At 66.4% G+C, this 408,158-nt stretch carries 356 protein-coding genes, 5 tRNA genes, 1 rRNA gene and 5 pseudogenes (1 of these 367 cut by a window edge); 158 read left to right on the top strand and 209 right to left on the bottom strand.

Features of this window, described 5'->3' with window-relative positions; all coding sequences use genetic code 11:
- The 13 genes from nuoG to rpsO all read right to left on the bottom strand — a co-directional run.
- Positions 1-926: the beginning of an NADH-quinone oxidoreductase subunit NuoG gene (gene nuoG, locus K320_RS0102245; RefSeq protein WP_024537258.1), read on the bottom strand. The gene continues 1,213 nt to the left of window position 1, outside the view; 926 of the gene's 2,139 nt are visible here — the first part of the coding sequence; it begins with the start codon at positions 924-926; its stop codon lies off the left edge, out of view.
- Positions 927-941: 15 nt separating this feature from the next.
- Positions 942-2,291, bottom strand: coding sequence for an NADH-quinone oxidoreductase subunit NuoF (gene nuoF / locus K320_RS0102250; protein WP_024537259.1), 1,350 nt, complete (start codon positions 2,289-2,291; stop codon positions 942-944).
- Positions 2,288-2,779, bottom strand: a complete 492-nt coding sequence (gene nuoE, locus K320_RS0102255) for an NADH-quinone oxidoreductase subunit NuoE (RefSeq protein WP_024537260.1) — start codon at positions 2,777-2,779, stop codon at positions 2,288-2,290. Before nuoE ends, nuoF begins: the two co-directional genes overlap by 4 nt.
- Entirely contained in the window at positions 2,776-4,029 is a 1,254-nt protein-coding gene (locus K320_RS0102260) for an NADH-quinone oxidoreductase subunit D (protein ID WP_024537261.1), read from the bottom strand. Before K320_RS0102260 ends, nuoE begins: the two co-directional genes overlap by 4 nt.
- The gene (locus tag K320_RS0102265) at positions 4,029-4,670 is read right to left on the bottom strand and encodes an NADH-quinone oxidoreductase subunit C (RefSeq protein ID WP_024537262.1); all 642 of its coding nucleotides are present in this window, start codon (positions 4,668-4,670) and stop codon (positions 4,029-4,031) included. The genes K320_RS0102260 and K320_RS0102265 overlap by 1 nt, the downstream gene beginning before the upstream one ends.
- Positions 4,671-4,683: 13 nt before the next feature.
- The gene (locus K320_RS0102270; protein ID WP_024537263.1) at positions 4,684-5,163 is read right to left on the bottom strand and encodes a NuoB/complex I 20 kDa subunit family protein; all 480 of its coding nucleotides are present in this window, start codon (positions 5,161-5,163) and stop codon (positions 4,684-4,686) included.
- A gap of 24 nt (positions 5,164-5,187) precedes the next feature.
- Positions 5,188-5,547, bottom strand: a complete 360-nt coding sequence (locus K320_RS0102275; protein WP_024537264.1) for an NADH-quinone oxidoreductase subunit A — start codon at positions 5,545-5,547, stop codon at positions 5,188-5,190.
- Positions 5,548-5,614: 67 nt separating this feature from the next.
- A tRNA-Leu gene (locus K320_RS0102280) sits at positions 5,615-5,699 on the bottom strand.
- A 135-nt stretch (positions 5,700-5,834) separates the two neighbouring features.
- A complete protein-coding gene (secG, locus tag K320_RS0102285) occupies positions 5,835-6,224 on the bottom strand; it encodes a preprotein translocase subunit SecG (RefSeq protein WP_024537265.1) in 390 nt (129 codons plus the stop codon).
- Between the two features lie 34 nt (positions 6,225-6,258).
- Positions 6,259-7,017, bottom strand: a complete 759-nt coding sequence (tpiA, locus tag K320_RS0102290) for a triose-phosphate isomerase (protein WP_034342290.1) — start codon at positions 7,015-7,017, stop codon at positions 6,259-6,261.
- 16 nt (positions 7,018-7,033) lie between these two features.
- Positions 7,034-8,020, bottom strand: a complete 987-nt coding sequence (locus K320_RS0102295; RefSeq protein WP_024537267.1) for an NAD(P)H-quinone oxidoreductase — start codon at positions 8,018-8,020, stop codon at positions 7,034-7,036.
- Between the two features lie 81 nt (positions 8,021-8,101).
- Positions 8,102-10,357: a polyribonucleotide nucleotidyltransferase gene (pnp, locus tag K320_RS0102300; RefSeq protein ID WP_024537268.1), complete on the bottom strand. Its 2,256-nt coding sequence runs from the start codon at positions 10,355-10,357 to the stop codon at positions 8,102-8,104.
- Positions 10,358-10,573: 216 nt separating this feature from the next.
- Entirely contained in the window at positions 10,574-10,840 is a 267-nt protein-coding gene (gene rpsO, locus K320_RS0102305; protein ID WP_051384811.1) for a 30S ribosomal protein S15, read from the bottom strand.
- 283 nt (positions 10,841-11,123) lie between these two features.
- Here rpsO and K320_RS17945 point away from each other — a divergent pair, with 283 nt between their 5' ends.
- Together K320_RS17945 and K320_RS0102315 are read left to right on the top strand one after the other, a co-directional pair.
- Complete coding sequence (locus K320_RS17945) at positions 11,124-11,387, top strand: hypothetical protein (protein ID WP_024537270.1); 264 nt, start codon at positions 11,124-11,126, stop codon at positions 11,385-11,387.
- An 80-nt stretch (positions 11,388-11,467) separates the two neighbouring features.
- Positions 11,468-11,544: transfer RNA gene (locus K320_RS0102315), tRNA-Arg, on the top strand.
- Between the two features lie 413 nt (positions 11,545-11,957).
- Here K320_RS0102315 and cutA read toward each other — a convergent pair.
- On the bottom strand, positions 11,958-12,296 hold the full coding sequence (cutA, locus tag K320_RS0102320) for a divalent-cation tolerance protein CutA (RefSeq protein ID WP_024537271.1): 339 nt from the start codon (positions 12,294-12,296) through the stop codon (positions 11,958-11,960).
- A gap of 104 nt (positions 12,297-12,400) precedes the next feature.
- Between cutA and rpoH the strand changes: the two genes are divergently transcribed.
- The gene (gene rpoH / locus K320_RS0102325; protein ID WP_024537272.1) at positions 12,401-13,342 is read left to right on the top strand and encodes an RNA polymerase sigma factor RpoH; all 942 of its coding nucleotides are present in this window, start codon (positions 12,401-12,403) and stop codon (positions 13,340-13,342) included.
- Positions 13,343-13,372: 30 nt separating this feature from the next.
- On the opposite strand, the gene K320_RS0102330 is transcribed toward rpoH, so the two are convergent.
- The 5 genes from K320_RS0102330 to K320_RS0102350 are packed head-to-tail and all read right to left on the bottom strand — an operon-like array spanning position 13,373 to position 17,579.
- On the bottom strand, positions 13,373-13,996 hold the full coding sequence (locus K320_RS0102330; RefSeq protein WP_024537273.1) for an SCO family protein: 624 nt from the start codon (positions 13,994-13,996) through the stop codon (positions 13,373-13,375).
- Between the two features lie 8 nt (positions 13,997-14,004).
- The gene (gene cyoE, locus K320_RS0102335) at positions 14,005-14,931 is read right to left on the bottom strand and encodes a heme o synthase (RefSeq protein WP_024537274.1); all 927 of its coding nucleotides are present in this window, start codon (positions 14,929-14,931) and stop codon (positions 14,005-14,007) included.
- Positions 14,928-16,121 carry a COX15/CtaA family protein gene (locus K320_RS0102340; RefSeq protein ID WP_024537275.1) on the bottom strand — a complete coding sequence of 398 codons (1,194 nt, stop codon included), beginning with the start codon at positions 16,119-16,121 and terminating at the stop codon, positions 14,928-14,930. Before K320_RS0102340 ends, cyoE begins: the two co-directional genes overlap by 4 nt.
- Before the next feature lie 8 nt (positions 16,122-16,129).
- On the bottom strand, positions 16,130-16,861 hold the full coding sequence (locus K320_RS0102345) for a thioredoxin domain-containing protein (RefSeq protein ID WP_029695733.1): 732 nt from the start codon (positions 16,859-16,861) through the stop codon (positions 16,130-16,132).
- The gene (locus K320_RS0102350; RefSeq protein WP_024537277.1) at positions 16,803-17,579 is read right to left on the bottom strand and encodes an SURF1 family protein; all 777 of its coding nucleotides are present in this window, start codon (positions 17,577-17,579) and stop codon (positions 16,803-16,805) included. The genes K320_RS0102345 and K320_RS0102350 overlap by 59 nt, the downstream gene beginning before the upstream one ends.
- Positions 17,580-17,593: 14 nt before the next feature.
- Here K320_RS0102350 and K320_RS0102355 point away from each other — a divergent pair, with 14 nt between their 5' ends.
- Positions 17,594-17,818, top strand: coding sequence for a twin transmembrane helix small protein (locus K320_RS0102355; protein WP_024537278.1), 225 nt, complete (start codon positions 17,594-17,596; stop codon positions 17,816-17,818).
- Between the two features lie 82 nt (positions 17,819-17,900).
- On the opposite strand, the gene K320_RS0102360 is transcribed toward K320_RS0102355, so the two are convergent.
- The 7 genes and pseudogenes from K320_RS0102360 to K320_RS0102385 all read right to left on the bottom strand — a co-directional run bounded on the left by K320_RS0102360 (position 17,901) and on the right by K320_RS0102385 (position 23,592).
- Complete coding sequence (locus tag K320_RS0102360; RefSeq protein WP_024537279.1) at positions 17,901-18,782, bottom strand: cytochrome c oxidase subunit 3; 882 nt, start codon at positions 18,780-18,782, stop codon at positions 17,901-17,903.
- Between the two features lie 55 nt (positions 18,783-18,837).
- The gene (locus K320_RS18525; RefSeq protein ID WP_084301144.1) at positions 18,838-19,032 is read right to left on the bottom strand and encodes a DUF2970 domain-containing protein; all 195 of its coding nucleotides are present in this window, start codon (positions 19,030-19,032) and stop codon (positions 18,838-18,840) included.
- Positions 19,029-19,652 carry a cytochrome c oxidase assembly protein gene (locus tag K320_RS0102365; protein ID WP_024537280.1) on the bottom strand — a complete coding sequence of 208 codons (624 nt, stop codon included), beginning with the start codon at positions 19,650-19,652 and terminating at the stop codon, positions 19,029-19,031. The genes K320_RS18525 and K320_RS0102365 overlap by 4 nt, the downstream gene beginning before the upstream one ends.
- A gap of 15 nt (positions 19,653-19,667) precedes the next feature.
- Positions 19,668-19,781, bottom strand: a complete 114-nt coding sequence (locus tag K320_RS19300; RefSeq protein ID WP_211236080.1) for a cytochrome oxidase small assembly protein — start codon at positions 19,779-19,781, stop codon at positions 19,668-19,670.
- Between the two features lie 37 nt (positions 19,782-19,818).
- The gene (gene ctaD, locus K320_RS0102375; protein ID WP_024537281.1) at positions 19,819-21,453 is read right to left on the bottom strand and encodes a cytochrome c oxidase subunit I; all 1,635 of its coding nucleotides are present in this window, start codon (positions 21,451-21,453) and stop codon (positions 19,819-19,821) included.
- Between the two features lie 76 nt (positions 21,454-21,529).
- A pseudogene (coxB, locus tag K320_RS0102380) lies at positions 21,530-22,360 on the bottom strand (cytochrome c oxidase subunit II); the annotation flags it as partial.
- Positions 22,361-22,665: 305 nt separating this feature from the next.
- Positions 22,666-23,592: a methyltransferase domain-containing protein gene (locus K320_RS0102385; RefSeq protein ID WP_024537283.1), complete on the bottom strand. Its 927-nt coding sequence runs from the start codon at positions 23,590-23,592 to the stop codon at positions 22,666-22,668.
- 36 nt (positions 23,593-23,628) lie between these two features.
- Between K320_RS0102385 and K320_RS0102390 the strand changes: the two genes are divergently transcribed.
- The gene (locus tag K320_RS0102390) at positions 23,629-24,336 is read left to right on the top strand and encodes a ComF family protein (protein ID WP_024537284.1); all 708 of its coding nucleotides are present in this window, start codon (positions 23,629-23,631) and stop codon (positions 24,334-24,336) included.
- 31 nt (positions 24,337-24,367) lie between these two features.
- Positions 24,368-24,865, top strand: coding sequence for a tRNA (cytidine(34)-2'-O)-methyltransferase (locus K320_RS0102395; RefSeq protein ID WP_024537285.1), 498 nt, complete (start codon positions 24,368-24,370; stop codon positions 24,863-24,865).
- On the opposite strand, the gene K320_RS0102400 is transcribed toward K320_RS0102395, so the two are convergent.
- Both K320_RS0102400 and K320_RS0102405 read right to left on the bottom strand, forming a co-directional pair.
- Positions 24,847-25,311, bottom strand: a complete 465-nt coding sequence (locus K320_RS0102400; RefSeq protein ID WP_024537286.1) for a MaoC family dehydratase — start codon at positions 25,309-25,311, stop codon at positions 24,847-24,849. The genes K320_RS0102395 and K320_RS0102400 overlap by 19 nt on opposite strands.
- Positions 25,312-25,366: 55 nt before the next feature.
- Entirely contained in the window at positions 25,367-25,987 is a 621-nt protein-coding gene (locus K320_RS0102405; protein ID WP_024537287.1) for a ParA family protein, read from the bottom strand.
- Between the two features lie 220 nt (positions 25,988-26,207).
- Here K320_RS0102405 and kefC point away from each other — a divergent pair, with 220 nt between their 5' ends.
- Positions 26,208-28,076, top strand: a complete 1,869-nt coding sequence (gene kefC, locus K320_RS0102410; protein ID WP_024537288.1) for a glutathione-regulated potassium-efflux system protein KefC — start codon at positions 26,208-26,210, stop codon at positions 28,074-28,076.
- On the opposite strand, the gene pcaF is transcribed toward kefC, so the two are convergent.
- Together pcaF and K320_RS0102420 are read right to left on the bottom strand one after the other, a co-directional pair.
- Positions 28,077-29,279: a 3-oxoadipyl-CoA thiolase gene (gene pcaF / locus K320_RS0102415; RefSeq protein WP_024537289.1), complete on the bottom strand. Its 1,203-nt coding sequence runs from the start codon at positions 29,277-29,279 to the stop codon at positions 28,077-28,079. It abuts the gene before it with no gap.
- A 90-nt stretch (positions 29,280-29,369) separates the two neighbouring features.
- Complete coding sequence (locus K320_RS0102420; RefSeq protein ID WP_024537290.1) at positions 29,370-30,212, bottom strand: fumarylacetoacetate hydrolase family protein; 843 nt, start codon at positions 30,210-30,212, stop codon at positions 29,370-29,372.
- A gap of 68 nt (positions 30,213-30,280) precedes the next feature.
- Here K320_RS0102420 and K320_RS0102425 point away from each other — a divergent pair, with 68 nt between their 5' ends.
- On the top strand, positions 30,281-30,715 hold the full coding sequence (locus K320_RS0102425) for a DUF1841 family protein (protein WP_024537291.1): 435 nt from the start codon (positions 30,281-30,283) through the stop codon (positions 30,713-30,715).
- Between the two features lie 66 nt (positions 30,716-30,781).
- Here K320_RS0102425 and K320_RS0102430 read toward each other — a convergent pair whose 3' ends face one another.
- A complete protein-coding gene (locus K320_RS0102430) occupies positions 30,782-31,444 on the bottom strand; it encodes a c-type cytochrome (protein WP_024537292.1) in 663 nt (220 codons plus the stop codon).
- A 103-nt stretch (positions 31,445-31,547) separates the two neighbouring features.
- Between K320_RS0102430 and K320_RS0102435 the strand changes: the two genes are divergently transcribed.
- The 8 genes from K320_RS0102435 to K320_RS0102470 all read left to right on the top strand — a co-directional run bounded on the left by K320_RS0102435 (position 31,548) and on the right by K320_RS0102470 (position 41,291).
- On the top strand, positions 31,548-32,390 hold the full coding sequence (locus tag K320_RS0102435) for an AAA family ATPase (protein ID WP_024537293.1): 843 nt from the start codon (positions 31,548-31,550) through the stop codon (positions 32,388-32,390).
- Between the two features lie 4 nt (positions 32,391-32,394).
- Complete coding sequence (locus tag K320_RS0102440; RefSeq protein WP_024537294.1) at positions 32,395-32,628, top strand: hypothetical protein; 234 nt, start codon at positions 32,395-32,397, stop codon at positions 32,626-32,628.
- A 3-nt stretch (positions 32,629-32,631) separates the two neighbouring features.
- A complete protein-coding gene (locus K320_RS0102445; protein ID WP_024537295.1) occupies positions 32,632-33,234 on the top strand; it encodes a GNAT family N-acetyltransferase in 603 nt (200 codons plus the stop codon).
- A gap of 15 nt (positions 33,235-33,249) precedes the next feature.
- Entirely contained in the window at positions 33,250-34,437 is a 1,188-nt protein-coding gene (locus K320_RS0102450) for a vWA domain-containing protein (protein ID WP_024537296.1), read from the top strand.
- A 4-nt stretch (positions 34,438-34,441) separates the two neighbouring features.
- Positions 34,442-36,304: an autotransporter assembly complex protein TamA gene (locus K320_RS0102455; RefSeq protein ID WP_024537297.1), complete on the top strand. Its 1,863-nt coding sequence runs from the start codon at positions 34,442-34,444 to the stop codon at positions 36,302-36,304.
- A 22-nt stretch (positions 36,305-36,326) separates the two neighbouring features.
- The gene (locus K320_RS0102460; protein ID WP_024537298.1) at positions 36,327-40,229 is read left to right on the top strand and encodes a translocation/assembly module TamB domain-containing protein; all 3,903 of its coding nucleotides are present in this window, start codon (positions 36,327-36,329) and stop codon (positions 40,227-40,229) included.
- A gap of 107 nt (positions 40,230-40,336) precedes the next feature.
- Positions 40,337-40,411, top strand: a tRNA-Arg gene (locus tag K320_RS0102465).
- A 4-nt stretch (positions 40,412-40,415) separates the two neighbouring features.
- Complete coding sequence (locus tag K320_RS0102470) at positions 40,416-41,291, top strand: DMT family transporter (RefSeq protein ID WP_024537299.1); 876 nt, start codon at positions 40,416-40,418, stop codon at positions 41,289-41,291.
- Here K320_RS0102470 and K320_RS0102475 read toward each other — a convergent pair.
- Positions 41,272-41,634: a DMT family protein gene (locus K320_RS0102475; RefSeq protein ID WP_024537300.1), complete on the bottom strand. Its 363-nt coding sequence runs from the start codon at positions 41,632-41,634 to the stop codon at positions 41,272-41,274. The two genes, K320_RS0102470 and K320_RS0102475, sit on opposite strands and share 20 nt — an antisense overlap.
- Positions 41,635-41,681: 47 nt before the next feature.
- Here K320_RS0102475 and K320_RS0102480 point away from each other — a divergent pair, with 47 nt between their 5' ends.
- Entirely contained in the window at positions 41,682-42,101 is a 420-nt protein-coding gene (locus K320_RS0102480) for an acyl-CoA thioesterase (RefSeq protein WP_024537301.1), read from the top strand.
- Positions 42,102-42,107: 6 nt separating this feature from the next.
- Here K320_RS0102480 and K320_RS0102485 read toward each other — a convergent pair whose 3' ends face one another.
- From K320_RS0102485 to K320_RS0102535, 11 genes are all read right to left on the bottom strand, one after another.
- Positions 42,108-42,845, bottom strand: a complete 738-nt coding sequence (locus tag K320_RS0102485; RefSeq protein WP_024537302.1) for an ABC transporter ATP-binding protein — start codon at positions 42,843-42,845, stop codon at positions 42,108-42,110.
- 1 nt (position 42,846) lies between these two features.
- Positions 42,847-43,629, bottom strand: coding sequence for an ABC transporter ATP-binding protein (locus K320_RS0102490; protein ID WP_024537303.1), 783 nt, complete (start codon positions 43,627-43,629; stop codon positions 42,847-42,849).
- A gap of 11 nt (positions 43,630-43,640) precedes the next feature.
- Complete coding sequence (locus K320_RS0102495) at positions 43,641-44,717, bottom strand: ABC transporter permease subunit (RefSeq protein WP_024537304.1); 1,077 nt, start codon at positions 44,715-44,717, stop codon at positions 43,641-43,643.
- 12 nt (positions 44,718-44,729) lie between these two features.
- On the bottom strand, positions 44,730-45,659 hold the full coding sequence (locus tag K320_RS0102500; protein WP_024537305.1) for a branched-chain amino acid ABC transporter permease: 930 nt from the start codon (positions 45,657-45,659) through the stop codon (positions 44,730-44,732).
- A gap of 375 nt (positions 45,660-46,034) precedes the next feature.
- Positions 46,035-46,976 (bottom strand): DMT family transporter, encoded by a 942-nt coding sequence (locus K320_RS0102505; RefSeq protein ID WP_029695736.1) that lies wholly within the window; start codon positions 46,974-46,976, stop codon positions 46,035-46,037.
- On the bottom strand, positions 46,973-48,268 hold the full coding sequence (locus K320_RS0102510) for a DUF3422 family protein (RefSeq protein ID WP_034342470.1): 1,296 nt from the start codon (positions 48,266-48,268) through the stop codon (positions 46,973-46,975). Before K320_RS0102510 ends, K320_RS0102505 begins: the two co-directional genes overlap by 4 nt.
- A gap of 219 nt (positions 48,269-48,487) precedes the next feature.
- The gene (locus K320_RS0102515; RefSeq protein WP_024537308.1) at positions 48,488-49,999 is read right to left on the bottom strand and encodes a tripartite tricarboxylate transporter permease; all 1,512 of its coding nucleotides are present in this window, start codon (positions 49,997-49,999) and stop codon (positions 48,488-48,490) included.
- 19 nt (positions 50,000-50,018) lie between these two features.
- Positions 50,019-50,507 (bottom strand): tripartite tricarboxylate transporter TctB family protein, encoded by a 489-nt coding sequence (locus tag K320_RS0102520; protein ID WP_024537309.1) that lies wholly within the window; start codon positions 50,505-50,507, stop codon positions 50,019-50,021.
- A gap of 74 nt (positions 50,508-50,581) precedes the next feature.
- Positions 50,582-52,381, bottom strand: a complete 1,800-nt coding sequence (locus K320_RS0102525) for a GspE/PulE family protein (protein ID WP_024537310.1) — start codon at positions 52,379-52,381, stop codon at positions 50,582-50,584.
- 23 nt (positions 52,382-52,404) lie between these two features.
- Positions 52,405-53,163 (bottom strand): class I SAM-dependent methyltransferase, encoded by a 759-nt coding sequence (locus K320_RS0102530; protein WP_024537311.1) that lies wholly within the window; start codon positions 53,161-53,163, stop codon positions 52,405-52,407.
- Positions 53,163-53,696 (bottom strand): DNA-deoxyinosine glycosylase, encoded by a 534-nt coding sequence (locus K320_RS0102535; protein WP_029695737.1) that lies wholly within the window; start codon positions 53,694-53,696, stop codon positions 53,163-53,165. Before K320_RS0102535 ends, K320_RS0102530 begins: the two co-directional genes overlap by 1 nt.
- 280 nt (positions 53,697-53,976) lie before the next feature.
- On the opposite strand from K320_RS0102535, the gene K320_RS0102540 reads away from it, so the two are divergent.
- Together K320_RS0102540 and K320_RS0102545 are read left to right on the top strand one after the other, a co-directional pair.
- The gene (locus tag K320_RS0102540) at positions 53,977-55,188 is read left to right on the top strand and encodes a multidrug effflux MFS transporter (protein ID WP_024537313.1); all 1,212 of its coding nucleotides are present in this window, start codon (positions 53,977-53,979) and stop codon (positions 55,186-55,188) included.
- A 47-nt stretch (positions 55,189-55,235) separates the two neighbouring features.
- The gene (locus tag K320_RS0102545) at positions 55,236-56,570 is read left to right on the top strand and encodes an MFS transporter (RefSeq protein ID WP_084301160.1); all 1,335 of its coding nucleotides are present in this window, start codon (positions 55,236-55,238) and stop codon (positions 56,568-56,570) included.
- Between the two features lie 39 nt (positions 56,571-56,609).
- On the opposite strand, the gene K320_RS0102550 is transcribed toward K320_RS0102545, so the two are convergent.
- From K320_RS0102550 to K320_RS0102565, 4 genes are all read right to left on the bottom strand, one after another.
- Entirely contained in the window at positions 56,610-58,640 is a 2,031-nt protein-coding gene (locus K320_RS0102550) for a cellulase family glycosylhydrolase (protein ID WP_024537315.1), read from the bottom strand.
- Between the two features lie 183 nt (positions 58,641-58,823).
- Positions 58,824-60,173: an alpha/beta hydrolase family protein gene (locus tag K320_RS0102555; RefSeq protein ID WP_024537316.1), complete on the bottom strand. Its 1,350-nt coding sequence runs from the start codon at positions 60,171-60,173 to the stop codon at positions 58,824-58,826.
- Positions 60,173-61,180 (bottom strand): helix-turn-helix transcriptional regulator, encoded by a 1,008-nt coding sequence (locus K320_RS18305; protein WP_024537317.1) that lies wholly within the window; start codon positions 61,178-61,180, stop codon positions 60,173-60,175. The genes K320_RS0102555 and K320_RS18305 overlap by 1 nt, the downstream gene beginning before the upstream one ends.
- A 115-nt stretch (positions 61,181-61,295) precedes the next feature.
- Complete coding sequence (locus tag K320_RS0102565; protein ID WP_024537318.1) at positions 61,296-62,291, bottom strand: helix-turn-helix transcriptional regulator; 996 nt, start codon at positions 62,289-62,291, stop codon at positions 61,296-61,298.
- Positions 62,292-62,544: 253 nt separating this feature from the next.
- Between K320_RS0102565 and K320_RS0102570 the strand changes: the two genes are divergently transcribed.
- The gene (locus tag K320_RS0102570) at positions 62,545-63,240 is read left to right on the top strand and encodes an IPTL-CTERM sorting domain-containing protein (protein WP_024537319.1); all 696 of its coding nucleotides are present in this window, start codon (positions 62,545-62,547) and stop codon (positions 63,238-63,240) included.
- 133 nt (positions 63,241-63,373) lie between these two features.
- Here the strand turns inward: K320_RS0102570 and K320_RS0102575 are convergent, their stop codons facing one another.
- The 5 genes from K320_RS0102575 to K320_RS0102595 all read right to left on the bottom strand — a co-directional run bounded on the left by K320_RS0102575 (position 63,374) and on the right by K320_RS0102595 (position 70,413).
- Entirely contained in the window at positions 63,374-64,552 is a 1,179-nt protein-coding gene (locus K320_RS0102575) for a BMP family ABC transporter substrate-binding protein (protein ID WP_024537320.1), read from the bottom strand.
- 46 nt (positions 64,553-64,598) lie between these two features.
- On the bottom strand, positions 64,599-65,516 hold the full coding sequence (locus K320_RS0102580; RefSeq protein WP_024537321.1) for an ABC transporter permease: 918 nt from the start codon (positions 65,514-65,516) through the stop codon (positions 64,599-64,601).
- The gene (locus tag K320_RS0102585) at positions 65,516-66,586 is read right to left on the bottom strand and encodes an ABC transporter permease (protein WP_024537322.1); all 1,071 of its coding nucleotides are present in this window, start codon (positions 66,584-66,586) and stop codon (positions 65,516-65,518) included. The genes K320_RS0102580 and K320_RS0102585 overlap by 1 nt, the downstream gene beginning before the upstream one ends.
- Positions 66,573-68,153 (bottom strand): ABC transporter ATP-binding protein, encoded by a 1,581-nt coding sequence (locus K320_RS0102590; RefSeq protein WP_024537323.1) that lies wholly within the window; start codon positions 68,151-68,153, stop codon positions 66,573-66,575. Before K320_RS0102590 ends, K320_RS0102585 begins: the two co-directional genes overlap by 14 nt.
- Positions 68,154-68,331: 178 nt before the next feature.
- On the bottom strand, positions 68,332-70,413 hold the full coding sequence (locus tag K320_RS0102595) for a sensor domain-containing diguanylate cyclase (protein ID WP_024537324.1): 2,082 nt from the start codon (positions 70,411-70,413) through the stop codon (positions 68,332-68,334).
- A 240-nt stretch (positions 70,414-70,653) separates the two neighbouring features.
- Between K320_RS0102595 and K320_RS0102600 the strand changes: the two genes are divergently transcribed.
- From K320_RS0102600 to K320_RS0102620, 5 genes are all read left to right on the top strand, one after another.
- Complete coding sequence (locus K320_RS0102600; RefSeq protein ID WP_024537325.1) at positions 70,654-71,112, top strand: HIT family protein; 459 nt, start codon at positions 70,654-70,656, stop codon at positions 71,110-71,112.
- A complete protein-coding gene (locus K320_RS0102605; protein WP_024537326.1) occupies positions 71,112-72,350 on the top strand; it encodes a multidrug effflux MFS transporter in 1,239 nt (412 codons plus the stop codon). The genes K320_RS0102600 and K320_RS0102605 overlap by 1 nt, the downstream gene beginning before the upstream one ends.
- A gap of 150 nt (positions 72,351-72,500) precedes the next feature.
- Positions 72,501-73,532 (top strand): porin, encoded by a 1,032-nt coding sequence (locus tag K320_RS0102610; RefSeq protein ID WP_024537327.1) that lies wholly within the window; start codon positions 72,501-72,503, stop codon positions 73,530-73,532.
- A gap of 97 nt (positions 73,533-73,629) precedes the next feature.
- Positions 73,630-74,598, top strand: coding sequence for a tRNA (adenosine(37)-N6)-dimethylallyltransferase MiaA (gene miaA, locus K320_RS0102615; RefSeq protein ID WP_024537328.1), 969 nt, complete (start codon positions 73,630-73,632; stop codon positions 74,596-74,598).
- Positions 74,595-75,257, top strand: a complete 663-nt coding sequence (locus K320_RS0102620; RefSeq protein WP_024537329.1) for an ABC transporter ATP-binding protein — start codon at positions 74,595-74,597, stop codon at positions 75,255-75,257. The genes miaA and K320_RS0102620 overlap by 4 nt, the downstream gene beginning before the upstream one ends.
- Before the next feature lie 12 nt (positions 75,258-75,269).
- Here K320_RS0102620 and K320_RS0102625 read toward each other — a convergent pair whose 3' ends face one another.
- A complete protein-coding gene (locus K320_RS0102625; protein ID WP_024537330.1) occupies positions 75,270-75,698 on the bottom strand; it encodes an Hsp20/alpha crystallin family protein in 429 nt (142 codons plus the stop codon).
- Positions 75,699-75,813: 115 nt separating this feature from the next.
- Here K320_RS0102625 and K320_RS0102630 point away from each other — a divergent pair, with 115 nt between their 5' ends.
- The gene (locus K320_RS0102630) at positions 75,814-78,387 is read left to right on the top strand and encodes an ABC transporter permease (protein WP_024537331.1); all 2,574 of its coding nucleotides are present in this window, start codon (positions 75,814-75,816) and stop codon (positions 78,385-78,387) included.
- The gene (locus tag K320_RS0102635) at positions 78,387-79,490 is read left to right on the top strand and encodes a lipocalin-like domain-containing protein (RefSeq protein WP_024537332.1); all 1,104 of its coding nucleotides are present in this window, start codon (positions 78,387-78,389) and stop codon (positions 79,488-79,490) included. Before K320_RS0102630 ends, K320_RS0102635 begins: the two co-directional genes overlap by 1 nt.
- 34 nt (positions 79,491-79,524) lie before the next feature.
- Here the strand turns inward: K320_RS0102635 and K320_RS18930 are convergent, their stop codons facing one another.
- From K320_RS18930 to K320_RS0102665, 7 genes are all read right to left on the bottom strand, one after another.
- Entirely contained in the window at positions 79,525-80,130 is a 606-nt protein-coding gene (locus K320_RS18930; protein WP_169730024.1) for a dienelactone hydrolase family protein, read from the bottom strand.
- Between the two features lie 16 nt (positions 80,131-80,146).
- Positions 80,147-81,145 (bottom strand): branched-chain amino acid ABC transporter permease, encoded by a 999-nt coding sequence (locus K320_RS0102640; RefSeq protein ID WP_024537333.1) that lies wholly within the window; start codon positions 81,143-81,145, stop codon positions 80,147-80,149.
- A 19-nt stretch (positions 81,146-81,164) separates the two neighbouring features.
- A complete protein-coding gene (locus K320_RS0102645; RefSeq protein ID WP_024537334.1) occupies positions 81,165-82,049 on the bottom strand; it encodes a branched-chain amino acid ABC transporter permease in 885 nt (294 codons plus the stop codon).
- A gap of 73 nt (positions 82,050-82,122) precedes the next feature.
- Positions 82,123-83,325, bottom strand: a complete 1,203-nt coding sequence (locus K320_RS0102650) for an ABC transporter substrate-binding protein (protein WP_024537335.1) — start codon at positions 83,323-83,325, stop codon at positions 82,123-82,125.
- A 93-nt stretch (positions 83,326-83,418) separates the two neighbouring features.
- Positions 83,419-84,621: an ABC transporter substrate-binding protein gene (locus K320_RS0102655; protein WP_024537336.1), complete on the bottom strand. Its 1,203-nt coding sequence runs from the start codon at positions 84,619-84,621 to the stop codon at positions 83,419-83,421.
- 64 nt (positions 84,622-84,685) lie between these two features.
- Positions 84,686-85,399: an ABC transporter ATP-binding protein gene (locus K320_RS0102660; RefSeq protein WP_024537337.1), complete on the bottom strand. Its 714-nt coding sequence runs from the start codon at positions 85,397-85,399 to the stop codon at positions 84,686-84,688.
- A 1-nt stretch (position 85,400) separates the two neighbouring features.
- On the bottom strand, positions 85,401-86,171 hold the full coding sequence (locus K320_RS0102665; protein WP_024537338.1) for an ABC transporter ATP-binding protein: 771 nt from the start codon (positions 86,169-86,171) through the stop codon (positions 85,401-85,403).
- A gap of 405 nt (positions 86,172-86,576) precedes the next feature.
- Here K320_RS0102665 and K320_RS0102670 point away from each other — a divergent pair, with 405 nt between their 5' ends.
- A complete protein-coding gene (locus K320_RS0102670) occupies positions 86,577-87,818 on the top strand; it encodes a M20 aminoacylase family protein (protein ID WP_024537339.1) in 1,242 nt (413 codons plus the stop codon).
- Here the strand turns inward: K320_RS0102670 and K320_RS0102675 are convergent.
- On the bottom strand, positions 87,812-88,585 hold the full coding sequence (locus K320_RS0102675) for a TOBE domain-containing protein (RefSeq protein ID WP_029695741.1): 774 nt from the start codon (positions 88,583-88,585) through the stop codon (positions 87,812-87,814). The two genes, K320_RS0102670 and K320_RS0102675, sit on opposite strands and share 7 nt — an antisense overlap.
- A 97-nt stretch (positions 88,586-88,682) precedes the next feature.
- On the opposite strand from K320_RS0102675, the gene modA reads away from it, so the two are divergent.
- The 3 genes from modA (at position 88,683) to modC (ending at position 91,292) form a co-directional block, all read left to right on the top strand.
- On the top strand, positions 88,683-89,447 hold the full coding sequence (gene modA / locus K320_RS0102680; RefSeq protein ID WP_024537341.1) for a molybdate ABC transporter substrate-binding protein: 765 nt from the start codon (positions 88,683-88,685) through the stop codon (positions 89,445-89,447).
- Positions 89,448-89,538: 91 nt separating this feature from the next.
- Complete coding sequence (modB, locus tag K320_RS0102685; protein ID WP_024537342.1) at positions 89,539-90,219, top strand: molybdate ABC transporter permease subunit; 681 nt, start codon at positions 89,539-89,541, stop codon at positions 90,217-90,219.
- Positions 90,216-91,292 carry a molybdenum ABC transporter ATP-binding protein gene (modC, locus tag K320_RS0102690; RefSeq protein ID WP_024537343.1) on the top strand — a complete coding sequence of 359 codons (1,077 nt, stop codon included), beginning with the start codon at positions 90,216-90,218 and terminating at the stop codon, positions 91,290-91,292. Before modB ends, modC begins: the two co-directional genes overlap by 4 nt.
- Here modC and K320_RS0102695 read toward each other — a convergent pair.
- A complete protein-coding gene (locus K320_RS0102695) occupies positions 91,267-93,564 on the bottom strand; it encodes an FUSC family protein (protein ID WP_245593807.1) in 2,298 nt (765 codons plus the stop codon). The two genes, modC and K320_RS0102695, sit on opposite strands and share 26 nt — an antisense overlap.
- Before the next feature lie 174 nt (positions 93,565-93,738).
- On the opposite strand from K320_RS0102695, the gene K320_RS0102700 reads away from it, so the two are divergent.
- Complete coding sequence (locus K320_RS0102700; RefSeq protein WP_024537345.1) at positions 93,739-94,356, top strand: TRAP transporter small permease subunit; 618 nt, start codon at positions 93,739-93,741, stop codon at positions 94,354-94,356.
- A gap of 19 nt (positions 94,357-94,375) precedes the next feature.
- Positions 94,376-96,229 (top strand): TRAP transporter large permease, encoded by a 1,854-nt coding sequence (locus K320_RS0102705; RefSeq protein ID WP_024537346.1) that lies wholly within the window; start codon positions 94,376-94,378, stop codon positions 96,227-96,229.
- 118 nt (positions 96,230-96,347) lie between these two features.
- Here the strand turns inward: K320_RS0102705 and K320_RS0102710 are convergent, their stop codons facing one another.
- The 4 genes from K320_RS0102710 to xseB all read right to left on the bottom strand — a co-directional run bounded on the left by K320_RS0102710 (position 96,348) and on the right by xseB (position 100,651).
- Positions 96,348-97,430, bottom strand: a complete 1,083-nt coding sequence (locus K320_RS0102710) for a TRAP transporter substrate-binding protein (RefSeq protein ID WP_024537347.1) — start codon at positions 97,428-97,430, stop codon at positions 96,348-96,350.
- Positions 97,431-97,536: 106 nt separating this feature from the next.
- On the bottom strand, positions 97,537-99,441 hold the full coding sequence (dxs, locus tag K320_RS0102715) for a 1-deoxy-D-xylulose-5-phosphate synthase (protein ID WP_024537348.1): 1,905 nt from the start codon (positions 99,439-99,441) through the stop codon (positions 97,537-97,539).
- Positions 99,442-99,515: 74 nt separating this feature from the next.
- Positions 99,516-100,388, bottom strand: a complete 873-nt coding sequence (locus tag K320_RS0102720) for a polyprenyl synthetase family protein (RefSeq protein WP_029695743.1) — start codon at positions 100,386-100,388, stop codon at positions 99,516-99,518.
- A 26-nt stretch (positions 100,389-100,414) separates the two neighbouring features.
- Entirely contained in the window at positions 100,415-100,651 is a 237-nt protein-coding gene (gene xseB / locus K320_RS0102725) for an exodeoxyribonuclease VII small subunit (RefSeq protein WP_024537350.1), read from the bottom strand.
- Between the two features lie 236 nt (positions 100,652-100,887).
- Between xseB and K320_RS0102730 the strand changes: the two genes are divergently transcribed.
- From K320_RS0102730 to K320_RS0102755, 6 genes are all read left to right on the top strand, one after another.
- Positions 100,888-102,027 carry an aromatic ring-hydroxylating oxygenase subunit alpha gene (locus K320_RS0102730; RefSeq protein ID WP_024537351.1) on the top strand — a complete coding sequence of 380 codons (1,140 nt, stop codon included), beginning with the start codon at positions 100,888-100,890 and terminating at the stop codon, positions 102,025-102,027.
- Between the two features lie 163 nt (positions 102,028-102,190).
- Entirely contained in the window at positions 102,191-103,099 is a 909-nt protein-coding gene (locus K320_RS0102735; RefSeq protein ID WP_024537352.1) for a DMT family transporter, read from the top strand.
- A 1-nt stretch (position 103,100) separates the two neighbouring features.
- Positions 103,101-103,970 carry a sulfurtransferase gene (locus K320_RS0102740; protein WP_024537353.1) on the top strand — a complete coding sequence of 290 codons (870 nt, stop codon included), beginning with the start codon at positions 103,101-103,103 and terminating at the stop codon, positions 103,968-103,970.
- 3 nt (positions 103,971-103,973) lie between these two features.
- Positions 103,974-105,056: a flavin monoamine oxidase family protein gene (locus K320_RS0102745; RefSeq protein ID WP_024537354.1), complete on the top strand. Its 1,083-nt coding sequence runs from the start codon at positions 103,974-103,976 to the stop codon at positions 105,054-105,056.
- A gap of 145 nt (positions 105,057-105,201) precedes the next feature.
- Positions 105,202-105,708 (top strand): GlcG/HbpS family heme-binding protein, encoded by a 507-nt coding sequence (locus K320_RS0102750; RefSeq protein ID WP_024537355.1) that lies wholly within the window; start codon positions 105,202-105,204, stop codon positions 105,706-105,708.
- A gap of 19 nt (positions 105,709-105,727) precedes the next feature.
- Entirely contained in the window at positions 105,728-106,231 is a 504-nt protein-coding gene (locus tag K320_RS0102755; RefSeq protein ID WP_024537356.1) for a TlpA family protein disulfide reductase, read from the top strand.
- 9 nt (positions 106,232-106,240) lie between these two features.
- Here the strand turns inward: K320_RS0102755 and K320_RS0102760 are convergent, their stop codons facing one another.
- The gene (locus K320_RS0102760; RefSeq protein WP_245593808.1) at positions 106,241-108,718 is read right to left on the bottom strand and encodes a DNA internalization-related competence protein ComEC/Rec2; all 2,478 of its coding nucleotides are present in this window, start codon (positions 108,716-108,718) and stop codon (positions 106,241-106,243) included.
- A 52-nt stretch (positions 108,719-108,770) separates the two neighbouring features.
- Here K320_RS0102760 and K320_RS0102765 point away from each other — a divergent pair, with 52 nt between their 5' ends.
- Positions 108,771-109,229 carry a RidA family protein gene (locus K320_RS0102765; RefSeq protein ID WP_024537358.1) on the top strand — a complete coding sequence of 153 codons (459 nt, stop codon included), beginning with the start codon at positions 108,771-108,773 and terminating at the stop codon, positions 109,227-109,229.
- A 3-nt stretch (positions 109,230-109,232) separates the two neighbouring features.
- Here K320_RS0102765 and K320_RS0102770 read toward each other — a convergent pair whose 3' ends face one another.
- The 6 genes and pseudogenes from K320_RS0102770 to K320_RS17955 form a co-directional block, all read right to left on the bottom strand.
- Positions 109,233-109,595 carry a DsrE/DsrF/TusD sulfur relay family protein gene (locus tag K320_RS0102770; RefSeq protein WP_024537359.1) on the bottom strand — a complete coding sequence of 121 codons (363 nt, stop codon included), beginning with the start codon at positions 109,593-109,595 and terminating at the stop codon, positions 109,233-109,235.
- Positions 109,596-109,669: 74 nt separating this feature from the next.
- Positions 109,670-111,375, bottom strand: a pseudogene (locus K320_RS17950) (methyl-accepting chemotaxis protein).
- 103 nt (positions 111,376-111,478) lie between these two features.
- The gene (locus K320_RS0102780) at positions 111,479-111,661 is read right to left on the bottom strand and encodes a hypothetical protein (protein WP_029695745.1); all 183 of its coding nucleotides are present in this window, start codon (positions 111,659-111,661) and stop codon (positions 111,479-111,481) included.
- A gap of 5 nt (positions 111,662-111,666) precedes the next feature.
- Entirely contained in the window at positions 111,667-114,051 is a 2,385-nt protein-coding gene (parC, locus tag K320_RS0102785; protein ID WP_024537361.1) for a DNA topoisomerase IV subunit A, read from the bottom strand.
- Between the two features lie 142 nt (positions 114,052-114,193).
- Positions 114,194-115,765, bottom strand: coding sequence for an AAA family ATPase (locus K320_RS0102790; protein WP_024537362.1), 1,572 nt, complete (start codon positions 115,763-115,765; stop codon positions 114,194-114,196).
- A complete protein-coding gene (locus K320_RS17955) occupies positions 115,762-119,076 on the bottom strand; it encodes an Eco57I restriction-modification methylase domain-containing protein (protein ID WP_211236081.1) in 3,315 nt (1,104 codons plus the stop codon). Before K320_RS17955 ends, K320_RS0102790 begins: the two co-directional genes overlap by 4 nt.
- Here K320_RS17955 and K320_RS19195 point away from each other — a divergent pair.
- Positions 119,011-119,712 (top strand): hypothetical protein, encoded by a 702-nt coding sequence (locus K320_RS19195; protein WP_211236082.1) that lies wholly within the window; start codon positions 119,011-119,013, stop codon positions 119,710-119,712. The genes K320_RS17955 and K320_RS19195 overlap by 66 nt on opposite strands.
- A 160-nt stretch (positions 119,713-119,872) precedes the next feature.
- Here K320_RS19195 and K320_RS0102805 read toward each other — a convergent pair whose 3' ends face one another.
- The 6 genes and pseudogenes from K320_RS0102805 to K320_RS0102830 form a co-directional block, all read right to left on the bottom strand.
- The gene (locus K320_RS0102805) at positions 119,873-120,895 is read right to left on the bottom strand and encodes a PDDEXK nuclease domain-containing protein (RefSeq protein ID WP_024537364.1); all 1,023 of its coding nucleotides are present in this window, start codon (positions 120,893-120,895) and stop codon (positions 119,873-119,875) included.
- The gene (locus K320_RS0102810) at positions 120,892-124,221 is read right to left on the bottom strand and encodes a helicase-related protein (RefSeq protein WP_024537365.1); all 3,330 of its coding nucleotides are present in this window, start codon (positions 124,219-124,221) and stop codon (positions 120,892-120,894) included. The genes K320_RS0102805 and K320_RS0102810 overlap by 4 nt, the downstream gene beginning before the upstream one ends.
- A gap of 39 nt (positions 124,222-124,260) precedes the next feature.
- Positions 124,261-124,449, bottom strand: a pseudogene (locus K320_RS0102815) (DNA gyrase subunit A); the annotation flags it as partial.
- Between the two features lie 149 nt (positions 124,450-124,598).
- Entirely contained in the window at positions 124,599-124,982 is a 384-nt protein-coding gene (locus K320_RS0102820; RefSeq protein ID WP_024537367.1) for a type II toxin-antitoxin system VapC family toxin, read from the bottom strand.
- Positions 124,983-124,987: 5 nt separating this feature from the next.
- On the bottom strand, positions 124,988-125,197 hold the full coding sequence (locus K320_RS0102825; protein WP_024537368.1) for a type II toxin-antitoxin system VapB family antitoxin: 210 nt from the start codon (positions 125,195-125,197) through the stop codon (positions 124,988-124,990).
- Between the two features lie 87 nt (positions 125,198-125,284).
- A complete protein-coding gene (locus K320_RS0102830) occupies positions 125,285-127,255 on the bottom strand; it encodes a DNA topoisomerase IV subunit B (RefSeq protein WP_024537369.1) in 1,971 nt (656 codons plus the stop codon).
- An 88-nt stretch (positions 127,256-127,343) separates the two neighbouring features.
- Between K320_RS0102830 and K320_RS0102835 the strand changes: the two genes are divergently transcribed.
- Genes K320_RS0102835 through bamC form a run of 5 tightly spaced genes read left to right on the top strand, consistent with a single transcriptional unit; the run spans position 127,344 to position 131,289 of the window.
- The gene (locus K320_RS0102835; protein WP_024537370.1) at positions 127,344-128,561 is read left to right on the top strand and encodes an MFS transporter; all 1,218 of its coding nucleotides are present in this window, start codon (positions 127,344-127,346) and stop codon (positions 128,559-128,561) included.
- Positions 128,558-128,680, top strand: a complete 123-nt coding sequence (locus K320_RS19605) for a hypothetical protein (RefSeq protein ID WP_281172589.1) — start codon at positions 128,558-128,560, stop codon at positions 128,678-128,680. Before K320_RS0102835 ends, K320_RS19605 begins: the two co-directional genes overlap by 4 nt.
- 1 nt (position 128,681) lies before the next feature.
- Positions 128,682-129,233 (top strand): class I SAM-dependent methyltransferase, encoded by a 552-nt coding sequence (locus K320_RS0102845; RefSeq protein ID WP_024537371.1) that lies wholly within the window; start codon positions 128,682-128,684, stop codon positions 129,231-129,233.
- A 30-nt stretch (positions 129,234-129,263) separates the two neighbouring features.
- A complete protein-coding gene (gene dapA, locus K320_RS0102850) occupies positions 129,264-130,163 on the top strand; it encodes a 4-hydroxy-tetrahydrodipicolinate synthase (RefSeq protein ID WP_024537372.1) in 900 nt (299 codons plus the stop codon).
- A gap of 34 nt (positions 130,164-130,197) precedes the next feature.
- Positions 130,198-131,289: an outer membrane protein assembly factor BamC gene (gene bamC / locus K320_RS0102855; RefSeq protein ID WP_024537373.1), complete on the top strand. Its 1,092-nt coding sequence runs from the start codon at positions 130,198-130,200 to the stop codon at positions 131,287-131,289.
- A gap of 102 nt (positions 131,290-131,391) precedes the next feature.
- Here the strand turns inward: bamC and K320_RS0102860 are convergent, their stop codons facing one another.
- Positions 131,392-131,775: a hypothetical protein gene (locus tag K320_RS0102860; protein WP_024537374.1), complete on the bottom strand. Its 384-nt coding sequence runs from the start codon at positions 131,773-131,775 to the stop codon at positions 131,392-131,394.
- Between the two features lie 157 nt (positions 131,776-131,932).
- Positions 131,933-132,418: a hypothetical protein gene (locus K320_RS0102865; RefSeq protein ID WP_024537375.1), complete on the bottom strand. Its 486-nt coding sequence runs from the start codon at positions 132,416-132,418 to the stop codon at positions 131,933-131,935.
- 76 nt (positions 132,419-132,494) lie between these two features.
- Between K320_RS0102865 and K320_RS0102870 the strand changes: the two genes are divergently transcribed.
- Positions 132,495-132,992, top strand: a complete 498-nt coding sequence (locus K320_RS0102870) for an FKBP-type peptidyl-prolyl cis-trans isomerase (protein WP_024537376.1) — start codon at positions 132,495-132,497, stop codon at positions 132,990-132,992.
- Positions 132,993-133,016: 24 nt separating this feature from the next.
- On the opposite strand, the gene K320_RS0102875 is transcribed toward K320_RS0102870, so the two are convergent.
- The 11 genes from K320_RS0102875 to K320_RS0102925 all read right to left on the bottom strand — a co-directional run bounded on the left by K320_RS0102875 (position 133,017) and on the right by K320_RS0102925 (position 144,243).
- Positions 133,017-133,514 carry a glycine zipper 2TM domain-containing protein gene (locus K320_RS0102875; RefSeq protein ID WP_024537377.1) on the bottom strand — a complete coding sequence of 166 codons (498 nt, stop codon included), beginning with the start codon at positions 133,512-133,514 and terminating at the stop codon, positions 133,017-133,019.
- 36 nt (positions 133,515-133,550) lie between these two features.
- Positions 133,551-133,997 (bottom strand): dUTP diphosphatase, encoded by a 447-nt coding sequence (gene dut / locus K320_RS0102880; RefSeq protein ID WP_024537378.1) that lies wholly within the window; start codon positions 133,995-133,997, stop codon positions 133,551-133,553.
- An 8-nt stretch (positions 133,998-134,005) separates the two neighbouring features.
- Positions 134,006-134,449, bottom strand: coding sequence for a hypothetical protein (locus K320_RS18935; protein WP_156913795.1), 444 nt, complete (start codon positions 134,447-134,449; stop codon positions 134,006-134,008).
- 23 nt (positions 134,450-134,472) lie between these two features.
- Positions 134,473-135,693, bottom strand: a complete 1,221-nt coding sequence (gene coaBC, locus K320_RS0102890; RefSeq protein WP_024537379.1) for a bifunctional phosphopantothenoylcysteine decarboxylase/phosphopantothenate--cysteine ligase CoaBC — start codon at positions 135,691-135,693, stop codon at positions 134,473-134,475.
- A gap of 50 nt (positions 135,694-135,743) precedes the next feature.
- Positions 135,744-136,901: a M20 aminoacylase family protein gene (locus tag K320_RS0102895; RefSeq protein WP_156913813.1), complete on the bottom strand. Its 1,158-nt coding sequence runs from the start codon at positions 136,899-136,901 to the stop codon at positions 135,744-135,746.
- A 53-nt stretch (positions 136,902-136,954) separates the two neighbouring features.
- A complete protein-coding gene (locus K320_RS0102900; protein ID WP_024537381.1) occupies positions 136,955-138,460 on the bottom strand; it encodes a M81 family metallopeptidase in 1,506 nt (501 codons plus the stop codon).
- Positions 138,457-140,127 (bottom strand): dipeptide ABC transporter ATP-binding protein, encoded by a 1,671-nt coding sequence (locus K320_RS0102905; protein ID WP_029695748.1) that lies wholly within the window; start codon positions 140,125-140,127, stop codon positions 138,457-138,459. The genes K320_RS0102900 and K320_RS0102905 overlap by 4 nt, the downstream gene beginning before the upstream one ends.
- 4 nt (positions 140,128-140,131) lie before the next feature.
- Entirely contained in the window at positions 140,132-141,073 is a 942-nt protein-coding gene (locus tag K320_RS0102910) for an ABC transporter permease (protein ID WP_245593809.1), read from the bottom strand.
- Positions 141,074-141,097: 24 nt separating this feature from the next.
- Positions 141,098-142,039: an ABC transporter permease gene (locus tag K320_RS0102915; protein WP_024537384.1), complete on the bottom strand. Its 942-nt coding sequence runs from the start codon at positions 142,037-142,039 to the stop codon at positions 141,098-141,100.
- Between the two features lie 75 nt (positions 142,040-142,114).
- The gene (locus K320_RS0102920) at positions 142,115-143,698 is read right to left on the bottom strand and encodes an ABC transporter substrate-binding protein (RefSeq protein ID WP_024537385.1); all 1,584 of its coding nucleotides are present in this window, start codon (positions 143,696-143,698) and stop codon (positions 142,115-142,117) included.
- Between the two features lie 80 nt (positions 143,699-143,778).
- On the bottom strand, positions 143,779-144,243 hold the full coding sequence (locus K320_RS0102925; protein ID WP_169730027.1) for a MarR family winged helix-turn-helix transcriptional regulator: 465 nt from the start codon (positions 144,241-144,243) through the stop codon (positions 143,779-143,781).
- Between the two features lie 445 nt (positions 144,244-144,688).
- Here K320_RS0102925 and K320_RS0102930 point away from each other — a divergent pair, with 445 nt between their 5' ends.
- The 5 genes from K320_RS0102930 (at position 144,689) to ftsB (ending at position 149,210) form a co-directional block, all read left to right on the top strand.
- Positions 144,689-146,335, top strand: coding sequence for a CTP synthase (locus tag K320_RS0102930; RefSeq protein WP_024537387.1), 1,647 nt, complete (start codon positions 144,689-144,691; stop codon positions 146,333-146,335).
- Between the two features lie 4 nt (positions 146,336-146,339).
- On the top strand, positions 146,340-147,197 hold the full coding sequence (gene kdsA / locus K320_RS0102935; protein WP_024537388.1) for a 3-deoxy-8-phosphooctulonate synthase: 858 nt from the start codon (positions 146,340-146,342) through the stop codon (positions 147,195-147,197).
- A gap of 3 nt (positions 147,198-147,200) precedes the next feature.
- Positions 147,201-147,491, top strand: a complete 291-nt coding sequence (locus K320_RS0102940; protein WP_024537389.1) for a DUF1330 domain-containing protein — start codon at positions 147,201-147,203, stop codon at positions 147,489-147,491.
- Positions 147,492-147,603: 112 nt separating this feature from the next.
- Complete coding sequence (gene eno / locus K320_RS0102945; RefSeq protein WP_024537390.1) at positions 147,604-148,890, top strand: phosphopyruvate hydratase; 1,287 nt, start codon at positions 147,604-147,606, stop codon at positions 148,888-148,890.
- 26 nt (positions 148,891-148,916) lie between these two features.
- Positions 148,917-149,210 (top strand): cell division protein FtsB, encoded by a 294-nt coding sequence (gene ftsB / locus K320_RS0102950; RefSeq protein WP_024537391.1) that lies wholly within the window; start codon positions 148,917-148,919, stop codon positions 149,208-149,210.
- A 57-nt stretch (positions 149,211-149,267) separates the two neighbouring features.
- On the opposite strand, the gene K320_RS0102955 is transcribed toward ftsB, so the two are convergent.
- Positions 149,268-150,701 (bottom strand): aldehyde dehydrogenase family protein, encoded by a 1,434-nt coding sequence (locus tag K320_RS0102955; protein WP_024537392.1) that lies wholly within the window; start codon positions 150,699-150,701, stop codon positions 149,268-149,270.
- 122 nt (positions 150,702-150,823) lie between these two features.
- Here K320_RS0102955 and K320_RS0102960 point away from each other — a divergent pair, with 122 nt between their 5' ends.
- A complete protein-coding gene (locus K320_RS0102960; protein WP_024537393.1) occupies positions 150,824-151,633 on the top strand; it encodes a helix-turn-helix domain-containing protein in 810 nt (269 codons plus the stop codon).
- A gap of 33 nt (positions 151,634-151,666) precedes the next feature.
- On the opposite strand, the gene K320_RS0102965 is transcribed toward K320_RS0102960, so the two are convergent.
- The 3 genes from K320_RS0102965 to K320_RS0102975 form a co-directional block, all read right to left on the bottom strand.
- Positions 151,667-152,587, bottom strand: coding sequence for a LysR family transcriptional regulator (locus K320_RS0102965; RefSeq protein ID WP_024537394.1), 921 nt, complete (start codon positions 152,585-152,587; stop codon positions 151,667-151,669).
- A gap of 256 nt (positions 152,588-152,843) precedes the next feature.
- A complete protein-coding gene (hslO, locus tag K320_RS0102970) occupies positions 152,844-153,809 on the bottom strand; it encodes an Hsp33 family molecular chaperone HslO (RefSeq protein ID WP_024537395.1) in 966 nt (321 codons plus the stop codon).
- Positions 153,810-153,819: 10 nt separating this feature from the next.
- Positions 153,820-154,344, bottom strand: coding sequence for a gamma carbonic anhydrase family protein (locus K320_RS0102975; protein ID WP_024537396.1), 525 nt, complete (start codon positions 154,342-154,344; stop codon positions 153,820-153,822).
- A 42-nt stretch (positions 154,345-154,386) separates the two neighbouring features.
- On the opposite strand from K320_RS0102975, the gene K320_RS0102980 reads away from it, so the two are divergent.
- The 3 genes from K320_RS0102980 to K320_RS0102990 all read left to right on the top strand — a co-directional run bounded on the left by K320_RS0102980 (position 154,387) and on the right by K320_RS0102990 (position 157,832).
- On the top strand, positions 154,387-155,187 hold the full coding sequence (locus K320_RS0102980; RefSeq protein WP_024537397.1) for a ferritin-like domain-containing protein: 801 nt from the start codon (positions 154,387-154,389) through the stop codon (positions 155,185-155,187).
- Positions 155,188-155,275: 88 nt separating this feature from the next.
- Positions 155,276-156,535, top strand: coding sequence for an EAL and HDOD domain-containing protein (locus tag K320_RS0102985; RefSeq protein WP_024537398.1), 1,260 nt, complete (start codon positions 155,276-155,278; stop codon positions 156,533-156,535).
- Between the two features lie 25 nt (positions 156,536-156,560).
- Complete coding sequence (locus tag K320_RS0102990) at positions 156,561-157,832, top strand: EAL and HDOD domain-containing protein (protein WP_024537399.1); 1,272 nt, start codon at positions 156,561-156,563, stop codon at positions 157,830-157,832.
- 13 nt (positions 157,833-157,845) lie between these two features.
- On the opposite strand, the gene xerD is transcribed toward K320_RS0102990, so the two are convergent.
- From xerD to K320_RS0103005, 3 genes are all read right to left on the bottom strand, one after another.
- On the bottom strand, positions 157,846-158,760 hold the full coding sequence (gene xerD, locus K320_RS0102995; protein WP_024537400.1) for a site-specific tyrosine recombinase XerD: 915 nt from the start codon (positions 158,758-158,760) through the stop codon (positions 157,846-157,848).
- Between the two features lie 111 nt (positions 158,761-158,871).
- Positions 158,872-160,839 carry a TRAP transporter permease gene (locus tag K320_RS0103000; RefSeq protein WP_024537401.1) on the bottom strand — a complete coding sequence of 656 codons (1,968 nt, stop codon included), beginning with the start codon at positions 160,837-160,839 and terminating at the stop codon, positions 158,872-158,874.
- 19 nt (positions 160,840-160,858) lie between these two features.
- Positions 160,859-161,818, bottom strand: coding sequence for a TAXI family TRAP transporter solute-binding subunit (locus K320_RS0103005; RefSeq protein ID WP_024537402.1), 960 nt, complete (start codon positions 161,816-161,818; stop codon positions 160,859-160,861).
- Positions 161,819-161,974: 156 nt separating this feature from the next.
- Here K320_RS0103005 and K320_RS0103010 point away from each other — a divergent pair, with 156 nt between their 5' ends.
- Complete coding sequence (locus K320_RS0103010; protein WP_407059750.1) at positions 161,975-162,928, top strand: AEC family transporter; 954 nt, start codon at positions 161,975-161,977, stop codon at positions 162,926-162,928.
- A gap of 79 nt (positions 162,929-163,007) precedes the next feature.
- Here K320_RS0103010 and queG read toward each other — a convergent pair whose 3' ends face one another.
- Positions 163,008-164,084, bottom strand: a complete 1,077-nt coding sequence (gene queG / locus K320_RS19400; protein WP_024537404.1) for a tRNA epoxyqueuosine(34) reductase QueG — start codon at positions 164,082-164,084, stop codon at positions 163,008-163,010.
- A gap of 15 nt (positions 164,085-164,099) precedes the next feature.
- Between queG and tsaE the strand changes: the two genes are divergently transcribed.
- The 8 genes from tsaE (at position 164,100) to guaD (ending at position 174,436) form a co-directional block, all read left to right on the top strand.
- On the top strand, positions 164,100-164,603 hold the full coding sequence (gene tsaE / locus K320_RS19405) for a tRNA (adenosine(37)-N6)-threonylcarbamoyltransferase complex ATPase subunit type 1 TsaE (RefSeq protein WP_029695751.1): 504 nt from the start codon (positions 164,100-164,102) through the stop codon (positions 164,601-164,603).
- Positions 164,588-165,967: an N-acetylmuramoyl-L-alanine amidase gene (locus K320_RS0103025; RefSeq protein WP_024537406.1), complete on the top strand. Its 1,380-nt coding sequence runs from the start codon at positions 164,588-164,590 to the stop codon at positions 165,965-165,967. The genes tsaE and K320_RS0103025 overlap by 16 nt, the downstream gene beginning before the upstream one ends.
- 257 nt (positions 165,968-166,224) lie before the next feature.
- A complete protein-coding gene (locus K320_RS0103030) occupies positions 166,225-166,680 on the top strand; it encodes an Lrp/AsnC family transcriptional regulator (protein WP_024537407.1) in 456 nt (151 codons plus the stop codon).
- Positions 166,681-166,843: 163 nt separating this feature from the next.
- On the top strand, positions 166,844-168,391 hold the full coding sequence (xdhA, locus tag K320_RS0103035) for a xanthine dehydrogenase small subunit (protein ID WP_024537408.1): 1,548 nt from the start codon (positions 166,844-166,846) through the stop codon (positions 168,389-168,391).
- Between the two features lie 11 nt (positions 168,392-168,402).
- Positions 168,403-170,832: a xanthine dehydrogenase molybdopterin binding subunit gene (xdhB, locus tag K320_RS0103040; protein WP_024537409.1), complete on the top strand. Its 2,430-nt coding sequence runs from the start codon at positions 168,403-168,405 to the stop codon at positions 170,830-170,832.
- Between the two features lie 21 nt (positions 170,833-170,853).
- Positions 170,854-171,822 (top strand): LysR family transcriptional regulator, encoded by a 969-nt coding sequence (locus tag K320_RS0103045; RefSeq protein ID WP_051384813.1) that lies wholly within the window; start codon positions 170,854-170,856, stop codon positions 171,820-171,822.
- A gap of 43 nt (positions 171,823-171,865) precedes the next feature.
- The gene (locus K320_RS0103050) at positions 171,866-173,158 is read left to right on the top strand and encodes an NCS2 family permease (protein WP_024537410.1); all 1,293 of its coding nucleotides are present in this window, start codon (positions 171,866-171,868) and stop codon (positions 173,156-173,158) included.
- Between the two features lie 3 nt (positions 173,159-173,161).
- The gene (guaD, locus tag K320_RS0103055) at positions 173,162-174,436 is read left to right on the top strand and encodes a guanine deaminase (RefSeq protein ID WP_024537411.1); all 1,275 of its coding nucleotides are present in this window, start codon (positions 173,162-173,164) and stop codon (positions 174,434-174,436) included.
- 83 nt (positions 174,437-174,519) lie between these two features.
- On the opposite strand, the gene K320_RS0103060 is transcribed toward guaD, so the two are convergent.
- Positions 174,520-175,176: a DedA family protein gene (locus K320_RS0103060; RefSeq protein ID WP_024537412.1), complete on the bottom strand. Its 657-nt coding sequence runs from the start codon at positions 175,174-175,176 to the stop codon at positions 174,520-174,522.
- Between the two features lie 177 nt (positions 175,177-175,353).
- Here K320_RS0103060 and K320_RS0103065 point away from each other — a divergent pair, with 177 nt between their 5' ends.
- The 7 genes and pseudogenes from K320_RS0103065 to gdhA all read left to right on the top strand — a co-directional run bounded on the left by K320_RS0103065 (position 175,354) and on the right by gdhA (position 186,562).
- Positions 175,354-176,532, top strand: coding sequence for an efflux RND transporter periplasmic adaptor subunit (locus tag K320_RS0103065; protein ID WP_024537413.1), 1,179 nt, complete (start codon positions 175,354-175,356; stop codon positions 176,530-176,532).
- Between the two features lie 12 nt (positions 176,533-176,544).
- Positions 176,545-179,733: an efflux RND transporter permease subunit gene (locus K320_RS0103070; RefSeq protein WP_024537414.1), complete on the top strand. Its 3,189-nt coding sequence runs from the start codon at positions 176,545-176,547 to the stop codon at positions 179,731-179,733.
- Positions 179,730-181,181, top strand: a complete 1,452-nt coding sequence (locus tag K320_RS0103075) for an efflux transporter outer membrane subunit (protein WP_029695754.1) — start codon at positions 179,730-179,732, stop codon at positions 181,179-181,181. The genes K320_RS0103070 and K320_RS0103075 overlap by 4 nt, the downstream gene beginning before the upstream one ends.
- Positions 181,178-181,813, top strand: a complete 636-nt coding sequence (locus K320_RS0103080) for a TetR/AcrR family transcriptional regulator (RefSeq protein WP_024537416.1) — start codon at positions 181,178-181,180, stop codon at positions 181,811-181,813. Before K320_RS0103075 ends, K320_RS0103080 begins: the two co-directional genes overlap by 4 nt.
- A 64-nt stretch (positions 181,814-181,877) precedes the next feature.
- Positions 181,878-183,169: pseudogene (locus K320_RS17960) on the top strand (NAD(P)/FAD-dependent oxidoreductase).
- 47 nt (positions 183,170-183,216) lie between these two features.
- Complete coding sequence (gene mutL / locus K320_RS0103090; protein WP_024537417.1) at positions 183,217-185,094, top strand: DNA mismatch repair endonuclease MutL; 1,878 nt, start codon at positions 183,217-183,219, stop codon at positions 185,092-185,094.
- A gap of 121 nt (positions 185,095-185,215) precedes the next feature.
- On the top strand, positions 185,216-186,562 hold the full coding sequence (gene gdhA, locus K320_RS0103095; protein WP_024537418.1) for an NADP-specific glutamate dehydrogenase: 1,347 nt from the start codon (positions 185,216-185,218) through the stop codon (positions 186,560-186,562).
- Between the two features lie 51 nt (positions 186,563-186,613).
- Here the strand turns inward: gdhA and K320_RS0103100 are convergent, their stop codons facing one another.
- Together K320_RS0103100 and K320_RS0103105 are read right to left on the bottom strand one after the other, a co-directional pair.
- Positions 186,614-186,982, bottom strand: coding sequence for an HVO_A0114 family putative DNA-binding protein (locus tag K320_RS0103100; protein WP_024537419.1), 369 nt, complete (start codon positions 186,980-186,982; stop codon positions 186,614-186,616).
- Between the two features lie 437 nt (positions 186,983-187,419).
- Positions 187,420-187,881 carry a MarR family winged helix-turn-helix transcriptional regulator gene (locus K320_RS0103105; protein ID WP_245593810.1) on the bottom strand — a complete coding sequence of 154 codons (462 nt, stop codon included), beginning with the start codon at positions 187,879-187,881 and terminating at the stop codon, positions 187,420-187,422.
- A 257-nt stretch (positions 187,882-188,138) separates the two neighbouring features.
- Between K320_RS0103105 and K320_RS0103110 the strand changes: the two genes are divergently transcribed.
- Positions 188,139-189,875, top strand: coding sequence for a tannase/feruloyl esterase family alpha/beta hydrolase (locus K320_RS0103110; RefSeq protein WP_029695755.1), 1,737 nt, complete (start codon positions 188,139-188,141; stop codon positions 189,873-189,875).
- 126 nt (positions 189,876-190,001) lie between these two features.
- On the opposite strand, the pseudogene K320_RS19410 reads toward K320_RS0103110, so the two are convergent.
- Both K320_RS19410 and K320_RS0103120 read right to left on the bottom strand, forming a co-directional pair.
- Positions 190,002-190,166, bottom strand: a pseudogene (locus K320_RS19410) (IS630 family transposase); the annotation flags it as partial.
- A gap of 18 nt (positions 190,167-190,184) precedes the next feature.
- Positions 190,185-190,814 carry an ABC transporter ATP-binding protein gene (locus K320_RS0103120; RefSeq protein ID WP_245593811.1) on the bottom strand — a complete coding sequence of 210 codons (630 nt, stop codon included), beginning with the start codon at positions 190,812-190,814 and terminating at the stop codon, positions 190,185-190,187.
- Positions 190,815-190,870: 56 nt separating this feature from the next.
- Between K320_RS0103120 and K320_RS0103125 the strand changes: the two genes are divergently transcribed.
- Positions 190,871-192,652, top strand: coding sequence for an ABC transporter transmembrane domain-containing protein (locus tag K320_RS0103125; RefSeq protein ID WP_029695757.1), 1,782 nt, complete (start codon positions 190,871-190,873; stop codon positions 192,650-192,652).
- A 55-nt stretch (positions 192,653-192,707) separates the two neighbouring features.
- Here K320_RS0103125 and K320_RS0103130 read toward each other — a convergent pair whose 3' ends face one another.
- Positions 192,708-193,319 (bottom strand): 2OG-Fe(II) oxygenase, encoded by a 612-nt coding sequence (locus tag K320_RS0103130; RefSeq protein ID WP_024537423.1) that lies wholly within the window; start codon positions 193,317-193,319, stop codon positions 192,708-192,710.
- A 154-nt stretch (positions 193,320-193,473) separates the two neighbouring features.
- On the opposite strand from K320_RS0103130, the gene K320_RS0103135 reads away from it, so the two are divergent.
- The 14 genes from K320_RS0103135 (at position 193,474) to accD (ending at position 212,797) form a co-directional block, all read left to right on the top strand.
- The gene (locus tag K320_RS0103135) at positions 193,474-193,785 is read left to right on the top strand and encodes a DUF4148 domain-containing protein (RefSeq protein ID WP_024537424.1); all 312 of its coding nucleotides are present in this window, start codon (positions 193,474-193,476) and stop codon (positions 193,783-193,785) included.
- Positions 193,786-193,889: 104 nt separating this feature from the next.
- Entirely contained in the window at positions 193,890-195,248 is a 1,359-nt protein-coding gene (locus K320_RS0103140) for an MBL fold metallo-hydrolase (protein WP_024537425.1), read from the top strand.
- Between the two features lie 144 nt (positions 195,249-195,392).
- Positions 195,393-196,814, top strand: coding sequence for a 3-isopropylmalate dehydratase large subunit (leuC, locus tag K320_RS0103145; protein ID WP_024537426.1), 1,422 nt, complete (start codon positions 195,393-195,395; stop codon positions 196,812-196,814).
- Positions 196,815-196,825: 11 nt separating this feature from the next.
- A complete protein-coding gene (locus K320_RS0103150) occupies positions 196,826-196,951 on the top strand; it encodes an entericidin A/B family lipoprotein (protein WP_024537427.1) in 126 nt (41 codons plus the stop codon).
- A 17-nt stretch (positions 196,952-196,968) separates the two neighbouring features.
- Positions 196,969-197,622 (top strand): 3-isopropylmalate dehydratase small subunit, encoded by a 654-nt coding sequence (gene leuD / locus K320_RS0103155; protein WP_024537428.1) that lies wholly within the window; start codon positions 196,969-196,971, stop codon positions 197,620-197,622.
- 80 nt (positions 197,623-197,702) lie between these two features.
- Positions 197,703-198,773, top strand: a complete 1,071-nt coding sequence (gene leuB / locus K320_RS0103160; RefSeq protein WP_024537429.1) for a 3-isopropylmalate dehydrogenase — start codon at positions 197,703-197,705, stop codon at positions 198,771-198,773.
- A gap of 10 nt (positions 198,774-198,783) precedes the next feature.
- Positions 198,784-203,988 carry a RecQ family ATP-dependent DNA helicase gene (locus K320_RS19610; protein ID WP_024537430.1) on the top strand — a complete coding sequence of 1,735 codons (5,205 nt, stop codon included), beginning with the start codon at positions 198,784-198,786 and terminating at the stop codon, positions 203,986-203,988.
- Between the two features lie 254 nt (positions 203,989-204,242).
- On the top strand, positions 204,243-205,355 hold the full coding sequence (gene asd / locus K320_RS0103175; protein ID WP_024537431.1) for an aspartate-semialdehyde dehydrogenase: 1,113 nt from the start codon (positions 204,243-204,245) through the stop codon (positions 205,353-205,355).
- Positions 205,356-205,596: 241 nt separating this feature from the next.
- Positions 205,597-208,242: a FimV/HubP family polar landmark protein gene (locus K320_RS0103180; RefSeq protein WP_024537432.1), complete on the top strand. Its 2,646-nt coding sequence runs from the start codon at positions 205,597-205,599 to the stop codon at positions 208,240-208,242.
- Positions 208,243-208,324: 82 nt separating this feature from the next.
- Positions 208,325-209,149: a tRNA pseudouridine(38-40) synthase TruA gene (truA, locus tag K320_RS0103185; RefSeq protein WP_024537433.1), complete on the top strand. Its 825-nt coding sequence runs from the start codon at positions 208,325-208,327 to the stop codon at positions 209,147-209,149.
- Positions 209,146-209,856, top strand: a complete 711-nt coding sequence (locus tag K320_RS0103190) for a phosphoribosylanthranilate isomerase (protein WP_024537434.1) — start codon at positions 209,146-209,148, stop codon at positions 209,854-209,856. The genes truA and K320_RS0103190 overlap by 4 nt, the downstream gene beginning before the upstream one ends.
- Positions 209,853-211,106, top strand: coding sequence for a tryptophan synthase subunit beta (trpB, locus tag K320_RS0103195; RefSeq protein ID WP_024537435.1), 1,254 nt, complete (start codon positions 209,853-209,855; stop codon positions 211,104-211,106). The genes K320_RS0103190 and trpB overlap by 4 nt, the downstream gene beginning before the upstream one ends.
- Positions 211,103-211,912, top strand: coding sequence for a tryptophan synthase subunit alpha (gene trpA / locus K320_RS0103200; RefSeq protein WP_024537436.1), 810 nt, complete (start codon positions 211,103-211,105; stop codon positions 211,910-211,912). Before trpB ends, trpA begins: the two co-directional genes overlap by 4 nt.
- A 12-nt stretch (positions 211,913-211,924) precedes the next feature.
- Complete coding sequence (gene accD / locus K320_RS0103205; RefSeq protein WP_024537437.1) at positions 211,925-212,797, top strand: acetyl-CoA carboxylase, carboxyltransferase subunit beta; 873 nt, start codon at positions 211,925-211,927, stop codon at positions 212,795-212,797.
- 57 nt (positions 212,798-212,854) lie between these two features.
- Here accD and K320_RS0103210 read toward each other — a convergent pair whose 3' ends face one another.
- Entirely contained in the window at positions 212,855-213,397 is a 543-nt protein-coding gene (locus K320_RS0103210) for a YggT family protein (RefSeq protein ID WP_024537438.1), read from the bottom strand.
- 83 nt (positions 213,398-213,480) lie between these two features.
- Between K320_RS0103210 and K320_RS0103215 the strand changes: the two genes are divergently transcribed.
- From K320_RS0103215 to K320_RS0103250, 8 genes are all read left to right on the top strand, one after another.
- Positions 213,481-214,101 carry an LON peptidase substrate-binding domain-containing protein gene (locus K320_RS0103215; protein ID WP_029695758.1) on the top strand — a complete coding sequence of 207 codons (621 nt, stop codon included), beginning with the start codon at positions 213,481-213,483 and terminating at the stop codon, positions 214,099-214,101.
- Positions 214,102-214,149: 48 nt separating this feature from the next.
- Positions 214,150-215,697: a lysine--tRNA ligase gene (lysS, locus tag K320_RS0103220; protein WP_024537440.1), complete on the top strand. Its 1,548-nt coding sequence runs from the start codon at positions 214,150-214,152 to the stop codon at positions 215,695-215,697.
- A gap of 1 nt (position 215,698) precedes the next feature.
- A complete protein-coding gene (locus K320_RS0103225) occupies positions 215,699-216,304 on the top strand; it encodes a mechanosensitive ion channel domain-containing protein (RefSeq protein ID WP_024537441.1) in 606 nt (201 codons plus the stop codon).
- Positions 216,305-216,430: 126 nt separating this feature from the next.
- Positions 216,431-217,543, top strand: coding sequence for a branched-chain amino acid ABC transporter substrate-binding protein (locus K320_RS0103230; protein WP_024537442.1), 1,113 nt, complete (start codon positions 216,431-216,433; stop codon positions 217,541-217,543).
- A 78-nt stretch (positions 217,544-217,621) separates the two neighbouring features.
- Entirely contained in the window at positions 217,622-218,551 is a 930-nt protein-coding gene (gene livH, locus K320_RS0103235; protein ID WP_024537443.1) for a high-affinity branched-chain amino acid ABC transporter permease LivH, read from the top strand.
- Positions 218,551-219,801 carry a high-affinity branched-chain amino acid ABC transporter permease LivM gene (locus tag K320_RS0103240; protein WP_024537444.1) on the top strand — a complete coding sequence of 417 codons (1,251 nt, stop codon included), beginning with the start codon at positions 218,551-218,553 and terminating at the stop codon, positions 219,799-219,801. Before livH ends, K320_RS0103240 begins: the two co-directional genes overlap by 1 nt.
- Positions 219,798-220,565, top strand: coding sequence for a high-affinity branched-chain amino acid ABC transporter ATP-binding protein LivG (livG, locus tag K320_RS0103245; RefSeq protein WP_024537445.1), 768 nt, complete (start codon positions 219,798-219,800; stop codon positions 220,563-220,565). The genes K320_RS0103240 and livG overlap by 4 nt, the downstream gene beginning before the upstream one ends.
- A complete protein-coding gene (locus tag K320_RS0103250; RefSeq protein WP_407059746.1) occupies positions 220,565-221,284 on the top strand; it encodes an ABC transporter ATP-binding protein in 720 nt (239 codons plus the stop codon). The genes livG and K320_RS0103250 overlap by 1 nt, the downstream gene beginning before the upstream one ends.
- 10 nt (positions 221,285-221,294) lie before the next feature.
- On the opposite strand, the gene K320_RS0103255 is transcribed toward K320_RS0103250, so the two are convergent.
- From K320_RS0103255 to K320_RS0103360, 22 genes are all read right to left on the bottom strand, one after another.
- Complete coding sequence (locus K320_RS0103255; protein ID WP_024537447.1) at positions 221,295-222,356, bottom strand: 6-phosphofructokinase; 1,062 nt, start codon at positions 222,354-222,356, stop codon at positions 221,295-221,297.
- Positions 222,353-223,435, bottom strand: a complete 1,083-nt coding sequence (nagZ, locus tag K320_RS0103260; RefSeq protein WP_024537448.1) for a beta-N-acetylhexosaminidase — start codon at positions 223,433-223,435, stop codon at positions 222,353-222,355. Before nagZ ends, K320_RS0103255 begins: the two co-directional genes overlap by 4 nt.
- 46 nt (positions 223,436-223,481) lie before the next feature.
- Positions 223,482-223,889, bottom strand: coding sequence for a holo-ACP synthase (gene acpS / locus K320_RS0103265; protein ID WP_024537449.1), 408 nt, complete (start codon positions 223,887-223,889; stop codon positions 223,482-223,484).
- Positions 223,886-224,653 carry a pyridoxine 5'-phosphate synthase gene (locus K320_RS0103270; RefSeq protein WP_024537450.1) on the bottom strand — a complete coding sequence of 256 codons (768 nt, stop codon included), beginning with the start codon at positions 224,651-224,653 and terminating at the stop codon, positions 223,886-223,888. Before K320_RS0103270 ends, acpS begins: the two co-directional genes overlap by 4 nt.
- Positions 224,650-225,411, bottom strand: coding sequence for a DNA repair protein RecO (recO, locus tag K320_RS0103275; RefSeq protein WP_024537451.1), 762 nt, complete (start codon positions 225,409-225,411; stop codon positions 224,650-224,652). Before recO ends, K320_RS0103270 begins: the two co-directional genes overlap by 4 nt.
- A gap of 72 nt (positions 225,412-225,483) precedes the next feature.
- Positions 225,484-226,422, bottom strand: coding sequence for a GTPase Era (era, locus tag K320_RS0103280; RefSeq protein ID WP_024537452.1), 939 nt, complete (start codon positions 226,420-226,422; stop codon positions 225,484-225,486).
- On the bottom strand, positions 226,419-227,102 hold the full coding sequence (rnc, locus tag K320_RS0103285; RefSeq protein ID WP_024537453.1) for a ribonuclease III: 684 nt from the start codon (positions 227,100-227,102) through the stop codon (positions 226,419-226,421). The genes era and rnc overlap by 4 nt, the downstream gene beginning before the upstream one ends.
- On the bottom strand, positions 227,102-227,467 hold the full coding sequence (locus K320_RS0103290; protein WP_024537454.1) for a DUF4845 domain-containing protein: 366 nt from the start codon (positions 227,465-227,467) through the stop codon (positions 227,102-227,104). Before K320_RS0103290 ends, rnc begins: the two co-directional genes overlap by 1 nt.
- 14 nt (positions 227,468-227,481) lie before the next feature.
- On the bottom strand, positions 227,482-228,459 hold the full coding sequence (gene lepB, locus K320_RS0103295; protein ID WP_024537455.1) for a signal peptidase I: 978 nt from the start codon (positions 228,457-228,459) through the stop codon (positions 227,482-227,484).
- Entirely contained in the window at positions 228,456-230,264 is a 1,809-nt protein-coding gene (gene lepA, locus K320_RS0103300) for a translation elongation factor 4 (protein ID WP_024537456.1), read from the bottom strand. Before lepA ends, lepB begins: the two co-directional genes overlap by 4 nt.
- A gap of 172 nt (positions 230,265-230,436) precedes the next feature.
- Positions 230,437-231,909: a DegQ family serine endoprotease gene (locus K320_RS0103305; RefSeq protein ID WP_211236085.1), complete on the bottom strand. Its 1,473-nt coding sequence runs from the start codon at positions 231,907-231,909 to the stop codon at positions 230,437-230,439.
- Between the two features lie 97 nt (positions 231,910-232,006).
- Positions 232,007-232,600, bottom strand: coding sequence for a sigma-E factor negative regulatory protein (locus tag K320_RS0103310; RefSeq protein WP_024537458.1), 594 nt, complete (start codon positions 232,598-232,600; stop codon positions 232,007-232,009).
- A 33-nt stretch (positions 232,601-232,633) separates the two neighbouring features.
- The gene (gene rpoE, locus K320_RS0103315) at positions 232,634-233,266 is read right to left on the bottom strand and encodes an RNA polymerase sigma factor RpoE (protein WP_024537459.1); all 633 of its coding nucleotides are present in this window, start codon (positions 233,264-233,266) and stop codon (positions 232,634-232,636) included.
- Positions 233,263-233,664 carry a hypothetical protein gene (locus K320_RS17965; protein ID WP_024537460.1) on the bottom strand — a complete coding sequence of 134 codons (402 nt, stop codon included), beginning with the start codon at positions 233,662-233,664 and terminating at the stop codon, positions 233,263-233,265. The genes rpoE and K320_RS17965 overlap by 4 nt, the downstream gene beginning before the upstream one ends.
- Before the next feature lie 117 nt (positions 233,665-233,781).
- Positions 233,782-235,026, bottom strand: coding sequence for a beta-ketoacyl-ACP synthase II (gene fabF / locus K320_RS0103325; protein WP_024537461.1), 1,245 nt, complete (start codon positions 235,024-235,026; stop codon positions 233,782-233,784).
- 62 nt (positions 235,027-235,088) lie between these two features.
- The gene (gene acpP / locus K320_RS0103330) at positions 235,089-235,328 is read right to left on the bottom strand and encodes an acyl carrier protein (RefSeq protein ID WP_003058049.1); all 240 of its coding nucleotides are present in this window, start codon (positions 235,326-235,328) and stop codon (positions 235,089-235,091) included.
- 91 nt (positions 235,329-235,419) lie between these two features.
- Positions 235,420-236,160 (bottom strand): 3-oxoacyl-ACP reductase FabG, encoded by a 741-nt coding sequence (gene fabG, locus K320_RS0103335; protein ID WP_024537462.1) that lies wholly within the window; start codon positions 236,158-236,160, stop codon positions 235,420-235,422.
- The gene (fabD, locus tag K320_RS0103340; protein WP_024537463.1) at positions 236,157-237,110 is read right to left on the bottom strand and encodes an ACP S-malonyltransferase; all 954 of its coding nucleotides are present in this window, start codon (positions 237,108-237,110) and stop codon (positions 236,157-236,159) included. Before fabD ends, fabG begins: the two co-directional genes overlap by 4 nt.
- 53 nt (positions 237,111-237,163) lie before the next feature.
- Entirely contained in the window at positions 237,164-238,144 is a 981-nt protein-coding gene (locus K320_RS0103345; RefSeq protein WP_024537464.1) for a beta-ketoacyl-ACP synthase III, read from the bottom strand.
- Positions 238,144-239,199: a phosphate acyltransferase PlsX gene (gene plsX, locus K320_RS0103350; RefSeq protein ID WP_024537465.1), complete on the bottom strand. Its 1,056-nt coding sequence runs from the start codon at positions 239,197-239,199 to the stop codon at positions 238,144-238,146. The genes K320_RS0103345 and plsX overlap by 1 nt, the downstream gene beginning before the upstream one ends.
- 139 nt (positions 239,200-239,338) lie before the next feature.
- Complete coding sequence (gene rpmF / locus K320_RS0103355) at positions 239,339-239,530, bottom strand: 50S ribosomal protein L32 (RefSeq protein WP_024537466.1); 192 nt, start codon at positions 239,528-239,530, stop codon at positions 239,339-239,341.
- 112 nt (positions 239,531-239,642) lie between these two features.
- Positions 239,643-240,194, bottom strand: coding sequence for a YceD family protein (locus K320_RS0103360; RefSeq protein WP_024537467.1), 552 nt, complete (start codon positions 240,192-240,194; stop codon positions 239,643-239,645).
- Between the two features lie 25 nt (positions 240,195-240,219).
- On the opposite strand from K320_RS0103360, the gene K320_RS0103365 reads away from it, so the two are divergent.
- From K320_RS0103365 to K320_RS0103375, 3 genes are read left to right on the top strand one after another with little or no spacing between them, the layout of a single operon-like run.
- Entirely contained in the window at positions 240,220-240,819 is a 600-nt protein-coding gene (locus tag K320_RS0103365) for a Maf family protein (RefSeq protein ID WP_024537468.1), read from the top strand.
- Positions 240,816-241,586 (top strand): SAM-dependent methyltransferase, encoded by a 771-nt coding sequence (locus tag K320_RS0103370; RefSeq protein WP_024537469.1) that lies wholly within the window; start codon positions 240,816-240,818, stop codon positions 241,584-241,586. Before K320_RS0103365 ends, K320_RS0103370 begins: the two co-directional genes overlap by 4 nt.
- The gene (locus K320_RS0103375; protein WP_024537470.1) at positions 241,587-242,369 is read left to right on the top strand and encodes a crotonase/enoyl-CoA hydratase family protein; all 783 of its coding nucleotides are present in this window, start codon (positions 241,587-241,589) and stop codon (positions 242,367-242,369) included.
- Positions 242,370-242,397: 28 nt separating this feature from the next.
- On the opposite strand, the gene K320_RS0103380 is transcribed toward K320_RS0103375, so the two are convergent.
- The 4 genes from K320_RS0103380 to K320_RS0103395 are packed head-to-tail and all read right to left on the bottom strand — an operon-like array spanning position 242,398 to position 245,489.
- A complete protein-coding gene (locus tag K320_RS0103380; protein WP_024537471.1) occupies positions 242,398-243,447 on the bottom strand; it encodes a S49 family peptidase in 1,050 nt (349 codons plus the stop codon).
- A 4-nt stretch (positions 243,448-243,451) separates the two neighbouring features.
- On the bottom strand, positions 243,452-243,832 hold the full coding sequence (locus K320_RS0103385; RefSeq protein ID WP_024537472.1) for a Rieske (2Fe-2S) protein: 381 nt from the start codon (positions 243,830-243,832) through the stop codon (positions 243,452-243,454).
- A complete protein-coding gene (locus K320_RS0103390; RefSeq protein ID WP_024537473.1) occupies positions 243,832-244,500 on the bottom strand; it encodes an HAD-IA family hydrolase in 669 nt (222 codons plus the stop codon). Before K320_RS0103390 ends, K320_RS0103385 begins: the two co-directional genes overlap by 1 nt.
- A complete protein-coding gene (locus tag K320_RS0103395; protein WP_407059747.1) occupies positions 244,497-245,489 on the bottom strand; it encodes an RluA family pseudouridine synthase in 993 nt (330 codons plus the stop codon). Before K320_RS0103395 ends, K320_RS0103390 begins: the two co-directional genes overlap by 4 nt.
- A gap of 515 nt (positions 245,490-246,004) precedes the next feature.
- Here K320_RS0103395 and K320_RS0103400 point away from each other — a divergent pair.
- The 4 genes from K320_RS0103400 to queF all read left to right on the top strand — a co-directional run bounded on the left by K320_RS0103400 (position 246,005) and on the right by queF (position 251,567).
- Positions 246,005-248,860 (top strand): Rne/Rng family ribonuclease, encoded by a 2,856-nt coding sequence (locus K320_RS0103400; protein WP_024537475.1) that lies wholly within the window; start codon positions 246,005-246,007, stop codon positions 248,858-248,860.
- Positions 248,861-249,019: 159 nt separating this feature from the next.
- Positions 249,020-249,799, top strand: a complete 780-nt coding sequence (gene yaaA / locus K320_RS0103405; protein ID WP_024537476.1) for a peroxide stress protein YaaA — start codon at positions 249,020-249,022, stop codon at positions 249,797-249,799.
- The gene (locus K320_RS0103410; protein ID WP_024537477.1) at positions 249,796-250,644 is read left to right on the top strand and encodes a 2OG-Fe(II) oxygenase; all 849 of its coding nucleotides are present in this window, start codon (positions 249,796-249,798) and stop codon (positions 250,642-250,644) included. The genes yaaA and K320_RS0103410 overlap by 4 nt, the downstream gene beginning before the upstream one ends.
- A 77-nt stretch (positions 250,645-250,721) precedes the next feature.
- Positions 250,722-251,567, top strand: coding sequence for an NADPH-dependent 7-cyano-7-deazaguanine reductase QueF (gene queF / locus K320_RS0103415; RefSeq protein WP_024537478.1), 846 nt, complete (start codon positions 250,722-250,724; stop codon positions 251,565-251,567).
- Positions 251,568-251,574: 7 nt separating this feature from the next.
- Here queF and K320_RS0103420 read toward each other — a convergent pair whose 3' ends face one another.
- The 7 genes from K320_RS0103420 to rodA form a co-directional block, all read right to left on the bottom strand.
- Positions 251,575-253,131: a methyl-accepting chemotaxis protein gene (locus tag K320_RS0103420; RefSeq protein WP_024537479.1), complete on the bottom strand. Its 1,557-nt coding sequence runs from the start codon at positions 253,129-253,131 to the stop codon at positions 251,575-251,577.
- 145 nt (positions 253,132-253,276) lie between these two features.
- On the bottom strand, positions 253,277-254,428 hold the full coding sequence (gene dinB / locus K320_RS0103425) for a DNA polymerase IV (protein ID WP_024537480.1): 1,152 nt from the start codon (positions 254,426-254,428) through the stop codon (positions 253,277-253,279).
- A gap of 95 nt (positions 254,429-254,523) precedes the next feature.
- A complete protein-coding gene (locus tag K320_RS0103430; protein ID WP_024537481.1) occupies positions 254,524-255,696 on the bottom strand; it encodes an alpha-hydroxy acid oxidase in 1,173 nt (390 codons plus the stop codon).
- Positions 255,697-255,719: 23 nt separating this feature from the next.
- Entirely contained in the window at positions 255,720-256,703 is a 984-nt protein-coding gene (gene acuI / locus K320_RS0103435) for an acrylyl-CoA reductase (NADPH) (RefSeq protein WP_024537482.1), read from the bottom strand.
- 29 nt (positions 256,704-256,732) lie between these two features.
- Positions 256,733-257,890: a 3-deoxy-7-phosphoheptulonate synthase gene (locus K320_RS0103440; protein ID WP_024537483.1), complete on the bottom strand. Its 1,158-nt coding sequence runs from the start codon at positions 257,888-257,890 to the stop codon at positions 256,733-256,735.
- Between the two features lie 223 nt (positions 257,891-258,113).
- On the bottom strand, positions 258,114-259,574 hold the full coding sequence (gene tldD / locus K320_RS0103445; protein WP_024537484.1) for a metalloprotease TldD: 1,461 nt from the start codon (positions 259,572-259,574) through the stop codon (positions 258,114-258,116).
- A gap of 22 nt (positions 259,575-259,596) precedes the next feature.
- Positions 259,597-260,772 carry a rod shape-determining protein RodA gene (rodA, locus tag K320_RS0103450; protein WP_024537485.1) on the bottom strand — a complete coding sequence of 392 codons (1,176 nt, stop codon included), beginning with the start codon at positions 260,770-260,772 and terminating at the stop codon, positions 259,597-259,599.
- A gap of 111 nt (positions 260,773-260,883) precedes the next feature.
- On the opposite strand from rodA, the gene K320_RS0103455 reads away from it, so the two are divergent.
- From K320_RS0103455 to ruvC, 11 genes are all read left to right on the top strand, one after another.
- Complete coding sequence (locus tag K320_RS0103455; RefSeq protein WP_024537486.1) at positions 260,884-261,957, top strand: ABC transporter substrate-binding protein; 1,074 nt, start codon at positions 260,884-260,886, stop codon at positions 261,955-261,957.
- A complete protein-coding gene (locus K320_RS18310; protein WP_024537487.1) occupies positions 261,957-264,281 on the top strand; it encodes a hybrid sensor histidine kinase/response regulator in 2,325 nt (774 codons plus the stop codon). Before K320_RS0103455 ends, K320_RS18310 begins: the two co-directional genes overlap by 1 nt.
- The gene (locus K320_RS0103465; protein ID WP_024537488.1) at positions 264,262-264,912 is read left to right on the top strand and encodes a response regulator transcription factor; all 651 of its coding nucleotides are present in this window, start codon (positions 264,262-264,264) and stop codon (positions 264,910-264,912) included. Before K320_RS18310 ends, K320_RS0103465 begins: the two co-directional genes overlap by 20 nt.
- 155 nt (positions 264,913-265,067) lie before the next feature.
- The gene (locus K320_RS0103470) at positions 265,068-266,762 is read left to right on the top strand and encodes a hypothetical protein (protein ID WP_024537489.1); all 1,695 of its coding nucleotides are present in this window, start codon (positions 265,068-265,070) and stop codon (positions 266,760-266,762) included.
- An 87-nt stretch (positions 266,763-266,849) separates the two neighbouring features.
- Entirely contained in the window at positions 266,850-267,434 is a 585-nt protein-coding gene (locus K320_RS0103475; protein ID WP_024537490.1) for a YqiA/YcfP family alpha/beta fold hydrolase, read from the top strand.
- 72 nt (positions 267,435-267,506) lie between these two features.
- Complete coding sequence (locus tag K320_RS0103480; RefSeq protein ID WP_024537491.1) at positions 267,507-268,268, top strand: metallophosphoesterase; 762 nt, start codon at positions 267,507-267,509, stop codon at positions 268,266-268,268.
- A gap of 30 nt (positions 268,269-268,298) precedes the next feature.
- Positions 268,299-270,368 carry a ribonuclease catalytic domain-containing protein gene (locus K320_RS0103485; RefSeq protein WP_024537492.1) on the top strand — a complete coding sequence of 690 codons (2,070 nt, stop codon included), beginning with the start codon at positions 268,299-268,301 and terminating at the stop codon, positions 270,366-270,368.
- The gene (locus K320_RS0103490; protein ID WP_024537493.1) at positions 270,365-271,234 is read left to right on the top strand and encodes a TonB family protein; all 870 of its coding nucleotides are present in this window, start codon (positions 270,365-270,367) and stop codon (positions 271,232-271,234) included. The genes K320_RS0103485 and K320_RS0103490 overlap by 4 nt, the downstream gene beginning before the upstream one ends.
- Positions 271,231-272,073 (top strand): shikimate dehydrogenase, encoded by an 843-nt coding sequence (gene aroE, locus K320_RS0103495; protein ID WP_024537494.1) that lies wholly within the window; start codon positions 271,231-271,233, stop codon positions 272,071-272,073. Before K320_RS0103490 ends, aroE begins: the two co-directional genes overlap by 4 nt.
- Complete coding sequence (gene mtgA, locus K320_RS0103500) at positions 272,070-272,792, top strand: monofunctional biosynthetic peptidoglycan transglycosylase (RefSeq protein ID WP_024537495.1); 723 nt, start codon at positions 272,070-272,072, stop codon at positions 272,790-272,792. The genes aroE and mtgA overlap by 4 nt, the downstream gene beginning before the upstream one ends.
- 28 nt (positions 272,793-272,820) lie before the next feature.
- Complete coding sequence (gene ruvC, locus K320_RS0103505) at positions 272,821-273,384, top strand: crossover junction endodeoxyribonuclease RuvC (RefSeq protein ID WP_024537496.1); 564 nt, start codon at positions 272,821-272,823, stop codon at positions 273,382-273,384.
- A 77-nt stretch (positions 273,385-273,461) separates the two neighbouring features.
- On the opposite strand, the gene K320_RS0103510 is transcribed toward ruvC, so the two are convergent.
- Entirely contained in the window at positions 273,462-273,932 is a 471-nt protein-coding gene (locus K320_RS0103510; protein WP_024537497.1) for an RcnB family protein, read from the bottom strand.
- Positions 273,933-274,059: 127 nt separating this feature from the next.
- The gene (locus K320_RS0103515) at positions 274,060-274,728 is read right to left on the bottom strand and encodes a DsbA family oxidoreductase (protein WP_024537498.1); all 669 of its coding nucleotides are present in this window, start codon (positions 274,726-274,728) and stop codon (positions 274,060-274,062) included.
- A 120-nt stretch (positions 274,729-274,848) separates the two neighbouring features.
- On the opposite strand from K320_RS0103515, the gene K320_RS18940 reads away from it, so the two are divergent.
- Genes K320_RS18940 through K320_RS17970 form a run of 3 tightly spaced genes read left to right on the top strand, consistent with a single transcriptional unit; the run spans position 274,849 to position 276,755 of the window.
- A complete protein-coding gene (locus K320_RS18940; RefSeq protein ID WP_156913799.1) occupies positions 274,849-274,995 on the top strand; it encodes a hypothetical protein in 147 nt (48 codons plus the stop codon).
- A gap of 2 nt (positions 274,996-274,997) precedes the next feature.
- A complete protein-coding gene (locus K320_RS18315; RefSeq protein WP_051384818.1) occupies positions 274,998-275,333 on the top strand; it encodes a PAS domain-containing protein in 336 nt (111 codons plus the stop codon).
- Positions 275,334-276,755 carry a putative bifunctional diguanylate cyclase/phosphodiesterase gene (locus K320_RS17970; RefSeq protein ID WP_051384819.1) on the top strand — a complete coding sequence of 474 codons (1,422 nt, stop codon included), beginning with the start codon at positions 275,334-275,336 and terminating at the stop codon, positions 276,753-276,755. It abuts the gene before it with no gap.
- 3 nt (positions 276,756-276,758) lie between these two features.
- On the opposite strand, the gene K320_RS0103530 is transcribed toward K320_RS17970, so the two are convergent.
- Positions 276,759-278,279 carry an AMP-binding protein gene (locus K320_RS0103530; RefSeq protein WP_024537499.1) on the bottom strand — a complete coding sequence of 507 codons (1,521 nt, stop codon included), beginning with the start codon at positions 278,277-278,279 and terminating at the stop codon, positions 276,759-276,761.
- A gap of 126 nt (positions 278,280-278,405) precedes the next feature.
- On the opposite strand from K320_RS0103530, the gene K320_RS0103535 reads away from it, so the two are divergent.
- On the top strand, positions 278,406-280,310 hold the full coding sequence (locus K320_RS0103535; RefSeq protein WP_024537500.1) for a sensor domain-containing diguanylate cyclase: 1,905 nt from the start codon (positions 278,406-278,408) through the stop codon (positions 280,308-280,310).
- Here K320_RS0103535 and pbpC read toward each other — a convergent pair.
- The gene (gene pbpC / locus K320_RS0103540; protein WP_024537501.1) at positions 280,294-282,492 is read right to left on the bottom strand and encodes a penicillin-binding protein 1C; all 2,199 of its coding nucleotides are present in this window, start codon (positions 282,490-282,492) and stop codon (positions 280,294-280,296) included. The genes K320_RS0103535 and pbpC overlap by 17 nt on opposite strands.
- 80 nt (positions 282,493-282,572) lie before the next feature.
- Between pbpC and K320_RS0103545 the strand changes: the two genes are divergently transcribed.
- Entirely contained in the window at positions 282,573-283,247 is a 675-nt protein-coding gene (locus tag K320_RS0103545) for a TenA family protein (RefSeq protein ID WP_024537502.1), read from the top strand.
- A 108-nt stretch (positions 283,248-283,355) separates the two neighbouring features.
- On the opposite strand, the gene K320_RS0103550 is transcribed toward K320_RS0103545, so the two are convergent.
- Positions 283,356-286,511, bottom strand: coding sequence for a bifunctional diguanylate cyclase/phosphodiesterase (locus K320_RS0103550; protein WP_029695769.1), 3,156 nt, complete (start codon positions 286,509-286,511; stop codon positions 283,356-283,358).
- Between the two features lie 118 nt (positions 286,512-286,629).
- Complete coding sequence (locus tag K320_RS0103555; protein WP_024537504.1) at positions 286,630-292,635, bottom strand: alpha-2-macroglobulin family protein; 6,006 nt, start codon at positions 292,633-292,635, stop codon at positions 286,630-286,632.
- Positions 292,636-292,740: 105 nt separating this feature from the next.
- On the opposite strand from K320_RS0103555, the gene K320_RS18320 reads away from it, so the two are divergent.
- Positions 292,741-296,142 carry an EAL domain-containing protein gene (locus K320_RS18320; protein ID WP_084301150.1) on the top strand — a complete coding sequence of 1,134 codons (3,402 nt, stop codon included), beginning with the start codon at positions 292,741-292,743 and terminating at the stop codon, positions 296,140-296,142.
- A gap of 106 nt (positions 296,143-296,248) precedes the next feature.
- Here K320_RS18320 and argH read toward each other — a convergent pair whose 3' ends face one another.
- On the bottom strand, positions 296,249-297,715 hold the full coding sequence (gene argH, locus K320_RS0103565) for an argininosuccinate lyase (RefSeq protein WP_024537506.1): 1,467 nt from the start codon (positions 297,713-297,715) through the stop codon (positions 296,249-296,251).
- Positions 297,716-297,755: 40 nt separating this feature from the next.
- On the opposite strand from argH, the gene K320_RS0103570 reads away from it, so the two are divergent.
- Both K320_RS0103570 and K320_RS0103575 read left to right on the top strand, forming a co-directional pair.
- Entirely contained in the window at positions 297,756-298,793 is a 1,038-nt protein-coding gene (locus K320_RS0103570) for a sensor histidine kinase (protein WP_024537507.1), read from the top strand.
- A gap of 11 nt (positions 298,794-298,804) precedes the next feature.
- Positions 298,805-299,545, top strand: coding sequence for a LytR/AlgR family response regulator transcription factor (locus tag K320_RS0103575; protein ID WP_024537508.1), 741 nt, complete (start codon positions 298,805-298,807; stop codon positions 299,543-299,545).
- Positions 299,546-299,563: 18 nt separating this feature from the next.
- On the opposite strand, the gene K320_RS0103580 is transcribed toward K320_RS0103575, so the two are convergent.
- Complete coding sequence (locus K320_RS0103580) at positions 299,564-300,082, bottom strand: MarR family winged helix-turn-helix transcriptional regulator (RefSeq protein ID WP_024537509.1); 519 nt, start codon at positions 300,080-300,082, stop codon at positions 299,564-299,566.
- 203 nt (positions 300,083-300,285) lie between these two features.
- On the opposite strand from K320_RS0103580, the gene K320_RS0103585 reads away from it, so the two are divergent.
- The 4 genes from K320_RS0103585 to K320_RS0103600 are packed head-to-tail and all read left to right on the top strand — an operon-like array spanning position 300,286 to position 304,982.
- Positions 300,286-301,407 carry a cupin domain-containing protein gene (locus K320_RS0103585; protein ID WP_024537510.1) on the top strand — a complete coding sequence of 374 codons (1,122 nt, stop codon included), beginning with the start codon at positions 300,286-300,288 and terminating at the stop codon, positions 301,405-301,407.
- A gap of 22 nt (positions 301,408-301,429) precedes the next feature.
- Complete coding sequence (locus K320_RS0103590; protein ID WP_024537511.1) at positions 301,430-302,140, top strand: fumarylacetoacetate hydrolase family protein; 711 nt, start codon at positions 301,430-301,432, stop codon at positions 302,138-302,140.
- A 27-nt stretch (positions 302,141-302,167) separates the two neighbouring features.
- Positions 302,168-303,820 carry a (2,3-dihydroxybenzoyl)adenylate synthase gene (locus K320_RS0103595; protein WP_024537512.1) on the top strand — a complete coding sequence of 551 codons (1,653 nt, stop codon included), beginning with the start codon at positions 302,168-302,170 and terminating at the stop codon, positions 303,818-303,820.
- A 16-nt stretch (positions 303,821-303,836) separates the two neighbouring features.
- On the top strand, positions 303,837-304,982 hold the full coding sequence (locus K320_RS0103600; RefSeq protein ID WP_024537513.1) for an FAD-dependent monooxygenase: 1,146 nt from the start codon (positions 303,837-303,839) through the stop codon (positions 304,980-304,982).
- Between the two features lie 193 nt (positions 304,983-305,175).
- On the opposite strand, the gene K320_RS0103605 is transcribed toward K320_RS0103600, so the two are convergent.
- Entirely contained in the window at positions 305,176-306,180 is a 1,005-nt protein-coding gene (locus K320_RS0103605) for an AraC family transcriptional regulator (RefSeq protein ID WP_084301151.1), read from the bottom strand.
- A 167-nt stretch (positions 306,181-306,347) separates the two neighbouring features.
- Between K320_RS0103605 and K320_RS0103610 the strand changes: the two genes are divergently transcribed.
- The gene (locus tag K320_RS0103610) at positions 306,348-307,073 is read left to right on the top strand and encodes an alpha/beta fold hydrolase (RefSeq protein ID WP_029695773.1); all 726 of its coding nucleotides are present in this window, start codon (positions 306,348-306,350) and stop codon (positions 307,071-307,073) included.
- A gap of 95 nt (positions 307,074-307,168) precedes the next feature.
- On the opposite strand, the gene K320_RS0103615 is transcribed toward K320_RS0103610, so the two are convergent.
- The 11 genes from K320_RS0103615 to K320_RS0103670 all read right to left on the bottom strand — a co-directional run bounded on the left by K320_RS0103615 (position 307,169) and on the right by K320_RS0103670 (position 321,059).
- Complete coding sequence (locus K320_RS0103615; RefSeq protein ID WP_024537516.1) at positions 307,169-307,975, bottom strand: ZIP family metal transporter; 807 nt, start codon at positions 307,973-307,975, stop codon at positions 307,169-307,171.
- A 49-nt stretch (positions 307,976-308,024) separates the two neighbouring features.
- Entirely contained in the window at positions 308,025-308,909 is an 885-nt protein-coding gene (locus K320_RS0103620) for a dienelactone hydrolase family protein (protein ID WP_024537517.1), read from the bottom strand.
- Positions 308,910-309,031: 122 nt separating this feature from the next.
- The gene (locus K320_RS0103625) at positions 309,032-309,736 is read right to left on the bottom strand and encodes a class I SAM-dependent methyltransferase (RefSeq protein ID WP_024537518.1); all 705 of its coding nucleotides are present in this window, start codon (positions 309,734-309,736) and stop codon (positions 309,032-309,034) included.
- 25 nt (positions 309,737-309,761) lie between these two features.
- Positions 309,762-310,067: an AzlD domain-containing protein gene (locus K320_RS0103630; protein WP_024537519.1), complete on the bottom strand. Its 306-nt coding sequence runs from the start codon at positions 310,065-310,067 to the stop codon at positions 309,762-309,764.
- Positions 310,064-310,771: an AzlC family ABC transporter permease gene (locus tag K320_RS0103635; protein ID WP_051384820.1), complete on the bottom strand. Its 708-nt coding sequence runs from the start codon at positions 310,769-310,771 to the stop codon at positions 310,064-310,066. The genes K320_RS0103630 and K320_RS0103635 overlap by 4 nt, the downstream gene beginning before the upstream one ends.
- A 242-nt stretch (positions 310,772-311,013) precedes the next feature.
- Complete coding sequence (locus K320_RS18325) at positions 311,014-313,839, bottom strand: beta strand repeat-containing protein (protein WP_156913801.1); 2,826 nt, start codon at positions 313,837-313,839, stop codon at positions 311,014-311,016.
- A gap of 129 nt (positions 313,840-313,968) precedes the next feature.
- Positions 313,969-314,655: a response regulator transcription factor gene (locus K320_RS0103650; RefSeq protein ID WP_169730028.1), complete on the bottom strand. Its 687-nt coding sequence runs from the start codon at positions 314,653-314,655 to the stop codon at positions 313,969-313,971.
- Positions 314,656-314,666: 11 nt separating this feature from the next.
- Complete coding sequence (locus K320_RS0103655) at positions 314,667-316,577, bottom strand: sensor histidine kinase (protein ID WP_024537523.1); 1,911 nt, start codon at positions 316,575-316,577, stop codon at positions 314,667-314,669.
- 9 nt (positions 316,578-316,586) lie between these two features.
- Positions 316,587-319,349, bottom strand: a complete 2,763-nt coding sequence (gene polA / locus K320_RS0103660) for a DNA polymerase I (protein WP_024537524.1) — start codon at positions 319,347-319,349, stop codon at positions 316,587-316,589.
- Between the two features lie 56 nt (positions 319,350-319,405).
- Positions 319,406-320,236, bottom strand: coding sequence for an amino acid kinase family protein (locus K320_RS0103665; protein ID WP_024537525.1), 831 nt, complete (start codon positions 320,234-320,236; stop codon positions 319,406-319,408).
- A gap of 10 nt (positions 320,237-320,246) precedes the next feature.
- The gene (locus K320_RS0103670) at positions 320,247-321,059 is read right to left on the bottom strand and encodes an amino acid kinase family protein (RefSeq protein ID WP_024537526.1); all 813 of its coding nucleotides are present in this window, start codon (positions 321,057-321,059) and stop codon (positions 320,247-320,249) included.
- A 138-nt stretch (positions 321,060-321,197) separates the two neighbouring features.
- Here K320_RS0103670 and K320_RS0103675 point away from each other — a divergent pair, with 138 nt between their 5' ends.
- The 6 genes from K320_RS0103675 (at position 321,198) to K320_RS0103700 (ending at position 327,479) form a co-directional block, all read left to right on the top strand.
- Complete coding sequence (locus K320_RS0103675; protein ID WP_024537527.1) at positions 321,198-322,406, top strand: serine hydrolase domain-containing protein; 1,209 nt, start codon at positions 321,198-321,200, stop codon at positions 322,404-322,406.
- Between the two features lie 32 nt (positions 322,407-322,438).
- Positions 322,439-322,753, top strand: a complete 315-nt coding sequence (locus K320_RS0103680) for a hypothetical protein (RefSeq protein WP_024537528.1) — start codon at positions 322,439-322,441, stop codon at positions 322,751-322,753.
- Positions 322,754-322,793: 40 nt separating this feature from the next.
- Positions 322,794-323,744 carry a homoserine kinase gene (locus K320_RS0103685; protein ID WP_024537529.1) on the top strand — a complete coding sequence of 317 codons (951 nt, stop codon included), beginning with the start codon at positions 322,794-322,796 and terminating at the stop codon, positions 323,742-323,744.
- Positions 323,745-323,802: 58 nt separating this feature from the next.
- Positions 323,803-324,597, top strand: a complete 795-nt coding sequence (locus K320_RS0103690; RefSeq protein WP_024537530.1) for a BPSS1780 family membrane protein — start codon at positions 323,803-323,805, stop codon at positions 324,595-324,597.
- A gap of 78 nt (positions 324,598-324,675) precedes the next feature.
- Complete coding sequence (locus K320_RS0103695) at positions 324,676-325,239, top strand: NADPH-dependent FMN reductase (protein WP_024537531.1); 564 nt, start codon at positions 324,676-324,678, stop codon at positions 325,237-325,239.
- 191 nt (positions 325,240-325,430) lie between these two features.
- Positions 325,431-327,479: a PhoX family protein gene (locus K320_RS0103700; RefSeq protein ID WP_024537532.1), complete on the top strand. Its 2,049-nt coding sequence runs from the start codon at positions 325,431-325,433 to the stop codon at positions 327,477-327,479.
- A gap of 26 nt (positions 327,480-327,505) precedes the next feature.
- Here the strand turns inward: K320_RS0103700 and K320_RS0103705 are convergent, their stop codons facing one another.
- Positions 327,506-328,882 (bottom strand): chloride channel protein, encoded by a 1,377-nt coding sequence (locus K320_RS0103705; protein WP_024537533.1) that lies wholly within the window; start codon positions 328,880-328,882, stop codon positions 327,506-327,508.
- A gap of 198 nt (positions 328,883-329,080) precedes the next feature.
- On the bottom strand, positions 329,081-331,459 hold the full coding sequence (locus K320_RS0103710) for a UvrD-helicase domain-containing protein (protein WP_024537534.1): 2,379 nt from the start codon (positions 331,457-331,459) through the stop codon (positions 329,081-329,083).
- 137 nt (positions 331,460-331,596) lie between these two features.
- On the opposite strand from K320_RS0103710, the gene K320_RS0103715 reads away from it, so the two are divergent.
- The 4 genes from K320_RS0103715 (at position 331,597) to K320_RS0103730 (ending at position 335,548) form a co-directional block, all read left to right on the top strand.
- A complete protein-coding gene (locus tag K320_RS0103715) occupies positions 331,597-332,571 on the top strand; it encodes a YVTN family beta-propeller repeat protein (protein ID WP_024537535.1) in 975 nt (324 codons plus the stop codon).
- Positions 332,572-332,580: 9 nt separating this feature from the next.
- Positions 332,581-333,399: a polysaccharide deacetylase family protein gene (locus K320_RS0103720; protein WP_029695778.1), complete on the top strand. Its 819-nt coding sequence runs from the start codon at positions 332,581-332,583 to the stop codon at positions 333,397-333,399.
- Positions 333,396-334,373: a sterol desaturase family protein gene (locus K320_RS0103725; protein ID WP_024537537.1), complete on the top strand. Its 978-nt coding sequence runs from the start codon at positions 333,396-333,398 to the stop codon at positions 334,371-334,373. Before K320_RS0103720 ends, K320_RS0103725 begins: the two co-directional genes overlap by 4 nt.
- A 197-nt stretch (positions 334,374-334,570) precedes the next feature.
- The gene (locus K320_RS0103730; protein WP_024537538.1) at positions 334,571-335,548 is read left to right on the top strand and encodes a GMP reductase; all 978 of its coding nucleotides are present in this window, start codon (positions 334,571-334,573) and stop codon (positions 335,546-335,548) included.
- 4 nt (positions 335,549-335,552) lie between these two features.
- Here the strand turns inward: K320_RS0103730 and K320_RS0103735 are convergent, their stop codons facing one another.
- Positions 335,553-336,428 (bottom strand): alpha/beta hydrolase, encoded by an 876-nt coding sequence (locus tag K320_RS0103735; protein WP_024537539.1) that lies wholly within the window; start codon positions 336,426-336,428, stop codon positions 335,553-335,555.
- 86 nt (positions 336,429-336,514) lie between these two features.
- Between K320_RS0103735 and K320_RS0103740 the strand changes: the two genes are divergently transcribed.
- Both K320_RS0103740 and K320_RS0103745 read left to right on the top strand, forming a co-directional pair.
- Positions 336,515-336,590, top strand: a tRNA-Lys gene (locus K320_RS0103740).
- A gap of 143 nt (positions 336,591-336,733) precedes the next feature.
- Positions 336,734-337,960 (top strand): multidrug effflux MFS transporter, encoded by a 1,227-nt coding sequence (locus K320_RS0103745; RefSeq protein WP_024537540.1) that lies wholly within the window; start codon positions 336,734-336,736, stop codon positions 337,958-337,960.
- Positions 337,961-337,972: 12 nt separating this feature from the next.
- Here K320_RS0103745 and K320_RS0103750 read toward each other — a convergent pair whose 3' ends face one another.
- The 4 genes from K320_RS0103750 to K320_RS0103765 form a co-directional block, all read right to left on the bottom strand.
- Entirely contained in the window at positions 337,973-339,436 is a 1,464-nt protein-coding gene (locus K320_RS0103750; protein WP_024537541.1) for a sensor domain-containing diguanylate cyclase, read from the bottom strand.
- Between the two features lie 109 nt (positions 339,437-339,545).
- Positions 339,546-341,141: a DEAD/DEAH box helicase gene (locus K320_RS0103755; RefSeq protein WP_024537542.1), complete on the bottom strand. Its 1,596-nt coding sequence runs from the start codon at positions 341,139-341,141 to the stop codon at positions 339,546-339,548.
- A gap of 231 nt (positions 341,142-341,372) precedes the next feature.
- On the bottom strand, positions 341,373-341,960 hold the full coding sequence (gene orn, locus K320_RS0103760; RefSeq protein ID WP_024537543.1) for an oligoribonuclease: 588 nt from the start codon (positions 341,958-341,960) through the stop codon (positions 341,373-341,375).
- A gap of 162 nt (positions 341,961-342,122) precedes the next feature.
- A tRNA-Met gene (locus K320_RS0103765) sits at positions 342,123-342,199 on the bottom strand.
- A 68-nt stretch (positions 342,200-342,267) separates the two neighbouring features.
- On the opposite strand from K320_RS0103765, the gene K320_RS0103770 reads away from it, so the two are divergent.
- A complete protein-coding gene (locus K320_RS0103770; protein WP_024537544.1) occupies positions 342,268-343,485 on the top strand; it encodes a low temperature requirement protein A in 1,218 nt (405 codons plus the stop codon).
- Positions 343,486-343,548: 63 nt separating this feature from the next.
- Here K320_RS0103770 and K320_RS0103775 read toward each other — a convergent pair whose 3' ends face one another.
- From K320_RS0103775 to K320_RS0103790, 4 genes are all read right to left on the bottom strand, one after another.
- The gene (locus K320_RS0103775; protein ID WP_024537545.1) at positions 343,549-344,328 is read right to left on the bottom strand and encodes an enoyl-CoA hydratase; all 780 of its coding nucleotides are present in this window, start codon (positions 344,326-344,328) and stop codon (positions 343,549-343,551) included.
- 81 nt (positions 344,329-344,409) lie between these two features.
- Positions 344,410-346,170, bottom strand: a complete 1,761-nt coding sequence (locus K320_RS0103780; protein WP_024537546.1) for a M61 family metallopeptidase — start codon at positions 346,168-346,170, stop codon at positions 344,410-344,412.
- A gap of 107 nt (positions 346,171-346,277) precedes the next feature.
- The gene (locus K320_RS0103785; protein ID WP_024537547.1) at positions 346,278-347,006 is read right to left on the bottom strand and encodes a DsbC family protein; all 729 of its coding nucleotides are present in this window, start codon (positions 347,004-347,006) and stop codon (positions 346,278-346,280) included.
- Positions 347,007-347,043: 37 nt separating this feature from the next.
- Complete coding sequence (locus K320_RS0103790) at positions 347,044-348,168, bottom strand: FAD-dependent monooxygenase (protein ID WP_024537548.1); 1,125 nt, start codon at positions 348,166-348,168, stop codon at positions 347,044-347,046.
- A 51-nt stretch (positions 348,169-348,219) separates the two neighbouring features.
- Here K320_RS0103790 and K320_RS0103795 point away from each other — a divergent pair, with 51 nt between their 5' ends.
- The 3 genes from K320_RS0103795 to ychF all read left to right on the top strand — a co-directional run bounded on the left by K320_RS0103795 (position 348,220) and on the right by ychF (position 351,121).
- Positions 348,220-349,089, top strand: coding sequence for an MOSC domain-containing protein (locus K320_RS0103795; RefSeq protein WP_024537549.1), 870 nt, complete (start codon positions 348,220-348,222; stop codon positions 349,087-349,089).
- A gap of 96 nt (positions 349,090-349,185) precedes the next feature.
- The gene (locus K320_RS0103800; RefSeq protein ID WP_342667223.1) at positions 349,186-349,926 is read left to right on the top strand and encodes a hypothetical protein; all 741 of its coding nucleotides are present in this window, start codon (positions 349,186-349,188) and stop codon (positions 349,924-349,926) included.
- Positions 349,927-350,026: 100 nt separating this feature from the next.
- Positions 350,027-351,121: a redox-regulated ATPase YchF gene (gene ychF / locus K320_RS0103805; protein ID WP_024537551.1), complete on the top strand. Its 1,095-nt coding sequence runs from the start codon at positions 350,027-350,029 to the stop codon at positions 351,119-351,121.
- Positions 351,122-351,311: 190 nt separating this feature from the next.
- On the opposite strand, the gene alkB is transcribed toward ychF, so the two are convergent.
- From alkB to K320_RS0103855, 10 genes are all read right to left on the bottom strand, one after another.
- Positions 351,312-351,965, bottom strand: a complete 654-nt coding sequence (gene alkB / locus K320_RS0103810) for a DNA oxidative demethylase AlkB (RefSeq protein WP_024537552.1) — start codon at positions 351,963-351,965, stop codon at positions 351,312-351,314.
- 67 nt (positions 351,966-352,032) lie between these two features.
- A complete protein-coding gene (locus K320_RS0103815; RefSeq protein WP_024537553.1) occupies positions 352,033-352,749 on the bottom strand; it encodes an ABC transporter ATP-binding protein in 717 nt (238 codons plus the stop codon).
- Complete coding sequence (locus K320_RS0103820; protein WP_024537554.1) at positions 352,746-353,498, bottom strand: ABC transporter ATP-binding protein; 753 nt, start codon at positions 353,496-353,498, stop codon at positions 352,746-352,748. Before K320_RS0103820 ends, K320_RS0103815 begins: the two co-directional genes overlap by 4 nt.
- Positions 353,495-354,514, bottom strand: a complete 1,020-nt coding sequence (locus K320_RS0103825; protein ID WP_024537555.1) for a branched-chain amino acid ABC transporter permease — start codon at positions 354,512-354,514, stop codon at positions 353,495-353,497. Before K320_RS0103825 ends, K320_RS0103820 begins: the two co-directional genes overlap by 4 nt.
- On the bottom strand, positions 354,511-355,377 hold the full coding sequence (locus tag K320_RS0103830; protein ID WP_024537556.1) for a branched-chain amino acid ABC transporter permease: 867 nt from the start codon (positions 355,375-355,377) through the stop codon (positions 354,511-354,513). Before K320_RS0103830 ends, K320_RS0103825 begins: the two co-directional genes overlap by 4 nt.
- 63 nt (positions 355,378-355,440) lie before the next feature.
- A complete protein-coding gene (locus K320_RS0103835; protein WP_024537557.1) occupies positions 355,441-356,607 on the bottom strand; it encodes an ABC transporter substrate-binding protein in 1,167 nt (388 codons plus the stop codon).
- A gap of 31 nt (positions 356,608-356,638) precedes the next feature.
- Positions 356,639-357,445: an alpha/beta fold hydrolase gene (locus tag K320_RS0103840; RefSeq protein ID WP_024537558.1), complete on the bottom strand. Its 807-nt coding sequence runs from the start codon at positions 357,443-357,445 to the stop codon at positions 356,639-356,641.
- Positions 357,442-359,040: a benzoate-CoA ligase family protein gene (locus K320_RS0103845; protein WP_024537559.1), complete on the bottom strand. Its 1,599-nt coding sequence runs from the start codon at positions 359,038-359,040 to the stop codon at positions 357,442-357,444. The genes K320_RS0103840 and K320_RS0103845 overlap by 4 nt, the downstream gene beginning before the upstream one ends.
- A gap of 25 nt (positions 359,041-359,065) precedes the next feature.
- Positions 359,066-360,619 carry a 3,4-dehydroadipyl-CoA semialdehyde dehydrogenase gene (locus tag K320_RS0103850; RefSeq protein WP_024537560.1) on the bottom strand — a complete coding sequence of 518 codons (1,554 nt, stop codon included), beginning with the start codon at positions 360,617-360,619 and terminating at the stop codon, positions 359,066-359,068.
- Positions 360,616-361,092 (bottom strand): 4-hydroxylaminobenzoate lyase, encoded by a 477-nt coding sequence (locus K320_RS0103855; RefSeq protein WP_024537561.1) that lies wholly within the window; start codon positions 361,090-361,092, stop codon positions 360,616-360,618. Before K320_RS0103855 ends, K320_RS0103850 begins: the two co-directional genes overlap by 4 nt.
- A gap of 125 nt (positions 361,093-361,217) precedes the next feature.
- On the opposite strand from K320_RS0103855, the gene K320_RS0103860 reads away from it, so the two are divergent.
- From K320_RS0103860 to K320_RS0103890, 7 genes are all read left to right on the top strand, one after another.
- Positions 361,218-362,195, top strand: coding sequence for a helix-turn-helix transcriptional regulator (locus tag K320_RS0103860; protein WP_084301153.1), 978 nt, complete (start codon positions 361,218-361,220; stop codon positions 362,193-362,195).
- A 93-nt stretch (positions 362,196-362,288) separates the two neighbouring features.
- Positions 362,289-363,980 (top strand): 2,3-epoxybenzoyl-CoA dihydrolase, encoded by a 1,692-nt coding sequence (gene boxC / locus K320_RS0103865; protein WP_051384822.1) that lies wholly within the window; start codon positions 362,289-362,291, stop codon positions 363,978-363,980.
- Between the two features lie 107 nt (positions 363,981-364,087).
- Positions 364,088-365,512 carry a benzoyl-CoA 2,3-epoxidase subunit BoxB gene (boxB, locus tag K320_RS0103870; protein WP_024537564.1) on the top strand — a complete coding sequence of 475 codons (1,425 nt, stop codon included), beginning with the start codon at positions 364,088-364,090 and terminating at the stop codon, positions 365,510-365,512.
- Positions 365,513-365,586: 74 nt separating this feature from the next.
- On the top strand, positions 365,587-366,876 hold the full coding sequence (gene boxA, locus K320_RS0103875; RefSeq protein ID WP_024537565.1) for a benzoyl-CoA 2,3-epoxidase subunit BoxA: 1,290 nt from the start codon (positions 365,587-365,589) through the stop codon (positions 366,874-366,876).
- A gap of 1 nt (position 366,877) precedes the next feature.
- Positions 366,878-367,675 (top strand): enoyl-CoA hydratase-related protein, encoded by a 798-nt coding sequence (locus K320_RS0103880; RefSeq protein WP_024537566.1) that lies wholly within the window; start codon positions 366,878-366,880, stop codon positions 367,673-367,675.
- The gene (locus tag K320_RS0103885; RefSeq protein ID WP_029695783.1) at positions 367,672-369,150 is read left to right on the top strand and encodes a 3-hydroxyacyl-CoA dehydrogenase; all 1,479 of its coding nucleotides are present in this window, start codon (positions 367,672-367,674) and stop codon (positions 369,148-369,150) included. Before K320_RS0103880 ends, K320_RS0103885 begins: the two co-directional genes overlap by 4 nt.
- Positions 369,151-369,155: 5 nt before the next feature.
- Positions 369,156-369,581, top strand: a complete 426-nt coding sequence (locus K320_RS0103890) for a MaoC family dehydratase (RefSeq protein WP_029695784.1) — start codon at positions 369,156-369,158, stop codon at positions 369,579-369,581.
- A 53-nt stretch (positions 369,582-369,634) separates the two neighbouring features.
- On the opposite strand, the gene K320_RS0103895 is transcribed toward K320_RS0103890, so the two are convergent.
- A complete protein-coding gene (locus K320_RS0103895) occupies positions 369,635-371,212 on the bottom strand; it encodes a tetratricopeptide repeat protein (RefSeq protein WP_024537568.1) in 1,578 nt (525 codons plus the stop codon).
- Between the two features lie 95 nt (positions 371,213-371,307).
- Positions 371,308-372,381 carry a PEP-CTERM sorting domain-containing protein gene (locus K320_RS18330; RefSeq protein ID WP_156913802.1) on the bottom strand — a complete coding sequence of 358 codons (1,074 nt, stop codon included), beginning with the start codon at positions 372,379-372,381 and terminating at the stop codon, positions 371,308-371,310.
- Positions 372,382-372,579: 198 nt separating this feature from the next.
- On the opposite strand from K320_RS18330, the gene K320_RS0103905 reads away from it, so the two are divergent.
- The 6 genes from K320_RS0103905 (at position 372,580) to K320_RS0103930 (ending at position 377,084) form a co-directional block, all read left to right on the top strand.
- A complete protein-coding gene (locus tag K320_RS0103905) occupies positions 372,580-373,482 on the top strand; it encodes a glutamate ABC transporter substrate-binding protein (RefSeq protein ID WP_024537570.1) in 903 nt (300 codons plus the stop codon).
- A 3-nt stretch (positions 373,483-373,485) separates the two neighbouring features.
- A complete protein-coding gene (locus K320_RS0103910) occupies positions 373,486-374,148 on the top strand; it encodes an amino acid ABC transporter permease (RefSeq protein WP_024537571.1) in 663 nt (220 codons plus the stop codon).
- The gene (locus K320_RS0103915) at positions 374,145-374,972 is read left to right on the top strand and encodes an amino acid ABC transporter permease (protein ID WP_024537572.1); all 828 of its coding nucleotides are present in this window, start codon (positions 374,145-374,147) and stop codon (positions 374,970-374,972) included. Before K320_RS0103910 ends, K320_RS0103915 begins: the two co-directional genes overlap by 4 nt.
- Before the next feature lie 69 nt (positions 374,973-375,041).
- Entirely contained in the window at positions 375,042-376,271 is a 1,230-nt protein-coding gene (locus K320_RS0103920; protein WP_024537573.1) for a bifunctional alpha/beta hydrolase/OsmC family protein, read from the top strand.
- A gap of 59 nt (positions 376,272-376,330) precedes the next feature.
- Complete coding sequence (locus tag K320_RS0103925; protein WP_024537574.1) at positions 376,331-376,717, top strand: DUF488 domain-containing protein; 387 nt, start codon at positions 376,331-376,333, stop codon at positions 376,715-376,717.
- 13 nt (positions 376,718-376,730) lie between these two features.
- A complete protein-coding gene (locus tag K320_RS0103930) occupies positions 376,731-377,084 on the top strand; it encodes a carboxymuconolactone decarboxylase family protein (protein ID WP_024537575.1) in 354 nt (117 codons plus the stop codon).
- Positions 377,085-377,203: 119 nt separating this feature from the next.
- On the opposite strand, the gene K320_RS0103935 is transcribed toward K320_RS0103930, so the two are convergent.
- The 18 genes from K320_RS0103935 to K320_RS0104020 all read right to left on the bottom strand — a co-directional run bounded on the left by K320_RS0103935 (position 377,204) and on the right by K320_RS0104020 (position 397,750).
- Positions 377,204-377,479, bottom strand: coding sequence for a type II toxin-antitoxin system RelE/ParE family toxin (locus K320_RS0103935; protein ID WP_029695785.1), 276 nt, complete (start codon positions 377,477-377,479; stop codon positions 377,204-377,206).
- Complete coding sequence (locus tag K320_RS0103940) at positions 377,469-377,723, bottom strand: CopG family ribbon-helix-helix protein (protein ID WP_029695786.1); 255 nt, start codon at positions 377,721-377,723, stop codon at positions 377,469-377,471. Before K320_RS0103940 ends, K320_RS0103935 begins: the two co-directional genes overlap by 11 nt.
- A 101-nt stretch (positions 377,724-377,824) precedes the next feature.
- Positions 377,825-378,049 carry a hypothetical protein gene (locus K320_RS0103945; RefSeq protein WP_034342340.1) on the bottom strand — a complete coding sequence of 75 codons (225 nt, stop codon included), beginning with the start codon at positions 378,047-378,049 and terminating at the stop codon, positions 377,825-377,827.
- A gap of 4 nt (positions 378,050-378,053) precedes the next feature.
- Positions 378,054-384,257, bottom strand: coding sequence for an excinuclease ABC subunit UvrA (uvrA, locus tag K320_RS17985; protein WP_024537579.1), 6,204 nt, complete (start codon positions 384,255-384,257; stop codon positions 378,054-378,056).
- 110 nt (positions 384,258-384,367) lie between these two features.
- Positions 384,368-384,682 (bottom strand): BrnA antitoxin family protein, encoded by a 315-nt coding sequence (locus K320_RS0103955; protein ID WP_029695789.1) that lies wholly within the window; start codon positions 384,680-384,682, stop codon positions 384,368-384,370.
- A complete protein-coding gene (locus K320_RS0103960) occupies positions 384,648-384,941 on the bottom strand; it encodes a BrnT family toxin (RefSeq protein ID WP_024537581.1) in 294 nt (97 codons plus the stop codon). Before K320_RS0103960 ends, K320_RS0103955 begins: the two co-directional genes overlap by 35 nt.
- Positions 384,942-384,976: 35 nt before the next feature.
- A complete protein-coding gene (locus K320_RS19425; protein WP_024537582.1) occupies positions 384,977-387,931 on the bottom strand; it encodes a class I SAM-dependent DNA methyltransferase in 2,955 nt (984 codons plus the stop codon).
- 289 nt (positions 387,932-388,220) lie between these two features.
- A complete protein-coding gene (locus K320_RS0103970) occupies positions 388,221-388,814 on the bottom strand; it encodes a DsbA family protein (protein WP_029695791.1) in 594 nt (197 codons plus the stop codon).
- Between the two features lie 63 nt (positions 388,815-388,877).
- Positions 388,878-389,390, bottom strand: coding sequence for a YbaK/EbsC family protein (locus K320_RS0103975; RefSeq protein ID WP_024537583.1), 513 nt, complete (start codon positions 389,388-389,390; stop codon positions 388,878-388,880).
- Between the two features lie 12 nt (positions 389,391-389,402).
- On the bottom strand, positions 389,403-390,026 hold the full coding sequence (locus K320_RS0103980; RefSeq protein WP_024537584.1) for an ankyrin repeat domain-containing protein: 624 nt from the start codon (positions 390,024-390,026) through the stop codon (positions 389,403-389,405).
- Between the two features lie 70 nt (positions 390,027-390,096).
- Complete coding sequence (locus tag K320_RS0103985; protein WP_024537585.1) at positions 390,097-390,741, bottom strand: LysE family transporter; 645 nt, start codon at positions 390,739-390,741, stop codon at positions 390,097-390,099.
- Positions 390,742-390,748: 7 nt separating this feature from the next.
- Positions 390,749-391,657, bottom strand: a complete 909-nt coding sequence (locus tag K320_RS0103990; protein WP_024537586.1) for a hydroxymethylglutaryl-CoA lyase — start codon at positions 391,655-391,657, stop codon at positions 390,749-390,751.
- A gap of 13 nt (positions 391,658-391,670) precedes the next feature.
- Positions 391,671-393,716, bottom strand: a complete 2,046-nt coding sequence (locus K320_RS0103995; RefSeq protein WP_024537587.1) for an acetyl-CoA carboxylase biotin carboxylase subunit — start codon at positions 393,714-393,716, stop codon at positions 391,671-391,673.
- A gap of 115 nt (positions 393,717-393,831) precedes the next feature.
- On the bottom strand, positions 393,832-394,515 hold the full coding sequence (locus tag K320_RS0104000; RefSeq protein WP_024537588.1) for a DUF4126 domain-containing protein: 684 nt from the start codon (positions 394,513-394,515) through the stop codon (positions 393,832-393,834).
- A gap of 24 nt (positions 394,516-394,539) precedes the next feature.
- Positions 394,540-395,325, bottom strand: a complete 786-nt coding sequence (locus tag K320_RS0104005) for an enoyl-CoA hydratase/isomerase family protein (protein ID WP_024537589.1) — start codon at positions 395,323-395,325, stop codon at positions 394,540-394,542.
- Positions 395,326-395,382: 57 nt separating this feature from the next.
- Positions 395,383-395,784 (bottom strand): type II toxin-antitoxin system VapC family toxin, encoded by a 402-nt coding sequence (gene vapC, locus K320_RS0104010; RefSeq protein WP_024537590.1) that lies wholly within the window; start codon positions 395,782-395,784, stop codon positions 395,383-395,385.
- Entirely contained in the window at positions 395,771-396,100 is a 330-nt protein-coding gene (locus K320_RS18540) for a type II toxin-antitoxin system VapB family antitoxin (RefSeq protein WP_024537591.1), read from the bottom strand. Before K320_RS18540 ends, vapC begins: the two co-directional genes overlap by 14 nt.
- Positions 396,101-396,142: 42 nt before the next feature.
- The gene (locus K320_RS0104020) at positions 396,143-397,750 is read right to left on the bottom strand and encodes a carboxyl transferase domain-containing protein (RefSeq protein WP_024537592.1); all 1,608 of its coding nucleotides are present in this window, start codon (positions 397,748-397,750) and stop codon (positions 396,143-396,145) included.
- Between the two features lie 95 nt (positions 397,751-397,845).
- On the opposite strand from K320_RS0104020, the gene K320_RS0104025 reads away from it, so the two are divergent.
- Complete coding sequence (locus K320_RS0104025; protein WP_024537593.1) at positions 397,846-399,567, top strand: Na+/H+ antiporter; 1,722 nt, start codon at positions 397,846-397,848, stop codon at positions 399,565-399,567.
- 30 nt (positions 399,568-399,597) lie between these two features.
- Here the strand turns inward: K320_RS0104025 and K320_RS0104030 are convergent, their stop codons facing one another.
- On the bottom strand, positions 399,598-401,310 hold the full coding sequence (locus K320_RS0104030; RefSeq protein ID WP_024537594.1) for an AMP-binding protein: 1,713 nt from the start codon (positions 401,308-401,310) through the stop codon (positions 399,598-399,600).
- A 114-nt stretch (positions 401,311-401,424) separates the two neighbouring features.
- Here K320_RS0104030 and K320_RS0104035 point away from each other — a divergent pair, with 114 nt between their 5' ends.
- Positions 401,425-402,501, top strand: a complete 1,077-nt coding sequence (locus K320_RS0104035) for an AraC family transcriptional regulator (protein WP_024537595.1) — start codon at positions 401,425-401,427, stop codon at positions 402,499-402,501.
- Here K320_RS0104035 and K320_RS0104040 read toward each other — a convergent pair.
- The 7 genes from K320_RS0104040 to rrf all read right to left on the bottom strand — a co-directional run bounded on the left by K320_RS0104040 (position 402,484) and on the right by rrf (position 407,987).
- Positions 402,484-402,882 carry a YchJ family protein gene (locus K320_RS0104040; protein WP_051384825.1) on the bottom strand — a complete coding sequence of 133 codons (399 nt, stop codon included), beginning with the start codon at positions 402,880-402,882 and terminating at the stop codon, positions 402,484-402,486. The two genes, K320_RS0104035 and K320_RS0104040, sit on opposite strands and share 18 nt — an antisense overlap.
- Positions 402,883-402,905: 23 nt before the next feature.
- Positions 402,906-404,036 (bottom strand): acyl-CoA dehydrogenase family protein, encoded by a 1,131-nt coding sequence (locus K320_RS0104045; protein WP_024537597.1) that lies wholly within the window; start codon positions 404,034-404,036, stop codon positions 402,906-402,908.
- Between the two features lie 70 nt (positions 404,037-404,106).
- The gene (locus tag K320_RS0104050; RefSeq protein ID WP_029695795.1) at positions 404,107-405,288 is read right to left on the bottom strand and encodes an acetyl-CoA C-acyltransferase; all 1,182 of its coding nucleotides are present in this window, start codon (positions 405,286-405,288) and stop codon (positions 404,107-404,109) included.
- Positions 405,289-405,359: 71 nt separating this feature from the next.
- On the bottom strand, positions 405,360-406,022 hold the full coding sequence (gene can / locus K320_RS0104055; protein WP_024537599.1) for a carbonate dehydratase: 663 nt from the start codon (positions 406,020-406,022) through the stop codon (positions 405,360-405,362).
- A gap of 36 nt (positions 406,023-406,058) precedes the next feature.
- The gene (locus tag K320_RS0104060; RefSeq protein ID WP_024537600.1) at positions 406,059-407,249 is read right to left on the bottom strand and encodes an isovaleryl-CoA dehydrogenase; all 1,191 of its coding nucleotides are present in this window, start codon (positions 407,247-407,249) and stop codon (positions 406,059-406,061) included.
- A 56-nt stretch (positions 407,250-407,305) separates the two neighbouring features.
- Positions 407,306-407,716, bottom strand: coding sequence for a MerR family transcriptional regulator (locus K320_RS0104065; RefSeq protein WP_024537601.1), 411 nt, complete (start codon positions 407,714-407,716; stop codon positions 407,306-407,308).
- A 158-nt stretch (positions 407,717-407,874) separates the two neighbouring features.
- Positions 407,875-407,987: ribosomal RNA gene (rrf, locus tag K320_RS0104070) — 5S ribosomal RNA — on the bottom strand.
- Positions 407,988-408,158 lie beyond the last annotated feature (171 nt).

The raw sequence follows: 408,158 nt of genomic DNA on the forward strand, positions 1-408,158 counted from the left end.
CCATGTTCCGCCGCGATGTCGCGCAGGCCGTTGCCCACGTATTCCAGCGCCGTCTGCCAGTCCACCTCGTGCCACTGGCCGCCCTGCTTGAGCAGGGGGCGCGTCAGGCGCTCGTCGCTGTTGAGCGCCTCGTACGAGAAGCGATCGCGGTCGGCGATCCAGCATTCGTTCACGTCTTCGTTTTCGTAGGGAACGACGCGCAGCACCTTGTGGTTCTTGACCTGCACAGTCAAATTCGACCCATTGGAATCGTGCGGCGAAACCGAGCGGCGGCGCGACAGCTCCCAGGTGCGGGCGGCAAAACGGAAGGGTTTGCTGGTGAGCGCACCCACCGGGCAGATGTCGATCATGTTGCCCGAGATCTCGGAATCGATGGTGTCGCCCTTGATCGTGGTGATCTCGGAATGCTCGCCACGGTTGACCATGCCGAGTTCCATCACCCCGCCGATTTCCTCGCCGAAACGCACGCAGCGCGTGCAGTGGATGCAGCGCGTCATCTCTTCCATCGAGATCAGCGGCCCCGCCTCCTTGCGCAGCACCACGCGCTTTTCCTCGGTGAAACGCGAGGCCGACATGCCGTAGCCCACGGCTAGATCCTGCAACTGGCACTCCCCGCCCTGGTCGCACACCGGGCAGTCGAGCGGGTGGTTGATCAGCAGGAATTCCATCACCGATTCCTGCGCCCGCACCGCCTTGTCGGTCAGCGTGCGCACGATCATGCCGTTGGTCACCGGCGTGGCGCAGGCGGGCACCGCCTTGGGCGCCTTTTCCACGTCCACCAGGCACATGCGGCAGTTGGCCGCGATGGAAAGCTTCTTGTGCCAGCAGAAATGCGGGATGTAGGTCCCGGCGATTTCGGCCGCATGCATCACCATGCTGCCCTCGGGCACCTCGACCTTCTTGCCGTTCAGTTCGATTTCAACCATATGCTCTTTCCGCGATCAGGCGGCCTGCGCCTGCCGCGCCGCGGCCTCGATCTTGGCCACGAACTCATGCCGGTAATGCTTGATCATGGCGCGCACCGGCATGGCCGCCGCGTCGCCCAGCGCGCAGATGGTGCGACCCATGATGTTGAACGCCACTTCGTCGAGCTTCTCGATGTCTTCAGCACGCCCCTGTCCGTGCTGGACGCGGTGCACCATGCGCCAGAGCCAGCCCGTGCCCTCACGGCAGGGCGTGCACTGGCCGCAGGATTCGTGCATGTAGAAATACGACAGGCGCAGCAGGCATTCAACCATGTCGCGCGTCTCGTCCATCACGATGACCGCACCCGAACCAAGCATGGAGCCCGCCTTGGCGATGCTGTCGTAGTCCATGGTGCACTCATTCATGATGCTTGCGGGCAGCACCGGCGAGGACGAGCCCCCGGGGATCACCGCCTTGAGCTGGCGCCCGCCGCGCACACCACCCGCCAGTTCGAGCAGCTTGGTGAACGGGGTACCCAGCGGAATCTCGTAGTTGCCGGGTTTCTCCACGTCGCCCGAGATCGAGAAGATCTTGGTGCCGCCGTTGTTGGGCTTGCCGCACTCCAGATACTCCTGCGCGCTGTGGCGGAAGATCCAGGGCACGGCCGCGAAGGTCTCGGTGTTGTTGATCGTGGTCGGCTTGCCGTAGAGGCCGTAGCTTGCCGGGAACGGCGGCTTGAAGCGCGGCTGGCCCTTCTTGCCTTCCAGCGATTCAAGTAGCGCGGTTTCCTCGCCGCAGATGTAGGCGCCAAAACCGTGGTGCGCGTGCAGCTCGAAATCAAACCCGCTGCCCAGCAGGTTCTTGCCCAGGTAGCCGGCGGCGCGCGCCTCCTGCAGCGCCTCTTCAAAGCGTTCGTAGGTAGAGAAAATCTCGCCGTGGATGTAGTTGTAGGCCAGATTCACGCCCATCGCATACGCAGCGATCGCCATGCCTTCAATGACGATGTGCGGGTTGTACATCAGGATGTCGCGGTCCTTGAAGGTACCGGGCTCGCCCTCGTCGGAGTTGCAGCACAGGTGCTTGATGGGCGCATTCTTGGGCATGAAGCTCCACTTGAGCCCCGTGGGAAAGCCCGCGCCGCCGCGCCCGCGCAGGCCGGACGCCTTCACCGTGGCAATCACCTCGTCTGGCGTCAGCTTCTGCCCCCCGTCGGCCCCCAGAATCCTGCGCAGCGCCTGGTAGCCGTCACGCGCCTCGTAATCCTTCAGGCGCCAGTTGCTGCCATCGAGGCCTGCGTAAATCTGCGGGCTGATGTGGCGTCCGTGAAAGCAGGTTTCCTGCCCCTGCGCCTGAAAGGCCGACAGGACTTGCTGCACCGTGCTCATGCCTTGCCCTCCGCAGCGCGCAGGCCGTCGATCAGCGCATCGAGCTTGCCGTTGTCCATGCAGCTGCACATGTCGCGGTCATTGACCAGCATCACCGGCGCATCGCCGCAGGCACCCAGGCATTCGCACTCCTGCAGGGTGAACAGCCCATCGCCGGTGGTGTCGCCCATGGCAATGCCGAGCTTGCCTTGCAGATGCTCCATCGCCTGGCCGCCGCCACGCAGCTGGCAGGGCAGATTGGTGCAGACGGCGAACTTGAACTTGCCCACCGGTTTCTGGTTGTACATGTTGTAGAAGGTGGTGACTTCGTGCACCGCGATCGGCGGCATGCCGAGGTAGGCCGCCACTTCCACTTCAGTCTCCTGGCTGATCCAGCCCTGCTCCTGCTGGACGATCGCGAGGCACGCCATCACGGCCGAACGCTGCTGCTCGGCCGGGTACTTGGCCACTTCGCGGGCAAAACGCTCCCGGGTTGCTTCGCTGATCATCGGTCTATCTCTCCGAACACGATATCCATGGTGCCGATGATCGCCACGGCATCCGCGATCATGTGGCCGCGCACCAGCTCGTCGAACGCCGCCAGATGGGCAAAGCCCGGCGCACGAATTTTCAGGCGGTACGGCTTGTTCGCCCCGTCGCTCACCATGTAAATGCCGAACTCGCCCTTGGGATGCTCGGTACCCACGTAGGCCTCGCCCGCAGGCACGCGAAAACCTTCGGAGAAGAATTTGAAATGGTGAATCAGATCCTCCATGCCGGTCTTCATGCGCTCGCGCGGCGGCGGCGCGACCTTGTAGTTGTCCACGATCACCGGGCCGGGATTGGCGCGCAGCCAATCGACGCACTGCTTGATGATGCGATTGGACTGGCGCATCTCCTCGACGCGCACCAGATAGCGGTCATAGCAATCGCCGGTCTTGCCCACGGGGATATCGAAATCCATGCGGTCATAGACCTCGTAGGGTTGCTTCTTGCGCAAATCCCAGGCGATGCCCGAGCCGCGCAGCATCGGACCGGTGAGGCCCAGATTCAGCGCGCGCTCAGGCGAAACCACACCAACGCCCACGGTGCGCTGCTTCCAGATGCGGTTTTCCGTCAGCAGCACCTCGTAATCATCGACGCAGCCAGGAAAGCGCTGGGTGAAATCGTCGATGAAATCGAGCAGACTGCCTTGGCGGTTGCGGTTGAGATCGGCGATCGCCTTGGGGCTCTTGACCTTGCTCTGCTTGTACTGCGGCAGGCTGTCGGGCAGGTCGCGGTACACGCCGCCGGGGCGGAAATACGCGGCGTGCATGCGCGCGCCGGAGGCCGCCTCGTACATGTCGAACAGGTCTTCGCGCTCGCGGAAGGTCCACAGCAGCATGGTGGACGCACCGCAGTCGTGCCCGTGCGAACCCAGCCACATCAGGTGGTTCATCAGCCGCGTGATTTCGGCGAACATCACGCGGATGTACTGCGCGCGGATGGGCACCTCAAGGCCCAGCAGTTTCTCGATGGCCAGGCAATAGGCATGCTCGTTGCACATCATCGAGACATAGTCCAGCCGGTCCATGTAGGGCAGCGACTGGATGTAGGTCTTGGTCTCGGCGAGCTTTTCCGTCGCGCGGTGCAGCAGGCCGATGTGCGGGTCGGCGCGCTGGATCACCTCGCCGTCGAGTTCCAGCACCAGGCGCAGCACGCCGTGCGCGGCCGGGTGCTGCGGGCCGAAGTTCAGGGAATAGTTCTTGATTTCAGCCATTACCGGTTCACCCCGCCATGCCACTGGTCGCCGCGATCCAGCCCCGCGTAGTGGTCTTCGCGAATGACGCGCGGCGTGATCTCGCGCGGCTCGATGCTCACCGGCTCGTAGACCACGCGGCGCTGTGCCTCGTCGTAGCGCATTTCCACCTCGCCGGAGATCGGGAAATCCTTGCGGAAGGGATGGCCGATGAAGCCGTAGTCCGTCAGGATGCGGCGCAGGTCTTCATGGCCATCGAACACCACGCCGTACAGATCGAAGGCCTCGCGCTCGAACCAGTTGGCGGCGCTCCAGAGCGGCGTCACCGAGGGCACGATAGGAAAATCATCATCGGTGCAGAACACCCGCACGCGCACGCGCTGGTTCAGCGAGACCGAGAGCAGATGCGAGACCACCGCAAAACGCGGACCATCGGCGCCGACATCGCGCCAGGCCGAATAGTCCAGCGCGCACAGATCGATGAGCTGTTCAAATTTGCAATCGGGCGCATCGCGCAGCGTCTGCATCGCAGCCAGGTAGTTGGCCAGGGGCAGCACCACGGTGACTTCGCCCACCGCCAGCGTCACCTCGCTGGCCAGGCTGCCCAGGGCCGCTGCCACCGCGTCGCGCAGCGCTTCGGGACGGATTGCCACATCAGCCATGTTTGCCATCCCTTCAAGCGCGCGCAATGGTTTGCGTGCGGCGAATTTTCTGCTGCAGCTGAATGATGCCGTAGATCAGCGCCTCGGCCGTGGGCGGGCAGCCGGGTACGTAGACATCGACCGGCACGATGCGGTCGCAGCCGCGCACCACCGAATAGCTGTAGTGGTAATAGCCGCCGCCGTTGGCGCAGGAGCCCATGCTGATGACCCAGCGCGGCTCGGCCATCTGGTCGTAGACCTTGCGCAGCGCCGGCGCCATCTTGTTGCACAGCGTGCCGGCGACGATCATCAGGTCGGACTGGCGCGGGCTGGCGCGAAACACCTCGGCACCGAAGCGCGCCAGATCGTAGCGCGCAGCGGCCGCATGCATCATTTCGACGGCGCAGCAGGCCAGGCCAAAGGTCATCGGCCAAAGCGACCCGGTCTTGGCCCAGTTCACCACGGCGTCATAGCTCATGGTGACGAAGCCTTCCTTCATCACACCTTCAATCATGGCAACAACCTCTCAAACACCCGTTCATTCCCATTCAAGGGCGCCTTTTTTCCATTCGTAGACAAAGCCCACGACCAGAATGGCCAGAAAGACGAACACGGCAAGCAACCCTGCGATGCCCACCTGCTTGAGCGCCACGGCCCAGGGAAACAGGAAGGCGATTTCCAGATCGAACAGTATGAACAGAATCGCGACGAGGTAGTAGCGCACGTCGAACTTCATGCGCGCATCGTCAAAGGCCTCGAAACCGCATTCGTAGGCGGAATTCTTGGCGGGATCGGGTCGGTTGGGGCCAAGGATCCAGCCCAGCAGCAGCGGAATCACGCCTATGGCCAGGCCCACCAGGATGAACAAGAGTACGGGGAGGTAGGCTTCAAGGTTCATCGGGTCGATCTACTTTGCACGGGGCCACCCTCTTCGCTCTCGCGAGCACGGGAGAGTGTCCCTGATGTGGTGCCGTCGGCGAGACTCGAACTCGCACAGCTTTCGCCACTACCCCCTCAAGATAGCGTGTCTACCAATTCCACCACGACGGCTTGTTGTAGGCATCCGGAAAAGCGCAGGAGGGCCGAACAGTTGTTCGTTGGAGTCTTCCGGACAACGGGCAATTCTAACCCGTAAAAACCCTCACCCCAGGACTGGGCAAGGCCTTTTTGCGCTGCCCGCCGCGCTCACTTTGTCGGGATCTGGTTGCTGTCGGCTCCGGCCTTCGCTGGCGCCTCGTCGCCTGGCGCCGCAGGCGCATCAGCCGCCGGCTTGGGTGCCGCAGGCGCCGTGCCGACAGACCTTTCGAGCACGCTGTCCACGCTGTTGTTCACCGGGCGCTGGTTGCCAAAATAGGCCAGTGTCAGTGTTGCGACAAAAAACACCGTCGCAAGCACCGCAGTGGTGCGCGAGAGAAAGTTGGCACTGCCGCTGGCGCCGAACACGCTGCCCGCGCTGCCGCTGCCAAAGGCCGCACCCATGTCCGCCCCCTTGCCATGCTGTATGAGGATCAGGCCGATCATGGCAATCGCCGCAATCATTTGCACGGCAAAGACGATGTTGAGCAGTAGATGCATCTTAATTTACTCCGATATTCATAGCTGTCAGCGCTTATAAATCATGCGTTGAGCCGATAATTTTTAAAAAATCTGGCGCCTTGAGCGCGGCACCGCCGATCAGGCCGCCGTCGATGTCGGGCTGGGCCAGCAGGTCGGCGGCGTTGGCCGCGTTCATGCTGCCGCCATAGAGCAGCGGCACATTCGCCGCGCCCGGTTGCGCGCCCGCCAGCTGCGCACGCAAGGCCGCATGCACCTGCTGGGCCTGCTCCGGCGTCGCGGTGCGCCCGGTGCCTATGGCCCACACAGGCTCGTAGGCCACGGCGATGCGCGCCGCATCAGACCCCAGCAGCGCCAGTACAGCCCCCAACTGGCGCGCCACCACGGCATCGGTCTGCCCGGCCTCGCGCTCGCCCAGAGTCTCTCCTACGCAGACGATGGGCGTGATGCCGTGCACCAGCAGCCGCTGCGCCTTCGCCGCCACCACGGCATCGGCTTCGCCGTGGTACTGGCGCCGCTCGGAATGCCCCACGAGGCAATGCCGCACGCCGAATTCCGCCAGCATCGCCGCCGAGGTTTCGCCGGTGAAAGCGCCCTTCTCGTGCCGCGAAACATCCTGCGCCCCGAGTTCGATGGCGCCGCCAGCCAGCAACTGCCGCACCTGCGCGAGGTAGGGCATGGGAACGGCGACGGCCACCCTGCACGCTGGCGCCTGCGCGCGCAGACCTTCGCCAATGGCACTGAGCAATTCGGCATTGGCCTGGAGGCCACCGTTCATCTTCCAGTTGCCGGCTATGAATTTCTGGCGTTTCATGACTGCCATCACCTCTTCACCACGTCAGAACAATCTTGCCGATGTGCTGGTTCGATTCCATCAGCGCATGGGCCTTGGCGGCATCGGCTGCCGCAAAAGTGGCATGGATCACGGGTTTGAGCGCACCGCCCGCAAACAGCGGCCAGACCTGCGTGCGCAAGGATTGCGCGATCGCCCCCTTGAATGCCACCGGCCGCACACGCAGCGTGGAGCCGGTGACCGTGAGGCGCTTGCGCAGCACCAGGCCAGCGTTGAGCTCCGACCTGATGCCGCCCTGGACGGCGATGATGACCAGGCGCCCGTCTTCGGCCAGGCACTGCACTTCGCGCGCCACGTAGTCGCCCGCCACCATGTCCAGGATCACGTCCACGCCGCGTCCATCGGTCAGACGCTGCACCTCGGCAACAAAATCCTGCGACTTGTAGTTGATCGCATGCTGCGCGCCGAGTCGCACGCAGGCGGCGCATTTTTCTTCGCTGCCCGCCGTGGCCAGCACTGTCGCGCCAAAGGCTTTCCCAAGCTGGATCGCCGTCACGCCAATGCCGCTGCTGCCGCCCTGCACCAGCAGGGTTTCACCGGCCTTCAGACGACCGCGGTCAAAAACGTTGCTCCAGACCGTGAAGTAGTTCTCGGGCAGCGATGCCGCCTCCACATCACCCAGGCCCTCGGGCACCGGCAGGCATTGCGCGACGGGCGCGACGCAGTGGTCGGCATAGCCCCCGCCCGCCACCAGCGCGCAGACGCGATCGCCGACCGCAAGGCCCGCCTGCGCCAGCGCGGCGCCATCACCGGAAACAACGGTGCCCGCCACCTCCAGCCCCGGCAGATCCGACGCACCGGGCGGCGGCGGGTAGTGGCCCAGGCGCTGGATCACGTCCGGGCGGTTCACGCCGCTGGCGGCCACGCGGATCAGCAACTCGCCAAGGCCTGGCTGCGGCACGGGCCGCTCGCCCAGCCGCAGGTTCTCCGCCGGGCCAAACGCCGTGATCTCAACGGTACGCATCACTGCAGTCATTTCAATTTGGAATCAAAAGTGCCGCCAGCGCATGCTGGACATGCGGTAGCAGCACTGGTTTTGATAGCTTCAGATTTCACCTTGCGCCGGGCTCTCGTCGCGCGGCGCCTCTTCACGCGGTGCGCGGTCATGGTCGCGCCCACCGCGGCGGTAGCCGCGATCTCCGCGGTCACCACGCTCGCCGTAGCCGCCGCGCCCGCCGTTGTCACCCTCCGGGCGGTCTTCACGCGCGGGGCGATCCAACAAGGCCTTCATCGACAGTTTCACGCGGCCCTTTTCGTCGGTTTCCAGCACCTTGACCTTGACGATCTGGCCTTCCTGCAGATAGTCGCCCACGTTCTCCACCCGCTCATGCGCGATCTGGCTGATGTGCAGCAGGCCGTCCTTGCCCGGCAGGATGTTCACAAGGGCGCCGAAGTCCAGAATCTTGGTGACCGGGCCTTCGTACACACGACCCACCTCGGCTTCGACCGTGAGCAGCTCGATGCGGCGCTTGGCCTCGTCGGCCTTGGCGGCGTCGTTGCTGGCGATGGTGATGGTGCCGTCTTCGTTGATGTTGATCTGCGTGCCGGTTTCCTCGGTCAGCTGGCGGATGGTGGCGCCGCCCTTGCCGATCACGTCGCGGATCTTCTCGGGGTTGATCTTCATGGTGTAAAGCTTGGGCGCGAAGCTGGAAATCTCTTCCTTCGCGCCGCCCAGCGCCTGCTCCATCTTGCCCAGGATATGCATGCGCGCTTCCTTGGCCTGGGCCAGTGCCACCTGCATGATTTCCTTGGTGATGCCCTGGATCTTGATGTCCATCTGCAACGCCGTCACGCCCGCCGTGGTGCCCGCGACCTTGAAATCCATGTCGCCCAGGTGATCCTCGTCGCCCAGGATGTCGGTGAGCACCGCGAACTTGTTGTCTTCCTTGATCAGCCCCATGGCGATGCCGGCCACGTGCGCCTTCATCGGCACGCCCGCGTCCATCAGCGACAGGCAGCCGCCGCAGACCGAGGCCATCGACGAGGAGCCGTTGGACTCGGTGATCTCGGAGACCACGCGCACGGTGTAGGGGAACTCTTCCTTGCTCGGCAGACAGGCGATCAGCGCGCGCTTGGCCAGGCGCCCGTGGCCGACTTCGCGGCGCTTGGTCGAGCCCATGCGGCCGACTTCGCCGGTGGCGAACGGAGGCATGTTGTAGTGGAACAGGAAGCGGTCCTCGAACTCGCCGGCGAGTGCGTCGATGCGCTGCGCGTCGCGCTCGGTGCCCAGCGTGGTGAGCACCAGCGCCTGGGTTTCGCCGCGCGTGAAGAGGGCCGAACCGTGGGTACGCGGCAGCACGCTGGTGCGGATTTCGATCGGCCGCACGGTGCGCGTGTCACGCCCGTCGATGCGCGGCTCGCCCGCCAGAATCTGGCCGCGCACGATGCGCGCCTCGGTCTCGAACAGCAGGTTGTCCACGTTCACCGGGTCGAACGCCACGCCCTGCTCCGTCAGGCCCGCCTTCACGGCCGCATAGGCCTCGCGGCAGGCCTGGGTGCGCACCTGCTTGTTCCGGTGGTGGTAGGCGGCGCGCAGTTTTTCTTCACCCAGCGCATTCACCTTGGCGATCAGCGCCTCGTCCTTGGGCGCAGCCTGCCAGTCCCACACCGGCTTGCCGGCGTCGCGCACCAGCTCGTGGATGGCATTGATGGCAACCTGGCTCTGCTCGTGGCCATAGACCACGGCACCCAGCATCACGTCTTCGGGCAGTTGCTGCGCTTCGGATTCGACCATCAGCACGGCGGCTTCGGTGCCGGCCACGACGAGGTCAAGCTGGCTGCTCTTGCGCTGCGTCTGGCCGGGATTGAGCACGTACTCGCCGTTGATGTAGCCCACGCGCGCGGCGCCGATCGGGCCGTTGAACGGAATGCCCGACACCGACAGGGCGGCGCTCACGGCGATCATGGCGGCGATGTCGGCGTCCACCTCGGGGTTGAGCGAGACGGTGTGGATGACCACATGCACCTCGTTGTAGAAGCCTTCGGGGAACAGCGGGCGGATCGGGCGGTCGATCAGGCGGGAGGTCAATGTCTCCAGCTCGGACGGCTTGGCCTCGCGCTTGAAGAAATTGCCTGGAATCTTGCCCGCGGCGTAGGTTTTTTCGATGTAATCCACCGTCAGCGGGAAAAAATCCTGCCCCGGCTTGGCGTTCTTCGATGCCACCACGGTGGCCAGCACCACGGTGTCGTCGATGTTGACCAGCACGGCTCCGCTGGCCTGGCGGGCAATCTCGCCGGTTTCCATGGTGACCTGATGCTGGCCCCACTGGAAGGTCTTGGTGGTTTTGTTGAACAGGGTCATTGTTTGCTCCAATGAAAATAGCTGCTTGCGTATGTGCAGCCTTGGTTTGAAGGTCAAACAGATCGCGATGCCATTCCAGTCATGCGCTGAGCACTCCTTTTTTGGAAGCCAACACAGGATTGGAATGACACAGCTTCGCTCTGCCTGAATCCCTCTTGAAAAAACAAAACGCCCGGGCCAGGGCTCCCAGCTCAGGCGTTGCAGGGCCGAAGGCGCTTACTTGCGCAGGCCGAGCTTGGCGATCAGCGCCGTGTAGCGCTCGGCATCCTTGGCCTTGAGGTAATCCAGCAGCTTGCGGCGGCGGCTCACCATGCGCAGCAGGCCACGGCGACCATGGTGGTCCTTGCTGTGCTCCTTGAAGTGCGGCGTGAGTTCGTTGATGCGCGCGGTGAGCAGTGCCACCTGCACTTCAGGACTGCCGGTATCGGTGGCGGTGCGCGCATTGGCCTTGACCACCTCGGCCTTGGCGGAAGAAGAAATCATGATGTTTCCTTGGGGTGGAGCGCCAGCGCTGGCCGCGATCTGCGCATCGTGCGCGCTTTTCGTGCCGGACGGGCCCCGGTGTTACTTGCGCCAGCGGCTGAAACATCCTCTGGCGTGCGTCCTGCACCATGCAGAACCAGATGATTATAAGTCGTGTCCCCCATCTTGGCTATGGATGCTTTCCCCCAGCATCCCGCAATGAAAAGCTGCCACCATCACGGCACACAAAATTCCTTGAAACCCACGCAGCATGTACCCAGACACCCCACTTCCCCGCAGGCCGATGCTCCGGCTGACCGTCCTCGCCGTCACTGCTTGCGCCTGGCTCGCGCTGGCGCCCGTCGCGCAGGCCGGCGCGAAAAGCAAGAAAGAGCCAGGCACGACCCACCCTACGACAAAGAAGCGGGCTGTGAAAGTGAACAATTCGGTGGAAGCTGCCGCGGAGCGCAAACGGCGCCTGGCTGCAGCGCGCGAAGAACGCCGCCTGACCCGCGAATGCCGCGGCATGCCCAATGCCGGGGCCTGCCTCGGCTATGCACGCCAATGACCCTGGCCCAGAATCTACACGTGATTTACGCATGGAATACATGAAAACAACCACAAAGCTGCGCTATACTTGCGCGCTTCGCGGCTGTAGCTCAGCTGGATAGAGTACTTGGCTACGAACCAAGGGGTCGTGGGTTCGATTCCTGCCAGCCGCACCACTGCAAGGGCTCCTGATTGAAAGATCAGGAGCCCTTTCCTTTCCCGGCCACAGCCTCAAGCCTTCCAACAGACAGGCTGACAAAAGCGCTACAGCGTGGAAGCACATCGAACCGAAGCAGCGCGGGCTGGCACGCCATCGTCACCACCCCAGTCCGCCACGCCCGCACAACCTACCACCAAGCAGTCCAATGGGAGGCCGGGTTCGGACACCACGCGATTTTTGGAGAAGCCGAGTCGGCGCAATGCGCTGCCCAAGGCATTGTCCGCACCGCCGGTGGACAGGAAATCCGCTTTAACGTGCAACTTTCCACGAGGTTTGCTTCCAGAGGCCCCTGCGGCTCCCGCGAGAAAACGGCGGCGCCGGCACCATGCGGCAAATCGATCCGGCCGCATGGCCCGCCTCTGCCTCCAGTCAATCACCGGGCGCCGTTTCCTGCGCTACCCAGGCCGCATAGGCCGAATCAGCGCGCAGGGAGTGAATCACCAGTTCGGGCAATGCGTACGGATGCAGCCGCTGCAGCAACGCGATCAGCGCACCGGTTCTTTCCGGCACCGTCTTGCACTCCAACCGCCATTCAGCCTCATGCCGCAGCACACCCTGCCAGCGATAGTGTGATTGCACTGGCAGCACCTGCACACAGGCAGCCAGCCGCCGGGCCACCGCCGCGCCCGCGAGGCGTTCGGCATCCTCGGCGCTTCCCACCGTCGTCGTGACGAGAGTGATCAGATGCAAGCCTGCGAGATGCCCCATGCCGACAGTGTGGCACGAATGGCTTCATGCACGCGGAACTTTGGATTTAGCACTCCATCGAACCGAGTGCTAACATCCCGCCCATGCAAGAAAGGACATCCGACATGGCCCTGAACAACGCTTCCGCCGCAACGATAACGACACTGACCCGCGCCAATCCGTGGGCCATGGTGCCGCCGCTGGGCAATCTGGACGCGTACATCACGGCAGTCAACCGCCTGCCCATGCTGACGCTGGAAGAAGAGCAGCGCTACGCCCGGGAACTGCGTCAGGACAACGACCTGGAGTCTGCCGGGCGCCTGGTGCTCTCGCACCTGCGTCTGGTGGTTGCCATTTCGCGCCAATACCTGGGCTACGGCCTGCCGCATGGAGACCTGATCCAGGAAGGCAACATCGGGCTCATGAAGGCCGTCAAGCGCTTTGACCCGGATCAGGGTGTGCGTCTGGTGAGCTACGCCATGCATTGGATCAAGGCGGAAATCCACGAATACATCCTGAAAAACTGGCGCATGGTGAAGGTCGCCACCACCAAGGCACAGCGCAAGCTGTTCTTCAACCTGCGCTCCATGAAGCAGGAGTTCAAGGCCGACGCACAGGATGCCCAGACCTACCGCGAAACGCTGACGGAGCATGAGATCGACACCGTTGCGCGCCAGTTGAACGTCAAGCCCGAAGAAGTGGTCGAGATGGAAACGCGCATGTCCGGCGGCGACGTGCTGCTCGATCCCGCGCCCAGTGACGATGGTGAAATGGCGTTCGGGCCGATTGCCTACCTGTCGGATGCAGCGCATGAACCCACGGCCATGATCGAGTCGCGCCAGCGTGATGCGCTCGCCTCTCAGGGCATTTCGACAGCGCTCGAAGGTCTGGATGCGCGCAGCCGCCGCATCGTCGAGGAGCGCTGGCTCAAGGTGAACGACGACGGCTCGGGCGGCATGACGCTGCATGAGCTCGCCGCGGAGTACGGCGTCAGCGCCGAGCGCATCCGCCAGATCGAAGTGGCGGCAATGAAAAAAATGAAAAAGGCGTTGGTCGAATACGCCTGAACCTGCGACGCGCGCAAGGGCGCCGCGGCCTCAGCCGCGCGCCGACGCCTCGGCAAGCAGCAGGCGTATGTCGTCCGCCAAAGGCTGCACCCCCACGCCATAGCGCTGAAAGAGGCGCAGCCGGCCGCTGGGATCAAACACGTACAAGCCTGCCGAGTGGTCCATGGTATAGCTCGTCGGCGTGGGGCCGGGTACCTGCTTGTAGAAAATCTTGAAATCCTTGGCAACGGCGGCGAGTTCCTGCGCAGAGCCGCGCAGCGCGAGGAAAGAGGGATCGAAATTGACCATGTAGGCCTTGAGGATCTCCGGCGTATCGCGTTCGGGATCGACGGTGACGAAGATGACCTGCAACTTGTCACCATCGGCACCCAATTCAGACTTGACCTGGGCCATTTCCGACATGGTCGTCGGACAGACATCCGGGCAATGGGTGTAGCCAAAGAAAACCGTCACCACCTTCCCGGCGAAATCCGAGAGGTGCCGCGCCTTGCCGAATTGATCTGTCAGCGGCAGATCCTTCGCATAGTCAACACCGGTGATATCCACCCCTTTGAACGCCGGTTTGGAAGCTTCAGAGCAGGCAGTAAAAATGACTGGCGCGCTTGCAAACAGTGCGCCAGAGGCTATGGTTTTGATGAATCTTCTTTTTTGCATCCAGGCCATCAGAACACGTAATGATCCACCAGCAGCGCAGCAAACAGAGCGCTCAGGTGGAAGATGGAAAAGCGGAAAGTCTTGCGCGCCAGTTGATCCGAATAGCTGCGCCACAACCGGAACCCATACCAGCAAAAGCCCAGGCTCAGACCAATGGCGGCCGTCAGGTAAATCCAGGAGCTCATGCCGTACACGAAAGGCATCAGACAGGCGGCAAACAAAACCCACGTATAGAGAAAGACCTGCAGCCGGGTGAATTGGTTCCCGTGCGTCACCGGCAGCATGGGGAGTCCCGATTTGCGGTAATCGTCGGCCCGGTAGAGCGCCAGCGCCCAAAAATGCGGCGGCGTCCACAGAAAAATGATCAGGCACATGATCCAGGCTTCCGGCCCCACTTGCCCTGCCATCGCCGCCCAGCCCAGCACCGGCGGCATGGCCCCGGAAGCACCGCCAATGACGATGTTCTGCGGCGTCAGCGGCTTCAGGACCACGGTGTAGATGATCGCGTAACCGACAAAGGTGGCCAAGGTCAGCCACATCGTCAGCGGATTGATGAACACATACAGTACCGCGCAGCCGAGCAGATTCAACCCGGCGGCAAATGCCAGCGTCTGGCGGTTGGACAATTCACCCCGGGCGGTAGGCCGCCACGCCGTCCGCCTCATGCGCGCATCCATCGTCTGCTCAATGATGCAATTGAACGCCGCCGCCGCCGCCGAGACGCACCAGATGCCAAAACTTGCGACAGCCATGCGCCACCACAGGGCCAGTGACGGCACACCGGGCACCGCCATCACCATGCCGATGAAAGCGCAGAAAACGATCAACTGAACCACTCTGGGCTTGGTCAAGGCATAGAACTGCAGCGCACGCGCCGGCAAGGTACGCCGTGGCGCCGTGGCGGAATGCTGATCGGAGGTATGGACTGCTGTCATGCAGACGCTCCCGAAGAAGATGAAATAGCAAACGTCGCGGGCGTTGGCTTCTGCAGTGTTTCCGGCACCTTCGTCGCCGCCAGCGCCCAGACCAGCACCACCAGCAGCGCAGCGGCGCCGCCGGTATGCATGACGGCCGCCACCAGAGGCCAGCCCAGGACAACGTTGGACAAGCCCGTCAAAAATTGAAGCAAAAGCAGTCCCGCCAACCAGCGGCCCTGCAAAGCCAGGCTGCCCGATCGCCCCATGCGCCAGGCAAGCCAGCCCAGCACGGCGAGCACCACATACGCAGCAAGCCGGTGCACGTAGTGAATGGCCGTGAGGCCTTCAAAGCTGATATGGCTGCCGTCGGCCAGCAAACCCAGGCCGCGCCAGAGCTGGAACCCCTCGCCAAACGCCATCGGTGGCCACCAGCTCCCCTGGCATTGGGGAAACGTGGAGCACACCAATACCGCGTAATTGGTGCTGACCCATCCGCCCAGCAGCAACTGCAGCAGCACCAGCAGGACCCCAAACACCAGCCCCGTGCGCAGGCCTTGCGCCACTGGCGCAGGCGCCGTGGCATGGACCCTGAATGTCTGCTGCACAGCCTGCACGCACAGCAGCGCCAGCAGGACCGCACCACCCAACAAATGCAAGGTGACAATTGCGGGGAAGAGGCGCATGGTCACGGTCAATGCGCCGAAGGCCCCCTGCACACACACCCATGCGAGCGTCGCGGTGACCCACCAGCGCGAGATGGAGGGAGCCTCTCCCCGTCCCTTGCGCCAGCGGCGCCATTGCCACCAGGCCGCAACGGTGAGCAGCACAATGAGCGCCCCCACCCCCGTCGCAAGATAGCGATGGACCATTTCTATCCACGCCTTGGCATGGGTGACCGGGCCACTGGGCAGCGCCGACTGCGCGGCGCTGATCTGCGGGTTGGCCTGCACAGGATTGGATTGGCCATAGCACCCAGGCCAGTCCGGACAGCCCAGGCCTGAATCGGTCAGCCGCGTAAAGGCACCAAACAGCACCAGATCGAACGTCAGAAACAGCGTGAGCACCGTCAGCGCCTGCAGGCGCCGCGCCTCGGTGCTCCCGCGGTGACGCCAGGCGATCCAGGCAAGCGGCACTACCGCCAGCAACGCGCCAAAAGCCAGCAGTTCCCAGACGGGAGCCAAGTCATAGGCAGGAATCGGATGTGCCATGAAAGGCCTCAGTCGCGGCCGGGCTGGTCCCAGCTCGCAGACGCACGCAGCAGCCGGGAGAGATCTCTCTTGGCCTTTTCCGCCATGTCAACCGTAAGATGCGCCGGGAAACGCATCATCCAGTTGCCCATCGGGTCCACCAGATACAGGTGGTCCTCCAGTCGCTGCCCCGCCCGCGGGGCCAGCCACGCCTGCAACGCAGGGCGGTCAATATGCAGCACCGTCGCATCAGCCAAGGCTGCCCGTATTTCTGTCGGCGGCACGCCATTGTCCGGGATCAGCCATACCCAGTCCATCCGGTCGCGCTCCTTGCCCAGGCTCTCGCGCAACTGGCGTTGAAGATACAGATTGCTGCGGCAGGTGTCGTCGCACGCACCGTCCGCCACGCTGACCAGCAGCCACTGGCGCTTGAGATCACCCAGCGGCTCCGCCTTGCCGTCGAGCGTGGTGACACGCAGATCCACAGGCATGGGCCGCATCGGTTCGATCAATTCGCCAAAGTTCAGCAAGGCACCATGCGGGCGCGCAACGTAATACATGAAATAGGAAGCCGCAACCGGGGCCACGCTGATCAGCAGCATCAGCCACAGCTGCCAGCGGCCCTTGCGCGACTGCGGCAATTGCGTTGCCTCCCCGGCAACCGGCATGCTGTGCACCGTCAGAGCAACCGGATCGTCCGCATCAACGCGCAACGCCTGCGCGTCGTCGAGAGAAAGGTCGGATGATTTGAAACCAGACATAGAGAACCAATACCAAGGCAGAGAACCCGAACCATTGAAATGCGTAGCCATAGTGCATCGCCACGCCGCTGTCGGGCGCTGCCCAATCGCGCTGCAGTCCGTCGCTGGCAGCATCCGTTTGCACCACGGTGAGCGGCAGCAGATCGAGCGAATAGTCGCTCGCATAGGCCGCGATGGTGAGATTTTGCCGTATGTCCGATGCCCCTTGTCCCGGTGCACCGCCAGAGAACTCAAACAGTCTGCCTGGTTCACCTGCAAGGTAGCCATCCACGGCCACTTCACCCGCCGGTGTCTGGACGGGAGCAAGCCGGGTACGGACATCCCTATCACGCGCAATCCAGCCGCGCTGCACTGCGACAATCGCCTGGGTGCCGGACAACCGCAGCGGCGTAAAAACATAAAACCCCGGACGCCCCCGTATCTGCCGGTTGTCCAGATACACCGTTGCGTCAGGCATCCATTCACCGCGCAATTGCACCCGCCGATACGCCAATTCCGGCGTGATCGCATGGAGACCGCGCAGGGCACCCAGGAACTGCAACGGCATCAAGGGGGGAAGGCCTGCATGCGACAGCATGGCCGCGTGAAGGGCCTGCTTCTGGGCGGCGCGCGACAATTGCCAGCGGCCCAGCGAGGCCGTCACAACCATGCAAAGCAACGCCGCCAGCGCCACAATGGCGAATCGCCAGCGAAAATACATTCCCTGGTCGTCAGACATCCGAATCACCCACCATGAAAATCGCAATCACCCTGGCGTTTCTCGCCATCCTCGGCAGCCTGGGGGCCGCTCTGTATTTCATGATGCGCAGGAATGGCAGCAACGCCGATTCGAGCAAGCGCATGGCAGGAGCACTGGCGGTGCGCGTGGGCATTTCCGTAGCCTTGTTCATTTGCCTGCTCATTGCCTGGAAACTAGGGTACATCCAGCCAACGGGGCTTGCTGTCAGCGATCTCTAAGTTCTGGAAGAATCAGGGCGAATGCCATGAAAAAAGCGCCTCGCGGCGCTTTCTTCATGCGCGGCATCCTGCCTCGTGCGCATCACATCCAGTACACCAGGATATACAACCCCAGCCACACCACGTCCACGAAGTGCCAATACCACGCAGCCCCCTCAAGGCCAAAGTGGTGTTTGGCAGTGAAATGGCCGCTTTGCAGGCGCAGGGTAATGAAAAACAGCATCAGCATGCCCACCAGCACGTGGAAGCCGTGGAAGCCCGTGAGCATGAAGAAGGTGGAGCCGAAGATGCCGGAACTCAGCTTGAGATTGAGTTCGGTATACAAATGGTGGTATTCGTAGGCCTGCACACACAGGAAGACAAAACCCAGCAGAACGGTCAGCCACATGAAGGCAATGGTCTTTGCGCGGTTGCTGGCCAGCAACGCGTGGTGTGCAATGGTCAGCGTCACCCCTGACGTGAGCAACAGGGCCGTGTTGATCGTCGGCAGCCAAAACGGTCCCACCGTCTGGAAAGGTTCGACGGTATTGCCCGGTGAAGCGGTTGCACCGGCAGCCAGACTGGGCCAAACCGCCTTGAAGTCGGGCCAGAGAATATGGTGTGCCAGATCTCCAAGTTCCGGCACCGAGTGCACGCGCCCCCACCACAACGCAGTGAAGAAGGAACCAAAGAACATCACTTCGGAAAAAATGAACCAGCTCATGCCCCAGCGGTAGGAGACATCCACCCGTCGGCTGTTCAGGCCACCTTCACTCTCGTGTATCGCATCCCGAAACCACTGGAACAGCACGACCAGCCACCAGACCAGGCCAAAGAGGAAGAGATAGCCGCCACCACTGAGGTCATTGAACCAGCTTGCCGTACCAATCAGCATCATGAACACGCCCAGCATCGCCATCGCGGGATGGTTGGACGGGTGAGGCACAAAGTAGTACGGGGTTGCCCCTTGGGAAGATGCACTCATTTTTCTACTCCTCGGTTCTCGGACTATCAATCCGTGTTTTTCTGCTGCTGCAGGCTCATGCGATCCAATGCACCAGGCCCAGCAAGGCCAGTACAAACAGCAGCGTTGCCCCCAGGGCGGTAAATATCAATGGCAATGGACGCAACGCACGCTGATCCTGCCCATGTTTGGAGCTATTGCGAATGCCAATCAGCGACCAAGCCACCGTTCGCACGGTCTGCAGCCACGACGGGCGCGCCTTCTCAGTCATGACCCTGCGACTCCAGACGTTCGCGCCGGTGCCCGCGCTGTCGAATTTGGTGGCGGCGGCGTTGCCCCGCCCACCTCAAAAAACGTGTACGACAGCGTAATGGTCTGCACATCCTTGGAGAGCTTGGGATCGATCACGAAAGTGACTGGCCATTCCTTCCTCTCTCCTGGGTTCAGGGTGTATTGGTTGAAGCAGAAACACTCAAGCTTGTGAAAGTGGGGGCCGGCCTGCCTCGGCGCGTAGCTGGGAATGGCCTGGGCAGCCATGCGCCGGTCCTGCACGTTCTGGAACTCATACATCACGGTCGCCATTTCGCCTGGGTGAACCTGCATGGTCCGCTGAGCGGGTTTGAACTCCCAAGGTCCGCGCGCGTTGGCGTCAAACTGAACCGTGATGGTCCGTGTGCGGTCAACCTGTGTATTGGCAGCACGGGTACGTGCTGCATCGCCGGAATACCCGTTGCCCGGGACCTGCGTCTCCTGCAGCGACAGGATGTTGATCCCGGTCGCTTCGCAGATCGCGCGGTACAGCGGAATCAGCGTATAGCCAAACGCAAACATGCCACAGGCAACCACCAGCAACTTGCCCACCATCTTGGCATTTTCAGCACGCAGATTCACTTGTGTAGTCTCCGCTCACGATCCCAGAAGGGCCCAGCGCACCATGATGCCAAAGAACAGCGCCAAGGCGATCGAGCCAAGAATCAAGCCCAGACGCATGTTGCGTTTGCGCTGTTCATCATGGGGCATGCGCATCTCTTGCAGAATCCCTGACATGCGTCACGCATCAGGCAACAATATGCGTCGCCGCAGCATTGAGCTTGGGCGGCGTCTCGAATGAATGGAAGGGTGCCGGCGACGGCAATTCCCATTCCAAGCCATAGACAGCACCTTCCCAAGGCCGCTGAGGCGCTTTTGCTCCCTTGCCGCGCATGACCGGCACCACGACCGCAAAGAAGAAATACACCTGCGCAGCACCGAAGAAGAACGCACCAATGGACGCGATCATGTTGAAGTCGGCAAACTGCATGGGGTAATCAGCGTAGCGGCGGGGCATGCCGGCGAGGCCGAGCCAGTGCATTGGGAAGAACGCCACGTTGAACGCAATGAGAGACCACCAGAAGTGAATCTTGCCGCGGGTTTCGTCATACATGACGCCCGTCCACTTGGGCGACCAATAGTAGAAGGCGCCAAAGATGGCAAACAGTGACCCGGCCACCAGCACGTAGTGGAAGTGGGCAATGATGTAGTAGGTATCCTGAATCTGGGTATCAATAGGCACCACCGAGGGAATCACGCCCGTGAACCCGCCGATCGTGAACACGAAGATGAAACCAACGGCCCAGAGCATCGGTGTTTCAAAGGTCATGGAACCGCGCCACATCGTGGCTGTCCAGTTGAACACCTTCACTCCCGTCGGGATGGCGATCAGCATGGTGCCATACATGAAGAAAAGCTGGCCTGTGACCGGCATGCCGACGGTGAACATATGGTGCGCCCAGACGATCATCGACAGCGTCGCGATGGCGGCAATGGCATAGACCATCGAGGTGTAGCCGAACAACCGCTTGCGGGCGAATGCAGGAACGATCTCACTGATCATGCCGAAGGCCGGCAGGATCATGATGTACACCTCGGGGTGGCCAAAGAACCAGAAGATGTGCTGCATCATCACCGGGTCGCCGCCGCCGGCCGTGACGAAGAAGCTGGTGCCAAAATGGCGATCCGTCAGCGTCATGGTAAGCACGCCGGCGAACACCGGCATCACCGCCAGCAATAGATAGGCGGTGATGAGCCAGCTCCAGCAGAACATCGGCATCTGCATGAGCTTCATGCCAGGTGCGCGCATGTTCAGGATGGTCACGATGATGTTGATCGCACCCATGATGGACGAAGCGCCCATCACGTGCAGTGACAGGATGGCGAAATCGAGCGACATCGGCATCTGCAGCGAGAGCGGCGCGTAGAGCGTCCAGCCGCCGGCAGGTGCGCCGCCGGGCATGAAGAACGTGGCCGCCAGCGTGATGCCGGCAGGCACCAGCAGCCAGAAGCTGAAATTGTTCATGCGCGCGAACGCCATGTCCGAAGCGCCGATCTGCAACGGAATCATCCAGTTTGCAAAGCCGACGAAGGCCGGCATGATGGCACCGAACACCATGATGAGGCCGTGCATCGTGGTGAACGAGTTGAACATTTCCGGGTTCACGATCTGCAGCCCCGGCTGGAACAGCTCGGCGCGGATCAGCATCGCGAGCAAGCCGCCGATCATCAGCATCGTGAAGGAGAACAACAGGTACATCGTGCCGATGTCCTTGTGGTTGGTGGCGTACAGCCAACGCCGCCAGCCTGTCGGCTTGTGGTGGTGATCGTCGTGATGGGCCAATCCGCCGACTTGCCCATGGTTGTCCAAAACTGCACTCATGCTCGACTCCTCTTTACACGCTGTGCGCTAACGCTCATTGGGCCAACTGGGCCACGGCCTGGGAAGACTGCCCCGCCTGAGCCGATTTTTTCTGTTGCTGCCCATGCACCCACTTGGCGTAGTCCTCGCCGGACAGCACCTTGACGTGGATCGGCATGTAGGCATGCTCCTTGCCGCACAGCTCGGCGCACTGACCGTAGAAATCGCCCGTCTTTTCCGCACGGAACCAGGTGTCACGCACAAAACCGGGAATCGCATCCTGCTTGACACCGAACGCAGGCACAAACCACGAGTGAATCACGTCGTTGGCGGTAATGATCATGCGCACCTTCTTGTTGACCGGCACGACGAGCGGATTGTCAACCTTCAGCAGGTAATCATCGCCCTTGGGCGTGCCTGCGCTGGACAGCTCACGCTGCGCGGAATCCAGCGTGGAAACGAAGCCTATGCCCTCGCCTTCGCCGGCAAGGTAGTCATATCCCCACTTCCACTGGTAGCCAGTGGCCTTGATCGTGAGATCCGGGTTGGTCGTGTCCTTCTGCGCCACGATGACCTTGGTGGCGGGCGCCGCCATCGCGATGACGATCAGGAACGGCACCACGGTCCAGGTGATTTCCACCACCGTCGATTCATGGAAATTCGCGGATTTGGCACCCTTGGATTTGCGGTGGTTCAGGATGGAATAGAACATCGCACCAAACACGCCGACAAAAATGACGGCGCAGATGATCATCACCATCCAATGCAGATCCGATTGCTCCTGCGCGATCTTGGTCACACCCGTCGTCAGGTTCAACTGGTTGACCCCCGGGCCGCCAGGCAGGTCTTGAACCGCGTGGGCTGCCGTCGCCAGCCAAGCTCCAGATACGACCAGAGAGGCTGCCAGCCGGTTGAAAATGCTCTTCATAGTTCTCCCACTTGTAAGCTAAGCGCAAACACTGCTGCAGTTTACTGCGCACTCCAAATGACACACCGGGCGCTGCAGGACAGCGCCGCGCCGCGCGAGCGATTCAGAAAAACACTCTCGCGCATGATCTCCAGCCCGGGTAACGCAATCCACATAACGCAAACCGCCTGGCGCGGCATGTTGTCCCCACACAAGGGCCCAGTTAACCGCTGTTGCCCGCTCCACCGATAGATTCGGTCAAGGCGTTCCGGCTTGCAGCGGCGCACGGGCCACCAGATTGTTTTCAGACGTAAATTCTAATCCACTTATTCACCAGAAAAACCTTCACGACCACCCTGCGATGCGGACTGAGCCCGCAGCTCGGTCCTGGTCTTGGTCCATGAACGCCGCTCCCTGCGCACGTTGGGCGCGGGTTTGTACGCATGACCGTAGATCACCTCAAAAGTCAAGGCCAGCTGCCCCTCGCTGGCCGGGTCGGCCAGCTGCTCGGCAAGGGCTGCTTCCAGAGCCGCCCTCCAGCGGCGCCCCCGCAACGCCGGGAAGCGATCGGGGTGCAGGTTGCGCCCCAGCTCCCTGAGCTCCCGCAACAGGCGTGCCGGAGCCGCGAACGTCAAGATGATGCGCTCCATGTCCATGACCGGTTCGGCAAAACCTGCCGCGGCCAGCATGTCACCCCAGTCGTGCATGTCCGTGAAACTGTGGCTGGGCTGCGGCCAGCCCAGGGCGCCATAGACACCGCGCAACTCGCGCAAGGTATCGGGACCCAGGCAGGAAAACATGAGAAAGCCATCGGCCGACAGGGCCTGGTGCCATTGGCCGATCAGGGCCTGGGGCTGGGCACTCATGTGCAAGGCCATGTTGGCCCAAACCATCTGCATGCTGCCCGGTGATGGTGCGTTGTCAAAGTGCTGTGCCGGGCCAAGCCAGCGGGACGCCTGCCACCACGGGCGCTGCAGCCGCGCCTTCACGGCGGACTGCGCCGATGCGCCCGAAGTCTCGCAAACGAACTGCGCCGCCTTGGGCAGGCCGGCCGCAACCAGCGCATGCCCCTCCAGTCCCCCGCGCAGCGGATCCCAGTCGCACCACTGAAGGGGCGGCTCAATAATCCAGCTCAGGCGTTGCTGCATGCGCCGCGCCACTTCTTCATGCAGCCAGGGCGACGGCGCGCGCGCCAGCGCGTGCCAGCGCTCTGCGGCGACGGCGTCAATGGTGGGTGGGCTCTTTTCCGGCATGGCTGCGACTCGAACGGGCGCGAGTATATTGAGGCCATGTTCTTCACACGCCTGCTGGGGGCATCCGTGGCGGATGCACGTTGGCTGCCCAGCCAGTGCGCCATCTGCCATGCCTGGCCGGCGCAGAGCGTGTGCGAGGCCTGCCGGACGGCGTTTGCGGCACCCGCCCAGCGCTGCGTTCAATGCGCCCAGCGTGTGCCTCAAGGGGTGCTGCGCTGCGGACAATGCCTGGCGCACCCGCCGGCCATCGACGCCTGCATTGCCGCCGTTGACTACGCCTACCCTTGGGAGGCGCTGATCACGCGCTTCAAATTCCACGCCAACCCTGGGCTGGCCGGCGCGCTGGCTGCGCTCATGCGCAAGGCAGATGCCGCCGCACAGCTGCTCGCCGCCGCGGATGCCGTGCTGCCCGTTCCGCTGTCTGCCGAACGCCTGCGCCAGCGCGGCTACAACCAGGCCCTGCTGCTGGCGCGTGCGCTGGCGCGCCCCAAGGTGCAGCCGCGCTGGCTGCGGCGCACCCATGACACGCTGGCGCAAAGCAGCCTGAACCGCACCGAGCGCCTGCGCAATCTGCGCGGTGCATTTGCCGTATCCACGCAGATTCCACGCGACCTGGGTGGGCAACACCTGCTGCTGGTGGACGACGTGATGACGACCGGAGCGACAGTGCACGCGGCCGCCAGTGCGCTGCGCCAAGCCGGTGCCACGAGCGTCAGCGCGCTGGTACTGGCACGCACGCCCTGACGGCGGCACGCCCTGGCCGACAATCACCGCCATGTTCCAGATTGTCCTCGTCGAACCGGAAATCCCGCCCAACACGGGCAACGCCATCCGCCTCGCCGCCAACACCGGCTGCCGGCTGCACCTCGTGGAGCCGCTCGGATTTTCGATGGAAGATCGGCTGCTGCGCCGCGCCGGGCTGGATTACCACGAGTGGGCTGATGTACGGCGCCACGCCAGCTGGGAAGCCTTGGTGGAGACAGAGCAGCCCGACGCATCCCGCATGTTCGCACTGACCACACGCGGCACGCGAACAGCCCATGACACCCGGTTTCTGCCCGGCGACTGGCTGGTGTTCGGCTCGGAAACGCGCGGTTTCTCGCCAACGCTGCGCGAGCGCTTTGCTCCAGCGCAGTGCCTGCGGCTGCCGATGCGCCCGAACCAGCGCAGCCTCAATCTGTCGAATGCGGTGGCGGTGATGGTCTTTGAAGCGTGGCGGCAAAACGGCTTTGCCGGTGCCGCGCCGCTGCCGATTCAGGGCGCCGCGCCGTAGCTGCGCACCAGCGATTCGGCCACGCACACGGGCTTGTCGCCGCCCTCGCGCTCCACCGCAACCTCCAGCGTCATCTGCACGCCATCCGGCTGCGCCGGCTCCACACCGCGCAAGGTCACCCGCCCGCGCAAACGGCTGCCCACCGGCACGGGGGCAGGGAAACGCACGCGATTGAGACCGTAGTTGATGCCCATCCTCGCGCCTTCGATCACGAGCGCCTGCTCGAAGAACCGCGAGAGCAGCGACAGCGTGAGAAAGCCGTGGGCCACCGTGGCGCCGAAGGGGCCGGCGGCAGCGCGCGCGGGATCGACGTGTATCCATTGGTGATCGCCGGTGGCCTGGGCGAATTGGTCGATCCGCGCCTGGGTGATTTCGACCCAGTCGGTGACCGCGATTTCCTGGCCCATGCAGGCGGCCAGTTCCGAGTAACTGCGAAAGATCTTCATGCGCCGGCAATGTAGCGGGCGAAGCGCGGCCTGCGTGTCAGCGCGGCGACAGGCGTCAGGCTTCGTCCAGCCATGCGCAAAGAGGCTGCCACTGCTCCAGGTCGCGCGCCACGCGCGCCGGAGCAATGTCAAAGAGCGTCAGCCCGTGCGCCGCAAGATGCACGTAGTTCTGCGTGTTGCGCAAAAACCCGAGCACCGGCAGGCCCAGTTCATCGACGAATGCGCGCAGCTTGTCGGCGGCGATGGTGCGCTCGTCCACGCGCATGCCGACAATCCCGATCTGCGCCGACGTATCGATGCGCAGCGCCTGCAGGTCATCAAGAAACTGGCGCGTGGCAAAGATGTCGAAGACGCTCGCCTGCAGCGGCACGACGATGCGGTCCGCCTTGCGCAACACGTCCTTCAGGCGCCAGCCCTGCAAGCCGGCGGGCGTATCGAGCACCGCGTGCGCGACGTCGCGCGGCGGCCGGCCGATCCAGTCAGGCGTGGCCTCCCACAGCTGGATGGTACGTGCCACCTGCGGGCGCTCGCCAAGCCACCAGCGCGCGGACTGCTGGCCATCCACATCGCCCAGCGCCACCGCATGGCCACGGCTGGCGTAGTAGCCCGCAATATTGGTTGCCAGCGTGGACTTGCCCACACCACCCTTGGGATTGGCCACTGCAACAAGTGCCATCGCTGCTTCCTTTCACTAGAATCAAAAAGGCCTGCAGCCCTTGTCATAAAAGCGCGAACAGCTATCAAACAAGGACTTCCACACCTGCCGCCGCCATCACAGGCACGAATGGTTACTCTAACGCAGCAGAGGCATCGGGCCACTGGTCAACCCGAGTGACCGAAAATGGGTTGCATGCGGGCGCCATCATCCACGCCCTCTGCCGAAACGCTCCCTCCCCATGGCCCACGCCCCCCTCTGGCTCACCTACGGCTTCACCTACCTGGCGGCCGCAGTGATCGCCGTGCCCATCACGCGGGCGCTTGGCCTGGGCGCGATCGTCGGTTACCTGGCGGCCGGCATCGCCATCGGTCCCTGGGGCCTGGCGCTGGTGAGCAATGTGCAGGACATCCTGCACTTCGCCGAATTCGGCGTGGTGCTGATGCTGTTTTTGATCGGCATGGAACTGCAGCCCGGCCGGTTGTGGAGCATGCGCCGCCCCATCTTCGGCCTGGGCGGCGCGCAGATGCTGGCCTGCGCGCTGCTGCTGGGCGCGGGCGCCTGGCTCTGGGGCCTGCCCTGGCGCGTCGGGCTGGTGGCTGCGCTGGGCCTGGCGCTCTCGTCCACCGCGATCGCGCTGCAGATCCTTGCCGAGCGCAACCTGATGCAGAGCGAGGGCGGGCAGCATGCGTTTTCCATCCTGCTGTTCCAGGATATCGCCGCCATCCCCATTCTTGCGCTGCTGCCGCTGCTGGGCGCCACCGGCAATGCATTGCCGGGCACCGGCCCGGCGCTGCTGACCGAAATCCTCAAGACGCTGAGCGTGGTGGGCGTGATCATCCTGGGCGGACGTCTGGCGTTGCGTCCGGTGCTGCGCTGGGTGGCGCAGAGCAAGACGCCCGAGATCTTCACCGCCACCTCGCTGTTCCTGGTAGTGGGCATCGCAATGCTGATGGTGCTGGTGGACCTGTCGATGGCGCTGGGCGCCTTCCTCGCGGGGGTATTGCTGGCCGACAGTGAGTACCGCAGCGAGCTGGAAACCGACATCGAGCCGTTCAAGGGCCTGCTGCTTGGCCTGTTTTTCATCGCCGTGGGCATGAGCATCGATTTCGGCGTGCTGATCGCATCGCCCCTGCGGATGCTGGCGCTGGTCTTCGGCTTTCTCTCGCTCAAGGCCATCGCCATCTACCTGCTGGCGCGCGCCACCGGCATGCCGGCGCAGGAGCGGCCGGTGTTCACGCTGCTGCTCACGCAAGGCGGAGAATTCGCCTTCGTGGTGTTCCAGACGGCGACGAATTTCGAGGCGCTGCCGTCGGACATCGCCTCGATGCTGATCGCGGCAGTGGCGATCAGCATGCTGCTGGGGCCGCTGCTGCTGGTGCCGCTCGATCGCGCGCTGCAAAAACACTATGCGCGCATGAGCCCCTCACCGGAAGCCGCCGAAGACACCATCGAAGAGCCGCAGACCGCGCCCGTCATCATCGCCGGCTTCGGGCGCTATGGGCAGATCGTGGCGCGCGTGATGCTGGCGCAGGGGATTCCCGCCACGGTGCTGGACCACAGCGTCGAAATGCTGGAAGTGGCGCACACCTTCGGCTACCGCGTGTACTTCGGCGACGCCACGCGCGTGCGCCTGCTGCGCAAGGCGGGTGCCACGCAGGCCAAGGTGCTGATGATCGCGGTCGATGCACCGCAGCAGTCCCTGAAGATCGCGCAGATCGCGCGCAAGCACTTCCCGCACCTGCAGATCGTGGCGCGCGCACGCGATATCTCGCACTGGCACGCGCTGCGCGACCTGGGCGTGACGCTGGTGGAGCGCGAACTGTTCGGCTCCAGCCTTGAGAGCGCCGCCACGGTGCTGCAGTGCATGGGGCTGGAAGAATACGAGGCGCGCCGCACCATCGAACGCTTTCGCACCTACAACATGGAACTGGCCGAGCAGCTCTACCCGCACCACAAGGATCGCGAGCGCTTCATCGCCGCTGCCAAGCAGGGGCGCAACCAGCTGGTGGAACAGATGGCGCGCGAACGCGAGGAGCGCCTGCGCGAAAAGCGCGCCGCCAACGACAGCGGCGCACCGTCCGCAGACCACGACGCGCCGGCGGCCTGATCAGACTTTTTCCAGCACCACCGCAATGCCCTGCCCCACGCCGATGCACATGGTGCACAGCGCGTAGCGCCCGCCCAGCTGGTGCAGCTGACTCACCGCCGTCGTCGCCAGGCGCGCACCCGAGGCGCCCAGCGGATGGCCCAGCGCAATCGCACCGCCCCACTGATTCACGCGCTTGTCATCGTCGGCGACGCCAAGATCGCGCAGCACGGCCAGGCCTTGCGCGGCAAAGGCTTCGTTCAGCTCGATGATGTCCATCTGTGCAAGCGTCAGGCCGGTGAACTGCAGCACCTTGCGCACGGCGGGCGCGGGGCCGAAGCCCATGATGCGCGGCGCCACGCCGGCCGTGGCCATGCCGACCACGCGAGCGCGCGGCGTGAGGCCGTATTGCCTGGCGGCTTCCTCGCTGGCCAGCAGCAGGGCGCAGGCGCCGTCGTTCACGCCCGAGGCATTGCCGGCCGTGACCGTGCCGTCCGGCCGCACCACGCCCTTGAGCCTGGCCAGCGCCTCCATGCTGGTCGCGCGCGGGTGCTCATCGGTGTCCACCACGATGGGATCGCCCTTCTTCTGCGCGATCCGTACCGGCGTGATCTCGTGCGCCAGGTGGCCCGCGGCAATCGCCGCCGCCGCCTTCTGCTGGCTGGCCAGCGCCATGCGGTCCTGCGCCTCGCGCCCGATTTTGAAATCAACCGCCACGTTCTCGGCCGTCTCGGGCATGGAGTCGACGCCGTACTGCGCCTTCATCAGCTTGTTGACGAAACGCCAGCCTATGGTGGTGTCATAGACCGCGTTGCTGCGGCTGAAGGCACTCTCGGCCTTGGGCATGACGAAAGGCGCGCGGCTCATGCTCTCCACGCCGCCGGCGATCATCAAACGGGCCTCGCCGGATTTGATGGCGCGCGCGGCCATGCCCACGGCGTCCAGCCCCGAGCCACACAGGCGATTGACGGTTGCGCCCGGCACCTCGACGGGCAGGCCGGCCAGCAGCGAGGACATGCGCGCCACGTTGCGGTTGTCCTCGCCGGCCTGGTTGGCGTTGCCGTAGATCACGTCGGTCACGGCCTGCCAGTCCACGCCGGGGTTGCGCTGCATCAGCGCCTTGATCGGGATGGCGCCCAGGTCATCGGTGCGCACGCTGCTGAGCGCTCCGCCGTAGCGGCCGAAGGGGGTGCGGATGGCGTCGCAGATGAAGGCTTGTGTCATGGAATTTTCTGTCATGGTGCAAATAAAAATGAGAGCTTTTACCGCTTTATTGGCAAGCGCTAGAGGCTAATTTGATCTGTATTTTTGCAATCAGGCCGTGGTGATGCGGTTGCGCAGCCTTCCGATGCGTTCAATCTCGACTTCCACCCGATCCCCGGGCTGCATGTAGCGCTTGGGCGTGCGCCCGAGGCCCACGCCTGCCGGTGTTCCGGTAAAGATGATATCGCCCGGCTCCAGCGTCATCGCCTCGCTGATGGCCGCAATGATGGTGGCGGCATCGAAAATCATGTCGCGCGTATTCGCCGACTGCATGACCTCGCCGTTGAGCCGGGTTTCGATGGCCAGATCCGCGCCGCCTGGCGGCAGTTCATCCGCGGTGACCAGAAAAGGGCCCCAGGGCCCCGTGCCATCGACGTTCTTCCCCAGCGTCCATTGGGGCGAACGGAACTGGAATTCGCGCACCGAGATATCGTTGCCGACGGCGTAGCCGAAGACATGCGCCAGCGCCCGCTCTTTCGGTATGCAGCGCCCACCCGTGCCGATGACCGCCACCATCTCGCCCTCGAAATCCAGCGAATCATCGCCTGCGGGACGCCGTACGCCGGCGCCCTCCGCGCTCAGGCTGGTCGCGACGCGCAGGAACAGCGTGGGATGCTCCGGCTGCTCATACGGGCTTTCCTTCGTGTGATCGGCGTAGTTGAGCCCGACGCACACCACCTTGCCGGGTGCAAGCACCGGCGCAAGGAAGCGAGCGCCCTCCAGTGGCAGATGGCGCCGGGCTGTGGCCGCCATGCTGGCATACTGCGCCGCCGTCGTTCCCACCCTCAGCAAGGCACCCAGATCCGCCCCCGCGGCACCGATCAAGGCCAGCGCTCCATCCCGCAGCGCCACGGCATGCGGCAAACCATCCACGACAATCGTTGCCAACTTCATCCGACACACTCCCGCTGGTCAAACGGCCAATAATAGGCGAGTGCCCCAATCCGCAAAGCCTTCGCACCATGTTCAATCCCAGTCAGGCCGACGTCCGCCGCTTCTTCTGTTCGGTCCTGCACAAGCAGCAGACCGAAACGCCCATGGAAGCGATCGAAACGCTGGCCGCGCTGTGGATCGCCGAGCACCCCGAATACCACGCCGATCTGGCCGACGTGGATGCGGCGCTGGCGCGCAATTACGACGCAAAGCCGGGCGCCACCAACCCGTTTCTGCATCTGTCCATGCACCTCTCGATCAGCGAGCAGTGCAGCATCGACCAGCCGCGCGGCATCCGCCAGGCGGTGGAACTGCTCACGGCGCGCCTGGATTCGCTGCACGACGCGCACCATGCGGCGATGGAATGCCTGGGCAGCATGCTCTGGGAGGCGCAGCAGGCCGGGCGCGCGCCCGACGGCGATGCCTACCTCGCCTGCGTGCAGCGGCGCGCCACGCGCGATTGATTGAAGCACCCAAGAAAAAGCCCGCTCAGGGCGGGCCTTGGGCATCGACCGCACCGGCTTTCACGATCAGCGGAAGCGCGACTCCGGCACCACCTGCAGCTGGCTGTCCAGCGCGCCGATGTAGTTGGCCAGCTGCCGCAGCTCCTGGTTGGTGAACTGCGCCGCAATGCCGCCCATGATGGGATTGGCACGCCCGGAGTACGGACCCTCCTTGGGGTTCTTGTAGGCCTTGAGCGTCACGTACAGGTAATCGGCGTGCTGGCCCGCGATCTTGGGGTAGGCGTCGTTGATCGGCTTGGAGAAATTCTCGCCGTGGCAGGAGACGCAGCCTCCCTTTTGAAGCAACAGGCTGACAACTTCGTCCGGCGCCTTGGCCGGCTTTTCAGCCACTTCGATCTTCTTGCCATCGGCCGCGTAATAGGCCGCCAGATTGGCCATGTCCTGGTCGGTCAGCGAATCGGCAATGCTGCGCATGGTGGGGAATTTGCGCGCGCCCTTCTTGTATTCCTGCAGGGCGGCGTCGATGTAGGCGGCGTTCTGACCCGAGATCATCGGCACCTTGTAGACCTCGGGAAAACTCGACTTGTAGCCCACGATGTTGTGGCAGCCTATGCACATCGCATTCTTCTGCGCGCCAGCCGCCGCATCCCCTTTCACCTCCTGGGCATAACCGGAGGCCGTCGCAAAGGCGACCATCAGACCAAATATCGTAGGCAATGCTTTATTCATTTTGCGCGCACAATCCGTGAGTTGTCTCGATGTTGACCAGCGCCCGATTATAGGCAGGCACTTGTCACACATTGCAAGAACTCTTTCTCGCATTTTTCCTCTTATGAAATTTGAAGGCTCCCCCCACTACGTCGCCACCCAGGACCTGAAGCTTGCGGTCAATGCCGCCGTGACACTGCAGCGCCCGCTGCTGGTCAAGGGGGAACCCGGCACCGGAAAAACCATGCTGGCCGAAGAGGTCGCGCAGGCACTTTCCATGCCGCTGCTGCAATGGCACATCAAATCGACCACCAAGGCGCAGCAGGGTCTGTACGAATACGACGCCGTGAGCCGCCTGCGCGATTCCCAGCTCGGGGACGAGCGGGTCAAGGACATCCACAACTACATCGTCAAGGGCGTGCTGTGGCAGGCCTTCACGGCCGAGCAGCCGGTGGCGCTGCTGATCGACGAAATCGACAAGGCCGACATCGAGTTTCCCAACGACCTGCTGCGCGAGCTCGACCGCATGGAGTTCTACTGCTACGAGACGCGCGAAATGGTGCGCGCCAGGCATCGTCCGCTGGTCTTCATCACCTCCAACAACGAAAAAGAGCTGCCCGACGCCTTCCTGCGCCGCTGCTTCTTTCACTACATCAAGTTTCCGGATGCGGAGACGATGCAGAAGATCGTCGCGGTGCATTTCCCCACGCTCAAGAGCGAGCTGCTGAACGCCGCCATGAAGTCGTTCTACGACGTGCGCGGGCTGCCGGGCCTGAAGAAGAAGCCCTCCACGAGCGAATTTCTCGACTGGCTCAAGCTCCTGCTGGCCGAGGAAATCCCGCCCGAGGCGCTGCAGAGCCAGGACGCCAAGGTCAGCGTCCCGCCGCTCATCGGCGCGCTGCTCAAGAACGAGCAGGACGTGAGCCTGTTCGAGAAACTCGTCTTCATGAACCAGCGCAACCGCTGACCGGATGGCGGCGATGCCCCCGGCGCTCATCCGGCCCCTGGCGCGCGGCGTCGGTTTCATCGCCGGGGCGCTGGCGGGGTACTGGCTGGCGCGTCTGCTCGGCATCGATGTGCTGCGCGACCTGCAGGGTGGCAAAGGAGTGCTCGCGGCCGGACTCATAGGCCTGGGCGGAGGCATCGGCCTGGCGGCAGCCCGCCGCTGGTGCGCGCAGCGTGGCTACGAACAACCCGGAAAATGAACCATGGCCTTTGTCGAACCCGTTGTTTTGCGTGACCGCGGCCTGCGGCTGGAGCCGCTGGCCCTGGCGCATGAGGCGGGCCTGGTTGCCGCCGCCACCGATGGCGCGCTCTGGACGCTGCGCATCACTTCCGTACCCGAGCCTGAACAGACACGCCGGTACATCGAAACCGCGCTGCAAGGGCGGGCGGCGGGCACGCGCTTTGCCTTCGCAGTGATCGACGAATCCAGCGGACGGGTCTTGGGCAGCACCAGCTACCACGACATCCTTCCCGCCGTGCAGCGCGTGGAAATTGGCTACACCTGGTACGCCAGAAGCGTGCAGCGCAGCCACGTGAACACCACCTGCAAACTGCTGATGATGGGCCATGCCTTCGACACCCTGCGCTGCCGCGTCGTCGGCTGGCGCACGGACAATTTCAACTTTGCCAGCCAGCGCGCCATCGAGCGCCTGGGCGCCAGGAAGGACGGCGTGATCCGCGGCCACGCGCCGCGCCGCGACGGCACCATCCGCGACACGGTGATGTACAGCATGACGGCGGATGAATGGCCGGAAGCACGGGCACAGTTGCTCTATTTACTGCAGCTGCACGCGCAGACTGCATAAGCGCTGGAGGCTGTTTTGCTGATTGATTTTTTTTACACCCTGCGGGCCGCCAGGCTGCCGGTCTCGGTCAAGGAATTTCTCATGCTGCTGCAGGCGCTCCAGGCGGGCGTCGTCGGGCCGCTGTCGGAGCAGACCTGGAGCATCGACGACTTCTACCACCTGGCGCGCACGGTGCTGGTGAAGGACGAAAAGCATTACGACAAGTTCGACCGCGCCTTTGCCGCGTACTTTCACGGAGTGGAGTTGCTGGCGGACATCACCCGGGAAATCCCCGCGGACTGGCTGCGCAAGATGCTGGAGCGCGAGCTCACGCCCGAGCAGAAGGCCGCGATCCAGAAGATGGGCTGGGACGAGCTGATGGAAACGCTCAGGAAGCGCCTGGAAGAACAGAAAGGCCGCCACGAAGGCGGCAGCAAGTGGATCGGCACCGGCGGCACCAGCCCGTTCGGCAACGGCGGCTACAACCCGCAGGGCGTGCGCATCGGCGGGGCGGGCAAGAACCGCAGCGCCGTGAAGGTGTGGGAGCAGCGCGCCTACCGCGACTACGACGACACGCAGGAGCTGGGCACGCGCAACATCAAGGTGGCGCTGCGCCGCCTGCGCAAGTTCGCGCGCGAGGGCCACGAGCTGGAGCTGGACTTGCCCGACACCATCCGCTCCACCGCCGCCAACGCCGGCTGGCTGGACATCCGCATGCAGCCCGAGCGCCACAACAACGTGAAGGTGCTGCTGCTGATGGACGTGGGCGGCACCATGGACGAACACATCCAGCGCGTGGAAGAGCTGTTTTCCGCCGTCAAGGCCGAGCTCAAGCACCTGGAGTTCTATTACTTCCACAACTGCGTCTACGACTACCTGTGGAAGAACAACCGGCGCCGCTACGCGGAAAAATTCCCCACCTGGGACATCATCCGCAAGTACAACAAGGACTACAAGCTGATCTTCGTCGGTGATGCGACGATGAGCCCCTACGAGATCCTGCAGCCCGGCGGCAGCGTGGAATACAACAACGAGGAAGCCGGCGCCGAATGGCTGCAGCGCCTCACGCACGCCTTTCCCCGGTTCGCCTGGATCAACCCGGAGCCGCAGGGCGTGTGGCAATACCGCCAGAGCATCAGCATCATCGAGCAGCTCATGGGACACCGCATGTACCCGCTCACGCTCAAGGGGCTGGAGGACGCGATGCGACTGTTGTCAAAATAGCCCCATGAAGTTTGCGTGCCCGGCGCCGGCCCGTTGGCCGGCGTTGCTGTTTTTGCTGCCACTCATGCTGCTGCCGGGCGCCTGCAGCCTGCTGCCCGGCGCGCCGCCCGCGCAGCCCGAGGCCGCCAGCACGCCCGCGCCGGCGTTCGCGCTGCAGATCGACACCAGCGATGCCACCGTGCGCCAGCTGCTGCTGCAGCATCTGGAGCTGCAGCGCTTTCGCCAGCTGCCGGACCTGCGCGCCGCCGAACTGCAGCGCCTGACCGACGGCATTCCCGGCAACGCGCGCGAACTGCTGGGAACGCTGGGGTATTTCAACCCCGCGATCGCTGTCGATGTCTCCGCAGGCACGCCGCCCACCATCACCGTCACGGTCGAGCGCGGCCCGCAAACGCAGGTGGTTGCCACGCAGATCACGCTCACGAGCCCCGGCAGCGACGCCGCCGCGCGCGAACGCCGCGAGGCGCAGTTGCAAAGGAATTTCGCGCTGCAGGCCGGATCGCCCTTCACCCAGTCGGCCTGGGACGACGCCAAGGCCCAAGGTCTGCGCCAGCTGCAGCAGCGGCGCTTTCCCACGGCGCGCATCGCCGCCAGCCGCGCCGACATCGACGCCGCTGCCAACACCGCGCGCCTGTCGGTGGTCTACGCCAGCGGCCCGCTCTACCGCTTCGGGCCGCTCGCCATCGATGGCGGCGAGCGCTACGACAGCACCGGCACCGCCCGCATCGCCCGGCTGCCCGAGGGCGAGGTCTATGCAGAATCCGCCCTGCTCGATGCCCAGCAGCGGCTCTCGGCCAGCGGCTACTACGACAGCGTGTTCCTGACGCTGGACACCGAAAGCACCGACGCCCAGGCGGCCGAAGCGACGGCGCCCGTGACCGCCCATGTGCGCGATGCCAAGCTGCAGAAGGCCGTTTTCGGCATCGGCTTCTCCACCGACAACGGGGCGCGCCTGTCGCTGGACCATACGCACAACCGCCTGCCCTGGCTGGGCTGGCGCGCGCTCAGCCAGGTGCAGCTGAGCAAGAGCCTCAAGAGCCTGTCCACGAAATGGATGGGGTTGCCGCACGAGGACGGCTGGCGCTGGATCGGCGGCGCGCAGCTGCGCCGCGAGGACACCGGCAGCTTCAAGACCGACAGCACGCAGTGGCGCTTTGGCCGCAGCAAGAGCAGCGAAGCCATCGACCGCAGTCACTGGCTGCAGTACGACATGAGCCGCGCCCAGGGCGCAGGCGCGCCGCCCATGGCCGCCGCGCTCACCGCCAACTGGGGCAGGACCTGGCGCTACTTCAACAACCCCACCGCACCCACGCGCGGCTGGGGTCTGGCGGCAGAGCTGGGCGCGGGCAGCACGCTGCGCACGCAGCACGATCCCTTCCTGCGCGCGCTGCTGCGCTGGCAGGGCTTCGTGGCGCTGGGGCGCGTGCGGATGAACGAACAGGTGTCGCGCGCCAGCCGCCTGTCGCTGCGGCTGGAAGGCGGCGCCGTGCTGGCACGCAAACAGGCTGCCATCCCCTCCACCCAGCTGTTTCTCACCGGCGGCGATGCCACCGTGCGCGGCTACAGCTGGCAAAGCATAGGCGCGCACCTGCAGGGCAACCAGATCTATGGCGGGCGCTACCTCACGGTGGCCAGCATCGAATGGCAGCGCCCCATCGCGCTGCGCGGCAATGTCACGGATTTCGAGAGCGCCACCTTCATCGACATCGGCGCCGTCGGCGACACACCGGACGAGATGCGCCCGCGCGTGGGCCTGGGCGCCGGCCTGCGCTGGCGCAGCCCCGTCGGCCCGCTGCAGGCGGATGTAGCCTGGGGCGTGCAAGCGCGCCAGCTGCGGCTGCATCTGCGGCTGGGATTCAGCTTCTGACGCACGCTGCCGGGAAACCACCATGGCTGCCGCCGCACCCTCCCCCACGCCGTCCGCCCCCGCCCCCGCGCGGCGCCCATGGCGCACGCTGGCGCGCGTGCTGCTGGCGGCGGTGCTGCTGCTGGCCACCGTGCTGGGCGGGGCCTGGGGCTGGGCGGGCAGCGAGGGGTCGCTGGCCACGGCACTGCGGCTGGCCAGCCGCCACCTGCCCGATGGCATGCGGCTGACGGCGCAGGATGTCAGCGGCACGCTGCGCGGCGGCGGGCGGATAGGCACGCTGCACTTTGCCGGCCCGGACATCGACGTACAGGTGCAGGACGCGCGCATCGCATGGCAGCCGGCAGCGCTGCTGGAGCGGCAGTTGCTGATCACCGAGCTGCACGCCGGGCGCGTCGCGCTGCGTCCGCTGGGCGAGCCCGATGCCTCACCCGCGCAGCCCCTGACCGAGCTGCGGCTGCCGCTGCGCATCCGCACGCCCTTTGCAGTGGAAGCGCTTACCTGGGCGGCCGGCGCGCAGGCGCCGATGGCCATCAGCGATCTGCGCGGGCATTACGACTGGGATGGCGCGGCGCACCGCCTGCGCCTGGACAGCATCGCGCTGGCGCAGGGCCGCTACACCCTGGATGCCACTTTGGAGGGTGCCGCGCCCATGGCCCTGCGGGCGGCGCTGCAGGGCGCGGTGCAAACGCCGGTGCCCGGCAGCGAAGCGCCGCTGACGGCCGCCGTGCAGGCGCAGGCCGACGGCACGCTGGCAGGCGATGCGGCGCAGCTCGCCGTCAGCGCCCAGGTGCTGGGAGCAGCGGGCAACGCGCTGCGGCTTCAGGCCCAGGCCCGCATACGCCCCTGGGCCGCCCAGCCCGTGGTGCAGGCTCAGGCGAGCCTGCAGGCGCTTGACCTTGCCGCGCTCTGGCCCCGGGCGCCGGCCACACGGCTCTCAGGCACGGCATCGCTACAGCCTGAGGAGCCGCCAACGCAGGATGGATGGGCGCTGAAGGCCGATTTGACCAATGAAAATCCAGGCCTGTGGGATACGCACCATCTGCCCGTCTCCGCCCTGCAGGCGACCGCCCGCTACGCAGGCACCCTGCTGCAGGTGCCTGACGCCAGCATCCACATCGGCAGCGGCGTGCTGCGCCTGCGCGATGCCCGCTTCGACAGCGCCACCCAGTCCATCGCCGCACGGCTGGCCCTGCGGGCGATCAGCCCCGCCAGGCTGCATTCGCTGCTGGACGCCGCGCCGGTGCAGGGCTCGGCCCAGATCACGGGACGGCTGGACGGCGCGCTGCGGTTGCAGGCCCAGCTGCGCGCCGCACCCGCCCGATCCCGCACGGCGCTGCACCTGGACAGCCTGGACATGGACGGGCAGTGGCAGGACGGCCGGCTGCAACTGCGCCACCTCGCCGCCAGCGCGCTGCAGGCGCAGATCGACGGGCGGACGCTGGCGATCGATGTCCGCCAGCGCTCGGGCAGCGGAAAGCTCACTCTGCGCATTCCCGGCGCCAGCCTGCAGGCCGATGGCGACGTGGCACCGCGCAGCGGCCGTGGGCAGTTCAACGCCACACTGCAGGACGCACAGGCGCTGCAGCACTGGCTTGCCGCCCTGCCCTTGCCAGTGCCGCTGCCACACGCCATCGCCCAGGCGCAGATCACCGGCAAGGGCGCATTGCAGGCCCGCTGGCAAGGCGGCTGGCAGACGCTGCTGGAACAGGCGCAGGCCAGCGGCACGCGCCCCCCGGCAGCGACCGCGCTGCAGGCCAGCCTGCGCCTGCCACAGTTCTCGTACACGCCGCCCGCTGGCGAGGCACTGACGCTGAACGGCCTTCAGGTGCAGCTGGATGCCACGCCGGCGCAAGCCACGCTGGCACTCGATGGCAGCGCCAGCCACGGCACCGGGGACGGTCGCATCAGCGCCACGGCGCACCTGCGCAGCACGCTCGGCCCCGCCGGCCCGCAGCGCTGGCAGACCCGGGTCAGCGAGATGACGCTTTCGGCGCGCATCGGACAGCGCCCCGGCCCGTGGCGCATCGCGCTGCAGGCACCACTGGTCGTGCAGCTTGGCACGGCCAAAGGCCTGCACCTGCAAGCGCAGGCATCGAGCGCGGCCATGACCGGCCCCCAGCCCGGCAGCGCGCAGCTGATCCTGCAGCACCTGAGCCTTGCCCTGCCTCCGGACGGCACGCTGCAACTGCAGACCCAGGGCAGCCTCAAGGACGTGCCGCTCGGCTGGGCGAATGCCGCCGACAGCGCCCAGCCGCCGCTGCTCCAGCGCCTGGGGCTGGCGGGCGATGTGGTGCTGGGCGGCACCTGGGATGTCGCCCTGGGGCAAACGCTGCAGGCGCAGGTGGCGCTGGCCCGCAGCAGCGGCGACCTGCGCCTGGCGATCGACGGGCAGGACACCGCCGCCGGCCTGCAGCAGGCGGCGCTGACGCTGCAGGCGCAGGGCGGGCAGCTGTCCTCTCGCCTCTCATGGAAGAGCGAGCGCGCCGGCCAGATCACGGCGCAGGCTCAGGTGCCGCTGCAGCACGGCCCGGAGGGCGGCTGGCGGCTGGCCGGCGACGCCGCGCTCACGGGTACGCTGCAGGCGGCGCTGCCGGACATCGGCGTATGGTCGCTGCTCGCGCCGCCGGGCTGGCGCGTCAACGGCAGCCTGGGCGCGCAAGTGCAGCTTTCCGGGGCATTGAATGCGCCCCGGCTCAACGGCGAGATCAGCGCCGACAACCTCGCCCTGCGCTCGGTGCTCGACGGCGTGGATCTGAGGGACGGCCGCCTGCGTGCCCGGCTCGCGGGCGACCGTCTGGCCATCACCGAACTGCGCCTGGCAGGCGGGCACGGCAGCGGTGCGCGCATCCCTGGGCCCAGCGGCAACCTCACCAGAGCGCCCGGCAATGGCGGCAGCCTCAGCGCCACCGGTGCCATCACCTGGCAGAGCAACGCCGTCCACATGGAGGTGGACGCCACGGCCGAGGCACTGCAGGTGCTGGTGCGCGCGGACCGGCAGCTGAGCCTCTCGGGCACACTGAAGGCGCAGCTGGCCGATGACCAATTCCAGCTCACCGGCAAGCTGCGGGCCGACCGCGCCAGCCTCCTGCTGCCGGACGACAGCACCCCCACGCTGGGCGACGATGTCGTCGTGCATTCCGCCGGCGGCAAGACCGGGGAGGGCGCAGCACCCGCGCCGCCGCCACAGGCACAGCCCGCCAAGGCGCCCGCCATCAACATCACCTTCGACCTGGGCGACGATTTTGCCGTGCAGGGGCACGGCCTGACCACGCGCCTCAAGGGCGAGCTCGCGATCACCAGCAACGGCGCCCAGGGACCCGCGCCGCGCGTGCTCGGCGAAATCCGCACCGACCAGGGCCGCTACCGCGCCTGGAACCAGATGCTGGACGTGGAGACCGGGCTGGTGCGCTTTTCCGGCGCCATGGACAACCCGCAGCTCGACATCCTGGCGCTGCGCCCGCAGATCAGCGAGCGCGTGGGCGTGCAGGTGAGCGGTACAGCGAAGGCGCCGCGCGTGCGGCTGTATTCGGACCCCGACATGCCGGATGCGGAAAAACTCTCCTGGCTGGTGCTGGGGCGCAGCGCCGCCGCCGGCGGTGCCGATGCGGCGCTGATGCAGCAGGCGGCGCTGGCCCTGCTCAGCGGCGGGCGCGATCCCAGCGCCAACATCGCGCAGCGCCTGGGCCTGGATGAAATCGGCTTTCGCGGCCCCAGCAGCGGTGACGCGGACAACGCCGCCAGCGGCGCGGCGCTGACCCTGGGCAAACGCATCTCGCGCGACCTGTACGTGACCTATGAACACAGCCTGGCGGGCACGGTGGGGGCGCTGTCCATCTTTCTCGACCTCTCCAAACGCCTGACGCTGCGCGGGCAAACCGGCACGCAGAGTGCCATCGATCTGATCTACACCATCCGCTACGATTGAGCGAAAAAATTGGCTCCAACGCTAGTCAAAGCGCCGTCTGCAGCTATCAATACAGGTAAACCAACCTTCGCCAGGGCCCACCGTGCCGATACAATCAGCCGCCTCCCGCCGCCGTAGTTCAATGGATAGAACGAGCGCCTCCTAAGCGCTAGATGCAGGTTCGATTCCTGCCGGGGGCGCCACCGCATGCAGATCGCCTTTCTCACCGCCATCGCCATGCTGGCGTTCGCCGCCAACTCGGTGCTGGCGCGCCTGGCGCTGTCGGACGCGTCCATCGATCCGCTCGCCTACACCGGCATCCGGCTGGCCTCCGGCGCCGCGGTACTGGTGTGCACCGCCTGGTGGCACGCCCGCCAGGCCAGTCCGCATGCCGGGGGCCGCATCCTGGGCGGCAGCTGGCAAGGCGCGTTCTCGCTGTCGCTGTATGCCATCACGTTTTCCATCGCCTACGTCATGGTGCCCACCGGGCCGGGGGCGCTGATCCTGTTCGCCTTCGTGCAGATCGGCATGCTGGCCTGGGCCGTCTTCAAGGGCGACCGGCCTTCCTGGCTGGAATGGCTCGGCATGGCCATCGCCTTTGCCGCACTGGTTTATCTGGTGTCGCCCGGCCTGGTGGCGCCACCGCTGCCGGGCGCGGTGCTGATGGCGGTGGCCGGCGTGGCCTGGGGAGCGTACTCTCTGGTCGGGCGCGGCTCCACGGCGCCGCTGGCCGATTCGGCCGGCAACTTCGGCCGCAGCGCGCCGGCCGGGCTGGTGCTGATCGCCATCGGCCTGGCGCGCCTGCGCCCCAGTTGGCAAGGGGTGGCGCTGGGCCTGGCGTCGGGCGCCATCACCTCGGGGCTGGGCTACATCATCTGGTACCGCGCACTGCCGCATCTCACGCGCTCGCGCGCAGCGCTGGTGCAGCTCACCGTGCCCGCCATCGCGGCGGCCGGCGGCGTGGTCTTCATGGACGAGGCCATCACGCCGCGCCTGGTGATCGCCACCCTGGGCATCACCGGCGGCGTGGCGCTGGCGCTGCTGTCGTCGCAAAAGCGTCCCGTCACGCCCCGCGGAACATGAAGTACACCGCGCCCATCAGGCACAGGCCGGCCCAGAGGTAGTCCCACTTCAGCGGCTCGTTCAGGTAGAACACGGCGAACGGCACGAACACCGAGAGGGTGATCACCTCCTGCATGATCTTGAGCTGCGCCACGCTGAATTCGGCATGGCCGATGCGGTTGGCCGGCACCTGCAGCAGGTATTCGAACAGCGCGATGCCCCAGCTCACCAGCGCCGCCGCCCACCAGGGCGAGGCACTCAGGTTCTTCAGATGCGCGTACCAGGCAAACGTCATGAAGACGTTGCTGGCGACGAGCAGCAAAATGGTCTGCAGCGGAATGGGGAGGGTCGTCAGCCAGTTCATGCGAGCTCGGCAGGGATGAGAGACGGATTACACGGCAGAATCAGGCCATGAAAATCGACATCCCCGAAGAAAAGAAGCTGGTTCACACCATGACCGTCCCCATGCGCTGGGGCGACATGGACGCGATGGGCCACATGAACAACACGGTGTATTTCCGTTACATGGAGACGGCGCGCATCGAATGGATCGTCTCGCTCGGCGTGGCGCCCCACCCCGGCGGGGAGGGCATGGTCATCGTGAACGCCTTCTGCAATTTCATCCGCCAGTTCGAATACCCCGCCGAAATCCTGGTGCGCACCTATGTGAGCCACCCGGGGCGTTCCTCGTTCGACACCTGGGTGACGATGGCACACACGAACGCGCCCGACGTGCTGTGCGCCACCGGCGGCGCCACCATGGTCTGGCTGGATTTCCCCCAGCAGAAATCCATGCCGCTGCCCGATCGGCTGCGCCGGATCGTCAGCTGAACGCCCTCAGGCCGCTTCCTCGCCCAGGTAGGCGGCGCGAACGCGCGGGTCCTCCAGAAGCTGCCTGCCGCTGCCTTCCATGGTGAGCAGGCCCGATTCCATCACGTAGCCGCGGTCGGCGATCGCCAGCGCGCGGCTGGCGTTCTGCTCGACCAGCACGATGGTCACGCCCAGCGCATAGACGTTTCTGACCACCTCGAAGATGGTGTCCACCAGGATGGGCGATAGACCCATCGAGGGTTCATCGAGCAGCAGCACCTTGGGCCGCGCCATCAGCGCCCGGCCCATGGCCAGCATCTGCTGCTCGCCGCCGCTCATGGTGCCGGCCAGCTGGCTCTTGCGCTCGCGCAGGCGCGGGAAAATGCCGAAGACCTTCTCCACGTCCTCGGCGATGCCCGCCGCGTCGTTGCGCGTGTAGGCGCCCATCAGCAGGTTTTCGGTGATGCTCATGCGCGCGAACACGCCGCGGCCCTCGGGCACCATCACCAGGCCTTCCTTGACCAGGTCCCAGGGGCCGCGGCCCTTGATGGAGCGGCCCAGGTACTCGATGTCGCCATCGCCCGCGCCCAGCATGCCGGTGATGGCCTTCATCGTCGTGGTCTTGCCCGCGCCGTTGGAGCCGATCAGCGAGACCAGCTCGCCCTCATGCACCTGCAGGGTGATGCCCTTGACCGCCTGAATGCCGCCGTAGGCCACCTTCAGGCCCCTGACGCTGAGCAGCACGGGCTTGTTGTTCTCTGCCATTTCAATGCCCTCCCGTGCCCAGATAGGCTTCGATCACCTTGGGATCCTTCTGCACCTCGGCCGGCGTGCCTTCGGCGATCTGCTTGCCGTAATCGAGCACCGTGACGCGGTTGCACAGGCCCATGACGAGCTTCACGTCGTGCTCGATCAGCAGAATCGTGCTGCCATCCGTGCGGATACGGTCGATCAGCTCGCGCAAGGCGACTTTTTCCGTCGCATTCATGCCCGCGGCGGGCTCATCGAGCGCGACCAGCAATGGGTCGGTGGCCAGCGCGCGGGCAATCTCCAGGCGCCGCTGGTCGCCGTAGGAGAGCGTGCGCGCCTTGAAGTCGGCATAGTCGGCCAGACCCACGTAGTCGAGCAGTTCGCGCGCGCGCGCCGCGATCTGCGCCTCTTCGCGGCGAAAGCCGCCGCTGCGAAACACCGCGCCGAACAGACCCGAGTGCGTGCGCACATGGCGGCCCACCATGACGTTCTCCAGCGCCGTCATCTCGGCGAACAGGCGGATGTTCTGGAAGGTGCGCGCGATCCCGGCCTTGGCCACCAGGTGCACCGCATGCGGCGCGTAGGGCCTGCCGCCCAGCTCGAAGCTGCCGGTATCGGGGGTGTACAGGCCGGTCAGCACGTTGAAGAAGGTGGTCTTGCCCGCGCCGTTGGGGCCGATCAGGCCGTAGATCTGGCCCTTGCGGATGGTGATGCCCACGCCCGAGAGCGCCTGCAGGCCGCCGAAACGCTTGGAGATGCCGCTCACGCGCAGCACGACATCGCTGGAGGTTTCCGTCATGTGCCCGCCCTTCAGGATTTATGCGCCAGCGATTTGCCGTGCTCGGGCGACGGCCACAGGCCGCGCGGGCGCAGCAGCATGACCACGATCATGGCCGAGGCGATGAGCAGCTGGCGCAGGATGGCGGCATCGAGCCGCCCGCCGGTCAGTTCCTGCAAGGGACCGGCCACATAGCGCAGCACCTCGGGCAGCGCCGCCAGCAGGATGGCGCCCACGATCACGCCCGGGATATGGCCCAGGCCGCCCAGCACCACCATGGAGACGATCATGATGGACTCCATCAGGCTGAACGACTCGGGCGAGACAAAGCCCTGGAAGGCGCCGAACATCACGCCGCAGACGCCGCCGAACGAAGCCCCCATGCCGAACGCCAGCAGTTTCATGTTGCGCGTGTTGATGCCCATGGCCTTGGCCGCGACCTCGTCCTCGCGGATCGCCATCCAGCCGCGGCCTATGCGCGAATCCTGCAGCCGGTAGCAGACCAGGATGGTGAGCAGCATCAGTACGATGAACAGGTAGTAGTACATCGTGACCGACTGGAAGGTGATGCCGAAAATTTCATGCGGCTTGGCGAAGTTGAAGCCGAACATGTGGATCGGATCGACGCTGGCGATGCCCTTGGGGCCGTTGGTGATGTTCAGCGGCTGGTCCAGGTTGTTCATGAAGATGCGGATGATTTCGCCGAAGCCCAGCGTCACGATGGCCAGGTAGTCGCCGCGCAGCTTGAGCACCGGAATGCCCAGGATCACCCCGGTGACGGCCGCCAGCAGCAGCGCCAGCGGCATGGCCCACCAGACCGAGATGTGCAGGCCGTGCGGAAACATCGCCGCGATCGCCGGGAAGTTGTCGGTCAGGTGCGGCGACGCGAGCAAGGCATAGGCAAAGGCCCCCACGGCATAGAAGGCCACATAGCCCAGGTCCAGCAGGCCGGCGTAGCCGACCACGATGTTCAGACCCAGCGCCAGCATGATGTAGAGGATGGTCAGATCGGCGATGCGCACCCAGGCGTTGCCGAACTGCTGCAGGATGAGCGGCAGCAGGATGAGGCCCACCGCCCAGGCGATGTACTTGGTCAGGGTCTTGTTCATGCGTGGCTCCCGTCAGGCGCGGTCCGCGACGCGCTCGCCCAGCAGGCCCGAGGGGCGCAGCGTGAGGATGATGATGAGCACGAGGAAGGCGAAGATGTCGGTGTACTGGCTGCCCAGGATGCCGCCCGTCAGGTCGCCGATGTAGCCCGAGCCTATGGCCTCGATCAACCCCAGCAGCACGCCGCCGACGACCGCCCCCGCCAGGTTGCCGATGCCGCCGAACACCGCCGCCGTGAAGGCCTTCAGGCCGGGCAGGAAACCCATGGTGTGAAACGCCGTGCCGTAGTTGGCGGCCCACATCACGCCGGCGATGGCCGCCAGGATGGCGCCGATCACGAAGGTGGCGGAAATCACGAAATCGGGTTTGACGCCCATCAGCGCCGCCACGTTGGGGCTCTCGGCCGTGGCGCGCATCGCCCGGCCCAGCTTGGTGTGGCCCACCAGATAGACCATCGCGGCCAGCGACATCACGGTGATCGCCAGGATCAGGATCTGCGTGGGCGTGATGACCGCGCCGCCGATCTCGTACGGATCGATGGGCAGCAGCGTGGGATAGGGCTTGTAGGTGGGCTTCCAGATCACCATCGCCACCGTCTGCAGGAACAGCGACATGCCGATGGCGGTGATCAGCGGCGCCAGGCGCGGACTGTTGCGCAGTCGCTTGTAGGCGACTTTTTCGATGCAGAAATTGAGTACCGCCGCGACGGCGCAGGCCATCACCATCGAGAGCAGCAGCATCGCCCAGCCCGGCAGGCCGGGCATGCTCTGCTGCATCCAGCCGACGATGGACCAGCTGGTGAGCGCGCCGACCATCAGCACCTCGCCATGCGCGAAGTTGATGAGCTGGATGATGCCGTAGACCATGGTGTAGCCCAGCGCGATCAGGGCGTACATGCTGCCCAGGACCAGACCGTTGATGATCTGCTGCAGCAGGATATCCATAGATGCCGTCCTTCCCTGTAGGCGCGTCGGCGGCCCGCCGCAGCCTGAGGCGCGATTGCTCGCCCGAAGGCTGGGCAAGAAGGCACTTGCAGACCGTGCCGTGGCACCGCTTGCGCCGCCTTGTGGGCGTCGGCCGGCGTCACGCCTGAACACGCGTTTGAAAAATTGCCCGCCAGACGCAGGGGCCTGGCGAGCCGGTGCGCGATTTTGTCACGGGGAAACCGCTGATCCGGCAGCGGCGAACCGGGGTTTTCCCTTGGACTCTCTTCGGGTTGTCCATGACGCAATGACCGTCAGCTGTCGCCGGCATGGCGAAATGACCGCGCCCCGGTCATGCACCGCAAGGCGCGTCATGCCGCGCAGCGGCGTCATCCTTCATGCACCGCGACGCCCCGCGCGCGTGAACAGATAGATGCCCGCCAGCACCAGCACCGTGCCCGCCACCATCCAGACGGTGATCGCCTCGCCCAGCAGCCAGGCGGCGAGCGCGATGGTCGAAAGCGGACCGATCATGCCGGTCTGCGCGGTCAGCGCCGCGCCGATGCGCTCGATCGCCAGCATCACCAGCAGCACCGGTACCGCGGTGCAGACGGTGGCGTTGAGCACCGAGAGCCAGATCACCTCGGGCGCCACCAGCGCCGCGTCGAGCGGGCGGATCAGCAGGAACTGCAGCACGCAGCAGACGCAGGCCACGCTGGTGGCCAGCCCCACCAGGCGCAGCGCGCCCACGCGGCGCACCATCTCGCCGCTGTAGACCAGGTACAGCGCGTAGCTGGCCGCGCTGCCAAACACCAGCAGCACGCCCCAGGCGGTGTGGCCGCCGCCCGCGCCCTGCCCCCAGGCTTCCACGCCGAAGACCAGCGCCACGCCGCAGTAGCTCAGCAGCATGGCCGCGATCTGGCCGCGCTGCACGCGCTGGCGGTAGAGCAGCCAGCCCAGCAGCATCACCAGCGTCGGGTTGAGATACAGGATCAGGCGTTCCAGCCCCGCCGTGATATAGGCCAGGCCGGCGAAATCCAGAAAACTGGCGAGGTAGTAGCCGCACACCCCCAGCGCCACGATGCCGCGCCAGTCGCGGCGTGCAAGGCGCGGCTGCCCGCGGCCTGCCCACCAGGCCATCAGGAGGAAGATGGGCAGCGCGAACAGCATGCGGTACATCAGCAGCGTCACCGCATCCACGCCATAGCGGTAGGCGAGCTTGACGATCACCGCCTTGCCGCTGAACGCCACGGCACCAACCGCCGCAAGCAGCAACCCATTTGCTACATTTTTGGGTGCTGCAGGCGCTGTTACAGCCTTCGCTGGAGGCGTTTTCAATGCATATTCCTGAAAAGCCGATGGTGCATGCGCCGCAGCGACCACCAGACGCCCAGCGCCACGACGGGAATGGCCACCGCCGCCGTCGATTCCGGCGACCACGGCCAGCCGAGCTTCTGCGCGCCCTTGGCCAGGTAGCTCACCAGGCCGACGACGTAATAGGTGATGGCCGCCACCGACAGCCCCTCGACCGTGGACTGCAGGCGCAGCTGCATGTCCTGGCGCTGGTTCATGCTGGCCAGGAGCTGCTGCGTGCCCTGCTCCTGGGCGATTTCCACCCGGGTACGCAGCAGGTTGCTCACGCGCGAGACGCGCTCCGACAGCGCGTTCTGGCGCCGCACCGCCCACTCGCAGGTGCTGCGTGCGGGGCTCAGGCGCCGATCCATGAATTCGCCAATGGTCTGCAGATTGCGCAGCCGCGCCTCGCCGATATCACGGATGCGCCGGTCCACCAGTTCGAAGTAGGCGCTGCTGGCGGAAAACCGCGCGTGCGTGGCGGCATAGAGGCTCTCCACCTGCCCCGCCAGGCGCGTGAGGCGATCCAGCAACTGCGCCTCGGCATCGCGCTCGGCCACGCGGATGGCCTCCGCCAGCGCCGCCAGCTCGCGCTCCGCCTGCGCCAGCGCCTCGCCCGCCTCGCGCGCCACGGGCAGACCCATGAGCGCCGTCATGCGGTAGGTTTCGATCTCCAGCAGCCGCTGCACCGCCCGCCCCACGCGCCGCGGCGACATCGCGCCCGCCAGCAGCACCATGCGCGAGCTGCCGTCCGCCTGCAGCGCAAAATCGGTGAAGACCTGCGCATGCCCATCGGCGATCGAAGACGCCACCAGCGTTTCCTCGCGCAGCACATGCGCCAGCAGCGCGCTGTCCGGCAGCGTCCCCATCTGCAGCACCCAGAGGTTGAGCTGGCACAGGCACTGCCCCGGCAGGGCCGCGAGCCACTCCCGCGGCACGGCCGCCAGCGCGCCCGCCGGCTCCTGGCGGCCAAAGCCTTGCGCCTGCAGCGGCGCGGAAAACGTCCAGCTGATGAACTCGGTGTGCAGCTCCCAGCGCACGTGAAACGTCCCGAGGTCAGCGCGCAGATGCGTCATGCGCGCATCCGGCGGCGCCAGGTGGTTGTCGCGCAGCAATGCCGCAAGGTGCTCGCGGCTCGCCTCACGCCGGGCGGCATCGGCCCACATCACGACGTGCGAGATCGCCAGCGGTGGCGTCAGCGCCTCCGGCGGGCGGGCGTGGATCTCGTTGTGCAGCGCCGTGCGCTGGGGGTGCGGGCTGGGCAGTGATGGCGGCATGGGCATTCTCGCAAGGACGCGATTGTCAGGGATGTTCTGCATAACTCTTGTCATTCTGTGATAGTGCAGATCGGGATGGGGCGCGAGGCGCTTTTTGCAGCGCGCCGCGGTGGCTACAGGCAAGAAAAGCAACAACGCGAACCGCCCGAGGCTGCGCTATCACGGATGACAAGGAGCCATGAAGGACATCCTCAGGCCTCGGCGGTCCATTGCCGGCGCTCAGTCCTCGACAAACGCCTGTTCGCGCTTCTTGCCGATGGCCGGCACCAGCACCGCCAGCACCATGATCGCGGCGGCCGCCAGCAGGCTGGCGGAGATCGGCCGCGTCACCAGCACGCTCCAATCGCCGCGCGAGATCAGGAGCGCGCGGCGCAGGTGCTCTTCCATCATCGGCCCGAGGATCAGGCCCAGCAGCAGCGGCGGCGCCTCCAGCTCCAGCTTGTAGAACAGGTAGCCGATCAGGCCGAACACCGCCAGCATCCAGATGTCGAAGACGTTGTTGCTGTTGGTGTAGGCACCGAGCGCGCAGAACAGCACGATGGAGGGAAACAGCCAGCGGTAGGGCACGGTGAGCAGCTTGATCCAGATGCCCACCAGCGGCAGGTTCAGGATGACCAGCATCAGGTTGCCTATCCACATCGAGGCCACCAGCCCCCAGAACAGTTCGGGGTTGCTGCTCATCACCTGCGGCCCGGGCTGGACGTTGTGGATGGTCATCGCACCGATCATCAGCGCCATCACCGGGTTGGGCGGGATGCCCAGCGTCAGCATGGGAATGAACGACGCCTGCGCTCCCGCGTTGTTGGCCGATTCGGGCGCCGCCACGCCGCGGATGTTGCCCTGGCCAAAGGGCAGTTCGCCTTCGCGCAGCCGCGTTTTCTTTTCGATCGAATAGGCGGCGAACGAGGACAGCACCGCGCCGCCGCCCGGCAGCACGCCCAGCACGCAGCCCAGCGTGGTGCCGCGCAGCACGGCCGGCATCATGCGGCGAAAGTCCTCCCGGGTGGGCATGAGGCCGCTGACCCTGGCGGCGAAGACTTCGCGGTGCTCGGGCGGGCGCGAGAGGTTGGCGATGATCTCGCCATAGCCGAAGATGCCCATCGCGATCGGCACGAAGTCGATGCCATCGAAAAGCTCCGGAACGCCGAAGGCAAAGCGCACCGTGCCCGAATTCACGTCGGTGCCGATGAGGCCCAGCATCAGGCCGACCACCACCATGCCGATCGCCTTGAGCAGCGAGCCCGAGGCCAGCACCACCGCGCCGATCATGCCCAGCACCAGCAGCGAAAAGTATTCGGCCGGGCCGAATTTGAACGCCACCTCGGCCAGCGGCGGCGCGAACGCGGCCAGCATCACCGTGCCCGCGCAGCCGGCGACGAAGGAGCCGATCGCCGCCGACGCCAGCGCCGGCCCGGCGCGCCCACGCCGCGCCATCTGGTAGCCATCGATCGTCGTCACCACCGACGACACCTCGCCCGGCAGGTTCACGAGGATGGCCGTGGTCGAGCCGCCATATTGCGCGCCGTAGTAGATGCCCGCCAGCATGATGAGCGCCGCCACCGGCGGCAGCGCGTAGGTGATGGGCAGCAGCATGGCGATGGTCGCCAGCGGCCCGATGCCGGGCAGCACGCCGATCAGCGTGCCGAGAAAGCAGCCGGCGAAGCAATAGGCCAGGTTCTGCCAGGTCAGCGCAATCGCAAACCCGGTGGCAAGGTGGTTGAATACATCCATCGTGCGTCTGCGTGCCGGGTCAGGCAGAGAGGAAACCGGGCCACATCGGCAGCGGCATGCCCAGCGCCAGCACAAACACGAGGTAGCAGCCCAGCGCCAGCACGGTGGCCAGCAGCAGCGATTGCTTCAGGCTGAACGCATCGCCCGCCATGCTCGACACCACCGTCAGCCCGTAGATCGCCACCACCATGCCCAGGGCGGGCACATGCAGCGCAGGAAAACCCGCCAGCAGCAGGCCGAACACCAGATTGCCGCCCAGCACGAAGATGACCGGCTTCCACGCCCAGGCACCGAAGCGCCCTCCGCCCTCGGTCTCTATCACCAGCGCCTTGAACATGATGAGCGCTCCCAGCACCGCCATCAGAATGCCGACCAGCAGCGGGAAATACCCCGGGCCCATGGCCGCGGCCGTACCCAGCGGGTACATCGTCGCGCCCCAGGAAAAGGCCGCGCCCAGCGCCAGGAACAGCAGGCCCGCGAAAAAATCCTTCTCGTTCTTGATCTTCACCGATGTCTCCTTCTGGTGCCTGGCGTGGTGTTGCACTCAGGGCGCGGCACACAGGCACCAAGGACAAGCAGAATTCATTCCAGCGGCGGCGTGGTGGCCACCACCTCTTCCACCGTCGTCACGCCTTCCGCCGCGCGCAGGGCGCCTGCCAGCCGCAACTGGCGCATGCCGTCGCTCACCGCCTGGCGGCGCAGCGCGTCGATCGAGGGGCTTTGCGATATCTGCTGGCGCAGGCCTTCGGTCACCGTGAGCAGCTCATACAGGCCCATGCGGCCGCGGAACCCGGTCATGCGGCATTGCACGCAGCCCACGGGCTGGAAGGCGCGGTAGCCGCCGGAGAGCTTCCACGGCTTGATGAGTTCGCCGATCACCGCCGGGTCCGCTTCGCGGTCGCGCCGGCGGCAGTGCGTGCACAGCGTGCGCACCAGACGCTGCGCCAGCACGCCCAGCAGGGTGGCGTTGATGAGGTAGTACGGCACGCCCAGCTCCATCAGCCGCGTGATGGCGCTGGGCGCGTCGTTGGTGTGCAGCGTAGAGAACACCAGGTGGCCGGTGAGCGCCGCCTGGATCGCCATCTCGGCGGTTTCCAGATCGCGGATTTCGCCCACCATGATGATGTCCGGGTCCTGGCGCATCAGCGCGCGCAGGCCCTCGGCGAAGGTGAAGTCGATTTGCGGCTGCACCTGCGTCTGGTTGAAGCTGGGCTCGATCATCTCGATCGGGTCTTCGACGGTGCTGACGTTGACCTCTTCCGTCGCCACGCGCTTGAGCGTCGAATACAGCGTCGTCGTCTTGCCCGAGCCCGTCGGGCCGGTGACCAGGATCACGCCATGCGGGCGGCTCACGAGCTGCTGCCAGCGCTCGGCATCGTGCGGCGTGAAGCCCAGCGCATCCAGGTCCTTGACGGTGTTGTCCGGGTCGAAGATGCGCATCACCATCTTCTCGCCGAAGGCCGTGGGCAGGGTGGAGAGGCGCATTTCCACCTCGTCGCCGGACGGGTTGCGCGTCTTGATGCGGCCGTCCTGCGGGCGGCGCTTTTCGACCACGTCCATGCGCCCCAGCAGCTTGATGCGCGCCACCATGGCGTTGAGCACGCCTATCGGTATCTGGTAGACCGGGTGCAGCACGCCGTCGATGCGAAAGCGGATCACGCCCTGCTCGCGCCGCGGCTCCATGTGGATGTCGCTCGCGCGCTGGTCGAAGGCGTACTGCCAGAGCCAGTCCACCACGCGCACCACGCCCTGGTCGTTGGCATCGAGCTGCTTGTTGGTCTTGCCCAGCTCGACGAGCTGCTCGAAGCTGCTCGTCCCGGCATTGCCGCCGCTCTTGAGCGCCGCGCGCACCGATTTGGCGAGTGCGTAGAACTCTGCCGTATAGCGCGCAATGGCTACAGGATTGGAGAGCACGCGGCGCACGCGGCGCTTGGTCTGGCGCTCGATTTCGCCCACCCAATCGGCAATGAAAGGCTCGGCCGTGGCGACGACGACTTCATCGCCCGACACCAGCACCGGCAGCACCTTGTGGCGCTCGGCGTAGCTGGCGCTCATGGCGTCCGCCACACGCCCGGCATCCACCTTGAGCGGATCGATGCGCAGAAACGGCAGCCCGCAGCGCGGCGCGATGGTCTCGGTCAGCAGGTCCAGGTCCAGCAGCTTGCCGTCGCTCGCGCGCTCCATCGAGACGCTGGCCAGCCGCACCAGCGGGTGCTGGCTGCTCTCGGCGCGCGAGCAGCGCTCCACCGTGCGCTCGGCCACCGCCTGCGAGATCACGCCATCCTCGCGCAGCCAATCGACGATCTGGCGCCAATGCAGCGGACCGTGCGGGGGGGCGCGGCGCTGGGTGTCGGTGCCGCTGCTGTCTGGAGTGGTGTTCATGGTGCTATGGTGCCGCAAAAGGATCAGGCCACGGGTTTGAAGGTGCGCAGCCACTTGCGCGCAGGCAAGCCCCAGCGCTCCTCGATAGTCTCGGCCCGCGCCAGCAGCAGCGCGCGCGGCGGACGCAGGGGCTGGCGCTGCGCCAGCACGACCGTGTTGCCCTCGCGCGTGGGCCGGAAGGCCCAGACCGCATCGGCGCCAAAGGCTTCAACGATGTGCGCCAGGCTGCGGTCAAATTCCACGCGCCGGCCAAACAGATTGACCGTCATGCAGCCATCGTCCGTCAGCAAGGCGCGGCAATCGCGGTAGAAATCGGCGCTGTCGAACACCGGCGCGGCGGCCTCGTCGTCGTACATGTCCACCGCCAGCGCGTCCATCGTTCCCAGGTGCCCGGGCTGGCGGATCTCGGCGCCGGCATCGCCCTGCACCACCGCCAGGCGCGGCCCGTCGGGCGGCAGCTTGAACCAGCCGCGGCACACGTGGATCACCCGCGGGTTGAGCTCCACCGCCGTGCTGCGCATGCGCAGCTTCTTCCAGCAGAATTTGGTGATGGCGCCCGCGCCCAGGCCGAGCTGCATCGCGCGGCGCCCGGCGACGCTGTCAGGCTCGACGAACAGCAGCCAGGCCATCATGCGCTGCACGTATTCGAGCGCGATGTCATAGGGCGCATCCACGCGCATCGCGCCCTGCACCCAGGGCGTGGCCAGGTGCAGATAGCGCAGCTCGCCATCGTCGGAGATGTTCACCTCGGGCAGCTGTAGCGGACGTTTGGCTGGAGACATCAGAGCAGTTCCCATCGTCGAAAGGCCTCGCCCCAGGCTTCGCACTTGCGCGCGAAGCTCCATGAGGCATTGGCCGGGCTGGTCGAAGGCAGGCGCAGCGACGCGACGGGCGCATCCGCCGCCAGCCCCATGCTGGAGCGCACCTGCCTGGCACGCGCAAAACTCTCGCCCCCATTGTGCGCAACCCCGGCCAGCAGCGGCAGGCGCGCATGCAGCGCGGCAAAATCGTTGAGCCGCGCGTTGCGTATGCTGGTATCGAGGCTTCCCTCGCGTTCACAGACGGCGTACACATCCCAGAGGCCCAGCCCGCGCGCCAGCACCCAATCGCATCGCGCCGCGTAGTCTTGGCTCGCGGGCATGGCATGCGCGGGCCAGAGCGCCGCCAACAGCCGCCAGAACTGGTTCTGCGGGTGGCCGTAGTACTGCTGCGCGCGCAGCGACGCCACGCCGGGAAAACTCCCGAGAATCAGCACGCGCGTATGGCGGCTCGCCAGGGGAGGCAGGCCGGTAAGGACAGATTCGGACGCCGACATCAAGCCGCCGTTTGTACTACGGATTGCCCGGCTTCCCCTTTCACGGCGCAGGCCGCACCAGACGCACCGGCGGCGCCGTGCCACGCGGCACACAGCCCAGCGCAAGGGCACAAGCCGTAAACAAGTACATCGCCATGGCCCATCCACCGGGGGATGGTGCGGTACGTCCCTATTCCGACAGCGGGAAAAGCCGGAAAAAATCAGGGTAAACCCGAGGATGCCACCCTGCCTTCCGCAGTGGCGACAGCGCAAGACAGGCAGGCTGCGGACAATCGCGCCAATGCCTTCCTCCCCCTTCCTGCGCATGGCGCTGATTCTGGGCCTGCTGTCGGCCATAGGCCCGTTTGCCATCGACATGTACCTGCCGGCGCTGCCGGACATCGGCGCGAGCCTGCACGCCGCGGTGGGCCCGGTGCAATGGAGCCTGACCGCCTTCTTCCTGGCGCTGGGCGTGGGACAGGTGGTCTACGGTCCGGTATCGGACATGCTCGGACGCAAACCACCGTTGTATTTCGGGCTCGCGCTGTTCGTGCTGACCAGCGTCGCCTGCGCGCTCACCAGCAACATCCGCCTGCTGGTGCTGCTGCGCTTTCTGCAGGGGCTGGGCGCGGCGGCGGGCACGGTCATCCCGCGCGCGGTCGTGCGCGACCTGCACACCGGCAACGAAGCGGCGCGGCTGATGTCGCTGTTGATGCTGGTGTTCAGCGTCTCGCCGCTGCTGGCGCCGCTCATCGGCAGCGGCGTGATCGCCCTCGCCGGCTGGCGCGGCGTGTTCTGGATGGTGGCCCTGCTGGGCCTGGCCGGCATGCTGATGGTGCACCGCGCGCTGCCGGAAACCCTGGCGCCCGCGAACCGCCACGCCGGCACCCTGGCCAGCGCCGCGCGGGCCTACGGCGTGCTGCTGCGCGATGCGCGCTACCTCGGGCTGGTGGGCATAGGCAGCTTCACGATGGCGGGCTTCTTCGTCTTCCTGGCCGGCTCGCCCTTCGTTTTCATCAACCACTACGGCCTCACGCCGGTGCAGTACAGCTTGGCGTTCTCGATCAACGCGGCGGCGTTCTTCGTCACCGCGCAATTCACCGCGCGGCTGGGACGGCGCTTCGGGCTGGAGCCCGTCACCGTCTGGGCCGCCAGCGGCGCGGGGATGACCATGGTGCTGCTGCTGGCCTATTACCTGCTGGGCGGCGACGGCATGTGGGTCTTGCTGGTGCTGTACTTCATCGCCAGCGGCTGCATGGGGCTGGTGATTCCCACCACCTCGGTGCTGGCGTTGGACGATCACGGCCCCATCGCCGGCACCGCCTCGGCGCTGATGGGCACGCTGCAGATGCTGATAGGCACGGTGGCCATGGCCGTCGCCGGCCTGTTTGCCACCGGCAATCCGCTGCCCATGGTGATCGGCATGGCGGCGGGCGCGCTGATCGGTGTGCTGCTGACCTGGGTCACGTTTCGCCACCGTCCGCAAGCGCTGGCCAAGGCAGGTCCGGCGTGAACACACCCGCCCCGGACGGGCTGCCGGAGCCGCAGCGCTCGCGCGCGATGCGCGTGATCGTGCTCGGGCTGACGCTGGCGGTGCTCGACACCAGCATCGTCAACCTGGCGCTGCCCGACATCGCGCGCGAGCTGCGGATGAACGCGGCGCAAAGCGTCTGGGTGGTCAACGCCTACCAGCTCGCCACGCTGGTCTCGCTGCTGCCGCTGGCGGCCATCGGCGAGCGCATCGGCTACCGGCGCGTGTACCGCGCGGGCATGCTGCTGTTCGCGCTGGCCTCGATCGCGGCGATGCTCGCCACCAGCATGGGCACGCTGATCGCCGCACGCGCGCTGCAGGGCCTGGGCGCCTCGGGCGTGATGGCGGTGAACTCCGCGCTGGTGCGCCTCATCTACCCCGCCGATCGCCTGGGGCGCGGCATGGCGCTGAACTCGCTGGTGGTGGCCGTCTCGGCCATGGCCGGGCCCACGGTGTCGGCGCTGATTCTGTCGGTGGCCAGCTGGCCCTGGCTGTTCGCGCTCAACCTGCCGCTGGGCGTGCTGGCCTGGGAACGCGCCGGGCGCGTGCTGCCGCGCAACCCGCGAAGCGATACGCCCGCAGCACGGTTTTCGCTGCTGGATGTGCTGCTGAATGCCGCCATGTTCGGCCTGCTGTTCCTCGGCAGCTCGGAGCTGACGCAGCGCGGCAGCGAAATGCAGGGGCCTCTGATCTCGGGCTGGTGGCTGCTTGCCGCGGGTGTGGCCGTGGGGGTGGTGCATATCCGGCGCCAGTGGCACCTCGCCGTGCCACTGGTTCCGGTCGATCTGCTGCGCATTCCGGTGTTCGCGCTCTCCATGGGTTCGTCGATCGGCGCCTTCTGCGCGCAGATGCTGAGCTTTCTCGCGCTCCCGTTTTTATTGCTGCAGACGCATGGCCAGAGCCACTTGCAGGCCGGTTTGCTGATTACCGCCTGGCCGCTGGCCACGGCCATCGTCGCGCCGATCGCGGGGCGCTTGATCGGCCGCTACCACGACGGCATGCTGGGCGGACTGGGCATGGCGGTGTTCGCCTGCGGGCTGCTCGCGCTGTCGCTGATGCCGGTGCAGGCCGGCAACGCCGACATCGCCTGGCGCATGGCGCTGGCGGGCGCGGGGTTTGCGCTGTTTCAGTCGCCCAACAACCACACCATCGTTTCTTCCGCCCCGCTGCAGCGCAGCGGCGGCGCCAGCGGCATGCTGGGCACCGCGCGCCTGACCGGCCAGACCCTGGGCGCGGTGATCCTGGCGGCGCTGTTCACGCTCTACCCCGGGCATGACGGCCATGCGGAGTCACTGGGGCTGCTGGTGGCCGCCGGGTTTGCCGTGGCCTCGGGCATCTGCAGCTCGCTGCGGGTGCGAACCTGAACCATCCCTGCGCCCTTCGGCGGCGCAGGGACGGCCGCGCTACCTGAAGTACGCCGACAGGGCTGGCAGCAGCCCTTCCGGGTGCGCGGAGCTGGTGAGCGGCACGAGCTTGTCGACGTCGTAGGTAAGGTCGTCGTGAAAGTGCGCCCAGTCGTACTTGCCCGCCACCGTGTGCCCCATGCCGAAAACGCCGGTCTTCGATTGGCACAGCGTGCCGCCGTAGGACTGGATGCCGAAGGTGCTCTCGGTGTTGTCGGGGCCGCCGTTGCGCTTGGAGTTGGCGTTCTGCCACTCGAAGATGGCGAAGCCCTTGACCAGCGATTGCGGGTTGGCATCCATGTAGCCGCGCACCGCGCTCGCCTGGCCCAGCACGATATCCATCTTGGCGTCGACCGATCCGGCTTCGATGTTGTTGAAGCCCAGTTCGGTGATGACCAGCGGCACGCCCAGGTTCTGGCTGTCGTAGGACTTGAGGATGTCGTTCTCCAGCGCGCCGCCGTCCTTGCGCTTGAAGGTCTGCACCGAGTTGTAGAAGTGGCCGTTGTAAATCTCGGGCGGCAGCTGATCGCGCAGCATCGCGTAGAACTTGTTCTGGTCGGCGGTGCTGAGGGGCACGGACATGTAATGGTCGGGCGCGAGCTGGTGGATGAGCTTGGCCACCTGCACGGCCTTCGGAATCAGGGTCTGCCAGGTCTCACCGTCCTTGTTCAGATCGAGCTCGTTGCCGATGCTGAAGGAATGCACCGCCGGGTGGATGGCGCCGTTCTTCTTCACGCTTTCAACGATTTGCTTGACGGTGTTCCCGATCTTGCTCCAGGGTTGGATGCTGCCGTCCCTGTCCTTGAAGTTGTAGTTGGAGATCGGGATGATGACCTTGATGCCCAGCTCCTGCGCCTTGTCCAGGAAGGCGATGTGGCCCTTGCCTGCCGTTTCCCAGTCGGTGGAGCCGCGCTGGTAGTTGTAGTCGTACAGGCGCACCAGGTTCACGCCCTGCGCGGCCATGGCTTCGAGGTCGTTGCGCCCGCAGCCGCCCTTGCTGCCCCACTGGGCCTGGAAGGCGTCGGCGGTGGTGTCCGAATCGAAGAAGGGTTGGTACTGTTTGGGCGCGCTGGTGTAGGACGCGGGAACGGCGGAATACGCCACGCCGCGCCAGGCTTTCTCGAACACGCTGGAGGGCGAGGCGCGATCACCGGCATCGATGAACAGCACGGCATTGCTCAAGGAGCCCTTGGCCGGGATATCCGCGCCACCCAGCTGCACCGCGGCAAAGCTCAGGCCGTGCGTGGCACTGTCGTAGACGGGATCAGAGAGCGTCATGGGGTAGATGTCGTAATCGCCATCGCCCGGGTCGCCCGCCACGGAGGCATTGGGCAGTGCATCGCCAAAGCGCTCGTCCCAGAGGTTGACGAAATGGCCCAGGGCCTCGAAGTCACCGGAGCGCGCGGGCGCGTTGTTCATCCAGAGCACGTTGGAATCAACGTTCCGCAGGACAAGACGCTGCCCTCCCTTGCCATCCGGCTGCAAGGCGACATCGCCGCCAGCCATGGCGAAGGTGGAGCCTTGGGCCGGTGCCTGCAGGTTGTTCAGCAGGGTGAGCACCGGCAGGCTGAAGCTGCCCAGGCTCGTACCCGCCTGTGGCGAAACCTGCGCCACGCGCAGGCCCAGGCGCAGCGTGCGGCTGGGCGCGTCGTAGCTGGCCGCCTGCACGCTGCCGAACACGCCATGCACGCCGCTGGCGTTGTGGTACTGCAGCAGCGCATTGGGTGCCACGCTGGCGTAGACCTCCTTCCAGTCGGTGCCGATGAAGCGGTCCACGCCGGTTTCGCCCGACTCGCGCGCGGGCCGGTCGCTGTACCAGTCCACCCCAGGCTCGACGCCGGTCAAGGTGACGTCGATTTCCTGGCCAATGGCCAGGGCACCGGCCTGGCCCGCATCGGCGGACAGCACGTAAATGCGCTGGGAAATATCGGTATTGGCGGGTGGGTTGCCGCCCACTGCGGTGTCGTCGCCCCCGCCGCAGCCGAAGAGCGCCAGTGCACTGCAGAAAAACAGGGTTTGGAGAATTTTCAAGATGGCCTCCTGTGATTTGACTGAGAAAAAGATTGATGCATCGGGCGCCTCCCTCCTGGATCAAACGGGAGATGGATACGCGGGAGCAACTGTAGGTGCCGGCAAGGCGGCTGCAAGGGCAGAGTCTTGGCCATACGTCCCGGCTGATGTCCTGGCATCCCGGGCCGGCGCTGGCAATGCGGCTCAGCCCGCAAACACCTCATCGAGCCAGTCCATCGAAACGGCCGCCGAATAGCCCAGGTTGGCCGTCTGGCAATGGCCCTCGGCGCCCTCTTCCAGCGTGAAGACATGGCTGGCTGTCGGCCCCGAAACGCGGCCCAGAAAGTGCGCGTGCTGCGCCAGCGGCTCCTTGCCTTCGCCACTGCCCACCAAGGCGAGTGCCGGGCAGCGGATGCGCGCAAGCGCCGCATCGTCGACCTGAAAATCGCGCAGGCGCTCATAGGTGGAGCGAAAGCCGGTGCCGCCCATGCGCAGCATCAGGTTGCGCAGCATCTCGCGCTGTTCCAGCGGCATGGCATCGGGCGGGATATGGTCAATATCCGCGAGCTGGATATCGTCCTCGGGCGGCATCCGCGCCGGGTCGAAACCGACGAAGGAGACCATGTAGTTGTGCAGATCGACGATGGGCGAATTGGCGATCAGCGCGGTGATGCGCGCGTCAAACGCCGCCATGCGCGTGGCGAAATAGCCGCCGTAGCTGATGCCCATCAGCGCCACATGGCGCGCATCGGTTTCGGGCCGCGCCAGCACGTAGTCCAGCGCCGCCCTGCCCACCCGTTCATAGTCGGGGATGAAGCTCATCGTGGGGTAGAAGCGCAGCGTGTCCATCTGCCCCGGCCCGGCCATCAGCAGCAGGTGGTAGCCCCGCGCCAGCGCCGCACGGCCGTAGGCGATCCAGGTTTCCTCCAGCGTGCCGTCGTAGCCGCTGATGAGCATCAGGGTCCTGCCCCTTGCTCCCGGCCTGCCATCCGGCGCGCGAAAGTAGTAGCCGGGCAGCGGCGTGTCGCCCCAGGGCAGGTTGACCACTTCCATGTCCAGCCCCCCCGCCTGCATGGCCGCGGCAAAGCAGGCACGGCTTTGCAGGCCCAGGCGCCGGTGCTCCGGTTCGGCAATGCTGGCGTAATACTCCGCCGCGCGCCAGCTGTTGCAGGCCACCAGGTACTGCTCGTGCGCGCTCAAAGCGTGGCCGCGCTGGGCACGCGCGAGCGCATCGGCCTCTTGCCGCGCGGCGGCCTGGCTGAACTCGGCCACCCAGCTGGCCGGGTCGGCATTGGTGATGCGCTGGGCGAGCGCCAGGCATTCGCCCAGCGATGCACCGCCATGGCGCGCGCTGCCGATCTGGCGGATGAGCTGGAAATCCATCTCGGCATCGGCAAAGCCGCGCACCCGCAGCTGGCCGCGCTCCAGGCCGGAATCGCCGCCTGAATCCTTCGCCGACGCGCTGCAATGGGTGACCGCGGGCGCCATCACCACGGTGGCGGCCGATGCGAGAAAGCTGCGCCGGGGCAGGCCCGTGTCGTGGATTGGTTTCATCAAAATTCCTTGGCTTGAAAATCGGCCCCGCGCGAGCGCGCCCGCCACTCCGTGGGCGAGCAGCCAAAGCGCGCGCGAAACAGCTTGCTGAACGCCGAGGCATCGGCAAAGCCGCAGCGCCAGGCAAGCGCCCCCACAGGCACCCGTCCATGCTGCGCCAGCAAGCACTGGGCACGCTGCAGACGGATATCGCGCAGGGCGCCCATCACGGTCTGCTCGCTGTCCGCAAAGGCTTCGTACAGCCGCGTGCGCGAGCAGCCTGCGCCGTGCGCTATCGTTTCCGCATCAAGCTCGGGGCGGTGCGCGTGCTGCTCCATGAAACGCAGCGCCGCCGCACGGCGCCCGGCGTGCAGGCTTTCCTGCGCATCGTGCAGATCTGCGGCAGCGCCCTGGCGGCCCAGATGGCGCAGCATCAGCAGCGCGAGGGCACGCGTGGCCCGCAGCAGATCGGCATGGTCCCGTCCATCAAGACCGTCTTGGCGCAGCAGCAGAGCGGCATGCGCGAGCTGGCTGGAAAACGCCGGGGCGAGCGCGCAGCGCGCGCTGAGCAACCGGGTGGCGGGCTCGCACCCGAGCGCGGCACGCGCTTCCTCGCGCGGCAGCGCCAGAAACACCTGGCGCGCGCCCGGCCCCCAGTGGAAAATGCCCGGCTCCCGCGCCACGCACAGATTGAGCGCGCCCGGCCCCTTGCCGGCCCAGGCCTGGGGGCGCAGGCGGCCTGCCTGCATCAGGGTGAGCACCACCATGTCATCGCGCAGCGCCCGGCGCGCGCCGGTGCGCATCACATAGGCCGAAGAGCGCGTGCTGCCGAGCGTGCATTCGTCCAATGTCAGCGTGGTGAGCTCCGCCTCCAGGGGGTGCCCGGGCACGGGCTGGAAATCCACCCAGGGATGGGCGATCTCCTGCCACGCCTGCACGCGCACGGCAGGATCGAGCGCACCGCAATCATGGTGCTCCAGGACGCACGCGAGCGGCGCGGCGGACGGCGCGACAGAGAGTTCCAACATGCGGATCGATTCTAGGAATCCGCACCTCTTTCGAGAGCGGACCGTGGACGCATTCCCGCAGGTCGGGACGCATTCCCGCAAGCTTTTCAGGCGCGCCTTGCGCGCGGCAACAGCGTCAGTCCGGACGGTTCGCGAGCGCCTGGCGGTACCAGTCGGTCGGGGTGCATCCAAAACGTGCGCGAAACAGCTTGCTGAAGTCCGACGCGCTGGCAAATCCGCAATGCCAGGCCACCGCGCCCACATGCAGGCGCAGGCTTTGCTCGATGCCGCGCCGCGCCCGCTGCAGGCGCAACTCGCGCAGCGCGCCCATCACCGTTTGCCCCTGCGCGGCAAAGGCCTCGTACAGCCGGGTGCGCGAGCAGCCCACGGCCCGGGCAATGTCCGCCACATCCAGCGCCACGCGGTGCGCCTGCTGCTCCATGTGACGCAGCGCCGCTGCATGGCGCCCCGCGTGCAGGCTCTCGTGCAGGTCCGGCAGATCGCTGGCCAGCCCCTCGCGCCCCAGATTGCGCAGCATCAGCAGCGCCAGCGTGCGGGTGGCATCCAGCAGCACCGCGAAATCCTCGTCGGTCAGCGTGCCGGGTGCGCGCGCCAGCCGCCCGAGGTGGCTGAGCTGGCTGCCGAGCAGGGGCGCCAGAGCGCACTGCCCCGGCGTGAGCAGCACATTGCCGGGCTGCCGGCCCAGCGCCTCCCACACCGCGCGCCGCGGCAGCGCCACATAGGTCTGGCGCGCGTGCTGGCTCCAGCGGTAGGCGCCCTCCTGCTGCGGTGCATACAGCCCCAGCGTCCCGGCGCCCGCGCGATGGCCCTGGCCGGGCGCGGCATTGAAATCCAGATGCCCCGCCTCCAGCAGCGAGAGCACCACCATGTCCTCGCCCGGCGGGACATGCCGGGCATGGGTGCGCATCTCATAGGCCGTCGAGCGCTTGGTGCCGAAAAAGCAATCCTGCCCGCGCAGCAGCGACCAGGAAGCTTCCAGTTCGGCGCCTGAAGAGAGCGGCTGCACGTCCACCCAGTTGTGCGCCACGTCGTGCCAATACGGCAGGCGGACGGCGGGATCGACCTCGCGGGAGGACCAGTGTTCCAGCACGCAGGGGGGTGGGTTGTGCATGCAGCGCAGTGTACTTTTATGCATGAAGCCATACCGTACCGCCGCCGCCCGGTGCCCGCCGGGACGCACGGACCCAAGCTGGGACGCCCTTCCACCACCGCGCCGGCCACCACGGCAGACCGCGCCCCTAGACTTTTCGCCAGCACCCAAACGCTCCTGCCCATCGGAACGGAAAGGCATCTTCGCCACTATGAAACCAAGAGCTGCTCGCGCTTTCCACACAAGCCTTGAATGGCAAAAAGACCCAAAAATCATGGCGTGCCTGCTGGCCGTCGCCGCAGCGCTGCTGCCTGCGGCCGCCCTTGCCAGCCCCTACGCCAGCACCTACACCGGCACCATCGCCCACTCCGACATGACCGCCGACGCACCCGACGGCGCCACGTTCACCCTGACTCTGGTGTTCGACAACGGCGGCACCACGGCGGCAGGCCAGAACTGGGGCACGGGCGATATCACCTGCGGCTTCTGGCGCTGGCGCGTGGACGGCACGCGCAGCGTCGCGGTCGCCCTGGATTTGGGTGCGGTCGGCGCCGCAGGCACGGGCACGGCCATCACCAATGCCCTGGGCGCGCTGACAGGTATGTTCACCGACGTCAACACGGGCGGCACCCTGGCCTGGGCGGACTACGGCATCGGCGGCCTGCCCGCGGGCTCCTTCATCGGCTGGGCCGCCGATGGCGGCGGGCAGATTTTCGGCATGGCGGCGGGCGGCAGTCTCCACAGCTTCGACGATGGTTCGGGTACCGCCGCGGGCGGTGTGCAGATGCTGGCGAGCCGCTGGAGCGCCGCGCTGCCCTTCACCGGCGCCTGCGACGCGAGCGCCGTCCCACCCGTGCCACCCACTCCGCCCGCGCCCACCGCCATCCCGGCGCTCTCGTCCTGGGGCGTGCTGCTGCTCTCGGGCCTGCTGGGCCTGGGGGCGCTGGGGTGCCACCGAAAATTTGAATGATTCATGGCTTAAACGATTATCCAGCAAGCGCTGGCAGCTATCGTGGAAATAGCAAACCCGCTGCAACGCCCGCCTGAACCCCCGCCAACGACAAGGGCCGCGCATGGCGGCCCCTGGTCATGCCATCAGGCGCTTACTTGCCGTCGGTGCCCGGCACCTTGCCTTCCACGCCCTTGACGAAGAAGTTGATGCCGCGCAGGAAGTCGTCGTCGGCCACCTTGCCCTCGGCCAGCACTTCCTTGCCGGTGTTGTCGGACAGCGGACCCTTCCAGATGTGGTAGCTGCCGTCCTTCAGGCCGGCCTTGAGTTCTTCGAGCCTGGTCTTGGCCTCGGCGGGTACGTCATCGGCGATGGAAACGAGGTCGATCGCGCCTTCCTTCACGCCCCACCACTGGTTCGGCCCGGTCTTCCAGGTGCCGTCCAGCACTTCGCCCACGGCCTTCTTGTAGTAGGGCTCCCAGTTGATGATGGCCGAGGCCAGGTGCGCCTTGGGGCCGTAGGCGGTCATGTCCGAATCCCAGCCAAAGGCGCGCTTGCCCATCGATTCGGCGGTCTTGAGCACGGCAGGCGAATCGGTGTTCTGGAACAGCACGTCGGCGCCGCCGTTGATCAGCGAGGTGGCGGCCTCGGTTTCCTTGGGCGGGTTGTGCCATTCGTTGATCCACACCACCATGGTCTTGATCTTGGGGTTGCTGATTTGCGCGCCCAGCGTGAAGCTGTTGATGTTGCGCACCACCTCGGGGATGGGCACGGTGCCGACCACGCCCAGCACGTTGGCCTTGGTCATCGCTCCCGCGATCACGCCGGCCATGAAGGCGCCTTCGTAGGTGCGGCTGTCGTAGGTGCGCAGGTTGGGCGCGGTCTTGTAGCCGGTGGCGTGCTCGAACTTCACGTCGGGGTTGTCGGCGGCCACCTTCAACATGGGCTCCATGAAGCCGAAGCTGGTGCCGAAGATCAGCTTGTTGCCCTGCGCCACCAGGTCGCGCGCCACGCGTTCGGTGTCGGCGCCCTCGGGCACGTTCTCGACGAAGCTGGTCACGACCTTGCCGGCGAAATCCTTCTCCACCGCCTTGCGCCCGTTGTCATGCGCATAGCTCCAGCCACCGTCGCCGACCGGTCCGACGTAGATCCAGGCGGCCTTCAGCGGCTCCGCCGGCGCCGGGGCGGGCGCGGCGGCAGGGGCTGCGGCCGCCTCCGGCGCCGGGGCGGGAGCCGGCGCAGGTGCCTCCTTCTGCCCGCAGGCCGCCATGGTCAGCGTCGCGGCCGAAGCCATGGCCAGGCGCAGCGCGGTACGTTTGTTGATATCCATCATCAAGGAATCCTCCGGGAACAGGGGTAGGGGAAAAATGCAAGCGGCATCAGCCGGGATAAAAAGGCTTGCCGAGCGAGGCAGGCATGTTGACACGAATCCAGGTCGGATTGCGCGAGATGAGCGCCAGCACGACGACCGTGGCCAGGTAGGGCATGGCGCTGAGCAGCTGGCTGGGGATGTGCGAGCCCTGGCTCTGCAGATAGAACTGCAGCATCGTCACGCCGCCAAAGAGGTAGGCGCCCAGCAGCACGCGCATCGGGCGCCAGGTGCCGAAGGTGGTCAGCGCCAGGGCGATCCAGCCTTTGCCCGCCACCATGCCTTCCACCCACAGCGGCGTGTATACCAGCGACAGGAATCCCCCCGCCAGGCCGCAGAGCGCGCCGCCGGCAACCACCGCCAGCATGCGGATGCGGCGCACCGGATAGCCCAGCGCGTGCGCCGATTCGGGCGATTCGCCCACCGCGCGCAGCACCAGCCCGACGCGCGTGCGGTAGAGCATCCAGATGAGCACGAGGGTCAACGCGATGCAGACGTACACCAGCGGATGCTGGCGCATCAGCGCCGGGCCGATGACGGGCACATCGCCGAGTCCAAGCCAGTTGAAGCGCGGACGCTCCGCCAGCCTGGCCTGCACGTAGCCCGTGCCGACGAAGGCCGAAAAACCCGCGCCGAACAGCGTAAGCGCCAGCCCCGTGGCGTACTGGTTGGCATTGAGCCAGATGACCAGCCAGCCAAAGGCCGCCGACAGCAGCGCGCCGACGGCCATCCCGGCGAGGAAGCCCAGGGTATCGCTGCCCGTGTGCACCGCCGTGGCAAAGCCGGCGATCGCGGCGCACAGCATCATGCCCTCGGCGCCCAGGTTCACGATGCCGGATTTTTCATTGATGAGCAGGCCCAGCGCGGCCAGCGCCAGCACCGTGCCGGCGCTCAGCGTCGAGGCAAAAAGGAGTGGATAGGCTTCCATCAGCGAACCCCCACGCGGCTGGCGCGGCGAATGCGGTAATTGACCAGCGTGTCGCAGGCCATGAGCGAGAACAGCAGCAGGCCCTGGAACACGTCGGTGAGCGACTTGGGCAGGCCCAGGCGCGATTGCGCGAGTTCACCGCCGATGTAGAACATGCTCATCAGGATAGCCGCCAGCACCATGCCCAGCGGATGCAGCCGCCCGACGAAGGCGACGATGATGGCCGCGAAGCCATAGCCCACCGGCACGTAGGGCGTGAGCTGCCCGACCGGGCCGGCCACCTCCAGCGCGCCTGCCAGGCCGGCCGTGGCGCCGGAAATGAGCAGCGCCGTCCACAGCGCGCTGCGCGAGGAAAACCCGGCATAGCGGGCCGCCGCGGGCGCCACGCCGCCCACCTGCAGGGCGTAGCCGGCGCGCGTCCTGAACAGGTACAGCCACAGCAGCGCCGCCCCGGCCAGCGCGATCAGCGCGCCGATGTTCACGCGCGAGCCCGCCATCAGCTTGGGGATGCGCGCCACCGCCTCGAAGGTGCGCGTCTGCGGGAAGTTGTAGCCCATCGGGTCTTTCCACGGGCCGAACACCAGGTAATTGAGCACCTGGATGGCCACATAGACCAGCATCAGGCTGACGAGAATTTCACCGGCGTTGAAGCGGTCGCGCAAAAAGGCCACGATGGCCGCCCACAGCATGCCGCCGACCACGCCGGCCAGCAGGACGACCACCACGATCCAGCGCCCCGTCTCCTTGCCCGCCATGAGCGCGGCGCCGCCGGCGAAGATGGCGCCGATCACATACTGCCCCTCGGCGCCGATGTTCCAGATGTTGGAGCGAAAGCACACCGCCAGGCCGAGCGCGATCAAAAGCAGCGGCGTGGCCTTCACGCCCAGTTCGCCCAGCGCATAGGCGGATTTGATCGGCTCCCAGAAGAACACCAGCAGGCCCTTGACCGGGTCCTTGCCGAGCAGGGAAAACAGCAGCACGCCCAGCACCACGGTGATCGCCAGCGCCAGCAGCGGCGAGGCCCAGGCCCAGGTGCGCGATGGCGTGGGGCGCAGTTCAAGCCGCAGCATGGGCCACCTCCTTCTCGCTCGCCTGCGCGCCCTCGGCGCCAGGCCACAGGCCGCTCATCCACTGGCCGATCTGCTCCACGCTCGCGTCCTTGCGCGCCAGGCTGGGCGAGAGCTGGCCCTTGGCGATGACGTGCAGGCGGTCGCAGATTTCAAACAATTCGTCGAGTTCCTCGCTCACCACCAGCACCGCGCAGCCCGCATCGCGCAGCGCCAGGATTTCGCCGCGGATCTGCGCCGCCGCGCCCACGTCCACGCCCCAGGTGGGCTGCGAGACGATGAGCAATTTCGGCCTGGCGTCGATCTCGCGGCCCATGATGTATTTCTGCAGGTTGCCGCCCGAGAGCGAGCGCGCCGCCGCGTGCGTGCCCGCCGCCTTCACGTTGAAGCGCCCGATGATGTCGGCCGACTGCGCGCGCAGCCTGCCCATGCTGAGCCATCCCATGCGGCCCACGGCCTCCTTGCGGGTGAGCAGCAGGTTCTGCGCCAGGCTCATGTCCGGCACCGCGCCGCGCCCCAGGCGCTCCTCGGGAACGAAGTGCAGCCCGAGCGCACGGCGGCCAAACGGGCGCATGCGCCCCGCCGGCTTGCCTGCTATCGAAATCGATGCTGGCAGCGCGCGCCGGTCTTCACCAGAAAGGGAAAAAAGCAGTTCACGCTGGCCATTGCCGGAAACCCCCGCGATGCCCACCACCTCGCCCGCGCGCACCTCCAGCGATACCTCGTGCAAGTCCACGCCAAACGGCGAATCGCGCTCCAGGCTCAACTGGTTCACCGCCAGCACCGCCGCGCCCGGCTCCTTGGCGACATGCGTGAGCGGCGGCGGCTCGGCGCCGATCATCAGGCGCGAGAGCGAGGCATTGGTCTCCTGGCGCGGATCGCACACGCCCGTGACCTTGCCGCCGCGCATCACCGTGCAGGCGGTGCACAGCGCGCGGATTTCGTGCAGCTTGTGGCTGATGTAGAGGATGGAACAGCCCTCGGAGGACAGGCGCCGCAGGGTGACGAAGAGCTTTTCGACCGCCTGCGGCGTGAGCACCGAGGTGGGCTCGTCCAGGATCAGCAGGCGCGGGCCCGCCAGCAGCGCGCGGATGATCTCCACCCGCTGCATCTCGCCCACGCTCAGCGTGTGCACCGGCCGCAGCGGATCGACATCCAGCCCGTAGGCCGTGGCGGTATCGCGGATGCGCTGCGTCACCTGCGCCAGCGGCAGCGATTTATCCAGGCCCAGCCAGACGTTCTCCGCCACCGAAAGCGTCTCGAACAGGCTGAAATGCTGGAACACCATCGCGATGCCGAGCTGGCGCGCCGCCTGCGGATTGCGCACCAGCGCCAGATGCCCATCGACGCGCATCTCGCCCGCATCGGGCTTGACCGCGCCGTAGATGATCTTCATCAGCGTGGATTTGCCCGCGCCGTTCTCGCCCAGCACCGCATGCACCTCGCCGGGCTGCACGGTCAGCGACACATCGCTGTTGGCGACGACGCCGGGGTAGCGCTTGGTGATGCCGCTCAGCTGCAGCCGGGGCACGGCCGCATCGGGCGCGGGGTTGACATGCAGGGACGGCATGCTGGTTTGTCTCTCTTGTGGGTATGGATGAAATTTTTGCCCGGCGGAACAAGGACGGCAGCGGCCTATTGTGTGCCACTACCAGACCACCGTTGGCCAAAAATTGCATACGATCATTGTGCACCGAAATTGTGCACATAAAATCGCCGGCGCAAATCAGCACAAACCCGGAGCACCGTCAGGCCGGCTCCGCGGGTTGCGGCTCTGCCCTCACCTCCACCCGGTTGCGCCCCGCCCGCTTGGCCGCGTAGCAGGCCATGTCGGCACTTGCGAGCACATCGGCCACCGCAGCGCCGTGCAGCAGCATGACGAGGCCGATGCTCAGGCTCATCGAGAAGCTGCGTCCGTGGTAAGTGGGCTCCCAGCCCGCCACCGCCAGGCGCAGCTGGTCGGCCAGCGCCGTGGCACGGTGCACATTGGCACCGGGCAGCACCACCGCGAACTCATCTCCGCCCAGGCGCGCCACCCAGCCCATCTGGCGCACCTGCGCCGCCAGCAGACGCGCGAGGTGGCGCAACACGTCATCGCCCGACGCGTGGCCGGCCAACTCGTTGATGAGGGTGAAGTGGTCGACATCGATATGCAGCAAGGCGCCGGCCTCGGGGAACAGCGCCGCATTGGCGCGCGCGCCGCGGCCCACGCGCTCGGACAGCAGCAGCTGCAGGCGCCGCTCGAGTGCCGCGCGGTTGGGCAGGAAGGTGAGCATGTCGTTCCAGCGCTCCCAGTCATGCTGGCGGCGCGCCTCGCGCTCGGCAGAACCGTCTTCCAGCACCCAGACCACGCCCTCCACCGGCCCCTCCAGCCGCACGGGAGCTCCCTGCACCCGGGCCCAGAAGGTAGCGCCGTCGCTGCGTGCCAGCGGCAACTCGCCATGAAAGCTCCCATGCGCTGCGAAATCGGCGCGCACGCGTTCGAGCACATCGGCGCCATCGGGCGCACTGGAGACCAGTTGCAGCAGGTCACGCCCCACCAGCTGCGCCGATGTTTCGTATCCCAGCATGCGGCAAGCCTCGCCGCTGACCAGCTCTATGCGCTGCGCGCGCGTCAGCGCTATGCCCAGCGGCACGTGCTCCAGCACGGCGTCCAGGTGGCGCGAGAGCACCAGCGCGTTGCGCAGCTGCTGGCGGCGCAGCTGCACCAGGCGGCCGAAGACGCGCACCACATCATCGACTTCGCCATTGGCAAGCGAGCGGCGCTGCTCCGCCCACGGCACGCTGGCCGGATGCTCCCCTGCCAGCACTGCCCGCGCACGCTGGCGCAGCAGCGTGAGCGGACGCGTCAGCCACCACAGGGCTCCCAATCCCAGCAGGGCCACCAGCACCATGCCCGCGCCAGCCACCCACCATGCGCGCTGCTCGGCCGCCACCAGGGGCTGCAGCAGCGCCGGGGTGTGGTTCACCCGCACGACCACCCATTGCGGCAGTCCCACCACGGCCCAGCCCACGACAGAGCCATCCGCCAGCACTACCTTGCCCGGCGCCACGGGCGAGCGCACCGCGCCATTGCGCATGAACAGCCCCCCGAGCTCCGGCTCGTCGCGCAGCGGGCCCAGCACCCGGGCGGGATCGGGGTGCGACAGGATCACCCCGTCGCGCGAGAAAATCACAAAGCGCGTGTTGTCGCGCACCGGGAGGGCCAGCGCGGGCGGCAGCAGGCTTTGCGACTGCAGGCGCAATGCCCCCGCCACCACCGCCGTGACGCCTCCAGCACCATCGAGCACCGGCAGCGCCAGCAGCAGCTGCGCCTGGGCGGCGGTGTCGCCCAGCACGCCCGAGACCATGGGCTTGCCATTCGCCCGCACGCGCTGCAGCACCTCCTGCTGCGCGCCGGAGATGGCGGCCACCGGTTCCACCCGGTCACCCTGCAGGCGCAGGCCGGTCGCGGCATCCGCCTTGAGCACCACCACCGAATCGAACACGCGTCCCACCTGCCGCCCCTGCAGCAGCCAGGCGCGCAGCTTGGGATTGGAATTGAGCACCACAGGCGTCACGCCGTCGGCCACCGTGCCCAGCAGCTTCAGGTTCTGCTCGATCTTGCTCGAAAGCATGCGGGCGAGCATTTCCACCTCGCCGCCGTCCTGGTCGAGGATGCGCTGCACCGTCTGCGGCTCGCTGGAGCGCGACATCAGCCATGCGGACGCAACCCCGCTGGCGATCACCGCCACCAGCAGCAGCAAGGCCAGTGCACGCACCAGGGGGCCAGGCAGCCAGGCGCGGCGCAGTGCCGCTTCCGGCACCGCCATGTCGGGGGCGGCGCTCATCAGCGGCCCTCCCAAACGGTGCCCCTACCGGCCAGCGTCAAATCCAAGACCATCCGCATCTGAAGGCATCCAGCCGATCCCGCGCCGGCTCCCGAACGACTATAGGCAGGGACGGCAGGCCCGCGCCTTGGGTACAACCCTGTGATGCCGCAAGGAAAACCCTAGGTTTGCCCCCTGCCGCCGCGCCACGGCTTCATCGCCGATGCGGCGACAATCGCACCCGTCCTCACAGAGTCCGCCATGCCGAATTTCACCGACACCTCCGCCCCCGGTTCCTGCATCTTCTGCCGCCTCATCGCCGGTGACATCCCCAGTGCCAGGGTGTTCGAGGACGATCAGACCGTGGCCTTCATGGATCTGGGCCAGGTCAACCCGGGGCATGTGCTCATCGCCACGCGCCGCCACCACGCGACGCTGTGGGATGTGACGCCCGAAGAAGCCGCCGCCGTGATGCGCACGGCGCACCGCATCGCCGCTGCCGCGCGCACGGTGTTCGAGCCGGCAGGGCTGATGCTGCTGCAGGCCAACGGCGCCGTGGCCGGGCAGACCGTGGCGCACTTTCATTTGCACGTGGTGCCGCGCCACGCCCAGGATGGCATCGACTTCACCTGGCCGCGCAAGAACCCCGGCGCCGACCAGCTCGCCGATTACGCTCGCCGCCTGCAGGCAGCGCTTTTCGCCACCGGCTCTGCCTCCTGATGCCACCCGCTGCCCCCCAGGCGGGTGCGCTGGAATCCGGCGCGGTTTCGCCCGCACTGGCCATCGTGGCGCTGGCGCTGCTGCTGAGCATCCAGCCCATCACCACCGACGTCTACCTGCCGGCATTGCCCGCGCTCACGCGCGATCTGCAGGCACCGGTCTCGGCGGCGCAGCTCACGCTGTCGGCGCTGCTGCTCGCGTTCGGCTGCTCGCAGCTGTTCTGGGGCGCGCTGTCGGACCGCTTCGGGCGCCGCCCCATCCTGCTGGCGGGGCTCACGGCCTACGCCATCGCCTCCATCGGCAGCGTGCTGGCGCCCAGCATGGGCTGGCTGGTCGCCTGGCGCGTGGTGCAGGGGGCGGCGATGGGCGCCGCCGTGATGTGCGCCCGCGCCATCGTGCGCGACCTTTACACGCCACTGGCCGGTGCGCGCGCGATGTCGCGCGCGCTGACCGGTCTGGGCGTGATCGCCGCCCTGTGCGCGCCGACCGGCGGCCTGGTGACCGAATGGCTGCACTGGCGCGCCGCCCTGCTGGTCTGCACTCTCTATGGCTGCGCCGTACTGGCGCTGGTGGTGCTGCGCCTGCCCGAGACCCTGCGGCAGCGCAACCCGGCGGCGCTGCAACCGGCGGTGCTGGTGCGCACCTGGGCGCTGGTCACACGCTCGCCCACTTTTCTCGCCTATTCGCTGCTGACCTGCGCCACCTATGGCGGGCTGTTCACGTTTCTCGCGGCGTCGCCCTTCATCTTCATCGAGGTGCTCGGCCTGTCGCGGGCCGAATTCGGCCTGGCGCTGTTTTCGATCTCCATGTTCTACCTGACCGGCACGTTGCTGTGCCGTCGGCTGCTCGCGCGCCTGGGGCTGCGGCGCACGGTGGCCGTGGCCGGCTGGCTCAGCCTCTCGGGCGGGGTGCTGATGCTGCTTTCAGCCTCGCTGGGAGCGCGCGGCATCGCCACGCTGCTGCCGCCGTTTTACCTGTTCATGCTGGGCCACGGCATCCACCAGCCCTGCGGACAGGTAGGCGCGGTATCCCCCTTTCCGCAGGCCGCAGGCGTGGCGTCCGCCCTGAACGGATTCATGATGATGGTCGTGGCCTTTGCCGCCGGCTTCTGGCTCGGCAACGCGCTCGATGGCACCATCTGGCCGCTGGTGCACGGCACCCTGTTGTGGGGCGTGGTGACGGCGGTCATCGCCTGGACGCTGGTGCAGCGCCACGGCGAGCCGCAGGAGGGGCACTGAGCGGCGCAAACTGATGCAGCCACGCCACAACCGCCAGGGGCGGTGCCGCCGACGCTTGCGGTTTGGCCGGTATTTTGTATACACTTTTGTGAACGACCGGCAATTCTGCCGCATTTCCAACCAGAAGCCGCATCCACCACAGGAGACACAATGCGTAAATCATGGATAGCCTTTGCCGCCGCCGCGGCTTGCACCCTGGGCGCGCAGGCGCAAAGTTCGGTGCAGCTGAGCGGCCTCGCCGACGTGTACGCCGGCTCCATCCGCATGGCCGGCGACGCCTCTCGCCACAACGGCCTGGGCGACAGCGGCCTGACCACCTCCTGGGTCGGTCTCAAGGGCTCGGAAGACCTGGGCAGCGGACTCAAGCTCAACTTCGCCTTCACCTCGTTCTTCAAGCTGTCCAACGGCTCGCAGGGACGCTTCCCCGGCGACACCTTCTGGTCGCGCGATGCCAACATCGGCCTGTCCGGCAATTTCGGCTCCGTGACGCTGGGCCGCTGGCTGGCGCCCAACTTCCTGCCGTCCATCCTCGGCAACCCGCTGGGCGATTCGTTCACCTTCGCGCCGCTGATCCTGCACATGGACGTGCCGCTCTTCAACGGCAGCGGCTGGGGCAGCACGGTCGAGAGCGACACCGGCTGGAGCAACCAGATCGCCTATACCACGCCAAATCTGGGTGGCTTCACGGGCACGGTGCACTACCAGCTGGGCAACAGCAACGCAGCCGACAAAGGCAAGCGCAACGTGGGCGCGAGCTTTCTGTATTTCCAGGGCCCCCTGACGGTGACGGGCTTCTACGAGCGCGACCAGATCGCCAACCCCGTCCCTGCCGCGCTTGGCTACACCAAGACCAACTGGCTGCTGACGGGCGCCTACGACTTCAAGGTCGTCAAGCCCTACATCGGCTACGGCCAGGCCAAGGTGACTGCGCTCGGCGGCAACGCCAAAACCATCCACCTGGGCGCATCCGCGCCGCTGGGCGGCACGGGCAGCCTGATCGCCTCCTGGGCCCGCACCCGCAACACCATCGGCGGGGCAAGCGCCACGCGCAAGACCTTGACCGTGGGCTACGACTACTTCATGTCCAAGCGCACCGATCTGTACGTGATGTACATGAACGACCGCATCACCGCGCAGACCAGCGGCAACAGCTTCGGGGTGGGCATCCGCCACCGCTTCTGAGCGACGGCAGTTTTCTGATTCCAAGGTCTTGAACAGCCCGCAGTGCGCACCACTGCGGGCTTTTTTGCCTGCGCCGCTCTGCTACGCTCAGAGGCGCATGACCAACACCTCGCCGGATTTTTCACAAGCGCCGCCCGTTCTGGCCATCATCGGCCCCACGGCCAGCGGCAAGACGGCAGCGGCGCTGGCGCTGGCCAGGCAGCTGCCGGTCGAAGTCATCAGCATGGACTCGGCCCTCGTCTACCGCGGCATGGACGTAGGCACGGCCAAGCCCACGGCCGAGGAACGGCGGGCCGTGCCGCACCACCTGATCGATATCCGCGATCCGCGCGACGCCTACTCGGCCGCGGAGTTCGCGCGGGATGCGCTGCGCCTTGTCCAGACCATCCGGGCGCGTGGCGCATTGCCGCTGCTCGTGGGCGGCACGCTGCTGTACTTCAAGGCACTGACCGAGGGCATCGCCCGGCTGCCGCCGGCCGATGCCGCCCTTCGCGCACGGATTGAAGCGCAGGCCGCGGCCCTCGGCTGGCCGGCCCTGCATGCCCGGCTCGCGCAGGTCGATCCGGCCACCGCCGCGCGGCTGGCGCCCAATGACGGCCAGCGCATCCAGCGCGCCCTCGAAGTCTGGCAACTGGCAGGTCGGCCGATGTCTACGCTGATCGCTCTCAATAAGGAAGCTGCCTGCGCCCTTCCCATAAGCGCTGGAGCCGTATTTTCCCTTGAACCCACCGACAGGGGCTGGCTGCACGAGCGCATCGCCCGACGCTTTGCGCTGATGCTGCAGCAAGGTTTCATCGACGAGGTGCGCGGCCTGCGCGCGCGCGGCGACCTGCACGCGGACTTGCCCAGCATGCGCTGCGTCGGCTACCGCCAATGCTGGCAGGCGCTGGACGGGGCCTTTCCGCTGGCGGAGATCGCCGATCGCGGCATGGCCGCCACGCGCCAGCTCGCCCGGCGCCAGCTCACCTGGCTGCGCTCCATGCCCGGGCGGCACGCCATCGCCGCCGATGCGCCCGACGCCACCGACAGGCTCGTGCGCGCCGCGCTGGGGCTGCTGCACCGATGACAGCCCTGCTCATCGTCCGGCAGCTCGCGCGCCGCTACGGGCCGCAAACCGTCTTTGAGAACGTGAACCTGCAGGTCGCTCGCGGTGAATTCGTCGCCATCGTCGGCGACTCGGGCGTGGGCAAATCCACGCTGCTCAATTGCCTGGCCGGACTCGATGCCTGGGACGAGGGCGAAGTGCGGTTGGATGGCGCCGACCTGACGGCGATGGACGACACCGCCCGCGCGCTCTGGCGCCGCGCGCATGTGGGGTTCGTCTTTCAGGCCTTTCACGTCCTGCCGCACCTGAGCGTGGCGCAGAACGTGGCGCTGCCGCTGCTGCTGCTCAGGCAACCCGACGAGGGCCGCGTCCGGCAGATGCTGGCCGCCGTCGGACTGCAAGGCCTGGAAGAACGGTTGCCGCAGCAGCTGAGCGGCGGCCAGTTGCAGCGCGTGGCGATTGCCCGCGCCCTGGTGCACCGGCCCGCGCTGCTGCTGGCCGACGAGCCCACCGGCAATCTCGACCCGGCCACCGCGGCGCGGATCATGGATTTGCTGCTGCAGCAGACGCGCGAGCATGGCGCCGCGCTGGTGCTGGTGACGCACGCCAGCGCCGCGGCGGCGCGCGCCGACCGGCTGCTGCGCCTCACCGCCCAGGGCATCACGCGCCTTGAGCGATAAGGCCTGCCCGCATCACTGCACCGCCAGGCGCTGCACCTTGCCTTCGAGTTTCTTGGGCAATGTGAGCGTCAGCACGCCGTTGTCGTACCTGGCCTTGGCGCTGGCGGCATCGACTTCGACCGGCAGCTGAAAGCTGCGCGCCACCGAGCCGAAGTAGCGCTCGCTGCGCAGCAGCTTTTCGCCGTCCTTCTTCCCGTCGTGCTGCTGCACCTCGGCGCGCAGCGTGACGACGGCGCCGTCGATGGACACCTGGATGTCCTCCTTGGGCACGCCTGGCAGCTCGGCCTGCACCCTGTAGGCGGCGTCATCTTCCTTCACGTCGATGCGGATCTGCGACGGCTGCGGCAGCGCGTCGCCGTGCAGCGGGCGCACATAAAAACCCGGGGCGACATCGCGGAAAAATTCATCAAACAGGCTGGGGCGGGACATCAATGCATTCATGGTTCAACTCCTGGTGTGGTTGCGCCGCGGACTGCGGCATGCACCCTACATGCGCACGCCGCTGCGCGTTTCAAGAGGGCGACAAGCCGCGGCGCAAGCACGCACAATCACGTCCATGCACGGCCTGTTTTCGGTGTTCTCCTGGCAAGACCTGCGCCAGCACCCGTGGCGCAGCCTGGCGGCCGTCACGGCGGTGATGCTGGGCGTGGCGCTGGCGCTCGCGGTGCATCTCATCAACGCCAGCGCACTGGCGGAATTCGCGCAAGCCACACGCGCAGCCAACGGGCAAAGCGATCTGCAATTGCGCCCGCGCCAGGGCTTGCTGGCGCAAGCGCTGTATGCCCAGGTTGCGCGCAACCCGCTGGTGGCGCACGCCAATCCGGTCCTTGAAGCGCACCTGAAAGCCTCCACCGCCGACGGCCGTGAAGCCCAGCTGCATCTGGTGGCTGCCGATACCTTGCAACTGTCCGCCACGGCGCCCGCACTCATGCCACAGCCGTGGCCCACGCAGGACCGCCTTGTGCTGTTTGCGCCGCGCACGGTGTTCCTCAACGCCAGCGCCCGCCACGCGCTCGGGCTTGCCGACGGCACGGCCACGCTCTCGCTGCAGGCAGGCCTTGCCAACGTGCCAGTGCAGGTGGCCGGCAGTGTCGCCGCAGCCGGCCCGCCGCTCATGGTGATGGATATCGCCGCCGCACAGGATCTGCTGGGGCAGGATGGCTGGCTCAGCCGCATCGACCTGCAACTGCGCCCCGGTGCGAGCCGACAGGCACTGTCCGAGCAGCTCTGGGGCGATAGCGGTGGCGCCAGCCAATTTCTGCTGGCTGAGCCACCGGACAGTGCCACGCAGCTTGGCCAGCTCTCACGCGCCTACCGCGTAAACCTGGCTGCACTGGCGTTGGTGGCACTGTTTACCGGGGCCTACCTCGTGTATTCGGTGCTGGCGCTGGCCGTGGCACGTCGCCAGCCGCAACTGGCGCTGTTGGCGGTACTGGGCGCCACCCCACGTCAACGCCTGCAGCTGGTGCTGGGCGAAGCCGCCTTGCTCGGCTGCGTCGGCAGTCTGCTCGGAGTCCTGCTGGGCACGCTGCTGGCCAGCGTGGCGCTGCAACTGGCCGGAGGCGACCTGGGCGGGGGCTACTTCGCCGGTGCCACGCGGTTGCACTGGAACTCGGCGGCGGCCCTGGCCTACGCGCTGCTGGGGCTGGGCTGCGCCCTGTTGGGCGGCTGGTGGCCGGCACGCGCCGCGCAGCACCTGCCGCCGGCGCAAACGCTCAAGGGCCTGGGCCTTGCGGCAGAGACCGGCACAGCCACGCTGGCCATCGCGGGCGCCGGGCTGCTGGCAACGGGCGCACTGCTGGCCCTTGCGCCACCCATCGCCGGCGTGCCGCTGGCTGCCTACCTGTCCGTCGCGCTGCTGCTGATCGGCGGCATCACGCTGCTGCCCTGGCTGATCGCGCTGCTGCTGCGCGCGGGGCTGCCACTGGCCCGCCACCGCGCGCTGCTGATGCTGGCGCTGGAGCGCGCCCGCCGCACGCGCGGCGCCGCTGCCGCCACCGTGGGCGGCGTGGTGGCGGCGCTGAGCCTGGCCGTGGCACTCACCGTCATGGTCGCGAGTTTCCGCACCTCGGTGCAGCAATGGCTCAGCGCCATGCTGCCCGCGCCGCTGTACCTGCGCGCCAGCGGCCAGCCGCGCGGCGACGCAGCCGCCGTATTCAGCGCTGCCTTGGTGCAGCAGGTGCAGCGGCTCCCCGAGGTCGAGCGGCTGGTGGCGCTGCGCGGCAGCAGCGTCCAGCTGAACGCCGACATGCCAGCCATCGCAGTGCTGGCCCGCCCCATCGGGCCGCAGCCCGAACGCAGCCTGCCGCTGGTGGGCAGCGCCCTGCCGGTGCCTGCGGGGCGCATGCCGATCTACGTCAGCGAAGCCGTGGCCGACCTGTACGGCGTGCATCCTGGCGACGACTGGCCCGCATTATCCAAGGCATTTTCCCTTGCAGCCCATACTGGCAAAGCGCAAGCAGCACCTTTTTTCATAGCAGGTGTGTGGCGCGACTATGTCCGGCAATCGGGCGCCGTGGCGATGGAGCGCACGGATTTCATCCGCCTGACGGGCGACACCCACGCCAGCGACCTGGCGCTCTGGCCCGCCGCAGGCACCGACCCTGCAGCCCTGCGCCAGACCATCCTGGCCGCGGTTGCCAGCCAGGGCGCCCAGCCTGATGCCCTGGAATTCAGCAGCACGCAAAGCATCCGCCAGCGCTCGCTGGCACTGTTCGACCGCAGCTTTGCCGTCACCTACTGGCTGCAGGCGGTGGCGATCGGCATCGGGCTGTTTGGCGTGGCCGCCAGCCTGTCCGCGCAGGTGCTGGCGCGGCGCAAGGAATTCGGCCTGCTCGCGCATCTGGGCCTCACGCGCCGCCAGATTCTTGGCGTGGTGGCCGGCGAAGGCGCGGCATGGATGACGGTCGGCGCCGTCGCCGGCACGCTGCTGGGTCTGGCCGTTTCGCTGGTGCTGGTGCGCGTGGTCAACCCGCAGAGTTTTCACTGGAGCATGGATCTGGAGGTGCCCTGGCTGCGGCTGGGCGCGCTCGCGCTGGTGGTGGCGGCGGCGGGCACCTTCACCGCCCTGCTGGCGGGCCGGGCCGCGGCTGGCAGCGATGCGGTGCTGGCCGTGAAAGAGGATTGGTGATGCCCGCGCTCCCCATCCGCCGCCGCTGGCTGCTGGCTGCCGGCCTGGCCACCTGCATTCCCGGCGCCTACGCCCTGCCGCCGCGTGCCTTGAGCTTCCCGCGCGACCATGGCAGCCACCCGCTGCTTCGCACCGAATGGTGGTACATCACCGGCCAGTTGCGCGCGGCAGGCACGCTCTGGGGCTTTCAGATCACCTTCTTCCGCTCACGTGTGGACGTGGCACGAAGCCTGCGCTCGGCCTTCGCCGCCAGGCAGCTGCTGTTCGCCCATGCCGCGCTCACCGACGTGGCCGGAAAACGCCTGCGGCATGACCAGCGCATCGCGCGCGCCGGCTTTGGCGTCGCACAGGCCAGTGAAACCGATACCGATATCCGTCTGAACGACTGGCGGCTGCAACGCCAGCCCAGCAGCACACCAGGAGACAGCCGCTACACCATCCACGCCCAGGCGCAGGACTTCGCCTTGGCGCTCACGGCCACCAGCACGCAACCGATCCTGCTGCAGGGCGACCATGGCTTGTCCCGCAAAGGGCCGCTGCCGGAAAACACCAGCTGCTACGCCAGCCAGCCGCAGCTCGCTCTGTCAGGCCACATCCAGGTGGGCGCAAAGCAACTGCCTGTTCAGACCGGCGCACCGCAAGACAACCGCGCCTGGATGGACCATGAATGGAGCGAGGCATTGATGCACCCCGACGCCGTCGGCTGGGACTGGATAGGCATCAACCTCACCGACGGCGGCGCACTGACGGCCTTCGTCCTGCGCCGCGCCGATGGCAGCCCGCTCTGGGCCGGCGGCTCGCTGCGCGCCGGCGCCCATGCGCCGGTCCAGGCGTTCGATCACGACACCGTGCGCTTCACGCCGCTGCGCCACTGGACCAGCCCCGCCACGGGCACCCGCTACCCGGTGCAGCAGCAGATGGCCTGCCCAGCCGGGCGTTTCACCATCACCGCGATGGTGGATGACCAGGAGCTGGACAGCCGTGCATCGACGGGCGCGATCTATTGGGAGGGCCTGAGCACCCTCACTGACGCGCAAGGGCGAGAAGTGGGGCGTGGCTATCTGGAGCTGACGGGGTACGCGCAACGCCTGCGGCTGGACTGAGCCGCATCGCCTCAACGCGTTTGCGCCATGAAAGTCAGCAACCGTGCCGTTGCGTCTTTCGCGATCGATGGGTTGAACACATAACCCCTCGATGCCAGGCCGGATTTGTCCCAGCTGCCCTTGAAGGCGCAGCTGCTATAGTTCGCCACCGTGGCGGTAAAACGCCGCTCACTCCCCGCCAGACAGGCGCTCTGCGGCGACGCCAGCAAGGCCGGGATGAATGCCCCCAGCTGTAACCCACCTGGTAAATGCGTGTCCCATCCACAAACGGCTTGGCCGCCAGGAGGGCCAGTGCCGCATAGGCATCGGCAATGCCGCCCGAACCGCTCGGCGCCCTGGCTGCGCAATTGTCGAATCCTCTGGGCCCGTAGCTGTCGATCACCAGCACCACGTGGCCGGCTTCCAGCAGTTCCTGCGCGTGCTGCTTCATGTGGGCGTTCGGCGCCCCCTTGAGGCCTCCGCAGGTGTGCATCAGCACGACGGCGGGAAATGGCCCCTCGCCCGCGGGTTTGAACACCGTATTGGCAATGTCCGTGAATGCGCCGATCGATTCCCTGACTTCGCCGTTGAATGCCACCGGCGTCCAGTCGTGGGGCGGCGCAATCTGCGCCTGCAGCTCCTCGGAAAGGGTGCAGGTCAATCCGGCCGCATCGGGATCAATGCGAACCGCCGCCCGTACCTCGCCGCTGCAGCCATGCAATCAGCTCGCCCATGATGCCGCGGCGGAACAGCAGCACGCAGACGACGAAGATCAGCCCGGTGACCATGGTGACCGAACCGCCTATCGTGTTGAACCACTCGACCGATGTCACGTCCGCGAGCCAGGTGCCGAAGTCGCCGATCTTGTTTTCCAGCAACTCGATGACGGTGGCCCCCACCAGCGGACCGCTCATGGTGCCCATGCCGCCCACGAGCGCCATCAGCACCACGTTGCCGGACATCGTCCAGTGCACGTCAGACAGCGAGGCGAAGCCCATCACCAGCGTCTTGAGCGAACCGGCCAGGCCGGACAGTGCCGCGGAAATGATGAAAGCGACCAGCTTGAAACGGTCGGTGTCATAGCCCAGCGAGATGGCGCGCGGCTCGTTTTCCTTGATGCCCTTGAGCACCTGACCAAACGGCGAGCGGATGGTGCGCATGATGAGCCAGAAGCCCAATGCCACGACGATGAGCACGAAGAAGTACATCGTGAGGTCGTCGCGCAGATTGATCAGGCCGAACAGATGGCCGCGCGGCACGCCCTGCAGGCCATCTTCGCCGCCGGTGAACTTGAGTTGCAGCGCCGCAAAATAGACCATCTGCGCCAATGCCAGCGTGATCATGGTGGCGTAGATGCCCTGGCGGCGAATGGTGAGCGCCCCCATGATCCAGCCCAGCAGCGCGCCGCACAAGGTGCCGGCAAGCAGCCCCAGCTCGGGCGACAAACCCCACACCTTGACCGCATGGCCGCAGATATAGGCCGACCCGCCGAGAAAGGCGGCATGGCCAAACGAGAGCAGGCCGGTATAGCCCAGCAGCAGGTTGAACGCCGCGGCGAACAGCGCGAAGCACAGCAGCTTCATCACGAAGACCGGATAGGCGCCCACGAAAGGCGCGGCGATCAGGCCCAGCAGCAACAGGCCGTAGCCCCAGGGAGCAAATTTCTGGATATTCATTGGTAGCAGCCCCAGGGTCTCACTTTTCCTTGCCGAACAGCCCGGCCGGGCGGATCAGCAGCACGATGGCCATGATGACGAACACCACGGTGGACGAGGCCTCGGGGTAGAACACCTTGGTGAACCCCTCGATCACACCCAGAGCCAAGCCCGTCACGATGGAACCCATGATGGAACCCATGCCGCCGATCACCACCACCGCGAACACCAGAATGATGAGGTGCTGACCCATCAGTGGCGTGACCTGGTAGACCGGCGCGGCGAGCACGCCGGCAAAAGCGGCGAGTGCCGAGCCGAAGGCAAAGGTCAGCGTGACCATCACCGGTACATTGACGCCGAAGGCTTCCACCAGCCGCGGGTTTTCCGTCCCCGCACGCAGATAGGCGCCCAGCTTGGTCTTCTCGATCACGTACCAGGTGGCGAGGCACACCACGATGGAAGCCACCACCACCCAGGCACGGTAGTTGGGCAACACCATGAAACCCACATCGGTAGCGCCCTGCAGCAGATCGGGCGCGTCGTAGCCCAGGCCGGAGACGCCGTAGATGGAACGGAACACGCCCTCGATCAGCAGCGTGATGCCGAGCGTGAGCAGCAGGCCGTAGATATGGTCCAGCTTGTAGATCCAGCGCAGGAACAAGCGCTCCATCACCACGCCAAACGCCCCCACGATCAGTGGCGCCAGCACCAGCATGACCCAGTAGTTGACGTTGAAATAATTCATCGCCATCCAGGTGACCATGGCACCCAGCATGAACAACGCGCCATGCGCAAAATTGATCACGTTGAGCAGGCCGAAGATCACGGCCAGGCCGAGACTGAGGATGGCGTAGAACGAACCATTGACCAGCCCCACCAGGAGCTGGCTCATCATGGCCGCCATCGAAATACCGAAAATTTCCATGGGAAGCAGTGCGCGGTGGTGGTGAATGGAACCGGGGAGCGCAGCCGCCCCCCGTCAGAACGTCAGCCGCGCATCACTTCCAGAGCGGGCACTTGCCCTCGGCCTTGGTGGTGAAGACTTCGGCGCCCGGCAGTTGCTTGACGACCTTGTAATAGTCCCAGGCGCCCTTGGATTCCTGCGGCGTCTTGACCTGCACCAGGTACATGTCGTGCTCATACAGGCCATCGGGGCGGATCTGGCCGGAAGCGAAGAAGTCCTTCATCTTCATGCCGCGCCAGGTTTCCATCACCTTGTCGGCATCCGTCGTGCCCGCGGCCTGCACGGCCTTGAGGTAGTTCATCGTGGCGGAATAGTCGGCCGCCTGGATTTCCGTCGGGCGTTTCTTGATCTTGGCCATGTACTTGTCGGCAAAAGCGCGCGCCTCGGGGTTCATGTCCCAGTACCAGGCGGTCACGAACTGCATGCCCTGCGTGGTCTTGAGGCCCAGGCTGTGGATGTCGCTGAAAAACACCAGCAGCGGCACCACCTTCATGGTCTTGGAAATGCCGAACTCATTGGCCGCCTTGATGGCGTTGATGGTGTCGCCGCCCGCATTCGCCAGCGCCAGCACCTGTGCCTTGGAATTCTGCGCCTGCAGCAGGAAGGACGAGAAATCGGTGGCATTCAGCGGATGGCGCACCGTGCCCACCACGCTACCGCCCTTTTCCTTGACCACGGCGGCCGCATCGGCCTCCATCGCATGGCCAAAGGCGTAATCGGCCGTCAGGAAGAACCAGCTCTTGCCGCCATTGGCCACCACGGCACCCGCCGAACCGCGCGACAGGGCCACGGTGTCGTAGGCGTAGTGCACGGCGTAGGGCGAGCATTGCTCGTTGGTCAGCGCCGCGCTGCCTGCGCCGTTGTTGATCATCACGCGCTTTTTCTCCGCCGACACCTTGGCCAGCGCCAGCGCCGTACCCGAGTTGGTGCCGCTGAAGATCATCGTCAGGCCATCGGTGTCGATCCATTCGCGCGCCTTGGAAGCGGCCAGGTCAGGCTTGTTCTGGTGGTCAAAACTCATCATCTCGATGGGTTTGCCCAGCACCTTGCCGCCAAAATCATCGATCGCCATCTGAATGGCGGTCGCCGCATCCTTGCCCTCCAGGTCCGCATACAGGCTGGAGAGATCAGAGATATAGCCGATCTTGACCTTGTCCTGCGCCTGTGCCTGCATGGCGCCCGCCATGAGGCCGACCGCGCCCAGCGCCACGGCCAATTTCGTGAGTTTGGATTTCATTGCCTATCTCCTGTCTCTTTTGTTGCACATATCGCCACCCGACATCCACACGCCTCTTGCATCGACACTATTCGACGCAAGAGGCATGAAAGATCACTTCCACAAGGCGCACTTGCTCTCCGCCTTGGTGGTCCAGATCTGGTCAGCCGGCAGGCGCGATACCACCTTGTAGTAATCCCAGGGCACGGTCGATTCGCTGGGCGACTTGACCTGCATCAGGTACATGTCGTGCGCAAAACGGCCGTCCGGGCGGATCACGCCCTTGGCATAGAAATCGTCGATCGGCGTGGACTTGAGCTTGGCCATCACTGCATCCGCGTCCATCGTGCCAGCTGCCTGCACCGCCTTGAGGTAGTTCATCGTGGCCGAATAGTCCGCCGCCTGGATGTCGGTGGGCATGCGCTTGGTCTTTTCAAAGAATCGCTTGCCGAAGGCGCGGGTCTTGTCGTTCAGGTTCCAGTCCCAGCTGGTCGTCAGCAGCAGGCCTTCGGTGTTCTTCAGGCCCAGGCTGTGCACGTCGCTGAGGAACACCAGCAGACCGGCCAGCTTCATGGTCTTGTTGATGCCGAATTCCTTGGCGGCCTTGATGGCGTTGATGGTGTCGCCCCCGGCATTGGCCAAACCCAGAATCTGCGCCTTAGAGTTCTGCGCCTGCAGCAGGAAGGAAGAGAAATCCGTGGCGTTCAGCGGATGGCGGACGCTGCCAAGCACCGTGCCGCCGTTTTCCTTGACGACCTTGGCGGTATCGGCCTCCAGCGCATGGCCAAACGCATAGTCGGCCGTCAGGAAAAACCAGGTCTTGCCACCGTTCTTCACCACCGCGCCGCCCGTGCCCTTGGCCAGCGCCACGGTGTCGTAGGCATAGTGCACGGTGTACGGCGTGCATTGCTCGTTGGTCAGCGCGGAGGAGCCGGCGCCGTTATCGATGAATACCCGCTTCTTCTCCTGCGCCACCTTGGCCATGGCCAGCGCGGTGCCGGAGTTGGTGCCGCCGAACAGCAAGGTCACCCCTTCGGTATCCACCCACTCGCGCGACTTGGTCGCGGCGATGTCCGGCTTGTTCTGGTGGTCGGCGCTGAGCAGCTCAATCGGCTTGCCCAGGACCTTGCCACCGAAATCATCGATGGCCATCTGGATGGCGAGCGCGCCGTTCTTGCCCTCGACGTCCGCGTACAGGCTGGACATGTCGGTGATGAAACCGATCTTGAGCTTGTCCTGCGCCTGTGCGTGCAGCGCGCCAAGCCCGAGACAGGCCGTACCAAGGACAACCACGAGGGTCTTGAGTCTGAATTGCATGCTTGCTTTCTCCTGAGTGAATGATGAATGCCCCGCGGAACCGCCCGCCAAGGCAGCGGGGGATTCAGACGCCGAGCAGCTGATTGAGCACCGGCATTTTTTCCTGCAGCTCGGAGGCGCCGAACTGCTCGACGATCTTGCCGTGCTCCATGACGTAGAAGCGGTCGGCCAGCGGCGCGGCAAAGCGGAAATTCTGCTCGACCATGACCACGGTGAAGCCCTTTTCGCGCAGCATCGTGATCATGCGCGCCAGCGCATGCACGATCACGGGCGCCAGGCCTTCGGAAATTTCATCGAGCAGCAGCAGCTTGGCGCCGGTGCGCAGAATGCGCGCCACCGCCAGCATCTGCTGCTCGCCGCCTGAAAGCCTTGTGCCCTGGCTTTGCCGGCGCTCGGCCAGATTGGGGAACATCGCGTAGATCTCATCGACCGACATTCCCTTTCCCCCGGCATGGAGCTCCGGGGGCAGCAACAGGTTTTCCTCGCACGAAAGGCTGGAGAAAATCCCGCGCTCCTCGGGGCAGTAGCCCACGCCAAAGTGCGCGATCCTGTGCGTGGGCAGGTCAATCGTCTCGTTTCCGTTGATCTTGATCGAGCCCTTGCGGCTTCCCGTGAGGCCAAGGATGGCGCGCAGCGTGGAGGTGCGTCCGGCGCCATTGCGGCCCAGCAGCGTCACCACTTCGCCAGGCTGCACCACCATGTCCACGCCGTGCAGCACGTGCGATTCGCCATACCAGGCCTGCAGCCCCTTGATTTCGAGTGCGGGTGTGCCTGCCATCTCAGTGCGCTCCCTCAAGCTGGCCTTCGGTCGTGCCCATATAGGCCTCCATCACCTGCGGATTGGCGGACACTTCCTCGTAAGGCCCCTCGGCCAGCACCTCGCCGCGCTGCAGCACGGTGATGCGGTCGGCGATCGTGGAGACCACCTTCATGTTGTGCTCCACCATCAAGATGGTGCGTCCGGCGGAGACCTTCTTGATCAACTGCGTCACCCGGTCCACATCTTCGTGGCCCATGCCCTGCGTGGGCTCGTCAAGCAGCATCAGTTCGGGCTCCATCGCCAGCGTGGTGGCGATCTCCAGCGCGCGCTTGCTGCCGTAGGGCAGGTTCACCGTCATTTCGTCGGCCATGTGTTCCAAACCCACCTCCGCCAGCAGTTGCCTGGCGCGATCGTTGAGCTTGTACAGGCTGCGCTCGCTGCGCCAGAACTGGTAACTCGTGCCCAGCTTGCGCTGCAGGCCCAGGCGCACGTTCTCCAGCAGGGTCAGGTTGGGAAACACCGCGGAAATCTGGAACGAGCGGATGATGCCGCGGCGCGCGATTTCCGCCGGCTTTTCACCCGTGATGTCCTGCCCGTTGAAGCGTATCGTGCCCGACGTGGGCACCAGGAATTTGGTCAGCAGGTTGAAGCAGGTTGTCTTGCCGGCGCCATTGGGGCCGATCAGCGCGTGGATGGAACCGCGGCGCACCGAGAGGTTGACATCACTGACCGCGGTGAAGCCCTTGAATTCCTTGGTGAGATGGGAAGTTTCGAGTATGAAATCACTCATTGCATATCGGCGCGCCGCGCAAAAAATAACGGCAGCGCCGTGTGTAACCTGTTGTCGTGCGATTGATCGTAAACCCTGCCGAACCCCGCCCGCCTAGGGAAAAACGCGTAGTCGCAGTGAAAAATGAAGGATCGGCACCGCATGCGCAGCCACCAGCCCGCACGGGGAATCGTCATCCGTTGCACTCTGGATCGGTGCACAGGCCTTGGTCTCCTTGTCGTTCCATCCCGAAGATAGAGCACAGGCCATGCCAGGCTGAAACTCTTGGCGCGATGGGCCACATTTCAAAAAATTGTCTGCAAATCATTCGTTTATTGTTCATTTATTGATCAAATGAATAACTTCAATACAATCCCCTCTGCGGTACCGATGGCGTCGGGCGGCATGCCCGGCTAGACTGCGTCCATGAAGCTGATCGAACCCATCCTGGCGCAAACCGCAGCCCTGACCCAATTGCGGCGCGACATCCATGCCCACCCGGAGCTGTGCTTCAAGGAAGAGCGCACCGCAGACCTGGTGGCGGCCAAACTGACCGAATGGGGCATACCGGCGCACCGCGGCATGGGCACGACCGGCGTGGTCGGCATCGTGCACGGCAGGGATGGCGGCCAAAGCGGCCGCGCGATCGGCCTGCGTGCCGACATGGATGCGCTGCCCATGACGGAATTCAACACCTTCGCCCACGCCAGCACCTACCCCGGCAAGATGCACGCCTGCGGCCACGACGGCCATACCGCCATGCTGCTGGCGGCGGCGCAGCACCTGGCGCGGCACCACGACTATGACGGCACCGTCTACCTCATCTTCCAGCCGGCGGAAGAAGGCGGCGGCGGCGCGCGCGAGATGATCCGGGACGGCCTGTTCGAGCGCTTTGCCATGGAAGCCGTCTTCGGCATGCACAACTGGCCCGGCATGCCCGCAGGCACGCTGGCCGTGAGCAGCGGGCCCGTGATGGCATCAAGCAACGAGTTCAGGATCACCATCACCGGCAAGGGCGGGCACGCGGCGCTGCCGCACCTGGGCGTCGATCCGGTGCCGATCGCCTGCCAGATGGTGCAGGCCTTCCAGACCATCATTTCACGCAACCGCAAACCCATAGACGCCGGCGTGATTTCCGTCACCATGATCCATGCGGGAGAAGCCACCAACGTGATTCCCGATGCCTGCGAGCTGCAGGGCACGGTGCGCACCTTCACCTTCGAGACCCTGGACCTGATCGAGGCGCGCATGCGGGAGACGGCCCAAGGCATCGCTGCCGCCATGGGCGCGAACTGCAGCTTCGAGTTCGAACGCAACTACCCGCCCACCATCAATACACCGTATGAAGCCGGCTTCTGCCGCCAGGTCATGGCCGGCATCGTCGGCGAAGACAGCGCGCTGGCGCAGGAACCCACCATGGGCGCGGAAGACTTCGCCTACATGCTGCAGGCCAGGCCAGGCGCCTACTGCTTCATCGGCAATGGCGAGGGCGCGCACCGCGGGCGCTACGAAGGCGGAGGCCATGACGCCGGGCCTTGCACGCTGCACAACCCGCATTACGACTTCAACGACGAGCTGATACCGCTGGGTGCCACTTATTGGGTGAACCTGGCGCATGCCTGGCTGGCGCACCAGCCACCGGCACGCCCGGCGGCAGGCGGTCAGTGATCCGGCACCAGGAGCGCAAGCGCACTCGGCTCGGCGCAGGCGAACGCCGCAGCGCGCGCGCGCAGGCTTGACTGCGGCGGCGCAAACCCCACCAGCTGCAGCCCGCCTTCCAGCTGCAGCACGACTTCATCGCCCGAGGCTCCGCGCGCTACCCGCTGCACACGCCCAGACCAGCAGTTGGGCGGCGCCGCATCCGGCCTCTGCGCCTGCGGCAGCACGCGCACTGCCGTCGCCTTGCACAGCACCTGCACCTGCACGCCTGAGGCCAGGCCGAGCAGCTGCGCGCTCTCGCGCGTGACCCGGGCCAAGGCCGGCAGCGCGCCATGGCTGCGCGCGGCCAGCAGCACATCCACGAGATTGCCATCGCGCCGCAGCCCGGTCACCACGCCGGGCCATTGGTTGCGCATGCTGGTGCGTATCGCCAGTTGCGCGGCAGCAGCATGCGCGGCGCCGCCGCTGGCCACATCCGCCGCGACCTGCGCCCGCACGCGCACCAGCGCATCGGCGGCCTGCAGCAGTTCGCGCCCCGCATCGGTCAGCTGCGTGCCGCCGCCGCCCACCCCGCCCACGGCGCGTCCCACCAGCGCCACGCCGGCAAGATTGGTCAGGGTATCCAGCGCCTGCCACGCCGCCTTGTAGCTCACGCCCACGGTACGCGCCGCCTGCGAAATCGAACCGCCCTTGTCGATCTCGCGCAGTATGGCGATGCGCCGGTCGGCCTTGTCCTGCCCCAGGGCATCCATCACGGAGAGTCTTTTCTTGCGCATGGCCGCCATCATGCCGCACCTGGCGGCGCATTGGATGACACATTGGATGGCACACATCGGTATACTCAATCTTTATTCATTTTTGGAATAGCGAAATATGTCCAAGCCGTTCTTTCCCCATACCCTCGTCGGCGTGCTCGCCTTCTCGTTCGCGGCCTTCACCAGCGCCCATGCCGACAGCGTGAGCGTTGCCGTGGCGGCCAATTTCACGGCGCCCATGCAGAAAATCGCCGCGCAGTTCGAACAGGACACCGGCCACAAGGCGGAGCTGTCGTTCGGCGCCACCGGCAAGTTCTACGCGCAGATCAAGAATGGCGCGCCGTTCGGCATCCTGCTCGCCGCCGACCACGCCACGCCCGAGAAGATCGCCAAGGAAGGTCTGGGCAACGACGCCTCGCGCTTCACCTACGCGATCGGCCAGCTCGTGCTGTGGAGCAAGCAGGCGGGCTACGTCGATGCCGACGGCAAGGTGCTGCAGAAGACCGACTGGCAGCACATCGCCATCGCCAACCCCAAGCTCGCGCCCTATGGCGCCGCGGCCATGCAGACGCTGGACAAGCTCGGCCTTGCCAGCCAGGTGCAGGCGCGCATCGTGCAGGGCGAGAACATCGGCCAGACCTACCAGTTCGCCGCTTCGGGCAATGCCGAGCTGGGCTTCGTCGCGCTCTCGCAGGTGACCGAGAACGGCCAGCTGCGCGAAGGCTCGGGCTGGGTGGTGCCGGCCGCGCTGCACGACACCATCCGCCAGGATGCGATCGTGCTCAAGCCGGGCGAGGGCAATGCGGCGGCGGCGGCGCTGATGCAATACCTCAAGGGCGACAAGGCACGCGCCGTCATCAAGTCCTACGGCTATTCTTTCTGAAGCTGTCAGCGTGCGCCATTGATGGTTTTCAAACATGTTTGATGCCTGAAGCCGTGCACGATAGGCGCCAGCAGCTTCATTTCGCATAGCAGTGCCCTTTCTCTCCCCCGACGACTGGTCGGCCATCTGGCTCACGCTGGAGCTGGCCGGCCTGACCACCCTGCTGCTGCTGGTGCTGTGCACCCCCATCGCCTGGTGGCTCGCGCATACGCCGTCGCGCTGGCGCGCGCCGGTGGGCGCGGTGGTCGCGCTGCCGCTGGTGCTGCCACCCACGGTGATCGGCTTTTACCTGCTGGTGCTGATGGGCCCCAACGGCCCGGTGGGGCAGTTCACCCAGGCCATGGGCTGGGGCCGCCTGCCGTTCACCTTCGGCGGGCTGCTGGTGGGGTCCATCGTTTATTCGCTGCCCTTCGCGGTACAGCCGCTGCAGCGCGCGTTCGAGTCCGTGGGCACCAGGCCCCTGGAGGTCGCCGCCTCGCTCGGCGCCAGTCCGCTGGATCGGTTTTTCACCGTCGCGCTGCCGCTGGCGCGCCCCGGCTTCATCACCGCCGCCGTACTTTCGTTCGCGCATACCGTGGGTGAATTCGGCGTGGTGCTGATGCTCGGCGGCAATATTCCGGGCAAGACGCGCGTGGTTTCGGTGCAGATCTACGACCACGTCGAAGCCATGGAGTACACCCATGCGCACTGGCTGGCGGGCGGCATGGTGGTGTTTGCCTTCATCGTGCTGGTGCTGCTGCACTGGCTGCAGCCCAAGGGGCGGCTGGCATGAGCGCGATTTCGGCCCGCCTGCGGCTGCAGCGCCCCGATTTTCTGCTGGATGTGGATCTCGCGCTTCCCGGTCACGGCGTCACGGCGCTGTTCGGCCCCTCGGGCTGCGGCAAGACGAGTTTTCTGCGTGCCATTGCCGGGCTGGAGCGCGTGGCCGGGCGCGTCGAAGTCAATGGCCAGCTCTGGCAGGACGACGACACGCGCGTGTGGCTGCCCACGCACCGGCGCCAGCTTGGCTATGTATTCCAGGAAGCCAGCCTGTTTGTCCACCTGGATGTGCGCCGCAACATGGAATACGGCCTGCGCCGCCTGCCGCCCGAGCGCCGGCGCGTACCACTGGAGCGCGCGGTGGAGCTGCTCGGCCTGACCGGCCTGACGGAGCGCATGCCGGACACCCTGTCCGGCGGCGAACGCCAGCGGGTGGCGATCGCGCGCGCACTGGCGGCCAGCCCGCAGCTGCTGCTGATGGATGAACCGCTCGCGGCGCTGGACGCCGCGCGCAAGGCCGAGGTGCTGCCTTACCTGGAGCGCCTGCAGCGCGAGCTGGATATTCCCGTGCTCTATGTGAGCCACAGTCCCGAGGAAGTCGCACGGCTGGCATCCCACCTGGTACTGCTGGAGCAAGGCCGCGCACTCGCCCAGGGCGCAACGGCGCAGGTGCTGGCCCGCCTCGACCTGCCGCCGGCGCACGGCGACGATGCCGCCGCGCTGGTGACCGCCAGCGTGCTGCGCCACGACGCGCACGACCAGCTGCTCAGCGTGGCGTTCGGCGGCGGCGAACTGCATCTCGTGAGCCACCACGCGCATGCGCCGGGCAGCACGGTGCGGCTGCGCATTGCGGCGCGCGACGTGAGCCTGTCGCGCACGGCGCCCACCGACAGCACCATCCTCAACATCCTGCCGGCGCGCATCACCGAGCTGGCGCCGCAAGGCCCGGGGCTGGTCGCCGCCGCCCTCGATTGCACGGGCACGCCGCTGCTCGCGCGCATCACGCAGCGCTCGTGCGAGAGCCTGGGCCTCGCGCCCGGCCAGACCTTGTTCGCGCAGGTCAAGGGGGCGGCGCTGGTCGATTGACGGGCGGGCCCTGCGCCGCCGCCAGCTCGCCCAGCACGGCCAATGCATCGCTGCGCACCACACCCGCCAGCCCGGTCGCGAGCGCCAGGCGACGCAGCAGCCAGGGGCTGGAATCCGGCACCCGTGGGTCGGGCAGATCTTCCGGCACGCCCGACAGTGCCACGCCGGCCTCCTCACTCACCGGCGCCGGGCTGGCTGCAACGGCCGGACCCGCAAGGTTCAGCTGCGCCTGGATCTCGCGGGCGGCATCGGCCAGCGGCATGGCCAGCGCATCCAGTTGCAGGCGCTCGCGGCGCAGCAGCAGGGTGGACTGCACCGCGCTGAGCTGGCCCAGCAACTGATAGCCATGCGCCTGCAGCTGCTCCAGCAGCGCGATGGGTGGCTGCACGGCGCGCGGCTCCACCAGCGCGCGGCTGGTGGCCTGCACCAGCGTCGAGAGCGCATCGTAGGCCTCGCGCCGTGCCAGCCGCCACGCCAGCTCCGGCTGCCCGGTCACCTCGGCCAATGCAGCCAGGGCCAGCGACTGGCGTGCGTGCGCCGCCATCGCACGGCAGACGCGGCGCACCGTCAGCGCGATGCGCGTGCGTTCCCAGGAAGGCAGCACGTAGGAAAAGCCCCAGGCCAGCGCCGTTCCCAGCAGCGTATCGCCCACGCGCTCGGCGAAATCGAACGCCGAGCTGCTCCCGGCATAGAGAAGATGCGCCAGCACCAGGCCCAGCACCGAGCCCGCGACCGCGGTGATCACGTACTTGCGCACCACGAAGGCATGCGCCAGCCCCTGCGCGACCACCACCGCCGCCAACAGCACCACCTCTGGCGGCTGCAATGCCAGCAGGCCCACCGCCAGGGCGCTGCCGGCAAGCGTGCCGAGCACGCGCTGGGTGCGCCGCTCCAGCGTCTGCGCGAGTGAGCCGCGCAGCACGACGACGATGGTGAGCAGGATCCAGTAATCGCGCGAACCCCAGGGCAGCAGCAGCGCCAGCCCATAGCCCGCGCCAATGGCCAGCGCGGCGCGCAGCGCATGGCGAAAGGCCGGCTGGCGCCAGCGCAGCAGCCCCCGCAGCGGCTGGCTGGACCAGTAAGCGGGGCTGACGAACAACTGCCAGCCGCTGCGCACGGCGGAGAGATCGGGCGCCTGCTCGCCGCGTGCCAGCGCCGCAAGCTGGCGCACCGCCCCATTCTGATCTGCCAGGCGGACACTGGCACTGTGCATCAAGGCGGCCTGGTGGATCGCGTCGCCCTCCCCGGCCCGATCCCGGGCCTCGTCCAGCGCCTGCTGGCGCAAGGCTTGCAGCGTGGCGCCATGATCGCGCGCGGCGGGCGGCCGCCTGCCCAGCAACAGCGCATCAGCCACCTGCTCGACGTCGTCGGCCATGGCGCGCGACACCGCGGCCAGCTGCCGCAGGCCCGCCGCCTGGCGGGCCTGGATGCGTTCGATATCCAGCTCGCTGGCTATCAGGCGATCGCGCATCTCCAGCACCACCACCAGCATGCCGGCCAGCTGCTGGCGCCGCGTGGTGCCGGGAGCCTCCAGGATCAGATCGCGCGCTGCCTGCAACTGCTCGGCCAGTGCCGCCTGGCGCAGCAGCACTTCGCCCAGCGCACCCGGCTGCTGGCTGGCGCCCTGCGCCTGCGGCAGGCGCACGACACGCTTCGCATGCGTGCGCAGCAGCGCCGCCACCGTCAGCAGCAGCTCTGCCAGCGTCTGCGCGCGGTAGCGTCCATTGAGCACGGCATTGGCGGCCGTCGCCCACAACACATACAAACCGGCCCCCAGCGCGCACCAGCCGGTGCGCAGCCATGCTTCCTGCGCGCTGGCCGCAGGCTGGGGCGCCATGGCCAGCAGCATGGCAAACATGAGGCCCGCGGCCACCGGCATGCCCGGACGCCCCCAGGCGGTGGACAGAAAGGCCAGAAAGGTGGCGGGCACCAGCAGCAGACCCAGCTCCAGCGGATGGCCGCGCAGCAACTGCACCGCAAGGAACAGCGGCAGGCCGAGCAGCGGCGCCACGATCAGGTGCAGCCATTTGCCGCGCCGCGCGCGCGGCGTATCGGGGATCAGCGCCACGATGACGCCGACACTGGCGCTGGAGGCAGCGCCCACGCCCAGCACCGCATGCACCAGCAGCACGATCAGCAGCATGCCCAGGGCCACCGAAGCCCCATTGAGCACCGCGGCACTCAACGCCGTGCGGCGCATCCGCCTGAGCCGGACATGCACGAAGTGAGGGTCTGCCGCGTCGTCCATGCCTGTCGTGCGTCCCGCATCCATGTGGTGCGCGCCATTATGTCCGAGGGCCTGGCACTCGCCACCACCCAGGGCAGGCACTTAGAATCTTCGCGTCGTCGCAAGGCTTCGGTGCACCACGGGCCGCGCGGCAACCGCCCAAGCCCCGCCGCACGAGCCAGGGGCCAAGCGCCTACCCGGCCTTTTTCTGGAGACACCATGCAGGCCCTGCTATCGCTATCGCGAGCCATAGACCGGCTCAACTCGTTCATAGGCAAATACGCCATCTGGCTGATCTTCGGCGCCACGGCCATCAGTGCCTTCAACGCGGTGATCCGCAAGGTCTTCAACTACAGCTCCAACGGCTACCTGGAAGTGCAGTGGTACCTGTTTGCCTGGTCTTTCCTGATCGCCGCGGGCTACACGCTGCTCAAGCGCGAGCATGTGCGCATCGACGTGCTCAACAGCCACTTCCCCAAGAAGGTGCAGCTTGCGGTGGAAATCCTGGGCATCATTTTTTTCCTGACGCCCGTGTGCATCATGGTGCTGTACTACGCCACGCCGCTGGCCCTGCAGATGTTCGAATCGGGCGAAATGTCCAGCAACCCCGGCGGGCTGATCCGCTGGCCGGTATGGCTGGCGCTGCCGGTGGGGTTTACCCTGCTGCTGCTGCAGGGCTGGTCCGAGCTCATCAAATGCATAGCATTCGCCCTCGGCAAGGGGCCCGATCCGACCATCAAATCCGACGAAAAATCGGACGAGGAAGCGCTGATCGAGGCGCTGCGCGCCCAGAACGCCGCCGCGACGGCCGCCCCGGCGCAAGCGCGCGCCCACTGATCCGCGAAAGCTAGACACCATGGGATTCATAGCATCCAACTTCGCCCCCATCATGTTCGTGGGGCTGATCTGTTATCTGATCCTGGGCTTTCCCGTCGCCTTCTCGCTGGGCGCCGCGGGCCTGACCTTTGGCGCGCTGGGCGTGTACCTGGACATCTTCCCGACCGCCATCCTCTCGGTGCTGCCGCTGCGCCTGATCGGCATCATGGCCAACGAGACGCTGCTGGCCGTGCCCTTCTTCACGCTGATGGGCCTGATCCTGGAGAGGAGCGGCATGGCGGAGGACCTGCTCGATTCGATCGGCCAGGTGTTCGGCCCGCTGCGCGGCGGCCTGGCACTGGCCGTGGTGCTGGTGGGCGCGATGCTGGCGGCCACCACCGGCGTCGTCGCCGCTTCGGTGATTTCGATGGGCCTCATTTCCATGCCCATCATGCTGCGCTACGGCTACAGCCGCAGCCTCGCCAGCGGGGTGATCGCCGCCTCGGGCACGCTGGCGCAGATCATCCCGCCGTCCCTGGTGCTGATCGTGCTGGCCGACCAGATGGGCAAGAGCGTGGGCGACATGTACAAGGGCGCGTTCATCCCGGGCTTCACGTTGATGGGCCTGTACATCCTGTGGGTCGTGGTGCTGGCCATCTTCAAGCCCAAGTCGGTGCCCGCGCTGCCGCCGGAGGCGCGCACCTTCACCGAACCCAGCGGCAGCCACGGCTATACCTCGCTCACGGTGCTGTTCGTTTTCTGCACCGCGGTGGCGCTGCTGCTCGGCCATGAGATGCCGGCCATCCACAGCTGGTGGCAGGGTGAAGTGGTCGAATTCGTGCCCACCGACGAAAAGATCGTCGTGGCCATGTGCGGCGGCAGCTTCGTCGGCTGGCTGATTGCAGTGATCAACCGCGTCACCGGCATGGGGCTGCTCTCCAGGCTGGCCGAGCGCGTCACCTTCGTGCTGATCCCGCCGCTGCTGCTGATCTTTCTCGTGCTGGGCACCATCTTCCTCGGGGTGGCCACGCCCACCGAAGGCGGCGCCATGGGCGCCATGGGCGCGCTCATCATGGCCACGATGCGCAAGCGCCTCTCGTGGAAGCTGCTGCGCCAGGCGCTCGATACCACCACCAAGCTCTCGTCCTTCGTGATGTTCATCCTGGTGGGCGCGACGGTCTTCAGCATGGTGTTTCAGGCGGCCGACGGCCCGGTCTGGGTCGAGCACCTGCTCTCCAAGCTGCCGGGCGGGCAGCTGGGCTTCCTGATTTTCGTGAACATCATGGTGTTCTTCCTGGCGTTCTTCCTCGACTTCTTTGAACTCTCGTTCATCGTCGTCCCGGTGCTCGCGCCGATCGCCGACAAGATGGGCATAGATCTGATCTTCTTCGGCGTGCTGCTGGCGTTGAACATGCAGACCTCGTTCCTGCACCCGCCATTTGGCTTCGCCCTGTTCTACCTGCGTTCGGTCGCGCCCGAGAAACCCTATGTGGACAGCCACACCGGCAAGCTCATGGAGCCGGTGACGACGATGCAGATCTACAAGGGTGCGATCCCCTTCCTGCTGCTGCAGCTGGCCATGGTGGCCCTCGTGATCGCCTTCCCGGCTCTGGTGACCGGCGGACTGGACAAGCCGGTGAAGATGGACATGAAGGCCGTCGAGCAGCAGATGCTGCAGGACCTGAACGCAACCGACCAAAGCTCGGACTTCAATACCTTCATCGTGCCCGGCGACAACGCGGCCCCGGGAGCGGGTGCTGGCGCCCAACCCAACCCCCCCGCCAACGGCGGGCTGCCGGAAGCGGGCAGCGGAGCGGGTGAATCCAGCTTCGGGCCAGCGGGCGGCGGGGAAGAAGACCCGATGAAGGCCATACAGGACGCGATCGGAAAGTAGCGCGGGCCAGCGCGGCGGGGGCGGCGCTCCCCCGGCCAGCAAAAAAACCGCAGCTTTCGGCTGCGGTTTTTTGTTGGCGGAGGCACCTTCCGAAGAAGATGCCCCACAGGGACGGGCGTCAGATCTTGAGCGACGCCATGTCCTGCGTGAACACCAGCTCGGAGATGCGGTTCCAGAGGATCTGATCGCGCTGGAAACCGCGCAGATCGTCCAGAATCTTCTTGAACACCGGGTCCTTGGCGCTGTGCTCGGCGTAGACCTCCTGCGCGGCGTTGAAGCCGGCCTGCACGATCTCCTTGTTGAAGCGCTTGAGCTGGGTGCCGCTGGCCACCAGTTGCTTGAGCGCGATCGGGTTCAGGTACAGGTATTTGGAAGTGCCATCGTTGTACGCGGTGTCCATCGCGGAATTGACGATGGCCTTGTACTCGGGCGAGAGCTTGGCGTAGGCCTTGTTGTTGATGAAGAACTCCAGGTCGGCGCCGCCTTCCCACCAGCCGCCGTAGTAGTAGTACTTGGCGACCTTGTTCCAGCCCATCTTGGCATCGTCGTAGGGGCCGACGAACTCGGCCGCATCGAGCGTACCCTTCTCCAGCGCCTGGTACACGTCGCCGCCGGGCATGTTCTGCGAGACCACGCCCAGCTTGGCCATGGACTCACCGAACACGCCGCCGCCCAGACGCATCTTCAGGCCCTTGAAATCCTCGGGCTTGTTCATCTCCTTGCGGTACCAGCCGCCCATCTGCGTGCCGGTGTTGAGCGCGCTGCGCGCATGGAAGTTGTACTTGGCGAACAGCTCGTCGAGCAGCTTGTGGCCGTTGCCGTGGATCTTCCACGCCTGGTTCTGCTGGGCGGTGAAACCGAACGGAATGGCGCAGCTGAAGGCGAACGACGGATCCTTGCCGGTGAAGTAGTAGGCGGCGGTCTCGCCCATCTCGATGGAATCGTCGGCCAGCGCGTCCACGATGCCGAAGGCCGGGATCAACTCACCCGCGGCATGCACCGAGACCTCGAACTTGCCGCCCGAGAGCGCCTTGACGGTCTCGGAGAACTTCACCGCGCAGCCATGCAGCGTCTCCAGCGCCTTGGGGAAGCTCGTGGCCAGGCGCCAGCGCACCGTCGCCTGAGCGTGGACTGCTGGCGCGATACCTGCGGCCAGCACGCCGGCGATGCCGGCATTCTTGATGAGGGAACGACGATCCATGGCCTGAAACTCCTTGATGAAAAAATCGAAGCGCCCAGTGTAGTCGCGTCGCCGCCCAGTTCATCCTAGGGGTATCCATAGTCCTGCCGCGCGCAGGACAGCCGCCTTACGCCCTCGCGGCCACGGCCCTCAGGCCCTTGCCGCCATCCAGCAGCGCCTCAAAGCGCCGGCGCACCGCGGTTTCGATGCCGCCCGCGTCCAGCCCCTGCAGCGCCAGCAGGCGGGCGGGGTCGCCATGTTCGACAAAGGCATCGGGCAGACCCAGCTGCAGCAGCGGCTTGGTGATGCCGACGGCAGCCAGCGCCTCGGCGACTGCGCTGCCGGCGCCGCCCATGACCACGCCTTCTTCCACAGTGACCAGCGCCTCGTGGCCGCGCACGATCTGCAGCAGCAGTTCGGTATCCAGCGGCTTGGCCCAGCGCATGTTGACCACCGTGGCATTGAGTCGCTCGGCCGCCTCCAGCGCCGGGTACAGCAGCGTGCCGAAGGCCAGGATGGCGATGCGCGCGCCCTCGCGGCGCAGCTCGCCCTTGCCGAACGGCAGGCCGGTGAGCTCCGCCAGCGGCTGGACGCCCACACCAGCGCCCCTGGGATAGCGCACCGCCACGGGGTGGCTCTGCTCGAACGCGGTGGTGAGCAGCTGGCGGCATTCGCGCTCGTCCGCCGGGCAGGCCATGGCCATGTTGGGGATGCAGCGCACGAAGGCGATGTCGAACGCGCCGCAATGCGTGGCGCCATCGGCGCCGACGATGCCCGCGCGGTCCAGCGCGAACACCACGGGCAGATTCTGCAGCGCCACGTCGTGGATGAGCTGGTCGTAGCCGCGCTGCAGAAAGGTGGAATAGATCGCCACCACGGGTTTGAGTCCCTCGCAGGCCATGCCGGCCGCGCAGGTCACCGCGTGCTGCTCGGCGATGCCCACGTCGTGGTAGCGGCCGGGAAAGCGCCGGTGGAATTCCACCATGCCCGAGCCCTCGCGCATCGCGGGCGTGACGGCCACCAGGCGCGGGTCTTTCTCGGCCATGTCGCACAGCCACTGGCCGAACACCTGGGTGAAGGTCTGCCGGGGCGGCGTCGCGGGCTTGACCAGACCGATGCGCGGGTCGAACTTGCCCGGCCCGTGGTAGGCCACCGGGTCGGCCTCGGCGAGCTTGTAGCCCTGGCCCTTTTTGGTCACCACATGCAGGAACTGCGGGCCCTTGAGCTCCTTGATGTTCTCCAGCGTGGGGATCAGCGAATCCAGATCGTGCCCGTCGATGGGGCCGATGTAGTTGAAGCCGAAGTTCTCGAACAGCGTGGCCGGCACCACCATGCCCTTGGCCTGCTGCTCGATGCGCTTGGCCAGCTCCAGCAGCGGCGGCACGTTTTTGAGCACGTTCTTGCCCACGTCGCGCGCCTTGGCGTAGAAGCGCCCGCTCATCAGTTGCGCCAGGTAGCGGTTGAGCGCGCCCACCGGCGGGCTGATGCTCATGTCGTTGTCGTTGAGGATGACGAGCAGGTTGCAGTCGGCCACGCCGGCGTTGTTCAGCGCCTCGAAGGCCATGCCGGCCGTCATCGCGCCGTCGCCGATCACCGCGATGCAGTGGCGGTTTTCGCCCTTCTGGCGCGCCGCCAGCGCCATGCCCAGCGCCGCCGAGATGCTGGTGCTGGAATGCGCGGTGCCAAAGGTGTCGTAGGGACTCTCGGAGCGCATCGGAAAGCCCGAGATGCCGCCGAGCTGGCGCAGGCTGTCCATGCGCTCGCGCCGGCCGGTGAGGATTTTGTGTGGGTAGGACTGGTGGCCCACGTCCCAGACCAGGCGGTCCTCGGGCGTATCGAACACCTTGTGCAGCGCGATGGTGAGCTCCACCGTGCCCAGATTGGACGAGAGGTGGCCGCCGGTGCGCGAGACGCTTTCGAGCACGAAGGCGCGCAGCTCATCGGCGAGGGTCTTGAGCTCGGCGCGCGAGAGCTGGCGCAGGTCAGCCGGGTCGTTCACGCGTTCCAGCAGCGGGAAATTCGTCGTCGTCATATCCTGTTTCGATAGCTATCAGCGCAGCATGGGTGGGCGCCAGAGCCATTTTTCATCCAAATTCTTTCACACCCTCAGTGCGTACGGTGTACCACCATTTGCGCCAGCGCCGCCAGCGCCCGGGTATCGGCAAGCCCACTGGCTGCCAATGCCTGTTGGGCTTCCTCAAGCAATTGGCCGGCATGTTCACGTGCGCCCTCCAGGCCCATCAGCGCCACGTAGGTGGGCTTGTCGTCCGCCGCATCCTTGCCGGCCGTCTTGCCCAGGGTGGCGGAATCCTGCGTCACGTCCAGAATGTCGTCCACCACCTGAAATGCCAGCCCGAGCGCGGCGCCATAGCGCGCCAGGGCCTCGCGGGCGCGCCTGGCGATCACGCCGCAGGCCGCGCCCATCAGCACGCTGGCCTGCAGCAAGGCCCCGGTCTTGAGCCGGTGCATCTGGCGCAGCTGCTCTTCGCTCAGCCGACGGCCGACGCTGGCCAGATCGATCGCCTGCCCACCGGCCATGCCCTGCGCCCCCGCGGCGCACGCCAGCAGGCGGCACAGCTCGGCCTGCGTGGCAGCGGGCACACCCTGCGCGGGCGTGAGCAGCTCGAAGGCCAAGGCCTGCAGCGCGTCACCCGCCAGCAAGGCGCGCGCCTCGCCGTAGGCCACATGCACCGTCGGCTTGCCGCGGCGCAGCACGTCGTTGTCCATGCAAGGCAGGTCGTCGTGCACCAGGGAATAGGCGTGGATCAGCTCCACCGCGCAGGCGGCGCGCAGGGCGGCGTCCGGGTCGCCCTGCACCGCCTCGCAGGCCGCCAGCACCAACAACGGGCGCAGGCGCTTGCCGCCACCCGTCACCGCATAACGCATCGGCTCGCCCAGGTCGGCGGGCGTCCGCTCGGGCACCCAGCGCACCAAGGCCTGCTCGACGGCCTCTTGCTGGCTGCGCACCCAGCGCCCCATGTCCAGGCCCTGCACGTCTGCCACGCTCACTCGACGGTCCATGGCTTGAGCGCGCCTTCATCGAGCAGCTGGATCTGGCCCTGAACCGCTTCGAGCCGGGAGCGGCAGAATTGCAGCAGTTGCGCACCCCTCTGGTAGCCAGCGAGCATTTCCTCCAGCGGCAACTGCCCCGCCTCGATCCGGCCCACCAGGGCCTCAAGCTCCTGAAGCGCGGCTTCGTAGCTGGTGGGAACGTCGGGAGAAGGAGGGGCGGCCTTGGGCATGAAAACAATGAAACGGATCAATGGCGGCAGATGCGCAATCCCGTGATTTTAGGGGGCAGGCCGCGGCGGCCCGGCCGGGCGCGGCGCGGCCGCCTCTATAATCGCCCCTCTCGCGCCAACCGGCTCCGGCAGCCCATGCCCGGCCGGTTTCATTTTTTTCGCCCGTGCATGCCACGCGCAACCTCCCTGTAGAGGCTGGAGTCTGGTCATGAACAGACTCATAGGTCAGGACATCGATGTCTGATTTAAGTCTTCAACTGCAGCAGGCCGCAAGCCAACTCCCGGTATCCAGCTATTTCGACGAGGCGCTGTTCCGGCAGGAGCGCGCGCGCCTGTTCGCGCCCGGCCCGCGCTACGTCGGGCACCAGCTGCATGTGCCCGAACCCGGCGACTACCGCGTGCTGGCGCAGGAAAAGGACGGCCGCGCGCTGATCCGCAGCCCGCAGGGGCAGGTGCAGCTCATCTCCAACTGCTGCCGCCACCGCCAGGCGATCATGCTCAGCGGCCAGGGCAACCTCAAAAGCGAAGGCAAGGGCCACGCGGGCGGCAACATCGTCTGTCCAATCCACCGCTGGACCTACGCCAGCGACGGCAGGCTGCTGGGCGCGCCGCATTTCCCGAGCAACCCCGGGCTGAACCTGGATGCCTGGACGCTGCGCGCATGGAACGGCCTGCTGTTCGAGGACAACGGGCGCGACATCGCCGCCGACCTGGCCGGCATGGGCGTGGCGGCCGATCTCTCGTTTGACGGCTACGTCTTCGACCGCGCCGAGCTGCACGCGTGCAACTACAACTGGAAGACCTTCATCGAGGTCTATCTGGAGGATTACCACGTCGGGCCCTTCCACCCGGGCCTGGGCAATTTCGTCACCGTGGATGATCTGAACTGGCAGTTCGGGCGCGAATATTCGGTGCAGACCGTGGGCGTGGCGCCCACCTTCGGCAAGCCCGGCACCGATGCCTACAAGCTCTGGCACGAGGTGCTGCTGCGCTACCGTGGTGGCGAGAAGCCCGAGCGCGGCGCGATCTGGCTGACCTATTACCCGCACATCATGGTGGAGTGGTACCCGCATGTGCTCACCGTCTCCACGCTGCACCCGGTGGGACCGCAGAAGACGCTGAACCTGGTGGAGTTCTACTACCCCGAAGAGATCCACGCCTTCGAGCGCGAGTTCATCGAGGCGCAGCAGGCCGCCTACATGGAAACCGCCATCGAAGACGACGAGATCGGCGAGCGCGAGGACGCCGGCCGGCGCGCGCTGATGGAACGCGGCGTGAACGAGGTCGGCCCCTACCAGAGCCCGATGGAAGACGGCATGCAGCACTTTCACTGCTGGTACCGCGCCAAAATGGGCGACAGCCTGTCTGACGAATGACCTCGCTGCGTTCGATGGCGCGCCTTGCGGCAGCATGACGAAAGCCCCCCGTCATTTCGTCATGTCGGCGCCAGCCGACGATCATTTCGTCATTTGACCACCCAAAACCATAGCTATTAACGCATACCAGACAAGCGTTACAGCCATTTTTCACACCAAACCCATGCAAGCGCTCTGGATGGTCCTCGCGGCCTTCTTCTTTGCCAGCATGGGGGTGTGCGTCAAGCTCGCGGCGCCCTACTTCAACGCGTTTGAGATGGTGTTCTGGCGCGGCATCATCAGCATGCTGGTGCTGTGGTGGCTGGCGCGCCAGCAGGGCATCACGCTCAAGACCCGCTACCCCGGCATGCATGCCTGGCGCAGCTTCATCGGCGTGCTCTCGCTGGGCGCGTCCTTCTACGCCATCATCTATCTGCCGCTGCCGACGGCGATGACCTTTGGCTACATGAGCAGCGTGTGGATCGCGGCCTTCATCGTCGGCGGCGCGCTGCTGGCCTGGCGCCCCACGCCGGGGCAGGACCGCCCGCCCGTGCCGATGGCGCTGGTGGTCTGCGTGCTGCTGGGTTTTGCCGGGGTCATTCTGATGCTGCGCCCCACGGTGCAGGGCAACCAGGGCTTTGCCGCCGTCGTCGGGCTGCTGGGCGGGATGGGCGCGGCGCTGGCCTACATGCAGGTGGTGGCACTGTCGCGCCTGGGCGAGCCGGAGACGCGCACCGTGTTCTTCTTCGCGCTGGGCTGCACCATCGCCGGCGCGGCGGCCATGGGGGCGAGCGGAATGTCGCGCTTCCCCGGCTGGCCCGCGCTCTGGCTGCTGCCGCTGGGACTGCTGGCGGCCGGCGGGCAGCTGTGCATGACCATGGCGTTCTCGCGCGCATCCAGCAGCCGCGGCACGCTGCTGGTGGCCAATTTGCAATACTCGGGCCTCATTTTTGCCAGCATCTACAGCATGCTGGTGTTTGGCGACTACCTGCCGCTCATGGCGTGGCTGGGCATGGCAATCATCGTGGTGAGCGCGATTGCCGCCGGCTGGCTGCGCTCGGGCGGCAGCAAGGCGCCACTGCCCCAGGATTGACATGCCCCATACCCATTTGATCTCAGCCGCCGAACTTCAAACCCTGGTCCGCAGCGGCGCGCCGCTGATGGTCTTCGACTGCAGCTTCGATCTGGCCGACCCGCAAAAAGGGATCGCCGACTACCACGCGGCGCACCTCCCTGGGGCCCTCTACGCGCACCTGGACCATGATCTGAGCGCCGCCGGCGGACCGGCCGTCTCGGGCGGGCGCCACCCGCTGCCCACGCGCGAGCGCTTCAGCGCCTGGCTTGCCAGCGTCGGCTTTTCCAACGGCATGCAGGCCGTGGTCTACGACCGCAACGGGTCCATGCCCGGCATGCGGCTGTGGTGGCTGCTGAAATGGCTGGGGCACGATGCGGCGGCCGTGCTCGATGGCGGCCTTGCCGCGTGGCAAGCCTCGGGCGGCACCAGCGCGCGGAACGAAGAAGCGCCGCGCGCGCCTGGCCACTTCAAGCCGGGCAAACCACTGCGTACCCTGGTCGATGCGACGCAGGTGCTGGCGCGCCTGGGGCGGGCGGATCAAACCCTCCTCGACGCACGCGCCGCCGAGCGCTGGCGCGGCGACATCGAGCCGCTAGACCCGGTGGCAGGCCACATCCCCGGCGCCCTGAACCGCCCCTGGATGGACAACCTCACGGCCGACGGCCACTTCAAGAGCGCCGCCGCGCTGCGCACGGAATTCGCCACCATCCTGCGGCAGCGCGACCCAGCCACCGTCGTGCACCAGTGCGGCAGCGGCGTGAGCGCCATCCACAACCTGCTGGCGATGGAACTGGCGGGCTACCCGCAAGGCGCGCTGTACGCAGGCAGCTGGAGCGAATGGTGCAGTGACCCGGCGCGACCGGTGGCGCACCTGCGCGAGGCGGCCTGAGCCATGCCGGGCGTGCAGGTCGCCATCGTCGGCGCCGGCCTGAGCGGCCTGTATGCGGCCACGCTGCTTGAAGCGCGCGGCATGCACGACTACGTGCTGCTGGAGGCACGCGATCGGTGCGGCGGGCGCATCCTGTCCGAGCCATCCGCGGCTGCGGACCGGTTCGACCTGGGCGCCACCTGGTTCTGGCCCATGATGCAGCCAGCGCTGGCGCGCCTGGTGGACAGGCTCGGCCTCACGACCGTCGCGCAGCATGAGGACGGCGACATGCTGCTTGAACCCGCGGGGCAGTACGCGCCGCGGCGTGTCGCCGGCTACCGCTCCGATCCTGCCGCCGTGCGCCTGGCGGGCGGCATGGACACGCTGACCGAAGCACTGCGCGGGCGGCTCGCGGCGCAGCGGCTGGTCACGGGGTGCCGCGTGCGCCGCCTGATCCACAGCGGCGGGCACATCGAAGTGCAGACCGAGGGCCCTGACGGACCAGCGGCCGCCTGGCGGGCGGCGCAGGTGCTGCTGGCCGTGCCCCCGCGCCTTGCCGCCGGCACCATCGCCTGCACCCCCGCGCTGCCCGATACGCTGGCTCGGGCGTGGCAGGGCTGCACCACCTGGATGGCGCCGCATGCCAAGTACGTGGCGGTGTTCGATGCGCCGTTCTGGCGCGAACAGGATCTGTCCGGCGAAGCGCGCAGCGCCATGGGGCCGATGGCCGAGATCCACGACGCCTCGGCGCCCGATGGCCTGGCGGCGCTGTTCGGTTTCCTGGGGATTCCAGCCGCGCTGCGCGGCCGGATTCCCGAAGAGACGCTGCGCTCGCACTGCCGCGCCCAGCTCGTGCGCTTGTTCGGCCATGCCGCAGGGGCGCCGCGGGCCGAATACCTGAAGGACTGGGCCGCCGACCCCTGCACGGCCACCGCGCAAGACCAGACCGCCGACGAGCACCACGCGGCCCGGCCGCCGACGACGGCGGATGCGGGCGCATGGAGCGGCCGGTTGATCGCCATCGCCAGTGAATGCTCACCCACCCATCCCGGCTACGCCGCAGGCGCGCTGGACGCCGCGCTGCGCGGCGTCGAGGCATTGGCATGACGGCGGCTTGCCGGGCCGGCGGGCCATGCCTGCCACTCTCCCGGGCCCGTTCTGCCGGACGCGGCCAAGCACGATGGAGGTGACCGCCCTATCATCGGCCATGCCCGGGAACGAAACACCCCGCCCCGCACGCAAGGAGTCCCGCATGAAAACCCTCACATCCCGCCTGCTGTGCGCCGCCTGGCTGGCCACCGCGTGTTCGGCTGCCGTGGCGCAGGAATCCGCCACCTTCGCGATGCGCTCGCTGACGCCGCAGGCCGCCCTGCGCGCGGCGCAGACCACGCTGCAGGCATGCACGGCCAAGGGCTTTCAGGTCGCCGTTTCCGTGCTCGACCGCACGGGCACGCCGCTGGTGATGCTGCGCGAGCGCCTGGCGGGCATGCACACCCCGGAGACGGCCGGCGGCAAGGCCTACACGGCGATCGCGTTCAAGCTCGACACGCTAACCCTCAGCCGGGCGACGCAGGCCGACCAGGGGCTCTCGGGCCTGCGCCACCTGCCGCGCGTGGTCGCCGTGGGCGGGGGGCGGATCATCGAGGCCGGCGGCACGCTGGTCGGTGCCATCGGCGTCTCGGGCGCGCCGGGCGGCGAGGCCGATGATGCCTGCGCGCGCGCCGGTATCGCCGCCATCCAGACAGATCTGGATTTCTGAGCCCACGAAAAACACGCCGATGGACCGACGCACCCTGCTCGCCACGCTGGGCGCCGCGCCGCTGGCTGCCTTGCCGCTGGCACGCGCCGCGACCGAGGTGCCGCTGCCCGCAATCGGCGCGCCCTTGCCGCTACCCGACGCCGCACTGCTGGACGGCAGCCTGTTCAAGGCGTCGGACGCGCAGGGCAAGGTGGTGCTCATCTACTGGTGGGCCAGCTGGTGCCCCTTCTGCGCGGCGCAGGCGCCGGATATCCAGAAACTGTGGGACACGCAGCGCACGCATGGATTGAAGATGCTCGGCCTGTCGGTGGACAAGCGCATCGAGGACGCGCGCAAGTACATGGTGCAGCGCGGCTACACCTACCCCACGGGGTTCAACACCCCCGAAATCGAGCGCGTGCTGCCCAAGCCCGGCAAGGCCATCCCGGTGACCTGCGTGCGCGGCAAGGATGGGCGCGTCGTCATGTCGGAGATGGGGCAACTCTTTCCTGAGGACGTGCAAGGGATCGCCCGCTTCCTTTGACCGCGCCGGTCATTCTTCGACGGCATCCTGCTGCGGACGATGGTGCCAGTAACGCCGGGACCGTTCGCGCTCGCAAGTGACCGCAGGCTGCCACGAAGACCAGGTGGCGGCGCCGCAAGCGGGCGTGGTCACCAGCGCAATGCCCCGCTCGCTGTAGCGCTGCGCCACCACCGGCGCCGGATGCCCGAAGCGGTTGCGGTAGCCGGATTGCACCAGCGCCGTCGCGGGCTGCACGGCATCCAGAAATGCATCGCTCGACGATGTCTTGCTGCCGTGGTGCGGAACGACCAGCAGGTCCGCCGCCAGGTCTGCGCCCGACTGCACCAGCGCCAGCTCCTGCGGTCGCTCGATATCGCCCGCCAGCAGCGCACGGGTGCCGCCGCTGGCACGGACCTGCAGCACGCAACTGCGCGCATTGGTCGAAGGCCGCCTGCCGCCCTCATCCGCCCGTTCGGCTGCACCGGCCGCAGGATGCAGCACTGCAAAGCGCACGCCATCCCATTCCCACTCGGTCCCCATCACACAGGGCGTGATCGCGCGCAGCTTCTGCAAGGGATGGCCTGCAGCCAGCGAGCCCATGACCTGCGCCTGCGGCTGCTGCTGCATCACCGCGGCAGCGCCGCCGGTGTGATCGCTGTCGTCATGGCTCAGCACCAGCCTGTCCAGGCGCTCGCCCAGGCTTTGCAGCAACGGAACGATCACCTGCTGGCCGGCATCGCCCGTGTCGCCGTAGCGCGGCCCGGCGTCGTACAGCAGGCTGTGGCTCGCCGTGCGCACCAGCACCGCCTGGCCCTGGCCCACGTCGATCGCCATCACCTCGAACTGCCCCGGCACAGGGCGCGGCGGCTGCCACCAGAAGGCCGGCAGCATCAGCGGCAGCGCCAGCGCGCGCAGCCGCCAGGGCAGGCGCAGCACCAGCAGAACGCCGCCCAGCACCGCCGCCATCCCGGCCCACAACGGCGCCTGCGCCAGCGTCAGTTGCGCCATGGGCCATGAGGCAAGCCACTGCAGCCACCACGACAGCATCTGCACGCACCAGGCCGCCGCCTGCCACAGCGGCGCCCAGAGCACGCCCCCCATCGCCAGCGGCGTGACCAGCACCGTCACCCAGGGGATCGCCAGCAGATTGGCCAGCAGCCCCACCACCGAAACCTGCCCAAACAGCAGCAGCGTGAGCGGCGCCAGCGCCACGGTAATGCGTGCCTGTTCTTTGAGCATGGAGACAAATCGGGCTTTTGCGCTTTTCCGGTCTGCGCTGACAGCTTCACTATCCGTAGCAAAAAGAATCCCGACCGCGACGAAACTGAGCCAGAAGCCGGCCTGCAGCATCGCCCACGGGTCAAACGCCAGCACCACCGCGCAGGCCAGCAGCCAGACCTGCGGCCAGGGCCAGTGCCGCCCGGACAGGCGCAGCAACGCCACCGTGGCCAGCATCAGCAGCGTGCGCTCGGCCGGCACGCCCCAGCCGCTGAACAGGGCGTAGGCGCCCGCCAGCAGCACGCCTCCGACCAGCGCCGCCGAGGGTGCCGGCGCCGCAAGGCACAAGGCGCTGGAGCGCCGCCAGAGCCAGCCCAGCAGCGCCGCCGCCAGCCAGGCAAACATGGTGATGTGCAGACCGGAGATGCTCATCAGGTGCGCCACGCCGGTGGTGCGAAACAGGCTCCAGTCGCTGCGATCGATGGCCCTCTGGTCGCCGGTGACCAGCGCCGCCACCACCCCCGCGGCGCGCTCGCGTGCCGCATCCTGCGCGCCATCGCCTGCCAACGACCGCGCGATGGCATCACGCACCCGCTGGCGCGCCTGCTCCACCGGGTACTGCCAGGTGGCGGCGAGGCGCCGCGGCGCACCGAGGCGGGCGTCAAGCCGCTCGCTGGCGCGCACATAGCCGCTGGCCTGCACGCCCTGCTCCCACATCCACAGCTCGTAGTCAAAGCCATGCGGGTTGCGCGCGCCATGCGGCGCCTTCAGCCGCAGCGTCAGCTGCCAGCGCTCCCCCGCCCGCACGGGCGGCACCGGCCGCTCCCCGCGGCCGAAATGGCCGGCGTACCAGGTCAGGTCGAGCAACGCTGGCAGCCGCGCCGCGGCGCCTTCCTGCTGCGCCGATTCCACCGCCAGGCGCAGCCGCACGTCGCCATTGCCGCGCTGCTGCGGCATGGCAGCGATGACGCCGGTCACACGCAGATCGACACCTTCCAGCGCAGGCGCCAGCGCCTCACCCGCGTACCCGACAGCACGCATGCCGCAGCTGCCCCACGCCAGCAAGGCGCCGGCCAGCCAAAGCACGGCCGTGCGGCGCATGCCCGCAGCGCCCCGGCGCCACGCACGCCAGGCCAGCAGCACCCCGGTGCAGCCCGCCACGCCGTACACCCATGCCGCATCCAGCCGCTGCTGCTGCAACTGCACCGCGGTGCCCAGCAGCCAGCCGCACATCAGCGCCGGCAGCGGCCAGACGGAACGGTGCATCGCAAGGGTGCGGCTCTCACGCATGAGGCGCAATGCTACCTGTGCAACACTTTCGGTTTTCGACCGGGAAATTCCAATGAACGCCTACGACAAGCTCAAGCAACTCAACATCACCCTGCCCCCGGTGGCCGTGCCCGCCGCCGCCTACGTGCCCTGGGTGCAGGCCGGCAACCTCGTGTTCCTGAGCGGCCACATCGCGCGCAAGGACGGCAAGCCCTATGCCGGCCAGCTGGGCAAGAACCTGAGCACCGAAGAAGGCAAGGCCGCCGCGCGCAATGTGGCGATCGAGCTCATGGGCACGCTGCAGGCGGCCTGCGGCGGCGACCTGAACCGCGTAAAACGTATCGTGAAGGTGATGAGCCTGGTGAACTCCACCGGCGACTTCACCGAGCAGCACTTGGTGACGAATGGCGCCAGCGAATTGTTGGGCGAAGTGTTTGGAGAAGCCGGCAAGCACGCACGCAGCGCCTTTGGCGTGGCGCAGATCCCGCTGGGCGCCTGTGTGGAGATCGAGCTGATCGCGGAGATCAGCTGAACATCAGAACGTGATGACCTTGTCGGCAGCGGCTACCCAGTCACCCAGCTCCGACAGCGTGGCGACGGTGACCCCTTCGATCAGCGGTAGATCGATCAGCCCGCGCGCCAACGCACAGTTGCGGCACATGTGCACGCTGGCGTTGTCGGCGCTGGCGAGCTCTTGCACCAGCGTCTGGATCAGATTGCCGGCGTTGTCCTTCTGATGGGGCAGCGCCGCCACCGTGGCATCCGACATCAGCAGGATATGCAGGCGCGCCACATCCGCGCGCGCCGCCAGGGCGCCGGCCACGCGCAAACCGGACGTGCAGCGCTCACTGCCGTGCGGCGCAGCGTTGATGATGATGACAATGTTTTGCTGGGCCATGGAGCCTTCCTTGCGCGATCAACGAACAGACCTGCGATGGTAAACACCCATGGCCTGGCCTGCTGGCGCGCAGGCTAAAAGCTCTCCCAATCGCCCTCGCTTGCGGTGGCCGTCGACGCCTTGGGTGCAGGCGCTGCCAGCTTGACGGGCGTAGGCTTCCTGGCAACTTGTGGCGCTACGGCAGCCACCAGCCTGGCAGGCGCAGGCCTGGGCACTGTGGCCCGGGGCGCCGGCGGGGCGCCGTCGGTACGGAAGGCGCCCACCACCTGCGTGAGGTGCTGCGCCTGCTCATTGAGGCTCTGCGCCGCCGCCGCGCTCTCCTCGACCAACGCTGCGTTCTGCTGCGTCGCCTGGTCCAGCTGCCCCACGGCCTGATTGACTTCGGAGACGCCTGCGCTCTGCTGCGCCGATGCGGCGGTGATCTCGCCAATCATGTCGGCCACGCGCTGCACCGATTGCACCACCTCCTGCATGGTCTCGCCCGCGCCCTGCACCTGCCGGGAGCCCTCTGCCACGCGCTCGACCGAGGAGTTGATGAGCTCCTTGTCTCCTTGGCGGCCTGGGCCGAGCGCCCGGCCAGCGCCCGCACCTCGCTGGCCACCACGGCGAAGCCCCGGCCCTGCTCACCGGCGCGCGCCGCCTCCACGGCCGCGTTCAGCGCGAGGATGTTGGTCTGGAACGCAATGCCGTCAATCACACCGATGATGTCGGCGATCTTGCGGCTGCTGGTCTGGATATCGCCCATGGTGGAGATCACCTCGGTCACAGCCGTACCGCCCTGCTGGGCCACCGCGCTGGCGCTACTCGCCAGCTGGCTGGCCTGGCGCGCGGTGCTCTCGCTCTGCTGGATGGTGCTGGTGAATTCCTCCATGGCGGCGGCCGTCTCCTGCAGGCTGCTGGAGGCCGACTCCGTACGTGCCGACAGGTCCTGGTTGCCAGCGGCAATCTGGGCGCTGGCCACGGCAATGCTGTCGCTGCTCTCGCGCACCTGCTGCACCATGCCGGCGAGCGATCCGCGCATGGCCTCCAGTGAGCGCATCAAGACGCCCAACTCATCGCCGCGCGTCAGATCCTGCGCGCGCATGGTGAGGTCGCCCTTGGCGATGCGCCCGGCCATGCCGTTGGCCTGATCCAGCGGCTGACGGATGTTGCGGATGAGGTAATAGGCGCCCACGATGCTGCCAAGCAGCAGAATGGCCACGGCCACCGCCGCGAGCTTGACGGTCTCCATGCTCGCCGCGGCCGCAGCCTGGCGCGACTGATCAGCCGTGGTCTCCTGCAGTTGCACGAAATCACCCAGCGCCTTCAGATACGCATCCGAGGCCGGCACGTACGACTGCAGCACGAACTGCATTGCCTTGTCGTTGTCGCCCGCCTCCTTGAGCTTGGCGCCCGCGGCACGCATCGCCAGCATGTTCTTGCGCGCCTCGGCCACGCGCTGCATCGCGGCACGGTCGGCGTCGGAGAGATTCAGGCCTTCCAGGCGTTTTTGCCTCTCGGTGATCTGTGCGGACGTCGCGGCCATCGCCTCCTTGAAAACATTGGCCACCGGCGCCTCGGTGCTGAGCGCCACGGCCAGCGTGCGTGCGGCATTGGTCTCCGTCAGGCCCATCCAGCGCGTGGCCGTCTTCACGCGCATCATCATCTCATCGTTCAAGGCATTGGCCGCGGCCGACGTCTGCGCCGAGCGCCAGCCCGCGCCCGCGACGACCGCAACAAAGGCGATGACGATGACGGCTACCGCGACCCAGAGCTTCTGGGCAATACTCAAACCCTTCATGAATTTCTCCTGCTCATTTTTTTATCAAGCGCCCATTAGAGCGTCCAAAAACGCGCATTGTCCAGTCGGTAATCCCCTGATGCCGTAACACAGGCGTCACAGGTCAACGGCGCTCTCGGCGTTCGCGCGCGCGCCGCGCCTGCCTGCTTTCCTTGGCACGCAAGGCCTTCTCCTGGCGCTCGTGGCGCCGCGCGCGCCAGCGTGCGCCGGCCCAGCGCCCCAGCAGCGCACTGGCCAGCGCCAGAATGATGAGCAGCGCCAGTTCGGCTGTGGAAACATCCTGCATTCCCATCACTGCACCCGTGCGACAGCGTGCGGCTTGAAGCCGAAATTGGCTGGCTTGCCCTTGCGCGCGCGCGCAGCTTGGGCGTTGTTCAGGCTGCGGATTTCAAGCGTTTCCTCGCGCGGCTTGCCGCCACGGCCGACGCCGGTGATGCGCACGCTGCGCACATAAGCCGCCGCACCCGCCAAGCTGTCGCCCGGCTCCAGCCCCATCAGCGTGAGGCCCCGGCCACCCTTTTCCATGTGGCGCAATTCATCGAGCGCAAACGTCAGGATGCGCCCGCCCGTGGTCACGCAGGCTACATGCGTAGCCACTATGCTCCCGATAGCTGCTGGCGCTTGCCCATCAAGCCCCGGAGGCGTATTTTCATCTGAATTCAGCACCACCAATGAAGGGTGGCAAACCGTTTCGCCCTCGGCCAGGCCGATGAAGGCCTTGCCGCTGCGGTTGCGCGAGAGCATGTCGCCCACGCGCGCCAGAAAACCGTAGCCGCCCGAACCGGAGAGCAGCAGCACGGCACTCTCGGGCCCGGCGAAGTAGTGCCGCACCTCGGACCCTGATTCAAGATCAATCAGCGTGGTGATCGGCTGGCCATCGCCGCGCCCGCCGGGCAGTTGCGCCACCGGCACGCTGTAGATGCGCCCGTTGCCACCGAAAACCAGCAATTGATCGACGGTGCGGCACTCGAAGGTGCCATAGAGCGCATCGCCCGACTTGAAGGCAAAGCCCGCCGCGTCGTGCCCGTGGCCCTGGCGCGTGCGCGCCCAGCCTTTTTCACTGACGACCACAGTCACCGGTTCGTCCAGCACTTTGACCTCGGCCACAGCCTTTTTCTCGGCCTGAATCAGCGTGCGGCGCGCGTCGGCAAATTCCTTGGCGTCCGCCTCGATCTCGCGCACCATCAGCCGGCGCAGCGTGGCCGGGCTGGCCAACACCTCTTCCAGGCTGCCCTGCTCCTTGCGCAGCTCGGCGAGTTCCTGCTCGATCTTGATGGCTTCCAGCCTGGCCAACTGGCGCAGGCGAATGTCCAGGATGTCGTCGGCCTGGCGCTCGCTCAGGTTGAAGCGCGCCATCAGCGCCGCCCTGGGCTCATCCGCTTGGCGGATGATGGCAATCACCTCGTCGATGTTGAGCAGCACCAGCTGCCGCCCTTCAAGGATATGGATGCGCTCCAGCACCTTTTGCAGGCGATGTTCGCTGCGCCGCGTGATGGTCTGCTGGCGAAATTCGATCCACTCTTCCAGCATCCGCCGCAGCGGCTTTTGCACCGGCCGCCCGTCCAGGCCTATGCCGGTCAGGTTGATGGGGCTGGACGTCTCCAGGCTGGTGTGCACCAGCAGCGTGTTGGCCAGTTCATCCTGAGCTATGGTGCGGCTCTTGGGCTCGAACACCAGGCGCACCGCCGCATCCTTGCTCGACTCGTCGCGCACGCCGTCCAGCACTGCCAGGATCGTGGCCTTGAGCTGGTTCTGCTCCTGCGTCACCGCCTTCTTGCCGGCCTTGACCTTGGGGTTGGTCAGCTCCTCGATCTCTTCGAGCACCTTTTGCGACGAGGTGCCCGGCGGCAGTTCGGTGACAACCAGCTGCCACTGGCCGCGCGCCAGGTCCTCGACGCGCCAGCGCGCGCGCACCTTGAGGCTGCCGCGCCCGCTCTCATACGCCGCGCGGATGTCGCTTTCGCTGCTGATGATCTGCCCGCCGCCCGGATAGTCCGGCCCCGGCAGCAGCGCAAAGAGTTCGTCATCACCCAGCCTGGGGTTCTTCACCAGCGCCACGCAGGCCTCGGCCACCTCGCGCAGGTTGTGGCTGGGAATCTCGGTCGCGAGGCCCACCGCGATGCCGCTGGCGCCATTGAGCAGCACGAACGGCAGGCGCGCGGGCAACTGGCGCGGCTCCTCGGTCGAGCCGTCGTAATTGGGCACGAAATCCACCGTGCCCTGGTCGATCTCCGAGAGCAGCAGGCGCGTGATCTTGGCCAGCCGCGCCTCGGTGTAGCGCATGGCCGCCGCGCCGTCGCCATCGCGGCTGCCGAAATTGCCCTGCCCGTCGATCAGCGGATAGCGCTGCGAAAAATCCTGTGCCATGCGCACCATCGCGTCGTACGCGGCTGAATCGCCATGCGGGTGAAAGCGCCCCAGCACGTCGCCCACCACGCGCGCACTCTTGACCGGCCGCGCGGGCACGTTGCCGCCCGCGCCGCCCCAGCCCAGGCCCATGCGCTCCATGGCATACAAGATACGCCGCTGCACCGGCTTTTGCCCATCGGCCACGTCGGGCAGTGCGCGGCCCTTGACCACGGAAAGCGCGTATTCCAGGTAGGCGCGCTGGGCGTAGCTGGCCAGCGAATCGTCCGCATCAGGGACTTCGAAATCGAAAACGGGTTGGTCAGACATGATTCAAAAACAATAGCTGTTTGCGCCTGATGGCTGGGCTCCAGAGGCCAATTTGGCTTGATTTTCAATGAGTCTCGCACTCCTTCCCCCGCTGGGGGAAGGTTGGGATGGGGGCTTTCGGCGCTGGGTCACAGCCAAGGATTCACTGTCGCCTGCGCGCCACCAGATCAAGAAATCCGTTCACGGCATCAATCGCCGCCTCCACCTCGCGTTTCGGAATGTTTGGGGCAAGAGCGTGGGAATATGGGTTGAGCACCACGGTTTTGGCCATCTCCAAGCGCTTGATGACTGCATCCCATTCCTTCTTCGTTACCGCCCTGGAGCCGGGCCAACTCTTGAGCTTGTCCAAAAAATCCTGCGCCTGATGCGTCTTTGGATCAACGCAGTAACGCATTTCAATCTTCTTGATCTCACACGCCTTGCGGGCGCCCAGCTCAAAGGCCTGGCGCGTGTAGTTGGCGGCTGCTTCGACGTACTGAGTCTCCAGCAGCTCACGCGCTTTCTTCAGCAAACCTTGGGCAGGGCGATTCGCCGTCTGGTAAACGATGGGCATCGGCGCTTGCGCCTGCCTATCGCCCTCGTACACCTCGTAGCAACGCCAGTCCTCGTGCGGCAGATGGTTGCGCGCCAGGTCAAACCAGTTGCGGTCATGCGTCAGCAGCACCACCTGCCAGTCAGCAAATTTGTGCATCAGAACCTCCAGCACCGGGGTGCGGTTGGAGTTGTCCAGGCCAATCAACACGTCGTCCAGTACCAGCAGTTTGAGCGCCGTGGCTTCGGCCGTTGGCGTGCAGGCCAGGCGGCCGGCCAGGTAGATCGCCAAGGCCAGGGCCGACAGCCGCGCTTCGTTCAAAAACAGCTGCGGCGTCGGCAATGCGTGGTTACGAAAGCTCAGCTCGGGCATCAACTGCTGGCCATCCACCGCGCGGTTCTGCTTGAGCCGGACCTGGTTGTAGGTCAGGCCCGGCGTGTTGAAACCCTTGAGCTCCACGTCCTGCCAACCCAGCAACTGCATCAACTCATTGATCAGCGGAACCAGCGCTGGGAAGGCACCGCGAAAGGCCGTGTTGAAGTCAACGCACGCCTGGTTGATGCGGGCAAGGGCTGCGCTGGTGTGGCTGCTGGGCATGCCGGCCAGCACCGCGCCCCACAGGTTGCCCAGGGTGGACGTGCTGCCGCCCGACACTGTGACCGAGTAGTCGCGCAGCAGATGCTCGACGGCAATGGCAAACAGATTGATAGGGCCGCTGCCTTGCCGGTAGTTGGTATCGAGCAAGGCCCGGTAGTCCAGGCAACTGCTGCGCAGCGCCGTGGAGATCGTACGCGAGTCCGCATTACCAAAAAGATACTGGTACCAGTCACCCGCCGGTCTCCGCCGGGTATTGACGCAGGGGTGTTTTGCCACCGTCCATTCCACGGGTGCATCGCCGTTGGAATATTCCACCGCCACCTTGCACTCACCGTCGGGCTTGCCCGAGAACACGTTTTTGTGTTCGCGCAGCGCCCGCACGGGTTTGAGTGCAAAAAAACCATTGAGGGCGTGAAAGATCGACGACTTGCCCGCACCGTTTTCGCCATAGACCAGCAGGTTTTTGCCGTCCAGATCGAAATGCTCGGTGCCCGGAAAGGCGCGAAAGTCGGTCAGCGTCAGGCGCTTGATGCGCAAGGGCTGGGCGGCAGCCACCGCCGCCGGTTCTGCCGCCTGCCCGCTCATTCCTTACCCTCGATGATGCGCACCACCGGCAGCGCCTGCAGGTCAAAAAGCTGGGCGTAGATCGGGTGATCGTTGGCAAAAATGCGATCCGCCAAATGCTGCGCGGCGCTGGCCAGGGCTTGGCCCTCCAGGCTGGCAAGCTTGGCTACCCCGGCCTGCTCGCAGGCATCGAACAGGCGGATATTGGCGTGGTGCAGGTCGTCGGGGAAGAAGAGTTCGAAGACGAGGCCGTTGATGAGTTGCTCGTACCTCGGGTCACTGGTCGCTAAAACGCAGTTGGCTGCGACACCAAGCACCATCTTGTGCTGGGCGGTTGCCGAAGGAATCGGGAAAGCCTCCAGCGCTTCCGGTTGCACTTCGTAGTAGCCATTTTGCTTTCCAACAAAACGCCCTCTGGCGTAGTAAGCAGATACGCTGCTGTTGAGCAACGCCAGGAGATAAAGTCGCTCCTCACCTGCGGGAATGAAATAGGCTGTGTTGCCCAGGTAATGCGCCTTCTCGTCCAGTGAGAATGTCGGTTCGATGGATACCTTCGTAGAGACAATTTTTGGCCGTTCAAACTCTTGCCAATACGCAATATTGTCTTGAATCTCGAACCATTCGTAGCTGCCTGCTTTTCGCCCCATCCATTCCCCATTGCGCTTGTTGTCCCAACCATCTGGTTTGGGCATGAGCTGGGATTTGAAGGCGGATAGGTATTTCTTTATGGCTGGGTATTGACCTATGGGGAACGGTCTTCTTGAAAAGATGAGCCATAGGTCTTCTGGCTGCGCCTTCCACCTCTTCACATCATTCCCACGCAAGAACGGCTTAATGACGTCCGACGAGCCTGCATCCTCCGCGATCAGCCTTGCTCGTGTCTTGCCATCAATGACAAACGCCTCGTTCAAACCGGTCGTGATGCCCCGCGAAACTCTGGCACTAAGATATTTTCGTAGAGGCGTTCCGGTGCTGACTATGCGCTCCAACAGTTGCCGCTTCCCTGCAGGCTCCAGCTGCCAAGCAGCTTTCGTTAATTTTTCTTGCGGCACATCAAAAGCAACGGCTTGAAACACTGCGGGAAACTCTTCAACGAGGTGTTCCTGAGTCCAGTTCAACGTGCGCACTTGGTCGGTGACGGGAGGCGGATTAAGCGGCTTCTCTCGCCGCGTGGCAATCACGATGGTGGGGTACGCAATGGCGGTAAACACCGCTTCGTCGCCAAAGTCGATGATGCTGTGCAGCCGCGTGTGCGTGGCCATGAATTGGCGCAGGTTCTCACCATACTTTGTGCGGTACCACTTGTTCGAGGTGATGAACGACAGCGCACCGTGGGGCTTGAGCAGCTTGACCGAGCGTTCGTAGAAATAAACAAACAGGTCGGCGGTGCCGGTGTAGCAGTCGTACTGGTACACATCTTTCAGCAGCGGCTTGAGCTCTTTGATCTCTTCTTGCCGCACATAGGGCGGGTTGGCGATGACGATGTCAAAAACGGCCTCGGTGCCGTCCTGGGCGCGGGGCAGGCCGTACATCCATTCAACGTCAAAAAAGTCGGCAAAGCGGTTTTGGTCAAACGGGTTCCAGCGGGCCATGCGCTCGGCGTCTTGTGCGGTGACAAAACCGTCGCGCTGCAGCAGGGCCACCAGTTCTTCGTGCAGCTGCTGCACTTTTTGCTTGCGGCGCTTTTTGGTGGCGCGGCTGCGGGCGGCGAAGTAGGCGGCATTGGCGTCGCGCAGCTCGCCCTCTTTCTCGGCAATGGCCGGGTCGTCCAGCAGCGAGGCCTGGGCGCCCTGGCGGGGCACGCCAAACAAGGTGTTGGCGGCGACAATTTTTGTCTCCAGGTTGGGCAGTGGGGTAATGCCCCAGTTGGGCTTGGCCTTGTCGATGGGCTGGCTGACGATGAGGGCAATGAAGAAACGCAGCTTGGCAATTTGCACCGCCACGGGTTGGATGTCGGAGCCGAAGATGCACTTCTCGATCAGGTAGAGCTTGCGTGTGTAGTCGGCGTAGGCGGGGTCGGCAAAGTCTTTGTTGTGTTTGTTCAGCGCGGCTTCGGCGTCGGCAATTTCCTGGTCGCGCTGCACGGGGTCGGGCGTTTTTTTGGCGAGGGCCAGGCGCGCTTGCAGGGGGCTAAGGTTTTGCGCGCGCCAGCGGTGGTTGTCGGGGTCGAGTTTTTTCAGCGCCACCACCAGCTTGGCCAGGATGCCCATGGGGAAGGCGCCAGAGCCGCAGGCCGGGTCAAAGGCCTTGAGGTGCTCGATGGCGGCCACCAGGGCATCGGCCTGGGCGGCACTTAAGTCGTGGCCCGTGTCGGCGTGCGAGAGCAGGCGGCGCAGGCGCTGGCGCAAGCGGGCTTGCTCACCGCCATCGGGCATGGCATCTGGGGCAGCTGGGTTTTGCGCCGCGGTGGCTGCAGGCGGGGGCAAGTCCAGCTCGCCGGGGCCGGCGCCCAGGGCGAGCACCTCATTGACGGGGCGACGCGACTGTGCCGGTTTGCCCGCCCCCGGGTGATGGGCGGGCACGGCTTGCAGCTGGCGCGCCAGGTAGGCAATGAGCGCCTCGTCCACCATGTAGTCCACCACCACGCGCGGGGTGTAGAAGGAGCCGGACTGCTTGCGCGCGGTGGTCTTGGTGTCTTCGTTGTAGCTGGCCAGCAGGTTTTCAAACACCTTGCCCAGCAGTTCGGGGTCCAGTGCCACTTCTTCATCGAGCGGCGTGTTTTCATCGACGGTGAATTTGTAGCTGTCGAGCAGGTCGATCAGGCCTTGCACGGGGTAGCGTTTGCCACGGGTCTGAAAGTCGGTGTTGAGCTGGGCGTCGTCGGTGCCGCCAAAAAACAGCTTGTTGGGCACCTGGGCCTGTGCGTCGGCGCGGCGCGAGAAGCCATCGATGCGCAGCACCCAACCCTGCCCTTCCTGCACGGCCAGCTTTTTCAGCTCGGGGCGGCGCACCAGGTCTTGCTCGGTCAGCTGCTCGTCCAGGCACTCGAACAGGCCACCGTTGAGAAATGGAACCTGGGCAAACTGCTCTTGCAGCACGCTGGCCGGTTGGCGAAAAGCCTCTTGATAGCGATACACCAGCGATATGAGGTAGTCGCCCTTCATGCCGCTGCCGTTTTTGGCCCAGCGGCGCTCGCTGCCCATCTCCTGGTTGAGGGTGGCAAAAAACAGGTTTTGCAGGATGGCGTGGTAGTAGGTGCTGTCGTCAGGCGCAGCATCGGGCGCCTGCTTGAGCAGGCTTTTCAGACTGTCGCGCTCAAACAGGGCTTGGGGCACCAGGCCGCGCTCTTTGATGAACCAGACGAAGATCAGGCGCGTGAGCAGGCGAATCACGCCAATCTCATTGCGCTTGGCGCCGCCGCCTTGGGGAAAGTCCACCTCCTTGCTGGCCCACAGGTACCACCAGGCGAGTTGCTGGTAGAAGCGTTGGTTGAGCTTTTCGGTGGACAGCGTGGTGATCCAGGCGTCGTACAGCTCACGGAAGTTGCTGGGTCTGCGCTTGTCGCCAAGGTTAGCCAACGCAAGGCTGGCCAGGATGTCGATGTGCGCGCGGTGCGGGCTGCCCAGGCGCACGTCCTTGATGACGGTGATGCGGCTGTCAATGACGTCGCGGCTGGCGTCGCGCAGGTGTGCACGCCGATCGATCACGGCCAGAGAAAGCAAGGCACCGTGCCGGAACAAGAGGATGGCAGGCATGGGAAAGCGCTTGTTCAGCTCGCGGGTGATGGCGGCGAGCTCGGTGCGCGTCCATGGCTCGCCTTGCAGCTCAATGGCAAGAAAGACGAAGGACTCCATCTGGCCCTGCTCCAGCGTGCCGTCTGCGCCCAAGGGCGCTTGGTCCATGGCCAGCGAGGGGATTTCGTCGTTGCTGAGCTGGAACAGGAAGGCGCAGGATTTCCAGCGGCTGGCCTGTACCTTGGCGCGGTCAATGGCGCCCGATTCGGGGCGGAATTGCTCGATGCTGGATAGCAGGGCTTCAGCGTCATGCCCCAAATCGGCGGTTTTGTCGCTGCGGTAGCCAAGGACGGCAAGCAAGGCGGTGGCGCCTTGCTCCAGCGGCTGAGTAGCGAGCGTTTGCAAGGCTTGCGCAATGGCCTGGCGCCGATCGGCAGCCGGCGGCAGTGGGTCGTTATGGCTCATCCTGATCGCCCCGCGTGTTTTGAAGATAGAACTCGTGCAGCTTGGCGCGCAGCAGCGCCTTGTCGGGCAACTGGGTTTGGTACTCGGCAATCAGCGCGGGCGAGGTGCTGCGACTGAGGGCGTATTCGACCACTTCGTCATCTTTGCTGGCGCACAACAGCACGCCGATGGACGGTTGCTCGTGGGGCTTTTTCACGTCCCTGTCCAGGGCTTCAAGGTAGAAGTTCAGCTTGCCAAGGTATTCGGGCTCAAAGCGCCCTACCTTCAGTTCGATGGCGACGAGGCTGCTCAACCCGCGGTGAAAGAACAGCAGATCCAGCGCGAAGTCGCGCCCGCCCACCTGCACCGGGTATTGGCTGCCGACGAAGCAGAAGTCATGCCCCAGTTCGATCAAAAAGTCCTTGAGCCGCAGCAGCAGGCCACGGTGCAGGTCGGCTTCCAGGTGGTTTTGCGGCAGTTCAAGAAATTCGACGAGGTAGCTGTCCTTGAAGATGCTGGCGGCGTCTGGGTGCATTTGTCTCACCACTGGTGAGACTTTTGCGGGCGTGAGCACGGCGCGCTCAAACAAGGCGGTTTTGAACTGGCGTTCCAGTTGCCGCTTGCTCCACTTTTCTTGCACTGCCAGCTTCAGGTAGAACTCGCGTTCCTCTGGGCGTTTGCTCTGGCCCAGGATGATGAGGTGGTGCGTCCAGGGCAATTGTCTCAGCATTGCCGAGACAAATTCAGGGTCGGGGTAGGCCTCGTAGAACTGCCTCATTCTGAACAGGTTGGGGCGGGTAAAGCCGCGTAGGCCGGGCTGGGTTTGCGCCAGGTAGCGGGCCAGTTCATCTACCACGCCATCGCCCCATTCAGCCTGGGCTATTTTTTGGCTGATGCGCTGGCCGATTTGCCAGTACAGCTCGATCAAGGTAGTGTTGACGGCTTGCACGGCGCGCTGGCGCGCAGCGGTGATGAGCTGCGCGATGTCGGCAAAGCCAGGGTCTTGCGGTGCATTGGCGCGCTTGCCGGTCATATTGCCTCTCGCTGCGAGGCGGCGGTCGGTTGGATGACCAGCCAAGTGATCAGCTCAAAATCCGTCGCCGCCTTGATGGCGCCCTGCGCACCCACCAGCTTGCCGCCACGCCCGGTAAAAAGGTTGCCTGCGTTCTTGCGGCCAAACTGCGCGGCGATGGCGGCCACGGCCTTGTCGAGCAGCGCGCTGTAGCGCTGCATGTCTTGCCCGTCGCGGGTTTCGGCGTCGAACAGCTTGCACAAAGCAGCGTGCGGTTCAGTTTGGCCCTGGCACAGGGCGCGAAAGATTTCGAGCACCTGCTTGGGCGCGGTGAAGTTGTAGCGCACCTCGCCATCGCCCTGGATGTAGACGAGGAAGTAGGGCTGGAGCGGGTTGACGGCCTCGTTGCCTGCCGCGTCGGCACGTTGTTTAAGGCAGTAGATGACGCCGGGTTGGATGGTGGCGTGCTCGGCCCGCGGGGGCACCACGGCGTAGAGGCCGAAGGGGGCTTGTTCCAGCTTGGTGCGGTTGGCCTCGATGTAGCCGGCCAACTCCATGCGGAAATCGTCGAGTGTGAACTCATTCAACGCAACGGATTCGTTGAAGTCCTCCAGGTCGAGCACTTCGTCTTTCAGGCGCAAGAGCTGTTTGTCGCGGTAGCGCAGGTCTTGCTTGATGAGCTCTTCCAGGTCTTGGGCTTGCAGCACATTGTCTTCGGCGGTGGCCGAAATATCGACCAGCGCCATGCGCGCCTCAACCCGGTTCTTGAGGTTGATGTATTTGTTGAGATCGGGCGTGGGCCAGAAGTTGACAAGCTGGATGGCGGCGTTGGGGCTGCCAATGCGGTCGATGCGGCCAAAGCGCTGGATGATGCGCACCGGGTTCCAGTGGATGTCGTAGTTGATGAGGTAGTCGCAATCCTGCAGGTTCTGGCCTTCGCTGATGCAGTCGGTGGCGATCAGGATGTCGATCTCGCCGTCTTGCGGCATGGAGCGCATCTTGGCGCGCTGCTTGGCGCGTGGGGCGAAGTTGGCCAGGATGTGGCTGAAGTCTTCCTTGCCAAAGGTGCTGCGGTTGGGGCGCGCGCCGCCTGAGACCAGCGCGATGTGCACGCCCAGGGTGTTGCGTGCCCAGCCTTCCAGTTCTTCATACAAATACGCGGCGGTGTCGGCAAAGGCGCAGAAAACCAGCACTTTGCGGTTGTCTTGACCGAACGCGTTGGTGCTGGGGTGGCGCACCTTGTTTTCGATGAGCTTCTTCAGCTCGGCCAGTTTCGCGTCGCGCGCGGGGCCAACGGCCTGGGCGCTTTCCATCAGCAGCGCGAGTTGTTGCTTGTCCTGTGCGAGGTCATGCAACCAGGCGGTCACGTCCAGGTGCTGCATCTGGTATTTGAGCTTGGAGCCAACCTGAAAGGCCTGGGCCAGCTCATCGTCTTCGTCCTCGGGCTCCAGGAACAGGTCGGTCTGAATGTCAGCCGCGGCTGCGTCCTGATGGCGCTGAAATTGCCTGAGGCGGCTTTCCAAGTCTTCGATCTTGCCGACGGTGCGCTCCATGGTGATGGCGAAGGAGCGCACGGAGCTTTCGAGGCGCTTCAAGAAGTTGACCTTCATCATGCCGATCAGAAAGCGCTCACGACTTTCCTGGCTGAAGTTGCGCACATTGTCCTGATCGTATTGGGCCTTGAACTGCTGCAGGACGTAGCGCGACGGGTTGTAAAGCGAGAGCTGGTAGTTGTCGATCTCGTCGTTGAGCCGGTCATACGACAGAAAGCGGCCTTTAAGGTCGATTTCAGAGAAAACGGGCAGTGGTTTCTTGCGCTTCGGAAACTGGCCGATCTGCGCCATGGCCGCTCGGTAGTATTTCTGGATGTGCTTGCGCGAACGGGCGATGGTGAGCTCGTCCAGCAGGGTGAAGAAGCTGGCGGGCAGACGGTCGAGAAGCTCACGCGCGTCGCGCTCGCCGCCACTGCGGCGCGCCCATTCCATGAAGGTTTTCTGCGCCAGGGTCAGCGCGTCCTTCACGCTGCGGATGCCAAAGCTCTGGTTGAATGCGGCGTCCTGGTCTTCGGCGATGAACTTGATCTGGTTGCGCAGGTCTTTCAAGTCGTTGTTGACGGGGGTGGCCGAGAGCAGGAGCACCTTGGTCTTGACGCCGGACTTGATGACGTCGTCCATCAGCCGCTCGTAACGGCTTTTGCGGATGGCGTGGCCGTCGTCACCCCGCTTGCCCTTGGTGTCATTGCGGAAATTGTGTGACTCGTCAATGACGACCAAGTCGAAATTGCCCCAATTGATGGTGGACAGATCAATCCCGTCCACACGTCCGCTTTCGCGCGAAAGATCGGTGTGCGAAAGGACGGTATAGGCGAATCGGTCTTTGATGAAGGGGTTGAGTTCGCTGTTGTTTTGCGCGAGGTAAACCGTCCAGTTGTCGCGCAGCTTCTTGGGGCACAAAACCAGTACCTTGTCGTTACGCAGTTCGAAGTATTTGATGACGGCCAGCGCCGAGTAGGTTTTGCCCAAACCCACGCTGTCGGCCAGGATGCAGCCGTTGTGCTGGTTGATCTTGTGGATGGCGCCCTTGACGCCATCTTTCTGAAAGTCGAACAAGGCCTTCCAGATCTCGGTATCGAGGATGGCCGTTTGTTCGAACAATGCAGCGTCTGCCTCCTGGCCCAAGAGAAAGCGCTCGAAGACGTGGTACAGGGTCTTGAAATAAATAAATTCCGGGGGGTGATTGACGTAGAGCAGCTCTAGGTAGCGCAGCACCTCGTCCTTGACGTCTTGCACCAATTTCTCGTCGTTCCAGATGTCGTCAAACCAGCGCTTCAGGTCAGCGCGGTCGCGATCGCTGTCAACGACCAGATTGAGTTCGATATTCGGCGTGGCTGCGAGCCCCAGGCCACGGCGGGTGAAATTGGAGCTACCGAGCAGCGCATGCTCACGCCGACCGTCATCGATGTGATAGAGCTTGCCGTGCAGCAAATTGGCCTGGCGGATGGAGCGAATGTCAACCTTGGCACGAATCCATTCGGCGCAGTGCCGGGCCACTTCTTTTTGCTGCAAGCGGTTGGCCAACTCCAGACCTTCGTCCTCGATCTGAAAGGCTTTCTTGTCTGTCTTTTCCGGATCGAGCGAGGCGATAAAGCGGGGTTCACCGAACAGGAAATTCAAGTGCTCGATCTGGTCAAGCCCCTGCGCCAGAGCGTCATAAGCATAGATGGTGAAGTAGGCGGAGACGATGGAAAGCTGGCTTCCAGCACAAGCTTTTTCGGCGAGGAAATCGGCAACTCGCCCACGCGAATGGTTATCTCGGATGCCCGATGTCAATTCAGTTCGAACGGTCATTGTCATTCATGCATTTTGGTGCTCATACCGCCTGATCTGTCCCATGCGCTCCATCGCGTAGAGGATGCGCCGCTGCACGGGCTTTTGCCCATCGGCCACGTCGGGCAGCGCGCGGCCCTTGACCACCGACAGGGCGTATTCGAGGTAGGCGCGCTGGGCGTAGCTGGCCAGTGCCCCCTCGTCGCCGGGGTCGGCGAGGGTCAGATCGAGAACGGTTTGATCACTCATGGTTTACAACAAAAACGGCTCCAGCGCTTGATCAGCAAGCGCTGGAAGCTATCAAAATAAAAGCATCGAATGCACTGCCCCGGCATCAGACGGCGCCGATGCTTGCTTCTGCCGGCCGGCAAAGCATGGGATGTTCCGCAGCCACCGATTCATCGCACCGCCCCGCCCCACGCGATGTCCAGGCGTTGCGCCAGTGCCTGCAGCGGCTTGTCGAGCGTCCACAGCCGCACACCCGGCATGAGGCGCGCGCTGGCCAGAAGGTTGACGTCCACGGCGCCGCAGCCCCGGTCGAAGAGCTGCTCCCGCTCGATGAACGCCAGCAACTCGGCGGCTCCGGCCTGCACCGCCGGGCGCAGGCGCCCCAGGTCGGCCAGGGTGCGCGCCCGTGGCGCGGGCGGCGTGCCGCAGGCGAGTTCCAGCAACACCAGCGGGTGCATTCGCACGGCGTCGCTGGCCAGCAGGTCGGCCAAGCGCGCATTGCCGCGGCGAAAGTGGTCGACCCAGACGCTGGTGTCGACCAGCACGTCGCCCATCGGCATCACGCGGACGTGCGGGCAGTCGCACGCCGGCGCGCCACGTCGGCCATGCGCGGCGCCTGCCCGCCAAGGCGGGCCAGACGCTTGCCCGCCTGCACGCGAATGAAGGTGCGAATGGCCTCGCGGAACAACTCGGCCTTGTCCATGTCGGGATCGGCCAGTTCAAGCGCTTCTTCGTAGAGCAGGTCTTCGATGGTGACGGTCGTTCGCATGGGCGCCCTCTTTTTGTCATCTAAATTGATGATGATTGATGCACATTATTGCATCAAATCCAGAACCCATCCCGGTCACGTGCCTTTTCACACATCCACCTCCACCGCATCCCCGTGCAGCTCCATCAGCTCGCGCCGCGCGGCAGCCTCGCCCTTGCCCATCAGGCGGGTCATCAAATCCTGCGTCGGCTGCAAACCCATCGCGCCCACCTGGATGGGCAGCAGGCGCCGCGTGTCGGGGTTGAGCGTGGTGTCCCACAGCTGCTCGGCGTTCATTTCGCCCAGGCCCTTGAAGCGGCTCACGCTCCACTTGCCTTCGGGCACGCCGTCCTTGCGCAGTTTCTCGGTGATCGCGGCGAGCTCCGCATCGTCCAGCGCGTAGAGTTTGGCGGCAGGCTTCTTGCCGCGCGCGGGGGCATCGATGCGATAAAGCGGCGGACGGGCGACATAGACGTGGCCGGCATCGATCAGCTTGGGGAAGTGGCGGAAAAACAGCGTGAGCAGCAGCACCTGGATGTGCGCGCCATCCACATCGGCATCTGACAGGATGCAGATCTTGCCGTAGCGCAGGCCGCTCAAATCGACCTCGTCATCCGGCCCGTGCGGGTCAACGCCGATGGCAACCGAAATATCGTGGATTTCGGTGTTGGCAAAGAGCCGATCGCGCTCCACCTCCCAGGTGTTGAGCACCTTGCCGCGCAGCGGCAGGATGGCCTGCGTTTCCTTGTCGCGGCCCATCTTGGCTGAACCACCCGCGCTGTCGCCTTCCACCAGAAACACCTCGTTCAGGCTGATGTCGCGGCTTTCGCAGTCTGTGAGCTTGCCGGGTAGCACGGCCACGCCGCTGCTCTTCCTCTTTTCCACCTTCTGCCCGGCGCGCTGGCGCGTTTGCGCCGCCTTGATGGCGAGCTCCGCCAGCTTCTTGCCCCATTCCACATTGGCGTTGAGCCAGAGCTCAAGCGCAGGCTTGACGAAGCTGCTCACCAGCCGCACCGCATCGCGCGAGTTCAGGCGCTCCTTGATCTGGCCCTGGAACTGCGGATCGAGCACCTTGGCTGAGAGTACATAGCTCGCGCGCGCGAACACGTCCTCTGGCATGAGCTTGACGCCCTTGGGCAGCAGCGCATGCAGCTCGATGAAGCCCTTGACGGCCTGGAACAGGCCATCCCTCAGGCCGCTGTCGTGCGTGCCGCCGGCCGTGGTCGAGATCAGGTTGACGTAGCTCTCGCGCACCGGATGGCCGTCCTCGGTGAAGGCCAGCACCCATTGCGCGCCCTCGCCTTCGGCAAAGTTGTCATCGTCCGCCGCGGCGTAACCCTCGCCCTCGAAGAGCGGCACCAGCGCATCGGCAGGCAGGCTTTGCTCCAGGTAGTCGCGCAGGCCACCCTTGTACAGCCAGCTTTGCGTGTCCTTTTTTTTCTCGTCAATCAGATCAACCTTCACACCCGGCAGCAGCACGGCCTTGCTGCGCAGCACATGCACCAGTTCGGCCTGCGGGATGTGCGGCGACTCGAAGTAGCGGGCGTCGGGCCAGACGCGCACCGTGGTGCCGCGCTTGCGCTCGCCCTCGGCCTGCTGGCGCACCTTGAGCGCTTGCACCACGTCGCCGCCCTCGAACACCATGCTGGCCACCACGCCGTCGCGAAAGCTCTCGACCTCCATGCGCTTGCCCAGCGCATTGGTGACCGAGACGCCGACCCCGTGCAGCCCGCCCGAGAAGCTGTAGGCACCGCCCGCGCCCTTGTCGAACTTGCCGCCCGCGTGCAGGCGGGCGAAGACCAGTTCCAGCACCGGCACTTTTTCCTCGGGGTGCAGGCCGTGGGGGATGCCGCGGCCGTCGTCCTCGATGCTGACCGAACCGTCAAGATGCAGCGTGACGCGGATCTTCTTGCCATAACCCGCCAGCGCCTCGTCGGCCGCGTTGTCTATCACCTCCTGGATGACGTGCAGCGGGTTGTCGGTGCGCGTGTACATGCCCGGGCGCTGCTTGACCGGCTCCAGGCCCTTGAGGACGCGGATCGTGCTTTCGGAATACTCGGGGGTAGGTAATTTCGCCATGGCGGCGGATTGTATGACTGGATATAAAACCAGTTTTCACGTACCCTATCGCCAACCGGCCAAGCGCAATTTCGCTACATTTGCCGTGATGCAAAAAACAGCGCGCACCCTTCCCGTCACGCAAGTGCTGCTGTGCGGCGGCATCATCGTCACGCTGTCGCTGGGCATACGCCACGGTTTCGGCCTGTGGATGCTGCCGATCACGCAGCAAATGGGCTGGACGCGCGAAACCTTCGCGCTGGCCATCGCGATCCAGAATCTTTCGTGGGGCGTGCTCGGCATCTTCGGCGGCATGCTCGCAGATCGCTACGGCGCGTTTCGCGTACTGCTGGGCGGCACGGTCCTTTACGCCGTGGGCCTGCTGGGCATGGCGCTCTCGCCCACGCCGTTTTTGTTCGCGCTCACCGCCGGCGTGCTGATCGGCGCGGCGCAGGCGGGCACCACCTACTCCATCATCTACGGCGTGATCGGGCGGCAGATCGCACCCGAGCGCCGCTCCTGGGCCATGGGCGTGGCGGCGGCGGCAGGCTCGCTCGGCCAGTTCCTCTTGCTGCCGATCGAGGGACAGATGATTCTGCACCTGGGCTGGCAGACGGCGCTGCTCACCATCGTAGTGCTGGCGCTGATGATGGCGCCACTGGCGTTTGGCCTGCGCGAGCCCGGCTTTCACGCGCACCACGCCGCGCAGCGCACGCAGACGGTGCGCCACGCGATGGCCGAGGCGCTGCGCCACCCGCCCTATCTACTGCTGACCATGGGCTATTTCGTCTGCGGCTTTCAGGTCACCTTCATCGCGGTGCATCTGCCCGGCTACCTGTCGGACAAGGGATTGAGCCCGCAGGTCAGCGCCTTCGCGCTGGCAATCGTGGGCCTGCTCAACATCGTCGGCTCCTATGGCGCCGGGGTGCTCGGGCAACGCTTTCAAAAGCGCTGGATTCTCGCCTTCATCTACGCCACGCGCGCAGTGGTGATCGCGCTCTTCCTGCTGGCTCCGATTTCGCCGCTGTCGGTCTACCTGTTCGCGTCGGTGATGGGCCTGCTGTGGCTCTCCACCGTGCCGCCGACGAACGCGGTGGTGGCGCAGATGTTCGGCGTGCAGCATTTTTCGATGCTCAGCGGCTTTTCTTTCTTCAGCCACCAGCTCGGCAGCTTCATGGGCGTGTGGCTGGGCGGCTATCTGTACGATCGCACCGGCAGCTATAACGTGGTGTGGCTGATCGCGATCGCCCTGAGCATGGCGGCGACGCTGCTCAATCTGCCCGTGAAGGAAACCCCCGTGATCCGCGCCGCCGCGCACGCCGCATGAGCACCGCCCGCGTCCTGCTCTGGCTCGCGCTGGCGCTGGCGCTCGCGGCGGCGGTGATGCTGTACCTGCAACCCGGCTTCATGGTGCTGCTCGCGGAGCAGGTCTGGGCCTGTTTTTGAAATGCACGCAAACCTCGCTCCCTCGGACTGGATACGGCGCTGGTCGCACCTCGTGCGCCCCGGCGGCGCGGTACTGGATGTCGCCTGCGGCATGGGGCGACACTTGCACTGGTTTCATGAAAGAAATCATGCCGTAACCGGCGTGGATCAAGCGCAAGCAGCTATTGGTTCGATATCGAACTTTGGGGAGGCGATTTGCGCCGACATCGAAAACGGCCCCTGGCCGCTGGCGGGGCGCACCTTTGATGCCGTCGTCGTCACCAACTACCTGTGGCGGCCGCTGCTACCCACAATCATCGCCAGCGTCGCGCCCGGTGGCGTGCTGCTGTACGAGACCTTCGCCGCAGGCAACGAAACCGTGGGCAAGCCCTCGCGTGCGGACTTCTTGCTGAGGCCCGGCGAGCTGCTCGCCGCCTGCGCCGGGCTGCGCATCGTGGCCTACGAGGACGGCTTTCTCGCCGCGCCCGAACGCTTCGTGCAGCGCATCGCGGCGGTGCGCGCGGACAGCGAAACGTCAACCGCGCCGCGGCGCCTACCGTTGCGACTGCCATAGAATGCTCTTTTGCGGTTTTCACCCATGCCCATGACCTCCCGCGGCTATCTCTTCACCGGCAGCACCGTTGCCCTCGTCACCCCTATGCACGAGGACGGGAGCGTCGACTACCCCACGCTTCGCAAGCTGATCGACTGGCACATCCAGGAAGGCACCGACTGCCTGAGCGTCGTCGGCACCACGGGCGAATCGCCCACCGTCAATGTCGAGGAGCACTGCGAGATCATCCGCGTGACGGTGGAGCAATCGGCCGGGCGCGTGCCGGTGCTGGCCGGTTGCGGCGCCAACTCCACGCGCGAGGCCATTGAGCTCGCACGCTTCGCCAAGAAAGTCGGCGCGCACAGCCAGTTGCAGGTGGTGCCCTACTACAACAAGCCCACGCAAGAGGGCCAGTACCAGCACTTCAAGGCGATCGCCGAGGCCACGGGCGACCTGCCCATGGTGCTCTACAACGTACCGGGCCGCTCGGTCGCCGATCTGCAGCACGACACGGTGCTGCGCCTGGCGCAGGTCCCCGGCGTCGTCGGCATCAAGGAAGCCACTGGCGACATCGGCCGCGCGCAGTGGCTGATCCGCGACGTGCCCGAGGGCTTCGCGGTCTATTCGGGCGACGACCCTACCGCCGTGGCGCTGATGCTCTGCGGCGGCCAGGGCAACATCAGTGTCACCGCCAACATCGCGCCGCGCCTGATGCATGAGCTGTGCGTCTCCGCCATCGCGGGCGACACCGCCAAGGCCATGAAAATCCAGCGCCAGTTGATGCCGCTGCACAAGCACCTGTTCGTTGAAGCCAACCCCATCCCGCTCAAATGGGCCATGGCCCGCCTCGGGCTGTGCAGCGCCAACATGCGTCTGCCCATGACGCCACTTGCCCACCAGCATGAAGCGACGGTCGAAGGGGCCCTGCGCGCCAGCGGCCTGCTCGGCTGATCGATTTCCTTTCCCGTCTACGAAAGATTCCCGCGTGAACCCGACCCTACGCCTGGGCCTGCTGGGCCTCGCTGTCACACTCTCCGCTTGCTCCGTTCTGGACAGCGACAAGATCGACTACAAGAGCGCCCAGCGCGGCTCGTCGCTCGAAGTCCCGCCAGACCTCACGCAGCTCTCGACCGACACACGCTACGTCGTGCAGGGCGGATCAACCTCCGCCGCCGCGTACGAAGCGGGTCGCGCGCAACAAGCCAAGGCCGGCGTCACCGCCGCGCCCAAGGCGGTGGGCGACGTGCATATCGAGCGCGACGGCAACCAGCGCTGGCTGGTCGTCGCGCGCTCGCCCGACGAGCTCTGGAGCCCGGTGCGCGATTTCTGGCTGGAGCATGGCTTCACGCTGGAAATCGACCAACCGAAGCTGGGCATCATGGAAACGGACTGGGCCGAGAACCGCGCCAAGATTCCGCAGGACGTGGTTCGCCGCACGATAGGAAAAATGTTCGACTCGCTCTACTCCACCGGCCTGCGCGACAAGTTCCGTACGCGGCTGGAACGCCGTGCCGACGGCGGCACCGACATCTACATCACCCACAAGGGCATGGAAGAGGTCTACACCAATGCCCAGAAAGACAATACCGTCTGGCAGCCGCGCGCGGCAGACCCTGAGCTGGAAACCGAATTCATCCGTCGGCTGATGGTCAGACTGGGCGTTTCCGAGGAGCAGGCGAAGGCCGCCGCGACAGCAGCGCCGCAGGCCGCGCCTGCTGCGGCAAAGCTTGCCAACGTCAACGGCATGCAAGTGATCCAGATGGATGAAGACTTCGACCACGCCTGGCGCCGCGTCGGTCTGTCGCTGGACCGCACCGGTTTCACCGTGGAAGACCGCGACCGCGCACAAGGCACCTACTTCGTGCGCTATGTCACGCCGACGGACAAGAAGGAGCCCGGCTTCTTCAGCAAGCTCTTCGGCAGTTCCAGCAACGCCGCCGCGCCCGAAAAATACCGCATCACCGTGCGCAGCAACGCCAAGCAGAGCACTGTTTCCGTTCTGCGCTCGGACGGCAGCGCGGAAACCTCTGCCAATATCGAGCGCATCCTGCGCATTCTTGCCGACGATCTGAAATAGCCTGCAGCCAGCGGCTCTGCAGCAAAAAAGCCCCGGCATTGCGCACGGGGCTTTTTTTTGCGGCCGACGGCGGGCGCCATCGGCCGGTGAATGACTGCGAGATTACTTGCCGGTCGCGGCGGCAGCAGCCTTCTCGGCCGCTTCCTTGGCGGCAGCGGCGGCGTCCTTGGTGGCGTCAGCGGCAGCGCTGCCGGCGTCCTTGGCGGCATCCACCGCGTCTTTCGCTGCATCCTTGGCAGCATCTGCGGCGTCCTTGGCGGCGTCGGCAGTCGCCGCACCGGCATCCTTGGCGGCATCCACGGCGGCCGTACCCGCTGCCTTGGCGGCATCCACCGCATCCTTTGCGGCATCCTTGGCTGCATCGGCAGCAGAGGCGGGGGCCGGCGCTTCGGCAGGGGCAGGAGCAGGAGCCGGCTCCTGCTTGTTGCCGCAGCCGACCAGCGCAGCAGTCGCCAGCAACGAAGCCAAAAGGACAGAATATTTCATGACAAATCCAATGAAAGCCGCAGGAATCCTACAAACCCGCCCCACCGGCCCTGCCGGCTACCGATGGACGGACCCCGCAGCCAACCCTGCCGCAGGAAAACTTGCCTATTTTATGCAATGTCTGTCAATTCTGATTTACCCGGAATGCAAACAGTTGTCACAAGCCCAGTACCGACGCCGGAAAACCCGGGGCGGACCTGGCGAGCACCCATTCATCCAGCAGTTCGCGCTGCAGCACCAGGCGTGCCGGTTCACTGCCGCTTACCCCGTTGCTGCGCACCGGATCGAGCCGCTGCAGAACCCAGCGTTCGGACCATAGAACGCTGGGCAGGTCCGTCGCGTTGACGCTGCCGCTCTTGCGCGCGGTGACCAGATGGTCCCATTGCACGCGCCATTGCACAAAACGCGGGTGCAGGCGCACGATGGCATCAAAGCCGCCCGCCAGCAGCGTCATGCGCCGCCCCGCCGCGGACCACTGCCGCAGGCTCTCGATGACCGCGCGCTCGCCCAGCGGCCAATCGGCGAAATCGGCATCGCTCAACACCAGCTCCCGCCAGCCCGCGCGCGCGGCGCAGGCCATGGCATCGCGCACCAGCTGGCGAAACGCCTCGCGCCCCTCGAAGCGGCCCGAGGGCAATGCCATTTCCGATCCACCTGCATTCATGACCGTGCCCTCCCTGCGCGGCTGCCTTGTGCCACAACTGCGACAATTCTCCCCCATGCACATCACTGAACATTGCGTCGTCGCGCTGACCTGGGTCCTGCAGGACACCCTGGGGGAAGAACTGGATGTCCTGGACGAACCCGTCGACTTCCTGGTCGGCGGCGACGACCTGCTCGCCCGGCTGGAACAGGCGCTGCAGGGGCATGCGGCCGGCGACAGCCTGGCGCTGCACCTGGAGCCCGAGGATGCCTTCGGCGATTACGACGAGAACCTGCTGTTCCTGGAGCCGCGCAGCGCTTTCCCCGCGGAAATCGAAGAAGGCATGATCATCGAAGGCGCGCACCTGCCGGCCGATCTTGCCGGCCGGCTGCCCCGGGAGCCGCTGTACACGGTCGCCCAGATCTACCCTGACCACGTGGTGCTCGACGGCAACCACCCGCTCGCCGGCATCGCGCTGCGGCTGCAGCTCAAGGTGCATGCGGTGCGCGAGGCGACCGAAGAGGAAACCGAACGGCGCAGCGCCGGCACAGGCTTTTTCCGCCTCGGCGCCTGACCCGCCCGGCGCGCGGCGAGCGCGCTACATGCGCGTGATCTGTCCCTGGTAGACGCGCACGCGCTCGCCGTTGCGCAGCCCGCCCAGGCTGGGTACGGAATACACCTGTTGCGCTCCGTCGTCAAAGCGCACCGTCACATAGTTCTGGTCGCTGCCGCCGCGGTTGCTCTGCTGTTCGACGGCGTTGCCCGCCAGTGCGCCGACAACCACGCCGGCAATGGTGGCAAGCGCCCGCCCGGTGCCGCCGCCCACCTGGTTGCCGATCACGCCGCCGGCCACACCGCCCGCGACCGCGCCCACACCGCTGGTGCTGCCGGCGCCGGCATTGCGGCGGCCTTCAACGGCCACCACCGTGCCATAACGCGTGCCATACGGATCCGCCTGGTTCTGGTACACCTGTCCCTGCGGGTAGGCTTGGCGCTGCTGGGCATAGGGGCGCTGGCCATGGCTGGCGCAGCCCGCCATGGCCAGCGCCAATACCGCAGCGGCGGCCACGCCGGCCGCACGATCCATCTGAATCATCTTCACTCCTTCACAAAAAGGGGCCGTCCGCTGGCATCACTGCCGCCCCGTGGAACCATAGCCGCCCTGACCCCGCTCGCTCGGCGCGAATTCCCGCACCTCGCGCAGCTGGGCCTGCACCACCGGCACGATCACCAGCTGCGCCAGCCGCTCCATCGGCTGCAATGTGTACTCAACGCCGCTGCGGTTCCATGCGCTGACCATCAGCTGCCCCTGGTAGTCGCTGTCGATCAGGCCCACCAGATTGCCCAGCACGATGCCGTGCTTGTGCCCCAGCCCCGAGCGCGGCAGGATCAGTGCCGCGTAGCCCGGGTCCTGCAGGTGGATCGCCATGCCGGTAGGCACCAGCTCCCAGCGTCCCGGGGCAAGCGTCAGTGGCGCCTGCAGGCAGGCCCGCAAATCGAGTCCGGCGCTTCCTGCGGTGGCGTAATCCGGCATGCTCGCGCGCAGGCGCTCATCAAGAATCTTGAAATCCAGTTGCACGGTTGTCCTCAGCCCCTCAGGTCTTTTCCAGCCATCGTCCTGCGCCGGACGGCCTGCTTCAGCCGCAGCACCACGGCCGCGGCAATGAGCGCGAAAGCAATCAAGCCCTGCACTGGCTCCAGCTCCGGCATCCACCACACCGCCAGCCACGACAACGCGATCGGCAACGCAAACACAGCCAACAGGAACCCAAACCCGGAGGGATGCCTGGCGTTTGTCGCGGCTCGACTCTTGCCACCCGCTCGTTTGACTGCGATGGGTGTGGCTGCCCGCCGGCCCACGGGCTTGGAGCCCTGCTGACCTGGAGCCGTCGTCGCACCAGGCAATTGCGCGTGCCCATCGGGTGACTGAACGCCAGGCGGCGGGGGCACCGCGCCACTGAGCCGCTCCACATACCGCGCGAAATCGCCGTCCGGCGGCGTATCACCCAACTGCGGCGATTTTCCGAACATCGCTCCTCCCTCCTGCCCACCCTCTACTGCCTGCCACGCATGCGCTCGGCCATCTGCTGCACCAGGGCGCGCCCCAGCTCGCGCTTGCTTGCACGCGGCAGCTCCTGTGCACCGGCCTCGTCCACCAGCAGCAGCGCATTGTCATCCTGGCCAAAAGTCGCCGGGCCGATATTGCCCACCAGCAGCGGCACGCCCTTGCGCTTGCGCTTGGCACTGGCATTGGCCAGCAGGTCCTCGCTTTCCGCCGCAAAGCCCACGCAATAGAGCTGCCCATGGCGCGCGCGGGGACTGGCAGCGACATGCGCGAGGATGTCGGGGTTTTCGACAAACGAAAGCTGGGGCACCGCGCCCGAGCCGTCCTTCTTGATCTTGTGCAGCGCCACGGCGGCAGGACGCCAGTCCGCCACGGCCGCTGTTGCTATGAACACCGTAGCTGTAGGCGCATGCTGTTCAACCGCTTCAAACATGTTTCGTGCCGAATGCACATCGACGCGCGCCACACCGCGCGGCGTCGGCAGATGCACCGGGCCTGCGATCAGCGTGACCTGAGCGCCCGCCTCGCGCGCTGCGCGGGCAATCGCAAAGCCCATCTTGCCGCTGGAGTGGTTGGTGACGCCGCGCACCGGGTCGATGGCCTCGAAGGTCGGCCCGGCGGTGATGAGTACACGCTCGCCGGCCAGCCGCTTGGGCGTGAAAAACGCCTCCAGTTCCTCGATGATTTCCGCGGGTTCGAGCATGCGGCCATCGCCCGTTTCGCCGCAGGCCTGCTCGCCGCAGCCCACGCCGAGCGAAACCGCCCCATCCGCCACCACCTGCATCAAGTTGCGCTGCGTCGCCGGGTGCGCCCACATCTCGCGGTTCATCGCCGGCGCCAGCAGCAGCGGCACGCGCTCTATGGGACGCGCCACGCACAGCAGGCTGAGCAATTCGTCCGAGCGCCCCTGCGCCAGCCGCGCGATGAAATCCGCGCTGCAGGGGGCGATCAGAATGGCATCCGCCTCGCGCGAAAGGTTGATGTGCGCCATGGCATTGGGCTCGCGCAGATCCCATTGCGAGGTGACGACCGCGCGGCCGGTCAGCGCCTGCAGGGTCACGGCAGTGATGAATTGCCCGGCCGCCTCCGTCATCACCGCCTGCACCGTTGCCCCCGCCTTCACCAGCAGGCGCGCCAGCTCTGCCGCCTTGTAGCAGGCGATGCCGCCCGAGAGGCCCAGGACGATGTGTTTGCCGGACAGTGGATTCATGGCAGGCAATATATCAGCCGCCACGGCCGGACTGGTCCGAGCGGCTTACCTCATTGCGCGGCGACTGCCAGGAATCGTTCGGCCAGATGGACCCAGTAGGCCGATCCGATGGCGATGTTGCCGTCGTTGAAGTCGTAGCCAGGGTTGTGCACCGAGCAGCCACCCTCCCCATCGCCGTTGCCGATGATCAGGTAACAGCCTGGCACCTGCTCCAGCATGAAGGAAAAATCCTCGCTGGCCGGTAGCGCCGGCCCATGCCGATCGACCTTTTCGGCGCCCAGCAGCTCGGTCGCCACCTCGCGCGCGAACTCGGTTTCCGCAGGGGTGTTGACGAGCACCGAGTAGCCACGGCGGTAGTCGATTTCGGCGCGCACGCCGAAGCTGTCGGCCTGCGCGGCGACCAGCGCCTTGATGCGCCGCTCGAGCAATTCGCGCATTTCCCGCGTGAGGGCGCGCACGGTGAGTTCGAGCACCGCCGTCTGGGGAATGACATTGTTGGCCTGGCCTGCGTTCAGGGCGCCGACGGTGATGAGCGCCATCTCCATCGGGTTGGCGTTGCGCGAGACGATGGTCTGCAGCGCCATCACCACGCTTGACGCCGCGACGATGGGGTCGGCCGCGCGGTGCGGCTCGGCGCCGTGGCCGCCCCGGCCGTGCAATGTGATCGTCACGTAGTCGGACGAGGCCATCATCGGCCCGTCGCGGAACACCAGCCGGCCTTGCGGCACGCCGGGTCCGTTGTGCATGGCGAACACCGCATCGCACGGGTATTTCCTGAACAGGCCTTCCTCGATCATGCGCAGCGCACCGCCACCGCCTTCCTCGGCGGGCTGGAAGATGAGGTTGAGCGTGCCGGAAAACTGGCCGCCGTGCGCGAGCTGGCGCGCCGCGGCGAGCAGCATGGCCGTGTGGCCGTCGTGGCCGCAGGCGTGCATCACGCCGGCGCGGCGGCTGGCGTAGGGCAGGCCGGTGGCTTCGACGATCGGCAGGGCATCCATGTCGGCGCGCAGGCCGAGCCGCTTGCCGCCGTCGCCGCGCTGCAGTTGCGCCACGACGCCGGTGCCGCCCAGGCCGCGCTCGACCTGGTAGCCCCAGGCCTGCAGGCGTTCGGCGACGAGCTGGCTCGTCTCATGCTCCTCGAAAGCAAGTTCGGGGTGCTGGTGGATACGCTGGCGAATGCCGATGAATTCATCGGCCAGCGCCTGCATGCGCTGCAGCTTCCGCGCGGTGCTTGTGGTCATGTCGGGGGTCATTTGCGGGATCAGGGGCGCCGCGCCATGTCGGCCGGGAGCTTGCGCCAGGGCAGATCGGCCGGGTCGGCGGCCATTGGCCCGGCGGCCTTGGCGATGAGGATGGCCTCGGCGATCGGCGCGAAGTCGGCGCGAAAATGCACGGAGCTCTTGTTCACCAGCAGCTTCATGCGTTCGGGCTGGATGCCGACGTGACGGAACAGCTCGCGGTCGAGCATCTGCGGCTTGCTGGCGGCCACGGCGATCAGCACGCCGTCCAGCTCGAGGCAGGCACAGGGCCCGAGTTCGACGGTCGGGGTCATCGCCATCGGGCCCTTCAGGAGGACGTGGCCATCGCCGAGCGCACGCACGGTGCAGCGGCCGCTGACGGGCGGATCGCTGGGCCGCCCGGTGAAGGTGGGCACGGCGGCGCCCAGAGCGAGAGAAATTTGCGCACCCGCGCCGGCGGCATGTGCCGCCGCGGCCGCCGCGGGGTCAAACATCATGCCCAGCGCCACCTGCCCGGGAAAGCGCCGGCCGGCCTCTTCGGCGAGCAAGGCATGCAGCATGCCGGTGGTGTTGCTGTCGGCGCCTGCACCAGGGTTGTCCTGGGTATCGGCGATGACGACCGGCCGTCCGGCGCCGGCCGCGATGTCCAGGGCGGTGGCGACCGCCGCACGTGGTTCGAGCACCTCCAGGCGCCACTGCGATCGCGGCTGGTCGATGCGCGCGTGCAGGCGCTGCACGGCGGCCTGCGCCGCATCGCCGTGGGCCCAGAGCACCGGGCCGCATTCAGCCACGTCGGCGGCCGGGAACCCGGTGGCGAAGCTCATCACCACGCCGTGCGCGGTATCGAGCGCGGCCAGTTCGCGAAAGACCGATGCCGCCGGCTCGGTCATGGTGGTCTGCACATTGAGCGGCAACAAGAAGGGCAGCCGGACCACCTGCAGCGGCTCGCGTCCGCCGCGTGCCAGCCGCCGTTGCAGCAGCACGGCCGCCCGGCGCCCGGTGTCGGCCATGTCGATGTGCGGGTAGGTGCGATAGGCGACCAGCGCATCCGCCATGTCTAGCATGCGCTGCGTCACGTTGGCGTGCATGTCCAGGCTGGCGACGATGGGCCGATCGGGGCCGACAAGCGCGCGCACACGCGCCAGCAGCTCGCCCTCGGCGTCGTCCAGCTGCTCGGCGACGGCGGCGCCGTGCAGGTCGAGGTAGACCGCGTCCAGTCCCTGGGCGAGCGCGGCGCCCACGTCGCCGGTGATCACGCCGGCGATGCGTTCGAAGGCGTCGCGCGTGACATGTGCCGAGGGCGTGGCGCCGGCCCAGCATGAGGGCACGAGCGACCAGCCGCGCTCGCGTGCCCCGGCCATGAAACCGGCGATGGCGATGTTGCCGTGCCGCAGGCGCTCGACCATGGCGGTGCCCCGCACGAAGGCGGGAAAGGTCTCGCCCCGGTTGAAGGCGGCCCAGTCGGCGCGGCTGGGGGCGAAGGTGTTGGTTTCGTGCTGGAAACCGCCGATCAGGATGCGGGGGCTCATGCGAGGGCTGCCTGTGGCGTGGCCGGTCCGCCGCCGAAGGCGAAGCCGCGCCCCGGTGCGGCCGCCAGCAGCGACTGGGTGTAGGCGTGCTGCGGCGCGAAGAACACTTCGTCGATTCCGCCCTCCTCGACGATGCGCCCGCGCTGCATCACGATCACCCGGTCGCAGATCTGGCTGGCCACGCGCAGGTCATGCGTGATGAACAGGATGCCGATTTTCAGGCGTTGCTGGATGTCGTTGAGCAGGTCGAGAATCTGCGCCTGCACCGACACGTCCAGGGCGGAGACGGCTTCGTCGGCGATCAGCACCTGGGGCTCGCAGGCCAGTGCGCGCGCGATGGAGATGCGCTGGCGCTGGCCGCCCGAGAACTCGCTCGGGTAGCGGTGCAGCGCCGAGGGCTGCAGCCGCACCAGGTGCATCAGCTCCTCGGCGCGTTGCCAGGCCTGTTCGCGCGGCACACCGAAGTTCAGCGGCCCCTCGATGATGGAGGCACCGGCCGTCTGGCGCGGGTTGAGCGAGCGGTACGGGTCTTGAAAAACGACCTGCGCGCGGCGGCGAAACGGCGACAGCGCGCGCCCGCGCGCGTTGGCCACCGACTGCCCGGCGGCCACGATATCGCCGCTGCTGGGCTCGATCAGCCGCGCGATGCAGCGCGCCACCGTCGATTTGCCGGAACCGGATTCGCCGACGATGCCGACCGTCTCGCCCGGATGCACCGCCAGGGACACGTCGGCGGCCGCGTGCACCGCACGCCGCCGGCCCGGCCAGGTACCGCTCACGTAGGTTTTGCTCACGCCGCGTGCGTCCAGCAGTGCCGGCCCGCCGGGCAAGGCCGGGCGCTGGTGGCGCCCCAGTTCGGGTACGGCGGCCAGCAACATGCGGGTGTAATCCTCGCGCGGCGCCTGCAGCACCGCCATCTTGTCGCCCCGCTCGACCATCTGGCCGAGCTGCATGACGACGACGCGGTCGGCGATCTCCGCGACGACACCGAAATCGTGGGTGATGAACAGCACCGCCGTGCCGTTCTCGCGCTGCAGCTCGGCGATGAGCTTGAGGATCTCGGCCTGCGTGGTCACGTCCAGAGCGGTGGTGGGTTCGTCGCAGATCAGCAGCGCGGGCTTCAAGATCAGCGCGATGGCGATGACGATGCGCTGGCGCTGCCCGCCCGAAAGCTGGTGCGGGTATGCGGCGTAGATGCGTTCGGGCTCGGGCAGGTGCACACGCTCGAAGATGCGCAGCACCTCGCGTCGGCGCTCTGCGGCAGGCATCGCGCTGTGCTCGCGCAGCATTTCGTCCACCTGGTCGCCGCAGCGCTGCACCGGGTTCAGCGCCGTCATCGGCTCCTGGAACACCATGGCCATCGCCGGGCCACGCAGGCGGCGCAGCTGCGCGGGCGCCAGCGGCAGCAGCGCCTGGCCGTTCAGCACGATGGCGCCTTCGACCGGTTGCAGGCCGGGCGGCAACAGGCCCATCACGGCCTGTGCGATCACCGATTTGCCGGAGCCCGATTCGCCAAGCAGGCACACCGTCTGGCCTGCCGCCACGTCAAAGCTGATGTTCTGGACCGCCAGCGGCCTGTCGGCACCCGGTGGCAGGGCGATGCCCAGATCGCGCACCGACAGCACGGGTGCGGCGGCAGCGGCCTGGGGCGTGGGGGTGTGGGTCACGGTTTCAGCCTCCACGCTTGTTGAATTTCGGGTCCAGCGTGTCGCGCAGGCCATCGCCAAGGAGGTTGACGGCCAGCACCGTGAACGCCAGGAAGACGCCCGGAATCAGCACGCTGTGCGGGTACTGCGTGAACTGCATGCGGCCCTCGGCCATGATGTTGCCCCAGGTGGGGATCTCGGGCGGCATGCCGACGCCCAGAAAAGAGAGAATGGCCTCCACCAGGATGGCCGCAGCGCAGACGTAGGTGCCCTGGATGACCAGCGGCGCGATCGCATTGGGCAATATGTGGCGACCCAGCACTTTCCACGTCGGCGTGTCGAGCGCGATGGCCGCCTCGACGTAAGGCTCTTCGCGGATCGTCAGCACCACCGAGCGCACCAGCCGTGCGACGCGCGGGATCTCGGGCACGGCAATGGCGATGATGATGGTCGTGAGACTGGGCCGCCAGACGGCGACCAGGGTGATGGCGAACAGGATGCCGGGGATGGCCATCACGCCGTCCATCACCCGCATGATCGCGCCGTCCAGGCGGCGGAAGTAGCCTGCGGTCAGGCCCAGCAGCATGCCGATCGCCAGCGCGAGCACCGCGACCGCCCCGCCCACCGCGAGCGACACGCGCGCACCATAGAGCACACGGCTCCAGATATCGCGCCCGAGGCTGTCGCTGCCCAGGGCGAACCAATGCTGGAAACTGTCCCCTGCCAGCGTCATGAACTCGGCACGGGTGCCGGGCAGCAGGTTGGCGCTGCCAGGATCGATCAGGGTCGGGTTGATGGTACCCAGCCATGGCGCCGCCACGGCGCCGAACACCAGAAGCCCCAGCACACCGGCACCGAAACGCACGGCGCCATTGCGCCATACGCGCCGCGCCGTCGAGACGCGCCGAGGCGCCGCTGGCGTTGCCGCTTCGGCGCTGGTGGTCGGGCGGGAAATGGATTCATTCATGGCAGGAAGGGTGGTCATCTCGGTTCAGTAGCGGATACGGGGGTCAAGCAGCACGTAGCTGATGTCCACGAGCAGATTGATCAGCACGTAGATGACCGAGAAGAAAAGCGTGATGCCCTGGATCAGCGGGTAGTCGCGCGACAGCACGGCGTCGACCGTGAGCTGCCCAAGCCCGGGAATCGCGAACACCGTCTCGGTGACGACCACGCCGCCGATGAGCAGCGCCACACCGATGCCGATGACCGTGACGATAGGCACCGCCGCGTTGGCGAGCGCATGGCGCAACAACACCTGGCGCTCGCTGATGCCCTTGGCGCGTGCCGTGCGGATGTAATCCTCGGTCAGCGCCTCGGCGACGGCGGCCCGTGTGACGCGCGCGATCAGCGCCAGGTAAACGATGGACAGCGCCAGCGCCGGCAGGGCCAGATGGGTGAGCCAGGGCAGCACGCCATCGGCCAGGCGCGCATAGCCCTGCACCGGCAGCAACTCCGCCTTGAGCGCCACGCCCCAGATCAGCAGGTAGCCGATGACGAAGGTCGGTATGGAAAAGCCGAGCACCGAAAAGCTCATCAGTGCCCGGTCGAGCCAGCCGCCATGGCGCCAGGCGGCCAGTACGCCCAGCGGCACCGCGATCAGCACCGTCAGCACGATGGTGAAGGCGGCAAGCGACAGCGTGGGTTCGATGCGCTGGCCGATGAGTGTGGCAACGCTCTGGTTCAGGAACAGCGACTTGCCCAGCTCGCCCTGCACCACCTGCCCCGACCATGCGAAAAACTGCTGCGGCAGCGGCCGATCCAGCCCGAGCCGGGCGCGCACCTGCTCGATGTCGGAAAGCGAGGCACTGTCACCGACCATGAGGGCCGCGGGATCTCCCGGCGCCAGGCGGGTCATCATGAACACGATCAACGCGACGATCAACAGCACGGGCAGTGTGGAGACAGCGCGGCGCAACAGAAAGGACAGCATGGCAGTGGGGCGGATACAGGAGAAAGCCGAGGCCGATGGGCGGCAGGAACCATGCCGCCTTCGGTGCAAGAAAACTCAGTCGCTCTTGCGGAGGTTCCAGAACACGTTCACCGGCGCCGTGATGACACCGCTGACCACGCCCTTGCGGATCACCGACAGGGGACGCTGCTCGCCCAGCGGCGCCAGCAGTCCGCTGTCGAAGGTCTCGATCTGGATCTGCTCGGCCAGACGTTTGCGTTGCGCAGGGTCGGTGGTGGCGACGAACTCGGACTTCAGTTGCTCAAGCTTGTCGCTGACGCCCCAGCCGAACCAGCCCTTCTCACCGTTGCCGGTGAGCGGCGCGAAGTACAGCGGGTTCATGTTGTCGCTGCTGCCCCAGCCGGTGATGAAAAGGTTCCAGCCGCCCTTGTCGACAGGGTCCTTCTTGGCGCGGCGCATCAGCAGGGTAGGCCAGTCCATGGCCTGCATGTCGACGTTGAAGCCGGCCTCCTTCAGCAACTGCGCCATCACCGGCGGCAGCTTGTTCAGCAGCCCGAAATCTGCCGGCTGCATCAGCACCACCGGCTTGCCGTCGTAGCCGGCTTCCTTCAGCAGCTTCCTGGCGGCCTCGAACTGCGGCTTGCCGGTGAAGTACGCGGTCTTGTCGGAAGCCAGCGGCGAGTTGCAGGGGTAGATCGAGGTGCAAATGGAATAGAGATCACGCGATACCAACTGCGCCCGCAGCAGCGCCTGCTGGTTGATCGCCATGATCGCGGCCTGGGAGATCTTCGGGTTGTCGAACGGCGGAATGTGGTGGTTCAGGTGCAGGAAGTACGAGCCGGGCGTGGTGCCGGCAACCACTTCCAATTTGGGGTTGGCGCGCAGCGTGTCGTAATGCTCGTACGGCATCCACGACAGCATGTCGACCTCGCCCTTGGCGATGGCGCCCGTCTGCGTCTGCGCATCCTTCAGGATGATCCACTCCACCCGATCGACGTAGACGCGCTTGCCGCCCGCCATGCCCGACGGCTCCTCGCTGCGCGGCACATAGGCCGCGTTCTTCAGGTAGACGACTTTTTCGCCGGCGCGGAACTCGTCCTTGGAGAACACGTAGGGCCCGGACCCCACATAGTCTTCGATCTGCTTGTCGGCGGGCGTCTTGGCCACGCGCTCCGGCATGATGAACGCCGGGCTGCCCGAGGGTTTGGCCAGTGCTTCCAGCACCATGCCGAAGGGCTGGCTGAAGGTCATGCGGAAGCTGTCGTTGTCGATCGCCTCGATCGTGCTCATCGCCGCAAACAGGCGCTGACCCAGGCCGTCGCGCTTGCCCCAGCGCTGCAGCGAGGCGATCACGTCGGCCGAGGTCACGGGCTTGCCATCGTGAAAGGCCAGGCCTTTGCGCAGGCGGAAGGTCCAGACCCTGGCGTCGGCCGACACCTGATGGCTGTCCACCATCTGCGGCTGGACCTCGCCCTTGCCGTCAATCGCGAACAGCGTGTCATAGACCATGTAGCCGTGGTCGCGCGTGACAAAGGCCGTCGTCCAGATCGGATCCAGAATTTTCAGGTCGGCCTGTGGAACGATGCGCAGGACCTTGCCTGCCTGCGCGTAGGCGGTGGCGGCACTCAGCGCCAGCAGCACCGCACCGAAGCAGCGGATGAGGGATGAAAGGCGGGCCATGGTGTCTCCTGGTTATGGCGGCGGGGTACGCCCAACGATGGTCGTGGGAAGGAAAAGGGAGCGTGCTGCGGCGCTGGCGCTCAGACGGTCTTGCGGGCTGGCGGTCGTTTCGCCGTCTGGCTGAATGTCTGGACCATGATCTCGTCAGCGGCCTGGACGAGCTTGTGCAGGCACCTTTCGAAAATCACCCGCTCTTCGTCGCTGAGCGCTTCACGAAACGCCTTGAGGGCCACGCGACCGATGCGTTCGGCATCCAGCACCACGGCGACGCCCCCGTCGGTGAGGTACAGGCAGACCTGACGCGCGTCTGATTCACCGATCACGCGCAGCACCAGTCCACGGCGCACCAGCGCGGTGATGGCCTTGGACGCCAGCGTTTTCTCAAGATAGCTGCACTCGATCAGGCGTGTGAGCGTCATGCCGGGTTCATTGGCGATGAAACGCAGCAGCCGCACCTCGCGCAGACTGACCCCGCACTCCCGCTGGTAAGCCTCCGCTGCCTGCGCCTTCATGCGCTCGTTGGCCACGTCGAGCGTGATCGTCACGTAATCCACCTGCAGGTTCAGGGGTTTGCGCTGAATCGTTGAACGCGGCATTAGATTAATAAATCAATAGTTGAATGTTGCATCTAATATAGCCGGCTACACCTCTGCCGGTAATCGGGGAATACCCTTGATTGGGGCCCATGGTTTTCCCGCAGGCCGGCAGTGTGCGATTACGCCGACGTGCTGGCGCGACGGCGCCGGGTACGCCAGAGTGGTCGTGTGCCGCGCCAGTTCCTTCTGACTCCTCCATCTCGACCCTGAACCCACCCTCTGCTCCTCAAAGGCCGAAGCGGCGCCTCCATCCGGTGCGCCGAGGCATTGCGCGTCAGAGCTCACACGCAATCCTCGCCCGCACCTGCTTTTCCTATAATCAGCGTTTCCCACCGGGGATGCGCCACCCAGACCGCACACAGCGGCCACCCAAGCCGCGCATCCCAAGCAGGACATGACCAAATTCGTCTTCGTCACCGGCGGTGTGGTGTCTTCCCTGGGCAAGGGAATCGCCTCTGCCTCCCTCGCCGCGATCCTGGAGTCGCGCGGTCTTAAAGTCACCCTCGTCAAGCTCGACCCGTACATCAACGTCGATCCGGGCACCATGAGCCCGTTTCAGCACGGCGAGGTCTTCGTCACCGACGACGGCGCGGAAACCGACCTGGATCTGGGCCATTACGAGCGTTTCATCGAAACGCGCATGCGCCAGGCCAACAACTTCACCACCGGGCGCATCTACCAGAGCGTGCTCGAAAAAGAGCGCCGCGGCGACTACCTGGGCAAGACGGTGCAGGTGATCCCGCACGTCACCAACGAAATCCAGGAATTCATCAAGCGCGGCGCGGGCATAGGCACGCCCGACGCGGTGGACGTGGCGATCTGCGAGATCGGCGGCACGGTGGGCGACATCGAATCGCTGCCTTTCCTCGAAGCCGCGCGCCAGCTGGCGCTGAAGCTCGGCCCCAACAACACCGCCTTCGTGCACCTGACCTACCTGCCGTGGATCGCCACCGCCGGTGAATTGAAGACCAAGCCCACGCAGCACACGGTGCAGAAGCTGCGCGAGATCGGCATCCAGGCCGACGCCCTGCTGTGCCGCGCGCAGAAGGCCGTGCCCACCGAGGAACGCGAAAAGATCTCGCTCTTCACCAACGTGCCCGAATGGGGCGTGATCAGCATGTGGGACGTGGACACCATCTACAAGGTGCCGCGCATGCTGCACGAGCAGGGGCTCGATGGCCTGATCTGCGACAAGCTGCGCCTGAACACCCGCCCGGCCACGCTGCGGCGCTGGGACGAGCTGGTCTATGAGACCGAACACCCGCAGGGCGAGGTGCGCGTCGCCATGGTGGGCAAGTACGTGGAACTCACCGACGCCTACAAATCGGTGAACGAGGCACTCAAGCACGCGGGCATGCAAAGCCATGTGCGCGTGAGCATCACGCACCTGGATTCCGAAACCATCAGCGACGCCAATGCCGACGCACAGCTCGGCGGCTTCGATGCCATCCTCGTGCCCGGGGGCTTTGGCTCGCGCGGCATCGAGGGCAAGATTTCGACGGCCCGCTACGCGCGTGAGCACAAGGTGCCCTACCTCGGCATCTGCCTCGGGATGCAGGTGGCCACCATCGAATACGCGCGCCATGTGGCGGGCATGGCCAAGGCCAATTCCACCGAGTTCGACCCCAAGACCCCCTACCCCGTGATCGCGCTGATCACCGAATGGAAGGACGCGGACGGCAGCATCAAGACGCGCGACGAGCATTCCGACCTGGGTGGCACCATGCGCCTGGGCGCGCAGTCATCGGACGTGCAGCCGGGCACCCTGGCGCACCAGATTTACGGCGACGTGGTGACCGAGCGCCACCGCCACCGCTACGAGGCCAACGTCCAGTACCTGGACCCGCTGCGCAAGGCGGGCCTGGTGATTTCGGCGCTCACGCAGCGCGAGCACCTGACCGAAATCGTCGAGCTGCCGCAAAGCGCGCACCCCTGGTTCATCGGTGTGCAATTCCACCCCGAGTTCAAGTCTGCGCCGTGGAGCGGACACCCGCTGTTCAATTCCTTCATCGCCGCGGCCGTCACGCAGCACCAGGGCTGACACCATGCGTCTGTGCAACTTCAATGTGGGCCTGGATCACCCCTTCTTCCTCATCGCCGGGCCCTGCGTGGTCGAGAGCGAACAACTGCAGATGGACGTGGCCGGGCGCCTGAAGGAAATCACGGCGGAACTCGGTGTGCCCTTCATCTTCAAGAGCAGCTTCGACAAGGCCAATCGCTCCAGCGGCACCAGCTTTCGCGGCCCGGGCATGGCGCTGGGGCTGGAGATTCTGGCCAAGGTGAAAAAAGAGATCGGCGTGCCGGTGCTCACCGACGTGCACACCGAGGCCGAGGTGGCGCCTGTCGCCGCCGTGGTCGATGTGCTGCAGACCCCCGCCTTCCTCTGCCGCCAGACCGATTTCATCCACGCCGTGGCGCAATCAGGCAAGCCGGTGAACATCAAGAAGGGCCAGTTCCTCGCGCCGCACGACATGGTGAACGTGATCGAGAAGGCCCGTGCGGCCGCGCGCGAAAAGGGGCTCGACGAAGACGCTTTCATGGCCTGCGAGCGCGGCGCGAGCTTTGGCTACAACAACCTCGTCTCCGACATGCGCAGCCTTGCCATCCTGCGCGAGACCGGCGCGCCCGTGGTGTTCGACGCCACGCACAGCGTGCAGCTGCCCGGCGGCAACGGCACCAGCAGCGGCGGCGTGCGCGAGATGGTGCCGGTGCTGGCGCGAGCGGCGGTGGCCGTGGGCGTGGCGGGCCTCTTCATGGAAACCCATCCCGACCCGGCGCACGCGCTCTCGGACGGCCCCAACGCCGTGCCACTCAGGCACATGCGCGCGCTGCTCGAATCGCTGCGCGAACTCGACGAAGTGGCCAAGCGCCGCCCTTTTCTTGAAAACGACTTTGGAGTCTGAACCATGCCCTGCGGCTACATCATCGCGTCGGTAGACATCACCAACCCGGCAGCCTACGACGTCTACAAAAAACTCAGCACCGAAGCCATTCGCCTGCACGGCGCCGAGGTGCTGGTGCGCGGCGGCAAGGTGGAAACGCTGGAAGGCGGCTGGAACCCGGGGCGCACCGTGGTGCTGAAGTTCCCCAGCGTCGAAGCCGCCAGGATTTACTGGGATTCGCCCGAATACCGCGCCGCGCGCGCCGCGCGCGAAGGCGCCTGCACCATGCGCATGGTCGTCGTCGAAGGCGCATGATTCTTGTAGTCCTTTTTTAATAGCTGGCAGCGCATACCCTGATTGCGTTAGAGCCCATTTTTATTGAAACTCGCCAGAGCCTGCGCCTCTGCCCACCCATCCAAGGAAACCCATGAGTGCCATTGTTGACATCGTAGGCCGCGAAGTGCTGGACAGCCGCGGCAACCCCACCGTCGAATGCGACGTCCTGCTCGAATCAGGCGTGATGGGCCGCGCCGCCGTGCCCAGCGGCGCCTCCACCGGCTCGCGCGAGGCGATCGAATTGCGCGACGGCGACAAGAGCCGCTACGGCGGCAAAGGCGTGCTGCGCGCGGTCGAGCACATCAACACCGAAATCTCCGAAGCCGTGCTGGGCCTGGACGCCTCCGAGCAGGCCTTCCTGGACAAGACCCTGATCGACCTGGACGGCACCGAAAACAAGAGCCGCCTGGGCGCCAATGCCATGCTTGCGGTCTCGATGGCCGTGGCCCGCGCCGCCGCAGAAGAGGCAGGCCTGCCGCTGTACCGCTACTTCGGCGGCATGGGCGGCTGCCAGCTGCCGGTGCCGATGATGAACGTCATCAACGGCGGCGCGCACGCCAACAACGGCCTGGATGTGCAGGAATTCATGATCATCCCCGTGGGCGCGGATTCGTTTCGCGAGGCCCTGCGCTGGGGCGCCGAGGTGTTCCACGCGCTCAAGAAGATCATCAACGACAAGGGCATGAGCACGGCCGTGGGCGACGAAGGCGGCTTCGCCCCGCGCGTGGAAAACCACGAAGCCGCCATCCAGCTCATCCTGCAGGCGATCGAAGCCGCCGGTTACACGGCAGGCGAGCAGATCGCGCTGGGCCTGGACTGCGCCTCCAGCGAGTTCTACAAGGACGGGCAATACGTGCTGAACGGCGAAGGCGGCCTCAAGCTCACCGCCGGGCAATGGTGCGACATGCTGCTGACCTGGGCCGACAAATACCCCATCATCAGCATCGAGGACGCCATGGCCGAAGGCGACTGGGACGGCTGGAAGCTGCTCACCCAGCGCATGGGGCAGAACGTGCAGCTCGTGGGCGATGACCTGTTCGTCACCAACACCAAGATCCTCAAGGAAGGCATCGAGAAGGGCGTGGCCAACTCCATCCTGATCAAGATCAACCAGATCGGCACGCTGACGGAAACCTTCGCCGCGATCGAAATGGCCAAGCGCGCGGGCTACACCGCCGTGGTGAGCCACCGCTCGGGCGAGACGGAAGACTCCACCATCGCCGACATCGCCGTCGGCCTGAACGCCGGGCAGATCAAGACCGGCTCGCTCAGCCGCAGCGACCGCATCGCCAAATACAACCAGCTGCTGCGCATCGAGGAAGACCTGGGCGACGTGGCGCAGTACCCGGGCCGCGCAGCCTTCTACAACCTGCGCTGAAGCCAGCTCTCACCCCCGGCTGAACCTTGGGCTCGCGCACCGTTGCCCTGCTGCTGCTCCTGCTGCTGATGCTCATCCACCTGCAGCTGTGGAGCGGGCACGGCAGCATCGGCGACGTTGCGCAGATGCGCGCCCAGCTGTCCGCACAACAGGCGGCCAATGCCAAGGCACGCCTGGCCAACGAGCACCTGGATGCCGAAGTGCAGGACCTGAAGCAGGGCCTGGATATCGTTGAGGAAAAGGCACGCAGCGAACTGGGCATGGTCAAGCCCGGCGAGGTTTATGTGGAAGTGCTGCGCGGGAGCCGGTCAAAACCCTGATGGGCAGCAGCACAAAAAAGCGACCTTTCGGTCGCTTCCGCCCTTGAGAGGGTACGCTCACCCCTTCTTGATACTGATGACCTGAGGGACAGTGACCGCTTTCAAGCCATCGATTCCGCCCTCTGAACCCCATCCGGACTTTTTGACACCGCCGAAGGGCACCATGGGATGGATCATGCCGTGTTGGTTGATCCAGACCGTTCCCGCCTGGATGCGGGATGCCACGGCCTTGGCCTGTTGCACGTCATTCGACCAGACCGACGCACCCAGGCCGACATCCAGGCGATTGGCGCTGGCGATGGCGTCCTCCACATTCTTGTAGCTGATGATGGGCAGCACCGGGCCGAATTGCTCCTGATCGACCAGGGCTGCGCCATCCTTGATGTGGGACACAAGGGTCAAGGGGTAAAAATTCCCTCGTCCTCCCGGCTCCTGTCCGCCACAGACGATGGTTGCACCCTCTTGCCTGGCCTTCTCCACAAGGCCGACCACCTTGCTGTATTGCATGCGATTCTGGATCGGACCCATCACGACGCCCGCATCCATGCCATTGCCCATGGGCATCTGTGTCGCAATGGCCTTGAGCGCGGCAACCATGGCTTCATACTTGCTTTCGTGCACATAAATACGCTTGGCAGCGGCACAGGTCTGCCCCATGTTGATGAATGCCCCCCAGAAGATCGACATGGCAATCTGCTGCGGATCGGCGTCCGGCAGAACAATGGCGGCATCGTTGCCGCCAAGCTCCATCGTCGTGGGTGTCAGGTTGCGCGCGGCGATTTCGGCAATGCGCGAGCCGGTGGCCGCCGATCCGGTAAAGAGAATCTTGTCCACGTCGGGGTGTCCCACCAGGGCCGCCCCGACCTCCCCTGGGCCGCTGACCGTGTTGAGTACCCCCGGCGGCAACGCCTCGCTGATCATGCGCACCATTTCCAGGGTGCCGATGCTGGTGTATTCGGACGGTTTGATGACTACCGTACTGCCGGTACGCAAGCCAGGAATGATCTGCCAGATGGCGATCAGGAGCGGCCAATTCCACGGTGCGACCGCGGCGATCACGCCATAGGGCTTGCGGTGCATTTCATCGCGCCGGGTTTCGTCTTCAAACACCACATCGACCGGGAGATCAAGATTGGCCGGCACACGTGTCCAGGCTTCGCAGCCCCAGGCCTCGAAGCGGGCGCCAGGCACCTGGTCGGGGCCAACGCCACCCAGGGGCTTGCCCTGTTCACGCACCACCCATTCAGCGAGCACCTCGGAGTTTTCCTTGAGGAGGTCCGCCACTTTCATCATCAAGGCTTTGCGCTCGCCGTCTGGCAGGGCAGCCCAGCCCGGCTGGGCCGCCTTGGCCGCGGCGACCGCCTGCGCCACCTGATCGTCGGAACTGTGCGGCACCATGCCCAGCGTTTCGCCGGTGGCGGGGTTGTAAGATGCAAAGGTCCGGTCCGACCCCGCAGACTTGCCATTGATGGTGTTGAGAAATGTTTTCATGTCGTGCCTCCAAAAAATGCCGCGTGGATCGGCGATGCAGGCATTCTGGAAAACTGCCCCAGGATTGTCCATCGCGAGAATTCGCATAAGGGTTTTCCCCAGAATGCACCGAGGCACGCCGCATGCAGCTTGAATACCTCGCTACCGTGCAGCGCCATTGGCGCCAGCGCTGGCTCGACGATCGCAATGCCATCGCCTGGCCTGCGGGGCGTGATCTGCTCGCCTACATGCTGCTGAATCTGGACGACCCGCAACGTTGCTGGGAGTTGCTGGTCCACGGGCTGCGCGACGCACTGGACGCGGATCGCGTGGATGCGGGCGTGCTGGATGGCGGCGACCCGCGCAGCACCCACCATTGGTACAAGGCGTGCGCAGAAGTCCAGCGCGCCAGCATGCAGCTACCGGCCATGTCCGAGATCGCATTCGACGCCAAGCAGCCGGATTTGGTCCAGATATGGCACAAACCGCTGGGCCTGATCGAGCCGGACGTGCGCCAGTCGCGGCAGCTGAGCCCGTCCATGCAAACAACCCTGCTCGGGCTGAAGACAGCAGCCAAGCTGGCCATACCGCTATGGGATGGTGCCCGTCCCGCCGGATTCGTATGCGCTGACTGGACACGTCCACACCCGCGCTGGTCGGCTCAGCTGCATACCCAGTTGGTGCATTTCGTGCAGCCCCTGGGGGAACTGTTACGCAGCATCGCGGCCGATGCCGGCAAAAGCGCACCGCCGCGAGCCGATGCACTGGAGCCCGTGAGCCTGTCGCCCGCCGAGCACAGGGTCGCGGCTCTCATCGCGCAGGGAATGAGCTACAAGGAGGTGGCCTCGCAGTTGAATCGCTCCGTCTCGACGATCGATCACCAGCTGCGCAGCATCCGCGGCAAGCTGGGCCTGCGCTCCACCAGCCAGCTGATCAGCCAGTGGCGCCCCTGACACGCACGGCCACGCTCGTCCGGCTTGCCGGCGTCACGGGCCTTCCTGCCGCTGGCCATCGGCCTGGCGGAATGCCTCGGCAAACTGATCCAGGTGCGCCAGCAGCGCCCGCAGCGCCGCGCTGTTGTGCCGCCGCTGCATGTAGGCGGCGTACAGCCATACATCCGACGGCGAAAACTGCTCCAGCGCGGGCTCCAGCTCACCGCTTTCCAGCCACTGCGCCAGCGATCGCCGGGGCGTCCACATCACGCCCAGGCCTTGCACGGCCAGGGTGATCAGCGGCGCCGGCTGGGTGGCGTTGACGCGCGGCTGCAGCGCCAGCTCGAACGGTTTGCCCGCCACCTGGAAATGCCAGCGCGGCGCCTGCCCCGGCAGGCTCCAGGCGAGCTGTGCGTGGGTGCATAGCTGGTCCGGACGCTCCGGCTTGCCGTGCGCTCGCCAATACGCAGGCGATGCCACGGCGACAAAGTCAATGCGCAAAAGGCGGCGCACGATGAGATTGGCATCCCCGATGGGGCCGGCGCGAAACGCAAGGTCGATACCTTCCTCGGCCAGATCCACGATACGGTCCGTGATGCGCCAGTCCAGATCCACTTCCGGGTATTGGCGCAGAAACTCACTCATCATGGCCGGCAGGTCGGTGTGCACCAGCCCATAGGGCATGGTCACCGAGAGTCTGCCGCTGGGGCGCGTTGCGCGCTGGTGCAATTCGCCGTTGGTGAGATCGACCAGCTCCAACACCGCGCTGCTGCGCTCGAACAGCAGCTGCCCCGCATCGGTCAGCGACACCTTGCGCGTCGTGCGGTTGAACAGGCGCAGGCCGAAACGCCTTTCCAGCTCGGCGATTGCCTTGCTCACACTGGCAGGTGAAACGCCTTGCGCCGCAGCGGTGGCGGAAAAGCTGCCGCGGCGCGCCACCTCGCGAAAAATCTGTATGAGGTCCAGCGAATCCATGAGCGATTATTCCCTGTGCGCACGCTCCGCGGGCGCATTTCCGATTCCGGGCAGTGGCGGCGCGCCGGCGCCATCCAGCGCGGAACCGATGCCAGCCCTTGTTGCGCAGCGATCGCGGCCTTCGAACATTGTCTTGCCTTGGCCCAAACAGCGGCATTGCGCTTGCTTCAGCGCAATGGTGCTGTCTCTCCCATCAGAAGCAAGACCGCCGATCAGACATCGGCAGCGGCAAGAGCCACGGCCCCGGCACACCACCTCACTGCACGTGGGGCGGCACCGGCGGCTGGCTGCCGGGTTCGGTGAAGAGCTGGCGGACATCGACGGCGTCAAAGCGGTATTGCTGGCCGCAATATTCGCAGCCAACCTCCGCCTCGCCGCGCTCGCGCAGAATGCTCTGCACCTCTTCCTGCCCCAGGCCGCGCAGCATGCCCGCCACGCGCTCGCGCGAGCAGGTGCAGGCAAAGCGCGGGCCCTGCTCGCCTGACAGTGGGGCGAATCCCATCAATTTCTCTTGCCAGAACAGGCGGTGCAGCACCGCCGAGGGCTGCAGTTCCAACAGTTCGCGCTGCGTCAGGCTGGCCGCCAGCGTGGCGATGCGTTCGTAACCTGCCTCGGCCTCCTGCACGCTGCCACCCAGATTGCCAGCACCCGTCAGCGGCATGCGCTGCACCAGCAGGCCGGCGGCGACGTTTTCATCCGCCGCCAGCACCAGCGTGCTGGCAAGCTGTTCCGAGCGCCGCATATAGTGCTGCAGCCCAGCGGCAAGCGTGTGAAACGGAGCGCCGCCGTCGTCAGCCAGCCCCACGATGCCCTGGTAGGGCTGCTGGCCCTGTGCCCGCGTCCGCGGATCCAGCGTGATCGCGCAGCGCCCCTTGCCCCCGGGGTTCGCCAGCGCCGCCAGATCGGCATCCGCGGCCACCGCGCCGCTGACGGAGGCGGTGGCACGCAGGCGCAAGTCGGCCTCGACCTGCGCCACCGCGAGACGCACCGGACCATCGCCCGCTATCTGCAGAATGAGCGCGCCGTCGAACTTGACATGGGTGTGCATCAACACCGAGGCCGCCAGCATTTCGCCCAGCAGCTGCGCCACCGGCAAGGGGTAGGCGCCGGTTTCGGTATTAGCCGCGCGCCGGCGCAGCACCTCGGCCCAGGCATCGGTCAGGCGCACGATGGCGCCGCGCACCGGCAGGCCATCGAACAGGAAACGCTGCAGTTCGGACACGGCGGCGCGCTCAGGCAATGCGCTTGAGCCCGGCCTTGAAGCGGCGGGCATTTTCGATGTAGTGGCGCGCGCTCCAGCGCAGGCGCTCGATCTGCTCGGGCGTGAGCTGGCGCACCACGCGCGCCGGGCTGCCGATGATCATCGAGCCATCGGGGAATTCCTTGCCCTCGGTCACGAGCGCGCCGGCGCCGACGAGGCAGTTCTTGCCGATCTTCGCGCCATTGAGCACCACGGCGCCAATGCCGATGAGCGACTCATCGCCTATCGTGCAGCCGTGCAGCATCACCTTGTGGCCGACCGTCACGTTCTTGCCCACGGTCAGCGGCAGGCCTTCGTCGGCATGCAGCACGCTCGCGTCCTGGATGTTGGAGCCGGCGCCTATGGTGATGTGCGCGGTGTCTCCGCGCACCACGGTGCCGAACCAGATGCTGGCGTCTTCGTGCAGCGTGACGCTGCCCATCACCTCGGCGCTTTCTGCCACCCAGCTGGTCGCCGCCCGTTGCGGCGCCACGCCATCGAGTTCATAGATTGCCATCGCGCTGCATCTCCATAAAACGCCAAAACTACAATTGTAGGGATGGAGCTTCGCCAACGCGCCCTGGATGTGCTGGGGCTGACAGATATAGAGCAAAAACCGGCGCAAACGCTTGCCCTGCATGCGCGAGCAGCTACTTTGGATATAGCAACTGCGGCTGTCTTGGCGGCCCGGCGGGCACTGCCCGGGCACCCTGCCCGCCCGCCGCTGCTGGCACCTACCCAGGTGCAGCGCCGCTCTCCCGCCACCTCCGAAGGCCGCGCGGTGCTGATCCACGCGATCGCGCACATCGAATTCAACGCCATCAACCTCGCGCTGGACGCCATCTGGCGCTTTCCGGGCATGCCCGAATCGTATTACCGCGACTGGCTGCGCGTGGCGGCCGAAGAGGCAAAGCACTTCACGCTGCTGCGCCGGCACCTGCGCACGCACCTAGGCCGCGACTACGGCGACTTTCCGGCGCACCAGGGGCTGTGGACCATGTGCGAGAAGACCGCGCACGACATCACGGCGCGCATGGCGCTGGTGCCGCGCACGCTGGAGGCCCGCGGGCTGGACGCCACGCCGCTGATCCAGCACAAGCTGCGCGGCACGGGCGCGCCCGATGCACTGGCCGCGGTGGAGATTCTGGACACCATCCTGCGCGAAGAGGTCGGCCATGTGGCCATCGGCAACCACTGGTACCGCTGGTTGTGCGCACGCCAGGGGCTGGACCCGGTGCAGCATTACGCCCTGCTGGCCCGGCAGCACGGCGCGCCGCGCGCCAAGCCGCCGCTGAATGGGCCAGCGCGCCTGGCGGCCGGCTTCACCGAGGCCGAATTGCGCTGGCTCGCTGGGGAGTAGAGCTGCGACAATGGCGCGCACGGCAGCGTTGCCTACAATGCCCCGCACTACCCCGCGTACGGCACCAGCCACGGCAGCCACAGCACCCATGACAGACATTTCCACTCCTGCCTCTTCTGGTCAGCGCAATGGCCCGGCAGGCGCCATGATCGCGCGCCAGGCCATCGTCAACGCCAAGCAGGCGGTAGTCGGCTACGAGCTGCTGGACCGCTCGCATGCGCGTGACGACCATACGGCCGCCAGCGATGTGCTGGCGCTGTTCAACGCGCTCTCGCATGCCGGCAGCGAAGAAATCGTGGGCAAGAGCCTGCTGTTCGTCAACTGCACGCATGAGAGCCTGTCCGGCGGCCATCTGGAGCTGGTCAATCCCGACCGGATCGTGCTTGAAATCCCACCGCTGGCGCACCCCGCGGCCGAGGAAATCGCCGCCCGCCAGCCGATCCTGGCCGCGTTGCGCGAGCGCGGCTTTCATCTGGCGTTCAACCAGTCGGTGCTCGAATCCGCGTATGCGCCCTGGCTCGCGCAAGCCGATTTCATCAAGCTCGACCTCTCCGTGCTGCCGCCCGACCAGGCCACGGTGCTGATCCACTATGCACAGCGCGAGAGCAAGGCCGAACTGATCGCCGAGAAGCTGGAAACCGCGCAGCAGTACGACATGGCTTCCTCGCTCGGGGTCGGGCTGTTCCAGGGCTACTGGTTCGCCCGCCCGGCCCTGGTGCAGGCCAAACTGCTGAGCCCGGTGCAGGCCAACATCCTCGAATTGCTCAACCTGGTGCGCAAACAGGCCAATACCGATCAGATCGAAGACGTACTCAAGCGAGACGCGGGCCTGGCCTTCAACCTGATGCGGCTCATCAACTCCGCCGGCCTGGGGCTGCGCCGCGAGATCACGTCGTTTCGCCAGGCCGTCATGCTGCTGGGCCTCAAGAAACTGTTCCGCTGGGCCGCGCTGCTGCTGACCGCCGCGCGCCTCGGCGGACCGCCGCCGGCCGTCGGCCAGACCGCGGTGGTGCGCGGCCGATTCATGGAACTGCTGGCGCAGGAATTCCTGGCGCCCGAGCAGGTGGACGAGGCTTTCCTCGCGGGCATGTTCTCCATGCTCGACCAGATGCTGGACATGCCGCTGCACCAGGCGCTCCAATTGCTTGATCTGCCCACCGAAGTGGTCAGCCAGATCGAACACCACGATGGCCCTCTGGGCAAGCTGCTGCTGCTGGTGCAGGCCTGTGAAACCAGCAGCGACGAAGACTTCGACCATGCGCTGCAGGCGCTGCCGCTGACCAGCCAGCAGGTGAACATGGCGCATCTGCAGGCGCTCGCCTGGGCGGACCGGATGTGCGAAGCCTGACACCGCGCACCCGCCCCTGCACACCATGACCAATACCCCCAAAACCACCCCTCCCGACATCCCGGCCGACGACAGCGTGGTCGCCATCGCCCGCCAGGCCATTCTCGATGCCCAGCGCGCCGTGTTTGGCTATGAACTGTTCGACCGCAGCACCGCGGCCGACAAGCACACCGCCGCCACGGATGCGGCCGTGCTGTTCAACGCTCTGTCCTACGCCGGATCGGAAAGCCTCATCGGCCGCAATGTCGTCTTCATCAATTGCACCCACGAAAGCCTGGTCGGCGCGCACCTGGACCTGATCCATCCCGAGAAGGTGGTGCTCGAAGTGCCTCCGCTGAGAGCCGAGGCGTCTGCGCAGGACATCGACGGCAAGCTGGTGATCTTCCAAGGCCTGAAGGAACGCGGCTTTCGCATCGCGCTGGACCAGAATGCCCTGCGCAAGCCCTATGCCAGCTGGCTGCCGCTGGCGGATTTCATCAAGCTGGACATGATGGCGTTCAAGCCGGAACTGGCCGAGCCGCTGGTGAAGTTCGCACGCTCGGCCAACGCCAAGGCGACGCTGGTGGCTGAAAAGGTGGAATCGGCCGAGCAGTACGAACGCATGGCAAGGCTCGGCGTGACCCTGTTCCAGGGCTACTGGTTTGCCAAGCCCACGGTGGTCAAGGCCCAGACCATACGCCCGACCCAGGCCACCATCCTGCAGCTCATCAACCTGGTGCGCAAGCAGGCCGAGACGGACGAAATCGAACAGCTGCTCAAGCGCGATCCCACACTCTCCTTCAACCTGCTGCGTTTCATCAACTCCTCGGGTTTCGGCCTGCAGGTGGAGATCACCTCGTTCAAACACGCGGTGATGATCCTGGGGCTCAAGAAGCTGTTTCGCTGGGCCGCGCTGCTGCTCACCACCTCGCGCAACACCAGCACGCCGCTGGCCGTGGGCCAGACCGCCGTGGTGCGCGGGCGGCTGATGGAGCTGCTGGCCGCAGAAATGCTGCCGCCGCAAGAGTGCGACAACGCCTTCGTGGTCGGTGTGTTCTCGCTGCTCGATGTGATGCTGGGCGTACCGCTGGAGCGCGCACTGGAAACTGTGTCGCTGCCCGAGCCGGTGGTCGATGCACTGCTGCACAAAAAGGGGGTGTTCGCCCCTTTCCTGGAGCTGACCATCGCCTGCGAAAGCGGCGACGATGCCGCCTTCGCGCGCGCCGCCGCGCAGCTGCAGCTGTCCAACCACCAGGTCAACATGGCGCACATGCAGGCGCTGGCCTGGGCGGACGAACTGACCAGCGACAGCCAGTAGCCCGCCGCCCGCCTCACCCGCGCGGGTGGTGCTGCGCATGCAGCTGCTTGAGCCGCTCGCGCGCCACGTGGGTATAGATCGTGGTGGTTGAAATATCGGCGTGGCCCAGCAGCAGCTGCACCACGCGCAGGTCCGCGCCGTGGTTGAGCAAATGCGTGGCAAACGCGTGGCGCAGGGTGTGGGGAGAGAGCGGCACCGCAATGCCGCCCAGCTGGGCATACTTCTTGACCAGCATCCAGAACATCACCCGCGTCATGGCGCCGCCTCTATGGGTGACGAAAAGGTCTGGCGTCTGCTGCCCGCCCAGGATCACCTCGCGCGACTCCTGCACATAGCGCTGCAGCCATTCGCACGCCATCTCTCCCATGGGCACGAGCCGCTCCTTGCTGCCCTTGCCCAGCACCCGCACCACGCCCTCGGCCAGGCTGACATGAAACGTCTTGAGCCCCACGAGCTCGCTCACGCGCAGGCCGCTGGCGTACATCAGCTCCAGCATTGCACGGTCGCGCAGGCCCAGAGCGGTGGCGACGTCGGGCGCGGCCAGCAGGGCTTCCACCTGCGCCTGCGTCAGCACACCCGGCCTGCGCGGAGGCTGGCGCGCGGCCAGCATGCGCAGCGTCGGGTCCCCCGCCAGCAAGCCCTGCTGGCGCGCCCAGTGGAAGAAGCGCCGGAAGACCGTCAGCCGCCGGTTGGCGGTGGTGGCGCGCGTCTGGGCGTGGCGCGCGGCGAAATACGCATTGAGCTGCGCCTCCGTGGCCTGCAGCAACCCTGAATCCTGTCCCGCAAGCCAGGCGGCCAACGCGCCCAGGTCGCGGCGGTAGGCCTGCAGGGTATTGGCAGCCAGGCCGTCCTGCAGCCACAGGGCGTCGGCAAAGCCGTCGATCAGGCGCGTATCGCTGTCGGAGGAGGAAAGGGAAATATTCGCCATCACGCATTCAGGAAATTGCCGGCCGCCGCGGATCGGTCGAGGCACGCCAGGCCATCTCCGCCCCGCCGCAGCGCCACCCGCCTGTCTCGGCATGATGCCGCATGGACCAGCTCAAGAGGCGCCGGGGCTCATGCGCCATCCGGGCCTGCGCAGCCACTGCAGCAGCAGCGACAGCGCGATCAGCGCCAGGCCCACCGCATCGGCCCAGGCATGGGGATAGACCAGCAGCAGCCCGGCGGCAATGAAGGCCAGGCGCTCCCACCAGCGGCAGCGCACCAGCGCCCAGTTCTGCGCGCCGCAAGCCAGGGCCGCGATGCCGGCCGAGGCGGTGACGACGATCCAGGCAACCTCCCACCACGACACACCCGCCGGCGGCTTGAGCAGCAGGCCGGCCCCGGCCGGGTCGAGCACGAAGACGAACGGCAGCAGGAAAGCCGGCAGCGTGTACTTCCAGGACTGCAGCGTCGTCTTGTACGGGTCGCCCCCGGTGATGGCGGCGGCCGCGAAGGGCGAGAGCGCGGTGGGCGGCGAGACCTCGGAGAGCACGGCGTAGTAGAAGATGAACATGTGCGCCGCGTAGTCGGGCACACCGAGCTTGACCAGCGCCGGCGCGGCGATCACGGCGCAGATGATGTAGCTCGCCGTCACCGGCACCGCCAGCCCGATGATCCAGACGATCAGCGCGGTGTAGATCGCCGTCAGCAGCAGGTTGCCGCCGGCATAGTCGATGACGATGGAGCTGAACTTCAGGCCCAGGCCGGTCTTGCCGACCACGCCGACGATCACGCCCGCGGCCGCGCAGGTGGCGGCCACGCTGAGCGCCTGCTTGGAGCCGTCGCTCAGCGCGGCGATCAGCTTGGGCGGCCACATTGCCGTCTCGCGCGACAGGAAGCTCACCGCGAAGGCGACCACGGTGGCCCAGAACACCGACATCAGTGGCGAGAAGCCGTAGACCATGAAGCCGACGATGGCCACGAGCGAGAGGAAGTGAAACCAGAACCGGGCCGCCAGTTGCAGCGCGGTGGCGCCGACGCGCGTTTCCTCCAGGGCGCCGCCGCTGCTGAATTTCCTCGAATCGAGTTCCACCATCAGGAACAGCGACAGGTAGTACAGGCAGGTGGGAATGGCCGCCATCAGCAGCACGTCGAGGTAGGAGATCTTCAGGAACTCGGCGATCAGGAAGGCCGCCGCGCCCAGCACCGGCGGCGAGATGATGGCGCCCAGGCCGCCGGCCGCGAGCAGGCCGCCGGCCGAATTGGCGTCGTAGTGGGCGCGGCGCAGCATGGGCCAGGCCACGGTGCCGATGGTGACCGTGGTGGCCACCCCCGAGCCCGAGGGGCCGCCCAGCAGGAAGGACGACAGCACCACGGTGCGCCCCGCGCCCGAGCGCTTGCCGCCCAGCAGGGCGAAGCTGAAATCGAGAAAGAACTTGCCGGCGCCCGAGTGCTGCAGGAAGGCGCCGAAGATGGTGAACATGATGATCAGCGTCGCCGAGACGTCGATGGCGGTGCCGAAGATGCCTTCGAGCGACATGTACATCACGCCGATCATGCTGCTCAGGTCATAGCCGCGATGGGTCCATTGCCCCGGCAGGTAGGGCCCGAGGAAGGCGTAGGCGCCGAACAGCACGACCACCAAGGGCATGATCCAGCCGGTGGTGCGCCGGCACGCCTCCAGCACCAGCAGCACGAAGGCGACCCCGAAGGCCAGATCCCAGTGGTCGGGCAGGGTGCTGCGGTCCCAGAAGTCGTCGCCGCCCATCAGGATGTAGACGATGGTGGCGGCGCCCAGCAGGCCGAGCAGCACGTCATACCACATCAACCGGTTGCGCAGCCGCCTGGCCGCCGGAAAGATGAGGAAGATCAGCAACAGCACGAAGCCGACGTGCACCGGGCGCAGCACCTGCGTGGGCACGATGGAGGCCGCGGCGTACAGGTGGAACAGCGACATCACCACCAGCAAGGTGGTGATCAGGAGGTCGAGGCGGCCGCCAAACCGGCTGGCGGCGCCCTCCTCTTCTTCGATGAACTGCTCGGCGGCCTTCAGTTGCTCGTCGGTGACGGTATCGTCGGCGGCCATGGAGAACGCATCCGGCCGGTCAGTTCTTGAACTTCACGCCGCGCTCTTCAAAATACTTGCGCGCGCCGGGGTGCAGGGGAATGGGCGAACCGGCGGCTTGGGCTTCCAGCGTGATGTTCTGGGCCTCGCGGTGCACCGCGACCAGCTCATCCTTGTGCTCCATCAGCGTCTTGACGATGGTGTAGGCCATCTCGTCGCTCATCGCCTTGTCGGCCACCAGCAGGTTCCAGACGTCGATGTTGCTGGCATCCCTGGCCTGCCCCTTGTAGGCATTGGCGGGTATCGTGCTCTTGACGTAGAGCGGGCCCCACTTCTTGTTCATCGCGTCGGCGTATTCGGCATGGTCGATCAGCTTGAGCGCCATCCCGGGCGTCGCCGCCAGATCGGTGATGGCGGCCGTGGGCACCCCGCCAACCCAGACCAGGCCATCGATCTTGCGGTCCTTCATCGCATTGACGCCCTCGGCGACCGACAGCCGCTCGCGCTGCACCTCCTTGGCGATGCCCGCGGCCTCGAACAGGCGCATGGCCATCACCTCGGTGCCGCTGTTGGGCTCGCCTGTGGAAATGCGCTTGCCCTTGAAATCGGCCAGCTTGTCGATCCCCGTGCCCTCCACGGTGACGACATGCATCTTGTTCGGATAAAGCACCAGCAGGGTGCGTGCGTCCACCGGACGGTTCTTGAACTTGCCCGCGCCTTCGGTGGCGTCATAGGCCGAGTCGGCCATCGAAAAACCGAAATCCTGCTTGCCCTGGCCAATCAGTTGCAGATTCGCCACCGAGGCGCCCGTGACTTCGGCGGTGGCTTCCCAGCCCTTGACGTATTTGGACAGGACGGCCGCCATGCCCCCGCCCATCGGGTAATACACGCCGCCCGTGCCGCCCGTGCCGATGGACAACCGGGTCATCGTCTGCGCGCCTGCCATGCCACCCAGGCAAAGTGCCACTCCGGCCAGGAATCCGATCAGTATTCTCTTCATGTCCAGGGTCTCCATCAAAAAGGTTGGTGGCCTGCCGGGAACCGGCATCGCAGGCCGCACAAAAAGTATAGAGGCCGGGCTCCCGATGCCAAGAGAGGGAAATCCCGACGCGCCACGGGACAAAATGGAGTGTTCCGCTCCACAATCCGTCGCCTGCTGGCGAATCCGCCCCCGGGTCCCTGCCCGCGCCACCGCCTGACCATCGTGAACTACGCCGCGCTGCTGCTGCCCGATTTTTCGCTCATCCTCGTGGGCTGGCTCATCTGCCGCTTCACGCCGCTGAACCGCGGCGTCTGGCAGCCGGTGGAGCGGCTGGTGTATTACCTGCTGTTTCCGATCCTGCTGTTTCTCTCGATCGTCAAGACGCCAATCAACCTGGGCGAAGCCTCCAGCCTGATGGCCGCCGGCCTGCTGCTGAGCTGCGGCGGCGTCGCGCTGTCGTGGAGCCTGCCGCACCTGCCCCTGTTCAGGCGCCACATCGACGCGCGCGACCACGCCGGTGCCGCGCAGGTGGCGTTCCGCTTCAATTCCTACATTGCGCTGGCGCTGGCCGCGCGCGTGGCGGGCGAGGCCGGTTCGCAGGCGGTGGCGATCCTGATCGGGGTCTGCGTGCCGCTGATCAACGTGGCCGCCGTCTGGCCGATGGCGCGGCACAGCGAAAGCCGGCTGCTGCGCGAGCTGGCGCGCAATCCGCTGATCATCGCCACCGTGTCCGGGCTGGCATTCAACCTCGCCGGGCTGCAGCTGCCGGGCTGGCTCGCGCCTTCGCTGCAGCGCGTGGGCGCCACCGCCGTGCCGCTGGGCCTGATGGCCGTGGGCGCGGGCATGCAGTGGGGGCAGTTGCAGACCAGCCGGCTGCTCACCGCCGGGGTGCTCGCCATCCGCCACGTTCTGATGCCGGCCTGGGGCTGGCTGCTGGCCCGCCTGCTGGGACTGGAGAGCACGCAGGCCACGGTACTGGTGGCCTTTGCCGCGCTGCCCACGGCATCGAGCTGCTACGTGCTGGCGGTGCAGATGGGCTACCGCGGGCCGTACGTGGCCGGGCTCATCACGCTGTCGCACATCGTGGCCCTGGCGAGCATTCCGCTGGCACTGCGGTTTTTCTCCTGAAAACATAGCTTTTTGCGCATGGTAGATAAGCGCTAACGCCTGTTTTTATTCACGGTTAAAGCGGCTCCCACCGCCGCAATCATCCCTGCTGCAGCGCCCAGGCAACATGCTCGCGTACCAGCTCGCTCGGGTGATCGCGCCGCGCGCGCAAGGCCGTGCGAATGGCTTGCGCCTCTTCACCACTGGCCTGGCGCAGCGCATTGCCCAGCGCCACGGCCACGTTGCGCAGCCAGCGTTCGTGGTTGATGCGCCGGATCGGCCCGCCCTCGGTGCGCCTCAAAAACGTTTCCTCGTCCCACAGGAACAGATCGACGAGCTGCCGGCCCACCAGCGGCGAGCGCTCATCGAAGTCAGCGACCTCGGTTTTCCGCGCGTACTTGTTCCACGGGCAGATGGTCTGGCAATCGTCGCAGCCGTAGATGTGGTTGCCCATTTGCGCGCGCAGTGCTTCGGGGATCGCACCCTTGTTTTCTATCGTCAGGTAGGAGATGCAGCGGCGTGCATCGACCACGCCGGGCGCGACGATGGCCTGCGTCGGGCAGACGTCGATGCAGGCGGTGCAGGTGCCGCAATGGTCGGTGACGGGCGCGGTCGGCGTGAGCGCGAAATCGACGTAGATTTCGCCCAGAAAGAACATCGAGCCCGCGTCGCGCGAAAGGACCAGGCCGTGCCTGCCCTGCCAGCCCTGGCCGCTCAGGCGCGCCAATTCCTTCTCCAGCACCGGGGCCGAATCGGTGAACGCCCGGTGGCCAAACGGCCCGATGGCCTCGGCAATGCGCTCGCACAGCTTGTTCAGCCGCCCTCTGACCACCTTGTGGTAATCCCTGCCGCGCGCGTAGAGCGACACCACGCCCTCTTGCGGGCGCTGCAGCCGCTGCAGTTCCCGCGCTGCCCAGTCGGAGGGCGCATCCCGCGGCAGATAAGGCATGCGCGCGGTAATCACGCTCAAGGTGCCGGGCAAAAGCTCCGCCGGGCGCGTGCGCTTGGTGCCGTGCCGCTCCATGTAGTGCAGGCTGCCGTGATAGCCCTTGGCAAGCCAGTCCAGAAAACGCGGCTCGGCCAACGAGAGGTCCACGCCCGAGACGCCGATTTGGGAAAATCCCAACTCCCGCGCCCAGACGCCGATCTGCGCCATCAATTGCCCGTCGTCCACCATCGCCCGATTGTAAAAATGCCTGACTCCCCCGCCATGCAGCCACCCTTGTCCCTGCAATGGCCATCCGAAGAAGCTACCGAGCGCTTTGCCCGGCGGCTGGCGCGGCTGCCGCAGCTGGCCAACGCCTTCATCACCCTGCACGGCGACCTGGGCGCGGGCAAGACCACGCTGGTGCGCCATCTGCTGCGCGCGCTGGGTGTCACGGGACGCATCAAAAGCCCGACCTATGCGGTGGTGGAGCCCTACCAGGCGGGCGGCCTCGCCATCTGGCACTTCGATTTTTACCGCTTCAGCGACCCGCGTGAGTGGGAAGACGCCGGCTTCCGGGACATTTTCGCCAGCCCGGGGCTGAAGCTGGCAGAATGGCCAAAAAATGCCGAAAAATGCTTGCCCGATGCAGACTTGGAACTTGAAATTCACGTAGAGGATGATGACAATAGGCGCGTCACGCTGCGTGCGGCCACTCCCTTGGGCCATGCGCTGCTGAGCGAATTGGCCCCGCCATGCGCAAATCCCTGAACCTTTCGCCACTGCACCGCCGCACCGTGCTGCAAGCCGGTACGCTGGCGCTGCTCCTCGGTACCCGGCAAATCGCACGCGGCGCGAGCATCGTGGCGGTGCGCATCTGGCCCGCCCAGGATTACTCCCGCGTCACCATCGAATCCGACCAACCGCTGGCCACCACGCAGCAGTTCGTGCCCGAGCCGCCGCGCCTGGCGGTGGACATCGAGGGCATGAACCTCAACGCGCAACTGCGCGAGCTGGTGGGCAAGGTCAGGCCCGACGACCCCAACATCGCCGCGATCCGCATCGGCCAGTACCAGCCAGGCGTCGTGCGCATGGTGCTCGACCTGAAGCACGCCGCGCGCCCGCAGGTGTTCTCCCTGCCGCCTGTGGCCGCCTACCGCAATCGGCTGGTGCTGGATCTGTACCCGGCCGAGGCGCCAGATCCCTTGAGCAGCCTGATCGCCGAGCGCACGGGTGCTTCGGCGAACGCCGCCGCGCCGGCGCCAGAAGCCGCCGGCGACCCTCTGGGCGAGCTCATTGCCAGCCGGCCCCGCACCGGCGCAGAGCGGCCTGCCGGCACTCCAGCGCCGGCGCCGGCCATGGCTGCCGCAGCGCCTGCGCCGGTGCCCGCACCCGCGGTCGCGCGCGGCACCGACCGCATCATCATCGTCGCGCTCGATCCTGGTCACGGCGGCGAAGACCCGGGTGCGACCGGCCCGCAGGGCACGCGCGAGAAGGACGTGGTGCTCAAGGTGGCCTACCTGCTGCGCGACCGCATCAACGCCACCCGCATCGGCGGCAACCCGATGCGGGCCTATCTGACGCGCGACGCCGATTTCTTCGTGCCGCTGGCCACCCGCGTGGCCAAGGCGCGGCGCGTGCAGGCCGACCTATTCGTCTCCATCCACGCCGATGCCTTCACCACGCCCGACGCGCGCGGCGCCAGCGTCTTCGCGCTCAGCCAGGGCGGCGCATCGAGCTCGGCCGCGCGCTGGCTCGCGAACAAGGAAAACCAGGCCGACCTGATCGGCGGCGTGAACGTCGGCGTGCAAGACCGGCATGTGCAGCGCGCCATGCTGGACATGAGCACCACGGCGCAGATCAACGACAGCCTCAAGCTCGGCGGCGTGCTGCTGGGCGAGATCGGCTCGATGGCGAAACTGCACAAGGCACGCGTCGAACAGGCGGGCTTTGCGGTACTGAAGGCGCCGGACATCCCCAGCGTGCTGGTGGAAACCGCCTTCATCAGCAACCCCGAAGAAGAAGCGCGCCTGCGCACCGCCGCCTACCAGGAGCAGCTGGCCGACGCGCTGATGCGCGGCATCAAGCGCTACTTTGCCAAGAACCCGCCGCTGGCGCGCAGCCGCAGCGTTTAGAGCACGCTGAAAAATGCGCCACTGCTGGTCAGCATCTGCCTGCTGCCCGGCACAACCCATAGCCCCCACAAGCCAAGCGCCCCACCCGGCGGTAACCGGATGGGGCCTTGAACCACTGGCATGCGCTTTGGTAAAGCGCGTTGACAAGGCAATACTGTAGTGCGCCCGGCACAATATGTTTTACTGAATTTGCCTGATTTTTCGATTAAAAAAGAATATTTTTCCAAAAATAATCCATCAGTGAAATAATTTCCCGGATGGACAAAATTGACAGAAAAATCCTCTCCGCACTGCAAGCCAACTCCCGTGCCAGCCTGCAAGAGATCGGCGCCGCCGTCGGCCTGAGCCCCTCGCCCTGCTGGGGCCGCATCAAGAAGATGGAAGAGGCCGGTGTCATCACCGGCTACACCGTGCGCCTGAACCCCGCGGCACTCGGCCTTGCCGAGACAGTGCTCGTCATGGTCACGCTGGACAGCCATTCGGACAACACGCTGGAAAAATTCGGTCAGGTGCTGGCGACGATTCCGGAAATCGTCGAGGCGCACCTGGTCTCGGGCGAATACGACTACCTGCTGCGCATCGTCGTCAAGGACACGCGCGATTACGAGCGCCTGCTGCGCGAGAAGCTCTACAAGATCAAGGGCATACGCCACAGCCAATCCAGCTTTGTGCTGCGCACGCTCAAATCGGCCGACCTCCCCCTCGACGCATAGCCCTGCGCCAAGCGGTTCACCCGTATAAGGGAAAACCCACCTGTCATATGCCTCGGCGCATAGTCAGTATGAACCCCCAAGGCTGGCATTGCGGCCAGAAGCGTCGCACCATAGGGCATTCGCCTTGAACGAGGCGGTGCGTCGCGCACACACGGAAAACGCCATGACAGAACCCGCTTCCACATCTCCCATCCGCTTCTATTTCCAGGGCCGGATCGTCAACGTCACCGGCGTGCAGACCACGCGCTCGCTGCTGGACTGGCTGCGCGAAAACCGCCGCCAGATGGGCACCAAGGAGGGCTGCAACGAGGGCGACTGCGGCGCCTGCACCGTGGTGCTGGGCGAGCTCGATGCCCAGGGCGCACTGCAGCTGCAGTCGGTCAACGCCTGCATCCAGTTTCTGCCGACGCTGGATGGCAAGGCGCTGTTCACCGTGGAAGACCTCGCCAGCCTCGCCCCCACCGGCAAGGATGGCAAACCGGCGCTGCACCCGGCGCAGCAGGCGATGGTCGAGTGCCACGGCTCGCAATGCGGCTTCTGCACGCCGGGCATCGTGATGACGCTCTGGGGCAGCTACGAGCAGCATCTGCAGAGCGGTACACGCCCGACGCGCCAGCAGCTGGCCGATGACCTCTCGGGCAATCTGTGCCGCTGCACCGGCTACCGCCCCATCCTGGACGCCGGCCAGCGCATGTTCGACCTGCCCGAGGCACGCCTCGCACGCAAGGCGGTGGTCGATGCGCTGCAAGCCATCCAGCGCGACAAGGCACTGGACTACAGCGCCGCCCATGCCACGCCGCAGGGCGTTCGCACCGACCACTTCCACGCGCCGCGCACGCTCGATGAACTGGCCCGGTTGCGCGCCGACAAGCCCCAGGCGCGCGTGCTGGCGGGCTGCACGGATATCGGCCTGTGGGTCAACAAGGCCTTCCGCGACGTGGGCGATCTGATCTACGTCGGCAACGTGGCCGAGATGCGCAAAGTCGAGGAACGCGGCGACCACCTCTGGATCGGCGCCGGCGCCCCGCTGGAAGACGCCTGGCGCGCCCTGGTGCAGCGCGCGCCCAGCCTGATGGATGTCTGGCTGCGCTTTGCCTCGCTCCCCATCCGCCATGCCGGCACCATGGGCGGCAACGTGGCCAACGGCTCGCCCATCGGCGATTCGCCCCCGATCCTGATGGCGCTCGATGCCTCCGTTGAACTGCGCAAGGGCAAAACGGTGCGCACCCTGCCCCTGCCCGATCTGTACCTGGACTACATGAAGAACGCGATGCAGGAAGGCGAATTCGTGCAGGCCATCACCGTGCCGCTCGCGGCCTTTGCGCGCCAGGTGCGCGGCTACAAGATCAGCAAGCGCTTTGACTGCGACATCTCGGCCATCTGCGCCGGCATGGCCGTCGAGCTGGATGGCGGCATCGTCCGATCGGTGCGCCTGGCCTATGGCGGCATGGCGGGCACCGTCAAGCGCGCGGCGCACGCCGAAGCCGCGCTGCTGGGCCAGCCCTGGACGCAGGAAGCCGCGCACGCCGCCCAGCAGGCGCTGGCGCAGGATTTTTCACCCTTGACCGACATGCGCGCCACCAGCGGCTACCGCATGCAGGTGGCGCAAAATCTGCTGCAGCGCCTGTGGCTGGAAACCCGCGCCGTGGCGCCGCTGGCCGGCCACGCCACCAGCGTCTTCAGCGTGCTGCCGCACGCCGCCACCGTCTGAAGGAGACCACGATGAACACCCGTGTTGCCGAAGAACTCCTGCGCAAGGGCGAGCCCTTCGCCGATTACCAGCACAACCTCAAGGCCCGTTTCAATACCGGCGCCGAGGCGAATGCGCTGCAAGCCGGCGCGCGCGTGGGCGTCAGCCATCCGCACGAATCGGCCGCCCTGCACGTGACCGGCACGGCCACCTATTGCGACGACATTGCCGAGCTGACCGGCACGCTGCACTGCGCGCTCGGGCTTTCGCCCGTGGCAGCGGGCAAGCTGCTGGAGAGCGATCTTGCCGCGGTGCGTGCCATGCCGGGCGTGGTGCGCGTGTTCACCGCCTCTGATATTCCCGGCGAGAACAACTGCGGCTCGGTGCTGCACGACGACCCCATCCTGTGCGACGGCGAGATCCGTTTCCTCGGCCAGCCGGTGTTCGCCGTGGTGGCCGAAACCCGCGATCAGGCGCGCCGCGCCGCCGCGCTGGCCAGGACCGTGCTCAGGACCGAAGCCGCCGAACCCGTGCTCACGCCGCGCCAGGCGCACGAGAAGCAGCAATACGTCGTGCCGCCCATGCATCTGGCGCGCAGCGCCTCGGGCAAGGACGAGGCAGGTATCCGTGCGACGATTGAAAAGGCGCCGCACCGCCTCACGGGCAGCCTGGACGTGGGCGGGCAGGAGCAGTTCTATCTGGAAGGCCAGATCAGCTACGCGCTGCCCAAGGAGGGCGGCGGCATGCACATCCACTGCTCCACGCAGCACCCGAGCGAAATGCAGTTCCTGGTGGCGCACGCGCTGGGCATCCAGGCGCATGCGGTGCTGGTGGAATGCCGGCGCATGGGCGGAGGCTTCGGCGGCAAGGAATCGCAATCCGGGCAGTTCGCCTGCATCGCGGCCATGGCCGCGCGCGCGCTGAACCGCCCCGTGAAGCTGCGCCTGGACCGCGACGACGATTTCATGATCACCGGCCGGCGCCACGGCTTCTGGTACGAATACGACGTGGGCTACGACGACGCCGGCCACATCCTCGGCGTGACGCTGCAGATGGTCTCGCACGCCGGACACTCGGCCGATCTCTCGGCCGCGGTGATGACGCGCGCGGTCTGCCACTTCGACAACGCCTACTGGCTACCGGAAGTGGCCATGCACGGCTTTTGCGGCAAGACCAACACGCAGAGCAACACGGCGTTCCGCGGTTTCGGCGGCCCGCAGGGCGCGATCTGCGTCGAGTACATCCTCGACAGCATCGCGCGCACGCTGGGCAAGGACGCACTGGCGGTCCGCCGCGCCAATTTCTACGGCACGAGCGAGCGCAACGTGACGCCCTACCGCCAGACGGTGACGGACAACATCATCGATGAAGTGGTCGACCAACTGGAGGTCAGCAGCGACTACCAGGCGCGCCGCGCCGAGGTGGCCGCATTCAACGCGGGCAGCGGAGTGCTCAAGAAAGGGCTGGCGCTGACCCCCGTCAAGTTCGGCATCAGCTTCAATGTCAAGCACCTGAACCAGGCCGGAGCACTCGTGCATGTGTACGTGGACGGCTCCATCCTCGTCAACCACGGCGGCACCGAGATGGGCCAGGGCCTGAACACCAAGGTGGCGCAGGTGGTGACGCATGAGCTGGGCGTGAATTTCGCGCGCGTGCGCCTCTCCGCGACCGACACCAGCAAAGTGGCCAACACGTCCGCGACCGCCGCCTCCACCGGCGCGGATCTCAACGGCAAGGCGGCACAGGATGCGGCGCGCCAGATCCGCGAGCGCCTGGCGGCCAACGTGGCCCAGCGCCACGGGGGCAAGCCGGAGGACGTGCGCTTTGCCAACGAAAAGGTGCTCGTGAACGGCAAGCAGCTGGATTTCAGCGCCGTCGTCGCCGACGCCTACCTGGACCGCGTGCAACTCTGGTCTGACGGTTTTTACGCGACGCCCGGCCTCTCCTGGGACGCCAAGACCATGCACGGCCGCCCGTTCTACTACTACGCCTACGGCGCCGCCGTGAGCGAAGTCGTCGTCGATACCCTGACCGGCGAATGGAAGCTGCTGCGCGCCGACCTGCTGCACGACGTGGGCCAGTCGCTCAACCCGGCGGTGGATATCGGCCAGGTCGAGGGCGGCTTCATTCAGGGCATGGGCTGGATGACGATGGAAGAGCTGGCATGGCATCCCAAGACCGGCCTCTTGATGACGCACGCCCCCAGCACCTACAAGATTCCCACGGCCAACGACTGTCCGCCGGTCTTCAACGTCAAGCTGTTCGAGGGCCGCAACACCGAGGATGCCATCCACCGCAGCAAGGCCGTGGGCGAACCGCCGCTGCTGCTGCCGTTCTCGGTGTTCTTCGCGATCCGCGATGCGATTGCCGCCGTGGGGAGCGGCAGGGTCAATCCGCCGCTGCAGGCGCCAGCGACCAGCGAAGCGATCCTGCGCGCCATCACCACAGTACAGGCCGGCTGACGCCGCAGCTTCGCGACGCCGATGGAGCACCACGCGCCACCGACAGCCGCAGGCGCCCCGCATCCGGGCGTCGAGCGCGCGTTCTTCGATCGCGTGGACCTGCACCTGGTCCGCGTGCTGCACACCGTTCTGACCGAGCGCAGCGTCTCGCGCGCGGCGCTGCGCCTGGGTATGAACCAGCCGGCGGCTTCGGCCGCGCTCAAGCGCCTGCGCGATCTCACCGGCGACCCGCTGCTGGTCAGAAGCGGCGCCGAGATGGTCGTCACCGACATCGCGCAGCAACTCATCGAACCAGCCGCCGCGGTGCTGCACGCCGCCGAACAGCTCTTCACCGGCACGCGTGCCTTCGATGCGAAGACCAGCGCCATCACCTTCAACATCGCCGCCAGCGATTACCTCGACCCGCTGTTTCTGCCGCACCTCGTGACCGACATCAAGCGCGAGGCGCCGCTCGCGCACGTGGCCATCCACGCGCTCACGCGCGAGGCCGACTACCGCGCGCAGCTGGCGCAGGGCGAGGTCGACCTGGTCATAGGCAACTGGCTGCAGCCGCCGGACGATCTGCACATCGCCCAGCTCTTCAGCGATGAAGCCGTCTCGCTCGTGAGCCGCCACCACCCGGCGGTGGAAAAAGGCTGGAGCGTGCACGAGTGGCTCGCCGCCGAGCATGTCGCACCCATGCCCACCTTCCCCGGTGCGCGCGGCATCATCGACCAGGTGCTGAGCAGCCAGGGCCTGGTGCGCAACATCGTGGTGCGCAGCGCCTACTTCGGCCTGATCCCCGAAATGGTGGCGCACAGCCGGCTCGTGCTCACCACCGGGCGCCAGCATTGCGAACGCATCGCCGCCGGGCTGCCGCTGGCCATCCTGCCCTGCCCCGTGCCCATGCCGCCGATGCACTACTACCAGCTCTGGCACACACGCAGCCAGCATGCGGCCAGCGCGCGCTGGCTGCGCGAGCGCGTGAAAAAAGCCATCCAGGCGCTCTGACCCTTTCACCTTCCCCCACCGGCAACAATACAGGAGACAACCAATGCTGGAGCAACTCTTCAAGCTCAAGGAGCACGGGACCACCGTGCGCACCGAGCTGATCGCGGGCCTCACGACCTTCCTCACGATGGCCTACATCATCTTCGTGAACCCCTCGATCCTCGGCGATGCCGGCATGCCCAAGGATGCGGTCTTCGTCGCCACCTGCCTGATCGCCGCGCTCGGCACGGCGGTGATGGCGCTGTATGCCAATTACCCCATCGCGCTGGCCCCCGGCATGGGGCTGAACGCCTATTTCTCGTACGCGGTGGTGCTGCACATGGGCTTCACCTGGGAGGCGGCGCTGGGCGCGGTGTTCATCTCGGGCTGCCTGTTCCTGTTCGTCACGCTCACCGGCATACGCGGGCTCATCATCAACGGCATACCGCAATCGCTGCGCATGGCGATCACCGTCGGCATCGGCCTGTTCCTGTCGCTGATCGCGCTCAAGAGCGCGGGCATCGTCGTCGGCTCGGAGGCCACGCTGGTGACGCTGGGCGATCTGCACAAGCCCAGCGTGATCCTGGCCGTCATCGGCTTTCTGATCATGGTGGCGTTCGACCGCATGAAGGTGCGCGGCGCGATCCTGATCGGCATCATCGCCGTCACCATCCTCTCGTTCTTCTTCGGCGGCAACGAATTCCGCGGCATCTTCTCGGCACCGCCGTCGATCGAACCCACGCTCTTCAAGCTCGACATCCACACCGCGCTGACCAAGGGCCTGCTCAACGTCGTGCTGGTGTTCTTCCTTGTCGAGCTGTTTGACGCCACCGGCACGCTGATGGGCGTGGCGCGCCGCGCCGGGCTGCTGGTGCCGGGCAAGATGGACCGGCTGAACAAATCCCTCTTCGCCGACAGCGCCGCGATCTTCGCGGGATCGCTGCTGGGTACTTCCAGCACCACGGCCTATGTGGAGAGCGCCTCGGGCGTACAGGCCGGCGGACGCACGGGCCTGACCGCACTGACCGTTTCAGTGCTGTTTCTCGCAGCGCTTTTCATAGCGCCTCTCGCAGGCGCAGTACCGGCTTACGCCACGGCACCTGCCCTTTTCTTTGTTGGCTGCCTGATGCTGCGCGATCTGACCGAGCTGGACTGGAACGAATCCACCGAGGTCATCCCGGCCGCCATCACCGCGCTGATGATGCCCTTCACCTACTCGATCGCCAACGGCCTGGCGTTCGGCTTCATCTCGTATGCGGCGATCAAGCTCTTCACCGGCCGCGTGAAGGAGGTGCACTGGATGGTGTGGCTCATCGCCATCGTGTTCCTGTTCAAGTTTTTCTACGTCGGGGGGTAAGCCATGCAAGGCTGGCGTGCGCAATTGCTGCGCTTTGATGCGCAGGGTCAGGCACTGTTCGACAGCGACGGTTTGCTCGTCACCGGGCTGGGCACCGATGGCGTGCAGCGCGTGGTCGATGCCGGGCCTTACCGGGCCGTGGCCGCGCGCCACCCCGGCGTGCCCGTCACGCACCTGGCGGGGCGGCTCATTGCGCCCGGCTTCATCGACATGCATGTGCATTACCCGCAGACCGACATCATCGGCTCGCCCGCTGACGGGTTGTTGCCCTGGCTGGAAAACTACACCTTCCCGGCAGAGACGCGGTTCTCCGATCCCGGCTACGCCGCCGAAGTCGCCAACGTGTTCTTTTCGGAGCTGCAGCGCAACGGCGTGACCACGGCGCTCACCTTTGCCACGGCGCATCCTGCTTCGGTGGATGCCTTCTTTCACGAAGCGCACAAGCGCGGCCTGCGCATGATGGGCGGCAAGGTGCTGCAGGACCGCAACTCCCCGGACGGCCTGCGCGACGAGACCGAGCAAAGCCTGATCGATACCGAAACCCTGATCCAGCGCTGGCACGGCAAGGACCGCCTGGGCTACGCCATCACACCGCGTTTTGCGCCCACCAGCAGTGCCGCGCAGCTGCGCGGCGCGGGCGAACTGGCGGCGAAGTATGCCGACACCTGGGTGCATTCACATGTGGCGGAAAACCGCGACGAAGTGCGCTGGGCGGCCGAGTTGTACCCGGGCGCGCGCTCCTACCTCACGGTGTACGAAGACTTCGGCCTGCTGCGTGGGCGCGCGGTCTATGCCCACTGCATCCACCTCGATGAAGCGGACCGGGCCCTGATGCACGAGCGCGGCGCCGCCGCCGCCGTCAGCCCCACGAGCAACCTGTTCCTGGGCAGTGGCTTCTTCAACTTCCGCGCCGCGGATGCCGCCCGGATGCTGCACGGCCTGGCCAGCGACGTGGGCGGCGGCACGAGCTTTTCACCCTTTCGCACCATGCTGGCGGCCTATTTCGTAGGGCGCGAAGGGCAGAGCAAACCGGGACTGTCGCTGGCGCCTTCGCACCTGTGGTGGCTGCACACCGGCGCCGCCGCGCGGGCACTCGGCCTGGAAGGCGTGGTGGGCACGCTGGCCACCGGCAGCGAGGCCGACTTCGTCGTGCTCAACCCCGACGCCATCCCCCTGCTGTCGCGCAAGGCCAAGCGGGCGGAGAACCTGGAAGAGCTGCTGTTTGCGCTGATCGTGCTGGGCGACGATAGGGTGGTGGAGCAGGTGATAACCGCTTGAGGGAGGTTTGGCGTTCATGAAGAGGTTCAGCGTTCGGCGTTGAGCGTTCGGCGTGGACTGCCGAAAACGCCAACGCTCAACGCTCAACGCTCAACGCTCAACCCCTTCCCGCGCCCGCTTCTCCAGGCACCATAGATCGCGATCAGCCCCGGCACCAGAATCAGCGCCCAGATGATCTTCTCCAGATTTTCTTTCACCCACGGCAGGTTGCCGAAGAAGTGGCCGGCGCTGCAAAGCCCCAGCACCCAGATCAGCGCCCCCAGCACGTTATAGGCGGTGAAGCGCGTGCGGTTCATCGCCGCCACGCCGCCCACGAAGGGCGCGAAGGTGCGGATGAAGGGCATGAAGCGCGCCAGCACGATGGTGATGCCGCCGTAGCGCTCGTAGAACGCATGCGCCTGGTCGAACGCCTTGCGGTTGAACCAGCGCGAGTTCTCCCACTGGAATACGCGCGGTCCCAGGTGGTGGCCGATCTGGAAGTTGCATTGGTCACCCAGGATGGCCGCCGCCAGCAGCACCGCGCAGGCGGCGGAAAAATCCAGCAGACCCGCGCCGCTGAGCGCCCCGGTGATGAAAAGCAGCGAATCGCCAGGCAAAAAGGGCATCACCACCACGCCCGTCTCGACGAAGACGATGAGAAACAGCAGCGCGTAAACCCACGCACCGTAATTCGCGACGAAGGCGCTCAGATAGCGGTCGACGTGCAGGATGAAGTCGGCCAATTGCATCACAATGTCCATGGCTGGGAATTATCGCGGCTGCGCGCCCAGGCCCATGGCTCCGCTGGTCGCGACAGGCCGGAGGATGCGGCCAGGTCTTGACAAAAAGAGAATGATCGTTCAAACTACAAACTTTCCAGCCCTCCCATCCTTTCAGGCACGCCTGCCGTTCAGGTGTCGCAGACTTCACCCATGCCCATGCACTCCCACTCTCTGAAGCTCGCCCCATTGGCCCTTGTGGCTCTGCTTGCTGCCTGTGGCGGCGGCAATGAGCCGCCCGCCGCACCAGCGGCTCCGCCGCCGGGCGCCGTCTCCGTCTTCACCCTGAAGGCGCAGGACGTCGCCCTGACCCGGGAGTTGCCCGGCCGGGTGGCTTCGTCGCTGATCGCGGAAGTCCGCCCCCAGGTGAGCGGCGTGGTGCAGCGCCGGCTGTTCACCGAGGGCGGGCTGGTCAAGGCCGGCCAGCCGCTGTACCAATTGGACGACGCCAGCTATCGCGCGGATGTCAACAGCGCGCGCGCCTCGCTGGCCCGTGCCCAGGCCACGCTGGAATCGGCGCAATTGAAGGCCAAACGCTCGACCGAACTCGTGGCGATCGAAGCCGTGAGCACGCAGGACCATGAAAATGCCATGGCAGCGCTGCGCGAGGCCCAGGCCGATGTGGACGTGGCCAAGGCCGCGCTGGAGGGGCGCCAGGTACTGCTGAACCACGCCCGCATCACCTCCCCGATCAGCGGGCGCATCGGCAGATCGTCGGTCACCCAGGGCGCGCTCGTCACGGCGGCGCAAGGCACGCCGCTGGCGACCGTGCAGCAGACCGATCCAGTCTATGTGGATCTGACGCAATCGGCCAGCGAGCTGCTGCAGCTGCGCAAGGAACTCTCGGCCGGGAAACTGACCCGGACCAGCAACGTGCCGGTGCAGATCGTGCTGGAAGATGGCTCGCCCTATGCGCACGCCGGCAAGCTGGACTTCTCCGAGGTCAGCGTGGATCCGGGCACCGGCAGCTTCGCACTGCGCGTCACGGTCAAGAATCCGGAGGGACTGCTCATGCCCGGCATGTATGTGCGTGCCGTGGTCGGCAACGGTGAGCGCGGCAACGGCCTGCTCGTGCCGCAGCAGGGCATCGCGCGCGACCCCAAGGGCAATGCCTCCGCGCTCGTGGTCAAGGACGGCAAGGTGGAAGTGCGTCCGGTGCAGGTGAACCGCACGATCGGCGACAAGTGGCTGGTGGACGGCGGTCTGGCCGCGGGCGATCAGGTGATCGTCGAAGGCCTGCAGAAGGTCAGGCCGGGCATGGCCGTGACGGTCACCGAAGCGCCAGCCGCAGCCACCTCCGCGGCGCCTGCCGCCCCGGCCGACGGGCCCGCCAAGTAAGGACGCAGGCTCATGGCACGCTTTTTCATCGATCGCCCCATCTTCGCGTGGGTCATCGCGATCATCATCATGCTGGCAGGGGGGCTTGCGATATTCACCCTGCCGATCTCCCAGTACCCGACGATCGCCCCGCCCACGGTGTCGATCAACGCCAACTACCCGGGCGCATCGGCCAAGGTGGTGCAGGATTCGGTGACCCAGATCATCGAGCAGAACATGAAGGGCCTCGACGGCCTGCTGTACTTTTCCTCGACCAGCGAGGGCAACGGCAACGCCACGATCGAGCTGACCTTCGCCAACGGCACCAATCCCGACACCGCGCAGGTACAGGTACAGAACAAGCTGGCGCTGGCAACGCCGCTGTTGCCGCAGGAAGTGCAGCGCCAGGGCGTCAACGTCACCAAGTCCGCCACCGGCTTCCTGCAGGTGCTCGGTTTCGTCTCCGAAGACGGCAGCATGACGGTGGACGACATCTCGGACTACGTCGGCGCCAACCTCGTCGATCCGCTCAGCCGCGTTCCCGGCGTGGGCACCATCCAGGTTTTCGGCGCCAAGTACGCCATGCGCATCTGGCTCGACCCGAACAAGCTCAACACCTACCGGCTCAGCCCGGCCGACGTGAGCGCAGCGGTGCAGGCCCAGAACGCGCAAGTGGCGGTGGGTTCGCTCGGCGGTGCGCCAGCCATCAAGGGCCAGCAGATCAATGCCACGATCACCGCGCAGGACCGCCTGCAGACACCCGAGCAGTTCCGCGAAATCGTGCTGCGCAGCAACCCCGACGGTTCAGTGCTCAAGCTCGGCGACGTGGCGCGCGTGGAAATGGGCGCGGAGAACTACGAATTCATCACCCGCTACAGCGGCCAGCCCGCCACCGGCGTCGCCATCTCGCTGGCCACTGGCGCCAATGCGCTGGATGCGGCGGTCGGGGTCCAGAAGACGCTGGACGAGCTGCAGCCCTTCTTTCCGCCCGGCCTGAAGGCCGTGACGGCGTTCGACACCACGCCGTTCGTGCGCGTCTCCATCTCGGGCGTGGTTCAGACCCTGGCCGAAGCGATCGTCCTGGTGTTCCTGGTGATGTACCTGTTCCTGCAGAATTTCCGCGCCACGCTGATCCCCACGATCGCCGTGCCGGTGGTGCTGCTGGGCACCTTCGGAGTGCTGGCGGTGCTGGGCTTTTCGGTCAACATGCTGACCATGTTCGCGATGGTGCTGGCGATTGGCCTGCTGGTCGACGATGCCATCGTGGTGGTCGAGAACGTCGAGCGCATCATGAGCGAGGAGGGTCTGTCGCCGCTGGAGGCGACGCGCAAGTCGATGTCGGAAATCACCGGCGCGCTGGTCGGCATCGCGCTGGTGCTCTCGGCGGTGTTCGTGCCGATGGCTTTCATGTCGGGCTCCACGGGCATCATTTACCGGCAGTTCTCGGTCACCATCGTCTCGGCCATGGCGCTCTCGGTGCTGGTCGCCATCGTCCTCACACCGGCGCTGTGCGCCACCATGCTCAAGCCCCTCACCAAGGGCGAGCACCACGGCTCGCGCGGCTTCTTCGGCTGGTTCAACCGCACCTTCGAGCGCGGCAACAAGGGCTACCAGCGCGGCGTCGGCGGCATCCTCTCGCGTTCCAAGCGCGTGGTGCTGATCTACGCCGCCCTGGTGGTGGCGATGGGCCTGCTGTTCATGCGCCTGCCCAGCTCCTTCCTGCCCGGCGAAGACCAGGGCGTGCTGTTCGCCCAGGTGCTGGCGCCGGCGGGTGCCACGCAGGAGCGCACCATGGAATCGATCGAAAAGCTGGAGAACCACTTCCTGAATAACGAGAAGGACGCCGTTGAGTCGATCTTCACCGTGCAGGGCTTCAGCTTTGCCGGCAGCGGCCAGAACAACGGTCTGGCGTTCGTCAAGCTCAAGGACTGGAGCGAGCGCACGACGCCGGATCTGAGCGCCAACGCGGTCGCGGGCCGTGGCATGGCCGCGCTCTCCCAGATCAAGGACGCCATGGTGTTCGCGTTCGCTCCCCCGGCGATGCCCGAACTGGGCACCGCCGCCGGCTTCACCTTCTACCTGAAGGACAACGCAGGCCTCGGCCATGAGGCCCTGGTGGCGGCGCGCAACCAGTTCCTCGGCGCCGCTGGGCAGGACAAGCTGCTGGTCAACGTGCGCCCCAACGGCCAGGAAGATACGCCCCAATTGCGCCTGGACATCGACAAGGAGAAAGCCAGCGCGCTCGGCCTGTCGATCGCCAACATCAACGCCACGCTGGCGACCGCCTGGGGCAGCCAGTACATCGACGACTTCATCGACCGGGGCCGCGTCAAGCGCGTCATACTGCAGTCGGATGCGGCCTACCGCATGGTGCCGGAAGATTTCAGGCAATGGTCGGTGCGCAACAACGCCGGCGAAATGGTGCCGTTCAGCACATTCGCCAGCTCGCACTGGGACTACGGCTCGCCGCGCCTGGAGCGCTACAACGGCGTGCCCGCGGTCCAGATCCAGGGTGAAGCCGCGCCGGGCGCGAGCTCGGGCGAGGCCATGGCCGCGGTGGAAAAAATCGCCGCCACGCTGCCCGCGGGCTTCGGCATCGAATGGACCGGCCTGTCCTACCAGGAGCGCCAGGCGGGCGCGCAAACGCCGCTGCTCTACACGCTGTCGCTGCTGATCGTGTTCCTGTGCCTGGCCGCCCTGTACGAGAGCTGGACCATCCCCACCGCCGTGCTGCTGGTGGCGCCGCTGGGCATTCTGGGCACCTCGCTGGCCGCGACCCTGCTGGGCATGCAGCGCGACGTCTATTTCCAGGTGGCGATGCTGACCACGGTGGGCCTGACCAGCAAGAACGCCATCCTGATCGTCGAGTTCGCCAAGGCCAACCTCGAAGGCGGCATGGAGCTCATCCAGGCCACCCTCACCGCCGTGCGCGACCGCCTGCGCCCGATCCTGATGACCTCGCTGGCCTTCGGCCTCGGCGTGCTGCCGCTGGCGCTCGCCAAAGGGGCCGGCTCGGGCGCGCAGAACGCCATCGGCACCGGCGTGCTCGGCGGCATGATCGTCGGCACGCTGCTGGGCCTGCTCTTCGTCCCCTTGTTCTTCGTGCTGGTGGAGCGCCTGTTCGTCAAGCGCAGGCCGCCCGTATCGCCTTCATTGCCCCCATTGCCCGCATCGACCGATCCGTCCTCGTCTTCCGGCCCGGTCGCAGGAGCCCATTCATGAATCGACCTTTGCTGAGCGCGGCCGCCCTGGCGGCGAGCCTTTTCCTGGTCGGCTGCGCCTCCCTGGCGCCCGAGCTGCCCCAGGCCGCTCCCGAGACTCCCGCGCAGTGGCCGCTGCCGCCGACCACCGGGGCTACCACGTACCTGTCCACGGCGCAGACCGCACCGGCGGACACGGATGCCAGCACCGTGGCCGCAGCCGACATCGGCTGGCGCGACTTCTTTGCCGACGCCAGGCTGCAGGAGCTCATCGCGCGGGCGCTGCACAACAACCGCGACCTGCGCACGGCGGTGCTGAACGTGGAAAAGGCGCGCGCCCAATACGGCATCCAGCGCGCCGACCGCCTGCCTTCGCTGGGCGCTGGCGCGCAAGCCGTGCGCAGCGGCGGCGATGCGCCGCAGGTACCGCAGATTTACACCGCCAACCTCAATGCGCAGTTCGAACTGGATCTGTTCGGCCGCGTACGCAGCCTCACCGACGCGGCCCTGGCCCGGTATCTGGCCACCGATGAAGCCCGGCGCGCCACGCAGCTGTCCCTGGTGGCGCAGGTGGCCCAAGTCTATCTGGCGCTGGGCACCGACCAGGCACTGCAGGGCATTGCACAGGCGACCTACGAGAACCAGCAGGCGTCCTACAAGCTGACCGAACAGCGCAAGCGGCTCGGTGCCGTGTCGGCGCTCGACCTGAGCCAGGCCCGCACGCTGCTGGAAACCGCGCGCACCGACGCCGCGCGTTTCGCGGGCCAGGTGGCGCAGGACATCAACGCCTTGACGCTGCTGGTCGGCCAGCCGGTCGAAGCCGCCCTGCTGCCCGCCAAGCGCCTGGATCCGCAGGCCAGCGGGCTGCAGGCGCTGCCGGCCGGGCTGCCGTCGGAAGTGCTGCTGCTCCGCCCGGACATCCTGCAGGCCGAACAGCAGCTGCGCGCGGCCAACGCGAACATCGGCGCGGCGCGTGCGGCCTTCTTCCCGTCGATCAGCCTGACGGCGAGCGCCGGCACCTCCAGCACCGAGCTCTCGGGGCTGTTCAACAACGGCAGCTTCGGCTGGAGCTTCATCCCGAGCATCAACATTCCGATCTTCCAGGGCGGGCGCCTGCAGGCCGGGCTTGATTCCAGCATCGCCGACCGCGACATCATGCTGGCGCAGTACGAAAAATCCATCCAATCGGGATTTCGCGAAGTGGCCGACGCGCTGGCACTGAGCCACACGCTGGCCGAACAAGGCCGGGCGCAAAAGGCCTTGCTGGATGCGGCAAGCCAGGCGCATGCGCTGTCCGAGGCCCGCTACAAGGCCGGGCAGGACAGCTACCTGACACTGCTGGACGCGCAACGCACCTTGTACGCTGCACAGCAAAGTCTGGCGGCCACCGAGTTGCAGACGCAGTCCAACCGCGTCACTCTCTACAAGGTTCTGGGCGGCGGATGGCTGGAGCAGACGGCACAACGGTGAACGAACCCAGGCGCACGCCACGGGGCGAAGCGCGGGCGCGGGCGCAGCGCGAGCGCATCCTCGCGGCCGCGCAGAAATGCTTTGTCGCGCACGGCTTTCACGCGGCCAGCATGGCGCAGATCAGCGAAACCGCGCAGATGAGCGCGGGCCTGATCTACCGCTACTTCAGCAGCAAGAACGCCATCATCCTGGCGATCATCGAACGCCAGCTGCAGGAAGCGCAGCACAGCATCGCGGCACTGACATCGAGCTCCGACCTGGTGACCCTGATGACCGAATTGCTCGAAAACAGGCACAGCAGCGTGGTGGATGTGTTCAACCCGGTGCTGTACCTGGAAATGTCGGCCCTGGCCGACCGCGAACCCGAGGTGGCTGCGGCCCTGGCCAACACCGACCGGATGCTCAGGGCCGACATGCGCCGTTGGCTGCGGCAGTTCACCCGCACGCAGGGGCTGACGCTGGCCCCGAAAGAAATCGAGCTGCGCCAGCTGGCGCTGCAATGCTTCTTCGAAGGCCTGGTGGTGCGCTCCGTGCGCAATCCGGATCTCGACCCGCGCGTCCTGGCCGCAGGCCTGGAGGAATTTCTTCGCCGCCTGCTGCCGCCGCCGGACCTGCCCGAGAGCGGACGATGAGCGGCGCCCACCTCTGCTGCGGACAGGCACGACCCTTCCATCTTCCAGAACCATGTCCATCCGCATGAATACCCCTCCCAGAATCCTCATCGTCGGCGGCGGGATCGCCGGGCTGATGCTGGCGACCCAGCTGGGCAACCGGCTGGGGCGCAGCGGCAGCGCCGACATTTCGCTGATCGACCGCAGTGCCACCCATGTCTGGAAACCGATGCTGCACACCATCGCGGCCGGAACCTGGGATGTGCACCAGCAGCAGCTGAGCTACATCGCCCATGCCCGCGCACACCACTTCACCTACCAGCCGGGCCACATGGGAGCGCTGGACCGGGACGCACGCCATGTCGTGCTCGACCCCATCACCGGGCCTGCCGGGGAGGTACTGGTGGAGCAGCGCGCCCTGCCCTACGACGTACTGGTGCTCAGCATCGGCAGCCGTGCCAATGATTTCGGCGTGCCCGGCGTGGCGCAGCACTGCCACTTCATCGACAGCCAGGCCCAGGCCGAGGCGTTCAACCTGACCCTGCGCGGGCGGCTGCTGCGCTCGTGGTGCGCGACGAGGGCCTGCGCGTGGCCATCGTGGGCGCCGGCGCCACCGGGGTCGAGCTGTCGGCCGAGCTGTGCAGCCTGCTCGACCAGGCCGCGGGCTACGGCGACAAGGCCATCCGCCAGCGGCTGCAACTGTCGCTGATCGAGAGCGGTCCGCGCATCCTGGCGGCCTTCCCCGAGCCGGTCGCGGCCTCCAGCGCCGAGCAGCTCAGCCGTCTGGGCGTGCAGATTCACACCAGCGCCCGCGTGGTCGGCGCCGACGCCGGAGGGTTTCTGCTGGGTGACGGCAGCCGCATCGACGCGGATCTGCTGGTCTGGGCCGCCGGCGTGAAGGGTCAGGGCCAGGCCGCCACCGCCGACACCCTGCAGGCCAATCGAAGCGGGCAGCTGCTGATAGCCCCCAGCCTGCAAAGCCTGGACGACCCGCAGATTTTCGGGCTCGGCGATTGCGCCAGCCTGACCCTGCCCGGCAGCGAACGGCCGCTGCCCCCGACCGCGCAGGTCGCCAACCAGCAGGCGCGGCATCTGGCCAAGCACCTCGGTGCCTGGCTGAACAACGCCCCGCTGCCGGATTTTTCCTTCCAGGACCTGGGGGCGCTGGTATCGCTCAGCCAGTACAACGCCTTCGGCACGCTGGGAAAGTTCGGCTTCTTCAAGGGCGGCTTCATCCGCGGCCGCTTTGCCCAGCTGAGCCATGTCTTCCTGTACCGCCAGCACCAGGTGGGCCTGCACGGCGTGCCCCGCGCGAGTGGCCTGTGGCTGGCCGAGAAAATCAACAACTGGGTGCGCCCGTCCATTCGCCTGAGCTGAGTGGCGGTCCCGCAGGGCTGGGGCGCGGCGCTTTCTAGAATCGCCCCATGACCACCGATCCCCGCCGCCCCATCCACGAACTGCCCGACGAGCTGATCAGCCAGATCGCCGCCGGCGAGGTGGTCGAGCGCCCGGCCTCCGTGGTGCGCGAGCTGGTGGACAACGCGCTCGATGCCGGCGCCACCCAGGTTACCGTGCGGCTGCTCGCCGGGGGCGTGCGCCTCATCACGGTGGAAGACGACGGCTGCGGCATCGCGCAGGCCGAGCTGGTGCTGGCGCTGCGCCGCCACGCGACGAGCAAGATCGCCAGCCTCGGCGACCTCGAATCGGTCGCCACCATGGGCTTTCGCGGCGAGGCGCTGGCGGCGATCGCCTCGGTATCGGAGCTTTCCATCCTCTCGCGCACCGCCGACCAGGCCAGCGCCTTCCTGCTGCATGCCCGCAGCGGCGAGCTGCGCCCGGCGGCACGCGGCATCGGCACCACGATCGAGGTCAAGGAGCTGTTTTTCTCCACCCCCGCGCGGCGCAAATTCCTCAAGAGCGACGCGACCGAGCTGGCCCACTGCATCGAAGCCGTGCGCCGCCACGCGCTGGCCCGCCCCGATGTCGGCTTCGCCATCTGGCACGAGGGCAGGCTGGTGCGGCAGTGGCGCGCCAGCTTCACGCCGGGCACGGCACCCGATGGCGACGCGCTGCAGCGGCGCATGGGCGATGTGCTGGGCGAGGAATTCATCGCCGCATCGCTGCCGGTGCACCACCAGGCGGGGCCGCTGCTCATCACCGGGCGCGCCGGGCTGCCTACTGCCTCGCGCGCGCGCGCCGACCAGCAGTACAGCTATGTCAACGGCCGCTTCGTGCGCGACAAGGTGCTGCAGCATGCGGCACGCGCCGCCTACGAAGACGTGCTGCACGGCCAGCGCCAGCCGGTCTATGTGCTCCATGTGGAAATAGCGCCCGAGCGTGTGGACGTGAACGTGCACCCGACCAAGATCGAGGTGCGCTTTCGCGACAGCCGCGAGGTGCACCAGGCCGCGCTGCACGCGCTGCAGAACGTGCTGGCCGCGCCGCGCGCGCAGCTGCTGGCCCACAACGCCAAGCCCGCACCAGTGCAGGATCAGGCATCAAAAATGCCTTCAACGCCCGCCCGGCCTGCGCAAGCAGCTCTACATTTAGGAGAACCCAGCGGCCACCGCGTGGCAGACCTTTCAGCGCTCTGGTCGCCCGCGCCTGCTCCACCCGCTTATGCGCCCGCACCTGAGGCGGCCCGCGCGCCAGTTTCCGCGTGGGCGCCGGCGCCCGCCCAAACGTTCGCGGCCGCCTCCGGCCCCGATCCAGCCCCCTGGCCGCTGGGCCGCGCCATCGCGCAGATCCACGGTGTCTACATCCTCGCGGAAAGCGCCCAGGGCCTGGTCATCGTCGACATGCATGCCGCGCATGAGCGCATCGTCTACGAGCGGCTGAAGGCGCAGCTGGACGGCACGCAGCGCATCGCCAGCCAGCCGCTGCTGATCCCCGCCACGTTTGCCGCCACCCCCGTCGAGGTGGCCACGGCCGAAGCGCAGGCAGAGACGCTCGCCACGCTGGGGCTGGAAATCACGCCGTTTTCCGCCCGCACCCTGGCCGTGCGCGCCGTGCCCACCACCCTCGCACAGGGGGATGCGGTGGAGCTTGCGCGCAACGTGCTTGCCGAACTCGCCCAGCATGAGGCCAGCACCGTCATCCAGCGCGCACGCGACGAAATTCTGGGCACCATGGCCTGCCACGGCGCGGTGCGCGCCAACCGCCAGCTCACCCTGCCCGAGATGAACGCACTGCTGCGCCAGATGGAAACCACCGAGCGCTCCGACCAGTGCAACCACGGCCGCCCGACCTGGCGCCAGCTGTCGATGAAAGAGCTGGACGCGCTGTTCCTGCGCGGACGTTAATTTTTGACTTTCTGACCCCGTTTTTCTCCAGGCCAGCACTCGCCCGCAGAAATCAAACGCATGAATACATGCTTTTTTGGCATAATGCTGCGTCGCATCAATTTTCCTGAAGGTGTTTTACATGGGTGCCCGTCTTTCCGCTGGTCAGTTTCTGGATCATGTCGCTCAACGCAATGCTGGCCAGGCCGAATTTCTGCAGGCCGTGACCGAGGTCATGGAAACCCTCTGGCCCTTCCTCGAAGCCCACCCGCGCTACACCGATCAGGCCCTGCTCGAACGCCTCGTCGAGCCCGAGCGGGTGGTGATGTTCCGCGTGAGCTGGATGGACGACAAGGGCCAGGTGCATGTCAACCGCGGCTACCGCATCCAGCACAGCATGGCGATTGGCCCCTACAAGGGCGGTCTGCGCCTGCACCCCTCGGTCAATCTCTCCATCCTCAAGTTTCTGGCGTTCGAGCAGACCTTCAAGAACGCGCTGACCACGCTGCCGATGGGCGGCGCCAAGGGCGGCTCGGACTTTGACCCCAAGGGCCGCAGCCCGGCGGAAATCATGCGCTTCTGCCAGGCCTTCGCCAGCGAACTGTTCCGCCATGTGGGCGCCGACACCGACGTGCCGGCCGGCGACATCGGCGTGGGCGGGCGCGAGGTCGGCTTCATCGCCGGCATGATCAAGAAGCTCACCAACCGCGCCGACTGCGTGCTGACCGGCAAGGGCATGAGCTTTGGCGGCTCGCTGCTGCGCCCCGAGGCCACGGGCTACGGCCTGGTGTACTTCGTTGACGAAATGCTCAAGGCCCAGGGCAAGAGTCTGGACGGCCTGCGCGTGTCGGTCTCCGGCGCCGGCAACGTCGCTCAGTACGCCATTGAAAAGGCACTGCAGCAGGGCGCCAAGGTCGTCACCTGCTCGGACTCCAGCGGCACGGTGATCGACGAGGAAGGCTTCACGCCGGAAAAGCTCGCCATCCTGATGCAGGTCAAGAACGAGCAATACGGCCGCGTGGACGACTACGCCAGCCGCGTCGGCGCCAAGTTCCACGCCGGCGTGCGCCCCTGGCATGTGCCGGTGGACGTGGCCCTGCCCTGCGCCACGCAGAACGAGCTGGATGAAAACGACGCCCGCGCCCTGATCAAGAACGGCGTGCAGTGCGTGGCCGAAGGCGCCAACATGCCCTCCACCAACGAGGCCGCCAAGGCCTTCGAGGCGGCCGGCGTGCTCTACGCCCCCGGCAAGGCCAGCAACGCCGGCGGCGTGGCCACCTCGGGCCTGGAAATGAGCCAGAACGCGGTGCGCCTGGTCTGGACGCGCGATGAAGTGGACGTGCGCCTGCTGGGCATCATGCAGAACATCCACGCCGCCTGCCTGCAGCACGGCAAGCGCGCCGACGGCAAGATGAGCTACATCACCGGCGCCAACGTGGCCGGCTTCGTGAAGGTGGCCGATGCGATGCTGCAGCAGGGCGTGATCTGAGAGCCTGATGGTCGTCGAGCGGTCGCACGGACTGCGGCGAGCCCCCAAGGGCTACGCGGCGACGATGCGGAACTCGGTGGCCTTGGCCACGGGGCGCACGGTGTTGCTTTCGCGCTTGAGATCGACGATGCCGTAATTGGACATGGTCTTGAGTGTGCGCGACAGGTTGCCCGGCTTGCGCCCGGTAGCCTGCGCCAGCGCCGAGATCGATTCGGGCTCGGTTTCGGCGATGACACGCAGCAAGGCGCGGTTGTCGTCGCTCAACACTTCGGCCAACGATTTCATTGAGGTGAACCAGACCTTGGGCTCGCCCGGCTTGGGCTTGTAGTCGCCACGCGCAATGGCCAGCACGCGCTGGCGAATCTGCTCTTGGGGCAGGATGCCGATGACGATGGATTTAGTAAAACCTGCGGTTTTCATGGCTTGCTCACCTCCAACAGCACGCGGTCAACGTCCGCGAAAAAGTCCTACAGCAGCTGCTGGGCATTTGCGTGCACCACCATTCGAGCGGCCCGCCCTCGTCTCCAGTGCATTGCACAAGCGCTGCGATGCCACCGTGTAGTTGCAGGCGAAGCAGATTATGAGAAAGCAAGCAAGCGCAAAGCAGGGTCAAGTTGGCAAATCCAATAGCGCTTTGCGCTTTGCCAGCGGGTGCTGGAGGCCGATTTGGCTTGAAAAATTCCAGGCGGCATCGTTTTGTGCCGTCAGCCCATCGCATGCGCCACCCCGCTGTCTCCATCACCCATCCGCAGCCACACCACTTCTGGGCGAACGCTGCATGCGCCGCACCAGTAGGCGAACTGAAGTTGAAGTCCATGCCTTGGCTTCGAGGGGAACAACGTGTTGAGAAACTACAGCTAGCGGCCCATGCTCGCGGTAGCAATCTTCCAGAGCAATTCCATTAGGACTAGACGCTCCCCTCGACTGAGACTGTTTAGCAGGTCAGTCTCCATCGTGGACGCAATGTCCAGGGCTTTGCCGACGAGTTGCTCTCCGGACTTCGAAAGCCTCAGGTGCTGAAATCGCTTGTCCACATCGCTCTGCTCTCGTGCAATCAAGTCACGCTCGCTAAGACGGTCAAGAAGCAGTGACATTCTCGCCGCTGAACTCGCGAGCGCTTGGCATAGCTGCTTGCTCGTGGCGCCTGGATTGCTGTGGATGAGAACGAGGATCGAGAACTCCACCTGCGTCACCTTGAATGGCTTGCCGATGTTGGAGACAAAGATCCTGAGCGTCGGGACGGAGGCCTGGGCCAAGTTGTAGCCCAACAAGGTCAACAGCTTCGAATGATCCAGCCCACCCGGAATTTCTTGTTGCACGCAATCCCCCTCCATGCGCGTGAGTCTAAGGCACGGCGCAGTTGGCTTCGGGCACCCGGGTTTATACCAATGGACCCACAAATCGCCGTCACCTACATTAGTTATCAGAAAGAACTTATTTGTCACAAAATTTTATCGTTCTTCCTAATGAAGATAGATAGATTGATTATTTATAATAGTTTTTTTGATATATCAATCGTCCGTGTAATACCGACTCGAAGCTCGGAACGAAAGACAGAATCCATTGGAGATAGCACATGAGAATTTTTAGGCCTTTTTCGACTGTCGGTGCGATCCCACTCGCTAGCGCATTACTCATTGCGGGGTGTGGTGGCGGCTCTGATCCGACTCCTACGCAGCCAGGGCAGCCCGAGCTGCCTCGGTTGTCAGCAGCAGTTGGCGCACCGCTTCAGGGCACTTGCGACGCTCTCTTGTCGTTCAGCTTTCCTAATACGGCCATCTCATCCGTCACGACGGCTGTCGCTGGGTCACTGAAAGTAGCTGGGAAAGACATTGGCGCGCACTGCGTTGTCACCGGGAAGATGAATGAGCGCGTGAGCCCTGTAGACGGTCAAACATATGCTGTTAGCTTCCAGATGCGGCTCCCACTGGATTGGAATGGTCGCTATCTCTACCAAGGCAATGGGGGAACGGACGGCAGTGTGTCGAGTGCGACCGGCGCTGTGGGCAGTGGCGGCCCGTTGACCAACGCCCTTTACCGCGGGTTTGCCGTCATCTCATCTGATGCAGGGCACAGCTCCTCGCAAAACCCTCTATTCGGCATGGACCCGGAAGCCCGCATTGACTACGGCTACGGAGCCGTAAAGAAATTGACCCCAATGGCCAAAGCCCTGATCAAGGCGGCATATGGGAAGGAACCCGATAGGTCTTACGTCGGCGGCTCGTCGAACGGCGGCCGACACGCGATGGTCACGGCAGCTCGTCTCCCGCAGGACTACGATGGGGTGTTGGCGAACTCACCCGGCTTTAACCTGCCAAAAGCTGCCGCCGCTCAGCTGTACACCGCGCAGCAGTTCCGCAAGGTAGCGACAGACGAGAATGACTTGGCTACCGGCTTCACCGTCGCAGAGCGGCAAATAGTTGCGAAGAAGATTCTTGAACGTTGCGATGGTCTCGACGGAGTAACGGATGGACTTGTTCAGGACGTAGAAGCCTGCCAGACGGCGTTCAACATTTTTGACCATGTACCCACCTGTTCCGGTGCGAGAGACGGAACCTGCCTCACGGTGGCGCAGAAGAGCGCCATCGATCTCATGTACGCAGGTCCGGTCAATAGCCGCGGTGAACGCCTTTATGCGACCCAGCCCTACGACCCTGGTCTGGCAGGCTCGGGGTGGGCGAGCTGGAAGTTCAGCAGTTCTGTGGGGGCGTCGCGCGATCCAGTCGCTGTCGGCATCATCTTCCAAGTGCCGCCGGACCCGACGATAGTGAGTAACACTCGTGCCTTCGCATTCAACTACAACTTCGACATGGACTACCCGAAACTGTTTCAGACGAACGCGACCTATACGGAGAGTTCCTGGTCTTTCATGACGCCACCGAACCCCACGAAGCTGGACGCCTTGCGGGACAGGGGCGGCAAGATGATCGTCGTTCAGGGCGTTTCTGATGGTGTGTTTTCGATTGATGACACCAAGCGCTGGTACGACGAACTCGACACCGAGAACAAGGGTAAGGCCGCTGACTTCGCGCGCTTCTTTCGTGTGCCTGGCATGAATCACAGCAGCGGCGGAATTTCTACGGACCAGTACGACGCTCTCGACGCATTAGTCAAATGGGTTGAGAAGGGCATCGCGCCTGATCAAATTGTTGCAACCGCTAGGGGCGAGGGCAACGCGGGCGGCGCGAATAGAGAAGTTCCGGCAGATTGGGCCGTGGACAGAACTCGCCCGCTCTGCCCTTATCCGTTGATTGCTCGTTACAACGGCACAGGGGACAGTGAGCGCGCTGAAAACTTTACCTGCAAGAAGTGACGGACAACTGCGACCTGAAGGCGCCCGCATAACGGCGCCCCTCGTGCCCTGCCAGAGAGTTTCTCCCTTGGCGGGGTTTCTTCTGTCTCTCCGGATGTACTATAGACCCGGCAATTAAGAATTGCATCAGGCGGCATATTTGATCTTCGGGTCTTCGAAGTATGAGCGCGCACGCTGCGGGTTGTTGCCCAGCATGTTCATGTGCGCTTCTGTGGCGCGGCGCAGCTTATCTTTGGTGCGCACCTGCACACGTGAATCCAGCGCGTACTTGAGATCGGCATTGAGCCGCTCACCCTCACACGGGGTAGCTCAGACACCCAACCGGACGATCTGTCCCCATTTCACCTCCGGCATCTCCTCAAAATTCGCCACCACGCACACGCGCTGGTGGTGTTTTGCTTCTTCAGCCAAAGCCCGATGCAGATAGCGGATCGACGTTGCATCCAGCGCCGCCTCGGGCTCGTCGATCAGCGTGAGCGGCGCGCCACTGGCCAGCGCCGCCGCCAGCAGCACCTTGCGCTTGCCGCCGGTGGACAGGCGAAACATCTCCTTGTGCAGATGCTCCTGCAGCCCCAGGCCCTGCGCATGCGCCTGCCAGGCGGTTTCGCTCCAATCGGGATAGCGCATGGCCTGTTGCCGCGCCCACTGCACGGGTGAAATGTCCGGCCAATCGGCGCGCGGATCGCGCCAGAACACCAGCGCAGGATTGCTGCGCACCTGCGCGCGCAGATCGCTGCCCTGCCACAGCACGGCGCCGGTCTCGGGCGCCGTCTCGCCTGCCAGCAGACGCAGCAGCGCGGTCTTGGCCTCGCCCTCTGCATCGACGATGAGGGACAGACCGGGTGGGAAGCCCGCACTCCAATGCTCCTGCCGCCCATAGCCCGGCGTGCCAAAGTCAATGCTGCAAGCCTGCAACGGCATTTGAGTCGATTCGCTCACAAGTCTCTCCTGGAGATATCCATGCAAGGACACCCCTTGTTTTTACACTGAGCGCCATGTCTTCGACCACTGCCCCGCGCCCTGCCCCGCACGCCCTGCGCGCGCTGCTGCCCTTTCTGCGCCCCTACCGCTGGCCGATCGCCGCGGCGCTCGCCTTCCTGCTGCTTGCCGCGCTGGCCACGCTGGCGTTTCCGCTGGCGCTGCGCCAGCTGATCGACCAGGGCATGCCGGGCGGCGGCGATGCCGGGCGGCTGCGCACGCACTTTGGTCTGCTGTTTGGCGTGGCGGTGGCGGTGGGCGTGTTTTCGGCGGCGCGCTATTACATGATGAGCTGGCTGGGCGAACGCGTGACGGCGGATCTCAGAAGTGCGGTCTACGCCCACGTGCTGCGCCAGAGCCCGCAGTTCTTCGAGACCACGCAGACCGGCGAGGTGCTCTCGCGCCTCACCTCGGACACCACGCTGGTGCAGACCGTCATCGGCTCATCGTTTTCGCTCGGACTCCGTAATGCCGTGCTGGGCCTGGGCGCACTCATCATGCTGGTCTGGACCAACCCCTTCATCATGTCGGTGGCGCTGGCCGCCGTGCTGGTGGTGGTGCTGCCCGCGATGTGGATAGGGCGCAGCGTGCGCCGCCTGTCGCGCGCCAGCCAGGACCGCGTGGCCGACACCAGCGCCATCGCCGCCGAGGTGCTGGGCGCCATTCCCGTGGTGCAGGGCTTTGTGGCAGAGCCGCGCGAGGCGGCGCGCTTTGCGGCGGCGGCGGAAAGCGCGTTTCGCACCGCCGTGCGCCGCAGCGGCGTGCGCGCGGCGCTGGTGGCGTTCATCATCATCGCCAACGCCGCGCTGCTGCTCTGGGGCCTGTACCGCGGCAGCGTGGCGGTGATCGCCGGGCAGATGAGCGCCGGCAACCTGGGCCAGACCATCGTCTATGCGCTGTTCCTGGCCGGTGCCGTGGCGGTGCTGGGCGAGGTCTACGGCGACCTGCTGCGCGCCGCTGGCGCCACCGAGCGGCTGATGGAATTGCTGGCCACCGAGCCCGCGATCCGCGCGCCCCAGCCACCGGCACTGCGGCAGATAGCGCCTGGGCGTGCGCTGGATGTGGCCTTCGAAGCGGTGCAGTTTCACTACCCCTCGCGCCCGGATCGCGCCGCGCTGGCGGATTTCACGCTGCGCCTGGCACCGGGCGAAACCGTGGCGCTGGTGGGCGCCAGCGGCGCAGGCAAATCCACGGTGTTCCAGCTGCTGCAGCGCTTCTACGACGTGGGCGGCGGGCGCATTCTGGTGGGCGGTGAAGACCTGCGCGCGCTGGCTCCGCACGCGCTGCGCCAGCGCATTGCGACGGTGCCGCAGGAGGCGGTGATTTTTTCGAGCAGTGCCCTGGAAAACATCCGCTACGCCCGCCCCGAAGCCACGCGCGCGGAGGTGCTGGCCGCCGCGCGCGCCGCCTTTGCCGACGAGTTCATCACCGCGCTGCCGCAGGGCTATGACACCTTTCTGGGCGAGCACGGCGTGCGCCTCTCGGGCGGGCAGCGCCAGCGCATCGCGATTGCGCGCGCGCTGCTCAAGGATGCGCCCATCCTGCTGCTCGATGAGGCCACCAGCGCGCTCGACGCCGCCAGCGAGCGCGCGGTGCAGCAGGCGCTGGATGCCGCGCTGCACCAGCACGCAAGCCACCGCATCACGCTGGTGATCGCGCACCGGCTGGCGACCGTGCAGCATGCGGACCGGATCATCGTGCTGGAGCATGGCCGCGCCATCGAGCAAGGCAGCCACGCGCAGCTGGTGGCCGCGGGCGGCGCCTATGCACGGCTGGCGGCGCTGCAGTTCACGATTTAAACAAAACTGGCTGTAGCGCATGCCAGCAAAGCGATAGCAGCTATCGATAGAATAGTTACCCAGGCATTTCATCGGTGCGCAGCCAGCCCGTCACACTCCAGCGCGTGCTGCGGCACGGCAGCACCGCATGCGGCATCAGACCGCTGACGAACACCGCCAGACGCGCGCTCAATGGCGCAAAGCGCGCCAGCTCGATGTCCGGGTTCGTCGGCTGGTAGAAGCACAGCTCGCCGCCATCGGACTCATTCCACCCATCGTTGAGGTACAGCACGATGGAAATCTTGCGCACATGGCTGCCGCGGTGCTGGTCCAGATGCTTGCGGTAGCCGCGTCCCTCGGGGTAGCGGGCAAAGTGAAATTCCTGGCTGCGCAGGCCCATGGCAAAGCGCTCGTTCAAGACTGCCCGCAGGCCTGCCATCCAGTCGAAGAAAGGGTGGCGCGCGAGGCGCGAGCCCGGGGGCACCCAGCAGATCGCGTCACCGCGCACTTCAGGTTCTTTGCCACCTGCGGGGTCGAGACCGAACTCGCCCGGCTCGAAGCAGTTGGCCGTCCACAGCTCTTGCGCATAGCTACGCAATGCATCGCACCAGGCGGGCGCGACGGCAGCGTCGCTCACGCTCCAGCCCTGCCGGTTGAGCGCGCTGATGATGGCGTCGTATTCACCCATGGTTCATCGCTCTTGGATTCTGAAAATTTTCCTGTCACGCAGCGCAGTCTGCCCGCATCCAATAATGCAACGAGGGGAACAAAAAGCCCGGTTCTCCCCACCGACATCCAGATGGATGCCAAAGATTCGGGCCTTGTGATTGAAGGAGAAAATCATGACCAAGCTCTATTCCACCATCGCTCTTGCCGCTGGCCTCATGTTCGCTGGTTCCGCTTTCGCCGCAGGCACGCAACCTGCCGCTGGCAACGCACCCTATTTTGACGAAGGCCAAAGCATGACGAGCACGCTGCAACGTGCCGACGTGCGCAATGCCGCCATCGCGCACCGGCCTGCCTCCGGCATGATGAATGCCACACCGGCACCCGACACGCCCAGCACGCTGACACGCGCGCAGGTGCATGCGAACACCGTGCAGGCCATTCAGAATGGCTTCCATGTCGAATCCGGCAATCTGACGGCTCTGTAATCGCACGCCTGCCAAGACGGGAATGAATGGCCTGGCCGGCACTGGCCAGGCCATTTTTTGTGCTGGCGCCAGCGGGGACATGGCGGTGGTGCATCATCGCCGCCATGTCCGTGAGCATCACTTTCCTCGGCGGTGCCGGCACCGTCACCGGCTCCAAATACCTCGTGCGCCACGGCGGCAAGGCGCTGCTCGTGGACTGCGGGCTGTTCCAGGGCTACAAGCTGCTGCGCGAGCGCAACTGGCAGCCCTTGCCGGTGGCACCCGCCGCCATCGATGCCGTGGTGCTGACCCATGCCCATCTGGACCACAGCGGCTACCTGCCGCTGCTGGCCCGCGCGGGGTTTGGCGGCCCCGTGTTCTGCACCGCCGGCACGCGCGATCTGTGCGCCATCCTGCTGCCCGACAGCGGCCATCTGCAAGAGGAGGATGCGGCCTACCTGAACCGCCACCGACTCAGCAGGCACCAGCCCGCGCTGCCGCTCTACACGCGCCAGGATGCATTGCACAGCCTGCATCTGCTGCAACCCAGGCCCTGGCAGCGGACCTTCGAGCCGCTGCCAGGCTGGCAAGTGCGCTTCAGCCGCGCCGGTCACATCCTGGGCGCGGCCAGCGTGCTGCTGCAGGTGGATGGCCGGCGCATTCTGTTTTCGGGCGATCTGGGGCGGCCGGACGATCTCCTGATGCGCGCGCCGGAGCCGCCGCCGCCGGCCGATGCGGTGCTGGTGGAATCCACCTACGGCGACCGCAGCCACCCGGCCAGCAGCGTGCTGGACGATATCGCCGCGCCGCTGTCGCGGCTTGCGGCGCGCGGCGGGGTGGCGGTGGTGCCGGTATTTGCCATCGGGCGCGCGCAGACGGTGCTGCATGCGATCGCCCAGCTCAAACAGCACGGCGCCCTGCCTTCGGCGCTGCCGGTGTTTCTCGACAGCCCGATGGCGGTGCAGGCCACGCAGCTCTACCAGGACCACCGCGGCGAGCACCGGCTGGACAGCGCCGCCTTGCAGGCCATGGCGCGCGGCACGACGCTGGTTCACAGCGTGGAGGAATCCAAGGCGCTGGCGCGCCTGCACGGCCCGCGCGTCATCCTCTCCGCCAGCGGCATGACTACCGGCGGGCGCGTGCTGCACCATCTGGCGCTGTACGCGGGCGACCACCGCAACATGATCCTGCTGACCGGACACCAGGCCGGCGGCACGCGCGGTGCGCGCATCGCCGCGGGGGAGAAGACCATCAAGCTGCTGGGGCGTGAGCTTGCCATCCGCGCCGAGGTCGTGCAGCTCGCCAGCGCCTCGGCGCATGCCGATGCGCAGCAGATCGAGCAGTGGCTCACCGGCATGCAGCCGCGGCCAGGCCAGGTTTTTCTGGTGCATGGCGAGCCGCAGGCGACGCAGGTATTGCAGGCGCGACTGACTGGCCATTGCAAGGTGCGGATACCGGAATACGGCGAAACCGTCGCCCTTTGACAGGGCAAGCCAGGCACATCACACCTGCTGGCGCAAGGACCAAGCCGATGCCTGCGCAAGGCCTTCCTGCCGGTGTTCCAGCCGCAAGCCATGGCACCGCCTAAAATTCACCGGTTGAACCCACGCAATAGGCCTATCAGCACCATGGGACGCACCCTGTACGACAAAGTCTTCGACGAGCACGTCGTCCATACCGAAGAAGACGGCACCGCCCTGCTCTATATCGATCGCCATCTGGTGCACGAAGTCACCAGCCCGCAGGCATTCGAAGGGCTGCGCGAGGCGGGCCGCCCGGTCTGGCGCACCAGTTCCATCGTTGCCACGGCAGACCACAACACGCCGACCACCGGCTGGGAGCAGGGCTACGACGGCATCGCCGACCCGATCAGCAAGCTGCAGATCGAGACACTGGACGAGAACATCCACAAGAGCGGCGCGGCCGCCTTCTTCCCCTTTCTTTCGAAGCGCCAGGGCATCGTGCATGTCATCGGCCCGGAAAACGGCGCCACGCTGCCCGGCATGACCGTGGTCTGCGGCGACAGCCACACCAGCACGCATGGCGCCTTCGGCGCGCTGGCCCACGGCATAGGCACGAGCGAGGTGGAACACGTTCTCGCCACGCAATGCCTGCTGGCCAAGAAGGCCAAGAACATGCTGGTGCGCGTGAACGGCCATGTCGCGCCGGGCATCACCGCCAAGGACATCGTGCTGGCCATCATCGGCAGGATCGGCACGGCGGGCGGCACCGGCTACACCATCGAATTCGGCGGCGAGGCGATCCAGGCGCTGTCGATGGAAGGCCGCATGACGGTGTGCAACATGGCGATCGAAGCCGGTGCGCGCGCCGGCATGGTGGCCGTCGATCAGAAGACGATCGACTACGTCAAGGGCCGCCCCATGGCGCCCACCGGCGTGGAATGGGACCAGGCCGTGGCGTACTGGAAGACGCTGCATTCCGATGCGGACGCGCATTTCGACGCGGTCGTCAACCTTGCCGCAGCCGACATCGAGCCACAGGTCACCTGGGGCACCAACCCCGAAATGGTGGTCAACGTCGGCGCCCGCGTGCCCGACCCGGAGAAGGAAAAAGACCCGGTGATCCGCCACGCGATGGAGCGCGCTCTCACCTACATGGGGCTGGAGCCCGGCAAGCCGATGCAGGACATCTTCGTCGACAAGGTGTTCATCGGCTCGTGCACCAACAGCCGCATCGAAGACCTGCGCGCCGCCGCCGCGGTGGTGAAGAAGCTGCACCAGAAGGTGGCGAAAAACATCAAGCTGGCGATGGTGGTGCCGGGCTCGGGCCTGGTGAAGGAGCAGGCCGAGCGCGAGGGCCTGGACAAGATTTTCACGGCGGCCGGTTTCGAATGGCGCGAGCCGGGCTGCTCGATGTGTCTGGCGATGAACGCCGACCGGCTGGAAGCAGGCGAGCGCTGCGCGTCCACCTCCAACCGCAATTTCGAAGGCCGTCAGGGTGCGGGCGGTCGCACCCATCTGGTCAGCCCCGCCATGGCGGCGGCGGCGGCCATCCACGGTCATTTTGTTGATATCCGCAGATTTGCCTGAAGGAGTTATCCATGAAAAAAATCGCTGTGTTCATCCCCGTCCTGCTCGCCATTTTTCTGGCCGGCTGCAACACCGTCAAGGGCGTCGGCCAGGACGTGCAGAAGGCCGGCGGCGCCATCGAGAAATCCGCCAAGTAAGCGCCCCAGCCATTGCCATGCAGAAGTTCACCGTGCACAAGGGGCTGGTCGCGCCCATGGATCGCGAGAACGTCGATACCGACGCGATCATCCCCAAGCAGTTTCTCAAGTCCATCAAGCGCACCGGCTTCGGCCCCAACCTGTTTGACGAGTGGCGCTACCTGGATCAGCCCGGCAGACCCGGCATGCCGGAAGCCAAGCGCAAGCCCAACCCGGACTTCGTGCTGAACCAGAGCCGCTACAAAGGCGCGAGCATCCTGCTGGCACGGCAGAACTTCGGCTGCGGGTCGAGCCGCGAGCATGCGCCCTGGGCGCTGCAGCAATACGGCTTTCGCGCCATCATCGCGCCCAGCTACGCCGACATCTTCTTCAACAACTGCTTCAAGAACGGACTGCTGCCGATCCGCCTGCCGGAACCCACCGTGGCTCGCCTGTTTGACGAAGTGGCCGCCTTCCCGGGCTACGAGCTCACGATAGACCTTGAGCGCCAGGTGGTGGTGGAGCCGCAGGGCGCCGAAATCCCGTTCGAGGTCGAGTCCTTCCGCCGCTACTGCCTGCTGGGCGGGCTGGACGATATCGGCCTGACCCTGCGCCACAAGGACAAAATCAAGGCCTTCGAGGCCGAGCGCCTGGCCACCAAGCCCTGGCTGGCGCATGTGATGCAGTCCTGACAGCACCGCCAACCATCTACGTCAAAAAAGGCTCTGGCGCTTGTCCATCAAGCGGTTACAGCTATCAAAACAAAGAAGTCATGAAGATTGCAATCCTCCCCGGTGACGGCATAGGCCCCGAAATCGTTGCCGAGGCCGTGAAGGTGCTCCAGGCGCTCGGTCTTCGCTTCGAGATGGAAACCGCCCCCGTCGGCGGCGCCGCCTACGAAGCCAGCGGCCACCCGCTGCCGGATTCCACGCTGAACCTGGCCAAGGCAGCCGACGCCATCCTGTTCGGCGCCGTTGGCGACTGGAAGTACGACACACTAGAGCGCGCGCTGCGGCCCGAGCAGGCCATCCTGGGCCTGCGCAAGGCGCTTGGCCTGTTCGCCAACTTCCGCCCGGCGATCTGCTACGAGCAGCTCACGCATGCCAGCAGCTTGAAGCCCGAGCTGGTGGCGGGCCTGGACATCCTCATCATCCGCGAGCTCACCGGCGACATTTACTTCGGCCAGCCGCGCGGGCGCCGCGGCGCGCCGGATGGCGCCTTTGCCGGTGCCGAAGAGGCCTTTGACACCATGCGCTACACGCGCCCGGAAATCGAGCGCATCGCCCATGTCGCTTTCCAGGCCGCGCGCCAGCGCAGCAAGCGCCTGACCAGCGTGGACAAGGCGAACGTGCTGGAGACTTTCCAGTTCTGGAAGGACATCGTCACCGAAGTGCACAAGGGCTACCCGGACGTGGAGCTGTCGCACATGTACGTGGACAACGCCGCCATGCAGCTCGTGAAGGCCCCCAAGGCGTTTGACGTGATCGTCACCGGCAACATGTTCGGCGACATCCTCTCGGACGAGGCCTCCATGCTCACCGGCTCGATCGGCATGCTGCCCTCGGCTTCGCTCAACGACAAGAAGCAGGGCCTGTACGAGCCCAGCCACGGCAGCGCGCCCGACATCGCCGGCAAGGGCGTGGCCAATCCGCTCGCGACCATCCTGAGCGCCGCGATGATGCTGCGCTTCTCGCTGAACCAGGCGGAAGCCGCCAACCGCATCGAAACCGCCGTGAAGAAGGTGCTGGCGCAGGGCCTGCGCACGCCGGACATCTACAGCGAGGGTACGACCCGCGTCGGGACAGCCCAGATGGGCGATGCGGTCGTGCAGGCGCTGGCCTGACCCCTGACGAATGGGCCCAGGCACCGCTGCGAGCGACTACATCGCCCGCTGCCTGTGCCTGGATGTCGGCACCAACCCCCACAACGCACAGCAGTTGCGCGATGTGGGGGGGTTTCGTCCCGATTTGAACGCGGCGAAAAACCTCCATCCCAAACAGGCGGACTTTCAGCGCCAGCTCGATGCGCTGACCCAGGACGCGGCCTTTGTTCTCGGGCACAACACGCGGCGATTCGACCTGCCGCTGCTGGCGCACCTCTACCCCACGCTGGCGCTCCTGCAACTGCCGCAGATCGACACGCTGGAGCTGTCGCCGATCGCGTTTCCGCAAAACCCCTACCACCGCCTCGTCAAAGACTACAAACTTTGTAGCACAAGCCGCAACAACTCCGCCCGCGATGCGCAATTGGCGCACCAGTTGCTGCTGGAGCAAGCCCAGGCGCTGCTGGAGCGCACAACGCAGCATCCGGACGAAGCCCTGTGCCTGCACCACCTGCTGGTGCCCGAGGGGCAACAGGGCAGCGGGCTCGGCGTCCTGTTCAGCCAGTGGCGCAAGGCCGCACGCCCGGATATCCATGCAGCCACCCTGGCCTGGCTGCGCGCCACCAAAGGCAAGGTCTGCATCAGCGCCCAGCGCCGATTGATCCGCGAGTGGCTGCCCGACCCCGCCTGGCACCAGAGCCTCGCCTACGTACTCGCCTGGCTGCGCGTTTCGGGCGGCAATTCGGTGCTGCCGCCCTGGGTGGGTCACAGCTTTCCGCAAGTGCGCGAGCTCATCCGAGCACTGCGTGAGAAACCCTGCGGCGAGCCGCAATGCCCATGGTGCGAGCAAGAACACCAACTGGCCAAACTGCTGCCGCGCTACTTTCCGGGCATCACCGCATTTCGCGCCACCCCCACCACCGAGGACGGCCGCAGCCTGCAGCAAGCCATCGTCGAAAACGGCATGGCAGGCCATCCCACCCTGGCCATCCTGCCCACGGGGGGCGGCAAGTCGCTGTGCTACCAGTTGCCGGCGCTGGCGCACTACTACCGCAGCGGCAGCGTCACGGTGGTGATTTCGCCGCTGCAATCGCTGATGAAAGACCAGGTCGATGGCCTGCAACAGCGCGGCATCACCTGCGCGGGCTACCTCAACAGCCTGCTCACGCCCATCGAGCGGCGCGCCATGCTCGACAAGCTGCGCCTGGGCGATCTGGGCCTGATCTTCGTCGCGCCCGAGCAGTTTCGCAGCACCGCCTTTGCCAAGGCGCTGATGCACCGCGAGGTGCGCGCCTGGGTGTTCGACGAGGCGCATTGCCTCTCGAAATGGGGGCACGACTTCCGCCCCGACTACCTCTACGTCTCGCGCTTCATCCGGCACAAACAAAAGGCACAGCCTTCGCCGGTGTTCTGCTTCACCGCCACGGCGCAGCCGGGGGTGATTGCCGACATTTGCGCCCATTTTGAAAAACACCTGGCCATGCGGCTCACGCTGCTCAACGGCGGTGCCGGGCGCAAGAATCTGAGTTACGAGGTGCGCACCGTTCCCACCCAGGCCAAATACGCCGAAACCCTGCGCCTGCTGCAGGAGGAGCTGCAAGGTGAAGGCTGCGCCATCGTTTTTTGCGCACGCCAGAAAACGGTGGAAGAAGTGGCAACCTTCCTGAAAGACGCCGGGCTCGATTGCGGCTATTTCCATGGCGGCATGGAGCCCGCCGACAAGCGCCACATTCAGGAAAATTTCATCGCCGGGCAGTTGCGCGTCATCGCCGCCACCAACGCCTTCGGCATGGGCGTGGACAAGCCGGACGTGCGCCTGGTGATCCACATCGACACGCCCGGCTCACTCGAAAACTACCTGCAGGAAGCCGGCCGCGCCGGGCGCGACCAGGCCCCGGCGCGCTGCGTGCTGCTGTACGACGAGGCCGACCTGGACGTGCAGTTTCGCCTGCTGCGGGGCGCCCGGCTGAACCAGCACGACATCCGCTCCATCCTGAAAGCCCTGCGCAGCATCCACCGCAAGGATGGGGGCGATGGCGAGGTGGTGGTGACCAGCGGCGAAATCCTGCTGCAAATCCCGGACGAGCACCGCATCGACCCCGAGGCACGCGACGCAGATACCAAGGTGCGCATCGCCATCGCCTGGCTGGAAGAGGCCAGGCTGCTGGAACGCCACGAAAACCACACGCGCGTCTTTCCCGGCAGCCTGCTGGTCGGCAGCCTGGACGAAGCGCGCGCCGTGCTGCAACGCCAGCTGGAGCCGCAAACGGATACAGCCCCCTACCTGACCATCCTTGGCCTGCTGATGCAGGCGGGCGATGGTGACAGCCTCTCCACCGACGAGTTGATGCTGGCCACGGGCAAGGATGCGCGCAGCGTCGCCGCCATGCTGCGCGAACTCGACCGATGGAAGCTCCTGTCCAACGACACGGAAATTGGCGTGTCCTTCTACAGCGATCCCGACAGCACGCAGCGCCTGGTCGAGCTGCAGCACCTGGAGGACACCCTGCTTGCCCAGTTGCGCGAAGCCGCACCCGATGCCGACGACCAGAGCTGGCAACAGATGCACATGCGGCGCCTGTGCGACGCCATGCGCCGCGACAGTGGCATGGCCCTCGACCCCGAACGTCTCGCTCGCCTGCTCACCTCCTTTGCCGCAACCTTTGGCGAGGGCCACGGCATGCGCGGCTGCTTTGCGCTGCGCCCGGGGGGGAGCGAACATCGCCAACTCAAGCTGCTGCGCAACTGGCAGGAAATCGACACTATCCGCAGGCGGCGCATGCTGGTGTGCCTATCGCTGCTGCAGCACTTCACCCGCCTGCGCAAGGGCAACACCAGGCTGGTCACGGCCAAGCAGGGCGAGCTGGAGACCGCCTTGCAAAACGACCTCTCGCTCGCCGATCTCGCCATCGCCGATTGGGGCGTGGCGCTGTCGTCCGCCCTGCTCTACCTGGACGCCAACGAGGTGCTGCACCTGGCGCGCGGCAAGGCGGTGTTCCGCTCGGCCATGCGCATCGCCTTCGAGCCCACGGCGCAGCGCCGGCAGTTCAACAAGGGCGATTACGCCGAACTCGCGCTGCACTACCAAAGCAAGATCGCCCAGGTGCATGTGATGGCGGAATTCGCCAAGCTGGCGCTGCACAAGGTCCAGGCCGCGATGCAGTTCATCCTGGACTATTTCCGCCTGGATCGCGACAGCTTCATCCGGCAATACTTCGGCGGGCGCAAGGACGTGCTGGAAATGGCCACCACCGAGGCCGCGCACCGGCGCATCCTGATAGACCTTGCCAACCCCGAGCAGCAGGCCATCGTCACGGCGCCGCTCACGGGCTGCCAACTGGTGCTGGCGGGGCCCGGCTCGGGCAAGACGCGCGTCATCGTGCACCGCGTCGCCTGGCTGCTGCGCGAACGCCTGGTGGAGCCCGAAGCCATCATGGTGCTGGCCTACAACCGCCACGCAGCACATGAAATCCGCCAGCGCCTGTGGCAGCTCGTCGGCGTGGACGCCGCCGGCGTCACCGTGCAAACCCTGCACAGCCTGGCCATGCGCATCACCGGCACCAGCTACGCCGTGGCGGCCGAACGTGGCGAGACGATTGATTTTTCCGCCGCCATAGTGCAGGCCACCCAGCGCCTGACGCGCGCCGCCCAGGGCGACGATGGGCCAGGCGGTGACGAAACCTCGGTGGCCCGCGACCGGTTGCTGGCCGGGCTGCGCTTCGTGCTGGTCGATGAATACCAGGACATCAACGGCGAGCATTACGCCCTCATCAGCGCGCTGGCCGGGCGCACCCTGGCGGCGCAGGATGACCGTCTGTCGCTGATGGCAGTCGGCGACGACGACCAGAACATCTACGCCTTCGGCGGTGCCAGCGTGCGCTACATCCGCCAGTTCGAAACCGACTACCAGGCACAGTGCTACCGCCTGCTGGAAAACTACCGCAGCAGCGCCCACATCATCGACGCCGCCAACGCCGTCATCGCCCCGGCACGCCAGCGCATGAAAAGCGCCGAGCAACTGCGCGTGAACCACGCCCGACGCGAAGCACCCCCCGGTGGCGAATGGGGCACGCGCGACCCGCTCACCCAGGGGCGCGTGCACGTGCTGCGCACTCCGGCCGCCCCGCTGGCCGAAGCCGCCACCGCACTGGCCGAGCTGCAACGCCTGCAGGCCTTGCACGCGGGAGGCAGCAGCGCCGGGCACTGGGGGCATTTCGCCGTGATCGCCCGGCGCTGGGACGACTTGGATGCGCTGGAAAATTTATGCAAAAACCAGTCCATCCCCGTGCTGCGCCTGCGCGAAGCACTACAAATACCATTGCATTCCACACGCGAGGGCGATGGTCTGCTGCAACTGCTGCGCGGCGCCCTGCGGCGCACACGGCACAAGCGGGTGACGCTGCGCGCAGGTACCCTGGCGCGCTGGCTGCGCCTGCGCCACCACTTGCCCGCTGACGGCTTCACTACCCACCCCTTCCTCGCGGCGCTGGCCCAATTCATCGCCGAAACCGGAGGCAGCGCCTACGGCTTCGCCCTCGCCGTCGATCAGGTGACAGACGCGCTCTACGAGTTCGGCAACGGCAGCCGCAGGCAAGGCGCTGCGCGCCCCAACGCTCCGCTGCTGCTCCTGAGCGCGCACAGCGCCAAGGGGCTGGAGTTCGACCATGTGCTGGTGCTGGACAGCGGCGGCTGGCAACAGCCCAGCGATGAGGAGCGCCGCTTGTTCTACGTCGCCATGACGCGCGCCCGCCTGTCGCTCACCCTCTGCGCGGCCGAGGGCGGCATGCATGCCTTTCTCGCGCCTCTGGAGCAACTCGCTTTGCATACCCGCCCGCAGCCCGCGCCCGTGCCCGTGCCCACGCTGGCATTGACGCGCAGCCGGGCCTGCGGCCCGGAATTCGTGGTGCTCTCCTGGCCGGGCTATTTCCAACCCGATGCGCCGATACACGCGGCCATTGCGCGCCTGCAAGTGGGCGACGCCCTCACCCTGCAGCCTCGCCGCGATGGCAAGCCGGGCTGGGAATTGCGCGATTTGCAAGACACAACCGTCGGGCGCATGGCCGGCAGATTCGAGCCTCCCGGCACCCACATCACCGGCGTGCAGGTGGCGGCCATCCAGGTGCGCGAGCGCCAATCTGGCGATCAACTTGCAAGCGAACGCTGGGAAATCGTCCTGCCGGAAATCGTTTTCGAAAAGCCCAACACGTCAACGCAAGTGCCCGGCGATGCGTTTTGACCTTCGTTGAAACCCGATGGAACCGGGCATCCACTAAAATACTTCGCCATATGTTTCTCGCGAGCGCGCCCTCCCCCCACATCGTGACCGACCACCCGGCCACGAAGGCAGCGCGCGCATCCACCACCAAAACCACGACCATTACGGGCTGAAGCAGCTCCGGCATCGTCGTGCGCCCTCCTCCGGCCCTGACGAGCCGGGGCAAAAAGCAGCGCCGGATGGTGCAAGACTTTTTAATCTGAAAGGGCAATGCAATGAGCAAGCAACTGGTAGGCCTCGTCGGCTGGCGCGGCATGGTCGGCTCCGTGCTGATGGAGCGCATGCAGGCCGAGGGCGACTTCGACCTGATCGAGCCGGTCTTCTTTTCCACTTCCAACGCCGGCGGCAAGGCGCCGGCATTGGCCAAGGCGCACAAGGAACTGCACGACGCCAATGACGTGGCAGCCCTCACGAAGTGCGACATCATCATCTCCTGCCAGGGCGGCGACTACACCAAGGAAGTCTTCCCCAAGGTGCGCGCCTCCGGCTGGCAGGGCCACTGGATCGACGCTGCCAGCGCGCTGCGCATGCAGGACGACGCGGTCATCATCCTCGACCCGGTCAACGACGATCTGATCAAAACCAGGCTTGCCGCGGGCGGCAAAAACTGGATCGGCGGCAACTGCACCAACTCCATCCTGCTGATGGGTCTGGTGGGCCTGTTCAAGGCGGGGCTCGTCGAATGGGTCAGTTCCATGACCTACCAGGCGGCGTCGGGCGGCGGCGCCAACCACATGCGCGAACTGCTCAAGGGCATGGGCGTGATCCACGGCGCGGTCGCGAGCGAACTCGCCACACCCGCGTCGGCGATTCTGGAGATCGACCGCAAGGTGGCGCAAACCATCCGCGAGGACGTGCCGCGCGAATTCTTCGGCGCGCCGCTGGCCGGTGGCCTGATCCCATGGATTGACGCACAGCTGGAGAACGGCCAGTCCAAGGAAGAATGGAAGGGCAAGGCCGAGATCAACAAAATTCTGGGCACGCCCACGCCGATTCCGGTGGACGGCCTGTGCGTGCGCATCGGCGCGATGCGCTGCCATTCGCTGGCGCTCACGCTCAAGCTCAAGAAGGATGTGCCGCTCGCGGAAATCGAGGCCCTCATCAAGGGTGGCAACCCCTGGGTCAGTTTCGTGCCCAACGAGCGCGAGCAGACCGTCAGGGAACTGACGCCCGCGGCCATCACCGGCGGCCTGCAGATCGCCGTCGGGCGCGTGCGCAAGCTCAACATCGGGCCGGAATACGTCTCGGCCTTCGTCGTTGGCGACCAGCTCCTGTGGGGCGCGGCCGAGCCGCTGCGGCGCATGCTGCGCATCCTGCTCAAGGCCTGATTTCCACGATTGCCGCACGGCGTGCCCGAGGACATGCCGTGCGCCAGTGTTGCCCGTTGCCAACAGGCCTGACCATCCGAATCAGTGATAACGGCGGGAAAAAACCTGAACTTCGTTCTTAGCTTGTCAGTGCAACACATTGATGCTAAGGTGCTTTCACCTGTCTTCAGGTGCTTCAGTGCTCCCGTTTTAAAAGCGCAAGGCCTACCCAACAGACGCAACGCACACTGCCCCACCATCCATGCATCGCTGCAAACCCACTCTCCTGGCCGCCGCGGCCGCCCTGTCGATGGGGCTGTACGCCTCCAATGCAAGCGCGCTGGCGCTCGGCCGGGTCACCGTGCAGTCTGCACTTGGCGAACCCTTGCGTGCCGAAATCGCCTTGCCCCAGGTCAGTGCGGTCGAGGCGGATTCGCTGAACGTCACCATCGCCAGTCCCGACGTTTTCCGCGCGCAGGGCCTTGAATATTCGGCTGCGGTCAAGGGCATCCGGCTTGACCTCAGGCGCGAGGCCAACGGCAAGATGGTGCTGCGCCTGAGCAGCAACCAGACCATCACCGATCCCTTCATCGACCTCGTCGTGGACGCGGCCTGGAATGCCGGCCACATCGTGCGCAGCTACACCATGCTGTTCGATCCGCCAGGGCTGCGCAGCGCGCCGGCGCCGATCGCGCCACTCGCACCGCAGGCGGATACGCCCACGCGCGGCAGCGCATCGGCCGCTCCCGTGCGCACGCCCCAGGTGGCCGCTGCGCCTGCGCCAGCTCCGGCCAGCGCACCGGCCTTGGCACGCAAGATTGAAGCAAGCCCCGGCGAAGTCAAGGTGCGCTCCGGCGACACCGCCGGCGCCATCGCCAGCGCGCACCGCCCCAGCGGCATTTCGCTCGACCAGATGCTGGTCGCCCTGGTGCGCGCCAACCCCCAGGCCTTCATCGATGGCAACGTCAATCGCCTGCGTGCCGGCAGTGTGTTGCAGATACCGGACCAGGCGAGCGCCGAGGCGACACCCGCCGCCGAAGCCCGCAAGATCGTTGCCGCCCAGAGCCGCGACTTCAATGCCTTCCGGCACCGCCTCGCCGGCGCAGCGCCCGCAGCAGGCGTGGAAGCCGCATCGCGCGCCAGCAGCGGCAAGGTGCAGACCCAGGTGGCTGAATCCAGGCCCGAAGCCGCCAGCGCCGACAAGCTGACCCTGAGCAAGGGCGGTGCCGCCGGCGAAAAGGCCGATGCCGAGACCGCGCAAACCAAGCAGGCAGACCAGGCATCGGCCCGCATGGCGGAACTGTCCAAGAACATTTCCGAGCTCAAGGCCTTGAGCGATGGCGCAACCGACGCCAAGGCAGCGCCCGCGGCGCAGCCCGCGCCAGGCGAGGCCGCAAAACCCGGAGTGGAAATGGCAGCGCCCGCGGCACCGGCCACCGATGCGACTCCGGCGCCGCGGACCCAGGAAAGCGCAACACCCGCCGCACCGCCGGCGGCGGAACCTCCTGCGCCGGCTGCAGCCCCCGAGCCGGAACCTGCCGCCGCAGCCAAGGCGCCCGCCGAGGAGCCGCCCAAGCCTGCCCCCGCTGTTTCCGCGCCGGCGCCGGAACCGCAGGAAGAGCCCGGGTTGCTCGCCTCGCTCACGGAAAGCCCAATGGCGGCTGGCGGCGCTCTGGCCCTGGTACTGCTCCTGCTCGGCTGGGGCGGCTACCGCTGGCAGCAGGGGCGGCGCAAAACGGAGAGCCCGGAAACCACTTTTGCCAGCGAGGCGGACCACCCCGATTCCTTCTTCGCCGAAAGTGGCGGCCAGGAAGTGGACACGACGAGCAGCGATCTGACGACCGGTTCCACCTCCACGCTGTATTCGCCCAGCCAGCTTGACCAGACGGGCGATGTCGATCCGATTGCCGAGGCCGATGTCTACCTTGCGTATGGCAAGGACCCGCAGGCCGAGGAAATCCTGAAGGAGGCATCCGTCCACCATCCGGAGAAAGCGGCCATCCCGGCCAAGCTGGCCGAGATTTATGCCAAACGCCAGGACCGCGCGGCGCTTGAAGGTGCGGCGCGGCAAGTGCACGCACTCGCCCACGGCGAAGGGCCAGATTGGGAGCGGGTGCGGGAGCTGGGGCACAGCATCGACCCGGAGAACCCGTTCTACCAGACCAGCGCGCCGCAGCCCGATGCCTTGGCGTTCATTCCACCGGCAGCCGAGCCGGCCGCCGATGCGGCCGCGCTGCCCGAAATTCCCGCCGTGCCGATGGCCGAGGCTGCGCAGACGGGCGCGGCCGACTCCGTGCTTCCGTCAATCGACCTGGATCTGGACCTCGCCCCCTCCGCTCACACGGCGTCCGCGGACACGGCGCACGCTGCATCGGCGAGCGCGTTCACCGCGGCGGCTGTCAGTGCCGCACAGCAGGCGCTGGAAGTGCCGGCTGAGCCCGACAGCGGCATCGGCGGCCTGACATTGCCCGCTGCGCTGACGGAGACCATGCCTTCCGCGGCACACCTGCCTGAAACCATGGGGGAACCACTGGAGTTCCCTACCGAAGGTCTTGCGTTGGCGGATTCCGGCCCCATGCCGCTGTCGCCCAAGGAGATGGCCCCGACCGAACCTGCCCCGCTCGAATTCGACTTCGGCGGGCTCTCTCTGGACCTGGACCGTCCTTCCGCCGCAGCGCCCCACACGCCTGCCGCCGTGGATCTGCCTTCGCTGCCCGAACTGCCGTCCGAGGCCGCGGCAGATGCCCCGCTGCCCGATGACCCGCTGTCCACCAAGCTGGCGCTGGCCGAGGAGTTCAAGACCATTGGCGACAGCGAAGGGGCCCGCGCGCTGATCGAAGAAGTGCTCGCGGAAGCATCCGGCGAGGTCAAGGCCCAAGCCGAGCGTCTGCTGGGAACGCTGGGCTGAACCCCTTTGGCCCAAGCCCGGATGCGGCCAAGGCCGCATCCGGGCTTTGCCATTTGATCCCACCGTTCTCTGCAAGGATTCCATGCGCATCGCCCTTGGTGTGAGCTACAACGGCCAGCCTTGGCGCGGCTGGCAAAGCCAACCTTCGAGGCAGACGGTGCAGGACGCGCTGGAAGCAGCGCTGGAGCGCTTTGCCACGGCTCCCATCCGCACCGTCTGCGCCGGACGCACGGATGCGGGCGTGCACGGCCTGATGCAGGTCGTTCACTTTGATACCGCCATCGACAGGCCGGAATTCTCCTGGGTGCGCGGCCCGAACAGCTTTTTGCCACCCGGCATCGCCGTGCAATGGGCGCGGCGCGTGCCCGATGAATTCCACTCGCGCGCCTGCGCCACGGCACGCCGCTACGCCTACGTGCTGCTGCAATCGCCGGTACGCCCCAGCATCGAGGCAGGGCGCGCCGGCTGGGTATTCCAGGCGCTGGATCAGACCGCCATGCGCGAGGCCGCGGCGCACCTGATCGGCGAGCACGACTTCACCTCGTTTCGCGCCGCCGAATGCCAGGCGAAGAGCCCAGTCAAACATCTCGCCCACATCGCCATCACGCGCCGTGGAGCCTTCCAGCCACCGCCCGCGGGCAGCGAAGGCTGTCCCACCGGCTACTGGCGTTTCGAATTCGAAGGCAATGCCTTCCTGCACCACATGATCCGCAACATCATGGGCTGCCTCGTCGCCGTCGGGCAGGGAGTCAGGCCCAGCGGCTGGATGCGCGAAGTGCTCGAAGCGCGCTCGCGCAGCAAGGCGGCGCCGACCTTCATGGCCGACGGCCTGTACTTCCTCGGACCGCGCTACGACCCGGCCTGGGGTCTGCCGGAGCGCAGCGCTGCGTATGATTGGCTGCCATGAACCAGCGCACCCGCATCAAGGTCTGCGGCCTCACGCGCGAGCAGGATGTGGACGCGGCCGTCGCCAGCGGCGCGGACGCGATCGGCTTCGTGCTCTATCCGAAAAGCCGGCGTTACGTGAGCCCCGAGCGCGCCGCAGCGCTGGCCCGGCGCCTGCCGCCGTTCGTGACGCCCGTACTGCTGTTCGTCAATGCAGAAACTATGGATGTGATAGCTGCTTGCACAGATGTGGCGGGCGCCACAGCCCAATTTCATGGAGATGAATCGCCCGAAGATTGCTGGCTCGCAAGCGACAGAGGCGCCATCCCCTTCATCCGCGCCGCGCGCATTCCACTGGGTGCTGCGGGGGCCCGGTTTGACCTCGTAGAATACGCCCACGATTACTCTCACGCCCGCGCCATCCTGCTCGACGCGCATGTCGACGGCTATGGCGGGGGCGGCAAGACATTCCATTGGTCACTGCTGCCACCAAACGTCAATGCTCACCTCGTTTTGTCTGGTGGACTCACACCTGCAAACGTGGGCGATGGCATCAAGGAGGTACGGCCGCGTTGCACGACGCTGGCCGTTGATGTGAGCTCCGGCGTGGAACTGGATGCAGCGGACGGAACCACCGTCCACGGCACCAAGGACGCCGGCAAGATTGAACGCTTCATCGCCGCCGTGCGCGCGGCCGATGCAGTCCACACCCCTTTGATGAGACCATGATCGACTACCACCAACCCGACAGCCACGGCCATTTCGGCCCCTATGGCGGCACCTTCGCCAGCGAGACGCTGACGCACGCGATCGCCGAACTGCGCGATGCCTACGCGCACTACCAGCGCGACCCGGCGTTCATCGCCGAATTCCAGAGCGAGCTGGCGCACTATGTGGGCCGGCCCTCCCCGGTCTACCACGCGTCGCGCATGAGCCGCGAGTTGAAAGGCGCGCAGATCTACCTCAAGCGCGAAGACCTCAACCACACCGGCGCGCACAAGATCAACAACGTGATCGGCCAGGCCATGCTGGCCAAGCGCATGGGCAAGCCGCGCATCATCGCGGAGACCGGCGCCGGCCAGCACGGCGTGGCCACGGCCACCATCTGCGCGCGCTACGGCCTGGAGTGCGTGGTCTACATGGGCAGCGAGGACGTCAAGCGCCAGAGTCCCAACGTCTACCGCATGAAGCTGCTGGGCGCCACCGTGGTGCCGGTGGAATCGGGCAGCCGCACGCTCAAGGACGCGCTCAACGAAGCCATGCGCGACTGGGTGGCCAACGTGGACAACACCTTCTACATCATCGGCACCGTGGCCGGCCCCCACCCCTACCCGATGATGGTGCGCGACTTTCAGAGCGTGATCGGCACCGAGTGCCTCACGCAGATGCCCGAGCTGCTGGGCAAGGACCGCCAGCCCGATGTGGTGGTCGCCTGCGTGGGCGGTGGCAGCAACGCGATGGGCATCTTCTACCCCTACATCCCCAATGAAAAGGTCAGGCTCATCGGCGTGGAAGCCGCCGGGCTGGGCCTGGATTCCGGCAAGCATTCGGCCAGCCTGGAGCGCGGCAGCCCCGGCGTGCTGCACGGCAACCGCACCTACATCCTGCAGGACGAGAACGGCCAGATCACCGAAACGCACTCGATCAGCGCCGGGCTGGACTACCCCGGCGTCGGCCCCGAGCACGCCTGGCTGCAAGAGATTCACCGCGCCGAATATGTCGGCATCACCGACGATGAAGCACTCGCCGCCTTCCACCACCTGTGCCGCACCGAGGGCATCATTCCTGCCCTCGAATCCAGCCACGCCGTGGCCTACGCCATGAAGCTGGCGCCTACGCTGCCGCCCGAGCAATCCATCCTCGTGAACCTCTCGGGCCGGGGCGACAAGGACATAGGCACCGTGGCCGATCTGGCCGGCGCCCAGTTCCACGACCAGCCCAGCCAGGGCGGCCACCAGGTGAAGGGGGGCAAGCCATGAGCCGTATCGCCGCCACCTTCGAGGCGCTGCTCGCCAAAGGCCGCAAGGCGCTGATTCCCTACGTGACGGCCGGTTTCCCCTTTGCCGACATCACCCCCGCGCTGATGCACGGCATGGTCGAGGCCGGGGCCGACGTGATCGAGCTGGGCGTGCCGTTTTCCGACCCCATGGCCGACGGTCCGGTGATCCAGAAGGCCGGTGAAAAGGCCTTGCAGTTGGGCATAGGCCTCACCGAGGTGCTGGAGATGGTGCGCGTCTTCCGCCAGCGCAACCAGACCACACCGGTGGTGCTCATGGGCTACGCCAATCCGGTCGAGCGCTACGCGCAGCGCCACGGCAGCGGCAGCTTTGCGCGCGATGCCGGTGCGGCGGGCGTGGATGGCGTGCTGGTGGTGGATTACCCGCCCGAGGAATGCGAACAATTCGCCGTGGATCTGCGGGCGCACGGCATCGACCTGATCTTCCTGCTCGCGCCCACCTCCACGCCCGAGCGCATGCGGCAGGTGGCGCGCGTGGCCAGCGGCTATGTCTACTACGTCTCGCTCAAGGGCGTGACCGGCTCCGGCGCGCTCAACACCGATGCGGTGGCGGCGATGCTGCCGCGCATCCGCGAACACGTGAAAATTCCCGTCGGCGTGGGTTTCGGCATCCGCGATGCCGAAACCGCCAAGGCGATTGGCCGCGTCGCCGACGCGGTGGTCATTGGCAGCCGCATCATCACGCTCATCGAAGAGCAGCCGCACGAACGCGTCGTCGGCGTCACCATCGACTTCCTACGCCAGATCCGCAAGGCGCTGGACAGCTGAAAGGAACACCCCATGTCCTGGCTGGAAAAACTTCTCCCCTCCAAGATTCACCAGACCGACCCGGCCGAGCGCCGCCAGATGCCCGAGGGCCTCTGGGTCAAGTGCCCGAGCTGCGACACGGTGCTCTACAAGACCGATCTGGAGCACAACCAGAACGTCTGCCCGCACTGCGGCCACCACCACCGCATCGGCGCGCGCGCGCGGCTCAACGCGTTTCTCGACGGCGAAGGCCGCTACGAGATCGGGCAGGAAGTCCTTCCGGTCGACGCCCTCAAGTTCAAGGACAGCCGCAAATACCCCGAGCGCCTGAAAGAAGCGCTGGAAAACACCGGCGAAACCGACGCACTGATCGTCATGGGCGGCGCCGTCAAAAGCGTCAGTGTGGTGGTCGCCGCCTTTGAATTCGACTTCATGGGCGGCTCGATGGGCTCGGTTGTCGGCGAACGCTTCGCGCGCGGCGTGGAAAACGCCATCGAGCAGAAAGTGCCCTTCATCTGCTTCACCGCCACCGGCGGCGCGCGCATGCAGGAAGGCCTGCTCTCCCTCATGCAGATGGCCAAAACCAACGCCGCCCTGACGCGCCTGGCCAAGAAAGGCCTGCCCTACATCAGCGTGCTCACCGATCCGACCATGGGCGGCGTCTCGGCCGGTTTTGCGTTCATGGGCGACATCGTGATCGCCGAACCGGGCGCGCTGATCGGCTTTGCCGGCCCGCGCGTGATCGAATCCACCGTGCGCGTGACGCTGCCCGAAGGCTTTCAGCGCGCCGAATTCCTGCAGACCAAGGGCGCGGTGGACATGATCGTGGACCGGCGCGAGCTGCGCGACACCGTGGCCAGGAACCTCGCCATGCTGCAGCGCCTGCCAGCGGATGCCATTGCTTGAATTTGATAGCTTGCAGCGCTTATCCAATATGGGTTTAAACGCTATTTGACCACTAATTCAAAATAGCGCGCCACGCTGCAGATTGCCCAGCACGATCAGGCAGACCTGCAGCAGCACCAGCACGATCAGCGGCGAAAGATCCACGCCGCCCATCGCCGGCAGCAGGCGGCGTACGGGCGCCAGCAGGGGCTCGGCCAGCAGCGCCAGCAGGCCGGCGATACTTGAGCGGGTGGGCACCCAGGAAAGCACCGCGTGCAGGATGACCAGCAGCATCAGCCCCCAGACCGCCACCCGCACCGTTCCGAACACCACCAGCCACGGCAGCAGGGAAAGGCCGCTGCCCAGCAGCAGCATCAGCGCCAGATACTGCGCCAGTTGCGCCAGCACGGCACCGACCAGGCAGGCCGCATCCCAGCCGCCCAGCGCGGGCACCAGCTTGCGCAGCGGCAGCACCAGCCAATCGCTGAACACAAACACCATCTGCCCCATGGGGTTGCCGAACGGTACACGCCGGCGCTGCATGTACAGGCGCAGCAGGCAGGCGCCGGTGATCAGGCCGCCCGCGACATTCAGCAGGAAGGAAGCAATTTCGTAGAGCATGCAGGCATTCGTCTCGCAATATTGGCGCGATGATCCCAGATTTCCACGAGCGTCTTCTGGAATCTGGGATCATCGTGCCCACCATGATGACTGACCTGCCGCTGTTTCCGCTCGCCACCGTGCTCTTCCCGGGAGGCTTGCTCACTCTGCAGGTCTTCGAGGTGCGCTACCTGGACATGATCGGCGCCTGCCAGGCAAGCGACCGTCCGTTTGGCGTGGTGGCCCTGGCGAGCGGCCACGAGGTGCGCAGAGCAGGCGCCGCCCCCGAGCAGCTGTGCGAGGTCGGCACGCTGGCGGCCATAGAGCACTGCGAGCGCCCCCAGCCCGGGCTGATGCTGCTGAGCTGCCGTGGCGTGCAGCGCTTTCGCCTGCACCAGCCGCACTGCCTGCCACACGGCCTGTGGCAGGCCAGCGCCGAATTGCTGGCCGATGACGCCCGCATCGCCATCCCCGCAGATCTGCGGCACACCAGCGACCGCCTGCGGCAGGTGTTGCATGAAATCCGCCAGCGCCATCCCGGTGTTGCCGAGCCCACCGAGGCCCAGCTGGCCGATTGCGGCTGGGTGGCCAACCGCTGGTGCGAGCTGATCCCCACCCAGCTCGCCACCAAGCAGCAGCTGATGTCGCTGCAGAGCCCGTTGCTGCGCCTCGAGTTGGTGACCGACCTCCTGGACAGCCTCCGGCCTGAACCAGGCAACTCTTAGAATCGCGGGTTCCCTTCGCGCAGCCCACCAACGAGCGCCCCACCCGCCATGTCTACCGATTCCACATCCCAGCCCTCTGCCATCGACGAAAACCAGCTGATTGCCGAGCGCCGCGAAAAGCTCAAAGCCCTGCGCGAGCGCCAGGCGCAGGGCCGGGGCGTTGCCTTTCCCAACGATTTCAAGCCCGCCGACCACGCCAGCGCGCTACAGCAGCGCTACGCCGCAGAGCAGCCCGAGGTGCTGGAGGCGCAGGCGGTGCAGGTCAGTGTCGCCGGCCGCATGATGCTCAAGCGCGTGATGGGCAAGGCCAGCTTCGCCACGCTGCAGGACGGGTCGCTGGGGGAAACCGGCGGGCGCATCCAGCTCTACGTCACGCGGGACGCCATCGGCGAGGACGCCTACGCCGACTTCAAGCACTGGGATCTGGGCGACATCGTCGGCGCCCAGGGCACGCTCATGAAAACCAAGACCGGCGAGCTGTCGGTCAAGGTCACCCAAATCCGCCTGCTCACCAAGAGCCTGCGCCCCATGCCCGACAAATTCCACGGCATGCAGGACCAGGAGACCAAGTACCGCCAGCGCTATGTCGATCTGATGATGGACGATACCGCCCGCCGCCGCTTCATCGCGCGCAGCCAGGCGGTGGCATCCATCCGCGGCTTCATGGTCGAGCACGACTTTCTGGAAGTCGAAACGCCGATGCTGCATCCCATCCCGGGCGGCGCCAACGCCAAACCCTTTGTGACGCACCACAACGCGCTCGACCAGGACATGTACCTGCGCATCGCGCCCGAGCTGTACCTCAAGCGCCTCATCGTCGGCGGCTTCGAGCGCGTATTCGAGATCAACCGCAACTTCAGGAATGAAGGCATCAGCGTGCGCCACAACCCCGAGTTCACGATGATGGAGTTCTACGCCGCCTATTGGAACTACCGTGATCTGATGGACTACACCGAAGCGCTCGTGCGCGATGCGGCGACCAAGGCCGTGGGCACGCTGCGGCTCTCCTACGGCGGGCGCGAGGTGGATCTGGCACCGCCCTTTGCCCGCATGACGATACGCGAAGCCATCCTGGCGCACACCGATGCCGGAGCGCAGGTGGACGACGCCGCATGGCTGATCACCGCGCTCAGGAAGCTCGGTCTGAAGGAAGACAAAGACCATCTCGCGCGGCGCAGCCTCGCCAGCCTGCAGGTGCTCTATTTCGAGGAAGCGGTGGAAGACAAGCTCTGGCAGCCGACCTTCATCATGGAGCACCCGACTGAAATCTCACCCTTGGCGCGTGCCAACGACGAGCGGCCCGAGGTGACCGAGCGCTTCGAGCTCTACATCACCGGACGCGAGATGGCCAATGGCTTCTCGGAGCTGAACGATGCCGAGGACCAAGCCGCGCGCTTTGCCGCGCAGGCGGCCGCCAAGGATGCCGGAGACGACGAAGCCATGTACTTCGATCAGGACTTCGTGCGCGCGCTGGAGTACGGCATGCCGCCCACCGGCGGCTGCGGCATCGGCATCGACCGGCTGATGATGCTGCTCACCGACAGCGCCAGCATTCGCGACATCCTCCTGTTCCCCGCGCTGCGCCGCGAGCAGTAGCGTGCTGTTGCGCCTGAAGGCCTGGCTGCCGCCCTGGATGCACGACTGGCTGGACGTCATCGTTCCGGCCCTGCAGATCCTGCTGATCGTGGCGGTGGCGCTCGTGCTGCACCACCTGCTGCGGCGGTTGATCCTGCGCGCCAGCGACCACTACCAGTTCCCGCACGAGCTGCTCAGGCCGATCAATGCAATCGTGCGCGTGCTGGTGCTGGGCGGCGCGCTGCTGCTGGTGCTGGAGCGCCTGGGCGTATCCGCCAGCGTGCTGTGGACGGCATTCACCAGCTTCGCCGCCGTGGGCGCGATAGCGTTCTTTGCCGCGTGGAGCGTGCTCTCCAACATTTTTTGCGCCTTCCTGATCTTCATGGTCGGCCCGTTTCGCGTCGGCGACCACATCGAGCTGCTCGACACCAACACCGAAAAACCCGGCCCCACCGGCCAGGTGGTCGGCATCAACCTGCTCTACACCACACTGATCGATGCCAGCGATCCTGGGCAGCGGCGCCAGCTGCAGATACCCAATGCACTGATCTTCCAGCGCGTACTGCGCCGCTGGCAGCCAGCCGGCTCCGCAACGCCGCCAGCCCCTTTACCAGAAAAATCGCCCTGAAAATCCCTTGCAGACTCAGGTTTACCCCGTTGCCAAACGCTGTCAAACGGGTAACCTTGCTCCTCTCGCAGGCGCTTACCGGCGCCGCAGAGGTTTTTCATTCCTATCCACTTGAAAAGAGACTGTATGAAATTTCGCATGCACACCCTGGTTGCCACGCTGGGTCTGGCCGGTGCTTCGCTGCTGTTGCCCGCACACGCGCAGATCAAGATCGCCATGGTGATTCCGGCCACGGGTCCGCTCACGCAGTATGGCGACATGATCAAGGAAGGCGTGCTCACGGCCGTTGAAATGGTCAACGCCGGCGGCGGCATCAAGGGCCAGAAGGTCGAAACGGTGATCGTCGATGACGCCTGCGAACCCAAGCAAGGCCCCGTCGCCGCCAACCGCGTGGTCAATGACAAAATCCACTACGTCGTCGGCCCGGTGTGCTCGGGCGCTTCCATCGCCGCCGCACCGATCTACAACAACGAAGGCGTGGTCGTCGTCACCCCGTCCGCCACCTCTCCGGCGCTGACCGACGGCAAGAACTTCCACTTCATCTTCCGCACGATTGGCCGTGACGACCAGCAGGGTCCGTCGGCCGCCAAGTTCATCGTTGAAAAGATGAAGCCCAAGAAGGTCGCCGTGCTGCATGACAAGCAGTCCTACGGCCAGGGCATCGCCACCAACGTGCGCGACGACCTGAAAAAGGCCGGCGTGGACGTCGCGCTGTTCGAAGGCATCAACGCCGGCGACAGCGATTATTCCGCCGTCATCACCAAACTCAAGAGCGCGGGCGTCGATTTCGTCTACTACGGCGGCTACCACCCCGAAATGGGCCTGCTGCTGCGCCAGGCCGGCGAGCAGGGCCTGAAGGCCAAGTTCATGGGACCGGAAGGCGTGGGCAACCCCGAAATCAACGCCATCGCCGGTCCGGCTGTTGAAGGCATGCTGCTGACCCTGCCGGCCGACTTCTCCACCAACCCCAAGAACGCCGCGGTGGTGAAGGCCTTCAAGGACAAGAAGCGCGACCCGGCAGGCGCCTTCCAGATGACCTCCTACGCTGCGGCCGAAGTCATCATGGACAGCATCAAGGCCGTGGGCGACGACGCCAAGAAGGTAGCCGACCACATGCACAAGACCACCTTCGAGACGCCGCTGGGCGCCACGAGCTGGGATGCCAAGGGCGACCTGAAGGCCTTCGAATTCCAGGTCTTCGAGTGGCACAAGGACGGCTCCAAGACCCTCGTCAAGTAAGCCTGCAATCAGGCTGGACGCCGCCTCCGCATCGCCGGGGGCGGCGTTGTCGTATCCGCTTCTGACCGAGGGCCTTCCATGTCGGACTTCCTGCCCCAGCTGCTGCAGCAGCTCTTCAACGGCCTTTCGCTCGGCGCCATCTACGCGCTGATCGCGATCGGCTACACGATGGTGTACGGCATCATCGGCATGATCAATTTCGCGCACGGCGAGATTTACATGATCGGCGCCTACGTGGGCCTGGTCACGCTGTCCGCCGTCGGCGTGCAAAGCGGCCTGCCGGTATGGCTGGTGATCGCGCTGATGCTGATCGTCGCGGTGCTGGTCACCGCCGTCTACGGCTACGTGATCGAACAGCTCGCCTACAAGCCGCTGCGCGACAGCCCGCGCCTGGTGCCGCTGATTTCGGCCATCGGCATGTCGATCTTCCTGCAGAACTGGATGGCGCTGGGCCAGGGCGCGCGCGACATGGCGGTACCCGCCCTGATTCCAGGTGCGATGCGCTTTGGCGGCGAAGGCGGCGGCTTTGAAATCTTCATCCCCTACGCCCGTGTGCTGGTGATCGCCGTCACCGTGGTGCTGATGGTGCTGCTCACGCTCTACATCCGCAACTCGCGCATGGGCCGCGCCTCGCGCGCCTGCTCGCAGGACATGCACATGGCCAACCTGCTGGGCATAGACACCAACCGCGTGATCTCGTTCACCTTCATCCTGGGTGCGATGCTGGCGGCCGTCGGCGGCATTCTGATCGCGCTGGCGGTGGGCAAGCTCAACCCCTTCATCGGCTTCATCGCCGGCATCAAGGCCTTCACCGCCGCGGTGCTCGGCGGCATCGGCAGCGTCCCTGGCGCGATGCTGGGCGGTGTGATCCTGGGCGTGGCCGAAACACTGGCCGCCGCCTACATCTCATCCGAATACAAGGACATCGTGGCCTTCGCGCTGCTGGTGCTGATCCTCATGTTCCGCCCCACGGGACTGCTGGGCAAACCCGAAGTGGAGAAAGTCTGATGACCAGCACTGCCTCCACCGACCTGCGCACCGCCTTGCGCGGCGCGATCACCGCCACCCTGCTGGCCGCCATCGTGCTGCTGCCCTCGTTCACCCTGCATCTGGAGCGCGCCGGCGCCCGCACCGTCATCATCCCCAACTGGCCTACGCTCGTCTGGGGCTGCCTGGCGGTTTTCGCAGTCCAGCTGCTGCGCCCGCTGCTGCTGCCCCGCCTGCCCGCATTCAGCCTGCCGCGGCTGCCGAGCTTCGAACCCGGCCAGCACAAGGTCCTGATGCTGGCCGTGCTGGTCGCCGCCGTGGTCTGGCCATTTTTCGGCGGACGCAATTCGGTGGACATCGCCACGCTCACGCTCATCTACGTCATGCTGGGCCTGGGCCTGAACATCGTGGTGGGTTTCGCCGGCCTGCTCGATCTGGGCTTCGTCGGCTTCTACGCCGTCGGCGCCTACACCTTCGCGCTGCTCTACCACTGGGCGGGCTGGAGTTTCTGGGAGGCACTGCCGCTGACCGGCGCGATGTCCGCCCTGTTCGGCTTCGTGCTCGGCTTTCCGGTGCTGCGCCTGCGCGGCGACTACCTGGCCATCGTCACGCTGGGGTTCGGCGAAATCATCCGCCTGCTGCTGGTGAACCTGGTGGGCTTCACCGGCGGGCCTGACGGCATTTCCAGCCTCCCCAAGCCCACCATGCTCGGCCTGCCGATGACGCGCAATCCAACGGTCGAAGGCGGCACCACCTTTCACCAGTTTTTCAGCATCGAGTTCAACACCATGCACATGGTGGTGTTCCTCTACCTGATGGCGCTGCTGCTGGCGTGCATCACGCTGTACATCAGCAACCGCTTGATCCGCATGCCGATCGGCCGGTCGTGGGAGGCCCTGCGCGAGGACGAAATCGCCTGCCGCTCGCTGGGCCTGAACCCGATGAAGATCAAGCTCTCGGCCTTCACGCTGGGCGCGATGTTCGCGGGCTTTGGCGGCGCTTTTTTCGCGGCCCGGCAGGGCATCGTGAACCCTGAATCCTTCACCTTCATCGAATCGGCGCTGATCCTGGCCATCGTGGTGCTGGGCGGCATGGGCTCGCAGCTGGGCGTGATCGTCGCCGCCATCGTGCTCACGGTACTGCCCGAGCTGGCACGCGAGTTTTCGCAATACCGCATGCTGATTTTCGGCCTGGTGATGATCGTGATGATGGTCTGGCGTCCGCAGGGCCTGCTGCCGATGAAACGCCACCAGATGGAGGTGCCGCAATGAGCGCGCCGCTGCTCGCTGTCAAGGACCTGAGCATGCGCTTTGGCGGCCTGCTCGCGGTGGACGGCATTGCCTTCGACGTCGCGCCGCAGGAGATTTTCGCCATCATCGGCCCCAACGGCGCCGGCAAGACCACGGTCTTCAACTGCATCAGCGGTTTCTACCGGCCCACCACCGGCGCCATCGCACTCGCAGGCAAAGGCATCGCTGGCCGCAGCAGCCACCAGGTGGCCAACGACGGCGTGGTGCGCACCTTCCAGAACGTGCGCCTGTTCAAGACCATGACGGTGCTGGAAAACCTGCTGGTGGCGCAGCACCGCCAGCACCGTCCACCGCCGCTCTCGGGCCTGTTCAACACCCGCCGCTACCGCGAGACCGAACAGCTCAAGGTTCACAACGCCCTGAAGTGGCTGGACGTGATGGAGTTGCGCCAGTACGCCAACCGCGAGGCCGGCAACCTCGCCTACGGCCACCAGCGGCGGCTGGAAATCGCGCGCTGCATGATCACCGAGCCGCGCCTGCTGATGCTGGACGAACCCGCGGCCGGCCTGAACCCGCAGGAAAAAAAGGAGCTGCAGCAACTCATAGATCGGCTGCGGCGCGAGTATGGCGTGACGGTGCTGCTGATCGAACACGACATGGGGTTGGTGATGGGCGTCTCCGAGCGCATCCTGGTGATGGAATACGGCCGGTCCATCGCCCTGGGCATGCCCGAGGCGATCCGCAACGACGAACGGGTCATCAAGGCCTATCTGGGAGAAGCCTGATGGCGGCATCCACCCCCATGCTGGAGGTGCGAAAGCTCTCCACCCACTACGGCGCGATCTGCGCCGTCAACGAAGTCAGCCTGCATGTGAACCAGGGCGAGATCGTCTCGCTGATCGGTTCCAACGGCGCCGGCAAGACCTCGCTCCTGATGACCATCTGCGGCACGCCGCGCGCCAGCGGCGGCAGCGTGCTGCTGCAAGGGCAGGACATCACGCCACTGCCCACGCATGAAATCATGCGCAAGGGCATCGCCATCTCCCCGGAGGGCCGACGCGTGTTTCCCCAGCTCACGGTGGTGGAAAACCTCAAGATGGGCGGCTTCTTTCAGGACAAGGCCGCCAGCGACAAGGGCGTGGCGCATGTGTTCGAGCTGTTTCCGCGCCTGAAGGACCGCGCCAGTCAGCGCGCAGGCACCATGAGCGGCGGCGAACAGCAGATGCTGGCCATAGGCCGCGCGCTGATGAGCGAACCGCGCCTGCTGCTGCTCGACGAGCCGACGCTGGGCCTGGCGCCGCTCATCATCGCGCAGATCTTCGAGATCATAGAAACCATACGCGCCGACGGCGTGACCGTGTTTTTGGTCGAGCAGAACGCCAACCGCGCGCTCTCCATAGCCGACCGGGGCTACGTGCTCGAAAACGGCCATCTGGTGCTGGAAGACACGGGCAAGAGCCTGCTGGCCAACCCGGATATCCGCAAAGCCTATCTGGGCGGGTGACCTCGGCGCCTCAATCGCCCAGGCAGACACCGATATCACGCGCCATGACCACGAGTTCATGTTCCGGCGTGACCTTGCGCTGCACATTCGCCACCGCGGCGATCGGCACACTGCCGATGCGCGCGCCATCGAGCGTCACCATCTCGCCGAAACGCTGCGCCAGCACCAGCTCGGCGGCATGGTGGCCAAAGCGGGTCGCGAGCACGCGGTCAAACGGCGTCGGATCGCCGCCGCGCTGCACATGGCCGAGCACCGTGGTGCGCACCTCGCTCCTGAGGTGGGGCTGCAGCTGCATGCGCAGCACATGGCCGACACCGCCCAGACGCACCGGGTCGGGGCTGCCCGTCACCTGCTCGCGCACCGTCAATGCATCGCCCCTGGCCTTGGCGCCTTCGCCGATGCAGATGATGGTGTAGCGCTGGCGCTGCTCGCGCGCGCGGCAGTGGGCTGCGACGGCGCCGACGCTGTAGTCGATCTCGGGCAGCAGGATGACGTCGGCGGCACCGGCCAGGCCCGCTTCCAGCGCCAGCCAGCCAGCATGGCGGCCCATGGTCTCGACGATCATCACGCGGTGGTGGCTGCTGGCGGTGCTCTCTATGCGCCGCAGCGCCTCGGCCGCGGTCGCCACCGCGGTATCAAAGCCGAAGCTGCGCTCGCAATGCGCAATGTCGTTGTCTATGGTCTTGGGCACACCAACACACTGAATACCCGTCGCCTGGGCCACGCCATGCGCCAGGCTCATGGTGCCGTCGCCGCCGATGGCGATCACCACGTCCAGCCCCAGCATGCGCACATTGCCGGCCACCTGATCCAGCGTGGCAGCATCGCGCAGCGGATTGGCGCTGTTGCTCGTACCCAGAATGGTGCCGCCCACATGCAGGATGCCGGAAACCCGCTGCCAGTCCAGCAGCTCAACGCGCGGCACAGGCGCCATCAGGCCCTCGAAGCCGTCTTGTATGCCCAGCACTTCGCACTGCCCGTGGCGGATCAGGGATTTGGCGACGGCCCGGATCACCGCGTTCAGGCCAGGGCAGTCGCCGCCGCCGGTCAGAACGCCGACACGTAGGCTCATGGCAACCGCTCCAGCGCATGCACGTAGGCAGGGTGCAGCATGAGCGCATCCCAGGGCAGCGGCGGCATTTGCGGCAGCAGCGCCAATCGCCTGGCCTCGCTTGCCTCTTCCGGCAGCCAGCGGCCTTCGTCGCGGGCCCGTGCCAGACCGTCGATCAGCGCATCCACGGCTTTCCCGTCACCCAGGCTCTGGTTGCACAGCAGCACCATGTCACAGCCGGCCTGCAGCGCCAGCAGCGCGGCATCGCAGTAACTGAGCGCCTGTCCATCGATATGGCGTGCGCCTTCCATGCTCAGGTCGTCGCTGAAGATGGCCCCGCCAAAACCCAGGCGCTCGCGCAAGATTTCCTGCAGCCAGCGGCGGGAAAAGCCCGCGGGACGCGTATCCACCTTCGGGTAAACGACATGCGCAGGCATCACGCTGGTGAGCGTGGTCGAAAGCCACGGATAGGGCGCGGCATCATCGGTCAGGATCGCCTTGAGGCTGCGGCGGTCCACCGGCACTTCGGTGTGTGAATCGGCCGCGACAAAGCCGTGCCCAGGGAAATGCTTGCCGCAATTGGCCATGCCTGCCAGCAGCAGGCCATGCATGAGCGCGCGGGAAAGCGCCGCCACCACCCGCGGATCGCGGTGAAAGGCGCGGTCGCCGATGACGCTGCTGGCGCCGTAATCCAGATCGAGTACCGGCGTGAACGAGAAATCGACGCCGCAGGCACGCAGCTCGGCAGCCAGCACATAGCCGGTGGCGGTGGCGGCATCGAGCGCACGCATCGCGCCGCTGCCCTCCCCGCCTTTGGCATCCCGCATCCAGAGTTCACCGAGCCGGTGCATGGGCGGCAGGTGCGTGAAACCGTCGCCGCGAAAGCGCTGCACGCGCCCGCCTTCGTGGTCCACACAGACCAGCACGTCGCCGCGGACTGCCTTGACATCGGCAACCAGATGCACGAGCTGCGTTCGATCGGCCCAGTTGCGCGCAAACAGGATCAAGCCGCCCACCAACGGGTTTTTCAGCCGGCGCCGATCGGCGGCGCTCAGCGACGTGCCGGCCATGTCGATGATCAAAGGGGATTGGGTGTTCATCCAATATCTTTCATATTGATAGCTGCAAGCGCTTTATGGATAAGCGTCAAAGGCCTATTTCATTCATTTTTTCGACCACGCAAAAGCTGGCGGCGTAGTCGCTCTCGTCGCTCAGGCTGATATGGCAGCGCAGCCCCCGCTCGCCAAACCATTGCGCCAATGGACCATGCAGCCGCACCGCAGGCTGGCCGCTGGGCAGGTTGACGATCTCGCAGGCGCGCCAGGTCATGGGCATGACCATGCCCAGGCCGATCGCCTTGGAAAACGCCTCTTTGGCAGAAAAACGCGTCGCCAGGTAGCGCACGCCGCGCTCCGGCCAGCGCTGGCTGCGGGCGCGCCAGACCGTCAGTTCCGCCTCGCAAAGAATCCTGGCGGCAAAGCGTTCGCCGTGGCGGTCAAGCGATGCCCGAATGCGGCGTATGTCGCAGATGTCGTTGCCGATGCCGTAGATCATCCGTGTCCGGCCTCGGCTTGGTCAATGCACTGCAGGTAGGCGTTCACGGCGGCGCCATAGCCTCTTTCCAGCGCATCGCCAATGAAGGCGTGGCCTATGGACACTTCCAGAACGCCAGGCACGCGGGCAAGGAAGGCGCCGAGGTTGTGCAGGTTCAAATCATGCCCGGCGTTGACGCCCAGGCCCGCCTCCAGCGCCGCCTGCGCCGCGGCGGCATAGCGCCGCATCTCCCGCTCCTGTCCTTCGCTGCCCCAGGCGGCGGCATAAGGCTCGGTATAGAGCTCCACCCGGTCCGCGCCTGCAGCCCGGGCCGCCTGCATCTGCCCGGGCAGCGGATCCATGAACAGGCTCACACGCACACCCAGTTCGCGGCACTCGGCGATCAAGGGCTTGAGGCGCCCGGCATCCTGCGGAAAGTTCCAGCCATGGTCACTGGTGAACTGATCTTCGCTGTCGGGCACAAAGGTCGCCTGGCTGGGCCGCACGCGGCGGATGAACGCCATCAGGTTCTGCGTCGGATTGCCCTCGATGTTGTACTCCGCCTGCGGCCAGGCCTTGAGCAGCCCGGCCAGATCAAGCACGTCCTGCGGCCGGATGTGGCGCTGATCCGGCCTGGGATGCACCGTGATGCCGTGCGCGCCCGCGGCAAGGCAGAGTTCGGCCGCCCGCACGACGCTGGGGATGCCCAGATGGCGCGTATTGCGCACCAGCGCCACCTTGTTCACATTGACCGAAAGCTGGGTGCGGGAAGAAGCGGAAGTCATAAGGTCTGCAAATCCATAAGGAGCTGGCGCGTGCGCAGCACCGGCGAGCCGCAATGGTATTGCAGCACTGCACGCAATGGCGGCTTGAGTTCGGCCGTTACCGCGGCGCAGGCACGCAGCACGGCGACAAAGCCCTGTGGCGATTGCAAGGCGGATTCCAGCGAACGCCATGCATCGCCAGCCATGCCGCGTTCACCCTGCAGGGCCTGGCGCAAGCCGCCCTCGGCGAGCAGGACGTACACACGCTCTGGCGCCACCCGCATCTGCGTCGCAGTCTCATGGCCCAGGGCAGGAAGCAGGCCCAGCAGGCGCAGCAACGAGAGCTCGAACGCCCGCAGCACCGGCTCCAGCGCCTCGCCATGCTCGCCACTGCCCAGCACCCGAACGACACCGGCGTACACATCAAACAAGGCCGCCTGCGGGTCGTCGCGCGCCAGCAGCCGCATCAGCAACTCATTGAGATAAAGGCCCGAGAGCAGCGCATCGCCCACCGGCATGACATGGCCACCCACCCATTCCGCCCCCTTGAGCGTGTGCACCTCGCCATCCCCGCTCCCGCCCACGCTCCAGGACAGGCGCAAGGGCTGCAAGGGCAGCAGCACGGGGCGGAAGTTGGACGTGGGCTTCTTGGCGCCCTTGGCCAGCAGCACCACCCGGCCATGGCTGCGGGTGAATACCTCCAGGATCAGACTGGACTCGCTGAACGGATAGCCGTGCAGGATGTAGGCCGGTTCATCGGCGATGCGGCGGACAGCCATGGAGAGGTTGAGCGTTGGGCGTTGGGCATTGGGGTTTACGCTGAACGCCGAACGCTCAACGCTGAACCCCGCCTACTCATAGCCAAACGAGCGCACACGCGCCTCGTCATCCGCCCAGCCCGAGCGCACCTTGACCCAGATTTCAAGAAACACCTTGGCTTGCATCAGGCGTTCCAGCTCCTGGCGCGCCTCGGAGCCTATGCGCTTGAGCAGTTCGCCCTTGTCGCCAATCACCATGGCCTTGTGGCTGTCGCGTTCGACGATGATGGTCGCGGCAATGCGCACGAAGCGCCCATGCCTGGGGCTGGGTTCCTCCTGGAATTGCTCGATGACGACCGTGGAGGTGTAGGGCAGCTCATCGCCGGTGAGCCGAAACAGTTTCTCGCGCACCGTTTCGCTGGCGAGGAATTTTTCGCTGCGATCCGTGAGTTCATCCTCTTCGTGCCACCAGTCCTGTTCGGGCAGGTATTTTTCCACGATGGCCAGCAGCCGCTCGATGTCGGCCGGCTTCTTGGCTGTCATCGGCACGAATTCGGCAAACGGGTGGCGCTCCTGCATGTCGCGCAGCCAGGGGGCAATCTCCGCGCGGCGGTGCACGGTATCGAGCTTGTTGGCCACCAGCAGCGTGGGAATATTCTCCTTGAGCAGGCTCAGCACCTTGGCATCGTGCAGCGTGAAACGCCCTGCCTCCACCACGAAGAGCACCACATCCACATCGCTCACCGCGCCCATCACCGCCTTGTTGAGCGACTTGTTCAGCGCCGAGCCGTGGCGGGTCTGGAAGCCCGGGGTATCGACGAACACGAACTGCGCAGCGCCTCGCGTGCGTATGCCCATGATGCGATGGCGCGTGGTCTGCGCCTTGCGGCTGGTGATGGAGATTTTCTGGCCCACCAGCGCGTTCATCAGCGTCGATTTGCCGACATTGGGCTTGCCGACGATGGCGATCAGCCCGCAGCGCCGGTGCGCGGCATCTGCCGCCTGGGGCAAAGTGGATTCAGGATCGGTCATGGGTGCGTTTCCAGACGTTGCAACATGGCACGGGCCGCCACCTGCTCGGCTGCGCGGCGCGAGGGGCCCCGTCCATTTTCAACCAACTGTCGCTCCACCACCTCGCAGCGCACTTCAAAAATCTGCTCATGCGCCTCACCGTTCGTGCGCACGACCTCGTAGCGTGGCAATTGCATGCGTCTGCCCTGCAGCCATTCCTGCAGCGCGGTCTTGGCATCCTTGGCCGCGGTCTGCAGGCGCGCATTGAGCTGCACCCCTTCGAACAGGCGCTCCACCAGCTGCCGCGCGGCATCGTAGCCAGCGTCAAGAAAAACCGCGCCAATCAGAGCCTCCACCGCATCGGCGAGGATGGAAGGGCGTTCGCGCCCGCCCGAGCGCGCCTCACCCTCGCCCAGGCGGATGACCGGGGGCAGGCGCAGGCCCAGCGCGATGCGGTGCAGCGAATCCTGGCGCACCAGCAGCGCCCGCACGCGCGAGAGTTCTCCCTCCGGCAGATCCTGCATGTGCGTGAACAGCAGGTTGGAAACCGCCAGCTCCAGCACCGCATCGCCGAGGAACTCCAACCGCTCGTTGTGCTCGGCGCCAAAGCTGCGGTGCGTCACGGCCTGCCGCAGCAGGCGTTGACTGGAAAAACGGTGCTGCAGCCGCTGCTGCAGCGCATCCAGCAAAGAGGTATCCACTAATCGACAGAATCCTGGAAGCGATAGACCAGATAGGCCGGCCCGAACAGCGCGATCTCGCGCTCGTATTTGTAGGACACAACCACCTTGTCGTTGCGCTTGGTGATTTCAAGGTCCTTGCCACTGATGGACGTGATGTCGTCAATGGCTGCGGCGCGGTCAAAATCCGCGCGCACGCCGACGACGGTGGTCTGCTCGCGCGCCGCCTTGGTCGCTGCCTTCTTGATCGCCTGGTTTTCAATCAGGATAGGCACTGACTGGCCGCCAATCGCGAATATCGCGACAGCAAAAACGCCGATGAATACAAGTCCGAAAAACGACAGCCCGCGCTGCCGCGACCGTAGTGCATTGCGCCGTGCCACCATAGTTGCTCCCTTTGTCAGTCGAATGAACCAATGCGTTTGAGGTTACCGAAGTTCATCCAGACAAAAAAGGCTTTGCCCACGATATTCGCTTCCGGTACAAACCCCCAATAGCGCGAATCGAGCGAATTATCGCGGTTGTCACCCATCATGAAATAGTGGCCCGCCGGCACCTTGCACACCACGCCTTCGATGCTGTAGGTGCAGTGGTCGCGGTAGTGGAATTCACTCGCCCCCTGCACAAAGGCTGGCACGTCCTTGTTCAAAATGATGTTGTGCGTGTGCAGGCCCAGCTGCTCCTGCCTCTGGGCGAAATAGCGCATCGCATCCGCGTCGAAGAATTCGGGCAACTCCTTCACCGGCACTTCCTTGCCGTTGATGGTCAGGCGCTTGTTCAGATAAGCCACTTCGTCGCCTGGCACGCCCACCACCCGCTTGATGTAGTCCAGGCTCGGCTGCGGCGGGTAGCGAAACACCATCACATCGCCGCGCTGCGGTGCATTGCCTTGCGTGAGACGGGTATTGAAGACCGGCAGGCGCAGACCATAGGTGTATTTATTGACCAGAATCAGGTCGCCCACCAGCAAGGTGGGAATCATGGAGCCCGACGGAATCTTGAACGGCTCGAACAGGAACGAACGCAGCAGAAACACCGCGCAGATCACCGGGAACAGCCCTGCCGTCCAGTCCAGCCACCAAGGCTGCGCCAGCAGGCGTCCCTGGACCTCCGTGGCGCCGTCGTCGTCCGTTTTCGCGATACCCATGCGCTCGAGTTCGCCGCGCCGCTGCGCCGCCGCCTGCTGCACCGCCTGCACCGCACGCCTGCGCTGGGGCAGGAAATAAAACCGCTCGGCCAGCCAGTACAGGCCCGTCACCAGGGTTGCCAGCATGAGCAGCAAGGCGAAATTGCCTTCGATCGCGCCGAAATACCAGGCGCCCACGTAGGCGACAAAGGCCGCGAGCACAACGGCTGTGATGGCTTGCATAAACGTCAATCCTCTATTTGCAGGATGGCCAGGAACGCCTCCTGCGGCACCTCGACGGAGCCAATTTGTTTCATGCGTTTCTTGCCCGCCTTCTGTTTTTCCAGCAACTTGCGCTTGCGCGAAATGTCGCCGCCGTAGCACTTGGCCAGCACGTTCTTGCGCAGCGCCTTCACCGTCTCGCGTGCGATGATGTTGGCACCGATCGCCGCCTGGATCGCCACGTCGAACATCTGGCGGCTGATGATCTCGCGCATCTTGGCCACCACCGCACGCCCACGGTATTGCGACTGGCTGCGGTGCACGATGATGGAGAGCGCATCGACCTTCTCGCCGTTGAGCAGGATGTCCACCTTGACCACGTCGGAGGCGCGGTACTCCTTGAAGGCGTAGTCCATCGACGCATAGCCGCGCGAAATCGACTTCAGCTTGTCGAAAAAATCAAGCACGATCTCGCCCAGCGGCAATTCGTAGGTCAACATGACCTGGCGGCCATGGTATTGCATGTTGAGCTGGATGCCGCGCTTTTGGTTGGCCAGCGTCATCACCGGGCCGACGTAATCCTGCGGCATGTACAGATGCACCGTGACGATGGGCTCGCGCACCTCCTCGATGTGGCCCGGCTCCGGCATCTTGGCAGGGTTCTCGACGCGTATCACCTCGCCGCCCCCCTTGACCACTTCATACACCACGCTGGGCGCGGTGGTGATGAGGTCCTGGTCAAACTCACGTTCCAGGCGCTCCTGCACGATCTCCATGTGCAGCAGTCCGAGAAAACCGCAGCGAAAGCCAAAGCCCAGCGCCTGGCTGACCTCGGGCTCGAAATGCAGCGAGGCGTCGTTGAGTTGCAGCTTCTCCAGCGCGTCACGCAACTGGTCGTACTGGCTGGCCTCGGTGGGATACAGGCCGGCGAACACCTGCGGCTGGATTTCCTTGAAGCCGGGCAGCGCCTGCGTGGCCGGCCCGGCGTTGTTCGGCAGCTTTTTTTCCAGCGTGACGGTATCGCCCACCTTGGCCGCCTTGAGCTCCTTGATGCCGCAGATGAGGTAGCCGACCTCGCCCGCCCTGAGCTCGTCGCGCTGCTGCTGCGCCGGCGTGAACACGCCCAACTGGTTGGCCTCATAGGCAGCGCCCGTGGCCATGAGCTTGATGCGCTCACCCTTCCTGAGCCGCCCATCCACCATGCGCAGCAGCATCACCACGCCGACATAACTGTCAAACCACGAATCAATGATCATCGCGCGCAGCGGCCCGTCCGCATTGCCCCGAGGCGGCGGCACCTTGGCGACGACGGCCTCCAGGATGTCATCAATGCCCATGCCGGTCTTGGCAGAGCAGGGGATGGCATCGCTCGCGTCGATGCCGATCACGTCCTCTATCTCCTGCTTGGCCGTCTCGGGGTCGGCCTGCGGCAGGTCCATCTTGTTGAGCACCGGCAGCACTTCCACACCCAGGTCCAGGGCGGTGTAGCAGTTGGCCACGGTTTGCGCCTCAACGCCCTGGCTGGCGTCCACCACCAGCAATGCGCCCTCGCATGCCGACAGTGAACGGCTGACCTCGTAGGAAAAATCCACGTGGCCAGGCGTGTCAATGAGGTTCAGGTTGTACACCTGCCCATCGCGCGCCTTGTACTGCAGTGCCGCCGTCTGCGCCTTGATGGTGATGCCGCGCTCTTTCTCAATCTCCATGGAATCGAGCACCTGCGCCTGCATCTCGCGCTCCTGCAAACCGCCGCAGCGCTGGATGATGCGGTCGGCCAGCGTCGATTTGCCGTGGTCGATATGCGCAATGATCGAAAAATTCCTGATGTGTTTCATCCGATAACCGTATTCATGCGGTTCAGCCTTGCGCCCGACCCATGAAAAAGGGCGCGTCAGCGATACGACGCGCCCCGGATCAACTCGCTTGCAAGCGTTGGAAAGCCATTGTAGCGACGGGCAACCTACCGGTCAGGCCGCCCTCGACCCTCAATTTTACCGGTCGGCGTGCTCAGCGTTCCGGACGGATCAGGGTGTATTGCGCCCAATCGCCGCGGCGGAACATCACACTGAGCGGCTTCTTCGTGTCCGCCTTGGAAAGCAGCCCTTCGAATTCATTGACCGAACCGACATCGGTGTTGGCCAGCGCAAAGATCACGTCGCCGGCCTTGAGGCCCGCACGCGCTGCGGGGCCGTCGGCACTCACCACCTTCACACCGCCCTTGATGCGCAGCTCCCTGGCTTCATCTGCCGGCAGCGCCTGCACCACCAAGCCCCATTGCTGCGCCATCTTGGACGGCTTGTCCGCGTGCGATTTGCCGCCTTCGTCTTTCGCGGCCACGCCCTCGTCGGGCTGCACCTCGGCAATCGTGATGGACAGTTCACGTGAACTGCCACGGTGCAATACCGTGACCGTCGTCTTGGTGCCAGGCTTGGTATTGCCCACCATGCGCGGGAGGTCGGAGAATTTTTCAACCGCCTTGCCGTCGTACTGCGTGATCACGTCGCCCGCCTCGATGCCGGCCTTCTGCGCAGGCGAGCCCACCTCCACCCCGCGCACCAGCGCACCCTGCGGTTTGGCCAGGCCCATGGAGTCGGCAATGTCCTTGGTCACCGGTTCGATCTGCACGCCGATACGCCCGCGGCTGACCCGTCCGGATGCGCGCAGCTGGTCGCTCACACGCATCGCCTCATCGACGGGAATGGCGAACGAAATCCCCATGAAGCCCCCCGAGCGCGAATAAATCTGGCTGTTGATGCCGACCACCTCGCCGCGCATGTTGATCAAAGGTCCGCCGGAATTGCCGGGATTGATCGCGACATCGGTCTGGATGAACGGCAGATAGTCGCCCGTGTCGCGCTGCTTGGCGCTGACAATGCCGGCGGTGACGGTGTTGTCGAGACCGAACGGCGAACCGATGGCCATGACCCATTCGCCCACTTTCAGGCGCGAAACGTCGCCGATCCTGACAGCTGGCAGCCCCGTGGCGTCGATCTTCACCACGGCGACGTCGGAGCGCTTGTCGGCACCGATGATCTTCGCCTTGAACTCGCGCTTGTCGGTCAGTGTCACCATCACCTCGTCGGCGCCATCGACGACGTGGGCATTCGTCATCACATAGCCGTCCGCCGTGAGGATGAAGCCCGAGCCCACGCCGCGCGGCTGCTCCTGTTGCGGGCCGCCCGGGCGCTGTCCGCGGCGACGCGGCATGTTGGGAACGGGAATGCCGAAGCGCCGGAAAAACTCCAGCATGTCCTCATCGGGCCCGTCGGAAGCGCCATCGGCATCGACCTTTTCCAGCGTGCGGATGTTCACCACCGAAGGCCCCACCAGATCCACCAGTTCGGTGAAATCGGGCAAGCCGCGCACGATGGGGGCCGATTGCGCCTGGGCCTGCTGTGGCACCAGCGCCGCTCCCGCCGCGAGCGCAAGCGCAAGCGCACCGGCCAGAGTCACGGACCACAAGCCGCCTTTCACGTTCATGCACCACTTCATCGCCATCCTCGCTCTCTTCAGTCTTCAACAAAAAGAACCGCCCCCAAGGGGCGGCCCGTGCGCAGCCTCGACCGATCAGGCCCGCTCAGCGCCGGGACTGGCCCTGCAGGCCGACGTTGCGCAAAAAGGGCTCGCGCTGCTGCACGCTCATGCCGCCATAACGCCCAGATTGACGCATCAGTTCATCGAGCTGCGGATCACGGATCACGCCCTGTTCATTGACCAGCAGTCGAACCGGGGATTGCACCCCTGCGTTGCTTGCCAGCTGCATACCCGCAGCCGGCGGCGCACCGAGGTTGGAATACGCCGTCCAGCCCAACGCCACCGCCGCTGTCAGTGACGCAAAGCCTGCCGCGAGCTTCCAGTGCCACACCGAGGCATTGGCGGCCTCCGCCGCATGCGTCTGAAGGCTGACCACGGCGGGCTCGGCGTCGGAAGCCAGGACCGCGGAGGGACGCTCCTGGGCAATCCGGGTGCGCAGCCCCTCCAGCATGGAAGCATCCAGCATGGGCATGGCCGCCACCCCGCGCATCACGTCGCCAATGACGTGGTAGGTCTGCCACGACGCTCTGCCTTCATCGGTCCGCGCATAGGCCAGCGCCTGCGGACACTCATGACCCGGCAGTTCACCATCGGCCAGCGCCGACAGGCATTCACGCATTGATACTTCATCGTTCATGGTGTCATTCCCATTCAGCCAGCTTCACCACCATCACCAGCGCTTGCCCGACTGGCGCTCCAGCAAGGGCTTGACTTTGGCCGAAATTGCCTCGCGCGCACGAAAAATCCGTGAACGCACCGTACCTATGGGGCAACCCATCACCTGCGCGATTTCCTCATAGCTCAAGCCTTCAATCTCGCGCAACGTCACCGCCTGGCGCAACTCCGCCGGAAGCGCCTCGAGCGCCAGATTGACCGCTTGCGCCACTTCCTGAGCCGCAAGCACGGTTTCCGGCGTCTCGTCGGTGGTTAGTTCACGGGTCAGCACAGAAGTTTCATCATCGTCCTCTGCAGCCCCGCGCAAGGCGCTTTCCGTGATCAAGGGGTCGCGCTTGAGGTCCATGAGCGACTTTTTCGCCGTGTTGACGGCAATCCGATAGAGCCAGGTATAGAACTGCGCATCCCCACGGAACTGGTGCAGCGCGCGATACGCCCGCAGAAACGTCTCCTGCGCAATATCCTGCACCAGATCAACGTCGCGCACCATGCGCCCGATCAGCCGTTCAATGCGCCGCTGGTACTTGATCACCAGCAGCTCATAGGCATGCTGGTCGCCCGCCACCGTGCGCTCCACCAGTTGCAGATCGCTATTGAGCGGGTCGCCGGGCTCCGGTCTGGGGTTCATACGCCACCACCTCTCGCGGCCATATCGGCGGCCAGGGCGCGGCGCAGGCTGGGCCAGCGCCGCGGCAGGCGGCGCCGTTCAAGCCACAGCCATTCACTGGCGCCGCTTTGGCGTTTCACAAGCAACAACAGGCTCGACTGCAGATCCAGGCATACCCGGGGCGACAGGCAATGCGCCTGCGCCCAGCCTCCCATCGTGATCGACCAACCCTCGCCACCGCCCCAGGCAAGCTCACCGCCTGCCGTGCCACGCCACCAGGCCACCGCCAGCAAGGCGCAGACCAACCAGCCGCCAAGACCAAGGACGTATGGACCAGGCCGCACCTGCTGTCCGGCGAGCCACAGCACCACAACGGCCAACCCCAGCAGGGATGCCCCCAGCGCTGCCCACGCGAGCACGCGCGGTCTGGAAAAAGGATAGCTGACTGCGGGCGGGAGATATACGGTAGCGGGCATCTGGAATCACTTGGGCGGCTCTGTCCGGCACCCTATCCGGCGCCCGGGCGGGCGCTCATGTCAAACGCGCCGGAACACCAGCGTGCCATTGGTTCCGCCAAAGCCGAAGTTGTTCTTGACAGCGATCTTGAGAGCCATGTCGCGCGCCGTGTTGGCGCAGTAATCCAGGTCGCATTCAGGGTCCTGGTTGGCCAGGTTGATGGTCGGCGGCACCTTCTGTTCGTGCAGCGCCAGCACGGTGAAAACGCTTTCGATGCCGCCGGCGCCGCCCAGCAGGTGGCCCGTCATGGACTTGGTAGAGCTCACGACCACCTTGCGCGCCGCATCGCCCAGCGCCGCCTTGATGGCGTTGGTTTCATTGATGTCGCCCAGCGGCGTGGAGGTGCCGTGCGCATTCAGGTAATCCACCTCGTCGGGGTTGACACCGGCATTGCGCAAGGCAGCGACCATCGCGCGGCGCGGCCCATCCATGTTGGGCGCCGTGATATGTCCCGCATCGGCGCTCATGCCATAGCCGGACAGTTCGGCGTAGATTTTTGCGCCGCGCGCCTTGGCATGCTCGTACTCCTCAAGCACCATGACGCCCGCGCCCTCGCCGAGCACGAAGCCATCGCGGTCCTTGTCCCAGGGGCGCGATGCCGCCTGCGGATCGTCGTTGCGCGTGGACAGAGCACGCATTGCGGCAAAGCCGCCCACGCCCAGCGGCGAGACCGTGGCCTCGGTACCGCCGGCGACGATCACATCGGCATCGCCGTATTCGATCTTGCGCGCCGCCTCGCCGATGCAGTGCAGGCCGGTCGTGCAGGCCGTCACCACCGACAAATTGGGGCCCTTGAAGCCAAAACGCATGGACACATGGCCCGCCACCATGTTGATGATGGATGCGGGTACAAAGAACGGCGTGATGCGCCGGGGGCCCCGGCTGGCGAGTTCGGCATGGGTGTCTTCGATCAGCGGCAGACCGCCGATGCCCGAGCCCACGATGCAGCCTATGCGTTCGGCCAGTTCCTCGCCGAGCGCTTCGCCCGTGGGCAGCCCGGCATCGCGCACCGCCTCGTCCGCCGCGGCGACACCGTAATGGATGAAGGCATCCATGGTGCGCGCTTCCTTGGGCGTCATGTAGGCGTTGAGGTCAAAACCCTTGACTTCGCCCGCAATGCGGCAGGAAAACGCCGAGGCGTCAAACCGGGTGATGGGACCAATGCCGGAGCGGCCGGCAAGGATGCTGGCCCAGGCCTCACGCACCGTGTTTCCCACGGGAGTGACGCAGCCCAGACCAGTCACGACGACGCGACGTCGGCTCATGCGTTCAGCTTTCCAAAGTTGAGCTGCATGGCCCGCCAGCGCGGGGTGCAGCAAAGCGGCGTTTATGCCTTCTGATGGGTGTTGGCGTAGTCGATGGCGTTCTGCACCGTCGTGATCTTCTCTGCGTCCTCGTCAGGGATCTCGATGCCAAACTCATCTTCCAGCGCCATCACCAGCTCGACCGTGTCCAGCGAGTCGGCACCCAGATCGGCGACGAAGGCCTTTTCATTGGTGACCTGTGACTCTTCCACGCCGAGTTGCTCGGCGATGATTTTCTTGACACGTGCTTCGATATCGCTCATGGGGGGTTCCCTCTGGGGGTTGTGAACAGAGTGGCGATTCTAGCTGCAAGGGGTATCGCGCCAAAGGGCGCGGCAGCCAGCTCGCCGCGCATTACATGTACATGCCGCCGTTGACGTGCAGCTCCTGCCCGGTGACGTAGCCCGCGCCATCGCTGGCCAGATAGGTCACGGCCTGCGCGATGTCCTCGGGGCGGCCCAGCGCACCCAGCGGAATCTGCGTGAGCAGCGCCTGCTTCTGCTCCTCGGGCAGGCTGGCCGTCATGTCGGTGGCAATGAAGCCCGGCGCCACGCAGTTGACGGTGATGCTGCGGCTGGCCAACTCGCGCGCCAGCGCGCGCGTCATGCCCGCCACGCCGGCCTTGGCCGCGGCGTAATTCGCCTGCCCGGGGTTGCCCGAGGCGCCAACCACGCTGGTGACGCTGATGATGCGGCCAAAGCGCTGCTTCATCATGGGGCGGATCGCCGCGCGGCTGACACGGAACACCGCCTTGAGATTGGTGTCGATCACCGCATCCCACTCCTCGTCCTTCATGCGCATCGCGAGCTGGTCGCGCGTGATGCCGGCGTTGTTCACCAGCACATGCAGGCCGCCGTGGTCCTTCACGATGGCATCGACCAGCGCCTGTACGGCAGCGCCATCGGTCACATCCAGTTGCGCGCCCCTGCCGCCCTGCGCTGCCAGTGCCTGCGCGATGCGGTCGGCGCCTTGCTGCGTGGTGGCGGTGCCGATTACGGTATGGCCGCGCGCCGCGAGCTCTGCCGCGATGGCGGCCCCGATGCCGCGTGTTGCGCCGGTAACCAGTGCGATCCGGGGTGTAACGAGCGCGTTCATGCCAGCATCTCCTTGATTTCCGCCAGCGAGGCCGGGTCTTGCAGACAGGCGCCGGCCAACCCCGCATCGATGCGCTTGGCCATGCCGGAGAGCACCTTGCCCGGGCCGCATTCGATCACATGCGCCACACCTCGGGCCTTGATCGCGCGCACGCATTCCACCCAGCGCACCGCCCCAAAGGCCTGGCGGTAGAGCGCATCGCGGATGGCGTCCGCATCCTGCTGTATCGCCACATCGACGTTGTTGATGACGGGAATCTGAGGCACGCCAAGGGACAGATCCGCCAGCGCCGCCTTGAGTTTTTCCGCCGCAGGCTTCATCAGGCTGGAATGGAACGGCGCCGACACCGGCAGCGGCAGCGCGCGCTTGGCACCCAGGGCCTTGAGCACCTCGCAACCCTTGGCCACGCCATCCTTGGTGCCGGCGATCACGGTCTGCGCCGGATCGTTGAAATTGACCGCCTCGACCACCTCCGCCGAACCCGCGCCGAAACTGGCCGTCGCCTGCGCACAGCCAGCGATCACCTGTTCCGCAGGCAGACCGAGAATGGCCGCCATGGCGCCAGCGCCCACCGGCACCGCATCCTGCATCGCCTGGGCGCGCAGACGCACCAGCGGCGCTGCCTGGACCAGCGTGAGCACGCCAGAAGCCACCAGCGCCGAATACTCGCCCAGCGAATGGCCCGCCAGCACGGCAGGCAGCGCGCCACCCTCGGCGCGCCACACCCGCCAGGCGGCGATGCCCGCCACCAGCATCACCGGCTGGGTGTTGGTGGTCAAGGCCAGCTGCTCCTTGGGGCCGTCGTGGATCAGCGCGCCGATGTCCTCATGCAGGGCGTCGGACGCTTCACTCAGCGTCTGGGCCACGGCGGGGTGATCCCCCCAGGCGTCCAGCATGCCCACCGCCTGCGAGCCCTGGCCGGGAAACACGAATGCAAAGGGAACTGTCATCGAAAAATCACCATGAAAACCGGCTATAGCACATATATATCATTCGCTGATAGCTACATTTTTACGAGTAACGAACCCCAGGTGAACCCGCCGCCCACGCCTTCCAGCAGCACGTTCTGACCCGGCTTTATCTGCCCGGCACGCACCGCATGATCCAGCGCCAGCGGAATCGATGCCGCCGAGGTGTTGCCATGCTCGGCGACGGTGACCACCACCTTTTCCATGGGCAGATGCAGGCGCCGGGCCGTGCTCTGCATGATGCGGATATTGGCCTGGTGCGGCACCAGCCAATCCACTTCCGTGGCGGCGATGCCCGCCTTCTCCAGCGCGGCATGCGCCGTCTTTTCCAGCACGCTGACAGCGAGTTTGAACACCGCCTGCCCATCCATCCTGAGTAGCGGATCGCCCAGAATGCCGCCGCCGCTCACATGGCCCGGAACGCACAGCAGACCCACATGCTGACCGTCGGCATGCAGATCGCTCGCCAGAATACCCGGCGTATCGGAGGCCTGGAGCACCACCGCGCCCGCGCCGTCGCCAAACAGCACGCAGGTGGTGCGATCGGAAAAATCGAGGATGCGGCTGAACACCTCGCTGCCCACCACCAGCACGCAACGGGCGCTGCCCGCCTGCACCATGGCATCTGCCACCGCAAGCGCGTAAACAAAACCGCTGCAGACCGCCTGCACGTCAAATGCCGGGCAGCCGTTGGAAATTCCGAGCTTGTGCTGCAGGATCGCCGCGGTCGAGGGAAACACCATGTCCGGCGTGGACGTGGCGACGATGATGAGATCCAGCTCCTGCGCCCCAAGACCCGCAGCCTCAAGCGCCCGCTGCGCGGCCTGCAAGGCCAGATCGCTGCTGCAGACACCCTCGTCGGCGAAATGCCGTGCGTGGATGCCGGTGCGCTCAATGATCCATTCGTCGGAAGTTTCCACGCCCTTGCCCGCGAGTTCGGCGGCCAGTTCGTCGTTGCTGACTCGGCGCGGCGGCAGGTAACTGCCGGTGCCGACAATGCGGGAATAGCGTCTCATCAAAGTCCAGGAGAGGCGTTGGTTGCGGGTTCAGGCGAAATATCCGCGGCTGCCAGCAAAGGCGCCGCACGCGCAACCTGGGTGCGCACGCGCTCCAGCAGGTCATTGCGGGCCGCATCATACGCGCGCACCAGCGCCTGCTCGAATGCCAGCGCATCGGCAGAACCGTGGCTCTTGAACACCAGGCCGCGCAGGCCCAGCAGCGCAGCGCCGTTGTAACGCCGGTGGTCCATGCGTTTTTTAAGCGCAGATAACACTGGGTAAGCAACCGTTGCCGCCAGTTTCGTGAAAATATTGCGTGAAAACTCTTCCTTGAGAAAACCACCGATCATGGAGGCAAGTCCCTCTATGGTCTTGAGGGCAACATTGCCGACGAAGCCATCGCAGACCACGATATCGGCGGCGCCCTTGAAAATATCATTGCCTTCGACGTTGCCGACGAAATTCAAGTCGCCCCGGGCCGCCGCGGCACGCAACAACTCCCCGGCACGCTTGATCTCCTCGCTGCCCTTGATGGCTTCCTCGCCCACGTTGAGCAGACCCACCGTGGGCCGCAAGTCGTTCTTGAGCACGGACACCAGCGCGGAGCCCATCACGGCAAACTGCAGCAGGTGCTCTGCGGTGCAATCCACATTGGCGCCCAGATCCAACACCGTGGTGGCGCCACCCTGCGCATTCGGAATCTGCGTGGCAATCGCCGGGCGATCAATGCCGTCCAGCGTCTTGAGCAGATAGCGCGCCGTCGCCATCAGCGCTCCGGTATTGCCGGCCGACACGGCCGCCTGCGCCGCGCCGTCCTTGACCTGCTGGATCGCCACACGCATCGACGAATCCCGCTTGCGCCTGAGCGCCTCCTCCACCGAATCGTCCATGCCCACCACCTGGCTCGCGGCCACGGACGTGGCACGTTCATGCGCGAAAGCGCCCAGTGCCTGCGGCTGGCCCACCAGCAGCAGGCGGGCGTCGGGATGGCTCTCCAGAAAGCGGCGGCACGCCGGCAGCGTGACGGACACGCCGTGGTCGCCACCCATGCAATCGACAGCCAGTGTGATCATTCTCTGAATATTGAAAATTTGTGTGCAATTGTGGCATCTAGTGCAATGTCGCGCCCACAACGACAAAAGCCCGCGCTACCGTCACGTAGCCGCGGGCCCTGAGGCGCAATGGATGCAACAGCGCGATAGGCGCCGGGAATCAGATTTCGGCGTCGTCGCCCTTGGCCTTGATCACCTGGCGCCCACGGTAAAAGCCGTTGGGGCTGATGTGGTGGCGCAGATGCACTTCACCGGTGGTCGGCTCAAGCGCCGTGCCCGGTGCCTTGAGCGCATTGTGCGAGCGATGCATGCCCCGCTTGGAGGGCGACTTCTTGTTTTGCTGAACGGCCATGGTGGGCTCCTGGTGTCTGGGGTAATCGGGCCAAGCGCTCAGCCCGTCAAAGATACAAGCGCACTTACGCGAAACCGGCGATTATAAATGATTCGATGAATCTGCCCAAGCATCAACTTTTGGGCTTGTGCATCTGAAGCCCGGCCAGCGCGGCAAACGGGTTGTTGGCAGGTGCAGGCTCGGATGCCAGGTCTTCCTCGCCCACGCTCATCTGCACCGGCACCGGGCACTCATCGTGGCGCGGCACCAGCGGCAGATCCAGCAGCAGCTCATCCTCGACGAGCTCGCGCAGATTGAATTCGCGCGAGAGCACCAGCACATCCTCCTCGCTCTCGCCATCCTGCGCCTCCGCCGTCGCTTCGTCATGCACAAAGCGGAACCGCCGATCCACGCGCAGCGGCACGTCCATGGGCTGCATGCAGCGCTGGCAGACGACCGGGAACGCGGCCTCCGCCTTCAGATGCAGCCACGCCTGCGGGCTGCTTCCGAGCCGGTCGCGCAATTCGCCGTCTGCAGACCAATCGACATACAGCTCCGGGTGCAGCTTGTGCGCGCTCTGCGACAACCGCTTGTACTTGAGCAGTGAATCGTGACCGGCAAGGCGCGCCTTCGCCTGCGCGAAAGCCTTGACATCGAGCCGGTCAGCGGAGAACTCCTTGGTCATGAAAGCAGTGTAAGAGAATCAAGGCATGACGCAAGCAGATCGCATTTCACGGCCTCTGATCCTCGGCTCGACCTCGCGCTACCGGCGTGCGCTGCTGCAGCGCCTGGGGCTGGCGTTCGACGTGGTCGCGCCCGAGGTGGACGAAACGCCGTTGCCCGGCGAAACGCCGCGTGCGCTGGCGCTGCGTCTGGCCAGCGCCAAGGCGCGGGCGGTGGCCACGCGGCATCCGCAGGCGCTGGTGATCGGCTCCGACCAGGTGGCGGACCTGGCCGGAGAACCGCTGGGCAAGCCGGGAACGCACGAGCGCGCCATCCGGCAGCTCACGCGCATGAGCGGCCAGACCGTCATCTTTCACACCGCGGTCACCGTGGCATGCCAGGCCAGCGGCTTCGCGCAGACCGAGCTGGCGCCGGTGCGGGTGCGCTTTCGCCCGCTCTCGCCGGGGGAAATCGAGCGCTATCTGCACGCGGAGCAGCCCTACGACTGCGCCGGCAGCGCCAAGAGCGAGGGGCTGGGCATCGCGCTGCTGGATGCCATCGAAAGCGACGACCCGACGGCGCTGATCGGCCTGCCGCTGATCCGCGTGGCCCGCATGCTGCGCGCCGCCGGAATGGTGCTGCCATGAGCGGCCAGACGCCGCCTGGCACGCTCTGGCTGGTGCCCACGCCGCTGGATTTCGGCTGCGAGCAGGAAGCGCCGCTGACCGATGTGCTGCCTGAAGCGACGCTGCAGCGCGCCGCCCGGCTCACGTACTGGATCTGCGAGAACGCCAAGAGCTGCCGCGCCTACCTGAAGCGCGTTGCGGCGCACATACCGCTGGCCGTGCCGCTGCAGGCGCAGCAGATCACCGAGCTGCCGCACGCGGTGCACAAGAAGGGGGACCATGCGGGCGGCTTCGACGCACGCCCGCTGCTGGCGCCGCTGCTGCAGGGGCAGGACGTGGGGCTGGTGAGCGAAGCCGGCATGCCGGCGGTAGCCGACCCGGGCAGCTCCATCGTGCGCGCCGCGCACGATGCCGGCATCCCGGTGGTGCCGCTGATCGGACCGGTATCGCTGCTGCTCGCGCTCGCGGCCAGCGGTCTCTCGGGCCAGAACTTTGCGTTTGTCGGCTACCTGCCGCAGGACGCAGGAGAGCGCACCAAACGCATCCATCAGCTGGAGATGCTGGCACTCCAACACGGCCAGACCCAGCTCTTCATCGAAACGCCCTACCGCAACACCGCGCTCTGGAGCGCCCTGCTGCAGCACCTGCGGCCCGGCACCCGGCTGGCGTTGGCCAGCGGCCTCACGCTGGCCAACGCCCAGGTGCACTGCAGGCCCGTCAGCGCCTGGCGCCAGGCGCAGGCTGCCACGGTGCCACGCCTGCCCACGGTGTTTGCCATCGGAGCCTGAATGGAATACGTCCTCTTCGAAGCGCGCGGCCCGGTCGCGCTCGTCACGCTGCACCGCCCGGCGCAACGCAATGCGGTGCACCGCCCGATGGCGGACGCACTGCGCGCGGCTTTCGAACGGTTCGAAGCCGACGAAAACCTGCGCGTGGCCGTGCTGCACGGCGCGGGCGGGCATTTCTGCGCCGGTGCAGACCTTGCCGCGGTGGCCGACCCGCTGCTGCGCAACGAGCTCGATCCCGCCGGCGGCCCGAACGCGCCCATGGGGCCGACGCGCATGCCGCTGTCCAAGCCGCTCATCGCCGCCATCGAAGGCTATGCGGTGGCCGGCGGGCTGGAGCTGGCGTTGCTGGCCGATCTGCGCGTGGCGGCCGAGGATGCGCAACTCGGCGTGTTCTGCCGCCGCTGGGGCGTGCCGCTGATCGATGGCGGCAGCGTGCGGCTGCCGCGCATCGTCGGCATGGCGCGCGCGCTGGACCTGATCCTCACCGGGCGCGCCGTGGGCGCCGCCGAAGCGCTGGCCATGGGCCTGGTGAACCGCGTCGCCGCGCCCGGGAGCGCCTTGGCCGCCGCCGAAACGCTGGCATGCGAGTTGGCCGCCTTCCCGCAGCAATGCATGCTTGCCGACCGCGCATCGGCCTATGCGCAATGGGGTCTGCCTGTGCCAGAGGCCCTGCGCCAGGAAGGGCGCCTGGGCGTGCCCATCGTGGCGGCCGAAGGCGCCGCCGGCGCGGCCCGCTTCACGCAGGGGCATGGCCGGCACGGGGTGCCGGACAGCCAGCGCTGAGACTCCTCCGCCGGCGCGGCCGCGCCGTTCAGCGCAGCAGGGGTGCGCTGCGCAGCGCCTGAATCGCCCCTGCGCCCAGCGCCGCGCCGAAGCGGCGCGCCAGGCGCTCGGCCACGTTGTCGCGCTGGGTGTAGTCCACGATGTCCTCGGCCTTGACGATTTCGCGGGCGACGTAGTCCAGGCTGCCAAGCCCATCGGCCAGGCCCATGTCCACGGCCTGCTGGCCGGTCCAGAACAGCCCGCTGAAGGTTTCGGGCGTGATTTTCATGCGATCGCCGCGGCCCTTCTTCACGACGGCTATGAACTGCTGGTGGATCTGCTCCAGCATCGTGAGCGCATAGGCGCGCTGCTCCTCCGACATCGGGCTGAACGGGTCGAGAAAGCCCTTGTTGGCGCCGGCCGTGAGCAGGCGCCGCTCCACGCCCAGCTTGTCCATCGCGCCGCTGAAGCCAAAGCCGTCCATCAGCACGCCGATGGAGCCGACGATGCTCGCCTTGTCCACATAGATGGCATCGGCCGCCGAGGCGATGTAATAGGCCGCCGACGCCGCGCTTTCCTCGACCACGGCGTACACCGGCTTTTCGTGTTTCTGCTTCAGGCGGAAGATTTCGTCGTTGATGATGCCCGCCTGCACCGGGCTGCCGCCGGGGGAATTGACCAGCAGCACCACCGCCTGCGCGCCCGCGTCGTCAAACGCGCTGCGCAGCGACGCCACCACGCCGTCGGCGCTGGTCGGCCCGTCGGCGGCGATTTCGCCCTTGATGTCGATCACCGCGGTGTGCGGCGAGCTTTTGGCGGCACCCGTGAGATCGCGCGTGGAAACGGAAATGCCCCACACGATGCCTCCCAGGATCGCCAGCCACAGCAGGCGCCAGAAGATGCGCCAGCGCCGCGCCGCGCGCTGTTCGGCCACGGTGGCAAGCACGAGCTTTTCCAGCACCTCGCGCTCCCAGTGGCCCGCGGAGGGTGTGTTGGCCGTTTCCGCTTTCTTTTCAGTAGCTGATTGCGCCCACAGGTCGGGCGCTGCAGGCTGTTTTTGCCCGGAATCTGGAAATTCAGGACGAAGCTCATCGGTCATGGGGTCACGCGGTTTGCGGTTGCAGGAGCGCGGCAGTATGCCAGTACACCTTGCCCGCTTCTTCCGTGGTGGTGATCCTGGTGAGCGGTCCGCGCCCCGGGCCGCCCACGCAGCAGCCGGTATCGGGCTCGAACACCGCGCCGTGCGTGGCGCAGACGAGCAGCTGTCCGGTGATGTCGAAAAAATGCCCTTCGCGGTAGTCCAGCTCCGTCCACACATGGGTGCAGCGGTTCAGGTAGGCCTGCACCTGGCCCTGCCAGCGCACGGCGAAGGCGCGCAGCTTCTCGCCGCGGTAGACCACGCCAAAGGCCACGCCGGTGCCGCCTTCGGCCAGATCGCTGCTGGCGCACAGAAGAATGCGCTCCCCCGCGGCCGCTTCAGCCATCACGCATGCTCCGAGAGCCAGGCATCGAGCCGCGCGACGGTGGGCGCGACGAACAGCGGCGCGAGCGGCGCGAACCCTTCGCTGTCGTGCGCGCCATAGGCCACGCCCACGCTGGCGCAGACGGCGTTACGCGCCATCTCCAGGTCGTGCGTGGTGTCGCCCACCATCAGCACGCGCTCGGGCGGCAGGTCGAATTCGGCCATCAGCTCGTGCAGCATCAGCGGGTCGGGCTTGCCAGCGGTTTCATCGGCCGTGCGCGAGGCGTCGAACACGCCCTTGAGCTGCGCGGTGGCCAGCACGTGGTTCAGGCCCCGGCGGCTCTTGCCGGTGGCCACGGCCAGCAGGTGGCCGCTGGCCTTGAGGTGCGCCAGCATCGGCAGCACGCCATCGAACAAACTCAGATCGTCCTGGTGCTGCGCGTAGTGCACGCGGTAGCGGTTGGCGAGCTCCGCGTATTGGCTGGGCGGCACGTCGGGCGCGGCGCGGGCGAGGGCCTGCGGCAGCGCCATGCCTATCACCCAGGCGGCGGCTTCGGGGCTGGGCACGGCGCCGCCCACGTCGCGCACCGCCTCCTGGATGCAGCGCACGATGAGCTGGGTGGAATCAAACAGGGTGCCGTCCCAATCGAAGGCGATCAGGTCAAAACGGCGGGAAGAAGCAGCGGTCATGTCGTTTGGTTTTCAATGAAGGCGGCAAGTTCAGGCGGCAATTCAGCCTGCAGCTGCACGCGCTCGCCGGTGGCGGGATGATCGAACTGCAGCCGCCAGGCGTGCAGAAACATGCGCTGCAGGCCGAGCTTGTGCAGGCGCTTGTTGAGGTCGAAGTCGCCGTATTTCTCATCACCGACGATGGCGTGGCCCTGGCTTGCGAGGTGCACGCGGATCTGGTGCGTGCGCCCGGTCTTGATCGTCACCTCCAGCAGGCTCATGGCGGGCAGGCCCTGCGCGTGGCGCGCGGCCAGCACGCTGCGGCGCTTGACCAGCGTGATCGCGCGCATGCCATCGGGGTCATCCACCGTGGTGGTGCGCACGCGCCGCTCGCCATCGGGCTGCAGGTATTTGTGCAGCGGCGCGTCGATCACCTTGAGCTTCTCCGGCCAGGTGCCGACGACCAGCGCCAGGTAGGTCTTGCCCGTCGCTCGCTCGCGGAACTGCTCCTGCAGGGCGGTGAGCGCCGCGCGGCGCCGCGCCACCAGCAGAATGCCCGAGGTGTCGCGGTCGAGCCGGTGCACCAGTTCGAGGAATTTCGCCTCGGGCCGCGCGCGGCGCAGCTGCTCGATCACGCCAAAGCTCACGCCGCTGCCGCCATGCACCGCCACGCCAGCCGGTTTGTTCAGCGCGATCAGCCAGTCGTCTTCCAGCAGCAGGGGAAATTCCCGCGCCGGGGCCAAGGGCGCGCCCGCGGGCTTTTCGGCCACGCGCACCGGCGGCAGGCGCACCAGGTCGCCCTCGGCCACGCGCGCATCGGCGCTGGTGCGGCCCTTGTTCAGGCGCACCTCGCCGCTGCGGATGATGCGGTAGACATGGGTCTTGGGCACGCCCTTCAAGTGGCGCAGCAGGAAGTTATCGAGCCGCTGCCCGGCGGATTCGGCGTCCACCCGCAGCTGGCGCGCGGCCGCCGCCGCCCCCGACGGTTTGCCCTCTATAATTGACATCACCTGCGCGAAGAGTGTGTAAGTGGTTGAAGTGGCTGAAGTTTAGTGGCCGCCCGCCCAACCCGTCGCACAGGCTGGTGATGCCACCGGGAGACGACGCCTTTGCAGGCACCCACCCGGCGGGCTGTCGCATCGACATACAGCATACGGAATTCAAGGCTGGCCAGCGCCCTACCCGGGCGCGGCGCCGGCGGATCAAAGCGAAATCATGTGGGTGGTTCTGACGTGGATCTGGTCGCACTGGCAAGGGCGTGAGCCTGCGCTTTACGTGCCAAATCCGTCTGAATCGCTTATCTGGCAGGCGCAAGCAGCTTCTGAAAACATAGTGAAGCAGCGGCCTCTGCCTTTCGCCCTCCTCCACGCCCCACCCCCGCTACGCCCACGCAGCTGATGGCTTTGCGTGGCCGCAGCGGGTGCGCGGCTTCCGTCCTGTCTCGATCGCCAGTCCCGGCATTTGCGGGTTCGTGCGCGGCGTTGTGCCGCCTGCGGCCCATACAAGGAAACAAGGGACACGCATCATGAAACGGATGCTCATCAACGCCACGCAGCCCGAAGAGCGGCGCCTGGCCATCGTGGACGGCCAGAAGCTGCTGGACTACGAGATCGAGATCGAGGGGCGCGAGCAGCGCAAGAGCAATATCTACAAGGCGGTGGTCACGCGCGTGGAGCCCTCGCTGGAGGCCTGCTTCGTCGACTATGGCGAGGATCGCCACGGCTTCCTTCCGTTCAAGGAAATCTCGCGCCAGTACTTTGCCGAAGGCGTCTCGCCCTCGCAGGCACGCATCCAGGACGCGATCAAGGAAGGCCAGGAACTGATCGTCCAGGTCGAGAAGGAAGAGCGCGGCAACAAGGGCGCGGCGCTCACCACCTTCATCAGCCTGGCCGGCCGCTACGTGGTGCTGATGCCCAACAACCCGCGCGGCGGCGGCGTCTCGCGCCGCATCGAGGGCGAGGACCGCGCCGAGCTCAAGGAGGCGATGGACCAGCTCGAATACCCCAAGGGCATGAGCATCATCGCGCGCACCGCCGGCATCGGCAGGAGCGCCCCCGAGCTGCAGTGGGACCTGAACTACCTGCTCAAGCTCTGGTCGGCGATCGACGGCGCGGCCAAGGCCGGCAAGGGCGCCTTCCTGATCTACCAGGAATCGAGCCTGGTGATCCGCGCCATCCGCGACTATTTCAGCGCCGACATCGGCGACATCCTGATCGACACCGACGACATCTACGATCAGGCGCAGCAGTTCATGGCGCACGTGATGCCCGAGCATGCCGCGCGCGTCAAGCGCTACCGCGACGACGCGCCGCTGTTCAGCCGTTTCCAGATCGAGCACCAGATCGAGTCGGCCTATGCGCGCATGGTCACGCTGCCCTCGGGCGGCTCGATCGTCATCGACCATACCGAAGCGCTGGTATCGGTGGACGTGAACTCGGCGCGCGCCATCAAGGGCAGCGACATCGAGGAAACCGCCACCCGCACCAACCTGGAAGCGGCGGACGAAGTGGCGCGCCAGATGCGATTGCGCGACCTGGGCGGCCTGATCGTGATCGACTTCATCGACATGGAAGAGAGCCGCAACCGCCGCGACGTGGAAACCCGGCTGCGCGACGCGCTGCGCCAGGACCGCGCGCGCGTGCAGTTCGGCACCATCAGCAAATTCGGCCTGATGGAAATGAGCCGCCAGCGCCTCAAGCCCGCATTGAGCGAGGGCGCGCACATCCGCTGCCCGCTGTGCGACGGCACCGGCCACATCCGCGACACCGAGGGTTTTGCGCTGCAGATGCTGCGCATGATCCAGGAAGAATCGATGAAGGACAACACCGCCGCCGTGCATTGCCAGGTGCCGGTGGAGGTGGCGAGCTTCCTGCTCAACGAAAAGCGCACCGAGATCGCCAAGATCGAGCTGCGCCAGCGCATCGCGGTGGTGCTCATCCCCAACAAGTCGCTGGAGACGCCGCACTACAAACTGGAGCGCCTCAAGCACGACGACCCGCGCCTGGACGACATGGATGCCAGCTACAAGATGGCCGACCTGCAGGAAGAGCAGACGCAGATCACCCGCCGCTCGCAGGAGCCCACCAACAAGCAGACGCCGGTGATCAAGGGCGTGCTGCCGGATGCGCCCGCGCCGGTGGTTGCGCCCAAGCCCGCCCCGGTGCCTGCCGCACCGGCCGCCGCGCCAGTGGCCGCGCCCCAGCCGGTTCCGGAACCGGGCTTTCTGACATGGCTCAAGAATCTGCTGGGTTTTGGCGCGCCATCCGCCGGCGCGTCCACCAGCCCACCAGCGGCGGCGCCGGTTGCCGCGCCGGCCGCGGAACCCGCCGCGCGCGAGGAGCGGGGCGGCAGCCGCCGCGGCGGCAGCCGCCGCGGCAGCGGCCGTGGCGAACGCACGGAACGTGGCGAGCGCGGCGACTCCCGCGAGGGCAATGGCCAGGAGCGCCCGCGCCGCGAGCCGCGCGAGGGCCGCGGCAACCGCGAGCGCCCGCCGGCACGGCCCGTGGATGAGGCAACGGCAGCCACGGCCGGCGTGGAAGCCGGCGGCAGCGACGACAACGGCCAGGAACGCGCCGCGCGCAGCGGCGAGCGCAGCCGCCGCCGCGAGCCGCGCGAGCGCCGCGAACGCGACAACGCGGAAATGCCGCAGCAGCCCACCACGGCACCCACGGCCGAACCGGTCGATCGCGCCACCGCCAGCGAGCCATCGAACGCCCAGGGGGAGGCCGGCGATACTGCAACGGACAACGCCGCCAACGGCGAGCGCCGCGAACGCCGCTCCCGCGACCGTTACGGCCGTGACCGCCGCCCGCGCACGCCGCGCGCCGAACAGCCGGCGGACGACGCCACGGCCACCGAAGCCGACACCGGCGCACCGGCCGACTTCGCGCCGACGCAAATCCTGCCCCAGGAGGAGCCCGCCTTCACGCCAGCGCGCAAGAGCTACTTCGCCGCGGCCGATCAGGCGGGCGAGCCGGCCACCGCGGCTGCCGGCGAAGCCGCCGCGGCGGCGGAGCAGGTGCGGCCGATCGACGTGACGGCGCCCACGGAGCCGCTGACGGCGGCGCCCGTGCCGGTGCAGGCCCCGGCAGCAGCGCCCGTCCGCGCCGAACCCCCTGCCGCGCCCGCCGAACAGGCCTTTGTCCTGCAGGTGCAGGCGCTGGCCGATACGGCGCTGGCATCGGGCCTGACCTGGGTGCAATCGGATGCAGGCAAGGTTTCCGCCGTGCAGGCCGCAATCGCCGCCGAGCCCCAGCCCATCCATGTGCCGCGCGAGCGGCCGGCGCCAGCCGCCATCGACGAAGGACCCCTGGTGCTGGTGGAAACGCGCCGCGATCTGCGCCAGGTGCAATTGCCGTTCGATCAGCCAGAAATGCACTGACGTTCTTCGATTTTGCTAGCTGCCAGCGCTTGCCCAGCAAGCGCTAGCGCCATTTTTGAAGCATATCCTCAACGGGCCCGCCCTGGCTTCAGCGCGGGCCCTTCTTTCATTCTGTTTCCACGGCGACAATCACGGCAGACCCATTCGCTTGCACATGCCATGCTGTTTCTGCTCTCTCCCGCCAAATCCCTGGACTACGAAAGCCCGCTGCCCGCCGGCCTGCCGCACACGCTGCCGCAGTTCATGCCGCAGACCCAGGCGCTGATCGCCACGCTGCGTGAAAAATCGCCGCAGCAGGTGGCCGACCTGATGTCGCTGAGCGACGCGCTGGCCGCGCTCAACGCCGCGCGCTACGCCGCCTTCAGCCCGCGCTTCACCAAGGCCAACGCGCGCCAGGCGGTGCTTGCCTTCAACGGCGACGTTTACGAAGGCCTGCAGGCGGGCACGCTGAGTTCCGACGACCTCCAATGGGCGCAGGCGCACGTCGCCATCCTGAGCGGCCTTTACGGCGTGCTGCGCCCGCTCGACTGGATGCAGCCCTACCGTCTTGAGATGGGCACGCGCCTGGCCACGGCCCAGGGTGCCAACCTCTACCAGTTCTGGGGCCCGCGCATCGCCGAACACCTCAACCGGCAACTGGCGGACGCGCCCGATCCGGTCATCATCAACCTCGCGTCGCAGGAATATTTCAAATCCGTCGATCGCAAGGTGCTGTCCGCGCGCGTCGTCGAATGCGTGTTCGAGGACCGCAAGGGCGCGGACTACAAGATCATCAGCTTCTACGCCAAGCGCGCCCGCGGGCTGATGGCGCGCTGGGCCATCGAGCAGCGGGCCGAAACACCGCGGCAACTGCGCGGTTTTGACAGCGCGGGCTACGCCTTCAGCGCCAAGGCGTCAACGCCCGACCGGCTCGTCTTCCGCCGGGAGCACGCCGCATGAGCCAGGCCATCACCAGCGAACTGCGCCAATGGATCGTCGCGCAGGCGGCCGCGGGCGTGACCGCGCCCTCCCTTGTCGAAGCCATGCGCAAGGTCGGCTGGAACGAGGACGTGGCGGTGGATGCGATCGAACAGGTGCTGCGCGGCCACCTGGACAAGGTGGCGCAGGAGCAGGGCTGGCCCGCGGCCGCGCCGGTGCCCGACCCGGCGCTGGACGACGCCCCGCTGTTGCTCGACGCGGGCGACCGCCAGGTGGAGGTGCTGATGACGCTGGCCTCGCCGCGCGTGGTGCTGTTCGGCAACCTGCTCTCAAGCGAAGAGTGCGAACAATTGATCGCGCAGGCCAGCCCCAAACTGCAGCGCTCACTCACCGTGCAAATAGCCACCGGCGGTAGCGAAGTGAACGCGCAGCGCACCAGCGACGGCATGTTCTTCGAGCGTGGCCAGACGCCGCTGATCCAGCGCCTGGAAGAGCGCATCGCACGCCTTGTCAACTGGCCGATTGAAAACGGCGAAGGCCTGCAGATCCTGCACTACCAGCCCGGCGCCGAATACAAGCCGCACTACGACTACTTCGACCCCCAGCATGCCGGCAGCGCCAAGATCCTCGCACGCGGCGGCCAGCGCGTGGGCACGCTGGTGATCTACCTGAACAACCCCGTCAAAGGCGGCGGCACCATCTTCCCGGATGTGCATCTGGAAGTCTCCCCGCGCCAGGGCAACGCGGTGTTTTTCAGCTATGAACGCCCCCACCCCAGCACCCGCAGCCTGCACGGCGGCAGCCCGGTGATCGAGGGCGAGAAATGGATCGCCACCAAATGGCTGCGTGAGCGCGAGTTCCGCTGAATACCACAGCTTCGTCAAGCGATAGGCTCAAAATAACGCTCTAACGCTTACCAATCAAGCGTTAGCAGCTATCAAAAATGTATTCCCCCGACCATTCCCCCCTGGGCCAAGCCAGCGCCTACCCGCAGCATTACGACCCCACGCTGCTCTTTCCGATAGCGCGTGCCATGGGCCGCAGTGCCATCGGCATCCCGGCCAAGCCGCCCTTTTTTGGCGCCGACCTGTGGACAGCCTACGAACTGTCGTGGCTCGATCCGCGCGGTAAACCGCAGGTGGCCATCGCCCACTTTACGCTGCCCTGCGAAACACCGAATCTGATAGAGAGCAAGTCATTCAAGCTCTACTTGAACAGCCTCAACAGCACGCACTTCGAGAGCATGGAGGCCGTGCGCGAGCGTATCCGCGCCGACCTGAGCGAAGCCGCCTGGCGCGCCAGCGAGCACCCAGGCACCGTGGGCGTGCGGATGCTGGCGCCAGATCAGTTTGAAGAAGAACGCATCGCGGAAATGCAGGGCCTGCTGCTGGACCGCCTGAAGGTGGAATGCACGCACTACGAACCCGCGCCGGAACTGCTGACCGCCGCGTTGGACGAGGCGCCGGTGGAAGAAACCCTGACGAGCCATCTGCTCAAGAGCAACTGCCCCGTCACCGGCCAGCCGGACTGGGGCAGCCTCCAGATCAGCTACAGCGGGCCGCAGATCGACCAGGCGGCGCTGCTGCGCTACATCGTGAGCTTTCGCGACCACCAGGGCTTTCACGAGCAGTGCGTAGAGCGCATCTTCATGGACATCAGCGCGCGCTGCCAGCCCATCAAGCTCACGGTATACGCGCGCTATACGCGCCGCGGCGGGCTGGACATCAACCCGCTGCGCACCAGCCACCCGATGCCGCTGCCGCAGGCGATGCGCACGGCGCGGCAATAACGCCGCGCTACAGCCGGAAGACGCCGACGCTGCGCTCCAGCGACACCGAGCCGTCGCGCAGCACGGTGGCCGACGCGGCGGATTCTTCCGCCAGCGCGGCGTTCTGCTGCGTGACGGTATCGAGCTGCGCAATCGCCAAATTCACCTGGCCTATGCCCTGCGACTGCTCGCGCGCCGCCGCGGTGATCTCGTTGACCTGGGTGCTCACATGCCGCACCGAGCGCACCATGTCGCTGATGGTGTCGCCCGCCTGCGCCATGCGCTCGGTGCCGTCCTCGATGCCCGAGACCATGGTGTGAATCAGCCCGCCGATCTCCTTGGCCGCACCGGCGCTGCGCTGGGCCAGCGCGCGCACCTCGCCCGCCACCACGGCAAAGCCGCGCCCCTGCTCGCCGGCGCGCGCCGCCTCCACCGCCGCGTTGAGCGCCAGCAGATTGGTCTGGAAGGCAATGCTCTCTATGGTGCTGACGATCTCGCCCATGCGTTGCGACGATTTGCGCAGGTTTTCCATCGAGCCGCGCACCTCGGCGAGGGCCGCGCTGCCCTTGTTGGCCACCTGCGAGCTGCGCTCGCTCTCGGACGCCATGGCCGTCGTGGCATCCGCCGTGTGCGTGATCGTCCCCGAGAGCTGCTCCATCGCCGCGGCGGTTTCCTCCAGGCTGCTGGCCTGCGACTCCGTGCGATCCGACAGCGCCGTACTGCCCTGCGCAATCTCCCCCGCCGCCCGGGTAAAGCCGCGCACCTCGGTGCGCACATCGCCCACCACCGCCTTGAGGTTGACCTGGATCTGGCGCAGCCCGCGCATCACCGCGCCCAGCGTGCCGGGGTAGTCCACGTTCGCCTCGGAGGTCAGGTTGCAGCCGGCGATGTCGCCGGCGAAGCCTTCGGCCTCCAGCAACGCCTTGGCGACATGCGTGTGGTAGTAGGCCAGCAGGCCGCCGCCGCCCAGCACCAGCACCGCCGCGCGCCATGCCAGGGCCGCCAGGCCTTGCATGCCCAAGGCATCGGGCAGCAGCGCGAGCACCGCCATGGCGCCCACCGCCCAGGCCATGCGCGCGGTGAAATCCATCTCGCCCACGCGCTCGAACCAGCCGCGCGGCCCCGTGTGAAACACCTTGCCGCCGCGCAGGACCACGGAGACCTTGCCCGACTCGGCCTCGGCGCGCATCGTGGCGTACAAGGCCTCCGCCTCGGCGATCTGCGCCTGCGTCGGCTTGATGCGCACCGACATGTAGCCCGTGGGCTTGCGCCCCTGCAGCACCGGGGTGAAGTTGGCCAGCACCCAGTAATGGTCGCCGTTCTTGCGCCGGTTCTTCACCATGCCGGTCCAGGGCTTGCCGCGGCCTATGGTCTGCCAGACATCCTTGAACGCAGCCGCCGGCATGTCCGGGTGGCGGATGATGTTGTGCGGCTGGCCTATGAGTTCGTCGTACTCGAAGCCGGCCACGCGTGCAAAGGCCGGATTGCAGTGGGTGAGCTCCCCTTTGGTGTTGGTGCTGGAGACCAGCATTTCGTCACTCGGGTAGTCGAAATTGTTCTGAGTGACTGGTAGATTGACCCGCATGATTCGCCCCCCTGATCAAAATTTTCACGACGCAATCACTGTCGCATAAGCGTCACCATGGTACAGGCAGCGCGCAGGTCTGCAGCGAAATCAGGCAGTGGAATCGGGTGCATTTGCGGCAATGGCGCAACAGGTATTCGGCAGATCAAAACAATGCGTCAACCTGCGCGCTCGGCGCGCCAGGCGATGCGTCCAGCCGCTCCAGCCCCGCCACCCGCACCCCCAGCAGGCGCAGCCGCTTTTGCAGCGGCGCGCGCTTCAGGCACAGCCCGGCCACGCGGCGAATCAGCAGCGCATCCTGCGTCGGCGACTCAAGGGTCTGGTCACGCGTGGCGATCCTGAAATCGTCGTAGCGCAGCTTGATGCCTATGGTGCGCCCGGCATAGCCCTTGCGCTGCAAATCCGCGGCCACCTGCTCGCACAGCTCGGTGAAGATCCCGCCCAGTTCCAGCCTGTCGTGCACCGCATGCAGATCGCGTTCGAACGTCGTCTCGCGGCTCATGCTCACCGGCTCGCTCTCGGTCACCACGGCGCGCTCGTCGCGCCCCCAGGCGGCGTCGTGCAGCCAGGCGCCATGCGCCGCGCCAAAGTGCGCCAGCAGCCAGTCGCGCGGCCGCGCCGCCAGCTCGCCAATCGTGTGAATGCCGTGGCTCTGCAGCCTGGCGTCGGTCTTGGGGCCCACGCCGTTGATCTTGCGGCAGGCCAGCGGCCAGATCAGCGGCTGCAGGTCCTCGGGCATCACCACCGCGATGCCATTGGGCTTGTTGAACTCGCTCGCCATCTTGGCGATGAGCTTGTTGGGCGCAACGCCCACGGAGCAGGTCAGACCGGTGGCATCGAAAATGCTTTTCTGGATCAGCCGCGCCAGCACCCTGCCGCCCTCGCGCTGGCCGCCCGGCACCTCGGTGAAATCGATGTAGACCTCGTCCACGCCCCGGTTTTCCATCACCGGTGCGATGGCGAGGATGACCTCCTTGAACTGGCGCGAATAGCGCCGGTACTGCGCGAAATCCACCGGCAGCAGGATGGCCTGCGGGCACAGGCGCGCCGCCTTCATCATGCCCATCGCCGAGCCCACGCCAAAGGCCCGCGCCGCGTAGGTGGCCGTGGTGATCACGCCCCGGCCCACGTAGCTGGCCAGGCGCGGAAACGCCGCCACGGGGATCTCGTGCAGCCGCCCGGCAAACGCCTGGCTGCGCGCCGCTTCTTCCCGCGTCGCCGCGCCGCCAATCACCACCGGCAGACCCTTGAGCTGCGGGTAGCGCAGCAGCTCCACCGACGCATAGAACGCGTCCATGTCCAGATGGGCGATGCGCCGAGGCAGCGGTTTCGTGTGCACGGCGATGCAGGTTTCAGATTTCAGGTTGAGCGCTCAACGCCCAACGCCAACGCTCAACCTGCCACGGGATAGGTGCCCGGCACCAGGATCGAGCGGTCCACCGTCTGGATATTGGTATGGCCGCAGAAGGCCATGGTGGTGTCCAGCTCTTTGTGCAGGATGTGCAGCGCCTTGCTCACGCCGGCCTCGCCAAACGCGCCCAGGCCATAAACCATCGCGCGGCCAATCATGGTGCCGCGCGCGCCCAGCGCCCAGGCGCGCAGGATGTCCTGGCCAGTGCGGATGCCGCTGTCCATCCAGACTTCCAGCCTGTCGCCCACCGCCGCAACGATGGCCGGCAGCGCTGCGATGCTGGACGGCGCGCCGTCGAGCTGGCGCCCGCCGTGGTTGGAGACGACGATGGCATCCACGCCATGCTCGGCCGCCAGCAGCGCGTCTTCCACCTCCATGATGCCCTTGAGGATGAGCTTGCCGCCCCACTGCTGCTTGACCCAGTCCACATCCGCCCAGGAAAGCCGGGGGTCAAACTGCTCGTTGGTCCAGGCCGCCAGCGAGTTCATGTCCGAGACGCCCTTCACATGCCCGACCAGGTTGCCGAAGCTGCGCCGGCGCGTGCCCGCCATGCCCAGGCACCAGCGCGGCTTCATCATGAGGTTGATGATGTTGGCGATCGTGGGGCGCGGCGGCGCGGTCAAGCCGTTCTTGATGTCCTTGTGGCGCTGGCCGATGACCTGCAGATCCAGCGTCAGCACCAGCGCGCTGCATTGCGCATCCTTGGCGCGCTGGATCATGCGCGCCATCGCGTCGCGGTCGCGCATCATGTAGAGCTGAAACCAGAACGCGAGGCCGGCACCGGTGTTCTGCCGGATGTCCTCGATGGAGCAGATGCTCATGGTCGAGAGCGTGAACGGGATGCCGAATTTCTCGGCCGCCCGCGCCGCGTGGATCTCGCCGTCGGCATGCTGCATGCCGGTCAGGCCCACGGGGGCGATGCAGGTGGGCATCGCCACCTGCTGCCCGACCATGGTGGTGGCGGTGCTGCGCCCTTCCATGTTCACCGCCACGCGCTGGCGGAACTGGATGCGCTGGAAATCGCTCTCGTTGGCGCGGTAGGTGCCCTCGGTCCACGAGCCGGAATCGGCATAGTCGTAGAACATGCGCGGCACGCGGCGCTCGGCCACGGCGCGCAGGTCCTCGATGCAGGTCATTTTGGCAAGAGATGGCATGCGGCGCCTCGCAAATGTCGGGTTCAGCCGCGCACCGACACCACGACGCGCCCGCGCACCTTGCCTTCGAGCATCTGCGGTGCAAGCGTCAGCGCATCGGCCAGCGTGGCGTCCTGCGCCAGGCTTTCCAGCAGGGCGGGGTCGAGGTCCCGCGCCAGGCGCTGCCAGGCCTGCAGCCGATCGGCGCGCGGCGCCATCACGCTGTCAACGCCCGCGAGCGTCACGCCGCGCAGGATGAAGGGCGCCACCGTCGCCGGAAAATCCATGCCCGAGGCCAGGCCGCAGGCCGCGACCACGCCACGGTAGCGCATCGCCGCACAGACATTGGCCAGCACATGGCCGCCCGCCACGTCGATCGCACCGGCCCATTGCTCCCTGGCCAGCGGCTTGCCCGGCGCGCTCAGGCCGGCGCGCTCGACGATGTGCCGCGCGCCCAGGCGCTTGAGGAAATCCGCCTGCTCCGGCCGCCCCGTGACGGCGCTGACTTCATAGCCCAATTGGGCCAGCACCGCGACCGCCACGCTGCCCACGCCGCCCGCCGCCCCGGTCACCACCACCGGGCCGGATGCGGGCGTGACGCCGTGGCGCTCAAGCGCCAGCACGCAGAGCATCGCCGTGTAGCCCGCCGTGCCGATCGCCATCGCCTGGCGCAGCGTGAACGGCGCTTGCAAGGGAACCAGCCAGTCGCCGCTCACGCGGGCAAATTCCGCCAGCCCGCCCCAATGCTTTTCGCCCACGCCCCAGCCGTTGAGCACCACCGAATCACCGCTTTTGTAATCCGGATGGGAAGAGGTCTCGACCACGCCCGCGAAATCGATGCCCGGCACCATGGGAAACTGGCGCACCACGGGCGAGGCGCCCGTGATGGCAAGCGCATCCTTGTAGTTCAGCGTGGAATGGCTCACGCGCACCAGCACGTCGCCCTCGGGCAGCTGCTCCTTGTTGATCCCACGCACATCGGCGCGGTACTGCCCGTCTTCCTTGTCGATCCAGATGCCTTGAAACATCGGTGGCCTCCTGTTGCAATGGCAAAAGCTTACACCGATGCCAGAGCTTCGTTTTCCTGCACGGCCGGCGCCTTCTCGCGGCGCGCCGCCACGGCGTCGGCCAGGGTTTGCAGACAGCCCAGCGAGTCCTCCCAGCCGAGGCAGGCATCGGTGATGCTCTGGCCATAGACAAGCTGGTGCGGATCGTCCTTGCCCGGGGTGAATTTTTGTGCGCCCGGCACCAGTGCGCTTTCGATCATCACGCCAAAGATGCCCTGCGTGCCGCCCGCCACCTGCACACCGATGTCTGCCACCACCTCCACCTGCCGCTCGTGCTGCTTGCGGCTGTTGGCGTGGCTGGCATCGATCATCAGCGAGGGCGTGAGGCCGGCTTCCTGCAGCTGTTTGCAGGCCACAGCCACGCTGGCGGCGTCGTAGTTGGGCTCCTTGCCGCCGCGCAGAATCACGTGGCAATCCTGGTTGCCGGCGGTGTGCACGATGGCCACCAAGCCATTCTTCTGAATCGACAGAAAGTGGTGGCCGCGGCTGGCAGACTGGATCGCATCGGTGGCGATACGAATGTTGCCATCGGTGCCGTTCTTGAAGCCTATCGGTGCCGACATGCCCGAGGCCAGCTCACGGTGCACCTGGCTCTCCGTGGTGCGCGCGCCGATCGCACCCCAGCTGATCAGATCCCCGATGTACTGCGGGCTGATGGTATCGAGCAGCTCACTGGCCGCCGGCACACCCAGGCGGTTGATGTCAATGAGAAGCTGGCGGGCAATGCGCAGGCCCTCGTCTATGCGGTAGCTGCCATCGAGGTACGGATCGTTGATCAGGCCCTTCCAGCCCACGGTGGTGCGCGGCTTTTCGAAGTAAACCCGCATCACGATCTCCAGCCGATCCTGGTACTGCTCGCGCACGGCTTGGAGCTTGCGGGCATATTCAATCGCCGCCTCCGGGTTGTGGATCGAGCACGGCCCGATGATGACCAGCAGGCGATCGTCCTCGCCGCGCATGATGCGGTGGATGCGCCGGCGCGTGTCGGCGATCAGGGTTTCGACCGCGGTGCCGCGGATCGGGAAGAAGCGGATGAGGTGTTCCGGAGGGGGCAGCACGGTAATGCCCTGGATGCGTTGGTCGTCGGTGGCGCTCGTCGTGGGCGTGCCGTACTGCCAAGATTCGTTCTTGCTGCTGGGGGGATTCATGGTGTCTTCCTTGCGGTTGGGTTTGAAAGCCATAAAAAAACCGCCGGGCTTTCGCTGCGGCGGTCTTTTGTAGAGAAGGGGCTCAATGCATGCGCGCGTACCTCTCAACCGCCTTGGGTCGAGAACCAAAAGTAAAAGTAGAAAGCGCGGTGCGAAGCCATGCATTCAATGTAGCACGATTTGCGGCACTGCAACATGGGGCGTTGCCGCCGCGCTACAGCCATCAGGCGGTACCGCCCACGGTCAGCCCGTCGATGCGCAGCGTCGGCATGCCCACGCCCACCGGCACGCTCTGGCCTTCCTTGCCGCAGGTGCCCACGCCGCTGTCCAGCGCCAGATCGTTGCCTATCATGCGGATTTTCTTGAGCGCGTCGGGCCCGTTGCCCACCAGCGTCGCGCCCTTGACGGGGTAGAGCAGCTTGCCGTTTTCCACCCACCACGCCTGGCTGGCCGAGAAGACGAACTTCCCGCTGGTGATATCCACCTGCCCGCCGCCGAAGTTGGTGGCAAACAGGCCCTTTTTGATGCTGGCGACGATCTCCCGCGGGTCTTTGTCGCCGCTGAGCATGTAGGTATTGGTCATGCGCGGCATGGGCACGTGGGCGTAGCTCTCGCGCCGGCCGTTGCCGGTGCGCGCCACACCCATCAGCCGGGCGTTGAGCGCGTCCTGCATGTAGCCCTTGAGGACGCCGTCCTCGATCAGCACGTTTTTCTGCGTCGCATGGCCTTCATCGTCGATGTTGAGCGAGCCGCGCCGATCGGCCATGGTGCCGTCGTCCAGCACCGTCACGCCCCTGGCGGCCACGCGCTCGCCGATGCGGCCGCTGAAAGTGCTTGAACCCTTGCGGTTGAAGTCGCCCTCCAGCCCGTGCCCCACGGCCTCGTGCAGCAGCACGCCGGGCCAGCCGGGGCCCAGCACCACCGTCATCTCGCCGGCCGGCGCCGGGCGCGATTCCAGATTCACCAAGGCGGCATTCACGGCCTCGTCCACATACTTGCCGATCTGCGCGTCGCTGAAATACGCGAGGCCAAAGCGCCCGCCGCCCCCGGCCGAACCGACCTCGCGCCGCCCCTTCTGCTCGGCGATCACCGTGATCGAAAAGCGCACCAGCGGGCGCACGTCGGCCGCCAGGGTGCCGTCGGCACGCGCCACCAGCACCACGTCGTATTCACTGGCCAGGCCCGCCATCACCTGCACCACGCGGCCATCCCGGGCGCGCGCCATGCGCTCGGCGCGCTCCAGCAGTTGCACCTTGGCGGTGCTGTCCATGCTCGCGATCGGATCAAACGCCGGGTAGAGCGCCCGGCTTTTAGCTATCTTTTGAGAAGCTATCTTCGCTTTCTTGGATTGCGCTGCAGCCGAAATCGATCGTACCGTGCGCGCCGCATCCAGCAAGGACGCCTCGGAGATGTCGTCCGAATACGCAAACGCCGTCTTCTCGCCGCTGACCGCGCGCACGCCCACGCCCTGGTCGATGGAGAACGAGCCCGTCTTGACGATGCCCTCCTCCAGGCTCCAGCCCTCACTGCGCGTGGTCTCGAAGTACAGATCGGCATCGTCCACGCGGTGCGCGCGTATCTCCGCCAGCGCCCGCGTGAGGTGGGATTCATCCAGGCCAAAAGGCTCCAGCAGCAGCGCCCGGGCCGTGGCCAGGCGCTCGATCGTCGGTTCGCGTGAAATCATGGCGAAGATTGTCCTACACCGGCTACAACGGCGCCGGCAGCCCCTCGGGTTCCTGGCGCTGCGCCCGGGCAATCGACAGCAGCACGCCCAGCGCAAAGCCCAGCGTGACCGCCGCCGTGCCGCCGTAGCTCACGAACGGCAGCGGCACGCCGACGACGGGCAGCAGGCCGCTGACCATGCCCATGTTGACGAAGGCGTAGGCAAAGAAAATCGTCGCCACCGCGCCGGCCACCAGGCGCGAGAACAGCGTGGTGGCGCGCAGGGCGATCGCCAGGCCGCGCCAGACCAGCAGCAGAAAGCAGGTGATCAGCACCAGGTTGCCCGCCAGGCCGAACTCCTCGGAAAACGCGGCGAAGATGAAATCGGTGGTGCGCTCGGGGATGAATTCCAGATGCGTCTGCGTGCCGGACATGAAGCCCTTGCCCCAGAAACCGCCCGAGCCGATGGCGATCATGCCCTGGATGATGTGAAAACCCTTGCCCAGCGGGTCGCGCGAAGGATCGAGCAGCGTGCACACGCGCTGCTGCTGGTAGTCGTGCAGCAGCGGCCAATTCACGTCCTGGGCGCACAGCTGCGGCTCGAACGCCACCAGCAGCGCAATACCGATGGCGCCCAGCACCACCGGCGGCAGCACCAGCTTCCAGGGCAGGCCGGCAAAGAAGATGACCGAGAGCCCCGCTGCCAGCACCAGCAGCGAGGTGCCCAGATCGGGCTGCTTCATGATGAGGCCCACGGGCAGCGCCAGCAGCAGCACCGCCACGCCGAAATCCAGCGCGCGCAACTGCCCTTCGCGGTGCTGAAACCACCAGGCGAGCATCAGCGGCATGGCGATCTTCATCAGCTCGCTGGGCTGCACCACCACGCCGATGTTGATCCAGCGCTGCGCGCCCTTCTTGGTGATGCCGAACAGCGCCACCGCGATCAACAGCGCCACGCCGATGGCGTACAGCGGCGCGGACATCGCCATGAGCCTCTGCGGCGGCACCTGCGCGACGATGAACAGAATGCCCAGCGCCAGCAGCAGATTGCGCAGATGGTCATCAAAACGATGGGCAAAGTCGTAGCCCGACGAATACATGGCCACCAGGCCTATGCCCATCAGCACGGCGATCAGCGCCAGCAGCGGCATGTCAAAGCCGCGCAGCAGCGGCATGACGCGCTGCAGCAGGGTGGGCTTGTCAAAGGTATCCAGCGGCATGGGGGCGCGATTATCCCAGCCGCCAACGCCCCGAGCACGCCTGGGCAGGGTATTGCGCGCTATCTGGACCTCATGCCTAATAGACAAAAACAACACCACGGGAGCCCATCCATGCCTCTGTTCCAGCCGAGACAGCCGAGAGCCGCCGCGCTCGCGCTCGCCGCCCTGCTGGTCGGCAACGCGCCGGTGCATGCGCAAACGGCGGCGCCCCGCTCCATCGCCTACCTGAACCTCAATGCAAGCGAGTCGGACCGGTTGTGCATGCAGCAGTTGCGCACCGGGCTGGAGCAGGCCGGCTGGTCCTTCGATCAGCAGCTGACGCTGGAGTCCATCGACGCCGGCGGCGATCCAGCGCGCATCCCGGCCCTGGCACGCACGCTGGCCGCCCGCAACCCCGCCGTGCTGCTGGCCACCAACAACGCCGAAACCGACGCACTGATGAAGGCCACGCAGACCGTGCCCATCGTGGTGATGGGCCCGACCAACATCCGCCCGGTGCTCGACGCGCAGCTGCGCCCGCTGGCCAACGTCACCGGCGTGTCGCTGGGTTTTTCGGGCCAATTCGTGCTCAAGCCGCTGGAGGTGCTGCTGCAGGCGTTTCCGCAGGCACGGCGCATCGGCGTCATCACCAACAGCGGCAACACGGCGCACGAACGGCTCAAGGGCCTGGGCTCCATGGAGGGTCCGCTGGCGCAGGCCGGCATCGAAGGCGTGCGCGTGCGCTTTTCGGGCGAGGCCGACATGGCAGGCGCCTGGGATGAACTGGCGCGGCAGAAGGTCGATGCGGTGATGATCCTGCCCGATTCCCCGGCGTTCTTCGAGGCGCATGCGCGCCAGGCGCTGCGGGTGCGCCTGCCCACCATCGCGCACCACTCCTGGTTTGCCACCCGCCACGGCGGTCTGCTCAGCTACGGCTCCATCGGCCGCGTCAACATGTGCGGGCGCGGCGCGCAGTATGTCGATCAGATTCTGCGCGGCCGCCCGCTGGCTGAGCTGCCGGTCGAGGAGCTGTACGACGCGGCGCTGGTGGTCAACCTCGATACCGCGCAGCGCCTGGGCATCACGCTGCCGCCCGCGCTCGTCGCCCGCGCCGACCGCCTGATCCGGCCCGGCGAGAAGACGCTGGCGCCCACCGCCGAGGCAGGGGGCGACGGCATCACCGCCGCACAGCCCTCCACCCGCTGATGCGCCCGCTCGGCCTCCAGCGTCTGTGGCAGACCTACGCGCTGTGGGTGGCCGGGCTCGTCACGCTGGTGCTGGCGATCAGCGGGCTGGCGCAGCTCTGGCTGATTCAGCGCGAAACGCGCGGCGCCGTCGAGGCGCGGCAGGCGCTGGAAGCCGCCAAGGCCGCGGCGCGGATCGAGCGTTTCATCGGTCAGATCGATACCTTGCTGCAGGCCACCCTGCGGCTGCAGGACACGCGCCACCTGGGTGACGCGGATGCCGACATCCAGTTCGAGCTGTACCGGCTGCTGAAACAGTCGCGGGCGATCCAGGAGCTGTATTGGATCGCCCCGCACGGCCAGGAGCGCGTGCGCATCGCGCGCATGGCGCCCGACCGCATCGGCGTGGGTGAAGACCGCAGCCAGTCGCCCGAGTTCCTGCACGCGGGCGCCGAGGCGCCGTGGTTCGGCCCGGTCAGCTTCGTCGGCAACCAGCCGCGCGTGGTGATGGCGCTGCGCGGCCGGCTCCCGGAAAGCGGCGTGCTGGCGGCCGAGATCGAGCTGGCGCAGCTGCGCCAAATCATCGACGACACCCGCTTCGGCCGCGAGGGGCTGGCCTACATCGTCGATGGCCAGGGGCGGCTGCTGGCGCATCCCGATTTCCTGCAGGTGCTGGCGCGCACCGACTGGGCCACCCGGGCGCCGGTGCGCGCGGCAGCCGCGCCGGAGCCCGCCGGCGGGTTGATCGAATTCGAGGCGCCCGAAGGCCGCGCCATGGTGGCCCACGCGGCACCGCTGAGCATGCCCGGCTGGCACCTGATCACCGAGCAGCCGCGCCGCGAAGCCTATGCACCGATCCGCCGTGCGCTGACCACGACGCTGCTGGTGCTCGCGCTGGCCGTGCTGGCGGGCTCGGCCGTCGGCATCGTGCTGGCGCGCCGCGTGGTGCGCCCGATCCGGCGGCTGGCCGAAGGGGCCGACCGCATCGGCCAGGGCCAGCTCGAGCACCGCATCACGCTGGCGCGCCGCGACGAGCTGGGCCAGCTCGCGGAGCGCTTCAACCAGATGGCGCAGCGCCTGGGCGATTCGTATGGGCTGCTGGAAACCCGCGTGGCCGACCGCACCCGGGAACTGGTGGACGCCAATACCCTGCTGCAGGCCAGACGCGAGGAAGCCGAGCAGGCAAGCCGCGACAAGACGCGCTTTCTCGCCTCGGCCAGCCACGACCTGCGCCAGCCGCTGCACACCATCAGCCTGCTGGTGGGCGTGATGCAGCGCCAGGCGGTCACGCCCGAGGTCGGCACGCTGGTGGGGCACATCCAGACCTCGGTCTCCGCGATGGAAGCGCTGTTCGTCGGCCTGCTGGATATTTCCAGGCTGGATGCCGGCATGTCCACCCCCGTTCTGGCCGACTGCGCGCTGGGTGAGCTGCTGCAACGGGTGGTGGCCAGCCACGGGCCGGAAGCCGAGCGCAAGCGGCTGCGGCTGGTCGCGGCGCCCACGCGCTGCGCCGTGCGCACCGATCCCGTGCTGCTGGAGCGGGTGCTGGGCAACCTGGTCGGCAACGCCATCCGCTACACCCAGCACGGCAAGGTGCTGGTGGGATGCCGGCGGCGCCCGGGCGGCATCGAGCTGCAGGTCTGGGATACCGGCATCGGCATCGCGCCGGACCAGCTGTCGCGCATCTTCGAGGAGTTCTTCCAGATCGACAACCCCGAGCGCGACCGCGGCAAGGGGCTGGGCCTGGGCCTGGCCATCGTCAAGCGCACGCTGGATCTGCTGGAGCACCAGTACAGTCTGCGCTCCACGCCGGGCCGCGGCAGCTGCTTTTCCATCCTGCTGCCGATGGCCGACGAACAGCCGCGGATGCCGGCGCGGCCCGAGGCCCCGGCGGACGGGCCGGACATCGCGGGCGCCTTCATCGCGGTGATCGACGACGAGGCCGACATCCGCCGCGCGATGCAGGCGCTGTGCCACCGCTGGGGCGCGCATGTGCTCGCCGCCGCATCGGCCGATGAATGCCTGACCCTGCTCGAAGAGCACCTGCGCAACCCCGACCTGATCCTGTGCGACTACCGCCTGCGCGGGCACCAGAACGGTCTGGACGCGGTGCGGCTGCTGCGCGAACGCATGGGCGAGCCGGTGCCCGCCATCATCATCACCGGCGACATCGGCGCGCCCGACCTGCGCCGCGTGGCCGATGCGGATCTGCCCCTGCTGCACAAGCCGGTAAGCGCCGACCGGCTGCTGGCGGCGATCGAAAATGCCCTGAGCGGTCACCCAATCGGGGGATGCGAGCCGGTGCCATCGGCGGCAGACTCGGAGCATGAACGTCCTGCTGGTTGACGACCACGCGCTGTTTCGCGACGGCGTCGCGCTGCTGCTCAAGGAGCTCGATCCGGCAGTGCGGATCCGGCACGCGGCGAACGTGGACGAGGCACTGGCCGCCCTTGGCGGGGACGGGGGCATCGCCCTGATCCTGCTCGACTTCATGCTGCCCGGCACGCACGGCCTGCAGGCACTGGAGGTGCTGCGCGAGCACCACCCCGAGGTGCCGGTGGTCATGCTGTCCTCGCTGGAGGACCAGGTCACCATGGTGCAGTCCATTCAACGCGGCGCGATGGGCTTCATCCCCAAGTCAAGCTCGTCGCAGCAGATGATCGACGCCCTGCGCACCGTGCTGGCGCACGGCATCTACCTGCCGCCGCTCAGCCTGGCCGGCGCCCTGCCACCAGCGCCCCCGCAGCCGCGCACCAGTCCTGCCGAACTCGGGCTCACCCCGCGCCAGACGCAGGTGCTGCGGCTGATCCTGGAAGGCAAGCCGATGAAGCTCATCGCCCAGGAGCTGGGCCTGAGCCACAACACCGCCAAGACCCACGTCAGCGCGGTGCTGCGCGCGCTGGGCGTCACCACGCGCACCCAGGCCATCGTCGCCGCCAGCCGCATGGGGCTGGTGCTGGGAAGCGGCGCCTCCTGAGCCACAGCCTCACCCAACTGGGTGATGCGCCACAGGCCGTGCCGTCGTTCAATCGGCGCGTGGAGGGAAAGAGGAGAGAGGGTGCACCCGCACCCGCGACCGCCGCACTCTGCCGCCCCCGGCATTGCATCAAACCGTCAACCAGGAGACAACCCATGCCCAGCACTTCACGGATTTTTCGCCTCAACGCCTTGCTGGCGGCCACGGCCATCGGCCTGACCGGCTGCTTCGGCGGCGGCAGCGACGATGGACCCGCCCCGGCGCCAGCGCCAGCGCCAGCGCCCGCTCCGGCGCCCGCGCCCGCGCCGGGCAGCGTCACGCTGTCGGGCCAGGTCACGCGCAATGCGGCGCTGCAGAATGTCGTGGTCTGCCTGGACACCAATGCCAACAACCAGTGCGACACCGGTGAACCCGCGTCGGCACCGACCAGCGCGGATGGCATGTATTCGCTTTCCGCCACCGAGGCGCAGGCTGCGGCATCCCGGCTGATCGCCATCGTGCGCGCGGGCGATGCCAGCGCCGCCACCACGGCCATCGACGCCGCCAACCCGGGGCAGGCAACCACGTCTGTCGACTACGTCCTGACCCGGCCCGCGGGATCGGCTGGCGGCATCAACCCGCTCACCACGCTCGTGCAGGCGGGCGTCGCCGCCGGCATGACGGAGGCCGCGGCACGCGGCAACGTCGCCATCCAGCTGGGCATCGCCCAGGCCAAGATCGATGGCTACCAGGACGATCCCGCCTATGGCACCACCGTGCAGGACAGCGCGCGCGCCATGGCTGCCATGACCGCCAGAGCGATTCAAGCCGGAGCAACGCTGGAAGTTGGCGACCAGCAGGCCGCCGTGGCCATGAGCCGGGCCGGCAACCAGCTCTCTTTCACGGATACCAGCAACTACTTCGTGCAGTCCCTGGAGTTCAACGCCAAGGCCGCCGGCGCCGATCTTCAGACCTACTCCGACCAACGCAAGGGCGCCATCGGCGGCGTGCCGCGATCTGACGGCGGTACAAACAACGCGCTGTACAACACCGCCATGCTGAGCGCCACGGGTTGGCAGTACTGCAACCGCAGCGCACCGGCGAGCGTCACGCAAGGCAACCCCAGCCGCGCCGTGTACTGCGGCTCCCGGCCTTCGGTGAGCTTCAGCGAGGAACGCGCCGTGGCCGGCGAAGCCATGGCGGCGCTCGTGGCGCGCTGGCAGGCAGCGCCCGGCAACACCATCAACCCGGGCGCTTCGACGGCCAGCCTGAACACCGCGCTGGGCGCGGCAAGCTTCCCTGCCGGGTCCATGGAAAGCCTCAGCACCAGCATGGTTCTCATGCCCCCCATGACCATAGACAACCTGCGCAGCCGCGCCATAGCGCAGGCCAGGGCAGCGTCGCTCGGCGCCCTGCCGGCAGGGTTCAAGACCGCCGATGTGGACCTGAGCAATCCGGGGCCGACCACCTTGTCTCTGGCGCTCGGCTCCGCGGCGCACAAGGCGATGCGCGTGGCCTTCGGCCCGGCCACGGATGCGAAGTCCGGTGCGGTGCAGTACTACGAGTGTGATCTGGACAACACGGACAACAATTTCGCCGTGCCGCCCAACTGCAAGACCACGACCACCGGCACCTACCGCATCGAGACCGTGAACGGCGCGCCCATCATGCGCTTTGCCGGCCATCCGGCGGTGGTGGATAGCGTGAACTACGCGGAGGTGGTCTACACCGAGATCGACTGGGGTGCCCCCACGGGTGTTTTTGTCTACCAGGCACGCCAGCCCAGAATGGACCTCAACTTCAACGCCACGCAGACCCGGCGCCTGAACCAGACGGCGTTGGATGCCATGCTGGCGCGGCTGGGGCTTTGAGGCATCAAACCATCGCAACCGCCCCACGGGGCGGTTTTTTTCCGCCCACAATCCGCACTGCCCGTTGAGCGCATCCCCGCCAAAACCATGCCCGCCACCCATCTGCTCTACCTGCACGGCTTTCGCTCCTCGCCCCAGTCCACCAAGGCGCGCATGGTGGTGCGCGCGGTCGCGCAGCGGCATCCGCGGGTGCTGTTCTGGTGTCCGCAGCTGCCGCCCTCGCCACGCGAGGCGATGGCGCTGGTGGCGGCCGGCATCGCCGGCTGGCCCGGCGCCGGCATGGCGGTGATCGGCTCCTCGCTGGGCGGCTATTACGCCAGCTGGGTGGCGGGGCGCAAGCGCTGCACCAGCGTGCTGCTCAACCCGGCCATCCACCCGGCGCGGGACCTGGTGCAGTACATCGGCGAGCAAAGCAGCTGGCACCAGCCCGAGGATCGCTTCTGGTTTCGCGAGGAATACATCGCCGAGCTGCAGGCGCTGGACCTGCGCTCCCACGCCCCCGCGGGGCGTGAACTGCTGGTGGCCGCCCAGGGCGACGAGGTGCTGGACTGGCGCGAAATGGTGGCGCGCTACCCGCAGGCCGAGCAGATCGTGCTGCAGGGCGGCGACCATGCGCTGTCCGGCTTCGAGGCGCTGCTCGACCGCGTGCTGGAGTTCTGCGCACTCGCATAGGGATGCCCTGCACGGCGGCGCAGGCTGCCGTATCCTTGGCGGGGTCATGCATTCCATCCTGTTTCCCACGCCATGAAGATCGCCCTGCTCTCCGACCTGCACCTGTCCGTTCAACCCATGGAGCCGCCGCCCACCGATGCCGATGTGGTGGTGCTGGCCGGCGATCTGCACCGGCCCGGGCAGGCCATGGCCTGGGCGCGCCAGTACCGCCAGCCGACACTGTTCGTCGCCGGCAACCATGAATTTTTTGGCGGCGATCTGGTGGGCACGGACCGCGCCTTGCGCCAGCACGCCGCGGGCAGCCATGTGCGCATCCTGGAGCAGGACGAATGGCACCACCAGGGCGTGCGCTTTCTCGGCTGCACGCTGTGGTCTGACTTTCGCCTGCTGGCCTCGCGCGAGGAGCGCGATGCGGCCATCGCCAAGATCACCCAGTTCGCACGCGACTACACGCGCATCACGGTGGCGCCGGAATTTGCCGATTGCTTCACGCCGGCGGTGTCGCAACTGCTGTTCGACCAATCCGTCGCCTGGCTGGAAAAACGCTTTGCCGAGCCCTTCGATGGCCCCACCGTCGTCATCACGCACTTTGCGCCCGCGCGCGGCAGCATCGCCACCAAATTTGCCGGCTCGCCGATCAACGCGGCCTTCATTTCCGACCTGGAGCCGCAGATCCAGCGCTGGCAGCCCGCGCTGTGGCTGCACGGCCACGTGCACGACAGCTTCGACTACCGCGTCGGCCGCACGCGCGTGGTGGCCAACCCGCGCGGCTACGCGCGCGACGGCGTGAACGAGAACGTGAATTTCGACCCGCAGCTGGTGCTGGAGGTTTGACGCCGCCCGCTGCATGGGAAAATTCACCCCATGCATGCATTGTTTGAAGACGCGGGCAAGTTCCACGCCGGGCGCATCCTCTCCGAGACCGACAGCTCCGCCCAGGTGGAGCTGGCCAGCGGCAAGCGCGTCAAGGTCAAAAGCGCGGCCCTGCTGCTGAAGTTCGAGCAGCCAGCCCCCGATGACCTGCTGGCGCAGGCGCAGCAGATTGCCAGCACGGTGGAGCTGCCGCTGGCCTGGGAGTTCGCGCCCGAGGGCGAGTTCGGCTTTGCCGAGCTGGCGCACGAGTATTTTTCCGACAAGGCGCCGGCGCCGGAACTGGCCGGCATGCTGATGGCGCTGTTCGAGGCGCCGCATTATTTTCGCCGCGCCGGCAAGGGGCGGTTCAGGAAGGCGCCGCCGGAAATCGTGCAGCAGGCGCTGGCGGCGATCGAGAAGAAAAAGCAGGTGCAGGCGCAGATCGACGCCTGGGCTGGCGAACTCGCGGCGCGGACCTGCCCGGCGCCGATTCGCGAGCAGCTCTACAAAATCCTCTTCAAGCCGGACAAGAACGCGCCCGAATACAAGGCCGTGGTGGAGGCCAGCCGCGCCACGCACAAGGCGCCGCTGGCGCTGCTGCAGGACGCGGGGGCGATGGCCTCGGCCTACGACTTTCATTGGCAGCGCTTTCTGTTTGAATGGTTTCCCAAGGGCACGGGCTTTGCCCCGATGGCCGCGCCCGAGCCGCCGCAGGAGCTGCCGCTGGCGCCGGTCACGGCGTATTCGATCGACGACTCCGAAACCACCGAGATCGACGACGCACTCTCGGTGCAGGGCCTGGGCAGCGGGCGCGTCATCGTGGGCATCCATATCGCCGCGCCTGGCCTGGCCATCCAGCCGGACGACGCGCTGGACGCGATCGCGCGCCAGCGCCTCTCCACCGTCTACCTGCCCGGCCACAAGATCACCATGCTGCCGCCCGAGGTGGTGCAGCTGTACACGCTGGATGCCGAGCGTGCCAACCCGGCGGTGTCGCTCTACGTCACCTATGACGAGGCGACGCTGGAGGTGCTCGCCAGGGAAACCCGGCTGGAGCGTGTGCAGGTGGCGATCAACTTCCGCCACGACCGGCTCGACGCCATCGTGACCGAGGACTGGATCACGCACCCGGAAATTTCAAGCGAAAACACACCAAAACCCTTGCTAGACAAGCGCGAAGAGCTCACTTTTTTATACAAGCTGGCACGCCACCTGAAGGCACAGCGCGAAGAGGTACGCGGCAAGCCCGAGAACTTCAACCGGCCGGACTACACCTTCCGCCTTTCGGGCGGCACCGGCGATGAGCCCGACGGCAGCGAGACGGTATCGATAGCCACCCGCAAGCGCGGCGCGCCGCTGGATCTCATCGTCGCGGAGGCTGCCATCGTCGCCAACAGCAGTTGGGGCCGCATGCTGGCCGAGCACGGCGTACCCGGCATCTACCGCAGCCAGGCGAGCATCGCCCCCGGCGTGAAAGTGCGCATGGGCCTGAAGGCACTGCCGCACGCCGGCATAGGCGTGCCCTGCTACGCCTGGGCCACCTCGCCGCTGCGCCGCTACGTCGATCTGCTCAACCAGTGGCAGATCATCGCCTGCGTGCGCCACGGCACCACCGCGGCGCTGGCCGCTCCCTTCAAGCCCAAGGACGCGAGCCTGTTCGCCATCATCAGCAGCTTCGACGCCACCTACGGCGCCTACAACGCCTACCAATCGAGCATGGAGCGCTGGTGGACGCTGCGCTACCTCAAGCAGAACGCCATCACCGAGCTCGATGCCGCCGTGATCCGCGAAGGCATGAACGGCGACTTTCTGGTGCGCGCCGATGCGCTGCCGCTGGTGCTGCCCGTGCTCGGGGCACAAGGCCTGCCGCGTGGGGCGCGCGTGCGCGTGCATCTGGGCGTGGCCGACGAGATCACGCTGGAGATCAACGGCACGCTGGCCGGGCGGCTCGACGGTCCGCTGGACGCAAGCGATGATGCGGTGATCGACGATGAAGACGCCGAAGCCCCGCAAGCCACGCTGTCGATTGCGGTGGATGTGAGCGAAGGCGCGGATGCCGCCGCGGAGGCCCCCGCGCCGTGAGCTGGCGGCAGCACCTGCGCCAGTTCAGCACGCTGCAGATCGCGCTGGGCGTTTCGCTGGCGGTGCATGCGGCGCTGCTCTCGGTGCGCTTCGTGGCGCCGGCGGCGTTTGACCGCCTCTTTGAAGACACGCCGCTGGAGGTGATCCTCGTCAACGCCAAGGGCAAGGAAGCGCCGGAGAAGGCGCAGGCCGTGGCGCAGACCTCGCTGGCCGGCGGCGGCGACGCCGACAAGGGCCGCGCCACCAGCCCGCTGCCCTACTCCGCCCTGACCGCCATGGGCGACGACACCGAGGACACGCAGAAGCAGATGGACCAGATGCTGCAGGAGCAGAACCAGCTGCTGACGCAGGTGCGGCGCCAGCTGGCCGTGATGCCCGAGCCCGATCCGCGCCAGGCCAGGCAAAGCCCCGAGGGCCGCGCGCAGGAAGAAAAACGCCGCCAGCTCATCCGCCTGCTGGCCGAGATTGAAAAGCGCGTGAACGAGGAAAACGCCCGCCCGCGCAAGCGCTACATCAGCCCCGCCACGCGCGAGGCGGTGTATGCGCTGTACTACGACCAGCTGCGCCGCAAGGTGGAGAACAAAGGCACGCGCAACTTTCCCGAAGCGGGCGGCAAGAAGCTCTATGGCGATCTGGTGATGATTCTCACCGTGAACTTCGACGGCAGCGTGCTTTCGACCGAAATCGTGCAGGGCTCGGGCAACCGGCTGCTGGACAGCCGCGCCGAAGCCATCGCCCGCGCCGCCGGGCCGTTCGGCCCGTTCAACGCCGAGATGCGCGCCAAGACCGACCAGCTCGCCGTCGTCGCGCGTTTCAGGTTCACGCGCGAACAGGTGCTGCAAACCAAAGTCATGGAGCCGCAATGACAGGCACGGACCGCTACTGCGTCATGGGCCACCCCGTTGGCCACAGCCGCTCACCCTGGATACACGCGCGCTTCGCCGCGCTCACGGGCCAGACCCTCGACTACGGCGCGCAGCTGGTGGCGCTGGACGGCTTTGCCGCCGCGCTGCGCGACTTTGCCAACGCCGGCGGGCGCGGCTGCAACATCACCGTGCCCTTCAAGCACGAGGCCGCGCGGCTGGCCGACACCCGCAGCGAGCGCGTGGCGCAGGCGGGCGCGGCCAACACGCTGGTACTCGCCCACGGGCGCATCCACGCCGACAACACCGACGGCCTGGGGCTGGTGGCCGACATCGAGCAGGGCGCAGGCGTGCCGCTGGCCGGGCGCGATGTGCTGCTCATCGGCGCAGGCGGCGCCGCGGCCGGCGTGCTCGCGCCGCTGCTGGCGCGCGCACCGCGGCGCCTCGCCGTCTGCAACCGCACCCAGGCACGCGCCGAGGCGCTCGTCGAGCGCCACCTCGCGCTGGCAATGCTCACAAAAACAGAGCTTACGGCGCTTGGCCAGCAAGCGCCAGAGACCGATTTCGATGTAATCATCAACGCCACCTCCAGCAGCCTCTCGGGCGGCGGCGTCCCGGTACCCGCCAGCGTGCTGCGCCCCGGCAGCCTGGCCTGCGACATGATGTATGGCGCCCCGGCACAGGGCTTTCTCGACTGGGCCACGCAGCATGGCGCCCACGCGCGCGACGGCCTGGGCATGCTGGTGCAGCAGGCGGCCGAATCCTTTTTGCTGTGGCGCGGCGTGCGCCCGCCCGCGGAGCAGGTGCTGGCCGAGTTGCGCGCGTTGCTGGCGCCAGCATGAAGGGTCTCGTGCGCTGGCTGGCGCTGGTGCTGCTGGCGTTCCTCGCGCTGCAGCTTTTTTTCGTGCTCCGCATCGCGCTCATGGCGCGCATCGACCCGGCATCGACCAGCTTTGAGCGCAGCGCGCTGTGGCAGCAATGGCGATCGCCAGGTTCGCTGCACTGGCAGCAGCAGTGGGTGCCTTACGCGCAGATTTCCGCGCAGCTCAAGCGCGCCGTCATCGCCTCCGAGGACGATGGCTTCGTGCAGCATGACGGCGTCGAGTGGACGGCGATCGAAAAGGCCTGGGAGCGCAATGCGGCCGCGCGCGAGCAGGCCCAGCAGCACCCAAAGCGGCACGCGCGCGCCCTGCGGCTGCGCGGCGGCTCCACCATCACCCAGCAGCTGGCCAAGAACCTGCTGCTCTCGGGCGAGCGCACGCTGGTGCGCAAGGGCCAGGAGCTGGTGCTGGCCTACACGCTGGAGTTTTTCCTGACCAAGCAGCGCATCCTGGAGCTCTACCTGAACCACGTCGAATGGGGCGACGGCATCTGGGGTGCCGAAGCCGCGGCGCGGCATTACTACCGCAAGCCCGCCAGCCAGCTCACCGCCCCCGAAGCCGCGCGCCTGGCCGTGATGCTGCCCGCGCCGCGCCGTTTCGAGAAAATGCCCCAGTCGGCCTACCTCGCCGGGCGCACGCGCACCATCCTGGCGCGCATGCCGGCGGCGCAACTGCCGTAAGCTCCAAGCCTGTTTCTCACCCCGACCCATGCGCATCCTCGGCATAGACCCCGGCCTGCAGACCACCGGCTTCGGCGTGCTGCAGGCCGACGGCATGCGGCTTTCCTACGTCGCCAGCGGCACCATACGCACCACAAAACGCGGCGGCGCTGATCTGGCGCTGGGCGATCTGCCGGGGCGGCTGAAGCTGCTTTTCGACGGCATCAGCGAGGTGGCCGAGCGCTACGCGCCCGACTGCGCGGCCGTCGAAATCGTCTTCGTCAACGTCAACCCGCAGTCCACGCTGCTGCTCGGCCAGGCGCGCGGCGCGGCGCTGACGGCGCTGGTGCATGCCAATCTTCCGGTGGCCGAATACACCGCGCTGCAGATGAAGAAGGCCGTGGTGGGCCACGGACGCGCAGCGAAATCGCAGGTGCAGGAAATGGTGCGCCGGCTGCTGCACCTGCCCGGCCTGCCGGGCACCGATGCCGCCGACGCGCTGGGCCTGGCCATCACCCACGCCCACGCGGGCGCCGCCATGGCGCGCGTGGGCGAGGTGGCGCCGCTGCACCGGCGCCAGCATGCGATGTACAAGGGTGGGCGCAGCTACTGATGCGCCGGGGGGTTGAGGGTTAGGCGTTAGGCGTTAGGCGTGAAATACCGGGGACGCCTAACGCCTAACGAATGAATTCAACGACTCAAAATGAGCTGCGCAATCACGCCGGTGGCAATGGCCACCAGCATGTAATCCGCACCGTACTGCACCCAGTGGTAGCCGCGCGGCGGCGGGCTCAGGCGGTGCCTGCGCCAGTCGCTCACCACGTACTGGTGCGAGCGGTATTGGTAAGGCACGCGATCACCACGGTACCAGCGGCGGTCGGGCCCCGCGCCGTAGCGTGGCGGCATGGGCCGGTGTTCAGGCGGGCGCCCATGGCTTTGCGGGGGGCGATGCTGTGCCGGTGGCCGTCCGTGGCTTTGCGATGGCCGCTGCGGCTGGGGCCGCGAACCCGGGCGCTGATCGTGGTGGCGCCGATCGTCGCGCGATTGGGCTCGTGCTTCCAACCCGCCCAGGCCCAGCGCCATGGCGACGCAGGCTGCAGCCAGGCCACGGCGGCGCAGCAGCGGGGCGGCGGTGGTGACGGATGAAACGGTTGCAGGCATGGCACCCTCCTTTGTGTAATGAACCATGGGGCCATCATGCCTTGCCAGACTTTGCAGGGCCAGCTGTTTTTCCAAGGTTTGCACGCCCTTACCTGAACTTTGCAAACGTTTCTGGCGGGACCATTCTTTACTTAGCGCTGGCGATCTGACGCAGCGCCTGCGCAAACACCTCCGGCGGCTGACCGCCCTGGATCAGGTGGCGGTCGTTGATGACGATGGAAGGCACGGAACGGATGCCCTGCCGCTGCCAGAAGGCCTCGCGCTCGCGCACCGCCTCGGCGAATTCGGTGCTTCCGAGAATCGCTTGGGCACGCGGCACATCCAGCCCAAGGCTCTCCACAAGCTCCAGCAGCACCGCAGGGTCGGACGGGCTTTTGCCCTCGGTGAAATAGGCCGCCAGCAAGGCGTGCTTGAGCGCGCGCTGCTGGCCCGCCTCGCCTTCTTCACCCAACCAATGCAGCAGGCGGTGCGCATCGAAGGTGTTCCAGGTGCGCGAGCGCTTGTCCATGTGAAAGACAAAACCCACCTCCGCTCCGCGTGCGGTGATGGCGTCGCGCATCTGCGCCTGCTGTTCATCGGTGGAACCGTATTTTTCGCGCAGATGCTCCTGCATGTCCTGGCCCTCGGGGGCCATGCCGGGGTTGAGCTCGAACGGCTGGAAGTGCCAGTCGAGCCGCACGTCATCCTTCACCAGCTCCGCCGCGCGCTCCAGCGCATGCAGGCCGACGGCACACCAGGGGCACACCACGTCGGAGACAAAATCGATTTTCAGCGCCACCACTTCGTGAGTCATCATGTTTCCTTCTTTCACAAACCGAGCATTCAGCCAACCGCGATACTGCACCATCGCGCCGCCCCGAGAGGGAAACATTTTGGATTCCCGCGCCATCCAAGGCAAATGGGCGTGCAACAGGCCATGGCACTGAAAGACTATCTCGGCGATCAATTCCTCGGCATCCTGGCGAGCCGCCAGCCCACCGGCATCGTGCACCCTATGGGCATGGTCCACCCCACCTTCAAGCTCTCGGCGCCGGCGCGCGATCCGCTGCCGGGCGGCATCTAAACATGCCGGATATTTTTGGAACCAAGAGACTGGCACAGGCGCAGGCACGCCTGCGACAGCAGGACGAGCAGCTGCGCGTGGCCGAAGCCATTTTTCACAGCACGCAAGCCGTCATGGTCACCGATGCAGGCGCGCGCATTCAGCGCGTGAACCAGGCCTTCTGCGCGCTCATGGGCTACAGCGAAGCCGAGGTGCTGGGCAAGACCCCGAAGATGTTCCGCGCCAACCACCACGACGATGCGTTTTACGGCGCCATGCTGGCATCGATCAAGAACACGGGCCAGTGGGCGGGCGAAATCTGGGACCGGCGCAGGAGCGGCGACGTCTTTCCCAAGTGAATGACGATCACCGCCGTGCCCGATGCCGGAGGCACAGTGGCCCATATGGTGGCCACCTACACCGATCTCTCGGAACAGAAGCGCGCGCAGCGGGAGATCCAGCGCCTGGCGTTTCACGACGTGCTCACGGGCCTGGCCAACCGCGCGCTGCTGCACGAACGCCTGTGCGAAGCCGGGCGCGAAGTGGCGAAGTCCGGCGAATACGGCGCTCTGCTGCTGCTCGATTGGGACAATTTCCGCTCGCTCAACGATGCCATGGGCCACCCGCAGGGCGACGCGCTGCTGCGCCTCGTGGGCGAGCGCATCAGCGCCTGCGCCGGCAAGGGCGCCACCGTGGCACGCCCCGGCGGCGACGAGTTTGCCATCGTGCTGCACGGCATCTGCAAAAGCCGCGAACACGCCGCGGCGCAGGCCGAATCCGTGGGCACGCGCATCCTGCAGACGCTGGCCGCACCCTGCCGGATCGCCGGTACCGACTACCAGGGCAGCGCCAGCATGGGCGTGGTGCTGTTTGCCGACCAGACGCTCGATGCCGACGCGCTGCTCAAGCAGGCGGAGCTGGCGATGTACCAGGCCAAGCGGACGAGCCACGGCAGCCTGCATTTTTTCGATACCCAGCTTGAACAGGCCGTGAGCGAACGCATGCGCGTGGAGCGCGAACTGCGCGCGGGCATCGCGGCGGGCGAGCTGCGACTGCACTACCAGCCGCAGGTCGCACTGCGGGAGGGGCGCCTGGCCGTGGTCGGCGCCGAGGCGCTGGTGCGCTGGCAGCACCCCGGGCGGGGCCTGCTCGCGCCGGGTCTGTTCATCACGCTGGCCGAGGAAACGGGGCTCATCGCGCCACTGGGCCGCTGGGTGCTGCGCGCCGCCTGCGAGCAACTCGCCGCATGGCAAAACCAGCCGCGGTTCGCCGCGCTGGTGCTGGCGGTGAACGTGAGCGCTGTGCAGTTTCTTGACCCCGGCTTCACCCAGGATGTGCTTGATCTGCTGGAGGCGACGGGCGCCTCCCCCGCACACCTCAAACTTGAACTGACCGAAAGCCTGCTGGTGCGCGACGCCGATGCGGTGATCGCCACCATGGCGGCGCTGCAGGCACGCGGCATCCACTTCTCGCTGGACGATTTCGGCACGGGGTATTCATCTCTCGCCTACCTCAAGCGCCTGCCGCTGCAGCAGCTCAAGATCGACCAGGGCTTCGTGCGCGACCTGGAAACCGATGCCAACGATGCGGCCATCGCCCGCTCGGTCGCGGCGCTGGCCCACGGCCTGGGTCTGGCCGTGATTGCCGAAGGCGTGGAAACCGCCGCGCAGCGCGACCTGCTCGTTGCCATGGGCTGCACCACCTTCCAGGGCTATTACTACAGCAGGCCGCTGGCGCTGGCCGATTTCGAGGCCTGGTGCCGGCAGGCTCTCTCCGCATGAGGCTCAGCTGGGCGTGCCCCGCAGCCCGCGCAACTCGGTCTTGAGCACCTTGCCGTAGGCGTTCTTGGGCAGCGCAGGCAGCCAGCGGTAGTGCTTGGGGCGCTTGAAGCGCGCGATGTGGCTCAGGCACAGCGCGTCCAGCTCGGCATCGGGCGCCGGCTCGCCCTGGGCGACCAGGAAGGCGACGACGATCTCGCCCCATTCCGCATCGCGCTCGCCCACCACCGCCACCTCGCTTACCCGCGGGTGCAGCAGCAGCACTTCTTCCACCTCGCGCGGGTAGATGTTGGAGCCGCCGGAGATGATCACGTCCTTGCTGCGGTCGCGCAGCGTGAGGAAGCCGTCGGCATCCAGGCTGCCGATGTCGCCGGTGTGCAGCCAGCCGCCGCGCAGGGTCTGGCCGCTCGCCTCGGGGTTGGCCCAGTAGCCCGCCATCACCGTCTCGCCGCGCACCAGCACCTCGCCGAGTTCGCCGGTGGGCACATCGCGGTCGTCGGCGCCCACCACGCGCACCTGCACGCAGGCATGCGCCACGCCGACGGAGGCGATGCGCTCGGTCCAGCGCGGATGGGCGGTGTCCGCGAGATGTTCGCGCGCCAGCGCCGTGATGGTCATGGGCGATTCGCCCTGGCCGTAGATCTGCACGAACTTCTGGCCCATCACGTCGATGGCACGGCGCAGGTCCTCGACATACATCGGCCCGCCGCCGTAGACGATGGTCTTGAAGCCATCGCCATTGCCGCCCGTCCGCTGCAGGTGCGCGACCAGCCGGTGCACCATGGTCGGCGCGGCAAAAAGCGTGAGCTGCCCCACGCTGCGCGCCAGATCGGCCAGCTCGGCCGGATCAAAGCCGCCCGAGAGCGGCACCACGTGGCGCGCGCCGCGCAGCAGCTGCGCGTACTGGTAGAGCCCCGCGCCATGCGACATCGGCGCGGCATAGACCATGGCGTCTTCGGGCGCTACGTTGTCCACGTCGGTGAAATAGGCCATGGTCATCGCCAGCAGGTTGCGCTGCGTCAGCATCACGCCCTTGGGCCTGCCGGTGGTGCCCGAGGTGTAGAAAAGCCAGGCCAGGTCCTCGGGCGCCGCATCGTGCATGGGCAAGGGCGCGCCCTGCGCCGCGGTCTCCCAGCCGTCCGAACCCAGCACCTGCAGCCGCGCGGCATCGGCCCCGATGGACAGGGCGGCATCGCGCAGCTCGGGCGAGGTGCAGACCGCGCGTGCGCCGCTGTTTTCCAGCACATGGGCCAGCTCTTTCGCGTGCAGCTTGTAGTTGACCGGCACCACGACTGCGCCGCACCAGTGGATGGCCTGCTGCGCCTCCAGGTAGGCCGGGCAGTTGGCGCCATAGATCGCCACCCGGTCACCCGGCGCAACGCCGCAGGCGTGCCGCAGGTGGCCCGCGAGCGCGGCCACGCGGGCCGCCAGGCCGGCATAGCTGTGCAATACCCGCGCGCCGTGCAGCAGCGCCGGGCGCCCGGGATGGATTCTGGCGCTGCGATCGAGCAGACTCGCGATATTCATGGCAACCTCTTTCATCGGCAAAGCCGGCATGCCCCGCACACTATAAAAGCGCACGGCTGCGGCTGCGCTCAGCGCGGCCCAATTGCACTACAGTGGCGCAGCGTTTTCATCCGCAGCCACCACACCATGTCGCCCTCCACGCCCGCGGCCCCCAGCCCACGCCCGGCGGCGGCCTCCTGGCGCGACGGGCTGCCGGCGCCGCTGAACGCCGTGGTCGCGCTGGTCTGCGCGCTCATCATCGCCGGCCTGTGGTGGAACACGCTGGGGCGCATCCGGCTGGAGCGCAGCGAGGCGATCGCCGCCGCCAAGCAGGCGAATGCCAACCTGGCGATCGCCTACGAAGAGCAGATAGCCCGCACGCTCAAGGCCGCCGAGCAGGTGGCCGCGCTCGCCCGCGAGCATTACCTGGAACATGGCAAGGCCAGCCTGCGGCAAGTCAGCGCCGAATTGCGCACCTGGGCCGCGCGCGGCGTGATCCGCGAGAGCATGTTCACCATCATCAGCATCGTCGATGCGCAAGGGCGGCTCATCGCCAGCAGCCAGCCGCACGGCGCGGTCGATTACAGCGACCGCCCGTTCTTCCTCGCCCAGCAGCGCAACACGCAAGACACCCTCTACGTGGGCGCGCCCGTGCTCGGCCGCGTCTCCGGGCACTGGCAGGTGCCGATGTCCCTGCGCATCACGCAGGCCGATGGCCGCTTTGGCGGCGTGGTGGTGCTCTCGGTCGATCCGGCGCAGTTCACCCGCTTTTCCCAGGAAATCCAGCTGCACGGGCAAGGCCTGCTGGAGCTCACCGGGATCGACGGCATCGTGCGCAGCCGCTCGATCGGCGGCAGCCAGACCTTTGGCGCCACGGCGGCGCGGCTGCCCTGGCTGCACGGCCGCAGCCAGGCCGGCGAGGGCGAGCGGGTCGACGATGGCGGGGCGCTTGACGGGGTGGCGCGCGTGATGAGCTTTCGCAGCGTGAGCGGCTACCCGCTCATCGTCGCCATCGGCACGCCACTGCAGGATGAGCTGGCCCCCGCGCTGCACCGGCGCGGCACCTATCTGGTGCAGGCCAGCGTCGCCAGCGCCTTGCTGCTGCTGCTCACCGCGCTGCTGCTCACCCTGCTGGCGCGTCAGCGCGCGGCCATGCAGGCGCTGGCCGCCAGCGAGGCGCGTTTTCACGCCACCTTCCGCCAGGCGGCGTCAGGGATGGCGCACATCGCGCCCGATGGCACCCTCCTGGCCGCCAACGAGAAGTTCTGCAACCTGCTCGGCTACGGGTTGGCGGAGCTGCGCGGGCGCGACACCATCGCCCTGTGCGACGGCGCCCACCAGGAGGCCCAGCGCGGACGCATCGCCGCCTGCCTGGCGGCGCCCGCCGGCACCGATGCACCCCAGGCCGAGACCTGCTACCGGCGCAAGGATGGATCGGCGCAATGGGTGGCCGAGACGCTGGGCGCCGTCAGCGACGCGCACGGCCAGCCGGTCTTCATCATCGTCGTGGCGCAGGACATCGGCGAGCGCAAGGCGCTGGAGGCGCGCCTGTCGCATGCCGCCACGCACGATGCGCTCACCGGGCTGCCCAACCGCGTGCTCATGCTGCAGCGGCTGGAGCAGGCGCTGGGCAATGCGCGCGGCGAAGGCGCACAGGTGGGCGTGCTGTGCCTGGACCTGGACGGCTTCAAGCAGGTGAACGACCTGCATGGCCATGCGATGGGCGACCTCCTGCTGCAGCAGGTGGCGCAGCGCCTGCGCGAATGCCTGCGCGCCAACGACATGGTGGCGCGCTTCGGCGGCGATGAATTCAGCCTGCTGCTGCCCGTGGTGGCCGACGCGCAGGATTGCGAGACCGTGGCACGCAAGGCGCTGCAGGCGCTGGCCCTGCCCTTCGTGCTGCAGCAGGCGCAGGCGCAGATCTCCGCCAGCGTGGGTATCGCGCTCTACCCCCGCCATGGCGCGGATGCGAACGCGCTGCTGGCGCACGCCGACCACGCGATGTACCGCGCCAAGCACCTGGGCAAGAACCAGCTCAGCTGGGCGGCTTGAGGCCCGCGCCGCGCACCTCCAGCCGCACGCGGTCGAGCACCGTCCCAGCCGCGTCGACGAGCTGCACCTCATGGCGCCCCGGCCACGGCAGCCAGGCGACGCGCGCGCCGCGCCCCACGGGTTTGCCGTCGATGCGCCAGGCCAGCGCCGCGGCGCCCGCGGCCTCGAACCAGACCCGCTGGTGGCGGGGCGGAATGTCGGGATCCAGCGCCAGGATGGTGCCGGACGCCGGCGCCAGAATGCGCCCGCGCGCAAGCGGGTTCACGCCGATTTTTTCAGATGCATTTCGGGCTTCAACGCTTGCCACATCTGCGTCGACAGCTTCTGTTTTGATGGCAAAAAGCGCCTGCTGCGTCCCCTGCACGAACCACTCATCGCGTTGCGCCTCTGCGCTCGGCGCGGCAAAGCGCACAGGCGCGCGCACCACGTCCGCGGGCGCCTCGGGGGCGCGGCTGGGCACGCCGCGGTGCAGCCAGGCCATGAGCTCGGCCCAGATCGGCGCCGCGCCGCTCACGCCGCTGACATCGTGCATGGCGCCGCCCGCCGCGTTGCCCACCCACACGCCCACGGTGTAGCGCGCCGACCAGCCCACCGCCCAGTTGTCGCGCATGTCCTTGCTGGTGCCAGTCTTCACCGCCGTCCAGAAACGGGTGTTCAGCACGCTGTCCGGCCCGAAGGTGGGCACGCGCGCGTTGGCATCCGAGAGCATGTCGCCGGCGATGAAGGCCGCCGCTTCGGGCACGGCCTGCACCGGCCGGGCCGCGGGCTGCCCCAGGCGCAGCGCGGGCGGTGTGTAGCGCCCGCCATTGGCCAGCGCCCGATAGGCATTGGTGAGCTGCAGCAACGGTACCTCGGCCGCGCCCAGCGCCAGGCTGTAGCCGTGGTAGCCGCCCGATTCGCGCAGCGGCAGGCCGAGCGCGCGCAGCTGCGCGAAGAAGGCATCGGGCGAGACCATCACCAGCGTGCGCACGGCCGGCACGTTGAGCGACGAGGCCAGCGCCGTGCGCACCGAAACCCAGCCCTTGAAGTGCCGGTCGTAGTTCTGCGGGATGTAGAGCCCGCCGGCGGTCGAAATCTGCGTCGGCGCGTCATGCACCAGCGAGGCGGCCGTCAGGCGCCGCTCGGCCAGCGCCTGGGCGTACAAAAACGGCTTGAGGGTGGAGCCGGGCTGGCGCAGCGCCAGCACGCCATCGACCTCGGGCGCCTCGCTCAGGCTGCCGGAGGAGCCGACCCAGGCCAGCACCTCGCCGCTGGCGTTATCGAGCACAACGATGGCGCCGTCCTGCACATGGCGCCCGCGCAGCTCGCGCAGGTGGCGCTGCAGCAGCCCGCCCGCGAAGCGCTGCAGCGGCGCGCTCAGCGGCGTGCGCTCGCCCTTGGCATGGGCCGTCCTGAGCCACTGGCGCGCAAAGTGCGGCGCCATGCCGTCGGTCACGCCAAACGCGCGTCGCTTGAGCGCCGCCTCGGTGAAGAAATCCAGCGCCTCGCAATCGGCCTGCGCCTGCATCGCGCGCAGCACGCCGCAGGCTCGGCGCGCCACCACGCCCGGCGCGGCATTGGGCGCGCGCACCAGCGCCGCCGCCACCGCCGCCTCGCGCGCATCCAGGGCGTGCGCGGCCTTGCCAAACAGCGTGCGGCTGAGCGCATCGATGCCCACAATCTCGCCGCGAAACGGCACCAGGTTGAGATAGGCCTCCAGAATCTGGTCCTTGCGCCAGCCCTGCTCCAGCGCGCGCGCGGCCAGCGCTTGCCCCGCCTTGGCGGCCAGGCTGCGCCCGCCGCCGCTGGCACGCAGGTCCTCATCGAGCAGGCCTGCCAGTTGCATGGTGATGGTGCTGGCGCCACGCGTCCTGCGGTTGAGCAGATTGGCCCAGGCCGCGCTGGAGACCGCCGCCCAATCGACACCGCTGTGTTCGTAAAAACGCTTGTCCTCGCTGAGCACCAGCGCCTGGCGCAGCGCGGCGGACACCTCGGCAAGCGGCACCCACTGGCCGCGCCGCACCGTGGCATCGGTGCGCACGCGCTCGATGACCTCGCCCTCGCGCGAAAGCAGCACTGTCTCGGACGATTGCCAGTGCGCGCGCACCGCGTCAAAACCGGGCATGGCCCAGGCCGCGCCCGGCGCGAGCAGCGTCAGCAGCAGCACCACGCCCAACCAACGCACCAGCAACGCCACTCGCATGGCGCCATGGTAACCACGGCGCCTGCGTGCGGCGCGGCCACCGACAATGCATGCCCGGCAGCCACTTCCGCGCACGCACCATGAACACGAACCTACCCTTCTCCGACGCCGCCTGGCAGCGCAACCTGCCGCTGTACCAGGCCACCCTGGCCCTGCCCTTCAACCGGCAGCTCGCGGCCGGCACGCTCGCGCGCGAGGCGTTTCGCCACTACATGATCCAGGACGCGCATTACCTCGTGGCCTTTGGCCGCGCGCTGGCGGTGGCCGCCGGCAAGGCGCACGATGCCGAAGGCGTGGTGCGGTTTGCCGATGCCGCGCGCGAGGCGGTGGTGGCCGAACGCGAACTGCACCACGGCTTTCTGCGCGATTGGGCGGTCACGCCCGAGGAATTCGAGGCCACGCCGCTCTCGCCCGCCTGCCACCATTACTGCCACTTTCTGCAAAGCGTGGCCTGGAGCGCGCCCTACCCGGTGGCGCTGGCGGCGCTGCTGCCCTGCTTCTGGATCTACGCCGAAGTGGGCCGCGCGGTGCTGGCGCAGGCCGCGCCCGGCAACCCCTACCAGGCTTGGATAGACACCTACGCCGGGGACGCATTCCATGCCCATGTGCGCCAGGTGCGCGCCAGCGTGGATGCCGCCGCGCAGGGTGCGGATGAGCGCACCCTCGCCGCCATGCACCAGGCCTACACCGACGCCGCGCGGCTGGAGTGGATGTTCTGGGACAGCGCGCTACGCCTGGGCGCGTGGCCTTGCTGAAACCTCATTCCAATTCCAGATCATTCGAGTCCGCGAAGGCGAAGCGAAGACAGTGCTGTCGCACGGCAAGCGAAGCCGACAAAGCAATCGGTGGATCTGGAAATGGCATCAAGCGAAGGTCTGGCCGCTGCGGACCAGGCCCTCGAAATCCGCCAGCGGCACCGGTTTGCTGAACAGATAGCCCTGCCAGGCGGTGCAGCCGTGGCGCTGCAAAAAGGCCCGCTGCGCCTCGGTCTCCACGCCCTCGGCGATCACGCGCAGCCCCAGGCTGGTGCCCAGCGCCACGATGGTGCGCGCGATCGCCGCGTCGTTGGGGTCCAGCAGCACGTCGCGCACGAAGCTCTGGTCGATCTTGAGCTGGTCCAGCGGCAGGCGCTTGAGGTAGGACAGCGACGAATAGCCGGTGCCGAAATCATCGAGCGAAAAATCCAGCCCGTAGGCCTTGAGCTGGGTCATCTTGGCGATGGTGCCTTCCACGTCCTGCAGCAGCAGGCTTTCGGTCAGCTCCAGCTCCAGCCGGTGCGGATCGGCCCCGCTGCCGGCGATCGCCGCGAGCACCTGCGCGACGAAATCGCTCTGCGAGAACTGGCGCGGGCTGATGTTCACCGCCAGCCTGAGCGGGGCCAGCAGCGGATCGCGCGCCCAGGCCGCGAGCTGCGCGCAGGCGGTGCGCAGCACCCAGTCGCCCAGCGCGGCGATCAACCCGGTTTCCTCCGCCAGCGGGATGAACCGCACCGGCGGGACGTAGCCGCTGTGCGGGTGGCGCCAGCGCAGCAGCGCCTCCGCGCCGATGATGGCGCCGCCCTGCACCTGCGCCTGGTAGTGCAGTTCGAACTGCCCCTGCTCCAGCGCCGCGCGCAGATCACGTTCGAGCTGGGCGCGCGCCTGCATGCGCTGCTGGATCTGCGGGTCGTGGAAGCGCAGCGTGTCGCGCCCCGCGGCCTTGGCCTGGTACATCGCCATGTCGGCCTGCTGCAGCAATTCATCGACCTTCTCGCCGCGCCCGCGAAAGACGGCCGCGCCGACGCTGGCGGTGGTGTGGTAGTGCTCCCCTTCCAGCTGAAACGGCGCGCGCAGCGCCGACAGGATGCGCCCGGACACCTGGCGCGCGTGGGCCGTGGCGTCCTGCAGCGTGGTCTGCGCGCCCACCAGAACCACCACGAACTCATCATCGCCGTGGCGCGCCAGCAGGTCGTCCGCGCCGACGCAGCCGCGCAGCCGCGCAGCCACCTGGCGCAGCAGCACATCGCCGCATTCGTGGCCGCGCGTCTCGTTGAGCGTCTTGAAATGGTCCAGATCCAGCATCAGCACCGCGCCGCACCGGCCACTGGCGGCACTGGCCGCCAGCGCATGGCCCAGGCGCTCGGTCAGCAGGCGCCGGTTGGCCAGCCCCGTGAGCCGGTCGTACGAGGCAAGGTAATTGATCTCATCCTCGGCCGCGCGGTGCTGGCTCAGATCCTCGATGATGAGCAGCAGCGATTCCTGAAAGCGCACGCCGGAAATGCCCAGTGGCTTGACCGCGCCATCGGCGCAGCGCACCTCGTACTCGGACCACTCGACGCTGCCGCCGGACGACCGCGCCCGGTGCGCGCGCTCTTCCCATTGCGCCTGGATGCGCTGGCGCACGGCCGCATCCGGGTAGGCCAGGCGCCACCACTGGCCGGCATGGCCGAGCCTGGCCTCGTCGTAGCCCGTGATCTCCACGAACTGGCGGTTGCGGTAGACCACGTCGCCGCTGCGCTGCCACACCGCGATGCCCACGGGCAGATGGTCCAGGATGCCGCGCAGGCGCTGTTCGTTCGCGGCCAGCGCATCGCGCATGGTGCGCCGCTCCGTGATGTCCTGGATCACGCCGATGTTGTAGAGCGGAGGGCCGTCCTCGCGCGCCACCGGCGAGACGGTCAGGTCGACCCACACCAGCGAGCCATCCTTGCGCCGCAGGCGCTTTTCCATGTGGAAGGCCGAAATATCGCCCTGGCGCAGCTGGTTGCGCAGCGCATCGTTGGCCACCACGTCCCTGGCGTCGGAAATATCCGGGACCGCCAGGCACAGCAGCTCCTCCTCGGCGTAGCCCAGGATGTCGCAATACTTGCGGTTCACGCGCTCAAAACGCAGCGTGTGCATGTCCAGCAGCGCCACGCCCACCGCCGATTGCTCGAACACCGCCTGCAACCGCTGCTCGCTGCCATGGCGCTGGGCATCCGCCTGCCGCACCAGCCGCAGCGCGCGGTAGCGCTCGCGCACCAGCAGCCCGGCGGCCAGCGCCAGCAGCAGCGACAGCACCGCGCCAGCGCCCGCCATCCAATACGGCAACTGCGCCTCCGATGGCGACAGCAGCGGCCGTACGGGCACGTAAACCAGGCGCCAGCGCCGCCCCACCACCTGCAGCGCCCGCACCTGGCGCAGCACCGGCGCATCCGCGGCAGGCCCGTCCCCACCGGATGCCCCCAGGAGGGTCGGCTGCCGCGCGCCGGAGGCCACGCCGGCGGACGCCGCGCCCACATCCTCCAGCCGCAGCGCGATGTTCTGCAGCGCACCCGTGCGGCGCAAGCCCTCCAGCATGTCGCTGGCGCGCACGGTGGCCGTGACGGTGCCGAGAAAGCCGGGTTTGCCGTCCGCGCCCGCCGCGGAGACATCGAACACCGGGTAATGCAGCGTGAAGGCCCGGCGCCGATCGCGCTCCTGCGGCAGGTCGAAAGGCGCCGAAGCCACCGGCTGCCGGCTTTCGCGCGCCGCCGTCAGGGCCGCCAGGCTCTGCGGCTGCGAAGCCAGGTCCAGCCCCCAGAGAGCGCGCGCGCCCTCCCTGGGCCAGAGGTATGCGATGACGAAATGCGCATCCCCCCACACCTGCGGATGAATGATGGGACCATGCACCGGTTCGCCCGCTTCGACGGCCTGCCGCTGCAGCTGCCGTTCCAGCGCGGGCAGCTCCTCGGTGGAAGCGTGGCGCGCAAACGTGAGATTGCGCAGCTCCGGGTAGCTGCGATGCCAGTCGCGCTCGCGCGCCACGCGCTCGAACTGCTGCCAGGTCAGCTGCGGATTGGCCAGGAAGAGATCGCGCACCCCGGCGACGACGTCGGCGTGCGCGCGCACGCGCTGCCTGAGCGCTTCGGTGCTTTCTTCCACGTCCTGGATGAAGCGCTCCTCGGCAATGTGCGCGCTGGCGAGCTGCTGCTGACGCACCAGCAGCCACGTCACCGCCGCGCCGGCGAACAGGATCGCGGCAACCGTCAGCCAATGGGCTGCAGGACGCAACAAGGGCACGGCAAACTCCCGCTGGTGAACGCGCGGCGAATGGACGAAGACACCACCGCTGCCGCCGCGGTGGTGCTTTATTTATACCAAGTATTGGCCATCATCAGCGGCTTGCCAGCGTAGTGCGCTATTGTTTTTGGCTATCGGCAGGCCGCACCCGCAAGTGCTCATTCGGTGTCTCGCCAAACATTTCTGGCGCATACAGCGCCTCGATGCGCGTGGGCGGCAGCGCAAAGCTGCCGGCATTGTTCAGCCGCAGGGTGTACTGCAGCCGCGTCTTGCCCTTGGGCAGGTATTGGTAATAGGCGCGGTAGGCCTCGAAGCCGCGCTCCTCGAACGCCAGCCAGCCGTTGCCCTCGGCCTCTTCGCCGCGCGAGGCGATCTCCGAATCGCGCCCCAGGCCGCTGCCCAGGATCGTCGCGCCGCCGGGCACCGGATCGGTCAGCACCACCCAGGTCATATCGGTCTGCGCATCCACTTCCAGCGTCACGCGCAGCACGTCGCCGCGCGAGAACTCGCCCGCGGGCAGGCTTTTGTCACTCTGCTCCACCGGCGTGACCGTGCGCTGGACGCTGTAGCCCGCGGCAAACGGTGCTTTCAGCTCCACCGCCGCCACCGACTGCACCGTGAGCCAGGGCTTGCCGCCGCCCTCGTGCGTGACCAGCAGATCGCCGCCGGCCGCGGCCTTGCCCCAGGGCAGGAACATGGTGTTGTTCAGATAGCTGCCCGCGGCCGTGGGCGCGCCGAACCAGGTGGTCTGGTGCAGCGCGCCGCCCTCGTCCGCGGCCTTGGCGCGCACCACCCTGGACCAATCCACGCTGGCCTTGGCATCACCCATGGCAGCGCGCGTTGCCCCCGTCACCGGAGCGGATTCGAACCTGGCGCTGAAGGCTTCCAGCGCCAGCAGGCCCCAGAGGTTGGCCGTGGTGGTGTGCCAGGCACCGCGCTGCTGGCGCGCGATGAAGCCGTTGGCCAGGCGCCCCATGTCGTCCTTCCAGGCCGGATCGTCCATCACCGTGAGCATCAGGCGCGCCAGGTTCACGTCGCCGTTCTGCATCAGCCACCACCAGTAGTCGCTCTGCTCGGTGCTGAAGGCCACGCGCGTGCCCTGCCACGACAGGCGCGCGCGCAGGATCTGCATCGCCTCCTGCAGGTGCCGTTCACGCTGGGCGATGCCCTGGGTTCTTCGCAGGATGCTCACCCAGTCGATGACCGCATGCGTGGGCCACTGGTTGGGCGCGATGGTGATGGATTGCAGCCAGCGCGCGTCAAACGTGCCGTGGCGCGCCAGCGCCTCGATCGCGGCGAGCTTGCGCAGATCGAGGTCCTTGCGCGGGCTCCAGAAACGGCGTTCGATCCGGCCTTCGACGAACGCCGTCAGGCCCCGCTGCATGGCCTGCAGGGCATCGGCGGGCAGCGTGAATTCCGGGTGCAGGCGCGCGGCCTCATGGCTGGAGGCCAGCAGGTAGGCGGTGAGGGTGTCGCTGCCGCGGTGCGCATCGCCCGCGCGCGGCGGAAAGTAAGTGGCCAGACCATCTTCGTCCAGATACGTCGGCAGCTGCGCCGCCAGCCGCTTCCATGCCGCGGCGTCGTTCATGCCCATGGCCTTGCCGGCCTTCTGCTCCAGGCAGGCAAACGGGTAATTGGCCCACCAGTCGCGCACCCCGGGCAGGCCTTCGGCCAGCCTGGGCTGCAGCGCGAGCCTGAGACCACCGCGGCCAGGCAGCGCATCCCTGGGCGCGGCGACGGGCAGGTTGAAGAAGCCATCCACCTGCACCAGCGTGGCCTGCTGCACGGTGAGCGGCACGGCGGGCAGGATGCGCTGGCTCACCTTGAGCGCATCGCGCGCCTTGCCCTGGGTATCGCGCGCGGCGATCTCCCAGAGCAGCTCCTGGAACCGTGTCTGGCCCAGCTGTTCGGGGGCGGTCACGTTCCACGCCAGCTCCCGCGCCTCACCCGCCGGGATGTCCACGGTCTGCGGATCCAGCGTGAGCAGCGTGGCGCGCGGCGCCGCCTGCACCTTCATGGCCTTGTCGGTGGTGTTGCGCAGCGTGATCTGCGCGCGGAATTGGTCGCCCTCGCGCACCAGCGGCGGCAGGCCGCTGATGATCTGCAGGTCCTGCGTGCTGCGGATGCTGGTCTTGCCGGTGCCGAAGAAACCCACGCCGGCATCGGCCACGGCAACGATTTCGAAGGTGGTGAGCGCGTCGTTGAGCGGCACCTCCACCTGCGCGCGCCCGTTGGCATCGAGCTCCACCACCGGTTTCCACAGCAGCAGCGTATCGAGCAGTTCGCGCGTGGGCGCGTGGCCGCCGCCGCCGCCCGCCGGCACGGCCTTTCTGCCGTAATGGCGCCGCCCGACGATATCCATCTGCGCCGTGGACGTACTCACGCCCCAGGCCCGCGTGCCCAGCATGCGGTAAAGCAGATTCCAGGTGTCATTGGGCGCCAGCTCCAGCAGCGCCTTGTCCACCGCCGCCAGCGCCACCTCGGCATGCGCGGCAGGCTGGCCGTCGGGCAGCTTGGCTTCTATCGTCACCCTGGCCTTGCCGCGCACCTCGTAGGTCGGCTGGTCGGCCGTCACCTGCACATCCATCTCGTGCGCCTTCAGGCCGACGTTGATCATGGCCGCGCCGAAGCGGAAGCTGGGCTTGGAAAGATCGACCATCGCCGTCGGCGGGATGTATTCCTTGCTGTCCACGCGAAACGCCCGCCACCACTGCATGGGCGCCTTGAAGCCCCAGGTGAAGAAGCTGTACCACGGCACCTCGCGCAACCGCCCGCGCAGCACCAGCGCGCTCACATAGACATTGGGCGCCCAGCCGCCATCTATCTTGAGCTCTATCGTCGGGTCCCTGCCATCGAGCTCCATCACCCGGCTCTGGATGATGCCCTCGCGCTCCACGCTCACCAGCGCCGTGGCGTGGCGATACGGCATGCGCACCTGCAGCCTGGCCGTCTCGCCGGGCGCGTAGTTCTTCTTCTCGGGCAAGAGATCGATGCGGTCATGGTTCTCGCCGCCGAACCAGAGTTCGCCCTCGTGCGTGATCCAGATCGAGGTCGCGGCCTTGGCCTCGTTGCCGCTCTTGTCGCGCGCGGTGGCGACCAGCTGCACCTCGCCGGCCTGCTCCAGCCTGGCATCGCACAGCACCAGGCCGCGGCTGTCGCTCACGCCGGTGCAGACCGTTCCCAGGTCTTTCGTCTGCGTCTGGTTGTCGTAGCTGTAGAAACCGCCCACCAGGCGCTTGCGGCTCGTCGTCGTGGTGCGCGCAATCGCCTGCACCGAGAGCGGCACGCCTTTCTGCACCACGCCATCGGTGGACAGCGCCAGCGCCTGGAATCGCACCTTGCTGCCGCTCGACGCCCAGCCCTCGGTCTTGATGCCGGCCACCACCGCCGCCGGCCAGAGCGTGCGCGTGCTGCGCAGCGTCTGCACCTCGCCGTTCGGGTCGGCGTAGGTGGCTTCCAGCACCAGCTCCCTGGGTTCGCGCACGGCGGGAAGATCGGTCAGCGTGACCTGGCCCTGGCCGTTCCTGTCCAGCGTGAGCGCCAGCTTGTCGGCCACCACGCGGGCCGAGGATTCTGCCGGCGGCGCGTCCTCGTCGCCCTGCTCCCGCGCGTCCGCGGCCGGCACGCCAAAGCTGAATTCGCCGTAGCCGTCAAAACCCAGCCCCTTGTCCCGCACCAATGCCGAAACACGCACCGGCAGCTGCGCCGCCGGCCCGCCCGCGACATAGGCAATCTGCACGTTCGCGGGCAGCTTGCGCACCTGCACCAGCGGCCCGGCTTCGGCCGGCGCAATGCTGCCGGTGAACACCGGCAGGCGGAATTCCTCCACGCGAAAGCTCGCGCCGTAAAAACTCTGCGGGCCCTTGGGGGTTTCCAGCCGCACGTCGTATTCGCCCAGCTTGGCCGCCCGCGGCACCTGGAAGCTGCTGACCGCCGACAGCCCTCCCGTGGGGGTCTTGCGCCAGCTGAGCGGCTGCTTGAACTGCTGGCCGCTGCCCACGTGCGTGATGGTGAGCTGGGTGGGGCGCTGGTCCGGCAGCGCAAAGCCGCCCAGGGTTTCGGTGCGCAGCAGGTGCTTCATCGATACCGTCTCGCCCGCGCGCACCAGCGTGCGGTCCAGCACGCTGCGTGCCAGCTCGTCGGGTCTGGCTTCGGCACTGGTGGAAAAGCCGAAGCGCCAGGGCTCTATTCCATTTTGCGAATCGCTCCAGACAAAGGCCATGTCGTCCTGCGCGCGGGCGCTGACGAAATAGGCCCGGCGCCAGCTCGGCTGCTCGCACAGCAGGGGCTCGGGCGAGAGATCCCTGAACTCGGCGATGCCGCTCTGGTCCGTGGTGCTGCTGGCCAGCTCCTGCCCCTTGCAGGTGGAAACGCGCACCGTCGCGCCCGCCACCGGCTGGCCCTTGTCCAGCGTGGTCACCCAGGCCTGGGCGTTTTCGCGCCCGAGCTTGAAGTGCACCGCCAGATTGGTCACCAGCGCCGTGGTGCGCACATACATGGTGCGCGCCGAGCCATAGCCAGGATCCAGCAGCGCCTGCCCCAACAGCGGCGAGGCGATTTCCACCACGTTGAAGCCCACGGGCAGCGGGATGCCGACGACTTCGAACGGGCGCGGATCGCCGCTGCCGGCAGCAGGCAGTTCCAGCGTCTTCACGCCACCACGGCCCGCCAGCAGCGAGACGCGGCGCGCCTGCACATGGGTCTTCTCGTCAAAGCCGCTCGGACGCTCCTCGCCGTCCGCTTTCACCGCCGGCTGTTTCATGGGCGGCGGCAAGGGGTCCTTGACTTCTTTTTCGGCCTTGCCGCGCGCAAGCCAGGTGCTCTGGAACAGCTCCACCCGGTCCAGCCACTCAATCACCTGCGCATCCGTGCCCGGCTGCAGCATGCTGACCTTGGCGCCTTGCTGCGCCAGCGGCTGCAGGTTCTGCACCTGGAGGGCCTGCTCCACACGGCGCAGCGTGACGGGCAGCAGCGCCGGCCCGTCCTCGCCCTCGGCGTAGCGCTCGATGATGCCGAAGGACGCCGTGGCGAACTTGGCCAGCGGCGGCAGCGGGCCGGTGGCGACCTTCAAGGGAAAGCTTGCGGCATTGGCCAGCTCACGGCCGGAGGCATCCGCGAACTGCGCCGGCAGTTCCAGCTGGTAGGCCGTCTCGGGCGGAAACGGGCTGGCGAACCGGATGGCATCGACGAGATCGTCGCCTGCCTTGCCCTGCTCCGCATCCTGCACCGGCACCAGCGCCTGCCCGCTCTCCCCCTTGAGCCTGATGGCCATGGCCAGCTTGCGCGTCACCGGCGCGGAAAACGCGAGCGACATCGGCCGTATCGGCAGGCAGGCGGACTGGGCGTTTTCGCGCTCGCAGGAAAAATCGGCGGTGAAGGCCTCGCGCACCCGGTATTCGATGCGCTGCGCCGCGCGCGTGGCGACGCCGCTGGGCGTGGCCAGCCCCTGGTCCAGCACCAGCTGCAGCCGGCTGCCGGCACTGGCGCGGCGCGCGCAGGCCAGCGTCAGGTAGCGCTGCGGGTCCTTGGCCGCGGCCTCCTGCAGGCGCCTGGCCATGAGCAGCGCCTCGCGCTCACCGCCCTCGACGGCGTGCACCGGCACGCGTTCACCCAGCCCTTCGATGTCGCACCACACGTGCTCACGCACGCTCTGCGCACTGGCCGCGCCGCTCAGCTGCAGGATGAAGGCCTGCGCCTCTTCGATGGCGTTGTAGCGGCTGGGCCAGCTGCGCTGCAGCTGCGGGCCTCCGGTACTGAAATGATAGCTTCTGGCGCTTTTCAGATCTGCGCCAGAGGCTGATTGGAATGATTTTTCCGGTCGCAGCTCGCAGCGCACGCCGGGCGGCAGGTCGGCGGCAAAATCAAACACCCACTGCCGCTCGCTGAGCCAGCGCCCCTGCCCGCGCGCGGCATCCGCATCGCTGCAGTGCACGGTCAACGGCGCCGTGGCCTTGGCATCGCCAAAGCGCACGGCAGCGGCATCGAATTTGACGACCACCTGCCGCACCTGCGCCACCTCGCCCTGGGGCGATACCGCGCTGATGCCCAGCGCGCCGGCCGCCACGCACCACAGGCCCAGGGCCGCCGCCAGCGCTGCCTGCGCAACCGATTGTTTCTGCCGCATGACCGCCCCCCGAAACCCATTTATGAACATAAACTGTAAAGCTTGCGCGCACTCTGGCGCCCGCAGCGTGAGAAATCACCCCCCCAGCCCTTGCCCACCCGCCCCATGCCACCACGATTCAACGTTCAGTTCGGACAGAGCCTGTGCGACATGCTGCAGGCCGAACTGGCGCTGGTCTGCAATTTCATGGACCATGAGGGACGCATCCTCGCCTCGGGCGAGGCGGCCCGCATCGGGCGCATACATCCCGTCGCCGCCCGCATCATGCGCGGCGAGATGGAGGAATACAGCGTGGGCCGCGAAGAGGCGGCCGCCTCGGACGTGGTGCGCGAGGGCGTGCTCACCGCCATCGACCTGGACGGCGAGCGCCTGACCTGCTTCACCATCGCGGGGCCGCTGCCGGTGGTGCGGCCGCTGGCGCGCATCGTGCGCTTTTGCGTCACCTCGCTGCTGCAGATCGTCGGCGGCGAAGCCTCACCGCTGCACGCTCCCCTGGCACCCGCGGCGACGCCCGCCGCCAGCCTCAGTGAGCTGCTGCACCACGCCAGCTCGGCGGTGCGCTTCAGCGTCACGCGGCTGCACCAGACGCTGGAACACATCAGCGAAGGCGTGACGCTGTTTGACGAGCACATGCGCCTGGTGGTCTGGAACCAGCGCTTTCTCGAAGTGATGGACTGGCCGCAGGAGCCCGAGCCCCGCGGGCTGACCCTGGAGGCCATGATCACGCGCTACCTGGCGCTGCAGGACATGCAGGACGTGCCGCAGCTGGCCCAGCGCGTGCATGAGCGCATGCAGCGCCTGCGCGCCGGCCAAGGCAACGACTTCCAATTCCGCACGCTCCAGGGAAGGTGCATCGCGATTGCCGACCGGCCCCTGCCCGGCGGCGGCGTGGTGTCCACCTACACCGACGTGACCGAGCGCCAGCACCTTCTGGATGCGCTGCGCAGCGCGCGCAACGATGCCCAGCTGCTGGTGCAGGAGCGCACGCGCACGCTCGACACGCTGGTGCAGCTCTCGACCGACTGGTTCTGGGAGCAGGACGCCGAACACCGCTTCACGCGCACCTATGGCAACGTGCTCGACAAGCTGCACGTCCCGCCCGAATACTTTGTCGGCAAGCACCGCTGGGACACCCCCATGCTGGGCGTGAGCGACGCGCAACGCGCCGAGCACATCGCGCTGCATGAGCGGCGCGAGCCGTTTCGCCATTTCGAGTACGGCCTGACCATGTCCAGCGGCGAGGTGCGCTATCTGTCCGTCAGCGGCGCTCCGCGCTTTGATGTCCACGGCGCCTTTCTGGGCTACCACGGCACCGGCAACGACATCACCGAGCGCATGCAGAACCAGCGCCTGCTGCAGGAGCACAGCCACGCGCTGCAGCAGGCCAACGCCGAAATGGAGCGGCTCGTCACCGAGCGCACGGCGCAGCTGCGGCAGCAGCTGAGCTTCATGCACCAGCTGCTCGACGCCATCCCCACGCCGATCTTCTACAAGGACACCGGGGAGCGCTACCTGGGCGGCAACCGCGCCTTCGAGCAGGTGCTGGGCAAGCCGGTGCACCAATTCGTCGGCAAGACGCTGCGCGAAATCCGGCCCGACTTTCTCACCCGCCATACCGAAGAAGCCGACCGCCATCTGCTGCGCGAGCCCGGGCAGGAAAGCTATGAAGGGCCGGTGGACTACGGCGATGGCTCGGTGCACGAAATGGAGTTTCACAAGGCCAGCTTCACCGACCTGAACGGCACGATCGCCGGCATCGTGGGCGTGATGTTCGACGTCACCGGCCGCAAGCGGATGGAAGGCGAACTGCGCCAGGCTGCCCGCTTTTTCGACAGCAGCTCCGATGGCATGGCGGTGCTGGATGCCGACGGCACCATCGTCACGGTGAACCGCGCCTTTACCGCCATCTCCGGCTACACACGCGAAGAGCTCGCCGGCCGGCACGCGACGATGCTGCACGGAGGCGCCGATGCCCACGCCTTTTTCACCGAAATCATGGCGCAGATCGCTGCCACCGGCAGCTGGCAGGGCGAGACCGAGGACCGGCACAAGAACGGCAGCATCTATCCGATCTGGCTGACGCTCAACGCCATACGCGATGCCGGTGGCAAGACGAGCCACTACGTCACCACCATGTCCGACCTGTCGCAGAAAAAGCGCAGCGAGGAGCGCATCCACCAGCTGGCCTTTCACGACCCGCTCACGCACCTTCCCAACCGCCAGTTCCTGATGGAACGGCTGGAGCATGCCCTGGCCGTCAACAGCCGGTCCCTGGGCGGCGGGGCGCTGCTCTACATCGATGTCGACAACTTCAAGGAGCTCAACGAAACCCAGGGCCACCAGGTCGGAGACCTGATGCTGCAGCAGATGGCCGAGCGGCTGGCAGGCTGCGTGCACGACGGGGACACCGTGGCACGCCTGAGCGGCGATGAATTCGCCGTCCTCGCCGAGGGCCTCTCGGCCCTGCCCACCCAGCGCAGCGCGCAGGCCGAGGCGATGGCGCAGCGCATGCTGCAGGCGCTGCGCGAGCCCTACCAGCTGCAGGGCAGGGCGCACCACCACAGCGCCAGCATCGGCATCGCGCTGTTCGGCGGCAACGCCACCACCGTCACGGATCTGCTCAAGCAGGCCGACATGGCCATGTACCGCGCCAAGGACGCCGGGCGCAACGCGCTGTGTTTTTTCGACCCTCAGATGCAGGCCGCCGTCGATGCGCGCACCGCCCTCGAACACGCGATGCGCGAAGGCCTGCAGCGCGGCGAGTTCGTGCCCTTCTACCAGCCGCAGGTGAACGAGCGCGGCCAGGTGCTGGGCGCCGAGGCGCTGGCGCGCTGGCAAAAGGGCGACGGCACGCTGGTGCCGCCGGCAGACTTCATCGCGCTGGCGGAAGAGACCGGCCTGATCCTGCCGCTGGGCCGCCAGATTCTGGAGGCGGCCTGCCGCCAGCTCGTCGCCTGGGCGGGCGACCCGCGCACCGCCGAGCTGGGGGTTTCGGTGAACGTGAGCGCACGGCAATTCCACCAACCAGGCTTTGCCGACGAAGTGCTGGCCGTTCTGCAGGCCAGTGGCGCGGATGCGCGCCGGCTCAAGCTCGAACTGACCGAAAGCCTGCTGATCGAAAACCTCGAATCCGTGATCACCAAGATGCAGGCGCTCAAACGGCACGGCATCGGGTTTTCGCTGGATGACTTCGGCACCGGCTATTCATCGCTTGCCTACCTCAAACGCCTGCCGCTGGCCCAGCTCAAGATCGACCAGGGCTTTGTGCGCGGCGTGCTCGTGGATGCCAACGACGCCGCGATCGCGCGCACCGTGGTGGCACTGGCCGACAGCCTGGGCCTGCAGGTCATCGCCGAAGGCGTGGAAACCCGTGCGCAGCAGGATTTTCTGCGCGAGCATGGCTGCACCACCTACCAGGGCTATCTGTTCAGCCGCCCGCTGCCCGCGGAGGCCTTCGAGGCCTGGCTGGCTAACTGGCACGCGGCGCATCCGGGCGCTTCAGGCTGAGCTGCCGACGATGACGAAATGACTGCCGACTGTGCGCCGGCATGACGCAATGACGCAACGCTTCCTGGTCATGCGCCGGCAGGCGCGTCATCGAAGCGCAGCGAGGTCATTCTTCACCAGCCAGCCGCTGGCGGTGGCGCGCAATCTGCGCGCGCACCTGCACCGGCGCGGTGCCGCCCAGCGTCTTGCGCGCATTGAGCGAACCTTCGAGCGACAGCACATCAAACACATCGGCGGCAATCGCCGGGTGAAAGCCCTGCAACGTGGCCAGCGGCAGTTCGGAGAGATCCACGCCCTGCGCCTGCGCCGCCCTGACGGCATGCGCCACCGTCTCATGAGCATCCCGGAAAGGCAGGCCCTTCTTCACCAGGTAGTCGGCCAGATCGGTGGCGGTGGCGTAGCCCTTCATCGCCGCGGCGCGCATGGCGGCGGCATTGACCGTGATGCCGCCCTCCTTGGCGCCGGTCGCCGGGTTCATCTGCCCGCCGATCATCTCGGCAAAGATGCGCAGCGTGTCCTTGAGCGTATCGACGGTGTCGAACAGTGGCTCCTTGTCTTCCTGGTTGTCCTTGTTGTAGGCCAGCGGCTGGCCCTTCATCAGCGTGATGAGGCCCATCAGGTGGCCGACGACGCGGCCGGTCTTGCCGCGCGCGAGTTCCGGCACGTCGGGGTTCTTCTTCTGCGGCATGATGGATGAGCCGGTGGTGAAGCGGTCGGCGATGCGGATGAAGCCCACGCTCTGGTTCATCCACAGCACCAGCTCTTCCGACAGGCGCGAGATGTGCAGCATCACCAGGCTCGCGGCGGCGGAAAACTCGATCGCGAAGTCGCGGTCGGAAACGCCATCCAGGCTGTTCTGGCACACGCCTTCCATCGCCAGCGTGCGCGCCACGCGCTCACGGTCCAGCGGGTAGGTGGTGCCCGCGAGCGCCGCCGAGCCCAGCGGCAGCACGTTCACGCGGCGGCGCACGTCCCGCATGCGCGCCTCGTCGCGCACGAACATCTCCACATAGGCCAGCAGGTGGTGCGCGAAACTCACCGGCTGCGCCACCTGCAGGTGGGTGAAGCCCGGCAGGATGGTGTCCACGTTCTGCTCGGCCACCTGCACCAGCGCCAGTTGCAGCTCGCGCAGCAGGCCGTCGATCAGGTCGATTTCGCCGCGCAGCCACAGACGCACGTCGGTGGCCACCTGGTCGTTGCGGCTGCGCCCGGTGTGCAGGCGCTTGCCCGCATCGCCCGCCAGTTGCGTCAGGCGCGCCTCGATATTCAGGTGCACGTCTTCCAGATCAAGCTTCCAGTCGAAAGCCCCGGCCTCGATCTCCTGCGTGATCGTGGCCATGCCCTGCTGGATGGCGGCATGGTCTTCGCCGCTGATGATGCCCTGCGCCGCCAGCATCTCGGCGTGCGCCAGGCTGCCGGCGATGTCGGCCTGCCACAGCCGCTGGTCGAAAAACACGCTGGCGGTGTAGCGCTTGACCAGATCGCTCATCGGCTCGGAGAACAGGGCCGACCACGCCTGGGCCTTGCCGGCAAGCTGATCGTGAGGGGAAGAAGTGGGCGCGGCGGCAGACATGGCGGCAATAATCGGCACCGGGAGAGCCACGGCGCCAGCAATGACAAAGCCGCAAATTCTATCGACCAGGGCCGGCAGCCACGCAAATGCGGGCATGCTGATCTTTGACGCCTGCCGCGCCGGCGTGGTGCTGCGCGCCGTGCTGTTCGTCGAGCTGGTGCTGGCGGTGGCTGCGATGTTCGCTTCCGGCGATCCGCTCGGCTGGCTTGGCACGCTGTCCCTGCTGACCGGCGCCGCCCTGCCCGCCACGCTGGCCTGGCTGCTCGCCGCCTGCAGCCTCAAGCGCATCCTGCAGGGCGCCCGGGTGCCGCTGCAGGTGGGCGCCGGCGTGGTGCTGGGCGTGCTGGCGGGGCTGCTGGCCTGCGCGCTGCTCGCCCAGGTGGCGCCAGAAGGCGGCGAGCCGCACTGGATCGCCAGCGGCGCCACCGGCGCGCTGCTGTCCGCGCTGCTGGTCGCCGCCCTGCTGCTGCGCGCGCGCGGGCGCACCCCGGCAGCCACCACCGCGCGCCTGACCGAGCTGCAGGCGCGCATCCGTCCGCACTTTCTCTTCAACAGCCTCAACAGCGCCATCGCGCTGGTGCGCGAAGACCCCGCCAAGGCAGAGACCCTGCTCGAAGACCTGAGCGACCTGTTTCGCCACGCGCTGCTGGACCAGGGCGACATCACCACCCTGGGGGCGGAAATCGAGCTCGCGCGCCACTACCTCGCCATCGAACAGATCCGCTTCGGCGAGCGCCTGCAGCTGGCCTGGCAGCTCGATGAACGCGCCAATACCGCGCGCGTGCCGCCGCTGCTGCTGCAGCCGCTGGTGGAAAACGCGGTCAAGCATGGCGTCGAGCCTTCGCCGCTCACCGCCCTCATCGAGGTGCGCACCGAGCGGCGCGGCGCGCGCGTGGTGCTCACCATCACCAATTCGCTGCCCCCCAGGTCGGTCGCGCTGGCGCCCGGTCAGGGCAACGGCATCGCACTGAAGAACGTGCGCGCACGCCTCAGGCTGCTGCACGATGTCGATGCCGAATTCAGCGCCGCACTGCACGAAGGGCGCTGGCGCGTGCGCATCGCCCTGCCCGTCACCTGAAAGGCCCACCCGTGCGCATCCTGGTCGTGGACGACGAACTGCTGGCGCGCAAGCGCCTGCGCACGCTGCTGGCCGAATGCGACACGCGCCACCAAGTGCTCGACGCAAGCCACGCCGCAGAAGCGCTGGCGCTGCTGCACCAGCCGCCGGCGTTTGACGCGGTGCTGCTGGACATCCACATGCCCGGGCAGGACGGCATGGCGCTGGCGCACCAGATCCAGCGCCTGCCCGCGCCGCCGGTGATCGTATTCGTCACCGCGCATGCCGAGCACGCGCTGGCGGCATTTGAAATCGACGCCGCCGATTACCTGACCAAGCCCGTGCGCCTGCAGCGGCTGCGGCAGGCGCTGGCCAAGGCGGGGCGCTCGATCAAGCCGCCCGCCGTGGTGCCGGCAGCGAAGGATGACGGCCCCACGCTGCTCGTGAGCGACCAGGGACGCACGGAGCGCATACCGCTGGCCGAAGTGCTCTACATCCGCGCCGAGCAGAAGTACCTGACGCTGAAAACCACCGCGCGCAGCTACGTGATCGACGGCGCGCTGACGGATCTGGAGGCGCGGCATCCGCAGGAGCTGGTACGCATCCACCGCAGCCTCCTCGTCGCGCGCCACGCGCTGCGCGCACTCGAACGCCATCCAGAGCTGGGCGAGGGCGATGGCTGGGCGGTGCGGCTGCGCGGCAGCACCGACGTTCTGCCCGTTTCCCGCCGCCAGGTAGCGGCAGTGCGAGAAGTGCTCATGCAGGAGCCTTGATCCCGCTTGGCTGAAGGGTCAGTGCTGACGAACCGGACGCCCCCGCTTGCGCGTGCCTTCCGCTTCGCCAGACGCCGGTCCGGGCGCATTCGGCCCCGCATCGGCATCCCACGCCGCAACCAGCGTCATCATGGATTGCACAAACTGGGTTCGCTTTTCCGGAGGCAGCGGCGCAAGGATGCGCTGCTGCACACGCAGTACCGCCGGCTCGGCGTTCTGGAGCAGCGTGACGCCCTCTGGCGTGGCGTGCAGCAGGCGCACGCGCCTGTCCCCCGGGTTCAGACGCCGCTCCAGCCAGCCCCGCGCTTCCAGCCTGTCGATCACGCTGCCTATCGTTGACGTATCAAAGCGAATCCGCTGCGCCAGCGTGCGCTGATCCATCCCCGGGTGGCGCGACACCGCGGACAAGGCCGCGTATTGGACGGGCGTCACGCCCCAGTCCTGCGTTTCCTCCGCGAACAACGCCACGGCCATCTGCTGCAGGCGGCGGATGAAGTAACCAGGATAGTGCTCGATTTCGGCGGGGCTGATCTTCATGGTTCAGGCGAGAGATGGGTTCAATCATAGTCGGCGCACCTCGCACCTTCGCGGGTTCGTGCGGCAGCCAGCCGATACCGTACTCCCGGACAGGTCCAGTGCCGCATGGGACAAAAAATTATCATCAGTGTACTTGTCATCAGTTTACTTTTGATCTACGATCCACCCAACGCGGCTCACCCGGCAGCACAAAGGAGCTCTCCATGAACGCCCCGCACCCTGCGTCCCTCGACTGGAAGAGCGTCGCAGCGCAGAACCAGCCAGACCCCTCGCCTGCGCTCGATGCGCTCTATCAGGGCATGAAGGATGCATTGCTGGTGCCGCTGTGGACGCAGATCGGCGACCTGATGCCGGCGCACCCGCAGAGCAAGGCCAGCGCGCATCTCTGGCGCTGGAAGCGGCTGCTGGAGCTCGCCGAGCGTTCCGGCCACCTGATACCCGTGGGCCGCGGCGGCGAGCGCCGCGCCATCGCGCTGGCCAACCCCAGCCTGGGCGGCCGGCCCTACGCCACGCCCACGCTCTGGGCCGCGATCCAGTACCTGATGCCCGGCGAGAACGCCCCCGAGCACCGCCACACGCAGCATGCCTTCCGCTTCGTCGTCGAGGGCGAAGGCGTCTGGACCGTGGTCAACGGCGACGCCATCCGCATGTCGCGCGGCGACTTCCTGCCGCAGGGCGGCTGGAACTGGCACGCGCACCACAACGCCGCCACCGCGCCCATGGCCTGGATCGACGGCCTGGACATTCCGTTTTCCTACTACACCGAATCGCAGTTCTTCGAGCTTGGCCGCGAGACGCTTTCCAAGGCAGAGCTGGGCACGCCCGCGTTCTCGCGCTCCGAGCGCCTGTGGGCGCATCCGGGCCTGCGGCCGCTGTCGCAGATGCAGGACAGCGCCACCTCGCCGCTGCTCGCCTACCGCTGGGCAGACACCGACCGCGCGCTCACAGAGCAACTCAGGCTCGAAGCCGAAGGCCATGCCGTCACGCTCAGCCCCGGCCACGCCGCGGTGCGCTACAGCAACCCGACCAACGGGCGCGACGTGATGCCCACCATCCGCTGCGAAATGCACCGCCTGGCAAGCGGCGCTGCCACTCAGTCGCGCCGTGAGGTGGGTTCCTCGGTCTACCAGGTGTTCAACGGCCAGGGCAGCGTGCAGGTGGGAGAAGAGCGCTGGCAGGTCGAGCGCGGCGACATGTTCGTCGTGCCGTCGTGGCAGAGCTTCACCGCCGAATGCGGCAAGGACGCGCCGCAACTCGATCTGTTCCGATTCAGCGACACGCCGATCTTCGAAGCCCTGCATGCGCACCGCATCAGCGGCACCTGATCTTCCTCCAATGAGCACCGACATGGCACAAGACAACTACCTCTGGGCTCCGGCTCCCACCCCTTCCGTCGCCATACGTGGCGGCAGCCAGCGGCTGCCCGTGCAGCGCCTGTTCTTCGTTGGCCGCAACTACCACGCCCACGCCGCCGAGATGGGCAGGCCTGTGGACAAGAGCGTCGAGCGGCCGTTTTACTTCACCAAGTCACCGTTCACGCTCACCCCCTCGGGCAGCACCACGCCCTACCCGAGCGAAACGGCGAACTACCACTTCGAGATGGAACTGGTGCTGGCCATCGGCAAGCCCGGCTTCCGCATCCCGGTCGCGCAGGCGCACGAATACATCTACGGCTACGCCTGCGGCCTGGACATGACGCGCCGCGACCTGCAACTGGTGGCGCGCGACAAGGGCCGGCCCTGGGACCTGGGCAAGGACGTGGAGCACTCCTCGGTCTGCAGCGAGATCGTCCCCATGCCTGGCAGGGTGATCGAGTCGGGAGCGATAGAGCTGAGCGTCAATGGCCAGGTCAAGCAGCACTCGGACGTGAACAAGCTGATCTGGAACATCCGCGAGATCATCGCCGACCTGTCGCTCTTTTATCACCTGCAGCCCGGCGATCTGATCTACAGCGGCACGCCGGAAGGCGTGGGGCCGGTGGTCAGCGGCGACAAGCTGCATGGCCACATCGAAGGCGTGGGTGAAGTCCTGCTCACCGTTGGGCCGGCAGCCGTCTGAACCCATCGGCACACAAGGAGACACACCATGCTGCAAGGATGCATTTTCTGGCCGCAGGATCAGGCGCAACGCTACCGGGATGCGGGCCTGTGGAGCGGGCAGACGCTCTGGGACATGATGGCGGCGAGCATCGCGCGAACGCCGGCCAAAACGGCCGTCGTCGCCGGTGACACACGGCTGAGCTACCGCGATCTGGACGAGCAGACGGCAGTGCTGGGCGCGGCGCTGCTGGCACACGGCCTCAGGCCGCTCGATCGCGTGGTGCTGCACCTGCCCAACACCGTCGAGTTCGTCCTGTACTACCTGGCGCTGGTGCGCATTGGCGCCATCCCCGTGATGGCGCTGCGCGCGCACCGCGAGACGGAGATTCGCCACTTCACCCGCGCCTCGCAGGCCGTGGCGTATATCGCACCCGACGCCATCCGCGGCTTTGACTACCGCGTGCTGGGCGATCAACTGAAGCAGGAATTCGCGCATCTCAAAACCATCGTCATCGTCGGCGAACCGGGCAGCGGACAACTCGGCCATGCACGGCTCATGGCCGAGGGCGCAGCCATCCAGGACCGCGCCGAGCGCCTGGCCGCGCCGCGCATCGACCCGGAAGACGTCGGCACCATCCTGCTCAGCGGCGGCACCACATCGCTGCCCAAGCTGATCCCGCGCACGCACCAGGACTACGTGCTCAATGCCCGCCTGTGCGGTGCCGCGACCCGTTTCGATGCGGATACGGTGTTCATGCCGATCCTGCCGCTGGCGCACAACTACAACCTGTGCTCGCCCGGCATGCTCGCCGCCTTCTGCTACGGCGGCACGGTTGCGCTGTGCCCCTCGACCGAGACTGCCGACATCTTCTCGGTGGTGCAAAAGGAAGGCGTCACCGTCATCGCCTCGGTGCGCCCGCTGGTGGCGCGCTGGCTCGACGATCCGAGCATAGGCAACTACGACCTGAGCTCGCTCAAAGTGGTGCAAAACGGCGGCACGCGCATGCCGCCGGAGTTTCGCCGCCGCATGATGGCCGAGCTGCACGTCATTCCGCAGGAGGTCTATGGCACCGCCGAGGGTCTGATCAGCATGACGCCGCTCGATGCCAGCGAAGACCTGCTGCTGAACAGCTCGGGCGAGCCGGTCAGCGAATACGACGAGATCAAGATCGTCGATGAAGACGGCAACGAGGTGCCCGACGGCACGCCAGGCGAGCTCGTCACGCGCGGCCCCTACACCATCTGCGGCTACTACAACGCGCCCAAGGTCAACGCCAGCGCCTTCACCAGCGACGGCTTCTACAAGATGGGCGACATCGTGCGCAAGGTGGGCCGCACGCTCTACGTCGAGGGGCGCAAGAAGGACGTGATCAACCGCGGCGGCGAGAAGATCGACTGCGAGGACATCGAGAACATCCTGGTGCAGCACCCGGCGGTGCAGACGGCCAGCCTCGTCGCGATGCCCGACAAGGAATTCGGCGAAAAGGCCTGCGCCTTCGTCGTGCTCAAGACCGGCCAGCAGTTCAGCTTCGGCGAGATGGTGGCCTACATGAAGCGCATCAAGGTCGCCTCGTTCAACATCCCCGAGCGCCTGGAAATCGTGGACAGCCTTCCCACCAGCCCGGTGGGCAAGGTACTCAAGCGCGAACTGCGCCAGATCATCACCGACCAGTTGGCGCAGGAATCCGCGACGCGTTGATCCCGAAGGAAACACCATGAAGATTGCCATCATCGGCGCCGGCCCGGCCGGGCTGCACTTCGCCTCGCTCATGAAGCGGCTTGACCCGCGCCATGACATCACCATCCACGAGCGCGGCCCACGCAACGCCACCTGGGGCTTTGGCGTGGTGTTCTCGGACAATGCGCTCGATTTCCTGCGCATCGACGACGCCGAGCTCTACAACTACCTGCGCCCGCACATGGAAAGCTGGGCGGACATCACGATCAACCACAACGGCACCGGCGTAGCCATTGCCGGCAATGGCTACGCCGCCATCGGGCGCCTGGAGATGCTCTCGCTGCTGTACCAGCACGTCGAGGGCCTGGGCGTGACGATCCGGTTCGACACCGAGATCACCTCGCTCTCGCAACTCGCGGGCGCCGACCTGATCCTGGCCGCCAACGGGGCCAACTCCTGGGTGCGCGAGGAAAACCGCGAGAAATTCGGCACCAGTACCGACCTGCGCCCCAACAAGTTCATGTGGTGCGGCTCGACCAAGCCGTTCGACACGCTGAGCCTGAGCTTTCATACCAGCGACGTGGGCGTGTTCTGCGCCCACCACTACCGCTACACGCCATCGATGAGCACCTTCCTCGTCGAAGTGACCGACGCGACCTGGAAGCGCGCCGGGTTTGACCGCATGGGCAACGACGAGGCCATGCGTTACTGTGAAAAGGTCTTCGCCCAGGAGCTTGATGGCCACCCCATCCTCTCGAACAACTCCTATTGGCGCAATTTTCCGGTGATCTGGAACGAACGCTGGCACTTCGACAACGTGGTGCTGATGGGAGATGCGCTCAGGCCCGCGCATTTTTCCATCGGTTCGGGCACGCGCATGGCGATGCTGGACGCCGTGGCGCTGTGCAACGCGTTCAAGGAGACGGGCGACGACGTGCCGGCGGCGCTGAATCGCTTTCATGAACTGCGCATGCCGACGATGAAGAAGATCTGGGACGCAGCCAACCGCAGCATGCGCTGGTACGAGGAGATGGACGAACTCGTTCCGAACAAGAACGCCATTGAATTCGCCTATGACTACATGACGCGCACCGGGCGCATCAGCCACGAGAAGGTGCGCCAGCTCGATCCCAGCCTGGCGGCCGCGTATGAAAAATTGCACCCGGAAGTGCTTGGAATATAAAAATCAATACTGGAATTTAGCGACTTAGCCCTTATACAACATGCGTTATAAGCTATCATAATAGAAGCATAAAACCATTAGATCCCATCCATTTGGCATTCAACGATGGGCACCATGGTTACCTCGCTGGATTGCAAGACCGACCCCTGGCCATCGGGAATTCCTCGCGGTCTGATCGGCGACTGAGGCGTGCTCAGTGGCGTTTGCCAAGCGTTTCCCGGGCGGATTCACCGAACGCCGACCGGTAGGCCCGGGAAAACTCCCCGAGATGGGTCCAACCGTATTGCATCGCGGTCTGCGCGATTGATTGGCGTGGCGCCCTGCTGGTCATCAGGCTCGTACGCACGGCGTCCAGGCGCTGGCGGCGCAGCCATTGCATCGGCCCCATGCCACGCACGCGCTGGAAACTTGCCTGCAGCGTGCGGACGGCCACGCCGCAGGCGCGGGCTGCGCTGGTCACTGTGACCGGCTGGTCGATGCGCTCCAGCATCCATTCCTCGGCGCGGCGCTGCAGCAACGAATCTGGCTGGCCACGTGCATCCATCTTTTCTACTTGATTATGAGGATGGAGCAGCAGCAGTGTGGTGCATACCTGCTCCTCCAAGCAGACGTTCAGGTGCCTGAGCGCCATGCCATCGAACTCGCCTCGCAGCCCTGCGGCCACGGTGTGCAACAAGGGGCCGAGTGCGCTCCATGCGGGCGCATCCAGTGCCATGGAGCCGGCAAAATCGATCGGCACCGAGGCTGGGCGCCCACTCAGCGCCAGCCAGGCCGCGTCGATGGCCGGGCGCTCCAGCCGCAGAACCAGCTGTTCGAAATCAGAGGAGGCCGAAAATCTGAACCGCGGTGCGGCGCTGACCAATCCGGCGTGGTTCGTGGTGACTTGCACACGCTCGCGCCCGACTTCGAACGAGGCGGTGCCGCTCAGGCCGATACAGAGCAGGTAGTAATTGCCCAGGCGCTGCGGGTCCACATCGACCGCCGCTCCCCAGGTCAGACGGCTGATGGACATGGCGCCAAAGGGCAGGCTATCCATGCTCGCGTGCAGTTGCTGCCGGGGACGCGTGATGTGCAACTGGTGGGGGCTGAATACCCGGCCGCACATGTCTCGCGCTTCGTCCACGTCATGCGTCTCGAAAAGCCGTCCGCGCTTCAAGTCGATTCCGTTAATCAGGAGTGATGGAAAAATCGAGGGCATAGGACAGTGCAAACCGGTGTTTGAATTTTCATTCGAGGCTGACTATCGTCAATAGGGAAAAGCCTGATCCAGAAGCTGCGTTTTCGCGCATGTGGCTGCGCGTTTCCGATAGCCGATATCGAACGTCGTTTCTACCATCGGTGCTTTCAAAACGGAAGGAGCACATCATGCGGTACGTATTGGTTCACGGGAGCTGGCACACGGGCGAACTCTGGGAGCCGGTCGCGGCGTTGCTGCGCAATGCCGGTCACGAGGTGCATACCCCGACCGTGGCGGGGCATGGGCACGACGCCGACAAAAGCGTGAACCATGCGCAGTGCACGCAGTCGATCGTGGATTACATCGTGCAGCATGACCTCAGGGAGGTGGTGATTCTGGGCCACAGCTATGGCGGCACGATTGTTTCCAAGGTGGCCGAGGCGGTGCCTGAGCGGCTGCGTCGCCTGATCTACTGGAATGCCTTCGTGCTCCAGGATGGCGAATCGCTATTGGACAACGTGCCGCCGCACTATCGGGCGTTGTTTGCCGATCTTGCCGGCGCCAGCGGCGACAACAGCGTGACGTTGCCTTTTCCGATCTGGCGCGAGGCCTTCATCAATGACGCAGACTTGGAGACTGCCCAGCGTACATACGCATTGCTTTCGTCCGAGCCTTACCAACCTTTCGTGGACAAGCTCGATCTGAAGAAATTCACTACCCTGCAGATTCCGCGCAGCTATATCTCATGCACGGAAGATACCGCCCTTCCCCAGGGGCCGGAATGGGGCTGGCACCCACGCATGTCCAGCCGGCTGGGGCTGTACCGGCTGGTGCAGCTGGCCGGCAGCCATGAGGTGATGTTCACACACCCTGACCGGCTTGCAGCCGCCATTGATGCTGCGGGGCGAGACTGACTGGCAGCGCGCGGCGCGGCGCGGATGCCATGCGCCTGGATGTCCAACCGCTTCGAGGGGTCAAATTCCGGGCCAATGGTCCGGCGCCGCAGGCGTCAATGCGCGTGGTGCGCCAGGCTTCTCACCAGCATCACCGCCCCCATGCCGCCCAGCAGCCAGAGGATTTGCACCACCGCCTGCGCGGCCGACATGCGCCGCTGCAGCTGCGGGATCAAATCCGCCAGCGCCACGTAGATGAAACTGCTGGCGGCGACGACCAGGAAATAGGGCAAGGCGGCCTCCCAGCGGCCCACGATGTAATAGCCCGCCACGCCGCCCAGCGCCGTGGCCGCGCCGGCCAGTGAGACTTTCAGCAAGGCCGCGCGGCGCTTGCCCTGGCGCAGCACGACGAGATCGCCCACATGGTGCGGCACCTCATGCGCCAGCACCGAAAGCGCCGCCACCAGACCCAGGCGCCAATCGGCAACGAAAGTCGAGGCAATCATCACGCCGTCACCAAAGCAATGCAGGCTGTCGCCCGCAATCAGTGTCCAGCCACCGCGGCCATGCGTGGAATGGACGTGGTCATGACCGTGATCGTGCTCGCCTTCTTCATGTGGCGCATCGCCATGCGCGCCATGCTCATGGCCGTGGTGCCAGAGCTCGGCCTTCTCCAGAATGAAGAACAGCACCAGACCCAGCAGCAGCGTGGCAAAGAGCGGCTGCGCCGCATGGTCTTCAAACGCCTCGGGCAGCACCGCCATGAACGCGGTGGAGAGCAGGGCACCCGCCGCCAGGCTCAGCAGATGCTGCGGCCCGATACGCCAGCGCCCATCCATGCCCAGCAGCAGCAGCATGGCTGCCAGCCATACGCTGCCGATACCGGCGGCCAGAGTGGCGCCGATGATTGCTATCAATAACATTGCTGCTTGCGCTTGTGCTGTGTGCCCAGGCGCCTTTTTTCATTGGTATTCAATTAAGCCCGTGCTGCTTGAACCAGGCCAGGGCCCGCTTCCAGCCATCTTCGGCCGCATCCTTGCGGTAGCTGGCACGGTAGTCGGCGTGGAAGGCGTGGGGGGCATCAGGATAAACCACGAACTGCGCCCCGCTGGCAGGCGCGCCCGCCTTGGCCAGCGCCGCCTTCATCTGCTCGATGGTAGCCACCGGGATGCCTTCATCCTTGCCGCCATACAGGCCCAGCACCGGCGCTTTCACCTGCGCGGCCAGCGCCAGGGGCTGCCGGGGCTGCAGCGGGGTATCCTGCCCCGCCAGACGGCCATACCAGGCCACGCCCGCCAAAACCTGCGCATGCGCCGCGTACAGCCAGGTGATGCGTCCGCCCCAGCAAAAACCGGTGATGCCCACCTTCTTCGCATCGCCGCCATGCGCGCCCGCCCAGGCCACGGTGGCATCCAGGTCGCCCATGACCTGCGCATCCGGCACCTTGGCGACCACCTCGCTCATCAGCTTGGCGAGTTCGCCATAGCTCATCGGATCACCCTGGCGCTCGAACAGGTCGGGCGCGATCGCGAGATACCCCGCGTGTGCCAGGCGACGGCAGACATCGGCGATGTATTCGTGCACGCCAAAAATCTCCGAAACCACCAGGATCACCGGCAGGTTCGTCTTGCCCTTGGGCGCGGCGCGGTAGGCGTGCACCTGGAAATTGCCGGACGGGTAGCTGACCTCGCCCACCTCCAGCCCATCGGACGGGGTGTCGATGGCGGTCTGCGCCATCACCGGCGCGGCCGCCGCCGCATAGCCGGCGCCCAGCATCAGGCCCAGCGCCCTGCGGCGGCTGGCACGCCCCGCACCCTGCAGCAGGGCGGTGGCATCCTTGTACAAATCGTCGTGCATATCTATCCTCTCCATCGTGCATTGCATCGGGCGATCACGGGCTTCGACGGTGCGTCGAACGGCGCATGGTCTTTACCCCGGAATCACCGTGCCATGGCCGGTGAAGGCCGGTCGTCCTTGCCTCATCCAACAGCCACACGCCTGAGCAGCCGTACATGCATGGGGCGCTCGAACGGCGCGCCCACCGGGGTGCAGTGTGGCGCAAAAACGGCCAGCGTGCGTGCGCGCAGGTCCTGGTCGACAGGGTGATCGGCAAAACTCGGGTGCATCATGCGTTTTTCAAAATCGGCGAAATCGGCAAAGCGCACCGGCGTGGCAAACCACTCCTCGGCCACCTGCTGCCAGCACGATGGCTGCTGCGCGAGCGCCCTGTCCAGCGCTGTCTGCGCCGCGGCACGCACCAAGCCTTCGTCGTTGTAAACCTTGATGACTTCGTTGAACGCACCGTCGTACACCGGCTCGGAAACGTAAAGATGCCCGCCCGGGCGCAGCACGCGAGCCACCTCGGCGAGCGCCTGATCCATGAATGCGATGGGTACGTGGTGCAGCGACTTGAGCATCAACGCAAGGTCGAACTGCGCCGCCGCCTCCGGGATGGCCTGCGCACCGGCTTCGATGAAGCGCATGCGCTCAGGCACCTGCCGCAGGTTGTGCCTCATCTGCACCGTGTCCACCTCCAGCCCCAGGTAGTGCATCGCAGGGTGTGCCTGCAGCAGGCGCTGCGCCATCCCGGCCGCACCGCAACCCAGCTCGATCACCCGCGTGCAGGGCTCGGGCAGCAGACGGTCGAGCAAGGCAAATTCATCGGCTATCAGCGGGTAATCCATTGCATTCTCCAGTAACGACCCGGTTTTACACCCACCATCGCACGAGGGCTGAAGCCGCGGCCCCCAGCACCACCACCAGTAGAAAGGGCGCACGCCACCACAGCGCCAGTGCCGCCACGGCCAGGGCCACCAGGCGCGCGTCCACGCTCAGCGCCGTGCCAGCGGCAAAGGTGTTCATCACCGTGAGCGCGGCCAGCAGCGCGACCGTGAGCGCGCCCGCCACACGGTGCATGCGCGGGTTCTGCAGCCAGCGCGCGGGTACCGCATAGCCCAGCAGCTTGGTGGCAAAGGCAATCAACCCCGCCAGAAGAATCGCGTGCCAGAGCGTCACCGCGCATGCCCCCACCAGCCCCAGACCGCGCCCGCCGCCGCCGCGAGCAGGATGGGCACGCCCGGCGCCACCCAGGGGATGGCCGCCGCTGTGACAAAACCTGCCGCCAGCGCAAGCGCCACCGGCTCGCGGCCCTTGAGGCGTGGCCACAGCAGCCCCAGGAAGGCCGCCACCGCCGCACCGTCCAGCCCCCAGGTGCGTGCATCCCCCAGCGCATCGCCCAGCAGCGCGCCCACGAGCGTGAAGGCATTCCAGAGAATGAAGACGCCCAACCCCGCCGTCCAGAAGCCGCGCCGCTGCTCGTCCGCACCGTCCTGGCTCAGCGTGGTGGCGGCCGATTCATCGATGGTGAGTTGCGCCATCAACACCTTGCGCCAGCCGCGCGGCAGAAAAAGGTGGTTCATCTGCACCCCATAGACGGCGTTGCGCACGCCCAGCAGGCTGGCCGCGCCCACCGCCGCAGCGGCGCTGCCGCCACCCGCAACCACGCCGATGAAGGCGAATTGCGAGCCACCGGTGAACATCAGCAAGGAAAGCACCATGGCCTGCGCCACGGTAAGACCCGCCGCCACCGCCAGCGCGCCAAATGAAACGCCGTACAGGCCCGTCGCCACCGCGATCGACAGGCCCATGCGCACGGCGGGGGTGAAGCTGCTCCGCCCCACACCCGCCGGGAGGCATGCCTTGCCACTCGATTCATTCATGCGCACAAATGTAGCCTGCGCACGGGTCACCGCCGCCGCACACCCCCATCGCCACTACACCAGGCCGGGCACCCTTATTTTCCTGAACCAGCCATGCGCGCGAACCCAGCCAACGGATGTTGCCCCACCATGGCCATAGGCGTCGGCAAGCTGGATGAAGCAAGATTTGTCGACGAGTCCAGTGGCGTCTAAGCACCGATCCAGTTCCTGGTTGAATTGAAGTGCGTCCATGTGCCCCCCAACTATTGGGTGGTCTGTACAGGGCGCCTGCTCAGTATGCCGAGCAGGCCCAACAGAACCGACAGCAGCACCAGCGTCCATTCGCTCAGCGTGGGAATGGCTGCCGCACTGCCTGCAGCCAGCGGCACCACGGGCAGCAGCGGGTCGGAGATGGTGCCGGGGGTGGGATCGGCATCGCCCAGGGCGTTGTCGGTGATGTTGTAGGTCACCGTCGTGCGGCTCGCATCCAGCGTCAGGTTCAGTGATGTGGCGGCATTCTGCGGGTCAAACCAGCCGCCCGCGCCGTTGGGCTTGCGAAAGGCCACGTTCACGGGCAACGGTTCGGGGTAGTGCAGGGTGATCGTCAGCGGATCGCTGTTGCAATGCGAGGCCGTGAAACTGAACTGCCCATAGGGTGCCCGCATCTGCGGCGGCACTTGGGTGGCGGGGCCAAATCCGCCAGTTGCCAGCAGTGTGCAGTTGGGGCCGCCGCCCGCCAGCGTGGCTGTGGCGGTGCCCACCATGCCGGGCACCGCGTCTGGTGCCGATGTCATTTGCAGCAGGCGCGGCACTACGGCGTTGGAGCCGGCGGAATCCGCGCCCCAGCCCGCCGTGTTCTCGGCTTTCACCGTGAACGTGTAGCTCACGCCATTGGTCAGCCCTGTGACGGTGACGGGCGAGCCGGTGCCGCTGACCGGCCCCACGTCCGGCGGGTTGACTGCCACCTCGTAGCCAGTGATGGGCGCGCCGCCGGTGTCGCTTGGGGCTGTGAAGCTCACCGTGGCTTCCCCGTCGCCCGCCGTGGCTGTAACGGCGGCGGGTGCGCCGGGTAGCGCTGCGTTCACGGTGAAGGTTTGGCTGACCTGTGGTGCAGGCAAGTAACTGCTGTTGCCCGCCTGGTCGGCGTTGATGGTGCAGTTGCCTGCGGTGACAAAGCTCAGCGCGCCGCCGCTGGTGATGGTGCAGACGCCAGTGGTGGCTGAGGTAAAGGTCACTGCGCCGCCTGGCGCCGTGGCAGTCAGTGTGGGCGAGGTGCCGAAGTTCTGCGCGCCGGGGGTGGCGAAGCTGATGGTTTGCTGGGCCTTGGGCGTCACGCTGTTCGACGCCGCCGAAGCCGCCCCCGTGCCCGCGCTGTTGGTGGCCGTGACCGTAAAGGTGTAGCTCGTACCGTTGGCCAGCCCGCTGACGGCGATGGGTGATGATGTGCCGGTTCCGGTAAAGCCGCCGGGGTTGGATGTCACTGTGTAGCTCGTGATGGACGCACCGCCGGTAAAACCCGGTGCGGTGAAGCTCACTGTGGCCTGCCCGTTACCGGCCGTGGCCGTGGCGGCGGTAGGTGCGCCGGGCGCTACCGGGTTCACCATCACGCTGACCGTGGCGGCTGCGGACATGCCGCCCGCGTTGCTGGCCGTGTAGGTAAAGCTATCAAGGCCCGCATAGCCCGCTGCGGGCGCGTAGGTGATGCCGGTACCGCTGGCCGTGGCCGTGCCGTGGCTTGCCTGCGTGGCCACCGCTACGGAGGCGGGTGTGCCGGCCGTGATGTTGAGCGTCACCGCAGTGGTCCCACCGCCGTAGGTCGCCGTATGGGTGACGTTATTCGCCACGGGCACGGTGATGATGTTGATCTGCACCGTGTTGCCCACAACGACACCGCCCAAGGTTGCCGACACTTCCACCGTGCCCTGTGCCACCGGGGTAAGCGTGGCGGTGTAGGTGCCGTCGCCATGATTGGTGAAGGCGCTCAGCGTCGCGGCGCCATTGTTCACGGTGAACACCACCGGCAAGGTGGTACCCGTGGGCACATCCACGCCCGCAGCGGTCTTCAGTTGCAAGGTGATGGCTGTGGCTGCGCCGCCGGTAGCCAAATTGGTGCTGCCGGCACCCAAGGTGCTTTGCGCCAGCGATGCCAGTGGGTAGTTGACCACCACCCGACCCGTGCCCCCGTTGCCGCCGCCTTGTCCGCTGCCCGAGGCGACGAACCCGCCGCCGCCACCGCCGCCGCCCGTGCCATTGATGCCGTTGATTCGTCCGCTGCTCGTTCCGGTCCAGGCATTGTTGCCAAACTCACCATCGCCACCAGAGCGCGCACCACCAGGGCACCCCGACCCCTTCGCCCCTGGATTGGTATTGCCAGAGTAAACACCGTGACCACTGCCGCCAGCGCCGCCAATGCAATAGTTGCTGCCCGCAAATGCCTGCCATGCCGCGGCACCCGCAGCCTCGCCGGTGGCTCCTAACCCAGTGTTCCCACTCGCCGTATTAGCGGCGTAACCGGTTGCTCCGATGACTCCTGCAATATTTGAAGCACCGCCGCTGCCCCCGCCGCCTGCACCACCAAACACCGAATACGCGCTACCGCCAGGATGCGACCCGCCACCGCCGCCGCCAGAGGCCACCAACGAACCCAGCGTACTGGTTCCGCCACCGGTTGCGGCTGTCAACGTGTTGGTTGCGTCTGAATAAATGCCCTTGGTCCCCCCGGCGCCGACCGCAATGGAAACCGTCCCGGAGGAGGTCACACTGCCCAGTACGACCCCGCCGCCGCCGCCGCCCGCGCCCGCACCGCCGCCATCGTCGCCTTTGCGGCCGCCGCCCCCACCGCCGCCGCCGCCCACCACCAGTGCGCTGACCGAGGTTCCGCTGGCAATGGTCAGATTGCCGCTGCACGCCGTCGTGTAATTGCTGAGGCGCTGAACCGTGCCACTTTGCACGGTGTCAGTGGTCGTGCCTGTGCACTGCGCCGCAGCCTGCCCGCCAAGCAGCAGCGTCGACAGCAGCAGCGCGCCATGGCGCAGCAGGTGTTTCCAAGGTTTATTCGAATGCGCGGTGGGGTATCGGGGTGCAGGCATGTCTGGTCAACGGCAACACAATTGGTTGCAGGCATGCTAGCCAGCGCTCTGGCAGAAACCCTACCAAAACCTACCAAAACCTGCGCTGCCTGCCTCGGCGAACAAACAGGCACTTCAAAGTGGCTTTTTTCAGACGATATCTACCCCGGTGCACAGCCGATAGCCTTCCTGGCGCAAGGCTTCTATGCCGGGGGAAGGCGCACCCAGCGTGAGCAATTTCTTGCGCAGCCGCACCAGCCTGACCTCCAGGCTGGATTTGGCATAGATTTCAAGATCGAGTCCCAGGATTTCGGCAATCTGCCAGTAGGCCAGTGATCTGCCCGGTGCCAGCGCCAGGGCCGCCAGCAGGGTGGCTTCACTGACCGTCAGATGAATGGGTTCGCGCCCCGGCTGGCGCAGCATGCCACTGGCCCGATGCAAGACAAGATGCGCCGACGGCGTGCCGCTTGCGGCGAAGGTGCGCTCCATGCGCACGCGCCGCTGGCCCATGGCTGCCACGGCGGCGCACAGCTCGGCAGGCTCCACGGGTTTGGTCAGGTACAGATCTGCACCGCGCGCGTAACCGGCGAGCTTGTCTTGCAGTTCGCTGCGCGCGGTGACCATGACGATGCCCGCCAGCGGATACACCGCGCGCAGGCGCGTGGCCAGGCTCAGCCCGTCTTCACCGGGCAGGTTCAGGTCCAGGAGAAAAACATCCACAGGCAGGCCCAGCGTGCGTTCATCGAGCTCTTCCGCGGAGCCCAGCCCCACCACCTCATGCCCCTCGTCACGCAAGGTATCCACCAGCAGCTGGCGCAGCGTCGGATGATCTTCCACCAACACAATGTTCAGCGCAGGCGTTGGGGTATCCATAGTTCAAGGCAAATGTGGGTAGGGCTGGGTAGGTAGCGCAACTCGCCCCCCAGACTTTGGGCCAGTTTCTGGGCCAGATGCAAGCCCAGGCCGGTACCGGGAAATGGGGTGGCACCGGGCGCACGCCAGTAGCGGTCGAAGAGGCGCTGCGGGTCGGGCCAGCCGCTTGTGCCAGGTAGATTGGAGACCGTGAGCCGCAAACCCTCTGCCCCCGCTTGCGGCACGCTTTGCATTTGGACGGCAACGGGGGTCTGCGCCGGGCTGTACGCCGCAGCGTTGTGCAGCAGATTGGTCAGGACGATGACCAGCAGCTGCCTGTCGGTATGCACCACGGCGGGCACGCTGCAACCGAGCTGCATGCGCCCGGCCAAGCCTTCAATGGCGCCCGCCAGCTCGCCCAGCAGTGCGCGCATATCCACATCCTGCCTCTGCAGCTGCAGCGCGGTGGCGTCCAACCGGTCGGTCTGCAGGCAGCGCTCAAGAATCGCCTTCATGTCGCGCACGGCCTGCGCGGCGTCGCCCAGCTTGGCCTCACGATCGCGCCGGGCACCAAGCGCCAGCGAGACCACGGACAGGGGTGTCTTGAGCTCGTGCATGAGCATGTGCAGAAAGTGCGATTGCTCCTGGCTGTGCTGCTGCTCCTGCTGCAGGCGTTCGGTGGCACGCTGCAGCTCCCAGCGCATCTGTTCGTTGAGCCGCGCCCAGCGCTGGCTGCGCACGAAAAGCAGCACCGTCATGGCGCCGGCGGTAAAGAGGTTGTGCCAGATGATGAGCTGCAAAGTCCAGGGCGCAGGCGGCAGCAGGCGCAAGACCGTGGCAAGGCCAATGAAGAGCGCCCCCATGGCCAAGGCATAAAAAGCCACGAGCACGCGCTTGGCCACCAGTTGCTGCACATCCTGCGGCGGCTTGCAGGAGGCAGCCACGAAAAACACGACGACGGTGCCCAGCATGAGCAAGGCCACCCCGGCCTGCAATGCCTGGCGCTCCCACCCCAAGGCAAAGGGCAGCAGCAGCGCCGCCCCAAGCCAGGGCAACGCGCACAACGCCCGAAACCACAGCCGCGCCGGCCGGTAAGTGCGCAGCAGCTCGATATCGAAAATGGCCGACAGCGGCAGCACCAGCAGCACGCTGATGGAAAACATCCTGTCCAGCACCGAGGGTGCCAGCCAACCGGAGAACCACAGCGCCGGGAAGCCGTAATAACCGGCGATATAAAAGCTGACCACGCCATGGCGCAGCAGCCAGGCGGCCAGCACCCTGTCGCGCTGCAACCACCAACTGGCAAGCAGCACCACGAACATGACGACCATCAGGGTGAGGTAGATCGCTGGCTCCACCGTACGCTGCATGAAGAGCGACGGAGCCTGCTGCGCACTGGCCACCTGCAGGCTGACGATGTGCGCGCTCGTGCTCTGCACGCGCAGCCACACATCGCGATCCGCATTGGCGGCGGGCAGCTCGAACGAAAACCCCGGTCCCGGCCAGGCGTTGGCATCGACCGGGTAGCGGTCACCCACGGTTTGGGGTGCGCGGCCCACTGCCGGGTCAAACAGCGTGAGCTCATTGAGCCATGGGGGCGATACCAGCAGCGCAACGGGCTGCGCGCTGGCCGCAATGCGCAAGCGCAGCCAGTCCACGGAGCCAGAATAGCCCCGACTGAAAATGCCCTGGTAGGGCTGAAACTGCTGGCTGCGCACCTGCTCGAAAGTGGTCTGCCCACCCGGGTCGCGCCACCAGGATTGGGCCAAAAGGCCGCCGGGCTGCGCGGAAGGCGCACTGCCCTTCGTCTGCGCCTGGCCCGACAGCGCCAACAGCATGCAGACCACGCACCAGCCCAGCCACAAGAGCAGGACACGGGCAGAACGGCGCAGTTGCCGCTCAGGCATGGGGCAACATCAATGCGCCTCTTCCCAGTTGGCACCCACCCCCACCTCCGCAACCAAAGGCACCGCCAGTTCCGCCACGCCCGCCATCAGGCGCGGCACCTCGGTGCGCACCCAGTCGGCATCCGCCTCGGGCAGGTCAAAGACCAGTTCGTCGTGCACCTGCAGGATCATGAGGATCTCGGGCTTTTCGGCATCCAGCCGCGCCTGCACCGCCACCATCGCCTTCTTGATGAGATCGGCCGCCGTGCCCTGCATGGGTGCGTTGATCGCGGCGCGCTCGGCGGCCTTCTTGCGCGGGCCGCTGCCGCCGTTGATGTCGGGCAGGTACAGACGTCGGCCGAACACCGTCTCGACATAGCCCTGGCGGTGGGCGAGATCCACTGTCTCATCCATGTAACGCTTGACGCCGGGGTAACGCTCAAAGTAACGATCGATGTAGTTCTTGGCGGCCGTGTTGTCGAGGCCCAGGTTCTTCGCGAGGCCGTAGCTGCTCATGCCATAGATCAGGCCGAAGTTGATGACCTTGGCGTAGCGCCGCTGCTCGCTGCTGACCGCATCGACCGCGACGCCAAACACCTCGGCCGCGGTGGCGCGGTGCACGTCCACGCCATCGTGAAAGGCCTTGAGCAGCGCCGCGTCACCGCTGATGTGCGCCATGATGCGCAGCTCGATCTGGCTGTAGTCGCAACTGGCGATCACGCGGCCCGGCGGCGCGATGAAGGCTTCGCGGATGCGCCTGCCCTCGGCCGTGCGCACGGGGATGTTCTGCAGATTGGGGTCGTTGCTGGCGAGCCGCCCTGTGACGGCCACCGCCTGCGCGTAGTGGGTATGCACGCGGCCCGTCGCCGGGTTGATCAGCGTGGGCAGCTTGTCGGTGTAGGTGCTCTTGAGCTTGGAGAGACTGCGGTGCTCCAGTAGCTTGGCGGGCAGCGGGTAGTCTTCCGCAAGCTTTTCCAGCACCTCTTCATCGGTCGAGCGCGCGCCGGTGGCGGTTTTCTTCACGACGGGCATGCCGAGCTTGTCGAAGAAAATTTCGCCCAATTGCTTGGGTGACCCCAGATTGAAGGGCTGCCCCGCCAATTCATAGGCTTCTTTTTCAAGCGCCATGATGCGCATGCCAAGCTCATGGCTTTGCTGGGCAAGCTTCTTTGCATCGACCAGCACGCCGTTGCGCTCGATGCGAAACAGCGTCTCGCTGCTGGCGATTTCCAGCGCGTAGATCGCGCGCAGCCTGGCATCCTGCTCCAGCCGGGGCCAGAGCACGCGGTGCACGTCCAGCGTCTGATCCGAGTCTTCGCAGGAATAGGCCGCGGCCTGTTCCACTGGCACCTGGGCAAACGGAATCTGCTTGGCGCCCTTGCCGCACAGGTCTTCGTAGCTGATGCCGGTGCGCCCAGTGTGGCGCTCGGCCAGGCTGGTGAGGTTGTGCGGCTTGGTCACTTCCAGCACATAGCTCTGCAGCATGGTGTCGTGCGCATAGCCGCGCACGGTGATGCCGTGGTTGGCCAGCACATGCTGGTCGTACTTGATGTGCTGGCCGAGTTTGGCGTGCGCCGCGCTTTCCAGCCAGGGCTTGAGGCGCTGCAGCACTTCATCGCGCGGCAACTGCTGGGGCACGTCCACGCCTTCGTGGGCCAGCGGCACGTAGGCGGCGCTGCCCGGCTCCACGCTGAAGCTGATGCCGACGATGCGCGCCTGCTGCTCATCCAGCGACGTGGTTTCGGTATCGAAGGCGACCAGCGGCGCGGCCATGAGCCTGACCAGCCAGGCGTCGAGCTCGGGCCAGGAGAGCACCACGTCGTAATCCACATCACGCTGCTGCGCCTGCACCGCCGTTTCGCTCGCCTGCGCGTCGATGAACAAATCGCCACTGGTGGCGGGCGTCTCGCTGGCCTCCAATTGGCGCGCCAGGCCCTTGAAGCCATGTTTGGCATAAAAATGCCGCAAATCGCCCATCTGTTCTGCGCCTACAGCTATCGAATCCAAAGCAGGCAGGCTGGGCACCTCGGCCTGCAGATCGCAATCCACGCGCATGGTCACGAGGCGCTTGCCCATGGGCAGCCAGCCGAGCGCGGCGCGCAGGTTCTCGCCCGCCGCGCCCTTGACCTCGCCGGCGCAGGCAATCAAAGCGTCGAGCGAGCCGTATTCGAGCAGCCACTTGGCGGCGGTCTTGGGACCGACCTTGGTGACGCCGGGCACGTTGTCCACCGCGTCGCCCACCAGGGTTTGAAAATCCACCATCAACGCTGGCGGCACACCAAACTCTGCCGTCACGCCCGCCACGTCGCGGCGCTTGCCGTTCATGGTGTCGATGATGGTGATGCGCTCGTTCACCAGCTGGCTCAGGTCCTTGTCGCCGCTGGAGACGACCACCGTTATGCCCTGCGCCGCCGCGCGCGTGGCGAGGGTCGCTATCACGTCGTCGGCCTCCACGCCCGGCACGCTCAGCACCGGCCAGCCCAGCAGTTTCACCACCTCATGGATGGGTTCGATCTGCGCGCGCAGGTCGTCCGGCATGGGGGAGCGGTTGGCCTTGTACTCGGGGTAAAGCGCGTCGCGAAACGTCGGGCCGTGCGCGTCGAACACGCAGGCGGCGTACCGGGCGGCATGCTCTTTTTTCAGCGCATGCAGCATGTTGATCATGCCGCGGATGGCGCCCGTGGGCTGGCTCGTGGGGTCGCCCGGCACGGCACGAAGATCGGGCATGGCGTGGTAGGCGCGGTAGAGGTAGCTGGAGCCATCGACCAGCAGCAGTAGCGGTGTGTCACTCATGGGGCCATTGTGCCGGGTTGGAACCTCCTCAAACCCGGTACGGCCCGCCCGGCCACTCAATCCACGCAGGCACCCGTGCGGATCAAGGTGCCCACATGCTCGCCGCGCAGTGCCGCGGTGATGCGGCCGGGCACCAGGCCGTTGACCACCTGGACGCGGCCAATGTGGCGAGCGTTGGCCATCACGTCGATCAGTGCCCGATCGACGGGCAGCGAACCCGTATGCCGCGCCAGTTCGGCGTGGCTGGTTTCGCCGAGCCATTGCGCCTTGTCGCCGTCCGGGCCGTTCGGATCCGTGCTGCAGATGCCATCCACGTCCTCGACGATGGTCAGCCCCGCGGCGCCCAGCGCATCGGCCAGCAGGAAGGCGCCCGTGTCCGCACGGTGCATGGGCAGGCGCGAGTGCGGAAACTCATGGTGGTGGTAGGGCGCAAACGCGCTGCCCACGACCGCGCGCGCGGCGCTCAGGTGGATGGCCAGCTGGCTGGCAATGGTGGGGGGCTCGATGTAGGACACGCCATCGGGCGCCAGCAGCGCCGCCAGCATGTGGCCGTTCTGCCCGGCCTCGCTGGCCGCCAGCGGCGCCAGCGAGCCCACCGGCAGGCCCAGGTCCAGACCCACGCTGTAGAGGTGGCGCGCGCGGATGCCCGCGCCCGTCAGGATCAGCATGCGGTGCTCGGGCAAGAGCTTGCGCAGCTCGTCCACCACGGGCAGGATGGCCTCGGGGCCGCGGTCCATGATGGCGCGTCCGCCAATCTTGACCACCTGCAGCCAGGGCAGGATGCGGATGGGGGTTTTGTCCGCCACCGGACGGGTGAGTGTGCTGTCCTGCAGGGTCTGGCGTGCCAGGGCCGAGGCGACATGCTTGATGGTATTGGTCTGCGCCATGGCCGTCTCCTCAATCTGCGGTGATGATGGTGCCGACATGCTCACCCGCCAGGGCGCGCGTCAGGTTGCCGGGAACCAGGCCGTTGACCACCTGCACTTCGCGCACATGGCGCGCCGCCTTGATCAAATCGAGCACCAGGAATTCGAGGATCGAATCGTGCAGGCCCCTGGCCTTCATTTCATCGACCGAAATCTTGGGAATGAGCGTGGCGTTCTTCGAGGTCTTGGGGTTGGCGGTGAACAGGCCGTCCTCGTCCTTCACGTAGATCATGGCCTTGCAGCCAAACTGCTCGGCCACCAGGAAGCAGCCCGCATCGGTGCGATAGGGCGGAATCACGCCTTCGGCCGCCGGGCGCATCCACAGGCCGTAGGGCGGCATGCCGCTGAAGATCACGGCGTTGACCTCGGCCAGAAACAGCGGCACCGACGACATGCCCGCATGGCTGACCGCCGAAATGCCATGCTTGGCCAGCAACTGCCCCAGCATCGCGGCATTCTGGTCCGCCACCGAGGCCCCCAGCTGCGACAGCACGCCGGCGGGCAGGCCCAGCCCGGCGGCAATGGAATAGAGGTGGCGCGCACGGGTGCCCGCGCCGGTGCCGATCATCAAGGTGTGCTGGCGCCGCGCCGCCACGATTTCATCGACCAGGGGGTAGACCGCGGCACGGCCTCGGTCGATGACGCTCTGACCGCCGATCTTGAGCACGGTGGCGTTGGGCAGGATACGGTGGTCGGCCGCCGCCTCGGCGGCCTGCAGCACACGCGGATCATCGAGCGTGTGCTGCATCAGGAGCTGCTCCAGCTCCGCAGTGGTGTTGGGCATGGGATGTATCTCTCGAAAAAAGTGGTCTTGGGCGCGTCTGCCAGACTGTGCCAGCCTTGCACGCCAGTATTATTCACAATAGCACCATCGACCCGGCCCTGCTGGAGCACCTGCTATCGCAGCAGGAACAGCAACACCATGAAAACACTCAAACGCATCCTGCTGTCCCTCATCGCGCTCATCGTGGTCGCGGGCGCCATCGGCTGGTTCAGCCTGGACAAGGAAACCCGCGGCCTGATCGCCACCTTCCCCACCAACCGCGATCTGCTGTTCTGGAGCCAGAAGCAGCGCGACGCGGCCTTCCGCGCGATGGACCGCATCAGCCTGCTGGCCAAATGGCACACGGCGCAGCCCTCGGCCCAGCCCCGGCCGCTGCCCGAGGGCAAGCCGCTCAAGCTCGGCCTCGATCTGGACGCCTTCATGCAGGGCCAGCACAGCGCCGCGGTGATCGTGCTGCAGGACGGCGAGATCCGGCTGGAGCGCTACGGCCTGGGGTTTGACAAGGACGGGCGCTGGACCAGCTTTTCCGTCGCCAAATCCTTCACCTCCACGCTGGTGGGCGCGGCGCTGAAAGACGGTCTCATCAAGAGCATGGACGACAAGGTGAGCGACTACCTCACCGACATGAAGGGCTCGGCCTACGACGATGTGACGGTGAAGCAACTGCTCACCATGACCTCGGGTGTGAAGTGGAACGAGGACTACGGCGACCCCAGCTCGGATGTCGCGCGCTTCAACAACCATGTGCCCGAGCCCGGCGTGGATTCGCTGGTGAGCTATATGCGCAAGCTCCCGCGCGCCGCGCCCGCCGGCACGCACTGGAACTACAGCACCGGCGAGACCAACCTCGTCGGCCTGATGCTGATGGCCGCCATCAAGAAGCCGCTGACCGAATACCTGCAGGAAAAAATCTGGCAGCCCGCGGGCATGGCGCAGCAGGCCACCTGGCTGCTGTCGAAATCCGGCAAGGAAATCAGCGGCTGCTGCCTGCAGGCGGCCCCGCGCGACTTTGCCCGCATGGGCCAGTTCATTCTGGAGGGCGCGATGGTCCAGGGCCAGAGCATCGTGTCCGACGGCTGGCTGAAGGCCGCCACTTCCAAGCAGGCGGATATCGGCCAGCCGGGGCGCGGCTACGGCTACCAGTGGTGGACCTACGACGACGGCACCTTTGCCGCACGCGGCATCTTCGGCCAGGGCATCTTCATCGACCCAGCGCGCCAGCTCGTCATCGCGGTCAACGCCGACTGGGACAAGGCGGGCGCCGCCAACAACCCGGCGTCCGACGCGCGCGAAGCCTTCTACCAGGCGGTGCGCAAGGCGGTGGACGACGAGGCGGCCGCGCGCTGATGCCGCCCGCGCCGCCTACAATCGGCACCATCATGCGCGCACTCCTTCTTCTTGCCATCTCGGCGCTGGCCGCTACTGCCGTGCTGGCGCAAAATTCCAAAGAAAATGCCGGTCAGCCCTTGTCAGACAAGGGTGGGCAGCTATCACAATCGGAAGCAGCCGGCACCGATAGAGGCCAGCGCATCGAGCGCATCGTGATCGAAGACGCGGGCAGCCGCATCGATGAGCTGCGCGTGGGCGGCGAGACCAAATTCATCACCGTGCAGCCCAAGGTCGGCGACAAGCTGCCCGCCTACGAGGTACGCCCGAACGACGGCACCCGGGTCTGGAACCTGGGCCGTTTCTGATCCCTTTTCTCTTGCGCTTCGGCTGCGCCGCGCCCGCTCCATGGCCGTTTTCACCCCTGTTTCCGAATCCGACGTCGACAGCCTGCTGCAGCGCCTGCGCCTGGGCGAACTGACCGAGCTGCGCGGCATCGAGGGCGGCATAGAAAACACCAACTACTTCGTCACCAGCACTGCGGGGCGCTACGTCCTCACGCTGTTCGAGCGCCTGAACCACGCGCAGCTGCCGTTCTACCTGCACCTGATGAAGCACCTGGCGCACCAGGGCATCCCGGTGCCCGACCCGCAGGGCGATGCGGACGGCGACATCCTCTTCACCGTGGCCGGCAAGCCGGCGGCGCTGGCCACGCGTCTCTCGGGCAGCAGCCAGCTCGCGCCCACGCCAGCACACTGCAGCGCGCTGGGCGCGACGCTCGCGCGCATGCATCTGGCGGCGCGCGGCTACGAGCGCGAGCAGCCCAATCTGCGCGGCCTGGCGTGGTGGAACACCACCGTGCCCGAGGTGCTGCCGCACATCGGCGCCGAAGCCGCCGCCCTGCTGCAGGCCGAGCTGGCCTACCAGAACCACGTCGCGCAAAGCCCTGAGTACGCGGGGTTGCCGCGCGGACCGGTGCACGCCGATCTGTTTCGCGACAACGTGATGTTCGAGGGCGAGCGACTGACCGGCATCTTCGATTTTTACTTCGCCGGGGTCGATAGCTTGCTGTTCGATCTGGCGGTGGCGCTCAACGACTGGTGCATAGCCCTGCCCACGGGCAGGCACGATGCGACACGCTTTGACGCCCTGCTGGCCGCCTACCAGGGCGTGCGGCCGCTCACGGCGCAGGAACGCCGCCTGCTGCCCGCCATGCTGCGCGCGGGTGCGCTGCGTTTCTGGATTTCGCGCCTGTGGGATTTCTACCTGCCGCGTGACGCGCACATGCTCAAGCCCCACGATCCGACGCACTTCGAGCGCGTGCTGCGCGAGCGCGTGACGCACCCGGTGTGCCCCTGAAACCCCGGCGACCCCGCCCTCTGGGTTACAGTCGCTCGCGCTTGCATTACGTTCCCGCATGAAACTCAATATCGTCCCGCCTCGCACGGGCTTTCTCTGGGTACGACTGGGCGTGCGCGTGTTCCTGCGCCAGCCGCTGGCGCTCAGCGTCCTGTTCTTCCTGTGCATGGCCTGCATGACGCTGGCCACGCTGATCCCGCTGGTGGGCACCGTGCTGGCGCTGGCCATGCTGCCCACGGTGACGCTGGTGATGATGGCAGGGGCCGCGGAGGCCCATCTGGGCAAGCGCCCGCTGCCCACGCTGCTGCTGGTGGCGTTTCGCACTGGCCGCGAACGTGCGCGCGCCATGGCGGTGCTGGGGCTGCTCTACGCCGCCGGCTTTCTGCTGGTGATCGCGCTTTCGGCGTTGGTGGACGGCGGTGAGTTCGCGACCGTCTACCTCGGAGCCAAGGCGCCGACGCAGGAGATGGTCGAGTCAAGCGCGTTCCAGGGCGCGATGTGGCTGGCGATGCTGCTGTACATGCCGTTGTCGCTGCTGTTCTGGCACGCGCCCGGCCTGGTGCACTGGCACGCGGTGCCGCCGGTGAAGGCGCTGTTCTTCAGCATCGTCGCCTGCTGGCGCAACCTCGGCGCATTCATGCTGTTCGAACTGGGCTGGATGGGCGTCTTCATGGCCCTGGGCATCGTGGTCAGCCTGGTCGTCGCCATGCTCAGCATGGCTGGCCTGGGGCTGGGAGCTGCCACCAGCCTGATGCTCGTCTCAGCCATCGCGCTCGCCGCCATGTTCTTCAGCTCGGTGGTCTTCACCTTCCGCGACTGCTTCGATGCTCCGGCGGCCGCGCCCGCTGCCTGAGCAGCCTGCGCCCTTTTTCGCCGCGCGGGCTTTGCTCGCCGGCCCTGGTTTCTTTCAACTCCGCAAGGACGACCTGCCATGCCCCTGAAGCTTCACACCATCATCTGCAGCACCCGCCCCGGCCGCGTCGGCCCGTCGGTCGCGCGCTGGTTCAACGGCTTCGCGCGCCAGCATGGCGGCCTGGATGCCGAGCTGGTCGACCTGGCGGATTTCCAGCTGCCGCTGTACGACGAGCCGGTGCATCCGCGCATGCAGCAGTACCAGCACGAACACACGCGCCGCTGGGCCCAGAGCGTCGCCGCGGCCGACGCCTACGTGTTCGTCACGCCCGAATACAACTACATGCCGCCGCCCACGCTCACCAACGCGATGGATTTCGTCTACAAGGAATGGAACTACAAGCCCTGCGGCTTCGTCGGCTACGGCGGCGTCTCGGGCGGCCTGCGCTCGGTGCAGATCGCCAAGCTGCATGCCACCACGCTCAAGCTCATGCCGCTGCCCGAAGGCGTGGCGGTTCCCATGGTGGGCAGCCTGATCCAGGACGGTGTTTTTGCCTCCAACGAGCTGATCGATGCCTCGGCCAGGACCATGCTGGACGAACTCCTGCGCTGGGCCGGGGCGCTCAAGCCGCTGCACGCCTGAATGGGGCAGCGGCGCGCGACGGCGCGTACCGCTGACACGGCGGTGTCATCGAACGGTCAAACCAGCGTCACATCGGCTTCCTAGCATCTGGCGGCAGAAAACCGGCCTTGTCCGCTTTTCGCTTCATCCACGGCCGATGGCGCCATTGCGCGCCAGGCCGTGCTGAAAAACCACCTTTTTCAGGACAGCCAATGCCTCAACTTCCCCCGACCACCCGCCGCAAGACCCTGCAACTACTGGCCGGCATGCCGCTGCTGCCCCTGGGCGCCGGCGCCTCCACCGCCAGCCTGCTGGCCGCATGCGGCGGCGGCGGCGATGCACCGATCGCCACCTTCAAATCCGCCGAGTTCGTCGGTTTCCCCGCGCCGGGCCTGGCCTCCGCCGCCGAACTGGCCACCACGACCGTCAAATCGTCGCTGAAGATCACCTACAGCGACAACAGCACCCAGTCCTTCGCACTGGGCTACCAGACCTTCTTCAACACCGGCGACAGCGTGAACAAGACCGGCGGCGGCACGATCGTCGCCGGCGGCTACTTTGACGCCAATGGCAACCCCATCACCACCATCAAGGCCGCCGATGGCTCGCCGGCCGTGCTGGATGGCTACAACCAGGCCAGCGCGCCCGCCGAATGGACGAAGGCCGGCCAGATCTTCTCCGACTGCGTGGACGGCTCCTCGCTGTTCAGCGTCGCCGGCGCCCCGGCCAACACGGTCCATGCCGTGGTGCAGTTCGAGTACAACTCCAACGCCTACGGCATACTGCCCTCGCCCATCGCCGTGCTGGCGCTGAACCAGGACCCCGGCACCGGCAAGCTCACGCTCAAGAGCTACCACAACGTCAACACCTTCGCCAACGACGCCAAGGGCCTGTGGATTCCCTGCGGCGGCAGCCTGTCGCCCTGGGGCACCCACCTGTCCAGCGAGGAATACCACCCCGATGCCTTCGACCAGGGCGACAACCAGAAGCTGGCGATGCTGAAGGCCTTCAGCCAGAACGCCTTTGGCAACGACACGGCCAACCCCTACTGGTACGGCCATCTGCCCGAAGTCACGGTGAAGGCCGATGGCACGGCGGATTTCAGGAAGCACTACAACCTGGGCCGCTACTCGCGTGAGCTGGTGCAGGTGTTCCCCGACCAGCGCACCGTGCTGGGCGGCGACGACGCCAACAACAGCGGCCTGTTCCTGTTCGTGGCCGACAAGGCGGGCGACCTCTCCTCCGGCACGCTCTACGTGGCCAAGTACACCACCGCGCTCAATGAAACGGCCACAGGCAGGATCCAGTGGATCAAGCTGGGCAAGGCCAGCAGCAACGAAATCAAGGCGCTGATCAACGACAGTACCTTGACCACGGTCACCGCCAGCGGCGCCATCAAGGAAAACGGCATCTTCGCCTCGACCACGGCCAACCCGAACGACGCCGGCTTCACCGAAATCAAGCTCAGCAACAAGAGCGCCTGGGTCAAGCTCAAGCCCGGACAGGAAAAGGCCGCCGCCTTCCTGGAAACGCACCGCTACGCGGCACTCAAGGGCGGCAGCCTGGTCTTCAACAAGATGGAGGGGACCACGGTCAACGCCAGGGACAAGATCGCCTACACGGCGATTTCCGGGAGCACCGCCTCGCTGGTCGCGGGCAGCGCCCAGAACAAGGAACTGCCCCTCAACGCGCCCGCGGGTGCAGCGCCGGTGGCCAGCCTGGCGGGCTTCAAGTCCAGCACGGCCGGCTACGTGCTGCAGCACAAGCTGGGCGGCGGCCAGAAGGACGACACGGGCGCGGCCATCGACAGCGAATGGGTGCCGACCGAAACCAGTCTGCTGCTGGCCGGCGAGCAGCTTGCCGCAGCCGACGCCTTGGGCAACACGGACGCCCAGGACAAGATCTCGCAGGCCGACAACCTCAAGTTCTCCGAGAAGTCGCGCACGCTGTTCATCGGCGAGGACAGCGGCCAGCACGTCAACAACTACCTGTGGGCCTACAACGTGGACACCCGGTCGCTGGCGCGTGTGCTCTCGTGCCCGGCCGGCGCCGAATCGACCGGCCTGCACGGCGTGGACGACCTCAACGGCTGGACCTACATCCTGAGCAGCTTCCAGCACGCGGGCGAATACACCAAGGCCACGGCGCAGGCGGTGAAGGACGCCGCCGATGCCGCGATCGACAAGCACTACAAAAGCAAGGCCGCAGCCTCGGTGGGCTACCTCACGGCCCAGTCCGGACAGGCGCGCCTGCTGGGCTGACGGGCGTAGGCCGCCTGGGCACGGCGTCAGCGCCGCCCAGGCCGCTCTCTGTGCCAGAGCCGCAATTGGCGCAGCCGCTCGCGCCACCAGCGCAGCAAGCCGTAGGAAAGCTGCACCTTCTCGTTGCCCACGGGCTCATCGGGTGATGCCACGATCCAGGCCGATTTGGAATACGCCAGGTGCTGCGCCGGATAGACGCTGCGGTGCCCGATGACCAGATACGCCGCCGCGCAGGCACCCGCCACGTACCAGATCGAACCGGCGCCAAACAGCTCCACCCCCATGATGAGCGCCGCCACCGGCGTATTCGAAGCTGCAGCCACCACCGCCACCAGCCCCACCGCCGCCCCCTGCGCCGACGCCAGGCCCAGCAGCGGCGCGCAGGCCCCGCCCGCCACCGCGCCAATCACGAACTGCGGCGTGACGATGCCGCCGTAAAAACCCGAGCCGAGCGTGAGCGCCACCAGCAGCGCCTTCCACAGAAAGCCCAGCGCGGGCACGCTCTCGCCCGCCAGCGCCCTGTCCATCACCGGCAGCGACAGGCCGACGAAATCCACCGGCACCGCCAGCAGCAGCACGGCCATCAAGACGCCCCCGATCAACGGCGCCAGCGGCGGCCACAGCCCCGTGCGCCGGTGCAGCCAGGCAAAGGCGGCACGCACCGCACGGTGCAGTTCCACGAACACCAGCGCCGCCAGGCCGCAGAGCACGCCCACGAGCACGGTCTTCAGGAACAGCAGCAGCGTGAAGCGCGCCTCGAACGCGATCGAAAACTCGGGGTAAGGCACGCCCCACCAGCGGCTCACGACAAAAGCCGTCACGCCCGCGACGATGCCGGGAAAGAGAAAATCGTGGCGGATGCGGCCGATCGCCAGCATCTCCACCCCATAGATCGCCCCGGCAATCGGCGTGCCGAACACGCTGGCAAACCCCGCGCTCACGCCGCAGGCTACCAGGCGCTTGCGCAGCTCACTGTTCAAATGCAACACCTGCCCCACGCCCGCAGCCACGCTCGCGCCTATGTGCGAACAAGGCCCCTCCTTGCCCGCCGAGCCACCGCAGCCCAGCGTAATCAGCGCCGCCACCGGCTTGACCCAGAGCGTGGTGAACGGCATGCGCCCTTCCTGCTCGTTGACCGCGACGATGGGCTCGTCGTGCAGGCTGCCGCGGCGCTTTTCCCATGCGTAGTACAGCAGCAGGCCATTGGCGAGCCCCCCCAGCGGCAGCAGGACGGCCAGCACCCACCAGGGCGCGTCGTACAAATGGCCCTCGGTCTTGAACAAGGCCCCGAGAAAGATGCTGCAACCCGTACCCACCAGCGCGCCCGTGGCCATCGCGAGGATGAGCCACTGCACGACGGTGCCCAGCATCACCAGCGGTTCGAGGGGGGATATGCGGCGCATGAGTGGTTGTGCGAGCGAATGACGAGTTGACCGGAAGGTTCGCCATCATGCGTCAGGCTCCCTCCCCCGCCGGGGGAGGGCGGGGGTGGGGGCGGACGGCGATACATCAAGCACCGGGCCTGTGCAGGCGCCCGCAGCCCCCATCCCACCCTTCCCCCAGAGGGGGAAGGAGCCCGCAGCGCCGATGCCCATGATTTTTCATTCAATCACCGTGAGCTTCGCTATCGCCAGCGCCAGCCACTTGGTGCCGTGGCGACCAAACGCCACCTGGGCGCGCGCGTCGTCGCCGCTGCCTTCAATCGCCAGCACCTTGCCTTCGCCGAATTTGGAGTGAAAGACCTGCGCGCCCGACGTAATGCCGTGCGCGGGTGCTTCCTTGCGCGCGGGCAGCGGGCCACTTCCAAAATCCAGGTCAAATCGGCCTCTATCGCTTGTTTGGCGTGCGCTACCAGCTCCCATATTGGAAGTGCCCAACATGTTGCGCCTGGGTGTGAGGTGCTTGAGCGCCTGCTCGGGCAGCTCGTCGAAGAAGCGGCTGGCGACGTTGTAGCGCGTCTGCCCGTGCAGCATGCGCACCTGCGCGTGGCTCAGGTACAGGCGCGCTCGCGCGCGGGTGATGGCCACGTACATCAGGCGGCGCTCCTCCTCCAGGCCATCCTTGTCGCTCATCGCGTTTTCGTGCGGGAACAGGCCCTCTTCCAGGCCGCAGAGGAAGACCGCGTCGAACTCCAGCCCCTTGCTCGCGTGCACCGTCATGAGCTGCACCGCGTCCTGCCCGGCCTGCGCCTGGTTGTCGCCCGCCTCCAGCGCCGCGTGCGTGAGGAAGGCCACCAGCGGTGAAAGCGTCTCGCCCGTGGGCTCGTCGATCGCACCGCTTTCCATGGGTGCATCGGGATCGATCCCCTGGCTCACCGGGCTTTGGGTGAGCGTGGCTGCCGTCTCGTCCACCGGCAGCGCCACCGCGTCGCGGCCAAAGCCCTCCTGCATCACGAAGCTCTCGGCGGCGCTCACGAGCTCCTTGAGGTTGGCGAGGCGGTCTTCGCCCTCCTTGTCCTGGCGGTAGTGCTGCGCCAGGCCGCTTTCCTCTATCACCTGGGCAATGATGGCCGAGAGCGTCTGCCCCTCGCTCCTCTCGCGCAGCACGTCGATCAGCGCGACGAAGCTGCCGAGCTTGGCACCCGCGCTGCCCGCCACGCTGCTGACCGCATCCCAGAGCGAGCAGCCGCTGGTGCGGGCGCTGTCCTGCAGCGTCTCCAGCGTGCGCGCGCCTATGCCGCGCGGCGGAAAGTTCACCACGCGGGCAAAGCTCGTATCGTCATGCGGGTTCTCCAAAAGGCGCAGATACGCCAGCGCATGCTTGATTTCGGCGCGCTCGAAAAAGCGCAGCCCGCCATACACGCGGTAGGGCACTCCGGCGTTGAAAAGCTGGGTTTCGAGCACGCGGCTTTGCGCGTTGCTGCGGTAGAGCACCGCGATCTGCTGGCGCGGCATGCCGCCTTGCACCAGTTGCCGCACCTCATCGACCAGCCAGCGCGCCTCCATCAGGTCGCTCTCGGCCTCGTAGATGCGCACCGGCTCGCCGGGGCCCTGCCCGGTGCGCAATGTTTTGCCCAGGCGTCGGCTGTTGTGCGCAATCAGGGCGTTGGCGCTGTCCAGAATGTTGGAGTACGAGCGGTAGTTTTCTTCGAGCTTGATCTGCTGGCCCACGCCAAATTCACGCACGAAATCCTGCATGTTGCCCACGCGCGCGCCGCGAAAGGCGTAGATGCTCTGGTCGTCGTCGCCCACCGCCATCACGCTGCCGTGCGTCACCAGCTTGCCGTCCACCACATCGCCCGCCAGGGCTTTGAGCCAGAGGTATTGCAGGCGGTTGGTGTCCTGAAATTCATCAACCAGGATGTGCGCAAAGCGGTGCTGGTAGTGGGCGCGGATCGCCGGGTTGTCGCGCAGCAGCTCATAGGAGCGCAGCAGCAGCTCGGCAAAGTCCACCACGCCCTCGCGCGCGCATTGCTCTTCATAGAGCTGGTAAAGCTCCACGCGCTTCTTCGTCTCCTCGTTGGGCGCAGGCACCTTGGCGGCGCGCAGGCCCTCTTCCTTGCAGCCGTTGATGAACCAGGCCACCTGCTTGGGCGGATGGCGCTCGTCATCCACATTGAAAGCCTTCAAAAGACGCTTGACGGCCGATATCTGGTCCTGCGCATCCAGAATCTGAAACGCCTGCGGCAGACCCACCAGCTTGTGGTGCGCGCGCAGCATGCGGTTGCACAGGCCGTGAAACGTGCCTATCCACATGCCGCGCACGCTGATGGGCAGCATGGCCGCGAGGCGCGTGAGCATCTCCTTGGCCGCCTTGTTGGTGAAGGTCACGGCCAGAATGCCGCCCGGCGCGGCCTGCCCCGTCTGCAGCAGCCAGGCGATGCGCGTGGTGAGCACGCGGGTCTTGCCCGAACCGGCGCCCGCGAGGATCAGCGCATGCCCCGCGGGCAGGGTGACGGCGGCGAGCTGTTCGGGGTTGAGGTGCGCCAGCAGCGGCGGCGAAGCGGGAGCGGCGCCCGTGGCGCGGTGGTCGGCAAGCATGCGGCATTGTAAAAACCGCAACGGCACCACAGCCAAAGCCAAAACCGCCCGCGCGGCGCAGTAGACTCGCGCGCCGCGCCGAGGTTTTTGTGCACTCACACACTGCTTTTCCCCCTGTTTCGCCCTCGCGCCGCCAGGTGCTGGCGCTTGCCGCATCCAGCGGCCTGGCGGTCGCCCTGCCCACCGCTCAGGCGGCGCCGCGTCCGCCGGTACTGGTGCTGAACTCCCAGAGCGGCTCGGTCAGCGTGATCGACGCCACCCGCTGGGTGGAAGAGCGGCGCATCGCCACCGGCAAGGAGCCGCACCACCTGTACATGACGCCCGACGAGAAATCGGTCATCGTGGCCAATGCCGGTTCGGATTCACTCACCTTCATAGACCCGCGCACCGCCGAGGTGCAGCGCACCTTGCGCGGCATCATCGACCCCTACCACCTGCGCTTTTCGCCGGACATGCGCTGGTTCATCACCGCGGCCAACCGGCTCAACCACATCGACCTCTACCGCTGGGATGGCAGCAAGCCCGAACTGGCCAAGCGCATCCCCACCGGTCGTACGCCCAGCCACCTGTGGGTAGACGCCGGCAGCACCACCGTGTGGTCCAGCATGCAGGACAGCGACGAACTGGTGGCCATCGACCTGGCGACGCAAAAGCTGACGCACCGCGTCCAGACCGGCAGCCGGCCCGCCGACGTGTTCGGCACGCCCGACGGCAAGCACCTGCTGGTGGGCCTCACGGGCAGCACCGGCGTGCAGGTGTTCGACATCGCGCCCGGCCAGGCGCCCCAGGCCAGCGGCATGATCCCCACCGGCAAGGGCGCGCACGCCTTCCGGGCCTTGGGCGACGGCCGGCATGTGCTGGTGAGCAACCGCGTGGCCAACACCATCAGCCAGATCGACTACACCACGCTCAAGGTGGTGGCGGAGTTTCCGGCGCCTTCGGGGCCGGACTGCATGGATGTGTCGGCCGACGGCTCGCTCATCATGGTCGGCTCGCGCTGGGCCGGCAAGCTCACGCTGATCGACGTGGCCAAGCGCGCGGTGATCACGCAGGTCAAGGTGGGCAAGTCGCCCCACGGCGTCTGGACGCTGGACCACGCGACACGCATCTGAGCCACCGCCATGCTGCGCAGAAACGCTATTGGCTTGATAGCTGCAAGCGCTTTATGGGCAAGCTCTGAAGCCGAAAATGTGTCAAAACCCTGCACCAACGCCGTCTATCTGACGTTCGACACCGGCCACATGGGCATTGCCCATTTCGTCGCCGAAGTGCTCCGGCGCCAGCACATCCAGGTGAGCTTCTTCGCCGCCAACGAACGCACGCAGCAGGGCGATGGCAGCTTGGGCGATTTCTGGGCGCCGTGGTGGCGCGAACGTGCCGCCGAAGGCCATGCGTTCGGCTCGCACACCTGGCAGCACGCGGTCTGGCGGGGCGATCTGCCCGCCGAGCGCGGCGAGGCGCGCTTTCGCATCCAGCCCACGGCCGGGCCCGATGCGGGCAAGCGCCTGATCTGGACCGAGCAGCAATACTGCGCCGACATCCGCCATGCGGCCACGCGCCTGCACGAGATCACGGGCAAGCCCACGCTGCCTCTGTACCGCGCGCCGGGCGGCAAGACCTCGCCCGCGCTGCTGGCGGCGGCCAAGCGCTGCGGCTACCGGCATGTGGGCTGGTCCAGCGCCGGGTTTCTCGGCGATGAACTGCCCAGCGAACGCTACCCCAACCCAACCCTGCTGCAGCAGGCGCTGAAAAACATCCGCCCCGGCGACATCCTGCTGGCGCACCTGGGCATCTGGTCGCGCCACGACCCCTGGGCACCGGCCGTGCTGGAGCCCCTGATTGAAGGCCTGAAGGCGCGCGGCCTGTGCTTTCGCACCTTGCGCGAGCACCCCGACTATCTGCACTGGATCGCGCAGCACCAGGGCGCGGAACCCAAATGATCGACCCCTCCACCCTCTTTACCAACGCGCAGGAATGGCTGTTCGAGACCTTGATCGAGCCCGCCTCGTTCTCGCTGGGCCTGGGCAACCTGCTCGAAGACGGCTACACCGCCACCGGCTGGCTGATCGCCGGGCTGCTGCAGATCGCCACGCTGCTGCTCGTCATCGGCCCGGCGCAGCGGCTGTGGCCGGTGGAGCCCGTGAAAGACCGCGCCGCCATCCGCGTGGACATCCTCTACACGCTGCTGCACCGCCTGGGGTTTTTCAAGCTGGCGATGTTCTTCACGGTGGAGAGCTGGCTCACCGATGGCATAGGCGTGCTGCGCACGCAGGGCATGCCGACGCTGCACATCGACGAGCTCTGGCCCGGCGTGACCGACCAGGCGCTGGTGAGCTTCTGCATCTATCTGGTGATCTTCGACTTCATCGGCTACCTGGTGCACCGCACGCAGCACCAATGGGACTGGTGGTGGCAGCTGCACGCCGTGCACCACAGCCAGCGCCAGATGACGATGTGGAGCGACGAACGCAACCACCTGCTCGACAGCGCGCTCACCGACGCGATCTTCGTGCTCGTCGCCATCCTGATCGGCGTCGCGCCCTCGCAGTTCATCCTGCTGGTGGCCATCTCGCAGCTTGCGCAGAGCCTGCAGCACGCCAACCTGCGCTGGGGCTTCGGGCGCGTGGGCGAGCGCCTTGTCATCAGCCCGCGCTTTCACCGCCGCCACCACGCCATCGGCATAGGCCATGAAGCGGGCACGCGCGGGCGCCTGAAGGGCGTGAACTTCGGCGTGCTGTTCCCGTGGTGGGACAGTCTTCTGGGCTCGGCCGACTACGCCGGGCAATTCGAGGCTACCGGCATCCGCGATCAAGTGGAGGTGGGGCGCGACTACGGGCGCGGCTTCTGGACGCAGCAGTGGCTGGGGCTCCGGCGTCTGACCCGGCGCGAGAAGCCGAGCGCGATGACGAAATGACACCGGCTGACGCCGGGCATGACGCAATGACCTTGAGACACCCTTGAACGGGCAGACTCGGTACAATCAACCACCGGGCCCAAGTTTCTTGACGCCCGGTTTTTTTGCGCCCTGATGGCGCTGAAGCCGGAACCAAGCCAAGCGCCCGGCCGCCGCGAAACTGCGCGGCGGCCACCCCCTCAACGGAGCTTGGAACCATGGAAATCTTCGACTACGACAACATTCTGCTGCTGCCGCGCAAGTGCCGCGTGAACAGCCGCTCGGAGTGCGATGCCAGCACCGAACTGGGCGGGCGGCGCTTTCGCCTGCCCGTCGTCCCTGCCAACATGAAGACGGTGGTGGATGCGGGTATCTGCGTCTGGCTGGCGCAGCACGATCATTTCTACGTGATGCACCGCTTCGATCTGGACAACGTCCAGTTCGTGAAAGACATGCACGCCAAGGGCTGTTACGCCTCGATCTCCCTGGGCGTCAAGCAAGGGGACTACACCACGGTGGACCGCCTCAAGGCCGAGGGCCAGGCACCGGAGTACGTCACCATCGACATCGCCCACGGCCACGCCGACAGCGTGCGCGACATGATCGGGTATTTGAAGCAGCACCTGCCACAGACCTTCGTCATCGCCGGCAACGTTGGCACGCCCGAGGCGGTGATCGATCTGGAAAACTGGGGCGCGGACGCCACCAAGGTCGGCATAGGCCCCGGCAAGGTCTGCATCACCAAGCTCAAGACCGGCTTTGGCACCGGCGGCTGGCAGCTCTCGGCGCTCAAGTGGTGCGCGCGCGTGGCCACCAAACCCATCATCGCCGACGGCGGCATCAGGAGCCACGGCGACATCGCCAAGAGCATCCGCTTCGGCGCGACCATGGTGATGGTCGGCTCACTTTTTGCCGGTCATGAAGAGTCCCCGGGCCAGACGGTCGAGGTGGATGGCGAGCTCTACAAGGAGTATTACGGCTCGGCGAGCGACTTCAACAAGGGCGAGCACCGCCATGTGGAAGGCAAACGGATTCTGGAGCCGATCAAGGGCAAGCTCGCCGACACGCTGACCGAGATGGAGCAGGACATCCAGAGCTCGATCAGCTACTCGGGCGGCAAGAAGCTGCTGGATATCCGCAAGGTGAACTACGTGATCCTGGGTGGGGACAACGCGGGCGAGCACCTGCTCATGTAGGCATTCAGAAACGCAGCAGGTTCAGGGCGATGCGGTGCACGTCGCTCTTCGGGTCCGCCAGCGCGTTGAGGATGGTGAAATGGTTCAGGCCCGGCAGCACCTGCGCCCGCGGCACGTAGTGCGAACCCCAGGCCTGCTGGACCAGACGGCACTGCCGGTGGAACTCCTCGGATTCATCACCACCCGCCATGCAGTGCAAGTGCGCCTCGGGCGGTGCCGGCAGCAGCGCCGGGCTGCAGCGCATCACCTGCTGCTCCGTCAGGTGCAAATCCTGCTGCAGCGATGGCGTATGCATGATGGGCGCCAGATCGTGCAGACCCGAGATCGACAGTGCCTTGCGCACCAGCACATCGGGCAGCCGGCTCAGCAGCAGCGGCCAGGCGCTGGCCAGCAGCAGCGCAGCGAGATGCCCGCCCGCCGAATGCCCCGCCAGCGTGATGTTGCCAGGATCGCCACCGTATTTATTGATGTTGGACCACAGCCAGGCCAGCGCCTGCTCCAGCTGGCGCACGATGAAGGGAATCGTCACCGGCTGCTCCGGCGTGCCCGGGCACAGCGCGTAATTGACCACCACGACGCAGGCACCGGCCGCGACGAACCCTGGCGCCACGAAGGAATGGTCCGATTTGTCCAATGCACGCCAATAGCCGCCGTGCACAAAGACCAGCACCGGCGCGCGCTGCGGCTCGCCCGGAAAAATATCCAGCGTCTCACCATCACGCCTGCCGTAGGCCACATCCAGGTGGCAAGGCAGCGCTTCGCGCACCGCCGCCGAATCGCGCGTCCAGGCCTGCATGAGCTCCATGTGGTCAGGCACGGTCGCGCGCGTGTTGTACATGCGCTCAAGCCACGCCGGGTCGTCGTACCGCGGATCCTGCATTGCGTGCTCCCTCTCTCGCAGTCGGGCATGCGGGGCATGCGCCCAGAACTCGTGCATAATAGCGAGCTTCGCGTACATCCGTACTCGGGTTCTTAGCTCAGCTGGTAGAGCAGCGGACTCTTAATCCGTTGGTCGTAGGTTCGAATCCTACAGGACCCACCAGTTTCATCGTCAGGCCCGCCAGGCAGCAGCTTGGGCGGGCTTTTTTGATCCGCGCCTGCCGCAACCGGGACCAGCCGGCGCAAGGTCAGCGGTTCGCAGTACAAACGCATCGCGCCCATCCACCGCGAAAGACAATGGCACCCATGCACTCTGACGCTCCCGTCGCCTGGCGCGGACCGCTCTGGGCCCTGTCCATCCTGCTCGCACTGCTGGGCATGCTGGGGCCGTTTGCCATCGACACCTATCTGCCCGCGTTTCCGGCGATCGCGGCGGGTCTGAATGCCACGCCGCTGCAGATGCAGCAGACGCTATCGGCCTACCTGTTCGCCTTCGCCTTCATGGCGCTGTTTCACGGTTCGCTCTCCGACAGTTTCGGGCGCCGGCCCGTGGTGCTCTGGGGGCTGGGCATCTTCACGCTGGCCTCGGCCGGCTGCGCGCTGTCGCCGACGATAGGCTGGCTGGTGTTCTTCCGGGCACTGCAGGGACTGTCGGCCGGCGGCGGCATCGTCGTGGCGCGTGCGGTCATCCGCGATCTGTTCCCCCAGGCCCAGGCCCAGAAGGTGATGAGCCAGGTGACGATCTTCTTCGGCATCGCGCCGGCCATCGCACCGATGATGGGTGGCTGGGTCTCCGAGCACCTGCCATGGCAGAGCGTGTTCTGGCTGCTGACGGCGATCGCCGCGCTGCTGCTGCTGACCAACTGGCGCCTGTTGCCCGAATCGCTCCCGCGCGAGCGGCGCCAGCCACTGCACCTGGGACATCTGATGCGCGGCTACTGGCAGCTGGGCACCAATCCGCGCTTCGTGCTGCTGGCGCTTGCCAGCGGCGTGCCGTTCAATGGCATGTTCCTCTACGTCCTCGCGGCACCCGCTTTCCTGGGTGAACACCTGCACCTGCAGCCGGGGCAGTTCTTCTGGTTCTTCCTGCTGAACATCCTGGGCATCATGGGCGGCGCCTGGCTGAGCGGGCGCATGGCCGGCAAGGTAGCGCCCAAGCGCCAGATCCGCCACGGCTTCGTGATCATGCTGGCGATGGTGCTCCTCAACCTGGGGGCCAATCTGCTCTTCACGCCGCATGTCGCGTGGGCGATGCTGCCGATCTGCATCTTCTCGTTGGGCTGGGCACTGATGGTGCCGGTCATCACGCTGCTGGTGCTTGACCTCGTTCCCGCGCGGCGCGGCATGGCATCTTCGCTGCAGGCCTTTGTCGGCTCGACGGCCAACGGCTTCGTTGCCGGTGTGATCGCGCCGCTGGTGATGCATTCCACGGTCGGGATGGCCGCGGCATCGCTGCTGATGATGCTGATCGGGCTCGTGGCCTGGATCTGGCTGCACCACCGCTGGCCCGAAATCGGGCGCAACGTCACGTGACCGCTGGCAGGTTCAGCGCTGGCGCCGATCGGCGCCACGTGACTCGTAGTGGCGCGCCTTGACCTCATACATGGCGATGTCGGCCTGGTGGACAGCGGCGGTGACGGCCGCTCCATCGCACGCCACGGCCAGCCCCATCGCGAGACTGAGCGGCTGCCCCGGATAGAACTGGTTGTTGAGTTCCTGCAGGCTCGTCACGTGCTCCATCACCGTCTGCGCCGCACGTTCGTCCGCGCCCGGCAGCAGAACGGCGAACTCGTCACCGCCAATGCGTGCGGCGCAGCCGCTGCTGCCCACCGCCTTGGAAAGCACTTCACCCGCACGGCGCAGCAGCGCATCGCCCGCCACATGGCCGTGGTCATCGTTCACGGTCTTCAGGCCATTGAGATCCATCGCGATCACCGCCACCGGCCACGGCCCTTTGCGCGCCAGGCGATTGAGTTCCTCCACGTAATAGGCGCGGTTGCGCAGGCCGGTCAGCACATCGTGCTTGCCCAGATACTCAAGGTAGGCCTCGGCCTTCTTGCGCGCGGTGATGTCCACCAGCGACAGCAGCACCAACCCCCAGTCGCCATGGTGATCCTCCTGCACCGCGAACTGCATGTGCATGTGCAAGGGCTCGCCCGCAAGGGTGTAATTCACCACCTCGCGCTGCTGCACCAGCCTGCCGTCCCACAGATCCAGCAATTGATCGGCGAACGTCTCCAGCGCTTCATCGCGGAACACCGCGGCCAATTGCGCGTACAGCGCTTGCTTGTCCACCGCGCCGAACAGGTGCAGCGTGGTGCGGTTGACGTCCACGACACGGATCTCGTGCAGGCACTGTTCGACGAATTCCGGATGCACCTTCAGAAAGGTCTTCAGGTCCGTGATGCCCCGCTCGCGCAGGTTGTCGAGCAGGCGCTTGATGGCACTGAAATCCTCCACCCAGAGCGACACCGGCGAATGCTCGAACAGCAGGCGCGCATGGCGCTCGCTTTCCTGCAACTGCACACGCGCGCGCTCCTGCACCGTGTTGTCTTCCAGTGACACCAGCACCCGCTCCCAGCTGGACTCATGCCCCGGCAGGATGCGCCCGCGGATGAACACATCCAGGCGCCTGCCATCGAGTGCGTAGTTCACCGTCTGGTTGGAAAACTCCAGCGCACCGCTCCAGAGCTGGCGCAGCTCGGCAATCGCCGGCTCCAGCATGTCGTCGCGAAAAATGCGCTCCAGCGATGCCTCCAGCGTCGCCTGATCGGCAGCCGCGAACAGCGCCAGGGTTCTGCGGTTGACCTTGAGGATGCGGATCGCGGCACCGTACTCCCGTACCCGCTCGGGGTGCCCGCGCAGGAACGCCTCCACATCCGCCACGCCCTGGTTCTTCCAGCGCTGCAGCAGGGCCCGCACGCCGCTCCAGTCCTCCAGCCAGAGGGAGACCGGGGCCAAGTCGAACATATGTTCGAAATCAGCGGCCGAAGACAAGGGGGTGGACATGCAGGTTCTCCAGAAGCCCCGCATTATTGGCGAGAAGCCCGTGCTCCAGAACGGCGAAGGCCGGCCCACCCCGAAGGGCAGGCCGGCCTTTTCCGACTTGCGTCGGGAATCAGCGCATGCCGCGAGAACGGGAGGCACCGGCGCGGCCGCCGGCGCGTGGCCGTTCGCGGTTCTGCGATTCGCCGCGGCGGCCGGCAGGCGCAAACCGCCCTTCGCCAAAGGCCGCCTGCGGACCGCGTTGATCGTCCCTGCGGTGGCTGAAACCTTCTCGGCGCTGGCCGCCGCCATATCCCGGCCGGCCACCGCCATGGCCTCGGCCTGCGCCTTCCGGCCGGCGAGCGCGCATCGGCTGCGGCGGGCGCTGCGTGGGCTCCAGCCCAGGCACCACGGCGGTTTCAAACGGCTGGCGGGTAAAGGTTTCGATATCGAAAATGCGGCGGCGATCGCGGAATTCGGCAAAGGTCACTGCCAGCCCCTGGCGCCCCGCGCGGCCCGTGCGGCCGATGCGGTGCGTGTAGTCCTCGGCCTTCATCGGCAGACCGAAGTTGAAGACGTGGGTGATGGTGGGCACGTCGATGCCGCGTGCCGCGACGTCGGTGGCCACCAGAATCTGCACCTGGCCGCGGCGCAGCGCCATCAGGCGGCGGTTGCGCAGGCCCTGGCTGAGCGCGCCATGCAGCGCGACGGCCGAAAAACCCGCCTGCTGCAAATCGCCGGCCAGGGCATCGCACTCGATCTGCGTGCTGGCAAAGACGATGGCCTGGTCCATCTGGGCATCGCGCAGCCAGTGGTCGAGCAGCGCGCGCTTGTGCTGCGCGTTGTCGGCCCAGTAGAGCACCTGCTTGATGTTCTCGTGCTTTTCCTGCGGCGAGTCGATCTGCACGCGCTGCACGCCCGAGCCGCCGTCGTGCATCACGCGCATCGCCAGCTGCTGGATGCGCGGCGCGAAGGTGGCCGAGAACATCATGGTCTGATGGCGCTGCGCGGTGAGGCGGTGGATCTCGGCCAGGTCATCGGAAAAGCCCAGATCGAGCATGCGGTCGGCCTCGTCGACGACGAGGAACTGCACCTCGTCCAGCTTGAGCTGGCCGGAACGCTGCAGGTCCAGCAGGCGCCCGGGCGTGGCCACCACCAGGTTGGCATTCTGCAGTTGCGCGATCTGCCGCTGGTAGGGCATGCCGCCGACGACGCTGGCGATGCGCAGGCCCTTGCAGTGCTGCACCAGGTCGATCGCGTCGTGCGCCACCTGCTGCGCCAGTTCGCGCGTCGGGCACAGCACCAGCGCGCCAGGCACGGCGGGCTCGAAGTGGCGCGCCATCAGAGGGTTCTTGCGCTTGGGACGCCTGGGGGCTGGCTGGCCCTTGGCCTCGGCTTCGGCGCAGGCGCGCTCGAACGCGGCGCGCTCCTGGTCCTTTTTCTGCTCGTGCTGCGCCAGCAGGGTATGCAGCACCGGCAGCAGGAAGGCGGCCGTCTTGCCGCTGCCCGTCTGGCTGGAGACCATCAGGTCGATAAAGCCATCCTGGCTGGCGCCCTGGCCCATGGCCAGGGGAATCACCCGGTCCTGCACCGCCGTGGGGGCGGTGAAGCCCAGGCTGCTCACGGCCTGCAGCAGTTCGGGCGCAAGGCCCAGGGAAACGAAGCCGTTCGCGGCAACGGAAGGAGAAGCAGGCGCGCCAGCGCCCGCAGGGATTGCGGTGTCTGTCATGGTGAAGCAGGCCGCACGGATATTGCCCGCGCCGACCGTCAGAGGGTCATGAAAAAACATCAACCATCTGACGGAAACCGAACGCTTTTCACAAGCGCCCGGATGGGCCGTTCATGCTGGAGGCTATGCCAGCGGCCCGGTGTGAGAAGGGAGATGCACAAATCGCGCAGTTCTTGCGCAAGCCAGCGATTGTCGCACGATCAGGGTTTACCCGCAAGCCCCCAATGCAACTCAAGCCTGCAGAAAATGCCTGCGGTAGTGTTCCAGCTCGTCGATGGATTCATGCACATCCGCCAATGCGGTGTGTTTCTGCGCCTTCTTGAAGGATTCGGCAACCGCAGGCTTCCAGCGCTTGGCCAGTTCCTTGAGCGTGCTCACGTCGATGTTGCGGTAGTGGAAATACGCCTCCAGCCTGGGCATGTACTTCACCAGAAAGCGCCGATCCTGCCCTATGGTGTTGCCGCACATGGGGGTGCTGTTCTTGGGCACGTAGCGCTTGATGAACTTGAGGATTTCTTCCTCGGCCTGCGCTTCGGTAAGCGTGCTGGCACGCACCTTGTCGATGAGGCCGCTTTTGCCGTGCGTGCCTTTGTTCCAGGCGTCCATCGCGTTCAGCAATTCATCACTCTGGTGAATGACCAGCACCGGGCCCTCCACGCGCGGCGTGAGCTGCGGGCCGGTGGCGATGATGGCAATCTCCAGCAGGCGCTCTTTTTCGGGTTCAAGGCCCGACATTTCGCAGTCCAGCCAGACCAGGTTCTGGTCGGATTTGGCCAATGCCGCTGCTGCGGCCAAAGTGGGTTCAGTCATGGCCGTCATTGTCGCCCAATGCCTTGCTGTCAAGCGCATGCGCCGCGCTGTGCGTACGCTGCGCCGCCGTGGGCCGTGGGCCGTGGGCCGTGTGGGACGGGTGCATCGGGGCGCGCAGCCCATGAAAAAGCCCGCCAGGGCAACTGTCCTTGGCGGGCTTTGTCACGGATCTGGTGGTGGTACCGGGACTTGAACCTGGGACATCAGCATTATGAATGCTGCGCTCTAACCAACTGAGCTATACCACCGAAGGCGCGCATTCTAGCCGAAAAGGCCGCTTCTTCCGGTGCCGGCATGCGCTTTACGATTCCGATCCATGGTCAGCACCTCCCCTCCGACACCGCCGCCCGCCCGCGGGCGCGACATCCACGAAGCGCACCGCGCGGCCACGCCGCTGGAGCTGCTGTTTGATCTGACCTTCGTGGTCGGCGTGTCGCTGGCGGCGGCGCAACTGCACCATGCCGAGGGCGCGGGGCACGCGCTGACCGCCCTGCCCGGCTTTCTGCTGGCCTTTTTCGCCATCTGGTGGGCCTGGATGAATTACACGTGGTTTGGCTCGGCCTATGACAACGACGACGCCACCTACCGCGTGCTCACGCTGCTGCAGATGGCGGGCGTGCTGGTGTTCGCCACCGGCGTGCCGGGGTTGTTCGAGGAGCGTACCGCGCTGGCTGTGGCGGGCTACGCGGCGATGCGGCTGCCGCTGTGCGTGCAGTGGCTGCGTGCCGCGCGGGGCGACCCGCTGCGGCGCGGCACCTGCCTGCGCTATGCGGCTGGCGTGGCCTGCGTGCAGGTGCTGTGGATCGCGCAGTTCTTCGCCGCCAGTGCCGGCCTGCTGCCGCAAGGCTTGATCTGGCCCAGCCTGATTGCGCTGGTGCTGCTGGAGCTGGCGGTGCCGCTGTGGGCCGAGACGGTGGGGCCGCCCACGCCCTGGCACGCGCACCACATCGCCGAGCGCTACAGCGGCTTCGTCATCATGATTCTGGGCGAGAGCATCCTGGGCGCGACGAATGCGGTGAGCAATCTGGTGCAGGCCAGCGGCCTCACGTTTGAATTGGCACTGCTGGGCCTGGCGGGCACGCTGCTGGCGTTCTGCCTGTGGTGGATGTATTTTTTGCTGCCCTCGGGCGAATCGCTGCACCGCCATCGCGAGCGCGCGTTCCTCTGGGGCTATGGGCACTATGCGACGTTTGCCGCGCTGGCCGCCGTGGGCAGCGGGCTGGAGGTGGTGGCCGATGCAGTGAAGCCGGGCAGCCAGAGTTCCGCGCTGCAGGCGGTCAGCATGGTGGCAGCGGCGCAGGCGATCTACATCGCGTCGATCTGGGCGCTGCACCGCCATGCCACGCGCGCATCGCACCGGCAGCGTGCCCTGGTGCTGGGCGTGCTGGCCTGCGTGGGGCTGGCGCCGCTGGCCGTGGCGCAGGGGCTGCCGCTGGTCTGGGGGCTGTTGCTGCTCTCACTCGGGCCGCTGGTGTTCATCGTTTACAACGAGCGCGGGCGCGTGCATTGCGCGGCGGATTTCGCGGTGCGGTGAACTGGTTTCTGGCCAAGCGAAGCCCCCACCCCACCCCCCAGAGGAGGAGGGAGTCATCCGGGGTCATTGATTGGTGAAGTTCGCCGCGCGCTTGCTGACGAAGGCGTCCATGCCTTCCTTCTGGTCCTGGGTGGCGAACAGCGCGTGAAACAGCCGGCGTTCGAACATCACGCCGTCCGAGAGGCCGCTCTCGAAGGCGCGGTTGACCGATTCCTTGGCGGCCATCACGGCGATCTGCGAGAAGCCGGCAATGGTCAGCGCCGCGCCCAGGGTTTCTTCCATGAGTTTTTCCAGCGGCACCACGCGGCTGACCAGGCCGGCACGCTCGGCCTCGGCGGCGTCCATCATGCGCCCGGTGAGCGCCAGGTCCATGGCCTTGGCCTTGCCGACGGCGCGCGGCAGGCGCTGGGTGCCGCCGGCGCCGGGGATCACGCCGAGCTTGATCTCGGGCTGGCCGAATTTGGCGTTGTCGGCGGCGATGATGAAGTCGCACATCATCGCCAGCTCGCAGCCGCCGCCCAGCGCGTAGCCGCTGACGGCGGCGATCACCGGTTTGCGCACGCTGCGGATGCGCTCCCAGTTGCGCGTGATGTAGTCGCCCTTGTAGACGTCGGCGAAGGTGTAGCTGGCCATCATGCCGATGTCGGCGCCGGCGGCAAAGGCTTTCTCGCTGCCGGTGACGATCATGCAGCCGATCTTCTCGTCCGCATCAAAGGCGGCCAGCGCCTCGCCCAGCTCGTTCATGAGCTGGTCGTTGAGCGCGTTGAGCTGCTTGGGGCGGTTGAGCGTGATGACGCCAATTTTTTCCGCTTCGGTGCGGACGGTGATGCATTCATAGGTCATGGGGGTACTCCTGCGTTGTATCGGCGAAAGCATTTGACTATAGCGGGCGGTTGGGCGGTTGGGCGGTTGGGCGGGGGCGGCTCAGGGCTTCCCCAGCCAGGCATCGGCCAGGCCCGCATCGCGCACGCCGAGGAGCACGTTGCCGCCCACGGCATCCGCCTTGGGCAGAACCAGCGGCAGGCGCAGCAGGCGGGCATCGCGCGCCACCAGCGCGGTCATGGCGCCATCCGCCACGGCGTAAAGCGGCAGGTCGTCCAGCTTTTTCAGGCGCCAGCCTTCGCTCGCCACTTCCACGCCCAGCCATTCGTCGCCCGCCATCATGCCGGCACGCTCCGCGGCACCGCCCGGCAGCACGATCCTGATCTGCACGCTGGCGCCTTCCTGCACGCGCAGGCCCAGGCGCTGGGCGATTTGCGCGCTGTCGTTATTGCAATCTACCCCGGTGGCTGCCAGCAGCTCGGCCAGGGGCAGCTCGCCGGTGCCATGCACCCAGGCATCCAGCTCGGCACCCCAGCCGCGGCCGGAGCACTGGCGCAGCACGCGGCGGATATCCTTCTCGGTGATGGACCCGCCGCCGCTGTGCGTCCAGAGCGCGCGCATCACGCCGTCCAGCGTGCAGCGGCCCGCGCGGCGCAGCGCAAGATCAAGGCACAGCGCCACCAGCGCGCCCTTGGTGTAGTAGCTCACCGTGGTGCCGGGGGTGTTCTCGTCCGGGCGGTAGTAGCGCGTCCAGGCGTCAAAACTGGCTTGCGCCACGCTCTGCACCTGGCGGCCGGGGGTCTGCAGCACCTGGTTGATGGTTTTGGTGAGCAGCTTGAGGTAGGTGGTCTGGTCGATCAACCCTGCGCGGCGCAGCAGCAGATCGTCGTAGTAGCTGGTGAAGCCCTCAAAGAACCAGAGCAGCCCGGTGTAGTTTTCCTGCGTGTAATCGTAGCGCGCCAGCTCCCGCGGGCGCATGCGCTTGACGTTCCAGGCGTGAAAGTATTCATGGCTGAACAGGCCCAGCAGCGTGGTGTAGCCCTCGGGCGGCTTGGCATCCCCCAGGCGCGGCAGATCGCGCCGGCCGCAGATCAGGGCGGTGCTGCCGCGGTGCTCCAGCCCGCCGTAGCCGTCGTCGACCACGTTGAGCAGAAAGGTGTAGCGCTCAAACGGCGCCTGGCCATCGGGGCTCCAGAAGCGGATGGCTTCCTCGCAAATGCGCCGCACGTCGCGCAGCAGGCGGGCGCTGTCAAACGATGCCGCGGCGCCGCTCACCACCAGCCGGTGGGCTGTGCCGCAGGCGGTGAATGGGAAGCTCTGGAAGGCACCCAACTCCATCGGGCAGTCTGCCAGCTCGTCGTAATGCGCGGCGCGGTAGCGGCCAAAACCGTGGCGCGCGGCCTTGAGCGGCGTGAGGGCCGTGGCCAGTTGCCAATCGGGGCAGGCGGCGGGGCGCAGCACTTCGATGTCGTGCGCGCCGTCTTCCTGCCCATGCACGCGCAGGCACAGGCTGGTGGCGTTGAAAAAGCCGCGCGTAGCGTCCAGCCACGCGGTGCGCACCGAGCGGTCGCTGGCCACGATTTCATAGCGCAACACGAGCGCCGCGCCGCGCTTGCAGGCGATCTGCCACTCGCATTTGCTGATCTGCCGGATGGCCACGGCCTTGCCACCCTGCTCGGCCCGCAGGCCGATGAGATTGCGTGCGAACTCGCGCACCAGGTAGCTGCCGGGAATCCACACCGGCAGAGAAACGGCCTGGCGCGCCGCCGGCCGGGCGATGGTCAGCGTGAGGTGGTAGCGGTGGCTGTGCGGGTCGGGCGCCGCGACACGGAAATGGATGGGCGATGCGGATTCAGAGGGCATGCCCCATTACACCAGAGCCGGCGATCGGCCGTCTCCCACCGGGTTCAAGTGCCAAATCAAACGCCAGCGCTTATCCAGCAAGCGCTGACAGCTCACAAAACAATGAACTATTTTTTGGCAACGGCCAGTTCATTCATCCTGCGCTCCACCTCGGCCGCCGCAATCGCGCCCGGCACGCGCGAGCCATCGGTGAAGATCAGCGTCGGCGTGCCGGTGATCTTGTATTTGCGTCCCAGCTGCAGGTTGCGCTCCAGCGCCTTCATGTCGCAACTGGCCGTCGCGGGCGTCACATCCCTGAGCATGTGGTCCTGCCAGGCGGCGGCGCGGTCCTTGGCACACCAGATGTTGCGCGACTTCTCTGCAGAATCCGGACTCAGGATGGGGTAGAGGAAGACGTGCATGGTGACGTTGTCCACCTTCTGCATGTCTTTTTCGAAGCGCTTGCAATAGCCGCAATTCGGGTCCTCGAAGACGACCAGCTGGCGCTCACCCTTGCCGTGCACCACCTTGAAGGCATCGTCGAGCGGCAGCGACTTGAAATCGATGGCCGTGAGCTTGTTCACGCGATCCTCGGTCAGGTTGCGCCGCGCCTTGGTGTCTATGAGCTCGCCCTGGATGAGGTAGTTGCCGCCGGCGTCGGTGTAGTAAAGATCAGTGCCTATGCGCACCTCATAGAGCCCCTGCATCGGGGTGGCGCTCACTTCGTCGATCTGCGCCAGCTGCGGGATGCGTTCGGCCAGCGCCTTGCGGATCTGCGCCTCCTGCGCGTTCGCCGCCTGGGCGCCCAGCAGCAGGACGGCGCACGCCAGAGAAAGGAATCGAAGAAAAGGTTTCATGGTTGTTCAGCAGGGCCGCGGCCCGGTTGGAAAAAAATCAGGCCACGCCCATGGCGTGGCGGCTCACCCAGCCCTTGAGCGGCACCAGGCGATCAAACGCATTCATGCCGTGCGCGCGCAGCGGCTTCAAGGCCGCGTCGCCGCGCGTGAACAGCTGCTGCAGCCCGTCCATGGCCAGCATGGCAGTGGCCACTTCGGTCTTGCGCGCGCGCTCGTAGCGGCGCAGCAGGCGCTGGTCCGACAGGGCCCGCCAGCCCTCACGCCCGCCCAGCACCTGCGCCAGGGCGGCCGCATCGGCAAGGCCCAGATTCAGGCCCTGCCCCGCCAGCGGATGCACCGCATGCGCGGCGTCCCCGGCGAGTACCCAGGATTGCCCTGGCACCCCCGCGACCGCGCCGCACCAGCGCCGGGCGCGCGCCTGCACCAGCGGCCAGGCGGCACGCGGCGCGGTCACCGTGAGTGCTCCGAGAGCGCCGCGGCTGGCTTCGCGCAGCGCGGCAGCCAGCCCAGCCTCATCCGCCTGCAGCCAATGTTGTGATTGTCCATGGGCAACAGACCACACCACGGCCACCGAGTTCCCGCCTTCGCCATCCAGGGGAAGAAAAGCGAGGATGCCGCCGTCCGCCGCGAACCACTGGCGCGCCACCGCGCCGTGCGCGTGCTCGCACTGCAAACGCGTGGCGATCGCGTCCTGCGCATAGGGAGTCAGGTCAAATTCCACGCCCCATTCAGCGCGGGTGCGGCTGGCGCGGCCTTCGCACACCACGGCAAGCGGTGCCGGCACCGGCTGCGCCACCCTCTCCACCAGGGGTTGAAAGCCGATCGCGTCCTGCAGCCGCTGCTCCAGCGCCGGCACATCGACCACCCAGGCAAGCGCCGGCACGCGCTCGGCCACCGCATCAAACTCGACCGCCCCGCCCGCCTCGGCCCAGACCTGCATCCGCCGCACGGCGGTGGCGTGCTGCGCATCGGGCCAGGCGCGCACGGATTCCAGCAGGCCGCGCGAGGCGGCATTGAGCGCATAGGCGCGCACATCCGCCTGCCCGCTGGGGACGGGCGGCGCCACCAGCGCCACGCGCAGCCCTGCGCGCGCCAGCAGCAGCGCCGCCGTGCGCCCGACGACGCCCGCGCCGCGGATGCAAATATCAAATGCCTGGCCCATGCCCGGATTGTAGGAGGCGCACAATGGCGCGCTTTGCCCTCTTCCAGTGCCATGCCCAGCCTTGACGAACCGCTGTCCGCCCGCATCGCCCGCCTGTTTGCCTACCCGGTCAAATCCTGCGCCGGCGTGGAGCTGCATGAGGCACTGCTGACCGAGACCGGCCTGGACCTGGATCGCTCCTGGATGGTGGTGGATGCCGAGGGCGTGTTCCTGACCCAGCGCGAATGGCCGCGCATGGCGCTGGTGCAGCCGCGGATCAAGAGCACCGAAGTGGTGCTGCGCGCGCCCGGCATGCTGGCGCTGCACCTGCCCACCGACCAGGCCGCCGGCCGCACCCGGGTGCGCGTCTGGCAAGACACCGTGGACGCCTGGGACATGGGCGACGTGGCGGCGCAGTGGTTCAGCGATTTCCTCGGCCGGAGCGGGCTGCGGCTGGCACGCTTCGATCCCGAGGTGCGGCGCCTGTCCGACCTCGCCTGGACGCAAGGCGTGGAAGCCGTCAACCAGTTCGTCGATGGCTACCCGCTGCTCGTCACCAGCGAGGCATCGCTGGCCGAACTCAACCAGCGCCTGGCGCAGGCGGGACACGCGGCGATCGGCATCGAGCGGCTGCGGCCGAACATCGTGCTGTCCGGCATCGAGGCGCACGACGAAGACCGCTTCAGCGAAATCCGCATCGCCAGCGGCGATGGCCAGGTGCGGCTGCAGCCCGTCAAGCCCTGTGCGCGCTGCCCCATCCCGAACATCGACCCCGCGACCGCCGAGCGCAGCCCCGAAGTGCTGGCCACGCTCAGCCGCTACCGCGCCGATCCGCGCCTGGAGAACAAGCCCACCTTCGGCATGAACGCCATCATCCACGGCGGCATCGGCCATCGGCTGCGCACCGGCGACGGCGTGGAGGCGGACTGGAATTTCGGCTGAAGGCCGCGCCGCCCGGCACGGCAAACGTGGCTCCATTGCAGGCACGATCCGCCCACACGCCTGCCATGCCAGACACCGCGCCCGCACCTGACACCAATCAGCGCCATGTTCCAGACCCTGGGGCGCATGCTGTGCTCCTACTATTTCGCCGCAGAGGCGGCGCAGGTGCGCGCGCTGCTTTCCAATGGCGCCAACGAGGAAGCAGCCGCCATGCAGGTGCTGGGGCTGACGCTGGAAGACTTGGGCGTGGGCGTGGCGCGCGCCTGGGGTTTGCCGGAAGGCCTGCAGCGCAGCATGCGCACGCCCCTGGGGGCGCCGCCCATGCGCGCGCCCCAGCAGGGGGACGAGCAGTTGCGCTGGATCGGCCGCGCTGCCAACGAGGTCGCCGCAGCGATGCTGCAGAACGCACCGGACAGGCTCACCGCGTGCCTGCGGCAACTGGCGGACAACTGGCGCCGCACGCTGCAGATCACGCCCGAACTGTTCGCTGAAGCCGTGCAGCGCGCACGCCGGCAACTCGTGGATATTGCCAGCGCGCTGGAGCTGTGCGTCGCCGCTGGAAGCGCCGCGGAACGCCTGCAACCGCCGGCACCGACACTGGAAGCGCCGCTTCAGCCTGACCCCATCACCGCCCACGCACTGCACACGCAAGCCACGGCCATCGCGGCAGGCGACCTGTCTCCGGTCGGGGCGCTGGCCACGCAGCAGGCGGCACAGGTGCTGGCGGCAGGCATCCAGGACATCGCGGATGCGCTGGCGGTGGACGAAAAGCTGCTCGGCATGCTGCGCACCCTGCGCAACCAGGCCATCATGGCCTTTCGCCAGCGTGGGGGCTGAAACAGCCCCTTGGGCGCGCCGCCTAAAATCGAGGAATTTCCTGCACACAACCCAAGTGGTGCAGGACATCCCGAACCCCCGAATCTGAAAGAAACCCGCCATGAGCCTCAAATGCGGCATCGTGGGGCTGCCCAACGTCGGCAAGTCCACGCTCTTCAACGCCCTCACAAAAGCCGGCATCGCCGCCGAAAATTATCCTTTTTGCACCATCGAGCCCAATACCGGCGTGGTGGAAGTACCCGACCCGCGCCTGAAGGACCTGGCCGCCATCGTCACGCCCGAGCGCATCGTGCCCGCCATCGTCGAATTCGTCGATATTGCAGGCCTCGTGGCGGGCGCCAGCAAGGGCGAAGGCCTGGGCAACCAGTTCCTCGCGCACATCCGCGAGACCGACGCCATCGTCAACGTCGTGCGCTGCTTTGAAGACCCGAACGTGGTGCATGTGTCGGGCAAGGTGGACCCGATCGCCGACATCGAAGTCATCCAGACCGAACTGTGCCTGGCCGACCTGGCCACCGTGGAAAAGGCGCTCAACCGCTACAGCAAGGCCGCCAAGAGCGGCAACGACAAGGAGGCCGCCAAGCTCGTCGCCCTGCTCACCCCGGTGCAGGCTGCGCTCAACGAAGGCAAGCCCGCGCGCAGCGTGCCGGTGAGCAAGGAAGATGCCCCGCTGCTCAAACCCTTCTGCCTGATCACCGCCAAGCCCGCCATGTTCGTCGGCAATGTGGCCGAAGACGGCTTTGAAGCCAACCCGCTGCTGGCAAAACTACAGGAATATGCCGCCGCGCAGCACGCCCCCGTGGTCGCCATCTGCGCCAAGATAGAAGCCGAAATGGCGGAAATGACAGACGAAGACCGCACGATGTTCCTCGAAGAAATGGGCCTGCACGAGCCCGGCCTGAACCGCCTGATCCGCGCCGGCTACGAACTGCTGGGCCTGCAAACCTATTTCACCGCCGGCGTCAAGGAAGTGCGCGCCTGGACCATCCACCAGGGCGACACCGCTCCGCAGGCCGCCGGCGTGATCCACGGCGACTTCGAGCGCGGCTTCATCCGCGCGCAGACCATTGCGTTTGACGATTTCCTCCAGTTCAAGGGTGAACAGGGCGCAAAAGAAGCCGGCAAGATGCGTGCAGAAGGCAAGGAATACGTTGTAAAAGACGGCGATGTGATGAATTTTTTGTTCAACGTCTGATCAACGCCTGACGATTTTTGCAGCATCTTGGCGGTGCTCAGTAGCGCTTGGTGGACGGTTTGACCCGTTTTGAAACCAATGGGCTGTAGAAACATTACGGTCCGCTGGCCGTCCTCGCCGGCCCTCGGGCAGGTAGGGGTCAATCAGCGCGACAGGATCACCCCAGGGGAAGAGCAGGCTCCATTGCCGTTCAGCCCGCCTTGCGGAACGTGAAATTGATCCGCTCGCTGCCCGTCAGCGCGTGGCTGCCCTCCCGGATCGGCGCGATGCCGTGGTAGCGCATGCGGTCCACCCCGCCCCAGACCGCCACGTCGCCATGGAACAGCGCCATGCGCTGCGTGCCACCCGCGCGCTGCAGGCCGCCCCACAGGAATACGGCCGAAACGCCCAGCGATACGGAAACGATGGGCTGCGAAAAATCGCGTTCGTTCCTGTCCTGGTGCAGCGTCAGGCGGCTGCCGGGGCGGTAGCGGTTGATGAGGCAGGCATCGGGCGCAAAGCCGGCAAAACCCGCCGCGGCCGCGGCTTCGGTGGCCAGGCGCATGAACACGGCAGGCATCGCCGGCCAGGGCAGGCCAGAGTCCGGATCGTCGCTGCGGTAGCGGTAGCCCGCGCGGCTGCTGGTCCAGCCCAGCGGCCCGCAATTGGTCAACGGCACCGACATGGTCTGCCCGCCCGGCGTGACCATGTGGCGAAACGGTGCCTGCGTCAGGACCTGCTGCAACCGCGGCCAAAGCTCGTCGATGAAGGTCAACGCAAAGCCCCGCAGCACCACCGACTGCGGGCCCAGCGACATGCGCTCGCCCGCCAGCGGTAGCTCATCGGCAAACAGGTCGCCCGTCATGGATTTTGATGAAATCAGGCGCAATCGCTTGTCAGCCAAGCGCGGGCAGCTATGGATTCAGGAGATTTCAAACACCCAGGTATTCCGGCAATGTCGTGTCTTCTAGCATGGCTTCCGCGTCACCCTGCAGCACCACCTGGCCTTTCTGCAGCACCAGCGCGCGGTTGCTGCGGCTCAGGACCCGGTGCCAGTCGCGGTCGACGATCAGCACCGCCATGCCGGCGCGCTTGATCTCGTCAATCACGCGCCAGATTTCGTGCACGATGAGCGGCGCCAGGCCTTCGGTGGCCTCGTCCAGGATCACCAGTTCCGGGTGCGTCATCAGCGCCCGGCCAATCGAAAGCATCTGCTGCTCGCCGCCCGAGAGCAGCGCACCGAGCTGATCGATACGCTCCGAGAGGCGCGGGAAGGTCTGCAGCACGCGATCCATGCTCCAGTCGGCGCGGCCGTCGCGCCCGGGGCGCTCGGCCATGATGAGGTTCTCGCGCACCGTGAGGTTGCCGAACACGCCGCGCCCTTCGGGCACGTAGGCTACGCCCAGGCGCGCCACCTCGTGCGGTTTGGCGCGCGAGATGTCCTGGCCGAACAGGCGGATGCTGCCCTCGCGCTGCACCACATGGCCCAGCAGCGAGCGGATCAGCGTGCTCTTGCCCATGCCGTTGCGCCCCAGCAGGCCCACCGTCTCGCCCTGGCGGATTTCCAGATCGACGCCATGCAGCACATGGCTGCTGCCGTACCAGGCGTGCAGGCCCTGCGCCTGCAGCATTACGTTGGCATCGGTCATGCGTCATGCCCCAGGTAAGCCTCGCGCACTTCGGCGCTGGCACGGATTTCATCGGGTGTGCCGGTGGCGATCACCTGGCCGTTGACCATCACCGTGATGCGGTCGGCGATGCGAAACACCGCGTCCATGTCGTGCTCCACCAGCAGGATGGCGTGATCCCGCTTCAAGGCATCCAGCAGCGCCAGCATGCGCTCGGTCTCCTCGGCGCCCATGCCGGCCAGCGGCTCATCGAGCAGCAGCACCTTGGGCGCGGTGGCCAGGCACATGGCGATTTCAAGCTGGCGCTTCTGGCCATGGCTGAGCAGGCCGGCCTCCCGGCTCAGTACATCGCCCAGGCCCACGCGCTGCGCAACCTCGCGCGCGATGCGCTGCGTCGGCCCGCGCGACTGGGCGTCGTGCCACCAGGCCCAGGGCGTCTGGTAGCGCGCCTGCGCCGACAGGCGGCAGTTTTCCTGCACCGTGAAACGGGGGTAGATGGTGTTGCGCTGGTAGCTGCGCCCCAGGCCCGCGCGTGCGCGCCGCGGCTGCGACCACTGCGTCACCTCCTGCCCCAGCAACTCGATCTGGCCGCTGCTGGGCGGAAATTCACCCGAGAGCAGGTTGATGAGCGTCGATTTGCCCGCGCCGTTGGTGCCTATCACCGCGTGCACGGCGCCGCGAATGAGCTCCACGCTGACGCCGTTCACCGCTACCAATCCGCCCCAGCGGCGCGTCAGCGCGCGGCCGCGCAACAGAATTTCGCCACTCATGCCGCGTCCTCCGCCGTATCGGGCGCGTGCTTGTCGCGCTTGCGTGCCGCGCGCAGCCGCCACTGGTGCGGAAGGCCGACCAGGCCGCGCGGCATGAAAGCGACGCAGGCGATCACCACCAGCCCCAGGCCCAGATGCCAATGCTTGGCGGCCTCGCCCAGCAGCGCCTCGGATTTGAAAAACTCCTGCAGCAAGGAGAAGGCAAACGCACCGATCAGCGCGCCACGCAGATGGCCCAGGCCACCCAGGATGATCATCACCAGCACGCCCGCGCTCAGGTGCCAGCTCAGCAGCTCGGGGCTGACGAAGCCATCCTTGATGGCGAACAGAAACCCGGCCCAGCCGGAAATCGCGCCCGAAATCGTGAACGCCGCGAGTTTGTACGGATAGACCGAAAACCCGGTGGCGCGCATGCGCTGCTCATTCACGCGGATGCCGGCCAGTGCCCGGCCAAACGGCGAGCGCAGCAGCAGCGCCAGAAACGCGAACACCAGCAGCAGGCTGGCCCAGATGAAGCCGTACAGGTGGGCGCCGTTGCCCAGGTCGAGCGGCCCCAGCACCGGCTTCACGTAGAGGTAGATGCCATCGGTGCCGCCACCGAGCTCGGTGTCGTGGATCACGTAGTACGCCATCTGCGCGAACGCCAGCGTGACCATGATGAAGTACACGCCCTTGGTGCGCAGCGACAACGCGCCCACCGCCAGTGCGTACAGCGCCGCCAGCAGCATGGACAGCGGCAGCGCCACCAGCAGCGAAGGCACGGCGTTGTCGGCGGGCGCCAGCAGCACCGCCGCATACGCGCCTATGCCGAAGAACGCCGCCTGTCCAAAGCAGACCAGCCCGGTGCTGCCCACCAGCAGTTCGAGCGCCACCGCCAGGATGGCGTAGATCATGAGCTTGGCCACCAGATCGGCGCCATACTCGCCCGAGACCAGCGGCCACAGCGCCAGCAGCAGAAACACGGCGGCGACGAACACATGCTTGCCGCCGAACGATGAGGAGCGTGCGCCGCTCATGGCTTGAACAATCCATCCGGGCGCCACAACAGCACGGCCGCCATCAGCATATAGACCAGCACGCCCGCCGCCTGCGGCAGCAGCACCTTGCCAAAGGTATCGACAAAGCCGATCAACAGCGCCGCCACCAGCGCGCCGCGGATCGAGCCTATGCCGCCGATCACCACCACGACGAAGCAGATGATGAGCACCGATTCCCCCATGCCCGGGTAGACGCTGGAAACCGGCGCCGCGATCATGCCGGCGAACGCCGCCAGCGCCACGCCGACGGCGAAGACGATGCGGTAGAGCAGCGAGATGTCTATGCCCAGGCTCTGCACCATCTCCCGATTGGCCGTGCCGGCGCGAATTCGCATGCCCAGGCGCGTGCGGGTGAACACCCACCACATGCCCAGCGCCAGGAAAACGCAGCAGGCGCTGATGAACAAGCGATACACCGGGTAATTCATCACGTCGCCCAGCTCGATCGAGCCCGCAAGCCACGGCGGTGCCTGCACGCCATGCACGTCGTTGCCCACGAGAATGCTGCGCAGTTCCTCGAACACCAGAATCAGGCCATAGGTCATCAGGACTTGCTGCAGGTGATCGCGCTCATAGAGGAAGCTGAAGAAGGCCCACTCGAGCACGTAGCCGAGCACGACCGAGAGCACCACGCCGACCGTCAGGGTGACGAAGAAACTACCGCCAAAAAGTGGCGCCAGCCCATACGCCATGTAGGCGCCGATCATGTAGAAGCTGCCGTGCGCCAGGTTGATCACGCCCATGATGCCGAAGATCAGCGTCAGACCGGAGGCGACGAGAAACAGCAGCAGCCCGTACTGCAGAGAGTTCAGGCACTGGATGAGAAAGGTTGGAAGGTCCATGCAGACAGTCGCGTGGTGAAACACGTCGGGCGGCCGATCGGCCGCCCGCCCCTGAAAGCCGGATTACATCCGGCAGCCGGTGGCCGGATCGGCCAGGGCCTTGACCGCCACGCTCTGATAGACGTTTTCGTTGCCGACCACCTTGCGCAAATACATGTCCTGCACCGGATTGTGCGCCTTGGACATCGTGAACTTGCCGCGCGGGCTGTCTATCGTCGCCTTGGTCACCGCGGCCGAGAACGCCTTGGCATTCTTCGCGTCACCCTTGGTGGCATTGAGGCCGATCGCCAGGATCTGCGCCGCGTCGTAGCCCTGCACCGCGTACACGTCGGGCTGCATCTTGTAGGCCTTGGCATAGGCCAGGCGGAACTCCTTGTCCTTAGGCGCCGGCAATTCGTCGGCGTAGTGCAGCGCCGTCAGCAGGCCTTCGGCCGCCGCGCCCTGCGCTTCCAGCGTGCCGTCGGTGACGAAGCCTGCGCCGACCAGCGGAATACTGTCCTTGAGGCCCGCGGCCGCATAGTCCTTGACGAACTTCACCGCGCCACCACCGGCGAAAAAGGTGTAGACCACATCGGGCTTGAGTGATGCGATCTCGGTCAGCAGCGCCTGAAACTCCACATTGGGGAAGGGCACCGTGAGATCCTTCATGACCTTGCCGCCAGCCTTCTCGAACGCATCCTTGAAGCCCTTGACCGACTCGGCGCCGGCGGCGTACTTCCAGGTGATGGTCACCGCCTTCTTGTGGCCCTGCTTGGCGGCCACCTCGCCCATGGCAAAACCCGGCTGCCAATTGGAGAAGCTGGAGCGGAAGATGTTGGGCGCACACATCGGGCCGGTGACGGCATCAGCGCCAGCGTTCGGGATGATCAGGAGCGTGCCCGATTCCTTGGCCGCCTTCGCCATCGCCATCGCCACGCCGCTGTGCACCGTGCCGACGATCACGTCCACGTTGTCGCGCTTGATCAGCTTGTTGACGTTGTCGGTGGCCTTGGACGGATCGCTCTCGTCGTCGACGCGGATGTATTCGATCTCGCGTCCGGCAATTTTGCCGCCGAGCTGATCCACATACAACCGGAACCCGTTGTCGATCGCCGTGCCCAGCGCCGCATAGGTGCCGGTCGCGGGCAGCATGAAGCCCACCTTGAGCTTGCCCGCCTGGGCGCGTGCCAGCGGCGCGATGCCCGCCAGCGCCAGCGATGCCGCGCTCGTCAGAAAGGTCTTGCGATTCATCATGGTCGTCTCCTCGTCTTTCTATGGAAGATCAGTGGTTGGAAAAAGAATGTTGTTGCACAAACGCACTGCACGCCGTGATCACGGCGGCAGGCTGGTCACGGTGCGGCGAATGGCCGCAATGATCGATTTCGACCACCTGGGTCTGCGGCACCTGGCGTGCAATGCTGCGCACATGAGCCAATGTACCGTACTCATCCTGCAGGCCCTGGATGGCCAGGACAGGGCAGCCGATGGCGGCGATCTCTTGCCGGATGTCCCAGGCGCGAAACGCCGGCGACAGCCAAACCTCATTCCAGCCCCAGAAGGCCGAATCGACGTCGTCGTGGTAGCGCGCCAGACGCTCGCGCAGGCCGCCAGCCACATACGCTTCACGCGTCTTCTCGATGCTGTCCACCGAGATCTGCTCCACCATGGTATGCGGCGCCAGCGCGATGACACCGGCCGCCGGGTGGTTGCGCGCATGCAGCAGCGCAATGGAAGCCCCATCGCTATGGCCGAACAGCCAGGGGGGCTGCGCCACGCCGACGGCGCTCAGAAACGCCGGCAGCACCTCGTCCGCCTGGCGGTGCATGAAATCATTGGCCCAGTGCTCGTCCGGTGCGCGCGGCGTGGAGCGCCCGTAGCCGGGGCGCGAGAACACCAGCCCGCGCATGCCAAGTTTTTCGCAAAGCCGCGCCGGGAAATCCCGCCACATCGCGACCGAGCCCAGCCCTTCATGCAGAAAGACCATGACAGGCGCATGCGCGTGCCCGCTGCCGACCCAGGCGTATTCGATGCGCACCGGCTGGCCGCGCCAGGCCATCCGCGCAAATTGCGTTCGCGGGGGTGCGTTCATGCGGCCGGGGTTTCCATCGCGCGCAGGCGAAAGCGCTGGATTTTGCCGGTGGCGGTCTTGGGCAACTCCTTCACGAAAGCGATCTGGCGCGGGTACTTGTAGGGCGCGAGCTTGTCCTTGACGAAATGCTTGAGCTCCTCTTCCGTCGCCTTGCCACCTTCCTTCAGCACCACGTAAGCCTTGGTCTTGGTCAGGCCATCGGCATCCTGCACGCCAATCACCGCGGCTTCGAGCACCGCGGGGTGCTGCACCAGCGTCGCCTCGACTTCGAAGGGGCTCACGTAGATGCCGCTCACCTTGAGCATGTCGTCGCTGCGCCCGCCGTAGGTGTAGGTGCCGTCGGGGTTGCGCACATATTTGTCGCCGCTCCTGGTCCACGCGCCCTGGAAAGTCTCGCGGCTCTTCTCGCGGTTGCCCCAGTACATCAGTGCCGCCGAGGGGCCCTTGATGTAGAGATCACCTAGTTCGCCATCAGGCACCAGGGCGCCATCGTGGTCGCGCAGCTCCACCGCGTAACCAGGCACCGGCCAGCCCGTGGTGCCGTAGCGCACGTCGCCGGGCAGGTTGGACAGGAAGATGTGCAGCATCTCGGTCGAGCCTATGCCATCGACGATGTGCACGCCGAAATGTGCGGTGAAGCGCTCGCCCAGGTCCGCTGGCAACGCCTCGCCGGCCGACGAGACCAGGCGCAGCGCCACCTGCCCGCGCGCCGGCAGATGCGGGTTCGCGAGCATCCCGGCAAAGCCCGTCGGCGCGCCGTAGAACACCGTGGGCTTGACGCCGCCGACGCCGCCCGTGAGGCGCTTGAACGTCGCCTCCGGCGTCGGCCGCTCGGCCATCAGAAGGGTGGTGGCGCCCACGCCCATGGGAAAAGTCAGCGCATTGCCCAGGCCATAGGCGAAGAACAGCTTGGCGGCGGAAAAGCACACGTCGTTTTCCGTCAACCCAAGGATGCGTTTGCCATACAGCTCCACCGTCCAGTACGGGTTGGCATGCGAATGCACCGTGCCCTTGGGGCGGCCGGTGGAGCCCGAGGAATACAGCCAGAATGCCGGATCGTCGGCATGTGTGGCGGCCGGGTGCGGCAGCGGCGCCTGTGCCGCCAGGAAGGCGTCGAACGCCAGCTCGCCGAAATCCAGCGGTGCCACCGGACGCGAGACAACGACCTTCTGCACTTCGTGATCGGCCTTCACCAGCGCACCCTTGACCGTGGGCAGCAAGGCACCGCTGGTGAGGATCACCTGTGCACGCGAATGCTCCAGCATGTAGGCATAGTCGTCCGCCGGCAGCAAGGTGTTCACCGCTACCGGCACCGCACCGGCGTAGATCGCGCCGAGGAAGGCCACGGGCCAGTCGGTCCCGTCCAGCATTGTCAGCAGCACGCGTTCCTCGCGCTTCACGCCCAGCGCACGCAGGCCTGCGGCGCACTGGCGCACTCGGTGTTCGAGCACGCCATAACTGAGCTGTTCATAGTCATCCACAAACGCGATGCGCGCGGCACGCCCAATGTTCGCCTGCAGCAGGTAGTCTGCAAAGTTGAAGACGGCGGGCGGCGGCGCCACCTCGGGTGCGTTCGCTCCCAGATCGGTTGTCATGTGTTCTCCTGGTTCGTGCCGTGGGTCAGAGGGCGTTCAGCACCTCGGGCGCGCCCTGGATGGCCACGCGGCGATGGTAAAAATCCAGTGCGCGCAGGCCACCGAGCTCGGCACCGCCGCCGGCGCGCCCGGGCCCGCCGTGCATCGATTGCGGCATGGCGTTGCCATGCCCCGTGTGCGTGGCGGCGCAGGCGGGGCTGACCACATGCACACGGCCGTGCAGCGGCGCCAGTTGCAGCGCGGTGCGCGCCAGCAGCGGCGCATCGTCGCCATAGAGCGATGCCACCAGCGAGCCCTGGCCGCGCGCCACCTGCGCCAGCGCCTGCGGCAGATCGGAATAGGGCAGCAGCGTGGCCACCGGACCGAAGACTTCGGTGGCGTGCACCACATCGCTGGCTGCGACGGCCTCGGGCGTGGCCAGGCCAAACAGCGTCGGACCGACACAGCAGGCCACGGCCGGATCAGCGTCCACCAGAGCCGCGCTGCTGCCGTCATGCAACACCTGCGCTGCGCCGCGCAAGGTGGCGATGCCCTCACGTATGCTGGCCAGCTGCGCCCGGCTCACGAGCGAGCCCATGCGCACGCTCTCGTTGCGTGGATTGCCCAGCACCGTCTTGTCCAGCCGCGCACCCACGGCCTGCGCCACCGCGTCGAAATGCGCAGCAGGCACAAAGGCGCGGCGAATCGCCGTGCATTTCTGTCCGGCCTTTTGCGTCATCTCGCGTGCCAGCTCCTTGACGAACAGATCAAACGCCGGCGTGCCGGGAGCCGCGTCGGGCAGGAGCACCGCGCTGTTGATACTGTCGGCCTCGATGTTTACGCGCACCGAGTGCTGGGTCACGGCCGCGTGGCTGCGCAAGAGCGCCGCGGTATCGGCCGAGCCGGTGAAGGAGAGCACATCCTGCGGCTGCAGCGCGTCCATCAACCCCGCCGAGCTGCCGCAGACAATGGACAGTGCGCCCGCCGGCAGCACACCGGCATCGACCACGTCTTTCACCATGCGCTGCGTCAGCCAGGCCGTTGCCGTGGCGGGCTTGACCACCACGGGTACGCCCGAGAGCAGCGCGGGTGCCGCCTTTTCCCACAGCCCCCACGAGGGGAAATTGAAGGCATTGATGAACAGTGCCAGGCCATCGACCGGCACGCGGACATGCCGCGTGGCGAACGAACCATCCTTGGCCAGCGATTGCGCCTCGCCGTCGGGCAGGAAGTGCCCCTCAGGCAGGCCCGCAGCCAGCTTGGCATAGGTGCTGAGGGTATAGATGGCGCCATCCACGTCGATGCCGGTGTCCGCCTTGACCGTGCCGGAATTGGCCGTGGAGATGTCGTAGTACGCGTCGCGGTTGGCCTGCAGCACCTTGGCCACTGCCGCCAGCAATTCACCGCGCTGGCGGTAGGTCAGCGCGCGCAGCGCCGCGCCGCCCTGTGCACGCGCAAACGCAAAACCAGCGCCCAAGTCCAGGCCGGTGGCGTCCACGCGCACCAGCTCGTTGCCCAATACGGGATCGAACAAGGCCGTACCCGCGCCGCTGCCGGCGTGCCAGCGCCCGCCCAGATAATTGGAAAGAAGTTCAGTCATCCAGCCGCCCCTTGCAGGAATTGAATCTGCCCCGCAGGCAGCAGGTAAAGCACCAGCGCGCGCCCGCCGGTCACCGTCGGCGCATGCTGGCTGCCGGGGCCATAGACCACCCAGCCGGCGCCATGGCCATCAAACTGCGCGCCGTCGGAAAGCGGCATCACCAGGTCGATCTCGCCGCCCGGATGCACATGCTGCGGCCCGGCGATGGACTCCATATCCACCACATCCACCGAAAAGCCTTGCAGATCGTCCGCGGGCTTGAAAATGCGGCCGTAGCGGATGCCGCCGCCTTCGCGGTTACACAGCCAGCCATCGTGCACGCCCGCCTCGCAGGTGGCCTGCAACTGCCTGAAACTGTCCGACAGCGGGCCATGCTCGGTATTGAGCCAATCGGCAAGGCGGCTGTCGAGCGGCTTGCCGGTTATCTGTTGAGCCAAGGCAGCGATCTGGCTGCGCAGTTGTTCAGCGGTCATGGACGCTCCAAGTGAGAAGGCTGTGCACCACCGGCCGCGCCACGCTGGCGCTTGCGGTTTGGCGGTAGATGCATTATTGTGCGTACATTATCTTACCCGCCATCACCGACGTGTCAAGCAATATAATGCCTGAATCAGGGATTTCCCTAGCTTCCGACGCGCCTGAAACACCCCATTCGGGCGCAAAGCGGGCCTCAGCCGCCACCAAGTTCGCCAAAGAAGGCGATCTTTTTCTGGCGCAACTGGGCGAGCGTGTGCGCACCCTGCGCTCGCGCCGCGGTTTCACGCGCAAGGCCGTGGCGCATCTGGCCGGCGTCAGCGAGCGCCATCTGGCCAACCTGGAGTACGGCCAGGGCAACGCCTCCATCTTGATCCTGCTGCTGATCTCGCGGGCGCTGCAGTGCTCGATGGCCGAACTGCTGGGCGACGTCACCACCAGCAGCCCCGAATGGCTGCTCATCCGCGAAATGCTGGCGGGCCGCAACGAGGCCAGCCTGTACAAGGCGCGCGTCGCCATCGGCGACCTGCTGGGCACCGGCGGCGCCCAGGGCGAAGGCACACGCCCGCGTAGCTGCCTGATCGCACTGATCGGCCTGCGCGGCGCCGGCAAGAGCACGCTGGGCGGCCTGCTGGCGCAGGATCTCGGCTTCCCGATGATTGAATTGAGCCGCGAAATCGAGAAATTCGCCGGTTGCAGCGTCAGCGAAATCCAGGGGCTCTACGGCCAGGCGGCCTACCGGCGCTATGAGCGCCGGGCGCTGGAAGAGGCCATCCAGATCTACCCCGAGGCGGTGATCGCCACGCCCGGCGGCATCGTCTCCGATCCCGCCACCTTCAATCTGCTGCTGGCGCACTGCACCACCATCTGGCTCAAGGCCACGCCCGAAGACCACATGCGCCGCGTGGCAGAGCAAGGCGACATGCGCCCGATGGACGCCAGCCATGAAGCCATGGCCGACCTGCGCTCCATTCTGGCGGGGCGCTCGGCCTTCTATGCCAAGGCGGAATGGCAGCTGGACACCAGCGCTCAGGCGCAAGAGGAAACCTTCCTTTTGCTGCGCGAAAAAGTGCGCACCTTGCTCCAGCCAATACAGGCAACATAATGCATTAACTTGATATGTATAAAAATGCATTGGATTGCATATTTCGCTTGACATCTGCTGAAATATGCAAAATAATGCGCTTCATCGCCCCTGATGAATCCCCACCTTCCGGAGACCGCCGTGACGCAGAACCCCACTTCCCGAGTTGAATACCAGACCCACCCCACCCAGTACAAGCACTGGAAGCTCAGCTTTGATGGCGCCGTCGCCACGCTGTCGGCCGATTTCGCCGAAGACGGCGGCCTGCGGCCCGGCTACAAGCTCAAGCTCAACAGCTACGACCTGGGTGTGGATATCGAGCTCAATGACGCGCTCAATCGCATCCGCTTCGAACACCCCGAGGTGCGCACCGTGGTGGTCACCAGCCTCAAGGACAAAGTGTTCTGCTCCGGCGCCAACATCTTCATGCTGGGGCTATCCAGCCATGCCTGGAAGGTCAATTTCTGCAAATTCACCAACGAAACGCGCAACGGCATGGAAGATTCTTCGCGCCACAGCGGGCTCAAATTCCTCGCCGCAGTCAACGGCGCCTGTGCCGGCGGCGGCTATGAGCTCGCCCTGTCGTGCGACGAAATCCTGCTGGTCGATGACCGCTCCAGCAGCGTCAGCCTGCCCGAGGTGCCACTGCTGGGCGTGCTGCCCGGCACCGGCGGCCTGACCCGCGTGACCGACAAACGCCACGTGCGCCACGACCTGGCCGACATCTTCTGCACCACCAGCGAAGGCGTGCGCGGGCAGAAGGCCGTCGATTGGCGCCTGGTGGACGCCATCGCCAAGCCGGCACAGTTTGCCGCCAAGGTTCAGGAGCGCGCCCAGGCGCTGGCGGCGCAGAGTGACCGCCCGGCGGGTGCCAAGGGTGTCGAACTCACGCCCCTGAGCCGCAGCATCGAAGCCGATGCACTGCGCTACAGCCAGGTAACGGTGACGATAGACCGCGCCAGCCGCGTGGCGACCTTGACCGTGAAAGCGCCAGAAGGTGCGCAACCGCAGGACGTGGCGGGCATTGAAGCCGCAGGTGCCAACTGGTATCCACTCACCCTGGCGCGCGAACTGGACGATGCCATCCTGCAGATGCGCACCAACGAGCCCACCATAGGCACCTGGCTGATCAAGACCAGTGGCAGCCTGGAGGCCGTCGCCGCGATGGACAAGACGCTGCTGGCGCACAAGGACCACTGGCTGGTGCGCGAGACGCTGGGCCTGCTGCGCCGCGTGTTCAGCCGCCTGGATGTGTCCTCGCGCAGCCTGTTCGCGCTGGTCGAGGAAGGCTCGTGCTTTGGCGGCAGCTTCCTCGAACTCGCCCTGGCCTGCGACCGCATCTACCACCTGGCGCTGCCGGATGCTCCGGGGAAGGCACCGAAAATCAGCGTCGGCGAGCTCAATTTCGGCCAATACCCGATGGCCACCGACCAGAGCCGCCTGGCCCGACGCTTCTACGACGAAACCGCGCCGCTGCAAGCCGTGCGCGCGCGCATAGCCGAGCCGCTGGATGCCGATGCCGCGCTGGCGCTGGGCCTGGTCACCAGCGCACCTGACGATATCGACTGGGCCGATGAAACCCGCATCGCCATCGAAGAGCGCGTCGCCATGAGCCCCGATGCCCTGACCGGCATGGAAGCCAATCTGCGCTTCAACGGCACGGAGAACATGGTCACCCGCATCTTCGGGCGCCTGACAGCCTGGCAGAACTGGATCTTCCAGCGCCCCAACGCCGTCGGCGAGAAGGGTGCGCTCAAGGTCTACGGCAAGGGCGACAAGGCCGCCTTCGACTGGAACCGCGTCTGATTCAGGGGAGGTTTGGTGCCCGGCGTTGAGCGTTTGGCGTGAACCTCCCTTTTCGCAATAAACGCTCAACGTCCGAACCGCAACCCCCACCCTTCCAAGGAGCCTCCATGAGCATCGACTACAGCCAGAAGATCCCCAACAATGTCAACCTCAACGAAGACCGCACGCTGCAGCGCGCGCTCGAGGCCTGGCAGCCCAACTTCCTCTCGTGGTGGGGCGACATGGGGCCGGACGGCTCGCACGGCTTTGACGTCTACCTGCGCACCGCCACCAGCGTCGATCCGCAGGGCTGGGCGCACTTTGATTACGTCAAGATGCCCGACTACCGCTGGGGCATCTTCCTGAACCCGGCCGAGCAGGAGCGCAAGATCCACTTCGGCGACCACCTGGGCGAAGCCGCCTGGCAGGACGTGCCTGGCGAGCACCGCGCCAACCTGCGCCGCATCATCGTGACGCAAGGCGACACCGAGCCCGCCAGCGTTGAACAGCAGCGCCACCTGGGCCTGACGGCGCCCAGCATGTACGACCTGCGCAACCTGTTCCAGGTCAACGTCGAAGAAGGCCGCCACCTGTGGGCCATGGTCTACCTGCTGCACAAGTACTTTGGGCGCGACGGCCGTGAGGAAGGCGAGGCGCTGCTGGAGCGCCGCAGCGGCCATGAAGACAACCCGCGCATCCTGCAGGCCTTCAACGAGAAGACGCCCGATTGGCTCAGCTTCTTCATGTTCACCTACTTCACCGACCGCGACGGCAAGTTCCAGCTCTGCGCGCTGGCCGAATCGGGCTTTGACCCGCTGGCGCGCACCACCAAGTTCATGCTGACCGAGGAAGCGCACCACATGTTCGTCGGCGAGCAGGGCGTGAGCCGTGTCGTGCAGCGCACCTGCCAGGTGATGAACGAACTCAAGACCGACGACGTGAAGACGCTGCGCAACGCCGGCGTGATCGACCTGCCCACCATCCAGCGCTACCTGAACTTCCACTTCAGCGTCACCATCGACCTGTTCGGCGCCGACGAATCGAGCAATGCCGCGATCTTTTATTCGACCGGCCTCAAAGGCCGCTTCGAGGAAGGCAAGCGCACCGACGACCATGTCCTCAAGGACCAGAGCTACAAGATCCTCAACGTGGTCGACGGCCAGCTCGTCGAAAAGGAGGCCCCGATGCTCAACGCGCTCAACGAAGTGCTGCGCGACGACTACATCAAGGACTCGGTCGCTGGCGTGAGCCGCTGGAACCGCGTCATCGAGAAGGCTGGCATCCCCTTCAAGCTGACCGTGCCGCACAAGGCCTTCAATCGCAAGATCGGCGCGTTGGCCGGACTGCATGTGAGCCCAGAGGGCAAGGTCATCAGCGAAGCCGAGTGGAACGCCCACGTGCGCGAGTGGCTGCCCTCGGCGGAAGACCGTGCTTACGTCACCGGCCTGATGGGCCGCGTCGTGGAACCGGGTAAATTCGCCAATTGGATCGCACCGCCGGCGATCGGCATCAACCGCCAGCCAGTCGATTTCGAATACGTGCGCTTCAACTGAAATTCGGTATGAATAATGGCTGCAGCGCTTGATACTCAAGCGCTAGCAGCTATTATTTTTTCAAGGAGATTCCCATGGACATGGCAGACAGCAAGCTCATCGAGCAGCACCTGATAGATGCCGAAATCTGCATCCGCTGCGGCGCCTGCGAGGCCGCATGCCCGATCGACGCCATTACACACGACGACCGCAATTACGTGGTCGACGTCAACAAGTGCGAGCACTGCCGTGCCTGCGTGCCTGTCTGCCCCACGGGCGCCATCGACAACTGGTTCACCGTGCCGCGCTCCACCGCCTACAGCCTGGAAGAGCAGTTCAGCTGGGACGCGCTGCCTGCACGCCTCTCGGCCGCGCAGCTCGCCGAGTTCGGCCCGGCCGACGATGCGCAAGAAGCGCCACTGGCGCAGGAAGCCGCACCCGCTGCTGCCGCGGCCGACCCCGCTGGTGAAAAACCCTTCGACCCCGAAGAATTCAACGCCCCGCTGCCCCCATGGTCTGCGGCGCATGCCTACAGCAATCTCTACGGCCCGCGCGCGGCGCAAAAGACCATCACCGCCACGGTGACCGGCACGCTGCGCGTGACCGAAGTCGGCAAGGAATACGACACGCACCACATCGTGCTGGACTTTGGCGCCATGCCCTTCCCGGTGCTGGAGGGCCAATCCATCGCCGTGCTGCCGCCGGGCCTGGACGCACGCGGCAAGCCCCATGTGCCGCGCCAGTACAGCATCGCCAGCCCGAGAAACGGCGAGCGCCCGGGCTACAACAACCTGAGCCTGACCATCAAGCGCGTGCTGGAAGACTATGACGGCAACCCGGTGCGCGGCGTGGCCAGCAACTACATGTGCGACCTCAAGGTGGGCGACAAGGTTGAGGTCATCGGGCCATTCGGCACCAGCTTTCTCATGCCCAACCACCCGCGCAGCCATGTCGTGATGATCTGCACCGGCACCGGCAGCGCCCCCATGCGCGCGATGACCGAATGGCGCAGGCGCCTGCGCGGCAGCGGCAAGTTCGAGGGCGGCAAGCTGATGCTGTTCTTCGGCGCCCGCACCAAAGAGGAACTGCCCTACTTCGGCCCTTTGCTAAGCCTGCCCAAGGACTTCATCGACATCAACTTCGCCTTCAGCCGCACGCCCGGCGCGCCGAAGAAATACGTGCAGGACGCGCTGCGCGAGCGCGCCGCCGACCTGGTGCCGCTGCTGACCGATCCACACGCCTATTTCTACATTTGCGGCCTGCGCGCGATGGAAGAAGGCGTGATGCTCACGCTGCGCGATATCGCCGTGCAGGCCGGGCTGGAGTGGAACGAGGTCGGCAACGCGCTCAAGCGCGATGGCCGTCTGCACCTGGAAACCTACTGACATGGATACGCTGCAGATCACCCGCCCCGCCCCCGGCGTGGCCCAGGTGCTGATGAACCGCCCAGCGGTCTTCAACGCATTTGGCGAAGCCATGATTGGCGAGCTCGATGCAGCCTTTGCCCAACTCGCGCAGGACACTGCCGTGCGCGTCGTCGTACTTGCCGGCAGTGGCAAACACTTCAGCGCCGGCGCGGATCTGCAGTGGATGCAGCGCGCCTCCCAGGCCGGGCACGACTGGAACCTGCAGGACGCCCGCCGCTTTGCCGCCATGCTCGCCCGCATAGAGCAAAGCCCCAAGCCCACCATCGCGCGCATCCAGGGTGCGGCACTCGGCGGTGGCGTGGGCCTGGCTTGCGTCTGCGACATTGCGATCGCCGCCGACAACGCCAGCTTTGCCGTGAGCGAGGCCAAGTTCGGCATCATCCCCTCGGTCATCGGCCCCTATCTGCTCAACGCCGTCGGGCGGCGGCAGGCGCGGCGCCTGGCGCTGAGCACCACGCGCATCAAGGCCGGCGAGGCGCTCGCCATCGGCATGGTGCAGCAGGTGGTGGCGCTCGATGCGCTCGATGCGGCCGTGCAGCAGGCCGTGGCGGATCTGCTCATCGGCGGCCCGCAGGCCCAGGTGGAAATCAAGCGGCTGTACGATCAGCTCCCCGGCGGACCGGTGACGGCCGAAGCACGCGAACTGACGGCGCAGACCATCGCCCGCGTGCGCGGCACCGACGAGGCACGCGAAGGCTTTGCCGCCTTCCTCGCCAAGCGCGCCGCCTCCTGGAATCCACACCACACACCACAATGACCACCAGCAAGCAAGACATCCTTCTGATCGGCGTCGGCGTCATGGGCCAGGGCATCGCCCAGGTCGCGGCGCAGGCAGGGCACCGCGTGTTCCTCTTTGACACCTTCGAGGGCGCCGCCGTCAAGGCGCGCGAGAAAATCGCCGCCACCTTCACCAGGCTGATCGAAAAAGCCAGGCTCACGCAGCAGGACGCCGACGCGACGCTGGCGCGCCTGGTGCCCATCCAGACCCTCGCCGAAGGCAAGACCGCTCTGCTCGCGATCGAGGCGGTCATCGAGCGCCTGGACGTCAAGCACTCTTTGTTCCAGCAGCTCGAAGACCTGCTGCCCGAAGGCGCCATCCTGGCCACCAACACCTCGTCGATCAGCGTGACCGCCATCGGCGCGGGCCTCAAACGCCCCGAGCGGCTCGTCGGCATGCACTTCTTCAACCCGGCGCCGTTGATGAAACTGGTCGAAGTGGTGCACGGCCTGCGCACCGACAAGGGCGTGGCGAGCGAGGTGGAAGCGCTCTCGCGCGCCTGGGGCAAGACGCCGGTGCACACGCGCAGCACGCCGGGCTTCATCGTCAACCGCATCGCCCGCCCCTACTACGCCGAGGCGCTGATGCTGCTGCAGGAGCAGGCGCTGGCGCCCGAGGCGCTCGATGCGCTGCTGCGCGCCGCGGGCTTTCGCATGGGCCCCTGCGAGCTGATGGACCTGATCGGGCTGGACACCAACTACGCCGTCACCAAAACCGTGTTCGAGGCCAACTTTCAAGACCGGCGCTTCACCCCCAGCCTGGTGCAGCGCGAGCTGGTCGAAGGCGGCCTGTTCGGGCGCAAGAACGGCCGCGGCTTCTACACCTATCCCGAAGGCGCGCCGGCGCTGGCGCCCTGCCCCGCCACGCCGCCCGCCGCCGGCAGCCAGCTCGTGGTGCACGGCAGCGGCGCGGTGGCCGATGCGCTGGCCGCGGCCGCCAAGGGCTTCACCGTCTCGCGCGTACCCACCAGCAATTGGGCCGGCCTGCAGATCGGCAGCCTGCAACTGCGCCAGACCGATGGCCGCGCCGCCTGGCAGGTCGCACGCGCCGAAGGCCTTGCCCAGCTGGCGGTATTCGACGAACTGCCCGCGGTCGCGGGCGGCGCCATCGCCTTCGCCACCGCAGGCAGCGCCCAAGCCGCAGCGGTCGCCGGGGTACTGCAGGCGCTGGGCTGGCAGCCGGTGGCCATGCAGGACGCGCCCGGCCTCGTCGTCGCCCGCACGCTGGCCATGCTGGTCAACGAAGCTGCCGACGCCGTGCAGCAGGGCGTGTGCAGCCCCGAAGGCGCCGACGCCGCGATGAAGCTGGGCGTGAACTACCCCGCCGGCCCATTCGAATGGCTCAAGCGGCTGGGGCGCACCCGCGCCATCGCCCTCATCGAGGCGCTGGACGCCTGCTACCGCGGCGAGCGCTACCGCGTCAGCCCCTGGCTGCAACGCGCCACCGGAGCCTGATCGCCATGCAATACGCTGAATACCAGGTGGGCGCGGTGCTGCACGCCGGCCCCTACACCGTCACCGAGCCGGAAATCCTCGCCTTCGCCAGACAGTGGGACCCGCAGTGGTTCCACACCCAGCCCGAAGCCGCCAAAACCGGGCCCTTCGAAGGCCTGATCGCCAGCGGCTGGCATACCTGCAGCATCGCCATGCGCCTGGCGGTGGACGCCTTCCTGGGCGACTCCGAATCCTACGTTTCCCCCGGCCTGGACAACATCCGCTGGCTGCACCCGGTGCGCCCCGGCGACACGCTGCGCCTGGCCATCACCGTGGTGGAAAAGCGCACCACCAAAGCCGGCCTGGGCCTGCTGCGCTGGGACTGGGAGATGGCCAACCAGAAGGGCGATCTGGTGCTGGAGATCAAGGCGGCGAACCTGTTCAAGATTTGAGCAATCGCTGAACCGCCCCCCGGCTCCAGGCCCAGAGCCTGTTCAAGGTCTTTTCAGAGCGCCTTGAGCCTCGCCCCTATCTTGGCCCGCAAAGCGCCATCGGTCACGACCCGTGACGCAGACTCCAGCGCCTTCCGCGCCTCGTCCTTGCTGTGGCCGGCCAGATACAGGTCGCCCAGTTTGAGCCATGCACCGGCCGCGCCGTTGGCGTCGCCATTCGCTTCCTGAGTCCGCGCCAGGGTATCGAGCACGGTGGTGTTGTCCGGCGCCGATTGCTCTGCCCGGCGCGCCAGCGAGAGCGCCTCGGGTTTCTTTCCCTCATTCAAGCGCAGCAAAGCCAGGTTATTCAGGCTCTGCCAATGCGACGGCGCCTCCTTGATTGCCTGCTCGTAGCGCCTGGCGGCAGACGCCTTGTCCCCCGAGCCCTCTTCAAGCATGCCGACCATGAACGCCGCGTCCGCATCGCCGGGCGCCAGCTCCAGCCGCTTGCGCGCCTGCTCCAGGGCGCCCCGCGTGTCTCCCAGGCGCAGCAACACCATGGTCATGTTGGCGCGCAGCACCGGGCTGTTGGGCGTTTTCTCGATGGCGCGCCCAAAGACATCGCGGGCTTTGTCATACAGGCCCATGCTCGCATAAAGCTGCCCCGCTTTTCCAAGCGTTTCGGTGTCGGGCTGGCGCTGCGGCTGCACCCATTGATCAAGCCGCGCCTGCGCCGCCTTGCCCGAGCCGGCAACGGCCTCGCTGGCTGCAAGCTCAAGTTGCGGCGCCGGGTCCTTCGGCGCCAGCCTGGCGGCTTGCGTCAGCGTCTTGATGGATGCGTCCAGGCGGTCCAGAGCGCGGTAGGCGCGCCCCTGGCCCACAAGCGCCGGCACATCCTTCGCAAGCCCTTTCGTTGCCAGCACCGCCTTGAACCGGTCGGCGGCCCTGGTGGCGTTCCCCGTTGCCAGCCAGGCATCGCCAAGCACCATGAGGGCCGCGGGGGGAACCGGCTTCGCGTCATTGGCCGCCTTGTCCCAATAGCCCAGCAGCTTCAACGCCTGCTCCGGCTGCCCGTCACGCACATACAGGCGCGCCAGATCGACCCGCAGCCCGGCGACCGTCTCGGGCATCCCGGCAATACCTTTCTTGAGATGCTCGATGGCAGGCTTGAGCGCGCCCTGTTCCGCCAGATACAGGCCGATGCGCTGGTTCACCAGTCTGTCATCCGGGGCGGATTTGAGCGCCTCTTGGTAAAACGAGATCGCCTTGTCCGGTTGCCCCATGGCGGTCGCGATGTCTCCCAGCTTGGTCCAGGCGGTGTACTGGCCGGGATTGAGCTTGATGGATTGCTGCAGCGCCTCGATGGCCTGCGGCACCTTGTCCTGCAGCGCCAGCGCCACGCCCAGAACCTCCTGAGCCGCCGCCGAGCCGGGGGACTCCTTGATCACCTTGCGCGCCACTTTTTCGGCATCGGCCGGCTTGCCCGCCTGGATCAAGCGGAGCGCATCGTCCAGCGGGCCCGGCTGGGCTGCCGGCTTTTTCGTACCCACCACGCCGCCGGTCAAGTCAAGGGATACCGCTTGTGCCTGCGGCGCAAGCAAAAACAAGGGCACGGCCAGTATCAAAGCCGGGAGCACGCGCGATGGCAGCATGAAGACCTCTCAGGGTGGGTTCACAGTCAAGACAGACCGCAAAAAACAATGGGGCGGCAAAAGCCGCCCCATTGTGCTTCAGAGACGGGGTCTGATCAGCTGCGGCGGCGGCGGCGCAGGAAGGAGCCGCTCACACCCAGCGCGCCCAGCAGCATGGGCAGGGCGCCCGGCAGCGGCACCGAGGAGACGGGCGCTGCGGTTACCGTAATCTGGTCTGTCTCAAGCGCCACGCGGCCGCCATCGACGAAGGCGCCGACGCCGAAATCCCAGGTGCCGGCGGCCAGGCCCGTGAAGGTCACGTCAAAGGTGAAGGTGCGGTCTTCGGAGCGATCATAGGACCCGGCGTAGGAGATCGGGTTGAAGCTCACACCCACCCCGCCGGAAGAACCGACCAGACCCAGGGAAACGTTGGAGTAGCTGGCAAACGCAGCTCCTATCGCATCCTCGATCAGCTGAGCGATGTCCGTACCACCGCCAATAAGGTTGAACGAGCCTCCCGTAGCATTGGCAATTGCCGTTGCCTGGCCTGCGGCGCAATCCGATCCGCCGCAACTATTGTTCATGCCATTGGTGCCGACCACGATGACTTTGACGTTGTTGCCGTCCAGCGCCGTGATGGTGTCGCTCAGCGTCGGGTAGGCGCCGCCCTCATGCCCAGGGGCATCGCCGAACTGGACGATGAAGCGGTTGGAACCTTCACGCCAGTCCGCGGCCTGAGCCTGCTCCTTAAGTGCGATCAAATTGGCTTCAGGCGCGTCATACCCGCCAGAGGCACCCCAAGTATTGATGCCTGCCTGTACCGATGCAGTATCGGACGTCAGCGTCTGATTGACCTTGGTGGTGTAACCATCAGTCCTGTCCTTGTATTCGCTAGCGCCGAATTGAGCATCCCCCAACCCGGAGAGGTTGTTCATGATGGTGGTGGCGTTATTTCTCACAGTGGAGATGATGCTGCCCATCGATCCAGTGGTGTCGGCGATGAACTTCACGTCCAACAGCGCCGAGGTGGGGCTCCCCTTGGAGATGACGACGGTCTTGGTGATCGTGACGGACTCTCCGATCCCCAATGTCGCCGAATAGGTTTCTGGCGAAATGGAATCGGCCATGGCCATGCTGCTGGCCAGCGCAAAGCCGGCCGCCACGCCCAGCATACGAATAGCATTTTTCATGGGAACCCTCTCTGTTGATAGACGGTCGCAATGGTGACAAAACAGTTCCATCGGCTCAATAGGCCTATCGGACTAATGCGCTGGCAGGGAAGGGGCAAGCGGCAAGGAATATTTCAAATGTATCTGCCTCATTGTTTTTTCATAACCAAACAACCTGCTATACATTCATTGACGCAACCCCCCGTTCAAGAGGCTCCCGTGTCGATCCCATCCCTTCTGAAATCCACCGTGGCGGCGCTGGCGTTCGTGGCCAGCGGCACGCTTTTCGCCCAGGGCGCGCCCATCGATGCCGCGGCGTTCGACGCGCTGGTCGCGCAAGGCCCCGTGGCCGATGCGGCCACCATCGCAGCCAGCACCTGGGCCAGCAAGATCAGGCAGGCCGGCGTGCTGCGCCTGGGCGGCACGCGAACCTCCAACCTGTTTTCGCTGCTGAACGAGAAGGACGGCAGGATGCGCGGCTTTGATGCGGGCCTGGCCGACCTCATCGCCCGCTACATCCTGGGCGATGGAGCAAAAATCCAATTCACGCAGGTGAATTCTTCCACCCGCGAGCCCATCCTCATCAACGACCAGGTGGACATGGTGATCGCCACCTACTCCATCACCCCGGCGCGCGCCGAGAAGATTGCGTTTGCCGGCCCCTACTACACCTCGCAGGCCGGGGTGCTGGTGAAGGCCGGCAACAAGACCATCCAGTCCTACGGCGACCTGGCCGGCAAGAAGGTGGCCACGCAGGCGGGCTCCACCGGGCCGGCGATCCTGGCGCAGTTCGCACCCAAGGCGGTGGTGCAGGAATTCCAGACCCACCAGGAAGCGCTGGACGCGCTGCGCCAGGGCCGCGTGCAGGCTTACGTGACCGACTACACGCTGCTGCTCACCGCCCTGAGCCTGGGCCATGGCGACGCGAAGCTGGCCGGCGCGCCATTTGGCGCGCCAGACCCCTACGGCATCGGCCTGCCCAAGGGCTCGGACGGCGTGGCCTTCCTCAACGGCTTCTTGAAGCAGCTGGCGGCCGACGGCACCTGGGCCAGGCTGTGGACGGTTGCCATCGGCGAGCGCACCGGCAGCACGGCGGTGCCGGCGCCGCCCGCCGTGCCCTGATCCATGGGAGAGCTCTCCGGGCTGCTGGCCGACTACGGGCCGGCCTTCGTGCAGGCCCTTCTGCTCACCTGGAAACTCACCGTGCTGTCCTTCGTGCCCGGCTTTCTGCTGGGCATGCTCGTCACCGTGCTGCGGCTGCTGCCGCTGCCCCCGCTGCGCACCGCGTTGACGGCCTACGTCGAGATTTTCCGCAACATTCCCGGCGTGGCGCTGCTGATCTTCATCGTGTTCGCGCTGCCCGATCTGGAGCTGGTGATCGACTACGAGCCCAGCGTGATCCTGACCCTCGCGCTGGTCTGCTCGGCCTTCACGGCCGACTACCTGCGCGCGGGCATCAACACCGTCGCCAGCGGCCAGATCGAGGCCGCGCTCAGCCTGGGCATGCGGCCGCTGCAGGTCATCACGGCGGTGATCCTGCCGCAGGCGCTGCGCGCCATGGTGCAGCCCATGACCTCGCTGCTGATCGCGCTGATGCTCTCCACCTCGCTGGCGTCGCAGGTGCCGTTTCCGGGCCGGGAGCTCACGGCGCTGGTCTCCAGGATCGCCACCGATTCGGCCGCCGGCATCGCCGCCTTCGCGCTGGCCGCGGCGCTGTACGTGGCAACCGGCCTGCTCATCGCGTGGGCGGGCGCCGCGCTTGAAAAGAAACTGCGCATCCTGCGATGAGCCGCCCGCTGGAAGACCTCCTCTTCGGCGCGCCCAGCCCCCGGGCGCGGGCCGTTCAACGGGCAATGGGTGCCCTCGCCGCGCTCGCCCTGCTGGCACTGGCCGCGGCCATCGTGCTGCGGTTTCACGCAGCGGGGCAGCTGGATGCCCGCTTCTGGCGATTCTTCGCCTGGCCCACCACCTGGTCCTTCCTGGCCCAGGGTCTGCTGGGCACCATGGCTTGCGCCGCCATGGCCGCCGTCATCGCGCTGGCTCTGGGGCTGGCGCTGATGCTCGGGCGCGTGGCGCGGCCACGGCTGCTGCGCTGGCCCAGCGTGGCGGTGATTGAGTTTCTGCGCGGCACGCCCACGCTGCTGCTCATCTATGTGTGCTTTCTCGTGCTGCCGCAGCTCGGCATCAAGCTCGGCACCTACTGGATGCTGACGCTGCCCATCGCCTTGAGCACCGCCGCCGTGGTGGCCGAGGTCTACCGCGCGGGCGTGCTGGCCGTGCCGCGCGGCCAGGGCGATGCGGCGCGAAGCCTGGGGATGCGCGAGGCACAGGTGTTCTTTTGCATCGTCTTCCCCCAGGCGCTGCGCACCATCATCCCGGCACTGGTCGCGCAACTGGTCATCGTGGTGAAGGACACCACCTTCGGCTACGTCGTCACCTACGGCGAACTGATGCAGAACGCCAAGGTGCTGATCGCCAACTACCACGCGCTGGTGCCGGTGTACCTGGTGGTGGCGCTGCTGTACTGCGGGGTGAATTACGCGATCTCCAGGGCCAGCCGGCGGCTGGGCGGGCCGGTGGGCGCCGCGCTACAAGGGACATCCGCTGCCTGATTTCCAGCAGCGCCCGGTGCCATGCGCACATGCCTGGCAGGGCACGGCAATTGCCCCTACAGTGGCGCGATGAGCACCACACCCATCACCTTCCCCAATGCCCACGGCACGCTGCTGGCCGGGCGCCTGGACCAGCCCGAGGACACGCCGCGCGGCTGGGCGCTGTTCGCGCATTGCTTCACCTGCTCCAAGGACAGCCGCGCGGCGGTGTTCATCGCGCGTGCGCTGGTGGAGGCGGGCTTTGGCGTGCTGCGCTTTGATTTCACCGGGCTGGGCGAGAGCGGCGGCGATTTCGCCGACACGCATTTCTCCTCGAACGTGGACGACCTGGTGGCGGCGGCCGACTGGCTGCGCGCCAGGCACGGCGCACCCGCGCTGGTGATCGGGCATTCGCTGGGCGGCGCGGCCATCCTCGCGGCCGGAGCGCGCATTCCGGATGCCCAGGCGTTTGCCACGATAGGCGCGCCGTTCGAGCCCGAGCACGTGACGCACAACTTCGGCGCGCAGGTGCGGCAGATCGAAACCGAAGGCCGCGCCACGGTACAGCTGGGCGGGCGCGATTTCACGATAGACCGCGCCTTTCTGGAGGACGTGCGCGGCCAGCGCCAGGCCGAGCGCATCCGCGCGCTGCGCCGCCCGCTGATGGTGCTGCATTCGCCGATCGACAAAACGGTGGATATCAGCAACGCCGGCGGCATCTTCCAGGCGGCGATGCATCCCAAATCCTTTGTCTCGCTGGACGATGCGGACCATCTGCTGTCGCGCAAGGAGGATGCGCGCTACGCCGCCAGCGTGATCGCGGCCTGGGCGGCGCGCTATCTGCCGGCCACTGCGCAGCCGCAACCTGGCAGCGCCGCAGCCACGGATGGCCTGGTGCATGTGGCCGAACGCGGCACCGGCGCCTACACCGTGGCGATCACCGCCGGGGCACACCACTGGCTGGGCGACGAGCCCGCCAGCGTGGGCGGCGACGACCTGGGCCCCAGCCCCTACCAGATGCTGAGCGCGGCGCTGGGCGCCTGCACCGCGATGACGGTGCGCATGTACGCCAACCGCAAGCAGTGGCCGCTGGCGCGCGTGAGCGTGGCGCTCAGCCATGCCAAGATCCACGCGCGGGACTGCGCGGAGTGCGAGACCAGGGCGGGGCAGATCGACCGCATCGAGCGCTTCATCACCTTCGAGGGTGATCTGGATGCCGCGCAGCGCCAGCGCCTGCTGGAGATCGCGGACATGTGCCCGGTGCACCGCACGCTGCATTCCGAGGTGCAGGTGACCACGCGGGAAGGCCTGCCGCAATAGCTGCACGCGCAGCAGAAATCGGCGCGGCGGCGTATGCTGGTCTGGTGTGGAGGCACAGCATGAACAGCACGATTCCCGCAAGCCATGTGCGCATCAAGCGCGCCTACGTGGCGCCCTCGCCCGACGATGGCGAGCGCATTCTGATCGACCGGCTCTGGCCGCGCGGCGTGAAAAAGGAAAACCTGCAGCTGGCGGAATGGAACAAGGACCTGGCGCCCAGCGCGGAGCTGCGCAAGTGGTTCAACCACGAGCCTGAACGCTGGCCGGAATTCCAGCGCCGCTACGCCGCGGAGCTGGCGCAAAGCCCGGAGCATTTCGCCGCGTTGCGCGCGCGTGCGCACCAGGGGGTGATCACGCTGGTGTATGGCGCGCACGATGAGGAAGTGAACAACGCGGTGGCGATGCGCGGCTATCTGCTGAGCCCCGATGGACTCACCATCAAGTAGAACGGAGAACGACATGGATCACGCGATGTACCCCGGGTTGGGCGACGCCAGCATCGCCCGCAAGCGCCGCGAACTGGCGCCCAGGCAGCTGGAAGCCTTTCGCGCCTTCAGCGCCGCGGCCTTTGCCGAGGGCGAGCTGGACGCCAAAACCAAGCAGCTGATCGCCGTGGCGGTGGCGCACGTGACGCAGTGCCCCTACTGCATCCGCGGCCACACCGACGGGGCGCTCAAAGCGGGCGCGACCGAAGGGCAGATCATGGAAGCGATCTGGGTGGCGGCCGAGATGCGCGCCGGCGGTGCCTATGCGCATTCGGCGCTGGCGATTGACCAGATGGCGGCGCACCAGGGCAAGACGCAGCAGGCTTGACGCCCCTGCGCTTCATACGACTTTGCATTCAAGCGGAAAACAAGGCGGGAAGCTGCAGATCAGTGCTGCAGCACGGCAAGGCGAGCCAACGCAGTGATACGCTTGAAGACGAAGCCGTATCAGTCGCGCCTGCGCGCGGTGTGCAAGATGGTCGGCACCTGAACTTCGTTGCCCCGCACGCGATAGACGGCAAGGTAGTGCCGGTGCAGCACCAGCTCGCGCGTGCCATACACGCGGCCCGGCCTTCCAAGTTCATGCTCACGTAGCGCTTGCAGCTTCTGGCGCAGTTCCTGCACAAAGCTGGTGGCCCGCACTGGGTTGTCTTCGGCGATCCATGCGGCAATTTCGTCCAGGCGCGCCAACGCAAGGCGCGTCCAGCGGATGTCACGCACCATGACGGCGGAACACCGCAGAGACCTCTTCATCGCTGGCAAAGTCGCCGCGATCGGCCTGCGCAAGTCCAGCCTCGATGTCGCGTACCTGCCAGGTTTGCGCAGCCAGATAACTGTTCAAGGCTTCCAGCGTCACGAAACTCTTGGTGCGTGCCGTGGCTTGTGCCAGCGCCTCCAACTGCTCATAAAGCTCCGCTGGCAAACGTACGTTGATGGTTCGACTGGAAGACGTGGCTGCAGCAGACATGGCAGGCCCCTTGCATTGCTTGTAATACAGCGCATTGTATTCAACACACGCCGCATCAGCCCTCAGGTTCAGCCTCGGGAGAAGCGTCCAGCCCATCGGCATCACACCCCATGCGCGCCGCAGACGTGGCGCCCCATCCCTTCATCCCAGCGCAGCTTCACGCAGGGCCCGGCGGTGCGCCGCGAATACAGCCTGCCGAGCGGACAGGGCTCGGCCAGGCAGCACAGGCCGCAGCCGTTGCAGGGCGAGCCCACGGGCGGCTTGGGCGGCGCGTTCACATGGCGCCAGACGCACTGCCAGCCGGCGGGCATCTTGCGCAGGCGCATGGCGTCAGCCCCGCGCCAGCACCGGCGCGAGCGCCCTGCCGGTGTGCGTGGCCAGGCGCACCAGTTCCTCGGGCGTACCGGTTGCGACGATGCTGCCGCCGCCCGCGCCGCCTTCGGGGCCAAGGTCGATCACCCAGTCGGCCTCGGCGATCACGTCGAGGTCGTGCTCGATCACCAGCACGCTGTGGCCGCCATCGACCAGGCGGTGCAGCACGCGGATGAGCTTGTCCACATCGGCCATGTGCAGGCCCACGGTTGGTTCATCGAGCACATAGAGCGTGTGCGGAGTTTTCTGGCCACGGCGCGTGACGTCGTCGCGCACCTTGGTGAGTTCGGTCACGAGCTTGATGCGCTGCGCCTCGCCGCCCGACAGCGTGGGCGAGGGCTGGCCGAGCGTGAGGTAGCCCAGGCCCACGTCTTTCAGCAATTGCAGCGGGTGCGCGATCTGCGGCATGCTGGCGAAGAACGCCACCGCCTCGTCCACCTCCATGCGCAGCACCTCGCCTATGCTCTTGCCGCGCCAGGTGACGGCCAGCGTCTCGGGGTTGAAGCGCGCGCCGTGGCAGACCTCGCAGGGCAGCTTCACATCGGGCAGAAAGCTCATCTCTATGGTGCGCATGCCCTGGCCCTGGCAGGACGGGCAGCGGCCCTCGCCGGTGTTGAACGAGAAGCGTGCCGCGCCGTAGCCGCGCGCCTTGGCTTCCAACGTTTCGGCGAAGAGCTTGCGGATCAGGTCCCAGAAGCCGATGTAGGTGGCGGGGCAGGAGCGCGGCGTCTTGCCGATGGGGGTTTGATCGACTTCGAGCACGCGATCGATCGCCTCGAAGCCCGAGAGGCCCGCGCAGCCGGCGAGCGGCGGCGCCTTGCCGGCGTCCATGGCGTCACGCCCGGCCTTGGTCTGGCGCTGGGTGACCCAGGCCGCCACGTTGGTGAGCAGCACGTCGCGCGCGAGCGTGGATTTGCCGGAGCCGGAAACGCCCGTGATGGCGACGAGGCGCTGCAGCGGCACGCGGGCGGTGAGGTGCTGCAGGTTGTGCAGGGCGGCGTCGTGGACGGTGAGCCAGGTTTTCACTCCCTCCCCTTTCGGGGGAGGGTTGGGGTGGGGGCTTGCTGCTTCTGATTGAATAGCTGGTTCCGCTTGCTGGATAAGCGGCTGCGCCTGATTTGACTGAATTTTTTCCTGCAAGCTCTGCTGGCCCCCACCCCTGCCCTCCCCCGAAAGGGGAGGGAGCAAGACAGGGCGGCGCGCTTGCAAAGGGTGGCGCATCGCATGCAGCAGATAGCGCCCGGTCTGCGAATCGGGCGCGGCCTCCACGTCGGCCACGCTGCCCTCGGCGATCAAGCGCCCACCGCGCTTGCCGGCGCTTGGGCCGATGTCGATCACATGCTCGGCGCGGCGGATGGTTTCTTCGTCGTGCTCGACAACGACCAGTGTGTTTCCCTTGCTGCTCAAGCTGTGCAGGGCGTTGAGCAGAATCTGGTTGTCGCGCGCGTGCAGGCCGATCGTCGGCTCGTCGAGCACGTAGCACACGCCCTGCAGGTTGCTGCCGAGCTGCGCCGCCAGGCGGATGCGCTGCGCCTCGCCGCCCGAGAGGCTGGGCGCGCCGCGGTCGAGCGTGAGGTAGGAGAGGCCGACTTCTTCGAGGAAGGCGAGGCGGCTTTCGATCTCGGGCAGCAGGTCACGCGCGATCTCCTGCGCGCGGCCCGCCAGCTTCAGTGCGCCGAACCAGCGGCGCAATTCCTCGACGGAACACTGCGCCAGCTCAGTAATCGCGATCCCGCTTCCCTGCTCCCTCCCCCTCTGGGGGAGGGCTGGGGTGGGGGCTGGCGACGCATCCTCTGCACCACCGCCCAGCCCCCCTCCCAACCTCCCCCCAAGGGGGGGAGGAGCATCAACGCCGCCATCGCCAAACTCCAGCAGTACCGCACGCGCCACCGGGTTCAGCCGCGTACCCTGACAGGTCGGGCAAGGTACATCCTCCAGGTCTTCCAGCTCGGGCTCGCCAAAGGTCTTCTCGCGCCCCAGCTCGCGGTCGGGCTGCAGGGATTCGGCGATCACCTTGCGCTGCGCGCGCGTGAGCTGCACGCCGGTGCCCATGCAGTCCGGGCACCAGCCGTGCTTGCTGTTGTAGCTGAACAGGCGCGGATCGGGCTCGGCGTAGGAAGTGGCGCAGACCGGGCAGGCGCGCTGGGTGGAGAACACCTGCACGTGGCCGATGGCGGCCGTGGATTGTCCTGAACGCATCGCGGCTTCAAGGCCGTCGAGATGGCTGATGACCTGCACCACGCCCTTGCCCAGCGCGAGCGCCTTTTCCAGCCACTCGCGCAGGTTCGCTTCGTCGTTTGGCGAGACGTCAAGGCTGATCACCGGCAGCTCGATGCTGTGCTCCTTGAAGCGGTCGATGCGCGGGAAGCCTGTGGTCGGCAGGAACTCGCCATCGACCCGCAGATGCGTGTAGCCGCGCGGGCGCGCCCAATCGGCAAGCTCGGTATAGACGCCCTTGCGGTTGACCACCAGCGGCGCGAGCAGCCCGATGTGCTGGCCGCGGTAGTCGCGCAGCACTTGGGCAACGATGCTTTCCACGCTCTGCGGCTGCACGGCAGCGCCGTCGTGAATGCAGTGCTGTACGCCGAGCTTCACATACAGCAGACGCAGAAAGTGCCAGATCTCGGTGGTGGTGCCCACGGTGCTCTTGCGCCCGCCGCGCGAGAGGCGCTGCTCGATCGCCACCGTGGGCGGAATGCCGTAAACCGCATCCACCTCGGGCCGGCCGGCCGGCTGCACGATGGAGCGCGCGTAGGCGTTGAGCGATTCGAGGTAGCGCCGCTGGCCTTCGTTGAACAGGATGTCGAAGGCCAGCGTGGACTTGCCCGAGCCCGAGACGCCGGTGATCACGTTGAACTTGCCGCGCGGGATGTTGACCGAGAGATGCTGCAGGTTGTGTTCGCGGGCGTTGATGATCTGGATGGCTCCCTCCCCTTCCGGGGCTGAAGGCTGCGGCTCCGGTTCCGCCTGCGCGGAACCGGACAGCCTGAAGAGCGGCGGCGTCCCGCCGCCAGCACCGGGGTTGGGGTGGGGGCCAGCGGCGCTGAAATGACCACCAGTCTCCCGCGATGCGCCCAAGCCCCCATCCCTGCCTTCCCCCAGAGGGGGAAGGGGTGAAAACTCGCGCGCCATGGGCACGCCCACACCCAAAGTCTCTTCATATTCGCGCAGCGCCTGTGCGGTGTACGACGTGGGGTGCTGGCGCAGTTCCTCGGGCGGCCCGAAGGCCACGAGCTCGCCCCCACCCTCGCCCCCGTCGGGCCCGAGGTCGATCACCCAGTCGCTGGCGCGGATCACGTCGAGGTTGTGCTCGATGACGATGAGCGAGTGCCCGGCATCCAGCAGCTTGCGCAACGCGCGCATCAGCTTGGCGATGTCGTCGAAGTGCAGGCCGGTCGTCGGCTCATCGAACAGAAACAGCTGCCCCTTGCGCGCCAGCGCCTGCTGCGATTTGGCGCGCGAGCGCGCGGCCTCGGCGAGAAAGCCCGCCAACTTCAGCCGCTGCGCCTCGCCGCCCGAGAGCGTGGGCACGGGCTGGCCCAGGCGCAGGTATTCCAGGCCCACGTCCACGATGGGCGCCAGCGCGCGCTTGACCTCCGCATCCTGCGCAAAGAGCTGCGCCGCCTCGCTCACCGTGAGTTCCAGCACGTCGGCGACGCTCAGCACGCGGCCGCCGCGCTCAATCCGCACCTCCAGCACCTCGGGGCGGTAGCGCTGGCCGTTGCAGTCCGGGCAGCGCAGGTAGACATCCGAGAGGAACTGCATCTCCACATGCTCGAAGCCCGAGCCGCCGCAGGTCGGGCAGCGCCCGTCGCCGCTGTTGAAGCTGAACTTGGCGGCGCCATAGCCACGCTCCGTAGAGAGCGGCGCGGCGGCAAAGATGTCGCGGATGCCGTCCCACGCGCCGACATAGCTTGCCGGGTTGGAGCGCGCGGTCTTGCCTATGGGCGACTGATCGACGAAGACCGCGTCGCTCAGAAAATCGGCGCCCAGCAGCCGGTCGTGCGCGCCTGGCGCCTCGGTGGCCTTGCCGAAGTGGCGCATCAGCGCCGGGGCCAGCACGTCCTGAATCAAGGTGGATTTGCCCGAGCCCGAGACGCCCGTGACGGTGACGAGACGCTGCAGCGGGAATTCCACCGTGAGGTTTTTGAGGTTGTGTTCGCGCGCGCCCTCCAGAATCAGCCGCGGCGTGGATGCCGCCACCAGGCGCTTGAAGCCCATGCCGACCGACTTTCGCGCGCCGAGGTACTGGCCGGTGAGCGTGTCGGCGTGGCGCAGCGCATCGACGCTGCCATCGAACACGATGCGCCCGCCGCGCTCACCGGGGCCTGGGCCCATGTCGATCACGCGATCGGCCGCGAGCATCACCGCAGGGTCGTGCTCGACGACGACCAGGGTGTTGCCGGCATCGACCAGCCGGCGCATGGCCTGCGTGATGCGATCCATGTCGCGCGGGTGCAGGCCGATGCTGGGCTCATCGAGCACGAAGAGCGTGTTGACCAGCGAAGTGCCGAGCGCCGTGGTGAGGTTGATGCGCTGCACCTCGCCGCCGGAGAGCGTGCGGCTTTGGCGGTCGAGCGTGAGGTAGGCTATGCCGACATCGCAGAGGTATTTGAGGCGCGTGGCGATTTCTTCGAGGATCTGGCGGCGGGCCTGCATTGCTGCCCCCTCACCCGAGCCCTCACCCCCGCCCTCTCCCGGAGGGAGAGGGGGCCAGTCACTCCCTCTCCCTCCGGGAGAGGGTTGGGGTGAGGGTAAGGGGGTGGGTGAAGAAAGCCGCTCAACAAACCGCCGCAGCTTATCCAGCGGCAGCAGCATCAAGTCATGCAGCGTAAGCCCCGGCAGCGCCTCCAGTTGCGCGCGCGTCCACCGCACGCCCTGCGGCATGAAGCGCTGCGACGGCTCCAGCACCGCATCCGCATCCTCCTTCCCCCCCACCCGCCACAGCAGACTCTCGTTCTTGAGCCGCGCCCCCCCGCAGGCCGGGCACTGCGTATAGCTGCGGTACTTGGAAAGCAGCACGCGGATGTGCATCTTGTACGCCTTGGTCTCCAGGTAGGCGAAAAAGCGCTTGATGCCGTACCACTGCCGGTTCCAGTTGCCCTCGCGGTAGTCCGGCGTGCCATCGATCACCCAGCGCTGCTGCGCCTCGGTGAGCTTGGCCCAGGGCGTGTCGCGCGGAATGCCGGCGGCCTCGCCCCAGCGCATCAGATCGTCCTGGATTTCCTTCCACGCCGGCGTCTGGATCGCCTTGATCGCCCCGGCGCGCAGCGTCAGCTTTTCGTCGGGAATCACCAGCCCCCAATCGACGCCGATCACGCGGCCAAAGCCACGGCAGGTCTCGCACGCGCCCGCGGGCGAGTTGAACGAGAACATCGAGGCCACCGGCTCGCTGTAGCGGATGTCGCTCTCCGGGCAATGCAGACCCGTCGAGAAGCGCCAGATTTCGGGTTCATCCTCATCGTCTGGCAACGCATACACCGCCATGCGCGAGCCGCCACGCAGCAGCGCGGTTTCGATCGCCTCCATCACCCGTGCGCGCTCGGCCTTGGAAAAACGGAAACGGTCGGCCACCACATCCAGCAGCTTTTTGCCATCCACCTCGCGCTCGGCCTGCACGCGGGTGAAACCGCTGGCCGACAGCCACTGCTGCATCTGCTCAGCCGTGGTGCCGCCCGGCAGCTCGGCGGCGAACGTGAGCACGATGCGCGGATCGCCCTGCGCGGCGCAGCGCCGCGCGAGTTCGTCGTGAATGCTCTGCGGCGAATCGTGGCGCACCGCCAGCGCGGTCTCGCGGTCAAACAGCTCGGCCGCGCGCGCGAACAGCAACTTCAGATGGTCGTTCAACTCCGTCATCGTGCCGACGGTGGAACGCGAACTGCGCACCGGGTTGGTCTGGTCGATGGCGATCGCGGGCGGCACGCCCTCCACCTTGTCCACCGCCGGCTTGTCCATGCGATCCAGGAACTGGCGCGCGTAGGGGCTGAAGGTCTCCACATAGCGCCGCTGCCCCTCGGCGTAGAGCGTGTCAAACACCAGGCTGGACTTGCCCGAGCCGCTGGGCCCGGTGACCACCGTCAGCGTGCCGGTGGCGATGTCCAGATCAAGGTTCTGCAGATTGTGCTGGCGGGCTCCGCGGATGCGGATGCTTCCCTGAGACATGTGGCTGGCCTTTGCGCGGGTGGGGCCAAAATTCTAGGCCGCGTGGCGCATCCAAGGTGGGGCAAGGGCTTTCCTGCCCTTGCTGCAACCATGCCACTCCGAAAACGGGTTCAAGCCGGATGCCGCGTGCGCACCCAATCCCCGAGCGCATCCGTCATGCGCGACTGCCAGCCGGGGCCGGTCGCTTTGAAGGCTGCCAACACCGAATCGGGCACACGCAGGGAAATCGCCGTCTTGGGCTCGCCCTGCACGGGGCGGCCGCGCTTGCGCTCGATCAGCACCGCGATGGCCTGGGTTTCTTCCACTGCCTGCGCATCTTGCAGGACGGTGCGGCGCACACGCTCCCAGTCCGTGCCCGACTGCCCTTGTGCACGTGCGCGGCGCATTTGCTCACTGGTCAGGGAAGTGATTTTCGAGCCAGTCATGGTAGGCACTCCTTTCATCGCTATGGGCCGGGCGGAAGCTCACAATTCGGCAGCATTCACCGCGCTGGACAAACGCCACCGACAAAACCACCAGCACCTCAAACACATACGCCAGCGCCTGCGAACGGGCTTCGCCGCCACGCGGGCTGTCCATGATCCGGACGAATTCGCTCTCCAGCACAAGGTCGGCATCTGCGAAGTCCAGCCCATGCTTGGCCAGATTGACAGTGCGCTTGGCTTCGTCCCACTCATAAATCATGGTTGGCGGTTATTGTATATACAAAATTCACTCGATCAAGAAGAGGGAGCTCGGCGCCCGCGCCCCCGCTTCACCTTGCCCACCGGCAGCAGGCTGGTGAGCTGCTGATAGCGCGCAAACAGAAACGCCACGCGCTCGGCGTCGTTCTTCCAGGTTTTCCTGCCGCCGCACAGCGCGTAGGCGGCGTCCACGGCCGCGTCGAGCTTCTGGTGCGCGCGCAGCAAGGCGGGCGGCATGGTGAGCGGGTCGTACAGGTCGGCGAGGCTGCCGCCGGGGAACTGGGCGCGGGCGTCGAGCACGGTTTGCGCAGCGGTTTCGATAGCTGCTCGCGCTTTGTAGGCGGGCGTTGGAGGCCGATTTGGCTCTGATTTTTGCGGGAGATCGGGCCAGGGGAAGTTGTTGTAGACGATGGCGGCGGAGTAGCGGAAATCGTTTTTCAGGCGTCCCCCGACGGCGCGCATCCAGGCGTTGTGCATGGCGCTGCCGAGAACGCCGAATTCGCGCAGACTGGCGTGGTCAACGAACAGGCTGGTGTTGTTGATCAGCGCCTCGGGCGGCATGAATCCGATGGGGACGTAGCGGCGCCGCTCCGACGAAGTCTTGGGGATGTAGAGGTAGTGGCCCTGCGGCTGACGCAGCTCGCCAAACAGCGTGGGCGTGGCAGCCAACGCAGCGGTGGCGGCGCGCTGGCTGCGCTGGCGGAACTGGCGCACCTGCTCCACCCGCTGCAGCACCAGCGGCATGCCGCGCAGCAAAGCGGGGGAAGCGTCTTTGAGCCACAGGCACCAGCGAAAACGGCCGTTGAGGAAGTCCTCGCCGCTGTAGAGCTTGCGCAGCAGCGTGTGGGCATCAGGGTGGCTGGCGCGCACGGCGTCGGCCTGTACGTCGTCCAGCAGAAAGTGCCCATCGTCGATCAGCGCGCTGCCTTCCAGAATGCCGGGTACATCGGCGATCGGCCGCGAGCGTTTGACCAGCACCACGTCGGGCGCATCCACCAGATAGGGACTGATATGCGCGGCAGGCACCGCCAGCGGTTCGCCCTTGATGTCTTCGTATTCGTAGATGGTTTTCCCTTCTGCGTCCTGCAGGCCGAAGCCGACGATGACGCAATGCACCGCCGCCTTGCCCCTGGCCTCGTTGCTCCACGAGAAGGTGCGGTGCGCAAAGTGGATGTGCACGCCCTGCGCCAGCAGCCAGCCCCAGAGCACACCAACCTGCTCGCCCTGGGTGATGCTGTTGGTGGAGACGAAGGCGGCTCGCGGTTTTGCTCCTTCCCCCGTTGGGGGAAGGTGGGGATGGGGGCTTGCGGCGCTTGCCAAGGCAGGTGCTTCAGCCATCGCCGCCAGCCCCCACCCCTGCCCTCCCCCAGAGGGGGAGGGAGTTGGAATCACGCCCTCTCCAAAGGAGGTTGGAGTTGAAACGCCCTGCAAATAGCGCGTGGCTTTCACATACCAGGCAGAGACGAAATCCAGCACGCCAAAGCCCTTGATGTGCCCCATCACGCGCTCGAAATCGGCCTTTTGCGCGGCGCTCTGCTCCTTCTTGCCGAGGAACGGCGGGTTGCCCAGCACATAGCTGCACTGCTCTGCCGGCAGCACCGCGTTCCAATCCAGCGCAAGCGCGTTGCCGTGCACCACATGCGGCGCGTTCTTGAGCGGGATGCGCGCAAAGTACATGCCGAATTCCTCGCTCACGCGCAGGTTCATCTGGTGATCGACCAGCCACAGAGCCACCTGCGCGATCTGCGCCGGGAATTCCTCGATTTCGATGCCGTAAAACTGATCGACATCCAGGCTGATGAGCTGGTGCACGTCCAGGCTTTGCTGGCCACTCTGGTAGCTGGCGCGCAGCACCTCCAGCTCCAGCAGCCGCAGTTCGCGGTAGCTGATGACGAGGAAGTTGCCGCAACCGCAGGCCGGGTCAAAAAACGTGAGCAGGCGCAGCTTCTTGTGGAATTCAAACAGGCGGTTTTTGTTGCTCTTGACCTTGTAGAACTCGGCCCAGAGCGCATCGAGGAACAAGGGCTTGATGAGCTTGAGGATGTTCTCCTCGCTGGTGTAGTGCGCGCCCAGGTTGCGGCGGGCGGTCGTATCCATGATGCTCTGGAACAGACTGCCGAAGATGGCCGGCGAAATGGCCGACCAGTCGAGCGCGCAGGCATCGAGCAGCGCGTCGCGCATCGCGGCGTCAAAGTCGGCCATGGGCAGCGGCTCTTCAAACAGCCGGCCGTTGACGTAGGGGAAGGCGGCAAGCTGCTCGTCCAGGTGTTTGCTGCGCTGGTGCTCGGGCGTGTTGAGCACCTGAAAAAGCTGCGCCAGGCGCGGGCCGAGGTCGCCGCCGTCGGCCTGCGTGCGCTCTTCGATGAACAGGCGCAACGCGTTGGCGGGCTGGAAGATGCCGGTGTCGTCCGCAAACAGGCAGAACAGCAGGCGCACCAGCAGCACTTCCAGCGGGTGGCCTTCGTAGCCCGAATTTTTGAGCGCATCGTGCAGGCGGCCCATGCGCTCGGCCGCGTGGATGTTGACGGGGTTCTGCGCCTTGATTTCTTGCGCCTTGTAGCCCGCGATGAAGCCGAACAGGCGCACATGCTTGTGCAGGTCTGCGAGCGCAAATTCCACCGCCCGGCCGCTGGCGAGCTGATGCACGCGAAAGCGCGCGAAGTCGCAGACGATGATGATCTGCGGCAGGTCGCGCTCCAGAATGCCGGGGAAGTAACCCAGCGCCTGGTCAAACGCCGCATCCAGGTTTTTGCCGCGCGATTTCTGCTCCACCAGCAGCATGCCGGGCCAGAACAGATCGACGAAGCCCTGCCCACCGCCGTGCTTCTTGACGTTCAGCTCGAAGGTGGCAACGCGCTTGTCGGTGATGCCGAAAATTTCGAAGAACGCAATCCAGAAGAGCTTGGCCTCGGAGTCTTCGTTGGCGGCGCCTTCCCAGGTGCGGCTGAAGGCCAGCGCGCGGGATTTGATCTCGTTCCAGGACAGGGGCATCGCGAGTTTATATCAAATGTGGGTGTTTGCCTTGTCCATCAAGCGTGGGCAGCTATTGAATTTGCAATGGAATCGTCGCGCCGCAAGCCCCTCACCCCTCCCGGGGGCTGCAGCAAGACGCTGCGCTCTTCAGGCTGTCCAGTTGCGCGCAGGCGCAACCGGAGCCGCAGCCTTCAGCCCCAAAGGGGCGAGGGTGATAGGCCGCGCCCATTTTGTCCAACGGCGACAAGTCAAGCCGGTTTTTCTCACTCTCCCTCTGAGAGAGGGTTGGGGTGAGGGCACACGGCCCCTAAAACCACGCATCCCCCTCCAGATACGCACGCAGCATGGGCAGGCTGTCCAGCCCCCAGAAGTGTTTGCCGTCCACCTCGAACATCGGCACGCCGAACACCCCATTCGCAGCCGCTTCGTCGGTGTTGGTGCGCAGCAGTTGCTTGGCATGCGCGGCGGCGTCGCCCTCGGGGTGCCACTGCTCGGCCAGCGATTGCGTCAGTTGCTCCATGCGCTCAGGCGCCAGCGGGTCAAGCCCGCCCAGCCACACATGGCGCAGCGCCGTGCCCGCGACGTAGCGGTTGATAAAGCCCTCCTCGCTGGTGGTGAGCGCCAGGCGCAGCAGCGGAATGCTGTTGAACGGGAACTGCGGCGGGTAATCGAGCCCGCAGCCGAGGGAGTGACCCAGCCAGCGCACATGCCGCTCGGTCCACGCCTTTTTGGGTGCAACGCCCACGGGGCCCGGATTGCTGAACTGCTGCAGCAGCGCGCCCAGCACCACGGGCTTGTAGCGCACGCGCAGGCTCAGGCCCTGCAGCGCCTCGGGCAGGCGGTTGAAGGCCAGCCACGAATAGGGCGAGACAAAGTCCAGATAAAAAATGATGTCGCGCATGACGTTGAATTTCAAACAAAAAGTGGCTCAAACGCTTACCCAGCAAGCGCTGACAGCTATATTTTAGGAAGCTTGCGACTTTGGCGCCTGCACTACGTCAGCCACGGGCGCGCCGGTCAGGCGCTCCAGGTCCTGCGGCTTGAGGCGAAACACCGCATGCGGGTGCCCAGCCGCCGCCCAGATTTCCTCAAAGCGCAGCAGCTCGCGGTCGATCAGGGTGACGGGCGGCTTGATGAACCCCACGGGTGAGACGCCGCCTATGGTGAAGCCCGTCGCTTCCTTGACGAAATCGGCATCGGCCCGGCCTATGGGGCCGACGAGCGCGCTGACTTTCTTTTCATCGACACGCCGGTCGCCCGAGGTGACGACGAGCACCGCCGCGCCATCGCTCTTTCGCCGGAAGATGATGCTCTTGGCGATCTGGCCGACGGTGATGCCCAGCGCATCTGCCGCCTCCTGCGCGGTACGCGCCGAGTTGTCGAGCATCTGCGGCGCATGGGGGTGGCCGGCCGCCTGAAGTGCGGCGACGACGCGCTGCACGCTGTCATTGGAAGGTAGTGGGGTTGTGTCTGGCATAGAGCGTCAACTTTAGCGCGCCCCGGCCTCCTGCAGCAGGGTCGCCACCGCGCTCTGCCCCTTCTGCCGCGCATGCTGCAGGGCCGTCACGCCCTGCGCATCGGCCAGATTCAGATCGGCCTTGGCGGCAATGAGCTGGCCCACGATGGCCAGGTGCCGCGCCCCGCCGTCACCCAGAATCACGGCTTCAAGCAGGCAGGTCCAGCCCAGGCGGTTGATTTGGTTCACGTCCACACCGGCGGCGATCAACAGGCGCACCGTCTGCACATGCCCGCGCTCGCAGGCCGGAATCAAGGCGGTGCCGCCGTAGCGGTTCACGCTCTTGAGGTCTGCGCCGTGGGTGAGGGTGAGCTGCAGAATTTCGTTGTAGCCACGCGCACCGGCGAGCAGGTAGGCACTGTCGCTGACCGCGTCCTTGGCGTTCACGTCGGCACCGGCCTCGATGAGCAGGCGTGCTGCTTCAACGCGGTTGTTCTGCGTGGCCAGCAGCAGCGGCGTGCGGCCTTGCCCATCGCGTTCGTTCAGCGATACCTGATCGGCGATCAGGGCCCGCAGCGCGGCAAGATCGTTGCGTTCCACCGCGTCGTGCAGTCTTTTGGCCTGTGCGTTCGCGCTGCCAAAGCCCGTCATGCACATCACAACCGTCCCTTGCAGCATGCCGCGTCTGGATAAGCGCCTCATGCGTTCAACCTGCCCGCTGGCTCCATCACCCGGCGCGCGCCACCCGGCCCACGAAGGCCAGGCTTGCGCCCATGGCCATCAGCACGCCGCCGATGACACGGTTCTGTACCCGCCGGGTGCGCGCCGACGAGAGCCAGCGGCGCAGGCTGGACGCCAGCGCGGCATAGCCGTGCATCACCACCACGTCCACGCCCAAGGTGGTTGCCAGCAGGATCAGCAGCTGCAGCCACAGGGGGCGATCGGGGCTGAGGAACTGCGGGAGGACGGCCACCATGAACACGATGCCCTTGGGGTTGGTCGCATTCGTGAACAGCCCGAGCATGAAGCGCTGGCGCGCGCTCAGCGCTTGCTGCGGCGCGGCCGAGGCCCCATCCGGCGCCGCAAGCACCGGCGCATTCCACTGCTTGAAGCCCAGCCACAGCAGGTAGGCCGCGCCCAGCACCTTGACCACCGTGAAGGCGGTGCTGGAGGCCAGCAGCAACGCCCCTATGCCCGCGCCCGCCACCAGCAGGATGATGGCCAGCCCAGCCTGCAGCCCCAGAATGGTGGCGCTGGCCTGGCGCACGCCGTAGGCCAGGCCATGGCTCATCGAGAGCACCGCACCCGAGCCGGGCGAGAGCGCAATCGCCCACGAGGCGACGAAATACGCCAGCCACACATGCAGGTCCATGGTTGCCTCAACCTGCCCGTTTGTTGAGGATGGCGACCGCCACGCGCGATTGCGGCTTCTTGCCGATCGCGTTGCTGATGAAGGCACCGGCATCGACGAGTTGGTTCAGGTCTATGCCCGTCTCTATCCCCAAGCCGTGCATCAGATAAACCACATCCTCGGTCGCCACATTGCCCGTCGCGCCCTTGGCGTAGGGGCAGCCGCCCAAGCCTGCGACCGAGGATTGGAAGTTCCACACCCCCATCTGCAGCGCGGCGACGGTGTTGCCTATCGCCTGCCCATAGGTATCGTGGAAATGCCCGGAGATGTGGGCGATGTCGTAGTGCTTGAGCGTGGCCTCGATCGCGCGCTGCACCTTGAGCGGCGTGCCCACGCCTATGGTGTCGGCCACGTCCACGCGCTGCACGCCTATCCCGCGCATCAGACCGGCCAGGTACTCCACACGCGCAGGCGCAATCTCGCCTTCATACGGGCAACCCACGGTGCAGCTCATCGCGCCGCGCACCGCTATGCCCGCAGCAAGTGCGGCTTCAACGACAGGAGCGAAACGCTCCATGCTCTCGGCGATCGAGCAATTGATGTTCTTCTGGCTGAAGGCTTCGCTCGCGGCGCCGAAGACGACGATTTCGTCGGGTCGGTCCTGCACCGCCGCCTCCCAGCCCTTGAGGTTGGGCACCAGCACGCTGTAGCGCACGGCAGCATCGCGCGCGATGCCTTGCATCACCGCATGGTTGTCCGCCATCTGCGGCACCCATTTGGGCGAGACGTAGCTCGTCACCTCGATCTCGCGCAGGCCGGCCGCCTGCAGCTTGCCGACCAGCGCGATCTTGTCGCCGCTGGCCACCGGCGATTTTTCGTTCTGCAGCCCGTCGCGCGGGCCGACGTCGATGATGCGTACCTGGTTCGGGTAATCCATGGGGTGGGTCTCCTCAGGCTGCAGCTTCAAGCTTGAGCAATTCATCGCCTTCGGCCACCTGATCGCCCGGCGCGTAGATCAACTCTGCCACCACGCCGTCGCGCGGTGCGGCGATGGTGTGCTCCATCTTCATCGCCTCCATCACCGCCAGCGCCTGGCCTTTGCTGACCTTGTCACCCGCCTTCACGGCAAACGAGACCACCTTGCCCGGCATGGGGGCCGTCAGGCGCCCACCCTCTTCTTGTGCCGCGCTGGCCTGCACCAGCTGATCGATCATGCGGATGCGCGTGGCGCCCTGCGGTGCAAAGACGTGCAGCGTTCCGCCGTGGGCGTACACCATGAGTGCTTCACGCTGCGCGCCAAAGCGCAGATCGATCGCGCCGTCCGGTCTGCGCTCGAATTCCAGCGCGCCCGCTACCGCCTGCGCCCCTTCCCCCACCGTCAGTTGCAATGCCCCATCGTGGCCGTAGTGCAACTGCGCCTTGGCATCGGCATCGCCAAACTGCAGCGCCAGCCGACGCGTGAACGCGCCATGCGATTGCCAGCCATCGCGGCGGCTGAACGGGTCGTTCGTTTCCTGCGCGCGCTCGGCCAGCAGGGTGTGCGCCACGGCCGCGGCGGCGGCCAGGGGCAGGCCCACCGGCTCCTGGTGGAACAGCACGGCGCGCTCGCGCTCTATCAGGGCGGTGTCCAGTTGCGCCGTGGCAAAGGCGTGGCTGGTGACCAGACGGCGCAGAAACTGCAGATTGGTGGACAGGCCCACGATATGCGTTGCGGCGAGCGCCGTCGCCATGCGCGCGAGAGCCTCCTCGCGCGTGCCGCCATGCACGATGAGCTTGGCCACCATGCTGTCGTAGAACGGGCTGATGGCATCGCCCTCGCGCACGCCGTCGTCAAAGCGCACGTGGATGCCGGTGCCACCGAAAGCCGCGCGCTCGAAGCCCACGTGCGGCGGCTTGCGGTAGACGGCGAGCTGCCCGGTGGCGGGCAGGAAGTCATTGTCCGGCGTCTCGGCGCAGATGCGCGCCTCGATCGCGTGGCCGGTGATGTGCAGATCCCGCTGGGTGCAGGGCAGCGGCTCGCCCGCCGCCACGCGCAGCTGCCACTCCACCAGATCCTGGCCGCTGATGGCTTCGGTCACCGGGTGTTCGACCTGCAGGCGCGTGTTCATCTCCATGAAGAAGAACTGCATCTGCTCGGGGTGGGCGTAGCCGCCAGGCTGCTCGACGATGAATTCCACCGTGCCGGCGCCGACGTAATTCACTGCCTTGGCCGCCGCCACCGCTGCCTCGCCCATCTTCTGGCGCAGCTCGGGCGTGAGGCCGGGCGCGGGAGATTCTTCGAGCACCTTCTGGTGGCGCCGCTGGGTGGAGCAATCGCGCTCGAAGAGATAGACGCAGTTGCCCTGCGCGTCGCCAAAAATCTGAATTTCGATGTGGCGCGGGCGCTGCACCAGTTTTTCGATCAGCACCGCGTCGTTGGCAAAGCTGTTGATTGCCTCGCGCTTGCACGAGGCCAGGGCTTCGGCGAAGTCGGCGCTCTTGTAGACCTCGCGCATGCCCTTGCCGCCGCCGCCCGCGCTGGCCTTGATGAGTACCGGGTAGCCGATCTGGTCGGCCTCGCGCTGCAGCAGGGCCGGGCCCTGGTCTTCGCCCTGGTAGCCCGGCACCAGCGGCACGCCCGCCTTGGCCATCAGGCGCTTGGATTCGGCCTTCAGCCCCATGGCCTGGATGCTCGCTGGCAGCGGGCCGATGAAAACCAGCCCGGCATCCGCGCAGGCCTGCGCAAAGTGCGTGTTCTCGCTCAAGAAACCGTAGCCGGGGTGAATCGCTTCGGCACCCGTGGCCTTGGCGGCATCGATGATGGCCTGCCAGCGCAGGTAGCTGTCCTTGGGCGCGCTGGCGCCGATGTGCACCGCCTCGTCGCAGGCGGCGACATGCTTGGCATGCGCATCGGCATCGGAATACACCGCCACCGTTTTCACGCCCATGCGGCGCGCGGTCGCCGCGACACGGCAGGCGATTTCGCCGCGGTTGGCGATCAGGATTTTCTTAAACATGGCGCCCTCCGCGGCTCATCGCCTGCTGCACGCTGGCGCGTGCCAGGCAATTTGACGAAACGTCTGCTGCGCAGCCGTTTTCTCCTCGGTTTGCTATCAGAATTTTCTTGAACATTCACGCCACCTTCACAGAACCTGAAAACACGGATGACACGCGCCTGAAAACGGCGCGCAGGAATTTGAACAACACCACCAGCAAAACGACTGAAATTGCCAGCACCACGATCAGCGCTGCGGCAAACCACAGCGGGTGCTGCAGCGCCAGCCACAGCGCCGCGACGACGATGCCATCCTCGAAGAACGACAGCCCCCAGTTGGAAAACGGCTCGGGCGAGAGATTGGCCGCCGCGCGCGTGGTCATCTTGGTGGCGAGCGCGGTGGCCGAGAGCGAACCGCCCAGCAGACCCGCCACCAGCGCCATGGTCGAATCGTTCATGCCGAACACGCTGGCCGCCAATGCTGCCCCGGCGGGCACGCGGATGAAGGCGTGGATGGTGTCCCAGACGCTGTCCAGCCACGGAATCTTGTCGGCGAAAAATTCGATGAACAGCATGGCGCCGCTCACCATCAGCACCACCGGATGCTGCAGCGCCGCCAGACCCGCCGGCAAGTTGACCCACCCAGAAGCCCCCGCCAGCCCCACCAGAAACACCACCGCATACAGCCTGAGACCGCTGGCCCAGCCCAGGGCGGCCGCCAGCGCCAGCAGCTTGGTCAAGTCCCAGCCCGCCGCCACGCCGCCGACCTGCGACCCCAGGCCGCCCCACCATTGCTGCAGGTCCATCAAGGCGGTTTCCATGGTGCGTCTCTCCCGTTGCCCCGTTCAGTGCGCCAGCCAGCCCGGCTTGCGCTTCTGCAGAAAACCCTGCACACCGTCCTTGCCCTCGCTGCTCGCGCGGATGTCGGCGATGCCGCGCACCGTCTCGGCGATCAGCGCCGCGTTGATCTGCTGCTGCGCCACATCCTGCACCAGGCGCTTGGTGGCGCGGACTGCGTTGGGGCTGGCACTGCACAGCGCGCGGACCCAGTTTTCCACCACCGCGTCCAGCCCGTCCAGCGGAGCGACCTCATGCACCAGGCCGATGCGCAGCGCTTCGGCGGCGGTGAAGCGCTCCGCCGTCAGAAAGTACCGGTGCGCCGCACGCGGGCCCATCGCGCGGATGACGTAGGGGCTGATGGTGGCCGGCGCCAGGCCGAGCTTGACCTCGCTCAGGCAGAAGTGCGCGGTATCGACGCTGACGGCCAGGTCGCACACCGCGACCAGCCCCATGCCGCCGGCATAGACATCGCCCTGCACGCGAGCAACGGTGGGCTTGGGGCATTCATACATCACGCGCAGCATTTCGGCGAGTTTGGCCGCGTCGGCAATGTTTTCCTCGTGCGTGTAATCCGCCATGCGGCGCATCCAGTTCAGATCCGCCCCCGCGCAAAACGCCGGGCCTTCGGCCGCCAGCACGATGGCGCGCACGCCGGCATCAGCGCCCAGCCGCGCGAACGCCTGCGTCAGCTCGGCGATCACTTCATCGTTGAAGGCGTTGCGCACTTCGGCCCGCGCGAGCGTGACGGTGGCGGTGTGGTCGTGCTGGTCGATACGCAAGGCGGATGGCATGGCTGGACTTTCTCTTGCTGCAGATGATTCAGAGCAGGCATGGCGGCGAGACGAATCTCACTGACCCCACACCCGCAGGCCGCGATGCAGAGCCATCGCGTCGTAATCGCGATCGCTGTGCAATAAAAAATAGTCTTGTTCGATGCAGAACGCGCCGATCATCACGTCGATGCCGCTGCGTATGGTGATGCCGCGCGCACGCAGCTGGCGGTAGTGCTCGGCGGCCGCAACCGCCAGGTCTTCACCGCTGCAGGGTTCGACGCTGAGGGTTTGCAGCAGCAGGCGCGCCTGGCGCAATGCGCGTTCGTGGCGAAAGCCGCGCAGCACTTCATACAGCACCAGGTCAGGGACCACCAGGCGCGTGTGGCCATCAGCCAGCAAGCGATCGAGCTCGTCGCACGCGGCCGCGGGCCGGTCGTTGAAAAAATCGATCCACACGCTGGAATCAACGACGAGCACGGCGGCCTGCTTTCTTGTCGCCACCCGCCGCCGCGGCAGTGCTTTGCGGCTTGTAGCGCGCGCGCGGCTCCTGCGCCGTCAACGCGGATTGCGGAGCAAGTGCTTCCTCGGGTTCGTCGGGATCGGGCTGTGTCCAGTCAATGGATTCGTCGCCCTCCCACTTGAGCTTGCCCTTCCACTTGAGTATCTCGCGGTACGCCGCGTGCCGTGCCAGCAGGCGCAGCCCGGCTTCCACCGTTTCCTTCTTGGTGGTGAAAGGGCCGGCATGCATGGCCTTGGCCAGCAAGTCGTCGTCGATGTCGATATTGGTTCGCATGTCAATGTGTATTTAATGCCTAATGAGTACACATTATGCGCTTCACATGCGGAAAACGCCAAATTTTGTATCGTCGATCGGTGCGTTGCGCGTGGCTGCCAGACCCAGCGCGAGCACACGGCGCGTGTCGGCCGGGTCGATCACGCCGTCGTCCCACAGGCGGGCGCTGGCGTAATAGGGGTGGCCCTGCTCTTCGTACTGCTGGCGGATCGGCGCCTTGAAGGCTTCTTCTTCCTCGGCGCTCCAGTGGCCGCCCTTGTGCTCGATGCCGTCGCGCTTGACGGTGGCCAGCACGCTCGCGGCCTGCTCGCCGCCCATCACGGAGATGCGCGCGTTCGGCCACATCCACAGAAAGCGTGGCGAATAGGCCCGCCCGCACATGCCGTAGTTGCCCGCGCCAAAGCTGCCGCCGATGATGATGGTGAATTTGGGCACCGCCGCCGTGGCCACCGCCGTGACCAGCTTGGCGCCGTGGCGGGCGATGCCTTCGTTCTCGTACTTGCGCCCGACCATGAAGCCGGTGATGTTCTGCAGGAAGATCAGCGGCACCTTGCGCTGGCAGCACAGCTCGATGAAGTGTGCGCCCTTCTGCGCCGATTCGCTGAACAGAATGCCGTTGTTGGCGATGATGCCCACCTGCATGCCCTCGATGCGCGCGAAGCCGCAGACCAGCGTGGTGCCAAAACGCGCCTTGAACTCGTCAAAGGCGCTGGCATCGACGACGCGGGCAATGATCTCGCGCACGTCAAAGGGCTTGCGCGTATCCGTCGGAATCACGCCATAGAGTTCTTTTGCTCCATATTTGGGAGCTTCCGGCGCAATGTCACCGGGCGTTGCAGCCTTGTTTTTATTCAAATTCGCCACGGCCTGCCGCGCCAGCGCCAGCGCATGCATGTCGTTCTGCGCCAAATGGTCCGCCACGCCCGAAAGGCGCGTGTGCACGTCGCCGCCGCCCAGGTCCTCGGCGCTCACCACCTCGCCGGTGGCAGCCTTCACCAGCGGTGGGCCACCGAGGAAGATGGTGCCCTGGTTTTTCACGATGATGGATTCGTCGCTCATCGCCGGCACGTAGGCGCCGCCCGCCGTGCACGAGCCCATCACCACGGCGATCTGCGCGATGCCCTGCGCGCTCAGGTTGGCCTGGTTGTAGAAGATGCGGCCGAAGTGTTCGCGGTCGGGGAAGACCTCGTCCTGGTTGGGCAGGTTGGCGCCGCCCGAATCCACCAGGTAAATGCAGGGCAGGCGGTTCTGCTGCGCGATCTCCTGCGCGCGCAGGTGCTTTTTCACCGTGATCGGGTAGTAGGTGCCGCCCTTCACCGTCGCGTCGTTGCAGACGATCATGCAATCCACGCCCGACACCCGCCCGATGCCCGCGATCAGGCTGGCGCAGGGCGCATCGTTGCCATACATGTTCAATGCCGCGAGCGGTGCAACTTCAAGGAAGGGTGTACCCGGATCGAGCAGCTGCTGCACCCGGTCGCGCGGCAGCAGCTTGCCGCGCGAGACATGGCGCTGGCGCGAGGATTCGCTGCCCCCGAGCGCGATGCGCTCCAGGTGTGCGCGCAAGTCATCGACCAGCGCCTGCATGGCGGCCGCGTTGGCCTGAAAACCCGCGGAACGCGGATTGAGTTGCGTCCCCAGAATGCTCATGGCTGACCTCTTTGCTGTTGTGTTGGATGGGAGTGTCGGAGTTTTTCGCGGCGCACGCTGCAAGCAGGGGCAGCGGCGGCATAAGAAAATACCGCATGCATACCGTCGAAATCGTCTTGCTCGTCCTGCTCCTGGGCGCGCTCACGGGCATTGTGGCGCGCTACATCCGCGCCGTCCCGCTGCCGTTGATCCAGATCGCGCTGGGCGCGCTCATCGCGTGGCCGCAGGCGGGGCTGCACATCGCGTTCGACCCCGAGCTGTTTTTGCTGCTGTTCATCCCGCCGCTGCTGTTCGCCGACGGCTGGCGCATCCCCAAGCGTGAATTTTTCGCCCTGGCGCGGCCCATCCTGCTGCTCGCCTTCGGGCTGGTGCTGTTCACCGTGGTGGGGCTGGGTTACCTGATCCACTGGATGATTCCCGAGATGCCGCTCACGGTGGCCTTTGCGCTGGCGGCCGTCATCTCCCCGACCGATGCGGTCGCCGTCTCGTCGATCACGCGCAACCTGGGCATGCCCGAGAAGACCATGCACGTGCTCGAAGGCGAATCGCTGCTCAACGACGCATCGGGCCTGGTGGCGCTCAAGTTCAGCGTTGCCGCCACGCTCACCGGCCTGTTTTCGTGGAACGAGGTGGCCAGGGATTTCACCTGGATGGCCGTGGGCGGCCTAGGCGTGGGTGCGCTGCTGGGCTGGGGCTTCTCGCACGCGCGCGGCACCATCACGCACCGCCTGGGCGACGTGGCGGCCACGCAAATGGTGCTGCTGCTGGTGCTGCTGCCGTTTGCCGCCTACATCGTCGGCGAGAAGATCGGCGTGTCGGGCATCCTGTCGGCGGTGGCCGCGGGCGTGGCGACCAATTTCGGCGACCTTGAGCGCAGCAGCTACATCAGCGAGCGCATGCAGACGACCGGCACCTGGAGCATGGTGGAGTCCTCGTTCAATGGCGCCATCTTCCTGCTGCTGGGCCTGCAGCTGCCGTCCATCATCGGCGTGACCTTGCACGAAGCCGGTCATCACGACGCCTGGATACTGGTGGGCTACGTGGCCGCGATCTCCACCGCGCTGCTGCTGATGCGCTGGGTCTGGCTGACGCTGGGCGTGCACCGCGCGCTCTCCCGCGCCCATCACCAGGGCAAGATGGCCGAGCGCCCTTCGGCACTCTTGAACCTGGCAACCACCATGGCCGGGATTCGTGGCGCGGTGACGCTGGCCGGCGCGCTCTCCGTCCCCATGGTGCTCAGCGAAGGCGTGCCGTTCCCGGCGCGCGACATGCTGATCTTTCTCGCCACCGGAACCATTCTCTTCACCCTGGTGCTGGGTTCGATCAGCCTGCCGCTCATCTTGCGCTACCTGCCGCGTACCGCCGAATCGCCCACGCTGCGCGAGGAGCGCCTGGCGCGCGAGCAGGCCTGCCTGGCCGCCATCGCGCGGCTGACGCTCAGCGATGAAGAGCTGCAAAAACACGACGCCGAGTGGATCGCGATGCGCCAGGAGGTCAACGGCCACCTGACGCAGGAATACCGCAACCGCATCCAGCTGCTTGACGACGGCAGCGGCACGGCCTCCACCGTCGAAGCGCAGCGCGAGGCGCCCGAGGTGGTGCGCCAGCGCAAGCTGCGCTACGTGCTGGAGATCGAGGCGCGGCTTGACTGCATCCGCGCGGAAAGAGACCGGTACTACAGCGAACGCCAGGCGCACCGCATCAACGATGAGTCGCTGCGCAGCCTGGTCAGCGAACTCGACCTGCAGGAGGTCGCCATGCGCAAGCGCCTGGCCGTGGCGCGCCGCGCCGCCGGCCTGCCGGTGGGCGACATCTAGACGCCTGTCGGGCTTGGACACGCGGACGTTTCAGGCCGTCGGTTCGCAGCGCAGCTGCAGTCCCTCGACCATGGCCTCGCGGATTTTGAATTTCTGGATTTTGCCCGTCACCGTCATCGGAAAGCCGCTGACGAACCGGATGTAGCGCGGCACCTTGTAGTGCGCGATCTGGCCCTTGCAAAAGGCGCGGATGTCTTCTTCCGTGGGCTCGGTGCCCTGCTTGGCGATGATCCAGGCGCAGAGCTCCTCGCCGTATTTCCGGTCCGGCACGCCCACCACCTGCACGTCCTGCACCATGGGGTGTCGGTACAGAAATTCCTCGATCTCGCGCGGGTAAAGATTTTCACCGCCACGGATCACCATGTCCTTGATGCGGCCGACGATGTTCACATAGCCCTCGCCATCCATCGTCGCCAGGTCGCCGGTGTGCATCCAGCCGTCGGCGTCGATCGCTTCGTCCGTCATCGCTGCATCGCCCCAGTAGCCCGCCATGACGGAATAGCCCCTGGTGCAGAACTCGCCACGCTCGCCGATCGCCACGACGGCGCCGGTCTCGGGGTCGACGATCTTGATCTCCAGGTGCGGCTGCACCTGGCCCACGGTGGAGACGCGCTTTTCCAGCGGCGTATCGGTGCTGCTCTGGCAGCTCACCGGGCTGGTTTCGGTCATGCCGTAGGCAATCGTCACCTCGGTCATGTTCATGTCGCGCTGCACGCGCTTCATCACCTCCACCGGGCAGGGGCTGTCGGCCATGATGCCGGTGCGCAGGCTGGAGAGGTCGAATTCGGCAAAGCGCGGGTGGTCCAGCTCGGCGATGAACATCGTCGGCACGCCGTGCAGGGCGGTGCATTTTTCGGCCTGCACGGTCTCCAGCACCGAAACCGGGTCGAACGCATCGTTGGGGTAAACGATGGCCGCGCCATGCGTGAAACAGGCCAGATTGCCCAGCACCATGCCGAAGCAGTGGTACAGCGGCACGGGAATGCACAGCCGATCCGCGGGCGTGAGTTGCATGCAATCGCCGATGAACAGGCCGTTGTTCAGGATGTTGCGGTGCGTCAGCGTCGCGCCCTTGGGAAAGCCCGTGGTGCCACTGGTGAACTGGATGTTGATCGGATCGGTGGCCTTGAGCGTCGCGGCAATGGAGTCAATACGCGCCTCCTGCGGGTCGCCTTGGTCCATCAGGCTGGAAAAGCGCATCGCGCCGGGCTGTTCCTCGCCCTGCCCCGCCACATCGATCCAGACCACGGTGCGCAGCTCGGGCAGGCGCGCGGCGTGCAGTTCGCCCGGCGCGCAGCGGTTCATTTCGGGCGCCAGCTCGCGCAGCATGCCCAGGTAATCACTGGTCTTGAATTGCGCCATGGTCACCAGCGCCTTGCAGCCCACTTTGTTGAGCGCGTATTCCAGCTCCGCCGTGCGGTAGGCCGGGTTGATGTTGACCAGGATCAGGCCGACCTGCGCGGTGGCCAGCTGCATCAGCACCCACTCGGCGTTGTTGTGCGACCAGATGCCGATGCGATCGCCCGGCTGCAGGCCCAGGCCCAGCAAGGCGCTGGCAAGGCGCCGCTGCCGCGCATGCAGCTGCGCATAGGTGTAGCGCAGGCCCTGATGGCGGCTGATGAGCGCATCCCGCTCGGGCAGGCCCGCCGCCTTGTCGCGGAAGTAGTCGCCAATGGTCTGCTCGATGAGCGGCGTGGCTTCGCTGCCGCGGGCGTAGCTCTGGCTCAGAGGGGTCTGGGTCATGGTTTGTCTCCTTGGAAAGCGTGATGCGCCGCAAGAATACGTTGCATGCCTGCGCAGATGGCGACAGCAAGGTTGCAATAATTGCCACGCCCGCGCACGACACCACAGACCCGCATGTACACACCTACCCTGTTCTCGCTCTCCGCCGGACCGCGCCTGCCCCACCGGCGCGGTGGTGCAGCCGCGACACCCATGGCGTTCGTGCGCGCCGTCGTGCAGGTCTATGCGCAGCGTGGGATGGACCCTGGCGCGGCCTTGCAAGCGGCACAAATCACGCCAGGAGAGGTGGCCCACGAGGACGCCCGCATCACCGCCTGGCAGATGGAGGCACTGTGCGGCGCGGCCATGCACGAGCTCGATGACGAGGCGCTGGGCTGGTTCGAGCGGCGTCTGCCCTGGGGCAGCTACGGCATGCTGGCGCGCGCTTCCATCAGCGCGCCGCACCTGGGCCTGGCGCTGGCGCGCTGGTGCCGCCACCACCGGCTGCTGGCCGATGCGATCACGCTTTCATTGAGCGCGGACGGCGCCGGCGCAGCCATCGCCATCGCCGAGCACCGCCCCCTGGGCGCCGGCGGCAGCCTGCGCGAGTTTTGCCTGGTCTCGGTGCTGCGCAACATCCATGGCCTGGCCTGCTGGTTTGTCGATTCACGCCTGCCGCTGCGGGCGGTGGAGTTTCCGTTTGAAGCGCCAGTGCACGCCAGCACGTATTCATTGCTTTTTCCAGGCCCAGTCGGCTTTGGTGCTGCGCAAGCAGCTATTCATTTTGATTCAAGTTATCTTGCACTGCCGTTGGCGCGCGATGAAGCCGCGCTGCGCCAGATGCTGCGGCGCGCCCTGCCGCTGACCGTGCTGCAGTACCGCCACGAGCGCCTTCTGAGTGCACGCGTACGCCAGTTGCTGGCCGACGACCCGGCCACGCTGCAGGGCGCGACCTTGCTGGCCGAGCGGCTGAATCTTTCACCGCGCACGCTGCACCGGCAGCTGCGGCAGGAAGGCAGCTCGCTGCAGCAGCTCAAGAACGAAGTGCGCCTGGGCCAGGCCAGGCAGCTGCTGCGCCACTCCGACCGCCCGATCAAGCTGGTGGCGCTGGCGGCGGGTTATGCCAACGAAAAGAGCTTCATCCGCGCGTTCCGCGGCTGGACAGGGATGGCTCCCGCGCAGTGGCGCGCGCAGTCACGCGGCGGCGTGTGACGGCGCTGGAGCGTGCACGCCATCGACGTAGTACCAGCGCCCTTCCTCGCGCACAAAGCGGCTCAGCTCCCGCAGGCGCTCGGCCTTGCCGCCGGCGGCGCGAAAGCGGGCGACAAATTCCACTTCGGCGCTGGCATCGCCCGTCATGCGATGGCCGCGCACCTGCAAACCCAGCCATTGGCCGCCGGCCTCGAAGCGCACGCGCGACGGGCGCCTGTCCGCATGCCAGGTGGCCAGCAGATAGCGCTCATCCTTGCGCACGAAGGCGGTGTAGCGCGAGCGCATGAGGCTCTCGGCATCGGGTGCCGGGCAGTCCTCCCCATGGTCGATGTAGCGCCCGCAGCAGTCGGCATAGACAAAAGGCTTGCCGCGCACATCCATGCGCCCGCAGGGACAAGACGGGCTCACGCCAGCGCCCGCTGGATCAGGATCTTCTGCACATCGCTCGTGCCCTCGTAGATCTGGCACACGCGCACGTCGCGGTAGATGCGCTCCAGCGGAAAATCGCTCACATAGCCGTAGCCACCCAGCGTCTGGATGGCGGCGCTGCACACGCGCTCGGCCATTTCGCTGGCGAACAGCTTGGCCATGGCGGCCTCCTTCAGGCAGGGCCTGCCCGCATCGCGCAGGCTGGCCGCATGCCAGATGAGCTGGCGTGCCGCTTCCAATTGCGTAGCGCAATCCGCAAGCCTGAAGCCCACGGCCTGGTGATTGAAGATGGGCGTCCCAAAACTCTCGCGCTCCTTGGCATAGTGCACCGCGCAGTCCAGCGCCGCACGCGCCATGCCCACGCTCTGCGCCGCAATGCCGATGCGCCCGCCTTCGAGCGCCGAGAGCGCGATCTTGTAGCCCTCGCCCTCCGCGCCGATCAGGTTTTCCGCCGGCACACGGCAGTTCTCGAACTGGATCTGCGCCGTGTCGCTGCTGTGCTGGCCCAGCTTGTCCTCCAGCCGCGCCACCGCATAACCCGGCGCATCGGTCGGCACGATGAAGGCGCTCATGCCGCGCTTGCCGGCGGCCTTGTCGGTCACGGCGATGACGATCGCCACCTGACCGTTCTTGCCGCTGGTGATGAACTGCTTGACGCCGTTGACCACGTAGCCATCGCCGTCCCTGATGGCCGTGGTACGCAGCGCCGAAGCATCCGAGCCCACATGCGGCTCGGTCAGGCAGAACGCGCCCAGCATTTCCCCGCGCGCCAGCGGTGCAAGCCATTGGCGCTGCTGCGCCGGATTGCCATAGCGCATCAGGATGGCATTGACAGGGCAATTGGTGACGGAAATCGCCGTGCTGGTGCCGCCATCGCCCGCCGCGATTTCTTCCAGCACCAGCGCCAGCGTCAGGTAGTCCAGCCCGGCGCCGCCCAGCGCCTCCGGCACGCAGATGCCATAGGCGCCCAGCTGCGCCAGACCCCGATGCACCTCGCGCGGGAAATGGTGTTCCTTGTCCCAGCGCGCGGCGTGGGGCGCAATCTGCTCGCGCACGAAGTCGCGCACCGCATCGCGGATCATTTCCTGGTCGGAATTCAACAGCATGGTCTACTCAGCAAAAAAGGCCTTCAGCGCTTACCCATCAAGCGCCGTCAGCTCCATTTTTAAAAGCACATCAAAGCAATTCGATGGCCACCGCCGTCGCCTCGCCGCCACCGATGCACAGCGTCGCCAGGCCCTTCTTGAGGCCGCGCGCCTTGAGCGCATACATCAAGGTCACCATGATGCGTGCGCCGCTGGCGCCGATAGGGTGACCGAGCGCGCAGGCGCCGCCGTTGACGTTGACTTTCTCGTGCGGCACCTTCAAATCGTGCATCAGCGCCATCGGCACCACGGCAAAGGCCTCGTTGACTTCCCACAGATCCACGTCGCCCACGCTCCAGCCGGCCTTTTTCAGCGCCTTTTCCGTTGCCCCGATGGGCGCGGTGGTGAACCAGTTCGGCTCCTGCGCGTGCGTGGCATGCGCGACGATCTTCGCCAGGGGCTTGCAGCCGAGTTCCTTCGCCGTCGAAGCGCGCATCATCACCAGCGCCGCCGCGCCGTCGTTGATGCTGGAGCTCGACGCCGCGGTGATCGTGCCGTCCTTCTTGAACGCCGGGCGCAGCGTGGCAATCTTGTCCAGCCTGGCCTTGGCCGGGCCTTCGTCGATCGCCACGGTCACCTCGCCCTTGCGCGTGGAAAAGGTCACCGGCGCGATTTCCTCCTTGAAACCGCCGGTTTGCGCAGCCTGCTGCGCGCGCCTGACGCTTTCAATCGCAAATGCATCCTGCTGCTCGCGCGTGAAATGGTATTTGGCGGCGCAGTCTTCGCCAAACGTGCCCATGGCGCGGCCCGGCTCGTAGGCATCCTCCAGACCATCGAGCATCATGTGGTCATACACCTTGTCGTGCCCCATGCGATAGCCGCCGCGGCCCTTTTGCAGCAAGTAGGGCGCGCCGGTCATGCTTTCCATGCCGCCCGCCACCATCACGTCACGACTGCCGGCCACCAGCTGGTCGTGCGCGAGGATGGCGCACTCCATGCCCGAGCCGCACATCTTGGACAGCGTCACCGCCCCCGTGCTGCGCGGCAGCCCGGCCTTGTGCGCCGCCTGGCGCGCCGGTGCCTGGCCCTGGCCGGCCATGAGGCAGTTGCCGAACAGCACCTCATCCACCTTGTCCGGCGCCATGCCGGCCTGCTGCACGGCCGCCTTGATGGCGGCTCCGCCGAGGTCGTGCGCAGCCAGGCTGGCGAAGTCGCCCATGAACGCGCCCATGGGGGTACGCGCGGCGCCGACGATGACGATGGGATCCTGCATTTCAATCTCCTGGAAAAACGAAAATCAACCGGATTGGTGGCCTGGCGCCCACGCCACGTGGGCTCCGCGTTTCAGCCGCGCTGGCGCGAACCCACGAGCGCGATCGCCTCGCGGTAGGCATCTTCAAGGCCGTTCACGCTGGGCACCGTCATCTTCAGGTCGGTGATCAAACCATCCTTCAGGCCGTAGCACCAGGCATGCAGCTCCAGTTTCTGGCCGCGTGCCCAGGCATCCTGAATCACGGTGGAATGCGCCATGTTCACCACCTGCTCGATCGCATTGAGCTCGCACAGCACGTCGTGGCGCCACTGCACCGGGGTCTTGTCCAGCAGGGCCAGGTGCTTGTCGCGCACATCCTGCACATGGCGGATCCAGTTGTCGGCCAGGCCGATGCGCAGGTTCTGCAGCGCCGCGAGCACGCCGCCGCAGCCGTAATGCCCGACGATCATCAGGTGCGCGACCTTGAGCTGATCGACCGCGTACTGCACCACCGACAGGCAGTTGAGGTCGGTCGGCACCACGACATTGGAGATGTTGCGGTGCACGAAGACTTCGCCCGGCTCCAGGCCCGAAATCTGATTCGCTGGAACCCGGCTGTCCGAGCAGCCTATCCACATGTAGCGCGGCTTCTGTTGCGCCTTGAGGTTGGTGAAAAAACCCGGGCGCTCCTTCTCCATCTGCGCGGCCCATGCGCGATTGTTCTCGAACAGGGTGGCAATATTCGTTGTAGGCATCCAGCCTCTCCTATGGATAACGGGCAGAACTGCTGCTCAACAGGTTTCCGCGAACAACTCGCGGCCAATCAGCATGCGGCGGATTTCGCTCGTGCCCGCACCGATCTCGTACAGCTTGGCGTCGCGCCACAGGCGGCCGAGCGGAAATTCATTGATGTAGCCATTGCCGCCGTGAATCTGTATGCCCTCGCCCGCCATCCAGGTCGCCTTCTCGGCGCACCAGAGAATCACGCTCGCGCAGTCCTTGCGCACCTGGCGCACATGGTCCTTGCCCAGCATGTCCAGGTTCTTGGCGACGGTGTAGGCAAACGAGCGTGCCGCTTGCAGCACGGTGTACATGTCGGCCACCTTGCCCTGGATGAGCTGGAACTCACCTATGCTCTGGCCAAACTGCTTGCGGTCGTGGATATAGGGCACGACGTTGTCCATCACCGCCTGCATGATGCCAAGCGGCCCGCCGGTCAGCACCGCGCGTTCGTAATCCAGGCCGCTCATCAGCACCCTGGCGCCGTTGTTCACGCCGCCGAGCACGTTCTCGGCCGGCACCTCCACATCCTGGAACACCAGTTCGCCCGTGTGGCTGCCGCGCATGCCGAGCTTGTCGAGCTTCTGCGCGATGGAAAAGCCCTTCATGCCCTTCTCGATCAGGAAAGCCGTCACGCCACGCGCGCCCAGCTCGGGCTCTGTCTTGGCATAGACCACGAGTGTGTCGGCATCCGGCCCATTGGTGATCCACATCTTGGCGCCGTTGAGCAGGTAATAGCCGCCTTTGTCCTCCGCGCGCAGCTTCATGCTGATCACGTCCGAACCCGCGCCTGGCTCGCTCATCGCCAGCGCGCCGACATGCTCGCCGCTGATCAGCCTGGGCAGGTATTTGGCCTTCTGCGCAGCATTGCCATTGCGGTTGATCTGGTTCACGCAGAGATTGCTGTGCGCTCCGTAGGAAAGGCCCACTGACGCACTGGCACGCGAAATTTCTTCCATGGCAATCATGTGCGCGAGGTAACCCAGATTGGCGCCGCCATACTCCTCGGACACCGTTACTCCCAGGACACCCAGATCGCCCAGCTTGCGCCAGACATCCATCGGAAACTGGTCCGTATGATCGATCTCTGCGGCGCGCGGCGCGATTTCTGCCTGAGCGAAATCGCGCACGGCGTCGCGCAGCGCATCAATATCCTCACCAAGCTGGAAATTCAAACCGGGCAGCGAATGCAGAACGCTCATGAAAGTCTCCTGAAGTGGGGCGAGGCCCTCTGGATTGTTTGACGTTTACGTAAACGTTAATTGTCCCTGATTTCTTTACGCTTATCAAGCTGCGCAAGCAGACCCCTGGCCTCGTGCTCATGTGCACGTATCTCGTCGAGATTGGCCTGCAGATCCCTCTTCTGCGCTTCCAACTGCTCACGGTGCTGATGCAAGACCTCCAGAAATCTGGTCAACTGTGCCCCGGTATCGCGCGGACTGTCATAGAGGTCGATGATTTCCTTGGCCTGCATCAGCGAAAGGCCCAGGCGCTTGGCCCGCAAGGTCAATTTCAGCCGCGTGCGATCACGCCCGCTGTAGACACGCAAGCGCCCTCCCGTGCCAGCGCGCTCCGGCCGCAGCAAACCCATGTCCTCGTAGAAGCGGATGGCGCGCGTCGTAAGGTCAAACTCGCGTGCCAGATCGCTGATGGTGAAAGTGGTGCTCATGGGAATCGTAAGTGGCGCGCGCACCGTCGCCACTTCAGCTGTCCGGCGCTGCTGCGCGGTACTTGCATGTCAGGGAGCGATACGACCATCGGATTGTGCCCCCAAAAACCAAACCCCCTGCTCTTGCTGGAGGCAGGGGGTTGTGGTGTGGTGATGGTGCCTGACGATGACCTACTTTCACACGGGGACCCGCACTATCATTGGCGCGAAGCTGTTTCACGGTCCTGTTCGGGAAGGGAAGGGGTGGTGCCAGCTTGCTATTGTCATCAGGCGTAAAGGGGGGTCTGTGCTGTTTGGTGGCGCAGACCGTTCATAGAGTCGAATGGAATTTGATTGTGTCCTTGGCATGGTCTTGAGGCGTTGTGCTGCAGCTGGTGCAGCACGGTTGGCGTCAAGGTTATAGGGTCAAGCCGCACGGGCAATTAGTACTGGTTAGCTCAGG

The sequence above is a fragment of the Comamonas badia DSM 17552 genome, from assembly GCF_000484635.1.
Taxonomy (GTDB): Bacteria; Pseudomonadota; Gammaproteobacteria; order Burkholderiales; family Burkholderiaceae_C; genus Comamonas_C; species Comamonas_C badia.

Coding starts and splice junctions, on each gene's coding strand:
- K320_RS0103930 (WP_024537575.1), top strand. CDS start 376,731: ATGGATCACGCGATGTACCCCGGGTTGGGCGACGCCAGCATCGCCCGC.
- K320_RS0104040 (WP_051384825.1), bottom strand. CDS start 402,882: ATGGATGTGCGCGGCAAGCCTTTTGTCTATGCCGACTGCTGCGGGCGC.
- K320_RS0103770 (WP_024537544.1), top strand. CDS start 342,268: ATGGTCAGCACCTCCCCTCCGACACCGCCGCCCGCCCGCGGGCGCGAC.
- K320_RS0102610 (WP_024537327.1), top strand. CDS start 72,501: ATGCGTAAATCATGGATAGCCTTTGCCGCCGCCGCGGCTTGCACCCTG.
- K320_RS0103815 (WP_024537553.1), bottom strand. CDS start 352,749: ATGACCGATGCCAACGTAATGCTGCAGGCGCAGGGCCTGCACGCCTGG.
- K320_RS0103890 (WP_029695784.1), top strand. CDS start 369,156: ATGCAATACGCTGAATACCAGGTGGGCGCGGTGCTGCACGCCGGCCCC.
- K320_RS18315 (WP_051384818.1), top strand. CDS start 274,998: ATGCCGGATATTTTTGGAACCAAGAGACTGGCACAGGCGCAGGCACGC.
- K320_RS0102295 (WP_024537267.1), bottom strand. CDS start 8,020: ATGCGTACCGTTGAGATCACGGCGTTTGGCCCGGCGGAGAACCTGCGG.
- K320_RS0103860 (WP_084301153.1), top strand. CDS start 361,218: ATGCCTGAATCAGGGATTTCCCTAGCTTCCGACGCGCCTGAAACACCC.
- accD (WP_024537437.1), top strand. CDS start 211,925: ATGTCCTGGCTGGAAAAACTTCTCCCCTCCAAGATTCACCAGACCGAC.
- K320_RS0102810 (WP_024537365.1), bottom strand. CDS start 124,221: ATGACCGTTCGAACTGAATTGACATCGGGCATCCGAGATAACCATTCG.
- K320_RS0103230 (WP_024537442.1), top strand. CDS start 216,431: ATGAAATTTCGCATGCACACCCTGGTTGCCACGCTGGGTCTGGCCGGT.
- uvrA (WP_024537579.1), bottom strand. CDS start 384,257: ATGTCTCAGGGAAGCATCCGCATCCGCGGAGCCCGCCAGCACAATCTG.
- K320_RS0103935 (WP_029695785.1), bottom strand. CDS start 377,479: ATGGTGCGTGACATCCGCTGGACGCGCCTTGCGTTGGCGCGCCTGGAC.
- K320_RS0103840 (WP_024537558.1), bottom strand. CDS start 357,445: ATGAACGCACCCCCGCGAACGCAATTTGCGCGGATGGCCTGGCGCGGC.
- trpB (WP_024537435.1), top strand. CDS start 209,853: ATGATCGACTACCACCAACCCGACAGCCACGGCCATTTCGGCCCCTAT.
- K320_RS0102985 (WP_024537398.1), top strand. CDS start 155,276: ATGACAGACATTTCCACTCCTGCCTCTTCTGGTCAGCGCAATGGCCCG.
- rpoE (WP_024537459.1), bottom strand. CDS start 233,266: ATGAACCCCAGACCGGAGCCCGGCGACCCGCTCAATAGCGATCTGCAA.
- K320_RS18940 (WP_156913799.1), top strand. CDS start 274,849: ATGGCACTGAAAGACTATCTCGGCGATCAATTCCTCGGCATCCTGGCG.
- K320_RS0103910 (WP_024537571.1), top strand. CDS start 373,486: ATGGGAGAGCTCTCCGGGCTGCTGGCCGACTACGGGCCGGCCTTCGTG.
- K320_RS0103005 (WP_024537402.1), bottom strand. CDS start 161,818: ATGAAGAGAATACTGATCGGATTCCTGGCCGGAGTGGCACTTTGCCTG.
- boxA (WP_024537565.1), top strand. CDS start 365,587: ATGGACATGGCAGACAGCAAGCTCATCGAGCAGCACCTGATAGATGCC.
- K320_RS0103615 (WP_024537516.1), bottom strand. CDS start 307,975: ATGTTATTGATAGCAATCATCGGCGCCACTCTGGCCGCCGGTATCGGC.
- K320_RS0103680 (WP_024537528.1), top strand. CDS start 322,439: ATGCGCGCACTCCTTCTTCTTGCCATCTCGGCGCTGGCCGCTACTGCC.
- K320_RS0102700 (WP_024537345.1), top strand. CDS start 93,739: ATGCAGGCCCTGCTATCGCTATCGCGAGCCATAGACCGGCTCAACTCG.
- K320_RS0103210 (WP_024537438.1), bottom strand. CDS start 213,397: ATGCTCTACGAAATTGCTTCCTTCCTGCTGAATGTCGCGGGCGGCCTG.
- parC (WP_024537361.1), bottom strand. CDS start 114,051: ATGTCTGACCAACCCGTTTTCGATTTCGAAGTCCCTGATGCGGACGAT.
- K320_RS0102870 (WP_024537376.1), top strand. CDS start 132,495: ATGCACATCACTGAACATTGCGTCGTCGCGCTGACCTGGGTCCTGCAG.
- K320_RS18310 (WP_024537487.1), top strand. CDS start 261,957: ATGCGCCCGCTCGGCCTCCAGCGTCTGTGGCAGACCTACGCGCTGTGG.
- K320_RS19610 (WP_024537430.1), top strand. CDS start 198,784: ATGGGCCCAGGCACCGCTGCGAGCGACTACATCGCCCGCTGCCTGTGC.
- K320_RS0102895 (WP_156913813.1), bottom strand. CDS start 136,901: ATGCAGGCGCTGGCCGATGAATTCATCGGCATTCGCCAGCGTATCCAC.
- K320_RS0102435 (WP_024537293.1), top strand. CDS start 31,548: ATGAAATTTGAAGGCTCCCCCCACTACGTCGCCACCCAGGACCTGAAG.
- livG (WP_024537445.1), top strand. CDS start 219,798: ATGAGCGCGCCGCTGCTCGCTGTCAAGGACCTGAGCATGCGCTTTGGC.
- ychF (WP_024537551.1), top strand. CDS start 350,027: ATGAGCCTCAAATGCGGCATCGTGGGGCTGCCCAACGTCGGCAAGTCC.
- K320_RS0102470 (WP_024537299.1), top strand. CDS start 40,416: ATGCAGATCGCCTTTCTCACCGCCATCGCCATGCTGGCGTTCGCCGCC.
- K320_RS0102350 (WP_024537277.1), bottom strand. CDS start 17,579: ATGTCTGACGACCAGGGAATGTATTTTCGCTGGCGATTCGCCATTGTG.
- K320_RS0102705 (WP_024537346.1), top strand. CDS start 94,376: ATGGGATTCATAGCATCCAACTTCGCCCCCATCATGTTCGTGGGGCTG.
- K320_RS0102760 (WP_245593808.1), bottom strand. CDS start 108,718: ATGCGTGAGAGCCGCACCCTTGCGATGCACCGTTCCGTCTGGCCGCTG.
- K320_RS0103050 (WP_024537410.1), top strand. CDS start 171,866: ATGCTGGAGCAACTCTTCAAGCTCAAGGAGCACGGGACCACCGTGCGC.
- K320_RS0103915 (WP_024537572.1), top strand. CDS start 374,145: ATGAGCCGCCCGCTGGAAGACCTCCTCTTCGGCGCGCCCAGCCCCCGG.
- acpS (WP_024537449.1), bottom strand. CDS start 223,889: ATGATCTACGGCATCGGCAACGACATCTGCGACATACGCCGCATTCGG.
- queG (WP_024537404.1), bottom strand. CDS start 164,084: ATGGTGGACGACGGGCAATTGATGGCGCAGATCGGCGTCTGGGCGCGG.
- K320_RS0103690 (WP_024537530.1), top strand. CDS start 323,803: ATGAAACTCAATATCGTCCCGCCTCGCACGGGCTTTCTCTGGGTACGA.
- K320_RS0103790 (WP_024537548.1), bottom strand. CDS start 348,168: ATGGGCCAGGCATTTGATATTTGCATCCGCGGCGCGGGCGTCGTCGGG.
- K320_RS0103100 (WP_024537419.1), bottom strand. CDS start 186,982: ATGAAAACCGCAGGTTTTACTAAATCCATCGTCATCGGCATCCTGCCC.
- K320_RS0102395 (WP_024537285.1), top strand. CDS start 24,368: ATGTTCCAGATTGTCCTCGTCGAACCGGAAATCCCGCCCAACACGGGC.
- K320_RS0102645 (WP_024537334.1), bottom strand. CDS start 82,049: ATGGAAATTTTCGGTATTTCGATGGCGGCCATGATGAGCCAGCTCCTG.
- K320_RS0103635 (WP_051384820.1), bottom strand. CDS start 310,771: ATGAATGAATCGAGTGGCAAGGCATGCCTCCCGGCGGGTGTGGGGCGG.
- K320_RS0102875 (WP_024537377.1), bottom strand. CDS start 133,514: ATGATTCAGATGGATCGTGCGGCCGGCGTGGCCGCCGCTGCGGTATTG.
- K320_RS0102485 (WP_024537302.1), bottom strand. CDS start 42,845: ATGGCAGAGAACAACAAGCCCGTGCTGCTCAGCGTCAGGGGCCTGAAG.
- K320_RS0103990 (WP_024537586.1), bottom strand. CDS start 391,657: ATGGATTACCCGAACCAGGTACGCATCATCGACGTCGGCCCGCGCGAC.
- K320_RS0103375 (WP_024537470.1), top strand. CDS start 241,587: ATGGAATACGTCCTCTTCGAAGCGCGCGGCCCGGTCGCGCTCGTCACG.
- K320_RS0102345 (WP_029695733.1), bottom strand. CDS start 16,861: ATGTCTGGTTTCAAATCATCCGACCTTTCTCTCGACGACGCGCAGGCG.
- K320_RS0102565 (WP_024537318.1), bottom strand. CDS start 62,291: ATGCACAACCCACCCCCCTGCGTGCTGGAACACTGGTCCTCCCGCGAG.
- K320_RS0103940 (WP_029695786.1), bottom strand. CDS start 377,723: ATGTCTGCTGCAGCCACGTCTTCCAGTCGAACCATCAACGTACGTTTG.
- K320_RS0102960 (WP_024537393.1), top strand. CDS start 150,824: ATGCAGCTTGAATACCTCGCTACCGTGCAGCGCCATTGGCGCCAGCGC.
- K320_RS0103530 (WP_024537499.1), bottom strand. CDS start 278,279: ATGAATATCGCGAGTCTGCTCGATCGCAGCGCCAGAATCCATCCCGGG.
- K320_RS0102990 (WP_024537399.1), top strand. CDS start 156,561: ATGACCAATACCCCCAAAACCACCCCTCCCGACATCCCGGCCGACGAC.
- K320_RS0102265 (WP_024537262.1), bottom strand. CDS start 4,670: ATGGCTGATGTGGCAATCCGTCCCGAAGCGCTGCGCGACGCGGTGGCA.
- K320_RS0102330 (WP_024537273.1), bottom strand. CDS start 13,996: ATGCAAAAAAGAAGATTCATCAAAACCATAGCCTCTGGCGCACTGTTT.
- K320_RS0104000 (WP_024537588.1), bottom strand. CDS start 394,515: ATGGAAACCGCCTTGATGGACCTGCAGCAATGGTGGGGCGGCCTGGGG.
- K320_RS0102360 (WP_024537279.1), bottom strand. CDS start 18,782: ATGAGTGCATCTTCCCAAGGGGCAACCCCGTACTACTTTGTGCCTCAC.
- mtgA (WP_024537495.1), top strand. CDS start 272,070: ATGAAGGGTCTCGTGCGCTGGCTGGCGCTGGTGCTGCTGGCGTTCCTC.
- K320_RS0102605 (WP_024537326.1), top strand. CDS start 71,112: ATGCCACCCGCTGCCCCCCAGGCGGGTGCGCTGGAATCCGGCGCGGTT.
- K320_RS0103455 (WP_024537486.1), top strand. CDS start 260,884: ATGCCTCTGTTCCAGCCGAGACAGCCGAGAGCCGCCGCGCTCGCGCTC.
- K320_RS0103880 (WP_024537566.1), top strand. CDS start 366,878: ATGGATACGCTGCAGATCACCCGCCCCGCCCCCGGCGTGGCCCAGGTG.
- K320_RS0102495 (WP_024537304.1), bottom strand. CDS start 44,717: ATGAACAAGACCCTGACCAAGTACATCGCCTGGGCGGTGGGCCTCATC.
- K320_RS0103310 (WP_024537458.1), bottom strand. CDS start 232,600: ATGAACGATGAAGTATCAATGCGTGAATGCCTGTCGGCGCTGGCCGAT.
- K320_RS0103825 (WP_024537555.1), bottom strand. CDS start 354,514: ATGAGCGGCGCACGCTCCTCATCGTTCGGCGGCAAGCATGTGTTCGTC.
- K320_RS0103555 (WP_024537504.1), bottom strand. CDS start 292,635: ATGCGGCAGAAACAATCGGTTGCGCAGGCAGCGCTGGCGGCGGCCCTG.
- tldD (WP_024537484.1), bottom strand. CDS start 259,574: ATGATTTCACGCGAACCGACGATCGAGCGCCTGGCCACGGCCCGGGCG.
- K320_RS0103775 (WP_024537545.1), bottom strand. CDS start 344,328: ATGACCTATGAATGCATCACCGTCCGCACCGAAGCGGAAAAAATTGGC.
- K320_RS0102720 (WP_029695743.1), bottom strand. CDS start 100,388: ATGGGGCGCTGGGTGCGCAGCCAGCAAGAGGCCGTCGAGCAGGCCTTG.
- K320_RS0103365 (WP_024537468.1), top strand. CDS start 240,220: ATGACGCAAGCAGATCGCATTTCACGGCCTCTGATCCTCGGCTCGACC.
- nuoF (WP_024537259.1), bottom strand. CDS start 2,291: ATGAGCACGGTGCAGCAAGTCCTGTCGGCCTTTCAGGCGCAGGGGCAG.
- cyoE (WP_024537274.1), bottom strand. CDS start 14,931: ATGACAGCAGTCCATACCTCCGATCAGCATTCCGCCACGGCGCCACGG.
- trpA (WP_024537436.1), top strand. CDS start 211,103: ATGAGCCGTATCGCCGCCACCTTCGAGGCGCTGCTCGCCAAAGGCCGC.
- K320_RS0102900 (WP_024537381.1), bottom strand. CDS start 138,460: ATGAGCCCCCGCATCCTGATCGGCGGTTTCCAGCACGAAACCAACACC.
- K320_RS0102660 (WP_024537337.1), bottom strand. CDS start 85,399: ATGGCAGGCACACCCGCACTCGAAATCAAGGGGCTGCAGGCCTGGTAT.
- K320_RS18320 (WP_084301150.1), top strand. CDS start 292,741: ATGCCACCACGATTCAACGTTCAGTTCGGACAGAGCCTGTGCGACATG.
- K320_RS0103125 (WP_029695757.1), top strand. CDS start 190,871: ATGTCTTCGACCACTGCCCCGCGCCCTGCCCCGCACGCCCTGCGCGCG.
- K320_RS0102515 (WP_024537308.1), bottom strand. CDS start 49,999: ATGGATGTATTCAACCACCTTGCCACCGGGTTTGCGATTGCGCTGACC.
- K320_RS0103215 (WP_029695758.1), top strand. CDS start 213,481: ATGATGACTGACCTGCCGCTGTTTCCGCTCGCCACCGTGCTCTTCCCG.
- acpP (WP_003058049.1), bottom strand. CDS start 235,328: ATGAGCGATATCGAAGCACGTGTCAAGAAAATCATCGCCGAGCAACTC.
- K320_RS0103110 (WP_029695755.1), top strand. CDS start 188,139: ATGAGAATTTTTAGGCCTTTTTCGACTGTCGGTGCGATCCCACTCGCT.
- K320_RS0102385 (WP_024537283.1), bottom strand. CDS start 23,592: ATGCCGGAAAAGAGCCCACCCACCATTGACGCCGTCGCCGCAGAGCGC.
- K320_RS0103995 (WP_024537587.1), bottom strand. CDS start 393,716: ATGTTTAAGAAAATCCTGATCGCCAACCGCGGCGAAATCGCCTGCCGT.
- recO (WP_024537451.1), bottom strand. CDS start 225,411: ATGGCTGTCCGCCGCATCGCCGATGAACCGGCCTACATCCTGCACGGC.
- K320_RS0102525 (WP_024537310.1), bottom strand. CDS start 52,381: ATGAACACCACTCCAGACAGCAGCGGCACCGACACCCAGCGCCGCGCC.
- leuD (WP_024537428.1), top strand. CDS start 196,969: ATGCAGAAGTTCACCGTGCACAAGGGGCTGGTCGCGCCCATGGATCGC.
- K320_RS0103795 (WP_024537549.1), top strand. CDS start 348,220: ATGCCCAGCCTTGACGAACCGCTGTCCGCCCGCATCGCCCGCCTGTTT.
- K320_RS0103385 (WP_024537472.1), bottom strand. CDS start 243,832: ATGGCTGAAGCGGCCGCGGGGGAGCGCATTCTTCTGTGCGCCAGCAGC.
- K320_RS0103620 (WP_024537517.1), bottom strand. CDS start 308,909: ATGCACGACGATTTGTACAAGGATGCCACCGCCCTGCTGCAGGGTGCG.
- K320_RS0102510 (WP_034342470.1), bottom strand. CDS start 48,268: ATGCCGCCATCACTGCCCAGCCCGCACCCCCAGCGCACGGCGCTGCAC.
- K320_RS0102475 (WP_024537300.1), bottom strand. CDS start 41,634: ATGAACTGGCTGACGACCCTCCCCATTCCGCTGCAGACCATTTTGCTG.
- K320_RS0102260 (WP_024537261.1), bottom strand. CDS start 4,029: ATGGCTGAAATCAAGAACTATTCCCTGAACTTCGGCCCGCAGCACCCG.
- mutL (WP_024537417.1), top strand. CDS start 183,217: ATGACCACCGATCCCCGCCGCCCCATCCACGAACTGCCCGACGAGCTG.
- K320_RS0103410 (WP_024537477.1), top strand. CDS start 249,796: ATGAGCCAGGCCATCACCAGCGAACTGCGCCAATGGATCGTCGCGCAG.
- K320_RS0103750 (WP_024537541.1), bottom strand. CDS start 339,436: ATGTCCACCCCCTTGTCTTCGGCCGCTGATTTCGAACATATGTTCGAC.
- K320_RS0102975 (WP_024537396.1), bottom strand. CDS start 154,344: ATGGCAATCTATGAACTCGATGGCGTGGCGCCGCAACGGGCGGCGACC.
- pnp (WP_024537268.1), bottom strand. CDS start 10,357: ATGACCCTGTTCAACAAAACCACCAAGACCTTCCAGTGGGGCCAGCAT.
- K320_RS0103610 (WP_029695773.1), top strand. CDS start 306,348: ATGCGGTACGTATTGGTTCACGGGAGCTGGCACACGGGCGAACTCTGG.
- K320_RS0102445 (WP_024537295.1), top strand. CDS start 32,632: ATGGCCTTTGTCGAACCCGTTGTTTTGCGTGACCGCGGCCTGCGGCTG.
- xdhB (WP_024537409.1), top strand. CDS start 168,403: ATGAACACCCGTGTTGCCGAAGAACTCCTGCGCAAGGGCGAGCCCTTC.
- K320_RS0103570 (WP_024537507.1), top strand. CDS start 297,756: ATGACAAAGCCGCAAATTCTATCGACCAGGGCCGGCAGCCACGCAAAT.
- K320_RS0103470 (WP_024537489.1), top strand. CDS start 265,068: ATGCCCAGCACTTCACGGATTTTTCGCCTCAACGCCTTGCTGGCGGCC.
- K320_RS0102650 (WP_024537335.1), bottom strand. CDS start 83,325: ATGAAATCCAAACTCACGAAATTGGCCGTGGCGCTGGGCGCGGTCGGC.
- K320_RS18305 (WP_024537317.1), bottom strand. CDS start 61,180: ATGTTGGAACTCTCTGTCGCGCCGTCCGCCGCGCCGCTCGCGTGCGTC.
- K320_RS0103400 (WP_024537475.1), top strand. CDS start 246,005: ATGAAACGGATGCTCATCAACGCCACGCAGCCCGAAGAGCGGCGCCTG.
- K320_RS0103700 (WP_024537532.1), top strand. CDS start 325,431: ATGCCTCAACTTCCCCCGACCACCCGCCGCAAGACCCTGCAACTACTG.
- K320_RS0103730 (WP_024537538.1), top strand. CDS start 334,571: ATGGAAATCTTCGACTACGACAACATTCTGCTGCTGCCGCGCAAGTGC.
- K320_RS0103685 (WP_024537529.1), top strand. CDS start 322,794: ATGGCCGTTTTCACCCCTGTTTCCGAATCCGACGTCGACAGCCTGCTG.
- K320_RS0102270 (WP_024537263.1), bottom strand. CDS start 5,163: ATGATTGAAGGTGTGATGAAGGAAGGCTTCGTCACCATGAGCTATGAC.
- K320_RS0103000 (WP_024537401.1), bottom strand. CDS start 160,839: ATGGCCGCCGACGATACCGTCACCGACGAGCAACTGAAGGCCGCCGAG.
- boxC (WP_051384822.1), top strand. CDS start 362,289: ATGAATCCCCACCTTCCGGAGACCGCCGTGACGCAGAACCCCACTTCC.
- K320_RS0103270 (WP_024537450.1), bottom strand. CDS start 224,653: ATGACTTCCGCTTCTTCCCGCACCCAGCTTTCGGTCAATGTGAACAAG.
- ruvC (WP_024537496.1), top strand. CDS start 272,821: ATGCGCATCCTCGGCATAGACCCCGGCCTGCAGACCACCGGCTTCGGC.
- K320_RS0102835 (WP_024537370.1), top strand. CDS start 127,344: ATGCAAAAAACAGCGCGCACCCTTCCCGTCACGCAAGTGCTGCTGTGC.
- xseB (WP_024537350.1), bottom strand. CDS start 100,651: ATGCCCAAGGCCGCCCCTCCTTCTCCCGACGTTCCCACCAGCTACGAA.
- K320_RS0103255 (WP_024537447.1), bottom strand. CDS start 222,356: ATGAGCCTACGTGTCGGCGTTCTGACCGGCGGCGGCGACTGCCCTGGC.
- pbpC (WP_024537501.1), bottom strand. CDS start 282,492: ATGCGAGTGGCGTTGCTGGTGCGTTGGTTGGGCGTGGTGCTGCTGCTG.
- K320_RS0103180 (WP_024537432.1), top strand. CDS start 205,597: ATGCATCGCTGCAAACCCACTCTCCTGGCCGCCGCGGCCGCCCTGTCG.
- tsaE (WP_029695751.1), top strand. CDS start 164,100: ATGCCTGACTCCCCCGCCATGCAGCCACCCTTGTCCCTGCAATGGCCA.
- K320_RS0102595 (WP_024537324.1), bottom strand. CDS start 70,413: ATGAGCGCCGCCCCCGACATGGCGGTGCCGGAAGCGGCACTGCGCCGC.
- K320_RS0103850 (WP_024537560.1), bottom strand. CDS start 360,619: ATGACTGAACTTCTTTCCAATTATCTGGGCGGGCGCTGGCACGCCGGC.
- K320_RS0102425 (WP_024537291.1), top strand. CDS start 30,281: ATGTTCAATCCCAGTCAGGCCGACGTCCGCCGCTTCTTCTGTTCGGTC.
- K320_RS0103925 (WP_024537574.1), top strand. CDS start 376,331: ATGAACAGCACGATTCCCGCAAGCCATGTGCGCATCAAGCGCGCCTAC.
- modC (WP_024537343.1), top strand. CDS start 90,216: ATGAGCGCGATTTCGGCCCGCCTGCGGCTGCAGCGCCCCGATTTTCTG.
- ctaD (WP_024537281.1), bottom strand. CDS start 21,453: ATGAGTGCAGTTTTGGACAACCATGGGCAAGTCGGCGGATTGGCCCAT.
- K320_RS0103045 (WP_051384813.1), top strand. CDS start 170,854: ATGGAGCACCACGCGCCACCGACAGCCGCAGGCGCCCCGCATCCGGGC.
- K320_RS0104045 (WP_024537597.1), bottom strand. CDS start 404,036: ATGCTGTTGAATTCCGACCAGGAAATGATCCGCGATGCGGTGCGCGAC.
- K320_RS0102490 (WP_024537303.1), bottom strand. CDS start 43,629: ATGACGGAAACCTCCAGCGATGTCGTGCTGCGCGTGAGCGGCATCTCC.
- K320_RS0104025 (WP_024537593.1), top strand. CDS start 397,846: ATGCATACCGTCGAAATCGTCTTGCTCGTCCTGCTCCTGGGCGCGCTC.
- K320_RS0102770 (WP_024537359.1), bottom strand. CDS start 109,595: ATGGCCCAGCAAAACATTGTCATCATCATCAACGCTGCGCCGCACGGC.
- K320_RS0103885 (WP_029695783.1), top strand. CDS start 367,672: ATGACCACCAGCAAGCAAGACATCCTTCTGATCGGCGTCGGCGTCATG.
- K320_RS0102780 (WP_029695745.1), bottom strand. CDS start 111,661: ATGCAGGATGTTTCCACAGCCGAACTGGCGCTGCTCATCATTCTGGCG.
- K320_RS0103785 (WP_024537547.1), bottom strand. CDS start 347,006: ATGAAACCTTTTCTTCGATTCCTTTCTCTGGCGTGCGCCGTCCTGCTG.
- K320_RS0102830 (WP_024537369.1), bottom strand. CDS start 127,255: ATGGCGAAATTACCTACCCCCGAGTATTCCGAAAGCACGATCCGCGTC.
- rpmF (WP_024537466.1), bottom strand. CDS start 239,530: ATGGCCGTTCAGCAAAACAAGAAGTCGCCCTCCAAGCGGGGCATGCAT.
- plsX (WP_024537465.1), bottom strand. CDS start 239,199: ATGATCACACTGGCTGTCGATTGCATGGGTGGCGACCACGGCGTGTCC.
- boxB (WP_024537564.1), top strand. CDS start 364,088: ATGAGCATCGACTACAGCCAGAAGATCCCCAACAATGTCAACCTCAAC.
- miaA (WP_024537328.1), top strand. CDS start 73,630: ATGACCAACACCTCGCCGGATTTTTCACAAGCGCCGCCCGTTCTGGCC.
- K320_RS0102575 (WP_024537320.1), bottom strand. CDS start 64,552: ATGATGGATATCAACAAACGTACCGCGCTGCGCCTGGCCATGGCTTCG.
- K320_RS18325 (WP_156913801.1), bottom strand. CDS start 313,839: ATGCCTGCACCCCGATACCCCACCGCGCATTCGAATAAACCTTGGAAA.
- fabF (WP_024537461.1), bottom strand. CDS start 235,026: ATGAGCCGACGTCGCGTCGTCGTGACTGGTCTGGGCTGCGTCACTCCC.
- K320_RS0103075 (WP_029695754.1), top strand. CDS start 179,730: ATGAATCGACCTTTGCTGAGCGCGGCCGCCCTGGCGGCGAGCCTTTTC.
- K320_RS0104065 (WP_024537601.1), bottom strand. CDS start 407,716: ATGAGCACCACTTTCACCATCAGCGATCTGGCACGCGAGTTTGACCTT.
- K320_RS0102735 (WP_024537352.1), top strand. CDS start 102,191: ATGCAAGCGCTCTGGATGGTCCTCGCGGCCTTCTTCTTTGCCAGCATG.
- K320_RS0103975 (WP_024537583.1), bottom strand. CDS start 389,390: ATGCCAGACACAACCCCACTACCTTCCAATGACAGCGTGCAGCGCGTC.
- rodA (WP_024537485.1), bottom strand. CDS start 260,772: ATGCCGCTGGATACCTTTGACAAGCCCACCCTGCTGCAGCGCGTCATG.
- K320_RS0103465 (WP_024537488.1), top strand. CDS start 264,262: ATGAACGTCCTGCTGGTTGACGACCACGCGCTGTTTCGCGACGGCGTC.
- K320_RS0102630 (WP_024537331.1), top strand. CDS start 75,814: ATGCACGGCCTGTTTTCGGTGTTCTCCTGGCAAGACCTGCGCCAGCAC.
- K320_RS0103600 (WP_024537513.1), top strand. CDS start 303,837: ATGAAGATTGCCATCATCGGCGCCGGCCCGGCCGGGCTGCACTTCGCC.
- K320_RS0103515 (WP_024537498.1), bottom strand. CDS start 274,728: ATGATGACTCACGAAGTGGTGGCGCTGAAAATCGATTTTGTCTCCGAC.
- K320_RS0104060 (WP_024537600.1), bottom strand. CDS start 407,249: ATGAGCGTTCTGCATTCGCTGCCCGGTTTGAATTTCCAGCTTGGTGAG.
- K320_RS0103920 (WP_024537573.1), top strand. CDS start 375,042: ATGAGCACCACACCCATCACCTTCCCCAATGCCCACGGCACGCTGCTG.
- K320_RS0102535 (WP_029695737.1), bottom strand. CDS start 53,696: ATGTCGGCGTCCGAATCTGTCCTTACCGGCCTGCCTCCCCTGGCGAGC.
- K320_RS0102755 (WP_024537356.1), top strand. CDS start 105,728: ATGGACCGACGCACCCTGCTCGCCACGCTGGGCGCCGCGCCGCTGGCT.
- K320_RS0102640 (WP_024537333.1), bottom strand. CDS start 81,145: ATGAATATCCAGAAATTTGCTCCCTGGGGCTACGGCCTGTTGCTGCTG.
- K320_RS0103830 (WP_024537556.1), bottom strand. CDS start 355,377: ATGGACCTTCCAACCTTTCTCATCCAGTGCCTGAACTCTCTGCAGTAC.
- secG (WP_024537265.1), bottom strand. CDS start 6,224: ATGCATCTACTGCTCAACATCGTCTTTGCCGTGCAAATGATTGCGGCG.
- K320_RS0102845 (WP_024537371.1), top strand. CDS start 128,682: ATGCACGCAAACCTCGCTCCCTCGGACTGGATACGGCGCTGGTCGCAC.
- K320_RS0102790 (WP_024537362.1), bottom strand. CDS start 115,765: ATGAGCGGGCAGGCGGCAGAACCGGCGGCGGTGGCTGCCGCCCAGCCC.
- nuoE (WP_024537260.1), bottom strand. CDS start 2,779: ATGATCAGCGAAGCAACCCGGGAGCGTTTTGCCCGCGAAGTGGCCAAG.
- K320_RS0103360 (WP_024537467.1), bottom strand. CDS start 240,194: ATGACCAAGGAGTTCTCCGCTGACCGGCTCGATGTCAAGGCTTTCGCG.
- K320_RS0102500 (WP_024537305.1), bottom strand. CDS start 45,659: ATGGATATCCTGCTGCAGCAGATCATCAACGGTCTGGTCCTGGGCAGC.
- K320_RS0102805 (WP_024537364.1), bottom strand. CDS start 120,895: ATGACCGGCAAGCGCGCCAATGCACCGCAAGACCCTGGCTTTGCCGAC.
- K320_RS0103190 (WP_024537434.1), top strand. CDS start 209,146: ATGAACCAGCGCACCCGCATCAAGGTCTGCGGCCTCACGCGCGAGCAG.
- K320_RS0102710 (WP_024537347.1), bottom strand. CDS start 97,430: ATGGATCGTCGTTCCCTCATCAAGAATGCCGGCATCGCCGGCGTGCTG.
- K320_RS0102940 (WP_024537389.1), top strand. CDS start 147,201: ATGCCCTGCGGCTACATCATCGCGTCGGTAGACATCACCAACCCGGCA.
- K320_RS0102390 (WP_024537284.1), top strand. CDS start 23,629: ATGTTCTTCACACGCCTGCTGGGGGCATCCGTGGCGGATGCACGTTGG.
- aroE (WP_024537494.1), top strand. CDS start 271,231: ATGACAGGCACGGACCGCTACTGCGTCATGGGCCACCCCGTTGGCCAC.
- K320_RS0102480 (WP_024537301.1), top strand. CDS start 41,682: ATGAAAATCGACATCCCCGAAGAAAAGAAGCTGGTTCACACCATGACC.
- K320_RS19300 (WP_211236080.1), bottom strand. CDS start 19,781: ATGCCCCATGATGAACAGCGCAAACGCAACATGCGTCTGGGCTTGATT.
- K320_RS0103485 (WP_024537492.1), top strand. CDS start 268,299: ATGCATGCATTGTTTGAAGACGCGGGCAAGTTCCACGCCGGGCGCATC.
- rpoH (WP_024537272.1), top strand. CDS start 12,401: ATGGCCCTGAACAACGCTTCCGCCGCAACGATAACGACACTGACCCGC.
- K320_RS0102980 (WP_024537397.1), top strand. CDS start 154,387: ATGGAGCTTCGCCAACGCGCCCTGGATGTGCTGGGGCTGACAGATATA.
- K320_RS0102530 (WP_024537311.1), bottom strand. CDS start 53,163: ATGTCTCCAGCCAAACGTCCGCTACAGCTGCCCGAGGTGAACATCTCC.
- K320_RS0102745 (WP_024537354.1), top strand. CDS start 103,974: ATGCCGGGCGTGCAGGTCGCCATCGTCGGCGCCGGCCTGAGCGGCCTG.
- K320_RS0103060 (WP_024537412.1), bottom strand. CDS start 175,176: ATGGACATTGTGATGCAATTGGCCGACTTCATCCTGCACGTCGACCGC.
- K320_RS0103250 (WP_407059746.1), top strand. CDS start 220,565: ATGGCGGCATCCACCCCCATGCTGGAGGTGCGAAAGCTCTCCACCCAC.
- K320_RS0103725 (WP_024537537.1), top strand. CDS start 333,396: ATGATCGACCCCTCCACCCTCTTTACCAACGCGCAGGAATGGCTGTTC.
- livH (WP_024537443.1), top strand. CDS start 217,622: ATGTCGGACTTCCTGCCCCAGCTGCTGCAGCAGCTCTTCAACGGCCTT.
- K320_RS0103430 (WP_024537481.1), bottom strand. CDS start 255,696: ATGCCATCTCTTGCCAAAATGACCTGCATCGAGGACCTGCGCGCCGTG.
- K320_RS0103945 (WP_034342340.1), bottom strand. CDS start 378,049: ATGCGCCTGCGCAAGATGCCCGCCGGCTGGCAGTGCGTCTGGCGCCAT.
- K320_RS0103150 (WP_024537427.1), top strand. CDS start 196,826: ATGAAAAAAATCGCTGTGTTCATCCCCGTCCTGCTCGCCATTTTTCTG.
- K320_RS0102820 (WP_024537367.1), bottom strand. CDS start 124,982: ATGGGCGACGTGCTGGTCGACACCAGCGTCTGGGTCGACCACTTTCGC.
- dapA (WP_024537372.1), top strand. CDS start 129,264: ATGACCTCCCGCGGCTATCTCTTCACCGGCAGCACCGTTGCCCTCGTC.
- K320_RS0103735 (WP_024537539.1), bottom strand. CDS start 336,428: ATGCAGGATCCGCGGTACGACGACCCGGCGTGGCTTGAGCGCATGTAC.
- K320_RS0102765 (WP_024537358.1), top strand. CDS start 108,771: ATGAACGCCTACGACAAGCTCAAGCAACTCAACATCACCCTGCCCCCG.
- can (WP_024537599.1), bottom strand. CDS start 406,022: ATGCCTACAACGAATATTGCCACCCTGTTCGAGAACAATCGCGCATGG.
- K320_RS18935 (WP_156913795.1), bottom strand. CDS start 134,449: ATGTTCGGAAAATCGCCGCAGTTGGGTGATACGCCGCCGGACGGCGAT.
- K320_RS0104030 (WP_024537594.1), bottom strand. CDS start 401,310: ATGACCCAGACCCCTCTGAGCCAGAGCTACGCCCGCGGCAGCGAAGCC.
- K320_RS0102825 (WP_024537368.1), bottom strand. CDS start 125,197: ATGCGAACGACCGTCACCATCGAAGACCTGCTCTACGAAGAAGCGCTT.
- K320_RS0103970 (WP_029695791.1), bottom strand. CDS start 388,814: ATGCGCGACATCATTTTTTATCTGGACTTTGTCTCGCCCTATTCGTGG.
- acuI (WP_024537482.1), bottom strand. CDS start 256,703: ATGTTTCAAGGCATCTGGATCGACAAGGAAGACGGGCAGTACCGCGCC.
- K320_RS0103240 (WP_024537444.1), top strand. CDS start 218,551: ATGACCAGCACTGCCTCCACCGACCTGCGCACCGCCTTGCGCGGCGCG.
- K320_RS0103955 (WP_029695789.1), bottom strand. CDS start 384,682: ATGACTGGCTCGAAAATCACTTCCCTGACCAGTGAGCAAATGCGCCGC.
- K320_RS0103695 (WP_024537531.1), top strand. CDS start 324,676: ATGCCCCTGAAGCTTCACACCATCATCTGCAGCACCCGCCCCGGCCGC.
- lepA (WP_024537456.1), bottom strand. CDS start 230,264: ATGAAACACATCAGGAATTTTTCGATCATTGCGCATATCGACCACGGC.
- K320_RS0102955 (WP_024537392.1), bottom strand. CDS start 150,701: ATGAAAACATTTCTCAACACCATCAATGGCAAGTCTGCGGGGTCGGAC.
- xdhA (WP_024537408.1), top strand. CDS start 166,844: ATGACAGAACCCGCTTCCACATCTCCCATCCGCTTCTATTTCCAGGGC.
- K320_RS0102675 (WP_029695741.1), bottom strand. CDS start 88,585: ATGCGCAAGAAAAGACTCTCCGTGATGGATGCCCTGGGGCAGGACAAG.
- gdhA (WP_024537418.1), top strand. CDS start 185,216: ATGGGTGCCCGTCTTTCCGCTGGTCAGTTTCTGGATCATGTCGCTCAA.
- K320_RS0102585 (WP_024537322.1), bottom strand. CDS start 66,586: ATGCTGCGGCTTGAACTGCGCCCCACGCCATCGCGCACCTGGGCCTGG.
- yaaA (WP_024537476.1), top strand. CDS start 249,020: ATGCTGTTTCTGCTCTCTCCCGCCAAATCCCTGGACTACGAAAGCCCG.
- K320_RS0103070 (WP_024537414.1), top strand. CDS start 176,545: ATGGCACGCTTTTTCATCGATCGCCCCATCTTCGCGTGGGTCATCGCG.
- K320_RS0103585 (WP_024537510.1), top strand. CDS start 300,286: ATGAACGCCCCGCACCCTGCGTCCCTCGACTGGAAGAGCGTCGCAGCG.
- K320_RS19425 (WP_024537582.1), bottom strand. CDS start 387,931: ATGCCCCTGTCCTGGAACGAGATCAAATCCCGCGCGCTGGCCTTCAGC.
- K320_RS0103605 (WP_084301151.1), bottom strand. CDS start 306,180: ATGCCCTCGATTTTTCCATCACTCCTGATTAACGGAATCGACTTGAAG.
- K320_RS0103545 (WP_024537502.1), top strand. CDS start 282,573: ATGAACACGAACCTACCCTTCTCCGACGCCGCCTGGCAGCGCAACCTG.
- K320_RS0102625 (WP_024537330.1), bottom strand. CDS start 75,698: ATGAATGCATTGATGTCCCGCCCCAGCCTGTTTGATGAATTTTTCCGC.
- K320_RS0102730 (WP_024537351.1), top strand. CDS start 100,888: ATGTCTGATTTAAGTCTTCAACTGCAGCAGGCCGCAAGCCAACTCCCG.
- kefC (WP_024537288.1), top strand. CDS start 26,208: ATGGCCCACGCCCCCCTCTGGCTCACCTACGGCTTCACCTACCTGGCG.
- leuB (WP_024537429.1), top strand. CDS start 197,703: ATGAAGATTGCAATCCTCCCCGGTGACGGCATAGGCCCCGAAATCGTT.
- K320_RS0102400 (WP_024537286.1), bottom strand. CDS start 25,311: ATGAAGATCTTTCGCAGTTACTCGGAACTGGCCGCCTGCATGGGCCAG.
- K320_RS0103960 (WP_024537581.1), bottom strand. CDS start 384,941: ATGATTTATGAGTGGGACGAAGCCAAGCGCACTGTCAATCTGGCCAAG.
- K320_RS0102620 (WP_024537329.1), top strand. CDS start 74,595: ATGACAGCCCTGCTCATCGTCCGGCAGCTCGCGCGCCGCTACGGGCCG.
- K320_RS0102430 (WP_024537292.1), bottom strand. CDS start 31,444: ATGAATAAAGCATTGCCTACGATATTTGGTCTGATGGTCGCCTTTGCG.
- K320_RS0102930 (WP_024537387.1), top strand. CDS start 144,689: ATGACCAAATTCGTCTTCGTCACCGGCGGTGTGGTGTCTTCCCTGGGC.
- K320_RS0103345 (WP_024537464.1), bottom strand. CDS start 238,144: ATGAGACGCTATTCCCGCATTGTCGGCACCGGCAGTTACCTGCCGCCG.
- K320_RS0103655 (WP_024537523.1), bottom strand. CDS start 316,577: ATGCCTGAGCGGCAACTGCGCCGTTCTGCCCGTGTCCTGCTCTTGTGG.
- K320_RS17945 (WP_024537270.1), top strand. CDS start 11,124: ATGCTCCGGCTGACCGTCCTCGCCGTCACTGCTTGCGCCTGGCTCGCG.
- K320_RS0102910 (WP_245593809.1), bottom strand. CDS start 141,073: ATGAATGAATCCATTTCCCGCCCGACCACCAGCGCCGAAGCGGCAACG.
- xerD (WP_024537400.1), bottom strand. CDS start 158,760: ATGGCGAATATTTCCCTTTCCTCCTCCGACAGCGATACGCGCCTGATC.
- rpsO (WP_051384811.1), bottom strand. CDS start 10,840: ATGATTTCTTCTTCCGCCAAGGCCGAGGTGGTCAAGGCCAATGCGCGC.
- K320_RS0103480 (WP_024537491.1), top strand. CDS start 267,507: ATGAAGATCGCCCTGCTCTCCGACCTGCACCTGTCCGTTCAACCCATG.
- K320_RS0102440 (WP_024537294.1), top strand. CDS start 32,395: ATGGCGGCGATGCCCCCGGCGCTCATCCGGCCCCTGGCGCGCGGCGTC.
- K320_RS0103845 (WP_024537559.1), bottom strand. CDS start 359,040: ATGACAACCGATCTGGGAGCGAACGCACCCGAGGTGGCGCCGCCGCCC.
- K320_RS0102570 (WP_024537319.1), top strand. CDS start 62,545: ATGGCGTGCCTGCTGGCCGTCGCCGCAGCGCTGCTGCCTGCGGCCGCC.
- K320_RS0102455 (WP_024537297.1), top strand. CDS start 34,442: ATGAAGTTTGCGTGCCCGGCGCCGGCCCGTTGGCCGGCGTTGCTGTTT.
- K320_RS0103710 (WP_024537534.1), bottom strand. CDS start 331,459: ATGCTTGCCGACCACCGCGCCACGGGCGCCGCTCCCGCTTCGCCGCCG.
- orn (WP_024537543.1), bottom strand. CDS start 341,960: ATGACGGCCATGACTGAACCCACTTTGGCCGCAGCAGCGGCATTGGCC.
- K320_RS0103895 (WP_024537568.1), bottom strand. CDS start 371,212: ATGCTGCCATCGCGCGTGCTCCCGGCTTTGATACTGGCCGTGCCCTTG.
- K320_RS0104020 (WP_024537592.1), bottom strand. CDS start 397,750: ATGAGCATTCTGGGGACGCAACTCAATCCGCGTTCCGCGGGTTTTCAG.
- K320_RS0103305 (WP_211236085.1), bottom strand. CDS start 231,909: ATGAACGTGAAAGGCGGCTTGTGGTCCGTGACTCTGGCCGGTGCGCTT.
- K320_RS0102665 (WP_024537338.1), bottom strand. CDS start 86,171: ATGAGTGATTTCATACTCGAAACTTCCCATCTCACCAAGGAATTCAAG.
- K320_RS0103065 (WP_024537413.1), top strand. CDS start 175,354: ATGCACTCCCACTCTCTGAAGCTCGCCCCATTGGCCCTTGTGGCTCTG.
- K320_RS18330 (WP_156913802.1), bottom strand. CDS start 372,381: ATGAAAAATGCTATTCGTATGCTGGGCGTGGCGGCCGGCTTTGCGCTG.
- K320_RS0103720 (WP_029695778.1), top strand. CDS start 332,581: ATGCTGCGCAGAAACGCTATTGGCTTGATAGCTGCAAGCGCTTTATGG.
- fabD (WP_024537463.1), bottom strand. CDS start 237,110: ATGACAGTTCCCTTTGCATTCGTGTTTCCCGGCCAGGGCTCGCAGGCG.
- kdsA (WP_024537388.1), top strand. CDS start 146,340: ATGCGTCTGTGCAACTTCAATGTGGGCCTGGATCACCCCTTCTTCCTC.
- K320_RS0103670 (WP_024537526.1), bottom strand. CDS start 321,059: ATGCCCAACACCACTGCGGAGCTGGAGCAGCTCCTGATGCAGCACACG.
- K320_RS0102750 (WP_024537355.1), top strand. CDS start 105,202: ATGAAAACCCTCACATCCCGCCTGCTGTGCGCCGCCTGGCTGGCCACC.
- K320_RS0103535 (WP_024537500.1), top strand. CDS start 278,406: ATGTCGCCCTCCACGCCCGCGGCCCCCAGCCCACGCCCGGCGGCGGCC.
- K320_RS0102275 (WP_024537264.1), bottom strand. CDS start 5,547: ATGAACCTTGAAGCCTACCTCCCCGTACTCTTGTTCATCCTGGTGGGC.
- K320_RS0102355 (WP_024537278.1), top strand. CDS start 17,594: ATGAAAATCGCAATCACCCTGGCGTTTCTCGCCATCCTCGGCAGCCTG.
- era (WP_024537452.1), bottom strand. CDS start 226,422: ATGACCGATCCTGAATCCACTTTGCCCCAGGCGGCAGATGCCGCGCAC.
- K320_RS0103590 (WP_024537511.1), top strand. CDS start 301,430: ATGGCACAAGACAACTACCTCTGGGCTCCGGCTCCCACCCCTTCCGTC.
- K320_RS0102670 (WP_024537339.1), top strand. CDS start 86,577: ATGAAGCTGATCGAACCCATCCTGGCGCAAACCGCAGCCCTGACCCAA.
- cutA (WP_024537271.1), bottom strand. CDS start 12,296: ATGGGGCATCTCGCAGGCTTGCATCTGATCACTCTCGTCACGACGACG.
- K320_RS0103595 (WP_024537512.1), top strand. CDS start 302,168: ATGCTGCAAGGATGCATTTTCTGGCCGCAGGATCAGGCGCAACGCTAC.
- queF (WP_024537478.1), top strand. CDS start 250,722: ATGTATTCCCCCGACCATTCCCCCCTGGGCCAAGCCAGCGCCTACCCG.
- K320_RS19605 (WP_281172589.1), top strand. CDS start 128,558: ATGAGCACCGCCCGCGTCCTGCTCTGGCTCGCGCTGGCGCTGGCGCTC.
- K320_RS0102655 (WP_024537336.1), bottom strand. CDS start 84,621: ATGCAATTCAGACTCAAGACCCTCGTGGTTGTCCTTGGTACGGCCTGT.
- dxs (WP_024537348.1), bottom strand. CDS start 99,441: ATGACGACGACGAATTTCCCGCTGCTGGAACGCGTGAACGACCCGGCT.
- K320_RS0103370 (WP_024537469.1), top strand. CDS start 240,816: ATGAGCGGCCAGACGCCGCCTGGCACGCTCTGGCTGGTGCCCACGCCG.
- polA (WP_024537524.1), bottom strand. CDS start 319,349: ATGAGTGACACACCGCTACTGCTGCTGGTCGATGGCTCCAGCTACCTC.
- K320_RS0102915 (WP_024537384.1), bottom strand. CDS start 142,039: ATGCTGTCCTTTCTGTTGCGCCGCGCTGTCTCCACACTGCCCGTGCTG.
- alkB (WP_024537552.1), bottom strand. CDS start 351,965: ATGACGGGCGACCTGTTTGCCGATGAGCTACCGCTGGCGGGCGAGCGC.
- leuC (WP_024537426.1), top strand. CDS start 195,393: ATGGGACGCACCCTGTACGACAAAGTCTTCGACGAGCACGTCGTCCAT.
- K320_RS0103290 (WP_024537454.1), bottom strand. CDS start 227,467: ATGGTGGCACGGCGCAATGCACTACGGTCGCGGCAGCGCGGGCTGTCG.
- K320_RS0103980 (WP_024537584.1), bottom strand. CDS start 390,026: ATGTGCATGACGGGCTTTGGCAGCGCGAACGCACAGGCCAAAAGACTG.
- K320_RS0102600 (WP_024537325.1), top strand. CDS start 70,654: ATGCCGAATTTCACCGACACCTCCGCCCCCGGTTCCTGCATCTTCTGC.
- K320_RS0103135 (WP_024537424.1), top strand. CDS start 193,474: ATGACCAAGCTCTATTCCACCATCGCTCTTGCCGCTGGCCTCATGTTC.
- nagZ (WP_024537448.1), bottom strand. CDS start 223,435: ATGAACACCCAATCCCCTTTGATCATCGACATGGCCGGCACGTCGCTG.
- K320_RS0103780 (WP_024537546.1), bottom strand. CDS start 346,170: ATGCCCTCTGAATCCGCATCGCCCATCCATTTCCGTGTCGCGGCGCCC.
- asd (WP_024537431.1), top strand. CDS start 204,243: ATGAGCAAGCAACTGGTAGGCCTCGTCGGCTGGCGCGGCATGGTCGGC.
- K320_RS0102420 (WP_024537290.1), bottom strand. CDS start 30,212: ATGAAGTTGGCAACGATTGTCGTGGATGGTTTGCCGCATGCCGTGGCG.
- K320_RS0103475 (WP_024537490.1), top strand. CDS start 266,850: ATGCCCGCCACCCATCTGCTCTACCTGCACGGCTTTCGCTCCTCGCCC.
- K320_RS0103745 (WP_024537540.1), top strand. CDS start 336,734: ATGCACTCTGACGCTCCCGTCGCCTGGCGCGGACCGCTCTGGGCCCTG.
- K320_RS0103440 (WP_024537483.1), bottom strand. CDS start 257,890: ATGAATCCCCCCAGCAGCAAGAACGAATCTTGGCAGTACGGCACGCCC.
- argH (WP_024537506.1), bottom strand. CDS start 297,715: ATGTCTGCCGCCGCGCCCACTTCTTCCCCTCACGATCAGCTTGCCGGC.
- K320_RS0104005 (WP_024537589.1), bottom strand. CDS start 395,325: ATGCCATCCGCCTTGCGTATCGACCAGCACGACCACACCGCCACCGTC.
- K320_RS0104050 (WP_029695795.1), bottom strand. CDS start 405,288: ATGCAGGATCCCATCGTCATCGTCGGCGCCGCGCGTACCCCCATGGGC.
- K320_RS0103030 (WP_024537407.1), top strand. CDS start 166,225: ATGGACAAAATTGACAGAAAAATCCTCTCCGCACTGCAAGCCAACTCC.
- K320_RS17970 (WP_051384819.1), top strand. CDS start 275,334: ATGACGATCACCGCCGTGCCCGATGCCGGAGGCACAGTGGCCCATATG.
- K320_RS0103025 (WP_024537406.1), top strand. CDS start 164,588: ATGCGCAAATCCCTGAACCTTTCGCCACTGCACCGCCGCACCGTGCTG.
- lysS (WP_024537440.1), top strand. CDS start 214,150: ATGTCTACCGATTCCACATCCCAGCCCTCTGCCATCGACGAAAACCAG.
- K320_RS0103130 (WP_024537423.1), bottom strand. CDS start 193,319: ATGGGTGAATACGACGCCATCATCAGCGCGCTCAACCGGCAGGGCTGG.
- K320_RS0102580 (WP_024537321.1), bottom strand. CDS start 65,516: ATGGAAGCCTATCCACTCCTTTTTGCCTCGACGCTGAGCGCCGGCACG.
- K320_RS0103420 (WP_024537479.1), bottom strand. CDS start 253,131: ATGCGGGTCAATCTACCAGTCACTCAGAACAATTTCGACTACCCGAGT.
- fabG (WP_024537462.1), bottom strand. CDS start 236,160: ATGAACGCGCTCGTTACACCCCGGATCGCACTGGTTACCGGCGCAACA.
- K320_RS0103835 (WP_024537557.1), bottom strand. CDS start 356,607: ATGAATCGCAAGACCTTTCTGACGAGCGCGGCATCGCTGGCGCTGGCG.
- K320_RS0103580 (WP_024537509.1), bottom strand. CDS start 300,082: ATGAAGATCAGCCCCGCCGAAATCGAGCACTATCCTGGTTACTTCATC.
- K320_RS0103140 (WP_024537425.1), top strand. CDS start 193,890: ATGTCCGTGAGCATCACTTTCCTCGGCGGTGCCGGCACCGTCACCGGC.
- dinB (WP_024537480.1), bottom strand. CDS start 254,428: ATGGACGCGTTCTATGCGTCGGTGGAGCTGCTGCGCTACCCGCAGCTC.
- K320_RS18540 (WP_024537591.1), bottom strand. CDS start 396,100: ATGCGAACCAATATCGACATCGACGACGACTTGCTGGCCAAGGCCATG.
- K320_RS0102545 (WP_084301160.1), top strand. CDS start 55,236: ATGCGCGTGATCGTGCTCGGGCTGACGCTGGCGGTGCTCGACACCAGC.
- K320_RS0103665 (WP_024537525.1), bottom strand. CDS start 320,236: ATGGCGCAGACCAATACCATCAAGCATGTCGCCTCGGCCCTGGCACGC.
- truA (WP_024537433.1), top strand. CDS start 208,325: ATGCGCATCGCCCTTGGTGTGAGCTACAACGGCCAGCCTTGGCGCGGC.
- coaBC (WP_024537379.1), bottom strand. CDS start 135,693: ATGAATCCACTGTCCGGCAAACACATCGTCCTGGGCCTCTCGGGCGGC.
- K320_RS0102340 (WP_024537275.1), bottom strand. CDS start 16,121: ATGGCACATCCGATTCCTGCCTATGACTTGGCTCCCGTCTGGGAACTG.
- K320_RS0102590 (WP_024537323.1), bottom strand. CDS start 68,153: ATGCCGTCCCTGCATGTCAACCCCGCGCCCGATGCGGCCGTGCCCCGG.
- K320_RS0102635 (WP_024537332.1), top strand. CDS start 78,387: ATGCCCGCGCTCCCCATCCGCCGCCGCTGGCTGCTGGCTGCCGGCCTG.
- K320_RS0103625 (WP_024537518.1), bottom strand. CDS start 309,736: ATGGATTACCCGCTGATAGCCGATGAATTTGCCTTGCTCGACCGTCTG.
- K320_RS0102460 (WP_024537298.1), top strand. CDS start 36,327: ATGGCTGCCGCCGCACCCTCCCCCACGCCGTCCGCCCCCGCCCCCGCG.
- K320_RS0102405 (WP_024537287.1), bottom strand. CDS start 25,987: ATGGCACTTGTTGCAGTGGCCAATCCCAAGGGTGGTGTGGGCAAGTCC.
- K320_RS0103985 (WP_024537585.1), bottom strand. CDS start 390,741: ATGGACCTGCATGTGTGGCTGGCGTATTTCGTCGCCTCGTGGGCGATT.
- K320_RS0102865 (WP_024537375.1), bottom strand. CDS start 132,418: ATGGCATTGCCCTCGGGCCGCTTCGAGGGGCGCGAGGCGTTTCGCCAG.
- K320_RS0103855 (WP_024537561.1), bottom strand. CDS start 361,092: ATGACCGCTGAACAACTGCGCAGCCAGATCGCTGCCTTGGCTCAACAG.
- K320_RS0103390 (WP_024537473.1), bottom strand. CDS start 244,500: ATGACCGCTGCTTCTTCCCGCCGTTTTGACCTGATCGCCTTCGATTGG.
- modA (WP_024537341.1), top strand. CDS start 88,683: ATGTCCAAGCCGTTCTTTCCCCATACCCTCGTCGGCGTGCTCGCCTTC.
- pcaF (WP_024537289.1), bottom strand. CDS start 29,279: ATGACACAAGCCTTCATCTGCGACGCCATCCGCACCCCCTTCGGCCGC.
- K320_RS0102540 (WP_024537313.1), top strand. CDS start 53,977: ATGCCTTCCTCCCCCTTCCTGCGCATGGCGCTGATTCTGGGCCTGCTG.
- K320_RS0104035 (WP_024537595.1), top strand. CDS start 401,425: ATGTACACACCTACCCTGTTCTCGCTCTCCGCCGGACCGCGCCTGCCC.
- K320_RS0102555 (WP_024537316.1), bottom strand. CDS start 60,173: ATGAAACCAATCCACGACACGGGCCTGCCCCGGCGCAGCTTTCTCGCA.
- K320_RS0103755 (WP_024537542.1), bottom strand. CDS start 341,141: ATGACAGACACCGCAATCCCTGCGGGCGCTGGCGCGCCTGCTTCTCCT.
- guaD (WP_024537411.1), top strand. CDS start 173,162: ATGCAAGGCTGGCGTGCGCAATTGCTGCGCTTTGATGCGCAGGGTCAG.
- K320_RS0102860 (WP_024537374.1), bottom strand. CDS start 131,775: ATGAAATATTCTGTCCTTTTGGCTTCGTTGCTGGCGACTGCTGCGCTG.
- K320_RS0103380 (WP_024537471.1), bottom strand. CDS start 243,447: ATGACCGATGAGCTTCGTCCTGAATTTCCAGATTCCGGGCAAAAACAG.
- K320_RS18525 (WP_084301144.1), bottom strand. CDS start 19,032: ATGACTGAGAAGGCGCGCCCGTCGTGGCTGCAGACCGTGCGAACGGTG.
- K320_RS0103820 (WP_024537554.1), bottom strand. CDS start 353,498: ATGAGTGGCGAAATTCTGTTGCGCGGCCGCGCGCTGACGCGCCGCTGG.
- K320_RS0103675 (WP_024537527.1), top strand. CDS start 321,198: ATGAAAACACTCAAACGCATCCTGCTGTCCCTCATCGCGCTCATCGTG.
- eno (WP_024537390.1), top strand. CDS start 147,604: ATGAGTGCCATTGTTGACATCGTAGGCCGCGAAGTGCTGGACAGCCGC.
- tpiA (WP_034342290.1), bottom strand. CDS start 7,017: ATGAAACGCCAGAAATTCATAGCCGGCAACTGGAAGATGAACGGTGGC.
- K320_RS0102740 (WP_024537353.1), top strand. CDS start 103,101: ATGCCCCATACCCATTTGATCTCAGCCGCCGAACTTCAAACCCTGGTC.
- K320_RS0103510 (WP_024537497.1), bottom strand. CDS start 273,932: ATGCCTGCAACCGTTTCATCCGTCACCACCGCCGCCCCGCTGCTGCGC.
- K320_RS0102965 (WP_024537394.1), bottom strand. CDS start 152,587: ATGGATTCGCTGGACCTCATACAGATTTTTCGCGAGGTGGCGCGCCGC.
- K320_RS0103705 (WP_024537533.1), bottom strand. CDS start 328,882: ATGCGCCGCATATCCCCCCTCGAACCGCTGGTGATGCTGGGCACCGTC.
- K320_RS0102920 (WP_024537385.1), bottom strand. CDS start 143,698: ATGGCCCGCCTTTCATCCCTCATCCGCTGCTTCGGTGCGGTGCTGCTG.
- K320_RS0102695 (WP_245593807.1), bottom strand. CDS start 93,564: ATGGATGCGGGACGCACGACAGGCATGGACGACGCGGCAGACCCTCAC.